Below are 461,373 nucleotides of genomic sequence, written 5' to 3'. Positions count from 1 at the left end.
GCGTACTGAGCGTGACAGGCTGGGAAGGGTAGAGCGCAGGCGTATTGGTGTGCATCATATCGAAGAAAGCAGTATGCGTTACGAGTGGGGGCGGGGCGATAAACTGAATAAAATAGTAAATGAGATCACGCATGCGAAGGCAGAATTTAACTACGATACATTTAACAATCTTGCCAGTGCCACCTATTCGCAAAACAATACATTAGAAACGATTTACCGGGTACCTGATAAAATAGGAAATATTTATAAAACTCCGCAGCGTAACGACAGGGTATATGCTAAAGGCGGCCAGCTCACCGAAGATGAGAAGCATTATTACTATTATGATGTAGAAGGCAATCTTTTGTTTAAAGAGTTTAAGCTGAATGCCAATTTGCATGCGGAAGACAAGCAGGCATTATTGCAGGAAGCAGAGTTGGCGAACAAAGGTTCCGGAACCGGCTGGTGGTATGTGTGGAATGCTAATGGCAGTTTAAATAAGGTGATAACGCCTGCTGGTAATGAAGTAGTTTTTTGTTATGATGCGTTGGGAAGAAGAATTGCTAAAAACTATAAAGGTATTGTTACGCGTTGGGTATGGGATGGAAATACGCCTTTGCATGAATGGAGCTATCAGGGGGAATATCCTCCTAAGGCTGTCATCAATGCGGCAGGTAAAGTAGTGGAAGAAGAGGAAGTTGCCGAAGAGGTAATTACCTGGGTGTTTGAAGGGGGAACTTTTGCGCCCTGCGCTAAAATAGATAAGGGTAAAACCTATAGCATTGTTACCGATTACCTGGGCACACCTACACATGCTTACGATAATGAAGGTAACAAAGTGTGGGAGCGTGAATTGGATTGTTACGGCAACCTGCTGCACGAAAAAGGGGAGAAAAACTTTATACCCTATCTTTATCAGGGGCAGTATATTGATGGCGAAACTGGCCTGGCCTATAACCGTTTCAGGTATTATAACCCCGAAACAGGCACTTATATCAGCCAGGATCCTATCAGGTTTGGAGGAAGAAAATTACAGCTATACCTGTATGTGCATGATGTAAATGTGGAAGTAGATCCTTCCGGTTTAATTATCTTACAACAGGTACCTTATGATAATCACCCGCTGTCAGATGCTATTATCGATTACAGGAATAATAACCCAGGGATCACTTCGGGTAGAAACGTGGCAGCGGCAGAATTGAATAACGGGGATGTGATTGTGAAATCGTCAGACGGTATTTACCACTCCGAAAAATATCTGTTGGATGAGTTGGATGCCCGTAATGCGATGAATGATGTGAAGCATTTGTATACAGAGCTGGAACCTTGTTCCGGTATAGGTATGCAAAACTGTATGGGTAAACTGGAAAGAGCACTGCCGCAAAACCAGGTGGTTATGTACAGTAATCCTTACCCGGTATCAGATGGTTCGGTTGCGAATAAGAAAGCGAGAAGAAAAGGTGTTTCAGAGAAGAAAAAAAGTGTAAAAGAGCATACAGGTTGTCCTAAATAGAGATATATGGAAAAAGCTTTTGGTATAGAATTAAATAGTCCGGTTTATAAAGTGATTCATCAGCAGCAACAGCACAAACTGTTGCTGCTTTCTGCAAATACTTTTTTTGAAGTAGATATTGCCGGCAGAAGCTGGAAGCAACATATAATAAAAGAGCTGGAGGTAATACTGGATATTACCTGGCAGGAAGGGCTGTATATTATTGCGGGCGTAGGAAACTTGCCAGTAATGTATGATGTTGCCAGTGAGAAGGTGTTAGGATTAATAGGTGAACCTGTTGGAGAAAAAAATGCGTACTCGGTAGTTACATTTATATACAATCGTTTGTATTGCGCCAATGTATACACGGATATGATTGAGGTGTGGGATATAGAGGCCAGGCGTAAGGAAACAGAGCTGGTAAGTGGCAATTTTGTAAAACAGCTGGTGTGGGATGCCGATGCGCAAACGTTAATAGTAGTGGCCTCAGATAGTGAAGATTCCGGATTTTTATTATTCAATGTTATTGACAAGGATAATCGTATTCATAGTCTGGATGTAATGCTGGAATGTTATTTCTCTGTGAGTAAGGTGGCATTCAGCAAAAACAAAAAGCAACTTTTCATTGCCGGTGGTTTTCCTCCTTTAAATGTGCAGATACACTCTTATCCCGGTCTTGACTATGAAAAAGAGTTTGTGTTGGCCGAAGATTATCCGAACGATACTTTTGGCAATGAAATAGGCTATTCATTTAATATAGATTTTCAGTTACTGGATAACCAGGAAATGATCTTTCCTTACAGCGGGGGAGATCTGTTTAAGATCAATTATGGTAATAATACTTTCCAGCGTATTTATTCAGATGAATACCAGTGGATATACTCCCGTGTACATGGCAATTACCTGGTAGCAGTGGCAGAAGAAGGCGTGGTATATTATTTCAATAATGAATGGGGCAGCAGTGCAGATGGAGGAGAGTATATAGGTAGTGGAACAGGTGTAAAACCGGATTTTGGAGAAGTAGAATTGAAGTTTCCGCTGGTACAGCGAAATGTGCTTGCTCCTGAAAATGAAGATGCAGATGAATTGGTAGAAGAGGTGCTTTAATGATACTTGTTATAAAACAAAAAGCCATCTTCTGTAAAAGAAGATGGCTTTGCTATTACGAGTTTGTTATAATGATCCTTAGCTTACACCTGCTCCGGGGTTGATCTTCTCTTCCGGATTAACAAAGTGCAGTTTGCCATTGGCGTCTTCTGCCATTAATATCATACCCTGGCTTTCAATACCACGCATTTTGCGGGGAGCCAGGTTGGCTACTACCACTACTTGTTTGCCAATAATTTGATCAGGCTGGTAGTGCATAGCAATACCAGACACGATAGTTCGGGTTCCAGTGCCCAGATCTACCGATAGTTTCAATAGCTTATCCGCTTTTTCTACCTTCTCGGCTGATACAATAGTGCCGGTTTTCAGTTCCAGCTTAGCAAAGTCGTCGTACTGGATCTCTGCTTTAGGAGCAGCTTCCGGTTTGGCGGCTTTTTCTGCTGGCTGGGCAGGAGCTGTAGCAGAAGTTGCTGCAGTAGCGGCTTGTTGCTTTTCTAACACTACTTTTAATTTATCTGTTTGTGCTGCTATTTCGCTGTCTTCTATTTTTCTGAACAGAATTTCCGGCGCACGTAAAGTGTAACCTACACTTAACAGTTTCAGGCTGCCGGCGTTTTCCCATTGCAGCATTTTATCTACCACCTTCATCATATGCAGCATTTTTTGTGCTGTAAATGGCAGGAAAGGATTGATAAACACCGCGAGGTTTGCTGTTAACTGTAATGACAGGTGCAAACTGTTGTCGATCAGTTTTTGCGCTTCAGGGTTTTCGGCCAGTTCTTTTACTTTAGCCCATGGCGCTTTTTCCTGTAGGTATTTGTTGCCTTTACGTGCCAGGTCAATCACTTCATTCTGCGCATCCCTGAATTTATATTGTTCAATTAAGGTTTCCACTTTCTCTTTGGTGGCCTTAATGTCTTCCATCAGTTCCTTGTCCTTATCGTCAACAAGGTCGTTATGGAAAGGAGGAACTTTGCCACCGCACAATTTGTGCATGAGCACGAAAGCGCGGTTTACGAAGTTGCCGAATATGTCAGATAACTCGCTGGTATAAGCTGTTTTAAAACCTTTCCAGGTAAATTCACTGTCCTTAGTTTCCGGAGCAATAGTGGTTAAATAATAACGGAGGGCATCTGCCATCTGGCCGCCGCCGTTTTCTTTTTTCACCCAGTCATTGATATAATCATCCATTTCAATGCTCCACCCGCGGCTGGTGCTCATTTTGTCGCCTTCCAGGTTCATGAACTCGTTGGCGGGCACATTGTCGGGTAGGATATTGCCGTGCAATTTCAGCATTACGGGGAAGATGATGCAATGGAATACAATGTTGTCTTTCCCGATAAAGTGAACCAGTTTGGTTTCTTTATCATTCCAGTATGGTTCCCAGTTTTTGCCGTTGTCCAGCGCCCATTGTTTGGTAGCGCTGATATAGCCAATGGGAGCATCAAACCATACATATAAAACTTTTCCATCAGCGCCTTCTACCGGTACCTTAATACCCCAGTCGAGGTCGCGCGTTACAGCACGTGGCTGCAGGCCGCCGTCAATCCAGCTTTTACACTGGCCAACTACGCTGGCGCGCCAGTCGTTACCATGTTCTTTAATGATCCACTCGCGTAAAAAATCTTCGTGACGGTTTAAAGGCAGGTACCAATGGGTAGTAGCCTTTTTAACCGGAGCGTTACCGCTAAGGGTGCTGATGGGGTTAATAAGCTCATCCGGACTTAACGAGGTTCCGCACTTTTCGCACTGATCGCCATACGCATTGGGATTAGCACAATTAGGGCAGGTGCCTTTAATATATCTGTCGGCGAGAAAGGTTTTGGCCTGCTCGTCGTAGTATTGTTCGGTTTCTTTGGTTTCCAGATCGCCGTTTTGGTGCAACACCTTAAAAAACTCCTGTGCAGTTTCGTGGTGAATAGGGGCGCTGGTGCGGTGATAAATATCGAAACTAATGCCCAGGTCGTCAAAGTTTTGTTTGATGATGGGATGGTATTTGTCGATAATGGCCTGGGCGGTAGTGCCTTCTTTCATGGCCTGTATAGGAATAGCGGTGCCGTGTTCGTCACTGCCGCAAATAAAAACTACATCTCTTTGCTGTGCCCGCAGGTAGCGCACGTAAATATCGGCGGGCAAATAAGCGCCTGCCAGGTGTCCGATATGTTTTAAGCCGTTCGCATACGGTAAAGCCGCTGTTATCAGGTATCTCTTTGGTTGATTCATCTTCGAATATTCTGTCGGACTGCAAAAGTACGTAATTGGCCGGGTTGAAGGGGAATTCTTATGGTTTTGAAAGGGTAAAGGCCTTTTATGACAGGCTTTTTACATCCAGGCAACAAAAAGGCGTTACAGTTGGCTACTGTAACGCCTTCGTACCGGAAACTACCGGGTAAATATAAATGCCGGTTGAGATTAGTGCATCAATACATGATCAATTACATGTATCACGCCATTGCTTTGATGAACATCTTTAATGGTAACCGTTGCCATACCGCCTTTTGCATCTTTCAGCATCAATTTGTCCCCTTTCATCCAGGCCCATAATTTACCGCCTTGCACAGTGGTAAACTCAGCTTTGCCATTTCCTTCTTTAATTTTTGCTGCTATGGCATTGCTGTCCCAGTTGCCTGCTACTACATGGTAAGTTAATACGCCTTGTAACATCGTTTTGTTTTCCGGCTTTAACAAGGTTTCTACTGTGCCTTTAGGTAGCATATCAAAAGCCTTGTTAGTGGGCGCAAACACGGTAAAGGGGCCGGCTCCTTCCAGCGTTTCTACTAAGCCTGCTGCCTTCACAGCTGCCACTAATGTGGTATGATCTTTTGAATTAACTGCGTTTTGGATAATGTTTTTAGAAGGGTACATAGCTGCACCACCTACCATCACTGTTTTTTCCTGCGCAATCGTTGTGTTGATGGTTACAATAGATAACATAGCCGCCAACATTAAAAATGTAATTTTTTTCATAAATGGTTTTTTATAAAGTATTCTTTGTTACGTTTAGTTACGAGTGGTAAACGTTGTTGGTTTGGAAGGGCTATAAATAAACATTTGTGAAGGAAAAAAGCTTGTTGATATCTATATAAAGAAAAGAGCTACCTCTTTATACAGAGATAGCTCTTTAAAAAACAGACAGTATAGAAGAACGTGTTATTTTTTCACAGTTAAACCTGATGCATCTATGGATATAGGTTTTAATGCATCCAGTGCAGTTTTTAAAGTGGTCCATTTGGCGGCGCTTAATTCTCCGGTAACAGTAATAACACCATCTTTAACACTTGCTTTGGTTCCAGGATATTCTTTGATAAGCATGTCTACACTGGATTTAATTTGTGTATCTGTGGATGTAGACAATGCGGTAGTGTCGGCTGGCGGCGGAAGCACAGGTGCTACAGGGGCTATGGTAATACTGTTTACCACGCTTACTACTCCTTCTGTTGATTTAGTAAGTGTTTCGGCTGAGGTTCTTAGTGAGTCTTCCGGAACAGAACCCGATAAGGTTACTACACCATCTTTGGTGTCGGCCATTACTCCAGGGATAGGGCCTATTTTTTCTGCTACTGCCGCCTGAATTTCTGCGTCGGATTTTGTGCCTTTGCAGGCTGTCAGTACGCTAAATGCCATTAATCCTACAATGGCTGCTAGTTTGTTCATTTTCATAGTGGTAAACGGTATGGTTATAAAATAGATGACGGTGTTAACGGTGTTCTCATTATATATTGTAAGATGGTTTGCTGACCTTTAGTAACAACTTTAATACCAGAATGTTTGGGAAGCGGTTCAGGAGGCGGGGGCAGAGACGGGGAAAATATGTTGATTCGTGTAAGTGTTATACAATTTCTGCAACTAATAATGAAATAAAACCGAAGAATGGACCAGGCGCAGTTTTTACAATTGATAGACGGGCATCAGGGCATAATTCATAAGATATGCAGGTTGTATCGCGATTCTAAAGAAGACCGGGAAGATCTGTTCCAGGAAATTGTGTTTCAGCTATGGAAGTCTGCACCGTCTTTTAAGGGCGAAGCACAGTTTAGTTCGTGGCTATACCGGGTGGCGCTTACTACGGCTATTGCCGGCTTTAGAAAAAAACAGGTAAAGATTACTTATACAGATGTGTTGCCGGAAAAAGCAGATGTGCCTGTTAACCGGGACGAGCAGGAGCGTTTTTTTGCAGCTTTAAAGCAACTGGATGATGGCGATAAGGCGCTTATTGCTTTATACCTGGAAAACATGAGTTACCAACAGATTGCCGAAATAATGGGTATTACAGAAAACTATGTAGGCGTAAAATTGAACCGGATAAAAACTAAAATTCAACAACTATTAAAACTGATATAATATGAGTAATGATGTTTTAAAAGATATATGGAACAGCGCATCGGCTGATGCAGATAGCAAAATTGCTTTGCAGCAACTATTGGTACAAAGTAAGCATCCGGTATTTAAACGCATACGCCGGCAGATTGTGCTGGAAGTGATTAGCTTTACCTTGTTTTTATTAATATATAATGATGCGTTTGATGGCAATCAAAAGCCGGTATATGCGAATGTGCTGTTACTGGCGGGAATGCTGCTGGTGATAGCACACCATGTGTCTGGTTATTTTTTGTTCGGGCTGCGTGTGGCGGAACTGCCTGTTAAGGCTGTATTGGAAAACCGGATACATGCTTTACGCCGCTTTGCTATCCTGAGTGTAGCCTGCCGGCTGCTGGCGGCGGTTTGCTTACTGGTGTTTTTTATATCAGTGGTGCAGTTTACCATCGTAAAGTATTGGATGCTGGCGGGCATTGGATTGGTGTTTAGTGTGCAACTGGGTTGGCTGGGATTATTATGGAAAAAAAGAGTGGCAACGGTGAAAAATGCTGTAGATAGTTTGCAAATGTTGTGATTTTGCAAGTGTGTTTGAATTATGCAAGTATTGGTTTGAATGCTGCTTTTAAGCAGGGGATTGGCTTCTGTAGCTTTGTGTTATTAAAATTTATACACAATGAACAAACAGATATGGCTGGTTACCGGCGCATCAAAAGGATTGGGACTTACATTGGTAAAACGTTTATTACAACAAGGTTATAAAGTAATTGCCACCTCCCGCAATGCGGCAGACCTGCAAAAGGCAGCAGGCGCCCAAAGCGAACAGTTTTTACCATTGGTTATGGATATAACCAATGAGGATAGCGTGCGCAAAGGCATAGAAACAGCGGTAGCGCAATTTGGTGGTATTGATGTAATTGTAAATAATGCAGGTTACGGTGTAGTAGGTGCATTGGAAGAACTTACAGATAAAGAAGCCCGTCAAAACTTTGATGTAAACGTATTTGGTTCGTTAAACATCATTCGGGCAGCGCTGCCTTATATGCGTAAGAAGCGGTCGGGACATATCTTTAACATTGCATCCATAGGCGGTTTTACGGGCAACTTTCCGGGCTTTGGCATCTATTGTGCAGCCAAGTTTGCAGTACATGGCTTTACCGAATCTTTATCAGCAGAAATGAAACCGTTTGGTATAGATGTAACGGTGGTATCTCCCGGTTATTTCAGAACCAACTTCCTGGATGCAGGCTCACTGGGCATTACCAGTCAGCAAATTGAAGGATACGATCATGTGAGGGAAGTACAGAATGCACACCAGCATTCTATTAACAACAACCAGGCAGGTGATCCGGAAAAAGCTGCTGATGTAATGATTGAGGTTACTAAAATGGAACAGCCACCTTTACACCTTTTCCTGGGACAAGATGCCTACAACATGGCTGATGTTAAAATAGCCGCTGTGCAAAAAGATCTGTTATCGGTAAAAGAACTGGCTACAGCCACAGGCTTTGCCAACTAATACATAGAAAATGCCGGCCACATAGGCCGGCATTCTATTGAAAGCTCCCCTTTTCCAATAGTTAAGTTGTATGCAGGGCTTTACAGCTCTGCAATTCGTAGGTTACTGATATAAACGCGGGCTTTATTAAAGTCGGTATCGTCGGTACTGATGAAGAAGTATTTTGCAGTGGTGCGGTTAAACATATCAGCATCCAGCATTTTACATTTATCAAGGTATACGCGCATGTGTTGTCCTTCTATAGTAACAGACATATGAATAAGCCTGTTGCCAAAGTTGTTCAACGGAAATTTAAGTTCATTGTTGGTGTCTGTATCGTAGCTCCTGTTATTTACAAAGTTGTAGCTATAGTTGATATTAGTAACGGCACTGGTGTTTTCATTGTCAAAGCCATAGATATAGCCTGCGGCATTATTATCCCCTAAAAAACCAAACCGTATACTTTCCAGATTTTCGGGCTTGTCGCAACGGGTTAATAAATCAAATTCCAGGGTAAAATTTTTAGGCATGGGTAATAAGCTATCTATGCGATAGGTTGAACGGGGCCGCATACTTAACCATTTGCCGGGCACATCAGGCACGGTAGTTACTGCACCTGTACTATGTGTTTTCCAATGCTTAGGCATGGTGCCTGTTGTTTCATTTACAAGACTATCGGAGTAGTATAGTTTGGTGCCAGGTATAAATGTGAAAAGCTCTTCTTCATAAGGAAGCTTGCCTTTAGTCACTCCATTGCTACTATTATTTTCGTCGGAAGAAGTGGTGGTCGATTCTTTCTTTTTGCCGTTTAAAATATTGTCTGCTTTGGCGTTGGCTTTGTCCTCCAGTTTTTGCTGCAGTTTCTTAAAAAACTGGGCCTGTGCAGTTTGTGCCATAGTGCAGGAAATTACCAGCATGGCCACAAACAGGTTTCGCATAGTTATGTGTAATGGTTTCATGGTTCGTGTTTAAAGCGATAAAACGGGTGTGCTACTCCAAAAGTAGCCAAAGCCCTGCCGAAGCCATGGTGTTTAGATGCCTATTGAGCATAGGGGGCGATTGCTTGAGAATTTGCAGCGTGTTTATGATAATTTGCCCAGGTATTCCATCACGTTTGTTTTCTTATTCTGCGAAACGGGTACGGCTATATTGTTTTTCAGCACCAGCTGGTTGGTTTTTTTACGGTAAGCGGTAATATGGTGCAGGTTTACCAGGTGCGATTGATGCACACGCATAAACCCCTGGGTATCCAGCTTTTTCTCAAATGTTTTTAAAGGTTGTGATACCAGCAGTTCTTTCCCGTTTTCAAAATAAAAGCGGGTATAATTGTTGTCCGATTCAGCTTGTAATATCTCACTCAGCTTTACTATGTGAATGTCTTCCAGGGTAGTTAGCACTATCTTTTTATCGCCATCGGCAGGTTGGGTGGTATTGTGAAAAAAGGTTTCCAGGCGTAACCTGTAATCATCTTCATCAATACTGTCCAGCACTTTACTAATGGTACCTGTAAATTCCTGCGGGGTATAAGGTTTTAATAAAAAGTCCAGTGCACTAAAGCGAAAAGCCTGCACGGCATAATCGGCAAAAGCGGTGATAAACACTATTTTAAAACGCTGGTATCCCTGGTTGTATAAAGAGGTAAGTAATTCAAAAGAGTTGCCATCGGGCAGGTTTACATCCAGTATCAGCACCTGTGGCTGGTGTTGCTGAAAGGTGCTGCGCGCTTCTGCCAGGTTGGTAGCTGTGTACACCACCAGTTCAGGAAACTGCTGCTGAATAATGCTTTGCATCATCTGGCGGGCGCCTTCCTCATCTTCTAACAGTAAACAGCATATATGGTTAACCGGTTTGTTCATGGTTATGGCTCGTTGGCTTTAACAGGTATATACAAATGTACTGTTGTGCCAGGATAAGTGGTGGTGTTACTGGTGGGTTCTATTTGTAATCTTATTTTAAACAGATTGGTTTTGTTGAATTCTGCTATGCGCTGGTTTACAATGGTGCTACCCATGGAACGGTGCAGGGAATTGGGTGCGTGGTCTGTAGCAAGCTGTATACCTGTTCCGTTGTCTGCTATAGTAATGTGCAAAAACGGTGGCTGGGCTTCGGCACGCAATAACAATTTGCCGTTTTCCCGTTTTTTAACCCCATGTATAATCGCATTTTCTACAAAAGGCTGTAGCAGCATAATAGGAATGTCTATGCTGTCTGTTGCTAGCTCAGGACTTACCTGCAACTCAAAGTCAAAAGTGGGTGTGCCGGATTGTTGCAGGGTAATATAGTGCCGCAGCATTTCCAATTCTTCTTCCAAGGTGGTGTATTCTTTTTCCGAGTTTTCCAGTATCAGGCGCATGAGCCTGCTAAAGCTGGCCAGGTAAGTCATAGAATTGGCTGCGTCATTCTTATAAATATATTGCTGTATATGGTTGAGCGCGTTAAACAGAAAGTGTGGGTTTAACTGCACCTGTAATAATTGGCGTTTCATGCGTGACTGCTCCAGCAACTGCTTTACGCGCAGGTTTTTGAAACGCAGATATACAATGCCTGCCAGCAATGTGAGTAATAGAATAGCGCCTATAGCCAGCTGGATGATCTGCTTTTTCCGGGCTTTGTTTTCCGCTTCCAGTGTGTTAATGCGCTGTTGTTTTTGAGCGGTTTCGTAGGTGGTAGTGAGTTCGGCTACTTTTTGTTCGTATTGCTTTTTAGCAATAGAGTCTTTTACGGTATCGTATTGCTGAAAGTATTGCACTGCCTGCTGATAATTGCCGGCAGCGTTCATGGCATTGGCCAGGTTATATAACAATTGCTTTTTTTCGTTGAGGGTGGCGGTGGGCAAGGCCTGTTGATAATAGCTGACGCCTGCCGGAATGTTGCCGGATTGCACCAGGGCATAGCCTAGGTTATTGAGGGTGATAACAGACAACGGTTTTTTCAGCGAATCGCGTATGTGCATGCTTTGCTGTGCAGTGCTGATAGCTTGCGTCCAGTTGCTATTCTTTAGATAGTAATTACTGAGGTTGGTGTATAAAACTGCACTTACCATCGCAGCTTTCAGGTGGGCGGCCAGTGCCAGTGCTTCCTGGTGGGTGGGTAATATGTGTTGCTGGTTGCCGGCTTCCATATACACACCTGCCAGGTTTACCAGGGCCTTTAAGCGGTCTTTATCCGGCTGCTGTAAAATACTCAGTGCTTTTTGTAAGTAGGCTTCCGCCTGTGGAAAGTTGCGCAGGCGGGAGTATACAACGCCCATACCTATGTAGGCATCGGCTGTTTCTTTATTGGTGCTGTCCAGTTTATTGTAGCTAAGGCTGGTTAAATAGTGTTGTAGCGATTCATCAAACTGCTCACGCAATAAATAGGCTTTACCCAAGCCCAGGTGGGCTTTTTGCAGGGAGTATTTACCAATTGTGTTGCCAGCGGTAGCCATATATTGTTGTAGCAACTGAATAGCCGAATCGGGCTTGCCTTTGGTAATGAAAGTATCGGCCTGTGCTAATGTTTGCCGGCTTCTGGCATCAGAGGTAGAAGTGGTATCTGTGGCAGAGGGTTGGGCGTATGTAACAGGTGCACTGAGTATACATACACATACCAGGCATTTTTGTAAGAAGAGCAGCAACTTGTTCAAGCGTTTTCGAGTTTATGTAGGTTACGATTCGTCAAAAGTATTAATTATCGGTCTTTTTTAATCTATTCGCCGATGAAATTTGCCCGCTTGCAGGTAATTGGAAAAGCTGCATTTATCTGTTAACTTTAAAGTAACGCATGAACAGGAAGTCATTTATTCAACAGGCAGGCTTGCTACTGGCGGCCAGCTCTTTGCCCACCTCTTTTTTATGGCCACAAAAGAAGCAGGCTACCGGGTGGATTATTCCTTCTTATTTAAAAAAAGGGGATGTGGTGGGCATTACCAGCCCTGCCGGGTTTATTGCTGAAAAAGATATTCTAAGTGCTGTGCAGCAACTCACCAGCTGGGGCTTTGCTGTGGAAGTAGGCAAAACCATTGGCACACGGGAGGGTAGTTTGGGCGGAACGGACGAAGCACGTTTGGCCGACTTTCAATATATGCTGAATAACAGGCGCATCAAAGCCATTTTATGCGCCCGGGGTGGCTATGGTATTATACGCATCCTCGATAAAATTGATTTTTCTTCTTTGCGTTCCCATCCTAAATGGATCATTGGATTTAGTGATATCACGGTGCTGCATTGGCATATTCACCAGAATTATCACGTGGCTACCCTGCATTCTAAAATGTGCAACAGCTTTCCGGACGATTGGAGTAAGGCAGATGCTGTTCAAATGGCTACCATTCAATCTATACAACAAGCGTTAACAGGCGAAAAAATGACTTACTCCGCTATTCCTAACCTGCACAACCGCCTGGGCAAAGCCACCGGGCAACTGATAGGGGGCAATTTGCGCACGATTGAAAACCTGGCGGGTACCCGGTCGGATATAGAGGTGGCGGGGAAAATTCTGTTTGTGGAAGATGTGCATGAGAAGTTGTATAATATAGACCGGATGTTCTGGAGCCTGAAACGTACCGGCAAACTGAAACAGTTGAAAGGATTGCTGATAGGCGGTTTTAGTGTGGATGCCGATCTGGTGCCGGAAGAGGAGTTTCCCAAAGATATTTATGCCATTGTACAGGAGAAGGTAAAACCCTATACCTACCCGGTATGCTTCGATTTTCCGGTAGGGCACCAGCGTAACAATTTTGCATTAAAATGTGGTATGCAGCACCGTTTAACGGTAACGGCTACGGCTGCTGAACTGGAAACCCTGCGGTAAAGAACCGGGGAGATAAGCAGACACCTATTACCTTTGCGGCATGGCTACAGGTGATGCTGTTAATATTCAGTTTGATCAGGCGTATTCGTTTGTGAATTATAGCGCCCGTCATGTTTTTTTAACCGGTAAGGCGGGAACCGGTAAAACCACTTTTTTGCGGCATGTGCGCGACAACACTTCCAAAAAAATGGCTATTGTGGCGCCCACGGGTGTAGCGGCCATTAATGCCGGTGGTGTTACCATGCACTCCTTTTTTCATTTGCCCATGGGTTTGTATGTGCCTACGGAGCAAAGCGGCTGGAATGCTTCTAACGCGCCCATCACCAACCAACACACCCTGTTTAAGAACATCCGTTTTAACAAGGATAAAATTAAGCTGCTGAACCAGCTGGAACTGCTGGTAATTGATGAGGTATCTATGCTCAGGGCCGATATGCTGGATGCCATTGATACTATCCTGCGTCATTTTAGAAATAATCCGCGACCTTTTGGCGGTTTGCAGGTGCTGTATATTGGCGACCTGTTTCAGCTGCCCCCGGTAACGGGAAGGGAAGAATGGGAGATTATGAAAGAGCATTACCGCAGTCCCTTTTTCTTTGATGCGCATGTAATACGGCAGGCCTTTCCTGTATATATAGAATTGCAGAAAGTATACCGCCAGCGCGATCCGGTGTTTGTAAACCTGTTAAACAATATCCGCAACAACCGTTGTACACCGGCCGATCTGCAATTGCTGCAACAGCATTATAATCCGGCTTTTGTGCCTGCTGCGGAAGACAACTATATTATGCTTACCACGCATAATTTTAAAGCGGATGCTGTAAATCAGCAAGCCTTACAGCTACTGCCGGGCGAGTCACATACTTTCACTGCTGAAATAACCGGCGAGTTTTCGGAAAAGGCTTTTCCTGCCGAAAAAACATTGCAGCTGAAAGCAGGTGCACAAATTATGTTCATTAAAAATGACAAGGGCGAAAGCAGGCGTTACTATAATGGAAAAATTGGTGTGATAAAACGTATTGATGCGGAGGGTATTTACATTCATTTCCCCGGTGAGCCTGCTGAGTTTTTACTGGAAACGGAGAAGTGGAAGAATATACGTTACGATTATAGCGAGATGGAAGATAAGGTGAAGGAAGAGGAGTTGGGTAGTTTCTCGCAATACCCTATCCGTTTGGCCTGGGCGGTTACCATTCATAAAAGCCAGGGGCTAACGTTTGATAAAGCGGTGATCGATGCAGGCGCTTCTTTTGCACCCGGACAGGTATATGTGGCATTAAGCCGTTTAACCTCGCTGCAAGGGTTGGTGTTGCATTCTATTATTCATCCGCATCATATGTATGCCGATGACCGGGTGATGCCTTATATACAACAGAGTCAGGAAGGCGTAAACCTGGCCGAACTGCTGCTGGCTTCCAATGGCGAGTTTGTGAAAACATCGCTGGTGCAATGCTTTAACTGGAGCCTGGTGGTTACTGCCTGGCAGGATTTGTACGACAGCTTTGCCACCCGCCAAATGGCAGGTAAGCCCGAAGAGGTGTTGTTTATTCAGCTACAACTACGAAAGCTGGTATTGCAGCAGGATACTGCCCGCAAGTTTTGCCGCCAGCTGGAATTTCTGCTGGCTACGGGAAAGGAAGATAATTACAGGCAACTACAGGAACGCACACAATCGGCAGCGGAATATTTTGAAAAGCTGTTAACCAATGATATCATTACACCTTTGTTGTCGCATATTAAAGATCTGGCAGTAAAAGCGAAGCAAAAGAAATATATAGATGACTTGCAGAGTTTGTGGCTAACTGCTATGCGCAAAAAAGAAACGGTGCAAAAAGCAGTGCAGCTTACATCAGGTCTGGTAAATAATATCTCTACCCAGCAATTGCTGGATATATTAAATGCGCCCTCAGCTATACAAGGCGTGGTGCGTAAAAGTGGTGGTGGTAGCGAAGGCGCAGGTGCTGATAAAAAGCCCAGCAGGCTTGTTACGCTGGAAATGTTTTTGGAAGGCCAGCTGATAGAAGATGTGGCAGCAGCCCGGGCTATTACGGTTACTACGGCGGAATCGCATTTGCTGGAATGTATACGCATGAAAGAACTGCGGGCCACTGATATGGTCAGCCCAGAAAAAATAGCCGTAATTGAAGCGACGCTGGATGAATTGCAGGCCACTTTTTCGGGTCCGGTAAAAGAAAAACTGGGAGATGATTATTCCTATACCGAAATACGGGCAGTTATTTACGACAGACAGGCAGCAGCTATTACAGAGGAATAAAGTACAGGTGTTTTTATAATTTTATCTTTTAAACAAAGCGCATGTCAGTAGTTCCTCCTTATTTGAAGAAAGGCGATACGATTGGAATTGTGTGTCCTGCAGGTTATATGCCGGCAGACAAATTAATTAAGTGCATTGCAGCACTGGAAAGCTGGGGCTACCAGGTAAAGCTGGGTAACACACCGGGTAACCAGTTTCATTATTTTGCAGGTACGGATGAAGAGCGCCTGGCTGATTTGCAGGAGATGCTGGACGACGATAATATCAAAGCTGTTTTATGCGGCAGGGGCGGTTATGGCGTAAGCCGTATTATTGACCGGGTGAACTGGAAACGGTTTAAGAAAAATCCCAAATGGATTATTGGTTATAGCGATATCACTTTACTGCATGCACATGTGCAAACACAGTTAAAAACCGTGTCGCTGCATTCTCCTATGGGCGGAGCGTTTAACGATGCTGCGGAAGAGGATGTATACCTGCAATCGTTACGTGTTGCCATCTGCGGCGGAAAATTAAAATACAGCTGCGGTGGGCATGCCTATAACCGCACCGGCAAAGCCGAAGGGCAACTGATAGGGGGCAACCTGTCGCTATTGGTACACATGATCGGTTCTGCTTCTGATTATGATACCCGGGGCTGTATTCTTTTTATAGAAGATGTGGGTGAATACAAGTATAATGTAGACCGGATGATGATGCAGTTAAAACGTGCCGGCAAACTGGATGAGCTGGCTGGGTTAATGGTGGGTAGCTTTTCGGATATGAAAGATACGGTTATCCCGTTTGGCCAGGAAACAGAGGATATTATTTACGATAAGGTGCAGGACTATGATTACCCTGTATGCTTCGGCTTTCCGGTAGGCCATGTAAAGGAGAATTATGCCTTAATGGTGGGAGCTGAACATAAGCTGAATGTGAAAGAGGAGGAAGTGAAACTGAAATTGTTATAAGTTGGTTCGATGGCAAAACGCAAAATGTTTTGTGTTTTGCGCGTTGGACTAATAGAGTAGTAAAAAGCGTATTTTGTATTACAATACAAAATACGCTTTTCTACTTTTTAAGCTCTCTCATGTGCACTATTTAACCTCTTCGTACTTGTATTTCCGGTCTATGATATTATTCCTCTTTTCTATTAGTACAATACAAATGTGGCACTTATCTTTACATCATCCTAATTGATTGAATTTATCCTTTAATAGATAATTCCTATGACTTTTACCCAGCTGGAGTACATCGTAGCCGTAGATATGTATCGTCATTTTGCAGATGCAGCACAGCATTGTTTTGTTACACAACCTACGTTAAGCATGCAGATTCACAAGCTGGAAGAAGAACTGGGAGTTAAAATATTTGACCGTAGCAAGCAGCCTGTGCTGCCTACCGAAGCGGGCATTGAAATTATTGAGCAGTCGCGCCGCATTTTATCAGAAAGGAATGCGTTAACCGAAATGATCGATTCGCGCAAGGGTATTGTAAATGGTGAGTTGAAAGTAGGTATCATTCCCACCCTGGCGCCCTACCTGCTGCCTTTGTTTGTAACCAGTTTTACCAAAAAATATCCCCAGGTGCGGTTGGTGGTAAACGAGCTTACCACCAGCAATATTGTAACCAGGCTAAAGGAAGGTAAAATTGATGCCGGCATACTGGTAACCCCTTTACAGGAACAAGGGATTAAAGAAGATGTGTTGTTTTATGAGGAGCTGATGGCTTATGTGTCTAAAAACAACGAAGCCTACAAGAAAAGCTATGTATTGGCCAAAGATATAGATCCGGATAAGCTGTGGTTGCTGGAAGAGGGGCATTGTTTCCGCTCGCAGATCATAAATTTATGCGAATTACGAAGGTCGGGCAAAACTGCACATTTTGAGTATGAAGCGGGTAGTTTGGAAACCCTGCGCCGGATGGTAGATTTAAATGATGGCATTACTATTTTACCCGAACTGGCCAGCCTCGATATGATGGGGCAGCAACTGAAAATGATACGTCATTTTAAACATCCTGCACCAGTGCGCGAGGTGAGTATTGTAACCCATCGCGATTTTGTAAAGCGCAAGCTGGTAGAGGTGTTAAAGCAAACTATCCTGTTGAGTATTCCTGATAAACTGCGTAAGAATAAAAAACAACAGGTGGTTCCAGTACTGGACCACCTGCATGCATAAAAATGGTTGGTTATTGTATTACTTTAAAAGCCTTCGTCTACCTGCTCCGTAAATATGCGTTGTAGCTGTATGCTACGGGTTGGAGAAACGATCAGCGGGAATTTCTCTACTGTTACAAAACTAGGATCTAAGCCAAAGCCACGCTCTTCCGACAAGCTTATTTCTTTCAGCCAGAAGTGGAGTTTCATAATCACCTTTTCTATAAAAGGCAGTTCGTTATCGCTGGACAGGAATTTCTCCATTACTATAAACTGGAAATCGCCCACTACATTGTTGCGCTCCAGGCTTTCGTAACGGCTGGTAATGTTCACCTCTTTATTGGTTACCAGGTCTTCTACTACTTTACGCAGCATTAGGTTTATTTTTTGTTCCACACGGAAACCTAACCTGAATTCAATACGGATAATATCGTTCGGGATAATATGGTCTACTACATACTCGCAGGTATAGGGATCGTCTAATACATCTACGTGCACAAACCAGTATATGTCGGCCCTTTTGGGTTTTTTGTTGAGTATCGAGTAAATGATTTTATGCTCAATTTCGTTAGGGTTATTGGCACTGGTCATGTACACCAGGTGAGTGGCATATTTGTTAATAGACTTATCGTTGCTTAACTCCTGGATCATAGGCAGGTAATGTTCCAGTCGCACAAACTCCACGTACCTGTTTTTGATTTTACGGCTACGATACCAGATGTACATTACTGCAAACAAAGCGCCCCCAATAATAAGGGTTACAAAACCACCGTGTGGGAATTTTTCGAGGTTGGCTATTAAAAAGGATATTTCTATGGTAAAATATACGGCCAGGTATACGTAAATAAACACAGAAGCTACGCGATGCCCTACCATATAATTGGCAAACAGCAGTGAGGTGCTGATCATACATAGGGTAATTGCCAGGCCATAAGCGGCTTCCATGTTGGAAGATTTTTGAAAGAAGAACACCACGCCGGTACAACCTATAAATAACAGGGTGTTGATGCCGGGAATGAATACTTGTCCTTTCTCTTCAGTAGGATAGTTCACTTTCATTTTAGGCCACAGGTTTAAGCGCATGGCTTCGGCAATGAGGGTGAACGAGCCGGATATTAATGCCTGGCTGGCAATAATGGCCGCGCCGGTGGCTATTAAAATGCCTGGTATTTTAAACCAATAAGGCATAATGGCGTAAAAAGGGTTGTTTATCTGGGATGCTACCGCGTCGTTTACCAGCGTATTGTTGTAGTGTTGTAACAACCAGGCGCCTTGGCCCAGGTAGTTCAATATTAAACAGGCTTTTACAAAGCCCCATGAAAAACGAATGTTGCCCCGTCCGCAATGGCCCAGATCGGAATAGAGGGCTTCGGCCCCGGTGGTACATAAAAACACCGCACCCAGCAACCAGAATCCTTTGGGGTATTGGGTAAGCAGCTCAATGGCGTAATGGGGACTGAAAGCTTTTAAGATATGAATGTCGTCTGATATATGTGACAATCCCAGTACCGCCATCATGGTAAACCATATAAACATTACCGGCCCAAACATTTTGCCTATGGCCAGTGTACCAAACTGTTGCATAAAAAAGAAGATGGCAAAAATGCCTACCACCAGGTACACAATGGTACTTTGCTCAATGTCTTTAAAGTGGCTGATGGTGCGTAAGCCTTCAATAGCAGAGGTAACAGTGATAGGAGGGGTTATAATGCCATCGGCCAGAAGGGCTGCTCCCCCAATCATGGCGGGAATCACAAACCACTTTTTTTGCCGGCGCACGAGGGCGTACAGGCTAAAAATGCCCCCTTCGCCGTTGTTATCGGCTTTCAGGGTTAAAATCACGTATTTAACGGTTGTTTGCAGGGTAAGCGTCCAGATGATACAGGATAATCCTCCCAATATCAGTTGTTCGCTTATTACGCGGCCGTTGATGATAGCGTTGAGAACGTAAAGTGGGGAGGTGCCAATGTCTCCGTAAATAATTCCAAGTGCTATAACTAGTCCTGCTAAAGTAACCTTGTTTAACTGCTTGCCCACGAAAATGTGTATTGTGAATCTGGTAAATAATTAACAAATGTATAATGAAATTTCTTGTTCTGCTAAGCATTACATTTGTTAACAGTAAAATTAGGCTATGAAAGGTTTGTTTGCTATAATATTATTGGTGGCAGGAAGTATGGTTCAGGCGCAGAAAATCACTTATTCCGAACCGGACAGGGATGATGTACGCAACCTGAATTTTGAAGTAATTGGCAAAATGAACGGTCATTTCCTGGTGTACAAAGGCTACCGGGACAACCATTCTATTACCGCGTATGACGATAATATGAAGGTGGTAGAGAAGCACGACCTGGATTTTATTCCTAACCGTTCGTTAAATGTGGATTTCATCAATTACAAAGACTATTCCTACCTTTTTTACCAATACCAGAAAAAAAGCATTGTGTTTTGCATGGTGGCCCGTTTGGATGCCGATGGTAAGCTGGTGGGGCAGCCGGTGATACTGGATACCACAGAAATTAACTATTCCTCCAGTAAAAAGCTGTATACCCTGATAAACAGCGAAGACAAGCAGCGGATAGGAATTTTAAAAATCAACTCTAAAAATGACCGTAACCACCTGGTTACGCTCAGCTTGTTTGGAGGTGACCTTAGCTTGCTGAAAAAAGGCACGGTAGGGGTGCCGATGGAGGAAAAAAACTCCTTTATTAATGAGTTTGTACTGAGCAATGACGGCGATCTGGCCTTTTTAAGACCCGCCGGAAGTTCACAAAATGATAATATCACCCAGCTGCATTTGCTGGTGAAAAGAGCGCAGGCGGACTCGCTGGAAATGTACCCGGTAGACCTGATGAAGCTGTTTATGGATGATATCCGCCTGAAAGTGGACAACGTTAACAAACATTATCTGGTTACCTCTTTTTTCAGTAAAAGCAAGCGCGGAAATATTGACGGGCTGTATTGCAGTATATGGGATAAAAACAATGGAGCGGTTATTTCTAACATTAATACCATTTTCAGTGACGAGTTTCGCAATGATGCCAAAGGCGATGGCAGCACCAAAACGGCATTTAACGACTATTTTTTACAGAATATAGTGATGCGTAAAGATGGTGGCTATGTTATTTCGGCCGAAAGCGTATATACCTCTGCCCGCAATGGGGCTAACAACCGTTGGGATTACATGAATGGTTACGGATATGGCTACGGCTACGGCTATCCTTATATGTCGCCTTACAACAACTATTACTATGCTAACCCTTTTAGCAATTATTATTATCCCTGGGGGCGTTATGGTGGAATGGGCGGTTTCCAGGTGAACCGTTACTTTGCCGATAACGTAGCTATTTTATCGTTCGATTCTACCGGTAACATGGAATGGGCTAATACCATTCGTAAATCGCAATACGACGATAATACCGATAATTACCTGGGCTATGGCACCATGCGTTCAGGTAATGAGATACATTTTATTTTCAACCAATTGGAAAAAAGAAACTTACTTTTAACAGACCAGAGCATTACAGCTGATGGTCAGTTAAGAAGAAGCCCAACCTTTAAGAACCTCGATAAGGGATACAATTTTATGCCCAGGTTCGCCAAACAGGTAAGCAGTTGGGAGATGATTGTTCCTTGCGAGTACAGAAATTATATTTGTTTCGCAAAAGTGGAATTTTAATCATCAAAACACTAAGTGGTATCGAGATTCCGTGAAAACTCATCCGGCGTTATTTTTTGGTTGCTCTTGCTTAGCATAGGGCTACATGTGTCTTTTTTTCAGCATCCACCCGAAATTATAGCTGCACAGGGCACCGGCGCATTGGGCGGTATGTTTTATTTGCTACCGCCATTACCTCCTATTATACTGGTATTGGTATATCATGCCCTTATCGTGTTTCAGGCTTTACGCTTAAATCATATTGCCAGTGAGCTGCGCCTTTACCCAAAGGTAGCTTATGTAGTGGGGATGACTTATATACTGCTTACCGCTTTGTTTGAGCAATGGGCGCATATAACCCCGGCATTGATATGTAATAGCCTGTTAATATGGTTGTTTGGTAAAATGGTACGTCTCCAGGAGGTGTCTTTAACCCGGCCGGTGATTTATAACATAGGTATGATCGCCGGTCTTTCGGTAGTACTATATCACCCGGCCGTTACACTGGTGTTGCTTTGTCTGTTAGCTCTGGCCATTTTGCGCCCTTTTCATCTGAACGAATGGTTTATTATGCTGCTGGGAGTGGTTACTCCCTTTTATTTTTTAATAAGCGTACTGTTTTTAAGTAACAGTCTGGAAGATATATGGTTATACATCCCTGAATGGAGCTGGCATTTGCCTTTGCCAGCCCACGGGCTTAAAACGTTATTGGCCACCGCTATTTTATGGGGTGTATTGTTACTGGTGGGCATTTATTTATGGCGGTCGCATGCCAAACGTACCCTTATACAGGTGCGTAAGGCATGGGCGGTGCTTTTGTTCATGCTGCTGGTGCTGCTGCCGGTAATGGTTATTTGTAAAGATGCCGGCTTTGAATCTGGCATCATGGCCATGGTGCCTGCCGCGGCCTTTATTGCCGGCATTTTCCTCTTCCCGCGCCGCACCTGGTTGCCTGCGCTGCTTTTCTGGTTGTTAACACTGCTTTCGCTCTATAATACTTGGCAACATTAAAAAAGGCCCTAACTTTACCCCCTTAGTCGAAAACGCCGGTATAATTAAGGTGTTCGACGACCAGATCAATAGTAATAGTTTTGCTTTTAGGCTTAAATTAACAATTGTGAATGGTACCAAGTATGGGATTAATCAGTCTTTATATTAGAACGAAAAACGAGTACAAAATGAAAAAAACTATTGCTTTATTCTCTTTATTGCTGGTGTTGACTGCCGGAGTGAAAGCGCAAATCAGTGATCCTGTAAAATGGACTTTTACCGCTAAAAAGAAAGCTGCTAACACTTACGAAGTGGTAATCAGCGCTGTATTTGCCAAACCATGGCACGTGTATTCCCAAACAACCCCTGATGGCGGCCCTATTCCTACTAAAATCACCTTTAAGAAAAATCCACTGGTAACAGTAGATGGCAAAGTGAAAGAAGTAGGTACCATGAAAGTGAGCCACGACGAAAACTTTGGCGTTGATGTAAAATACTACAGCGAGAAAGTTGATTTTGTGCAGGTAGTGAAAGTAAAAGGAAATGTAAAAACCAGCGTTGCAGGTATCGTAGATTACATGACTTGCGATGATAGCCAGTGTTTACCACCTACCAAAAAAGAGTTCAGTATCCAATTACAGTAATCCATTTCCAGCCCTAATTGATGAAGAAAATATTGATGATCGTGCTTATAGCAACGATCGGAATTATACAAACAGTGGCTGCACAGGATAAGCCTGTGCAGCTTGCTTTTACTGCAGTAAGAACCAATGACAGCATTGTTACCCTGCAGGTAAAAGCCAATATCGCAAAAGGGGTAAAACTCTTTTCGGTAAAAAAACAGAATGAAGAAGATGCATTTGTATCTTCTGTAGAGTTCGACTCGGTTAAAACAGCCCGTTTTGTCCGTACAACCGATGTGCCTGTTGAAAAGGGTAATCTGCAAACAGAGAAAGACACTTCTATTCCTGCCGAGTTTCATTTTTTTACCGACAGCGTAACATTTGAATATGTATTACATGTTCCGGCTACAGATACAGCGGTAATTAAGATGGCTTTCAATGGCATGGCAAAAACGCCTGATGGAGAATTTCCACCAGTTAATGAAGAGTTCTCTAAAACAGTGTTACCTGCGGCTGCCGGATCAACCGGTGGAGATGCAGCAGAGCCTGCACCTATTGCAGATGGCCTGGGTGCTACGTTTCTTTTGTGCCTGATAACAGGTTTACTGGCGGTAATCACCCCTTGCGTGTTTCCGCTGATACCTGTAACGGTTAGTTTCTTCCTGAAAAAGAGTGCAACCCGTGCAGAAGGTGTACGTAATGCCCTTACTTACTCACTGTCTATCATTCTTATTTACACTATTCCTACTTTAATACTCACCATGATTTTTGGTCAGAGCGTTTTGTATACCATTTCTACAAGCGCTGTTTCCAATCTGTTGTTTTTTACAATATTCCTGGTGTTTGCTATCTCTTTCTTTGGTGCGTTTGAATTAACGCTGCCCAGCAGTTGGGCCACCAAGGCAGATGAAAAAGCAGGTAAGGGTGGTTTTATAGGGGTGTTCTTTATGGCACTTACCCTGGTAATTGTAAGCTTCTCCTGTACAGGTCCTATTGTAGGTACCCTGTTAGGACAAACCAGCAAAAGCGGCATTGGCCTGAAACCTATTTTAGGTATGCTGGGCTTTAGCCTTGGTTTGGCATTGCCCTTCTCTTTATTTGCCCTGTTCCCATCTATGCTCAAGTCGCTGCCTAAAAGCGGTGGCTGGTTAAACAGCGTAAAAATTGTATTTGGCTTTGTAGAGCTGGCATTAGGCTTGAAGTTTTTATCGAATGTTGACCTGATTTATGGCTGGCATTTACTGGACCGCGAAGTATTTCTGGCGCTGTGGATAGTGCTGGCAATTCTGTTAGGGTTGTACCTGTTAGGCAAAATCACCTTCTCGCACGATAGCCCTATGCAGCATGTAAGCATACCACGTTTGTTCCTGGCTATTGCTTCGTTCAGCTTTGCGGTATACCTGACGCCTGGTATGTGGGGTGCGCCTTTGAAAGCCATGAGTGGTTTATTGCCGCCTTCTGCTACGCAAGACTTTAACCTGGATGAGCTGCAGTATAAAATAGGCAATGGTGGTGCCAGTGCTCCAGCAGCTGCGGGTACTACTTCTGCTGCCGAGCCGCCTAAAAAGCTGGTAAATGAACTGCATGTGCCTTATGGGCTGGTAGCTTATTTCGATTTGAAAGAAGGTATGGCTGCCGCTAAGGCTTTACACAAACCTGTTATGCTTGACTTTACCGGTCACTCCTGCGCTAACTGCCGTAAAATGGAGAATGACGTATGGAAAGATCCGGAAGTATTAAAGCGTATGAAGGAAGATTTTGTGTTAATCAGTTTGTATGTAGATCATCCGACTGAATTACCGGAAGAAGAGCAGTACACAGATAAAGACGGTAAAAAAATCACCACCGTGGGTGCCAGAAACCTGGATTACGAGATTACCAAGTTCGGCTTTAACGCCCAGCCTTTATACATGTTCCTGGACCTGGAAGAAAAACCTTTAAGCGACGTGAAATATGGTTACGATGGTGACAAGAAGAAATTCATTGATCACCTCGAAAAGGTAAAAGAAGAATTTAAAAAGAGATAATCAAAAAATCCCCGCCATTTGGCGGGGATTTTTTGTAATGGCTTATTGTAACTGTAAATCGGTTTGTAGCTGGGTCACGGTTTCGCGTATGATAGTAGTGGCATCGTGTATCATTTCCGGAATAGCTTCTACATTTACATTCAACCGGGCGCTTTTTTCTATCAGCTTTATCAGCCGGGTGCCTTCTATCACCCGCATGGCTTCTATGGTAGACTTTAGCTTATGGGCTGCCTTGCCAATATTTTCCAGGTTGTTTTCGGCTAATGCCTGGTGTAACTCTTCCAGTCCGCCATTAGCGCTGGATACAAAAGAACGGCACAACCGTTCCTGCAATGCCTGGTTGCCTTTGGCTACCTGGTTAATAAAGCCCAGATCGTATAATCTTTCTGTGGACATTAGGCGTTTTCGTTGCTGTTACCATTGTTATTATCCGCCAGCACTTTTTCTATAATATCATATAAATCTTCCTCTTTAAAAGGCTTGGGAATAAAGGCGTTCATACCTGCTGCCAGGTAGCGACTCTCTTCTCCTTTTAAGGTGCTGGCGGTTAATGCTATAATGGGAATGTTTTTCTTTTTACTGTCTGCCATGCTTCTGATGTAGGTGGTTGCTTCCACGCCATCTTTTACAGGCATTTGTATATCCATCAAAACAATATCAAAGTCTTCTTTTTCTAATAGTTCAATAGCTTCCTGACCATTAGATGCGGTTTTTGATTCAAAACCGAGGTATTGTATTACACTGCGTGCCAATAACTGGTTTATCGCATTGTCTTCTGCCAACAGCACTTTTAAATTACCTAACCTGTTAACCACGCTAATAGATTTTTTATCGTTTGGTAAGGTTTCAGGGTCGGAGAATTTCTGGTAAACGATATTAAAATGGAAGGTACTGCCTTTTTTTGGTCTGCTTTCTACCCATATTGTTCCATTCTGCAAACTTATTAACTTTTTGGTGAGCGCAAGGCCCAGGCCTGCGCCAGCATATTGCTTTTTCCTGCTATCGTGCGCTTGTATAAAAGGTTGAAATATTTTTATCAGTTTGTCTTCGTCAATACCAATGCCGGTGTCTTTTACCGAAAAATGCAGGGTAACATCGAAGGTCGATTCGTTTTCTATTTGAGCGCAGATACTGATTGCACCTTCGTGCGTAAATTTTACAGCATTACCTACCAGGTTTTCCAGTACCTGTGCCAGCCTGCCGGCGTCGCCAATGGCAACATATTCGGGCGGAAGGCGATTGTCGAAAGCAAAGTCTATATTCTTATTTTCTGCTATCTCTTTATACAGGGTAATGGTATCATGCACACGGGTGGCCACATCAAAAGGAATGTGGTCAAACACAATTTCACCGGTGTTTACCTTTTCCAGGTCCAGGATATCTTCCAGGATGTTGAGGATATGCTCCGATGACTGTTGTATTTTATCCAGCACAGGTTGCTGTCGCAGGGCAGGCACGTTATTAATCAACTGGGCGGTGAGGTCTTTAATACGGGTCATGGGCACACGTATTTCATGGCTCATATTGGTTAAAAACTTCTCTTTTACGCGGGCGGTTTCTTCCACTATTTTTTTAGCTTCTTTCAGCTGCCGCTCAGCCTGTATACGATTGGTTACATCCTGTGCAAACGAAATGACGTAAGGCGCCATATCGCCTTCCGGATGTACTATTTTATAGTTTTGGAACAACAGGTAAATACGCCGGCCGGAATGCGTGTTAAAGCGGAAAAGCCCCTTGGCGCGGTTACCGGTTTTAATGGTAGGTAAATAGGTGTCAGTAAACAAATGATGGTCCTGCTCAGGCAAAAAATCTTTCAGGTTTTTGCCAATCAGGGCATTAGCGGGCATTTCCATTACCGCACACAGGGCCGGGTTGGCCTTTTCTATGTTGCCGTTAAGGTCGTGCATGCAAATAAGTTCCTGGCTATAGTTAAACAGGTCTTTGTATTTGACTTCGTTGAGTAACGCCTGTTCTTTGGTGCTTTCCTGTTCGGTAACATCCAGCGAATGGGCTATAAATATTTCCAGTTCTCCTTGCGGGTTATATACGGGGCTAAGTGTGCGTAACACGCTTCTCTCTGGTTGAGTGGTGGTAATTTGCTTTTCCAGCCAGGTATACGACTTGCCCTCGGCCTGCACTTTCTTAAATGCATTTCTACGGTCTTCCGTAACAGCGATGTCCTTACCTCTGAATACACAAAAATCAGCATCCGTTTTGCCCATCATCCAGTTACGTAAAGCCACATCTTTAATCGCTGCCGGGTTTACAAACTGGTAGCGTTGATCGGGCGAAAACACGGCAATTTCTGTAGACAGTGAATTCAATATAGTTTCATAAAAATCGCGCTGTTCGTTTAGTTTTTGCCGGGCAAGAATGCGTTCTGTTTCATCAGCATAGGTCCATAAATGACCAAAAAACTCGTTTTGAAAATACAAGGGGCGATGGCCGCGTACAATAATGCGCCCATCTTTTAAATGAATTTCATCGTTATCGGCTGGCTCCCGGCTATCATACAACTCATTAATCCGGCCCGAGATAGCCATAGCATCCACCATATCGCTGCTCAGCTCGCCCAGCAGGTCCAGGCTATTCCTGTTTGCCAGTTGCTGCGGCGATTGCGGCAGGTGAAACAACTGGCAAAACTGCTGGTTGGTAATAATGATGTTGCGTAACGAGTCTGTTACCAGTGTTGCATGTGGCATACTGGTAATGAGCATATTAAGCCACTCGTAGATGTGTGCATTAATATTCACGGCTGTAGATGTTTGCACAGGATCGGTTCGTTTCTTTGACAAAAAGCCCGGCAGATGATAAGGGCCGGAGGAGGAGGGCATTACTTTTTCAGTAGTATAGGAAACGGGATTGCTTGTTTCTGCACAGTTTAATCCTGTGGCAACCGGCTTTACCAGCAGGGTGCTATTAATAAGGATTTTAAGTTGCTGATGAAGATTAATGTTCATGTTAATTAGGATAGGGCCAAATTCTGTATCAATATACTCTTTTTTATCAGCAATCAGAAACTAATTGTCAGGCAATTTTGCTGGGATGCTTGTACAGTACGAGTTCCCCGTTGTTAATCATGCGATAAATGGTTGATTTTCCAATTTCCAGTATCTGCGCCACCTTCATTACGTCATACTCGTTATTATCCAGGCAATGCTGAATAATACGGCAGGTATGCTGTTTCAGGCTTAATGAAACGCCCAGCGGATTCAACTCCTCTACACGCGTAGGCATTTGCACGTCTTCTAAGTGTTCCGGTAAAATAGCGTCTGTGTTACTAAGCACACAGGCCAGTTCTACCAGCGATTTCAGCTGGCGTATATTCCCGGGGAAAGGGTGTTGTAATAACTGCTTTTTCGCTTCTACAGATAACTGCTTTTCGGTGAGGCCGTTTTCCTGGCAAAAAGCATCTATAAAAGATTTTGCTATCAATAGAATGTCATTACCTCTTTCACGTAAAGGAGGCAATAAAATAGGCAGGCCCAATAAGCGGTAATACAGGTCTTCTCTAAAGGTGCCCTTCTTTACTTCGGCCAACAGGTTTTTGTGAGTGGCTACCAGAATGCGAACATCAATTTTTACAATCTCATTACTGCCTATGCGGGTAATCTCTTTCTCCTGTAAAACGCGTAGTAATTTGGCTTGCAGGTTAATGTCCAGCTCGCCAATTTCGTCCAGGAACAGTGTACCTTTATGGGCTTCTTCAAATTTGCCGATACGCCTGCTTACAGCGCCGGTGAATGAGCCTTTTTCGTGGCCAAACAGTTCCGATTCAATCAGGTCGCGCGGAATGGCGGCTATGTTTACGGCAACAAAAGGCTTGTTTTTGCGGGGCGAATTAAAGTGGATGCTTTTGGCTGCCACCTCTTTACCTGTGCCGGTTTCGCCGGTTATGCTTACGGTAATGTTGGTGGCGCTGGCTTTTTCCAGCAAATCGAATACCCGTTTAATAGCAGGGCTGGTGCCTATCATGCTTTTAAACTTAAAGTCGTATTTACGTGCCACTTCTGTTTTCAGTGATTCCAGTTCGCGTTTGCGGGCGATATCTTTTTTTAACCGTTGCAACGAAATGCGCAGGCGGCCTTCTGTTTCTTCATTCTTTACAATGTAGTCATGGGCGCCTTTTTGCAACAGGTCAATAGCCACCTGTATTTCGTCCTGTCCCGAAATCATAATCACGTTGGTTTCGGGGCTTTGCTCTTTTATCTGTTGCAATAGTTTATCGCCGGTGCTATCCGGCAAGGAATAGTCCAGGGTTATTACATCGGGTTTCTCGTGCAGGCATTTTAACAGCTCTGTTGCTGAGTTAAACCGCTTAACCTGAAAATCGGGATTGAGCGATAAGTAATGCTCTACCAGGGAGCCATATAACGGATCATCTTCTACTACGTAAATGCTGCAGGTGTTCGTTTTCATTGTCCAGGTGTTTTCTCCTTAAACCGGGTAGTAAATATCGCTTTTTCTCTTGAAAACAGCCTGTTTTTGCCGCTGTTCCATTTTTCGTCAAAAGAATAGCTGATATAGTTATTTTTGTTTACATGGAAATAAACGATACCGCATTTGATCAGCTGGCGCATCTTTCGCGTTTGCAGTTCAGTGCAGCAGAGAAAGAAGAGATTAAAGGCGATTTACAGCGCATGATTGCGTTTGTAGAAAAATTGAACGAGGTAGATACTACCGGGGTGGCTCCTTTGTTACATATGAGCAGTGCTGCTAATGTGTGGAGGGAAGATGAAGTGAAGGGCTCTGTCACGAACGAAGAAGCTTTACTGAATGCATCTGATGCCCGTGATCAGTTTTTCAGAGTGCCAAAGGTGATTAAAAAATAGTTTGCCATCCTTAAACCAAATGCGCGCTTATGTCAACCTCTATCATACATCTGGAACAGATTGTTAAAAACTACTACATGGGTAGCCAGGCTATTCCTGTTTTAAAAGGTATATCACTGGATATTCATAAAAACGAGTATGTTGCGCTGATGGGGCCTTCGGGCAGTGGTAAAAGTACGTTGATGAACATACTGGGTTGTTTGGATACGCCTACGGGGGGCCGGTATGTATTAAACGGAAAAGATGTAAGCAAAATGCCGGATGATGAACTGGCCGAGGTGCGCAATGGCGAAATAGGATTTGTGTTTCAGCAATTTAACCTGTTACCCCGCCTTACGGCTGCGGAAAACGTGGCTTTACCACTGATATATGCCGGTATAGGCAAAAAGGAAAGACTGGAACGCGCCATGGAATCGCTGAAAAAAGTGGGGCTGGAATCGCGCAGCCATCACAAATCGAATGAGCTCAGTGGTGGACAGATACAGCGTGTGGCTATTGCCCGCGCGCTGGTAAACAACCCTTCTTTGTTGCTGGCCGACGAACCTACAGGCAACCTTGATTCTAAAACCTCTGTAGAGGTAATGGAAATATTCGGGCAGATACAGGCAGCTGGTAACACCGTAGTATTGGTTACACACGAAGAAGATATTGCAGCGCACGCGAAAAGGGTTGTGCGTTTACGGGATGGGGTAATAGAAACCGATAAGCTGAACGCAATAAGAGAAACTGTGCCTGGTGCACATTAAGCATATACAATGGCCTTTAAAATTTACACGAAAACAGGAGATGGGGGCAAAACTTCACTGATTGGTGGTACCAAGGTGCCTAAAAGCCATATCAGGATAGATAGTTATGGTACTGTAGATGAACTGAATTCGTACATAGGCCTGATAGGCGATTCTGTTACGGAGGAAGGTGTAAAGGCTATGCTGAAAGAGATACAGGACCGCTTGTTTACAGTAGGTGCTTCGCTTGCCTGCGATCCGGACAAAGAGCCGGCTATGCGTATGCCTGATTTAAAAGAAACCGATGTAACGGCACTGGAACAGGCTATTGATGCCATGAACGAGGTGCTGCCGGTAATGAAGCATTTTATACTTCCTGGCGGACATGTGGCTGTTTCTACCACCCATATAGCCCGTTGTGTTTGCCGCAGGGCCGAACGTATTTGTGTGGATATGCAGGTACAGGAATTATATATTGATGCACTCGTCATAAAATATCTCAATCGCCTGAGCGATTACCTGTTTGTGCTGGCGCGTTATATTGGCCACCTGTTACAGGTGCCGGAGGTGGCCTGGTTGCCACGTACCTGATTTATTCGCTGATAAGCCCGTCTTTCATATGCAACACCCTGTTGCTCATGCCAGCCAACTCTTCATTGTGGGTAACAATCAAAAAGGTTTGGTGAAACTCGTCGCGCAGTTTTACAAATAAATGGTGCATTTCTTTGGCATTGGTACTGTCCAGGTTGCCCGTTGGTTCATCGGCAAATATGATAGAAGGCTTGTTAATCAGTGCACGAGCCACAGCTACCCGCTGCTGCTCACCACCACTCAAGGCATGCGGCTTATTATCCTGCCTGTTTTCCAGCCCCAGGGTTTGTAGCAGGCGAATAGCTTCCTGCTCTACTTCTTTCTTCTTACGGCCGGCAATCCAGCCGGGAATACAGATGTTTTCCAGGGCGGTAAACTCCGGCAGCAGATGGTGAAACTGGAACACAAAACCCATATGCCGGTTACGGTAAGCGGCCAGCTTGTCGTTGCGGTATTGATGAACCGGCTCGTTATGCAGGTAAATTTCACCGCTATCGGCGGTGTCCAGGGTACCTATAATATGTAATAAGGTACTTTTGCCGGCACCGGAAGAGCCTATAATAGATACAATTTCCCCCTTGTTTACAGAAATATCCACGCCTTTCAGGACCTCTAACTGGTTATATTTCTTTTTAATATTAGTTGCTTTTAACATATTGCCATTCAGCCCATTTACCGGCGTTATCCACAAACTTAGCCGATTTTTAATTATTTATTTACATTGATGTATAAAGGCATTTTTGGTAATTTCAATGTAACTATTACTTTTGCGAAAATTTTTAGGTGTAATCCGCCGGTCGGATAACCCTTAAATAAACAATATTCCCAGATAAAACAAAATGTTTTGCTATGTTCTGGACATTAGAATTAGCCAGTTATTTGGAAGACGCACCCTGGCCAGCTACAAAAGACGAGTTGATAGATTATGCTATTCGTTCCGGTGCCCCTATTGAGGTAGTGGAAAACTTACAGGAGCTGGAAGATGAAGGTGAAGTGTATGAGAGCATTGAAGATATCTGGCCTGATTATCCAAGTCAGGAAGACTTCATGTTCAATGAGGACGAATATTAAGCAGTGTATGTAAAAAAGTTCAGCAGCCGCCCGAAAGGGGGGCTGTTTTCATTACTGCTAACTTACGTAACCGGTAACGGTTATGCTATCGAACACCAGCTATTCTCTCTCCATTTCGGCTCCATACTATTGGTTTTGCCCGGAAGTACCTCCGCTAACCGGGTGCGTACTTTAGCACGAATGGTGTGTACTGCAAACAAGCTGGCAAGTGCTGCACGGCAGCCTTTTTGTGCAGGGAAACAGGTGGTAAGTACTTACTACTCACCGGGTAGTATTTTCACGAGATAGGTAAGTGTTCTGGGATACTTTGTAAGTGCTTTTTGTGCACTGGCGGGTAATTGCAGGTAGCCGGCAGGTACTTTAAAAGCTTTTGTAAGCAACGGCAGGAAAATGGCAGGTACATTCAACCGCAGCGTAAGTACTTACGGCCGCTTTGTGAGTACTACATAAGGCTTTGTAGATGCCTACAAGCCACTTGTAAGTACATACAGAGCACATGGTAAGTACTTTCAACCGCTTCGTAAGTACTTACATAAGACCTTGTAAGTACCCGCAAACCACTTTGTAAGTACTTACAGAAGGCATTGTAAGTGCTTACAACCGCTTCGTAAGTACTTACAGAGGACGTTGTAAGTACCCACAAGCCGCCTTGTAAGTACTTACAGAAGATATTGTAAGTACATACAAACCACTTTGTAAGTACCTGCAGAGGACATTGTAAGTGCTTACGATCGCTTTGTAAGTACTTGCAGAAGGCATTGTAAGTGCTTACAACCGCTTCGTAAGTACTTACAGAAGACCTTGTAAGTACCCACAAACCACCTTGTAAGTACTTACATAGGACATTGTAAGCAGCTTTTTCTGCTTTTATTTACTGCTGATACGTGCATAAAAAAAGACCTCCTGCAATAGAAGGCCTTTTGTATACTTGAAAATCAACGCACTAATTTCCGATACCTGCCAGTTCCAGGCTTCTTTTCTTGATATTGCGCAGCTCGATGCTTTCAATAACAGGATCAGGAGACAAAATGAGGGAGATTCCGGAGGCTTTCCACCACTTGTTGGCTACCAGCTTCTCAAAATGAATAACACCCACTAAATAGTTCCTTTCCTGGCCACCGTGCCACTCTTCAATCCATTCAAAGTCTTCTTTGTTCACATCCTGGAGTTTGTCGAAGCTTACATAGGTTCTTACATAAAAGTCATGTGTAAGCTCACCAGGAGTGTGGTAGTATTTTTTCTTGTACTCGTACTTGTAATCGTAACGTAAAGCCGAAATATCGCTTAATACGGCAGAAGCGGTAGGGAAGCTGCCGGCGCCTTTTCCGTAGAAAAACTGCTTGTCGGCAAATCCGCTTTCAATTACCACACCGTTGTATTCATTTTTTACAAACGACAGCTGATCGTCCTGCTTTACAAACTGGGGCAGCACATAAGCGGCTACCTTACCGTTGCTCAGCTTTTGCGCCTGGCCTACCAGTTTAATATCGTAGCTTTTTTCTTTGGCTACTACCGCATCGCTTAACTGTATATTCTGAATGCCGCTGAACAGGATATTGGAAGGATGTTCTACAATACCATACGCGTGGCACAGCAGGATAGACCATTTGTTTACAGAATCGTACCCTTCTACGTCCAGTTTGGGATTGCTTTCGGCAAAGCCTAGTTGTTGAGCCTGTAACAGCGCTTCGTTAAACTCTTTTTTATCTTCAAACATCCGGGTAAGGATGAAGTTGGTGCTACCGTTGATGATGGCTTTAATACCATGCAGAAGATCGTTATCGTAATATTCTTCCAGGTTACGGATAACAGGAATAGAAGCGCAGGCGGCCGACTCACATAAGAAAGGAAGGCCGGTTTGTTTTTGAAACTCCAGAATTTCTGCCAGGTGTTCGGCAATCATTTTTTTACTGGCGCTTACTACGGCCTTGCCTTGTTGAAAAGCAACCGAAACTATGTCAAATGCTGCATCGGCATCATCAATAACCTCTACAATTACGTTAATCTCTTTATCGAATAACAGCTCGTTTTTATCAGCTGTAAAAAGTTCCTGCGGAGCGTTTCTTTTTTTGTCAGGGTTTTTAATGCAAACCTTTTTAATGGTTGCTTTCAGGGACGGGGTTTGTTGTAATACTTTGTAGAGGCCTTCGCCTACTACGCCAAAGCCGAAAAGACCAATGGTTAATTGTTTGTGTGCTTCCATTATTATATTAATTTATTAAAGCCTGTGTTGCTGTTACGGTATGTGATTGTTGCAAATGTTGCTGTAAGAAGTTGGTGATTAACCTGGTTATAACATCATACTCCAGTAAAAAACCATCATGGCCATACAGGGAGTCGATAATTTCCAGTTGTGCACCGGGTATATGTTGTGCCACAAAAGCCTGCTCGGCTGGTGGAAATAAAATATCTGAATTAATACCAATTACAAGTGTGTTAGCCTTTACACGTTGTAAAGCCTGCTGTGCGCTGGTGCGGTTGCGGCCTACATTGTGTGTGTCCATTGCTTTGCTGAGGTTGTAGTAACTGAACGCATTGAAACGGCGGGCTAGTTTTTCGCCCTGGTATTGCTGGTAGGTTTGTGCCCTGGCTACCTGCTCATCTACCGGTTTACCGGCGCTTTCGGCGGTATAACCTGCCTGCGACTGGTTATAGGTATCGTAATGCCTGTAGCTGAGTAATGCTATAGAACGTGCTACTTTCATGCCTTCGATACCGGCAGTATCGCTTTGCTGCTGCCAGGTTGGATCGGCTTCAATGCACTGGCGCTGGGTGGCGTTGAACGCAATGCCCCAAGGCGAGTGAAAGGCGTTAGTGGCAATAGGTACAATATTTTCGAACAAGAAGGGATCTTCTACAGCCCATTCCAGTAATTGCTGCCCGCCCATGGAACCGCCTATGCCCAGGAATACTTTACTAATACCCAGGCTTTTTTGCAGCAGCTGGTAGCTCCTGATCATATCGCGGGTAGTGAACAGTGGAAACTGGTGATAATAAGGTTCGCCGGTTTGCGGATTAGTGCTTAAGGGAGATACGCTGCCATAGCAGCTACCGGGCATGTTTACACAAATAATAAAATATTTATCTGTATTTAAAAATGCGTCGGGTCCCACCAGGCCTGGCCACCACTCAGCAGGATTGCTATTGGCGGTAAGTGCATGAAACACCCATATAACATTATCCTTTTCCTGGTTTAAGTGACCCCAGGTAGTATATGTTAAATGAAAGCCCTGAATTACTTTTCCTGATTCTAGTAAGAAGTCTTCTTTGTACGAAAAAACTAAGCTCAATTTGGTTTATTTTATTTACTTGTACTCGTTCTATGGTCACCGCTCAAACAAAGTGATCAGTTTTGCCTGAGCGGAGTTTTCATTATTTAACTATCTGCATATTCTTTTACCGCCAGCTTTTGCGTAATACTTGTAAATGCCTGGTCCAGATCGTTGATTAGATCATCTGTTTCTTCCAGGCCTACAGATAAACGGATAAGGCTGTCGGCTACACCAGCTGCCCTGCGTTTATCGGCGGGTATTGATTTATGCGTCATGTTGGCCGGATGACAAAGCAGGCTTTTTACACCGCCCAGGCTTTCGGCCAGTTTAAAGAATTTAGTATGGGTAACAAAAGCAATGGCAGCTTCTTCTGTGTTGTTCTTTAACGTAAAAGAAATAACACCGCCAAAGGCTTTGGATTGTTTTTTAGCAATATCATGGTTAGGGTGCGAGGCCAAACCAGGATAGAAAACCTTATCAACCTGCGGATGCTGCTCCAGGTAGCGCGCTATTTCCAGTGCATTGGCACTGTGCTGGCGCACACGCAGATGCAATGTTTCAATACCGCGTATTACCAGCCAGCTATCGAACGGGGCAAGTATGGCGCCGCTGGCGTTTTGTATAAATTTAATTTTATCGCCCAGCTCTTTTTCGCGTGTTACTACCAAGCCTGCAATTAAATCGCTGTGGCCACCCAGGTATTTGGTGGCAGAATGCACTACTATATCAGCGCCCAGTGTAAGTGGTAGCTGTAAAGCAGGTGACGCAAACGTATTATCTACACACAGTATACATCCGCTGGCTTTGGCAATAGCTGCAATAGCGGCTATGTCAGATATTTTCAGCGTAGGGTTAGTGGGCGTTTCCAGCCATATCAGCTTTGTTTGCGGCGTAATGGCATCAAATACATTCTCTGCTTTGGTGGTATCTACATAGCGTACACTGATACCAAACTTCTCGTAAATGTGTGTGAATAAACGAAAAGCGCCTCCGTAAATATCATCTACGGCCAGTATTTCATCCCCTGCCTTTAACAGTTTAATCACTGCATCAATAGCAGCTAATCCACTGCCAAAAGCAACTCCCGTGTGGCCTTGTTCCAGTTGTGCTACAATCTGTTCCAGGGTGGCGCGGGTAGGATTATTAGAGCGGGCATAATCGTAGCCCTTGTTAACGCCCGGTGCATCCTGCACAAACGTAGAAGTTTGATAAATAGGAACAGCTATGGAACCTGTTTGCGGATCTACCGGAATGCTGTGAATCAGTTGTGTTGCGTTACTCATTTTGTTTAGACATTTTGCCTGTTGGCAACAGGCGGTTATTAATTGATTAGACAGTAGTTATTCGCAATCACTCAGGTAAGAAGAGAGAAGGAGATAAGCGGGGGTAAACCGTTACAGGCGGGCATAAAAAAAGCCCATCCTGTAGTCAGATGGGCTTGAATATATTGTGCATTGCTGCTATGGAATCAAACTTTAAATCTGACTTATCTCTCATATACAATTGTATATGATGGAATTGGCACCTTTCACGCAAGCGTGTGGTTGCCAAGGCTTCATCGGGCCATATCCCTCTGCCTTTCTTGATAAGTGATGTTGAAAGAACTGGTGCAAAGATAAAGGCGCAATTAAATACGCGACAAATTTTTTTTAAAGGAATCCTTAAAAACTGCCACAAACGAGTGTTAGTAAGTGGATTGCTGAAAAAATAATCTAGTAAAGTGGTGGGGAATTGGTGAAACGTTCTATATTTGTCTACCGTATTAATAGGTTGTTTATACAAAAAAAGAGGTTTCATTGATGGTAAGTATAAGTTTACATATGCGTTGTTGTTGCTGTTGCAGCTGTTGTTAGGCCTGCATATGTTGCCATTTTATACGAACACTATCAATGAATTTATTATGCAAACGAGTACTACCAATTCCACGCTGGAATTACTACAAAAGACTACCAACACACCAGACATCCTCACAGCACTACGTAACATTAGTGATGCATTTCCCGGCGGTGTTATTTTTTCCACCAGTTTTAGCTGGGAAGACCAGGCCATTGCCCACCTTATTTTTTCCGAACAATTACCTATCGAAGTTTTTACGTTAGATACCGGCAGACTGTTTCCGGAAACCTATTCTACCTGGAGCAGTACCCTGGACAGATACAAAGAAAGGATCACCGCATATTATCCCGATGCACAGTTGTTGCAGGAGTTTATTGCAGAAAAAGGTCCTAATAGTTTTTATGAATCGGTTGATAACCGTAAGCGATGTTGTTTTATACGCAAGGTAGAGCCCTTGCAGCGTGCTTTACAGGGCAAGCAGGTATGGCTTACCGGCATACGTGCTGCGCACTCGCCTAACCGCACAGATATGACGCAGATAGAATGGGATGCATCTAACAACATTGCTAAATACCATCCTTTGCTGGATTGGTCAACAGAAGAACTGAAAGCATTTATAGCCTTGCACAATATACCTTATAACCCTTTGCACGATCGTGGCTTTGTAAGCATTGGTTGTGCACCCTGCACCCGTGCAGTGAAACCCGGCGAAGATTTCAGGGCTGGACGCTGGTGGTGGGAAGATGCAGATAAAAAGGAATGCGGTTTGCACGTACACAAATAGTGCCGGCACATATAAGGTAAAATGTATACAGGTTATGGGTTTGCAGATAGAATACAGGAGTTAGCCGATATAACAGAGATATAAAACGATGTGTTTGGATATTGAGTGTTGATTGGTTAACCTTATCGATTGAAAAAATTGCATACAATTAAATAAGTGGCATGTACGAATTAGATTATTTAGATCAGCTGGAGTCTGAGGCTATTCACATTTTTCGTGAAGTGGCAGGACAGTTTGAGCGACCTGCATTACTGTTTAGCGGCGGTAAAGATTCTATTACACTGGTGCACCTGGCTTTAAAAGCTTTTCGCCCTGGTAAGTTTCCTTTTCCATTAGTTCATATTGATACCGGACATAATTTTCCGGAAGCGCTTGCCTTTCGCGATCAGTTGGCAGCGCAGATAGATGAGAAGTTGATTGTGCGTAATGTGGGTGATACCATTAAGGCCAAAGGGCTTACGGAGCCTAAAGGCAAATTTGCCAGCAGAAACGCTTTGCAAACTTTTACCTTACTCGACACCATTGAAGAGTTTGAGTTTGACGCCTGTATTGGTGGTGCCCGCAGGGATGAAGAAAAGGCCCGCGCAAAAGAAAGGATCTTTTCGGTACGTGACGAGTTTGGGCAGTGGGATCCCAAGCGTCAGCGTCCTGAATTATGGAACACCTATAATGGTAAAATAAGCAAAGGCGAAAACGTGCGTGTGTTCCCTATCAGCAACTGGACGGAGCTGGACATCTGGAATTATATCCGTCGCGAGAATATCGAACTGCCTTCTATCTACTTTGCGCATGAGCGCGAAGTGTTGCAGCACGAAGGGCAACTGGTGGCTATTTCTGATTTTATTACCCTGGAGCCGGGCGACTCGGTAGTAACCAAAACCGTACGTTACAGAACAGTAGGAGATATGACCTGCACTGCGGCGGTGGAATCGGCAGCTTCGGACATTGATGGCATTATCAAAGAAATTATCGCCACCAAAACCAGTGAACGTGGCGAAACCAGGATTGATGATCGTGTATCGGAAGCGGCGATGGAAGACAGAAAGAAGAACGGATATTTTTAACATTCCTCATTCAACAGAAACAATATGGACATTTTACGTTTTATAACAGCAGGTAGTGTTGATGATGGCAAGAGTACTTTAATTGGCCGTTTATTATACGACAGTAAAAGTATTATGATTGACCAGCTGGAAGCAATTGAAAAACAAACCAAGAATAAAGAAGAAGGCGAGATAGATCTGGCTTTGCTTACTGATGGCTTACGTGCCGAGCGGGAACAGGGAATTACTATCGACGTTGCTTATAAATATTTTTCTACACCTAAGCGTAAGTTTATTATAGCAGATGCGCCGGGGCACATACAGTACACCCGTAACATGGTTACCGGTGCTTCTAATGCCAACCTCATCATCATTTTAATAGATGCCCGCACGGGTGTGGTAGAGCAAACAAGAAGGCATTCTATTATCGCTTCTTTACTGGGCCTGCGCCACGTAGTAGTAGCGGTGAACAAAATGGACCTGGTTGATAACTCGCAGGATGTGTTTAACAACATTGTAATTGATTATGCCAACCTGGCAAAATCGCTGGGGCTGGAAGATGTTACCTACATTCCTATCAGTGCATTAAAAGGCGATAACATTGTTGATAAATCTACCGATATCACCTGGTACGAAGGGCCGGCTTTGCTGGATGTGCTGGAAAATGTGCAGGTGCAGCATGATATAGATTTACAGCATGCCCGCTTTCCGGTGCAGTATGTAATACGCCCGCAAACAGAAAACCTGCACGATTATCGTGGGTATGCAGGTAAGCTGGTAAGTGGCGTATATAAGAAAGGGGATACCGTTACCGTATTGCCATCAGGCATTACTTCCACTATCAGTGCCATTGAAGTCACTGGTAAAGAAGTTGAAGAAGCGTTTGCACCACAAAGCATTATACTGCACCTGGCTGATGATATTGACATTAGCAGAGGGGATGTGATTGTAAAAAGCAACGATTTGCCACAGGTAGAGCAAGAGTTGGAAGTGCTGTTGTGCTGGATGGACAGCAAGCCACTGGCGGCCGGTAAAAAATACTTATTGCAGCTGAACAGCGCTGTGGTAAAAAGTGTGGTAAAAGAAATAGAATATAAAATAGATGTAAACACCCTGGAGCGTTTACCCGCTCCTGAACAGGCTGGTTTAAATGATATAGTAAAAGCCGTTATCAAAACCGCCAGGCCATTGGTATTTGATCAGTATAAAAAACTGAAAGTAAATGGTGGGGCTATTTTAATTGACGAAACCAGTCATGTTACCGTAGGTGCTTGCATGATTCAATAACAAGAACTGACTAGCATGAACAATTATCAACAACTGATTAAAGAACTGGTAGAAAAGAATCAGGGCAATTTTGCCGGTTATCCGAGCAAGCAGCTGGCAGCAGAATTTGCTGACAGGTTGTTCCAGTTTCTTTTTGGATACTCAAAAAAGCGTTTAAATAGCAGCCAGGAAGTTGAAAATGAATACCGGTTGTTGAAAAGTCACCTGCAAACCTTGCTGCAGGAAGTGATTCATGAAGCAGCTGTGATTGAAAAGGCAACAGAAGATTTTTTTGAAGCTATTCCCAACATATACCATGTGTTGCTGGAAGATGCCCATGCTATCCTGCGTACCGATCCGGCAGCCAAATCTATTGAAGAGGTGTTGATGGCTTACCCGGGGTTTTATGCTACGGCTATTTACCGCGTGGCGCACCAGTTACTGGTGTCGGATGTGCCGGTAATACCCCGTTTGTTAACAGAGCATGCACATAGCCAAACAGGTATTGACATTCATCCCGGTGCAGTGATAGGAAAGGCTTTTGCCATAGACCACGGAACAGGCCTGGTGATTGGCGAAACCACGGTAATCGGCGATCATGTGAAAATATACCAGGGTGTTACATTGGGGGCATTAAGCGTAGATAAGTCAAGAGCCAACATAAAGCGTCATCCAACGGTGGAAGATAATGTGATCATTTATTCAGGCTCTACCATCCTGGGCGGCGATACGATCATTGGCAGGGATAGCATTATAGGTGGTAACGTGTTTCTTACGTATAGTATTCCTTCTTCTTCGGTTGTTTACCATAAAAGTGAAATCAAAGTAAAAGACAATAACCCATTTCCTGAACCATTGAATTTTGTAATATGAAAGCAGGCAATATTTTAGCGACAATCGGAAATACGCCCCATGTTCGTATTAACCGTTTGTATGGCAGTGAAGCGAATGTGTGGATAAAGTTAGAGCGGGCCAACCCGGGTAATAGCATTAAAGACCGTATTGCACTGGCTATGATTGAAGATGCCGAGCAAAAAGGTTTTTTAAACAAAGACAGCGTAATTATAGAACCTACTTCGGGTAACACTGGTATAGGACTGGCGCTGGTAGCAGCAGTAAAAGGTTACCGCCTGATTCTGGTAATGCCCGAATCAATGAGTGTGGAACGCAGAAAGCTGATGGCTGCTTACGGGGCAGAGTTTGTGTTAACACCCCGCGAAAAAGGTATGAAAGGTGCCATTGAGCGCGCGAATGAATTAAAGGAGATTACACCGGGCGCATGGATTCCGCAGCAGTTTGATAACGCGGCCAACACAGAAATTCATCGCAAAACCACTGCACAGGAAATTTTAAATGATTTTCCCGAAGGCATTGATTACCTGATCACCGGTGTAGGTACCGGCGGGCATATTACCGGTGTGGCAGAAATACTGAAAGCTAAATTTCCGGCTTTGCAGGTGTTTGCTGTAGAACCTGAGTTATCGCCTGTGTTAAGTGGTGGTACACCGGGGCCGCATCCATTGCAAGGGATTGGAGCTGGTTTTGTGCCCTCTATTTTAAACACAGGTATACTGGACGGTGTGATCACGGTAACAAAGGATGATTCTTTTTACTATGCACAGCGCCTGGCAAAAGAGGAAGGCATTTTTGCAGGTATTTCAACCGGAGCGTCTTTAGCTGCTGTAGCGCAAAAACTGGCATCTGTTTCTAAAGGAGCTACCGTACTTACATTTAACTACGATACCGGAGAACGGTATTTGTCAATAGAAGGTTTGTATTAATATTTTTTTTCGATTGAAATAGTTACGGAAACCAGGTTTCCGCGAAACTAATTGCTTATTTATCCTACAAAAAAAGTGGAGTTATGTTAACAGGTACTAACAACGGAAAGGTGATACTGGCGGCGGCTGGTCCCGGCGATCCTGAGCTGATTACAGCAAAGGCGATACGTTACCTGCAGCAGGCTGAGGTGGTGTTAACAGACAGGCTGGTAAGTGACGATATTATCCGCTGGTATGTAAATCCCGCAGCTGAACTGGTATACGTAGGCAAACAATGCCGCAGAGGTGCTTCTACACCACAGCAGTCTATAAACGAGCTGCTGGTACATCACGCCCAACGGGGCAAACTGGTGGTTCGGTTAAAAGGAGGGGATGTGTCTATCTTTTCTAATGTACTGGACGAACTGATGGTGCTAAAAGCCAACAATATTGCTTACGAAATAGTACCTGGCGTAACAGCCGCTTTAGGGGCTGCCGCTTATGCAGGCATTCCTTTAACCGCACGGGGGTATACTACCTCGGTGCGGTTTTTAACCAGCTACCAATCTGATGTGGTAAGTGAAGCTTACTGGAAAGAGCTGGCCCATACCAGCGATACGCTGGTGTTTTATATGAGTGCCGAAACCATTGAGGGGGTAGTGGCAAACCTGCTGAAATATGGTATTGCCAATAATGTGCATATAGCGGTAGTGGAACAGGCAACAACGCCACTGCAAAATGTATACACCTGCAATATTCACGAGTATGCAACGAAGTTGAAGGGGCAGGCACTGGTATCGCCTTCGCTGGTGATTATTGGTACTGTGGTGGCATTGCACGAACAGTTTGGCTGGGTTGCCAACAGCAACAGCAAAGAATATTACTTTAAGCCGGTTGCTTCTCTACAACATTCTAATAACGCTTATAATTCAGCAGCGCATGTTAGCAGAGCCTAATTTAAAATTATTTCGCGACCTGGTAAGCAATGCTTCCCGCGATGAACTGATATGGATGAACGGCTTCCTGGCTGGTTTAATGCAAAGTGCATCACCCGCTAAGGAAGAGCCGACAGCAGTGGCTGCTGTGCAGGTAAAGAAAATTACTATTACGTATGGCACCGAAACCGGTAACGCTAAAAAAGTGGCTACCCAGTTTGCGGCAGTGGCCAAGAAAAAAGGCATTACGGTAAAACTATCTGGCCTTGATCAATACCGTTTAACGGATCTATCCAAAGAGGAATACCTGTTTACAGTGGTAAGCACGCAAGGCGATGGTGAACCGCCTGCCACTGCTAAAAAGTTTTATGACTACATACACCAGCAGGATGTGCAGTTGGGTAACCTGAAATTTGGCGTGCTGGGACTGGGCGATACCTCTTATCCTCTATTTTGCAAAACGGCAGAAGATGTGGATGGCAGGCTGGAAAAGCTGGGAGGTAAAAGAGTGCTGGCCCTGCAAAAATGTGATACAGACTATGAGCAGGATGCGCAGCTGTGGTTTGAGAAAGTGCTGCAAACACTGGCCAGCGCTGGTGGTAGCAGCGCAGCATCTTCCGCAGCGCCTAAAAAGTCTTCTCATAAAAAAATATATACAGGTAGCATTGCTACCAATATTAATTTAAACGACCGTGACTCGAAAAAGGAAACCTATCATGTGGAAATAGCCACGGATGAAGAAGTGGATTACCAGCCGGGCGATGCTATTGGTATTGTGCCGCATAATAAAAAGCAGTGGGTAGAAGCGATACTTACCGTAACAGGTATGAGACCTGACTATGAGGTTACTTATAAAGACATTACCACTACCGCCGAAGAACTGTTGTGGAAGCGGTTGAACATTGTACACCTGTCGGAAAGGGTAGTTGCTAAGTATGCACAGGTAACCGGCCAGGAAATACCTGCCACAAGAATTGACCTGGTAGACCTGTTGAAGATATACCCGGTAAAAGATGTGGCGCAGTTTGAAGAGGTGATAGGTATACTGGAATCTATTGTACCGCGCTTGTATTCTATATCTTCTTCACCGGCAGCACATAGCGGCGAGGTTCATGTAACCGTAGCGCGCGATTGCTTCCCGGTAAATGATGAAAAGAAATATGGTTTATGTTCTGATTTTTTATCACAGCTGGAAGTTGGTAATACATTGGATTTTTACATTCATAAGAATAACCAGTTTCGCCTGCCGGCCGAAGATAAGGATGTGATAATGGTAGGCCCAGGCACCGGCATTGCACCTTTTCGTTCTTTCATAGCCGAAAGGGATGCAGCAGGCGCCAGCGGTCGCAATTGGCTATTTTTTGGCGAGCAGCATTTTGTAAGTGATTTTTTATATCAGACCGAAATTCAGAATTATGTGCAAACGGGTGTGCTGCATAAAGTAAGCCTTGCTTTCTCGCGCGATCAGCAACAGAAAATATATGTACAGCATCGCATGCAACAGCAGGCTGCTGAATTATGGCAGTGGCTGTCAGAAGGTGCTTATGTATATGTGTGTGGCGCAAAAGCCCCGATGAGTATTGATGTTGAACAGGCTTTGCTGGATGTTATAGTGCAGCAGGGTAATAAAACCGCAGAAGAAGCGGCTGTGTACCTGGAACAATTATCAGAAGAGGGCAGGTATTTAAAAGATGTGTATTAGGCATCCACTATCAACAACAAATTATGAAAGAGCAACAACTGAATTTATCTCCTATAGAAAAAATAAAACAAGCCAGTGACGGCTTACGGGGCACTTTGAAAGAAAGCCTGCAGGAGCAACTAACCGGCGCTTTATATGAAGATGACCAGGCCCTGGTAAAGTTTCATGGTATGTACCAGCAGGACGACCGTGACCGCAGGGAGGAAAGGAGCGCTAAAAAACTGGAATGGTTATATTCTTATATGATTCGCCTGCGCCTGCCCGGTGGTTTTATTACCGGCGAGCAATGGGAAGCATTACATCATATAGCCGGTGAACATGCTACCGGCGTAATTAAAATAACCACCCGGCAAACCATTCAGCTGCATGGTATTTTAAAGTCGCATGTAAAACCTACTATACAGGATTTTCATACTGCCGGGCTGGATTCTATTTCTGCCTGCGGTGATGTGAACAGGAATGTGATTTGCGCGGCCCATCCCAAGCAGTCGGCTATTCATGAACAGGTATTTGCCTATGCCGATAAACTAAGCCAGCTGGGTTTGCCTAAAACACGGGCCTATTACGAAATATGGCTGGATGAACAACCACTGACGAATAAGAAAGAAGAAGAGGATGATTTGTACCAGGACAGGTACTTGCCACGTAAGTTTAAAATGGCCATTGTTATACCACCTAATAATGATGTGGACGTATTTGCCAACGACCTGGGGTTAATAGCAGTTATTGAGAACAATGAACTGAAAGGCTTTAATATAGCAGCAGGTGGCGGCCTGGGCACTACACATGGTAACCCTAATACCTACCCGCGACTGGCTACCGTATTGGGTTTTGTAGATACAGAAGAGAAGGTGCTGAAAGCGGCGTATGAAATTATTACCATACAGCGCGATTATGGCAACAGGAGCGACCGTAAAATGTCGCGCTTGAAATATACCATTGATAAGATGGGAGTTGAGGAATTTAAAGCCGAACTGGAAAAGCGTTGTGGTTTTACGCTGGCGCCTGCGCGGCCTTATGCTTTTACCGAACGTGTAGATTATTTTGGTTGGCAGCAGAATCATGAAGGTAAATGGTATTACACGGTGTTTGCCGAAAATGGCCGTGTGATGGATACAGAATCATTACCTTTAAAGACTGCGTTGCTGGAGGTGGCTAAAACCCGTAAAGCCAATTTCAGGTTTACTGCTAACCAGAAACTGATACTGGCAGATATAAGTGCAGAAGATAAAGAGTTGGTGCATGGTATACTGGAGCAATATGGCATTATTGTACATACCGATAATGCCAGCAGCATGCGAAAAAATGCGGTGGCCTGTGTGGCCTTTAACACCTGCCCGCTGGCGCTGGCAGAAGCGCAACGTTACCTGCCCACCCTGATTGGTAAAATAGAACCTTTACTACAAAAGCATAAACTGGGCGATGATGCTATCAGTGTGCGCATGACCGGTTGCCCCAATGGATGTGGCAGACCTTATGTAGCAGAGATTGGTTTTATAGGAACAGGTTACGGACATTATAACATGCACATAGGGGGCGACAGGGAAGGTACACGCCTGAATTTGAAGTATAAGGAAAACATAAACGAAGAAACCATATTGGAAGAGCTGGATGGTTTGCTGGGTAAGTATAGTAAGAAACGTAAGAAGAACGAAACGTTTGGCGATTTTGTTATACGCGAAAAAATTATTGGATAAATGGAACAAGATGTAGTAACTGAAGCACTGGCCGGCACAGTACCTGCGGCCCAACAGAACAGGCTGTTCCCGGTTTTTCTGAAACTGGAACAAATGCATGTGTTACTGGTGGGTGCGGGTAAAGTAGGGCTGGAAAAGCTGAATGCGCTGGTGGGCAATGCCCCGGCTGCCCGTATTACTATTGTGGCGAAGCAGGTAAGCGAAGAAGTGCATAACCTGGCTGCAGCGCATGCTTTGGTTACCATTTTGGAGCGACCTTTTGAACCTGCTGATCTCGACGATAAGGATATTGTGCTGGTAGCGGTAGACGATAAAGAAACCAGTGAATATATACGTGTGCTGGCCAATGGCCGCAAGCTGCTGGTGAATGTGGCTGATACGCCTGGTTTATGTGATTTTTACCTGGGATCGGTAGTGCAGAAAGGCGATTTAAAAATTGCTATCTCTACCAATGGTAAATCGCCTACCGCTGCCAAGCGTTTGCGTGAGGTGTTCCAGGAATCAATACCTGCAGGCGTTGAAGAAATGATCAGCAATCTGCATCATATCCGTAATGGATTGAATGGCGATTTCGCCAGCAAAGTAGAGCAGTTGAATGCGATTACCAGGCCACTGGTAGAAAGCACCGTAACCAGGCGGGAACGTAAATGGCGTAAGATTGCTACCTACTCTGTAGCTGCTTTTGGGTTAATGTTGATAGGGCATTTTATTTTATCCTATCTGCCATTGCAACAATTAGCCGATTCTACTATTGCCTGGTATGGTACATTAGACAGTAATTTTCATTGGATTTTATTAGCAGGCTTTCTGGCACAGATTGTAGATGGCGCACTGGGTATGGGTTACGGAGTAACCAGCGCTACCATCCTGTTATCGGCCGGCATCAACCTTAGTGCTATCAGCAGCAGTATTCACACGGCCGAAATGTTTGCCAGTGGGGCTTCGGGCTATAGTCATTATAAGTTTGGTAACGTAAATAAAAAGCTGTTCCGGGTATTGGTAATTCCGGGTGTGATAGGGGCGGTAGCAGGAGCATGGCTGCTAAGTAAATATGGCGATAGCTATGCTAATTACCTGAAACCTGTTATGGCGGCTTATACCTTGTTGCTGGGTGTGCGTATTTTATTTAACGCGTTCAGAAAACAAATGCGTAAGAAAAAGTTTAAGAATTATCGTGTACTGGCAGTAGTGGGCGGTTTCCTGGATTCTTTTGGCGGCGGTGGCTGGGGGCCTATTGTTACCAGCACCCTTATTGCCCGGGGCCGTAATCCTAAATATGTAATTGGTTCTATCAGTCTTACGGAGTTTTTTGTTACCCTGGCAAGCGCCCTTACTTTCTTCTCACTCATTGGCGTAAGTCATTGGCAGGCTATCATTGCTTTAATATTAGGTGGATTGATTGCTGCGCCTATTGCGGCTAAGATTGCAGGAAAATTACCCAGAAAAGCATCATTTATTTTGTTAGGAGTGCTTGTTATTGTTTGGAGCCTTCGTATACTTGTAAAAATATTTTAAACATATTATAACACCCGGTGCAATTCCGGGTATTTTTATAAACAAAAAGTCTATCTTATTGATGGACTAAAAAATATAAATCAAAACAACGCCAAACGACTATTATGAAACTATTGCCTACTTTACAAAAAAACATCTCAACCACCCTGTCAATACTATTGTTGCAGATAGTGTTTACTGTTACTGCAACGGCACAGGGTAATGCTTTGATTGAAATATCGGGTAAGGTTACCAACGAACAAAAGGAAGCTTTATCGGATGTAAGCATACATATTAAGGGTACTGTAGCTGGTACAGTAAGCAACAGCACAGGAGACTTCAGGTTGCGTACCAAATTGAAATTGCCACTGGTGCTGGTATTTTCTTCTGTAGGTTTTAAACCACAGGAGTTTGTGGTGAATGAGCTGGGGTCATCGTTACAGGTGGCACTGGTTACACAAACTTATATCGGTAACGATGTGGTAGTAACCGCTTCCCGTGTTCCAGAAAGTATTTTAAAATCGCCTGTAGCTATTGAAAAGCTGGATATACGGGCTATACGCGAAAGTCCGGCTCCCAGTTTTTACGATGCATTAGAAACCGTAAAGGGGGTGCAAATGACCACTTCCAGCTTAACCTTTAAAGTACCTAATACACGCGGTTTTAACATTCCTAACAACTTCCGCTTTATGCAGCTGGTAGATGGGGTGGATATGCAGGCTGCTACGCTGGGTGTACCATTGGGTAATGCCATTGGGCCCACCGAACTGGATATAGAAAGCGTGGAAATTACGCCTGGTGCAGCTTCGGCGTTATATGGTATGAATGCCATTAACGGTATGGCTAACCTGCTTACCAAAAGTCCTTTCACCAGCCAGGGGCTAAGTGTGTATCAGAAAACAGGCATCAACCACGTGGGCGGTACAGGACGCGATTTAAGTAATCTTACAGAAACAGCTATCCGTTATGCCCAGGCATTTAATAATAAATTTGCTTTTAAATTAAATGCCAGCTATCTGCGTGGTACAGACTGGTTGTCTGATACCCGTAAAGATCAGAATCCGAATAACCTGAAATCGGCTAACCCTGCTTATCCCGAACTAAATGGTGATAATAACCAGGTGTATGATGGATGGAACAAATATGGTGATGATGCGCTGGCGGGTAGTAACACGGTTTCTGTAGGAAACTTAACTATTAATGGTCAGGCCAATCAAACATTAACGGTAGCACGTACAGGTTATTGGGAAAAAGACCTGGTAAGCCCAACCGTGGATAACCTGAAACTGGACGCTGCTTTGCATTTCAGACCAACTGAGCATTTAGAAGTTTCTTATGCCTACCGTTTTGGTAAAATGGATGGAGTGTTTCAACGCGGTAATAAAGTGCAGCTGGACAACGTGCGTGTGCAAAATCATAAGATAGAAATTAAGGGAGAAGACTTTTTAATTCGCAGTTACCTGTCACTGGAAAACACAGGTGATTCGTATAACGTAAAACCTTTGGCTGACAATATGGATTTGTTTAGCGGAGGAAGTGGTACTACCTGGGGCAATACCTATAAAACAGCATTGAATGCATATGGAAATGCCAATGGTGGTTTAACATCTGCCAACCTTGCTGCGGCAACCCGATACGCCCGTGCACAGGCAGATGCGCCGCGTGCGGAGCCTGGTACAGCCCGTTTTGATTCTATTAAAAATGTAATCCGGCATATTAATAACTGGGATATTAAATCCGGAGCCATACCTGATGCTCCTGTAACCGGTGGTGCTGCTTTAATTCAAAAGAGTCGCATGTTTCATATAGAAGGCCAGTGGAACCTGAGCAAATATGTGAAGGTTGTAGATCTGCTGGTGGGTGGTGATGCCAGGGTATATACTATCATCCCGGATGGTAACAACTTCGTGGATTTCAGCCGGCCTATCAGTGAGCGCAATAAACCTTTGGCCGATGGTACTTATGGCAATAATATACATTATAAGAAATATGGCGGCTTTGCGCAGGTTACGAAAACCTTGTTAGAAGAAAAGCTGAAATTGTTTGCTTCGTTACGGTATGATTATAACCCGGAGTTTAAACCTAAGTTCACACCCAGGGTGGCGGCAGTGTACACATTGAACAAAAGCCATAACTTTAGGGTAACCTTCCAGCAAGGATATCGTTTTCCTGCTTTGTTTGAAGCCTTGTCTTATGTAAATAACGGAAGGGTAAAACGTGTGGGTAGCCTTTCTTATATTAATGAAGGATTGGGGTATTTGAATAATAGCTATACACAGTCTTCGGTGGTAAACTTCAATGCGGCTGTAAAAGCAGCGGGAAATACGGATGCGGCTGCGTTGGCTAACCGCAACCTGCTGGTGGCTGCTAATTTGCCCGATGCACGTCCTGAACGCATTCAATCGTTTGAATTTGGTTATAAAAGCGTACTGCTGAACAATAAGCTGATTATTGATATTGACGCATATACCAATAAATATGATGGCTTTTTAGGGCAAGTACAGGTATATGTGCCTAAAGGAGAAACAATAGGTTCAGATGCGGCAGTAATTGCTATGGTTGACAGAAACCGTGATTCTACCGGCGCTTCCGGTGTAAATGCCGGCAGTAAAGGGCAGGAGCGTTATCGCGTATATACAAATGCTAAAAATACCTACACCAACTACGGATTTGCTGTGGGCGTAACCTATAATTTTTATAAGCGTTTTGTAATTGGCGGTAACACCAGCTTTAATACCATGAAGTCTGGTGCCAGTGATGATATTTTCGTTACCGGCTTTAACACCCCTAAATGGGCTGCCAACATCAGCTTTGGTAACAGGGAAATAGTAAAGAATTTTGGATTTAATGTAGTGTACAAATGGCAGCAGGCATTTTTATGGGAAAGCCCGCTGGTTACAGGAAGCGTAGCCGCTATTCATTCAGTGGATGCACAGGTTACTTATCGTGTACCGCAATCTAAAACCACCATTAAAGTAGGTGGTTCCAATATATTTAACTCCAACTATATACAGTATGCTGGTGGTCCAACATTGGGTGGGTTATACTATGCTGCTATTACGATAGATGGATTGTTGACAAAGTAATTAAAGAGTCTCATTCTTTGTTTGTGTTGATAGCAAGGCGGCGCTTTTCCAGGCGCAGCCTTTTTTTGTTTCAGGATTTTTTACATTTTTTAGGGAAAAGAAGAAACGCGGCCAAAATAGGAAAGACCTCTGCGAAATAAAAATGGGGTGCTGCCAATGAAACTAAACAATATGGGAATTATTTTAATGCATTGCTGCTGAGTGCATTAAAAAGTTTAGAAATAGGCTGTTGATTGATTTTTCTCTAACTTGTACTTACAAATTACCCTTTGTAAACAAAAACTGCACATGAAAGGAAGAGAGAGTACAGATAGTGTATCCGCCATATGGAGTGCCATAACTATGGGTGGAGATGCTGTGGCTTTTGAGAAGCTCTTTCATATGTTGTACTCTCGCTTAATTAATTTTTGTAATTTATATGTGCGTCAGCGGGAAGTGTCTGAAGAAATTGTTTCGGATGTTTTTGTAAAATGCTGGATGACCCGGGAGCAACTGCAACATGTAAATAATCCGGAGGTATATCTGTTTGTAGCAGTAAAAAACGGCTCACTGAATTATCTCAAATCTTTCTCTAATTATCGTGTTACTTCTATAGATGACGAAACGCAGCTGATAAACAGTGCCAGCTTTCCGGAAAAGGAACTGGAAAAGAAAGAGCTGTTTGTAAAAATGAACAAAGCTATTGCGGAGCTGCCCCAACAATGCCAGGTTATATTCCGGCTTGTTAGGGAAGATGGCATGAGCTATAAAGAAGCGGCTGAAATTTTATCTATTTCCCCCCGTACAGTGCAAACCCAATTGTTCCGTGCCATGAAAAAGCTAAACCTGGTATTACAGGGATATGCTGATTATCCACACAGTATTTTCCGGGACGATGCGATTGCCGGAATCGTGATTTTCCTCCTCGTAAATTTTTTTTAGAATCTTGTAGGCAATTTGTTAAGCAATTGTTGTCCTTATGTTAAGTGCGAGACTTGAATATGGATAATCAAAACTTTATATTGCTTATAACCAAAGAGTTAAGTGGTGAAATTTCTGCTGAAGAGCGAGAGCAGCTACAGCAACTCTTGCAATCACAGCCCGTTTTACGTACCCAATATGCCGATTTAAGAGCTTTTTGGGAGGAAGAGGCTTCTCTTTCTTACCAAGGTATAGATGCTGCCTTTAAAAAGGTGACCCAGAGAATAGCTGTTCTGGAACAGGAGCAGGAAGAGGAACCTGCTCCTGTTATTTCTATGCAAGGAAAGCGATGGTATTGGAAAGGAGCAGCTGCGGCAGCTATATTATTAATAGCGGGTGCTATACTTTTTCTGGCCAACCGGAAAGGGGGAGAAGATATACTGGCTTCGGGTAACTGGCAGGAGAAATACACGCCTAAAAAAGTGAAGTCTACCATAGTATTAACTGACGGCACCCGTGTGATATTAAACTCTGACAGTAAGTTGAAGTTTCCGGAAAGCTTTACAGGAAGCAAAAGAGAAGTGTTTCTTACCGGTGAAGCTTACTTCGATGTGGCTAAAAATGCAAACCATCCTTTTATTATCCATACACCTAAAATGGATATACGGGTATTAGGCACTGCATTTAATGTTCGCACTTATGCAAATGAAGCAACCAGCGAAACTACTTTAATACAAGGCGCCATTGAAATTAACGTGGCCGACAGGCCTTCAGATAAAATTTACCTGAAGCCTAATGATAAGTTTGTACTTACGAATAATGCACATGAAACAGGAAAGGAAGTGGCAGCTACTGTAAAGCAGGCTGCTGCTCCTTCTTCTTACTCTTTGGCTACATTAACACATTACAGCACTAACGATAGCAGCGATATAGTAGAAACCTCATGGATTAATAACAAACTGGTGTTTAGAAATGAGGACTTTGGCAGTTTGGCTAAGAAACTGGAAAGATGGTACGGCGTGAATGTGTATTTCCAGAATGAACAGCAGGAAAGTTTGCGTTTTACAGGTGTTTTTGAAAAAGAATCGCTGGAGCAGGCGCTATCAGCACTACAACTAACGGAGAAATTTCAGTTCAGAATAAAAGGGGAAACCCTCTGCATTCTTTAACCAAAACTTAAATGCACATGCCACTACAAAAAAAGAGAACATAATACCAATGAAAAGAGGGAATTGTTTGCAGCAACTCCCTCTGACAGACGACTGGAATTTACCATGCAGCCACGTTTGACGGCGGGGACTGCCTTTTATCATCTTACAATAGTAAATGTATGAAAAATTTTTGCCCCCCGGCGGGGGTACAGGCCAGATATTGGCTAATAAAGAAATTGGTAATTATGAAGCTCATTATTGCCTTAGTACTTTTCCTTAACTTTCAAAGCTTTGCCAGGGGATTTGGACAAACAAAGATTACGTTAAGTTTAAAGTCTATCGAATTAAAACAAGCTCTCCTTATTATAGAAAAACAAAGCAGCTATCATTTTTTATTCAGCGACAGAAAACTGGAGTCGAATAAAAAGGTAGATGTTATTGCCCGGGATGAAGATGTGCTTACGGTGTTAAGCCGTTTATTAAACAGTACGGGATACACGTATTCTGTGCTGGAGAATAATTTGATAGTAATTACTCCTGAATCGGGATATGAGAATAAAGCCGAAGTAAAAGGCGTGGTGAAAGACGCAAAGGGCGCACCCCTTTCTGCGGTAAGCGTACAGGTGAAAGGCAGAAAAGGGGGAGTGGTAACCGACGCGGAAGGTAAGTTTCACATTAATGCTGCTGAAGGCGATTCGCTGTTGATAAACCTGGTGGGTTTTCAGCAAAAAACAATTGTAGTGGGCAGTGATGCCACTATTGAAGTGGTGTTGGATGTAGAGTCGAACGAATTGTCCAGTCTGGTAGTAACTTCTTTAGGTATTAAAAGAGAAGCCAGATCGTTAGGTTATGGCGTAAATACTATTTCATCCAAGCAACTTACTGAGGCGGGTAATACCAACCTGGGTTCTGCTTTATATGGTAAAGCCGCTGGTGTAAAAATTACTACTGCCCCCGGTGGAGCATCCAGTGCAGTGAATATTCAAATACGTGGCATCAACTCTATCAGCTACAACCAGCAGCCATTGTATGTGGTGGATGGGGTAGTGATCAGAAACGATGGTCAATATGGTTCTAAAGGTGCCAATAACAGTAATTTCGATGATGATCAGCGTATTCGGGGTAATGGTATATTAGATATTAACCCGGCAGACATTGAAAGCATGACCATCTTAAAAGGATCCAGTGCTGCTGCGGTATATGGTTCTGATGCGGCCAACGGTGTAATTGTAATTACTACCAAAAAAGGAACCAAGGGCAGAGGTTTAGGTGTTGACTTAAACTATAATGCCACTATGGAAAGAGCAGCTTTCCTGCCAGAGTTTCAAAACACATATGGCCCTGGTTATGACAGAGCTACTAACGTGGCTAATGGCTATACGGCTGATGGCTGGATGGCTGATGCGCAAAGCCCTACCGGGTACCATCCTTATTTCCGTGCTTATGCCCAGTTTGGTCCTAAAATGGAAGGCCAGCAGGTAAGATGGTGGGATGGTTCTATCCGTCCGTTTGTAGCCCAGGAGAATAACTATAAAGATATTTTTGACAAAGGCTATAGTTCCAGTGTGAACATGGCGGTATCTAATTATACAGATAAGGGAAGCTTCCGCTTTTCGGTGAACCGTTTAGATTATAAAGGTACCAACCCGGGTAGCAAGCAATCGCGTAACAACTTTAACCTGAATAGCTCTATTAAGTTAAGCGACAAGGTTACTGCTGATTTCGTAGTGAATTATGTGAACACTTATACACATAACAGGGCTTATTTAATTTATAACGTATTAAGCTCTTTTGGTGGTTTCTTTAGCCGTGCAGAAGATATGTCTGTGATGAAACAGAGATATCAAACTTCCGATGGTTATAAGTATAGCACCAATGGTACCGGGCGTCCGGAAGATTTTGTGTATCCTATGCGGGCTACCAACTTGCTGGACTTTTTCTGGAACCAACTGAAAAACAGCTACGACGAAACGGAAAACAGGATCATTGCCAGCGGTACTTTAAACTGGGATGTAGCAAAACATGTTAAGTTTAGAACACGTTTAGGTAGCGATTATACCGGTTATGGTTCAGAAGACAAGCGCCATACCGAGCAGGCTGAAATTTATAACGGTACTACCAGCACTGGTGCATATGCTATACAGAAAGGACAATACTCTTTATTTTATGGAGACGCCTTGCTGACTTACAATAACAAACTGGGTAAGGATTTTGACCTGACGGTAACCGGTGGTTTCCAGGGCAGATCAGAAAAATACCTGGATCAGAATTCAAGCACAGCCAGTGGCCTGGTTTCGCGTGATTGGTTTGCTATTTCCAACTCTTTTGCGCAGGCTACCACCACTTCTACCAGGAGAGAATTACTGAAATATGCTTACCTGGGAACGGTGAACCTGGGTTACAAAAACTTCCTGTACCTGGAAGCTACTGCAAGAGAAGAATATGCTTCTCCATTGCCGCCAGTTAATAACAAATATTTTTATCCATCTGTAAATGGAAGCTTTGTAGTGTCTGAGGCATTTCATTTGCCTGCCTTTATCAGCTACACCAAGGTGCGTTCTTCTTATGCTATTGTGGCTAATGGTCCGTTACCTTACGAATCTAATATTGCCTACACGCAAACTTCATTACAGTCTGTGAACGGATCGGTTCCTTCGCTTTCTTTAACGGGTACCTATGGTAATAGCAACCTGGTTCCTGAAAAGAAGTATGAAGCTGAGTTTGGCATAGAAGCACGTTTCCTGAACAATCGTATAGGAATGGATGTAAACTATTACACCAACCAGATTAAAAACCAGATCATCAACTTGTCTACCGCAGGATCTGTAGGTGCAGGTAGTCAGATTATCAATGTAGGGGAAATAGACAACAAAGGGTTGGAAGTAGGCTTGAATTTTACTCCTATAGTAACCAAAGCTTTTAAATGGGATATGCGGGTGAACTATTCTTTCTCTAAATCGAAAGTGAAGTCACTTACATCCGGCCTGAACCAGATAGTGTTTTATGATGGTGAACAAAGCGCCTTTAGAATTGTGGCAGGCGTAGGCGAAACATTGGGTAATATTTATGTAATGCCAAGGGCTACCAATGAGAAAGGCGAGTTACTGATTAATGATGATGGTTTATACGTAATAGACAAGAGTCGTTATGTAAAGGCTGGCAACATTATGCCTAAAGCAATTGGTGGTATCTCTAACACTTTTACCTATAAATCTTTCTCTTTAGATTTTACAGCGGATTATCGCATTGGCGGTCAACTGCTTTCTCCTCCTACCAAATATGCACTGGGTGCAGGTATGTACAAAAGCACGCTGGAGTATAGAGACGCTGCGCATGGTGGTTTAACGTACACAGATAACGGTACTATTTACAACGATGGTGTGTTGCTGAAAGGTGTAAACCAAACTACTGGCGCTACCAATACCAAAGTGATCAGTGCAGCAGATTATTACCTGAATACGTTTAACTGGGGTGCAGACGCCTGGAACGAAAAAGGCGCCGTGTATGATAATAGCTATATTAAAATGCGTGAAGTGGTGTTTGGATACAGATTGCCATCTGCTATTTCCAATAAGATGCATTTGAACGGTTTAAAAGTGTCTTTCATTGCACGTAACCTCTTCTACATCTGGAAAACGATGGATAATATAGATCCGGAGTCTGTAACAGGTAATAAGTGGTACTCACAAGGTGTTAACTTAGGTTCCTCAGCTCCTACACGTAGCATAGGTATCTCTTTAAATGCCAGTTTTTAATTAAAGCACCTGTCAATTTTAAAAGATGAAAAAGTTTACCATAATTACAAGCTTTTGCGTACTCCTTCTTTTGGTAGTGAGTGGGTGCAAAAAGTCTTTGGATGATAAATATGAGAATCCGGAAAAAGCCTTTGATGGCAGCTTGTCTGGTTTTTTAACGGCTATTTTAAATAATGATCGTGTACGTCCCAGCTACTGGAATGTGCGTACCTTCTTATTAATGCAACCTGCTGTATATAGTCAAACGGCTTATTACCCGTTTAGCAGTACCATGTATCAGCAAAATGATAGTTATTCAGATCAGTACTGGAATAACTTTTATTACGCCAATTCCAATGGCAGCGGTCCTTTGTCAATGTACAGGGCTATGCAGGTGTTGTATAATTCTATGGACTCTGCCACTAAAGTAACCAACCGCATTTATATGGAAGCGGCCCGGGTTGTTTTATACGATCAGGCTTCGCAGGTGGTGGATATGTGGGGTGATATGCCTTTTACAGAAGCAGGCAGCCTGGAAACAAGCAGTACTATTGTAAATGCGAAGTTTGATAGCCAGGTAGATTTGTATAAGACTTTCCTGGATAGCTTGGCAGTAGCGGCCAGTTATTTTAAAACAGCTGCTTCTTTATCTGCTTTTACCAGGGCAGATATATTGTCCAGTGGTAGTATTGACAAATGGCAACGTTACGCAAACTCTATCAGATTGCGATTGTTAATGCGCATGTCTAACTATGATGAAACTACAGCACAGACGGCTATTATGGAAATGCTGAACAATAGTGCAGCGTATCCACTGGTGGATGGCAATAATGTGGCCAATTATTCACCGGGAACTTCCGATATATTGCTGAAGCCTTTAACCAATAACATAAATAGTTTAAAAGATGGCTTAACGGAACTGCCAAGCCATTATGCGCCGGATTATATGTTGAATACAGTGATGCTGCCAGCCAATGATCCACGTATTCCTGCTATGTTTGATAAGTATGGTGTTACTATTAAGGATACTTTTTATCCTAACGCCACTTATCAGGCAATGCCCATTTCGTTTAACTCTTCCCAGCAGGAAGCCAACTATGGCAAATATGCCATATGGGATTCTGCTACTTTTTTAGTGAATGCTTATTTGCCGGGTATTGTTATTACTGCTCCGGAAGTAAACTTTATAAAGGCAGAAGCTTATGAACGCTGGGGTAGCACCGCCAGCGCAAAAGCGGCTTACGATTTAGCGGTGAAGCAATCAGTATCTTTCTATTATTATCTGAATGCCACCAATACCAGTATTGCCGCGGTAACAAAACCTTCGGACGCTGTTATTGCCGATTTTGTAGACAATGGAGTGGCTTATACAGGTAGCAGCGCCAACAAACTCTCGGAAATATGGACGCAGAAGTGGTTGCATTTTGGCTTCCTGCAGTCTATCCAGGCATGGGCAGAGTATAGAAGAACGGGATATCCGCAGCTTACTTTCCCTACAGCCACCCTGGCGGGCTATACTACACCACCTACCCGATTGGTATATACTTCAACAGAAAAGGCTTACAATGCTGAGAACTATGAGGTTGTACAGCCAAAAGATCTGAGAACCAATAAGGTTTTCTGGGATGTAAATTAACAGCAAGGCATATAAGAAAAGGCTGTGACTGAAAACAGCACAGTCTTTTCTATATTTTTTTTCCTAAATTGAAATACTGATACCAATATTTTATGCGAAGCTATCAACGGCTCTTGTATGTGCTTGCTATGCTGTTAACGCAGGCAAAAGCACAGAAAGTATATTATTTTGATAAGGGGCTTGCCGCTGCTATTCCCGCCCGTTATGGTCGTGAGGCTATTTATACAGATGAACTTGCTTACTATTTGTATGTAAAGGCTTTACCAACGCCGGTGGCTGGTGGTGCTGTAGGGGGAAGCAAGGATATAGTGTGGGAGCCGGTACAGGCCGATAGCCTTCATATACTCAAAAGGGCAAGGGAGAAACGGGAAAGAGCAGGAGGGCCTCCCGGGCCGGGCGTAAAATCCGGAACGCATGCCGGTGGAATTGGTATTAGCGGTGCTTATATATATGTAACTTATTCTTCCGAAAAAGAACAAACAGCTTTGTTACAGGTAAAAGGGAACAGCGCTGTATATGTTAACGGGGTAATTCATGCCGGCGATATATACAATGCAGGGTACTTATATATACCTGTGCAATTAAACAAAGGTCTGAATGAGTTTTACATTCGTGGCGGGGCGGTGTCTGCTGCGTTACTATGGAATAGTAGCCCCATAACCGTAAATACCGAAGACGCTACGCTGCCTTCCGTTCGGCTGTCGCAAAATAACCAGCAGTTGCAGGGTGCCATAGTCGTGATCAATGCTTCTGCCCGTACAACAAAGGGACTTCAACTCCATACTATTATAAACAACCGTTCCTATACCAGCACTTTGCCGGATGTACCAGCAATGAGTACCCGCAAAGTGCCTTTTACTTTTGATGCCAGTGGAATACAAAGCAAGGGAAAGCACAATGGAAATGTGGTGCTAACGTTGCAAGGAAAAGAGCTGGATAAAAAGCCATTCATTATTGAAGCAGTAAATGCAACAGACCCTTATGCCGCTACTTTTACCAGTGCTATAGATGGCAGTTTACAGTATTATGCAGTAACACCGGGTACCGGAGGGGATGCGCCGGGGCAGGCTTTGTTTTTTTCGGTACATGGTGCAGGTGTAGAAGCTATTGGGCAAGCGCGTGCTTATAAGCCGAAAGACTGGGGCAACCTGGTGGCGCCTACCAACCGCAGACCCAGAGGGTTTAACTGGGAAGATTGGGGCCGGCTGGATGCACTGGAAGTATTGGCTATTGCGAAAAAGCAATTTATGCCAGACGAACAGCATGTATATCTTACCGGGCATTCTATGGGTGGACATGGTACCTGGTTTTTAGGAGCTACCTATCCGGATAAGTGGGCTGGTATTGCACCTTGTTCGGGTTATCCAACTTTAAAAGGATACGGATCGGCAGATGGATTGATCCCGGATAGCGGTGCCACCGCAATGGAAGCAATGCTGCTGCGCACCAGCAACCAGAGCGATGTAATAAAGCTGGCGAATAATTATAAACCATTAGGTACTTATATACTGCATGGTGATGCCGATAAGGTGGTACCTGTTACTTATGCCCGGCAAATGCGTAAGCTGTTTGGAGGATTTCATACCGATATGAGCTATTTCGAATATCCGGGTGGAGAACATTGGTATGGCGATCAAAGTGTGGACTGGAAGCCTTTGTTTGAGTTTTTTAAATGGCATGCCCGTGTAGCAGACAGTGCTATGCATGTGATAGATTTTACTACTGCCAACCCTGGTGTATCTGCTGCGTACAGATGGGCAGTGATACAACAACAGGAACATCCGCTGGCTTATAGCCGTATTCAGTTGAAGCGGGATGTAGCGGCTGGTGCGATAACCGGTAGTACAGAAAATGTACAAATGCTGGCGTTGCAATTGCAGCCATGGGGCAAAGGCCGCACGATTACCATACAGCTGGATGCTACTGCTGCTATTACCTATACAACGGCGAGTGAAAATGATAGCGTGTATATTACAAAAGACGCGGCCCAATGGAAAGTGACCGGTAAGCCGGATAGCTGGCAAAAGGGCCCTGTGCGTAATGGCACATTTAAAGAGCCCTTTAACTACAGGATGGTGTTTGTATACAGCACAGCCGGTGCAAAAGAAGAGAATGCGTGGAGCCTGAATAAGGCAAAATATGATGCTGAAACCTGGTATTACCGGGGGAATGGAGCTATAGATATTATTGCTGATAAAGAATACTCATTAGATAAATACGCTGATAGGGGAGTTGTGTTGTTTGGCAATGCTGCTACCAATACTGCGTGGAAACTGTTGCTGAAAGATTGCCCGGTTCAGGTAACCCGCAATGAAGTGAAGGTGGGTAGCCGTGTGTTACAGGGCGATTCGCTGGCAGCCTATTTTACCTGGCCGTTGAAAAGCAGTAACCATATCACTGTAGGTGCTGTAAGTGGCACAGGCTTGAAAGGGTTTAGCGCGGCCAATGCCAACCAGTATTTTGCAGGTGCAAGCGGCTTTCCGGACTACATGGTGTTTGGAGTAGACATGCTTATAAAAGGCAGCAGCGGTGTTAAGCTTGCCGGATTTTATAACAATCAATGGCAGATAGCAGACAGCGAATCTGTAATAACGGAGGTGCAATAACAATGAACTGTAAAAAATATATTCCCCTTGGTTTGTTTTGGTTGTCTGTTTTACCTGGAATAAGCCAGACGGAAAAGGCTTTGTATAAAGACAGTACACAACCTGTAGAAGCGCGTGTGCAGGATTTACTAAAGCGGATGACACTGGAAGAAAAATTCTGGCAGATGTTTATGATTCCCGGAGGGCTGCAGGAAGGAAAAGACAAATATAAGAATGGCATATTTGGCTTCCAGGTAAACACAGAAGCACAGGCGGGGGGAGCTGCTGCACAGTTGATGATGTATGGCAGTAGTGGAAGTGCAGTGCAGATGGCGAAGGAAATAAATGATATGCAGCGTTTCTTTACCACAGAAACCAGGCTGGGTATTCCTATTATTCCTTTTGATGAAGCTTTGCATGGGTTGGTGAGGGCTCAGGCCACAGCTTACCCGCAGGCGATAGGGTTAGCCGCTACCTGGGATACGGCTTTAATGCACCAGGTGGCCAATGCTATTGCACTGGAAAGTAAAAGCAGGGGCATACGGCAGATATTAACGCCGGTAGTGAATATTGCCGCAGATGTAAGATGGGGCCGTACAGAAGAAACTTATGGCGAAGATCCTTTTCTTACCTCCGAAATGGGAGTGGCTTTTGTAAGTGCTTTTGAAAAGCTGGGAATAGTATCTACCCCTAAACACTTTATCGCCAATGTGGGCGATGGAGGAAGAGATAGTTATCCTATTCATTATAACGAAAGGTTGCTGAACGAAATATATTTCCCTCCTTTTCGTGCCTGTTTTGAAAGAGGGGGCAGCCGCTCGGTAATGACTGCTTATAACTCAGTAGATGGAAGTCCGGCCACTGCCAACAATCATTTATTGAACACGATACTAAAACATGACTGGAATTTTAAAGGCTTTGTAATATCTGATGCTTCGGCAGTGGGTGGTGCGAATGTGTTACATTATACCGCCACCGGATATGACGATGCTACTGCCAGTGCGGTGAATAACGGGCTGGATGTAATATTCCAAACCTCTTACCAGCACTATCCACTGTTTAAAGCTGCTTTTGATAAAGGATATATCCGGGCATCGGCTATTGATAGCGCGGTAGCCCGTGTGTTACGCGTAAAATTTGAACTGGGGCTTTTTGAAAACCCCTATATCCATGCAGAAGATGCCAACAGGTATGTGAATAATGCACAACATCGCAGCATTGCCCGCCAGGCCAGCAAAGAGTCGATTGTGTTACTGAAAAACGACAGGCAGGTATTGCCGTTTAGTAAAAAACTGACCTCGTTGGCGGTTATTGGAGAAGATGCTATGGCGGCAAGACTGGGTGGTTATAGTGGCCCCGGTGAACAAACTGTGAACATAGTAACGGGAATTAAGCGTAAAGTGCCGGGTATGGAGGTGACTTATGCACCGGGCCCCGGAAGATTTGATAACAACTATGTAGTGGTGCCGGCCGATTGTTTCTTTTACAAAGAGAACGGGCAAACTAAAAAAGGATTGCAGGCCTGCTACTATGATAACGTAACCGCTACGGGTACACCTAAAGTGAGCCGGGTAGATGAGACGGTTAATTTTCAGTGGACGCTTTTTGCTCCGGATCGCAGCCTGCACTACGATTTCTTTTCTGCAGAATGGAATGGTTTTATACAATCGCCGGTGAGCGGCACCGTGCAGCTGGGTATACAGGGCAACGATGGCTATCGATTATATATCAATGATGTGCTGTTGATTGATACCTGGGATAAATCTTCTTTTGATACTTTACTAAAGCCGGTGGTGCTGGTAAAAGACAAAGCCTATAAGATAAAACTGGTATATCACGAACCTAATGGCAGCGCCCGTTTAAAACTGGTATGGGATGCTGGTGTAAAACATAACAACCATCAGCTGATACAGCAGGCCGTAGCAGCTGTGCAAAAAGCCGGTGCGGCTGTGGTTGTAGTGGGTATAGAGGAAGGAGAATTCAGAGACAGGGCTAAGCTGTCGTTGCCAGGACAGCAGGAAGCGCTTATTCAGGCCATTGCTGCTACGGGAAAACCTTTTGCGGTGGTGATAGTGGGCGGCAGTGCCGTAACTATGAACAGCTGGATACATCAAACGCCGGCCATACTGGATGTTTGGTATCCGGGAGATGAAGGGGGCAATGCTATTGCAGATGTGTTGTTTGGTGATTATAACCCAGCCGGCCGTTTGCCTGTTACCTTTCCTGTGTTTGAAGGGCAGTTGCCGCTGGTATACAATCATAAACCAACCGGAAGAGGGGATGATTATGATAATTTAACCGGCCAGCCTTTGTTTCCTTTTGGGCATGGATTAAGTTATACCCGGTTTACATACAGTGACTTACGTTTTGATAAATCCGAAATAAAAGCTTCTGATTCTGTAAATGTGTTTTTTACTATAAAGAATACGGGGGATATGGCAGGAGATGAAGTAGTACAATTGTATATTCATGATGAAATTGCTTCCATAGTAAGGCCCGTGAAAGAATTGAAAGGGTTTCAGCGCATTTTATTACAACCCGGTGAACAAAAAGAAGTACATTTTACTATTACGCCTGAAATGCTAACAATGTACAATGCAGACATGCAGCAGGTGATAGAGCCAGGAGCTTTTCGGGTAATGATCGGCGGTTCTTCCAAAACTATTCAGTTAAGAGATTTAATACAGGTAAAATAACAAAGCGATGAGCAAAGTGAAAACAGTGCTGGTGGCAGGTTTACTGGGTGCATGCCTTACAGGTAAGGCTCAGCAGCATAACACCAGTAAGGATTACCAATGGCCAAAAGACAGCTTGGTTACAAGAAAGCTGCACCAATGGCAAAATGTAAAGTTTGGTTTGCTGATGCACTGGGGCACTTACAGCGAATGGGGTGTGGTAGAAAGCTGGAGCATTTGTCCGGAAGATGAAGGATGGTGCGAACGTAAAGGCCCTTATGCCGAAAGTTATAATACCTACCTGGCAGCTTATGAAAAGCTGCAAACCACCTTTAATCCTGTATTGTTTAATCCGCAGAAATGGGCCAAAGCCGCCCGGCAGGCAGGAATGAAGTATGTGGTGTTTACCACCAAGCACCATGATGGTTTTTGTATGTTCGACACAGATCAGACCGATTATAAAGTAACAGATCCGAAAACTCCTTTTTCCAGTAATCCACGTAGCAATATTGCCAAAGAAGTATTCTCGGCTTTCCGTGCCGATAGCTTTATGATTGGCGCTTATTTTTCCAAGCCCGACTGGCATAGCAATGATTACTGGTGGCGTTATTTTCCACCACAAACACGTAACCCCTCTTACAACCCTGCCAAACATCCGGATAAATGGAACCAGTTTAAGCAGTATACCTATAACCAGATAGAGGAACTGATGACGGATTACGGTAAGATGGATATTTTATGGTTAGATGGCGGCTGGGTACGTCCTAAAAATACGATTGACACTGCGGTGGACTGGCAACGTGCCATTCCTTACGACCAGGATATTGATATGCCTAACATTGCCCGCATGGCGAGGAAAAATCAGCCAGGCTTGCTGGTGGTGGACAGAACAGTGAGTGGTGAGTTTGAAAACTATGTTACTCCTGAACAAAGTGTTCCTGCCGGCTATTTACCTTATCCCTGGGAAAGCTGTATGACGTTGGGCGATTCATGGTCGTATATTCCCAAAGAGCATTTTAAAAGCACCAATAAGGTGGTGCATATTTTAACGGATGTGGTATCGCGTAATGGCAACCTGCTGTTGAATGTGGCGCCCGGACCTGATGGGGACTGGCACACAGAAGCGTATGAGCGCTTACAGGAAATTGGTTCGTGGATGACGGTGAACGGGGAAGCTATTTACAATACCCAGGGAGATAGCCTGATTGGTGAGCAGGGGCATGTGGTGTTTACCCACAAGCCTGGTGCTACTTATGCCATTTACCGCTCGGAAGAAGGGAAGGGTAGCCTGCCGGCTACTGTTACCTTAACGCATATACCTTATCAGCAGGTAAAGAATGTAAGTATGCTGGGGGCTAAACAAAAACTCACCTGGAAGCAGGAGGGACAAACCCTGGTAATTACTATACCCGAAGCATTATTAAAGAAGTTGCCATGTAAAGAAGCATGGAGTTTTAAGATCCGTTATTAATTCATTTTGCACTTACCTGATATAACATATGGCCAGATTAAACCTTTTAGAAGAAACCCGTTTTGAGAAAGTTCCGGTAACTGTGTATGCTTCCCAGCAGGAAGCGTCGGTGATAGTTGCAGCGCGTATTGCAACACTTATTAAAGCCAAACAGGCAAAGGGCGAAACTGCCGTACTGGGATTGGCTACGGGCGCAACCCCTGTTAAAGTATACAGTGAGCTGGTGCGTCTGCACAAAGAAGAAGGGTTAAGCTTTAGTAATGTGGTTACATTTAACCTGGATGAATATTATCCTATACAGCCTACTGCCAAACAAAGCTATGTGGCTTTTATGCACGAGCATTTGTTTAACCATATAGATATTGCACCTGCGAACATTCATATACCGGATGGCACACTGAATAAAGATGCCATACATGCCTGGTGCCTGGAATACGAACAAAAGATTGAAAAATTTGGAGGGCTGGATATTCAGCTGTTAGGTATAGGCCGTACCGGGCATATAGGATTTAACGAGCCGGGTAGTGCGCCTAACTCAGGTACGCGTCTGGTAACCCTGGAAGAGTTAACCAGGAGAGATGCTTCGCGTGATTTTGGTGCGAAAGAAAATGTGCCATCCAAAGCCATTACCATGGGCATTGGAACCATATTCAAAGCCCGGGAAATTATTTTGATGGCCTGGAACAAAACGAAGGCTTCTATCATAAAGAAAGCAGTGGAAGGCGATATCACCGGTGAGGTGCCTGCTACTTTTTTACAGTTGTCTTCCAGCGTAGAGTTTATTGTAGATGAAGATGCGGCGAGCGAGCTTACCCGCTTTAACCTGCCCTGGCTGGTGAAAGATTGCATATGGGATAAAACCCTGATTAAAAAAGCGGTGATATGGCTTTCGCAAACATTGGGTAAGCCTGTGTTAAAGCTTACCGACGAGGATTATAACAGTCACGGTATGGCCGGACTGATAGTGCAAACCGGTCCCGCTTATAATACCAACATCAGTATTTTTAACCAGTTACAGCAAACCATTACCGGCTGGCCAGGTGGTAAGCCCAATGCCGATGACAGTTCCCGTCCGGAACGTGCAATACCAGCCGTAAAACGTTCTATCATTTTTTCACCACATCCGGATGATGATGTAATATCTATGGGTGGTACGTTTATTCGCCTGGTAGATCAGGGGCATGACGTGCATGTGGCTTACCAGACATCGGGTAATACAGCTGTGTGGGATGATGATGTGTTGCGCTATGTGGAGTTTACCATTGACTTTATGAAAAGCTCGGGTAAGGATGTGAACGAATTACAGCAGACTTATAAAGACATGCGTGCCTTTATAGCTGCCAAACAACCCAACCAGATAGATACAAAGGAAATAAGAAGCGTAAAAGGGTTTATACGTAAAACAGAAGCGATTGCAGGCGCGCGTTATGCAGGCTTACAGGATGATCATATTCATTTTATGGAGCTTCCTTTTTATGAAACCGGTAAAACACAGAAGAATGCTGTAAGTGAAGTGGACATTCAGCTGACCATTGAGTTGCTGCAAAGGGTAAAACCACACCAGGTATTTGCAGCCGGTGATTTTGCCGACCCGCATGGAACGCACATTGTTTGTTTCCACATTATTATAGAAGCATTAACCCGTTTACGCAAAACAGAAGCCTGGGCCAAAGACTGCTGGTTGTGGATGTATCGTGGAGCATGGCATGAGTTTGAAGCATATGAAATTGAGATGGCTGTGCCGTTATCGCCACTGGAGGTGATACGCAAGCGCAACGCCATATTTAAACATCAATCTCAAAAAGATACCCCTGTTTTCCCAGGTGACGACGCCAGGGAATTTTGGGTGCGTGCAGAACAGCGTAACCGCGAAACTGCCAGAATATACGACAGCCTGGGGTTGGCCGATTATGAAGCGATGGAAGCCTTTGTAAAATGGAGATTCGATGAAAAGTAAACTATTGATTGTATTAGGTGGTTTGCTTGTTTTGTGCAGCAGGCCACTAACGGCACAACAGCTATACGAATTATCGGATGGCTGGAAGTGTGCACCTGTATCTTCCGTGAAAGAAAGCGGTGCGGTTATTTCCGGTACTGCTTACGCCCTCAATAGCTGGCAAACAGCTGTGGTGCCCGGTACGGTGCTTACTACGCAGTTATTGCATAAGCAGGTGCCGGATCCGTTTTATGGCATGAATAATCAGCTGATTCCTGATATTCATAACACTGGTCGCGACTATTATACTTATTGGTTTGTAAAAGATGTAGAGGAAGCTTACCCTGCTGCCGGACAGCAGGTGTGGTTGCAACTAAGAGGGGTTAACTACGGCTGTGATGTGTATTATAATAGTCATAAGCTAAATCGCGTTACCCATAAAGGCATGTTTTTGCGCCAGGAGTATAACATTACACAGTGGATGCAGAAGAATGGCCATAACAGGCTGGCAGTAATTGTATACCCACCCGATGAAACCGGCAATGCCAATGGCGGTCAGGGTGGTGATGGCACGATTGCTAAAAATGTATCGCATCAGTATGTAGCGGGATGGGACTGGATACAGCCTATCCGTGACAGGAACACAGGAATATGGGACAAAGTGTTTATAAAGAAAACCGGTGGTGTGGTAGTAAGGCATCCGCATATAATAACGGAGGTGCCAGGTGTACGTATACCCACCGGAGTGCAGCAGCCCGCTATTATTAAAGTATCGGCAGAACTACAAAATACCACTGCTGCTACGCTAACAGGCACATTACAGTACGTGTTAGACGGGCATAAAATAAGTGAGCAGGTAATTTTAGCACCCGGAGCTACTAAGCAGGTGCAGCTTCCCCGGTTGGTATTGGATAACCCACGCTTGTGGTGGCCTAACAATTACGGCTCTCAGCCATTGTATACCCTGCCCCTGCAGTTTGTGGTAAACGGCAAAGGAGTGTCGGATGCAGATAGCGTATCGTTTGGTATACGGGAAATACAAACCAGCTGGAACACCACTACTGGCAGCAAGGAAATTGCAGTGAATGGTCAGAAGGTGTTTATTAAAGGGGGGAACTGGATTATATCAGACGCGATGCTGCGTTTTTCACCGGAACGTTATGATGCAGAAGTGCGTTACCATCGCGATATGAACCTGAACCTGATAAGGGTATGGGGTGGTGCGTTAACTGAGCGTCCTGAGTTTTACAATGCCTGCGACAAATATGGCATGCTGGTAATGCAGGATTTCTGGACTTCAGGCGATTGCAATGGTAAATGGGTGGATCCATTGAAGAAAGAAGATCAATGGACACGCAGAAAATATCCGGATGATCATCCCTTGTTTATTGTTTCAGCAGCCGATCAGATTAAAATGATCCGTAACCATCCTTCATTAGCTATCTGGTGCGGCGGTAATGAAATTACTTTAGCGGAAGATATTCACCATGCTTTGAAAGATTCATTAATGCCTATGCTGGATGGTACACGCTGGTTTGTGGATTATTCCAACTCAGATAGCATGTCGTACAACCGTTTGGGTGGAAATGGAGATGGTCCCTATGGTTTGCAGGATATTAAAACCTTTTGGGGTACACAAACATGGCCGTTCAATTCAGAAGTGGGATCGGTGGGCGTGGGAGATTATGAATCGTTACAGCGTTTTATTCCTGCTGCTAATTTAAAAGCGCCGGTATACAAAGCAGACGGTTCTGCAATAGTAGACTCTGTATGGGATTATCATAAATATATTGGTTATGATTCGTCGGTAGAAGCCTATGGTAAGGTAATGGACGCGGCTGATTTTGCACGGAAAGCACAATTGGTGAATTATAACCAGTATCGTGGTTTAATAGAAGGTTTTAGTTCGCATCAATGGGAGTGGTATTCCGGTGTAATTATCTGGAAAACACAGAACCCGTGGACCGCTATGCGCGGACAGATGTATGATTACTATCTCGATCCGAATGCTTGTTTGTTTGGCCTGCGCAATGCAGGTGAGCCATTGCATATTATGTTTAACCCTATGGATAGCATGGTGATGTTGTGCAATAACACATTTACTGCACAGCGTGATGTAATGATGGTAGCCAAACTATATGATAAAGCAGGCAAAGAAACTTTTATTACCCAGGTGTTTACAGAAGCGCCAGCCAACAGGGCAAGAAGATATTTTGGGGTAGGGGAAGCATTAGTCAAAGCTGCTAAAAAAGATGGTGCTTTTTTAAGTCTGCAATTGCTGGATAAGCAGCAACAGGTAATCAGTGATAATTTGTATTGGTTGCCTGGCGCAGATGGCAAGTACACCATGCTACAACAGTTGCCGGTTGCTTCGCTTACCACGCAGTGCCGTAGGGTGCGTGCAGGCGAAGTAGAAGTGACTTTGCAAAATGCAGCCAATGGCGCAGTTGCTTTTTTTAACAGGATATCGCTGTTAGATGCCAGCAGTAAGCAACGCATATTACCTGCTTTTTACAGCGATAACTATGTATCGGTACTGCCAGGCCAGCAAAAAACAATAACGATCTCTTATACAGGTGCCATCAGCAACCTGGCTGTAATGGTTACCGGTTGGAACTCGAAAGAAACCTTTAATACTATTGCCAATGAAAAATAAGCTGAACAAATTACTGCATGTCACCGCAAAAGTAACTACTGTAATAGGAGGGCTTTTGTTAGGGACAGGTGTGCAGGCGCAAACACAAAAGTTATCAGGATATATCAATCCTTTTATAGGCACAGGTGCGCATGGGCACACCTATCCGGGGCCTACTGTTCCATTTGGTATGGTGCAGTTAAGCCCGGATAATGGTACTGCCGGATGGGACTGGTGCAGTGGTTATCACTACAGTGATAGTGTGATAGCTGGTTTTAGCCATACCCATCTTAGCGGAACAGGTATAGGTGATCTGGCCGATATATCTGTATTGCCCTCTGTAAACCGGGAACCCAATTTTGAAAAGATGCACAGTGCTTTTTCGCATGCAACAGAAAAAGCCAGTGCGGGGTATTACAGCGTGATGCTGGACGACTTTCATATTAAAGCAGAACTGACCACTTCGGAAAGAACAGGTTATCACCGGTATACTTTTCCTAAATCGGAAAAGGCCATGATCCGTTTTAACCTGGGCTTTGCCATTAACTGGGATAAGGCTACCGAAACACATTTTAAACAACTGGATTCTACTACGTTTATCGGTTATCGTTATTCAACAGGTTGGGCCAAAGATCAACGCGTATATTTTGCCGTGCGGCTGAGCAAGCCGGTGCGTGAAATGCGTTTATACGCCAACAACCGTATAGTGCCGGCTGTTGAAGTGAAAAGCAATAGCTCCATTGCCTGTTTGCTGTTTAGTACACAGGAGGGTGAGCAGGTTCAAATGCAGGTATCGTTAAGCTTTGCCAACGAAGCTGGTGCGCTGGATGCATTAAATAAAGAGAAAGGCTGGGCTTTTGATAAGGTAAAAGAGCAGGCAGTGGCACTTTGGGAGAAAACATTAAGCAAAGTGGCCATTACCACTGCCAATGCCAGCCTGAAAGAAGTATTTTATACTGCTTTATATCATGCCTTTGAAGCGCCTGTTTTATTCAGTGATGTCAATGGCAACTATAAGAATGTAAAAGGTAACCTGGCACATGCCGATTACCCGGTATATACCGTAAGCTCGCTATGGGATGTTTTTAGAGCAGAGAGTCCTTTGTTTACCCTGTTGCAGCCGGAAAGAGTGCCTGATATCATTCATTCCTACATGGATTTTTACAATCAGTACGGATTACTGCCTGTATGGGATTTGCATTTTAATGAAACCAATTGTATGACGGGGTATCATTGCATTCCTATCGTTGCTGATGCCGTATTGAAAGGGATGGCAGGCGTGCAGCCCGAAGTGGCTTTGGAAGCAATGAAGAAAAGTGCCATGCAAAATATAAGAGGTGCTAACTGGTATCGCGAATATGGTTACCTGCCACAGGATAAAATGGGCAGCAGTGTTACTATTACCCTGGAATATGCTTACGACGACTGGTGCATAGCGCAGGTGGCTAAAAAGCTGGGCAAAGAAGACGATTACGCACTTTTTATGAAAAGATCGGCTTCGTGGAAAAGTCTGTTTGACAGCACTATCGGTTTTGCCAGGGCTAAAAATGCAGACGGTAGCTGGGTAACGCCTTTTGACCCTTATTTTTCAGAACACGATGAGCATAAAGCCATGTTTACAGAAGGGAACAGCTGGCAGCATAGCTGGTTTGTACCACAGGATGTAAAAGGCTTGATGCAGGCTTATGGAGGTGTTACGCCATTTGTAACCAAACTGGATTCGCTGTTTACAGTAAGCTCTGAACTGAAAGGCGAAAATACATCACCTGATATCAGTGGCCTGGTAGGACAATATGCGCATGGCAACGAACCGAGCCATCATATAGCTTACCTGTATAACTATGCAGGCATGCCGGCAAAAACAGCTGACCGGGTACGCTACATTACGCAAAACCTGTATACCAATAAACCGGATGGATTATGCGGTAACGAAGATTGCGGGCAAATGAGCGCCTGGTTTGTATGGAGTGCGCTGGGCTTTTATCCTGTAAACCCCGCCAGCGGAGAATATGCTATTGGAGCGCCTTTATTTGATAAAGTAAGTATTCAGCTGCCACGGCAGAAGAAATTTACCGTAATAGCCAAAGGGGTAAGCAATACCAACAGGTATATTCAAAAGGCCACTTTGAATGGTAAGCCTTATACTGCTTCTTTTATTAAGCACACGGATATTGTACGTGGAGGAGAGCTGGTATTTACCATGGGAAGCACTCCTTCTGCAACCTGGGGTGTAAAGGCATTGGATTTACCCGGACAAAATAACTAGTAATCAACTGTAGAATAAAACATATGAACAAACGTATTACAATAGGGATGGCGGCTGTGTTGATTGCCTGCACCTCGGTGGCACAGGTGAATATTATACCTAAGCCGGTAGACATAAAAATGCCTGCTATTGGAGGAACTTATACTATTAAAGCAGCGTCGGTAGTAGCGGTGGCAAACAAATCGTTACAATCCAGTGCCACTTACTTCACTGATTATGTGAAAGAAGTGTACCAGGTAGGGCTACAATCTTCTGCCAGCAAAGCAGGTGCTATTACGCTGAGCGTAGAGCCTAAGAAAAATGCCGTGCCGGGTACTTATACCCTGCATGCTGATAAAAAAGGTATTGTGATAAAGGGAGTGGATGCAGAAGGTGTGTTTTATGGCGTACAATCTTTAATTCAGTTATTGCCCTTACAGAAAGGAAATGCTTTAACGGTAGCCTTTACGGATATTACAGACTATCCCCGTTTTGCCTACCGTGGCATGCACCTGGATGCAGGCCGTCATTTCTTTCCCGCTTCTTTTGTAAAGAAGTATATTGATTACCTGGCCCGTCATAAAATGAACTATTTCCACTGGCATTTAACAGAAGACCAGGGATGGAGAATAGAGATTAAAAAGTATCCGAAACTGACGCAGGTGGGTGGATTTAGAAATGGCACCATTATAGACCATTATCCTGGTACAGGCAACACCAACACCCGCTATGGTGGTTTTTATACCCAGGAAGAAATTAAGGAAGTAGTGGCCTATGCTGCTAAAAGATACATTACTGTTGTACCAGAAATAGAATTACCAGGCCATTCTTCTGCGGCAATTGCGGCTTACCCACAGTTAAGTTGTTTTCCGGATTCTGCTACTAAAATGTTACCTCCTGCCTCTTCTTTAAACCAGGCGTTACCTTTGAAAAAAGTACAGGAAACCTGGGGGGTATTTGAAGATGTGTTTTGCCCAAGTGAATACACGTTTAACTTTTTACAGGATGTACTGGATGAGGTGATAGCCTTATTTCCTTCCAAGTACATACATATTGGTGGAGATGAGTGTCCGAAAGATGCCTGGAAGAAATCGGCTTTTTGTCAGGATCTGATGAAGAAGTTAGGATTAAAAACAGAGCATGAGTTACAGAGCTATTTTATACAGCGTATAGAGAAGTATATTAACGGCAAAGGCCGTCAGATTATTGGATGGGACGAAATACTGGAAGGGGGCTTAGCACCTAATGCAGTAGTAATGAGCTGGAGAGGGGAGAAAGGTGGTGTTGATGCGGCGAAAGAAAAACATGCAGTTATTATGAGTCCAGAAAGTCATACTTATTTCAACTATTCTCAGGCATTATCGAAAGAGAAAGAAGATTCCGTTACTTTTTCCTGCTGTTTAACAGTAGAAAAAGTATATGGTTATGAACCGGTGCCTTTGCAGTTGCAAAACACCGATCAGGAAAAATATGTGTTAGGAGCGCAGGCAAACGTATGGTCGGAATACATTCACTATCCCAGCACGATAGAATACCAGGTGTTTCCACGTATGAGCGCCTTGAGTGAAGTGTTATGGAGCCAGAAGTCAGACCGTAACTGGGCAGATTTTTCTTCCCGTTTACGTGATCAGTTTAAACGATATGATCTGTGGAAAGTAAATTATAATAAAGGATATGAGTAGTGCCAGTGTTGAACGGGTGAAATATACAATTGAAATAGCCGTTACTGATTTTATCACTGCACAAAGCGCAGTAAAAGGTGGTGCCGACAGAATAGAGTTATGTACTGGTTTATCAGAAGGTGGGCTTACTCCCTCCTTTGGGCTGATACAACAGTGCCGGGAAAAACTGCACACTACCTTGTTTCCCATTATACGTTCACGTAGCGGTGATTTCCTGTATACTGAGGATGAGTATGAATTAATGCTACAGGATATCCGCATTTGTAAGCAACTACAGTGTGATGGTGTGGTAATTGGATTTTTAACCAGAGACGGCCAGATAGATGCAGCAAGAACCGCCAGGGCAGTACAGGAAGCATACCCCATGCAGGTAACTTTTCATCGTGCTTTTGACCGCTGCCGCGATCCTTTTGAGGCATTGGATGTGATTGTTCAAACCGGCTGCGCACGAATACTTACTTCGGGCCAGCAGGTAAAAGCGGTGGAAGCGCTGGACGTGATTCAACAACTGGTAGCAGCTGCTGGTAATCGCATTAGCATTATGCCGGGTAGTGGTGTATCTGCTTTCAATATAGAGGACATCAAAAACAAAACGGGGGCAAGGGAGTTTCATGCTTCTTTACGTACTACCGCTAAAAGCGAAATGCAGTATGTAAACCCGGCGTTTATAAAAGAGAACGATTTTGTAAATCCGGCTGTTCATGAAGAAGCAGTAAGAAGCTTACGAATGGCATTGGGATAATAAGATATACATGAGAAAGTTGTTGCAAAAGGTGGCCCCTGCCTTTATACTGTTTATTCAGGTTGCTTTGTATGTTGATGCGCAGCAAGCCGGCCATGCTAAAAGTGTGCCGGCACCTGCCCCATTATTGCCGGTGCCCTCGGCCAAACAGCTGGCCTGGCATAAAATGGAAATGAATGCCTTTGTGCATTTTACCACCAACACCTATACGGGGTTGGAATGGGGAAATGGCGATGAAAGCGCTGCTATATTTAACCCCACTGCGTTGAATGCCCTGCAGTGGGCTACTACATTGAAAAAAGCGGGTTTTAAAGGCATGATACTTACCTGCAAACATCATGATGGTTTTTGCTTATGGCCCAGTAAGTATACCGAGCATTCTGTAAAACAAAGCCCCTGGAAAAATGGCAAAGGCGATGTGGTGCGGGAAGCAGCAGATGCCTGTAAGAAAGCCGGGATTCAATTTGGGGTGTACCTCTCTCCCTGGGATAGAAACCGGGCAGATTACGGACAGCCTTCTTATGTACAATATTACCGTAATCAATTACAGGAACTGTTTACGCAATACGGGCCTTTGTTTGAAATGTGGTTTGATGGTGCGAATGGCGGTAAAGGGTATTATGGTGGTGCCAATGAAGTACGGAAGATTGATCGTTCTACTTATTACGATTGGCCAGGCACTTTGAAACTGGTAAGAGGAATGCAACCCAATGTGTTGTTTTTTAGCGATGCCGGCCCCGATTTGCGTTGGTGCGGTAACGAAAATGGCACCGCAGGGCTTACTAACTGGAATACCATTAGTACAGATACTTTATATGCTGGTAAAGCAGGTGTAGAGCATTTGCTGAATACAGGATCGGCCGATGGCAAACAATGGGTGCCTTCGGAAGTAGACGTATCTATCCGTAACGGATGGTTTTATCATGCAACCGAAGATTCGCTGGTGAAAAACCCGGAACGCTTATTTGAGTTATATCTTACTACAGTAGGGCGTGGCAGTACTTTATTATTGAATATCCCCCCGGATAAAAGAGGGTTGTTTCATGAGAATGATGTGAAGGCGTTGCAAGGCTTTCGGCGTTTGCTGAACAAAGCATTTGGAAACAACCTGGCATTGCATGCAAAGGCCACAGCTTCCAATGTACGCGGGAATGCGGCGGCTTACGCAGCTGCAAATGTTACAGACGGTAAAGAAAATACCTATTGGGCGGCCGACGATAGCGTAACTACAGCAGATGTAGCTATTAACTTACCCGCAGTTAAAACCGTAGCATACATTCTTGTACAGGAATACATTCAGCTGGGGCAGCGTGTGAAATCGTTTGCTGTAGACGTATGGGCCAATGGTCAATGGCAGCAGGTGGCAGAAGGCACTACCATAGGGTATAAACGCATTTGCAAAATAGCGCCTGTTAGCACTGGCAAAATAAGAGTACGCATTACGGCGGCAAAAGCTTGCCCCGTTATTTCTAATGTAGCGGTTTATTAAAGTATGCATATGAAAAAGCAATGGCTGGTAGTGATGATGCTAGTGATAACTGCACAGATCACTTATGCGCAGGGTAAACATCAGTTTGATATTAAGGATGGTAACTTTTTATATGACGGTAAGCCGGTGCAAATTCATTCCGGTGAAATGCACTATGCCCGTGTGCCAAAAGAATACTGGCGTCATCGCCTGCAAATGATGAAGGCAATGGGGTTAAATGCAGTAGCTACCTATGTATTCTGGAATTATCATAACACAGCGCCTGGTGTGTGGGATTTTACTTCTGATAATAAGAACATGGCTGAATTTATAAAGCTGGCACAGCAGGAAGGTTTATGGGTGATTTTACGTCCCGGGCCTTATGCCTGTGCAGAGTGGGAGTTTGGTGGCTACCCCTGGTGGTTGCAACAAAATAAGCAACTGGTGGTGCGCGCCAACAACCAGCCTTTTTTAGACTCCTGCAAACAATATATTCAACAGCTGGCTGCACAGGTAAAACCTTTGCTGGTAACCAATGGTGGCCCCATTATTATGGTACAGGCTGAGAATGAGTTTGGTTCTTACGTAGCACAGCGAAAAGATATTCCGGTAGAGGAACATAAAAAATATAGCGCTGCCATTAAGCAAATGTTATTACAGGCAGGAGTGAATGTGCCGCTTTTTACTTCTGATGGAAGCTGGCTGTTTGATGGCGGTGCCTTACCGGGCGTGTTGCCCACTGCCAACGGAGAAGGTAATGTGGATAATCTGAAAAAAGCAGTAGATAAATACCATGATGGCAAAGGCCCTTATATGGTGGCGGAGTTTTATCCCGGTTGGTTAGACCACTGGGGAGAAAAATTTACCCGTATAGATGCAGGCCAGATCGCTACACAAACAGAAACGTATTTAAAAAATGGGGTAAGCTTTAATTTTTACATGATACATGGCGGCACCAATTTTGGGTTTACGGCTGGTGCTAACTACAATGAGGAACATGATATTCAGCCGGATATTACCAGCTACGATTATGATGCTCCTATTAGTGAAGCCGGTTGGGTAACCGCTAAGTATACTGCTTTACGCGAGCTGATGAAAAAATATGTACAATACCCGGTACCGGAAGTGCCGGCGGCTATTCCAGTAAAAGCATTGCCTGCGATTGCTTTGCATGCTGCACAGGATGTGTTAGGCTGGAAAAACAAATTGAAACCGGTAGTGAGCGATACGGTGCTATCGTTTGAAAATCTGCAACAGGGCAGTGGATATGTATTGTACAGTAAAAAGTTTACACAGCCTGTGCGTGGAGTATTGAAAGTGCCCGGTTTACGTGATTATGCTACTGTGTATGTAGATGGTAAAAGAGTAGGTGTGTTAAACAGGATTACGCAAACCTATGAGTGCGCGGTAGATATTCCTTTTAACAGCACACTGGATATATTGGTAGAGAATATGGGTAGGATTAATTACGGAGCGCAGATAACGGAGAATACAAAAGGGATTATAGCGCCCATTACCATTGATGATTTTGTGATCACCGGTAACTGGGAAATGTATAAAATGCCTTTTGATAAAGCGCCGACGACGGGGCCGGCTACGATAAAAAATAAAGCAGGCCGCCCTGTGTTGTATACTGGAGAATTTGACCTAAGTTCAACCGCGGATACGTTTTTGGATATGAGCAAATGGGGGAAGGGAATTGTGTTTGTGAATGGCCATAACCTGGGTCGTTATTGGCAAACAGGTCCCCAGCTTACTTTATATGTGCCCGGCTGCTGGTTGCAAAAGGGCAAAAACCAGGTAACTGTATTTGAGCAATTAAATGATACCCTGCAAACTTCGCTAACCAGTACCGCTATACCTGTGCTGGAACAACTACAAGAGTCAGAACAAAATTAACTTAAGCCCAGATGAAAAGAAGCGAGTTTATTAAAGCAACAGGTGTATTAAGTGCAGGCATGCTATTGGGAAAAATATCCCTGGCGGCTGGCATCAATGCATTTCCTACTGTACGGGTGCCTTATGCCCGCAGAAAGTTTCATAGCAAGAACATTGAAGCTGTAATTGAAGAGTTCAGGAAGAATGTGGCAGACAGGGAAACGGGCTGGTTGTTTGAAAACTGTTTTCCCAATACCCTGGATACGACCGTGTTTCATGAAACGCACAATGGCAAGCCCGATACCTATGTTATTACAGGAGATATTGACGCTATGTGGTTACGTGACAGCACTGCCCAGGTTTGGCCTTACTTACAATTTGTAAAAGGCGACAAACCTTTACAGCAAATGATAGCAGGGGTAATTCACCGCCAGGTAAAGTGTATTTTAAAAGACCCTTATGCCAATGCCTTTTATAAAGATGCCAATAAGATCAGTGAGTGGAAAGATGATATCACCAACATGCAGCCTGGAGTGCATGAAAGAAAATGGGAGATAGATTCATTATGTTATCCTATACGGCTGGCTTATCATTACTGGAAGAAAACAGGAGATGATTCTATTTTTACCACCGATTGGGTGCAAAGTATACGCGCTACCTTTGAAACTTTTAAAGAACAGCAACGTAAATTTTATCCCGGTTCTTATTCGTTTCAACGCAAAACAGAAAAGGCTACCGATACTATGCCGCCCGGTGGTTATGGCTATCCCGTAAAGCCTGTAGGTTTAATTTGTTCGGCCTTTCGCCCCAGTGATGATGCCACTATTTATTCCTTCCTGGTGCCTTCCAATTTTTTTGCGGTGGAAAGCCTGAAGCAGGCCGCCATTGTTATGCGCCAGTTGTTTAAGGATATATCGTTAGCTGTGCAGTTAGATGTGCTGGCCGAAGAAGTGTTAGCAGCGTTAAAAAAGTATGCGATTATTCAGCATCCGCAATACGGCAGAATATATGCTTATGAAGTAAACGGCTTTGGCAGTTTTAACCTGATGGATGATGCCAATGTGCCAAGCCTGGTTTCACTGCCTTACCTGGGGGCAGTGAGTGTAACCGATCCGGTATATATCAATACCCGTAAAATGTTGTTATCTACCAATAACCCTTATTTCTTTAAAGGCATTGCCGGCGAAGGAATAGGCGGGCCACACGTAGGGCCGGATATGATATGGCCATTGGGTATTATTATGCGTGGTTTAACCAGCACCAGCGACACCGAAATAAAAGAGTGCCTGGTAACCCTGAAAGCCACACATGCTGGTACCGGTTTTATGCATGAAACGTTTCATAAAGATGATGCCTCTAATTATACCCGTTCGTGGTTTGCATGGGCTAATACATTGTATGGGGAGTTTTTATGGAAAACCTATAAAGAGAAGCCACATTTGTTAGCGTAACACGCAAAGGATATGAACAGGATAATATGGGTAATGCTTTGCCTGGGTTGGTGCTGGAAGGCGCAGGCACAGACGGTGCCCGGTGCTACTGCACAGGCGTTGGTGAATGAAGTGATTGTGGATAAGCCACCGTATGCTGCCAGCCATGCTTCCACTATAGAAGCATTACCCGGTAAAAGATTAATAGCGGCGTGGTTTGCCGGGCCTTATGAATCGAGCCCTGAAGTGTGTGTCTGGACAGCCATTTATCAGAATGGTAAATGGCAGGCCCCTAAGCAAGTGGCAGATGGTATTATCAATGATACATTGCGTTATCCTTGCTGGAACCCTGTTTTGTTCCGCAGCCAAACTGGAAGACTCTTCCTGTATTATAAAATAGGCAAGAATCCCAGGGAATGGTGGGGAATGGTTCGTTATTCGGATAATAATGGGCAAAGCTGGTCTGCTGCCCAAAAGTTACCCAGCGGCATGTTAGGGCCTATTAAAAATAAACCGGTGCAACTGGCTAATGGCACTATTCTTCATCCATCAAGCACCGAAAGCCTGGATGAAAAGGAATGGCATATCCATGTAGAACAAACCGATAAAAACGGGAATCACTGGAAGAAAGTGGCTATTTACTGTGACACTTTTGGCGTAATTCAGCCCAGTATATTGATACATGGGAAAGACAGCTTACAAATGCTTTGCAGAAGCCGTCAAAACAGGATTGTGCAAACATGGTCAACGAACAATGGCGCCAGCTGGGAGCCGTTGACTGTTACGGAACTGCCTAATCCCAACTCGGGGAGTGATGCAGTAACGCTTTGTAATGGCAGTTATGCGCTGGTATATAACCCTTTACTGAAAGGGAAGGACTGGTATAACGGACGTAACCGGCTTTACTTGGCTACATCGCCAGACGGCATTCACTGGAATGATGTATATGTGCTTGAAAATGAGAAAGATGGCGAATTTAGCTACCCCGCCATTATACAAACTCCCGATGGTTTATTACATATTACCTACACCTGGAACCGCAGGAACATCAAACATGTAGTGGTGAAGTTGTAACCCCCCGTTGTACTATCTTTGCATTTCAAATTTATGGCTATGCCTATTATGCAAGTAACTCGTACAGAAGGGGATTATGGTTTTACCGCAACTGATGCCAACAATCATTCGTTGCGCATGGACATTCCGGTTGACAAGGGAGGTTTAGGCAACGGTTTCAGACCCATGCAGGTACTGCTGGCTGGTTTAGGCGGTTGCAGTGCAGTGGATGTGGTTTCTATTCTGAAAAAACAGCGCCAGGATCTGCAGGATATATCTATTAGTGTAGATGGTGAGCGCGAACCCGGCAAAGAGCCTTCTTTATGGCAAAATGCTTCACTGGTTTTTGAACTAAAGGGTAATATAGACGAGGTGAAAGCTTACCGCGCGGTGGAATTATCTATTGATAAATATTGTTCTGTTGCAGAAACATTACGCCAGGCCGGTGCTAAACTGGAGTGGAAAGTGGTGGTGAACGGCAAAACCGTTACCGTGTAACGCTATTCAATCGTTTTTTCTCATTTATATACATAATTTATAATGCCTTACCATCCTATAACGAAAGCTATCCGCACGCAAACGCCTACTACGGACGAAATGGAGCATAGCACTCCTTTATTTCTTACCAGTAGTTTCCGGTTTGATAGTGCAGAAGATATGGCCGATGCTTTCAATGAAGTAAACGATCATAACATTTATACGCGCTTTAGTAATCCTACCGTACAGGAGTTTACTAATAAAATGTGCGCATTGGAAGGTGCAGAAGACGGTTTTTCCTGCGCCAGCGGTATGGCTGCTATTTTTGGCACCTTTATGACCTTTTTGCAAAGTGGCGACCATATTCTAAGCTGTGCTTCCATATTTGGTTCTACACACACTTTATTAACCAAGTACATGCCTAAATGGGGCATTGATTACTCTTATGGTTCGGTAAATGATGTAGACAGCTGGGAATCGTTAATTAAGCCTAACACCAAAATGATTTACCTGGAAACCCCTACCAACCCAGGGTTGGATGTGGTGGATATGGAAGCTGTTGGTAAACTGGCTAAGAAGCACAATCTGATGTTTGTAGTAGACAACTGTTTTGCTACGCCTATTTTACAACGTCCTATTGAATTTGGCGCAGACCTGGTGATACATTCTGCTACTAAATGGTTAGATGGACAGGGACGCGTGTTAGGTGGTATTGTAGTTGGTAAAAAAGAATTGATTCGCGAAATATACCTGTTTTGCCGTAACACCGGGCCTTCTATGTCGCCTTTTAATGCCTGGGTGTTAACCAAAAGCCTGGAGACATTAGACGTGCGTATTCAGCGTCATTGCGATAATGCGGAAGCCTTAGCTAAAAAGCTGGAAGGCCATGCAAAAATCAATACACTGAAATATCCTTTTATGCCTTCACATCCTGCCTATGCCATTGCGAAAAAGCAAATGAGCAGAGGTGGTTGCTTAGTGAACTTTGAAGTAAAAGGTGGTTTGGATGCAGGACGTAAGTTTATGAACGCATTAAAGATGATAACACTTACTTCCAACCTGGGCGATAGCAGATCTATTGCTTCACATCCGGCTTCTACTACACACTCTAAATTGAGTGCAGCAGATCAGCTGTCGGTAGGCATCACGCCTGGTATGATTCGTTTGTCTGTGGGTCTGGAGCATGTGGATGATATTGCGGCAGATGTTTTACAGGCTTTAGAACAGTGCTAATAACGCAAGAGCTTACTATTATTGCAAGCTTATAAAATAAAACGGGCCGTATTCAATAGAATACGGCCCGTTTGTTATTTACAGCAAGCTGTTATTAGTTACCCTTTTGGGCATCTGATTTCATTTTATCATTGGCAGTGATCAAAAACTCCACACGGCGGTTTTGAGCGCGGCCATCTTCTGTGTCGTTGGAATACTTGGGTGCAGTTAAACCAAAGCCACGGGTGGTTACCCGAGAGCTGGAAATGCCATTTGATTTAATATAGCTGGCAACAGATTCCGCACGCTGATTAGACAGTTTTTCATTGTACTCGGCAGTGCCTTTGTTGTCTGTATGGCCCTGTACTTCCACGTTAGTGTCGGGGTATTTGTTTAATACAGTAATCAACTGGCTTAAACTGGAACGGGAAGCATCGGTAAGGCTATAGCTGTCGAAGCCAAACAGAATTTTACTGCTAAACTCAACGGTAATGCCCTCTTCTACACGTTCTACTTTGGCATTAGGAACTTCATTTTTAATGTCTGCTGCCTGTTTGTCCATTTTACGGCCAATGATAGCACCAGCAGTGCCACCAACAGCAGCACCTATAATAGTTCCAAGTGCGGTATTACCTGACACTTTGCCAATAATTGCACCGGCAGCTGCACCGCCACCAGTGCCTATTGCGGCGCCCTTTTGAGTATTATTCCATGTTTTACATGACGATAATAACAGGGATGCAGCAATAACGGCGGTTAACGATAACTGAAGGATTTTCATATATCAACTGTATTTTAGATTAGATAAGTACCCTGCCAATTACTGTGCCATTGTTGTATGTGTCAGTTGTAACTGGTTGATTAGGAACATGCAAAAGCTTTCCATCTGAATAAACAAAAAGCTAACAGACTTTGTTCTACCTTCGGAAACCTGAAGAATTGTGTTATGGCAGCTACGAAAAAGGCATTACCTGTAAAAGAGGCAGAAAAAGAGGAGTTTATAGATGTATTTGGAGCGCGGGAGCATAACCTGAAGAACATAGATATTCATATTCCCAAGAACAAGATGGTGGTGTTTACCGGTGTAAGTGGCAGTGGCAAATCGTCTCTGGCATTTGATACTATTTACAACGAAGGACAGCGCCGGTATATGGAAAGCTTTAGTGCTTATGCCCGCCAGTTTATGGGGGATATGGAAAGGCCTGATGTAGATAAGATACTAGGCTTAAGCCCGGTGATATCTATTGAGCAAAAGACCACCAACAAAAACCCACGTTCAACAGTAGGTACTATTACTGAATTATACGATTTCCTCCGTTTGTTATATGCGCGTATTGGTGAAGCATACAGCTACAACACGGGTAAAAAAATGACCAAGTTTAGCGAAGAGGAGATCGTTGACAATATTTTCAAAAAGTTTAAGGGCAAAAAAATCACCTTACTGGCTCCCCTGATCAGAGGTAGAAAAGGGCATTACCGGGAGTTGTTTGAAGATATTCGCAAAAAAGGCTTTGTGAAGGTTCGGGTAGATGGCGAAGTGCTGGATATTACGCCACGCATGCAGCTGGATCGCTATAAGATTCATGATATTGAAGTGGTGATAGACCGTATGCAGGTGACAGACGATATGAAAGTTCGTTTGAGCCAAAGCGTACAGCAAACGTTGAAAACCGGTAAAGACCTGATGTTTTTGCTGGTGAACGGCGGCACCAAGGAAGACTTGCTGGTGCAATATTCCAAGCAACTGATGTGCGAAGATACCGGCATCAGCTATGAAGAGCCTTCGCCCAATGCTTTCTCGTTTAACTCGCCTTACGGCGCCTGTCCTACCTGTAAAGGTTTGGGTAGTGTGTACTCTATAAGCATGGATGCTATTATACCGGACAATACTAAAAACATACGGGAAGGTGGTATTGCGCCGTTGGGGGAAGAAAGGGAAGCTTCTATGTTTAAAACAGTAGCACAGATAGCCCGCCGACATAAAATAAGCCTGGATAAGCCGATCAAAGATATACCAGCCAAAAGCCTGAATGTTATTTTATATGGCAAAGAAGAGGTAGATGCAGAAGATATGGCAGCTTATGACGAAGCGGCATCCAGCACACCTTATGAGGGCGAGTTTGAAGGTATCATTCCCATGATTAAAAGATGGTTTGCCGGAAGCAGCGAAAGCACCCGTGAATGGGCCGAGAAATTTATGGAGCTGCAAACCTGCCCTACCTGTGAGGGAACCCGGTTGAAGAAAGAAAGCCTGTGGTTTAAAGTAGATAAAAAGAATATCTCAGAGCTCAGTGAACTGAACCTGGACAAACTGATGGTTTGGTTTGCAGATATTGAAAAAAGATTGTCTGATAAGCAGAATACTATTTCCAAGGATATTCTGAAAGAAATCAGAGAGCGTTTGCAGTTTTTGCTGGATGTGGGCCTGACGTATTTAACACTGAATCGATCGTCACGTACTTTAAGCGGCGGTGAATCACAGCGTATACGACTGGCTACACAGATAGGATCGCAGCTGCAAGGTATTACCTACATATTAGATGAGCCTTCTATTGGCCTGCATCAACGCGATAACCACCAGTTGATTGAAGCCTTACGCAACCTGCGTAATATAGGCAACAGCGTACTGGTTGTAGAGCATGATAAAGATATTATGTTGGCTGCTGATCACCTGGTAGATATCGGGCCACGCGCCGGTAAACATGGCGGACGTGTAGTGGCGGCAGGTACACCGGAAGAAGTGTTGCAATCCGCTTCTGACACAGCTTTATACCTGAATGGTAAAAAAGGCATACAAGTACCGGCAGAAAGAAGACCTGGCAATGGAAAAACTTTAGAGCTGAAAGGTGCCACCGGCAACAATCTGAAAAATGTATCGGTACAAATTCCATTAGGCAAACTGGTGCTGATAACCGGCGTAAGTGGTAGTGGCAAAAGCACCTTAATTAATGAAACTTTATATCCTATTTTATCAAGGCATTGTTATAACAGCCGAATAGCACCTCTGCCCTATAAAAGTATAAAGGGCTTAGAGCATATTGATAAAGTCATTGAAATAGATCAGTCGCCTATCGGGCGTACACCACGTAGCAACCCAGCTACGTATTGTGGTTTCTTTACAGAAATAAGAACACTGTTCTCTGCCATACCAGAAGCCAAAATTCGCGGTTATAATGCCGGCCGTTTTTCTTTTAATGTAAAAGGAGGACGTTGCGAGGTATGTGAAGGTGGTGGTATGCGTGTAATTGAAATGAACTTTTTGCCGGATGTATATGTGCATTGTGAAAAATGTAATGGCAAACGCTATAACAGGGAAACGTTGGAAATACGTTACAAAGGCAAATCGATCAGTGATGTACTGGATATGACCGTAGATGAAGCCTGCGAGTTTTTCCAGGCGGTACCTTTTCTCTATCGTAAAATTAAAGTACTGAGTGATGTAGGATTAGGTTATATAACGCTGGGGCAAAGCGCCGTTACCTTAAGTGGTGGTGAAGCGCAGCGTGTGAAGCTGGCAACAGAACTGGCTAAAAAAGATACTGGTAAAACTTTTTATATACTGGATGAACCTACCACCGGTTTACACTTTCAGGATATTCAACACCTGCTGGATGTGTTAAACAAATTGGTGGAAAGAGGTAACAGTGTGTTGGTGATTGAACACAACCTGGATGTGATAAAAGTGGCAGACCATGTGATTGACCTCGGACCGGAAGGAGGGGATGGCGGAGGACGCATTTTATTTGAAGGCACTCCCGAAGAAATGATCAAAAATAAAGAAAGCCATACTGCGCGGTTTTTGAAAATAGAACTGGAAAGCAGTATACCACCTGTTGCAGCTAAAGCAACAAGTAAAAAGAAGAAATAAAGCGTAAGAGCGGATATTTTATAATGGCCCCGGGAAGTCAGATTCTTTTCGGGGCCATTTTTTATGTGTGCTTAAGCATGTGTATGTGGTCTATGCCATCTTCATCGTATACTTCACCTATACGTTCAAAACCGAACGAGCCGTAAAATTTTTCGAGATACAATTGTGCACCTATCTGGATATTGGCCTTGCCAAACAATTCATAGCACAGTTCAATAGCAGCAGCTACCAATTGCTGACCAGAGCCGGTGCCACGATAAGCCGGACTGCTTACAATACGGCCTATGGACATTTCGGTGTAGGATATACCGGGAGGTACCAGTCTAGCACAGGCTACGAGGTTGTTGCCATCCCATAAAAGCAGGTGATGGCATTCCTGGTCTTTATTATCCATATCCAGGAATACACAATTCTGTTCCACCACAAACACCTCACTGCGTAAACGAAGCAGGGCATATAACTCCTGCAACGTTAATTCAGTAAAATGCTTACACACAGCACTAAAGTTCATTATTGTACATTTTTTTTAATAAAGGCAATGGCTCTATTATAAGTATCCAGCAGGTTGCTGCCGGTCCAGCCATGTTTTTCACCTGGGTATTCTTTATAATCATTGATGACTCCTTTGCTGTCCAGCTCTGCTTTTAATGCAACGCTTTGGCTGATAGGCACAACATCATCGGCTGTGCCATGGAAAATAATAGTAGGAGGAGACTGTGCGGTTACATGTTGAATAGGGCTGGCAGCTACATAGTTAGCCGGAGCAGTAGCAGGCGTGCCGCCTAACCACACAGAAAGGAGTTGTGCGTAATAAATGTCACTATTAGCTAAGGCAGTAATATCGGTAGGGCCAAATAAATCAACCACTGCTTTTACATTGCCTTTGCTATTGTAGTTGTAAGCATGCAGTAAGGAAAGATGTGCGCCGGCGCTGGCACCAATTAATACTATTTTATTGGTGTTAATATGATACTCAGCCCCTTTGCTGATGATATAATCGATAGCGCTGTTGATATCATTAACAGGAGCGGGCCACAGGTTGGTGGCGGGTAATGCTGCTAACCGGTAGTTGATATTGAAAATAGCATAATCGCTTAACTGTGGGCGTAAAAACAATACTGCCGAATCCAGCTCAGTTTTATCGCCGGATGTCCAGGCGCCACCGTGAACCAATACCATTATTTTGGTAGCAGAATCAGTTCTGCCGGCTGGCAGATATATATCCAGCTTTTGAGCGCTATTGTCGCCGTAGCTTACATCTTTAGCTGTTTTTTCAACGGAAGCGTCGTCAGTTGGTGTGGCATCGTCCTTTTTACAGGATAGGGTTAACAGCACAGCGGCTGCAAAGGTGGCCAGGTATACCCGGTAATTCTTCATTGTTGTAGATATTGGTTTATGTTAACTGTTTGCATTAATAACCGTATTTATCTTTCCACTTTGCTTTTAAAAACCGGCGTAATTCTTCTTCACGGGCGTTTTGACCCGGTTCGTAAAAAGCAGTACCACTTAACATTTCTGGTAAATATTCCTGTTCGGCAAAACTGCCTTCAAAAGAATGCGCGTATTTGTAACCCTTGCCATAGTCAAGGTTCTTCATCAGTTTAGTAGGCGCATTTCTGATATGCAATGGTACGGGTAAATCGCCATATTGCTGTACTGCCTGCAAAGCAGCGCCAATAGCTGCATAAGATGCATTGCTTTTAGCGGAAGAAGCCAGATAGGTAGCACATTGCGATAAAATAATCCTGGCTTCGGGGTAACCGATTTTAGTAACTGCATCAAACGTGGCATTGGCAAGTAATAAAGCATTGGCATTGGCATTGCCAATATCTTCACTGGCAAAAATGAGCATGCGGCGGGCAATAAACTTCACGTCTTCGCCACCTTCAATCATACGTGCCAGCCAGTATACAGCCCCGTTAGGGTCACTGCCGCGCATACTTTTAATAAACGCGGAAATAATATCATAGTGCTGTTCACCCTTTTTATCGTACAGTGCTATGCGCTTTTGGGCAATATCCATTACCAGCTTATCGGTAATAACCAGTTTCTGATCAGTTACAGAAGCCTGCACCACCAGTTCAAACAGGTTTAACAGTTTGCGTGCATCACCACCGGAGATATTAATTAAAGCAGTTGTTTCCTGTAGTTCAATATCGTATTGCTGAAGATACTCATCTTTTTGCATGGCCTGATGCAACAGTTGCACCAATGCCTCTTCGCTTAGTGCTTTCAGCACATACACCTGGCAACGGCTTAGCAAGGCCGCATTTACTTCAAACGATGGGTTTTCGGTGGTAGCACCTATTAAAGTAATAGTGCCTTTTTCTACAGCACCCAGCAAAGCATCCTGCTGGCCTTTATTAAAGCGGTGAATTTCATCAATAAACAAAATTGCGCGTGATTGCGCCTTGGCTACCTCTATTACTTCGCGCACATCTTTTACGCCACTGCTAATGGCACTGAGCTGGTAAAAAGGAAGTTGAAGGGTATGAGCCACAATATTGGCAATAGTGGTTTTGCCTACGCCGGGTGGCCCCCATAATAGCATAGAGGGAATTAAGCCTTTGTCAATAGCATTTCGCAGAATGCTGCCTTTACCTGTAAGATGTTCCTGCCCCACAAGATCGTCCAGGTTTTCCGGACGTAGTCGTTCTGCCAACGGTATAGCGCTGTTCATGAAGGCAAAATACTTAATTCTTTAGCAAAATGGAAGAAAAAATATGATACCTAAGAAACTTATGTATTGGCATATTGGGTATATTTATGATATGGATAAACGTGCGTTGTATAAGGGATGCCTGGAACCCGTTTTGCTGCAACTGCTTCACGATCATGGACGTATGTATGGTTATGAAATAACGCAGAAGGTAAAGGAATTAACGCGGGGCGAGCTGGTGATTACAGAAGGTGCCTTATATCCATTGCTGCACCGGTTGGAAGCAGAAGGCATTTTACAGGTAGAAATGGAACCTATAGGCAACCGCATGCGCAAATATTATTCATTGACACAAACAGGTAACCAGCAAAAAGCTGTGGCAGCGGAAGAGCTGCAAACTTTTGTGCAAACACTACAAATGTTGCTGCAACCCAAAACAATATAATTATGCTTACCGAAGAACAGATTAAAAGATTAGAGGTGTATTGCCATAAAAAAGGAATACGCTATTACGATTTGCAAACCGAACTGGTAGATCATATGGCTACCGCCATAGAAACAGAATGCGAGCAACACCCGGAAGAAACCTTTGATGTGGTGGCCAACAGAATTGCTCCTGTATTTGCGGCAGAGTGGCCAAAACTGGTAAAAGAAACCAGACGGCAACTGGTGAAGGAGTATTTACGTTTAACGGTGCAAAGCTTTTTAGAATACTTCACCTGGCCTAAAATATCATTGACTGTATTGCTGATAACGGCGGCCGTATTAGGTGAAAAGTATATGAATATTCATAAGTTCCCGGGGCTTTTAATGCAGATATTGGTATTGGTAGGATACTCGTTCGCCTTTACCAAAAGGGGTAAAGTGGTGAAACAAAATGTAAAGGAATACAAAACGCCATTGTTATGTATGGCCGTATTAGCTAATATACATATACTGATAGGTGGTGTGCCAGTTTGGTATTTAAGCATGAATGTATATTCATGGCTTACACCGGATGATTACTCGCCCTTCCTGTTCTCATTATCCGTTTACCTGGCGCCACTGGCTATTTTAATAATGCTGTCATGGAGAAAGGTGTACACAGATATTCATGATAGGATACGTAAAAACTATAGTGGAGCATTCAGAACTCCTTCAACTGCATCAGTTGTCCATGTCTGATTCTTCGGATACGTTTTTCAAATGTTCCAGGTATTTGCGCAACAGGGAAATGGTCCAGATAACATGGGTTAATAATAAAACGCAAATGCTCATTAAGCCAATGCCTATATTTTTTACAGTTTGGATAGTGATTTTATTCTGTAACTCGGCGGGCATTTGTACTTCTACTGCTTCTTTTAATGGAGTAGGGTGTGTGTAGGCGCTGAATGCACTAAAAAACCAGATGGCAGAAACAATGCTGGTTACAATGGCATTTACCTGTAACCAGTCTTTTTGTTTTTTAGTAAAAACAGTGCGTTGAACAAACGCTTTTATAAAGAACTTATTGGCAAACCACGCATATAACACAATACTCAATAACAGAAAGGCAGGTAGGGCAAGAAGCAGGTTGGAAAATACCGCTGGCAACACCATAAACAGAAGTATCGCCAGAAACATGCTGAACATGTTTACGAGCACAGACACCAGGCGATAAACGATTAAACCTTTCATGATAACACTGATTAAGGGCTGCAAGTTGCATTATTTTTCTGTAATACTATTGCTGAACACTTAATCCGTCGGACACTTCCTGATCGTTCTCCTGTTGGTGGGTGTTTACATTGTTCATGTCTTCGAATACATGCCCATCTTCATATCCTACTGATACAAAAACGCTTAATTGCTGACGGGCTGGCCCTTTGAAAGTACCTTTAACAGGGCTGCAGTCTGAAAAGTGGCGTCCTACAGACAATTTTACGTGGTTATTGGTGACCCATACATTGTTGGTGGGATCTATGCCAGCCCATCCGTATTGTGGTAGCCAGGCTTCAATCCACGCATGGGTTGCGCCTTCGCCACGCATGCCGTTTTTGTTGGGGCAGATATAGCCACTTACATACCGGCAGGGTATGTGTAAGCGGCGTAAAATGGCTAACAGCAGGTGGGCAAAATCCTGACATACGCCAGCCTTGTGTTCCAATACTTCGTCCACTGTGGTTTCGATGGTAGTAATGCCTTTGATGTACTGGAAATGTTTGAAAACATATTCTGCTCCATATTCAACAGCAGCAGCAGCGCTGTGTGTTTTTTCCTGTATTTCCCGGGTAATGGTATCTATTTTATCCTGGGCTTTTACAATATCGGGTGTTGCCAGTTCCAGTAATAATAACTGGCCTGCTGTTTCTTCTTCCAGCTGTTGCCAGGTGCCATGAAAATTAATGCGTAGTTGCGATGGGGCAGTAGTACGTACTATCAACCTGCTTTCTATTACCAGCTTCTGGTGAACGGGTAACACATTAAATGAGCCGAATTTATTACCCCAATAGTCCTGGAAAAGCTGTACTTCTGGTTGACCAGTAATAACCAGATCGTGCTGCAAAGTTTCCTGATCTGGACTTTGATAAGGGTAGATTTTTATTTCATTAGTGCTTTCTTTAACAGGTCGATCGTATTCGTAGCGCGTTATATGATGAATGTTGAATATCGGCATAATACTTTTGCGTTAGGCATAAGAAAAAAAGCACTGTCCCAGTCGCGTGCTGAATTCCAGCAGATCGTTTCTTACGGTATCAAAAAACGTTTTCAGCCGGGCTTCGTTCAGCGAATCTAGGTCAATATATCTTACATAACTGTACAGGCGTCCAAAACTACGTTCCAGCGCTTTGTTTTCAGCCGAAGGATTTTCTTTTACTATATCGCACAAATGTTTATCCAGCCTGCTTAACGAGTATAATACGCTGCGGGTAAAATCCTGGTTTATAAGCACCTGGTGCAGTACATTCTGGTTATTATTAGGGGTACGGTATCGTTTCAGATGCAATTCGTACCCGGCAAGTGACAGCAACAGGTAGCGCCATTGAATAACATCTCGGCTGTTTTTTAGCTGGTAGTCAATTTGCTGATATTGCTTTTCCGAAATTTCAATGGTTTGGAGGCATCTTTCTATGTATTTGCCCAGGTTCATAAAATGCCAGCCCATGCCACGCGCCATGGTGCTGTCGATAACGCCGGTATATAACAGGCTATAACGGGTAAGATTATCAATTACTTCCAGTGCGCCATAGCTATGCAGCCGTTGCGGCAGGGAAGAGTGATTGGCCAGGTGGTACATCTGGTTTACCTGTTCCCATACTTCTTTGGTAATATGATCTTGTATGCCACGTGCATTTTCCCTGGCTTTGGTAAGTAACACCTTTAGCGAGTTGGTATTTTGTGTGTCAATGATCAGCTGACGTAATACGGCATCTGTATCATTTTCCAGCAATTGCATCTGCTGCTGATCGGCAGCAGTAAATACTTCCAGAACAGGTAACCAGCCCTGTTGATCATCCGTGTTTTTATCCAGTGATAAAATATAAAAAGCTTTAATAGAACGTAGCATGCCATCGGCACGTTCCATGTAGCGGTTCATCCAGAATAGAGAATCTGCAATTCTACTCAGCATATATCTAGGGTTAGTGAGTCAATAATTAATCTATAATCCAGGTGTCTTTACTGCCGCCACCTTGTGAGGAGTTTACTACCAGCGATCCTTCACGTAAAGCTACCCGTGTTAATCCGCCGGGTACAATCTGCACACCGTTAGGGCCGCATAGTGCATAAGGTCGTAGGTCCACATGGCGTGGCTGAAATTTGCCATCAATAAAACAAGGCACCGTACTCAGTTTAATAATGGGTTGGGCAATAAAACTTCTGGGATCTGCTTCTATTTCTGCTTTTGCTTTTAACCAGTCGGTTTCACTGACCGTGTTGCCCATAACCATACCATAGCCACCCGATTGATTGGTACGTTTTACTACCATATTTTGAATGTTTTCAAAAACATATTGCCTGGCATCGGCATTACTTAATTCATAGGTAGGAACATTGGGCAGGATAGGGTCTTCGTTAAGATAGTATTTTATCATGTCAGGTACATAGGCGTACACGGCTTTGTCATCCGCAACACCATTACCTACTGCATTTACCAATGCCACATTGCCTTTGCGGTAAGCGCTCATCAGGCCTGGAACTCCCAAAACACTATTGGTTTTAAATACCAGCGGGTCAAGGAACTCATCATCAATCCGGCGGTAAATAACATGCACCTGTTCCAATCCGTTAGTAGTTTTCATATATACTTTATGATTGTCTACCACCAGGTCACGTCCCTCTACCAATGCAATTCCCATTTGCCGGGCAAGGTAGGTATGCTCGTAATAAGCTGAGTTGAAAATACCGGGTGTTAACAATACTACGGTAGGAGAAGATATTTGAGTAGGAGCCAGTGATAACAATATCTGGTGCAGCATTAACGGGTAATTATGTACCAGCCGTACCTTATTAGCCGCCAGCATATCGGGGAAAATGCGTTTGGTCACTTCCCGGTTTTCCAGCATATACGATACGCCGGAAGGAGTACGCAGGTTATCTTCCAGTATATAAAACTTACCATCATCCCCTCTTATCAGGTCAATACCCGAAATATGCACATAAATGTCGTAAGGAACCTTAATGCCAAATACTTCCCTTGTATAGTGAGGGCAGGAAGCTATTAATGCTGCAGGAATAACTTTGTCTTTCAGTATCTGCTGATCGGAATAAATGTCTTTTAAAAACAGGTTAAGCGCTTTTAACCGTTGCTTTATGCCTGCTTCAATGTGCGCCCATTCCGCCCCGGTAATAATACGGGGTATAATATCGAAGGGAAAAATGCGTTCAATACCAGCATTATCGCTATACACCGTAAAAGTGATGCCCTGGTTCATAAACAGTTCGCTGGCCAACAGATCTTTCTGTTGCAGGATGTTTACGTCCAGTTTTTGCAGGGCAGTAACCACTTTATGGTAGTGATCGCGTATTTCACCGGTATGGCACATTTCGTCCCAGGTTCCATTGGCGCAATGATATTGTTGTAGCAAAGCAGATATACTCATAAGCGAAACGATAATAATTTAAATGCTTATGACAAAAAATCGAAGACGAGTACAATATAACAAAAAAGCCGGTAAACAATGTTGTTGTTTACCGGCTGCTGGAAGAAAGTTATACTTATTGCAGGTTTAATTTAATCTGTAGTTCTGCAAATTGTTTTTCGTCAATTTCAGAAGGAGCATCCAGCATTACATCGCGTCCACTGTTGTTTTTAGGGAACGCAATAAAGTCGCGTATGCTTTCGCTGCCACCTAGGATGGAACACAAGCGGTCAAAACCAAAAGCAATGCCACCATGTGGAGGGGCACCGTATTCAAATGCACCCAGTAAGAAACCGAATTTGTGGTTGGCTTCTTCGGTAGACATGCCTAAGGCGGCAAACATTTTCTCCTGTAGTTCGCGCTGGAAAATACGGATAGAGCCACCGCCAATTTCATTGCCATTTAATACCATGTCGTAGGCATTGGCTTTGATGTTGGAATAAGGATGTTCCAGGTATTTTTCCGGGTTGTCAATAACAGGATTGTTATTGATCATAGTGGCAATATCAGAAGGCTTAGGAGAAGTGAATGGGTGGTGACGCGCTACCCAACGGTTTTCCTCTTCTGCATATTCAAACAGCGGGAAGTCCATTACCCATAACAGTTTAAACTCATTCTCTTTGCGCAGACCCAGGCGTTTGCCCATTTCCAGGCGCAGTTCGCTGGTAGCTTTACGGGTTCTTTCTTCGCGGCCAGCCAGTATCAGTACCAGGTCGCCCGCCTTGGCGCCGGCTGCAGTGGCAATGGCTTTTAATTTATCCTCACTGTAAAACTTGTCTACACTGCTTTTGTAGGTGCCATCGGCGTTACATTTAATAAACACCAGGCCCTGCATGCCAATTTGCGGACGTTTTACCCACTCCGTAAGTTCGTCTGTTTGTTTACGGGTGTATTCGCTGCAACCAGGCACCGCGATAGCCAGTACTGTTTCTGCATTATCAAACACGCCAAAACCGGCTCCGTTAATCAATTCACCCGTAGCTTCTATCTGGTTGTTTCTGTTAAAAGCTGATTTCAGGTTCAGTATCTGCATTCCAAAACGGATATCCGGCTTATCGTTACCATACTGCCACATCGCATCTTCCCAGGTCATGCGGCTGATAACTTCGGTATAATCGATATCCTTTACGTCTTTGAATATACGTCGTACCAGGCCTTCAAACATGTTGATGATGTCTTCCTGTTCCACAAAGCTCATTTCACAGTCAATCTGTGTGAACTCAGGTTGACGATCGGCGCGTAAGTCCTCGTCACGGAAACATTTTACAATCTGGTAGTAACGGTCGTAACCGCTTACCATTAATAATTGCTTGAAGGTTTGTGGTGATTGTGGTAATGCATAAAACTGACCAGGGTTCATGCGCGATGGTACCACAAAATCTCTGGCTCCCTCAGGAGTAGACTTGATAAGGAAAGGCGTTTCAATATCCATAAAACTGTTCTCGTGCAGGTAGTTCCTGGCAGAACGGTTTACGGCATAGCGCAGTTCCAGGTTTTTCTTTACCGCATTACGACGCAGATCGAGATAGCGGTATTTCATACGCAGGTCATCGCCACCATCTGTTTCGTCGGTAATGGTGAATGGAGGAACTGCAGATTTATTGAGAATAGTATAGGACTGAACATGTATCTCGATATCGCCTGTAGGAATATTCGGATTTTTATTAGTACGCTCCTGGGCAGTACCTGTTACCTGAATTACATATTCCCTGCCTAACGGATTTTCGTCCAGCAGGTAATTCAGTTCTTCTCCAAGCAAAAGCTGGGTTATACCATAACGATCGCGCAGATCTATAAAAGTAATAGCTCCGAATTTTCTTACGGTTTGCACCCAGCCTGCCAGCGTTACCTGGCTGTTAGCATTTTCAATTCTTAATTCACCACAATTGTGAGTACGATACATATAATCGTTTTATAAATAGTCAGTAAGGGCAGCAAAGATAACAGAATTGCCTAACGCTATTGTGCTAAACTGCCGCTTGCTGCGTGAATTTTGCGTGAAACGGATTGCTAACAGGAGGTAGTAAAAGGTTGGCTATTTCCTGCCAGTTATTTATGCGGGTATGTTTTTCAATGAAAACGTTGTGGGGTGAGGTAAACAACAATTTTTCGCCATTGAAATAATCCAGGTTTTTCAGGTGGTCATCAATCATATAATCACCACTTACCAGCTGTTTACTGCCACAAAGCGTAATTTGTTGCCAGCTGATAAAGGGGAAATGCTCTTCCAGCCATTCATATTTTTCAATAAGTGATTGTGGAAATTCCATAGCTGCAGATACGATATATACCTCGTGAACATTATTTAATGCCTGTATAGTAGTTACGCTGTCTTTAATTAAAGGAGCAGTGCGGAAAAAGCCGGGTGTTAGCAAAATTTGTCTAATGAGTTCCGGTTGCGATACTGCTTCATGTACATGTTTGCCTGCCAGTTGCTCTATATCTACTTTTTCGCCGGTTGCCTGTTGGTAATACTCAATCATATGAGGTACAATGTCTGCCATTACTTCGTCCATGTCGATGATAATTCTTGCCATGTTTTGCTATTTTTGTGCAATTTAATGCGATATGTTGCAAAATGTGCCATAAATAATGTTATTTTGCTGTAAAATGTTGCAGAAATGTTGAAGGAAGAGCGTTTAGACTTTATTTTACAAAAGCTGCGGGAAGAACAAAAAGTGCGTTTGGGTGAATTAAGTACTGCTTTGCATGTTTCGGAAGATACAGTGAGGAGGGATATTGAATTACTGGCAGAAAATGGCTTATTAACAAAGGTTCGGGGAGGTGCTATACCACATTCGCCTACCAGTAAGGCTTTTGCCGATAGAGTACATGTGCTGGAAGAGGATAAAAGACGGATAGCGCAAAAAGCGTTGCAATTAATACAGCCTGGCCAGGCTATTATGCTGGGCGGCGGTACAACCACTTACGCGCTGGCGCGCATGCTGCCACCCGATATGCCGCTGACAGTGGTGACGAATAATGTGCCATTAGCTGCCATATTATGCGAGAATCCTGCGGTGGAAATTATTCTGGCAGGGGGGCGTGTGGACAAGCACTCACAAATAACGATAGGTTCAGAAGCAGCCAGAGCGTTTCAACAGCTGCATGTAGATATTTGTTTTACTGGTGTTTGTAGCTTGCACCATGAAATAGGCGTAAGCACACATAATTATGACGATCTGGATGCCGGCAGGGCGATGTTGCAGTCGGCCAGCAAGGTAGTGGCGGTAACCACTTATGATAAAATAGGTACAGCGGAATTATATAAAATGTGTGATATTTCAACTGTTGATTGTATTATAACGGAAGTAGATAACACCCGGGAATTATTTGAACCTTATGTTAGGCTAGGCATCCAGATATTATAACGGAAAACGATTGTTGCCAGATCAAAAGACGATTAATTAAACAAAAGATGAATTTCCCTTTATCCATGGAAACCAGTAGAGTACACCGCATTGCGGTGAGTATTTTCTTTTTTATTGCCGGGCTGGTGTTTTCCAGCTGGACCTGCCGCATACCGGACATTAAAATGCAGCTGCAGCTAAGTGATGGTGCTTTAGGTAGCGTGTTGTTTGCCTTACCGGTAGGGTTGATGGCAAGTTTGCCTGTTTCCGGCTTTTTGGTTACCAGGTATGGGAGCCGATCTGTATTGATATTAGCTGCTACATTATATCCCATTACCCTTATTTTTCTGGGGTTGGCCGGTCATGTATGGCAGTTGGTTACAGGATTGGTGTTCTTTGGTTTATGGAGTAATATGCTGAATATTTCAGTGAACACACAAGCGGTAAGTGTGGAGGGGTTATATGGCCGCTCTATTATGGCATCGTTTCACGGCTTATGGAGTTTGGCCGGATTTGGAGGTGGATTTATTGGCTTTCTATTAAGCCCTGCTGGTGTGCCGCCTTTTATACATTACCTGTGTATTTGTGGTGTTTGTTTATTACTGGTATTATTTACTCATAAGTATTTAGTAAACCAGGATGTGGGAAGTGGGAGCGGCCAGCCTTTGTTTGCCAAACCGGATAGTGTTATTTTAAAACTGGGCGTGATAGCTTTTAGCGGAATGGTGTGTGAAGGAACTATGTTTGATTGGAGCGGGGTATATTTTCAGAAGATAGTACTGGTGCCTAAGCAATACGTGATTTTTGGATTTGTGGCTTTTATGAGTACTATGGCAGGCGGACGTTTTACGGCTGACTGGATGGTTACCCGCATTGGTGTAACCAAGGTGTTACAGATAAGTGGCATTTGCATTGCCAGCGGTTTATTACTGGCAGTGGCGCTGCCCTATTTTGTAACAGCTACCATTGGGTTTTTATTGGTGGGTATAGGAGTTTCTTCTGTTGTACCTTTGGTATATGGATTGGCCGGAAAATCGAAAACCATGTCTCCCGGCGTGGCGCTGGCAGCAGTTTCCACTATCGGGTTTGTTGGTTTTTTAATTGGGCCACCTATTATAGGTTTTGTAGCGGAAGCTGCCAGTTTAAAATCGTCGTTTACGCTGGTGGCCATGTTTGGAATTGCTACTGCATTGCTTGCCTCACAAACCAGAACAAAGTAAAAGAGAGGCGTATATTATGTTATCGTTGATTACCGGTAAAAACATGGCAGCAGCCAGGCGCATTCGTATTGCGGTTGCTATATTCTTCTTTATATCGGGCTTTACATTTTCCAGTTGGGCATCCCGTATTCCCACTTTACAGGAAAAACTGCATTTGAATGATGCGCAACTAGGTACAGTATTGTTTGCGCTGCCCATGGGGCTGATTCTTACCCTGCCTTTTACCAGCATGTTGCTGGGGCGTGTGAGCAGCCGGTACGTAATGCTGGCAGGTGCTTTATTATATGCAGTGTTGTTACCGGCGCTGGGCCTGGTAAATGAAGTATGGCAATTGCTGGCGTTGTTGTTTTTATTTGGTAGTTCACGCAATTTTTTAAACATAGCTATTAATGCACAATCTGTAGGTGTACAGGCCATGTACTCCCGTTCTATTATCACTACATTTCATGGCATATGGAGTGTGGCTGGTTTTGCCGGCGCAGCATTAGGCTCGTTGATGATTTCATTAAAAATATCTCCGTTTTTTCATTTTACCCTGGTGGGCGTATTGTCGCTTGTTATGACCATGATGGCATATGGTGATGCTTTGCAGGAAGATAATAATGCCAGTAAAAAGAAAACCTTGCTGGCTTTGCCGGATAAACCATTAATGAAGCTGGGGCTAATTGCCTTTGGCAGTATGGTATGCGAAGGAACTATGTATGATTGGAGCGGGATCTATTTTCAAAAAGAGATTCATGTTTCGGACGAGTACATTGGGATGGGCTATGCTGCTTATATGTGTACCATGGCAACGGGACGTTTTGTGGGCGATAGAATGGTGAATAAATACGGGGTGAAACGTATGTTGCAGGTGTGTGGTTGTTTAATTGCAGCAGGCTTGTTATTGTCGGTTGTGCTGCCATTGGTGTCCACCGGGTTAGCTGGTTTTATGCTCACGGGCTTTGGGGTTTCGTGTGTAGTGCCGTTGGTGTTTAGTGTAACAGGGAAAAATACTAAAATGGCAGCTGGCCCTGCTATTGCTGCTGTTTCTGTTATTGGCTACCTGGGCTTTTTATTAGGTCCACCCTTAATTGGTTATATCTCCCAGGCGGTAAACCTGCGTTTGGCTTTTGCACTTGTAGCAATATTAGGTTTTAGTATTACCTTGCTGGCCGGTAAAATCGCCGATAATAACGGCTAATTGGCCCTGTTCGTCGTTAAATAATTTTAAAAAGACTTTTAACTCCTGACCCTAAGCTATGCGCTGGCTGCAAACTTGCATTGCTAAGTACATACCTTAAAAATTCAACTATGAAATCAATTCTACGCTTAAGCCTGCTTGTTGCCTTTGTTTGCTTTTTCTCCAGTTGTCGTAAACATGTAGATACAGGTTATGCCCAGTTAACCGGTAAATGGTTTTTATCTAATGCTTCGCAAGGGGATGGCTACAGGTGGAATACCTTTTATACAGGTTTTGAACCAGGGGTGTTTAATTTTTACAGTGACGGTACCGCAACTTATTCCGATGCACAGTCTTTTCTGGAAGGTTACTGGACGGTAACAACAGTAACTAGTGGTTACTACGATCAGTTTGGGCATTATATCAATGACGTACACCAGGAAATGCAACTGAATATACAGGATTATTATACAGGTGAGCAGCTAAACCTGTACTTTAACCAGGTAGATTATCAGGGATCCATATTCTACGGCAATTATTACGATGGCAATTATGCAACGCGTTATAACTTTATACGGTATTAAATAATACCGTATAAAGAATTACATCGTTTCTATTGCTTCTTTATTGCGTGGTTTCCAGTACAGATAGTAATAACCTAATATGAGAATGCCTATACAAAAAGGTACCATTGCAAGATGCTTATAAGTTATGGTGCCTATCACTATCTTTTCATCAAAATGTAAAAACTCGCTCAACATCCAGTAGCTGTTAGCGGTAATCCAGATAGTAATAGCCAGGTTGTGACATAGCTCGGACATGAACTGCCGTGTATTCCAGGCAATGACTATAGAAATAACCAGTGTAGGTATAATCATAATAATGCCTAACGGCTTCCAGATCATACACCAGCTAACATCTTTAAACAGCCAGAAAACAATATGCAGATTTTCCATTTTGCGATAAGCAAGCGGAATGCGGTACTCGGTTTCTGTAGAAGGATTACTCATGTAGTAGTTCAGTTGATTTAATAACAGCCCGGTAATTTTCACGACAAAGATAATAGGGATCCAAATCTTTTTACGTCGGCAGCTGGTGTTGTGGGCGTGTTTTGCGTTAAATGCTGCGCCAGCTGGTGAGCAAAGTAAGGGGCCAGCGAGCAGCCTTTGGTGCCCATGCCATTGAAAATGCCGGCAGCCGGTTGTTGAGGATGAAAGCCCACAAAAGGCCTGCGTTCAACAGTTGCAGGGCGTATAGAAGCAATGTGGTCAACAATAGTATAAGGGCACTTTACCAGGGATGCCAGTTCGGCTGACTTCTTTTTGAGAAAAATTTCTGTAGGAAGAGCGTCTTCAAAGCGATTATCGTAAGTGCTGCCTACCCACCATAAACCGTCGTACCAGGGAACCAGGGTGGTGATGCCGAATTTGTAAATCTGGTTAGGAGGTAAATCCGGAATGTCTGCAATTAAAGCTTCTCCCTTGTTCAGGCTGTAAGGCAGTTTTTGCCACAATGGATGCTGGAATGTATTGGTGCCATTACAAAAGATGATTTTCTCTGCCTGGATATCTTTATAAATAACCCGATCGTGATGTAATTGCAGAAGTGTTGCGTCAAAGCTTTCTTCTAATAGAGAGTTTTGTGTTAGCAGCTGGTGGCGCCAGCCTTTTAGCAAGGTATGTAAGTCGATATGATAAGCCGGTTGAATGTGTACAGCGCCATGAAAGAAATGAAAAAGAGGGATGTATTCCTGTACTGTTGTTGCTGCAACGGGGTGAATAAATGCCGGGGTGTCGTTCATTTTGCCATCATAAGCCTCGCGCATTTGCTGGGAAGGCGGAAATGCCAGTATGCCGCAGTTTTGAATAATATTACTGCCAATAGTATTGCCTATATGGGTATAAGCCTGCCAGGTAAACGACATCAGTTCTTCTGCCATCCAGGTAGTACTAACCTGTCTGCCGGTAACGGGGTTAATAACACCACTGGCTACTTTGGTAGAAGAGAACGGTTGAGATTCATCTATTACCAGTATTTTTTTTCCTGCCTGGTGGAGTTCATGACTTAAAAAAGTGCCACATATGCCCTGGCCAATAATCAGGTAGTCTACTTGCATAGCGCAAAGATAAAATTTAGCAGTGGAGTAAATGTGCCGGATAAAAAAAGCCGGAAGTATATCTGCTTCCGGCTTTTAGGCTTTATGGTAATGAAATCTATGGTACTATTAATTGTATACCCTCGCTGTGGCTGCTGAATTCGGGGGCATACATACATTGCGCAGTTGCTATGCCAGAGGTAAATGTGCCGCTATTGGTAATATATACCGGGTAGTTAAACACATAAGTGCCTTTTTGCAAATGATCGATAAAGAAGTTGGTGCTGGCATCTTTGGTGGCTTCGTAATACCCAAGCCCATCCTGCCATTTATAACTACTAAGCACATTTACAGGTTCCATTGTTGCGGCACGCATATCTTTTATATGTACATAATCCATGTTACGGTCGCTTTTTAAAACAATTTGTATTACCACTTTGTCACCTGCTTTTAACCGGCTATTGGTAGTAATGGCCTCCAGAACTGCACCTTTGTCTGTTTGTTTTTCTATAAACCATTTTTTAGCAACAGACAGAGGATTGCCTGTGGAAGTGGTGATTTTGTCCATGTTTTCAAAATACTGCCAGTAAACGGCTCCATAGCTAACATCGGATTGGTTAGTTGGATTGATCGTTGAATGGGTTGTAATTGTAATGCGCCCGGTGGCCGGAGTTACCTGGCTGCCATCGATCCTTTCCTTGAAATAACCACTTCCTGCTTGTTGTGTTTCTGTATTTGATTGCAGAACGGTGTTACCTAATTGTATAGTAACCTGTTTAACTGTTTGCAACAGATCAGGTTTTAATAATAAAGCATAGCAGGCATCAGCAGTGGCAATGGTGCTGCCCCAGTTGCTGGTTTGCTTATTCAGAATAAGCCAGTTGCGCATTTCTTTATAAGCATTGGCGGTGATGGCAGTGGCATATTGATTACTGAGTTCAGCCGTAAGTGTCATAATACTTGCCTGGTGCTCAATAGCGGCAGGATGCCAGAAACAGGTAGTGCGGTCTTTCCAGTACATGCCTTTGCTGCTGTCTTCGACTGCATTTTCCAGGATAGAAGGTAGTATGCTGCCGGTGGCCAGCTTTTGCTGGTTATTACGGTAGAGCACTACGCCTAATAGTGCTTTGTTATAATTATTTTGTTTGTTCCAATGTTTAGCAGCTTGCTGTAGCAGAAATTGCCAGGCAGCTTTATTACTAAAGGCTACATCTTTGAAATAACTGCGAGCAAAAAGATACTGTATGCCATCATTGGACAGGTGACTGAAGGCTACGTTTTTGGTAGTGATTTTCCATGACAGGAAATCTTTATACATCCTGTTATCGAGGTACTGTATCGCTTTTTCACCAATACTTTGCAGCGTTTTGGCGGCATTGGCAGGTACTGCTTTTAATTGAATGAGTTTGCCAATACCTGTTGCAATGTAATTGGTAATATATCTATCAGTATAACCGCCCTTGAACCAGCTGAAGCTACCATCAGTAAACTGCATTTCCTGTAATTGTTGCAAGGCTGCATCTGACTTACTGGCCATAGTAACCACGTCAAACAACAGGGCAATGTTTTTCTTTTGCTGTGCTTCGTTGGCTGCGTTTAATACCCACGGTGTTTCCTCTAACAGAATTTGCTTTAACTCCTCATTCTTCTGCAGATTACTTTGCAGCGCCGTAGAGTCTTTCTTCCACAACTCAAAAGCTGTTTTAATTTGTGGGTGCTTATTTACAATAAAGGCAGCAAGTGCATTGGCATAAAAACGGTTGAATGTTTGCTCTGCACATTCATAAGGATATTCCACCAGATATGGTAACGCCTGTATAGCCTGCCAAACCGGGTTGGTGGTATACTCAACAGTTACTGATTCTGTTGTTAATGTATTGCTGCTGTTGTTAGCCAGTTTAGATAAAGTGAATTGACGTGTAGTATTGCCTTTCAATAATAAAGGCAAGGTTTCTGTCACCAGCATGCGGTTGGGTAAAACAGGGATCACATTCTCTTCGCCATCACTGAAATTGCCCGCTTGCGCAACAATACGATAAGTAACAGGGTGCATAAAGTTGGTGGGGACAATAACAGGGAAAAAGACTGTTTGGCTGGCACCTTGTTGAATACTGAACGACTGTTTTGTTTTTGTGTGTTGGAATAACTCATTAACTGGTTGGTTAGTGACAGCATCTATTAACTCCAGTTGTACCTGTCCGTTTGCAGCAGTGCTATCCAGATTACTGATAGTGGCTGTAAGAGATATAGCATCGCCTTGCCTTACAAAACGTGGAGCGTTCACTTGCGCCATCAGCACTTTTTGGCTGATCACCGTGGTACTTGTAAGGCCGAGTGCAAGTTGTTTTGTATGTGCCAGGCTTAACCATTTCCAGGTGGTAAGCGACTCAGGCATGGTAAAGCTAAAGGTATAGGTGCCCGATGTGTCGGCATATAGCTGTGGAAAGAAGAAGGCGGTTTCATTAAAGTTCTTTCTTACCTGTACGGTTTTTTCTGCTGAATTAGTGATTTGAGAAACAGCACCTGTTACATCCTGTTTGATTTCTGCTTCCTCTTTTACTATAGAAGGGGGAATCGCTTTTGCAAGCTCTACTTTCCCAGCAGCGCTTGGAGCAGCAAGGCTAAAATTAGCTGATGCCATTAGCCTGTCCTTTCTTTGTAAGTTTCCATTGCCATTATAAGAATAGTCAAATGTATATGATCTGTCAGGCAGGTTGTCAGGCGAAAGAAGGTAGTCTTTTGTGATGCTGGTATAGCTGAACTCCTTTTCCGGCAAGTATATGTTTTGCGAATTGCCTGCGTTAAAGTTTTTATAGCCACTATTCCAGTAATAATTGTAAAAAGGAATAGGCGTGTCAGGTAATTGCCAATAGTGCTGGCTGAATTGATCAAGAGAGGCATCATACATAGCGGTTAGAAGCTCTGCGGGTACTTTCTCATTCTGCTCTCCACGCACTTGTACACTCCATGTTTCACGACTGCCAGGCAATATCTTGTTTCTATATGTTTGATAGTTTATTTGTAGTCTTTTTCCTCTCTTTTGAATAATAGTATTAAAGGTGCCTACGTATAAACGGTTGTTGCATATAAAGGCATAGCTTATGCCTATTGCGCCTTCCGCTGCTTGTGTAATAGGTTTTAGCACTTGCTTCTTCTCATGATTTACCTGGTAGGTAGTATAAGTACTGTCAGGTATGCCATTGTAAGCGGCATGCTGAATTACAAAAACGTTGGTAGCACCGCTGCCGGTATACAGGCGTGCGGTATCACCCTTATAAAGAATGTCTAATGGAGTATAATTCCAGTTATATTCATTGGCTGGTAGTTGATCATTTTGCAGATCTACTACCTCTATCCAAGCCAGATCTTTTAGGGTGTCGCCATTAATATCCAGCGCTTGCGCTTCAATCACATACCAGCCCTGTGCAAGTGATTTTGGTAACGCAAAGCCTTTTAGGTTGGATGCTGATTGTTGCCAGGTGCCTGAAACAACAGCGGCTTTCCTGATCCAGGTATGGTAATCTGTTTCTCTGCCATATTCATCGTGTGGGAACGCGGCTACGTATTCCTCATAATTCATTACAAACTGATCTGCGGCTTCCCAGTATCTTTTTCGGATAAGCCTTTCCGGAGTTTGTAAGGGATACACTTTTATTTGAACCGGGGCGGGTACAGGTTGTCCACTCAGGTTTTGTAATGTAACGGCAACATGTGTAAATGCTTTGGTTGTGCTGTTTGTGGGCACTGCCAGATTAACCTGTAATGATTGGTAACCTACCGGTATGGTAGTGTTGTTTTCCCTGGTTTCACCACTGTTGTCAGTAATGGCTACTTCTGTGGTAAATTGAAACACTGGCAGTGTGGAGGGGGCTATCGAAGAATCCGGCGTAGCCCGGAAGGTAAATCGGAATGAGCCATCTGCCTTGGTGGTGGTGGTGCCGTAAGCAACAGTTTCGTTGGCACTCTCAGGCATGCTTGTTCTATAAAACAACCATGGATAATTGAACTGTGCGTTTCGGTTGATGGTAACAGCCACCTTTGCTCCACCAACCTGAGTGCCTGCATAGGTTTTGGCATATCCGGAAATAGTAATGGAATCGTTTAACCGGTAGGCGCTTTTTAAAGTGTCAAATTCAATATAAAACTTAGGGCGCTTGTATTCTTCTACCTGGAATGAAACCGAACCATTCAGGTTGGAGTTACGAATGCGGCTTCCTGCTGTAATAGTGAAATCGCCGGTTTTTTCATTTTGCGGTAACACAAAACTACCCGCAAATGAACCGTATTCATTCACTGTGAATTGCAAGGAGTCGGTGGCGATAGAATTAGCATTTAGTAAAGTAACCCGAATACTGTCTTTTCCCTGGTAAATGCTTTTGCGAACAGGCGTGCCGGAGTTGTTGGTGGCAATGCCTTTAAAGTGAACGGTTTGACCAGGACGATAAATGCCACGGTCAGTGAAAAATAATACTTCAACATTGGTTTTGTTGGCTGGGGTGGCATTATACCTGCGGGAATAATAGTTTTCGTTTTCAAAAGATAATGTGTCGTGGGCGGTATATACAATAACACGTGTCTGGTCGCTTAGCTCTTTTTGAATGCTAAACATGCCGTTTTTATCAGTGATAAAGGTAGTTGTTTGGCGGGCCGGAACGTTTTTGCGAAGGCTGGTAGTAATAAGGTGCACCATGGTATTACTGAATGGAAGCCCCGTTTCGCGGTCCAGTACAAAATAATTGTTTCTGTGTGTGGTGAAACTAATAGCAGAAACATCAAAGTTTTGTACAGCAATTCTATCAACTTTGTTGTTAAAGGTACTGCCGTTGCTGGTGATAAGCATGTATCGCCCTGGTGGCAGTGCTGCTATTTTAATTTCCGTAGCGTGTGTTTGATAGTCGTTTGTTACAGGCAGGGGTTGTATAAACTGTTGGTAAGGAGCGCGGGAAATTAATCGTTGCCACGAATCTTCATCATTAATGTGAATGTCATCTAATGAATCGTTTAATGCACTAAAACGGATAATCCTTCCATAAAGAACCGGTATGTTGGAATACTGTACATATAAACGAAAAGGTAGTTGCGGGGAATTGATGTTTTCTACCTCTGTATTTAACTGGGGAACGGTAATGCTTTCCAGTAGCTGTTGCATGTTAAACCTGCCTTCACTTTGAGGATAGTTTTTGGCTAATTGCTGATCTATAATGGTTTTGGCCTTGATTTTTGTATACCGGTTGGTCGTGTCTTTTTGTGGATCATAGTCGGAAGCCAGTTTGTTATAGCGGGCTGCTATAAGGTAGTATGCCTGTGCTGCTTCGGGGTTATCGGAATAGTGTTGGGCAATATTATACAAGGCTTGTAAATACAGACTGTCGTTGTGCTTGATATCGTTTGAGTTTTTGGCCCATTGAATCCTGGCAATATCCAGGTGAATAAAAGCATCCGGGCGTGTGTCTTGTTGATGAAAGCCCAGTAGCTGCTGATACAATTGAATGGTTTTCCATTGATAAGAATTGCTGTCAATGGCAGGAAAAGATGTTTGAATAAAAGTAGCAGCAGGTGTCAGTAAAGATGGGGTGTTTAAAGGGGAGGAGGTTATATAGTGATTGAAATATGCTGTTTTATAGTGTTCCAGGGCAATGTTACCCAGGAAATCGTACAGGGTAGGGCATAAATAGCGGCCGGTACCTGGTATAATAACAGCATTAAAACGTGTTAAGTCTGTTTTTTGCAAAACAGCAACCGGAGCCAACGCCACCTGGTATAAGCTATCAATAGTTTGCTTAAAACGTTCTACCGTCCAGCTGTTTACATCAGTAGAAGTATCCCCAATGGTTTCTGTACGGTTGCGGAATTTCCAGGAGTTACGGGAGTATATATTGTAATAAGCCCTGGCCAGCATTACCTGTAATATGCTTTTCTGTGCAACACTGGTGGCTTTGTTGATTGCCTGTTGTAGATAAAGTAGTTGGGTATTGGTGTCTTCTTCTTTCACCTGATTATTGATATATTGAGTGTATATCAATGTTTTTAATACCTGGGGTTCGTTTTTTTGAGCTGTAGCTTTCTGGTATAACGCGTTTACCCGGATTAACGCCGATTTTGGTAAAGAGCTTTTCCATAACAGGCTATCTATCTCTTTCCATTGGGTAGGAAAACTGTCGGGTAGGTTTTGTGCTGAGGCGCTGTAAAAGATCGATAAAAGCGCCGTGAAACCGGACAGAATGTAGTTTTTCATTTGAATACTTTTGCGTGTGCCAAAGTACAATAAAAAAGGCGCCCCGGTAATGCCAGGGCGCCTTTAAATAATATATTAACGAAGTAATAGACTATTTTTTCAGAGCAGCAGCCATTGTTTTACCAATGTCAGCAGGGCTGGCCACTACGTGGATGCCACACTCGCTCATGATTTTCATTTTAGCTTCTGCAGTATCTTCAGCACCACCAATGATGGCTCCAGCATGACCCATACGGCGACCCGGAGGCGCTGTTTGGCCAGCAATGAAACCTACAACTGGTTTGCGCAGGTTGTCTTTAATCCAACGGGCTGCATCTGCTTCCATGCTACCACCGATTTCACCGATCATGATGATACCGTCAGTTTCAGGATCGTCCATCAGTAATTTAACCGCTTCAACGGTAGGAGTTCCAATGATTGGATCACCACCAATACCGATAGCTGTGCTGATACCTAAACCTGCTTTAACGGTTTGGTCTGCTGCTTCGTAAGTTAAAGTACCAGATTTAGAAACGATACCGATACGGCCTGGCTTGAAAATAAAGCCGGGCATGATACCCACTTTAGCTTCACCAGCAGTAATTACGCCAGGACAGTTGGGGCCGATAAGGCGTGTAGAACTACCTTGCAGGTAATTTTTCACTTTCACCATATCCTGTGTAGGAATGCCTTCTGTAATACACACTACCAGCGCAATGCCTGCATCACTGGCTTCCATAATAGCGTCTGCTGCAAATGCAGGAGGCACAAATATGATACTAACATCAGCTCCAGTCTGTTTAACAGCATCTGCTACTGTGTTAAATACGGGTTTGTCTAAATGCGTAGAACCACCTTTGCCCGGAGTCACGCCACCAACTACGTCAGTGCCGTATTCTATCATCTGTGAAGCGTGGAATGTACCTTCTGTTCCGGTAAAGCCCTGTACTATGATCTTTGATCTTTTGTTAACCAAAACTGCCATGGCAAATCTTAGATTTTACGTTTAAGGATGGCGCAAAAATAGGTCAAACCTGATATATAACGCCACCAATTTTTTTTAATTTATTGTTTAGGAACGTCTCCGTTTTCCTGCATCATGCGCATTTGTTTAGCGTCTTGCAGGAATTCTGATGCAAAAATGAATTCGTTCAGCAGTTCGTTCTTGCTAAAAATAATGTCTTTATTAGATCCTTCCCACTGCTTTTGACCCTGATGCATGTATACAATATGATCACCAATTTCCATTACGCTGTTCATGTCGTGGGTTACTACAATGGTAGTAATATCATACTCTACGGTGATTTCTTTAATCAGTTTGTCTATCAGCATAGACGTTTGGGGGTCCAGGCCGGAGTTAGGTTCATCACAAAACAGGTATTTGGGATTTAGTACAATGGCGCGGGCAATACCTACCCTTTTTTTCATACCGCCGCTTATTTCTGCCGGAAATTTGTTGTGGGCTTCTTTCAGGTTTACCCTGTCCAGCACCTCGCTGGCCCGTTTTTTTCGCTCTTTATAACTGAGTGTAGAGAACATATTTAACGGAAACATCACATTTTGCTCTACCGTCATAGAGTCGAAAAGAGCAGAACCCTGGAAAAGCATGCCTATCTGCTGGCGCAATTGCTTGCGTTCGTCTTCGGTCATTTCCAGCATGTTTACATCGTTGTATAAGATTTCGCCTTCGTCGGGTTTAAACAGGCCAACCATACATTTGGTTAATACGGTTTTGCCACTGCCGCTGGCACCTATAATAAGGTTACATTTTCCCGCCTCCATTACCGCACTGATATCATGCAGAATGGTTTTATCGCCAAAACTCTTCTTAATGTTCTTTAACTCTATCATAATAGGTGTACTTTAAGCAGTTGTTACCTGCCCGGGGTTAGGGAAACAATTCTTATGCCGATACGAATATCGGCATAAGAATACCCATATTGCTGTTTTTTTCGCTATTATCTTCTGCTGTAGTTAGGAGACTCTTTAGTAATTTCTACGTCGTGGGCATGGCTTTCGCGCATACCTGCATTCGTGATTTTTACAAAAGTGGCCTGTTGCAGCGCCTTAATATCTTTAGAACCGGTGTAACCCATACCTGCCCTTAAACCGCCTATATATTGGGTAACTACCTCGTTGAGGTTGCCTTTGTAAGCAATACGGCCTTCAATGCCTTCCGGTACCAGTTTTTTAATGCCATCTTCCATGTCCTGGAAATAGCGGTCGCTGCTGCCTTGCTGCATAGCGCCAAGGCTACCCATGCCACGGTATTCTTTAAACTTCCTGCCTTCGTAAATAATGGTTTCACCAGGGCTTTCTTCTGTTCCGGCAAATACGCTACCCATCATCACCACATTAGCGCCGGCACTCAGGGCTTTTACCATATCACCAGTGTAGCGGATACCGCCATCGGCAATAACAGGAATGTTTCTTGATTTTAATGCGTTGGCTGCTTCCATTACAGCGGTTAACTGCGGAACACCAGCGGCTGCTACTATACGGGTGGTACAGATAGAGCCGGGGCCAATACCCACTTTAACAGCATCTGCACCTGCATCGGCTAATGCTTTAGCGCCTTCGGCAGTAGCGATGTTTCCCGCAATTACCTGTAAGCCTTTGAATTTCTTTTTCAGGGATTTCAGTGCTTCAATAACACCAATGTGGTGGCCATGTGCACTGTCCAGGCTTACAATATCCACACCTACCTGTTGCAAAGCATAAGCCCTGTCGTGCAGGTCGCGGGTAATACCCAATGCAGCACCTACCAGTAAACGGCCATAGGTGTCTTTTACTGCGTTGGGGTTATTGATCAATTGAATAATATCTCTGTAAGTGATTAAACCAATCAGCTTGCCTTGCTTATTCACTACAGGCAGCTTTTCGATTTTATAAGAGCGGAGAATTTTTTCGGCCTTTTTCATATCGGTGCCTTCCGGAGCGGTAATCAGGTTTTCTTTAGTCATCACCTCGGTTACCTTTTTGCGTTTATCAGTTTCAAAACGCAAATCGCGGTTGGTAAGAATGCCCACCAGTTTATGGTTGGCATCTATTACCGGAATACCACCTATTTTATTTTCGCGCATTAATACCAGGGCATCACCAATTGTGGCATCCTGTAACAGGGTAACAGGATCAAGGATAAGACCGCTTTCGCTACGCTTCACCTTCCTTACTTGTTCAGCCTGTCTTTCAATGCTCATGTTTTTGTGCAAGATTCCTAATCCGCCTTCACGCGCCAATGCTATGGCCAGGGTGGCTTCTGTAACGGTATCCATGGCTGCAGAAAGCATGGGTACATTTAGCGTAATACTCTTTGTTAACTGAGTGCGGATGTCTACTTCGCGGGGCAAAACCTGGCTAAAGGCTGGCATTAATAACACATCGTCATACGTAAGGCCTTCGCCAAAAAATCTTGATTGTCCGGAGCTTTTGCTGGAGGGAGTAATTCTTGTTGCCATGTGCAAAGATAAAAGGAAATTTCTTTTTACAAAATTCCGCTCTTTTATGACAGTTTTTTAACAAGTGTGCTTAGTGTTCATAAGCAGGAAGAATAGCACTGTTTAACCGAAAAATGAATTATGGTAATTGCCCAAGAAAACTGGTGACCGCTTCACTCCATTCTTTTTTATACTGCACCAGGTAATTGTCGTGTGCTGCCAGTGGAAAAGTGACCAGCTTTTTAGGACCTGCCAGGTTTTTAAATATTGCCTGGGTTTCTTCAGGTTTCACTTTTTCATCTTTCTCTCCATATACTAATAGTGTGGGGCAGGTGATAGCACGTGCGTCATTTACAGGCTTGTGGGCAAAGGCATTAAAACCATTTTCTACACCTCCCCAAAATACCAGCAGGTACGACATGGGAAAAGCAGGTATATGCATATTTTCAAAACGGTTTTGTACGGTGGTAAGCATGGTGCTGAAAGGGCACTCCAATATAACCCCGGATACGGAAAGCGGCTGATCTTTAAAAGCTTTCATAATAGCAGCTGCGCCCATAGAAGTACCAAACAGATATATATGTTTTTCTCCTTTTTGTTGTAGGTAGTCAACACAGGTTTTTACTTCTGCTGCTTCTTTATAACCAATAGTGGTTTGATTACCTTCACTACTGCCAGAGCCCATAAAATCGGGTAGTAATACGGTATAGCCCGCTTTCAAAAACACATCCGCCTTGTCAAGCATAGATGATTTTTCGCCGGTGTAACCGTGAAACAATACTATTGTGCCTTTGGCATTGGGGGCGGTAATAAGCCAGCAGGCAATACGCTTATTACTTTGTAACGTAATATCCTGGTAAGGAACACCAGGCAAACGTTTCGTTACGGGGCGTGGATTGTCTACCCCCAATAACCCTAGTTTTAATTTGCCGGTGAGTGATAGTTGTTGCCGGGAAGATGTTTTATAAGGAAGGCCAGGTGTGAAATGAGTAAACTTCCATGCATGAAAAAAGGCTACAAAATTGAGAAACAGGATTAACAAAACAACCATCCATAAAAAGCTTTTTTTCAGGCGGGAGGTAGGTTTCATATTAGTTGTTTAAATGTGTGATAGTTAACATCTGCTGCAATTACCTGTGTTACTAAGCGGTTATACTGTGCTTCTATCTGTTTTTGTTTGGTGGTGATACCTGCCTTAATGGTTTGCAGCTGCTGGTATTGCTGCTTTATAGTGCTTTCTAATCTGGCTTTTTCTTTATCAATACTTTTGGCAAGCAGCAGACTTTCTTTGTTTAATAAGTCATAATTAGGACGATAGGTAAAGTCGGCTGACATTTGCCTTTGCCAATCAAACAGCAGTTGTAAATTTTTAGGGCCAATGCCGTTTATTTTAATACTATGCAACTGTGAAATATCTGCAGCGTTACGAATATTATTATTGTATAGTAATAACTTCTTGGCAGAGCCAAATCCCGGAATAGTATAATCCTTTATTTCAAAGGCACATAAAAAAAACAATAGCTGTTTATTATACAACTGTTCTTCCAGTTCTTTTTTCTTGTCCTGAAATAACTGTGGTATTCCACGAAATGCTGCAATACTGCTTTCCAGCTGTTGTGTTACTTTATGATAGTTATTCACTCCAGCAGGATGATTATGCATTTTAACCAACTCTTCCAGCCTGTTTCTTTCTGCCAGCAGTTGAAGATAACGTCTTGTTTTTTCTTTTAATAATTGATTACGCCAGGGCGATAAATGATAATAAACCAATAACAAAACGGCCCAGATAAAAACCAGCAGTAACGTGTTATTAAATATACTAAAAAAGGGTGTGACTATAAAGGCTGCAATAAAAGTGTATAAATGCCATTTGCGATATTGAAGCCAATCTTTTTCGATAGGGACAGAAGATCCTGCCGGAACAGAATAAGTAGTGGTTAAAGGAGTAAATACCAGCTTTTCGGGTTGGTAACCATTTATAAAATATTGTATATCACCAAATATGGTAGTGTTGGAGGGCGGGGTGTTGTCCAGGAAAAAGAGAATGCCTTTTTGCTCTTTGAAAGCGCACCAGGGACATTGGCCAGCCATTGCGGGATAGGTGTGCAAAGAAGAGCGGGGGCAGATGACCATTTTTTGAGTCAGTATGTCCAACTGCTGCACCCAACTGGCAGGAGTTGGCCGGTTACTATCTTGCTCAAAAGCCTGGTGAAACAGTTCAATAACTCCCGGGGTAAGATAGCTGATATCAAGGCTGTTTAAGGCCGGGGACAGCTTTTTATGGGTATTGTGCAGGGAGTAGGCGAACTGATGCTGCCGGATAGCTTTTTCTTCATCCCAGTCTTCTTTAGAACGGTTAACACCTGCAAAAGGATGTCGCCCTAAAAAAAGCAGTTGGAAAATAAGAATAGCTAAAGAGAACGTATCTGTGTTAACAGTTCGAATAATATTAGTAAAGGATTGCTGAGCCAGTAATTCGGGTGGGGTATAACGTGGTACACCTACTTCACAATAATAGTAATGAGTGCCATTCTTTATCTGGAAAGAATCACAGTCAATAAATGCAATCATACCTTGTGCATTTACGAGTATGTTGCCTTCGTTAATATCGCCTATAATAAGCTCTTCCTGGTGTAGCTGATGAAAAGCAGTGGCCAGGTTACGCGCCACATGCACCAGGAAATTATAGCCTTTGTCGGGGAATAGTTTTTTCCTGTCCATAGGGCTAAACAACATATGCAAGGGCACATAGCCGTTTAGCTTTTTCATGACAAATCCTTTGGTAACACCATTCTCAACAAGCACATCTGCCGGCCAGGCTGCAAACTGTAGTATGGCCGGTTTTTGCAGGGAAGCCATATACCGGAGCTTACTGGCTTTTTCGGCATCTGGCTGCTCGTTGTAAATTTTGGCCAGCTGATTAGGATTTTCGTTAACATCAAACACCTGCCCCTCGCCGCCTTTACCAATAAGACGGCCTGTGGTATACTGCAAATGTTGAAGTCCCCGAAGCATATTATACAGATTGTTGTAAGCGGGTGGCCAGGAAAAGGGTTTTGTCGTCGTTGGTGAGATTATTAATAGTGGCGCTGCTCAGGTATTCTTCCAGCTTCTGATTTAATGAACCCACCTGATCAGGATGATGCGCAATGCGTAGCCACTTAAACATGTCTTTAAAAAAAGGATGATGGGCGGTATTGCTCTCATAGTTCAGCGTTAGCATTTGCAGGCCATCGGTAAAAATGGCTACCTCGTTAATAACCTCTTCTGTAACAAGCACTTTCAAATGAGGATGCCCATTTTCATTGATAAAGAAAGTGGTATTCTGATATTCTCCATTATGTGGCCACCAGACAGGCGCATAAAAATCATTACCTGTATTTTTTACGATAGCGCCATCGCCTACCTGGATAAAGCAGGCATATTCCGCGAAAATGATGCAGCCCAGTAAAGTACAGGCATATTCAGCCAGTGATGTTTTAGAATGAGCAGCATGTTGTTGTAATGCATCAAACACGCTTTCTGCCAACTGGTATATATCTGGTTCAGTAACCGGCTGATGCTGTTGTAGCTGATGAACAATGAAATCGTGCGCGGTTTGAGTGGCTAGCTTTGATGCTATGGCAGCTTGGGTAGCGCTGCCTGCTCCGTCACTGACAAAACATATTAAAGCGGCTGAATGGTTGTCAATAGAATAATGGATAGCATCTTCACATCCTTTTCCTGCTTGCACATGCAGGCTGCCTGTCACGCTTTTGCCAATAGCCTTCCACATCATAATTCACTCCATCCGGAAGGTGAAGGTAAAGTGTTGCTGGCCCCCGGGCTTTTACTGCTTACCATCTTCATGGAAGAAGACAGCCACATAAAAAACTCGCGGAACATAAGCCCCTTCAGTCGTAAAGGAGTACGAACAGAAATCTGGCTTAATATATCCATATTGGCGCCTTCCACACCAATAGCGAAAAATGCAAACGCATTACGGGCTTCTCCCTCCTTAATCAGTTGAGTGGCATGTTGCCAGTTATCTGTAGGGGTGCCATCCGTAATGAGTATAATCCAGGGTTTATAGTAACCTACACCATGGGCTTTATAGGTTTCCTTTCTTTTGGTAATCAAATCAATGCCCATAGTAATAGCAGTGCCCATAGGCGTATCGCCATTGGCACTTAAATGCGGTACCTGGAAGTTATCAACAGTGGTAAAGTCGTTTTGTAGCTGAAGAGGGCCAAAGCTAAGCATGGCTACTTCTACCCGTTTTACTGCCAATGGGTCTTCGGTCAACTCTTCCTTAAAAACTCTGATGCCCTCATTTAACTGCATAACAGGTAATCCCGACATAGAAGCAGAGGTATCTACCAATAACAGGCACGGACATCTTGATTCAGGGTTATTAGCAAAATCGTCTGAGCCGAAAGGGATTTGTTCAAAGGAAATATATTCATCCATAGTATTTGCGGTAATGGTTAGGGGTTTTCTGATTACTACAAATATGAAGGTAAAATATATTCCCTTTTAGCACACTATTGCTTGATCTTTTTAAGCCAATTATCGTATTTGTCCAACACTTTTTGAGGTTCGTAGGTATACCAGGCGTAGCCTACACGTCTTTCCCGCTGAACTTCGGCCAGGGAATACACTATTTTACTGTCCCTGTTACAAAACATAGGGCGATGGGTTTTTAATTCATAATAGCGTGTCCAGATAGGAGGGGCAGACGAATCGCGCACCACTATTTTATCTACATGGCTCACCGTGTATTGACTGGTATCGGCAGCAGCCTGTATGGTTTGTATAGTAATGCCTGTTATTTTAGATGCCTGAAACCAGGCTACTGCGTTTTGTACCGCTTTAACTACTTCGGGCGAAGGATGCGAAATACTCATAAGAAACTGTACAATTTTAACGCTTTCGCCATTACAGATGCAAGGAGGTTCAAAAGCACGGGCCCATGCAGGTTGAAGGGTCACTTCATCGTGCTGCTGACACCATACAGTGGGAGTACCGGTATCATTAATCTGGGTTTTGAGAATGCAATCCAATCCTTTATCAAAAGATTTTTGTAAACGCTTTCTAAAGCTGTCGTCTACAAAAGAGTAGGTAGGCTGATTGTCAAGTATGTTTTTTAGTAAATCCATAATGCCGGCCATGGCATCGTCGTTATAAGTGATATGCCTGCTGTACCCTTTTTCCAAAGGATAATACTGTGGCCAGCCGCCGTTATTATATTGTGCATCCAGTATAAAGCGCAGGCCATGTAAAACTGCTTCTTTATATTTTTCAATGTGTGTAGTGGTATATACCTGCGCAAGGTAGCTGATATGCGAATAGGTGGTGCGGTTATCAAAAGTAGTATGCTCTTCCGATTTGGATAGTTTAACAAGTTCCTGCTGTTCAGGCGTTAATACAGCCAGCATGTCATAATTCTTAGGCCAGCCGCCGTTGTTGTGCTGAAACAATAAAATGTTATCTGCTATAGCAGTGATATCAGAAGGCTGATAGCGGGGTTGATTGGGAAGTGGCTGAATCGTATTTTTCTTATCACTGATGTGATACCAATGGTTAGATGCATCATTAAATATGTTGGTAGGGATAGGGGTATACTGGCTAATGGATAGCAATGGCAACAACGCACCGATAAAACTGGCGTAAAGCCGGGATGGTTTTTTAGGGAACATGGCAAACAAATTATTTTAATTTAAAACTAGGCAAATAACCAACTCGAAATGAGATTATATGGTTAACTGGTACATTTTACCGGCAAGTGAAATCAGTAAACCCTGCAACTCCAGCTGCAAAACTGCAGTGGCCACAGCGCTGCTATGTAAGCCGCTGCGGCTTTGTAAATCATCGATATGGGTAAGCTCCTTTTCGCGGCAAATGGCTACAATAATCTGTTCTTCCTTGCTCAGGTCAGTGGTTTCAACAGGAAGGGGAGTGTCAGGTGCAGGCGCAGGTTTTGCCCACCCCATGGTTTCGAGTAGCTGGCTGGTATCTGTTAATAAAATGGCTTTGTTATTTTGGATAAGCTGGTTGCAACCTGCACTTTTAGCATCTGTAATTTTTCCCGGAATAGCAAACAACTCCCTGTTGTAACTATAAGCCAGTTCTGCCGTAATGATGCTGCCCCCTTTTATGGCTGTTTCAATAAGGATAGTGGCATCTGCCATACCGGCAACAATCCGGTTTCGTTTGGGAAAATTATGTTTATCCGGAGCTGTTCCCTGGCAAAACTCAGTAAGCAGCCCACCGTGTTCTACCATTTCTTTAGCCAGAGCTTTATGTTGGTAAGGATATAAGGTGTCTAAGCCATGTGCCAGCACCCCCACGGTCTCCAGTCCGTGAGTTAAAGCTGCTTTATGTGCAATAGCATCAACGCCTAAAGCAAGGCCACTGACAACAAGTACGTCTAAACCAGCCAAATCTGCAATCAGCTTTTCTGTAACCTGTCTGCCATAATGGGTGCACCCCCTTGTGCCAATAACACTGATTACTTTGGTGGCATTTAAATGGGCATTGCCTTTATAATAAAGGATGGTAGGGGCGTCATTGCAATGCAATAAACGTTGAGGATAGTGGGCATCTGTTATAAATAAAGGCTGAATCCGGTATTTTTCAATAAACCGGATTTGCTCTTCAGCCGCCTGAAAGCCGGAAAAGTTGGTGATGCTGCCGGCGCGCACTGTGCCTATATTTTCAATGCCACTGAGTTGTTTACTGTTGGCTTTAAAAACAGAAGAAGCATCACCAAAATGATCAATTAATATTTTAGCCTGTACTGCTCCAATATGAGGTACCATGGTTAAGGCAATCTGGTATAACAGATCGTCCTGTTTGTTAGCAAGCATATCGTTTTCTTATAGTCCGGTTATTGTAAATTCTGTTCTCCGGTTCAGGGCTTTTCCTATTTCAGTATTATTATCCGCTATTGGTTTGGCTGAGCCATAACCCTTCCAGGTAAGACGCTTGGCATCAATGCCTTTACTTACCAGGTAGTCTACAACCGATTTTGCACGGCTGGTAGATAACGCAATGTTCTGAGCTGCATTACCGGTATTATCAGTATGACCGCTGATTTGTACGTGCAGGCTAAAGTTGTCGCCTAACAACTGAACCAGTTTGTCCAGTTCAATTTTACTAACCGGTTCCAGGTTGGTAGAATTGCTGTTGAACTGGATGTTTTTGAGCGTAACTGTTGCATTGAGTACAATAGGTTGTAATGGAATATCTTTCTGATAGGTGGTGTCGGCAGGTTTGTTGCTTAATGCATAAATGTCACTGTAAAAGAGGTAGCCTTTACGGTTAACAGTAAAGGTGTAATCCTTGCCGGTTGGTAAGGTGATGAAATAGTGACCTGTTTCATCGGTTTGTATTTTGGTAATTGTTTTCTGTTGCTGGTTATCCGTTAACTCAACAGTGCTGGGAATGCCTTTTCCTGTAGTAGCATCAGAAACAGTACCTTTTACATACAAGGTTTTAATAGGCCTTACTTCCGGACGCATGTCAAACCTGTATAAATCCAGCCCGCCACGCGAGTCGCTGCGATCGCTGGCATAGTAAGCAGTAATACCATTGGAAGCTACATATAATGTGCCTTCATGCTCAATGGTATTAATAGGATAGCCCAGGTTTTCAGGTGTGCCCCAGCTACCATCCGACTGTTTACGGGCAATAAAGATATCTGCACTGCCATAACCAGGTAAACCATCAGAAGTGAAATACAGGCTCATGTTATCAGCATGAATAAAAGGCGCTTGCTCATCCCCACGGGTATTAATAGAAGGCCCCATGTTTACAGCGCGTGACCATCGGCCATTAGGCTGGCGATAGCTTACATACAAATCCTTACCACCATATCCACCGGGCCTGCTACTGCTAAAGTAGAGCGCGTTTTTGTCGGGGCTGATAGTAGGAGCGCTTTCCCAGAAATCTGTATTCACATTAGGACCGAGGTTTACAGGTTCGCTCCAGCCTTCAGGTGTGTTATACGAAATGTATAAGTCAAAGTTGCCCAATCCCTGGTTGGCAAAATTGCCGGCGAACAATAACCATTCCCCATCCTGCGAAATATTGATAGCTCCTTTAGAAGGCTCAACATTAATAGAACCATTAATAACTTCCCATTTAGAATAGCGATCCGGTGAGTGCAATAGCGTACTTTCTATAAAATCTTCTCTTACACCTTCTCCATGCCTGGTAAATACAAACAAACTGTCGTCAATGGTAAAGGAAGGATAGAACTCATTCTTTTCTGTGTTGATGCTATCGCCCAGGTTAATGGGGGCAAACACGTAACTGGAATCTTTATGAGTAGCTGCGTAATTTACGGCAAAGCGAAAGCAGTTCAGGCGATACTGGCCACTGGCTTTGCTACGTTCGTTAAGCGTAGGGATAGACATAAATTTTTCTACAGCCTGTAGTGCTTCCGTGAATCTTCCGGCTCCTGCCAGGTTAATAGAATAGGATAGGTTATATATCTTACAATAGTCACTGTCTTTGCTATTAGCCAGCTGGTAGTATTCAATGCTTTTAGCATAGTTTTTCAGTTCTCCATAAACGCCGGCCAGTGATAAGTAAGCATCTACATAATTGGCGTCATATTCAATAGCCTTGCTTAAAAGTGGAACGGCATCTTTAATAAAGCCATCCCTCAGTTGTAGCATTGCTTTTTCGTAAGCCTGTAGTGCCTTTTTGTTTACTTTTTCCGGGTTGTATTGTGCATTGCCGGACAGAGTAACAAACAGCGCTAATAGTAAAACCAACTTTTCCATAACGGGAAGTTCGGGAAATAAGTTGAAATCTAATATGCTTAGGGCACGTTAATATATTTGTGCACCTGGGCGCTCAATTGCCACTGTGGATTGGCTTTGATATAATCTATAATTAAAGGAAGTACTACTGCCGACTTATCCCATTCAGGTTGCAGATATAGTTTACAGGTAGAAGAAACCTGTGCAGCGTATTGCTCGGCCCATTCAAAATCGTGTTTGTTGAAAATGACCACCTTCAACTCGTTGGCCACTGGTAAAATTTCGGGCACAGGGGCTTTGAATTTTTTAGGAGACAGGCAAATCCAGTTCCAGTGCCCACTTAAAGGGCTGGAGCCGGAAGTTTCAATATTGGTATCAAAACCTGCGGCCTGTAAGGCTAGGGTTAATTCATCCAGGTTATGCATTAAAGGTTCGCCACCTGTAACTACTGCAATCAAATGGTTAGCCTGTCCATGAGTACGGTTTACCTCCTGGAGGGCTGTTGCTACAATTTGCTGCGTAGAAAATGGAGGGTGTATGGAAGCGTCCCAGCTATCTTTCACATCGCACCAGAAACAACCTACGTCACATCCGCCCAGGCGTATAAAATACGCAGCTTTACCCTGATGAAAGCCTTCTCCCTGTATGGTATAAAAGGCTTCCATCACTGGTAGCGTAACTGCAGTTGCTGTTTCCACTAATTCATTCATGCTGTAAAGTTACGATAGGTAAACTTTATTGGAGCGTTCTTTTGTACGCAACCAGGGTATTCTTCATCAAACCGGCAATGGTCATTAAACCCACGCCACCTGGCACAGGAGTAATGTAAGATGCTTTAGGTGAAACCTGGTCAAACGCAACATCCCCTTTTATGCGGAATCCTTTTTTAGCAGTGGCGTCTTCTACACGGGTAATACCCACGTCTATAATAATAGCACCTTCTTTTACCATATCAGCTGTAACAAATTCAGGCTTACCTAAAGCGGCTACAATGATATCGCCCTGGCGGCAAACAGCAGCCAGATCAGGCGTGTGAGAATGACAGATAGTTACGGTACAGTTACCGTAAGGATGGTTGCTGCTTAGCAGCACACTCATAGGGCGGCCTACAATGTTACTGCGTCCAATAACCACGGCATGCTTGCCTTTGGTGGGAATTTTGTAATGCTCCAACATTAACATGATACCATAAGGAGTAGCCGGTATAAAGGTTTCCAAACCTTGTACCAACCTGCCCACACTTACGGGGTGAAAACCATCTACATCTTTTTCAGCAGAAATGGTTTCTATTACTTTGGGTTCGCTGATATGTTTGGGAAGCGGCAACTGAACAAGTATGCCATCAATTTTGGGATCTTCGTTTAACTGGCGGATAGTATTGAGCAACTCCTCTTCACTTACATCAGCATTTAAGCGTATCAGCGTAGATTCAAAGCCAATTTCTGCACAGTTTTTTACCTTACTGGCTACATATGTTTCGCTGGCGCCATTGCTACCTACTAAAATAGCTGCCAGGTGCGGCGCTCTGTTACCTGCTGCCAGTAGTTGGTGCACCTCTGCTGCTAATTGTTCTTTTACAGACTGGGATGCAATTTTTCCATCAAGTATTTGCATGGCGCAAAAGTAATACAATCAAAGAGCCTTTGACTAATAATAGTATTGGGATTTTCCCGGGGGGCTAAATTTTCTCCAAAAGCTTTTCCAGCTTGGCCATCAGTTCCTCTTTTTCTTTCAGCATTCGCTCGTATAAGGCAATTTTCTCTTCATGCAGTTGTACGATTTTTTCAAGAGGATGAATGGTACAGTGGCTATATACCAATACATTTTAGTAAAACACAACCAAAGCCATTAGGCTCGCCCAAGAGCAGTAAGAACGTCAATAATAAAGTGCTTTAAATAATACCCGATTAGCTCGTCGGGTATTCCATTTACGGGATCGCATAAATTGTATATCAGGAATTTTTACAATATTATCCTGCTCAGTTAGTTCTGCAAATACTTTAGGGGCATATTTTTTATCTAGTTTTTGCAGGCGTTTTTTCTTTTTAGGCTTTGCACACGCAGGTATAGTTTCCTGGCACATGGCGTTAGCTTCAATATGTAATTGTTGTAGCGTTTCTTCTGGTGTATGGCCTGCTTTTAATAACAAAAGAGCTTTTCCGGCCAGTTTTTGATAATCCCTACGCTTTTTACCTGCAGGCAAAGTTTTGTATACGGCAGAAGCCAGGGGAGAAGCGGTTTTAAGCAAATCGGCATAACGGCGTAGCCCGGCAAATTCAGGCGCTGTTTTTACCCGTTTGCTGCTTAAAGGGTTGCTAATGCGTGCTAAACCCTGTCCATTGGCAATATAAAAGTTTACGCCGCCAATGGTATCTTTAATAATAAAATCCCCACATTGCTTTGCCATAACTAGCTCGTTTTTCAATTATCAGGCTGAATAACAATCCAGTCCTAAAATTGTTCAACGCTTTAAACATGGTCCCGTGGTGAAGGCTCGGTATACACAAAGGCAGAATAGGCGATGAATAGCCCTGTTCCCGGCATATCAGAAGCTATTCAAAGGCTGGCCAGATGGTAGGATGCTGGTAGGATGATAGTACCCTCATGTATGGATGATACATACATAAAGCGTTCAAAGGTGAAAAAACTCCATGCTAATTTCCCGTTTGCGTAAACAGGTTTTCCTTATATGGCTAATATATATAGTATGTACGGCGGAATTTTGAGCCGGTTTTCGTATAAAATCCAAATTTTTAAAATACCAGTATGTGCAACTTTAAGCAATGGAGCCACAGTAAATATGGTTATGTTATTCAATGTGAGGATTGTAAGAGCTTTCAGGTTTGTTTTGGCACAACTATGCTAACCCTGCGGGAGGAAGAATATATACAGTTTACAGAATGGGTGGTGTACAAAACGGAATCTCTCGTACCTTTGCACGACAAAAATTTAAAGTGCATTTCATTGCCTACTGTATGCCCCCAGGTTCAGGTATTATTAACTGAGAAGGAATTAGGGCACTTGCATGAATTGGTGCAGGAAGCAGATAACGAAATGAAAGTGAAGCAGTTATTAAGCCTTTTTCACGACTGATTTCAAGAATAAGTACGTTTATATATTGTTATGATCCAGACTGATATTTGTATAATTGGAGCCGGCCCGGTAGGCTTGTTTTCTGTTTTTGAAGCGGGTTTATTGAAAATGCGTTGCCATGTTATGGACGCATTACCACAGGTTGGAGGACAACTTTCTGAAATTTACCCTCAGAAGCCCATTTATGATATTCCCGGTTATCCTGAAGTAAAAGCACAGGAACTGGTAGATAACCTGATGAAGCAAATTGCTCCATTTTCACCCACATTTACTTTGGGTGAGCGTGTAGAAGGTATTGAAAGACAAGAAGATAAATCATTTATAGTTACCACCAACGAAAATACCACTGTTCATTGTAAGGTAATTGTAATTGCCGGTGGCCTGGGCTGTTTCGAACCCCGCAAACCAGCTATTGAGCGTCTGGAAGATTTTGAAGGTAAGGGTGTTGCCTATATGGTAAAAGATCCTGAGCATTTCAGAGACAAGCAAGTGGTACTGGCAGGTGGTGGTGACTCTGCATTGGACTGGGCAATTTATTTATCTGATATCGCAAAATCTTTGACCCTTGTACATAGAGGAGAAACTTTCCGTGGCGCCCCGGATTCTGCTGAAAAAGTAGTTCACCTGGCGCAACAAGGACGTATCAACCTGGTACTCAAGTCCAATATTGTAAAAATTGATGGTAATGGCCATCTGAAAGAAGTGCATATTGCCGGTGCTGATAATGAAATAAGCACACTGGAAGCAGATCACTTGATTCCTTTATTTGGCCTTAGCCCTAAACTGGGCCCTATAGCCAACTGGGGACTGAATATTGATAAAAGTGCCATTCTGGTAGATACTACCGACTATTCAACCAACGTTGAAGGTATCTACGCCATTGGTGATATCAACACCTATACAGGCAAACTGAAACTGATTCTTTGCGGATTCCACGAAGCAGCTTTAATGTGTCAGAGCGCGTTTAAACATGTTTTCCCAGATCAGCGTTTAAGTTTTAAATATACCACAGTTAATGGAGTTAACGCCTTTTAATTACCTTGCAGCCAACTAGTTATGATGATTAATATTACAGTTGAAAACAGGGATGGAGAAAGGCGCAATCTGGAAATTCCTGATGACATGAACCTGAGCCTGATGGAGGCTTTAAAAGCGTATGAGTATAATATCCTGGCTACATGTGGAGGAATGGCTTTGTGTGCCACCTGTCACGTACAGGTGTTACAGGGGTTACCCGGGCTGCCACCAATGAAAGATGCAGAAATGGACATGCTGGATACCCTGCCCGATGCAGCTTCTGATAGCCGGTTAGCCTGCCAGCTTAGGGTAGATGAAACTATGGAAGGCGCCATATTTAAAATAATGGGAGAGGAAGAGTAATCTACTACTATATAATTAGAGGTGACGCCCGGCATATTTTTGCCGGGCGTTTTTTATTTACACTTCAATTAAAAATAGTTACAACAACTTAATAAGTATGGTAAAGCAGAATGCGACTTGAACTATGTCAGGAATTTGATAGTAAAGGAATAAACCAGGTAAAGTATTTTAATGTTCATTCAAAAAATGAAGCGTGAAGACTATGAAAGAATTCTAAGGTTTAATGAGGTGTGTAGAAAAGAAGAAAAATATATTCTGGTAAAAATGAAGTGGATAAAGCAGCATTTTATCATAACTATATGTCAAATCATATATGAAAGAAAAAACACTTCTTTCTTGGAATAAATATATTAATGGTATAATATTACATTTTTAAATTCTTTTGCTAACGTATTAACCTAGTAATTAAGAGATTTTTAACCTGACCTGTAAGAAAGCTAACTGATTCCATATTACAATAATGTATTTAGGTAAAAATGTGTACTTATAGATTAACGTACAGTTAATTGACTATATATTAAACCAAAATCACATCAAACATGAGAAAACTTCTAACAATGTTGTTAGCATTTGTTTTGTGTGCGTCATCCTTGATGGCACAAAACAAAAACGTAAAAGGAAAAATCACCGATGATACAGGGAAACCTGTTCCATTTGCCACTATCAAAGTGAAAGGAACCAAAGGCGGAGTTACAGCCGATTCTACAGGAAATTTTTCAATTGATGTACGTGAGGGCGGAATATTAATAATAAGCTCTATCGGTTTTTTTGAGCAGGAGTTTGCTGTAACAGGCGAAACTGCAAGCATCCAGCTGAGTAAATCTTCACAAACTGTTTCAGAAGTAGTTGTTACTGCGTTTGGTATCAGAAGAACTGATAAAGGTCTGGGCTATTCAGTAGCTAAAGTTGATCCGGGAAGCCTTACCCAAAAATCAGAGCCAGATTTACTGAAAAGTATGCAAGGTAAGGTAGCGGGTGTCGATATCCGTTCTTCTCAAGGTGTACCAGGTGCAGCTACGCGTATTCAGATAAGAGGTAATACCTCTTTCTATGGAGATAACCAGCCATTGATTATTGTTGATGGAGTGCCTTATAGCAATGATCAGGTAACTACTAGTAGCCAAACCACAGGTGGGTCAGGGTATTCCAGTGGATTGTCTACATTAGATCCTAATGATATTGCTACTATGAACGTATTAAAAGGATCATCTGCAGCGGCTTTATATGGATCAAGAGCATCTAATGGTGTTATTATAATTACTACCAAATCTGGTTCTGCTTCAAGAAGCAAGAAAGGCCTGGAGGTAACCGTAAAGAGTGGTGTTTCATTTGAAAAGATAGCCAACCTGCCAGACTATCAAAATGATTATGGCACTGGGTCGTATGGTAACTACTCTAACTCAAACGGATCATGGGGCCCTAAATTTGGGACTATTGATTCTATTCCTATCTGGCCTGGATATAAAGATGCTTATCCGGATTTATTCCCATCAGATTCTATTGCTTACAGAGCATATCCTGATAACGTTAAAAACTTATTTAGAACAGGTAAGGTTATTGAAAATTCTGTAGGTTTTAGTGGTGGAGATGACAAAAGCTCAGTGTCTATGACCTTATCACAGTTGTCTCATTCAGGTTATGTTCAAAATTCATCATATAAACGTTATAACGTTGGCTTAGGTGGATCAACCAAGTTAGCAATCGGTTTAAATTTGAGAGGTAACTTTAGCTATTCACGTTCTAACCAAAAAGGTGGCTATTTTGGGGAAAACCAGTTTGATGGTGCTGCTTCTATGTTTGCGCGATCTTTATTCTTAGGAAGAAACTGGAACTACGATTTGCCTTTTGAAGATGCGAATGGTAACATGTTAGTGCCTGGTCCTGCTGGTCAATACGATAATCCATATTGGTCTGCTAAGTACAATGTGGCAACTTCTGATGAAGAAAGGTTTATTGCTGGTGGCCATTTCGACTTCAATGTCAATAGCTGGTTTAAAGTGGACTATAATCTGGGTACAAACGTAAAAACTTTAAGCAGACGTGAAATTACTGAAATTGGTTCAAGAGCCGCAGAAGGTAAAGGACGTCTTGTAACAGATGATTATCGTAAACAGGAATTGCAGTCTGATTTATTGTTGACATTTACACCACGAATCAATAACGACTTTTCGTTACGTGCTTCTGTGGGGCATTCTTATAACCAACGTGTAGATAGCAGAACTGCAAATACCGGAAACCAATTTATTACAAGAGGTATTTATAAATTATCGAATACAGCTCAACAGATTTTCTCTTTAGATAATTACCATAAAAGAAGAATCATTGGTGCTTTGGCCGATGTAACCTTAAGCTATAAAGAATACTTATTTTTAAACCTTACTGGTAGAAACGATTGGTCATCTACATTACCTACTAATGAAAGAAGCTATTTCTATCCTGGTGCATCTTTAGGTTTTGTATTTACTGATGCATTGAAGCTTGATAAAAAAGTGATTGATTTTGGTAAGGTGCGAGTGTCATGGGCAAAAGTGGGTAGAGACGCCGATCCATATTCTTTACAAAATACATTTGAGTTAACTTCCAACTTTTTAGGCCGTCCTAGAGGAACAAGAAGTACTACTGCTTTCGACCCTGAGTTAAAGCCTGAATTCACTAAAGAAGTTGAAATAGGTACGCAATTAAGCTTCCTGAAGAAGAGAATTGATGTAGACTTTGCCTGGTATAACAGAACTTCTACCAATATGATTGCTCCTGTAGCAGTGCCTTCAACATCTGGTTTTTCTCAGTACTATACCAACTTCGGTGGTTTAAGAAACAGAGGAGTGGAAATCACCTTGACATTAAGGCCAGTTCAAACTGCGTCATTTGGTTGGGATATCCGTGGTGTATTTACTAAAAACACGAACATCGTAACTTCGTTACGTCCAGGCATTGAGCGTATGATCGCTACTCCTGATGGAACTGAAACAGGTCTGGATATTAATCCTACTTTAGAAGTAGGCATGCCTTATGGTTATTTCAGAGGTAGTAAGGCGGTGAGAGATGCGGATGGCAATTTCCTCATTAATCCGGCAACAGGTACTTTAATTGAGTCTAAAACATTAGGCTATTTAGGAAACCCAAATCCTGATTATAAATTAGGTGTAACTAACTCTTTCACTTATAAAAACTTCTTCTGTAACATTCTATTTGACATGACTAAAGGAGGAGATATCTACTCTGTTACTGTGAACTCTTTACTGGGACGTGGTGTAACTAAAGATACCCGTGATAGAGAAACTTCATTCGTGATTCCTGGCTATTATGGTGATGTTGATACTGAAACTCCTTTATTAGGTAGTGATGGTAAAAAAATCAGAAACCAGACACGCCTGCCCGTAAATGATCTTTACTTCGCATCTAACGCTAACGCTTCTACTTTTGCAGTAAATGGTGCAGCAGAATGGAGTGTTTATGATGCTACTGTATATCGTTTAAGAGAGTTATCTCTGGGGTATAATTTCCCTAAATCTTTATTTAAAGGCACTCCAATTGGTTCATTAACATTGAGTTTAACAGGTCGTAACTTATGGTATCTGGCTCCTAATTTCCCTAAGTATACCAACTTCGATCCTGAGGTTAACTCTTATGGTTCAACTAACATGCAGGGATTTGATCTGTCTGCTGCTCCTACAACCAAAAGATATGGTGTTAACCTGTTAGTAACCTTTTAGTTCATCTTAAATTCAGAAAAAATGACATTGAAATATAAAGCATATATATTGGTTGGTGGGTTGTTTTTACTAAACTCCTGTAGTAAAACGTTGGATATAAACGACAACCCTAATGATCCTACATCTTTGGCTGTTTCACGTCTTCTGCCAACTACGGAAGTAGGGTTGAGTAACTCATTGGCTATAGGTGCCGGGCTTTCACAGGATTTGGCTGTATATACACACCAAATGAGTACAAGAGAAGCGCCTGATCAATATGGAGTGACTGGCGATGAATTTTACCTGGGCAACTCATGGGATAGAATGTATTTAACTACTATTGCCAATCTTGACGAAATTATAACAGCTGCTACAGCACAGGAAAATACTTACTATGCAGGTATTGCTCAGGTGTTAAAGGCCTATGCTTATAGTCAAATGGTAGATGTTTTTGGTGATGTACCTTTTACTCAAACAGGGCAGTTATTACAGGACAACCCTTATCCTGAGTTTGACAAAGGGGTAGATATTTATCCTAAGTTATTTGAATTGCTGGACGCTGGATTAGCGAATTTAAATGACAACACTGTGGGTAAAAATTCATTGAAGCCAACTACTGATGATCTTATTTATGGTGGCAGTGTTACAAAGTGGATTAAAGCAGCCAATACCATTAAACTGAAATTATATACACAAATCAGAAAGGTGCAGGATGTGAAAACACAAGTTACAGCCTTGTTGTCCAGCGGAAATCTTATCAGCACCACAGCAGAAGGCTTTCTGATGCCTTATGGTCCAAATGGCGCCACGGATGATAGAAACCCAGGATTTGGCGATTACACAGCCACACAACGTTCAAACCACGTTAGTCCTTGGTTTTACGAAATTCTGCAAGGATATAACAAGTTTGTAAATACAAACATTCCTGACCCGCGGGTACCATATTATATATATAATCAGCTGACTGTAGATGAAGAGCCAGATAATGCCACTGAATATAGAGATGGTGCATTCGTATCAATTTACTTTGGATCTCATGGCGAAAATGCAGCTAAGTCACAACAAAACTCAATCAGTCTGTTTGGAATTTACCCTGTAGGTGGTAGATATGATGATGGCGAAGGTGGGGTAGCTTCTGCTTCAAGTGGAACTGGTGCAGCACCTTATCGTTTTATTACTTATGCAGATAGGTTATACTTGGAAGCTGAATTAATTCAGGCAGGTGTAATTACTGGAGATAGCAGAGCTGTATTGCAAGCTGCAATGAAAGAGTCTTTTAAGCAGATTGATTATGTGATCACTACTTATGTATCTCCTTCACAAACAGTTCCTTCTATATACAGTGAAGCGGCTACTTCTCCTATGGTTAAGTATATTAATTCCATTCTTACCAATTTTGATAATGGTAACAGCGACAAAAAGTTAGAGAACATCATGACGCAAAAATGGTTATCAAGCGTAGGTAGCTCTGTCGATCAATATACTGATTATCGTAGAACTGGGTATCCTTTAATGTTTAATCCAGAAGACCCTACGCAAGCTCCAAACCATATTGTACAGCCGCCTATTAATGGAGATCCTATGAATCCAGGAGCACAAAAGTCAGTAGAGGTGGGATCTTCCCGTGCTTACCCATATACATTGCCATGGCCACAAAGCGAGCTTGAAACGAATCCTAATGCGCCGGTACAAAAAACGCCTTCAACCTTTAAGCCATTTTGGATTCAATAAGAGATTCGTTAATTTTTAAAAAGAAAGTATGAAAAAACTTACCTTATTATATAGTGCGTTGATGGTAGTTGTGATGGTGGTTTCCTGTAGAAAATCGGATAACCCCAAACTGCCTGATCTTGAAAGAGTGCCTATTCCATTATTAACTAAAGATACTTCGGCAGATTTAACTATTTCTGCACAGGATCCTAATGAATTTGTTGGAAAGTTTGCAGTGGATGTATATTATAAAGAGGATGCGCCACCTAAACAGTATGACGTTGTTGTAATTAAAAATGGCGATAAATCTACTGTCAAAGTATTGAAGGCAAATATTACCAGTTATCCTACCAATATTACTGTTACAGCTGCTGACTTGAAAGCGCTTTTTGGCGGTACGGACTTGGTGTTAGGCGATAAATTTGATATTGGAGTAGATGTTACGGCTCAGTCAGGTGTGAAGTATGAAGCTTTTCCTTCGGTTGGTCTAGGTTACGGTTCTAACATTGGGTCACTAAGTGGAAGTTCGGTAGCTATCAAGTATGAAGTAGCTTGTATATTCGTTGCAAGTGAGTATGCAGGAAATTTCGAGGTCGTTGCAGATGGCTGGGGCGATTATGCCGAAGGCGATATTATTCCGGTTACGGTAGTAGATGATTCACATGTGTCGTTCAATTATCTTACTAATGAAAAAACTCCTATTATAGTAAGTGTTGCATCTGATAACTCTACATATGTAAACTACCAGGCATATGGAACTTATGCCGGGTCTAGCTATGGTACTTTCTATTGCCAAAGCATAACTAGTGCAGATAATTATGTTGCTCCTTGTGAAGGAATATTAAGCGTAAGGCTCAAACATACAGTAAGTGCTGGTTCATTTGGAGAATATACCATTACACTGAAAAAAGTGCCATAATTTATTAATTGCTATAGAGCTGTAATAAAAAAAGCGATGCATCTCATCAGATGCATCGCTTTTTTTAGTTGCCTGAAAAGTAATGAAAAGTGACGAGCCAGGAGGCAATAGTTATAGAATCATGTTTGAAGAATTTACACTACGGAAGCAGCGGTAGTGTTTTGTATGTTGTCAATTAAAAGAGGTCTTTAACTTTATTTTTTGTTAAAACAATGCTTTTGTTACTTTTATGTAAATATGATTGCTTGAGCTGCTAAATAACTATTGAATCCACCCTTTCCCTTCAATTTTAATTGTTTCAGAGTTATTGATTGAATGTGCTGATATTCAATCAATAAAGACTTGCGCGGGTAATAAAATCCAATCCACCAACCCATAACCTATATTTTCATCCCTTACTCTGATAGAATTATAACTATTAACAAGTTAAAATCTAAACATGAGAAGATTTATGTCGTTATGGGTGGCATTAATGTCAATTGCCTGGGCATCTGTTGCCCAAACCAAATCTATTTCTGGAAAAGTTGTTGACGGGAATAATGTTCCCATTGAGGGCGCATCCATCCAGGTGAAAGGAAGTACCCGGGGCACTATTGCAGATGGGCAAGGACTTTTCACCATTAGTGCTGCCTCAGCTGATATATTAGTAATTACATCAACCAATTTTGCACCCAAAGAAGTTAAGGTCGGTAATCAAACTAATATAATTGTATCATTGGTTTTACAGTCATCAACTATTGATGAAGTAGTTGTTACAGCTCTTGGAGTATCCAGACAGAAAAAATCGTTGGGTTACTCTGTTCAAAATGTTACAGCTGATAAACTTACCGAAGGAGGTAACCCCAATCTGGCAACAGCCTTACAAGGTAAAGTCGCAGGTATGGAAGTGAGACCTTCAAGTGGTATGCCAGGCGCTTCTGCTCAAATTTTTATTCGTGGCGCTCGTTTTTTTGACGGCAACAACTCGCCATTATATGTAGTAGACGGTTTGCCGGTAAGCAGTCAGCCTGACTTTGAAGTGGGCGGCAACGGTGTTACTGGTTCAGACTATTCAGGCAGGTCAATCGACATCAACCCGAATGACATCGAAAGCATTTCGGTATTAAAAGGTCAGGCAGCATCTGCGTTATATGGAACAAGAGCAAGTAATGGCGTTATCATGATTACCACAAAAAGTGGTAAAAGACTGAAAAAAGGTGCACCAGTTGTTAACTTTTCCACTAACTGGCAGTTTGATAATATTTCAAGAAAGCCAGAATTACAACAGCTTTACGCACAAGGTAGTGGTGGTGGTGGAAACTTTTCTCCTACTGCATCTACAAGCTGGGGGCCATTGATTTCAGAGCTGCCTAACGACGTAAACTATGGTGGAAATGTGCCCAATTCTTTTAATAATAATAACCCTACAGCCGAAACTCAGGGAAAGTATTGGAATCCTAAAAAAGGAGCGTGGGTGGTTCCTCAGGCATATGATAATATTGGAGACTTTTTCAAAACAGGTCTTGTTGCAGCTAATAACCTCAGTATTTCACAAGCCAGTGATTTAGGAAGCTATTATGTCGGATTTGGTTCAACCAATCAAACAGGTATTATGCCAGCTTCTAAAATGAACAGGTATAATGTGAAATTCTCGGGTGATTTTAACGTAAGTTCTAAAGTGAAGGTAGGGGCTAGTGTAAATTATTCAACCGTAGCTATCTATAAAATGCCTAGCGGTAATAATAGTTTACTTTTTGAAATATATGGTGCACCAGTTAGCTATGATTTAAAAGGAACACCAATTAGTGAAGCCAATAATCCTTATAAGCAAATTCAATACAGAGGAGGCACATTTGATAACCCATATTGGGGTGCTCAATACAATAGATTTATTGAAAACACACGTAGAGTGTTAGGTAATACCTATATCTCTTATAGCCCAATCCAGCCTGTAACTATTAAGTGGCAAGTGGGTGTTGACCAATATACAACAGACAGAGAAGAGCTGTTTGAATATGGTTCAGGTCCTGCACCTACAGGTGATCTCACCAATGGTGCATTAACAAACAGAACATTTAACTCTCAATTTACAGCCTCATTCAACAAACAAGTAAGCCAGGATTGGCACATTAACGCATTGGTTGGTAATGAGGTTAATGACAATTATCTAAGAAATATAGTAGGTTCAGGTACAGGATTTATTTTGCCGGGCTTCGATAACATTGGCAACGCAACAACTCAACTTACTTCTGAATCTAAGTTTAAAACCAGAACTGTTGGTTTTTATGGACAGGCAGGAGCTGATTGGCGTAACATGGTGTTCCTGACTGTAACTGGTCGTAACGATTATATCTCTACAATGCCAAGAGGCAGCCGTTCTTTCTTCTATCCGTCGGCTTCATTGGCATGGGCATTCACAGAGCTTGAACCATTGAAAAATAAAGGATTCTATGGTAAGTTAAGGGCATCTATTGCACAAGTAGGTTCACCGGGTACTTATAAAGAAAAATATTACACCCGCCATACATCTGGAAGCGGATTCTTGTCAAGCACAAACATCACTTTCCCTTTCAATGGTGTAATTGGGTTCCGTCCTAACTCAACCCTGTATGCAACTGACCTGAAGCCACAAAATACTAACTCTCTTGAAGTGGGTGTTGAGTTAAGCTTCTTTAAAAACAGGGTGAGTGTAGACTACTCTTACACAACACAAAAAACCAAAGACCAGATCTTCTCTATTCCTTTAGCAGGATCTACAGGTTTTGCGCAAATAGTTAGAAACGCAGGCGAAATGCAGAGCAATGCTCACGAAGTAACCTTACGTGTAGTTCCTGTTAAAACCAATTACTTCCAGTGGGATGTAAGTGCCAACTTTACCAAGGTACTCAGCAAGGTAAACAGCCTGGCTACCGGAGTTGACAACATCTATTTAGGTGGTTTTACCGATCCACAAGTGCGTGCTGCAATTGGATATAGCTATCCATCTATCTTCGGTACTACTTATCTGAGAAATGATAAAGGACAAATCAGGGTAGATGCTTCTGGTATGCCTTTAACTGGTTCTGATGGTGTAATTGGAACTGTTACTCCGGATTTCAACCTGGATATCAATAACGGATTACGTTATAAGTTCATGCAGTTGAATATATTGCTTGCATGGAAAAAAGGTGGTCAAATGTATTCTGGTGCCAACAGACTTATTAACCTGTATGGTACATCTAAATTAACAGAAAACAGAGCTACTGATAAAATTCTGGTACAAGGCGTGAAAGAGTCTACTGTTGTTGATGGAAAAGGTGGTGACGTGAATGATATTGTAATATCAGGAGCTCCTGCATTATATACTTATTATAATTCAAAAGTGGCTAACATTTCAGAAGCAAACATCTATGGAACTTCTTTTGTGAAGTTTAGAGAAATTGCTTTAAGCTTTGATCTGCCAAGGTCTCTCTTGCAAAAAACCGGTTTTATTAAATCTGCCGCTTTCTCTGTATCAGCACGCAATATCTTGTTATGGACTGAGTTGCCAAACTTTGATCCGGAATCTTCTCAAGGTAACGGCAACATGCAGGGTGGTTTTGATTATATGTCATTACCACAGGCAAGAAGCATAGGATTAGGATTAAATCTTACTTTTTAGTATTTAAAAAGCAAAATTATGAAACGTCTGAAATATACGATAGTAGCCGCATTGCTAACAATGGCAATGCCCGCCTGTACAGAAAAGGAACTGGATAACATTAATAAAAACCTGAATGATCCTACAAACGCTCCCGCAGTGAATGAGCTGCCTTCTGTAATTGTAGAATCATCTTTTGGTACAACAGGAACTGATTTAGCCTGGTATTCCTCATTATTTGTTGAGCATAGTGCAGGCGGTGATGAACAGTTTTACGATGCTGATAGAAGAACAGGCACTAATGCTTCTTCACTGGTAAATAATAGCTGGAATTCAGTGTATGATAACCTGATGATATTAAACGATATCATTGTGAAATGTTCTCCTGGTGGAGCAGAGTCTGACAAGCCAGCCTTATTAGGTATTGCTCAGATTTTGACAGCTTACAACTTAGCTATTGCTACAGACCTTTGGGGACAAGTGCCATGGACAGAAGCGCTGAAAGGACAGGAAAATTCACACCCTGTATATGATAAACAGCAGTACATCTATCAAAATGTGTTATTTAGTCTCTTGAATAGCGCAATAGGTAACCTTACTGGTGCTAAAACTATAACCGGATTAGCAACTAATGACCTGATGTATTCCGGTGATTTAAGTTTGTGGATTAAGGCCGCATGGAGCTTAAAAGCACGTTACTTTATGCATATGCAAAAAGTAACGCCATCGGCAATGGATTCTGTTTTAGCTTGTGTACCACACGGTTTTGAAAGTGGAGATGATGCGCTTGTATTTACAAAGTATGAAAACACTACCATTGGCGCCAATCCATGGTGGGATTTTACCTATTACGAAAGAGGTGATTTAGTGATAAGTGAAACTTTGTATAACTTAATGACTGCGCGTAATGATCCAAGAATAGATTCTTATTTCGAACCTCCAACCGGCGCTACTGATAACGTGGCTGCGCCTAGTGGTGAGGCTGATCGTACACGTGCTGGTTTAGAATTTTACTCTTATTCAAGAATTACAGGATTAGAGGATGGTTCAACCGCTCCTACTCCTTTAATGTCGTACCATGAACTGAAATTTATAGAAGCAGAAGCATTGGCCAGAAAAGGTCAAAGTTTTACAGCAGCTTTGCAGGAAGCTGTTGAAGCAAGCTTTACGTTCCATGGCACTTCTGGCGGAACTGCTTATTATACTGGCACAGTTGCTCCTTTATTAGGAACTACATTAGATGCTAATCTTAAAGAAATTCTTACACAGAAGTATATTGCATTTTATGAAGCTGAGTCTATAGAAGCTTATAATGATTATAGAAGAACAAGAATAGTTTCTTTGAATAATCCTTTTAATGCGTCTGCTACAGCAGGATTTGTTGAAAGATTTCCTTATGCTACATCTGAAACCTCTTCGAATAGTGCAAACATTCCAAGTGGTGTGAATGTATACACCAGTAAAGTATGGTGGGCAGGTGGTACTGAATAAGTTATTTTAATCTCAATACAAGGGAATGGGCCGGTCTTTCGACCGGCTTTTTCTTTTGATAGGCTCAAAGCCATTTATGCCTACATTTGCTTAAAACGAGTCTTATTATGTCCGACCAGCAACAGAACCAGCTTAACATTGAAATAAGTGAAGAAATAGCAGAAGGTACATACGCCAACCTGGCCATCATCACTCACAGCCATGCAGAATTTGTAATAGATTTTGTGAGTGTAATGCCAGGAACTCCGAAAAGCAGAGTTAAGTCACGTATCATCTTTACTCCTATGCATGCTAAGAAATTTATGAAAGCTTTACAGGAGAATGTTGATCGCTATGAAGCAGCTAATGGTCCTATACAAGAGCTGGATCAGTTTGAAATGCCAATGAATTTTGGTGGTCCTACAGCACAGGCGTAATAAAATACGATTATAGCAGACTATGGTCTGCAAAGCTAAAGTAGCCCTCTTCACCCATGATAACATGATCTACTATATTGATATCAAGGGTGAGGGCGGCTTCTTTTAGTTTATTGGTGATGGAAAGATCAGCTTCGCTGGGTTTTGTATTTCCACTGGGATGATTATGACAAAGAATTAAGTTAACTGCATTATGTTCTAATGCTTTTCTTAGCACCACCCTTGCATCAACTATGGTTGAATTAATTCCTCCTTCACTTACTACCTCAAAATGTGCTACCCGGTTAGCCTGGTTCAAATAGATTACGGCAAATAGCTCCTGCTTTTGAAATTGAAGATGCGCACGTATATAATTAGCTACCTCTTTGCTGTTGTTTAATTTTTTTCTTTTAGAGATGGAAGCATCACGGCGAAGTCCTAGCTCCAGGGCTGCTGTGATAGAAACAGCCTTTGCGGGCCCGATTCCTTTTATTTTAAGGTTTAGTATCTCTTTTACAGTAAGGCGACTAAGATTGATTAATTCATTATCCAGTGCGGCAAGGAGGTCTTTTGCTACAGCAACAGCACTTTTGTTACGGGTTCCGTTATTGATAAGTACTGCAATTAGCTCTGAATTGCTAAGAAAGTTAGCGCCCTTGTGCAGCAGTTTTTCTCTTGGTCTGTCATCAACAGCCCATTCTTTGATAGCCGTATTGTACATGGATAAATTTATTCAAAGCCAAGATACAATATCCCATTGAATTTTTATCTTCGCGCCACATTTTGTTTAGTTATGAACCCATCAGTTAAGATCTTCTCAGGCACAGGGTCGCAACATCTGGCGGAAAAAATTGCCAAAAAGTTTGGCGCTCCACTAGGTAAGATAAATATTCAGAAATTCAGCGATGGCGAATTTCAGCCTATTTTTCTGGAGAGTATCCGCGGGGATTATGTGTTTTTGATTCAAAGCACATTTGCTCCAACAGATAATCTGATGGAATTATTGCTGATGATTGATGCCGCTAAAAGAGCCAGCGCCTACAAAATTGTGGCTGTTTTACCTTATTATGGTTTTTCACGCCAGGATAGAAAGGATAAACCCAGGGTAGCTATCGGGTCAAAACTGGTGGCCACATTGCTGGAAGCTGCAGGGGCAGACAGGGTGATTACCATGGACTTGCATGCTCCTCAGATACAAGCTTTCTTTGAAATCCCGGTTGACCATCTGGACAGTTCTGCCATTTTTATCCCTTATATCGAGCAGCTAAAGCTGGAAAACCTTACCTTTGCGGCCCCTGACGTAGGCAGTACCAACAGAGTGCGTGAAATAGCCAGCTATTTTAACGCTGAAATGGTTATCTGTGATAAGCATAGGAAACGTGCCAATGAAATTGCCAGCATGGTGGTTATTGGAGAAGTGAAAGACAGGGATATTATCCTGATAGATGATATTTGTGATACTGGTGGGACTTTAGCAAAAGCTGCCGGCCTATTAAAGGAAAAAGGAGCCAGAAGTGTAAGAGCTTTATGTACGCATCCTATCCTGAGCGGCAAGGCATACGAGAATATCGAAAATAGCGTATTGGAAGAGTTGATAGTGTGTGATACTATTCCTCTCAGAAAAGAGAGCAGTCGTATCAGATCATTAAGTGTAGCAGATCTTTTTGCAATAGCTATCAGAAACGCTTATGAAAATAAAAGCATTACCAGCTTATTTATTCATTCGCAGTTGAAAAAGTAGTAGTCAATTAAACAATCATAAAATGAAAACAATTACAATCGAAGGACAACTGAGGACCGAATTCGGCAAAAAAGCCACCCGCCAGCTTCGCTCTCAGGAATCAGTGCCAGGTGTAATTTACGGGGGTGCTAAGGAGATTAATTTTAATGCTCCAGCCAAAGCTTTCAAACCTTTGGTGTATACCGGTGAATTCCAATTGGCAGAAGTGAAAGTGGATGGCAAATCTTATCAGTGCATTCTGAAAGATCTGCAATTCGACAAAGTATCTGATTCTTTAATTCACGTTGATTTACTGGAATTAGTAGGTGACAAGCCAGTTGTGGCTACATTGCCTTTGAAATTCGTTGGTACTTCAGCAGGTGTAAAAGCAGGTGGTAAGTTAATTACCAAACTGACAGCGCTGAAAGTGAAAACTTTACCTAAATTCCTGAAAGAGAATATTGAGGTAGATATCACTACACTGGAACTGAACGGTAACATCCGTGTTGAAGATGTTAAAGCTGACAACATGGAAGTGATGAACTCACCTCGTATCCCGGTTGCTTCAGTAGTAATGACTCGTCAGTTGAAACAAGAAGAAGCTGCTGCTTCTAAAGATGACAAGAAAAAATAAGCTTACAGCTATTGTAATAAAGCCCCACCTGAACCAGGTGGGGCTTTTTATTGAAGTTAACTAATGCTGAGTGCTGGTATTGACATGAGGTAATGCTACAGTGAAAATACTACCGGAGGGAGTGTTGGGCTGAATAATAAACTGCCCCTCATTTTTCTCTATAAACTCTTTACACAACAGTAAACCCACTCCTGTTCCTTTCTCATTCCGGGTGCCTCGTGTAGAAATATTGATTCTTCCAGCTGATAATAGTTGTAGTTGCTCCTCAGGAATACCGGTACCTGAATCTGCAACCGAAATGAGTATCAATCCAGGTTTTATTACATTATAAAGGTGAATGGCAGAGCCTGGAGGGCTAAATTTGATTGCATTGGTGAGCAGGTTTCTGAAAATGATCTTAAAATGATTGGCATCTGCCTGGCAGGTGATGTTGTTGTCAATATCGTTAATAATGCGAAGGCCTTTTTTGTCAAGAACAGGTTGAAACAACCTTATTTGTTCAATGATTAAAGGCATCATTAAAAAAATGCTGGACTGAACAGAAATGCCATTCAATTGTGAACGACTCCACTGTAACAGGTTGCTTAAGCTTTCTTCAAGACTTTGTACCTGTTGCACCAGAACGGCAGATACATTTGAAAATTCTTCTTCTGTCATCAGCTTGTGCTGCAACAAGTCAAGAGAACCTCTCAGGTTGCCCAGGGGGGAAGTCATGTCGTGCGCAATAATGGAAAACAGCTTTTCCTTTGATTGGTTAAGCACTTCTAATGACCGGTTGTTTTTTTCCAACACATCTTTTTGATCCATCAGCTGTAATTGCTGTACATATAACTCCTTGTGTTTTTCCTCAATTTGTTGCTGGTAGTTGACATGTTCTTCGCGGAAATAATTCAATGCAACTATAAACAGCAGAAGCATCATGCCTATATTCAACAGAACGCGTGCATCTGATATCACCTCAATTTCTATATGCCGGCTTATGGTAAGAGTTATAAATAGATATAGTATAGCATTTACTATACTAAAGCCATAAGTGAACCATTTATTATGAAAAAGGATGATGGCAAGAACTATATTCAATAAAAGAAAATGTTCGGCGCCATTCCTATATAGCAAAGCAGATAAAGTGAATATAATTGTACTGCCTAAAATCAATACCAATCTGCCTAGATAGAATTTTCTTTTATAATTGATGTATACAATGGCCACTCCGCCCAAAAACACAAGGAGACAGATGATGGACAAAATGTATTTGTGCTGAACGAGGTTGACAAATACAAAAGTGCTGCTAATGGGCATGCAACATAGAATGCAGATATTAATAAGCCGTGTTCTTTTTATTTCATCAAACGGCATATCTGCATAGACACCGCTGTTCACGATTCTTTTGAAAAGTGATAGAAAGGGGGAAACAGGGGGGACTTTCATCATACGAAACGGAAGTAAATGTACTATTTTTGGCAAGATTAATAGAAACATGAGCAAATACCTTATTGTAGGGTTGGGAAATATTGGAGCTGAATATGCACACACAAGACACAATATCGGTTTTGATGTAGTGGATGCTTTTGTGCAAAAACATGGCGGTTCTTTTAAGATTGATCGACTGGCTGAAATAGCAGAAATTAGATGGAAGGGCAGAATATTTGTGTGTATTAAACCTACCACCTATATGAATTTGAGTGGTAAGTCATTCAAATATTGGATGGATAAAGAGAAAATTGCAGTTGAGAACACATTAACCATAGTGGACGATCTCGCCTTACCACTTAGTAAAATAAGGGTACGACCCAGTGGCAGCGATGCGGGTCATAATGGATTAAAAGATATACAGGCTGTTTTAGGTTCTGATAAATATCCTAAGCTACGTTTCGGCATAGGGAATAATTACCCCAAGGGAATGCAGGTGGAGTTTGTGCTTGGTAAATGGTTTCCGGAGGAGACTTCTGTTATCCAAAAAAAGATCACTGCCTGCGTGGAAGTAATAGAACAAATGGCTACCATTGGACTGGAAAAAACAATGAACCTGGCGAATAATTTAAACTTTGAATAAAGAAAATTACTGATTAACAGTAAATTAGCGTAAAAGTAATGTGGGTAATTCAATTGAGTATCTGATGTCAGTACCGCAGGAGATATGTTGAGGCTGAATTACCAATGATTAAAATTTTATCTATGAAAATCTTTTGTGTAGGAAGAAATTATGCTGAACATGCTCAGGAGCTAAAAAATGATATACCAGAAGAACCTGTCATTTTTTTAAAGCCTAAAAGCGCGTTACTTCAGCCACATACACCCTTCTATTATCCCGAATTTTCCAATGAATTACACTATGAAGCAGAACTGGTATTGAGAGTTTCAAAAAATGGAAAATATATTCAGGAAAGATACGCCTCACGCTACTATGACGCGATTACAGTTGGTATAGATTTTACAGCAAGGGATGTACAGCGGGAATTAAAAAAGAAAGGGCTGCCCTGGGAAAAAGCCAAAGCCTGGGATAATTCCGCTGTAGTTGGTAAATGGATTCCGGCAGTGCCTGATGTGTTTAAGGGACCTATTAATTTTTCCCTGACTTTAAATGGTGAAATTGTGCAGAGGGGAAAGAGCGGGGATATGATTTTTTCATTCGATAAAATAGTTTCACATATATCACAGTATTTTTCGCTGAACATTGGAGACATTATCTTTACAGGCACGCCTGCAGGGGTGGGAGAATGTGTAGTAGGAGATGTGCTGGAAGGTTTTTTCGAAAAGGAAAGAATGTTTGAACTGGAAGTTAAATAAGTGAGAAACAAAATACATGCTTGCAGTTAATGAAATAGCCAAGGCATACGAAATAATGACTATTGCCCGAACAATGGGTAATCTATATGAGAATAATCGTGCTATATGTAAGTATGTGCATTCTACATCCAGAGGTCATGAAGCTATACAAATAGCTACAGGGTTGCAGTTGTTGCCCTGTGACTTTGTAAGTCCCTACTATAGGGATGATAGTATGCTTTTATCAATAGGGTATACACCTTATGAGTTAATGCTGCAATTATTAGCTAAAGCGGATGATCCTTTTTCAGGAGGGCGTTCCTACTATTGCCATCCCAGTAGTAAAAATGCTGACAAGCCAGGTATCATCCATCAAAGCAGTGCAACAGGTATGCAGGCCATCCCTACAACAGGATTGGCGCAGGGGCTACGGTTTCTGGAAGAAACTAAATCTGCTTTATTAAGGAAAGGGCCTGATGGTGAGCAGCCTATTGTAGTATGTTCTTTTGGAGATAATAGCATTACGGAAGGTGAGGTGAGTGAAGCGCTCCAGTTTGCGGCACTAAAACAATTGCCCATTATTTACCTGGTTCAGGATAACCAATGGGGCATTAGTGTATCAGCATCTGAAGCCAGAGCTATGAGTGCCTATGAATATGCTAATGGTTTTAAAGGATTGCATAAAATGCAGGTAGATGGTAGTGATTTCATTGCCAGTTACCTTGCAATGAAGCAGGCGGTTGCTTTTGTAAGACACAAAAGACAGCCCTTGCTGGTTCACGCTACTGTGCCTTTGTTAGGACATCATACCAGTGGTGTACGAAAAGAAACTTATCGGAGCAAAGATGATCTCGCTACTCATGAAAAACGGGATCCTTATCCCCCGCTGCGAAAATTGATGCTCATGCATGGGTATCTGGAAGAATCTATTGTGCAAATGGATCAGGATACGGTAACAATGGTACAGGATGCTTTTGAAAAGGCTATTGCGGCACCTGATCCGGATCCTTCAACTGTAGGGAAATATGTATTTGCAGAAACTCCGGTAAAGGAGGAAGTGGGAACAAGGGTGCCAGCGGGCGTTAAAGAGAAAGTCATGATGGTAGATGCAGCTTTGCATGCCATTGAAGAGCTGATGACCGAACATCCGGAATGTTTATTATATGGGCAGGATGTTGGTAAAAGGTTAGGTGGCGTTTTTAGAGAAGCAGCTACATTAGGCGATAAGTTTGGTGACACCAGGGTATTTAACACAGCTATACAGGAAGCATACATAATTGGTTCAACTATAGGCATGTCAGCCTTGGGGTTAAAGCCAATTGTGGAAGTGCAATTCTCTGACTATATCTATCCAGGGTTAAACCAATTAGTAACAGAAATTTCCAAATCGTCCTATTTGTCCGGAGGTAAATATCCCGTGCAAATGATTTTAAGGGTTCCTACCGGTGCTTATGGTGGTGGCGGACCTTATCACAGCGGAAGCATTGAATCTACCTTGTTATCTATAAAGGGGATAAAGGTGGTCTATCCTTCTAACGCTGCGGATATGAAAGGATTAATGAAGGCTGCTTATTATGACCCTAATCCGGTAATCATGCTCGAACATAAAGGTTTATACTGGAGCAAAGTTCCGGGAACTGAAGCGGCACGTACTGTAGAGCCAGATAAAGATTATATACTTCCGCTGGGAAAAGCTAATAAAGTATTGGTAGCTTCTGAAGAGAAAGTTGAGGACGGGGAATCTGTCTGTATCATTACTTATGGAATGGGAGTCTACTGGGCTAAAGCTGCAGCGGAGAAATTTCCGGGTCAGGTTGAAATTATTGATTTACGAACATTATTTCCATTAGATGAAGAGCTTGTTTATTCAACGGTAAAGAATCATGGACGTTGTTTAATTCTAACAGAGGAGCAACAGACAAACTCATTTGCAGAAGCACTGGGTTATAGAGTTACCAAGGCCTGTTTCAAAAATCTGGATGCTCCTGTAGAAGTGATGGGCGCGTTAGATTTGCCAGCAGTTCCCATTAATATCGCTTTAGAAGCAGCCATGTTACCTAATGCCGAAAAAGTAGAAGAGAGACTAAGAATGTTATTAAGAGGATAAGCAGGAGATCATAGAAATCCTGTAATTTCAAATATCACCCAAAATTGAAGTTATGTTATCAAAAACAGTGCAAGAAGCTTTAAATGACCAGGTGTTTATGGAAGCCCAATCTTCTCAGGCTTACCTGGCAATGGCAAGCTGGGCTGAAATTCAACCAGGCCTAAAAGGGGTTACACAGTTCTTCTTTCGCCATAGTGAAGAAGAAAGAATGCACATGCTTAAATTGATTCACTATATCAATGAACGTGGTGGTTTTGCGGTAATCCCGGCATTAGCACAACCCGTTCTGACCTTTGTTTCTTTGAAAAAGGCATTTGAGCAATTAATGGATCACGAGCTGAAAGTGAGCAGCAGTATTAACGACCTGGTGGATTTGTGTTTAAAAGAAAAAGATTATGCTACGCATAACTTTTTACAGTGGTATGTAAATGAGCAGATAGAAGAAGAAAGGCTGGCCAGGGAGTGTAATGACAAGTTAGAAATGATTGGAGATGACAAAAGTGGTTTGTATTTGTTTGATAGAGATATTATGACCATGGATGCCAACTAGCAACACCAACAAAGAATATATAACAAAAAGCCGGAAGCATTGAGCGTTCCGGCTTTTTTATCATTTGAATCCGGCTATTATTCAGCCATCATATCCTGTATTACCTCAATCACATCTTCCACATTAGGCTTGCTGAAGTAATCTCCATCACTACCATAGGCTGGTCGATGTGCCTGTCCTGTTATAGTTCTGGGGGCAACATCCAACCATTTGTAACCTCCTTGTTCTTCCATTACTTTATTGAACATATAGGCTGCAGCTCCACCCGGAACGTCTTCGTCTACAAAAACAATTCTGTTGGTCTTTTGCAGAGAAGCAAATATGGAATGGTGAATGTCAAACGGTAAAAGGGTTTGTACATCTATAATTTCGATGTCAATTCCTAATGCAGAAAGCCTTACAGCAGCTTCCTGGACTATTCTTAATGTAGAGCCATAGGATACTACTGTTATATCGGTTCCTTCTTTTACTATTTCAGGTATACCCAGTGGAACTGTATATTCCAGTAAATTTTCAGGAAGACGTTCTTTTAAACGGTAGCCATTCAGGCTTTCAATCATAATGGCGGGGTCATTGCTTTTTAATAAGGTATTGTACATCCCTATAGCCTGAACCATGTTACGTGGTACACATACATACATACCACGAAGTGCATTTATAACCATGCCCATTGGAGAGCCACTATGCCAGATGCCTTCCAGGCGATGCCCACGGGTACGTACAATCAGTGGACAGCTTTGCTGACCACCTGTGCGATAATGCAGGGATGCTACATCGTCACTGAGTGGTTCCAGACCATACAAAAGGTAGTCGAGGTATTGAATTTCGGCAATAGGACGCAAACCTCTTAATGCAAGGCCTATGCCCTGCCCCATGATAGTAAGTTCTCTTATGCCAGTATCAAATATGCGCTCCTGACCATGTTTCTCCTGTAAACCTGAAAAACCCTGGTTCACATCTCCAATTTTACCTACATCTTCTCCAAATGCAACCACCTTAGGATTAGCGGTAAACAGTTGATCAAAGTATTTATTGAGAATTTCGTAGCCGTTGATAGAAGGGCTGTTTTCTGTATATACAGGTTTAACATCAGCTACACGTAAGGCGCTTTTTTCGCCCTCGTTGTATAATAATGTATTGTATAGCTGTTTGTTGAGATCTTTCAGTTGTTTACGATAGGCCCTGACTTCATTAACAGAGGGAGAAGAGGGGGCAATTTCCATTGCCAATGATAAAGTACGCATTACATCCCTGCGTAATGGCTCACGATTGTTTTCCAGATCTTTTGCCAGCTGTTGCAAACGGCCATAGGCATCAATATCATTAACAACCATGTTTTTAATAAGGCTGGTTACTTCAACTACCTGCTCTTTTATAGGGACCAGATATTTTTCCCAGGCTTTATTTTTGGAGTCGCGAACAAATCTCTTCGCTTCTTCTTCAATGAGGTTAAGCTCTTCTTCATCACCAATACCGTTCTCAATGATGAATTCGCGCATTTTTTTGATACAATCCCATTCTTTTTCCCATTCCAGACGTTCTGTGGTTTTATATCTTTCATGGCTACCCGATGTAGAGTGGCCTTGTGGTTGTGTGATCTCTTCTACATGAAAAACTGCAGGAACATGCGTTTCACGCATTTTTTGTAAAGCGGATTCAAACACTTCACACATTCCGGCATAGTCCCATCCTTTTACACGATAAATATCAATGCCATTTGTGTCTTCTTTCTTTTCAAAGCCTTTCAATGCGGCTGAGATAGAACCTTTGGTGGTCTGGTGTTCTGTAGGAACCGAAATTCCATACCCATCGTCCCAGATAAATATGGCCAGGGGAACCTGTAATACACCCGCAGCGTTTACTGTTTCCCAAAAATGACCTTCGCTGGTAGAGGCATCTCCAATGGTACAAAAACAGATTTCGCTTCCATTAGTAGAAAGGTCATCAAATTGCTGTAAAACCGGAGAATTCCTGAAAAGGGTAGAAGCAAATGCCAAACCTAACGCCCGTGGCATTTGTGCTGCGGTGGGAGATATATCTGAGGAGATATTCCGTTGATTAGCCAAATCAACCCAGTTGCCGGAAGCATCTACGTTGGGAGTGGCAAAATGTCCATTCATCTGGCGACCCATGCTAAAAGGGTCCCTTTCCAGATCCGGATCGGCATAAAGTTGCGCAAAAAATTGCTCTACTGTTGCAAGTCCGGTTGCAAACATAAAAGTCTGATCACGATAATAACCTGCCCTATAGTCGCCAGGCATAAAGAATTTACCCATCGCTACCTGGGCCAATTCCTTACCATCTCCAAAAATGCCGAACTTGGCCTTGCCTGTCAATACCTCGCGACGTCCCAGTAAACTGGCTTCGCGGCTTTCCAGCGCTACCTTGTAATCGTTCAGCACCTCTGCCCTGAATCCCTCATATGAGAGCATGTAATTACTCATTTCTATGTTTGCAGACGTATTGTTCATGGAGCAAAAATAAATTAACAATCAACTAAATTGTAACATCTTGTGCAAATGAATGAAGTTTATCTCTAACTTTATGCTTGTAAAAAAATAAATTTTATTCATATATGAGAAGAATTGCCTTTTTAGTGGCAGCATTTTTCGCTTTTAATAGCGTAAATGCCCAAAATTCAACCTCAACTAGTCAGACTGCTGACATCAGTAAAGTGGTTTCTTTCAAAGAAACGGACCACGATCTGGGTAAAATTCCCTATGGAAAACCCGTTGAATTTGATGTTGTTATGACTAATGTGAGTCAAGATTCTGTTAAAATTGTAAATGTACAGACTCAATGCGGCTGTACTACACCTAAATGGAAGGAAGGACCTTATGCCGCCGGACAGGATTTTAAAATTGTCCTGGGCTTTAATGGCTACACCGATGGACATTTTGAAAAGTATGTTACTGTTTTCTTTTCCGGTGGTGTTAGCAAACAATTGAAGTTTCATGGTGACACCTACAAAGAACAAGTTCAACAAAGTACCCCTAATAAAACCAGATAGAATATGAAGAAGTTATTATTATTAGCAAGCTTATTTATCGGCGTAAATGCGTTTTCACAAGCTCCGGCTCCGGCACAGGAAGTTACTCCTATTAAATTTGAAGAAGTGAAACATTCATTTGGTCAGGTTCCACAAAGTATACCTGTTACCACTTCTTTTACATTTAAAAATACCAGCGACAAGCCGGTAATTATCGAAAATGCTACTGCAGAGTGTGGTTGTACCACTCCTGAGTATCCTAAAACTCCTATCTTAAAAGGACAAACCGGAGTTATTAAGGTTACTTATAATGCAGCCAACCAGGGTAAATTCACTAAAAATGTGCATGTTAAAGTAGCCGCTGTTCAACAGCCTGTGTTACTGACCATTGATGGTGAGGTCGTTCCAAAGAAAAGCTAATTAGACAGGTACACTTAATTATAAAACGGGAAACATACAATGTTTCCCGTTTTTTATGACCAGGTTAGCTAAAATGGCCTATACAAACGTTTGATAAATTAGGGGTTACGCGTAGCTTTGTGCCATGGCACACTTAAGTATAAGTAAACGAGGACAAGAAATGCCTGCTTCACCAATTCGCAAATTGGTTCCTTATGCAGATGCAGCTAAGAAAAAAGGGGTTAAAGTATACCACCTGAATATCGGGCAACCCGATATAGAAACTCCCAAATCTGTACTGGATGCAGTACGACATTCTGATTTCACCATCCTGGAATATAGCCATAGTGCAGGAAATGAAAGCTATCGTAAAAAGCTGGTGCAATATTATGAGCAGGTAGGAGTGAATGTAAATCACAATCAGATTATTGTAACCACCGGTGGATCGGAAGCCATTCTATTTGCTTTTATGGCGTGCCTGGATGCTGGCGATGAAATCATTATTCCTGAACCTTTTTATGCAAACTACAATGGTTTTGCTGTAGAAGCAGGAGTAAAGGTGGTGCCTATCACAGCTTCTATAGAAAACGGTTTTGCTTTACCGGCTATCAGCGAATTTGAAAAGGCGATAACTCCCCGTACTAAAGCAATCATTATTTGTAACCCTAATAATCCTACCGGCTATTTATATAGTAAAGAGGAAATGGAGGTGCTGAAGGAAATTATTACTCGCCATAATCTTTATCTTTTTTCAGACGAAGCATACCGGGAATTTTGCTACACTGGCAAGCACTTTAGCGCTATGCAATTAGAAGGTGTAGATGATAATGTGGTGCTGGTAGATACTATTAGCAAACGTTATAGTGCCTGTGGCGGTCGTATCGGAGCTTTTGTTACCCGGAATAATGGATTGATTCAGGCGGCTATGAAATTTGCACAGGCCAGATTGAGTCCGCCAAGTTTTGCACAAATAGCAGGGGAAGCAGCTGTTGACTTGCCGGCAGATTACTTCAATGCAACAAAAGCATTATATCAAAGCCGGAGAGATTTATTGGTTAAAAGGCTAAATGCAATACCGGGAGTGTTTTGTCCTAATCCGGGTGGAGCTTTCTATGCTATGGCCAAGCTACCAATTGATGATGCTGATAAGTTTTGTCAATGGTTGTTAGAAGATTTTGACTTTAATAAGCAAACTGTAATGTTGGCTCCCGCTACCGGTTTTTACGGAACGTCGGGCTTGGGAAAACAAGAGGTGCGTCTGGCATACGTATTAAAAGAAAGTGATATAAATAGTGCCATGGATTGTTTAGAAAATGCACTAAAACAATATCCTGGCATAACTAATTAAAATTCAATGAATTTTAATTAGTTATGAGATGACGTGATAGGAATTATGATGTATTAAGAAAATAAATATGTTATTGTTTGTAACGGTAAATTCGTTTATTTTGTGTCATAGACGAATTGAAATTAATTTTCTGAAATTGTAATGTCTTATTTAAGACTTGACAGACCTTTAATTGATATTAAGTTAATCTGCAGGAGTGTTTAAGTGGAAGTAGTTAAAATAGCTTTGCAAGCAGATTAAAAATACAACTAGATTATTAAGAATTTTCATATGGCAAGCAATCGAAGACGCCCCCTTGTTTCTACAAAGGGGCTTTTTGTTGCCCCTTAAAACAAAAAGCCCTTGCTTTTAAGCAAGGGCTTTTATAATTATTTAACTGTTAATGCATTGTCTATTAGGTAAATAAGATTATTTCTATGTGCTTTGGTTTCTTCATTAGTAGAAGTAGCGGTAGCTAATCTTGTTCTGAGTTTCTTAAGCGTATATCTCGCACCGGCTTTTGCTATATCATCAACAGGCGTATTGTCTGCTGCTATTTGAATGACACCTTTTACATAAACACTCTGTAAATATTGTCTATAAACATTCACATTTGTTTGAATGTCTGCATCAAAAATACCTTTTGTCAGGTCAGACATAATATCAGCTATACTATACTGGTTACCATAAAGTCGGCTATTGGTAATGCGTTGAAGGGTAACGGGGCTTAAAATATGAGCAAGGGCCCCATAGGTTTGAATGTTTAATAAAGTACCGGTGATTTTATAGTCTTCTCCGGAATAAGGTTGATTAAAACCTCTTCTCTGAAGTTGCAGGTAAGGAAATACCTGTGCGTCAGCATCAAATGCATCAGGTGCAAAAACATATTTGTTTAAAATAGCTATGGCTTTTTTTTGAGTGGCAATAGAAACGGGCGTGTAAGGTTTATTGGGTGATTTTTGATCAGGGAAGCTTCTGTCAATATACACACCACCAATATAACGGCTTACAGCGGCAATCATATTACCCCTTTGCCCATTCAAAGTATTGTAGCGCGCTCTTAGTTCAGCATAGGATTGATCAGGTTTGCTGTACTTAGCTACAAGTTTGCTCATAAGATTATTTACCAGCTTAAAACGATCTTCCGCGTACCCTATGGCATCATTGGTTAAATCGTTGATGTTTACCCGTGGGTCCATGGCTTTACCAGGCGAGCGCATGTCATCGCCGTCATTGCCAAAAGTTAATTGAGGATCAGTGCTTTTGGATAGAATGGTATGAAGGCCTGCTTTTTCTGTAGTCGCATTAGCAAAGGGAGTGTAGCCGTATTCAATGGCCCATAGGTCATATGGTCCGGCTTTAGTGGTATAATAATCACCTTGTTTACTTCTGTCAAGTGATATGTTAATGGCTGGATAATCCATTACAGAGCCAATTAGTCCGATTTTATGTGTAATAGTGGTGTCGTTAATTTGTGCAGGACTTAACATCTGACTTGCTTTCATATTATGATTCAGGCCTAATGTATGCCCCATTTCATGCATAATAAGGTAGGTGAGAAACTGCTTATGCATTTCTTTGATTTCTTCATCACTGGCGCCAGTGGCTTCCATAGTAGTAAGTCCGGTTGTGAATTGATTCTTTAATTCATGGGCCAGCATACAGCTGTGGCTGCCCTGCGTACTGTCTTGGTTAAATAGGGTAAAAGCAGGTGTAGCAGAGGTTGTATTGCTTACCAGTTCATCATAAACAGGGGTGTAACTTCCTGAAAACCATTCTACAGTAATGTCGGCTCCCAAAATCTGGCCTGTTTTGGGATTTACAAAGCTAGGACCAATAGCACCATAACTTGGCTGGGCCGACGACACCCAGCGTATTACATTATAATGTATGTCGGCAGGATCCCAGCTGGCTGTATCAGGCATTATTTTCATTTGAACAGCATTTTTAAAACCTGCCTTTTCAAATGCTTCATTCCACTTTAAGCCTGCTTCCATAATTGTTTTGCGGTATTCCAGCGGGGTAGTGTTCTCAATCCAGTATACAATAGGTTCAACTGGTTCGCTGATGGCAGCGGAAGGGTCTTTCTTTTGTAGGTTCCATCTATGGATAATGTCTTTATAAGGAACAGGGCTGATGCTGGTAAGATCAGTTACTTCTTCCATAAAATAACCAACCCGTGGGTCGTCCCTGCGGGGGAGGAATACATTTTCTGGCATGGCAATTAAGCTGTGTTGCATACGCACTCTCACATATCTGCCATCTGTAATATCCGGACCGCTGGAAGCTGTAATATTTGGATTGTCATAAGTAAGGTCTACTACCACATCGGTATTATCCGGGAAGGACCTAATATTGGCGTACTTGCTTTTTTGTATGTTTAGCATGCCCAGATTAAATATAGACATGGCCATGGATGGCGGGAGCGTTGGTTTTACGGGATCCAGCTTTTCACTTAGAAAAAGTGCATCTGCATTTATCAGGTAACCTGTAGAGTCTTCTGCAGTTACCTTCTCAGATAATATGATTGCTTCAGGTTTATCAATATTAGCTGCTTTGCTAACCGGGTTGCTCTTATTATAATAAAAATTGGTGTTTACTTCGGAAAACTCCAGCTTGTCAAAGGCTTTTTCAATTTTTAAAACCATAGTAGCTCTGTGCATACTTTGATTTAAAAACAGGGTAGTTGGCCCATTGATAGAAAAACTCTGGTAAATAAATTCCTTTCCCAGCTGGTCGCGCTTCACATACAACTGTACGCTGCCTGTGGCAGTATCCTGATACAGAGTAAATAAGCCTTGTTTCTTTTGATTGCCCTTTATCTTTTCAGTAATAGATAGTTTTTTGGCGGCAGATTTAGCCGAATCAGCTTTAGCATCGTTTGGTTTTGATACAGAACCGGGAGGTTGTTGTGCCTTTACCTGTGAAAAACAGGTAATTAGGCCAAGCAGTAGTATATGTTTCATGTAGCAATTTTGTTTCTCTGAATGTATTTTAATTTCCCGGTGAATGTGTGGGGATTTACACAAGCGGTTAAAAAAGAATGCTAAGATTTTCTAAAAACTGTCTTATATATAAATGAAGTTGCCTAATTTTGGACTATAAAACCATTTTGGTCTAAAAGTATGCTTCTTTCCAAAGATGAAATAATAAAAGCAGAGGTACTGCAGGAGGCTGGTAAGCTGTTCCGTCATTTTGGTTTAAATAAAACCACAATGGAGGATATTGCCCGCGCAGTAGGAAAGGGGAAAAGTACACTTTACTATTATTATAAGAGCAAAGAGGAGATTTTTGATGCTGTAATGCGGCATGAAAAGGATGCAATATTCAAGCGCATCCAGGAAGCTGTTGCGCTCCAACCTACTGCTACGGCCAAAATGGAAGCTTACGTTAGAGTTAAATTCAGGGAAATTTCTAAAATAACGGTTCTTTATCAGGTAGTTGTACGTGAAGTACAAAACTGTAATGAAATAGAAAGGAATATCAGGAAAGGATTTGACAGTGTAGAAACAGATATTGTGAAGAGCATTTTGCAGTATGGTATTGTAACAGGTGAATTTTCTAAGTTAAAGCAGAGTGAATTGGATTTGCTGGCGTTTACATTAGTAAGTAGTCAGCGCGGAGTGGAAATTGCTTCTATCATTGGCAACAGGTTAGACGAATTAGAAGCACAGATAGACTGGTATATGGAGGTGCTGTTTAATGGCATTAAGAATTTATAGCAGTTTTTTTGCGTCTCTTTAGACTAAGAAACGCTAATATTCTAAAGTTTTGATAGTTATTTAGGTCGGATAGGGATATTTAGTAAGGATTAGAGAAGAATAGAGGGGATTTATTATTGATTGTGTTGTCCGGTGCATCTTTTATAAAAAGACAGGAACAACTAACAGAAAGGGGAACTATTATAGTAAAAGATGCGCTGGATAATCAGTCTTCCGGAACGGGAAAATGTGAGTCAGGTGGCGAAAGCCTGTCCGGAACTTTAAAATGTCTACAGTTGGATTTGGTTATAATTTCACGGCGGTTGTTTCTACAGCCGCCTCTTTTTTAAAATACGAAAGTGGCTTTTACACATTAAATACCCGACCAATATGTTGTAAACGGGCTGTTTTTTAAAAATTTTTGAACAAATAGCCGTTTTGTTCTAATATCCTGTTATTTTTGTTTTTCGTTTCTCCGACCAAACTGAAATAATATTCGTTCCCTGTAAACGTTTTACAACATATTGAAATACAGGCTAAATGCAGAAAAATCTAAAAGAAAAGATTGCAGCGTTTAAAGATGCTGCAATGATTAAAGAAAAAGGCTTGTATCCTTATTTCCGCCCGATTGAATCAGCGCAGGATACAGAGGTAATGATTGAAGGAAAGAGGATACTGATGTTTGGGTCCAATTCCTATTTAGGTCTTACTAATCACCCTGCTATTAAAGAGGCTAGTCAAAAAGCAATTGAAAAGTACGGTTCAGGCTGTGCTGGTTCAAGATTTTTGAATGGTACTCTCGATCTCCATGTAACCCTTGAGAAAAGGCTGGCCCGTTTTGTTGGAAAAGAAGATGCAGCTGTATTCAGCACCGGCTTCCAGGTAAACCTGGGGGTGTTGAGTTGTGTAACCGGCCGTAACGACTACATCATTTTAGATGAATACGACCACGCTTCCATCATAGATGGTTGCCGTTTATCTTTTTCCAAAGTAATTAAGTACAAGCACAATGACATGGCCGATCTGGAGCATAAACTTGCCCAGTTACCTGAAAATGTGGTGAAATTAATTGCTGTGGATGGGGTTTTTAGCATGGAAGGCGACATTGTAAAACTTCCTGAAATAACCAAACTTGCTGCCAAGTATGGTTGTAACATTATGGTTGATGATGCGCATGGTTTAGGTGTGATTGGTGAAAAAGGTGCAGGTACAGCATCTCACTTTGGTTTGAATGACCAGGTAGATCTGATCATGGGTACTTTCAGTAAATCTCTGGCTTCGCTGGGGGGATTTATTGCCGGTGACTATGAAACTGTTGACTATATCAGACACAGAGCACGTTCATTAGTGTTTAGCGCGAGTGTTACGCCGGCATCAGCTGCCAGTGTAATTGCGGCACTGGATCTGATTGAAAATGAGCCACATCACTTAGATAATTTGTGGAAGAACACAAACTATGCTAAGAAAATGCTTCAGGAAGCAGGATTTGACCTAGGTGGAACAGAAAGCCCCATCTTACCTATTTATATCAGAAATAATGATCAAACGTTTATCATTACCAAGGTATTACAGGAAATGGGCGTGTTCGTGAACCCAATTGTGTCACCAGCGGTGCCACCTGAAGAGTCGCTGATCCGTTTCTCATTAATGGCTACGCATACCTTCAGCCAGATTGAAGAAGCTGTTGAAAAGTTAGTGAAAGCTGCAAAAGTTGCAGGTCTGGAACTAGCTACTGGTCAGCAACATATTAAAACTACCAATTAGCAATATTATATTGTAGAGCCGCATTGCAGTTATTCTCATTTGCTTTAAGCAATTAACTGCAATGCCGGCTTTTTTCCGCTACCTATTCTCTCTTTTCCGTGATAATAGCACACTACGCCCTGTAGTTTTTGTCAAATGAAGCTGTTATCTTTTCCGGATTGCTACAAATCAGGCTTTTGCAATTGTTATTCTATGATAATATGTTAAAAGAGATTTTCTGCAAAAAGAATATAAGGTTACTTATACCTTTGCCGTGGTTGTACCGGACATGTAGTGACATGACAAATGGTTATTCTTAGTTATTCTATAAATCAAAATGTAATATGAAAGAGCAAATTCAGAAAGCTGAAGGCAAGCTAGGCATTCTTACGCCTGGTATGGGAGCTGTAGCTACTACGTTCATGGCGGGTGTTATTGCTGTGAATAAAGGATTGGCTAAACCTATCGGTGCTTTAACTCAAATGGGAAACATCCGTTTAGGTAAAAGAACAGAGAGCAAGTATCCTTTAATTAAAGATTTCGTGCCTTTGGCTAATCTGCAGGATATTGTTTTTGGCGGTTGGGATGTTTATGAAGACAACGTTTACCAGGCTGCTGTTCATGCAAAAGTGTTAGAAGCTTCTTTGCTGGAAAAAATTAAACCGGAGTTGGAAGCTATTAAGCCAATGAAGGCTGTGTTTGACAGAACTTTCGTTAAAAACCTTGACGGCCAATTCATAAAAACTGGTGCTACCAAGTGGGATTTAGCTAAGCAGGTAATGGACGATATTGAAAATTTCAAAGATGCCAATGATGTAAACCGCGTAGTGGTGGTTTGGTGTGGCTCTACTGAAATTTACTTTGAAGCATCAGAGGTGCATGAAACCCTGGCTAATTTTGAAAAAGGGTTAAAAGAAAACGATCCTAATATTGCTCCCAGCATGATTTACGCTTATGCGGCGCTGAAATTGGGCGTTCCTTTTGCAAATGGTGCACCTAACCTTACCATTGATATTCCGGCTTTAGTAGAATTATCTAAAGAAACGAATACGCCTATTGCTGGTAAAGATTTCAAAACTGGTCAAACTTTAATGAAAACGATCCTGGCACCAGGCTTACAAGCAAGAGCTTTAGGTGTACACGGATGGTTCTCTACTAATATATTAGGAAACAGGGATGGTCTGGTACTGGACGATCCGGATAACTTCAAAACAAAAGAAGTATCTAAACTGGGGGTGCTGGAAGATATATTCAAACCAGAAACCAACCCAGACCTGTATGGTGAAATTTACCATAAAGTACGTATCAATTACTACCCTCCGCATGGTGATAACAAAGAAAGCTGGGATAACATCGACATCTTTGGCTGGTTAGGTTATCCAATGCAGATTAAGGTGAACTTCTTATGTCGTGATTCTATTTTAGCTGCGCCCATTGTATTAGATCTGGCGTTGTTTATTGATCTGGCAAAAAGAGCTAATATGTCTGGTATCCAGGAATGGTTATCATTCTATCTGAAATCACCACAAACTGCACCGGAATTAAGACCTGAACATGACATTTTCAAACAACTGATGAAGTTGCAGAATACTTTACGTCACATGATGGGGGAAGATTTAATAACACACCTGGGGTTAGATTACTACCAGGATTTGGTTGATGTATTGTCATGATGACATTTTCTAAAATAATAACCACTTGCCTGGGCATTGGTTACATACGAAAAGGCGGCGGCACATATGCGTCAATAGTAACGCTGCTGGTTTGGTATGCGCTTCAGGCAGGTGGTCATGATAGTCCCAATGGCCAGTTGATAGCAGTGATTCTATTGCTGGCATTGGGCATATTTTGTGGAACAGTTGTTGAGAAGGAATGGGGAAAAGATAGTTACCGGGTGGTAATTGATGAGGCGGCCGGAATGTGTATTACTGTTTTGTACATTCCTGTCAATCGCTGGGATTATTTACTGACCGGGTTGATTTTATTCAGAGTGATGGACATTTTTAAGCCCTTATACATACGCCGGGTAGAAAAACTGCCAGGTGGTTGGGGGGTTATGATGGATGATGTTGTAGCAGCAGTGTATGCTTACTTGATTTTAAGGCTTATTATAACAATGCATATATTCTAACAGCGCATGTTTATAAAAGCACAACTAACTTCTCTTTCGGCTTCCCTCATTGATAATGCAACAGCCATTGTTCTACAGGCTGCATGCAAAGTGCCTAAGTTATATGCAGGCATGGCAGGAGTAGTGATAGGAGGGATTTTTCATTTCTCGGTAAGTCGCAGATGGGTTTTTAATGCATCTGACAAAAGCAGGAAAGATCAGATTATCAAGTATATTATGGTTTGGTCAGGTAATTTTTTTCTGAATACCGCAGGAATAGCAATTTTATTAAGATTAACACATCTCGACTTCAAGATAATAAAGGTTCTCGTATCTATAGTTGTGGGTATTACCTACAATTACTTTCTTCAGAAAAGGTTTGTGTTTAAATAGTCATACAAAATGGATTGGAAAAGAAAAATTGGGTTCGGTTTTTTGCTGCTATTGATATTGGGAGGAATTGAAGCGTTTGGGCAAACTACAACAACGATTAAGGGTACTGTTAAAGACGCAGCTACACATTTGCCATTGCAAAATGTGAGTGTTTTCTTTACTGGTGCGCAAGGAGTTATTACGGATAGTGCAGGTAGATTTATCGTGCAAACTGATGACAATGTTAGTTTTATAGAATTTACCATTTTAGGATACCAGTCTGTAAAGAGAAAGTTGGGTAATGATGCTATCCAGGTTTTGAATATAGAGATGGCCCCTTCTCCTAAAAACCTGAATAATGTTACGGTTACTACTAATAAAAGAGCTAAGTACCGTAACAAGAACAACCCAGCCGTTGAACTGATCAGACAGGTAATTGCCCATAAAGACGATAACCGTCTTCAGGCTTATGAAACAGCTTCCTATGAGAAATATGAAAAAATTCAGCTGTCGCTAAGCAAAATCTCAAAAAAACTTACAGATAGTAAGATTTTAAAGAGATATAATTTTGTTTTTGATAACCCGGATACTACTCAAATGCAGGGAATGACAGTTACCCCTGTATACCTGGAAGAAAGTTTATCTGACAACTATTACCGGAAAAAGCCGCAACAATCTAAGTCAATAATAAAAGGAAAGAAAAAGGTAGATTTTGGTGAATTCGTGGATATGGTGGGTGTTAGTAGCTACCTGAACCGATTGTATGAAGATGTAAATATTTACGATAACAATATTTCAGTACTTACCAACCAGTTTCTGAGCCCGATTGCCGACCTGGCGCCTACTTTTTACATGTTCTATATCCGGGATACTGTTGAGCTGAACGGTGAGAAGCTGGTAAAAATGTATTTCACCCCACGCAACCCCGATGATTTATTGTTTAGGGGTACTATGTTTATTACACTGGATGGTAACTATGGTATTCAGCAAATAAACATGTTTGTAAGCTCTAAAGTGAACCTGAACTTCGTTCGCCAGTTGAAAATTGCCCAGGAATTTGAAAAAAGTAAAGAGGGCAGGTATTACCTGGAGAAAAGTGACATGGTAACCGATTTTGGTTTATCTAAGAATGGAGGTGGTATTTTAGGGGAGCGCACTGTTTCTTATAAAGATTTTCAAACCAACGTAGCTATTAATGATAGTGTGTTTAAAGGCCCATCTGTGGCTATCCAGGAAAAGGCAGAAGAGCGTCTGGATACATTTTGGATAAGCCATCGTCACGATAGCTTATCCAGTGCTGAGTCTAAGGTGTATGCAAACATTGACAGCCTGAAAAAAATGAAATCTTTCAGAAGGTTAATGGATTGGGGAACTTTTTTACTGGCAGGTTATAAGCAGGCAGGACCATTTGAGGTGGGACCGGCTAACACCTTTTACAGTTTTAACCCGGTAGAAGGTTTTCGTTTACGTTTAGGTGGTAGAACTACTCCCAAATTAAGTAAACGCTACTATTTTGAAACCTACGGAGCCTACGGTTTTAAAGACCAGAAATGGAAATATTTCCTAAGTGCTTCTTACTCCATTAATAATAAGTCCATTTATGGATATCCTTTGCACTATGTAAGGGCCAGTTTTCAACGTGATACTAAAATTCCAGGTCAGGAGTTGCAATTTGTGCAGGAAGATAACTTCCTGTTATCCTTCAAAAGAGGTAATAATGACAAGTGGTTATATAATGACATCTTCAATTTTTCCTATGTAAGAGAATTTGGTGATCATTTGAGATATACAATAGGGTATAAATGGTGGAAACAAACACCTGCCGGCAGTATTTCCTACGTTAAAAATGTGAACGGAACCGATGTAAATGTGAATGATATCACTACTTCGGAAATTTCTGCGGAATTCAGGTGGGCTCCGCACGAGCAATTTTACCAGGGTAAATTATATCGGATACCTATCATCAACAAGTATCCCATTTTTACTTTCCGCTATATAGCAGGTATTAAAGGGCTTTTAAAAGGGGAGTATAACTACCAGAGTATTAACCTGCGTGCTGAAAAGCGTTTTTATCTATCGCAGTTAGGTTTTACAGATATAACTGCAGAAGGTGGCTACCTGTTTGGCAAGGTTCCTTTCCCTTTAATGACTATTCATCGCGCCAACCAGACATTTACGTACCAGCTAAACTCGTTTAACCTGATGAACTTTATGGAGTTTGTGAGTGATCACTACGCATCCGTAACGGTTGATCATTACTTTAACGGGTTTATTTTCAATAAGATACCGCTGTTAAAGCGATTGAAACTGAGAGAGGTAATTGCTGGAAAGCTTTTATATGGAGCTACACGTGATGAGAATAATCCGGCAAAGAACCCGGATCAGATAAAATTTCCTACAACAAACGGTGTAGTATCTACCTTTGTGTTCGATAATCAACCTTATTTTGAAGGTAGTGTAGGGATCATGAACATATTTAAGTTAGTAAGGGTAGACGTGGTGAAACGTTTTACCTATTTGAAGCATGCCGATATTCCTACATGGGGCATCAGAACAAGGGTAAAATTTGATTTTTAAGTAATTGTCTAATAAAGATTTATGTCTGTTCGTACAGGATTGCAGCAGGGGATTTATAAAATCATAAACCCGTTTGTTCGTTTTTTAATTAAGCTGGGACTTACTCCTAATGCTGTTACTTCCATTGGTTTAATGTTAAACATTGGAGTCGCTATCATTTTTATCAAAGGTGCTGAGGTGGGGCATCGGGGCGACTTATCTTATGTAGGTTGGGCTGGTGCGCTGATATTGTTTGCCGGTTTGTTTGATATGCTGGATGGCCAGGTGGCCCGCCTGGGAAACATGAGTTCCCGTTTTGGCGCTTTATACGATTCCGTATTGGACCGGTATAGCGAAATGGTGTTGTTCCTGGGTATTTGCTATTACCTGGTGGGGCATCATTATTTCCTAAGCTCCCTGTTTGCATTTATTGCCCTGATAGGTAGTATGATGGTAAGTTATGTAAGAGCCCGCGCAGAAGGATTGGGTATCGAGTGTAAAGATGGCTTAATGCAAAGACCGGAGCGTGTAATTACTATTGCTTTATCTGCTATGGCATGTGGCATTACTGCGCATTACATTGGCGGCGACTATAAATTGTTTATCCCAGGTTTCAGATACCACGTATTTGAAACTATGTCAATTTTTACCTTGCCCATTACTTTTATGGCTGTGTTAACAAATATTACTGCGATTGGAAGACTGAGGGGGGCCAAAAAATCAATGGAAAAGATAGAACAGGAACAAAAAGAACAGAAAGCAGAAGCTGTTGTACCACAACAGCGTTCAACCGCAGCGGTAAAAACATTGCTGCTGGTTATATTAAGCATTACTGCTTCACTGATAACATATGCCAGAACCGAGCCACAGGATACATTTCCGGTACCGCCCCGTGGCTTTGGTCATTTATTTTACCTGCAACGTACCCCTAATGCTAACACCATTATGTACGATCTGAATATTAAAGATGGTCTTATTGATAAAGATGATCCTGTACATGCATACTGGATCAGATATACCGAGCAAAAACAAAAGCAGGAACTAAACTTTGTTCAGCGTAAATTTGCTTACGGTATTAAGGCTAAAGACTTAGGTAACAATAAGTTCGAGTTACATTTTGTGTCGTATAAAAAGATGCCTTTGTATCTGGAATATTCTCCAACCGAAAAAACATATCATGCATATGCTACGGTAAATAGTAAATACCTGCGTTTGAGCCGCATATTTATTATGATCAATGGAGGAAGTTTCTGGTCACCCAACATTGAATATGTTGAGATCAAGGGTGTTGACGTTGCCACCGGAAAAGAAGTTGCTGAACGATTAAAAATATAACTGTACATGTCTAAAAACTATGTTTCTAACTCCACTGAGTCGGTGAGGATGTTCAAAAACAGCCTGATGGAGGGACTTTCTAAAGTGCATTTTACTATTCCTTTGTTTATATTCATTCCAATTATAGGCGTTTTTGTTTATCTCTCTTTTCATGAAGGAGCAAATATCTTATCTTTTATAGGGTACTTCGCTTTTGGTTTGGGTATCTGGACCATCACTGAGTATGTACTGCATCGCTGGATTTTCCACTATGTGCCTAAAGCACAATGGGCGTTACGGTTACATTTTATTTTCCATGGTGTACACCACGATTATCCAAGAGATAAAAAGCGCTTGGTAATGCCGCCTTCTGCCAGTTTACCATTGGCAACCCTGTTTTACTTTTTATTTTCCCTGTGTTTTGAGGTAAAAGCTAATTTGTTTGCTTTCTTTCCCGGGTTCCTTTTAGGATACCTGATTTATGATATGCTTCATTATGCTATGCACCACTACAATTTTAAAAGTGGTCTAATGAAGAGAATTAAGCAACATCATATGTTGCATCACTATCAGGATGCTGAGAAGGGGTTTGGCGTAAGCTCTGCTATATGGGATAAGATATTCCATTCCGATTTCACTAATAAAATGTAGATTCTCTTGTCTTCCAGTTCTATTGCCAAAGAGCCGTATCCTCTGTTGCTGAAGAATATCCTTATTACTACCGCAGTTTCCGTAGGGTACCTGTTGTTATCTTATATCCTTATTGGTTATAAAACCGAACAGCTGTTCCTGGTATTGCTATTCAATGCCCTTTATTACATTTCTAAAGGAACAAGGCGCTTTATTATTGGGTTTTCCATCTTCATTATATTCTGGATTCTGTTCGATTATATGAAGGCATTTCCCAATTACCGGTATAATACTGTGCATATCAAAAGTATATATGATGCCGAAAAGGCTTTGTTTGGCATCATGCAGGGAGGCGCTGTGCTTACGCCTAATGAATACTGGCTTACCCATCAAAGCACGTTCCTGGATATTTTCAGCGGCTTTGCTTATTTGTGCTGGATGCCGGTGCCTTTGTTTTTTGCCTGCTACCTGTTCTATACCAACAGAAGACAATTCTATTATTTCGCGCTTACATTTTTACTGGTAAACCTGGTGGGTTTTGTGGGGTATTATTCTTATCCGGCGGCACCACCATGGTATATTCAATTACATGGTTTTGATTTTAATGCGGCAACCCCAGGAAATACAGCCGGGTTAGACCGGTTCGACCAGTATTTCCATACCACTATATTCAAAGGGTTATATACCAAAAGCTCTAATGTTTTTGCAGCCATGCCTTCTTTGCATGCGGCTTACCCGTCCATAGTACTGTACTATGGAATTAAAAACAGGATGGGGTATATTAACCTGTTATTTGCGTTGGTAGTTGGTGGAATCTGGTTTGCAGCTGTATATAGCAGCCATCACTATGTGTTAGATGTAATGGCTGGTATTTGCTGTGCGATAATCGGTTTTGTGATATTTCATTTCCTGAAATCGGCTGCCTGGTTCGATCGGTTCATTAGCCGTTTAGTTAGTTTGTAGGGGCCAGCGGTACTGTCTGGTCCTGGCGGCCTATCCCTTCTACCATCATTTCTACAATAAAAGCAATACGGCTGTCCAGGTCGGGGCCATTTGTTACCAGGGGCAACTCCAGCCCTCTGAACGAGCTTACTATCAGGTAGGCGAAAGCATTCATTTCGCCGGTGCTCATATTTTTAAACTCCCTCTTATCCACTCCTTCCTGTAAAATCTCTTTTATCAGTTCAATCTGGGTGGTATCAAACCTGTTTTTTATAGGTGTTATTACGCAGGGAATATCATGGATTTCATCTTTCAATGCTCCATTCAGATTGCATAACGATGCCAGGTGCTGAAATTGTGCTTTACAAAACAGCATCAGTTTTTGCTTCGATGTTTTTGAATGCTCAAGGGAGCGTTTAATCAACCGGAAAAAACGGTGCATTTCTTCATTTACCACAGCTTCAAAAATTTCCTCTTTGCTTTTGTAGTAATAGTAAAGTGAGCTTTTACGCTTTCCTATTTCCCGGGCAATATCCTCTACGGTTGTCTTTTTAAACCCAAATTTTCTGAAAAGATTTCCCGATACAGTTATTATGTCTTTGTTTAAATCTTCCTTGTGCCCCCATTCGGTCATTAGAGGTCGTGCCATGTCCTTTGTATAGAGCGTTATTGAGATAAGAAGTGCAAAATATAGATAAAAATCAAGAGATTACATATCCCTCGTACTTACCGCCATAAAATAATTAAACTGTAACATAGCTTTAACCGGAAGAATCTGACGGAAAAATGACTTTCCAGATTTCGTAATTCAATTTTCCTAATTAGTAAAAGGAGTCCGGGGTAAAAAACTAATCTTGTACTACCATTTACTCCGCCTGATCATCAGTGTGCATACTGGTGATAGTATTCAGCAATGTGCATTTTTAGCATAGACTGTAAGCTGTTACGCATAGCTTATAGTGTAGGGCATAAACAAGGTGTTATGCCATGAGGATAACTATGCGTAAAAGTGAAATAGAAACAGATAGCAAACCAATTATATCAAACAATATTGTTATAAATAGTTGCTGAAACAAAGCGAGTAAATGGTTTCAGTAAATCCGAGCCCCGTTTCCACGGGGCTTTTTCACTGAAATAAATGGACAACAAAGATGCGGCGTATTCCTGGATAGGCACCACATCCAATTGTCAAGTATTTGTAATAAATAGTGTGGACTATAAATTGTAATTTGTGTATAGCTAAGTTCGATTATGAAAAAGTTCTTCCTCACCTGCATAATAATTGCTGTGTTTGCTGCCTGTCATAAAAAAAATGACCCGGCCCCTCAGCCTACTACTCCTACTACCGGCAGCAGAACTGAGTTCAGTCTTGATACCCTTTATCTATATGCCAGCCAAACCTGGCTGTGGTATGATGCCTTGCCGTCGTACACCACGTTTAATCCCCGTCAGTATGCAGGCTATGGTTCTTCCGACCTGGCAGCATTAAAAAAAGAATTATTTGATCTGGTACAATATAAAATTAATCCATCCACAGGGCAGCCATACGAGGCACCTATAGGGGTAAATCAAGGTAAATATTCTTTTGTAGAAGCAGGGAACCTTACGACAGGAAGGCTGGCTACCGTGTCTTTGGAAGGGAAAGGAAATGATTTGGGGCTGGAATTGGCTATTGTAAATGGAACAGAAGTGCGGGTGCGGTATGTGAATCCATCTTCATCAGCAGCAGCGGCGGGCATTACCAGGGGCTGCCGTATTATTACCATGAACGGTACCGCGGTATCTGGTAACAGCACTACTTTAAACAGTGCCCTGGCACAAAGTAGTTTGCCACTTACGGCGGAAAAGCCTGATGGTTCCACTATTGATGTAACACTTTCCAAGTCCTCTTATGTAAGCAGCCCGGTACTAAAGTATAGCGTAGTTACCAGCGGAAGTAAGAAAATTGGCTATATCGCCTTTGCCAGGTTTAGTGTATTATCAGGTGCACAGGAACAATTGGATAAGGCATTTGCCGCATTTGCCGATGCAGGGGTGGTGGACCTGGTGATTGATTTACGGTATAATGGAGGGGGATATGTACAAACGGCAGAATATTTTTCCAACCTCGTGGCTCCTACAAGTGCTAATGGTTATGTAATGTATTCTGAGCAGTTTAATGGTTTAATGCAAAGCGGAAAAGCTACTATTCTGGCATCTATTCCTTATTCCGACGCTAATAAGCAGCCGGTATATATCAATGGAAGACGCGCTACCTATGCTGATGTAGATTATTCCGTTCAGAAAAACACCCATAATTTCTCCAAGAAAGGCACCCTGCAGAGTGTAAAAAATGTGGCTTTCATTGTAACGGGAAGCACTGCTTCTGCCAGCGAGCTGTTAATCAATTCTCTGAAACCTTATGTAAATGTGCAATTGGTAGGGGCTAAAACTTATGGCAAGCCGGTAGGCTTTTTCGGAATAGGCATAGATCAATACACCGTATATATATCCCAATTTAAAAGCGCTAACAGCAAAGGGGAGGGGGACTATTTTGACGGTTTTACACCGGGAATTTTATCGGCTGATGACGTTACCCGTGATTTTGGTGATGTCAATGAGCTGGCTTTGTCAAAAGCAGTAGCCTGGATTGCCAGCGGCGCTGCTCCCTCTGGTGGACGTATGCAGGTACAGGGTAAACTGGTGAACGAACAGTCCGTTTCTATCCTCAATAGCCGTGACAATGAGTTTAATGGGATGATACGTGAAGGAAACAGTATGACACTGAACCCATAAACCAACTTTCCAATATTCGTAATTAACTTTTCCTCTTTTCGACAGTGAACTCAGGCGCAGATGTAATATGTTTGCGGTCCATTCACTCGCTAAAGCACAAGTTCAGTGCCTGTTTCGGTAATACAATACCATATAGTTTCGTAATTCATAAACTGGTTATACTGTATTATGCAGACAGCAAATCTTTCCTTACAAGACAAATGGATTTCTTTCCGTAAAGAAAATCCCCGTGTACGCATCCGTGAGGCGGCAAAAGTGCTTGACAGCACCGAAGCAGAAATTCTGGCTTCTTTTGCTGGCAGCAAAGTATTGCGCCTGAACAATGATTTTCCGGGCCTGATGAAGCGTTTGCCTGATCTGGGCTATTTGATGGTGCTTACACGCAACGATAGCTGTGTGCATGAGCGCAAGGGAGTTGTGGAAGAGGTAAGCGTAAACAACCCACATGTGGGCTTAATTGTGGGTAAGGATATTGATCTTCGCATGTTCTTCCGCGCCTGGGCTTTTGGCTTTGCGGTAATGGATGATGAAGAAGCCGGATTTAAACAATCTATCCAGATATTTGATCAGCAGGGTAATGCTGTTATCAAAATATATCCTCAACAGGAAGATAAGGCGGCAGCTTTTGAACAACTGGTAAGAGATTTCTCTGCACTGGAGCAGGCTACTTCACTGGTACTGCAACCTGCAGCTCCTGCACCTCATTACAGCGATGCTACTGTAGAGCCAGCGGCTTTACAGGAAGACTGGAAAAACCTGAAGGATACACATGACTTTTTCCCAATGCTGAAAAAGCACAACGTATCCCGTTTACATGCTTTAAAAATAGCTGGTGAGTTTGCTAAACAGGTAAGTAACGATATTGTGAAAACATTGCTTGAAAAAGCAGCTGCCACTAATTGGGAAATCATGGTGTTTGTGGGTAATCATGGTAATATTCAAATACATACTGGTCCAGTTGCTAAAATCGTAGAGATTCCAGGATGGATTAATGTAATGGACCCTGCTTTTAATTTACACCTGAAGCTGGATGATATTGCAGAGTCATGGGCGGTTAAAAAGCCGAGCACAGACGGTGTAATTCATTCTATAGAGTTGTATGATGCTGCTGGTGAAATGATTGTACAATTTTTTGGCAAACGCAAGCCTGGCGTGCCGGAAATGGCTGAATGGACTGAGTTTGTAAGCAGCTTATAATTTGTCTCATCACATCGTAATGATGTTCTCTTAAATATGTGGAAAAAGGTGCAGCCTTAGTCTTAAGGCTGCACTAAAAATATCTTTTAGCAGCCCTGCTAATCAAAATGCTCCTCATCATCTACCGTAAGTAATATTGGAATAGCTATCCAGGCAATGCCTAAAACAATTAGCCAGATTTGTCTAAAGAAGAAGAAGGAGGCACACAATGCTAATCCAAATAAAATCATTGCGATACCTGCTTTGTCAGGGTATTTTTTCTGTTTCATAGAAATCGCCAGTTGTAATCATAAAGGGCGGATTTTCTCTAGCTATTGGATTAGTGTTGGCTATCCCTGTTATTGTATGTGCGGATAGTATTTACTAATATACCAACATATAAGAGCATAATCTAATTTTCTAAGGAGGATTCCTGAATATTTAATTGCCAGAATTGTTTTTGTAGTAGAAATATTACAGATGTGTGGTGTATTCACTGTTACATACGAGGAAAGTGACGTTCGGGTTGTGATGCTGAAAGCCTTTTTGGAGATCGTTTTTTTAGTGGCAACAACGGCTATTGTTACAGCCAGACAAAGAAGCCTGTTGGTCATTTATGTAATAAAAAATATAAACTAAAAATTAAAATATTTTTCAAACACGCATCTGACCTGGCATTTATGATGGTTATAAAAGCAAAAGCTTCCTGCTACAGGAAGCTTTTGCTTTTAGGGTTTTATATCGTTCTCTTCTTTTTTGTTCTCTTCTTCCGGGGTGGGTGATTTTGCATCGTTAAACTCACGAACACCTTTGCCGAGTCCCCGCATAAATTCAGGAATTTTCCTGGCACCGAATAATACCAGTATCACAATCGCTATCAGCAATATTTCCTGGAAACCAAAACTTCCCATATGTCTGTTATTTGAAGTGAGTAAACCAATAGAACAAATAACAGGGCAATTAGTTGTGTTTATTCTGTTAATCCCAGTTGTAATGCACGTTTCACCAATCCGGCTGTGTTTTTTACGTCCAGCTTTTGCATAATGCTGATGCGATGGTTTTCTACCGTATGCGGGCTGATAAACAGCATGGATGCAATTTCCTGGCTGGTATGTTCATCTATAATCAATTGCAGCACTTCCTTTTCACGACTGGTAAGCAGGGCCTGTTTTTTTTCGTTCTGCCTGCTTTTAAACATGTCTTCTACAATACGTTGCTGCAATACAGGCGATAAAAACTGACCTCCATTGTATACGGTTTCTATAGCAGTAACAATAGTTGTGTCTTCTGAGTCTTTTAATAAATAACCCATGCATCCCAGTTGCAGCATCTTCTTAACCTGAATCATAATATCCGTACTGCTTAATACCAGTATCCGTACGCCGGGATATTTTTTCAATATGTTCCTGGCTATTTCTGTGCCTTCCATGTCAGGAAGGTGCATGTCTAATAACAGCACATCCGGCTTATTTACCTTAATGTCCTGTAATAAAGCAGCACCTGTATGGTAAACTGCTGAAACTTCTATATGAGGAAAATCAGACAGTACTTTTCTAAGCCCATTTACCACAATCGGATGATCATCTGTAATTGCTACCTGTATCTTCTTTGTCATTCCAATATATTTTGCCGGGTAGTAATAATATTTAGTTCAATGTATATACTCGTTCCTTTACCCGGGCTACTGGCAATATCCATTTGTCCGTTCAGCGATTTCACGCGATCTTCTATGGTTCTCAGTCCCATGCCTTCACCCTGGCGGTTATTTTCAGTAATGCCTGTGCCGTTGTCTTCTACCGTAATACAAAGCAGCGATTCGTGAAATACAATCTGTACCAATGCCTGGGTTGCCCTGGCATGTTTCAGTGTATTGTGAATCAATTCCTGTATAATTCTATAGGCAGTTAGTTCAAAGTCTTTGGGCAATCTTCGTACTTCCCCCCAAATTTCGGTATTTATTTCCAGCATATGCCCCTTTCTTACCCTTTCGCAAAAGAGGAGAGAGGCTTTAGCTAACCCTTCGCGCAGTAATATCTCCGGCATCAGGTTGTGTGCTGTTTTTCGCAACTCTACTGAAGCTTCTTCCAGTAATTGAAGAATTTCGGTTAAATCGTGTCCCGATTCGCCTGACGTAGTTAGTTTTCTAAATACATAACTTAAACGGGTTCTGATGGTGGCCAACGTGCCGCCCAGGCCATCGTGCAGCTCACGGGCAATACGGCTGCGCTCTTTTTCCTCCCCGGCAATCATGGCCTGCAGGCTGGAAATCTGCAGTTCCTGTTTCAGGTTACGTATTTTTTCCGTTTGCAGTTTGTGCTTGTGTTTGCTGTTGCGGTACAGCAGCAGGCTAACGAGTAACACCAGTAAAGTGCCACAAAGAATGCCACCAATCCAAAACTGTTGTGTTCTTAGCCTGCTTTTGTTGCGGGTTATAGATAGTTCCTTTTGCGCTATTTCTCTTTCCTTGTCAGCAATGCGGTATCTCATTTCCACATTGTATACCAATTCCATTTTTTTATCTTTCTGCATGCTGTCCAATATTTCAGCATGCAAACGCCAATGCTCACCGGCATTTTTGTAATCTTTTAAGGCGTCGTAGGTTTGTGCCAGTGTTTTATGTGCATAATCGGTATAAGCAATCATGTGTACTGCTGCGGCTGTTTTCAATGCCGGAACCAGTGCATTCACTGCTGCCTGGTATTTCTTTTGTTGTAAATACACTTCTCCTAATACAAAATGCGCAAACACATAATAACGGTTATTGGCTTTGTTTTGTAATGGCATTTCTTTAAGCCCTTCATTTACATATTCTAAGGCCTTATCGGGCTGCTTGTCTTGCAAAAGGCTGATAGCAGTATTCATAAGACTGGCTATTACAATAGAAGGTGTAACATGTAAACGCCGCCCCATTTCACAGGTTAACTGACAGTAATATCTGGATGAATCTCTTAGCCGGATGTTTTCATAATAAGCTTCTTTCTGAAAATAGATGCTTACCAGCAAAGTACTATCGCCAATTGCCATTGCTTTTTTTTCAATGGCATTCAAGTGTTCCCAAAGCGATTGAATATACCTGTCGTGCTGAATATCATTGTGCACATTCATCCAAAACTGCAAAATGCTGCCATAAGCACGCATCTGAACCTGAATACTTAAATCGGGATTGAGTTCTACAATATGCAGTGCCTGGTATCTATACCATGCGCATGAGTCGAATTTGCCCAGGTAATAATACACCTGCGCCATGCAATGATAAATGTTAAACCTTAGTTCTTTGTTTGTATTACTGGTGTCTGTACAATAGGTAAGTGCCTGATAGGAATAGGCAATGGCTTCCTGGTCTTTATTTAAAATGCTATGTGCACGGGCCAGGCCCAGGTAAGAATTACCAATGCCATAATTATATCCTGCTAGTTTAGAGCTGTTTAATGTGTGGGTATAGAGTAATATACTGCTATCTGTATTTTGCTCTCTTATCGAATAGCCTTTCTGCATCATTGTATTAATGGCAGCTGTGTCGTGCAGTTGTGGCAACGTGGCTGTATTTTGCTGAGGCACGTTCTGCGCCGTTGCAAAATGGAACACAATAAGCAAACAAATGAATTGCAGCCAATAAATAGCCTTCAATTTATTCTTCATAAACCATTAATTTCTGTGTATGGCGGCAGACGTTAGTGGCGTACGGTCACAGGTAGAGAAGTTTTAGATAGTATTGGAAATTTGAGGGAAGTTAGTGAAAAAAACGGCGTTAATGTAACGTGTTAGTGGTTTTCCACTAATTTTTCGGTGAGCGGGAATTACTGATGAAATTTTCAAATGTGAAAGATAATTTTACCCGGATGCGAAATGAGAGAGTCTCCTTTGTTATAGTTTTTTTACTATCACTTGTATGTATATTTTCTGTACAGGCGCAAAACTTTACTAATAAGGGTAAGGAGTTTTGGGTGGGGTATGGGAATAATTACTTGTTCGATCATGATGCAAGAGCGGATGATTCAAAAAACACACAGGAGATGGTGTTGTATCTTACTGCAGACGAGCCAGCAGTAGTAGAGGTCTCTATTCCCGGAACAACCTACAGGAAAGTATACAATGTACCTGCTAATACATCTTTACCTACAGAGCCACTTCCTAAAAGCGGTGCCGAAGATTGTCGCATCACAGATGAAGGGCTTTTTACCAAAAACGTACATATTGTTAGTAATGTTCCTGTTGTAGTGTTTGAGCATACGTACGGGAATTTTTCTTCCGGTGGGTCTATGTTATTACCTGTAGAGGTATATGGCTATACTTACTTTGCACAAAACACACGACAACTTAAGGCTGATGGCTTTTATTCCTGGTTTTATATAGTTGCCAGTGAAGATAATACCACTGTCAGCATTACGCCTAAGCTGAAAACCAAGAACGGACATGATGCCAGGCAGGCTTTTACAGTAAACCTTAAGAAGGGGGAGATATACAACGTAATGGCTGAGAATAATGCTGGTACAGATATGTCGGGTAGCAAAATTCAGTCACTACCAGGCAGTGATGGTAATTGTCATAGAATTGCGGTTTTTTCAGGTTCCAGCAGAACTGGTCTTGAAGTTGATCAAAATATATTGGGAGGCGGAGGTAGCGACTTTATGATGGTTCAGGGTTTTCCTGTAAGTGCATGGGGGAGTAAGTACCTTACTGCACCTACTTCCACTACACTTGGGGCTGCTAATGTTAAACAGAATGGATACCGTGTTTATGTAAGAGACCCTAATACTACGGTAAAAAGAAATGGTGTTACGCTTACAGGTTTGCAGCAAACCAGCTATTATGAATTTAAATCTGCCACAGCTGATTATATTACTGCTGATCAACCTATATCGGTAAGTCAGTTTATTTTTTCACAGGATGTTGTTGGACGTCAGGCGGGTGATGATGGCGATCCTGAAATGTTTTACCTGACTCCTTTGGAGCAGGCTATTGATCATGTTATATTTTATAGCAACCAAACAGAAAATATAGAGAAGAACTTTTTGACATTGATTATTCCTGAAAGCGGCATGGCTTCTCTGTTATTAGATGGTAGCAATAGCTTTGATGCCAGTTACCCACATCCTAACCTTTCTGGTTATAGAGTCGTTGTCAAGGAATTGCCTATTACACCTATGCAGCATTCCATAATAAGTGATACTCTTTTTACAGCCATCACTTATGGATTGGGAAATTATGAAAGCTACGGATATAACGCCGGGGCGTATGTCAGCAACCTGGCTGCTATACCGGAAATTAAACCTGTTAATCGTAATGGGGTGTATGATTATGTATGTTCCAAAACTCCTTTTAGTTTATCTCTTAAAACATTTTATCAGCCTACCAGTTTAACCATCCATTTCAGCATGGTAAACAATGTTACACCTGCTACAGATGTAACTATTAACAACCCGGTGGCTTCGGCTACTACTGTTATTAATGGGATAACCTATTATACCTACGATATCCCTGATCAATATCAGTTTAACACAGGCGGCGAATATTCTTTACCTGTATCCATCGCCGATCCAACAATCGACAATTGTAAGAAATCTGAAATTGTAAACATTCTTATTCCCGTAGTACAGGGGCCAAGCGTCGATTTCTCTGTACAGCCTGTGTGTGTGTCAGAAAGCGCACAGTTTACTTATATTCCTATCAGTACAGATGCGCATTTCTCAAAATGGAATTTTGGGGATGGGACGGAAAATACCGTTGATGTAAATCCTTTAAAAAAATACAATACAGACGGTAACTATGATGTGAAATTGCAGGTGATAAGAGATTATGATGGTTGCTGGGGTGATACTGTAAAGTCTGTTGAGATTAAACCTTTGCCTGTAGTTGATTTTACAATGCCAGATGTTATCTGTATGCCTGAGGGAAAGGCTGTTATGCAACAAAAGGTAACGCTAAAAGGGGTAGAACCGGCTGTTATGAACCTTCAATGGACATTTGGAGATGGAAGTGCGGTTGCTACTGAAAAGCAACCTGAACATACATATGCCAGTAAAGGGAATTATGATGTGAAGCTTATTGCTACAGTAAATGGTTGTACCGATTCTTTAACGAAAACTTTACCTGTTACCGCCTTTAATGATAAGCCCATAGCCGATTTTGCATTTTCTGATACCGCTTATTGCCTGGGTGAGCAAACAAGGTTGGGTAACCTTAGTACAGTTAATGCCGCTTTGGCCACCTCATGGCAATGGCAGCTGGGAAATGGAGAAACTGATACAGTACGTGAACCATCAACTGTATATGCAACTGCTAAAGCTTATTCTGTCACCCTAACAGTAAACAATGGTGGATGTATTTCCGATCCTGTAAAGAAAGATGTTCGTGTATATGCGTTGCCTGTTGTAGAAGCAGGATCTGATGTAATTATAGATGCAGGTAACACTGCTACTTTGCAAGGGCAGGTGTCTTCAGATGTGACAAGCTTTAAATGGACACCGGACATTGCTCTTTCTTCTGATAACGTACTGTATCCTGTAGCTTCTCCTAAAACTTCACAAGTATACTATCTTACAGCAACCAACAGGGTAGGGTGTATTAATTCAGATAGCGTATTGGTAAAGGTGTATAATGACATTAAGATTCCTAACATCTTTACACCTAATGGTGATGGAATTAATGATGTATGGGATATAAAGGGGCTTCAGGACTATAGTCGCGCCAATATCAGCATTTTTAATCGTTGGGGACAGTTAGTGTATCATGTATCCGGCAATTACTATAAACCCTGGAATGGTGCAGGCAGTAATGGTTCTGTTTTGCCTGCTGGTATATATTATTACATACTGGAACCCAATGCCAATGGGTATGGTAAGCTAACAGGCTCTGTTACTATTGTTCGTTAGTGTATAGATGGTGGTTTTCCACTGTTTTCAAATCAGGCTATTTATTGGTATAGTGATAATATAACGATAAGATAACTTTATTTCTTAAACCAATTTGACTGCTATGCAAAGACTTTTACAAGTTTTTCTATCATTCGTGCTACTAATTTTATTATTTAATAGTGTACAGGCACAAACGCCATTGTCAGGCGTTTACACTATTAACCCGGCCTTAGCTGCTGGTGGTCGTAACTTCCAGACTTTTGAAAGAGCAGCAATTGCCCTTGATGCTGGTATAAGCGGCCCAGTTGTTTTTAATGTGGCTGAGAATAGCCCCGTCTTTGAAGAGCAGGTTAATTTTTATACTGTTCCCGGAGCCTCCACTATTAATACCATTACTATCAATGGAAATGGTAACACTTTACATTTTCTTAGCACAAACTCTGCTGCCATGGCTGGAATTAAGCTGGATGGCGCACGTCACTTTATTATCGATAGCCTGATAATAAAAACAGAAACTGCTATACAGAATCAGGATTATGGTGTTGGCATACAGCTTTTAAGAGATGCAGACAGCAACACTATCAGAAAGTGTAAGGTTATTGTTGCTACAACAGGCGATACATATCAGCAGTCTTATGGCATTGCAATATGTGGTTCTGATGATGTTTCCGCATCTGGTGCCAGTGATTGTAATGATAATATCATTTCAGGCAATACCATTATAGGAGGAGGAATTGGAATTTATCTTACAAGTTTTCAGGGATATACCTATGATGCAAGTAAGCTTTGTAGCAGCAACCAGGTTATTAATAATGCAATAAAAGATTTTTACCAATCAGGTATAGAGTTAGCTACTTGTGCAAACACATTGATACAAGGAAATGAAATTAGTTCAAAAACAGCTTTGAGCCAGTGTTTTGGCATTAATCTTACCGTGTTCACTCAAAGTACAACAGTTTCCCGTAACATAGTACATGACCTTGGCGCAGCTACAGGAGGTACTATCTGTTATTTTAAGGGGTCTGAGTGTTATTATATTTCAGAAGGTCTGGAAAATGTATTTGTAAACAACCTCGCTTATTCAGATTCGGCAACGGATAATTGCTATGGCTTTCATTTTTCTACAGTGAATAAATATGTGAATGTTTATCATAATACTGTTTATTTCAAAGGAACCAACAGCGGCAATCTGGAAGGGTTTTATATTGAAGGTAAAGGTAGTGCCGACAACCCGGACAGGAACTATAATATTGGAAACAATATTGTTTACATAGATGGCGGAGTTGCTGCTGCTTATGGTTATGAGTTAGGCGGGGCGCCAACCTTGTCTAAACTGGACAGAAACAATATTTATCTTACCAGTTCTACAAAAGTAGTTATAGGTAAATTGGGTAGTACCAGTTATACAACGCTCGCAACCTGGCAGGCTAAAACTAAATTTGAGCTTAGTTCTACATTGCTGGATCCGCTCTTTACTGACATCGCAAATAAGCAATTTAAACCTACTGAAAAAAATATCGACAACAGAGGTATTTATGTAGGGGTTGATAAAGATTTTTCAACAGCAAATCGTAGCAAAACTTCTCCCGATTTAGGGGCATATGAGTTCCTTACTGCTGCATGTAGTGCTCCTGTTGTAGCAGGGACTACGCTCTTAAGCCCTGCAACTACCGTTTGTGAAGGGGCCGATATCGGATTAAATCTCTCTGGAAATTCTGCAGGAAGCAACCAAACTACCCAGTGGGTGAGAAGCACAACTGAAAATGGAACTTATACAAACCTGGGATCGTCTTCCCCATCAGCCTCCTATTCCGGAGTAGCCGACTCTACAATGTATATTAAAGCAATGGTAACATGTGGAACAGATGTGAAGTATTCTGATCCCGTATTACTTACAGTAAACTACAGGCTTAAAGGACATTATACTATTAACAAACTGCAACCTACCAGCGGCACTAACTTTGCCAGTTTTGGAGAAGCGGTTACTTCAATGACATGTGGTATCAATACTCCTGTGGTATTCGACGTTGTTCCTGGAAGCGGTCCATATAACGAAGCGGTTGTGGTTCCTGCAATTCCGGGTACATCTGTTATTAATACTGTTACATTTAATGGGAATGGTGAAACCTTATCCCGTACTAACGATAAAAATATTGTAGCTGCTTTTGATTTAAATAATACCAAACACATTATTTTATACAACCTGAATGTAGAAGTTACAGCAAGTACTTCTGTAACCTATTCGGCTGGTATCAGAATACGTAATTTTTCAGATAGTAATGTTATTAGAAAATGTAAAGTTACTAATAGCGTTACCTCTGTGACCAACCAGGCAGGTATTGTTATTGGCGGAACGGCTTTGTCATGGGCAACTTCTGCTTCTACTTATTGTAACGATAATATCATTGATAGTAATGTTGTTATCGGCGGTGGCCGTGCAATATTTGTAGTTTCCATTGATGTGTATCCTATATACAGAAATCATGTAACTAATAATAAAGTGCTGGATTTTGGTGAAACGGGTATATATACTTATGGAACTATTTCGTCTAAGATTCTTAATAATGATATTAGTCGGCCAACATTAACAGTAGCAAGCACTGGTAATGGTATTTATGGCTATTTTGGTAAAAGCTTAATGATATCCGGCAATAGGATACATAATCTGGCGGATGGGGCTGCTACTACTGCCAATACAAAAGATCTCATTGGTATTTATATAGCAGGTTCAGATCCTGCTCCTGACGAGTTTCATACTGTGCAAAACAATCTGATCTATAATTTTAATTCCGCAGGCAAGCATCAGGGACTTTATAACAGTGGCGTTGATAATGTCAAATATTATCATAATACTGTAGTGATGGATGATGTTTCCAAAGCAGTAGCCAAAGAATCAGAGGCATTTATTCTTGCATCTGCAGCTATTGGCATTGAAATGAAGAATAACCTGTTTATTTTAGGAAGAAACACGACTACAGCAAGTTATGTAGTAAGCATTCCTTCTGGTTCTACAATGGAGATAAATAACAACGATTATTATTATAACTCTTCTTATAGTGCGTTGAAAACCGGAAAATTAGGTTCTACCGTTTATGCAACGCTTGCTAATTGGAGAGCTGGTTCCAGCCAGGATGCTGCTTCTGTAGCAATACTTCCGGTATTTACTGATGTAACAACAGGTAATTACAAGCCAACTGCCGCAGCATTATCAAACAAAGGTGCGGGTGTAGGCGTGGTAAGAGATATCCTGGGTACAAGAAGAAATACATCTACTCCTGATGTGGGTGCTTATGAGTTTTCATGTACTTACCCTTTAGTAGCGGCGGCTGTTGTCGATTCCATTGCGGTGTGTACCGGAAGCTCTGCTACTTTTAATGTAAAAGATCCCGAATCCGGCACTATTTATCAGTGGTTCGATCAGTCATTCTTCCCTTACTTTACTGAGGGAACCATGCTGCAGTCGGGTAATTCATTTACCACTCCTGCTGTAACTGATTCTGCATTTTATTATCTGGAGGCTATTGCTGCCAATGGTTGTGGCGATGGGGTGCGTGTGCCGGTAAAGGTAGTTGCATTAGCGCCGTTGGAAACAGCTCCTATTATTAAAACAGTTGCTGTAACGGGTGAATCTGCTTCTTTTGCATGGGAAGCTGTACCAGATGCCAAAGCATACCTGGTTTCCAGAAACTATGTAGACTTTATCACGCCTAATGGTTCTGATGGTTTATCACATGTTATTAATGGGTTAAAAGGTGGCGATACAGTAAGTCTGGTAGTAAAAGCTACAGCTATATTGGAATGTCAGGCTATTATCTCAGACAGTGCTTTTGCACGCACTTTCACTGCTAATTACTTTGTGCCTAACATGTTCACTCCTAACGGAGATGGCAAAAACGATGAATTAAAGGTGTATGGCAACACAATCACTTCATTGAAGATGTCTGTGTTTAACCAGTGGGGAGAAAAAGTATTTGAAACTGCCGACAGGAATCAGGGATGGAATGGTTCTTATAGTGGAAAGCAGTTACCTGTTGGAGTATATATATACGTAGTGCAAATGACGTTCTCTGATGGTACCGTTAAATCTACCAAAGGAACAGTGAGCCTTATTCGTTAATTACCAAAACCAAGAGTGTTTATGAAAAAGAATTCAAGTTTATTAATATTGTTGCTGTCTGCCGTTCTCGGCAGCACAGCAGCTAAAGCGCAAACAGACCCCCATTTTTCTCAATATTATGCATACCCCCTGTGGCTGAACCCCGGATTAACAGGAGCTATTGACGGAGATTATCGTGTAACAGGCATTTATCGTAATCAGTGGAATAATATTAACAATGGCTTTGCTACGCCGGGTGTTTCTGCCGATATGACAACTTCAAAAAACATTAACCTGGGCGTAAACCTGCTCAATCAATCTGCAGCTGGTGGCGCTTATAACTATCTGAATGGTTATGTAAGTGTGGCTTATACAGGGGTGCGTTTTGGTAAAGAAGGTAATCATCGGTTAAGTATAGGTATTTCCGGTGGTGTTATTAACCGTAAGTTCAATCCTTCTAAATTTCAGTCCGGTGCACAATGGGATGCGGTAACCAATAGTCTTAACCTGAATATCCCTATGACAGATGTTCTGGCTAAAAATTCAGCGATGGCATTCGATGCGGGTGCTGGCGTAATGTATTTTGACGCTACTCCTGGTAAGAAAGTAAATGTGTTTGCCGGATTTTCTGCCTTTCACCTTACTCAACCAAGCGATCCTTTTATTTCGGGTGGTGAAGATCAAAAGCTGCCTGTGCGTTATACCCTGCACGGTGGAGCTAAAATCAATCTGTCCGAAACCGTAAGCCTTACACCTAACTTATTGTATATGAAACAGGGGGCAGCGGAAGAGAAAATGGCAGGTGCCTATGTGCAGTTACGTGCCACAGAATCAACCGATTTCCTGGTAGGGGGTAACTACCGTTTTAAAGATGCGCTTTCTCCTTATGTAGGTGTATACCATAAAAACATGGTATTAGGTGTTAGTTATGATGTAAATACATCCGATTTATCCAAAGTTGCAGGCAATGCCAACAGCTTTGAAATATCATTAACCTTTACCGGAAGGAAAAGTGTGAAAACAGACGCGGTTCCTTTTGTGTGTCCAAGATTGTAACATCATAAAACTACTTAAATGAGAATCAGTAATTATTCTAAATACTTTTTACTTGCTGCGGTATGTTGTGGTGTAATGAATGCTACACAGGCGCAGTTTGTAACCAATTATAAAAAGGCAGCAGACGATTATTACGCAAAGGGCGATTATAATTCTGCGGCTACTTACTACGAAAAATATATAGGAGCTAAACCGGGCGCTAAAGATGGCTACGATCCATATATCATACAAAAGCAAGGCAGTAGCGGAAGCAGTACTGACCGTTCTGATATTTTTTATCGCATAGGTGAAAGTTACCGTAATCTCACCTACTATTCCAGTGCTGAGCCTGCTTATAAACAGGTAGTGGATAAAGGTGCTGCTAAATACCCACTTGCACGTTACTGGTATGCAGTGTGCTTAAGGGCAGATGGTAAATACCAGGAAGCTCAACAACAATTAGAGCAATTTATTGCTGATTATAGCGCAGATGATGTGTATAAAAAGCAGGCAAAACAGGAATTGGAAAATTGCAAATTTATTCAGCAGCAACTTGCATCCGGTTCTAAAACCTCAGTGCAAAAGCTGGATAGCGGTGTAAATAAAGAAGGTGCAAGCTATGCAGCAGCCTGGGTTAATGATAATACATTGAGCTATACTTCTACCCGTGGCACTTACACCAACCATATCTATGTAGCAGATGCCGGTCTTTTGTCTTTTAATGGCCTGGATAAAGGTCAGCAAGGCGCAGCCGCATTCTCTGCTGATGGTAAACAAATTTATTTTACCGCATGGGATGCAAAGGCAGGTGAAGGCAAAAAGATAACAGCCATATACACCGCTAAGAAAGCAGGCAATGCCTGGGGGCAGCCGGTTTTGATGAGTAATACCGTAAATGATCCATCTTACAGTTCAAGACAGCCTTTTGTAACTGCAGATGGAAAGTACTTGTTGTTTGCATCTGACAGACCAGGTGGTATGGGTAAGTTTGATATCTGGTATGTGTTGCTGAATGCTAATGGAACCACGGGCAAAGCAGTGAATGCAGGCAATGTAATTAACACGGTTGAAGATGAAGAAGCGCCTTTTTATCATCAGGCTTCCGGCAAACTGATTTTTGCCAGCAATGGAAGAACAGGAATGGGTGGTTTTGATTTATACGAGTCTAAAGGCACACCTGAAGCGAAGTGGGAAGCCGTTGTAAACCTGGGAGCTCCCATTAACTCTGTAAAGGATGATATTTATCTTATCAGCAAGCAAGACAAAGAGCTTTTAGCAGAAGCCATGATCAGTTCTGACCGTTCTTCTGCCTGTTGCCTGGAGCTGTTTGCAGTAAGTAAGCCAATAGAAGTGATAGTGAAAGAGCCGGTTAAAGAAGAGCCGCCTGTTGTAGTGGCACCACAGGAAACACCGAAACCTCAGGTGGTAGTAGAAGATAATAAAGCTTTATTACAACATGTCTTGTTTGAACTGAATAGTTCAGAGCTGGATGAGGCCGGGCAGGCACAGTTAAAAGAAGTGGCTGTTTATTTACAAAATCATCCTGATGTAAAGGTGGAAATAGGTGCTCACACCGATGCTACCGGTACAAAAGAGCTTAACCTGAAATTGTCGCAGTCAAGGGCAGATGCTTGTGTGAAGTACCTGGCAGGGGAAGGCATAGATGCTAAACGTCTTACTGCTAAAGGATATGGTGATTGCTGTCCGCTGGAAAAAGAAACCGCCGACGATGGTAGAGACAACCCGGATGCAAGAGCTAAGAACAGACGTGTTGAAATGAAAGTGCTTTAGCAATTTCTGATGCAAAAGTATAAGTTCTATGTCCCTTACAGTTGTTGTATGCTGTAAGGGACATTTTAAATGAATTCGTATTACAAAACTGAGGCGTATGAGAAAAAAGTGGTGGGGTATAGCAATGTTACTGGGTTTGCATTTTGTTACGCATGCACAACAAAAGCCGCATTACACGCAGTATGTATTAAATCAGTATATCATTAACCCGGCTTTAACTGGTATCGAAAACTATACCGATGTTAAAATAAGTCATCGAAGGCAATGGGCGGGATTAAAGGATGCGCCGGTAACCACTTACTTTACCATTCATGGCGCATTAAATAAAAAAGACTACCGTACTACCGCCACCTCTTACCAGGTAGATGGTACTAACCCACGCGGAAGTGATTACTGGACAGATTATGAACCAGCACCCCCACATCATGGCATTGGCATGCAGGTGATCAACGATCAAACAGGGCCATTAAAAAATTTCTCCGCTTATGCTACTTACGCCTACCATATGGGCATTGGCGCGCGTACCAGCCTGGCTGCCGGTTTTGGGGCTGGCTTTTTCAATATCGGGTTGGATGCCAATAAGCTCAACTTTGGTAACTCCCAGGTAGATCCTGCCGTGTATAACAGCGGAACGCTGAATGTGATTAGGCCCGATTTCATGGCTGGCTTGTATTTATACGGGCCCGATTTCTTTGCCGGTTTGTCTGTGCAGCAGCTTATGGGACAATCTATTTACTTTTCCAATAACAAAGTGTCAGGTGGAAGCAAACTAACGCCACACATTTTTGCTACAGCGGGTTACCGCTTTTTAGTTGGTGAAGATTTTAATCTTATTCCTTCTGTGCTGGTAAAGTCTGTCAGTCCTTTGCCCGTTCAGTTTGATATTAACGCTAAGCTGCAATACCACGACTTATTATGGGTAGGTGCCGGTTGTCGCAAGGATGACGGCTGGAATGGTATGGCAGGTGTTAATATCAGCCATGCATTTAATATCAGCTATTCCTACGATTATACTACTTCGGCTTTAAACACCGTAAGCAATGGCACACATGAAATAGTGCTGGGCTTTTTATTAGGCAATAAGTATGGCGATTGGTGTCCTAAAAATGTGTGGTAATGATGAAAGTAGAAACTATAAATAATATTTGTTTTTCTCATGTGTACGACCGGTGTATGTCTATACGCCGGGATTTTTCTTTACCTTTTTCTTTTTCGCTATGCCGATGATTCATCACGTTCATATTGCCGGTGCGGGTATTGCCGGGTTGTTTATGGCTTTGTGCCTGCAACAGCAGGGAGTTGCGTTTACTTTGTACGAGCAGTCGCCGGATATTTCTTATAACGAAGTGGGGCTGGGATTAAGCAGTAACGTATTTCCTATTCTAGACAAGCTGGGGTTATTAGCATCTACCCGTCTGTTAGGAGACGATATATTGCATTTTCGTTTTGCCGATAAACAACTGGAACCCGTAAAGGAGTTTGCATTACATGCGCCCGCATTAAGCATCAACCGCAAACAGTTTCACCAGTTGCTATACAGACATCTTGATAAAAGTAATCTGAAGCTCAATACGCGTTTCCCGCTTTCACATACCGTAGGTAGCAATGAAATTATTATAGGGGCCGATGGCATACACTCTGCTATCCGTGGCAGAATGTACAGTGGTATTCCCATTCGCAGCAGCGGCCAGGTATTGTGGCGGGGTATAGCCTGTATGCCATTACCGGAAGAATTTAAGCAGTCGTATTTCGATATCATTGGAGGTAACATGCGTTTTGCCATTGTGCATATACGGGGTAACCATTATAGCTGGTATGCGATAACTGAAGGCAGTACTGATAAAGTGATTGTACCTTCTGCCGCTGCACGGCAAATGCTGATGAAATTGTTTAGCCACTATCACCCGGTGGTGAACATGATCATTCATGCTACAGATAATATCTATTGTAATTATTTGCAGGACATAAAACCGTCTGACCGAAGAGTTCCATGGTTCCAGGATAACACTGTGCTGATGGGCGATGCTATTCATCCTGCTACGCCCAACCTGGCAAATGGTGCCTGCCTGGCCATAGAAGATGCATTTGTATTAAGCCGTTTAATGCAGCAGCATATAGGCGGTTCTTTTGATAGCATCTTCTCGCAATACCAGCAATTAAGGGAAGAGAAAGTAAATAGAATTGTGCAGCAAAGCTGGTACCTGGGTAAGTTGATGCACCAGCCCAATAGAATGCTGGATAAAGCGATGATCATGGGTACACGTTTAACACCGGCATTCCTGTTTAAAAAGATATACGCCCCGGTGTTGCATACCGGCTATAAAAGCCTGATGAGTGCCGAGGTTATTTAATCACCTTTTTACGCACCGTTTTTACTTCTGTAGCAGAAACTGCAGTGGCCTTGTTGCCAAAATTGCTGCGTATATAAGTAAGCACGTCTGCTATTTCCTGGTCTTTTAAAAAGTTTTGTGCCGGCATAGTATTCGAGAAATAGTTGCCCGAAATCTCCACTTCCTCGTTCATCCCTTTCAGCAGAATGCTGATGAGTTTTGTTTTATCGCCTAATACATAAGAGGTATTGCTTAAAGGTGGGTTGAGGTTAGGTACTCCGCCGCCGTTGGGCTGATGGCACGATTGGCAGTAGGTGGTATATACTACTTTGCCACGTTCTGCAACGCCCTGTGTGTTAGTGGTGGCTGCTGGTTTTTTAGTCTGGGCAAATGATCCCATTATAAAAGAGAACACAAAGGTGGCCGTGCCTGCTAACTTTTTCATACTGGAGTAAATGTTGCAGCAAACCTACGGCAAAAGCACGACAGCCACCAGGAAAAATAGGTGACCAAATGGTCAATTTTCAGCGAATAAATGTTTTTCTGACAATTACGGGAATTGTCTAATTTAGGCGTCTTCATTGCCTAAATGCATTTGAAAATTTATGCGAAAATTTAATTTCCTATCCTTATCCCTGCTGGCGGGTTTGTATGCTTCCCATAGCCAGGCGCAAAAAACATTTACTGTAAAGGTGAACGAACCGGTAGTGGCTATACAGCCTACTATGTGGGGCGTGTTTTTTGAAGATATCAACTTTGGTGCAGATGGTGGCATATATGCAGAAATGGTGAAAAACCGCTCGTTCGAGTTTTCCAAGCCGCTGATGGGCTGGGCCACTAAACGCAAACAGGAAGGCGATCTGCTTGTCTTACATCGTAAAGAGCAAACCAACAATCCGCGTTACCTGCATTTGACTGCCCGCAATGCAGCACAGGGCGACCTGGAATTAACCAATGAAGGTTTTCGTGGCATGGGCGTTAAAAAAGGCCTGCGTTACGATCTTTCTTTTCAATATCGTCAGCCTGCTACCGGCATTACCCTGCATATAGCTCTGCAAAACAGCAAAGGAGAAGTAATAGGCAGCACCGTAGTAAAGCCGGCAGATGGTGATAACCAATGGCATAAACAGGCCGTTTCGTTCCAGGCTACCGATACGGCAGTAAAAGGTAAACTGAATATATGGCTGGAGGGTACAGGTACTATCGATGTGGATATGATCTCTTTATTCCCAGGCGATACCTGGAAAAACAGACCGGGCGGCATGCGTGGTGATATGGTGCAGCTGCTGGCGGATATGAAACCAGGTTTTATCCGTTTTCCAGGCGGCTGTATTGTAGAAGGCTTTGACCTGTCTAACCGTTACCAGTGGAAAAAAACGATTGGCCCGGTAGAAGAGCGTCAGTTGATGATCAACCGCTGGAACGTAGAGTTCCCGCACCGTTCTGCATCCGATTATTTTCAAACCTTTGGCCTGGGCTTTTTTGAATATTTCCAGCTGGCAGAAGACATTGGCGCCGAGCCATTGCCTATTCTTAACTGCGGCATGGCCTGTCAGTTTAACACGGCCGAACTGGTGCCGATGGAAGATCTGCAACCTTATGTACAGGATGCGCTGGATTTAATTGAGTTTGCCAATGGTGATGTTACCACACAATGGGGTAAGGTGCGTGCGTCTATGGGACATCCTAAACCTTTTCACCTGAAAATGATGGGCGTAGGTAATGAAAACTGGGGGCCGCAATATATTGAGCGTTTGAAAGTGTTTACCAAAGCCATTAAAGAAAAGTATTCCGATTTTAAAATAGTGAACAGCTCTGGCACCGATCCGGATAAAGACCGCTTTGCTTACCTCAACAAAGAGCTGCGTAGCATGAATGCAGATATTATTGATGAACATTACTATCGTGCACCGGAATGGTTTTTAGCCAATGCCAGCCGTTACGATAGTTACGACAGAAACGGTTCTAAAGTGTTTGCCGGTGAGTATGCCGCACATAGCAAGGGCATAGGCAGCAATGCAGGCATTAACGTAAACAACTGGCGCGCCGCATTGGCCGAAGCTGCTTTCATGACCGGTTTGGAAAGAAATGCGGCTGTGGTGAATATGGCTTCTTACGCTCCCTTGTTTGCCAACACCGATGCCTGGCAGTGGGCGCCCGACCTTATTTGGGTAAACAGCCTGGGGGTATATGGTACCGCTGATTATCATGTGCAAAAGCTGTTTTCATTGAATAAAGGCACCAAGGTGCTGCCACTTACCTGGGATGGCAAAGCGATTGCAGGGCAGGATAGTATCTATGCTTCGGCCTGTATAGATGAAAAAACAAAAGAAGTGATCTTTAAAATAGCCAACGTGTCTGCAAAACCACAAAATCCGGTGTTGCAATTAGAGGGCATTAAAAGTGTGGCCACTGTAGCTGAGAGCATTGTAGTAAAGGGCGATTTAAATGATGTGAACAGTTTGGAAACGCCTGATAAAATAGCGCCGCAATACGCAACTGTTGCTGTAAAAAACAAAAAGGTGGCTACTACACTGGCTCCCTATTCTTTTACTATTATCAAAGTAAAAATGCAATAGCTATATGAAACCTGCTTTGTTGTTTGCCATATTATGTATCTCCTTGCTGGGTAAAGCACAATCCAATGATACACTCATTCCCGTGCATGACCCCGTAATGATAAAACAGGATAGTGTATACTACTTGTTTTGCACAGGCAAGGGCATTAGTGTATGGGCTTCTACTGACAGGCTTCACTGGAAAAAACAAAACCCGGTATTCGATTCATTGCCCTGGGGCGTGAAGGCAGTGCCGGGTTTTGTTAATCATATATGGGCTCCTGATATCTCGTATCATAATGGCCTGTATTATCTCTATTACTCCGTATCTGCTTTTGGTAAAAACACTTCCTGTATTGGAGTGGCCACCAATCCAACCTTACATGCTAACGACGCAAACTATCACTGGACCGATCATGGAAAAGTAGTAGAATCTATACCGGGGCGCGATTTATGGAATGCCATAGATCCCAACCTTTCTGTAGACGATAAAGGCCAGCCCTGGCTGGTGTTTGGTTCGTTCTGGAATGGTATTAAATTAGTAAAACTGGATAGCAGCCGTTTACAACTGTCGCAACCGCAACAATGGTATTCAGTAGCCAGCCGCAAAAGAGAATGTGTAGCCGATACAGCAGCAGGTAATGGCGCTATTGAAGCGCCTTTTATTTATAAAAAGAATGGCTATTACTACCTGTTTGTGTCGTTCGATTTTTGTTGCCGTGGGGAGAAAAGTACGTACAAAATGATGGTAGGCCGCTCTGCACAAATCACCGGCCCCTACCTGGATAAAAACAACACGCCTATGCTGCAAGGTGGTGGCACGCTGGTGCTACAGGGCAATGCACAATGGCATGGGGTGGGGCATAATGCCGTGTGTAACTGGGATGGTAAAGACTATCTTATTTTTCACGGTTATGATGCAGCCGATAAAGGCAGGTCTAAACTACGCATAGCGCCGCTTAGCTGGGATGTGGATGGCTGGCCTGTTGCAGAAAACCCATCAACTAGGCAGTAACTTCCTGCACTTCCAGTTCAATATACACGCTGGTGCCCTTACCCGGTGTACTGGATATGTCCATCTGCCCGTTTAATGAGCTTACTCTTTCCCGAATATTCTTTAACCCTGTACCTTCTGCATGTTGTGGCTTGTTCACATGAATGCCGCTTCCATTATCCTCTACGGTAATAGAGAGGGTTTTAGCGTAATACACTATCTGCACCAGCGCCTGGGTGGCACGGGCATGTTTCAGGGTATTATGCACCAGCTCTTGTATAATGCGGTATACCATTAGCTCAAAGTCATCTGCCAGTCGCCGCGTATCCCCCCATATCTCCGTATTAATTTCCAGCATATACCCTTTTCGTATGCGTTCACAAAAAAGCAGGGTAGCATTCATTAAGCCTTCACGCAGTAATATTTCAGGCATCAGGTTATGCGCCGTTTTACGCAATTCGGTAGAAGACTCTTCCAGTAACAGTATTATTTCTGCCAGTTCGTTTTGTATATAGCTATCCGTGGTGTCCAGCTTCCTGTACACACTGCTTAAGCGGGTGCGTATAATAGCCAGCATGCCACCCATGCCATCGTGCAGGTCGCGTGCTATGCGGCTGCGTTCTTTTTCTTCACCGGCAATCATGGCTTGCAGGCTGGAGATAGCCAGCTCCTGGTGCAGGTTACGGATCTTTTCGCCCTGTAGCTTGTGCTTGTGTTTATTGTTGCGGTTAATCAGCAAACCCAATATCAACAGCAGGGTAGTAGCAGTTAATATGATGCCTATCCAGATGTTTTTAATCTTAATCCGGTTTTCGTTACGGATGATGGAAAGCTCCTTTTGTGCCAGCTCACGCTCCTTATCGGCAATGCGGTATTTCATTTCCACGTTATACACCAGCTCCATCTTCTTTTCTTTTACCATGCTGTCGCGTATCTGCGCATAGGTTTTCCAGTGCATAGCAGCCTTGCTGTAATTGCCGGTTGCTTCATAGCAATTGGCTAGTATTTTATGGGCGTAATCCGTGATCAGAAAAATACCCAGGGTATCGGCTTTTTCAATAGAACTTTCCAGCAGGTCAATGGCCTGGGTATACTTCTTTTGCAGGTACCAGGCATCGGCCATATCAAACATGGCATAAATGTAAAAGCGGTTCTGTTCTTTATTCTCGTCGGGTATTGCTTTAATGGCTTCCTGTGTGTAGTGCAGCCCTGCTGCTGCATTGTCCTCATCCAGGTAACTTTCCGCCAGGTTTAACAGGCTGGCAGTAATAACAGAAGGAGTGGAGTGAAGGCGGCGGGCGAGATCGATGGTTTTTTTGCTGTAATACCGCATCGAGTCAATGTTGTTGCAACTGGAATGATAGCCCGATTTCCGGAAATAAATCTCCAGCAACAAGCTGCTGTCTTTCGCAGCCACTGCTTTTTTCTCAATCTGATTAATGCGGGCCATGATGTTTTGTACATACACATCATTCTTAATATCGCTATGTGCGGTTAACCAAAATTGCAGCACACTGGAATAAGCCGTTAGCTGTACCTGGGTGTTGATAGTAGGTTGTGTTTCTACCAGGTTCAACGCCTTATACCGGTACCAGGCACACGAATCGTAGCGGCCCTGGTAGTAATATACAAAAGCCATGGCCAGGTATATATTGGTTTCCTGCTCGTATTTTTTGCTTTCATCTGTACAATGGGGTAGCGCCTTCCGGGCATACACCAGCGCTTCATCGTTCCTGTTTACAATAAAATGCGCCCGGCTTAATCCTATGTAGGCTTCACAAATACCCGCTTCGTAGTGTAAGGCTTCTGCGCTGGCCAGTGCCTGTTTGCATAGCTGGATAGAGCTGTCGGAATGTGCTTCGCGAATGGCATAGGCTTTTTGCAGGCTGTTGTTAATAGCAGCAGTATCGGCCAGTAAAGCACCAGGATAGGAGGGGGAAGATTGCCAGGCCATTGCAGAAGGAAGACCTGCCAACAGAAAAAAAACGCAATGCCAGATCCGGGTACACTTTTTCATTATTGACAACTTTTAGGCATATAGCAGCAATGATTACACCCCTTTATCACTAAAGAGGTGCTTACCTGAAAAAGGTACACACGGCACAGTCAGGCTGGTATTGCCGTAATTTAGTAAAATATTCTTACTTGCCCTTGTGCCGGCTGTTGAGGTATTTATTGTAAATAATTTCTCCCATGGTTTTCTTCTGCACCTTGCCCTCTATCCACGAAATAATGTCCAGGTAGGCAAAAGAACGGGTAGCAAACCTGTTCTTCTCCAGGTGTTTAATCTTGTCCAGCAGCTTTTCCAGCTCCGGCTGTAAGTCTTTGGGCGAGATGTTGAACGAGCGGCGCAGAAAGCGGAACATTTCCTCCTCCACAACAGTAATGTTCTCCATTTTGGCCATGTAGCGGTAAACCGATTTAATCAGCGACTCCATTATTTCATAGTTGCCCAGCTCGTAGTGGGCCATCATATGTAACAAACGGGCGTAGCTCTGCAAATCAATTCGCAGGTCGGCGTTGCCGTTCATGATCTTTTGCAGGTAATCAATAGCAGTGTCATAATCGCCGCTACCAAAATACAGGGTGGCTATTTTGTAGTTGAACACCAGCATCCGGTGGTTGTCAATGTACAGGGCATACTCGTTCATCTGCCTTTCCATGTCCGGAATCATGCCCAGGCCTTCTTTAAAAGTACCAGTCATCAGGTGCCAGTTCACCTTGGCGCCATGTATATATATAAAGGTGTGAATGCGAAAGTTGTCGTGCTCATTCGCCTGCTGGGTTTCGGCATATTGCTCAAACCGGCGCAGGGCATGTTCAAATTCTTTAAAATTGCGCAGGTCAAAATGGGCATTCAGCAGGTTGTGCATGCCTTTTACATAGTGGCCTGTTTCTACATGAATCATTTCGGGTTGCGCTTCAAACAGGTCAATCCACTTTTTGCTGTAACGGTAGTACATCAAAAAGTCCTGGCGAATAAACGCATACCAGTTATAACTCTGATATAGGTATAGTTTTACGTAAAAATCCGAATAAGTTAAAGTGTCGGCCGGCAGGTTTTCTTTAAAGAAGGCGCGTATATCCTTTTCGTCATGCTCATTACGTGCATGGCCATTCTTAATATACCAGCGGTATAAAAGTAGAGCCAGGTTACTCAGCCGTACTACCCGGTCAATATGGCCACTGATTTCCAGGGCTTCCTGAGTAAGTAATTCTGTTCTTTCCTGCGAGCTTCGGGTAATGTGCAGGGTTTCAATTTTCTTTTCCAGCGAAATTACCTGGGCCAGAAAGTTGTATTTATGGTTGGCTTTGGCGGTTTCCTTGGCCTTTTCTAAAATTTTAAGCCCCTGCAGCTTCAACCCTTTATTGTATAAAACACGCGCATAATCAAGCTGTTCGCTCAATTGCAGATCTATATTATCGGTGGTTTTTAATAAGCGCAGGCTGGCCAGCAACTGCTTATACAGGTGGGTTTTTAAATTGGCTAATTGGGGTTTTTGAATCGAAGGCAACTTTTTCAGTAGCAGTTTCTCATCGTATTCGGGTAACTTATCCAACACGTCAAACAACTGTACAATCTTCAGGTCTTCTTTAGCCGAGCTTCTCTTGATATATAGCTTAAAATGCCTTTTTTCCGACTTCTCCAATGAACGCACGAGTTGAAAAAGGGCATCTGTAAACCGGTTGGGCGTCATAATTATATTCTCCTAAAACGCTTACTACCACTGCGTTTTATGTTTTTTTTCACGTTTTTGACATGGTTAAATTACTCATAAGTTGTTTTTTCTGGTACTGTAGTGTATGTTACTTTTACACTATCAAATAAAACATAGAACAAGCAATCGTTAAAGGAGCAATCGAAGAGGCCTTCAAGCAGCCCAAATAGCTACTTACGACACAAATATATTTTCGAAGATTTTTCATATGGCAAGCAATCGTTAGAGGCCGTCTGTTTCTACAGAGTGGCCTTCTTTTTTTTGGCTAAGGCGAAGATAATGTATAAATGTGAAATGCTTTTTAACAAATTCTAGGGGGTTCCCCTAAGTTTTCCCCTTCTTATTTTTGCTCCCTTCTTCCGGTATTAAAGTTTTCAACATTTTTTATTTTGTAGTACCAGTACTACAAAATAACTCCCTTTTGTACTACAACTATAAGCTTCGTATTCTACAAAGTGTCTGATTGACGACTAATACTTTTGTGTGCTTATTTTTTGGTGACTTAACTGGGCATGTTATGCCTTGTTCAAAGCGTTTAAAAGCGCTTTTAAAAATTGTCCATAAAAGATCAGACATACTGAATAGAATATGAGAACACATTTACGTATTATCCTTTTATGTTTATTAGTGTGTATAGTGGGTGCCACCCAGGCCCAAAACTGTACCATTAATGCTGGTGTTACCACTAATCTTTGTCCTTCCGATGAGTTTAAATTAGCAGGTACTTCCAGCGGACTTATAAAAGTGAATGCTGTATGGACGCAAACGGGTGGCCCAACGGTTACCATCGTTACTCCCAACAGCCTAACCTCATTGGTTACAGGATATGCTGCCGGGCAAACCTATAAGTTTAAACTAACGGCTACCTGTACGGATGGTTCTATTATCTCTGATGAAGTAACTTTTAACACCCTCAAGGCTACCATAGCTGATGCAGGTGCTGATATGTTTGTGTGTCCGCCTTCTGCTCAGTTAAACGGAAATGCAGTGGCAACAGGTGAAACCGGTACCTGGAGAATTTCCGGTGATGATAACAGTATGAAGCTGGATGCAGCTACTGTTAATTTGCCTAATGCTACGGTTATTTTGCCTGATACGGTGGGAGGAGTTACTGTATTTCGCTGGACTGTGAGAAACCCAAACGGTTGTAATACGTTTGATGATGTGACTATTACCAACGGATCAGGAGTTTCTCCGGTAACTGCCGGCCCTGATCTTACTTTATCTAATTGTTATACTGTTACACAAGGTGCCTATCTAAAGAATGCTTCTTACGGTGGCAATGGCACTAACGGACAAGAAGGAACCTGGAGCCTGGTAAGCGGACCAAGTATCCCTGTCTTTAATGATATTCATAAAAGGGATGTTTCCGTTTCTCAATTATACCAGGGTGTTTACCGTTTCAGATGGACGGTGTCAGGCCCCTGCGTAAATGGCGCCGATGAAATTGATGTTATTGTACCGGCACCTACGCAATCTATTACAGCTTCCGGCAGTGGTGAAGTCACTTATTGTGATAACCGCACTTCCACGGTACTGGTAGGGCCTTCTTTAAAATATGCCAACGAAACTATTACCTGGAGTACCATTGGTGGTGCGGGTACCATTGTTACCCCTAATGCTTCCACTACCACAGTCAATGGATTAAATGGACAGGAAAGCCAGTTTAAGTATATCGTATCCAATTCTGTAACCGGCTGTACTACTTCCGGCGTGATTAAGGTGAAGTTTTCAGAAGCTCCCGGCGTTTCGCTTCCGGCCATTATTTCTCCTGATTGTAACACTACTGACATCAGTATTAATTATACCACCACCGGTGGAACACTAACGCAGTGGGCAATGATAGAAGGGCCTGCGAATGCCAACATTGTAAAAGAAGCAGGTTTAGGTAATTATTATAACACATTAGAAAGTCCGCTGGAGTTATCCAACTTTAATATTTCGGGCGATTATAAAGTGGGCATTAAAAGAACTACTTACCAGGGCACCGGCGCTTGTCCGGAAGCAACCGGGTATACCACTATTCATATTTCCAGGGAGCCTACTGCTTCCAACGGTGGCACCAAACAGGTATTAGCCTGTGCGGTTACCGAAACGCATCTGGCTGGTAACGTACCCACTGTAGGTACTGGTTCCTGGTCGCAGGTAGGAGGACCCAGCGTTGCTGTGATTGCTGATAAAAATGATCCTACTACTTTGGTTTCCGGCTTAACCAATGGCGAATATATCTTTAAATGGATTGTGACCGGAAATGTTGGATGTGGTAATAAAGAATCTAATGTGTCGGTTCTGGTGTCATTAAAAACACCTACCCAGGCGGATGCTGGTGCAGACGCTACTATTTGTGCAAATACTCCCTATACTCTTAATGGCAATCGGCCCGTTTTAAATGAATCCGGTACCTGGACGGTTACCCCCAGCGCGGGGGTAACTATCTCAGAAGTTACCAATCCTAAAACGGCTGTTACTGGTCTTCAGTTAGGGCAATCTTATACTTTTACCTGGACTATTGCCAATGCCTGTTCTACTACTACAGATGATGTAGTGATTACAGTGGACAAGGTGGGCCCGCAGGCAGCTTTAGCAGGTAGCGATCTTTGTTTACCGGCCGGAACCACTTCTTTCTCGTTAAGTGGTAACGCCCCTGCTTCTAACGAACTGGGTACCTGGTCTGTGATCTCAGGGCCTGGTACACTAAGTTTTAGTAATGTGAATAGCTATAATGCTACGGTGTCAGGAGTGGTTAATGGTACTTATCAGCTGGCATGGACGTTGTCTACCAACAATGGATGTACGCCAGCTATGGATACTATTGCTGCAACTATTGCCAATACAGCTACTGTGCCGGTTGTTTCAGGCGGTGGCGTACTTTGTGGAGTTAGTGATCTTACCTTACAGGGTAATCAACCTACTGTAGGTATAGGTCGCTGGTCGCAGGTATCGGGTCCGGGAGGAGCGATAATCACCGACTCTACTGCGGCTACTACTACTGTAACTTATTTGCAGGAAGGTACCTATACTTTCCGTTGGACCATTTCTAATGGCGCCTGTACAGATGTTTCCAATTACAAAGAGGTAAGTTACCGTGTGTTGCAGTCGCCAACCAAGGCAGACGCGGGCAGCGGTAAAGAAATCTGTTATCAAACCTCTACACAATTAAATGCAGCCGATGTTACCATTGGTTCAGGCATATGGTCGTTGGTAAGTGGACCCAGCACTCCTACCTTCTCCAGCTTTAGCGATCCTAAAGCCACTATTTCCAATTTACAGGCAGGTACCTATATTCTGGGTTGGGCTACTGCCAATGCAGGAGAATGTACCTCTACTTCACCTAATATATCTATTATAGTAACCGCACGGGCGAAAGTGGATGCAGCAGCTATCAATTTATGTAACGCCAGTTCCACCAACCTGTCGGGCAATTCAAGCAGCACCGGCGTATGGACACAAGATGGTTCCAGCCCGGCTGCCACTTTAACTACCGTATCACAAAGCGCTGCAGTGGCCTCCAACCTGGTGCCTGGTACCTATAAATTTGTTTATACCATTGCAGCTACTGCCAATTGTGCTACTACTTCAGATGTAACTACAGTTACCAATAGCGCCCCATCTTCCGAACCGGATGCTGGTATCGATTTCAGTATTTGCTTAACCGGCGGCATCACTACCAGTGGCGTTACGCTGGCAGCGGTAAGTCCTGCTGTAGGAACAGGAACCTGGAGTGTAGATGCAGATTACCTGCCCACCGGCGCTTCTCCTGTATTTAGTGATATACATTCTAATACTTCTACTATCAGCAACCTGATCGCAGGTACTTATATCCTGAAATGGAATGTGGCCAATGGCTACTGTTCAGATAAAAGTGATGTGGCCAGAGTGGTAGTTTCGGCCGAGCCTACTGTTGCCAATGCAGGCGCAGACCAGGTAAATGGCTGTAGCGCCAATATTTATCTGCATGGTAACACGCCTACTATTGGCATTGGTACCTGGACGCTGGTAAGCGGCCCCAATACACCTACCATTGATGCACCTAACCAGGGCGAAACCCAGGTGTTGAATACCATACCAGGAACATACGTTTTTGCATGGACCACCACCAATGGTGCTTGTGCAGCATCCAGTGACCAGGTGCAAATACAGGTAACATCATTGCCTGCTACTACGGCCAATGCCAATGTTGCCGGAACCAATACCAATCTTTGTAATACGAGTGGATCAGGAGGTGCTTTCTTTAACGTAATAGGTACTAATCCAAAAGCCAGTGAAACCGGATTGTGGGCTTTTGCTCCTCCCTCTTCTGCCAATGGAGCCATCATTTCTTCTCCTACCACTTCTTTTACTTCTGTCTCAGGTTTAATAGAAGGTAACTATAAGTTAGTGTGGAGCATTACCAATGGAAGTTGCGTAAGCTCCGATACGGTTAGGCTGGTTGTTTCCGATCAACCTACTACTGCCGATGCGGGTGGCACTACCAGCATCTGCTTATACAGCCCGCTTACTTTAACAGCGGCTACCACTGTAACAACAGGTTCAGGTGCCTGGAGCTATGTTTCCGGACCTTCTACACCGGTTATCTCCAAAATAAATCAATCGCAGGCTGTGGTGTCAGGTTTACAATCCGGTAGCTACAATTTTCAATTTACTACCAGCAATGGGGTATGTCCTTCCAGCACTTCCTACAAAGTAGTGAATGTGGAAGACTGCCGTATACAGGTAGCTAAAGCGGCTGGAACCCCGGTACAGCAGGCAGATGGCAGTTTTGATGTAACGTTTACGTTTACAGTTACCAACCCGAATGCCAATGCCGATATCGCCAATGTGCAGGTAACAGACGATTTAAGTGCTGCATTCCCTTCGCCTAAAACCTTTACAGTGAAGAGTGTTACAGCTACGGGGTCCCTTGTATCTGTTACCAACAGTGCCTTTAACGGTAAAACCGATCAAAACCTACTGCAAAGTGGTGCTGCTATCGCTCATGGCAATGTTGCCGTCATCACTTTAGTGGTAAACGTAAAACTGTAACCTAACTGAATACCTTACAAAATGAAGAAGCTGAAATTAATATATACGTTACTGGCAGTGCTCATGATCATGGTATTGGTACCGTGTTCGTTACAGGCACAGTATGGCCCTTTTAAAAACTATACTGCGGTAGGTGGTAACGCCAGCGTTGACAATAAAGCAGTGGATGATAACTCCAATGTAAGCTTTAGCTTTCCTATGATAGGATTGGGCAAAACAGCAGGCACTCCGGCCCTGCAAACAGATGGTACTTATAATATCACTTATACGTTCACTGTTAAAAACTTTGGTCAGTTTGCCTTGTCTAACGTACAGGTATACGATACCTTAACCAAAACCTTTCCTTCACCACTTACTTATACGGTTAAATCCATAGCCGCGACCGGCACTTTAAAAGCAGCAACAGTAGCCACCTTTACAGGTGTGGCAGGTGCAGCCGGTTTATTAAACCCGGCTACCAGCACATTAGCGGTAGGCGCTTCGGCCACTATTACCCTGGTGGTGAATGTGCAGGTGAATGGCATTTATGGTGCGTTCAACAATACCGCAACTGCTAACGCAACAACTGCTGATAATGTTCCGGTATTTGACGTTTCTCATAACAATACCAACCCCGATTCTGATAACGACGGTAATCCGTTCAACAATAACACCCCAACCCCTGTAACTTTCAGCAGACCTGATATTGCTATTGCAAAATCGGTGAATGCGGCTACCCCTTATGTAGGCGACACCGTTACATTTACTATCACGGCTACCAACGTAGGTAAAGGTGCTGCGGTAGGCATAACGGTGAACGATCTGCTACCAGATGGTTATACTTACTATTCGCACACAGCTTCTACCGGTACATACGTGGCTTCTACAGGCGTATGGACTATTGCCACTTTAGCGGCCAATAGTGTAAGCCCTGCCACCTTAACCGTAAGGGCTATTGTAAAAGATGCGGGTAATTATCTTAATACTGCCAGCTCCAACATATCTACAGATACAGTAACCAATAACAACGAAAGCAGTATTGGAACCACGCCGGTAAAATCGGCTGATGTACAGGTGGTGAAAGAGGTGAGCACAGCTGCACCATACGAAGGAGACAATGTAACCTTTAAGTTTACCGCTACCAACAACGGACCTAGCACGGCTAATAATATAGTTATTACCGATACGCTGAAAAACGGCTTTACTGTTGTAACGCCTTTACCTACAGATGTTGCGTATAACAGCACCACCCGCATTCTTACCTGGTCGGTGCCTACGCTCATTAACCTGGCAACAGCTTCTGTAAGCTTCGATGTTACGGTTAATCCGGGTTATACTGCAGGCGATTATGTGAACAGGGCGGTGAAAACAGCTACTGAGCACGATCCTAAACCTTCTAACGATACCAGCGTGGTGGTGGTTACACCTAAAACAAGTGCCGACCTGGTGATGAAGAAGAGCATTACTGCACCTAGTCCATTATATGCAGGAGACGACGTAACCTTTACACTTACCGTAACCAATAACGGCCCTAGCGCTGCTACCGGTGTGGTGGTGAAAGATACGCTGCGTAAAGGCTATACGTATAAATCCTCTACTCCGTCCGGCTTTAATATAGCTGACAGTACCTGGACCATTGGCACACTGGCCAGCGGCGCTTCGGTAAGCCTGGATATTGTGGCTACTGTAAAAGCCGATCAGGATGCGCTGGAATACGGCAACCTGGCTGCAGTAACTGCAAATGAACACGATCCTGATACAGATAATAATATTGACTCTATCCAGTGGCCTACTGTGCTGCCGTTAACTGACCTGGTGGTGAAGAAAACGGTAGACAGCACCGAAGCAAGGGTAGAGGTGAGCACTGTGGTATTTACTGTGGCTGCTTATAATGATGGCCCAAGCAAGGCTACTAACGTAACAGTGACGGATGTGCTGCCAGATGGGTACAATTTTGTAAGCGCATCTCCGGCTGCTGGTTATGATAAAGCCACTGGTGTTTGGACTATTGGTAACCTGGCGGTGTACGATACGGCTAAGCTGTATATCACAGCTACATTGAAACCTGTGAAAGAAGGCCTGGTATATACCAACATAGCTACAGTAACAGGTTCTGAAACAGATAAAAACCTGGATAACAATACCGACTCCGTGAAGGTGAAACCTGTATCGGTGGTAGATCTGGCTATTGATAAAACCTATAGCGTACCTAATCCGTTCTATCCGGGTGATGACATTAAATTTACGCTCACGGTTACCAATAACGGCCCAAGTGATGCCACTAATGTAATTATCACCGATAGCATACGTGCCGGCTATACTTATAAGAGCAGTTCTCCAGCTGGCTATAACCCGGCTGATGGCACCTGGAGCATTGGCAACCTGGCCAGCGGCGCTACTACTTCTGTAGAGATTGTGGCGGTGGCTAAGGCAGATAGCTCTGTATATGCTTATGGCAACCTGGCAACGGTTACCAGCGATGAGTTTGATAAAGATCTTTCTAATAATACGGATTCTATTGTAGCGCCAACAGTGACACCATTAACAGATTTGCAGATGGTGAAAACGGTAGATAAGCCTACTGCTGATGTGGGTACTAACGTAGAGTTTACATTAACAGTTACCAACAACGGCCCAAGCGCTGCTACCCTGGTAAAAGTAGATGAGCAGTTACCAAACGGTTACACCTTTGTAAGTGCTGCACCTGCTGCCCAGTATAATGCAACCACACATACCTGGACCATTGGCAACCTGGCTTACCAGGCCAGCGCTACACTGAAAATTACCGCTACCGTAAACGCTGATAAAGCGGGCATAAACTATAACAACGTAGCTGTAGTAAGCGGTAACGAAACAGATACAAGTTTGAACAACAATATCGATTCTGCTAAAATTTCGCAGGTGCCGGTAATTGACCTGGCTATCAATAAAACCTACAGTGCCGGTTCTCCATTATACGCAGGTAATGATATTATCTTCCATCTGGCTGTAGTGAACAATGGCCCAAGTGATGCTACTAATGTAAAGGTTACCGAAACCTTACAAAAAGGGTACACATTCAAGTCGGCTTCTTCTACTGGCTATGATGCCACCACCGGTATCTGGACCATTGGCAGCCTGGCTAACGGAGCGACTGTTACACTGGACATTACTGCTACGGTTAACGCAGGTCAGCTAGCTGCCGATTATGGCAACACGGCTACGGTAACCGGCGATGAGCAGGACAGCAACACGGGTAACAACACCTCTACCATTACTACACCAACAGTAACACCGCTGGCCGATCTGGCTGTGGAAAAAACGGCTGATAAAGCAACTGTTAACATTGATGCGCCAGTAAACTTTACCATTGTTGTAACCAACAACGGTCCAAGCAACGCTACCGGTGTAACGGTAACCGATGTGCTGCCTTCCGGCTATAAGTTTGTAAGTGCTACACCAGCCGGTGCCTATAACAGCACTAACGGTTTATGGACTATTGGTAATCTGGCTAACGGCGCAACGGCAACCTTAACCGTGGCCACTACGCTGAATGCTACAGGTAACTACCTGAATACAGCGGTGGTAACCGGTAATGAAGCAGATACTGTTTTAACCAACAATACCAGCACGGCATCTTCTGCGGTGAATCCTAACCCGATTGCGGTGGATGATGATACCACTACCGAAGAGCCTACACCGGTGATCATTCCTGTGCTCAACAACGATCACGCACAGTCTGGTACGCTGAATGTAAGCACGGTGGTAATTAAAACCCAACCGGCGCATGGAACAGTAACGGTGAACGCTGATGGTACAGTAACCTATACTCCGAATGATGGATATGAAGGGGATGACTCCTTTACCTATACGGTGAAAGACAGCAATGGTAACGAATCAAACGTAGCCACTGTAACCATCACAGTAACCAAACGTAAAGTAGATCTGGCTATTGTAAAACGTATTATCACCGATAAGGCTGATATAGCAGTAGGCAGGGAAGTAAGCTTTGAATTACTGGTTACCAACAAGAGCACGAAAAAAGCTTCTGATGTGGAAGTGATCGATATCCTGGCTGCCAACCTGGGTGGTAACGATGTTCGTTTATCTACTTCTACCGGCAGCGCAGTATATGATAATACTACCAAGCGTATTACCTGGACTATCGGTTCAATGGAAGGTGGTGCAACTGCCACACTGGTAATCACTGCCAAAGTAATAAGCGGTGGGGATGTGGAGAACACAGCAGTGGTATCAGGTTCTGATGAAGATCCAGACCTCACTAACAACACTTCTTCTGTGTCTACCAATTCAAGTCCGGAAGATCTGTTTATACCAAACGTGATCACGCCAAACGGCGATGGCAAGAACGATAAGTTTGTGATACTGGGGCTTACCTCTTATCCAGGCTCACCTATTATGATCTACAACCGTTGGGGTAACATGGTGTATCAGTCATCTGATTACAAAAATGACTGGACAGGTAAAGGCTTAAATGATGGTACCTATTACTATATACTTACTGTAAACAAACCTTCCGGTAAGAGGGTGTATAAAGGATGGATACAGAAATTAAACTAACTATGAAGCGTGTCATGATGGAGAAGAATACAATTATGAAAAGCTGCAAAAGAACAGGGTTGCTGTTGCTGATGCTGGTTGCTGTATTCAGCAGCCGTGCCCAGCAGGACGTACAGTTTAGCCAGTACGTGTTCAACCCTTTGTTTATAAACCCTGCTTATAGTGGTTATCGTGGTGATACCTATATCAGTGGTATATACCGCCAGCAATGGGTGGGCATGCCCGGCGCTCCTAAAACCGCCGCCGCATCAGTCGATTGGCTGGTGCCAGGCAGGGAAGAGCGTATGGCGTTCAGTGCCAAGGTAATGAGTGATAAGCTGGGGCCGCAAAGCACCCTGTATGCCAGTGGTGGTTATGCCTATCGTATTCCTTTAGACGATCTGGGCTCTAAAAGGCTGTGTATCGGCTTTGGTGTAGGTATTACCCAATATAGTATTGATGGTACTGCTTTTAAATATGTAGACAACAACGATGCAGCGGTGCCGGTTACCAAAACCAGCAAGCTGGTGCCTGATGCCAACGTGGGGGTATATTACTATACGCCTAAATGGTATTTTGGTGTAGCGGCCAACGATTTACTGGCTACCAGCACAGCAGATATAAAATATAGCTGGAGCTCACAAACCTTTAAGTCTATGGAGCGTTCTGCGCACCTGTATCTGACTTCTGGTTTTGTGGTGCCTTTATCCCCTGTGGTAAAGCTGAAACCATCTATATTATGGAAAGAAGATTTTAAAGGCCCGAGCAACGTGGATATTAATGCCTTCCTTCTCCTGCACGACATTTTGTGGTTAGGGGGTAGCTATCGTACCGGTTTAAGAATCTGGAACCAGGCCGATTTACAAAGTAACCTGGAAAACAAAGATGCCTTTGCCGCTATTGTGGAAGTGTATGCTACGCCAACCTTACGCATAGGTTATGCTTATGACTTTTCAGTAAGTAAGATGAACCCTTATCAGAGCGGAACACATGAAATATCTTTTGGTATGCGTGTATTAGCTAAAAAAGCAAAAAGAGCGTTAAGTCCAAGGTATTTTTAAAGTAAGCACACCAATGAAAAGAAATCTATTATTACTTTCTTTATTAATAAGCATGCTGCACAGCCAGGCGCAGGAGCAGCCTTCGCTGGAAAACATTGCCGACAGGCGTTTTGAACGTTTTGAGTTTGTAGTAGCCGCTCCTTTGTACGAGCAGATTGTAAAAGATGGCAAGGTAAAGCCACAGGTATATTACAAACTGGGCTATTGCTACGAAATGATGCAGCAGTACGAAAAAGCGGTAGCCACCTACCAGACTTTTTTAAAGCGCGATACAGCAAACCCCGCCTTATGGATGCGGGTGGGAGATATGCAAAAAATTCTGAAACGTTATGATGAAGCAAGAGTTTCATATAACAATTTCAGCAGCCGTACACATAAACCCGAACTGGTAGCCAGAAGAATTGCCGGATGTGATTCGGCTAAAGTATGGCTTAGTGATACTACCAAACCATTGCCTTTGGTGAATGAGAAGTTGTTGAATACCGATGTTTCTGACTGGGGGGTTAGTTTCTATGGCAATAAGCTGGTATTTACTTCCGATCATACCATTGACTCATTACCTATGAATAAGAAAGAGCGTGCCCGTAATACTTATGGTAGAAACGGTCACGCATTCTTAAAGCTATATCAGGCCGATACGGTAGCTGTGGCGGCCGGTATTGCCGATAGCGCCAACTTTATAGCAGCTGATTTTAAACCGGGTGGGGCTAATTTTGAGTACCACGTAGGACCAGCTGTTTTTTCTAAAAACCTGGATACCGTATACTTTACCATTACCAATGATGGTAATAACCTGGAATACGAAAAAGCATTAACCCGCAGTGTGGGCACGCGTAAGCTGGAAATTTACTATTGTGTAAAAAACAGCAATAACGAGTGGGGCGCACCGGTAGCTTTTGCCTATAACAATGTAAAAAGCTATTCTGTAGGCCATGCCGCTTTGGCAAAAGATGGCAGCCGGTTGTATTTTGCTTCGGACATGCCCGGCGGTTTTGGTGGTACTGATATCTGGTTTTGCGAGAAAAAGAATGATGGCGGCTGGTACAGCCCTATTAACTGTGGCAGTGTTATTAACACGCCCGGGCAGGAAGTGTTTCCTACTATCGTAGCCGATACTACCCTGTATTTTTCCAGCAACGAACATCCGGGGATGGGTGGCTTAGACCTGTTTTATGCTTATGGTACAGACAGTGCCTGGCAAACGCCGGTGAATATGAAGCTGCCATTTAACTCCAGCTACGACGATTTTTATTGCAATATCCAAAAACGCAAGGGTTTCCTGGCTTCTGATCGCGAAGGTGGTTCGGGCAGTGATGATATTTATTCTTTTGAAATACCTCCTGTGTATTTCCTGTTACTGGATAACACCGTATATAACCGCAAAGATTCCACTATACTCAAAGGGGCGCAGGTGCAGCTTACCTGCTCGGCAGTCACTACCGATACTACTGCTACCACCGATGGCCATGGTAACAACACATTTGTGGTAAAACGCAACCAGCAGTATATTATCCGTGCGGCCTATCCTGGCTTTACCAGTGCTTCTATTGATGTGCCTACCACCGGTTATAAAGATATTGACACAGTATATTCCCGCATTTACCTGGCAGTAGTGCCGCCACCGGAAACCATTCCGGTAAAACCTCCGGTTATTGGTTCTATTCCCGACAGGCATTTTGAAATAGGGGAGACTTTTGTGTTGGATAAACTGTATTACGACACCGATAAGCATAATATCCGCCCCGATGCAGCAAAAGAGCTGGATAAACTGGTGGCTATATTAATGAAGTATCCGAAAATTGAAATTGAATTATCATCCCATACCGATAGCCGTGGCAGCGACCAGCATAACCTGGTATTGTCGCAAAACAGGGCAAAATCTGCCGTTCAATACCTGATATCCAAAGGCGTTGCAGCCAGCAGGTTAATTGCAGCCGGCTATGGCGAAACAAGATTAACCAACAGATGTGCGAATGGTGTAAAGTGTACTTCTAAAGAGCACCAGATGAACCGCCGTACAGAGGTGAAAATTTTGAAAAATTAGGTTTTCTTTGAAGAACGGGCTGCTTTACTCCTAAAGCGGCCATCTTTTTTAAGGTGTTAGTGAACGGTATTTTTGAATTAACTCAACAATGTTTTTAATGCTCAGTTTCTCAAATATTCTTTTCCTGTACGTGCTCACGGTGCTTATTTGCAGGTTAAGCATACTGGAGATTTCTGACACACTTTTGGCATCAATCAGCAATTGCATCACCTCCGTTTCACGGTTACTCAGGTTTTGCAAAGGATTGGAAGAGGTATTCTTGTCGGCCAGACGTTGTAGCAGCGATTGTTTTACAAATTCGCTGGCATATATGTCAGAGTTCAAAACCGTTTTAATAGCCTTATCAATTTCAGGCCCGCGGGCTCCTTTCGATAAAAAGCCATTGGCGCCTGCTTCAATGTAGCGCTGGGCATACAGCTCTTCATCATAGGCAGAAAATATCAATATACGTATTTCCGGCTGCCGCGCCCGCATAGTATCAATCATCTGAGTACTATTGCCATTGGGAATATTGATGTCGAGAATGATGAGGTCGATGGGTCTCTGGTTAATTATTTTAATGGCTTCATTAAAATCATCGACTTCCAGGACGTTAGTCCCGGGGTACAGATTTTTTAAAAGAATGCTGATGCCTAATCTTACGATGGCATGGTCTTCCGCTATTAAAATGTTAGTCATCCAAGGGTTTTTATACAAAAAGCTATGCAAATAAACACTATTTCTCCTGAATTACTCATTTATTCGGGAGTCTATCCGCTTGCGCGCCCTTTTCCGGCGTTTTTTCCCCTATAATTGATCATTTTCTTATTTGTCTGTATATTGGTGTTTTCCATCCAATTATCCTTCTCATTTACAGGTGCACATTTCTATTAAAGTAGTGTACGTAGCAGCATATGCAGGCGCGCGTTACCTTAAAACTGTGTAAGCAACCGTTTATTTCGTCTATGCTACGGATAGATGTTTGCTGCTGGAGCATTTTTTTGTGCTCACAACCTGGTGGTGAGTACTCCCGCCGAACTGATGAGCGCTCACCGTTGCGTCGTGAGCGCTACCGGGTACATCGTGAGTACTCCCGCTTGTGTGGTGAGGACTCACGGCCATTTGAAAAGCGCTACCGGCACTTTGGTGAGCGCTCATCAAAGTCCCGGGAAAGCTTATTTTTCGATTTTTCAACCTTAATACATTGATAAACAATGTTTTTGGAAAAGGAAACTATTATTAACAAACAATAAAAATGAAAAAACACAAAGGGTTTTTTCCCCGGAAAGAAGCGGATAAGGTGATTTGGATTGCCAATTATGTTGAAACGATACAATATTATGGAGAGTCTTTGGGCCTTCCCCCGGAAAAAGTTACCGAACAGGTCACTTTTGCTCAGGCTATGGCTGATGCCATATGTGAGGTAGACCGTAAGAAAAAAGATTTGTCTGCCGCAATGGCTTTTAAGGACAGAGCTATTCTGGAAGGGGAGAAAAAGATTGGCAACATGGCCATATTTATTAAATCCATATTGGGTGACGAGATGGTGGCTACTGAATTGGGGATCATTGGTAGTAAACGCACGGTCGATTACACCACTTTACGTCCCTCTTTGAAGTTAAAAACAACGGCTGGCGGAGTGCTTGTATATTTTAATAAAAAGTATACACATGCTATAGCCATATATAGCCGGTTAAGAGGAGAAGCTGAATTTAAATTCCTGGATTGGTCGGTTGAATCGCCTTATAAAGATCGTACGCCACTGGTAACAGAGCATGCAGCCGAATCTCGCGAATACCAGGCCATATGTGCAGAAAACTTCTGCGAAGTAGGACAGTTTAGCAGCATTGCAAGCATAGTTGTAGGTTAGTATTAATTAATTGAAATTATAGAGAAATATAGCGAACACTTTATAGATGAAATGCGTTATTGAAACAGGGGCTGTAATGTAGTCATGCACATGGAGTAGCTCCTGTTTCTGATATTTTCTATAGGCGTTCGAATACTATATTCTATGATAAAAGCTGTATTTATTGACCGGGATGGCACCTTGATTAAAAACCGTCCCTTTAATATCGACCCAAGCCTTGTTGAGCTTGATGATTGTGCTGTAGATGCCTTGAAACTCATGCAGCAGAACGATTTTCTTATTATTGTCATTGCTAACCAGGGGGGCATTGCCAAAGGAAATTTTACCGCCAAGCAAGTGGATGCAGTCAATGCCCGCATAGCTAGTATGCTGGCAGAAAATGAGGTGTATATCGATGCCTTCTATTATAGTCCCTTCCACCCGGATGGTATTATAGCGGAGTTTGCTAAAAACTCAGATGACCGCAAGCCTTCTGCCGGTATGTTGTTAAAAGCAGCCAGTTCTTTTGGAATTGATCTGTCTCACTCCTGGGTAATTGGCGATTTGCTGGATGATATGGAAGCCGGCCATCGTGCAGGATGTACTACCATATTGTATAACAATGAGAATGAAACCGATTGGCGTGTAGATCGCTTTCGCCAGCCCGATTATATAGTCAACGATTTATACAAAGCGGCTTGTGCCGTATGTGAAATAAGCGAACCCAGCATTGTGAATTATGAATTCTCGCTGGACCCGCTGTAAATGAAATAGCTATAGTAATAGTATTCTTTACTCTTTTTTCCCAGGACGTATAATCATTCTTAACGACTGGTCGCGGGTTAAATAGGCCCCTGCCCAGTTGTAAAAAGTTCTCATACGGTTACGGTAATTGATGAGGGAAGCCAGGTGTATGAAAATCCATATTAACCAGGCAAAGAACCCTTTCATATGTAAACGGGATAATGGAAAATCAGCCACCGCTTTATTGCGGCCGATAATGGCAAGCGTTCCTTTGTCGAAATAAGAAAAAGCATGTGGCGGTTTACCTACGCCCCATGCTTCAAAATTCTTAGCCAGGTTTTTACCCTGTTGTATAGCCACCTGTGCTACCTGTGGATGTCCATCCGGAAATTTATCATCACCACTTAAAATAGCAGTATCGCCAATCGCGTAAATATTTTCCAGGTCTTTCACCTGGTGAAAAGCATTGGTTATTAAACGGCGGCTGGCTCCATAGCTGGTTGCCGGAATGCCCGGTAACACAGAAGCCGACACGCCTGCCGCCCACACCAGGGTTTTGGTGGGGATGGCTTTATCGTTGGTGAACGTAACCACATCATTGGTAAAATCTTTTACCCGGTGGTTCAATAACACTTCCACACCCATACGCGTTAATTCATCCAGGGTGTCCTGTTGCGATTTTTCGCTCATGGGTTTCAGCAGTTTGCCACCGCCATCAACCAGGTAAATATGTCCTTCAAAGCCGTGGCCACTTATTTCGGGATAATCTTTCGGTAGTATAGTTCTCCTCATCTCGGCCAGCATGCCTGATACCTCTACACCCGTAGGGCCGCCGCCAGCTACCACAAAGGTTAACAATTTGGTGCGTTCGGCTACATCTGCGGTAACAGTAGCCTGTTCCAGTACCTGTAAAAAATGGTTGCGCAACAACAGGGCATCGTTTACCGTTTTCATGGGTAATGCGTTTTGCTTCACATTCTCCATTCCAAAATAATTGGTTTCTGCCCCTGTGGCAAACACCAGGTAATCGTAAGTAATAGTACCGGTAGACAGTATTACTTTTTTTTCTGCAGGTATTACTTCGTGAAATTCGCCCATGCGATACGTTACGTTTTTAAACCGGCGTATCAATTTGCGAAAAGGATAACTGATATTGGAAGGCTCCAGGAAGCTGGTAGCTACCTGGTACAGTAAGGGAGGAAAAAAATTGTAGTTGTTTCTGTCAACCAGTGTAATCGTAAAGTCTTTGTTTCGGGCCAGTTCTTTGGCAACGTTAATGCCTGCAAAACCACCACCAATAATAACAATCTGTTTCATGCTTCATTTGCTTTTTCTGTTCATCCTGATTCCGTTCTTGAGTCATCTAAGGGTTAATCTGTGTGTAATTTCGCTCAAAAACTCAAGAAAATTTGTGTTTAATCGGCTTTTCCTACTATATTTAATGAAATATGGCGGTTAAGGGGTTTAGGAAATACTTATGAACTAATGCCGTACCTTTGTCCACCATAAATCTCTATTGAGACGACTAGATATTCTTTCTCCCGTTGCAAGAAGCTCATCCGGTCATCATGATCAGGGCGTAAATCACTGACTTCTTCAAAGTTATACATTCTTAGAGCGGTCAGTATTAATGTATTAAAACATAGTATTTTGACATTTCAAGAATTGAATTTGTCTGAGTCCATTATTAAGGCTCTGACAGAAGAAGGCTATACCAAGCCTACACCTATACAAGAAGAAGCCATTCCCATTGTATTAAGAAAGAAAGACTTATTAGGTTGTGCACAAACCGGCACCGGTAAAACAGCTGCATTTTCCTTACCTATTATCGAGCATTTGCTGAAAGACGAACCCTCGGGAGGCTATAAGCATATTCGTGCGCTGATACTTACGCCTACGCGTGAGCTGGCTGCACAGATTGATGAAAGCATTTCTGCGTATACCAGGTACACCGGCATCAAGCACGATGTAATTTTTGGTGGCGTATCTCAGCATACACAAACTCTGGCTTTACGTAATGGTACGGACATATTAATTGCTACACCCGGAAGGTTGCTGGATCTGATGAACCAGGGATACGTGCACATTGCCCACCTGCAGTACTTTGTGCTGGATGAGGCTGACCGTATGCTGGACATGGGTTTTATCAATGACATTAAAAAAATCATTCGCGAGCTGCCGGAAGAAAGGCAAACCCTGTTTTTCTCAGCTACCATGCCACCAACTATTGCCAAACTGGCCGACTCGTTATTAACCGATCCGGAAAGAGTAGAAATTACACCGGTTTCCACTACTGCCGAAAAGGTAAAACAGGCGGTGTTTATGGTAAGCAAAAATGATAAGCCCGCATTGCTGGAATACTTATTAAACCTGGGCAATATCACCCGCACACTGGTGTTTACCCGCACCAAACACGGAGCTGATAAAATTGCCAAACAGCTTACCAAGGCAGGCATCAGGGCCGATGCGTTACATGGCGATAAATCGCAGCAGTCACGTATCTCCGCTTTACATAATTTCAAAACAGGTCGTTTACGTGTGCTGGTAGCTACCGATATTGCGTCACGCGGTATTGATGTAGACAGCCTGGCATATGTTATCAACTACGACATGCCCGAAATGCCTGAAACGTATGTGCACCGTATTGGCCGTACCGGGCGTGCCGATAAAAGCGGTATTGCTATTTCGTTCTGCAGCAGGGAAGAGAAAGAGAACCTTCGTTTAATTAATAAGGTTACTAACCAGAATATTCCACTGGTAGCCGATCATCCTTTTCACCTGAAAGAAAGCGCACATCCTCCCGGACCACGTGGCGCCGGCGGCAACAGGGGCCCACGCCAGCAACAGGGGGCACGTTCTGGTAATAGCAATAATAACAGGAAGCGTCCATACAGTGGTGGCGGCAACAGAAGAGCTTCATCCGGTAGTGGTAGTGGACATCAACATGCAGGAAGGCAGCAAGGTGCAGCCAGTAAGGCGGTGGAATAAATCAAAATTTATTTCCCACAATTGTGGTAATACAATTTCCCTATTGCGTCACTGTTATAGGGATAATTTGTTATATCTTCCCGGTCACAACCTGGGAAACGAATGCGTCTTGTTAAGCAAACCACACTGTATTTTAAAGAAGGAAATTCTGATAAAGTATACGAAATAACCCTTTGCGATACCGGAGGAGAAAGATACGTAGTTAACTTCCGGTATGGTAAAAGAGGGGCGCAACTAAAGGAAGGCACCAAAACCGCTATACCCGTTGCACTGGCCGAGGCAGAAAAGATATATGATGCCCTGGTAACAGAGAAGATGAACAAAGGCTACTCGGCAACAGAGGGCGGTCCGGTAACACCTAAAGCCACTATGGCTGCGGTGAAGCTGGAAGAAACGCCCATAGATGCCGCTGCCAGCTTTAGCCACTTACCAGCCAGCAGGGAAAAAGCCATCCTGCGCCGCCTGCACAGCATTGTTACCGGAGCACCTTCGGGGCAGGCCCGCAACTGGGCTGCATCGCGTGTTATCTGGAAAGCAGGCGAATACCGCATTTCCGAAGGCATTCCTTATCTCATTCAACTATACAACTCCGGCAATCCCATGCAGCAGTATTGCTGTGCTTGGGCATTGGCGCGCAGTAAGCAACCGGCGGCTATTCCGGCTTTGCAAACTATTTACCAGCATGGCAGCACACTGCCATCGAAAATGGCAGGCGCCGGTTTACTGCTATTGCTTGAAGGGGCCGATAAGCAGCAACACCTGCAATCGTATATACAGGCATTACCCGAAGCGTTTAAGCCACTGGTAAGCCCAGAGCAGGCAAAACAGCTGCAAGCTTTGTTGCACGAGCGCATTGCACAAAAACAAACCGATTATAAATGGGCAACCCTGTTGTACCTGGTATCTACCGAACAGCAGTGGTTAAAGCCCCTGGTGAAAAACCTATTGCAATCCATCGCGTTAAAACCATCCTGGTTTAAGCAGGTGCGCTCGGTGTATAAGCTGGCCGAATTGCTCAACGATTTTGAATTGCTGGGTATGTTATCGTGCCGTGTAGAGCGGGAAAAAGAAATGTTTGCACACTACCTTACTGCCAAACAAGCTGCTAAGCACGATGTGTATGTGGCTGATGCAGGGGAATGGATAGTACCTGGAAAAGAATTTAAAAAGGCCGATAGCCGCATAGCTTATTCCAGCAGAACCCGCTGGTATTTACATCGCCGCACTTTGCGCCGTTTGGATATGCTGGGTAATACCGGCAATGCAGATTATGTAAAGCTGGCTACCGCTATTCTCATCTCTTATAACCGTGCATCTGACTTTCAACTGTATCACAGCACTTACGATTATACATGGCGTAACGGCCGGTACGAAAGGGTGGAAACACGCCACCCGAGTAATGCACAGGCTATTTACCTGCACCAGATATTAAGCGGCGATCATCCTGCCATAGAGCTAACCACCAGCCATAAGTGGAAGATGAGTGATAAAGTGCCTGCACCACTCACACCTAAAAATACTTCCGGCAATCAGCCTGGTGCTGGTTCAGGTGGCATACTTAAAAAACTGGTAAACCTGTTTGGCAATAAAAAGCCTGCTTCCGATGCAACTGTTCCACCAGAAGCGGTGATAGAGCAGGCAGTGGTACCCAACCCCAACGGCACGCCATTCCTGCATTTATGGAATGCCATGCCACAAGCCTATATTCAATTGCTGATGCAGGCGCAGATGGATGAAGTGCACCAGTTTGCTATTGAAAACCTGGACGTACATCCACAGCGCGATGCTATTAAAGCACGGTTAGATGTGCAGGCATGCAGGCAATTGGTATTTTCCCGTTTTGCACAGCCCGCAGCATTTGGTTTATCGGTAGTAATAGAAAAATACAGCAATACAATTCCGGATGCTGCTATTATCGCTGCGTTATTAAACAGTGTAAACGAAGCAGCGCGTGATAAGGGTATGGAATGGGCCAATGCCTACAAAAGCGTGCTATTGTCTGATGCGGAGAGTATACTGGACCTGTTGCTGGCCCCTGATGAAAAAGTAAGCAATTGGGGTAAAACGTTTTTACAAACCGCCATTATAGACGAAAAAGTGAAGCAGGTGGTGGCCGGAAAGCTGGTGGCGTATATGGCAAGCCTTCCCGAAGAGGGCACAGAAGCGAAAGCGATAAGTCAACAAACGCTGGATAATTGTTTTGCTTTATTGAGTCAAGAACTGGGTGGAGTAGCCGTAGCAGTAGTGGCCGATCTGTTGCAGCATAAAGCAGCTGTCACGGTATTGTTTGGTTTGCGCTTATTGCAAACTCCACAGCTGGCTGCACAGCCCGATACCTTACCCGATACTTTTATACACGAACTACTTACACATACACATATAGCCGTGCGCGAAGAAGCGCTGCGTTTACTGGATGGCATGAGTAATGAGGGGCTGCTGCAAAAGCAGGAGCTGCTATTGCTGGCTTGTTTAAGCACCCTGCCCGAAGTAAGAACAAAAGCACACGCTATAGCAGGCCGGCTGGCAGCAGCGGATGCCGCTTTTGGCAATAAGGCAGCGGGCATGTTATTGCCTTACCTGTTGCGTAAAGAAACCAGCGAAGGCATGCACATGGCTTTAAGCCATGTATTGTGCAACCAGTTAAGCGGCTTTTTACAACAGGTAGATAAAACCACCGCGCTCAACCTGCTGTATTCCAACTATGCACCTGCGCAAACGCTGGGGGCAGTGATATTGGAAAAATATACCGATCCCGAACAGTTAACCATTTTACAGATAGTAGCATTAGGCAGCCACGAAAACCTGGCAGTGCGCGAATGGTGCTGGCGTTTATATCAGCAGCATGTACCACGTATGCGTTACGAAAAAGAAAGCAGCATTAAGCTGCTGGAAAGCAAGTGGGATGATACCCGCGCGTTTGCCATGCAATATTTTAAAGAGCAGTTCAGGGCCGAGGACTGGAGTGCAGAAGCGTTGATAGCACTGGCCGATTCGGTAAAGCCCGCGATAGAAGCCTATGGCCGCGAGCTGATCACCCGCTTCTTTACTTTGGAAGATGGCGAAACATATTTGCTGAAACTAAGCCAGCACCCCAGCGAAAAAATGCAATTGTTTGCTACCAATTACCTTGAGCGTTTTGCCGCAGACGATTTGAATAAGATACAGGCATTGAGCTTTTACTTCCGTTCGGTGCTTACCCGCGTAAACAAAAGCAGGGTGGCCAAAAACAGAATCTACCGGTTTTTGCAGGCAGAAGGCCGTAAAAACGAAGAAGCGGCAAAGCTGGTGGCAACGCTGTTATCCGATATCTCGGCAACAGCCGCTATTGGCGATAAAGCAAAATGTATAGAAATATTATTACAGCTAACCTCATTATATGCTATCAGCTCGCCTTTGCTGGTGAAAGAAACAGCAATGCGCCAGGCCATATAGCAGTTAGCATTATTTATTAAAACACAGCAGTAATATGTTGTTCAATTACCGGTTTGCAGGTTCTTCTACGGTTAGCAGCACGTCTTATATGACGGGCATGTCGTTTGTTCCCGACACCCTGCGCGAAAGCGCTTGGTTTGTGGGCAAGCTGCATAAAAAAGTGGCTTTCAGAGAAGCCATTTCGGCACTGCACGATGTTGTAGTAAGTGATTTGCGTTTTAAGCCTAAAGATAAAACGGCCTATAAAGAATGGGCGGCGCAGAACGAATCGCTGTTTCTGGCAGAGTACATGGCGGGCTATGATGAAAAAGCAGCACAGGCCAGAATCAGTGAGGTGCAGGCTGCTTTACGGGAGGTGCGCAACGAAAAGGAAATGCTGTTGGGGCCTTACCGCAAAGCCACTAAAAAGTATTTCGATTATCTCTATGCCAACGATAAAGATGCCTGGTTTGTATTAGACCCGGTAATTACCATTCATCCGGACGAGTTGTTTTTTGAATGCTTTAGCCAGGACGAATCTACCTACGGCAAGCTGGGCTGTAACTACAATGTGTTTACACAGCTGGACGATTTTAAATGCGGCACTACCAATGTAGATTATTCCGCTGCTTTGTATGAAGAGTTTCAGAAGATACGGGACTATAAAGAAACCGAACTGAAAATAGATCCTTCCGGCTTTGCGGTGCAAACCACCGATGAAGAAAGCTTTAAGGAAGTAAAGATTGATGTGCCTGATAGCTGGGTGCGTGGCTTTTTACAGGTAAGCAGTGCCATGACCATGGCCGCGGTGCAGTTTGATTTGCATCCGATGGATATTCACAGCATTTGCCTGTTGCTGCGCCGGTTTCAGGAAAAATCAGGCCCGCGTTCGTTACGGTATATACTGGAACCCGGCAAGCCTGTTACCCTTGTGTTTGAACCCTGGGGCAAAACCATTGTGTGCGAAAGAAGCATCTACACCGGCAACAGTCGTCATGAAATAAGAACATGGGGCCGCAGAAGATTGCTGGTGCTGGAAAGGTTAATACCTGTTGCCCGCAAGTTTACGGTATACTTAACCGGTACCGGGTTGCCTGCTTTTTATGTGGCCGACCTGGGCGATATGAATTTTACGTTAGGTTTAAGTGGCTGGACTGCCAACGACTGGAGCCATGCCGGCAATTTTGATTTGCTGGCGCCAAGACTGGCTGTTACAGATGATGTAAAGGTGAAAGTGTTTAATCAGTTAAAAAACGACTGGCTGGGCACGGCTGCTGACATCGCTGCTAAGCTGGGCCTGGAAAGTGCAGAAGCGGCGGGTGCATTAAGTGCCTACACGCAAGCCGGTCGTGTTATCTATGATATGAATGCCAGGCTGTATCGCCTGCGCGAATTAAGCCGCGATCCGTTGCCGTTTGATCAGTTGCGCTTTAGCAATCCAAGGGAAGAAATGGCGGCTGCTTTATTAACACAGCAGGAAGTGAAGTTTACCGCTACTGATAACCCGGAAGGAGGTATAGCATTAAGCGGCGTGGTAAAAGCCAAACGCAAAACCTATAACCCTAAACTGGAAATTGATGCAGATGAAAAAATAACCAGTGGCATTTGCGACTGCAGTTATTATGTAGCCAATAAGCTATACAAGGGCCCTTGTGAACATATGCTGGCAATGCGCCAGGCTTATAATGCCACACGCATTCCAAATGCACAGCCCGTGTAAATTTTTGTAATAATGAATTAGAAATAACATTTATATTTGTTCACAATAGTTCATGTTCTTTGACAGAGAGATGGTAAAGTAAAGGCACCTTGCTTCCGAAAGGAATGAGCGATGTTTCGTCGTTCTGGTTCAATGAGTTTCTCATGCATCACCAAATGTAATCTTTACTATGGCCGGGGGGTACCGTATCACCATTATCAGTGATGGCCCCGTGTGCCATAATAGTGATACGGTACCCCCCGGCCTGGCGTTGATTAATCTGGTCCCGGGCGGGCACGAAGGCAGCCTTACCATCTCTCTGTTAAACATGCTATGCATGACACCTCATCATGGCCGATAACCGATTAACCCGCCAGCAAATCTACGACCGCATACGGTCCAGCTCCAAAGAGTCATACATTCTCAGCGAAATGAAACGCCTGGGGTTCTGGAGCGTGAAAGACGGAGCCAGTGCTGTAAGCGAAGCTTTGATCAATAAAGAAGCATCGCTGGAAAAAGAGCTGAACCAGTTGCTGGCCCAAAACAGGAAGTTTAATAATAGGGAAGCGGTGCTGAAAGAAATGCGTTTAAAACGCATGGCCGAAGCCAGGCAAAAACGCGAAGAGAATAAGAAGAAGCGGGAACAAAAACGTTACGAAAAAGCAGAAGCCTGGCGCGCCCGCAAGCAACAGGAAATACTATACCTGGGCGAAGGCGTATCGGCCGGCCTGCATTACACCGATACCAACGAAGCTTTATTGTGCGAAAAAGAACTGCCTGTTATCACAACCGAAAAGCAGTTGGCAGAGTATATGGGCATTGCGTTACAAGAGCTGCATTTTCTGGCCTTCTCGCGCAGAGTATCTACTGTTAACCATTACCGCAAATTTTACCTGCCTAAGAAAAGCGGCGGCAAAAGGCTGATCGCTGCTCCCATGCCACGGTTGAAAAACAGCCAGTACTGGATACTGAACAATATACTCGCGCGCATACCCGTGCATGCTGCAGCCAATGGTTTTGTAGCAGATAAATCTATCGTCACCAATGCCAGGCCGCACCTGGATAAAGAAGTGGTGATTAACATCGACGTAAAAGATTTCTTTCCTTCTATACATTTTGCCCGTGTAAAGGGCGTGTTTGTAAAACTGGGTTATTCCGAAAAAATAGCCACCGTGCTGTCGTTGTTATGCACCGAACCTGTTACACAGGAAATAAGCATTGATGGCCGCAACTACTTTGTGCAAAAGGGGCAACGCGTGTTGCCACAAGGCGCACCAGGCAGCCCGGTGATCACCAATATTCTTTGCCACCATTTAGATCAGCGTATGCAGGGTGTGGCCGCTAAACACCAATACACGTATACCCGCTATGCGGATGATATTACTTTTTCGGGCAGTGAAAACACACTGCATGCACAGGCCTTATTGTGGCGTATTAAAAAGATTGTGCAGGAAGAAGGCTTTACCGTGCATCCCGATAAAGTGCATGTCATGCGCAAAGGTGCGCGGCAGGAAGTAACCGGTGTGGTGGTGAACAAACAATTGGGCATTCAACGCGAAAAGCTGCGCCAGTTCAGGGCTTTGCTGCACAATATCAAAGTAAAGGGCTGGGAAAATGCACAATGGGGCAATGGCAATATCATCTCTTCTATACTGGGGTATATCAACTATATTAAAATGATTGATCCTGCTAAAGCGGCTGTATTCCAGCAGCAGGTAAATGTGTTGTTTCAACAGCCGGGCTTTAGTGCCATACAGCAGCAAGTACAGCCACAGGCGTCCGCTGCTGCCACTACCCATGACCCCACCACCAACCCGCAGCCAGCACCTGGTAAAGGCACTGAGGGCGATGAAAACTGGTGGAAGGTGGTATAAACACTATTCCGCTTCTATAGAGATAACAGCAGCATTGCAATAGCCATGCTGCTCGTTGTATTTTACATAGCCCAGCTGGTTGGTACACATATGCGTTTGCCCGATGGTAAAATCGGCTACGTTGGCATGATGATGCCCGTATATCCAATAATCAACAGGAGACGATGCTATATAACCGGATAGCTCCGTAGCAAAGGCTTCGCTGATGGTGGAGTTTTTATACTGCTCCGGGTAATGCTGGTAAGTAGGCAAATGATGGGTAGCCACTACTATCTTACCTGTGTTTACTTCACTTACCGCCTTCTGAATAAAGGCCAGGTTTTCTTTGTGCATGCGGTTATTATGCAGGGGGCGGAAAGGTTCGTTATGATAGCTGATGACCCTGTAATCAGTAACACCGGCAGCGATATCCCATTCTGCTGCGGGGCTGATATACGACCATAGGGTAGAGCAGATGATATGAACATTACCTTCCTGCACTACCTGGTTGTTTAGCAGGAATACATTGTGTTTAATAGCTTCCCGGAAGCAGCCGCTGCGCTGGCTGATATCACTGCCATAATATTCATGGTTACCAGGCAGCCAGTATACTACCCTGAATTTATCGGACAGTTCATTTAAAAAATGTTTCGCCTTATTTTTTCGGGCAAAGGGCACTACATCCCCTGCCAGTATTAAAACCTCTGCCTGTGGTTCAATTGGGTGTTGCAACAGGTACTCTTCGTTTTCACGGAATTCCAGGTGCAGGTCTGAGCAATATTGAATAGTCATAAAAAGTAAATCAGGTGTTGTGATAAGTGGATGATACAAGATACAGGTAAAATAAAAATGCCAGGCTGCAAAAGCGGCCTGGCATTTTTGTGTGAAGTAACAAAGGTTAATGTCTGCCCCTGTTACCGCCACCGCTATTGGTTCGTCCGCCGCCCCTGTTGTTATTGTTCTGCTGGGGGCGCGTGGTATTAGCCGGACGATTGTTGTTATTGTTGCCAGCCGGGCGTGTGCCTGTGGCAGGACGTGTTCCCGTTGCCGGGCGCGTACCTGTCTGGCCATTAGCCGGACGGTTATTGTTTCCAGCCGGGCGGGTTCCGGTATTATTGTTACGGTTACCGTTGTTGGATGGCCTGTTGGTAGTAGCCGGGCGGTTGCCGCCAGCCCTGTTACCATTGTTATAGTTGTTATTAGGGCGGCCACCTGCATTGTTTGCCGGACGGCCGTTGTTTCCACCTCTGCCATAATTAGGCCTGTAAGTGGCCGGGCGGCTGGGGCTGTTCCTGTAATTATTCACTACTACACGGTTGTGGTTAATAACAGTAACGGAAGTTACGCGCATGGGGCGGTAAATGGTACGGGCTACCGGCACGCGGCGGGCGCGTACAATAGCATATCCCGGACGATACCGGTACCATACAGGATGGTAAGCATACCAGGGCATAGGTCTCCAGGGACGCCACCAGGCAGGGTAGGTGTGCCAGGTGCAGGGCGATACATAAGGCCGGTAAGCAGGTGCATACACAAACTGCACACAAGGCCATAGCCATACGTTTACTACAATGCCTATAGGGTTATAAGGTGCAAAAGATACGTTAGGGCCATGCGTGCTGCTGTAGGCGGGATTGTCGTTAAAGGCAGTGCCATCATCCTGTGGCTCCACCGTTACGCTATCCCCATAAATATCTTCGTCACCGGTTATCTGTACTACGGCATTGCTGGTGCTGGTGCGGCCCAGTTCAATTACGGCAATGTCCTGGCTTTCGGTAGCCGATATCAGCGCCTGTAAAATAAAGGCATGGCTGTTGTCCTGGCTTTTATTAATCACACGTATGTAATCAATATTGCCATCATTGTTTAAGTCAAGATTGTTTACACCATTGTCCTGCGTGTTCAGCAGTTTTTCCAGTTCTTCAGGGCTGCCGGCCTTCTTAAACATAGCCAGCGCGCCTTCCAGGCTGAAATTGTCGCCTGGTAACCCGGTAGAGTCGGTGGCTTCGGTAGTATCCTGCGCCAGCACAGGAAATGTATAAAGCAGGCAGGCTATTAATAGCGTTGCTGCTGTACGGAGTGTAACCATAAAATGGAATTTGAGTACAATTTATTGCTAATGATTGTATTGGCAAAGGGGATGCCATTGTTTGGCGGGGCTTTTACCTTGTTTACAGGAATGCTTTTTGTAGGTTGTCGGTATGGCAAAAAGTAATATCGGTAAAAGCAATGCTTCCATTTACAGCGCCCTGGCGGCTAACCTGCTGATAGCCATTACCAAGTTTATAGCGGGAGGGTTTACCAACAGCTCATCTATGATTTCGGAAGGCATTCACTCCGTGGTAGATACTACCAACCAGGTGTTACTGTTATATGGTTTAAAAAGAAGCCGTAAACCTCCGGATTCCTCCCGTCCCTTTGGCTATGGCAAAGAGTTATATTTCTGGTCGTTCATCGTTTCCATACTCATTTTTGGTTTTGGGGGCGGAGTGTCTATCGTACAGGGGATTAGTCACATCCGCCATGCGCAGGAACCGGGTAAACCCACCTGGAACTATATTGTATTAGGCTTATCGGTAGTGTTCGAAGGCACTTCGCTGCTTATTGCCAATAAAGAATTTAATAAAGCCCGGGGCAATACCGGCTGGTGGGAAGCGGTGATAAAAAGTAAAGACCCTTCCAGCTTTCTGGTATTGTTTGAAGATGGGGCTGCGGTAATGGGGTTAACGATTGTATTCGTGTTTATGCTGATAGGGCATCAGTATCAACTGCCCTGGATGGATGGGGTGGCTTCAGTGCTGGTGGGTTGCCTGCTGGTGGTGGTATCGCTGATACTGGCCCGCGAAAGCCGCAGTTTGCTGATGGGGGAGGGCATTGCGCCTAAAACACAGGTGCTTATACGGCAGCTGGCCGAGAAGGATGCGGCTGTGATAAAAGTGATCAATGTGCTATCTACCTACCAGTCGCCCGAAGAAGTATTGCTGATGCTGATAGTGGCTTTTGAACCCGAACTGGAAACGGAAGATATTACCCTGGCCATTGATCGCATTCGCAAGGCGGTTAAAGACCAGTTTCCGCTGGTGCGTTTTGTAATTGTGCAACCACAAACTTATCCGCTTACCGATGCTGCAGCCGGGCATTCGTTGTAAACATTACCCGGAAACGTGTTATTTTGCGGAACAACACATTATATCATGGCAGGGGCAATAAAAATTAACCCTTTTTCTAAGGTCAATAACGACACCGGCTTTAGCACTAAAGCACCTGTAAACGGAGTGCGTTTCTTAAACCAGGACGGCACTTTTAATGTGCAAAAAACAGGGCTGTCTTTTTTTCAGCGTTTCAGTTTGTTTCATGCCATGCTGCAATTGCCGTTGTGGCAGTTTCTGGGTCTGTTGCTGGCTGTGTTTTTAGGGGTAAACCTGTTATACACCTTTGTATATTGCTGGATAGGCGCGCAGCAATTTACCGGTATTATAGGAAAAAACAGCTGGCAGGTGTTTAAAGAAATATACTTTTTCAGCTGTGAAACCTTTACCACGGTAGGCTATGGCCGGGTAAACCCTGTAGGCGATGGGGCCAACCTGCTGGCTTCTATTGAAGCCATGACGGGCTTTTTGTCTTTTGCCCTGGCTACCGGTTTAATCTTTGGCCGCTTTGCCCGTCCGCGTGCGCATTTACTGTTTAGCAATCATGCGGTTATTGCACCTTACCGGAGCGGTAATGGCCTGATGTTCCGTTTTGCCTGCTATAAGCAACACCATATACTTACCGATGTTTCTATACGGGTAAACCTGGCTATGCTGGTGCAGAAAGACGGTAAAATGATGTATGAGTATTTTCAGCTGCCATTAGAACGCAGTAAGGTAGATAACCTGCCTATGAACTGGACGGTAGTGCATCCTATTGACGAAGAAAGTCCGTTGCTGGGCCTTAGCAGACAGGATTTGCAGGATGCCGATGTAGAGATCTATGTAATGGTAAGGGGCTTTAATGATGTGTATGCCAACACTACCGTACAACGTACTTCTTATACCTTTAACGAAATACATTTTAATCGTGCATTTACGCCTATGTTTGAAGATACACCTGCAGGCACGGTGCTGGAACTGGATAAAATAAGCAAGTCAAAACCACTTTCCTAACCTGATCGCATACTATGGGAAAAAAACAACCATCCATTAGCGTTACAGTAGATGCCATTGTGTTTGGATATGAGAAGAATGAAGGGGTTTCGGTGCTGCTGATTAAAAGAAAATACGAACCGTTTAAAGATAGTTGGGCTTTGCCCGGTGGCTTTGTGCAGGAAGAAGAATCGTTGGAAACAGCGGTGAAAAGGGAGCTGCAGGAAGAAACCGGTATTAAAGTGAATTACCTGGAGCAGCTGTATACTTTTGGCGCACCGCAACGCGATCCGCGCCAGCGCATTATTTCGGTGGCCTATTGGGCCCTGGTAAAAACATCCCTGTTTGTAGAGCTGAAAGCTGATACCGATGCCAGCCAGGTGCAATGGTTTAATATAGAAAAACTGCCCAAACTGGGATTTGACCATAAATTAATACTGGACAAGGCCATACAACGCATACGTGCCAAGGTGCGTTACGAACCCGTTGGTTTTGAGTTACTTGATAAAAAGTTTTCGTTTGCCGACCTCGAAAAACTGTACATGTCGTTTTTGGGGCGGGATATTGACCGCCGCAACTTCCGCAAAAAAATGATGGGTCTTAAAATGCTGGACGAGTTAGACGAATGGTCTAAATCGGAAGGTGCAGGCCGCCCCAGCAAGATGTTTCGCTTCAATAAAGCCCGCTATGAACAGTTGCAGAAAGAGGGCATTTTGTTTGAAATATGATTGTTTGCGTAAAAATGACGCAAAATATTTGGTTCGTATTTTAAAACACTTTTATATTTGCGTATAAACAACGCAAAATGAAAGTTTCAGGCGTCATCATAGCAAGGTTTCAGACACCCTATCTCCACGAAGGACATCATCATCTGATTCAGTCGGTACAGGCCTTACACCACCGTACCATTATTATACTGGGCACATCTGCCGTAAAGTGCAGCAAGCGCAACCCGTTCGATTTTTATACCCGCGAACGGATGCTGAAAGCAGCGTATCCTGCCATACCGGTATTGCCTTTAAGCGATTGTGCCAGCGACAAGGTATGGTCGGCCAAACTGGACGATATACTGGAAACCACTTTTCCTGGTGAAAGCTTTGTTTTATACGGTAGCAGGGATTGTTTTTCAGATTTCTACTCCGGTAAATGGAAAACTGATATATTGCCGCCGGTAGGAAGTTTTAACGCTACGGAAGTAAGAGAACACCATAGTGATGAAGTGCTGGATTCGAAAGATTTCAGAATGGGCATCAACTACGCCTGCTACAGCCGCTATAATACGGTGTATCCTACAGTGGATATTGCCCTGTTCAGCAACGATAACACCCGTTTGCTGCTGGGTAAAAAGCCCAACGAAGATACCTGGCGTTTACCCGGTGGTTTTGCCGATACTACCGATAACAGTTATGAAGAAGCTGCACAGCGCGAACTGAGTGAAGAGTGTGGCGAGCTTACCACCACGGCCATGAAGTATATGGGTAGCCGTAAAATGGACGACTGGCGTTACCGGGGGGAAAGTGATAAGATTATGACGCTGCTGTTTACCACCCAACTGGTGGCAGGCGAACCGGTAGCCAAAGACGATCTGGCGCAACTGGGATGGTTTGAGGTAGCGGCATTGCCAGCGATGTTAGAAGCACAACAAATAAATGAAGTTCATATACCCTTAATTCAAATGATTCTTAACCACTTAAATAACTAGTTATGAAAACCGATAACATTATACTCTTAGCCGACGCTTATAAATATTCTCACCATAAATTATACTATCCCGGCACCACCAAAATTTATTCTTACCTCGAAAGCAGGGGCGGTGCTTTTGGCGATACAGTATTCTTCGGTTTACAATACATTCTGAAAAACTACCTGGCCGGCCAGGTAATAACCAAAGAAGGAGTAGACGAAGCAGAAGTTTTATTGAATAGCATTTTTGGTAGAAGCGATGTGTTTGACAGAAGCAAGTTTGATTACATCATTGAAAAATACAACGGCCGTTTACCCGTAACCATCAAAGCGGTGAAAGAGGGCGCCATTGTACCGGTGAAAAACGTGCTGATGACCATTGAAAACAACGATCCGGAACTCTACTGGTTAACCAACTTTCTGGAAACATTGTTAATGCAGGTATGGTATCCTTCTACCGTAGCTACTTTATCCAACCATATACACCGTATAGTAGAAATGTATTATGCCGAAACTGCCAGCGAAGCAGCACATGCGGGTATTGATTTTGTGCTTAACGATTTTGGTTTCAGAGGAGCCAGTTCTACAGAAAGCGCGGGTATTGGCGGTATGGCCCACCTGTTAAGCTTTAAAGGTAGTGATACCGTACTGGCTCCTGTATATGCACAACGTTATTACAATGCCAGCGGATTTCTGGCGGCTTCTGTACCTGCTACCGAACACTCTATTATGACACTGCGTGGTGCAGAAGGGGAGCTGGATGTGTTTCGTCATATACTGGAAGCGTATCCTACCGGTATAGTTTCTGTAGTATCTGATTCATTTGACATATTCAAAGCCTGTAGCGAGTATTGGGGTGGTGCTTTAAAAGAAACCATCTTAAACAGGAAAGGTACCCTGGTTATCAGACCTGACTCCGGCGATCCGGTATATACTCTACTGCGTGTGTTTGAAATTTTGTTTGAACGTTTTGGTTATACCATCAATGAAAAAGGTTACCGCGTATTACCTCCACAGGTAAGGGTAATTCAGGGGGATGGTATTAACATCGATAGCATACGCACCATTTACAGCGCTTTAAAATTAAATGGCATTTCTGCCGAAAACCTGGTACTGGGTATGGGCGGTGCGTTATTACAAAAGCTGGACAGGGACACTCAGAAGTACGCTATTAAATGTGCCTATGCCGAGGTGAATGGCCAGAAAACAAATGTGCAGAAAAATCCTTTGGAAATAAATGGTAAAGGCCAGCTGGTACAATCCTTTAAAACTTCTAAGTCGGGCCGTTTGCAACTGGTGAAAGCCGGTAACAGCTACCAGACCGTAGCAGAAGATGTAGCCGGTGATAATGGCGAACTGATCACTGTGTTTGAAAATGGGGAACTGGTGAATGAACAAAGCTTTGCAGAGATACAGGCCAGGATAGTGAGTCATGTAGCAGAACAGAATACAGAAGTGGTAAGTTAATAGAAGCGTATGCAAGCAGAAGAACGGAAGCAGGCAGGTATTACCGCCATCGAAAATATCATAGCCAGCTATGCGGAAAATGTATACCGTATACAGGTGGCTTCTGTTCAACGTGTGGGAGGATATTCCAATCAAAATTACCGTGTAGTGTCTGTGGATAACAGGCACTACATTGCACGTTTAGCCCGCCGTAACCGAACGGAAGAAAGCTGCGTGGCCGAAGAGTACTTGCTGCGTAGCCTGGCCAAACAGCGGCCGCAGCTGGCCCCTGTGCTGGTGCGGTTACCATCGGGGAGCGCATTGGTAGATATAGCAGGAAACGAGTGCTGGCAATACCTGCACCTGTTTCATGCCATACCTGGCACTATTGATGGTTTATGGTGGCAGCAATGTAGTATTGACAAACTGGAGCAGTTATTTGAACAGCTGGCAGTATTACATCAGCAAATGAATGGCATTATGCCCCTGACTATATGGGAGCCGGTTATGCGCCGGTATCCTTTACCCGAAACAGCCCCGGCAGTGCTGGCCGCTACCGCCACCGGTAGTTACGTGATACACGAATGGCAGCAGTTTTTACAGGGCGCTACGCAAATTCAGCAGGATATGGAAGCGGTGTTTCCCTGGCATAAAGCGCGTTATCAATGGATACATGGCGATGTGCAGATGGAGAATGTATTGTTTAACGAGGGGGGGCTTACTTCTTTTCTCGATTTTGAATGGGTGAGTTGGGATGCCTGCGAAAAAGATGTGATTTTATCGGCATTCCGCACCTGTAAGGAAGGCAGGCAGGACGATTTTTTCCGTTACGATGATACGCGCCTGCAGGTGGCATTGGATGCCTACCGCCGGGAGAACCCGGATTTGTGTGAGGAGTTTTTTACTGCTTTCGATACATTATGGAAACCGTTCTTTTGCTTAGATCAGGCCATGCTGTACCTGGTAAATGCCTTTGATGGCATATGGGAATTACAGCCGGGTATTGGCTTTTTGCCCTGCTTTGATGAAGTAGTGCAATACCGTTCGCCTTTATAAGCAAAGAACAGCAAAACAAAACCTATGTGTAAAAGAGCGTTGTTGGCATTTAACTGGCGCAAGCTAACGCGGGCGCACCTCAATTGCATACAGCAACAGGCATTGTTGTATGACGAGCTGGTGCTGGTAATGCCTGATGCGGCCGGCTTATCTACAGATAACACCTACAGCTGTGGTCAATGGATGACGCATTTGCATCACTGGCTGCAACAACATATTTCCATTCCTTTTTACTTACTGCCCATACCCGGTAAAGGGGTTGAACCGGTACTGAGCTGGTTACGCTGGCGCATATTGTGTCCGGCATTTCAACAGGTGATAACAGACGAAACTACCTGGCATGCGCAAATGGAAACAGTGTTGCGCACACCGGTTACCGTAATAGAAGCAGGTAACGATGTGCTGCCGGTGACAGCAGCATTACCTTGCCGCAGGGGTTTGTTTATCACCCGTGCACAACCCTTTCATAATGGGCATCTCGCCTATATTCAGCAAATGCAGCAGGAGGTCGATGAACTGATAGTGGTAATAGCTATGGCCAACCGGTCGCACCAGCAGCATGATATAGCTACCGGCGGCGAAAGACTGGCGATGGTAAAGCCTGTGTTACAGCAGGTGGCGCCCGGCCGTTACTACCTGGTGGCTTTACCTTACAGCGATTTTGCTATGGAAAACCTGTACGAACTGGAATACCTGTTGCCTGCATTTGATACGGTATATACTGTTAACCCCAGTGTGATAGTGATGGCACAAACGGCAGGGTACGCTACCAAAGGGCTGGACGCACGGATAACGGTAAGCAGTACTTTGATACGCAATTGCATGATACAGCACCAGCCTTATGCCGGTTACGTGCCGCAAAGCGTACATGACTATATAGAACAACAGGGCATTGCAGCCCGGCTGCGACAATTACAGGAAAAAGAAAACAGGGGATAGATGTGTGGTATAGGCGGTATATTATATTCAACAGGTACGCGTAATCTGCTGCAACAGCAAATAACGCAACTGGCAGTCCGGCAACAACATCGTGGTCCGGATGGGGAAGGTTTGTGGCTACAGTCACCGCATGCGTTGTGTCATCAGCGTTTATCGCTGGTAGATGAAAAAGGGAGCGCACAACCTTTTGCCGATGCCAGTGGGAGGTATATGCTGGTGTATAATGGAGAAGTATATAATTACCAGGAACTGCGGCGCGAGCTGCAACCCTATTACCGCTTTACTACCGAAGGAGATACCGAAGTAGTGCTGGCTGCCTGGCTGATATGGGGCGTGTCATGTGTACAGCGTTTTACAGGCATGTTTGCCTTTTTAATATGGGATACGGTTACCGAAACTGCCTTTGCAGCCAGAGATGCCGTGGGGGTAAAACCTTTTGTATATACGGTGCAGCAGCAAACATTCCTGTTTGCATCGGAGGTAAAAGCCTTGCTGGCTGTGATAAGTACACCGGCTATCAATGAATATGCTTTGGCAGAATATGTAATAGCGCCTTACTTAAGTGGTGATGGAGAAGCGATACACAATGGCATTTGTTATTTACAACCCGGCACGTATTTGCAAATAAGCAGGGGGGCAGTTACCACGCACAGCTGGTATCGCTTTGGATGGCAGCAACAGCAACAACCCGAAGAAGTGCTGACAGCACAGATGGCTGATGCCCTGGCGCAAAGTGTGGCTATGAGCCTGCGTGCCGATGTGCCGGTAGGTTTGTTTTTTAGTGGTGGGCTGGATTCTTCTTTACTGGGGGCTATTGCTGCAGAGCAGGCAGCTTACAAGCCCACTGCCTATACCATTACTTTTCAGCAGCACCACGATATTCAATTCGATGCCACCACTATTGTCAATGCCGATGACCTGCCCTATGCGCAAAAGCTGGCCCATACGCTGCAACTGCCTTTTCACCGGGTAGAAGCCCGGCACAGGTCTTTAGCCGGTAGCCTGCAATTGCTGGCGCAGATCAACGATCGCATACCTGCCTGGGAACAGGAATTTTCGCAACACTTTTTATCCATCGCCGCTGCTAAAAAAGTAAAAGCGGTGATGGTGGGCGATGCCGCAGATGAAATCAATTACGGTTATTTTTTCCTGTTAAAAGATACGGTCAATACCAGCCCCTTAGGTTTACTGAACCTGTTTGGGGGCACAGAACGCCTGGGCTTGTTATCGCCGCGCCTGCAACGTCTGCAACCGCTGGAATATCTGAACCACACCTACAGGCAACTGGCCGCAGAAGCGGGGTACGATTTTGCCAGGGGTGGAGAAGAAAGTGTGCTGGCTATGAGCACGCTGGTGCACAGGCGCTGGCTGCAACGGTTGTTGCATAACGGCGATATACATACCATGCACGCCGGACTGGAAGCACGGGTGCCGTTTGCCAACAGGGAAGTGCTTACGGTGGCATCGCAGGTGTTGCCCCGTTATGGTTTTAAAGCCGGCATGGAAAAGTATGTAGTAAGAACGGCGGCGTTGGGATGGCTGGATAAAGCATATGCCTGGCGCAAAAAATCGGCCCTGCCACGCGATCCGCGTTTGGGTAAAGGTTACCAGCAGGTGTTACATACCCTGTTACAGCAGCGCAACGATTTTGTAGATGCCTGTTTGCATCGCCCGGCGCTGGAAGCCTTGTGTCAGTTGCCAACTGTAACAGAAAATGAAAGGATGATGCTTTTTAATATGATTTGTTTAATCAACTGGTCTAAAGTATATGCAAACTAAAAAGATATTGATAGTTACTATTCCGGAGAAAGGACATATTAACCCGATGATTGGCATTGCCCAGCATTTACAGCAGGCCGGGTTTGAACTGGCATTTTTTGCACAGGTAGATATCTCTGACCAGTTGCAGGCCGCAGGTTTGCACCAGCAGGTGTTTTACGATACCACTGTAGTGAATGTAAGCGAAGGTTTTATTACCAAAGGCAAAGCCTTTGTAGAGCAACTGGCCGATATAGCCTGGTTGCGTAACTGGATTAAAACTTTACTGATAGATGCGGTGCCTGCACAGGTGCAACGGATACAGCAGGCGGTGGATGCGTTTGAGCCGGATATTATTGTTACCGATCCTATGGTGTATGCCGCTGCTATAGTAGCTAACCGTGCAGGTATTCCCTGGGCAGGCGTTTCTTCTTCCTTAAATCCTGTTACCCCCGATGGCTGGCAGTGCGAGCTGACGGATACGCTGGATGACCTGGATTACCTGCGGCAGGAGCTGATGACTACACCAGACTGGCAACCACAATTTAAAGTAAGCGATGTAATATCGCCCTGGCTCAATATCGTGTTTACGGTAGAGGAATATGTGTCGCGCCGTTTTAGCAGGAATGATTTTTCTTTTTACGTAGGAAATAGCTTCCCCGCCGGAAAAAGAGGGGACGAAGCTGATTTTCCTTTTGAAAAATTACTGCCCGGCACACAGAAAATATATATGTCAATGGGAAGCCAGATTTATTATCACCCGCAGTTATTCCGGGCAGTAGCAGAAGCCTTGTATGATGAAGATATACAACTGATATTTTCTATTAATGAATTGTATTATACCGATTTTGTAAACAGCCTGCCGGATAATGTTATAGCCGTGCCGTATGCGCCGCAGTTACAGGTGTTACAGCACGTGCAGCTGTTAATTACACATGGCGGTGCTAACTCGGTAATGGAAGGATTGGCCAATGGGGTGCCTGTGGCAGTGCTACCTATTTGTAACGACCAGTTTTTGCAGGCAAAATTTATTGAGCATGCAGGTGTGGGGGTAGTGCTGGACCCTGCACAGCCTTCCCCATCGGTGTACCGGCAACAGCTGTTGCCTTTATTGCATAATGGTGCGGCTGAAAAAGAGCGTGCCCGTTTGGCAGGAGAAGCGTTTCGGCAAAAAGGTGGCGCTGCGGAAGCGGCACAACTGATCATTCAATTATATAACACCCGTAAACCATTAACACCTTGTGACTAAACTATTATTTATATCGCCCCACCTGGATGATGTGGTGTTAAGCTGTGGTGCTTATATAGCAAGTGTGGCAGGCACTACAGCAGCCGTAACCATTGCCAGTGTGTTTACCAGTTCGGGAGAGCAGGATGATGCCGTAGTAAATGCCTTGTATGAAGTACGGAGAAATGATGATATTCGTGCCGCCGCTTTATTAGGCGCTACTGCTATACACCTCGGTTTTGCAGATGCGCCTTTGCGCAACAGTCACTATCATAATTTTAATACCTTATTGTTTCATCACCAGTTGCCCGAACAGGAGCTGCCGGTAGCGGAACGCATAGCTGCCCGGTTGCAATCGCTGGTGCAAACCCTGCAGCCCGATGTGGTATATTTTCCATTAGGCGTAGGCGGACATATTGATCACCAGGTAGTCTATGCCAGCAGCAAAATGATCACACATGCCACTATACGCTGGTATGAAGATTTGCCTTATGCCTGGCTACCAGGTTGGAGCATGGTGCGTATGACGCAATTACAAGGTGTGCCGGATACAGCCACCGCGTACGGAAGTTTTGAAGCGCCTGCTGTTACTGCTTCCACATTGCGCTTTATTACCAGTTATATCAGTTCGGAAGAAGATAAAGCACGTAGCTATGCTATGTGGCAGCACGAATGGGGACTGTTGCGACAGCCTTATCAACATGTGTTGCAATGGCAATTACCTGATGGGATGTATGCCAGGCAGGCGCATAGTATGCCGCTGCACAGTGTGTTGGCCAAGGCGGATGCCATCAGTTGCTACGATACCGAATGGCCTGCTTTGTTTGGAGAAGAGAAGCAGGATATTGAAAAAACGTTGCTTGCCGCTATACATGATAACCAATACCAGGAATTATTCTGGTGCAAAACCGAATAACTATGTTATACGTATCCGATGAAAACCAATACCAGGCCTTATTGCAACAGCAGCTGTGCGCCGTAAAAGTTACTTATGCAGGCGATCGTTTTGTAGATGCCTGGGTAACAGAACAGGCGGGCGTTGCAGAAACTGCCAGCATTCATAATGTATCGCTATCTGTTACCGCTAATGGGGTTTCGGGTGTTATCAGTTTGCCTTTATCCACCGGTGCAGAGGATATGGAAAAGGTGGTGATGCAGGCTTACCTGGCGGTGTTCAGCGCTATGGAAGCCTATAGCGCCTACACCATTATCCGCTTCTGGAATTATTTGCCTGCTATAGTTTCCCGTGTAAACGAAACAGAAACGGTATATCATTGGTTTAATGCCGGCCGCCAGGCTGCTTTTAAAACTTACTATGGTGAAAGGATGGGGGCTATGCCTGTGCCGGCCGCCAGTGCAGTAGGGGTAGCGGGCAATGTGCTTACGGTAACGTTTATGGCGGTGACCACGCCATTGGTGCAGATTGAGAATAAAGACCAGGTGCCTGCCTTTCAATACTCCAGCCGGTATGGCCAGGTGGCTCCTTTTTTTAGCCGGGGTGTTGTTTTTAATAACCAGGGGCAACGCCTGTTGCTTTCGTCCGGAACAGCCAGTATTAAAGGCGAGCATTCATTACATGAAGGGGATGTACACGATCAGTTATATGAAAGCATACACAACCTGCGCATATTGGGTAGCCAGTTTAATTTAAAGCAGTATAACATCCATTACGGTTTTGCACTGGAAGACATCGTGCACATGCGTGTATATTATAAGCACGAGCACGACAGGGCTTTCCTGGAAAGGTTTGTTCCGCGCTTTTTATCGCCTGCCTGCGTGGTAAGTTTTGTGCAGGCCGCTATTTGCCGCGAAGAGTTGCTGGTAGAGCTGGAAGCGTTGTATGTGAAAAAAGGAGAAACGGAACAGGGAGTTACACCCAAGTATGTGTTAGAAGGCGATCTTATTCGCACAGAATCGTTTGAGGTGCATGTGGCGGAGCATTGCAATTTAAAATGCCGCGATTGCTGTAATATTTCACCCTTCAACGCCAAAAAGTTTATGAGCATTGAAGAGATCACCAACATCTGTGCGTTTGTAAAAACGCACCTGCGGCCCGATGTGTTTAAGGTAGCAGGCGGCGAGCCTACCTTGCATCCGCAGTTGGATGAGCTGTTACTGGTGATAAAATCTTCGGGCGCTGCACCGGTGGTAAGGGTGGTTTCTAATGGTTTGCTGCTGCATCGTATGTCTAACGTGTTCTGGGAGAACATAGATCAATTGACGATTTCTCATTATATCAGTGCGCCTATGAAGGCTAACCTGCTGCAACAGGTAAAAGACAAGGCGCGGGAATACGAGGTAGTATTAAATATTAAATATGTTGAACAGTTTAATGAAATATTTGTTGAAGATGCCATCACTGACAAAGAAAGAGTTCAGGAAATATATAATGATTGCTGGATGCGGCATCGTTGCCTGATTGTGCGCAATGGCACTTTTTATAAGTGTACCCGTGCGTCATATATGAATGAATTTTTGCACATGAAGAATAAGCCTGTGCAAACAACGTCTTCTACCTACTCAGAAGAAGATGGCATACCCGTGAATGATCCTGCTTTTGCTGCAAAGGCATTAGAATATCTGAATGCTGCTGTACCATTGCAGTCGTGCGAATACTGTCTGGGCGTATCGGGAAATTTGCGGGAGAACATACAAATGAAAAGTATTAAATAGATAATTGATTATATTAGCGATATGCAAAGTAAAAAACGCGTATCGATTGCAGACATAGCACGCCAGCTGAATATTTCAGTTACCACCGTATCTTTTATTTTGAATGGCAAGGCTAAAGAAATGCGTATCAGCGATGCCCTTACTAAAAAAGTGGAAGACCTGGTGCAGCAAACCAACTACCAGCCTAACGTATTGGCTAAAAGCTTTCGCACCGGTAAAACCAATACCATAGGCTTGTTGGTGGAAGATATCTCTAACCCGTTTTTTGCACATATAGCACGGCAGATAGAAGACAATGCCTACCAACGCGGATATAAAATTATTTACGGCAGCACAGAAGATAACCTGGAAAAAACCAGGGAATTGATTACCATGTTTGCCGACAGGCATGTAGATGGCTATATCATCACCGCACCAGAAGGCATCGATAACGAAGTGAAGGATCTGCTGGAGATGAAGAAGCCTGTGATATTGTTTGACAGGTATTATCCCGGCCTGGAAACCAATTATATTGGTGTTGATAATTATAAAGGTACATATGATGGTATTGTGCATTTAATAGAGAACGGCTATAAAAACATTGTGCTGGTCACTACCACTTCTCAGCAATCGCAAATGACCGAACGTCAGGCGGGTTATCATATGGCACTGGATCAGTATGGACTGGAATCTTACACCCATAAAATTGCTTATGTAGATAAGCAGTCGGCGGTAGTGAAAAAACAGATTGCAGATTTTATGTCTGCACAGCCCCAAACTGATGCTGTTTTCTTTGCCACCAACTACCTGCTGGCATGTGGCCTGGAAGTGTTTAAGCAAATAGGTCTGAAAGTAGGGGAGGATGTGGCAGTGGTATCCTTTGATGATCATGAATTTTTTGGACTGTTCACGCCTTCTATCACCGCAGTGGCGCAGCCTGTGCAGGACATAGCCCACCAGGCCATAAACCTGTTGCTGAACGAATTGCAGCCCACCGGCGCTCCCAGCCAGAAAAAGTTTATACAACTGCCTGCCCACCTGGTAGTGCGGGAATCTTCTGCCGCGAAAAGAAGGGGGGCTTAACGCTTGTTTTAACATGTATATTTGTGCAATACTTACCTAAACTATTTCCCCCAATGAAACGGAAAGGTTGCCTGCTGCTACATGTATTGCTTTGCTTGTTTACGGCTGCTGTTGCGCAGCAAAAAGTAAAAACAGTTTATACTATTACCCAATTTGGCGCTAAAGGCGATGGCCTGACGGTGAATACCGCTGCCATACAGGCTGCTATTAACAAAGCCGCAGCTGCGGGCGGTGGTAGGGTGCTGGTGCCTGCCGGGCGTTTTGTAACAGGTTCCCTCCAATTAAAAAGTAATACAGAGCTGCACCTGGCGCAAAATGCTGTTTTAATGGGAAGTGTTAACCGGTTGGATTATGGGAACAACGTTCCACTTTTTTATAAAAAAGACGATTTTCGCACGGCTATTATTGCTGATGATGTTACCCGCTTATCGCTTACCGGTGTGCAGGTATTATCCGGCAAAGCGGCACCCGCTATCGTGTTTCGTAAAAGCGAAAAGCCGGTGCTGAACAATATACAGCTGCCGGTAACCGGTGAAAACGCCATCCAATATCTTCCATAAAAACGGGATTGATGAAACCAGTAATAAAACGATTATTTGCCGCTCTTGTAGGTGTATCGGTATGCAGTTTAGTAGTGAAAGCCCAGCAGGATACACTTTGGAAGTATGTACAGCCACTGGCTGGCACTGCAGGTAGTACTACCCCTGCGGCTGTAAAGCATGGCGAAGGCACGGAAAAAAATGCCAATACCATACCGGCGGTAGGAATGCCTTTTGCCATGACGCAATGGACCCCTCAAACACAGTTAACAGAACAGAAATGTGTGCCGCCCTATTTTTATAAAGACAAAGTGTTAACCGGCTTCCGGGGCACGCATTGGTTAAGTGGTTCATGTACCCAGGATTACGGAAGCTTTACCGTTATGCCGGTTACCGGAAAACTGCAAACCCAGCCGGCGCAATATGGCGCCGCTTTTTCGCATGAGCAGGAAATAACCACGCCGGCTTATTACCGCTTGCAGCTACCTGCAGTTATTACAGAAATCACCGCAACAGAGCGTTGTGGTATTATGCAGTTTACCTTACTGCAAAACGATAGCCTATACCTGTTGGTAACACCTAACAGCGATAAAGATAAAGGCTTTATAAAGGTGAATGCCCAAACCGGCGAAATATGGGGCTACAACCCTGCCCATCGTATTTACCAGGGCTGGGGCGAGTCCGCCGGCTTTAACGGTTATTTTTATATCAAAGCAGAAAAGACCGCTACAGTAGCCGGTACCTTTTCCGGCGCTACCCTGTTTACAACAGATAGCCTGCAAAACAAACCCAGCCTGGGGGCTTATATCGGTTTTGCTTTGCAGAAAGGAGAGCAGTTGCGCATTCGCGTAGGCACTTCTTTCACCAGTTTGCAGGCTGCCCAAAAGAACCTGCAGCAAGAGATACCCGCTTTCGCTTTTGCTACGGTATTAAAACAGGCGCAGCAAACCTGGCAGAAGGCTTTATCGCAAATAACCGTAAGCACGGCTAACGAAAAAGATAAGCGCATCTTTTATACGGCTATGTATCATGCCATGCAGCACCCGCGCCTGTTTAGCGATATAGATGGTACGTACCCTGTGTTTGCCGGTAACTACCAGTTAAAGCAAATGAAGAACGGGCATTATTACGATGATTTTTCTATGTGGGATATCTACCGTGCGCAACTGCCTTTGCTGGAAATACTGGAACCTGTGCGGGTGAACGATTTTGTGCGTTCGCTGGTGGATAAAGGAACCAATGGTGGCTGGTTGCCTGTTTTTCCTTGCTGGAACAGTTATACCGCTGCTATGATAGGCGACCACAGTACCGCTTTTATTGCTTCGGCCTGGGCCAAGGGTATTCGTAATTATGATGTGCAGGAAGCGTACCGCTTAATGCGTCAGAATGCTTTTACTGAGGCATCCGGTGCCGACTATAAGAATGGCAAGGGACGCAGGGCTTTAACTTCTTACCTGCGTTATGGATATATACCTATTGAAGACAGTGTACCGGAAGCGTTTCATAAGAAAGAACAGGTGAGCCGTACATTGGAATATGCGTATGACGATTATGCTTTATCGGTAGTGGCTAAAGGGCTGGGTAAAACCAGGGATTACCAGCTATTGAATGCCCGTGCAGCCAATTATAAAAATGTATTGGATACCAGTGTGGGCATGGTGCGTGCGCGTTATGCCAATGGCAGCTGGTACCAGCCCTTTCGTCCTGATGTGCGGGAGTTTTACATTACCGAAGGAACGCCCAGGCAGTATACTTTTTATGTGCCGCAGCAGGTGCCCGAACTGGCAAAGCTGATGGGTGGAAAGACGCAACTGGAAAAAGCACTGGATAGCCTGTTTGAAAAAGGGGAGTACTGGCATGGTAACGAACCGGGGCATCAGATCCCTTTTATGTATAACTATACTAATGCACCCTGGAAAACCCAGCGGCAGGTAAGGCAGATTTTAAACGATGAGTATTCAGATGGCCCTGGTGGATTGAGTGGTAATGATGATGCCGGCCAGATGAGCGCCTGGTACATTTTTGGAGCTATTGGTTTTTACCCGGTAGATCCGGTGTCGGGTCAATATCAATTATGTGCTCCCATTTTTGATACAGCCGTATTGCAATTACCCGGTAACAAGCGGGTGACCATACGGGTAAGTAAACAAAGCGCAAGTGCTGCCTATATAGCATCGGTACGGTGGAATGGGAAGCCTGTTGCCACGCGATATATTACCCATGCTATGCTACAGCAGGGGGGCGTGTTGAGTATTGCTTTGCGTGATACGCCTTTGTCGGCACATTAATACTGTCGGTCTGATTGTATACCATTATATAGTAGAATTGCAGCAACTTGTAGCTGCCATTTTTTACTGGCCCTGTTGTTTCCACGAACGGATAAAGCTGGCATAGCTTTCTCCTACGGGAAGCTCGGTGCCGGAGGTGAGTTTTATCTTTTTGTGTAAGATGGCCTGTATCTCATTCACGGCTACTATATAGCTGCGGTGAATGCGCTGAAACAATTGTTCGGGTAGTTTCTCCAGCACTTTTTTCAGCGGTAACAGCGTCATAATGGGTTTGCTGTTTTTGATATGGATGCGTATATAGTCCTGAACACTTTCTATATATTCAATATCCACATAGTTAATTTTCACCATGTTGTATTCAGCATACACCATCAGCGAGCCTTCCGGTAAGGAAGGCTTTTGTTGTTTTAGCCGGTGCATGTCAATGGCTTTGGTAATGGCTTTTTCAAAGCGCTCAAAAGCAATGGGTTTTAACAGGTAATCCACTGCGTTCATTTCAAAACCTTCAAAAGCAAATTCCTTATAAGCGGTGGTGAATATAAATAAAGGTTTGTGCTGCAACGATTGAATCAGCTGTATACCGGTGATAGCCGGCATTTGTATATCTATCAGGATAAGATCGATATTACCGGTGGTTCTGATAAACTCACTGGCCGAAACGGCATCTTCAAAAGCAGCTACCAGCTCCATTTCGTTTATCCGTTCTGCAAAGTCGCGGATCACCTCCAGTGCCAGTGGTTCGTCGTCAATAGCAATGCATCGCAACGGCATAGTTATTTTTTATAGCTCACTAAATGTACAAAAAAGGCCTACTGTAACGCCAGGGTAAGGTTTACCGTAAAATATCCCTCCTGGTTGCTGATGGCTATCGTATGTTTACCATTGTATAAATGCGTTAGCCTTTTTTGTGTATTGGCAATACCTATGCCTGTGCTTTCTTCGGGATGTATGTTAATAAAGGCCCGGTTACGGCAAAGCAAGGTGATTACGTCCTTTTCTATAGATATCTCTATTTGTATAATTGATGCCTCTTGTTTGCTGATGCCATATTTAAAAGCATTTTCTATATAGGTCATCATAATCAGCGGGGCTATTAAATGACTGCCTGCCTGCCCGTTGATGGTGAACGCCACCTGGGTTTTAGCGCCCAGCCTCAGTTGTTGAATAGCAATAAAATCGGCTATACATTCCAGTTCGTTTTGCAAAGGCACATAATCTCGATGGGCTTCGTTGGTGATATAGCGCATTATTTTAGCCAGCTTTAAAATAGAATCGGCTGCTTCGGGGCTGGTTTTAATGGTAAGCGCATAGATGTTGTTGAGGGTATTGAACAGGAAGTGCGGGTTAATTTGTGCTTTTAAAAACGAAAGCTCAGCACTGGCTTTATCCGCTTCGGCACGGGCTTCGCGCTCGGTAGCTGTTTTCCAGTTGTCGGTTATTTTAATGCCCCAGCTTAAAATCAATAACAGGAAATACAATATCAGGCTCATGATATCGAATATAGGGGCATGGTGCGGCATGTTGCCGCCGCGTGGGCCTATGGGGCCGGGTGGTGGCGGCTCGCCTGGAAAAGGCATAGGGCCTGGGGTGGGTGCAGCGGCAGTTCGTGAAAAGTGCGATACCAGGTGATCGAACGGGCGCAGGTAGTAAATGGCCACCAGCAGCAGCACTATAGCTGCACCATACACAATGGGTTGTTTTCGCTGTTGAGCCAACGGAATCAACACATACGAATGGATATAGAATACGGCTATATAGGTGCAGGCAAACGCCCAGTAAGGAGTGGAAAATACCAGTGTAGCCAGGGAAACGCTATCGTTTTGCCCGCTGATAAACAGCAAAGGCAGGTATAAAAACACCAGCCAGCCGGTAATATGTGCCAGCACTGTTGCAATTCTTGTTTTCATGGATGTAGGCCTAATAAGGTTGTAAATTAGGAGTTTGCCTCGTAACAACGCATATAATCAATTGTTAAGTACGTTTTGTGCGGGAAATTAGGTTTATTTGTGTGCTTATAACGCAAAGAGTAATGAAAGCATTTCAATCATACAAGAATCCTTCCTTAGCAGTTGACCTGGTGGTTTTTGGGTATCACGAAAATGAATTATCTGTGTTGCTGCTGAACAGGAATGCCGAACCTTTTGCCAACACCTGGGTGCTGCCCGGGGCGTTTGTGCAAATGGACGAAACATTTTTGCAAACCTGCTCACGGGTGTTGCAAACCAAGCTGGGCATGGATAATGTATACCTGGAACAATTGTATTCTTTCGATAATCCCGACCGCGATCCAAGGGGGCGGGCTATTTCGGTAGCTTATTATGCATTGGTGAACCCGCACAAGTTTACCGTTACTGCCGGGCAAATGGCGAACGATGTGGTCTGGTTTCCGGTAAAAAAGATACCGGCATTGGGCTTTGATCATAAAGAGATCTTTAAAATGGCTTTGCAGCGCCTGCAGTCTAAAATATTATACATGCCTATAGGCTTTGAGCTATTGGATGAATTATTTACCATGACAGAGTTGCACGAGCTGTATGAATGCATACTGGATATTACTATCGATCGCCGCAACTTCCGCAGAAAGATCCTCGATTCGGAATACATCATTAACACCGGTACCAAGCGCGATGGATTACAGAACAGGCATCCTGACCTGTACCGGTTTAATAAAAAGCTCAAAAAAAATCAGTTTCAATTAAGTGTAGGTATATAATTACGGTTATGGCAGTATATGTAATAGGAGATATTCATGGTGCTTATAAAGCACTGGTACAATTGATAGAACGCATACAACCTAAGAAAGAAGAAGACCGGTTGATTTTTTTAGGGGATTATGTAGATGGCTGGTCCGAATCGGCAGAAGTGATAGCCTACCTGATGCAGCTGGACAGGGACTATAGCTGCACTTTTATCAAAGGCAACCACGATGCCTGGTGCGAGCAGTGGCTACATGGTGCATTGCCCGATAGTTACTGGCAAATGAATGGTGGCGTGGCTACGGTAACCAGCTATGAAAAAGTCGCTGCCGAAGAGTGGCCCATACACCTGGCTTTTTTTAACCGCATGCAACACTACTTCGTTGATGAACAGAACCGTCTTTTTATACATGCTGGTTTTGCTTCTATGCACGGCCCGGAAAAAGAACATTACAGCACCAATTACTACTGGGACAGAACCCTGTGGGAAATGGCGTTGGTAATGGACAAGCGTATTCAAACGCATTCTAACCTGTATCCTAAAAGATTAAAGATTTTTCATGAAATATACATTGGGCATACGCCTACGCTCAACTATGATGTAGAAGAGCCGATGAATGCCTGCAATGTGTGGAATATAGATACGGGAGCTGCTTATTACGGTAAGTTGTCGGCTATGGATATTGATACCAAACAGGTATGGCAAAGTGATCCGGTGCCAACCTTGTATCCGAACGAAAACGGACGGAATAAATACTAAATCTTGTAATCGTTAATGCAATTGTTAACGATGACGAGATTCCTGATTTTATAGGCAGAATTGTCCATTTTTATCTGAAAAAGTAAAGATGCGGATACTATTCTTCACCATACTATTGCTTACCGGTTATCCCCGGCTGGCTGCACAGGCGGCTGATAGTGTTGTATATCATCATAACCCTGCTTTTGAGGGCTGGTATGCCGATCCGGAAGGAGCGGTGTTTCAGCACCAGTATTGGATTTACCCTACTTTTTCTGCTTTGTACGAAGATCAGGTGTTTTTTGATGCCTTTTCTTCGCCCGACCTGGTGCATTGGACAAAGCATTCCCACGTATTAGACACACAGCATGTACACTGGGCTAACAAGGCCATGTGGGCGCCGGCCGTGGTGCAGAAAGGCGAAAAATATTATTTCTTTTTCAGCGCCAACGATGTGCATGCCGGAGAAGTAGGCGGTATTGGCGTAGCTGTGGCAGACAAACCATCCGGCCCGTTTACCGATTACCTGGGTAAGCCATTAATAGATACCATTGTAAATGGGGCGCAACCTATTGATCAATTTGTGTTTAAAAATGCTGACGGGCATTATTATATGTTCTATGGCGGATGGCAGCATTGTAACGTGGTACGATTGAAAGATGATTTTACAGGACTGGAGCCTTTGCCGGATGGTAGCCTGTTTAAAGAGGTAACGCCGCAAGGGTATGTGGAGGGGCCTTTTATGTTTGTGCGTAATAACAAGTATTATTTTATGTGGAGTGAAGGCGGCTGGGGCGGTCCGGATTACCGGGTGGCCTATGCTATCTCCGATTCGCCTTTTGGTCCTTTTCAGCGCATAGGGGTGGTGTTGCAGCAAGACCCAAAGGTGGCCACCAGTGCAGGGCATCATTCCGTAATACAGGTGCCGGGTAAAGATGAATGGTATATCGTATACCACCGCCGTCCGCTGGGCGATAAACACCGCGACCACCGGGAAACCTGTATTGAGGTGATGCGGTTTGACGACAAGGGATTGATACTGCCGGTGGTGATTACGAAAGAGGGAGTTGCGCCAAAACCGCTACCTTTAAGGTAGAATTCCGGGTGTATGGAGCAATTACGTCAGTTTGAAATCAAGAAATTAGGATATACCGATATAGACAGCAACAATATTGAAGAAGGTAAGCTGGCTTCCTATCACGACTTTATTAAAATCATCTTTTTAAAAGCAGGCGGTTCTATCCAGGTGGACTTTAAAGCCTACCATCTGGAGCAGGACGCCTTATTTTTTGTGCAGGGTGGCCAATGGTACCAGTTTGACGAAGCGCTTTGCAACGGGGCCATGTTGTTTTATAATAAAGACTTTTATTGCGTGGAAATGCACGATGCCGAAGTGGCCTGTGATGGCATTTTATTCCATAATATATATGAGATACCTGTAGTGTACCTGGATGCAGCGCAAAGCGCTTTAATGCAGGGTATTTTTACAGAAATAAAAACCGAGATGCAACAGGAGGAAAGCGGCATGGAAGAAATGCTGCGCATCCTGTTAAAGCAAATCATTATCCGCTCCACCCGTTTGTGGAAGCAGGCGCACCAGGTAGCAAGCCTGGAAAACCGGCAGGAGGTAGAGTTTGCCCGTCGCTTTAGCCAGCTGGTAGAAGCACACTATATTACCCGCCATAGCGTAGCAGATTATGCGGCGTTATTAAATATGACGCCTAAAGCATTGCAGAAACGCATTGCCAAATACAGCAAAGACACGCCTAACGATATTATTAAAGATCGCATTATACTGGAAGCGAAACGCCTGCTGGCGCATACCGAGCTTAGTGTAAAAGAAGTGGGTTATAAGTTAGGTTATGATGATCCTGCTTATTTTATACGCTTGTTCACCAACCATGTAGAGGTGTCACCACAGCATTTTCGTAAATCTTATCAGAGTTCCGGGGTATAAATAGCGAAGGGGGGAAAAGTACAACGGAAGTAGCCATTCATACATTGTACAGGGGCAGCGGCTCAGCTAGTTTTGTGTTATCAAATCAATGACATACAAACTAAATGATACGCAAAATGAAAAAGCTTTTATTGTCTACTGTGATAGCTTCTGCTTTAGTTACTGCCAACGCACAAACAGTAACACCTTCTAATCCGGCTACTGATCCTGCTATTGAAAGCAACACCAAAGCCTTCTTAAATGTATTGAACTCCGGCACTGGTAAGCCGATGGAACAAATGACGCCAACAGAAGCCAGGGCTGTATTGGTGGGCGCACAAAACTCTGTGAAAGTAGATTTGTCGGGCATTACGGTAACGGAAAAAACAATTACAGAAGACGGACTGACAGTGAAACTGCACATCGTTCGTCCTGCTAATAATAATGGTGTACTTCCTGTATTCATGTTCTTTCATGGTGGTGGCTGGGTACTGGGCGACTTTCCTACCCACCAGCGTTTAGTACGTGATCTGGTTGTGAATTCGGGTGCTGTTGCGGTGTTTGTAGATTATACACCTTCACCGGAAGCACATTACCCGGTAGCTATTAACCAGGCTTATGCTGCTACTAAATGGGTTGCTGCACATGGTAAAGAAATTAATGTAGATAGTAAAAGACTGGCGGTAGCAGGTAACAGCGTAGGTGGTAATATGGCTGCTGTAGTAGCGCTGATGGCGAAAGATAAAAAAGGCCCTGAAATTAAATTACAAGTGCTGTTATGGCCTGTAACAGATGCCAGCTTTGAAACCGGCTCTTACTATCAGTTTGCTACCGGTCGCTTTTTAACCCGTAACATGATGATATGGTTTTGGGATAATTACACCACTGATACGGCGCAGCGTAAAGAAATTTATGCTTCTCCTTTACAGGCTACTGCTGAACAATTAAAAGGTTTACCTCCTGCTTTGGTAGAAGTTGCTGAGAATGATGTACTGCGTGACGAAGGCGAAGCTTATGCCCGCAAAATGGATGCTGCTGGTGTACCTGTTACCTTAGTACGCAACCAGGGTATGATTCACGACTGGGGTTTATTAAATCCTTTAGCACAAGTACCAGGCACACACGCTGTATTGTTGCAAGCGGCTGCTGAAATAAAAAGAAGTTTAAAATAGGGGTTTGGGGTGCATACACACAAAAGGCTGTCTTGTAAAAGACGGCCTTTTTCTTTGTTAATAGCGTTGTATAAAAGCATAAGCCATCTTATTACAGATGGCTTATGCTTTTATCAATAAAATTTTTTATGCGGGTAAGCTTACTCTATCGTTTGCAGGTACATTGTTCTTTCTGTAACTGCTGGGGTTTTGCTCTGTTTTCTTTTTAAAGAATTTAGATAAGTGGCTTTCATCTGTAAAGCCGAATTCGCTGGCTATTTGCTTTAAGGTTAATCCGCCATTGGTAAAGCGTTTCTCTATCAGGCGCGTGCGGTAATTGTTCAGGTACTCCTTATAACTCATGTCGAAGTTTCTTTTGAAGTAAGCGCTGAAATAATTAGGGGCAATATTAAAGTGTGCCGCTATTTGTTTTACCTGCACGGTATGGGGTTCGTATATATGCTGGTGTATGTAGGATAACAGCTTTTCTTTATCAGGCAGGCTGTTATTCAGGTGTACATCCATTTTTACCAGTCCTTCTCTTACCAGTCCGAATATGGATAGTATCTGGAAGAACATGATAGCAGAGCTGCCCACATCTTTACGGCAGTTATACGCGACTATATTGTCAATGGTATTTTTTAAAATGCTTCTGCATGGTTCGTTAAACTGCAGTTTCATTTCTTTCAGCAATTTGTGTTGCATCACTGCTTCGGGGCGCATATGTGTCCACGCAGTGGGAGCCAGGTAATTGTTATTGCTGAAATAATCGTCGGTAAACTTGATATAAGTAAAACGGGTACTCTTCTCTATTTCAAAGTAGTGCTCATCTTCCGGGGATAACAAAAAAATATCGCCTTCTTTATAAGGTAACTGGTTGTTGTTGAGGTGATGAATGCCACAGCCGTTGTGAATGTAAATGATCTCGTAATAGGTGTGGCTGTGTACCGGCAGATGAAACTCTGCTTCTTCAAAGTCGTGAATTGCAAGGGGTTCGAATTGTTTTAGCCTGGTCATGTTATAAAAATACAAGTTTATGTGGGCAAAATACAAGGTGCGCCCCTGCGGGCAGCGCTAATTTTAACATTGGGCAGCGCGTGGGTATAGTGGAAAATGTGGCAGTGTTGTTGTGGGAAAATGCACCTGTACTACAATACAATGATGATGAAACAAATGATAAAGGGATTAGTAACAGCGGTTTGTGCAGGCATTTTATTAACAGCCTGCCACAATAAAGACAATAACAAGGTATTGCTGAAACATGTAACCCTCATTGATGGCAATGGCGGCATGCCGGTGCCCATGACGGATATACTGATACAGGGCGACACTATTGCGGCAATAGGGGCAGGTCTGGAAGAGGGAGATGCTACGGTGTTGGACCTGGGCGGCAAAACCATTATGCCGGCGCTGATAAGTGCGCATGTGCATGTGGGAACCTTAAAAGATACCACTACTAAGCCGGAGAACTACACACGCACCAATATACTGGCGCAGTTGCATAAGTATGAAGATTATGGCATAGGTAATATATTGGTAATGGGAACAGACAGGCCTATGCTGTTTGAAAGCGGCCTGCGCGATTCTTCTGAGAAAGGTTTGATGCCAGGCGCCCGGCTGCATACTGCCGGCTATGGTTTTGGTGCGGTAGATGGAGCGCCGCCATTATCGTTTGCTATGGATAAGGTGTTCAGGCCTGCTACTCCGGAGCAGGTGGTGCCGGAAATGGATAGTGTGGCTAAGCTGTCGCCAACAGTAGTTAAAATGTGGGTAGATGATTTCAATGGCAAATACGCTCAAAAACTATCGCCGGATATTTATCGGAAGATCATTGAAGAAGCCCATAAAAGAAAACTGCGTGTTGCATCACACCTGTATTATTTGTCTGATGCCAAACAACTGGTGGCAGATGGTTTGGATATTATAGGTCATAGCATTCGGGATAAGGTGGTTGATGATACATTGCTGGCAGCTATGAAAGAAAAAGGCGTAGTGTATATACCTACTTTATCGCTGGATGAATTTGCTTATATCTATGCACGCAAGCCGGAGTGGATCAATGATCCGTTCTTTAAAAAATCGCTGGAGCCGGGTGTATATGAAATGATCACTTCGCAGGCTTACCAGGATAAATTAAAGAATGCACCTGACTACCCGGTAAAGGTGGCTGCTTTTGAAATGGCACTGCGTAACCTGGAAAAAATTTCTTCTGCGGGTATACTGGTGGCATTGGGTACTGATTCCGGCGCTATGCCTTTACGGGCACAAGGTTTTTCGGAACACCTGGAACTGGAATTGATGGTGCAGGCAGGGCTTACACCTTTACAGGCTATTACAGTGGCTACTAGAAATGCGGCTAAAGTGTTGAAGATAGATCAGCAATATGGTACGCTGGAAAAAGGTAAGGTGGCTGATTTTATTATATTGGGTAGTAACCCGGAAGTGAACATCAAAAACACCAGAACCATTGAAGCGGTGTACAAGGCCGGTAAAGAAGTGAGTAAAGGGCCATTGGCAAAAAACTAATCAGTAAATCACATAAATCGCAATTATGGAATACAGACAATTAGGTGCTTCGGGTTTGGAAGTACCTGTGCTAAGCTTTGGTACCGCTACGTTTGGGGGAAATGGGGAGTTTTTTAAAGCATGGGGTGCCACACAAGTAGAAGAAGCTACACGTTTGGTGAATCTTTGTATGGATGCAGGGGTGAACTTTTTTGATACAGCAGATATTTATTCAGATGGCTTGTCGGAAGAAATTTTAGGCAAGGCGTTGAAAGGCATACGTGATAAAGTATTGATCTCTACCAAGGCTACTTTTACGTTTGGCCAGGGGCCTAACAATCAGGGCTCTTCCCGTTATCACCTGGTAAGGCAGATAGAAGGCAGCCTGAAAAGATTAGGCACTGATTATATTGATGTATACCATATGCACGGCTTTGATGGCAACACGCCTGTGGAAGAAACCCTGCGTACGTTAGATGATCTGGTAGCGAGTGGTAAAGTACGTTACATAGCCTGTTCTAATTTTTCCGGCTGGCATTTGATGAAGTCATTGGCGGTATCTGAAAAATATGGTTGGAACCGCTATGTGGCGCACCAGGTATATTATTCGCTGGCCAACAGGGAATACGAGTGGGAGCTGATGCCATTAGGCCTGGATCAGAAAGTGGGCAGTATTATATGGAGTCCGTTAGCAGCTGGTCGCCTGGGCGGCAGGTATGGCCGTAATAAACCCGTGCCTAAAGATACCCGTGTGGCGCAAGGTGGCAGCCCGGTGCCGGACATGGCTGTGCCGGAAGAAGTGCTGTATAGCATTACAGATGCATTGGAGGAAGTGGCAGCAGAAACCGGTAAAACAGTTGCGCAGATTTCGTTGAATTGGTTGCTGCAAAGACCCACAGTTTCTTCTATCATCATTGGCGCCCGCAACGAGGAGCAATTGAAGCAGAACCTGGGTGCAGTAGGTTGGAACTTAACCACTGAGCAGGTACAAAAACTGGATAAGGCCAGCGAAGTGCCTACTATTTATCCTTACTGGCATCAGCGTCAGAATCTGAAGCTGAACCCGCCACCTCAATTTTATTAAAAAGCGTGATTGGGGGATAGTGCGTAATGCCCGGCAGTGAATGCCGGGTATTTTTATATCGGGGAACAGGGTGTTGTCTGGTTGCGTACTCTCCTTGTTCGGTTATGATACAATGTACGCCCTGTGCAGCTTGCTCTGTGGCTTGAAAATGAGCTGCTTATATAATTGGAACGCTATTTTGTAGATAGTTCGTAGTTTTTCATAGATAATTATCTCATATGCTGTTTAACTATCTGAAGATTGCGTTCCGCTCCCTGAAAAAAAGAAAGGGGTTTACGGCTATTAATATTATTGGTTTGGCCCTGGGCCTGGCCACCTGTATGCTGATTGTGTACTATGTGGCTGATGAGTTAAGCTATGATCAATACCATATAAAAGCCGACAGGATATTTCGTATCAACAACGATATCAAGTTTGGAGGTAATGAAAAATCGTATACTACTTCTCCGGCCCCACTGGCTGGCGTTTTGATGCAGAACTATCCGCAGGTAGAAACAGTAGTACGGTTTAGGGAGAAGGGAGCTTTTAATGTACGGAAAGGTGCGCAGGACATACAGGAGCATCGGGTGGTGTTTGTAGATTCTACTTTGTTTTCTGTTTTTACGCTAGGTATGATAGAGGGCGATGCAGGTAGGGCATTGGTAGAACCCCGTACGGTTGTGATCAATGAAACCACTGCTAAAAAATATTTTGATGATGTGCATGCAGTGGGTAAAACGCTGCTACTGGATGACAGTATTCCCTATAAAGTAACCGGTGTGATACATGATATGCCGGTACAATCGCATTTTAATTTTGATCTGTTCCTGTCTATGGCTTCACTGGAAGAAGGTAGGGAAGAAGCATGGCTGAGTAATAATTTTGTTACGTATGTGCTGCTGAAGCCTGACGTTAAGAAGGCAGCCTTTGAACCGGTGTTTGCACAGATTATGCGTAAGTATGCAGGGCCACAGCTGCAAAGCCTTATGCACCTGGATATAGATGCTTTTGAAAGAAGCGGTAATTATTACCGGATGAACCTTACACCAGTAAAGGAAATTCATTTGCACTCTAACCGGGTAGGTGAGATGGGCAGGAACGGTAATATGCAATATGTATACATCTTCTCGGTGATAGCGGCTTTTATACTATTGATTGCCTGTGTAAATTTTATGAACCTGTCTACTGCCCGCTCCGCCAACCGGGCAAGGGAAGTAGGCGTGCGCAAAGTATTAGGCTCGCCAAGAAAGCAATTGATAGCACAATTTTTATCAGAATCTATACTCATCACTTTTGTGGCGGCTATACTGGCAGTGCTGGTGGCGGCTTTGTTAATGCCTTTGTTTAACCATGTTTCCGGTAAGAATATCAGCATTAGTGTGCAGTCGTTGAAATGGCTGGTTCCGGCATTGTTGCTTACAGTGATAGTGGTAGGTTGTGTAGCGGGTTCCTATCCTGCTTTTTTCCTGTCGGGCTTTCAACCGGTAGAGGTGTTGAAGGGTAAGTTAAGTGCTGGTTTTAAAGGCGGCAGGCTAAGAAGTTTACTGGTAGTGTTTCAGTTTGCTATTTCTGTTTTCCTGATTATTGGTACACTGGTTATTTATAACCAGATAGCGTATATCCGTAATAAAGACCTGGGTTATAACCGGGAGCAAATGCTGGTAGTGCATCACCTGGGTGATTTAGGGAACAATGCAGAGGTATTTAAGCAGGAAGTGAAAAAGATACAAGGGGTTAGTGGGGCTACTATGACGGGGTTTTTACCTACATCTTCTTACCGGAACAGTACTGTTTTATTTAGATCGGCTGCATTGGAACATGATAAAGCTATTTCGTCGCAGGTGTGGGTGGTGGATGAAAGTTATGTGCCTACGCTGGGTATTCAATTGAAAGCGGGCAGAAATTTTTCGCAGGAAATGGGTATGGATTCGTTGGCTATTATTGTAAATGAAACAGCAGCGAGGATGATGGGGGGAAATGCTTTGCAGCAGGAGTTGATAATGCCGCAGGATAATATGTTGAAAACTACTAAAACCTATCATGTGATAGGGGTGATCAAAGATTTTAACTTTAGCTCGCTCCGGGATAATATCACGCCGCTTACATTATTCTACGGACGTGAAAACACGTCATTAACGGTTAAAGTAAGTGGTATGGGAGCAGCTGGTACCATAGATCGTATTAAAGCGCAATGGAGTAGCCTGGCACCGCACCGCCAGTTTGATTATACTTTTATGGATGAGGATTTTGATGCCGATTACCGTGCAGAGCAAAGGGTAAGTACTATTTCTGTGGCGTTTACCACGCTGGCTATTGTGATAGCCTGTTTAGGTTTGTTTGGACTGGCTGCTTATGCAGCCGAGCAGCGCACCAAAGAAATAGGGATACGCAAAGTGCTGGGGGCCAATGTGCGCACTATTGTAACCCTGCTATCGGCCGATTTTATTAAGTTGGTGGTAATAGCTATACTGGTAGCTACACCACTGGCATGGCTGGCTATGCATGAATGGTTGCAGGGTTTTGCTTACCGGCAAAATATCCAATGGTGGATAGTGGGGCTGGCGGCAGTGGCTTCGGTAGGCATTGCTTTGGTTACTATTAGTTTTCAATCGATAAAAGCAGCTTTAACCAACCCGGTGAAGAGTTTGAAAAGTGAGTAGATTACTTATATTTACTTATGAACTTTTCTCCACTGTTTCCGGTATTAGAAACCTGCACATATTTAAATACAGCCAACGCCGGCTTATTATCTGTTCCGCTAATGGAATGGCGACGCGAAACGGATCGTCAGTTTAGCATAGGCGCCAGTGAATTCAGAAGCACTACCGGTAATGCTATTGTGGAAGATGCCCGACAAACCATTGCCGGGTATTTTCATGCAAAGCCCGGCTATACTTTCCTGGTGCCTAACATGTCGTTTGGTTTTGGGAAGGTGCTGGATGGGCTGGAAGGCCCCCAGCGTGTGTTGTTGTTACAGGATGATTATCCTTCTATCACCTACCAGGTAAAAAGCAGGGGATGGGAACATGAGTTTATTTCCCTGCTCCTGTATGAACAACTGGAACAACGGATACTGGAAGCGGTAAAGCGTTTTCGACCTACGATGCTGGCTTGCAGCATCACGCATTATCTGAATGGCATTACGCTGAACCTGGATTTGTTTGCTGCTATTAAAGCTGCTTACCCTTCCTTGCTGATAGTGGCAGATGCTACACAATACTTTGGCACTACTGCCTTTCATTTTGAAGACACAGCTATTGACATTGTGTTAGCCAGTGGTTATAAATGGCTGTCGGGTGGGTATGGTAATGGCGTGGTGTTAGTGAAGGAGGAAGCTGCAGCGCGTTTATATACAAAGGCGCAGCAATTGTCAGGCCCCAATGAGTTGTTTCTGAAAGAGAAGAATAAACTGGCCTTACAGTTTGAACCTGGTCATCTTGACTTTATTAGTTATGGAAGCTTAGGGCAGGCCATTCGTTTAAGGCAGGAATGGGGAGAAGAACAATTGTTACAACACATTGATCTTTTATCAGCAAAGGCTATGAAGGCTTTTACAGAGCGTGGTGTAATTGATGCGGCTATCAGCATGCGCAAACAGCATGCACCTATTTTTACAATACAGGTATCGGATAGAGTAAAGGAGGCAATACGTGCTGCTAACATCATTGGTGTGAACAGGGGCACGGGATTAAGAGTGTCTTTGCATTATTATAATACAAAACAGGAGCTACAGCAACTGCTGGAGGTAATGGATAAATAATAAAATAAGCCCCGGTTATCCGGGGCTTATTGGTTTTTTAAGGGTGGGTAGTGCAGGTGTTAACTGGCTAATAAGCCGGCGGCACGCATCTTGGTTTTAAGATCGCGTAGCTCGGTAAGAATGGACTGCACTTCTGTTTGGGAATAACTGCTGCCTGGTGCAGAAGCATTGTCGGCTGATACAGCAGTGGTAGTATGCGCGCTGATATTGAACCAGCCTGTGTTTCCGGTTCCTGACTGCTTTACATAGATCACCTCGCCGGAGCTACCTCCTTTTTTCAGGTAAATAGTGCCTGGGGGTGCAGTAATGTTACCGTCGGGCGCTACAACGCCTGTGAGTGAGGGCAGGCTTGTTTTTTCGGCGCTGATGCCGGCAATCAATACTTTATTGCCGGTGCCGGAAGTGGCGTTGGTGGTGGCTTCCAGTATACAGTAGGCACGGTCGGCTACAGCAAACGGATTCTTTACTATCAGCTCGTAGGTTTGTAAAGCTGTGGAAAAGGTAATTGTTCCAAGGGTTACCGGGGTCAGGTTGTTGATGTAAGCTTTTATATATACCGTTTCACTGCCTGTTTCTGCTTTGCCAATTACTTTAATGCGTAAATAGCAGTCTTCACTGGTAATAGACTTTGTTTGTCCGGTTATGGTATTGGTATACCAGGCATAATAGGTTTGAGAAGTGCCTTCTTCGCCGGTAATCAGTTTTATTTCATTTCTTTCATTATGCCATCCGCCACCGCGGCCCATGTTTTTAGTGGTGAACTGCCATTTGTTATCAAACAAAAGATGGTCAGTGCTGCCGCGCATAGCAAATCTTCTGCCATCGGTGCTTTCTTCGTTTGCCAGGAAATATTCGCTGGACTCGGCTATGCAAAATGGGTGTGAAACCGTGTTGCCTACCAGACCACGGGCATTGTTAATGCATTTTACTACGCCTGACTGCGGATAAGTGCCTACAATTTGCCGGTTATTTACAATTTGCAGGGGTAGGCCGTTGTGGTTACTGTTATCACAGTTGTTGAATACAATATCGTTTTTGCTGGTTTGAACAATAGCTACAGGTACGTTCTCTTTACCCTGGAAGGATATGTTGCCCAGATAGCTGCTTTGTTCAATGTTAACATACAGTTGCGAGTGCACACGCTCAACTGATATGCCGGATGCGGTTTTGAATATAGTAGTGGCATAGGTGTCATCGGTGCTGTAGTTGTTGGCATACACCGTTACATTTTTATCGCTTACTGATTTTACTACCAGGTATTGTTTTTCGCCATTGGTATAAGTGAGTCGTAACACAGATACGTTGGGGAACAGCACATTAGTCATGGATGCTGTAAATACAACTACATTAGAATAGGCTGTGGTGGCGCAGGTGATTCTATCCGCTTCCGGAATGGCAGTATCTGTAAGTGTGGTTAATGTTTGACTGCCTTGCTCCAGATGGCAGTTTTCAAAAATTGCCGGTTGTCCTGCATGTACAATATGGGCGCCGGAGGAAGATTCTATTTCAATATTTCTGAAGCGCTGAAACAGTGTGTCGAACTTACTTTCAGCAAGATATATGGGGATAAACTGACCTCCTAACCTGATATCTTCATAACTGCCATCGTCGTTATCCTTCAGGTAAATGCCATAGGTTCCATTGGTAACAGATAACCTGCGTAAAGTGTGCTCCATCAGGCTATCTAAGTGAATCAGGTATTGATTTTCGAGTGTAATGTTAATGGCCTGGTATTCAGGTAATGGTTTGCTTTTACCAAAGAAACTACAATCGGTGATGAGTGTGCCTAATACAGGAGATTGATAGCCGTTGCTGTCGATTTTAAGGATGTTACCGCCATTGGTAGCCAGGAAGGAAAGGTTTTTGATGATAGGAGGCGCCAGACGAATGTTGGGGCTGGCAGATTGCATGCCATCCAGTATGATCATGTAATCGTTTAAAGAAACAGTGGACGCAGGTTCATACGAAATGTTTACCCGGTAACGGTTAGATGAATTGGAGTTATGCCCCTTCTCTTCCCTTACGCCCTGCCAGCAGAAATGGGTAATGCTTGCTTTAGAAGCGAATAGTGGCTCGGTTACCTTGTACTTGATCCTGGTGAATTTTACCGTAGTAGTGCCGGTGTTGCTGGTAAATAAAGTTGCGCTTCTGATGGCGGCTGTATCGTCATTGCTACCATCGCCTTTTGCGCCAAAGTATTCCGGGTAAATTTCATCATTCAGGCAATTGCCGGTAAACGTAATGTTGTCGAATATCCTGTAAAGAAAAGGTGTTTTCAGGTAGGTGTTGCTGAAGGCTACGATGCCATTTTTAAACAACCCTCCGTTAAAATACAGGCAGCTGTTTGCCGGGATAGTAAGTGTAGGATAGCCTGCCGTAGCGGTGCCACCAAAATCATGCTCATACCTGATTTCAAAAATACAATTGGTGTTGCCTGTAAACTGCGCCTGTAAATTGGCAAAGCTGGCTGCACTTCTGATGATAATTCTTTTGAGCGCCTGGTTGGTGGACAGGTAATTTTTAAAACGCAGGTGGTTGTTTACGAGTTCCAGGTCTTCTCCATCTACCAGGTCATCTACATAAGATTTTACTACTGCTTCGGCTGGAAACAGGCTGGTGCTGCTGCCTAATGTGCCGGTTGTTTTTTTATTAGCTGTGTTTTCAGGAGTAAAAGAAAGGGCGTTGTTTACATCTGTAGCATTGAGTGTAACTGCACCCGTTCTGGTGTTAAACGAATCTACCGCCATAGGTTACAAGTGTTTTTAATTGGTTAGAAATACTTACCATGCAAATGTACCCGATGCGGTGTATGTGCTCCAAATAGGGTTTTCGTGATGAAAAATAGTTGTAGATAAATAAACAAAAGCGCTTTTATTAACCAGGAAGGATTACGGGCAACCCGGTACTTTAAAAGTACCGGGTTGCCCGGTATTTATTTATAATCCCTGCCAGCTTTTTCGGATAGCCTCCTGTAAAGGAGTAACCTCCCTGATAAACGATAAGGAATATATTTTTTTATTAGAAGAGGTTGTTTGCAGATCTATAGCAATGCCACCATATCCAAGGTATTTGGTATAGTCGGGTGTTTTAACAGTATAGATATACTCAAAGAATTCATCCAGTTTGATGCCGGCGGTAGCTTCGCATACCTGCTGAAACTCTTTATCTGTAAAACCTCTTTGTTTTTCTTTATAAAACCGGTAATACAATGTGCGCATTACATCATCGAGCGATTTGTTGTTGTTAGTAGCGTTGCGGATAGCAAAATCCAGTAACATGCCCATTGCCGGACCTTTTTGATAATAAGAGATGGTGGAATCGGGAGAACGGCCAAAAGGTCCGTCATGCCAGGTTTCTGCGCTTGCCTGTGTGAGCGACTGGTAAAGGCGGCCAGATGTGTTTTCGTAAGCAGCTATGTTATGTTGCAGGTTTTGCAACAGGCTTTCTGTAGTCATGAGCCCTGCGCGACGTAGAACAATGTACTCATAATAAACCGTAAGCCCTTCCGATACCCATAGCATGTTGGTGATGTTTTCCCTGGTGTAATCGAACGGGCCTAATGCAACAGGTCTTATTCTTTTTACATTATAGTGATGGAAATATTCGTGTGCCATAAAACTGAGCATCTGTTCTCTGCCTTCAGGTGTGTTCAGGTGTTCGCCCGAGAAACTGATAGTAGTAGAGTTCAGGTGTTCAATACCACCCCGGCCGGGGCCAATGGCAAGGAAGGTATAATGGGGATAAGGTATTTCGCCAATGATGTTTGCTGCACTGGTAATCATTTTTTGTAAATCATTACTGAGCTGTTGTTTGTCAAAGTTGCCGATGCGCCAGCCTGTAAAATAATGCGGAATGCCTTTTACGGTAAAAGAAGGTGTTGACTCCAACTGGCCTATTAGAATGGGCGAGTCGTATAATATATCAAAATTGTTTGCGTGGAAAGTATTGGTATTGGTTTTTGCCAATCCAGTGGCTATGTTGGGCCATTGTGCCGCGGGTTGAACCGTAAGGCTAACAGCACTTTGCAGGTAGCCTGCCGGATACAGGAACACCCCGGTAGGTGCTATATAAGCATGGGTGCTATCCAGCCAGGGTTGTGCTACAAAATTGGTGCTGGCATTAACGTCGTATTCCAGGTGTATAGCGCTACCGGCACTGTGTATGACCCGCCAGGTGCTATGCCCGGTTTTTTCCCAACTAAGTGGCTGGTGATTGTTGTCAGTAGCTGCAAAGCCAGACACTTTACCGGCGTAATTCAGTAATTGGTAATAACCGGGCATCCAGGAAGGCATAGTAAAATCGGTGATGCTTTGGGTAATGCCGGTTGCGATAAGCTGGATGTGCAGCTGATGTGATTGCGGTTGTGGCATGGATACGGTGTAGTGGAACTGTGCGGGTTGTGCCCGGGATGAGAGATGTACGGTGCATGCCAGTATTATAGCGGGCAGTAGTAGTTTTAGAAAAGACATAGTGTTGAATAGTTGCTGTAAGCAGCAAATTATTACCAGGTATTCGTAAACACTTTACTGATATTAACAAGTATTAACTGAAATATCTGGTTTTGGGTATAAGTGCGTTTAGGGTGATGGGGGACTACTTACGGCTTGTTTAAGTTTTATATTTGTATACTATGAAGTTATTAACAGAAGAAGAGCTGGTATGGTCACCCATTGTGGCTAACAACAGGATGAACCGGAAGCGAAATGCCAGTGGTGTTAATAGTTATGAGCGTGAATTAAAGTTTAATCCGGAAGAGTTTCTGGATGATTGTTTAAAGCAGCAGGGGCATGCAAAATGGTTGGATCTATGTTGTGGTGAAGGAAATGCGCTGCTTCAATATGCGGAGCGACTAAAGGTGGCAGAAAGTCAGGATAACGTTACCTTAACCGGTGTTGATCTGGTGGGTGATTTTCAGATGATTCCACCCTCAGTTAACTGTCTTCGGTTTATAACTGCTTCTTTGGTGCATTGGAACAATGAAGAGCAGTATGATCTTGTTACCTGTGTGCATGGTATACATTACATCGGGGATAAACTAAAGGCATTGTCTGTAGCTTTAAAAGCGGTTAAGAGTAATGGGATGTTAATAGCCGATTTGGATTGGAATAGTATTAAAATTGAAGGGGATAAAGATCATCAGTATTTGAAGACGTTATTCCGGGAAAATGATATTGATTACAATGCGCGTAGAAAATTAGTGCGTTGTAAAGGAACGCGCAATATTCATTTTAGTCTTACATATATAGGTGCTGACGATAAAGCGGGGCCTAATTATACGGGGCAGGAAGCGGTAGATTCGTATTACGTGCTAAATGTATATTAATAGAAAAGAGTTCGGTTTTCGAAAGTGTGACATATGCAAAGCTCCGCGCCGTGCGCGCAAATTGCATAGCCATGGAGGAAGTAGCTTGCATATGCCACATTTTTGAAATGCTTTCTTTAGGTATTGTAAGAATAGCACGGGTCATCATGAAAACAAACGGTAGGTATAAAAGAGGGGGGCTGAGGGATAATATAGCGATGTGTTAAAAAGTACGGACAGCTATAATAACAGTAATCATAAGCATTACTCCGCCACCAAGCAGAAAGAATTTATTTGCCTGCGCATTCTGAATGAGTAAAAATAAATTTAGTACTAACAGGTATAACCCGATTGCAATAGCAGTGAACGTTTTTGTGAGATCGTAAGAGCCACCGCCGATTCCGGTACCTCCTTCTATTCTATCTCTAAGCAGGAAAACATATAACAGGGTAATGGCAGGAATGGTTAGCAGGATTATTTTGACCAGGTGGCTTGTTTTCATATACAGGAAGATAGCATATTTTAGCGTATTGAGGAAGGGGCTATGTGCTTTACTTTATAGGTGCCATCGTGTCCAGTATCTTCTGGGTTGGGTAGTAAGATTGTCTTTCCTGTTTTCTTAGCCAAGCTATTTGTTCTTCTGTATCAGGAGCTTTCAAACCGCGTGCTTTGCTGATGTTGGCGAGCGCCTGGTCGGCGGTATAGCCATTCAGTAGTAAAATGTTCGCAGCAATAATTGAGGCCCTGCCTATACCCATTCTGCAATGAATAACAATGGATTCTCCGTTATTGACTTTTTGCAATAGATTTTTGACAAAGCCGGTAGCGTCAGGTGGAATGCTTCTGTCTTTAATCATGCACTCCGCATTTTCTTCCTGTAGTTCCAGTTCGTGTATTTCTGTGCTTTCCAATAAGGACACAAGGACAGTTACTTGTTGACGTTTAAGGTGTATTACCTCGTCTGCCAGCCAATCTGCACCCCGGGGGCGTGGCATAATACCTAGTCGTGCGTTATTGGGAAATTGATGTATCCAATAAATTTTTGTGGGCATATTGTTGTTAGTGTTATAGCTTGCTTTTTAACCATGTTCTGAAATTGGCAATGATCTCAGTTGCCGTTCTGTCAATCGGATACCACATCCTGTGTCTGGCAATCTGTTCTGGGGCTGCAAATTGGATGATATTGTCAATGATCACTTTAGAGGTGTCACTACCTATAGAGTATTGGAAATTAGATAGTTTTATTTTAATTTTCTCATTACTGCATTCGATGGTAACGGTTGTTTCGTTGATTAAATCTGTTCCGCCTTCGTAAAGGGTGTTGAACCTTATTTTTTCAATGATCTTTCCTGTATCTTTTGAATCTGTTTGACTGATTCTTCTTTGATCTTTGATGTCTGTTGCCACCCATTGATTGGCTATTTGATATAATATTGATTTGGATTTTCCGGGTATAGAGAAAGTACTTTCATGCAGGTAGTGGCCATTTATAATATGTAGCTCCGGATTTTGAGCAAAAGAAAAGAATGGGGCTGCAAGAAAGATAAGGATTATGTGTTTCATGTTTTTAAGATGAAAAGTAGTTTTGTGAATAAGCCTTTCTCATGACGCTCAGATTATTGACATACGAGCGATCTTTTGAAGGAAGATCTTATTCGCAGAAACAACTGAATATGTAAAGCTGCTAAAAAGAAAATCTTAGGTGTATACCCTTCAAATTAATTCTTTGTTAAGGTGTCTGCTTAGACTCTTTTCCTATATATTCTGAGAGTTAGTGTGCAGGTTTCCTGGAAAAATAAATGCCAGGTCTGCCTTCTGAATACAATACAAGGTGAAATGCATCCACTTTATCTATTTCCAGGGTATCACCTGCTTTGGTTGAACCTATTACCAGATGTTTTCCATCTTTTAAGAGCCGGTAAACGTGATGTGCATTGTTGGCTTTAATGCCGCCGGGTTGGGAGGATATAAACTGGTTGTCTGCGGTAAATGTAACTACCAATCCTTTATTGGTTTTATTGGCATTACGTGCTTCCTCACTGTTAGGTGAAATGTAATTGGGGAAGTCAAATTTCTCAAAAATCCAGCTTCCAACGATTAGTTTCTTTGTTGAAGCTATATCCTGGAATGCACTTACTATTATAAACAAGGTTGTTAATGTTATGATGCGTTTGTTATGCATAAAGTGTTTTTGTAGAGTAAGATAACTTTGTTCCCGCTTATTTAAGAATGGGTAATAGTAGTATTACGATTTGATAAAAGTAATTATTGTAAAGGTAGTTGGGTTTTCGTGAATGAGTATTCCTTATTTCAGTATAATGGATGCAAGCATAGCAGCTGTTGTTTTGTCCATGCAAAGAGCAAGAGCGTCTTTTTCTTTGTGGTTTACAATAATGACCATATAGAAAAATTGTTTACCATTGATTAGATACACACTTGAAAGTGTGGGATCTTCTTCCTCGTATAGTAGTTGAAATTGCAGTGCTTGATTATTTTTAAAGGTGCTTTTTCGCTTGTTTATTACTTTCCACTTTACGGACCCTTCGTCTGGTTTGCGTTCCAATGCCATTTTGATAAATTCATTGAAAGAGAGTCCTTGCTTTTTCATCTGGTTAATCTGGAAGGTTTTGATAGAGCTGTTTTTCATAGGGTCTGGCGTTACAGAATAAACAGCACTGTATTCGTCCTTCATCTTTTGTAAATCCCATTGATCTGGATATTTAAAACTTAGTGTGCTTGTTTTCAGTTCTTTTGTTAGTGCAATAACAGTATCAGCCCAATTAGGTATTGTTTGAGCTGTGCCAGTAAATGAAAAATGTGAAGTGAAAAGTGTCAGAAATAGGATGAAAAGATAGCTTGCGCGGTTGGTAGGGTTGTGCTTTAAATCCTTCATATGTGGGGGGGGCTGTAAAGTACACTTAAAAGTCTCCCAAATATTTGAGAGACTTTTAAGTGTAGCCGCGAATATACAGATGTCGAACAAAGTACTTTTTGATTTTATTGCCTTTTACGATTTGCCAGAGTGAAAAGCAGATAGGTAGTACTTTGCTAAGGATAGTTAGCTCATAAATAAAACTGCTGAATAATCTAATTGGGAATGTTTTATAGAAAAGCACCCCCTAAGTTTTGATTCTAATTATATTCACCTCATGAAAATCGTTATATATGTTATCATGCTTGCATCTATTTTCCTTATTAAGCAAGCAGGAGACCGATTGCACGTCTATGAGCATGGTGAGCACGTGCTTGCAACGATCTCCCACCTGTCTGGTCAGCAAGAGTCGGGTTCGTATGCAAGTTTCGAATATCGTGGTAAAGTGTACAACAAAAAAGTAGCTGGAATATTTGGTACGTCACATAATGTGGGAGAGCAGGTTGATGTGATTATTGAAGAAGGTAAGTCTGTAGTGCTTTTTCCGGAGGAAAAACCTGTAAGGGACTTTTGGTTGAGTGTTCTTTTTTCCGGGGGATTACTCCTTTTGAGTGTTCGGGTTTCTGGTAAAAAGCCTTTGCGAAGAAAGATGGATGCCTCTGAAGAGTCGAAAAAGAACACGGAAGCACTCATGGGACAGCCATTGCCGCAAACTACCAACGAGAAATTAGATCACAATTATCTGCTTGGTGCTATCAGATTCGAGGGTAGTTATTCCTTTTATTTAATGCCTATAGCTTATTGGATATTGAATTACGGAAAGTATGACCGTTCCTTTGAGGTTCGTAATCAGGAATTTGTCTTTCGCGGTAACGTTTATAATGTCGATGACAGGCAGATTGTTTCTTTTTTGAGTGCGATTGGCGAGGATAAAATTAATAATGAGGAAGCGAGAAAACTTATAGAGGATGGTGTTAGGATGGTCTTCTTCGTGGACTTTGATTCTTATTTATTCATTGATGGATTTAAGGAGATTTTTCTTGATGATTATATGCCTAATGAGAAATGGCAGGTTAAGATGGATGACCCTATCAAGTTCATGCCCAAGGATTTGCCTGGCTAAAAGCCACCAGTGCATTGCCCGTGATAGCTTAATTTGTTTTTTCTAGGAACGATACAAACAGGAATGAGGCAAGACGTTTTTTTGCAGTCAGAAAATGAATATTTTTTGACTACGAAGTATAAAAGGGCATGTACAAAAGTTGTGGAGTGAAAGCAGGAACTCTGGAAAGCTATTCTAAACAATATCCATACGTTGCACAAGTATTGGCAGCTGTTCCTAAAGTTGGTAAATATACCTACCCCATTGTCTTTTTCAGCAATGTTACAATAGGGTTAAAAAGTAAATTGTAATAGCAAAAAATCAGCATTAAAGTAGATTCGGTTTTACATAAAAATCTTGCTGGTTAACCTTTTAGCTGCCTTTAGAAGTGGGTCTTTCCTTATTTCAGATTTCATAAAAAAGGAGCTTTCCGTAGCCTCATCCTATAGGACGAGCAACTCGCTCTATAGAACCTGTTGCTCGTCTGTTGTGCTGAGCCCCTCGTCCTATAGGATAAGCAGCCCGTAACAACGGCTGAGCTGCTTATCCTATAGGACGAGCGTTAGGCTTGCAGGAATCAGCAGCTTGTCTGATGGTATAGGCACCCAAAAAGCACGCTCCGAATGCCTGAAAGAGCTTTCCAATGCCTCGTCCTATAGGACGAGCAGCTCGTCCGTACAAACGAAGAGCCCGTCCGTTAGCATATGGAAGCGGAAAGCACTACTTTTCCTCATACAGGTTTTCTGGAAACCTACTGCCATTGCCCTTTACTTTTCTTAGGATCAACCCACATTCGTCTAATAAAGGCTTCGGCTTACTTATGTTAGCCGCAGAAAAACGGTACAACAACCGATGAATAGTTTAAAATGGGATATGGGGTTTGTACGCTGAATAGAAATAAAAAAGCCTTCCAGAAAATCTGAAAGGCTTTAAGTGTAGCCGGGAATTTACAAATGTCGAACAAAGTGTTGCTTGATTTTATCGTCTTTTGCGATTTGCCAGAGTGAAAAGTAGGATTTCGATTAATAAGGGTTGCTATTTGTTGTGGATCTGTATTTGGCATTACTACATAAATAAACTCTTGAATCGTTGTATATAGTTTCGACTCTTAGCGAATATTTTATGTTGGGCTATTACTTTTGTTGCCTGATTAATCATATCTACTTGTGTAGACGTACATTCTCTAGGATAGATTGTGACATGATGTTGTAATGTTGTACTGGGATTGTCGCTACTAATAATTAGGCAAGCGGACGAACTAAGGGGAAATGCAAATGTAAACGGTCCGCCAAGTCCGCTAAAATTAAAAATGATGTCTCCAGAGGCAATAAAGCCAGGATTGTCTGACGTGAAAAATTCATGACCTGCTGGTGCATGGTATATCTGCACTGCTGATTGCAAAAGTGTTTGAGTTACTCTTTGTACCAGTTTAGGGTTTTTTTCCAAAAAAGTTTGAGTATAAATATCTTCTGCTTTTGAAGGTTCATTTTTGAACTGCTCTTTTATAGTGTCTATGGATGTCCAAGGGCCTTTTTTGTCCATTTTCTCTACCAGGTCAAGGTAAGGAGTAATTCTTTTTTCGAGTTCTCCGGCAGCTACTTTGCTTTTCATTAAGCTTGTTACAAGTTGCCTATGTGTAGGATTGCGCTGTTTTATAGTGATCAGTGTACCAATAAGTGCTTCCAGTTGATGTTTTGGTATCCAAAATGCAGTTGATTGTTGCTGACTTACAAGGTCTACAAGTGTTGGCAAGGAGTTTTCTTGTGAAACAAAACTGTTTTTTTCTATATAATGCTCGTCTTGAATATTTTGAGTGGCTTTGGTTTCCTCTCTCTGAATTTTAAAGTACTCTCTCTCATAACAGACTTGTGATATGTGTCTTGTTGAAATGCTTTTATACTTTTTGCACAATTGAAAGAAGTCACTATTCTCATCAGCGAATCGTTTCAAGTATACTTTGGGAACATAATGATGGTTTTTAGGTTGCCCAGATTTCATATAGCCTTAATTAATCGTTAGAGTTTATTTGAACCAAAATTGCCTGATTTCGGTATTTCTTTACGTTATAAAAACGAAAAGAGGATGGCTCATTTAATTATGAGACACCCTTTTCAAATGCTAGTAACCTATTCCTTTATGGAGCTCTTTAGAAAGTCATGTGCGACATTTATTTCTTGCATTCTAACCTTCAAAAGTTCATCTAAAAGTTTATCTCCAAAAGAATGAGCATCTGAATGATAAATTAATGCTTTAGCCGCCCGAGCTTTTTTTAGTTCGTTTGGTGAGTAATTGTTTTCAAGAGAAAGAATCTCTTCCGCTGATGTATTCATTCTGAAGTTGTGAATGTCTTCATTTTTTATTTCTCTGTATTTTGAGTTTGAGGTATCCAAATCGGGAGCATTTATTTGTATTGCAATTCTTTGAGGAATCGAAAATTTTGTTGACACATATTGCCCGTCATTTGTTCTCCAAAATAATTTTCGGGTTGTAGCATTATACCTTAAATCTATGTCTCCAACTATACATTCTAAGAAGTTTTCTCCTATAAATTGGTCTAGGGGAGTGAAGTTTATCTTGGAGGGCCGTTTTCCTCTGGATTTAATAATAGTGTCAAGGTCTATAGCTTCGTATTCTGTGGGAGTAAAATTTAAGACAAACGCAGCTTCACGCCATGTTGTTAATTTGATAGCTTCTCTTAAAATATTAGGATCATCTTTCCAGCTTATTTTCGATTGAAATAGCAGTGATTTTTTTTCTACTCGGTTTCCAATTTGTAGTGTTAATTCAAAAATTCCATCTGCTCCTAATTTATTCTCTGTTGCGCCAGGGCCTCTTCCTCTGAATTTATGATAGTTTATACTCCATGTCCATTCCCCTGGGGTTTCAATTTGACTATCTTTTACAAACACTCTTTGATTCTTAATTCTTAACGTACCTCCTAAGTCCCCGGTTAATGCATCTTCTTCTTCACTTGCAGAAAAAAATCCTTCAAGTGCTAGTGGATATTTGCTAGAAATATGTTTTTTAATGTCTGCTTTTACCTCTTCTGGAATATATAGCTTCTTTCGTGTCATCTCCGATTTAAAACTATGCCCGCTTTAGCGTATGGATAAATAAAAAAAAGTCCAATAAATTTTACTTTATTGGACTTTTAAAATGTAGCGAGGAGCAGACTTGAACTGCCGACCTTCGGGTTATGAATCCGATGCTCTAACCAGCTGAGCTACCTCGCCGGAGGTTTTTTCCATTTTTGCGGGAGTGTTCCTGCGTTAATGGGCGGCAAAAATAAGGGGAAATATTAATTCCGTCAAAATTGATTTTAAAAAAAATCAGTTTTGACGGAAACTTTTTTAGTAATGCCAGCGACGAAAGGCTTCCATGGCAGCGTATTGAGTTAGACCAAGTTGCGCGTAAATATTAGCGGTATTGGCGTTGCGTTCTTCGGCGCGTTGCCAGAACTCGCGGGAGTCGCTGCCCTGGAAGGGAACCGAATCTTTTTGGCTTTGGTGTATGAAAATGCCGAAGCGTTTTTTCATTACCTGGTCGGGGCTCATAGGGATGGCCATTTCTATTTCGGAAATATCCCATTCCTGCCAGGCGCCTTTATACAGCCATACCCAGCAGTCTTTTACCCAGGCATCACCGGCGGCTTTCAGGCGGCGCATCGATTCAAATATAATGTCCAGACAAACTTTATGGGTACCATGCGGGTCGGCCAGGTCGCCGGCGCAATAGATCTGCTGGGGTTGTATCTGGCGTAGCAGGCTTATAGTCATTTCTACATCGGCTTCGCCCATTGGCTTTTTTTCGATAGCGCCGGTTTCGTAAAAGGGCAGGTTCATGAAATGGGCTTTGTCATCTGTAAGGCCTACATACCTACAAGTGGCTTTGGCTTCGCAGCGGCGTATCAGCCCTTTGATGGCCCTTATTTCGGGCGTGTCTATCTGGTTGCTCTTTTTAGATTGTAAGAAGGCGCGGGCTTCCTGCAATATTTTCTGGCTCATTTCGCTGTTGATACCAAACAGGTCTTCAAAGCCTACGGCAAAATCGAGGAAGCGGGTTACAAACTCATCTGTTACGGCAATGTTACCGGAGGTTTGATAGGCTACATGCACTTCGTGCCCCTGGTCGTGCAGGCGTTGAAAGGTGCCACCCATAGATATAATATCATCATCCGGATGCGGAGAAAAGATCACTGCTTTTTTAGGGTAGGGGTTGGAGCGCTCGGGGTGGTTAGGGATAACCACATTGGGTTTACCGCCAGGCCAGCCGGTAATGCTATCACGTAGCATATAATACACCTGTAGGTTCACTTCGTAGGCATCGCCTTTTTCCACCAGCAGATCGCTCAAGCCGTATTCATTGTAATCGCGGTCGGTAAGGCTAAGAATGGGCTTGGACAGTTTTAGTGCCATTTGCGTAACGGCTTTTTTAATCATGTCGGTACTCCATTCACATTCACCGGTTAGCCAGGGCGATTTATTGCGGGTCAATTCTGTGGCGGCGGCAGTATCCATGATAAATTGTACATCATCGTGCTGTTGCAGCAGCGAAGCGGGTACATAATCAGTAACAGGGCCTTCTACGGCTTGCTGTACTACAGGGGCTTTCAGCGGGCCCCAGGCCATCAGAACAATCTTTTTGGCTTTTAATATGGTGCTGATGCCCATGGTAATGGCCAGGCGTGGCACTTCCGACATATTGGTAAACTCGAAGGAGTTAGCCAGCCGGGTGGAATTATCCAGCGTGATCAGGCGTGTTTTGGAAAACAGGGTGGAGCCGGGTTCGTTAAAACCGATATGACCGTTGTTGCCTATTCCTAATATCTGTAAATCTATACCGCCTGATTGTTCAATCAGGGCTTCATAGGCCGCGCAATGGCTTTTCACTTCTTCTTTAGGAATGCTGCCATCGGGTATATGAATGTTGCTGGCTACCATGTCAACATGGTTAAACAGGTGGGTGTACATGAAGCGTTTATAGCTTTGCAGGGCATCCGCGTCGATGGGATAGTATTCGTCGAGATTAAAGGTGATGACATTACGAAAACTCAAACCTTCTTCTTTGTGCATGCGCACCAATTCGGCATACACCAGTTTGGGAGAAGATCCGGTGGCCAGGCCTAACACGCAGGGTTTGCTTTCCTGCTGTTTGCTGGTAATAAGAGCGGCTATTGTTTGTGCAATAGCCAGGGAGCCTTGTTTACTGTTGTCGTAAATAAAACAGGGTACCTTTTCAAAAGAGTCTACCATGGTTGTTATTTAATTGAGTATGAAGTTTTGCGGTAACAGGCACCTTTTCTTTATCCGGTATGCACATCATACAGGCGGGATGCCTGAGCGGAACTCACGAGAAAACGCGGATAAAAATGAAATATGTGCGTTTTTGTGCGGCAAAGTTAATTTTGTTTGGCGGTTTTGTGCGGATATTTTTTAAACACCATTTCTCTGCTGGAAATGACAACCGGAAGGCAAAATTGTTATACCCGGCATGAATAAACCTTCTATTCCAACGAAATTTTATTATTTGTATTATTGTGTGGTATAATTGAAATACCCACCCTTACACTCTTATATGAATAAAACAATTGCGACCTTGCTTTTGCCCTTTTTGCTGGGTGTAACACTGGCGTCTGCCCAGAAAAAAATACCAAAATTCAAATTTGGCGATGTTAAACCAGAAGATTTTGCGGCTACTGCTTATGCGGTAGATAGTTCGGCTGATGCTGTTTACTTGTTTGATGTAGGTTATGCTTCGTTCGAAGGAAATAATGATGGCTTTTTTAATGTAGTGTTTAAGCATCATGTACGGATACACCTGTTACATAAAAATGCTTTTGATTTAGCAACGGTAGAGTTGAGTTTGTTCGGGCGCAATGAAGATGCACAAAAAATAGCCGGGCTGGAAGTGGCCACCTATAACCTGGAAGGCGGGAAAGTGGTTACCACCCGTTTGGAAAAAGGCAGCTTATTTAAAGACAAAGGAGCGGAATCGCAAACTCAAAAATTCACTTTTCCTGCTATAAAAGAAGGTTCCATTATTGAATATACCTATGAAATAACAACTCCTGATGCCAGAAGAATTCCTACCTGGCGTTACCAGGATGAATATCCCCGCTTATGGTGCCAGTATGAAGTGAGTATTCCGGAGTTGTTCGATTTTGTTTTTGTAAAACAAGGCTATTGTCCGTATGCTATAGATACCGCTATGGTAAACTATAGCAGTTTTCATATCACTGCTCCGGGAGCAACACCTTCTTCACCTTCCCGGAACTTTACCTGGAGCGGTAATATTGTAACATCTGTATGGGCCATGAAAGATGTGCCAGCCTTAAAAAGCGAAGCATATACTACTACCTTAAGAAATCACGTGGCTAAAATAGAGTTTCAGCTGTCTGCCATTCGTTATCCCAACGAACCGGTAAAACATGTTATGAATACCTGGAACGAAGCTGCCGAAAAGATGCTGAAAAGCGAGATGTTCGGGGAAGGGCTTTCTGATAGGAGTGGTTGGATGGATGACGAGTTGAAACTGGTGGCGCCGCAGTCTGATAAAAGCCTGGATGTTGCCAGGAAAATTTATGAAAACATACGGGATCATTATACCTGCACAGATGATTATGATATTTACCGGTCGCAATCATTAAAGAAAACATGTCAGTCGAAGAAAGGGAATGTAGCGGATATTAATTTACTGCTTACCGCTATGTACAGAAGTCGCGGATTCACCGCCGATCCGGTAATATTAAGTACGCGGGAGCGGGGTAAGGTGCTGGATGCCTATCCTATTATGAATAAGTTTAACTATGCCATATGCAGGGTACAGGTAGAGGATCAGTTTTATTTACTGGATGCTACGCAGCCTAACATGGGATTTGGTAAACTGCCTTTGCAGTGCTACAATGGCTCGGGGCGCATTATTAGTGAAGAACCTTATGTGGTTCAACTGGATGCTGACTCGTTGCGTGAATCTAGTTTAACTACTGTTTTTATCGTTAATGAGGAGAAAGAGGGACTTTCGGGTTCGTTTGTAAGCAGTAAGGGGTATAATGGTTCTACAGTGATACGTAGCAATCTGAAAAAAATAAAAGAAGATGAGTTTTTCAATAACATCAAAAAAGGCTTTTCCCTGGATGTAGATATGGCGAATAGTGGCATTGATTCGTTAAAGGTGTTGGAAGAACCGGTTTCGTATCATTACGATTTTAAATTTTCGCTGAACGATGAATCGCTGGTGTATTTCTCACCTGTGATAGGCGATGATTTGTATAAGGAAAATCCTTTTAAGGCGGCAGAACGCCTGTATCCCGTAGAAATGCCCTATTGCCGGGATGAAACCTATGTGTTGAATATGGAAATGCCTAAAGGGTATAAGGTGGAGGAGTTGCCTAAATCAGCCCGGGTGAACCTGAATGAAAATGAAGGTAAGTTTGAATTTATTGCGGTGGCATCGGAAGATCGTATTCAGTTAAGAAGCAGGCTGGTATTGAATAAAGCTACTTTCTGGCCGGATGATTATCAAACCCTGCGTGACTTTTTTACTTATATAGTAAAAAAGCAAAACGAGAAAATTGTATTTAAAAAAGTGAACTAATGGGTGTTATGAAAAACATATTTGTTTTGTTTTTGCTGCAGCTGCCTTTATGGGGTTTGTCACAGGACTATAGTGTGAGCCTGATTCCTGATTCACTAAAAGCAAATGCCAACGCTGTAAAAAGGCAGGAGCAATTAAGGGTGGTAATAAAGGATGCCGGAAGGGCGGTGGTGTATCACAAATATGCTATTACTATATTAAATGAGAATGGTGATGATTATGCGGTTTACAGCAACTACTACGATAAGATGCACTCGTTAAGTGATATTTCGGGAGCTTTGTATGATGCTGGCGGTAAGAAATTGAAATCGGTAAAAAAGAAAGATATTTCCGATGCTGCTTATGATGATGATGAGAGCCTGGTAACAGATGCGCGTTATAAGAAACATAATTTTTATTACCGCCAATATCCTTATACAGTGGAGTATGAAGATGTGAAAGAGTTGGACGGGGTGTTTTTTCTGCCCCGCTGGGAGCCGGTAGAAGATGATGCGTATGCTGTGCAACAAAGTGCCCTGGTGGTGGAAACGCCATTAACCTATGCTTTACGTTATAAGCAGTTTGTGTATAATGGCACACCCAATATAGCAGAAGAAAAATCGGTGCGTACTTATAAATGGGAAGTGAAGCATGTAAAGCCGGTGGAGTATGAAGTTTACCAGCCCGCCTGGAAAGAGATCACCTGTAGTGTGCAACTGGCCCCGGTTGATTTTGAAATAGGAGGGTATAAAGGCAATATGAGCTCCTGGCAAAACCTGGGTAAGTTTATTCAAACTTTAAATGAAGGCAGGGATGTGTTACCCGATCCGGTAAAAAAAGAAGTGCATGCGCTTGTGGATGGTATTGCCGATAAAAGAGAGAAGGTAAGGGTGTTGTATGAGTATATGCAGAAGAATACACGTTATATAGGTATACAGGTGGGTATTGGAGGATGGCAGCCTTTTGATGCTAAATACGTGGCGGAGAAAAAGTATGGCGATTGTAAGGCTTTGTCTAACTATATGAAAAGTCTTTTGAAAGAGGTGGGTATACCTGCTAATTATGTATTAGTGAGAACAGGTGAAGGTAAAAAGGGATTATGGGAAGATTTTCCGGCTCCTTTTTTTACGCATGCTATTTTGTGTGTGCCAGGTGATAAAGACAGTCTTTGGCTGGAGTGTACCAGTAGCACAGCTTGTGCGGGTTATATGGGTAGAAGCACTGGTAATAAGCAAGCTTTGTTAATTGATAGTGACGGTGGGCATGTGGTGTATACGCCCCGGTATTCCGCAGCGGATAACGCTCAGTGGCGCAGGATCAATGCACAAATTGACGGGGACGGCAATTTGATTGCGGATGTGCGTACTGTGTTTACAGGTATTCAACAGGAGCTGCCCCATTCATTGATACATTACGCCAGTAAAGAGCAACGGGAAAAGTATTTGAATAACACTTTAGGGCTGCCTACCTACAAGGTGGATAAGATCGATTATGACGAGCAGAAAGCTGCTATGCCACAGGTGACAGAAAACCTGCACGTGCAGTCACCCGCCTATGCTTCGGCTTCAGGAAAAAGATTGTTTGTTGTGCCTAATCTGTTTAACAAAACAAGGTCTAAACTGTCTACCGACAAGCCAAGGGTTACGGAAATTGATTATCCTTACTCTTATACAGATGTAGACTCTGTATTCATTACAGTGCCTGCTGGTTATGTATTAGAGTCGTTGCCTAAAAATATAACCCTTCAAAATAAGTTTGGTCGTTACGCTATTTCCTTTTTTTATGAGGGTAATACCATTCGTTTAGAGCGTGTTTGTGAGCGCAATGCCGGCCGCTTTCCTCCGGAAGACTATACCGGGTTGGCAAAGTTTATTGCCGATATGTATAAGGCAGACAGGAGCACGTTGGTTTTGGTAAAGAATAATTAAAGCAAGCCTTCTTCCACTGCTTTCATCATCAGGCCTGCTGTATTTTTTACATTTAACTTTTGCAGCAGGCTGTTTCTATGATTTACAATGGTGTGGGTGCTCAGGAATAATTTGTCGGCAATTTCCTGGGTGGTCATTTCCTGTGCTATCAGTTGTAAAATCTCTTTTTCGCGACGGGTGATTTTTACAAAATGAGCAGGGGTAAAAAGATTGTTCACCAGGTGTTTGCGCAGCTCTTCGTGAATAAACTGTTCGTTATTATATACCGTACGGATGGCTGTTAGAAATGTGTTGGAGTCAATGTTTTTGAGCAGATAACCCATACAGCCCAACTGTAAAATCTTTTTCACCTGCGCCAGCACTTCTACACTGGAAAGCACGATGATTTTAATTTCAGGGTATTTTTTACGTATAACAGATGCCAGCTCAATGCCGTTTTTGCCGGGCATTTGTATATCCAGTATCAGGATGTCCGGCTTGTTTACCGGAATGTCTTTTAACAGATCGTCCCCGTTGGTATACGTTCCAATAATGGTAATGTCGTTTGCTTCTGCCACAATTTTCTGAAAACCACTGAGAACAATAATGTGGTCATCGGCCATGCTTATCCGGATCATGCAGTTTCGAGATTTTCTTTATGCAAATCTAAATTAATATAAATACTCGTACCTTTTGAATATCCGCTTTCGATAGTGATGTTGCCGTTGATGGCTTTTACCCGGTCGTAAATGCTTTTAATGCCTATTCCCTGTGTGGTAGTGTGCACATCCATGCCTACGCCATTGTCCTCTACTGTAATAGAAAGCTCGTTTTCAAAAAAGTTGATCTGTATCATGGCTTCTGTAGCCCTGGCATGTTTAATAATATTATGTACCAGTTCCTGAACAATGCGGTATAATGCCAGTTCCAGGGAGGATTTTAGTTTTACGGGTGTACCCACAATTTCAAAGTAAATGCTGGTGGTGTTGTTAGCTGCTATGCTGTTGCAAAATTGTTCCAGTGCTTTTAACAGCCCATCTTGCATTAATATCTCCGGCATCATATTATGCGCGGTTTTTCTGAGGTCTGATGCGGCCTGATCTATCAGTTGCAGCCCTTCGGTAAAATTAGATTCGTTGCTGAAATGATACTCCTTTTTTACCAGGTTGAGGTTGATTTTAGCTGCCACCAATAGACCTACAATACCGTCGTGCAGTTCGGCGGCAATGCGTCTTCTTTCTTTTTCCTCTCCCTGTATGGTATAGGTAAGGCGGCTTATTTCCATCTGTTTTTCAAACTGGTAAGTCTGTAACCGTTGTGCATGCCTGATATTGCGCAGCCATAATATAGCCACCAGTATCATCAGTATGGCGAGGAAGGAGATGGCTGCCACCCAGAAATTTTTTCTACGGGCATCGTTTTCTGCCTGGGAAATGGTGAGGTTTTGTTCGGCGAGCTTTTTATCTTTTTCGGCAAGCCGGTACCTGCTTTCCATTTTGTAGCTCATGTTCAGCCGGTCGCGTTTGGCAAGGCTATCGTATAAGGTGATGTACAGGTTTTTATAAGTGAGGGCCTGGTCTTTCATGCCCAGCTTCTCGTACGAATCGCCATATATTTTATAGGCATCCGCAACGTCTTTATTTACAAAATTGACTTTACAGTAATGCCAGGTACTGTCTAAAATACGTATGCATTCCCCATACTTTTTCTGTTGAAAATACACATCGGCAAGGTGTAAGTTGGCGGTGATATAGTAACGATCCTGGGTAGGAATGCTTTTATACGTACTTCTCACCCGGTTGATGTAGGGAATAGCTTCGCCCGGCTTATGCTCCATTACATAAGCGTTGCTGATGTTTAATAACACAGAAGCCATGCTGGAGGGCATGGGTGTTGTGTTTTCGCATAACGCCAGCTGCTTTTGTAAATAAAAACGCGCCGAGTCGTAGCGGTTGATGCTTAAATAGTAAATAGCCTGTAGCTGGTAAAAGCTGGCATTGGTGCTGGAATTGTCTGGTAGCTGGTTGAGGGTGTGCTGTGCTTTATCAATAAAATTTTTTAAAGGTTTGGCAAACTCCGGGTCCAGCTGGTTATCACTATTCAGCCAGAATAGCGCCAGCGTAGTGTATAAGGAAACTTCAAAGTAGGGGTCTTTAATCCGGCCTTTGTCAACTTCTTCATTAAGATAATAATAGTAATAGGCGGCTGAATCTATTTTAGCATTGGCCTCGTAGGCTTTGGCTAAGGCCAGGTATACCTGGCACTTTAAGGTGTTATTGGTAAGATGTTCTTTCTCAAACTCTGTTAATGCGGCGCAGGCACTGTTAATGCTTAACTGGATATTGCTGTTGTAATACCATCTGCTTAGCTCGTACTGGGCCAACACCACGCCTTCGCTGTAATTGGCCCCATAACTGCCTATCAACGCTTTATTAAAGTAATAAAAGGCACTGTCGGGAAAGGAATGTTTGATGCTTCTGCCGGTCTTTAGCAGGCGATGAATAGCGGCTGTATCCTGTAGATTGCTGCCTTCGGGACGGGTAAGTTGTTGAGCAGATGCAGCCAGCGGGAAAAGGAAAAGCAATAAAATACTTAAGCAGAGCGTTGTACTACGCACCGGATGCAGGAAGTGTTTAGCAATAGGGCACTTGTACGCGAATCTCATATCTACAGTAGTTTATAGAATTACTTTTCTATGGCATAATCGGCATTTTTTTGTTAGGCAATGGTAAATACAGTTAGTTACTCTGCCAAATTACCCAATTTATAGGTATAAATAGCCATTTTTTTAATTGAATATTTTTACACACAATTTCAATAGGTGGTATAAATAACTTTAGAGCTGTAATTGGCGGCTCTTTTTCTGGAACCAAAACTCTCGCCGCTGGTACGGAAAATTCTCTAAACTAACTGCATTCTCATGAAGATCGATTACTTACAAGTGTTCGTTTGTAGGAAATTTTTATTACCACTACTGCTATGTATGGCAGCCGTTCCCGGTTTGGCGCAGCCGCCCTGTGGAACTGCTACTATAGGAAAGATGGTTCCACCAGATGTAACAGGTGTGTGTCCGGGTACACAGCTGAGTTTTACATTAGCCAGTAATACAACAGATCCGTCTGTATTCTTCTTTGTACAGTGGGCAGCATCGCCTTCTGATGCCTTTGTATCTATGTCGGCTCCTTCTTTCGATCCGCAGAACAATGCTATACAATCGCCGGCAATGCCTGGCACGAGCTATTATAGAATTATAGGACAATGTTTGTACAATGGTTCTTTAATAGTGGTTTCTGATACAATAACAGTAAAAGTGGGGATGTCGGGCACCTATACTATTAATGCATCCCTTCCACAAACAGAAACCAATTTCCCTTCTTTTACAAGCGCTATAGAAAAATTAACGAGTTCCTGTTTAGTGGGGCCTGTTGTGTTTGATGTAACAACGTCAGGATATAACTATAAAGAGCAACTGGTTATTCCGGAAATAAAAGGGGCCTCAGATATCAATACGATTACTTTTAATGGTAACGGAAATACCGTTTCTTATGCAGGAACAGGCTACTACGATTCACGCTACATTATTAAGCTGGATGGCGCTGATCATATTATATTCGATAGTCTGCAGGTAAATGCTACTACGGGCCAGTCGGGTTTTGGCTTTGTGTTGACGAATGATGCTGATGGTAATATTATTAGAAAGTGTACTATTAATGCAGGACAGAATAACACTTTTGATGGCTATTCCGGTATAGTTGTAAGCGGTGCTGATAACAATACAGGCTGGACGAACAGCTATAGCGATGAAAACCTTTTTGAGAACAATACTATAATAGGAGGCAGGTACGGTATTAGTATTACAGGAAGTGGTACCCACAACCAGGTATTGAATAATATTATTAAAGATGCTTATACTGCCGGTGTTAATTTGAATACAACCACTGAAACCATTGTTGCAGGTAACAGTATTTCGCAACCCAAGCGTATCTCGCTATCTGTTTTCAGTGGTATCCTGGTAGAATCTGAAAATACAGGCTTACAAATAACCCGTAACAGAATTTATAATCTTAGTAGTGCTAACACGGGTAGTACTACTTATAGTTATGGTATCTACTTTAGTGGTTGTGATGCGGATATTTCCAGCCCGAATATAGTTACCAATAACCTGATGTATGGTTTTAAAGGAGCAGGACAAGTAATAGGCTTATATAATCAATCTTCTGATTATGCCTATTATTACCACAATACCATATTTTTTGATAGTACCAGCACTCAGGCAAGCGCACAGGCTTCTGCTGGTTTTTATATGAGTACCACTGCAACGGGAGTTATTTTCAAAAATAACATAGTGGATATCCAAAGAAGCGGTGCGGGTAATTGTTATGGCATTTACAAGAATACTGATGCAGTTACTTTAACAAGTGACTATAACGATATTTATATGTTGCCTATAGCATCCCATTTTATCGGTTATGCAGGTTCGGGGCAACAAACATTAAGCAGCTGGCAAACCAAAACCAGCAGTGACTTATCAAGTGTGCTGATTGATCCGTTTTTTCTGAATGCTAAAGAAGATAATTTAAAACCGAATAATATACAGCTGGATAATAAAGGAACAGCAGCTGGAATTGGTGAAGATTTTGATCTGGCCGTGCGTGATGCCACCACACCTGATGTGGGTGCTTATGAGTTTACCTATCTTACCTGTTCTAACCCTCCGGCTGCGTCTACTGTAAATATTGCACAAACTGCAGTGTGTTCAGCTGCCAGTGCGCTGTTAACCAGTAGTGGTGGTGCAGTAGGCGATGGTTTAACTTACCAATGGCAATATTCGGCTGATAAAAACAGTTGGACAGATATTGCTGGTGGTACAGCCAAGCAAGTAACAGTGGCGCAAACTACCGATACCTGGTACAGGCTGGTAACGTATTGCGGAACGGGGAATACACCTTCCGAAGCGGTACAGCTTACTACCAAGTACAAACTTTCCGGCAATTACACCATTAATAAGGCCGTTGCTACCGGTGGAAGAAATTTTCAATCGTTTAACGATGCGTGGAGTGCTGTTCAGTGTGGTATTACCAGCTCGGTAATATTTGACGTAGTGCCCGGATCTGGCCCTTACAACGAACAATTGATCACTACACCTGTGCCTGGTGCATCTCCGGTGAATACTATTACCATTAACGGTAATGGCAACATGCTTTTCTATATTTCTGATAACACAAATGAAAGGGCTGTAGTAAAGCTGAACGGAACAGATCATTTAATTATAGACAGCCTGGTGATCAATGCACCAGGGGCCAGCGCTTCGTACTATGGCTTTGGTATACAGTTAATGAATGATGCTGATTCTAATATTATCCGTCGTTGTACTATCTATTCAGATACTACTTTAACTATTTACGATCATGGTTATAGCGGTATAGTAGTGAATGGCATGGCCAGTGGCAACCCTGAATGGGGGGAGGCTTTTTCGGATGATAATATATTTGAAGACAATACTGTGGTAGGGGGATACTATGGTATTTCACTGGCAGGTAATGCAACCAAGCCGAACGTACGTAACATTATACGCCGTAACAAATTCGTTAACTTCCTGAATGCAGGTATATGGACTTCTAACTGTATCAATACCCTTATTGACAGTAACTATATCAGTCGTCCTACCCGTACTTCATCCAGTTCTGTGATGGGTATTTACCTGAACACTGGTCAAATTTCCAACATCGTTACCCGTAATATTATCACCAATCCATTTGGTGGCAGTCCTGATGCTACGGACGATTTTTATGGCATCTATCTTAATTCGGCTGATGCATATGCTGGTGCAGAAAATTTAATCAGCAACAACCTGATCTATAACATGACTGGTTCGGGATCAGCCTACGGGTTATATAACTCCGGTTCTGATGGTGTTTCTTTTTATCATAATACCATTCATGTAGATGGCTCCGGTAATTATGATTCGTATGGTTTTTATCAGATCAATACTGCTGGTGGTATTCGCATTAAAGACAATATCATTACTATCAGCCGTAAAGGAGATGGTAATAAATATGCTATGTATTATGCTACCAGGGAAAGCGGTATCGCTTCTGATTATAATAACTACTTTATAGCCAGTGATGCTACTAATGCCAGCATTGGATACAGAAGTGCATTGACTCGTAAAAGCCTTGCCGATTTTCAACAAGGTACCAACGATGCTAATTCGGCATCTGTAGATCCGGTATATACGGATGTGGCTGCCGGTAACTTTAAACCGCAGAGTGGTGCTATTGATAATTCGGGCCAGCCGGTATCGGTGTTGGTGGATCTTGCTGGTGCGGCCAGGGATGCTTCACATCCGGATATGGGTGCGTATGAATTTACGGCTCCTCCTTGTGTTGCTCCTGTGGCAGGTACTGCGGTGGCTAATAGCGATGAAATTTGTGAAGGCAATAAACTGGAACTGAACCTTACCGGCAACTCTACGGGTGGTTTACAAACTTACCAGTGGCAGGCTTCTACTACTGAAACGGGTACTTATGCACCTATCAGTAACGTACAAACCAAACCTAATTTTATTACACTGCCTGGTACCGATGCTGTGTTTTACAGGGCAGCTGTAACCTGTAAGGGTACCACTGTTTATACCCAGCCTATTTCTATAGCAGTAGACGCTATGCTGGCTGCTGGTGTATACACTATTGACCAGGAGGGAACAGGTGATTTCAAAAGCTTTAACGAGGCTTACCAGGCATTGAAATGTGGTATTAAAGGGCCTGTGGTATTTAATGTATTACCTGGTGGAAAGGCGTATAACGAGCAACTGATCATGGATTCTATCCCTGGTACATCAGCGGTGAATACTATTACGTTCAAATGTAATGGTGACACGCTCGCTTATTCTTCTTCAGATTACGACAACCAGGCGGTAATTACTTTACAAAAGACAGATTATATCATTTTTGATAGTCTGGTAATTAATACTATTGGTACAGGATATTATGGCATAGGTGTTAATTTAAAAAAGAGCGCTAATTATAATACTTTCCGCAATAGTACTATCCTGATGCCGCTTAATAATTCGTCTTCCAGCTATGTAGGTATATTGGTAAATGGAAGTACTTATTATTCTTCTGTTTCCAATGATACTTATTCAGATTATAACCTATTCCAGAATAATACTATTATAGGGGGCTATTGTGGCATCAGCATGATGGGGGGATATAATTCGGCCAATACGGGCAATAAGGTAATTGGCAATACTATCAAGGACTTCTATTCTACGGGTGTTTACCTGGGTTGTTCTATGAGTACTGTGATTGAAGGTAATGTTATCAGCAGGCCTAACAGAACCAGTGTAAATACCTTCTATGGTATCATGGTTCAAGGAGGTGGTGGGGCATCTCCTATTCAGAACAGCCACAACCTGCAGATTTCCAAAAACAGGATACACACTCCGTTTGGCGGCAACCCTGCTTCTACACAGGGTATGTATGGTATATACCTGGATAGAACTTCGCCATACGATTATGCACCGAATACAGTGTCTAATAATCTGATTTATAATTTTAATGGAAAGGGCGCTGCTTATGGTATTTACTATAGCTATTCCGGAAAAACCCGTTTTTATCATAACACTATTTCGCTGGACAACAAAGACTACACTGGATCATCGCTGACAGAAGGCATGTATATGCAGTTAGAGAACGGCAGCGGTGCTGAAGTGAAGAATAATATTATTACCGTGTTACGTGGCGGCACAGGCAAACGATATGGTATATATGCTCCTAACAGTTATAGCTTTATTTCTGATTTTAATGATATATGGGTAGATGCCGGCACTAATAAGTTTACAGGTTTCTATGGGGCTGACAGGGCAAGCCTGGCCGATTGGAGAGCAGCAGCGAATGTGGATGCCAGTTCTGTAAGCTTTGATCCGGCTTATGAAGATACGGCGGCAGGTAAATTTGCTTCCACACTGCCTGCACTGGATAACACTGGTGCACCGGTTGGTATTAACACGGATATTAACAATGTAGCAAGAAATACTTCTTCGCCAGACCTGGGAGCGTTTGAGTTTAACAGTGCACCTTGTACAGCTCCGCCTACACCGGGCGTAGCGGTTGTTACTCCTGCTACAGGAACTTGTATGGGGGCACAGGCACAATTAACATTAAATGGCAATAGTGCAGGTGGTGGCCAGAAATATGTATGGCAGCGTGCGTCAGCAGCTGACGGTACCTGGACGACTATCAGTGATACCTCTGCATCTGGCTTTTACAATTACGAACTGGTTTCAAAAGATGCCTGGTTCCGCGCGGTAGTTGTATGTGGCACTGGTGTAGCCTATTCACAGCCTGTGCAATTATCTATAAACCAGGGACTGCTGGCAGGTGATTATACTATTGATCCTGCTTTGCCGGCCGGTAATAAAAACTTCCAGTCGTTTGGTGAGGCTATTGCAGCGATGTCGTGTGGTATTGAAGGTGCCGTTCGCTTCTTAGTAACCCCGGGTACTTATACCGAAAGGGTAAGGGTGCCTAAAATACCGGGAACTTCTGCAACAGCTACTGTAACCTTTTTGAGTAAGGATAATGTGGCTGCTACCACTATTGTTACAGCTGCTACTACCAGCGATACCAATTATGTGGTGAAACTGGATACAGCCAACTACATTATTTTCAAAAACATGAGCATTAAGCCTGATGGCACTGATTATGCCAGGGCGGTAGAATTCACAGGCACTTCTTCTTACGATAGCATTACAGGTTGTATTATAGACTTACCTGTAACGCGTAATACTTCGGAAAATGTGGTGGGGGTGTATGGTAAGGATTTGTATGGTGTGGAGAATGTGATTACCAAAAATACCATTACCAACGGTATGGCCGGTGTTTACCTGTTTGGTGTAGAGCGTTATGCGCAGAAATTTGTGATAGATAGCAACACGGTAAACAACAGTTATAATGCTAATATTTTCGCTCAGAATATCAATTATGTTTCCATAAGCGGTAATACTATTAATAAAGACGGTATCCAGAATGTGCGTTCTTATGGCATTTGGATGCAGAAATGTGATTCGGCTTATAAAGTAGATAAGAATAAAATCACCATTACCAATACTGCCAGTTCCACTTCTGCTATCATCGTGTTTGTAAGCGCTGGCGGTAGTAACAGGGGATCGGTTTCCGGTAATATTATACTGGCCGATAGCACCAACACGGGTAGTGTTACTGGTTTAAACCCTTACACCAACGCTTCTAGCTTCTCTGCCATGAATAACGTAATTGTTATTGGCACAAAAGGAAACGAAGCTTATGGTATTAATAGTCAGGGCGCTGGCGATGGCTGTGCTTATTACAATAACTCTATACAAATAGAATCTGCTACAGAAAACAGCGCAGCAGCTGCGTTTTCTCCTGGTGCATTTGCTTATAACAACATCTTCTCCAACATTGGTGGCGGTGGTGCAGCGCTAAAAATGTATAACGCTGTTACAGGAGGTATTGATTACAACCTGTTGTATAGCGAAGGCGCTACACTGGTATGGTATAACGGTAATAACCTGGTAAGTCTGGAACAGTGGCAGAATGCGGGTAATGTGGATTACAGCTCGTTAGTGTACAAACCTGTTTTTGCAGATAAAAAATTATTGACTCCTGATGTAGCCAATGCCAATGTGTGGGCTATGCACGGACGCGGTGTGCAGGTGCCGGAAAGTAAAAAAGATATAAATGGTATTGCGCGTCCTGTTACTATGGAAACCGGTGTGCCTGATATGGGGGCTTATGAATTTACTCCAACAGTGGCTCCGGTATTATTAACGGCCACACCAGCAGTGCCGCAGGCAAATAGTCAGCAGGTATTTATGCTGGGAACGGATACGGTAACCATTATTAACTGGGGTAGCACTGTGCCTTCCAAAATTGAAGGCAAAAGATATTCAGGTGTAGCGCCGGAAGGTCTGGCAGCTAATCAGCCATTCATGTACTTCTACACTGCATTTACTACAACCGGTACTGCGCCAACAGGGCATGCTGTGAAACAGTATTATGTAAATTCATGGAGAGGAACTATTGAAAAAGAAACCACTATTAAACTGGGCAAAACCAATGCAGCTGTCTGGGAAATTTCCAGCAAAAGCAAACTGGATACTATTGGTAACTCTATCGCTGATACCGGACTTGCCGTGTTAGCGAAATTTACAGGGCTTACTGATGGTAAAGAAGCGCCCACTGATCCTATTGTTAAAACTCCCCGTGATACCAGTAGCCGTGGCACCATGTTCTGGGCTCCTTATGCTAATACAGTATTGTTTACCATGGGCAATACCCAGGATATGGTGTTCTATTTAGGTGCGGGTAGTAAAACTGCACACGTAACCATTAAGATTAATGGAACACAATGGTCAAAAACCTATACGGTGCCTGCAAACACTGCCATTACTTCTGACCTGATGCCTAAAGCAGGCCAGTTTGATGCCAGGTTGCTGAAAGAAGGCTTGTACGATCGCGGTATCAGTATTGAAAGTGATGAAGCTATTTCGGCTTATGCACACATCTATGGTCCTTCGGCATCTGCAGCTACTATGTTACTGCCTGTGGGTACCTATGGTTATGAATACTATGCACTAACGCCACGACAAACCTATAACCCGGGTAATGTAAACGCTTCTGTGGTGGAGGTGATAGCCGCCTACGACAGTACTGTGGTGGAAATTACACCGTCTGTGCCTACACAAGGGCATGTGGCCAATGTGCCATTCAGGGTAACGTTGAAAAAAGGCCAGGTATATCAAATTATAGGTGCTATTGACGACGGTATGGAAGTGTCTTACGATTTAACCGGAACAAAAATCCGTTCGGTTCAAAACGACAATGGCAAATGCTGGCCGGTAGCTGTGTTCTCGGGAAGTAACCTTACCGGTTTTGATTGTAGCATGTTTAGTACCAGTGGAACAGGTGATAATGTGTTACAGCAAAACTTCCCTTACCAGGCCTGGGGTAAAAAATACCTTACAGCGCCAAGCTCGCACTACACCGATGCTAAACGATTATTAACAAACGTGTTCCGTATATATGTAAAAGATCCTAACACCTTAGTAGAGTTGAATGGTTCTCTGCTGAGTGGTTTGGTAAGCAATCGTTACTACGAGTTTGCCAGCAGTACCGCTGATTATATTAAGTCAGATAAGCCGGTGCTGGTGGCACAGTTTCAGCCATCTACACATAGCTGTGGTGTAACAGATTCTATGGGTGATCCGGAAATGTTCTTTATCAGCCCGATAGAGCAAGGTGTGAAAGAAGCGCAATTGTACAGGAACACTACCAGTGCTATTCTCGTGCAATACCTCACTTTGATTGTGCCTACCAAAGGGTTGAGTTCATTAACCATTGATGGCGCTAACACCTGGGATTATGCTTATGCGCATCCTAATTTGCCTGGTTATACAGTAGTAGTAGTACGCTGGACAGCCAGCAAGGGACAGTCCATTGTGAAATGTGATTCATCATTTACCGGTGTTACTTATGGTATGGGTGCTTATGAAAGCTACGGTTACAATGCCGGAACCATGGTGCTGAACCTGAATACCAAAGTAAACCTGAGTAACTCTTATTCACCAGGCGGTGGTTATAACGATTATACCTGTGCGGGTACACCGTTTAAGTTAAGCCTGATGACCACTGTACAGCCTACTGCTATTGACTGGAAGCTGAGTACTGTGCCACAATTATCGCCTAATGCGGATGTGCATACAGAGTTTCCGAAGGCTACCGATACCATTGTTATCAATGGCATTACTTACTATCAATATGCATTAGATCAGCAATACGTGTTGAATGCACCTGGTGACTATGTGATCACTGCTTATATCTCACATCCTGACATTGATGCCTGCGATTCTAAACAGGAGACATTGGTGCCAATTAAGGTAGCAGCAGCGCCACTGGTTGATTTTGTATTCGATGGTACCTGTTTAGGTAGTGAAACGCAGTTTGGCGGATCGGCACAAACGGTAAATAATGCTTCTATTATCAACTGGAAGTGGGACTTTAATGATGCTGGTGCTGCTGCTTATACAAAAGATACGGTACATACTTATAAAACAGCTGCCACCTACCAGGTGCGACTGGATGTGATAGATGCCAACGGTTGTTTAGGTGATACTACCAAGCCTGTTGCTATCAACGCTCCGTTACCGGCACCAGTGGTAAAAGCGGGCGCTATTACTTCTTACACCATCACTTTTGTGTGGGCTGCTGTGCCTGGTGCGACTGGGTATGAGGTAAGTATTGATAATGGTACTACGTGGATAGCGCCATCGGGTAGCGACGGTCTTTCTCATACAGTTACCGGTTTAAGCTTAGGTGAAACAGTAACCATTAAGGTAAGAGTGTTAGGTAGCTGTGTGCCTGCCATATCCACAGCGGTATCGGCCACTACCATGGTACAGGAAGTATTTATTCCTAACTCGTTTACACCTGATAACAATGGCCCGGCCGAGAATGAATACTTTAAAATATATGGTAACAGCATTCAGCAACTGCGTTTAATGATATTTAACCAGTGGGGTGAGAAGGTGTTTGAAACCAATGATAAGAACACCGGCTGGAACGGTACTTACAAAGGCAAGCCGCAACCTTCGGGCGTATACATTTATGTAGCCGACATTTTGCTGGATAATGGTAAACGGGAAACTAAAAAAGGTACTATAAATCTGGTGAGGTAGATGAAGTTTGAACGCTCTATATTATGTTTGATTTTCTGGCTAAGTTCCTGTGCATGGTTGCATGCACAGGAACCTACCAATAGGGGCACTGAGTTCTGGACGGGCTATGGGCATCATTATTTTATGGATAAGATACCCGATCCATTAGATCCTAATTTAAGAAATACACAAAGTCTTTTTCTGTATTTCAGTGCTGGAGATGAAGCTGCTGAGGTTACTGTTTCTATTAATAATACTACCTGGACGAAAACATATTCTGTAGCAGCACACACCGTTATTGTATCGGACGAAATGCCGAAATACAATGATGCAACGATGATAGATGCCCGATTATTCCGGGATGAGTTGTCTGGCGGTAGCGAGGGTTTATATACAGACAGAGGTATACATATCACCAGTACCAAACCTATTGTAGCTTACGCGCATGTAATTGCTACAGGCGCTTCCGGGGCCAGCATGTTAATGCCGGTAAATACCTGGGGTTATAGTTATTATTCTTTAAATACCAATCAGTCGGGAGGTACCAGTTCGTGGGCGTATGTAATAGCCAGCCACGACAACACAAAGGTGGAAATTACCCCTAGTATAAAAACCTATGCAGGGAAAGCGGCGGGCACTCCCTTTTATGTAACACTGCAAAAAGGAGAGGTGTACCAGATGTTGAGTGAAAAAGGGGTGAGTGATGGAAGCGGAGGTGGTGGCTATGAAATGTCGGGAACTAAGTTCTTGTCGGTGGATAATGGCGCTGGTCAGTGTTATCCTATTGGTGTTTTTTCCGGATGTAGCAGTACCCAGGGTAAAACAACTTGTAACTATGGTTATCAGGAGCCCGATATGCAGCAGGTATTTCCTACACATGCCTGGGGTAAACGTTATTTAACTGCGCCTACTTCAAGGGACGATAAAGTGAATTTTTTAACATTGAATTCCTACAAGGTATTGGTGAAGGATGTGAATACAGTTGTTAAACGAAATGGGGTGGTACTAACCGGGCTGAAGAACAACTATTATTATTTTGAAAGTACTACTGCCGATGTAGTTGAGGCTGACAAGCCGATAATGGTTGCACAGTATTTGCTGGGCGGGCGGGCGGGTTGCCCGGGAGCCAGTTTGAATTCAGATCCTGATATGATTTACCTGAGCCCGATTGATCAGGGAATTAATAATATCGGTTTTTTCAGAAATAACAGAAACGCTATTGTCGTTAACTATCTTACCTTAATTGTAACAAACAAAGGAACAGGCTTGTCTTCTCTTCGTATTGACGGGCAGCCTGTATCGTCTTTTTCTGCTGCTGAATATTACTCCTATCCACACCCTCAAATGCCGGACTTTACTGTGGTGGTGAAAAGATGGGGGGGATTATGGCCTTACCCTGCAGATCCTCCAGGGCAATGTGTGGTAACCAGTGACTCGGCTTTTACTGCCATTACCTATGGATTGGGCAGTGGGGAAAGTTATGCTTATAATGCAGGAACGCATATCTATAACCTGGATGCCAGAAGCTCTATCCATAATAACTTAAGTGCCACCAACGAGCCTAATGCTTTTACCTGTGTAGATGCCCCGGTGTCTATTTTTGCGTTAGTAGCCTATAAGCCTACCAGTATTACCTGGAAGCTGAGTGCATTGGCAGGCAGCCTTTCGCCGGCTGTTGATGTAACAGATAGCGCCCCGGTTTCTACGGAAACAGTGGAGTTAAACGGGGCCTTATACTATAAGTACACGCTTCCGGGTACCTACCAGTTTAATAGTGCAGATACCTTTTATCTGCCTGCTGAATTTACCAGTCCTGAAATTGAAAAGTGCGATCATAAAGAAGAGCTGCTGCTGCGCATCATTGTGAAACCCAAGCCTAAAAATGATTATACGTTTAGCCGCAATACCAATTGTACACTGGATACGGTGCATTTTTCCGGAACCGATAAAGCTCCGGAAGGATATACGTTTTATCAATGGAACTGGTTATTTCCCGATGCTGCTACTGCAACAGGTAAGGATACAGTGCATTTGCTGGCAGCAGGCGCTGATCAGCCGGTGAAGTTGCGGTCGGTTACTACAGAGGGTTGTGTAGCCGATACAGTGAAAAAAATTGTAGTATATGCGCCTCCACAGGCAGCTTTTGTAGCCAACGAGCCTGTTATTTGCGCTAAAGGAACCTATACGTTTACCGGAACTGCCACTTATGAAGGAACCGGCAGCCTGCAATGGTATTGGATCATGGGCAATGGTAATACACAAACATCCGCGACCAACATTACACAGCCGGAAACTTATAACACAGGTGGTAATTATACTGTAAAACTGGTAGTAAAGGCCGGCAGTTTGTGTGCCAGTGATACTATAAGTAAGGTGGTAAAAGTATATAGCGCACCCACTGTCAGCATCAGTTATCCGGAAGGGTGTTTGCCGAAAGATGGTATGGTTACTTTTGCCAACAACAGCACAGTTGCAGATGGACAAACTATTACCAGTCATCAATGGAATTTTGGAGATGCCAATGCTACTGCAGCCAATCCTAATACAGCTACAGTGGCAAGTCCTTCCCATGTTTACGTTCAGTATGGAAATTATAATGTTACTTATAAGGCAACCAGCACGAATGGTTGTGTGACTGATACGGTTATCAAAGCAGTTTTCAACCCTGCACCCCAGTTTACTTATGATGTGTTAACGGCTGTATGTGAAAAGGCGGCCGCTGTTTCTGTTGCCAAAGCGCTTGTAACCAATGGTGTTCCCGGAACAGGTATATACAAAGGGCCAGGTACCAGCACCACAGGAGTATTTACGCCGTCACAGGCAGGGGCAGGTGTGCATACTATCTGGTATGTATATACTACTGACCTGGGCTGTGTTGATTCTGCCAAACAAACTATTGAAGTATATGCTGCTCCCGTGGCTGATTTTACTTTTGTGAATAATGTTTGTGCAGGTGGGCCAACGAAGTTTACTCCAACGGCTACTGTGGCTACAGGAAACACGATTACACAATGGAGCTGGAATTTTGGTGACAAGAATACCTCCAATAAAACCACTGGTACTGCATTCGATTATACTTATGCAACTTATGGTACTTACAGGGTAATACTTACCGCTACCAGCAACCATAACTGTGCCAGCGTGCCTGATACACAAAGCGTGGTGGTGCAGCCTTTGCCGGTAGCTGATTTTACAGTGCCTGATACTATTTGTATGCCGGGCGGTGCTGCAGTGTTTACTAACAAATCTTCTGTGCCGGGCAATGGTTCTCTGGCGTATAACTGGAATTTTGGAGATGGTACTTCTACGTCTGCAACAGTGAGCCCTTCCCACATATATGCTACCAGTGGAAGTTATACCGTAACACTTACTGCCACTACTGCCGCAGGTTGTGTGAATACAGCTGCTAAGGTGGCTGATAAATTCTCGGATAAGCCTGTGGCCATCTTTACGGTTGTTCCAGCGGAAATATGTCAGGATGGGCAGGTGAAGTTTACTGATGCCAGCACTGCGGCTGGTAGCACAGTAAGCAAATGGGGATGGACATTTAGTGACGGAACTACCGCTTCTATAGCATCTCCTGTAAAAGTGTATAAGCAGGCTGGTACGGCTACTGCCACCCTGGTGGTGAAAAATGCCAAAGGCTGTGCTTCGTTGCCGCTTACCAAAAGTGTAGTGGTACATGCCAAACCAGTTATTGATGCGGGTGTTTCCTTTATGGTAAAAGAAGGAACGCAGGTGCAGTTTGATGCGTATGCCAATTCTTCTGCTTACCAGTTACAATGGTATCCTGCTACGGGGCTGAGTAATGCCAACATATTAAAACCTTATTTAACTGTTACACAGGATGTAACCTATACGCTTACGGCTACAGGTGAATTTAACTGTACCACTACAGATACGTTAACGGTAAAAATATTACGTGATATAGCGCCGCCCAATGTGTTTACGCCTAACGGGGATGGTATACATGATGTGTGGGAAATACCTTATCTGTCGTCTTATACCAATGGAGTTATTGATGTGTTTAACCGGTATGGACAGAGTGTGTTTCACAGCATAGGATATGCTAAGCCGTGGGATGGGCGCATGAACGGGCAGGATGTGCCAACAGGTACTTATTACTATATCATTAAACTGGGAACTGGTTTGCCTACTTTAAGCGGCTCGGTTACTATTATCCGTTAATTTATGATTTTTTAAAACTTTCTGCTATGAGATATTCAATTCAATTGTCGCTGCTGCTGTTGCTAATGTGCGCGGGTAAAACGAAGGCTCAGGTTGATCCGCATTTTTCGCAATACTATACTTATCCTGCCTGGTTAAACCCTGCACTTACCGGTGCTTTTGATGGTAGTTACCGGGTGTCGGGTATTTACCGCAACCAGTGGGGGAATCTGGGAACTCCGTTTGCCACCAGTGGTGTTTCGGGAGAATTTACTACTAATAAAAATATTAATGCCGGTGTAAGTGTACTCAGGCAAACCGCTGGCGATGGAGGGTATTCTTATACCACAGCATACGGCAATGTGGCCTATACAGGTGTTCGTTTTGGTAAGGAAGGTTTTCATCGCCTGCACCTGGGATTGCAGTTTGGTATAATTCAACGCAGGTTTGACAGGAATAAAATGACCTTCGGATCGCAGTGGAACCCCATTACCGGTTTTTCGGGTAATAACTCCGGCGAGATCCTAAATCGCACTTCTGCACTGGCATTGGATGCTGCGGCGGGTGTGATGTATTTTGATGCTACTCCAGGTAAAAAAGCCAATGTGTATGGCGGGTTTTCTGTATCGCATTTAACGCAACCGGATGATGCTTTTAGCTCTACCGGGAAAGAAAAGTTTCCGGTACGTTACACGGTGCATGCGGGTGTGCGTATTGCAGTGTCGGATGTGTTCTCTGTTACACCCAATGCTTTATACCTGAAGCAAAGATCGGCGGAAGAAAAAATGTTGGGTGCTTACGGACAGTATAAAGTGAATGAAGAAACCAGTGTAATGCTGGGTGGTAATTACCGCTTTAAGGATGCTATTTCACCTTACATCGGTTTTACTTATAACCAGTGGATGCTAGGCGCCAGCTATGATATTAACAAGTCAGATTTAGGTAAGCTGGCGGGCAGCACCAATAGTTTTGAAATTTCTTTATCTGTTATTGGTATTCGTTCCCGCAAAACGCCCGAAGTGGATTTTGTGTGTCCAAGGTTATAAACGAAGCTCTCAACATTATTATCATTTATGCAAATGGGTATGACTAAAAAATATATTATTACCGGATTGTTTTGTATAGCTGCTTCCTGGTCACAGGCACAATTTGTGTACGACTTTTTGAAGGCTGGCGATAATTATTTTGCCAAGGCAGATTATGCTTCGGCAGCCGATTATTACGAAAAATACTTACATAAAGGAAGTGGGGATAAAGCTTTACAACAAGGTTTTGATCCTTATAAGCCGCAGTTATCTGCCAATAAAAAAGATGTTGCGGTAAGTAGCCGGGAAAAGGCGGAATGGCAACTGGCCGAAAGTTATCGGTTGCTGAACTATCCTGCCAAGGCAGAAACCGCGTACAAGCAATTGCTGGAAGGTAAGGATGACAAATTCCCTTTGGCAAGTTTTCACCTGGCGGAACAATTAAGGGCTTTAGGCAAGTATGAGGAAGCGGAAGGGTTGTTTGCCAGCTTTTTGAAAACGTATACAGTTGATGATAGCTACAAGTCAGGAGCCGAGCGTGAAATAAAAAACATCCAGTTTATCCGTAAAGAATTAAGCAAGCCGGAAGTACAGTATTATACCGTGAAAGCGGCTGATGGTCTGTTAACCAGCAATGGGGCCAACTATGCTCCTGTGTGGCTGACTGCTTCTACTTTACTGTTTACCAGCACCCGCCCCGAACAAAACGACGGGCATCACGCCAACAGGTTATACCAGGCTAATTTACAGGATGCCACTGTGGCTATAGCAGATGTGCCCCAGGTAAAAACGATGGAGCAAGGTGTGGCTGCTATAACGGGTTACGGTAATGTAATGTACCTGACCCGCTGGAATGCCAAAGGCGATAAAAATGCAGCTATATATGTAAGTACCCGCCAGGGCGATAAATGGAGTGAGCCGGTAGCGTTGCCTGCAACGGTAAATCAGCCGGGTTACAGCTCGCAGCAACCCTTTGTAACTTATGATGGGCGTTACCTGTTGTTTGCCAGCAATAAACCAGGTGGTGAAGGTGGTTTTGATATCTGGTATACGGCTATTGAAGAAGCAGGGAAAGTAGGTGCTGTAATGAATGCAGGTAAGGTTGTTAATACGGCTAATGACGAACAGGCGCCTTATTATTCTATCGCTGCCCAAACGCTGGTGTTTGCTACCAATGGCCGTGTAGGCATGGGGGGCTTTGATTTATTCAGTAGTGAAGGAGCTGTTGGCAGCTTTAACGAACCGGAAAACCTGGGCTATCCGGTGAACTCGGTAAAAGATGATATTTATTTTACAACAAAGGCTACTAATGCTGATATTTTAAGTGAAGTATGGTTAAGCTCAGACAGGTCGGAAGCCTGCTGCCTGGAGTTGTTTACGATAACCAGGAAATTGCCGGAGCCTGTGGTAAAAACTCCTGAGCCTGATAAAGCACCAGAGCCGGTGAATGACCCTGTTGTGGTTGCAAAGCCAACACCTGTTATTGATTCTACAGAAGGCGGTGTACTAACTTCTGTATTATATGCGTATGATAAGTCGGAATTACTGGATGGTTCAGAAGCTTCTTTGAACAAACTGGTAGCCCTGTTACAGGCAAATCCGAATATGATTATTGAAATAGGAGGACATACGGATGGAAAAGGTGCAGATGCCTATAACCAGCGTTTGTCACTGGCTCGTGCCCAAAGTTGTGTAAACTATATTATCGGTAAAGGTATCAGTGCTGACAGGATCATTGCAAAAGGGTACGGAGCTACCAAACCAGTAGCGCCAAACACTAACCCTGATGGCAGTGATAATCCGGAGGGAAGGAAGCTGAACAGAAGAACAGAATTTACTATATTGAAGAAGTAAGAATATTACTTTACCAAAAAGGGCCGCATCATTTGATACGGCCCTTTTTGGTAAAAGATGATTTATGAGCATTATCCCATGTTATGGAATACTTTACTTACATCGTCGTCTTGCTCCAGTTTTTCAATTAATTTACTGATATCTTCTGCCTGTGCATCGGTTACCGGTACGGTAGTGCCGGGAATCCATTCCAGTTCGGCACTTAAAGGAGTAATGCCTTTATCTTCCAGCGCTTTTTGCAGGTTACCAAAATCGGTGAATGCAGAACGTAACACGATAATAGGTTCTCCGTTTTCGCCAGTGCTTTCACCCAGCTCGTCCAAACCAAAATCAATCAGTTCCAGTTCCAGGTCTTCTGCGTTTAAGCCGGCAGGAGCCAGTTTAAACACACCCATTTTTTTAAACTGGAAGCTTACGCTACCGCTGTTTCCTAAAGAGCCACCTCCTTTGTTGAAAATGGCTTTTACGTTCGCTACTGTTCTTACGTGGTTGTCTGTAGCTGTTTCTACCAGCAGGGCTACACCGTGTGGCGCATAACCTTCATACAGAATTTCATCGTAATTCTCCATTTCCTTGCCCTGAGCCCTTTTAATAGCCGCTTCTACGCGGTCTTTAGGCATGTTTACGTTTTTGGCGTTTTGGAAACAACGACGTAAAGCAGGGTTAGTAGCTGGATCGGGTCCGCCAGCTTTAACAGCAATGGCAATTTCCTTTCCTATGCGGGTAAACTGTTTCGCCATCCGGTCCCAGCGGGCAAACATGGTGGCTTTACGAACTTCAAATATCCGGCCCATATAATGTTATAAATATTTAGATAATAAGGCCCGGGACTGCCCGGGCGTGCGCAAAATTAGTATTTAACCTTCAGCCTGCAAAAGAATGGGTAAAAGAGGATTAACCGAATGCAGCTAAAAAAAAGGGGCTTGCCTGTGGCAAACCCCTTCATTATCAGTTGATAAAAGCTATGATGGCTATTTATTATGCATTGTCTGAAGAACCTTCGGTAAGGGCTTTTTGCACTTTACTATGCTTTTTGCCATAGGTGAAGTAGATTACAAAACCTATGATCAGCCATATAATCAGGCGTGCCCAGTTTTCCCAGCCTTCGGAAGCGATCATACATAAACACACAATAGCGCCCAGCGGACATACTATTTTGTATAAAGGCGTTTTGAAAGGACGTGGTAAATTAGGATCGGTTTTACGTAAAATAAGGATACCGATAGAAACCAGCACAAACGCAAATAAGGTTCCTATACTTACCATGTCACCTACAATGCTGTCGGGAACAAAGCCGGCGAAAATAGATACGAATGCAAAAAACAGTAATTGTGATTTGTAAGGCGTTCTGAATTTGGGGTGCAGCTTAGAGAACACAGGAGGAATTAAGCCGTCGGAGCTCATGGTGTAAAACACCCTGGTCTGGCCTAATAACATTACCAGGATAACAGAAGAGAATCCAGCTAAAATAGATACTGTTACCAGCTTGCCCAACCAGCCGTATCCGGTCATATACTTATTGATAGCATAAGAAACAGAAGCTTCGCCACCAGTAGTCAAAAACTCTTTAAAAGGAGCCAGACCGGTAAGTACGTGAGAGAAAAGGATGTATAAAATAGTACAGAAAGCCAGTGAAATAAGGATACCCAGCGGCATGTGCTTTTGTGGGTTTTTAGCTTCCTGTGCAGCGGTAGAAACGGCATCAAAGCCAATAAAGGCGAAGAATACGATGCTGGCGCCTCTTAAAACGCCCCACCAGCCGTGGTTAAGCGTATCGGCATAGTTGTGTACTTTACCAGTGTTCAGCACTACAGTTCCTGCATCGGCCGGAATAAGGTACGGCGTGTGGTTGGCAGGATTAATAAAGCTCCAGCCAGCGCCAATGATCAGTAAAACGATAGCCACTTTAATAATTACAATAATGTTGTTTACGATGGCCGACTCTGCTGTGCCTTTAATCAATAATAAGGATAACAGTAAAATGATGGCAATGGCCGGCAGGTTTACGATGCCGTGAACGCCTGCATCGGATATCTGAAAGGGCGAGTGGCACCATTCAAAGGGTATGGTGAACCCAAAAAAGCTTTGTAGTAAGTTGTTGAGATATTGCGACCAGCCAATTGCAACTGTGGCTGCACCAAGGGCATATTCCAGTACCAGATCCCATCCAATAATCCACGCAATCAACTCACCCATGGTAGCATAGCTGTAGGTGTAAGCGCTACCGGCAATAGGTATCATGGATGCAAATTCTGCATAACATAAACCCGCCAGGGCGCAACCTAAACCGGCTATCATAAAGGAAATGGTAACGGCGGGGCCTGCGTGACCGCCTGCTGCGGCTGCAGTTCTTACAAAGATACCCGCACCAATAATGGCTCCAATACCCAATGCAACCAGGGCTACCGGACCCAAAGTTCTTTTTAATCCCTTCTCTGAATCGGCTGCTTGCGTCATCAGGGAATGGATAGATTTTTTCGCAAATAAACTCATAACAGTAATTCGATTTTTAGCTAAACGATTTGGAAAAATAAGTCATAATCATTTTTCCCTCCAAAACTTTCTACCAGATGTGGGTATTTTTCCCCTTTCTGTTGGTGTGTGGGTAAGGCTTTTACATCATAAATGCTATATTGCGCACTTATAAAGTTCCAACATGATGAAAAAAGGTGGGCTTACTTCGTTCATTATCCTGGCGATGATTGTGGGTATAGCAGTGGGGTATGGAGTGAACTGGAGAGCGGCTGAAACGGGAAATGCACAGCTGGTTGTGACATTTTCGAAGAATATCAAGCTATTAACCACCATCTTTTTACGACTGATACAAATGGTGATTGCTCCATTGGTATTTACTACCCTGGTAGTGGGAATTGCCAAACTGGGCGATTTAAAAACCGTAGGTCGTGTAGGCGGGAAGGCCATGCTGTGGTTTGTTTCTGCTTCTCTTGTTTCCTTATTATTAGGCCTGGTGCTGGTAAACTTAACGCACCCCGGAACTTTAATCGATTTAAATGAGGTAAACCGTTTAAGCCAATCGAAAGAAACGGTAGAAGCTGCCGGCAAGGTGGTGGCCAATGCCAAAGGCTTTTCGCTGGAAGATTTTGTGTTGCATGTGTTCCCTAAAAGTGTATTTGAGGCCATGTCAACCAATGAAATATTGCATATTGTTGTGTTTGCTATATTCTTTGGTCTGGCCGCAGCAGCTATGGGCGATTATGCCAAACCGGTAATAAAAGGCCTGGATGCAGCCGCACATATAGTATTGAAAATGGTTAGCTATGTAATGTATTTTGCTCCCATTGGTGTGTTTGGTGCGCTGGCGGCTGTAGTGGCAGAGAAAGGATTGAAAGTATTTGTGTTTTATGGCTGGTACATGCTTGCTTTTTTGGGCGGCATCGTTGCTTTATGGATAGTGCTGGTGGGGGTTGGTTTTTTAATTTTAAGAAAACGGATGGTGCCTTTATTAAGGCATATCAGTAATCCATTAACTATTGCATTTACCACTACCAGCAGCGAAGCGGTGTTTCCGAAACTGACAGAAGAACTGGAGCGCTTTGGTTGTAAGAATAAAGTGGTTGCTTTTATCCTGCCATTGGGATATTCTTTTAACCTGGATGGCAGCATGATGTATATGACGTTTGCCAGTATTGCTATTGCACAGGCCAATGGCATACCACTGGATTTAGGTACCCAGCTTACCATGTTACTGGTGTTAATGCTTACCAGTAAAGGAATTGCAGGGGTGCCGCGTGCTTCTTTAGTGGTAGTAGCAGCTACCTGTGCCATGTTTAACATACCCGCTATAGGTATTGCATTAATTTTACCGATAGACCATTTCTGCGATATGTTCCGTACTGCCACCAATGTGCTGGGTAATTCACTGGCTACAGCAGTGGTAAGCAAGTGGGAAGGAGAACTGGAAGTAAATCAACAACCTTAAAAATCAATCGTACACATTTATGGAAAAAGGAATGATTCAGCAGTTTATTGAATGGATAATACACAACGGTGGTTTGTATGTAATGCTGCTGGTTATATTCGCTGAAACAGGGTTGTTCCTGGGTTTCTTTTTACCGGGCGATAGCTTGTTGTTTGCTGCGGGATTGTATATGCAGGAGCTGGCCAGCGAGTTTTTTGGTTTGCATTATGTATTCATTATCCTGATGGTAATTATTGCTTCCGTTCTGGGAAACATGTTGGGGTATTGGTTTGGTTATAAAACAGGCCCTTTGCTGTTTGAGAAAAAAGACACCCTGCTTTTCAAGAAAAAGCATTTGTTAAAGGCCAAAGAGTTTTACGAAAAATATGGCAAAGGCACTATTTTCCTTGCCAAATTTTTACCTATCATCAGAACGTTTGCGCCTATTATAGGTGGCATTGTAAAAATGGAAAGGAAAACTTTTTTCCTGTATAACGTAATAGGCAGTGTGTGTTGGGTAACTTCTATGATGCTGGGCGGACACTTTTTACAGTCGTGGGTACTGGAAAAATTCAAGTTCAGCCTGAAAGATCATATTGAAGGTATTACCCTGGCTATTATCCTGGTAACAACACTCCCTGTGTTAGTGAAAATATTGTTCAATAAAAAAACGACTACTACCGGCAATGACTAAACTGCCGGGATTGCCTGCAAAATCTTTTTAAAGATGTCGAAGAAATATACCTTAACCAGCCTGGTGGTGTGGGTGGCTGCCCTGGGCTACTTTGTTGATATTTTTGATTTGCTGCTGTTTGGAATGATCCGTACCTCCAGTTTAAAAGACATAGGTATTACAGCCAAAGAAGATATTGAACGCATGGGGCTGATGCTGGATAACTGGCAAATGATAGGGATGCTGGTGGGGGGCATTTTCTGGGGAATACTGGGCGATAAGAAAGGCCGCCTGTCTGTTTTGTTCGGTTCCATCTTAACGTATTCTATCGCCAATATTGGAAATGGGTTTGTACATGATGTATACCTGTATGCTTTACTGCGCTTTGTGGCGGGCTTTGGCCTGGCAGGCGAGCTGGGGGCTGGGGTAACATTGGTGAACGAACTGCTGGATAAAGAAAAAAGGGGTATTGGTACTGCTTTAGTGGCAGGTACAGGGATATTGGGCGCTGTGGTGGGTGGTTTTGTGGTAAAATGGGTGGGCGACTGGCGCATCTGTTATTTTATAGGTGGTGGCATGGGCATTATGTTATTGCTGTTGCGTGTGGGTATTATGGAATCTGGCATGTTTGAAACGATGAAGCAGTCGCAGGCGCAAAAAGGCGGCTTCCGCCTCATCTTCTCCAATAAAAAACGCCTGATGAAATACCTGGGAGTGGTGTTTGTAGCGGTGCCATTATGGTATGTTGTGCAGTTGTATGCCAAATACTCGCCCGAACTGGCTGATGCTATGGGGCTGCATTTTTCGGATGCCGACAGGAAAAGCGTGCCTGTAAATGCCATTATGCTTACTTACCTGGGGCTTACTTTTGGCGATTTTGCCTGTGGTTTGCTATCGCAATACATGCGCAGCCGTAAAAAGGCGATCTGGCTTTTTATGCTTACTACTATTGTAGTAATCATCGCGTTCTTTATCCTGGCACCTAAAAGTGTGTTTTTATTTTACACCGGTATTTGTGTGCTGGGCTTTTCGGTAGGGTATTGGGCTGTATTTATGAGTGTGGCGGCCGAAAGTTTTGGTACCAATATTCGCAGCACAGTAACCAATACAGCGCCTAATTTTGTGCGGGGTACGGTGGTGCTGGTAAACCTGGGGTACGAATTTTTAAAGTACAGGTTGCATTACAACTCTGTACAGGCTAATATCACCGTAGGTATTATTGTATTTGCACTGGCTATATGGGCATTGACCCGTTTGGAAGAAACATTTGGTAAAGACTTAAACTATATTGAAGAGTAGATGAAAGTATTGGTAATTCGTTTTTCCTCCATAGGCGATATTGTATTAACAACGCCGGTAATGCGTTGCCTGAAACAACAGCGGCCGGATATTACTGTGCATTATCTTACCAAAAAATCGTTCAGGGGATTAATTGATACTAATCCTTATGTAGATAAAGTGCATTTACTCAATGATGAAAACTGGGAAGCCATGATAGCAGAGCTACAGGCGGAAAAGTTTGACCTGATCGTTGACCTGCATAAAAACCTGCGTACCCTGCGTGTAAAGCGTGCTTTGCGTAAGGTTAAAAGTGTTTCGTTTAGTAAGCTGAATTTTGAAAAGTGGTTGCTCACTTCTTTTCTAAAGATAAATAAGATGCCGCCTGTGCATATAGTAGACCGTTTAGTGGATACTGTAAGGCATTTGGGAGTGGTGAATGACGGCAAGGGGCTGGATTACTTTATACCGGAAAAGGATGAAGTGAATGCTGCTGACTTACCTATGAGCCACCAGGCTGGTTACATAGGTGTAGTAATTGGTGCTGCCTTAGCTACGAAGAAAATGCCTGTAGAAAAATTAAAGGCTCTATGTGCTTCTATTCAAAAGCCTATTGTGTTAATGGGTGGCCCGGAAGACAGGCCAGAAGGAGAAGAGATTGCCAGCATTGACAGGGTGAAAATATATAACGCCTGTGGCAAATTCAATTTAAATGAGAGCGCTTGCCTGGTAAGGAATGCCAAACTGATAGTAACACATGATACAGGGTTGATGCATATAGCAGCTGCCTTTAAAAAGCCTGTTATTTCTATATGGGGTAATACGGTACCAGCCTTTGGCATGACGCCTTATTTTGGTAATGCTGCGGTGCCTTCTGCTATTTTTGAAGTGGAGGGTTTAGGTTGCCGCCCATGCAGCAAAATCGGATACAAAAAATGCCCCAAAGGGCATTTTAAGTGTATGAATAATCAAAATGTTACAGCCATTGCAACGGCTGCCGAAAAAGGATTACATCTCTAATTTTACTTTCACGAATTTAAAAGCGCCTCCTTCCACAGATACAAAGCTGGGCATGTATAAGGTGTCGCCGGTGATGAATACATTGGGAGGCAATGGTTGTGGAAACTGACCCGGAGTGCCATAAGAGAACACGGTAAATAAGGTAGAATCGTTAATGATGTTTGCTGTGCCGCCAGTGCCAATCACGTCCAGTACGCCACCATAGCTGTAGGTACTGTCTGCTAATAAAGTGAAGTTGATGTTGTCGGTAACAGGCTGCCAGGAACCAGGGCCGCCTTCTGAAACAAAGCGTGATACTGCTTGCCAGGTACCGAAGGGAGGGTGTGATGCTGTAGTTGAAACCTGCATTTTAGCATTGCTTACAGTGTTAACGAAAGGATCTGATTTGGCAGACTCTTTAGAACAGGAAGCAAGCATCAGCATCGTTAATGCTGAAAAGAGAACGAGTGTCTTTTTCATTATATATTGTTTTGTATATATGAAAAAGAAAGAGATGAAATCGTTGCAGGCAGGCATAAAAAAACCGGCTATTGCCGGTTTTCAGTTATTGATATATAGAATACTACAATGTTTTTAATACATCATTCATGCTTCTTACTGCATCTGCACTTTTATTAAATAGTGCCTGCTCTTCGGCATTCAGTTTATAATCTATAATTTTTTCCCATCCACTTTTCCCAATTACTACAGGCACCCCCAGGCAAATATCTTTTTGGCCATATTCACCTTCCAGGAGTACACAGCTGGGTATTAGTTTTTTCTCATCCCTTACAATACTTTCCACTACCGATGCAGCTGCTGCTCCTGGTGCATACCAGGCGCTGGTGCCTATCAGTTTGGTTAAGGTGGCGCCACCTACCATAGTATCTGCTACAATCTGCTGCTGGGCTTCTGCACTCAGCAGTTCTGTAACAGGAATGCTGTTCCAGGTAGCATAGCGTATTAATGGAATCATGGTAGTATCGCCGTGGCCACCAATAACGGTAGCATTTAAATCGGCCGGGCTGGCTCCCAGGTGCTGGCTCAGCTGGTATTTAAAGCGGGCGCTGTCTAATGCACCGCCCATACCAATGATGCGATTTTTAGGCAGGCCGGTGCTTTGCAGGGCCAGGTAGGTCATGGTATCCATAGGGTTGCTCACCACTATAATAATAGCATCAGGCGAGTATCTTAAAATATTTTCGGCTACGCCTTTTACAATACCTGCGTTTACGCCAATCAGTTCTTCGCGGGTCATTCCGGGTTTACGTGGCAGGCCCGAGGTAATCACTACCACATCCGAACCTGCTGTTTTAGCGTAATCGTTGGTACTGCCGGTAATGCGTGTGTCAAAACCCAACAGGGCTGCTGTTTGAGTCATATCCTGTGCCTTCCCTTCTGCAATTCCTTCTTTAATGTCCAGTAAAACCAATTCTTCACATAATTCTTTCCTGGCTATATTATCGGCGGTAGTGGCGCCTACGGCACCTGCTCCAACAACTGTAATCTTCATAATTGTTTCCTGATTTATAGTGTTAAAGGTTATGAATAAAGTTTATGGTGATAAAGGTAGGGGAAAGTTGATGCCGGACGGGAGCAATTACTTTCCATTAATTAACGGGTTCAGCTTTTCAAAGCCGGCTCCCATTTCAAATGTTTTTAGCAGTTGTCTTTTTTTATCATACACAGCAATGAATGGTGTGTATTGCACATGGTAAAAGGTAGGCAGGTAATACTGCACATCACGTCCCAAACGCACATTATCCAGGTTCGCCAGCTTGTATTTTTCGGCAAATTTTCCAATATCGGCAGGAGAGTGGAAGCTCACCATTACAAAAAAGGCACTTTTCAGTTGCTCCATATGTTTTACCAGGTCTTCGGCTTCGGTTTGACAGTGACCACACTCAGGGCTGAAATAAATAATAACAATAGGACGGTCTTTAGGTAATTGTGCATCTGTAAACCAGGTGCTGTCGCTTTGAAGAATCTGAAAAACAGGCAGTCCCGGATGTTTTTTGTATTGGGCGGTGGTGTCATATGCCTGGGCATTAACAAACGAGTGGGAAACGAATAACAGCAAAAAGGCCAGTATTATTTTTTGCATGGAAAACATATTTTGTTCAAATATCGGAATCTCCCTACTCAGAATAATGGCTTATGATGGTTTTTCCATCGTAATCCCTACTTTTGCCACGTTTTCCGGTAAGCGGAAATTAAAAAATTACAAATTCTTTTTATGGCAACTACATCAGATATCAGCCGTGGTATTATCCTGAAACTGGACGGCAGTTTATACTCAGTGGTAGAATTCGGTGAAAACAAAACTGCCCGTGCCGCAGCCAAAGTATGGGCTAAATTGAAAGGTGTGGATAACGCCCGTTCTATTGAAAAAACATGGAACAGCGGCGAAACTATTTTCCCTGTACGTGTAGAGAAGAAAGCTTTCCAGTACCTGTATAAAGATGAGTCTGGCTATAACCTGATGAACAACGAAACATTTGAGCAGATTATTCTGGGAGAAGGCATGATCGATGCTCCTCAGTTTCTGAAAGATGGCTCAGAAGTTTTTGTATTTATTAATACAGAAACCGAACTGCCTATTGGTGCAGAATTACCTGAGAAAATTGTGGTTCAGGTTACTTATTGCGAACCAGGTTTAAGAGGAGATACTGCTACCCGTGCTACCAAACCAGCTACTATCGAAACCGGTGCTACCGTTAACGTGCCTTTATTTGTAAACGAAGGTGAAGTTATCCGTATTAACACCAAAACCGGTGAATACGTAGAAAGAGTAAAAGACTAATTAATTAGTTATAATAATAAAATCCCGCGGGGGCGCGGGATTTTGCTTTACCGGAAATAAGGGGAAAAAAGCTTGTTTTATGTGAAAAATGGCTATTTTGCCACCCCTTTTGGCTAAAAATCTTAATAATACAAAGAAACCCCAAAAAAGAGCATATGGACTTCAAACAGGTTCAGGAACTGATAAAGATCATTAACAAGAGCAATATCGGTGAACTGACTATCGAGGAAAAGGATTTCAAGATTACCATCAAGCAAAAAGAAGACCAGGTACAAACTGTGTATGCTGCTCCTTCTGCGCCAGTTTACACTGCTGCACTGCAGGCTCCACAGGCTGTTGCTTTGCCAGCTGCCGGTGCTGCTGCACCTGCTGGTGATGCTCCTGCTGCTAAAGCAGATAATCTGATTACTATTAAAAGCCCGATGATCGGTACCTTCTACCGTCGTGCTTCTCCTGACAAACCTTTATTTGTGGAGGTGGGTTCCGAAATCGCTCCTGGTAAAACAGTATGTATTATTGAAGCGATGAAGCTTTTCAATGAAATTGAAAGCGAAGTGAGTGGTAAAATTGTAAAAGTGCTTGTGGAAGACGCAAGTCCTGTTGAATTTGATCAGCCATTATTCCTGGTAGAACCAGCTTAATAAAAAGTCATTAAGTCATTGGTAATGTATTCATTTTACGATGAATAGATTACTGATGGCTTATTTTTTTGACTCACCCATAGACGTTCTGATTAAACTACTAAAGTAAATGTTTAAAAAAGTTCTTATAGCCAATCGCGGAGAGATAGCATTACGGGTTATCCGTACCTGTCGTGAAATGGGCATTAAAACCGTGGCTGTATACTCTACTGCGGATAAAGACAGCCTGCATGTAAAATTTGCAGATGAAGCTGTTTGTATCGGCAAGCCCCCCAGCAGTGAATCTTATCTGAACATTCCTCATATTATGGCAGCTGCAGAAATTACCAATGCAGATGCTATTCACCCTGGATACGGATTTTTAGCAGAAAATGCCAAGTTTGCCCAGATCTGTGGTGGACATGGTATTAAGTTTATCGGACCCACCCCTGAGATGATCAACAAAATGGGTGACAAGATCACTGCTAAAGATACCATGATTAAAGCTGGCGTACCTGTTATTCCAGGTAGCGATGGTTTGTTGCAAAGTGTAGACGAAGCAAAACACCTGGCTAAAAATGTGGTAGGCTATCCTGTTATTTTAAAAGCTACTGCCGGTGGTGGTGGTAAAGGTATGCGTGTAGTTTGGGAAGAAAGCGAACTGGAAAAAGCATACAATACTGCTAAAGCAGAAGCTGCAGCAGCTTTTAAAAACGATGGTATTTACATGGAGAAATTCGTGGAAGAACCTCGTCACATCGAAATTCAGGTTGCGGGCGACAGATATGGCAGAGTATGTCATTTAAGCGAACGCGACTGTTCTATACAGCGTCGTCACCAGAAACTGGTAGAAGAATCCCCTTCTCCGTTTATGACTCCGGAACTGCGCCAGAAAATGGGTGAAGCAGCTATTAAGGCAGCGGCAGCCATTAACTATGAAAGCGTAGGTACCATTGAATTCCTGGTTGATAAGCACCGCAATTTCTACTTCATGGAAATGAACACACGTATCCAGGTAGAGCATTGCGTAACCGAAGAGGTAATTAACTTTGACCTGATTAAGGAGCAATTGAAAATTGCTATGGGTGAAGAAATTTCCGGTAAAAACTACGAACCTCAGATGCACGCCATCGAGTGCCGTATCAACGCGGAAGATCCTTACAACGATTTCCGTCCTTCACCAGGAAAAATCACCGTATTGCACACCCCGGGTGGGCATGGTGTAAGGGTAGATAGCCATGTGTATGCAGGTTATGTAATTCCTCCTTATTACGATTCCATGATTGGTAAACTGATTACCGTTGCCCGTACACGCGACGAAGCCATTAGCACCATGTACCGTGCATTAAGTGAGTATGTAATTGAAGGTGTAAAAACCACCATTCCTTTTCACTTACAGTTAATGCAGAACGAAGATTTCAGAAGCGGTAATTTCAATACTAAGTTCCTGGAAAGCTTCCAGATGAAATAGTAGCGGTTCACCGTTTTAAATATTCTCTTAACATAAAGGCTGTACATCTGTTACAGCCTTTTGTTATTATTGCTTGTAAACGTTTCATCATCCCGAACTTGTAATGGAAAACGATATCATACTTCAGATAGGCAACCGCATCCGCGAAAAACGGAAAGAGGGAAATGTAACGCTGCAGGAACTGGCAGATAGTGCAGGGGTGAGCAAAGGATTGATATCCCAGATTGAAAACAACCGCACAGTGCCCTCCCTGCCGGTGCTACTGAATATTATAAAGGCCCTGCAGGTGGATTTGAATGCGTTTTTTGACAACCTGGATGCAGGTAAGGATAATGAACCGGTATTGATTAAAGCAGGTGAAGGAAAGGCCATTAAAAAGGAGTATTCCAATGGATCGCACTACCACCGTATTATCTCGTTCCGGCATAATGGCCGCCTGGTAGATGTGGTATTATACCGCCAGGAGAAAGGGGCCCGGAGAGGAATGGTGTCTACCAACGCTATTGAGTATAATTACATGTTACGGGGTAAAATGCAATACGAAATAGAAGGGAAAACTTATATACTGGAAGAAGGAGATTCTTTTCATTACGATGCCCGAAAACCGCATCTTACCCGTTGCCTGGAAGGAAAAGATTGCCTGATGCTGGTAATTTACTTTTTTGAGGAAGAGGCCTAAACTGCTTCCTTATTTTTTGCATTGAATGTTTAGTATTAGTAAATAAAATGTTTTTAAAGGCTGTATTGTTTATAATTAGTTTATTATTTGTTAACCTGTAAAATTCCCTCCCTCCTGAAGCTGCTGCTACTTTTGTATGGCTAAGGGCTTTTTCAGCCCATACATTTCCTTACAGAATTATAACTTATTGCATTATATGTATTGTTCAGGCTTATTGAAAAACAAGCTGAAAAAGGCGCCGGTTTGGGTACTGTCGGTATATGCAGCACTATGTTCTTTTGGAGTGTACTGCTGTATGTATGCCTTTCGCAAACCATTTACAGCGGCATCGTTCAACGGCTTAACGTATTGGCATACAAGCTATAAAGTATGGCTGGTAACTGCACAGGTACTCGGTTACATGTTTAGTAAGTTTTACGGCATCCGGTTTATCAGTGCCATGCAGGCAGATAAAAGGGCGGTTTCTATTGTGCTGTTGATAACGGCGGCGTGGATTTTTTTACTGCTGTTTGCACTGGTGCCAGCCCCCTATAACATCATTTTCCTTTTTTTGAATGGGTTTCCCTTAGGGATGGTTTGGGGCCTGGTGTTTGGCTACCTGGAAGGGCGGCGCACCACGGAAGTGATGGGAGCGGTGTTGTGCGTAAACTTTATTTTATCGTCGGGCGTAGTGAAGTCGGTAGGTAAATTTCTGCTGGTAAACCATTATGTATCTGATTGGTGGATGCCTTTTGTTACCGGGGCTTTGTTCTATATCCCCATGTTGCTGTTTACCTGGCTGTTAAATCATCTTCCACCACCTTCGGAAGAAGATAAGCGCCTGAGAAGTCCGCGGCAACCTATGACAGCAGGAGAACGCACAGCCTTTACCCGGCGCTTTTTACCAGGATTGATATTGATTGTTATTACCTATGTATTGCTTACAGCCCTGCGGGATTTCCGGGACAATTTTGCCAATGAAATATTTACCGAAATGGGATATGGAGGGCAACCTGCTGTATTTACTGCTACAGAGTTGCCGGTTTCGGTAATTGTGCTGGTGAGCCTGAGTCTGATGATATTGATTAAGAACAATTTCAAGGCCTTTATGGTAAACCATTTCATTATTATGGTGGGCTTTGCGTTGGCTTTACTGGCTACCTGGTTGTTTGGTGCCCATTTAATAGGACCTGTGATGTGGATGATTATAGTGGGCACAGGTTTGTATCTGAGTTATATCCCTTTTAACTGCCTGTATTTCGAGCGTATGATTGCGAGCTACCGTATTGCCGGTAATGCGGGCTTCCTCATTTACATAGCCGATTCGTTCGGTTACCTGGGAAGTGTAACGGTGTTGTTTATCAGGGAGTTTTTAGGTGTGGAATTGTCATGGACGCACTTTTTTATGTACGCTGTTTCTATCATTGGTGTAATAGGAGCAGGCGGCACCTTTCTGATGTATCTCTATTTTAAAAAGCAATATTCATCTGTAGATTCTAAAGCGAAAGCGGTATATGCATAAGAAATCGGCTATAGTTGTAGGGGCGGGCATTGTAGGACTTGCCCTGGCCCGTAGTTTAAGTGAAAAGGGCTATGTCGTAACAGTCTTTGAGCGAAGTGCCAAAGCGGTGGGCGCTTCTGTAAGAAACTTTGGTATGGTATGGCCTGTTGGTCAGCCTGATGGCCATTTATATGAACGTGCTTTGCGCAGCAGGGCTATCTGGAAAGAAGTATGTGAGGGGGCTGGTTTGTGGCTGGAAGAAGCGGGTAGCTTACATCTTGCTTATGATGCACTGGAATTGCAGGTGATGGAGGAATTTGCTGCTGCCGGTAAAGGCGTGCGTCCGGTGGAATTGCTTTCTGCTGCTGCCACTACGGCATTATCTCCCGCAGTCAATGGTAATGGGCTTAAAGCTGGTTTGTGGAGCAGGGATGAAGTAATTATAGAATCGAGAGTGGCTATTGAAAAACTGCCTGGGTATTTACAGGAGCGTTATGGTGTGCAGTTTTATTTTGGTATAGCCGTAACAGTAGTACAGGCAAACATGGTGGTAGCAGGTGGCAAAACCTGGCAGGCCGATGAAATTTTTATTGCCAGTGGCGCTGATTTTGAAACTTTATATCCCGAAATATTTACAGCTAACCATTTTACCAAATGTAAACTACAGATGATGCGCCTGGCGGCTCAGCCGGATCAGTGGCGTATTGGTCCCTCTTTATGTGGCAGCCTTTCTATGGTGCATTATAAAAGTTTTGCTTCGGCACCATCATTGAACTTGTTGAAGAAACATTACGAGCAAACGATGCCGGAATACCTGCAATGGGGTATTCATGTAATGGTGTCTCAGAACGGGACCAGTGAGCTAACCATAGGCGATAGTCATGAATACGGCGACGTACACGATCCTTTTGATAAACAGCATATCAATGATCTTATCCTGGCATACCTGCGCCAATTTGCGCAGTTTAAAAACTGGGAGTTGCTACAGAGCTGGCACGGTATCTATGCCAAGCGAACAAACGGAGAAACGGATTTTGTGTATGAGGCAGAGCCGGGAATTACTATTGTAAATGGAATGGGAGGAAACGGTATGACATTATCGTTTGGCCTGGCCGAGGAAGTGGTAAGGCATAAGTAAAATGCTAATATGTGTGCATTAATAATCTTATAGCGGTATTTTTTAGGATAAATGCTACTGTGGGGATGATCCTTACAGTAGCTAAACTCATCGCCACAGTAGTGGGGATGATCCCCACTGACCGTTAACACATTAAAAAAATCCCCATAAAGCTGGCAAGCTCTATGGGGATTCTCCTTTTTGAAGCTGTATTATACTACAGCATTCATGCGTGCATTCGTTATTGTTGCGCCGGTGGGGGGCCATCCTGACCACCACGATTGCCACCACGACCGCCGCCGCCAGGACCACCCGGACCTCTGCGACCTCTGTTACGTTCCTGGTAAGCTTCAAACTTAGCCAGTTCGTCGTCTGTTAAAACTGTTTTCAGCTTTTTCTTCTGCTCTTCGTTCAGTTCTTTCAGTTTGGCTTGCTTGGCATCTTTGTCCAGCGACTGATCCATGAAAATTTCCCTTTGCTTAGGCATAAACTCTTCCTGAATGGCTACCACCTTGTCGGCTTTATCGTCAGAGAGCTGTAAGCTGTCTTTCAAACGCTGTTTCTGCATTTGTTTAAAGCGTGCTGCCCTGTCGCCATCCTGAGCCTGCGATTGTACAGTGGTCATTAATGCTATGGCCAGCACCAGACCTGCGATGATCTTTTTCATAAACTTTGTTTTTGTAATAATGCAGTGGTTACTGCTGATTAAAAATACCGGTTTCTTAAATCTACTATTCCTTTCGTATATCCAATTTCGGTGAATGCAGATGCTTTATGGGTGTAACAAAAAAGCCGTTCCACACGATGGTGGAACGGCTTTTTTAATCTAAAACCGGTTATGTGCGTAATTAGCGCAACAATAACATTTCGCGATATTTTGGTAAAGTCCATTCTTCGTCGCTTACCAGGTGCTCTAATTTGTCTACATGGTAACGGATTTCATCGAAGTATGGCGCTTTTACTTCTGCTTCGTAAGCGATAGCTTTTTCACGTGTATTAGTCAGATTGTTGACTTTTTTACGTGCTTCTACCATTTCATCTACTTTAGTGTAGATAATAGCGATGCGCTCAGAAATTTCTTTCAGCATAGCCAGTTGACTGCTATAAGCGGTTTCTGGTAAACCAGCTGCTTTCAGGCTGTTAACGTTAGTAGCCAGCGTAGTTTGATAATTGATAGCAGCAGGCAGGATGTGGTTAATAGCCAGGTCACCCATAATACGTGCTTCAATCTGAACTTTCTTCAGGTAGTTTTCCAGTTCAATTTCATGACGTGCTTCCAGCTCAGAATGAGAGTAAACACCACATGATTCGTACAGGTGTTTCGCTTTTTCTGTAACCATAGCGTCCAGAGCCAGCGGAGTAGTTTTTACGTTTTGCAGGCCACGCTTTTCAGCTTCTTTAGCCCACTCGTCGCTATAACCATCACCTTCAAACAGTACAGCCTTGCTTTCTACAATGTACTTCTGAATAACGTGCATGATAGCGATTTCTTTCTTGTCGCCTTTTTCAATCAAAGCATCCACATCTTTCTTGAATGTTTTGAGTGTTTCAGCCATAATAGTGTTCAACACTGTCATAGCGCTGGCGCAGTTGGCAGAAGAACCTACGGCACGGAACTCGAATTTGTTACCAGTGAAAGCAAAAGGTGAAGTTCTGTTACGGTCGGTATTGTCCAGTAACAGTTCTGGAATGCTGCGGTGCAGATCCAGTTTCAGTATTGCTTCGTCTTGCTCGTCGAATTTCTCTCCTACTCTTGATTCGATATCGCTCAGCACTTTAGCCAGGTATTGACCGGCAAATACAGAGATGATAGCAGGAGGTGCTTCGTTAGCGCCTAAGCGGTGATCGTTACCGGCAGAAGCGATACAAGCTCTTAATAAATCAGCATAATCATGTACAGCCTTGATGGTGTTAACAAAGAATGTTAAGAACATCAGGTTGGTTTTAGGCGTTTTGCCCGGAGCCAGCAGGTTTACACCTGTGTCGGTAGCCAAAGACCAGTTGTTGTGTTTGCCGCTACCGTTGATGCCTGCAAATGGCTTCTCGTGCAGTAATACACGCAGTTTATGACGTTTAGCAACACGGCTCATGATGTCCATCAACAATACGTTGTGGTCAACAGCAATGTTCACTTCTTCGAAGATAGGCGCACACTCGAACTGAGCAGGAGCTACTTCGTTGTGACGGGTTCTTAAAGGAATACCCAGTTTGTAAGATTCTTCTTCAAAATCGCGCATGAAAGCGTACACTCTTTCAGGAATAGAACCGAAGTAGTGATCTTCCAGTTGCTGACCTTTGGCAGGAGAAGCACCGAATACGGTACGGCCACACTGAACCAGGTCGGGACGTGCGTTTGCTAACGCTTCGTCAATTACAAAGTACTCTTGTTCCCAACCCAGGGTAGGAGTTACTTTGGTTACGTTTTTATCGAAATAGTTACAAACTTCAACAGCAGATTTGTTGATAGCTTCCAAAGCTTTCAGCAATGGACCTTTGTAATCTAACAGTTCACCGGTATAAGAAACGAAAAGGGTAGGAACACATAATGTTTTACCAGAACCGATCTCCATGATGAATGCAGGAGAAGAAGGATCCCATGCAGTATAACCGCGTGCTTCGAAAGTAGCACGTAAGCCACCACTAGGGAAAGAAGATGCGTCAGGCTCTTGCTGAATTAACGCGCCGCCGTCGAATTCTTCAATAGCAGTACCATCACCTTTCAGGGTAAAGAAGGAATCATGTTTCTCTGCAGTAGTTCCTGTTAAAGGCTGAAACCAGTGTGTGTAGTGGGTAACACCTTTACTTTCTGCCCATGCCTTAATGCCATTAGCAATCTGGTTGGCTACAGTACGTTCAATTTTTTTACTTCCTTTAATGCTTGCAACTAAGCTTTTATAAGCTTCATCACTTAAAAACGAGCGGGCTGTTTTAAGGGTAAAAACATTTTCGCCAAAAATGGTAGTTATTTTGGTAGTACTGGCTACAGAAACCTCCTTAGAGTCCTTAGTAAGGTCATTGATCGCCTGAAATCGTAATGACATAAGTGTTTAAATTTTTTCGTTTGACAAAACAAAGACAATTTGAAAGAAATAACAATTTCCCGTAGTAAAAATGAGAAAAAAAAGCCGCTTTTGTTTAAAAATGTTGATTTATTTATCCGTATTAACGTTAGTTTCAGCTAAAAAATCCGTTTTTATTGAAATATATTAATTATTTTAATGAGAATTGGACAGCTTGTATTATTCCACATACGTCTGCGCATGAAAAAGGGTTTATTTTATAGTCTTTCTTTGCCAGGTTTCCTCCTGTTCACAACTGGTATTCCGGCTTTCTGCCTTTCGCTTGCAGCTGCCTGGTCACATTCTTGCCCTTTCAGGTAATATGGCGTAGGTTTGCGGCTTCAACAGTAACGTTATATATGTTTAATGAATCTACTGAAGTGGTTGAAGGCCAGCCTGTAATTGTAGTAACGGGTGCCGCTGGTTTTATTAGCAGCTGCCTGGTGCAGTTTTTAAATAGCAAAGGGCATGATAACCTTATTCTGGTAGATGATTTTGGAGAGGAAAAGAAAAGAGCGAATTGGGAAGGTAAAAGCTATATCCGCACTGTTGAGCGCCAGTCTTTTTTCAGCTGGCTGGAAGAAAAAAGTCCCCTGGTGCAGTTTGTTTTTCACCTGGGTGCACGTACCGATACTACTGAATTTAATTATGCTATTCACGAAGAGCTGAACGTGCAATACTCGCAGGACATGTGGAAATATTGTACTGCTAACAATGTACCGCTGGTATATGCTTCCTCTGCAGCTACTTATGGTGGCGGTGAGTTGGGATATGACGATTCCCACGAAATAGTAGAGAAGCTGCAGCCCTTGAATCCTTACGGCGTAAGTAAAAACGAATTTGATAAATGGGCTTTACAGCAAACTGAACAGCCGCCTTTTTGGGCAGGGCTGAAATTTTTTAACGTATACGGTCCCAACGAATATCACAAGGCCCGCATGGCCAGTGTTATCTTCCACTCTTTTAACCAGATACAGCAAAACGGCGTGGTAAAACTGTTTCGCAGTCATCGCGAAGGCATAAAGGACGGCGAACAGCTGCGCGATTTTGTGTATGTAAAGGATGTGGTAAAAGTGATGTACTGGTTGATGGAACATACCCATAAGGCAGGAAACGGGTTGTACAACCTGGGCACAGGAACTGCCCGCTCGTTCATTGACCTGGTAAAAGCCACCTATGCAGGGTTAGATAAACAATCGAATATTGAGTTTATTGATATGCCGGAAGACATTCGTGATAAGTACCAGTACTTTACTGAGGCAAACATGAAAAAACTGCATGACGCAGGTTATTCCGAGCCTTTTTATTCACTGGAAGCAGGTGTGGATGACTATGTGCGCAACTACCTGAAAGTGGGAAAGATGTGGTAATAGACTTAAATTGCTTTGAAACAATACTGAAACATTGAATTACCAAAACTATGGGCAATAAAATAGCCATCATTGGCGGCGGAAACCTGGGTACAGCAATTGCTGAAGGATTAATAAGCAGTGGTTTTGTGCAACCACAGCACATTATAGTTACCAAAAGGAATGTGGCCACGTTAAAGCCGCTGGAAGAAAAAGGCGTTTTAATCAGCAATGATAACGTAGAAGCGGTAAAATTTGCCGATTGGGTAATTCTGGCAGTTAAGCCATTCCAGGTAAAAGAAATTCTTACACAGTTGCACCCGCATCTGGATGCGAAGCGTCATGTATTAATCAGTGTTATTACCGGTGTATGGGTAAAAGATATGCAGGAAGTGGTAGGGGATGCGTTTACACTGTTTCGTGCAATGCCTAACACGGCTATCGCTATCCGGGAAAGTATCACCTGCATTTCGCGGCACAATGCATCTGCTGTGCAGGAACAATATGTAAAAGACCTGTTTGACCAGTTAGGGAAAACAGTGATAATAGAAGAAAAGCTGATGGATGCTGCTACGGTGCTGGGCGCTTGTGGCACTGCTTACGCTATGCGTTACATCCGGGCTAACATTCAGGGCGGCATTGAAATTGGTTTTGATGCAGCTACTGCTTCTTTAATTGCTGCACAAACCGTAAAAGGGGCCGCAGAATTATTGCTTACCAGGCACACACATCCAGAGCAGGAAATTGATAAAGTTACCACACCTAAAGGTTGTACTATTGCCGGCTTAAACGAAATGGAGCACCAGGGATTCAGTTCTTCTTTAATCAAAGGGGTTGTTACCAGCTACAAAAAGATTGTGAATGATATGTAAAAGCCGGCATTCCGGTTTTTAATCACTTTTAACCAGCCTGTTTTTGCAAACCAGAAAATTAGGTTAACTTTGCATGACCTTCACTAATTACGGGTCATCCAATCTGCTTTTAAGGCATAAGAAAGAGTAAATATAACATCCATTATATATGGCAAAGTACATTTTTGTGACTGGTGGTGTAACCAGCAGTCTGGGTAAGGGTATTATTGCGGCCTCACTGGCCAAATTGTTGCAGGCGCGTGGTTTCAGTGTAACCATTCAAAAACTTGACCCCTATATTAACGTTGATCCCGGCACTTTAAACCCCTACGAGCACGGGGAGTGTTACGTTACAGAAGACGGGGCTGAAACGGATCTGGATTTGGGACACTACGAGCGTTTCCTGAACATTTTTACTACCCAAAGCAACAACGTTACTACCGGCCGTATTTATCAGCATGTTATTAACAGAGAGCGTGAAGGTGCTTTTCTGGGAAAAACTGTGCAGGTGATCCCGCATATTACCGACGAAATCAAACGCAGAATGCTGCTGTTGGGTAAAGATGGTAAGTATGATATTGTTATTACGGAAATAGGAGGTACTGTAGGTGACATTGAAAGCCTGCCTTTTATTGAGGCGGTGCGTCAGTTACAGTGGGAATTGCCGGAAGAAGATGTGGCGGTGATTCACTTAACACTGGTGCCTTATTTAAAAGCAGCTAAAGAATTAAAAACCAAGCCTACACAGCACAGTGTTAAAATGCTGAGTGAAACAGGTGTGCATCCCGATGTTATTGTTTGCCGTACAGAAGAACCACTGGGCAATGATATCAAACGTAAAATTGCCCTGTTCTGTAATGTAAAACCAGAAGCGGTAATTGAAGCAATGGATGCGCCTACTATTTACGAGGTGCCATTGGAAATGTTGCGTGAAAAGCTGGATCTGATCTGCTTAAAAAAATTCAACCTCACCAATTACAAAGAGCCGGTATTAGATAAGTGGAAAGGCTTTTTAGATAAACTGAAATATCCTAAATCCAAAGTAACGATTGGATTGATTGGTAAATATATTGAGCTACAGGATGCTTATAAATCCATCCTGGAAAGCTTTGTACATGCAGGAGCGATGAACGAAACCAAGGTGCAGATTGTAAATGTGCACAGTGAATATATTACCCAGGAAAATGTAGCTGAAAAGCTGCAGGGGCTGGATGGTTTGCTGGTGGCGCCAGGTTTTGGTATGCGTGGTATTGATGGTAAAATTGTGGCTATTCAATTTGCGCGTGAAAACAAACTGCCTTTCTTTGGTATTTGTTTAGGTATGCAGATGGCTGTAGTTGAATATGGCCGTAACGTACTGGGATTAAGTAAAGCGCATTCTACAGAGATGGATGCTAATACTTCCGATCCGGTTATCAACATGATGGAAGAGCAAAAGCAGATTACCATGATGGGTGGAACCATGCGTTTAGGTGCTTATCCATGTGATATTAAAGAAAACACACTGGCACATCAGATTTACGGTAACGTTAACATCAGTGAACGCCACCGCCACCGTTACGAGTTTAACAACAAGTACCTGGATGCATACGAAGGTGCTGGCATGAAAGCCAGTGGTCGTAACCCGGAAACAGGCCTCGTAGAAATTATGGAAGTGCCTTCACATCCCTTCTTTATTGGCGTGCAATACCATCCTGAACTGAAAAGTACAGTGGAAAACCCTGCGCCTTTATTTGTAAGTTTTGTGGCAGCAGCCAAGCAATACAACGAAAAGAAAAGTTTAATAAAAAGCTCTGTTTTACAAGGCGAAGCCCTGTAAACGCTGGCTAAATCAAACAAATATTATCCAATAAGAACACGAAATTCACCAAAACCGGTGGGTTTCGTGTTTTTTTATGCAGTTCCTGTAAATTGGTGTTTTTAATTATTGAGTACATATGATAAAGCTTTTTTTGAAATGGGCAGTATGTTGCTGTTTGCTGATAACAGCAAACGTGTATGCGCAACCGCATTGGACTGCTGCCGGCAATAGTTATTACGAGGTAGAAGCGGGAAATGTAGTGTTATACACCCTACCTTCTTTTACTAAACAGGTAGTTGTTGACAATTCAAAACTGATACCAGCCGGCAAATCTGTAGCGCTGGATGTGCAGGATTTTACTTTTTCGGCAGATGGTAAAAAAATGCTGATTTATACCAATAGCAAAAAAGTGTGGCGCCGAAATACCCGTGGCGATTACTGGGTGCTGGATATTGCTTCCGGTGAGTTACACCAGTTGGGTAAGGATAAGGCGTCTTCTTCATTGATGTTTGCGAAGTTTTCGCCGGATGGCTTACAGGTGGCATATGTGAGTTTGCATAACCTGTATACAGAAGAGGTGAAATCCGGAACGATAAAAGCATTGACTACAGATGGTACCGACCGTATGATCAATGGTACCTTTGATTGGGTATATGAAGAAGAGTTTGATTGTCGGGATGGCTTTCGATGGAGCCCTGATAGCAAGCATATAGCCTATTGGCAAATAGATGCCCGCCAGATAAGAAATTACCTGATGCTGAATACTACCGATTCTATTTATTCTTTTAACGTGCCTGTAGAATATCCTAAGGTTGGCGAGGCGCCTTCTCCCTGTAAGGTGGGTGTGGTGGATGTAGCTACTGCTGCTACACAATGGATGCAGGTGCCTGGCGATAACAGGCAGCATTATATTCCGCGTATGGAGTGGGCGTATAACTCAACAGAGTTGATATTGCAACAGTTAAACCGCAAGCAAAACGAAAGCAAAATATTTATTTGTAACAGTGCTACCGGCGATGCCAGGGGGATTTACCAGGAAACGGATAATGCCTGGATTGATATTAAAGCCCGCTGGAGTGAAGAGCCTACTGGCTGGGAATGGCTACATGATGGGAAAGACTTTTTGTGGGTATCGGAAAAAGATGGTTACAGGCATATTTACCTGGTGAGCCGTGATGGTAAAAAAGAGAAACTGGTTACTACTGGTAAGTATGATATACTGAGCATTGATGCTATTGATGAAAAAAGCGGCAATGTGTATTATATGGCTTCTCCCGACAATGCTACCCAGCAATATTTGTATCGTGTGAATATCAATAATGGCAAATCCGCTTTATTGTCTCCTGCCGGTTTAAAAGGTACACATCAGTACGCTATTTCGCCTAACGGAACGTATGCACAGCATTCTTTTTCCAATGCCAATACTTTGCCTATGAGCGAATGGGTAAGCCTACCTGCTCATACAGCTTTGCCCGGAACGGAAAAGCATGCTAACCGCAGGCCAGGGGCTAACACTTATCCTGTTGAGTTTTTCCAGGTAACCACCGAGGAAGGTATTACTATGGATGGCTGGATGATAAAACCGGCGCATTTTGATTCTACTAAAAAGTATCCGGTGTTGTTTTATGTGTATACCGAGCCGGCTACCCAAACGGTACGTGACAGTTATGGCAGCGCCGGAACCCGCTTGTACAATGGTGATATGGCAGCAGACGGGTATATCCAGATTAGCCTGGATGGCCGTGGCACGCCTGCCCCTAAAGGTGCAGCGTGGAGAAAAGCCATTTACCGCAACATTGGCCGTGTAAACATCCGAGACCAGGCACAGGCCGCGCAGAAAATTTTGCAGTGGAACTTTGTAGATACTTCCCGTATAGCTGTATGGGGGTGGAGTGGTGGCGGTTCTACTACTTTAAACTTATTGTTCCAGTATCCCAATATTTACAAAACAGGTATTTCTATTGCGCCGGTAGCCAACCAGCTTACTTACGATAATATTTACCAGGAGCGTTATATGGGCATTCCACAGGAAAACAAGGCTGATTTTGTGCAGGGTTCACCTGTAACCTATGCTAAAAACCTGCAGGGGAAGCTGTTGCTGATACACGGCACCGGTGATGATAATGTGCACTATCAGAATACTGAAATGCTTATTAATGAGCTGATTAAGTACAATAAAGTATTTCAGCTGATGAGTTACCCGAACAGAACCCATGCTATTTATGAAGGGGAGGGCACCACGCAGCACCTGAAAAGTACATTCACCGAGTTTTTGAAACGCAATTGCCCCGGTGGCGGGCGATAACTACCGCTTAACCGGTAAAAATGATACCTTTAGAAGAACGCCGCCTATTTGGGCGGCGTTCTTCTTTGCAATCCCTACCTTTGCCGCTCATTTTTTATAGTCATATATGAAGACCGATAAGAATACTATTATTGGATTTGTGTTATTAGGTGCACTGTTTTTTGTGTTTTTCTGGTTCACAAACAGGCAACAGAAAGTTGCTATGGCAGAACAGCAAAGGATTAAAGATTCTATTGAACTGGTAGAAAAATCTAAAATCATTCCTGTTGACCCAGCTGTAGCCAAAGCAGATTCCTTGCGTGTAGATTCGCTGAACAAGCTGAATATTTCAGGAGACTTTGCCGGAGCTGCCAACGGTACAGAACAACTGACAGTTGTAGAGAACGAAGTAATGAAAGTTACTTTTACCAATAAAGGTGGACAGGTGAAACAGGTACAATTGAAAAATTATACCTCTTACGATAAAAAGCCCGTGGTGTTAGGTGGTGCAACCGGCGATGAGCTGACTTATACCATCAATACTGCGCAAAACCATGTATCTGACGTTGCCAAGCTGTATTTTTCTACAGCGCCGGTAGTAAAAAATGCAGATGGTAGCCAAACCGTTAATTTCACACTAGCCAACGCAAGCGGCCAAAGTGTAATACACAGCTTTATTATCCGTTCTAACGATTATATGATCGACTGGAACGTTAATATGAGAGGTGCTGACAAACTGCTTACCAGCAATACCATGAACATTCAATGGTACATGTCGCCACAACGTCATGAAGGTTCTCTGGATTATGAAAGGCAATTAAGCAACGTATGTTTTAATGAAGAAGATGGTTTTGATTATATCTCTTCTAAAACAGAGCGCACTTTTGATAAAAAGGTAAAATGGCTGGGTGCTGTGCAGCAGTTTTTTAACACTACCCTGATTGCTAAAAACGGCTTTAATTCCGGCTCTGTAAAATGGGGTCGTAAAACCGATTCCAGCAGCACTTTAAGCAATGTGGTGTCTACTTTCCAGTATAAAGCCCCTGCTTCAGCTGAATTGAGCGCTCCTTTCCAGTTATATTTTGGTCCTAACGATTACCAGATGCTGAAGAAAGCAGCCCCTGAAATGGATAAAATAGTAAACCTGGGTCGTGATGTGTACTCGTTTGTACGTCCTATCAACAAGTTTATCATCATGCCGGTGTTTAACTTTTTCGCCAGCCTGATGAGCAATTTTGGTTGGGTAATTTTATTACTGACGTTGTTTATCCGTCTGGTAACTTCTCCTTTAACCTACACCAGCTATTTAAGCGGTGCTAAAATGAAGGTGTTACGTCCGGAGCTGGATGAGCTGAAAAAGAAACTGGGTGGCGATCAGCAGGCTTTTGCAATGGAGCAGATGAAACTTTTTAGAGAAGCAGGCGTAAACCCATTGGGTGGTTGTATCCCGGCTTTACTGCAAATTCCTATCTTCTTCGCGCTGTATAGCTTCTTTAACTCCAACATTGCACTGCGTGGCCAGTCGTTCCTGTGGAGTAACGATTTATCGGCTTACGATTCTATTGTTCATTTTTCCTTTAATGTATGGGGATTAGGTAATCACCTGAGCTTATTTACTATCACTGCGGTATTAACCAGCTTCCTGATCTCTATCTATAACATGAGCATGACTCCTACGCAGGATAACCCTGCTATGAAGTACATGCCCTACATTTTCCCATTCGTACTGTTCTTTGTATTTAACAAACTGCCTTCGGCCTTAACCTGGTATTATACTGTGTCTAACCTGATTACCTTAGGCTTACAGTTTGTTATCCAGCATTACATTATAGACCACAATAAAATTCTGGCTAAAATGGATGAGAACAGGAAAAAGCCAAAAGCGAAAAGCAAATGGCAGGAGAAGTACTCTGATATGATGGATCAGCAGAAAAAGCTGCAGGACATGAAAAATAAAACTAAAAAATAGCAAAAAGCCCCTTCGTAAGGAGGGGCTTTTATTTTGCTTTGGCCAGTCAGTTACGAATAAGTTTTTTGATGTACCCTGGTTTTTTAGTATTATTAAACAGGCAAAACCCTGACTACATATGCCAAATCGCCTGATAATTGCAGATGATCATCAGATTTTGATCGATGGATTAACTGTGGCTTTAAATAGTACCGGTTTATGGGAATTATTACCCCCGGTAAACAATGGCAAGCAATTGCTGGATAGACTGTCGGATGTTGACGTTGACCTGGTGCTGTTGGATTTAAATATGCCTGAAATGGATGGCATAAAAGCGCTGGAAGCTATCAAGCAAATTTATCCGCATGTAAAAGTGCTTATCCTTACCAATTATGGTCAAATCACTGTGCAACAGGAAGTGCGCAGGATGGGAGCAGAAGGTTATCTGCTGAAGAATTCCCCTATTGCCGTTTTACAGGAAGCTATCCGGGAAATTCTGGCGGGTGAAACTTATTTCCTTGCTATTGACGAGCCTGTGAAAGTAGGGAACGCCTTGTTCCTGGATGATTTTATGAAAAAGTTTCAGCTCACCCGCCGGGAGGTGGAAATTATTAAAATGATCGGGTTGGAATTAACCAGCCGGGAAATCAGCGACCGGTTGTTTATCAGTGAATTAACGGTTTCTACCCACCGCAAGAACATTTTGCGTAAGCTAAGCGTGAAAAATATAGCCGGCGTTATCAATTTTGCCCGTGAACACAGCCTTATTTAAAAAATAAAAGGCCTTTTTTCGGGTTGGACATCATGGTTTAGTTCTTTGTAATATATTGTTTTTCAGCTATTTGAACGGGATAGTACACTACTTAGGCATAATAAAAAGTAGAAAAAGTTGGCTTGCACACGCCTGAATACCATTCTACATTTGTATTGTGATAATAAAGATTTGTCACAGTGATTTTGAAAAACGTTTGTTCGCCAGTGGTAACTATAAAAAGAAAGAAATTATGAAAACCTTTAATGTACGTTCCGCTGTAGCAAGATTCTCCTTCACCACCTTAGTGGTTGCCTTACTGTTAGTATGCGCTCCTTTCCTGAGCAAGGCAAATGCTAACAACGAAAAAGAAGTTTTATTAACTGAAAAGCAGGTATCTATTCAATACGCTGGCTACAACGACAACAGTGTTGTGTTCCGCGTGAAATTTGAAAACCCTACTGCTCAAAAATTCAGCCTGATTATCAAGAATGAAGCAGGGGATGTGCTGTTTCAGGGAAAATATAGCGATACCGCTTTTAACAAGGCTGTACACATTCTGAAAGAAGAAGCTGAAATGAACCCAACTTTTATCATCCGTGTTGGCAACCAGAAAGTAGAACAAACTTTCTCTGTAAGCAGCAACACTGATGTAGTAGAAGATGTGGTAGTTACCAGGATATAATGATGTAGGTTAGTATAATGTTTTTTAAGTGCAGAAAAGCTGCCGGATTTATTTTCCGGCAGCTTTTCTGCTTATTGGCATATCCACTATCGCTTTTTACGACAAATTGGCAATTTTTTATGCTTGGTATCCTGTTTGACCATCTATTGCAAAAAGTATTTGAATATGCAAAAAGGACAAATTCGTGTTCAGACGGAGAACATTTTCCCGATCATTAAAAAGTTCCTTTACAGCGACCATGAAATATTCCTGCGTGAATTGGTAAGTAATGCCATTGATGCCACGCAGAAATTGAAAACACTTTCTTCTATTGGAGAAGCAAAGGGCGAATTAAACGATTTGCGTATTGATGTGGTGCTGGATGTGAACGCCAAAACGCTGAGTATTATTGACAAGGGGATAGGCATGACCGCTGAAGAGGTAGATAAATACCTGAATCAGCTGGCTTTTTCCGGAGCAGAAGAGTTTTTGAATAAATATAAGGATGCTAATATAATAGGTCATTTCGGTTTGGGTTTTTACAGCGCCTTTATGGTGAGCAGCAAAGTGGAAGTGTTTACCAAAAGTTTCCGCGAAGGGGCTAAAGGTGTATACTGGAGCTGTGATGGTAGCCCCGAGTTTGAACTGTATGAAATAGATAAGGAAGACCGTGGTACTAAAATAGTATTGCACATTAATGAAGAGAGTGAGGAGTTTGTAGATGCTTACCGCATCAGGGGCATTCTTACCAAATTTTGTAAATTCCTGCCTGTACCTATTTACTTCTCGGAAGAAAACGGAAGAGAAGAAGAAAAAGATAAAGAGCTGGAAGAGCAACCTATTAACAATCCCAACCCTATCTGGGTTAAAAAGCCTTCTGAATTAACGAAGGAGGATTATGAAAATTTCTATAGAGAGCTGTATCCAGCGGGAGAAACCCCACTGTTCTGGATTCATCTTAATGTAGACTATCCTTTTAATCTTACCGGTATCCTCTATTTCCCTAAGATTAAGCAAAGCTACGAAATACAAAAAGACAAGATTCAGTTATACAGCAACCAGGTGTTTGTAACAGATGAGGTAAAAGATATTGTGCCTGAGTTTCTGATGCTGTTACATGGTATTATAGATAGTCCGGATATTCCGTTAAACGTTAGCCGTAGTTATTTACAGGGTGACCCCAACGTACGTAAGATCAATGCCCACATTACTAAAAAAGTGGCTGATAAACTGGACGAGATTTTCCGCAACGACCGTCCTTCTTTTGAAGCGAAGTGGGAAAGTCTGGGGCTGTTTGTGAAGTATGGCATGATGACAGATGATAAATTCCAGGAAAAGGCCAACAAGTTTGTGTTACTGCAGGACGTGGCAGACAGCAAATTTTACACACTGGATGAATTTAAAGCTGCTACAGATGCTACCCAGAAAAATAAAGATGGTAAAACGGTGATTATTTATACCACCGATCCGGTACAGCAGGATGCATATATTAAGGCAGCCCAGGCTAAAGACTACAAAGTAGTGAAGCTGGAAACCCTGATTGACTCTGCGTTTATCAACAACATGGAAATGAAATGGGACAGCGTTCATTTTGTACGTGTTGATTCTGATATTGCTGATAACCTGGTAGATGTGCAAGAGCATACCAACAGCATTTTAAGCACAGAGGAAGAAGAAAAACTGAAAGGTTTGTTTGGCTTCCAGGTACCTGATCTTACCGTGAAAGTGGAAGTGAAAGGTTTAAGTGCAGAAGCGGCTCCGGTAATCGCTACCCGTCCTGAATTTGTGCGTCGTATGAAAGATATGGCCGGCATGGGTGGCGGTATGAGTGCGTTTTATGCAAACATGCCGGATGAAGTAACCTTAACCGTTAACGGTAATCACAAAGTATATCAGACTTTATTAAAAGAAAATGATACACAGAAGCAGGAAAACCAGGTGCGTAACCTGGCGGATCTGGCCCTGTTGTCACAAGGTTTATTAAAGGGTGCCAACCTCACAGAGTTTATCAATAGAAGTGTGGCTTTACTGAGCTAAGGATATATTATTTGATTAAAGAAAAAGGCTTTGTTATTATAACAAAGCCTTTTTCTTTAATCATCACTTATATAAATGTCGTATTCGTGCTACTGTTGATTACTATTGTTCAGATAACTTAAAATCAATCACTTTCATTTGCAGGTATTTCTCGCCATTCCATTCATTCATATCCAGTGTATATACAATGTCAACCGGATGATTCATTTGTAAAAGATGAAATTGGCTGGCCATATTAAATCCAATGCCGGTAAGTGTTACAATACCTTGTTTTACCACAAAACGGATGTGTTGGTCTTTTACCACTTTAGAGGCACCGGTGTCTTTTACAAACCTGCTTACAAAGATGGGGCGTGTATTGTAAGGCCCAAATGGCTCCATTTGGGACAGGATGTTATAAAAGGTTTGTGTAAACTCCTGGAAGTTTACCTCTGCATCTATAATAATTTCAGGAACCAGTGATGCTTCCGTAATAGTGGCGGCAACCACTTCGTTAAACTTGTTACTGAATGCTTCTACCTGTTCGGGTAATAAGGTCATGCCTGCGGCAGCAAAGTGGCCACCATACCCAAGTAAATGTTCACGACAGGCATGTATGGCTTCGTACAGGTTAAAGCCCGATACGCTTCGGGCGCTACCTGCCACAATATCTCCGCTTCGGGTAAGTATAATGGTAGGGCGGTAATAAGAATCTATCAGGCGCGAGGCCACTATGCCTACTACACCTTTATGCCAATGATCTCTGTATAATACTGTGGTTTGGCGGGTGAGTAGCTTTTCATCGGCACGTATCATTTGCAGGGCCTCTTCTGTAATAGAAAGGTCTGCTTCTTTTCTATCGCTGTTGTCGCTGTGTAACTGCTGGGCTATTTGTAAGGCTTTGCCCAAATCTTCTTCCACAAAAAGCTGCACTGCTTTGCGGGCGTCGTCCATACGGCCAGCGGCATTAATGCGGGGGGCTATTACAAATATCAGGTTGCCTATGTTCACCGCAGAGGTGATATTACCCGTTTGTATCAATGCCTTAATGCCGGCACAAGGGGCAGTGTTGGTTTGTTGTAAACCCAGAAATGCCAGTGTTCTGTTTTCACCTGAAAGCGGCACTATATCAGCAGCGATGGCGGTGGCCACCAGGTCGAGGTACTTTAAATAGCTTTGTTCGGGCAGGCCTTTAGCAATACTGATTGCCTGCATTAGTTTAAAACCTACACCACAACCACATAATTCCTTATACGGGTAAGGGCAATCTGATTGCTTAGGATTAAGAATAGCAAAGGCAGGTGGTAATATTTCGTCAGGCAAATGGTGGTCACATACAATAAAGTCAATGCCATTGTCCAGTGCCTGTTGAATCAGATCTACAGATTTAATACCACAGTCCAGGGAAATAACCAGGGAAAAATAATTGTCCTGGGCAAAACGAATGCCTTCCTGTGATATACCATACCCCTCGCGATAACGGTGAGGTATGTAAAAATCGATGAGTGGATGCAGTGCTTTTAAAAAACGATACATAGATGCTACCGAAGTGGTGCCATCTACATCATAATCGCCAAATACAAGAATACGTTCATTGTTGTCAATGGCCATTATAATACGGTCAACCGCCTTCTGCATATCCTTCATCAGAAAGGGATCGTGCAAATGTGATAGCTGGGGCCGGAAAAACTGCCGGGCCTGTTCAAACTCAGTGATACCTCTTTGCACCAGTATGCTGCAAAGAGTGGCATTAATACCAAGTGCCTTTTGAAGAGATTGAGTTTGTTCTGTAGCAGTAGATAGTATATTCCAGCGTTTTTGCATGAATGCTTATAATAAATTCAAATAGAGAAAATAATTGCTATGAAGATAAAGGAATTAGTATTCCCGGTCGGTAGTATAACGCACCAATTGCTCCAGTGCCTGCCTTACCTCGCCGTCTTCAAATTCATGTAAAAGCGCCAGTGCTTCATCCCGGTAACCGGTCATTTTTGTGTTGGCGTAGCGGATGCCACCAGAGTCGGTTACGGCATCTATTACAAATTTTACTTTGTCTTTACGTGTGTTTTCGTTCTTAACGATATAGATAAGCTTCTTTTTCAGTGCCTGATCGCAATTGTTCAACGTATAAATAAGAGGAAGTGTGAGCTTTTTTTCCTTGATATCGTTTCCGGTAGGTTTGCCTACATTGGCACTACCATAATCGAACAGGTCGTCTTTTATTTGGAAGGCCATGCCTACTTTTTCCCCAAACTGCTGCATTTTCACAACATCTTCGGGATTTTTAAAGGTAGTACTGGCGCCGGCTGCACAAGCCGAAGACAGAAGGGAAGCAGTTTTGCCTTTAATTATTTCGTAATAAATCTGTTCGTCGAGGTTAAGGTTTCGGGCTTTTTCTATTTGCAGCAGTTCGCCTTCACTCATCATTTTTACAGCACGCGATAAAATCTGGAGGGCGGCAAAATCGCCGTTATCAAGGGATAACAACAGGCCTTTTGATAGCAGATAATCACCTACCAGCACCGCTATCTTATTCTTCCACAATGCGTTAATAGAAAAAAAACCTCTTCTTTCCAGGGAATCATCTACCACATCGTCATGCACTAATGTGGCGGTATGCAGCAACTCTACCAGTGAAGCGGCGCGATAAGTAGCATCCGTAACCGGCCCTCCCAGGCGGGCGCTTAAAAAAACGAACATAGGGCGCATTTGCTTGCCTTTTCGCTTCACTATATATTGCATAATCCTGTCCAGCAAGGCCACACGGCTTTTTACAGCCTCCCTGAAGTGTGCCTCAAATAGTTCCAATTCTGCTGATATAACCCGGCGTGCTGCTTCCATTTTCAAAACTTGGCTGCAATATAACTAGATAAAAATTAAATGTTAAAAGCAACATTGGCACTGCAATTGCTGTCTGATTAACAAGTGAGTATGGCAAAATAAGCGTTAAAAATTTGGTTTTCTTAGCTCAATAGTTAACTTTGCCGTGCCAAGTTTTATTTAGGGTTCAATGTTTTAAACAAAAATTAAATTATACCTATGGCAAGCAAAAAGTACACAGCGTTACTAGGCCTTTTAGGTTTGGTACAGTCGGCCACGTTTGCACAAAAAAATGACGCCAACGCAGATTGGTGGAAAGATTCTTCGAAGGTTGCTACCAAGCGCCTGCCTCAGTACAATGAGTTCGCGAACAACCAATACCCTTACCCGGCTAAGCCGCGCGATATGTGGGAATTAGGTTTTCACGGTGGATACTCATTCATTTCAGGTGATATTGATGCTAGACCAGGCTTCGGCGGTGGTTTATCATTAAGAAAATCACTGGGTCATATCTTCTCTGTAAGAGCAGATTACACCGGTTCTTTTAACTACGGTTTGGATTACCGTACTCGTCCTGCAGATGCTGCAACCGCAGCAGCTTTGGGTTATGCAGTAAACCAACAGTATGTAGCAAACTACAGAAACAGAACGCATCAGGGTAACCTGGATTTCATTGCGTCTCTGAACACTTTAAGCCATTACAGAGGCAATCCTAAAACAAACATCTATACCTTCGTTGGTTATAGCTTAGTTGTTGCTGATGTGGATGTAGACAACAGCTTAACCGGTGCAAACCTAACAGGTGTTCCTTTTGGTGGCAAAAGATCTGACATCAAAAAGGCGCTGAAAGACAAAATGAACGGTTATAACAGCAATGCTCCTGTAACAAACGGTAACCGTGAACCAGTTGGTCGTGTTAACGACAACCAGCTGATCCGCCACGCTGTTAGCTTCGGTGCTGGTATTTCCTTCAAACTGAGCTCTCGCCTGTCTTTAGGCGTTGAAGAAAGACTTACAGTTCCTTTCTCTGACGACATGGACGGTGTGAATGCTGGTAAATCAAATGATTTCTATAGCTACACTGCAATCCGCGGTGGTCTGGCTATCGGAAACTCCTCTAAGAGAGTTGCTCCATTATGGTGGATCAACCCGAACAACTTCATCTACAATGAGTTGAACAATCCAAAGCACATGAAGTTACCTCCTCCAGTTCTGCCTGATGCAGATGGTGATGGTGTAACTGATCAATTTGACCTGGAGCCAAACACACCAGCTGGTGCACCAGTTGACGCTCGCGGTCGTGCTTTAGATACAGATGGTGACGGTGTTCCTGACTACAAAGACAAGGAATTACTGACTCCTCAAAAATGTTTCCCTGTTAACGCTGATGGCGTTGGTAATTGTCCAGAGCCTGAGTGCTGCAAAGAATTACGCGACAAAATCGCTAATTTACAACTGGTACCAGCTTGTTCAATCAACAACCTGCCTAGCTTACAGTTCAAAAGTGGTTCAGTTAAAATCAGCAAAGACGGTGAGTCTATCCTGAACAGCGTAGCTGAAAAACTGAATGCGAACCCAACTTGTAAAGTAAAAATCATCGGTTACGGTGCTTCTGACAAACGTGCACAGCAATTAAGCTGGGATCGCGTAAATGCAGTTGAAAAATACCTGGTTGAAAAACAAGGTATCTCTGAAGGCCGCCTGATCTTCACTTACGGTCAAGAAGGTGATTCTAACACAGTAGACTTCCAGGGAACTACGGAAGAAGGTCCTAACTCAGTACCTGCTCCGCACCCAAATTTAAAGCGCACTAAATAAGTTCGTGATACTTTTTGCCCTATAAAACCCTCCGCTTACACGGAGGGTTTTTTTATCATTCCTGCCTTTTACCAATCCTGCATTCGATAGTGATTAATCACTAGTGTGTTCCTTAAGGCACAGGCTTTGAGCATAGATATATCGTACATACAGTGCTATAACCTAAATAGGTTATAGAGCTATTTTGGGAAACAAAATATATTTAAGCGTTAAAGCTATTACTATGATAAAGGTTATCGTTGCTGACGAAGAACAACAAGACATCAGTGGCCTTGTTGAAAAGCTCTCTGGTTTTATGCCTGGTGTTGAAATTATAGTGGACAAACGCAACACCCTACCCGCCGAAAATAAAATTGCTTCCGATACCATTATGCTGCAAAGTGCCCGCGAAGTTCATTTTATCCCTGTTTCACAAATTGTAAGAGTGCTTGGCGAAAACAACTACAGTGTGTTTACCTTAGCCAATGGCCGTAAAATAACGGTGGCACGTACCTTACGCGACTATGAAGCAATGCTGCTGCCTCACCATTTTTACAGAATACATAAATCACATATCATTAACCTCAATTACCTGGTAAAGGTGAATAAGGGAGATGAGTTTTTGGTGCAAATGACAGATGGTGCAGTGCTGGAAGTGGCTACACGCCGTAAAACAGATTTTTTGAGATGTATGCATGAAAGATGCGTGTAATTGCGTTGCCTTTAAAAAAGAACGCGTTATCTAAATAGATAAATGCGTTTTCTAAAGCTGACCTAAACGCCATAATAAGCTTACTAGCTTTAATGTTCATTCTGAAACAAAAGCTGTTGCTTATGCGTAAAAATCTACTCCTACGTCCTTCCCCGTTATTGTTTCCCATATGTATCCTGTTCTCCGGGGTATGTTACGGACAAAGCCTGGAACGCACCCTGGTTGGGTCTGCAGGTACACTAACTTCGGCACAAGGTGTTGAAGTGAATTATTCCATAGGTGAATTAGCGGTAGCCACCTTAACCAGCAAAAGCAACGATGCTTTTGTATGTACAGAAGGCTTTCAGCAAAAGCAGATTGTGGAAACCTCAAAATTTGACACACGTACGCAATGGTATAGCCGAATAAGGGTAGAAGCCTATCCCAACCCGGTGAGAACGAATTTAACCGTGTACGTATATGATGATAATTTTGATGACTATCGTGTAGACCTGTACGATGCTTCTGAAAGGCTTATCAAGCAGTTTAATCTGCAAAAGAATAAGCTGGTAATTCCCATGCAACAATACCCGGCCGGATTTTACTGGCTGAAATTTTTCAATACACGCCGCCAGAAAGACGGCACTTACACCAACTTCAAACCTTACAAAATCATTAAGGTTAACTAATCACTCTTACATCATCATTTAATTGTTTAGAACGTGAAAAAAGAACTTTACTCTTTGATCGCATGTCTGTTGCTATGCCTGAGCGTATGTGCGCAGGCGCCACAGGCGTTTAACTACCAGGGCGTTGCCAGAACGGTGGATGGCAATATCATTGCACAGAAAAAAATATCCCTGCGTATTTCTGTACATAATGCTTCAGCTACCGGTGAAACTGTGTACCAGGAAGTACACAAATTAGAAACAAACGCATTTGGGCACTTTGCCATTATGATAGGTAAGGGAACGCCTACAGGAGATGCTTTTAATACTGTTACCTGGGGTAGTGGTGAAAAGCATTTGCAAACAGAGATAGACATTAATGGAGGAACGAGCTTCTCGGATATGGGGACCACTCAATTATTGAGTGTGCCTTATGCTTTATTTGCGGCTTCTGGTAATCCTGGCCCTGCTGGTCCTGCCGGTGATCCGGGGCCACAAGGCTTACCAGGCGCTGCTGGTCCTGCTGGTGCTACTGGCCCTGCCGGTCCCGCTGGTCCTGCTGGTCCACAAGGTACGCCTGGTTTACCTGGTCTGCCTGGTGCCGTAGGTGCTACTGGTCCTGCCGGTGCCACAGGTCCTGCTGGCCCTATTGGTCCTGTAGGTGCTACTGGTCCCGCTGGTCCACAAGGCCCTGCCGGTCCTTCCGGTGAAATTACCAGTGGTGTAGCCGGTGGCGATTTATCCGGCAACTATCCTAATCCGGTTGTAATAAAGCTGCAGGGATTTCCGGTAATTAATACTGCACCTGCTGCTGGTCAATACTTACAGTTTGATGGTACTAACTGGAAGCCTTCTCCTGGTGCCGGAGGCTTTGCACTGCCATATGTTGCCAATGAAAACAATGCGAGCACTTTGTTCTCGCTTACCAATGATGGTGATGGTACGCCAATAGAAGGTATATCTAATGTAACCACTTCCAGCATTGCGGCTGTAAGAGGTATAGTGAATTCTACAGCACCAGGTGGTTTTTCTTCTGCAGTAAGAGGAATCAACAATGGTACCGGTGGCTTAGGTATAGGGGTTTGGGGTTCACAAAACGGATCTGGCTGGGGTGTGTATGGTGTTACGCCTAACGGTTTAGGTGTATACGGTAACTCCTCTGGTAACGGTTATGGTGTATATGCCAACAGTAACTCTGGTACCGGTTTAAATGCTACCAGTACCAATGGCATTGCAGCTAATTTTTCCATATTCAATAATTCCAATAATAACAATGTATTCAATGCGAGTACTGTAGGTAATGGCACCGTAGTCAATGTAAGCACTACAGGTAATGGAGCAGGGATAGAAAGCTTTACAGGTGCTGGTTTTGCGGTACATGGTGCTACTTCTGCACAAACTTCTGCCGGCATTATAGGAGATAACAATGGTGCGGGCGAAGCGGTGGTTGGACGTACTACCAGTGATATTGCAGGAGCTGTTGTAGGCCGTAATGATGGTGGTGGTTATGGTGTAAGAGGTTTTATTTCAACAAACACTTCGGGTAATGCAATAGGCGTGTATGGCCAGGTGGGACTTAACAACAGTACAGGCCGTGCAGGACGTTTTGAAAACTTCAATAGTAGTAATGAAGTGAACACATTGGAAGTAGTAAGCAATAGTAATGGTAGTATCCCGGATGATACGCAAGGTAATGCTGCATCCTTTATTGTAGATAATACCAATAGTGTGGCTGCTGCCGTAAGAGGAGAAGTAAATACTATATTCGGAAACTTTGGCGCTGCCGGCATCTTTGGTATCTCATCCGGAACGGGGGGGCGTGCAGGTTTATTCTATGCATCGAATCCTGCTGGTAATGGTCATGCATTAGTGGCCTTGACAGACGGTAATGGTAATGCCATTACAGCTAATGCAGGCAAAGATGGTAATGCAGTGGAAGCCAATATAGATGGTGCTGGTACAGCAGTATATGGCTGGGTACCTTCTTTTGCAACCGGTAAGGCAGCACGTTTTGAAAATTTCAATAGCTCTAATACTACCGAGCTGCTTACTGCTAAAACAGTGGGTAATGGTAACGCAGGTAGTTTTAAAGTGGATAATACCCAGGGTACTTCTGCAGCAATAAAAGGCGAAGTGAATTCCATTTTTGCCAACTTCGGCACAGCAGGTGTATACGGTGTTTCATCTGGTACCGGTGGTTATGCAGGCTTATTCTATGCTTCTAATACAGCCGGCAATGGTCCTGCTGTTCTTGCTTTGGCTGATGGTAATGGCAATGGTATTACAGCTAATGCCGGTAAAGATGGCGATGGGGTTGAGAGCACCTGTGATGGTAATGGTAGTGCTGTGTTTGGGTGGACTCCCAATTTTGGTACCGGCCGTGCAGGTAGATTTGCCAATTTCAATACGGCTAATGGACAAAACACTGTACAAATTAATAATGCCGGAACAGGTAATGCTTTACTCATTAACCACACTGGTGCATCGGGTAATCTGGCTACTTTTCAAAGTGCTGGGAGTAATATCGTACGTATTAACAAAGCGGGCAGAGGGTTCTTTAACGGCGGCACGCAAAATAGCGGGGCTGACATAGCGGAATCATTTGATGTTACCGGCGACCGTACTGCTTACGAACCAGGAGATGTGTTGGTAATTGCTACCTCTGGCGATCGCTCAGTTGAAAAATCAGCTACTCCTTATTCTACTCTGGTAGCAGGCGTGTACGCTACTAATCCCGGTGTGTTATTAACAGAAGATAGCATTGACGTTGATCAAAGCAGTAAAGTACCTATGGGCGTTATTGGTGTTATTCCTACTAAAGTGTGTAACGAAAACGGTCCTGTTAAACGTGGCGATATGCTGGTGACTGCTTCACGTGCGGGTTATGCTATGAAAGCGGATATGGATAAGGTACGCACCGGACAGGTATTGGGTAAAGCTTTAGAAAACTTTGATGGCGAAACCGGTAAAATTAAAGTGCTGGTAAGTGTGAAGTAAGGTTAAATAAGGTAAAATAAAAAGATATGAAAACTAATAAACTATACTATAACATTGCTTTTTTGTTGTTATGCCTGCTTGCCAGTTCTGCACTACATGCCCAAACAAAAGTGCCGGATGTGAGTCGCTTTAGCAAAGCGCCTGTTAAAGCAGATGACAGCAAATCAGCAGCACGTACTGTAGGAACGTCTGGCGTGCAAACAAAGAGTTTGGATATGAGTCGCTTTAGCAAAGCGCCTATGAAAGAGGGTGGTGGTAAATCTGTTGCGCGTACTGCGGGTAGGTTTGGCGGAACAAATAGTGGTGCTAATAAAGCCACTGCTACAGCATTACCCAGCAGCGCGGAGGCTCCTAAGCCAGATGCAATTAAAACAGCTGCGCCTGTTTTGCCGGATAATATAAAAGCGCAAATGGACATGAAGCCAGAGCCTGCTCCGGCAACAAAGAGCGCAGTGAAACAGCCTGCTGCCAAAAAATCATAATGGTTCTTATTCATCACTTATTACACATTGGTTATGAAATTAAAATTGCTGGCTGTAGCAGGTATCTGTTGTGTGGGGGGATGGGCTAATGCGGTACATGCACAGGACCATACTATGAGTATAGTAAGCTCGGCAGTGCCCATGTTGCGTATGTCGGCCGACGCACGGGCCGGCGGAATGGGAGATGCTGCTATTGCGGTATCGCCCGACGCTTCTGCTGTTTTCTGGAATCGCTCTAAACTGGCTTTTGCCAAAGAACGCTCAGCCCTTAGTGTAACGTATGCACCCTGGATGCGTAGTGCAGGGCCGCATGATGTGTTTCTGGCTTCCATGGCAGGTTATCTTAAATTTGGTAACGATCAGGCGGTAAGCATTGGTATGCGTTATTTTAATATGGGGGAAGTTCAGTATGCTGATGAAAATGGTCAGTTGCTGCAAACTGCCAAGCCCAATGAATATGCTATTGATGCGGGGTATAGCCGGGCATTAAGTAAGCGTTTTGCAATAAGTGTTGCATTACGGTATATTTATTCAGGTCTTGCCAATAATTACAGTGTGAATGGTTATACTTATAAAGCTGGGCATGCTGCTGCCGCAGATGTAACACTCTATTATCAGGGGTTAAATGATAAGGGGGCTGGCTGGAGTGCAGGCCTGACTTTAAGCAACCTGGGATCGAAGGTGTCATATTCCAATAATGCCATTGACCAGGATTATATACCAGCCAACCTGGGCCTGGGAGCTGCTTATACCTGGAGGCTGGATGAAACCAGCAAGCTTACCTGGGCGTTGGATCTGAATAAACTAATGGTGCCTACACCACCGGAAAACACATCTGACTCTTCTATGAAAGTTTACCGGGACAAAGGAGTGGTATCCAGCTGGTTTAGCTCGTTTGGTGATGCGCCGGGTGGATTTAGTGAAGAATTAAAGGAATGGCAGGTATCATCTGGCCTGGAATACAATTATGATGATATGATTGGCATACGTGGTGGTTATTTTTACGAAAACAGATGGAAAGGGGGACGCAGCTATGCTACGCTGGGCGTGGGAATGAAATTTCAGTGGCTGGGGGCTAATTTCTCCTATTTAATTCCTACAGGAAAAGATATTAACAATAACCCCATACGCCAGTCTTTACGGGCCAGTTTGGTGTTTACGTTAGCTAAATAGCGACAATTGATTGTTTTTCATTGTCTTACTTAAAAGAGAGGGCGTTATAACTAACGCTCTTTTTTTTGCCTGTTATGGGCGGATATTCCATAATTAACTATAATTTCGGAAATTAAGGTGCCTGCTGAATGGCTGTCCGTTCTATATTGCGGGTAAAACCTTAATTTTGCCCACTTTATGAAGAGAGCTGTTTATTTCGCACTTATTTGTATCGTCAGTTCTTCCTGTGCGTCCAGATTTAGCCGGACGATGAAGAGTAAGGATAATGAGTACCGGTACAAAATGGCCGAGAACTATTATGCGCAAAAGAGGTATACCTATGCGCAACAGCTTTTTGACGAGTTGTTTCCTTATTTCAAGGGCACGCCTCGTTTTGAAGAAATGTACTATAAAAACGCGTATAGCTACTTTTATCAGAAAGACTATCTGAACGCCGAGAACATATTTAAGTCTTATGTAGATAACTTTCCTACTAACCCCCGGGCAGAGGAATGTGAATATATGAGGGCTTTTTGCTATTGGAAGCAATCGCCGAAGGTAGAGCTGGATCAAACGCCTACTACCAAAACAATTGGTCTGATGCAGGCGTTTATCAATATGCATCCTGGCAGTGCTAAAGCAAAAGAAGCAGGAGAGCTGATTGATTTATGCCGTGCTAAGTTGGAGCTGAAGGATTTTAAAAGTGGTGAACTGTACTTTAACCTGGGTTATTATAAGGCAGCAGCCATTGTATTTAACCTGTTAATGGATGATTACCCCGATTCTGATAAGAGTGATGAATATAAATTGCTTATTATCAGATCGTACTACAAATACGCTGAATTAAGTATCCTGGACAAGCAGGAAGAGCGTTTTGAGAAGGTAATTACCGAAGCATTGGAATTTAAGCAGCGCTTCCCCGAAAGCAAACATGCAGCGGAAGTAGCTAATTATAAAACACTTTCTGAGAACTATATTAAAACTGTAAAAAATGAGCAAGCTAAGACGGCAGATTAGCGCTAATATACCCAGCGTTGTTGAAACTAAAAGCCTGGTAGACATTAAGGGTTATACTGGCAACCTGTATGAGTCTATTGCTATTATAGCTAAAAGAGCTAACCAGATTAATATTGCAGTAAGAGAAGAACTGCATAATAAACTGGAAGAGTTTGCCAGCCATACAGACAGCCTGGAAGAAGTGCACGAAAACAAAGAGCAGATAGAAATATCCAGGGCTTATGAAAGAATGCCTAATCCAGCGATCCTGGCTACCCAGGAATTTATGGAGAACAAAGTTTACTATCGTAAAAATGATGACGACCTGTTTAGATAACAGGGCGTTGTAACGATAAAATAAATATAGTGAAACGACAGTGCTACACTGTCGTTTTTTGTTATTTTGACCAAGCATTGGCACAAACATGTTATCTGGTAAAAAAATACTGATTGGCATTACCGGTAGTATTGCGGCTTATAAAGCCATATTGCTGGTAAGGCTGTTGATGAAAAAAGGCGCAGAAGTACGTATTGTGATGACACCTGCCGCCGCTTCTTTTGTATCTCCGCTTACATTATCTACGCTGGCCAAAACGGAAGTGCTGAGCGAACTGAGCGATCAGCAAACCTGGGCTAACCATGTAATGTTAGGCCGCTGGGCCGATGTAATGGTAATAGCTCCTTTAAGTTGCAATACTCTTGCTAAAATGACGCATGGGCAATGTGATAATTTGTTGCTGGCCGTGTATTTATCTGCTACTTGTCCGGTAGCCGTGGCGCCTGCCATGGATGAAGATATGTGGCACCATCCCGCTACCCGTAATAACCTGGAGCTACTAAAAAGCTATGGTAATTATATTATCCCGGTAGGCAACGGCGAACTGGCCAGTGGCTTGTTTGGCGATGGCCGGATGGCAGAACCGGAAGAAATAGTCAATTACCTGGCCCACCATTTTTTTCGTACCAATGAATTTGCAGGCAAAAAAGTGTTGATCACTGCCGGCCCCACTTATGAACCTTTAGATCCTGTTCGTTTTATCGGCAACCATTCTTCCGGTAAAATGGGGTTTGCACTGGCCAATGCCTTTTACGAGCGTGGTGCAGAAGTGCTGATGGTGGCAGGGCCTACCGATTTGCAAACACACAATGCTGATATTCAGCTGATAGGAGTGAAAACTGCGCAGGAAATGTATGAAGCCTGTATGCAGCACTTTGCAGCTACCGATATAGCGGTGCTGGCTGCTGCCGTGGCCGATTATTCCCCTGCAGAAGTGGCTCCGCAAAAAATAAAGAAAACAGAAGAAACCTTTACCTTGTCGCTGGTGAAAACCAAAGACATTTTGAAAAGCCTGGGTGGTGTTAAGAAAGACCACCAGTTGCTGGTAGGGTTTGCGCTGGAAACCAATGATGAAGAGGCGAATGCCCAAAAGAAACTGGCTGCTAAAAATGCCGATTTGATTGTGCTGAACTCTTTACGGAATAAAAATGCCGGTTTTGGAATAGATACCAACCAGGTTTCGATATTCGACAAATCGGGTGTGGTATATGAGTCTGAAGTAAAAACAAAAGAGGATATTGCAAGAGATATCGTAAATGTAATCAGCAAAAGAATGGTATGATAAAACGTTCGTGGTGCTTATTATTCCTGCTTGTGTTGCTGGCAAATGCTGCCAGTGCACAGGAGTTGCAGGCCAAGGTAACGGTGATGTCGCAACGTGTGTATAACAATATTGATAAAAAGATATTTACCACTTTGCAAAATCAGTTAACCAACCTGTTAAATAACCGCAAGTGGACCAGTGATACTTACCAGCCGCAGGAGAGGATTGGATGTAATTTTTTAATAACGATCACTGACATGGTAGAGCAAAACGTGTTCAAGGCCAGCTTAACGGTGCAGGCTGCACGCCCTGTTTATAGCTCTTCTTACCAGGCGGCACTGGTGAATTACCAGGACGCAGAATATACGTTTAAGTACCAGGAGTTTCAGCCCATTGAGTTTAACGAAAACAGGGTACAGGGCAATGATCCTCTGGAGGGAAACCTTACAGCAACGCTGGCTTTTTATGTGTATATGATACTTGGATTTGATTACGATTCGTTTGCTCCCAAGGCAGGCGCCATTTATTTTCAAAAGGCGCAGAGTATTGTAAACAATGCCCCTGAAAGCAGAAATATCAGTGGCTGGCGTGCATTTGATGGTTTGCGCAACCGTTACTGGTTATCTGAAAACCTTATCAATACCCGCTACAATATCATACATGATGCTATTTACAGTTACTATAGAAAAGGGCTGGATCAAATGTTTGAGAAAGAGAACGACGGACGTAAAAGCATATTGGAAGCTTTAACCCGCCTGCAGGCTATGAACCAGGAAAGCCCTAACACGATGATTTTGCAGTTTTTTATGCAAGGCAAATCTGCAGAAATGATAGGCATATTTAAAAAGGCGGCGCCGCAGGATAAAATACGGGCAGCCGATTTGCTATCCCAACTGGATATTCCTAACCTAAGCAAGTATAAGCAGGAGTTGAAATGATGAAGTATAGTATGATGGTAATGCTGGTGGTATTACTGGCAGCATGTGGCAGTAACAATGGTTCGGTAATAGAACCGGGAAAGATGAAACTGGTGTTGTGGGATATGATGCGGGCAGACGAAGTGGCTTCTATCGAAAATTCAAGGGACTCTATTACCAATAACTTATTAATGCATGCAGTAGAGCATTACGAGCAGGTATTTGCAGTGCATGCTATTACAAAAGAACAATTCTACAATAGCTACCAATATTACCGGGAGCATCCTATGGAGCATAAAGATTTGATGGACTCATTAAGCGCCTATGCCACCAGGATGAAAGAAGCGAAAGACAAAAAGGAAAAAGACAAGGTGGATTCGTTGCAAAAGATAAGATTGCATAATGATTCACTTGCGCCTAAAAAGGATTCTATAACACTCAAGAAGGATTCTATAGCTACTGCTAAGAAAGATGCTGCTGCTATTAGAAAAGATTCTATTGCTGCTGTAGTGGCTAAAAAGCATGTAGCTGACTCTTTACGGCGCGATTCGGCCAGGAGAGGTTTATCTCCCAGGCCAACAAATGCTAAAATAGATTCTGTACGTAAACAGTTTCAGTTACGGCGTGATCTACTGAAAAGGGCACCGCTCAGATTGGATTCTTTACGTAAAAGACAATCTATGCCTATACAAAGGTTATAACGATAATTTGCTTGTAATATGAATAAAGTGATGAACAACGCCGCCGAAGCCCTGCAGGATGTTTCTTCAGGAGCAACCTTAATGCTGGGGGGCTTTGGCTTGAACGGAATACCTGAAAACAGCATTGCCGCGCTGGTTCAAAAAGGTATTACCCAACTTACCTGCATTTCTAATAATGCCGGTGTAGATGATTTTGGTTTAGGGTTATTGCTGAAAACCCGCCAGATTAAAAAAATGATCAGCAGCTATGTAGGGGAAAACGCGGAATTTGAAAGACAATTGCTGTCGGGCGAACTGGAGGTTGACCTGGTGCCGCAGGGTACACTGGCTACCCGTATTCAAATGGCTGGAATGGGAATTCCGGCTTTTTTTACGCCTGCTGGCGTAGGCACAGAAATAGCTGCCGGTAAAGAAGAGCGTGTATTTAATGGCAAACGCTACTTAATGGAAATGGCGCTGCATGCCGATTTTGCGATTGTGAAGGCATGGAAGGGCGACACTATGGGCAACCTGGTGTTTCGCAAAGCTACCCGTAACTTTTCCACTTCTATGGCGAAGGCTGGTAATATTACCATTGCCGAAGTTGAGCACCTGGTGCAACCTGGTGAGCTGGACCCTGATAACATTCATGTTGCAGGCGTGTATGTACACCGCATTTTCCAGGGCAGTGGTTATGAAAAACGCATTGAGCGTAAAACAGTACGGTTATCTTAACATTATTCCATTTAGTAACTAAACGCATTTGATTCTATGGCACTTGATAAGTTTGGCATAGCAAAACGTATAGCCCGGGAGCTAGAAGACGGCATGTACGTAAACTTAGGTATTGGTATTCCTACATTAGTAGCTAATTATATTCCGGAAGGCATTACCGTTATTTTACAAAGTGAAAACGGTATTCTGGGCACCGGGCCTTACCCGGTAGAGGAAGAAGTAGATGCTGATCTGATCAATGCAGGTAAAGAAACGGTGACCTTATTGCCTGGCGGTGCGTTTTTTGACAGTGCCGAAAGCTTTGGCATGATACGCGCAGGTAAAATAGATCTTACCGTATTAGGGGCTATGGAAGTGAGCGACCAGGGGGATATTGCCAACTGGAAAATACCCGGTAAAATGGTAAAAGGAATGGGGGGAGCTATGGACCTGGTAGCCAGTGCACGTAACATTATAGTGGCCATGCAGCATACTAATCCTAAAGGAGAATCCAAATTGCTGCCAGCCTGTACGTTGCCTTTAACCGGTGTAGCTTGTGTAAAAAAGATTGTTACGGAACTGGCTGTGCTGGATGTTACATCTGAAGGATTTTTATTGCGTGAGTTTGCGCCAGGGGTAACAATAGAAGAGATTCAGCAAAAAACACTGGGACGTTTAGTGGTAGGGGAAGATGTGAAAGAAATGTTTTGCTGAGTATACAGTGTAAGGGTATTGTACAGCTAAGGTGATTACAAAGTGTAAGGAGGTTATATATGAAGTCAACAGCAGAATTATATGAACAGTATAGTGAGCATATGAAGCGTATTGCCGATATGCGCTATGCAGCGGCAGTGTTACAGTGGGATCAGGAAACATATATGCCTGCCAAAGGTGCAGAAAGGCGTGCCTGGCAGCTGGCTACTTTAAGTGAAACAGCGCACGAGATGGCTACGGATGCAAAGTTTGAACAGCTGGTAGAAGAATTGATACAACGTGATAATCCACATAGAGCCAGGCATGTGAATGTGGCGCTGACGCATGAAGATTTACAGCGGCAAAAGAAGCTGAGCGGTGCTTTTGTGCGTAAGCTGTCAGAAGCAGTTAGCCGTGCTTTTAACAGCTGGATAGCTGCCCGCAAAGCCAACAACTTTGGCCTGTTTGAAAAAGACCTGGAACAACTGGTGGCTTTGAAACGGGAAAGTGCAGAGTTATATGGTTACGAAGGGCATCCTTATAATGCGCTTATCTATGAATATGAACGTTCGGTTACAGTAGATAAACTGGATAGTACTTTTCAAACGATCATTCCTGCACTCACTCCTTTAGTGCAGCAAGCCAGTAAAGCCACTTTGAATGCCGATTTCCTGCATCGTTTTTATCCTAAGGAAAAGCAGTGGGAGTGGGGCATGTGGCTGGTAAAAGAGCTGGGCTTTGATCTGGAAGCCGGCCGGCAGGATATTTCGGAACATCCTTTCACTACCAATTTCAGTGCAAAGGATGTGCGTATTACCACACGCATTGATGAGCAGGATTTTGCCAACATGACGTGGAGTTGCATACACGAGGCAGGGCATGCTTTATACGAGCAGGGATTACCGGATAGTGAGTATGGTTTGCCATCTGGCGAATATGCTTCGTTGAGCATTCATGAATCGCAAAGCCGCTTATGGGAAAACTGTGTAGGTCGTAGCCAGGCTTTCTGGAATCATTACCTGCCGGTGCTGAAAAGCTATTTCCCTGAGCAATTGCAGGAGGTGGACGTTACTGCTTTCTACAAAGGAATTAATAAGGTGCAGCCTTCTTTTATACGTACCGAAGCCGATGAAATCACTTACCATTTTCATGTATATATCCGTTACCAGGTAGAGAAAGAACTGATAGCAGGTACATTGGCGGTGAAGGATATCCCGGCCAGATGGAATGAACTGTATCAGCAGCACCTGGGCATTAAGGTGCCTGACGACAGAACGGGTTGCCTGCAGGATGTGCACTGGAGTCATGGCAGCTTTGGCTATTTTCCTACATATAGCATGGGAAGTTTTTACGCTGCACAGTTTTGGACTAAAGCGCAAAAAGACATTCCTGCCTTGCAACAGCCAGATATGGATGCCAATGCGCTGGCTGAGTTACTGGCCTGGTTACGCAAACATATTCATGCTAGTGGAAGATTGCTGGATAGTGAAGCTTTGTGCAAGGCAGTGACAGGGGAGCCATTAAACGTGAACTACTTCATCCACTACGCCCGGGAAAAGTTTACAGGGATTTGATATATTTGAAATAAGTTATATCTTGTTGCTCAATCCTGAATCTTACATCCGCCTTACTACCTGAAAAGCAATGGAATAAGGATTTTGGATTGGGCGAACGAGATTAAAATTTAACCGAAAAAGAGTTGTTTTTCCCGTTTTGCATACTTTTTGGTACTTTCAATTAACGAAGACGAGGTAACTGAATGAAAAAACTTGTACACAATTGCTTTTTACAGGCGTTACGTTGCAACAAACTGGTTTTGGGCCTTGGTTTGCTTGTAATGATGTTGTGTGCATTTGAGCCGGACGATTTACAGAATATAGATATATGGGATACTCCCACTAACGTAAGTGTGGTAAAATGCTATCCTAACCCGGCTATTTCCTACATTAATTTTGAATTCCCTCAGCAAATAGATAAGGACTACACTTTATATATCTACAGCTTTGTAGGTAAGAAAATGACTGAGTTGCAGGTGACTAACCGCAAACTGATATTGCCATTAACAGGCTATTACAGAGGTATTTATGTGTTTCAACTGAGAGATAAAACCGGGAAAATTATTGAAACCGGTAAATTCCAGGTTGAACAATAACTTTCCCGTTTCTATTATTTATTATCTGTCACACACTTCCACAATCAGAAATTTCAGGTAGTTAGTGTTATCCATGCCCCAGATAATCGGGTGATCGCTGGCTTGCGCCTGGAAGGTTACCTGGCGTATGCGCTTACGGGCATCTTTGGCAGCCATATCAATAGTTTGTAAAAACAGTTCGGGCTGCACCAGGTTGGTACAACTACTGGTTACTAAAAAGCCACCATTCTTTACCAGCTTCATACCGCGCAGGTTAATTTCTTTATATCCGGTAATGGCTTTTTGAATGTTTTCCCGGCTTTTGGTAAAAGCTGGCGGATCCAGCATTACTACGTCATATTGGCGACCGTCTTTGGTCCACTGCTTTAGCACGTCAAAAGCATTTACTGCTTCAAAGTGGCAAATATGGTCCAGGTTATTCAGCCTGGCGTTACGGTTGGCCTGGTTTACAGCGTTTTCGCTAATGTCCAGTCCCAGTACGCTTTTAGCGCCATAATGCGCTGCATGAATTTCAAAAGTACCGGTGTAGGTAAAAGCACCCAGTACATCTGCTCCTTTTACAATATGCTGAATGGCACGGCGATTATCCTGCTGATCGAGGAAGTAGCCGGTTTTTTGCCCGTTCTCAATATCTACGTGAAACTTCAGGCCATTTTCGTTAATGACAATTTCCGGCGAAAAAGGTGCACTTAAAAAGCCTTTTTGCTGTGGCAAACCTTCCAGCTCACGCACAGGTACATCGTTACGCTCATAAATGCCTTTAGGCTTGAATATTTTTTCCAGGGCATTCATGATAGCAGGCTTCCAGTTGTCAATACCTAATGCAAGCGTTTGAATAACAAAGTAGTCGTTAAACTTATCAATGATCAACGCTGGCATATCATCGGCTTCGCCAAACACCAGGCGGCAGTTTTCGGTGTAACCGGTGCGCTGGCGGTATTGCCAGGCCTGTAATATGCGGTTATAAAAGAACTGCTCGTTAATATCTTCTTTTTTGCGTGTAAGCAGGCGCACCAGAATCTGAGATTTTGGGTTGCTGTATCCTCTGCCGCAAAATTTATTATCGTGGTAATAAACGTCTACTATGGCGCCAGGTTCTGGAGCACCGCCTTCTACACGGTCTACCTCGTTGGCAAAAATCCAGGGATGGCCATTGGCAATGCGCTGGGCTATTTTCTTCTTCAGAATCACTTTTGTCATCGCGCAAAGATAAAAATCTAATGTGCAGGCGGCCTGCCAATTTTTCCACTTATTTTGGCTTGGCAAAAATTTTGACCTTTTAGAGATACATATATTTTTTACGTTATGGCAGAGAAAGATACATTGGAAAACACGCAGGATACTGTTGAAAATGCAGAAACGGGTTTAAATGCTGACGAAAATGCAGCTGGCTCTACACATTTGAATGAACCGGTGTCAGCTAATGAAACCGAAAAATTAAAAGAAGAACTGGCCGAGCAAAAAGATAAATATTTGCGTCTGATGGCTGAGTTTGAAAATTTCAAACGCAGAACTTCTAAAGAAAGGCTGGAATTAATGCAAACTGCCGGAAAAGAGGTGATTGTGGCTATGTTAGACGTGCTGGACGATTGCGACCGCGCCGAAAAACAAATGCAGAAAACAGAGGATGTAAAGCAGATTAAAGAAGGTATACAGCTGGTTTTCAATAAATTAAAAACAACCTTACAGGGCAAAGGCTTAAAAGCTATGGAAAGCATCCGTACTGACTTTGATGTAGAAATGCACGAAGCCATTACTGAAGTGCCGGTGCCTGATGAATCCCTTAAAGGCAAAGTGATTGATGAAGTTCAGAAAGGTTACTACCTGAACGACAAAATTATCCGTTTCGCTAAAGTGGTAGTGGGTAAATAAAATAGTATGAAAAGAGATTTTTACGAGATACTTGGTGTTAGCAAAACTGCCACTGCGGATGAAATAAAAAAGGCATATCGTAAGGTTGCCATGCAGTTTCACCCCGACAGAAACCCTAACGACAAAGCTGCAGAAGAGAAATTCAAAGAAGCAGCAGAGGCGTACGAAATATTGAGTGACGCCGATAAGCGCGCTAAGTATGATCGTTACGGCCATCAGGCCTTTGGCCCGGGCGCGAATGCTGGTTTCGGTGGAGCAGGCATGAACATGAACGATATCTTCAGCCAGTTTGGAGATATTTTTGGCGATGACATGTTTGGCAGCTTCTTCGGAGGTGGTGGTGGCGGACGTGGCCGTGGTAATGGTGGCGGTCGTCCACGTGGTGTAAGAGGTAGCAACCTGCGGGTAAAAATCAAACTTACTTACGAGGAAATGGCCAACGGTGTTACTAAAAACATCAAGGTTAAAAAATATGTTCCCTGTGCTACCTGTAGCGGCAGCGGAGCTAAAGATAAAAACAGCGTACAAACCTGTACAGGTTGTAACGGCAGCGGCCAGGTAAAACGTGTTACCAACACTTTTCTGGGGCAGATGCAAACAGTAACCACTTGCCCTACCTGTAATGGAGAAGGCGTTACCATCACTGCTAAATGTGGTACCTGTAAAGGCGAAGGCCGTGCGTATGGCGAAGAAACCGTAAGTATTGATATTCCAGCTGGTGTTCAGGAAGGAATTCAACTGAGCATGAGTGGTAAAGGTAATGCCGGTGAAAGAGGTGGTGCTCCGGGCGATTTAATCATATTAGTAGAAGAAGAAGCACATAAGGAATTACAGCGTGATGGCCTGAATGTGGCTTTCGAACTCTATTTAAGCTTTACCGATGCGGTATTTGGTACACAGGTAGAAGTGCCTACAATTGATGGCAGGGCTAAAATAAAAATACCGGCAGGCACACAAAGCGGCAAGATATTCCGTTTGAAAGGCAAAGGCTTCCCCGAAATTCAGGGCTACCAGAGAGGTGACCAGTTAATTCATGTAAATGTGTGGACGCCACAACAAGTGAGCGCTGAAGAAAAGGAAATGCTGGAAAAATTAGGCAAGAGCCCGAACTTTCAACCGCAACCAGGTAAGAACGAAAAAAGTTTCTTTGATAAAATAAAAGAGGCCTTTAGCTAACCGCTAAGGCCTTTTTTTAATCTTCCTCACTGCCATTCTTCTTCTTCTTTTTGGCAGGAGCATATATCTTTTTGGCCTTATCCAGCAGTCCTAAATATTCTGTCTGTAATGGGGATAGTTTCTTTTTGCCAGCCTGTTGTGCCAATAGTTTCGCGTTATCCCAGGTATAATCTTTTACAAAACGGCTTTGTTTTAACAGCTCACCAAACATGGCCACGGATGTGGCAAAGCGGATGGTTTCATCTGCCTGCTCAATAGGCACATAGTTGATGGGAATAGTAAACTGCTGTACAATCTTCTCCTTTTTCTCGGAGGGTAGTTTGTAGTGCAGCTTAATGCTGCCATATCTGCCTGCTATCAGTGTGTCGTTGTTGGTGAGCGTTTTATTGCTGATCTGGGGCACTATTTCAAACACAGCTACCATAGAATGCCCTGAGCCTACTTCGCCGCCTTCCAGCTCGCTGGTGCTATCAGAAAGGGCATCCAGCTTATTATCAAAACCAATCAGGCGGTATTCCTTCACCATTTTGGGGTTAAAGGTGATGTTGACAAAAGCGTCACTGGCTACTGCATACAGGGTTTTGGTAAACTCGGTAATCAATACTTTTTCTGCTTCATTGATATTATCGAGATAAGCAAAATTGCCATTCCCTCTTTTAGCCAGCATTTCCAGCTTGCTATCTTTATAATTGCCCATTCCTACACCCAAACAGGTAAGGTAAATGCCAGACATCTTTTCTTTGGTAATTAAATCTTCCAGGGCTTTTTCTGAGGTTTCCCCCACATTGAAATCGCCATCTGTAGCCATAATCACCCGGTTATTGCCTTTGCTGTTGAACGATTGTTCGGCCTTTGTATAAGCCAGTTTAATGGCACCGGCGCCTGGCGTATCGCCATTAGGCACCAGCAAATCTATTGCATCGTTGATCTTTTGTTTATCGGCACCGGAGGTAGGGGCCAGCTTCACGCCAATATCACCACCATATACCACAATGCTTACAGTGTCTATAGCGCGCAGGTTTTCTACCAGTAATTTAAAGGCCGACTGTATTAATGGCAGGCGGTTAGGCTTGTCCATAGAGCCGGACACGTCAATCAAAAACACCAGGTTGCTGGGCGGAAGTCCGGCCAGGTTTAACTTAGGAGCTTTCAGGTTCACAAACAACAGCTGGTTTTCTTTATTCCAGGGCGTTGTGGTTAACTGTGTAGCACAGGTAAAGCCCCGGGCAGGCGCTTCTTCGTCATCTTCATCCACTGCGGGCAGGGTAAAGTTGAAGTAGTTGAGCATTTCTTCAATGCGCACGGCATCGGGTGGAGCCGGGTTGTCGTTGGTTAAAAAGCGCCTGATATTGCTATAGGCTGCACGATCTACATGCAGGGCAAAACCGGTTTCCGGCGCTTGTAGGGTGCTTACAAAATTGTTTTCTACCAGATTTGTATAGCTTTCTCCTTCCTGGGGAAATATGGTTTGCCGGTTGGTTTTCAGATTTTTGGTAACGGATGATAAATGCTGCTGAGTAAGCCGGGCCGTAGCCTGCTGCATTTTCATTACCAGTTTCTGAAACTTATTGGTTTGTACCGGAGATTTTAAGGTTTCGTATCCTTCGGCAATTAAAGTAATAGTATCTATAGATAAACGGCTGGGAATGCCAAAGCTGGAGGAGAGAAAGCCAATATAACCCCGCGAAAAGAGAAATGTTTTCACATTGGAAATCTCGTTTCCTTTTTCATCACGAATTTCGCCACGCAGGTAATACTGCGCTTTTCCGGCTATTGCCAGGCAAAATAGCAATGATATAACAAGCAACAATTTTCGCAAGTCGGTTGGTTTTAGCTGGGTTAGATTGGATTTATCTCTTAAATCTAGTGCTTAATCCGAATACAATTGATAAATTTCCCTGATATTTCTTCCCAGGCCATCATAATCTAAACCATAACCCACTACAAATTTGTTGGGGATAGAGAAGCATAAATAGTCGATAGGAACGTGAAACTGGGTGGCTTCGGGCTTGTGCAGTAACACCGCCACTTTTAAAGAAGCAGGCTGCTGGTTGGTGATCTGTGGTAAAAACTGGCTCAGTGTTTTGCCGGTGTCAATAATATCTTCCAGAATAATCACATCCCGGTTGGTAATATCCGTGTCCAGGCCAATGGCGGTGATCACATGTCCTGTGCTTTTAGTGCCCTTATAAGAAGCCAGTTTGATAAAGCATATTTCGGCGTCTATGGTCAGGTACTTAAACAAGTCAGATGCAAACATGAAGGAGCCATTTAACACTGCAATAAACAGCGGGCGTTTACCAGCATAATCGGCATTTAACTGTGCAGCCAGCTGCTGCAATTTTTCATGTATCTCTTTCTCGGTAAGGTAGGGCGTAAAAGTTTTATCATGTACACGTATCAAGGCCATAAAGGTAATTTTTATGCGGTATGCCCTGTCTTAGCCGGCTGTGCTGCCTTGCTGGCAGCAGGAGCTGTGACAGGAGCATTTGCGCGAAGATATATTTTATCTCCGGCCTGTAAAGCTTTATTGCGGTTTATGCGGTTATAAAGCAATAAACTTTCCAGTCGCACGCCTTCTTTCTGGGCTATCAACTCGATGGTTTCGCCTGGTTCGGCTACATGAACATCTTTAGTGCCTTTGCGGGGCTTTTTTTCGAGGAATATTAAGCTGGCGTTTTCCAGAATGTCAACGTTGTCCAGTTCGTTAAACTCCAGCAGCTTTTTGTAGGTGATATTGTGGTTGTTGGCCAGTGCAAACAACGATACCCCTGCATCGGCATACATTACACTTGTTTCATTAATACGGAAAGTGCCGGTAGGGTAGCTGGGGGCAGCTACTATGGTTTGGGCAATTTTTACGGTTTGAGCGGGCGGGGCTGTTGCAGATTTGTCTTCCTCCAAAGTATTATCGGCTGTTTTGTCAGCAGCTACAGAACCATTTTTAGGCTGTGGCTTATGTGCCGCAAAAAAATCGGTGCCGTTACTCACCTCGCCAGGCTTGTTCATAGCCAGCAGTGTGTATTGCTGTAAGTTATTGTCTACAATTATCTTAATCAGCATCTGGGCATAGGTAGGATTGGTAGCATAACCCGCTTTGCGCAGGCCTTTGGCCCAACCTTCGTAGTTGGTAGCATCCAGCTGAAACAGGAAGGCGTAGTTAGGGCGGTTACGCAGGAAGTCGGAGTGATCTTTATACGAATCTTCTGCTGAAGTATAGCTTCTGAAACATTCCCCTTTGGCATCATCATCATGATACACTTTGGCGCCTGTCCATTCTGTTTTACATTTAATACCGAAGTGGTTATTCGAGGCTTTCACCAGATCGCTCTGACCTGATTCGGTTTCCAGAATACCCTGCGCCAGTGTAATAGAGGCAGGAACCCCGGTGCGAATCATTTCTTTCATGGCAAGATCTTTATAAGAAGCCACATAGTTGGCAGCAGCAGTGGGTTGCTGAGCCTTTCCAAATTGAAACATGCCTACCGCGCATGCAACACAAATCAATTTCTTCATCCGGTAATTTTTTATTTCTTTTTTATAAGCATCAGCCCATCTCTTACCGTTAGCAGTACTTGTTCTGTACGGTGGTCGTTACACACATGCTTATTAAATTGGTCAATGGCTTTGGCGCTTTTCCCCTTAACAGGTTCTTCCAGCACCTGGCCGTGAAATAATACGTTATCGGCAATAATAATGCCTCCGTGCTGTAAACGTGGTAATATCATTTCGTAGTATGCAATATAATTGACTTTATCGGCATCTATGAATACCATATCCCACTCCAGCGGCAACGTTGGAATGATATCCAACGCATTACCAATGTGCAAAGTTATTATATTATTCATTTTTGCCTTATGGAAATTTTCCAGGGCCAGCTGGCCGTCGGCTTCGCGCAGTTCTATGGTGTGTAATTGCCCGCCAGCTTGCAGGCCTTTGGCTAGGCAAATAGCGCTGTAACCGGTAAAAGTGCCTATTTCCAGTATGTTCCGGGGCTTTTGCATCATGCTGAAAAACTCCAGCACCTTACCCTGCACATGTCCGCTCAGCATATGGGGCTGTGCATGGTGCTGGTAGGTTTGCTGGTTAATTTGCTCCAGCACGGTTTCTTCGGCACTGGTGCAGGCAGTGGCATACGCTTCTACAGCCGGGGGAATTAATAACTGGTTCATGCTGTTGTGTTGCTGCCAGTGGCACGTTTGGAAATGAATAATAACCCTAAAAACGTAAGTAAACCATTGATAATGAGTAGTTCTATACCAATCTGGTAACCATTGAACCAGCTTTTGGAATGCTGTGCCAGAAAGTAAGACAATACCGGCGCTACCAGGCTAATGCCCGTAATGGCCAGCGTATCGGGTAATGTTCTTTTGGTAAAGATGCCAAAAGCAAACAGGCCCAGTAAGGGGCCATAGGTATACCCGGCCAAATCCAGTATTACATCTACAATGCTGTTATTGTGGAGGAAGTAAAACACCATTACACACAAGAGGAAAACCACGGCAAAGGTGAGGTGCACAGAAAGCCGGATTCGTTTTTTCTTTTGCTCCGTCAACTCAGGGCGGCGTTGCAGCCCTAGCAAATCGATACAGAAAGAAGAGGTCAATGCGGTTAACGCGCCATCTGCACTGGGGAAGAGCGCAGAGATAAGGGCGATAATGAATATTACGCCAATAGCAGTTGGCATATAATGCAGGGCAATGGAGGGAAACATTTTATCGCCAATTACATTAGCTGGTGTGCCGGAAGCATCCGGTATCAGAAACTGGGTAACGGTACGCCCGTCTTTTACAATAGCGTTATAGTCGCCACCTATACTCTGGCCATATAAATACAGCAAGCCGCCTAACAGCAGGAATAAAAACAGCACACCCACCAACACAATAGCCATAGTGATCACATTCTTTTGTGAGTCGCCCAGTTTTTTTACGCTGATATTTTTCTGCATCATCTCTTGGTCAAGCCCGGTCATTGCTATGGTAATGAAGGCGCCGCCAATAATCTGTTTCAGAAAAAAGCCTTTGCTGTTTACATCAAAGTTGAACACGTTTAAATAGCCTTTACCCTTTAGTTGGGTAAGTGCTTCACCTGCTTCCAGGTGCAGGTGGTTTAATATATACACCACACACACCACCAGGCCGGTGATCATTAACGAGGTTTGCAGGGTATCGGTATATACAATAGTTTTTACACCACCTTCAAACGTATATAATAATATCATCAGCAATATCACGGCTGCGGTAACCACAAAGGGCACGCCCATGCTGTCGAGTATAAAAAACTGCAGAATGTTTATCACCAGGTATAAGCGGGCTGTGGCGCCTACGGTGCGGCTGATGATAAAGAACAACGCGCCGGTTTTATAGGCGGTATTACCAAACCGGTGTTCAAGATAATTGTAAATGGAAGTAAGGTTCATGCGGTAATACAAAGGCAACAGCACAAAGGCAATAGTACAATAGCCAATGAGGTAGCCGATAGTCACCTGCATATAGGCAAATCCTTTAAACGATCCGTTTACCATATCACCAACACCACCGGGTACACTTACAAAGGTTACCCCGCTTAGCGAGGTGCCTATCATACCAAAAGCTACCAGCATCCAGTTACTGTTGCGGTTGCCTATAAAGAACGATTCATTGGTGGAGTTGCGGCCTGTATACCACGCTACTATCAGCAGGATAACAAAATAGGCTATAACAAAGGATAATAAAAGTACTGATGACATATGCAGTATACTATAGTAAGCAACAAATATATTGTCTTTAGCCAGGATAGAGGGCATTTTCTCTATCGTGTGCCCGTATTGGTCGTATTATGGCAGAATATAGGTATCTACCGATTTATATGAATAAAATATAGATATGTTTGAGATAAATACTAATTTAGGTCGTAGTTATTCACTTGTAATTTATGAACGAAAACCACAACCCACCCACTGGAAACCGCCGCAAACGCATTCCCATACAACGGGAATATGTGGAACCTGTGTTTTCCGACAATAGAAAAATGCTGCTGCACGATCTGGAAGTAAAATGTGATGCGCTGGAAGAACGTAACCGTAAACTCACCGAACGTATAGAAGAGTATCATGTGCAAATGCAGCAGGCTAACAGCAAAACCGCACAACTGCAAAAGAAAATTAAAGGCGTGTTACTGCACGTAAAACAAACGGCCGATCAGCAAACTATTCCGGGTACACAACCTAAAGGAACACCACTGGAACAGGAAAATGAGCTGCTTCGCTGGAAATTAAACGTAATTAACAAGTATCTGCATGGTATTTTCCCGGAGATAAGCGAAGTGTTGTAATTTGCCTGTGCAAATGTTTCAATGTATGGATATCAAAGCTGTAACTGTTTTTTGTGGTTCCCGCACCGGTCACTCTCCTTTATACGAACAACACGCTAAAGAACTGGGTACTTTGTTAGGGCAGCGGAAAATTACGCTGGTATATGGTGGTGGTAACAAGGGGCTGATGAGCGCCATTGCCAATGCTGCCATGCATGCCGGAGGTAAAGTAGTAGGGGTGATTCCTAAAGTGCTGGTGGAATGGGAAAATCAACACGAAGGCATTACAGAGCTGCATGTTGTGGAAGATATGCACGAGCGCAAAAAAATGATGTACAACCTGGGTGATGTTGCTGTTGTGTTACCCGGCGGTAACGGCACCATGGATGAAATGTTTGAAATGCTTACCTGGAATACGTTGAGCATCCACAATAAAAAAATAATCCTGCTGAATACAGCAGGATATTACAATCATATTATCGGTCACATGAATCATATGCAATTGCAGGGTTTTTTGTATGAAGACTGGCGCGAACGCCTTAAAGTATACAATACCCCTTTTGAAATTGCTAACGATTTGGATGGAGGTAAAAGTTAAAACCAGCCCTTATGATAGGGTAGTAACTTCCATCCGCATTGCGGTAAGGTGAATTCTGATCTTTATTTACATCAAACAGTATGGCCAGGTAAAATGCACTCTGGCCTACTACGCGCTGGCTGTAACCTACACCGGCCAGCAGGCTTGCTGCTGAGGTATTATACTTCTCCTTGGCTCCTGTACCAGTTGCTTTCCAGGTGGTGTTCATCCAGTTGTTTTCTGGTTGTACCTGTACAAAAAAGCCGTTAAAAGGATATAGTCTGGCAAATAAACCAGCTCCATATTGAAAAGAACTTATCTTAGAAACTTCTGCTCCACTATAGAGATCGTAAGATTTTTGACTTACATATCCAATGTTAAATGCTAAGCCCGCATCTATCCAATCTGAAAAGCTATACCCGATTTCGGGGTTCGCTCCAAAGTTGCTGTAACCTGTACCAAAGCCAACATTAAGGTTACCACCTATAAACAGGCGATTGGCATCAAACCCACTCTTTTCAGTTGTAGAAGAGCGGCCACTTTCGTAGCTGGGAGGAATGCCCTGAGACATTACTCCTTTGGAAAGGAAAAGTGCAAAAGCAATAGCTATTATCTTTTTCATAAATCAAAGATCTTTCCGGCGTTTAAAATGTTGTTTGGATCAAATGCTTTTTTTATGTCGCGCATCAGCTTTAAGTTGGCTTCGCGGAAAACAATATCCATATAGCCTTTTTGAATCAGGCCTATGCCATGCTCGCCACTGATAGTGCCACCCAGGCTGTGTACCAGTTTAAACAGTTCGCCCAGTATATGCTGCATTTCAGGATTACCGTGGCTGTTGGGAATACCCTCTTTGTGAATGCGCACGTGCAGGTTGCCATCACCGGCATGCCCGTAGCAAACTACATCAAAATTGTGTTGCACACCCAGTTGCTTCACGCCTTTAATCAAAGCAGGCAGTTCGGCACGGGGCACTACAGTATCTTCTTCAATGGTATAACCACTGCTTTTTACCGCTTCTGCCACACGACGGCGTAGCTTCCATAATTCCGCTTTCTGCTGGGCGTCATCGGCAAAGAATACCTCCCCTGCGTCAAACTGTTGCAGTAATTCGGCAATGGCTTCCATTTCGCTCATCAGCACATCCATGTTATTACCATCTACCTCAATAATCAGGTGGGCGGCAATATCATCGTTTACCGGAACGGCATGGCTGTCTACCATCTTGCTTACTATTTTCAGCGCGTTGATTTCGGCCAGCTCCATAGCGCTGGGGGTAAAGCCGGCGCGGAAAATAGCACTCACCGCTTCACTGGCTTTTTCCAAAGAAGCAAAAGGGGCCAGCATCAGCAAATCGTATTTAGGCAATGGAATCAGCTTTAATACAATTTTGGTAACAATGCCCAGTGTGCCTTCGCTACCTACTACCAGTTGCGTAAGGTTATAGCCGGTGGAGTTTTTTAATACGTTGGCGCCTGTCCAGATAATTTCACCGGTAGGCAATACCATTTCCAGGTTTAACACGTAATCTTTTACCACTCCGTATTTCACCGCTTTAGGGCCACCGCTGTTTTCAGCAATGTTGCCACCGATAAAGCAACTGCCACGGCTGCTGGGATCGGGAGGGTAAAACAAACCTCTCTCTTTTACAGAGTCTTGCAGTACCTCGGTAATAACGCCGGGTTCGGTGGTTACCTGCAGGTTTCTTTCATCTATTTGTAAAATGGTATTGAAGCGTTCCATAGCAATTAACACACCGCCTAAATGGGGCAGTGCGCCACCGCTTAAACCAGTGCCGCCACCACGTGGGGTTACCGGCAGGGCATCCTGGTTACAGATTTTTAAAATGGAGCTGATCTCTTCTGCGGTGCGGGGCTTTAACACCACCTCGGGCAGAAACAATAAATGTTCAGTTTCATCGTGTCCATAATGGCGAAGCGTTTCCTCATCCACTAATACATACTCTTTCCCTACAATTTGTTGAAAGGCAGCTACGTGTTCGGTCGTTATTTTCCCTTTTGCTACAACGGGTTGCATCCTCAGTTAATTTTTGTAAATGTAAAAGCTAATTACCACACAGTATAACATGAACATTAGTTAGCCGAAATGAGATAGTATACGCAGGTGGTAACAAAATTCCTGACATAAGGAATGCTTTTGATTACCGGTAACTGCTTAATACCTTCCCATCCAAACTTCCATTTGTATATAGGGTTTAAGAGGTAAAATGTTTTATGCGTAATAGCATATCCCTGCTGCTTCACAATTCTTTCGAACCGCTCAATAGAGATGCCGGTTTCTTTAATTTCCAGTAAAGACTCTTCTGCAGCCGGTGAAAAACGGTTCAGTAAAAAACGGTAAATAGGAGTAGGCAGCAAATGATACCAGGGCAGCTTGCTTAACACCTTGTTAATGCACATTTGCTGGTGACCGCCAAAGGGCATTTGCCAGGGTGGAAAGCCAAAGAATATTTTACCGCCGGGACTTAAAAATGTTTTCATCCAGCCAATCAGCCTGGGCTGATCGTGTATATGTTCTATTACGTCTTTTAATACAATGATATCAAAACTGCCACCAAGATCTTGCTCTACATCTGCTTTATAAATGTCTTTGGTAACAAACCGTATACTGCCTTTTTCCAGGTCTTCTTTTAACCATTGCATGCCATTAAGCACTCTTTCTTCATACAGCTCAACACCTACACCGGTGCAGCCACGATTAATAAAGGCTTTTAGCACACCACCTTCGCCACAACCAATTTCCAGCACACGGGTACCAGGCTTAATGGGGAATGATTCTTCAATGAAAGGGATTACATATTGTTCGGCATTTGCTACCTGGATGTCAAAATACCTTTTCCTGTCGCCATGAAACTCAAACATGAACCAGCTTTTGTTTTCCGCAAAGTACGGAAAGATACGGAAGTGCGTGCCTAAAACTTAACCGTAGGGCATTTGAGCGCCTTTACCGGATCGAACAAACCTGTTTTCGTCAGCGACAGTTCGTAAGCCCCTTTGGTTTGGTTGTAACTGCTTAATCCTGAGGTGGTGGCATCGTAGTTTACGGTCAATTTAAACTCACTCCACTGATAACCCACCATAGGTATAATGGCATCTTTATTACGGTAATACAGGCCGCCTATCAGCTGTGTATTGCCGTCGCCGCTGAGATTGTAATTGGCATTAATGCCCAGTACGGTTTCGGTGGCATCGGCCATGCGGCTATAGTAGATATTAGGATTCACAATCCATTGATCGTTCAGTTTCAGCGAAGCATTTACAAACACGTTATAACGCCTTTCCAGTTCCTGACCGGCAGTTTGATTAGAGAAAAAGCTTTCTTTGGGTTTGTTCAGGTGCATGACGCTAACACCGGCATTGAAGTAGGCGCTATGGCTGGCAAAGAATGCATAGTTCACACCCAGGTTCAGATCGAGATAACCTACCGAGCTGTAGGCAAATGGTTCGCCATTGGGAATAGTGATATCAAAAAACTTATTGTTCCACTGATCGTCAAAAGTAAGCTTGGTAAAGTCTACCCTTTTATTCGTATAGCCTCCACTAAAGCCGGCACTTAACAAACTGGCCAACCCCAGCATCTGGTGCCAGGCAACCGAACCTTGAACACTGGTAGAGGTTAAGCCACCTGCACCGGCTACATCACGCAGCAAAGCGCCACCAAGGCCCAGCCAGCCGTTTTCAAAACGATTGTTGAACAGCTGAACATCGCCCCAGGCACTCATGGTTTTGTAGGGGTTGTTAGTAATGTTAGCCCATTGATTGCGGTAGTTGATGCCTACGCGGTAATCTACATCGGGTGCAAAACCTGTATTGGCCGGGTTAACTAATAACGGGGCATTGAAATATTGTGAAAAGTGCAGGTCCTGGGCGTGCGGGTGCAGGCTGATGAATAAACATACTACCCATATCGCAAATCCCACCTGTGTGTTTCTTTTACTAACTCTCATACGGTCCTCCTTTTATATAAACCGGCACCGGCAAGCGTAAGGCTATTATCTTAATAAGGTAATATCACCACGTTTCTGATACCTTTTTCCATCACTGAATTCTACGTCAAGTACATAAGCATATACGTCCATTGGTTGCAACACTCCATTGTAATATCCGTTCCATCCATTGCCTTTGTAGCTGGTGGATTGATACACTACTTTGCCCCAACGATTAAATATGCGGAAGTTCATTTTACTGATACCATACCCTCTTACCATCACCTGGTCATTAATGCCATCCCCATTAGGCGTAAAGGCGCTGGGCACATCTACCAGTGGGTTAATAATGGCTTTTACACCAATACAGGTATCATCTACGCAACCATAATCATTGGTTGCTTTTAAACATACAGTATAGTCGCCCGATGCCGCATAGGTATAAGATACCGTGGTATCGCGCCGTATAGTAAACAGTTTTTCACCATCACCAAAATCCCACAGGTACGAAGTAGCACCCACCGAAGTATTGGTAAATACAAACGGAGTGTTTTCTTTAGCCTGTACCGGCGAATAAGAGAAGCTGGCGGTAGGGTTAGGACTCACGGTTATAGTAAAGCTGGTACTGTCTATAATGTTACAGGTAGAGGAATCTATAGCTATCATTTTGATAGTATAGGTGCCTGCTGTGCTATATAAATGCGATGGGTTTACATCGGTAGAAGTGGTGCCGTCTCCAAAATCCCAGGTAAAGGTTTGCCCCCCCATACTGGTGTTGCTGAACTCTGCTGTATAGGGTACGCAACCGCTGGCCGGTGTGGTAAAGCCGGCTTTTACATTAATAGCAATACGTATTTGCTGTGTAATGGAATCGGGATAATTACAATAATTGGTATCGACTAAACTTAACGTTACATCGTAAGTGCCGGCACTGGCATAAGGGTGTGTAAAAGTTTGTGTGCCTTTATCTGTAAACACAGTCCCATCGCCCATGCGCCAGACAAACGAATTGTTGTTAAAAGGCTGTGCTGCTGTTGAAGTGTTGGTAAACTCGTAGTTCAACTGATCGCAAGGCAGCAGCTTTTTATAGGTAAAGCCCAGTGTGGCAGGGTTGTTACCTGCTTTAATGCTGGTATAGGAAGTATCGGCTACGTTACAGGCGCTGGAATCAATAGAAATGAGCATTACTGTGTAAGTACCTACAATGGTATAGGTATGCTGGGTGGTGGGTTGGGTAGTGGTTTCACGTGGCGAACCATCACCATAATCCCATATGTATTGTTTACCCATAGCAATGGTATCGGTAAAGGTTACCTGCAAGGGAATACAACCAGTACGGCGTACGGTGCCATTAATACTGGAGCGCAGGCCACTGCCTACACCTGCCAGGTTAAAAGCTATTTTGATAGCAGCCAGGTTACAGCCCCGGCCGGATAATGCTCCGTTGGTGCGGGAATAAGCACCGGCAGTGGTGGGAAAAGATACCCCGCCGCCGCAATTGGCGCAAATGCTTTGATATATTACCCCTTGTTTATCAAACCGGCTGGTACCGCCATCTACGTGGTCACCTAATCCACCTATTTGCCCGAACATGGTTCCATACAGTTGTGCAGCGGCATCTTTCTTCAATACAAAAAAGTAGAAATCGGCGCCATCCCTTCCACTGCTGTTAGGAAACAGAGCGTCAGAAGTAGTGGTAAGCCCCAGGGTTCCACTATTTTCATAACCATCAGCTATATCTATACCGCCGCCCCAGCCCGATACATACACATTCTCACAACGGTCTACCAGGAAGGCAGTAGGAGAGATGGCAGGTAAGGCACGGTTAGGGCCAAACACGGTAGAGTATACATAATCGCTTAAATCCTCTTTCAGTTTGGATATAAACTGTTTACCACCTGCTTCGGAAAAAGCAGCGTTTACCACTTTCCAGCTACCGGTAGTGGTGCCCATGATATAGGGGTAATTGAATTTATCGAACTGAATACCAAATATGATATCGTTGCTTTGTACGTCTGTGTTGAAATAAGACGATTTAATAAGCGTAGTACCGGTGTTATTGATAATGCTTACAAAGCCATCTGCTGCACCGCCACCGTAAGTGCTGGATATAACAGCACCATTGCCAGTGCCGGGAAAGTTTTGGCTGGCTGTAGCACCTGCCACGTAAATGTTGCCATTAGTGGGATGAAGTGCCAGTACAAAACCAGCGTCATCGTCAGTGCCGCCTAAGTAGGAGCTGAATAAAACGTTATTCAGATCAGTGCTGGTCTTGATAATCACGCCATCCTGTTTGCCGCCCAAAGATGTTTGAAACGCACCGGTAGTAGTGCGGAAATCAGAAGAGCTGGTTTGAGAAGTGAAATAGATATTGTTAGCTGCATCTACAATTACTTCGCTACGGGCATCATCTCCATAGTTTCTGCGAAGCGATTGCGATCTGCCACCGGAATATTTAGGTAAGATGTTTACCCCATCACTGCCAGAGCCGCCAAAAAGTCGGCCTGCCATCAAAGTGGTACCGGTGTTGTTGAGCTTACAAATGAAAATATCAAAATCACCGCCACCGGGTCCGTAAGTGGTGGTGGTGGTAGGAAAATTGGTAGAGTTGGTTCTGCCTGCTATTATTAGGTTGCCGGCATTATCCACTATCATACTATGTGGCTGCTCGTTTCCATTACCGCCAATTAAAGTAGCATATAAACGGTTGCGGCCGGTGCTGTTGAATTTGGTAATGGCTATATCGCAGGGTGCTGTGTTATCAGATGTGTTACCACCGCCAAAAGACGTTTGCATAGCGCCTGTACTTACCGGATAGCCGTTGCCAAAAACAATACCGCCGGCATAAAGGTTGCCGGCGCCGTCGTAAGTTGCTGTAAAGCCCCAGTTATCGGACGAGCTTCCGCTGAAAGTAGAAAAGATAAGGGTGGGATCAATTACCAGCATGCTACTGGCAGAATGTTCTCCTAACGAAAAACGTACAATATTTCCTTTTACGGTATAGGATGCGGCTACTTCGTTACGGCCTGTTGTGGCTATTTCATAGCTGTAAGGCTTTTGCTCATTCACATCACCTACTGACGTGCGGATGCGTAAGTTGCCTTTTTGTATATCCAGCTTATCCACCCCGGTAAATTGGAGGGCAATATCGTCTGCATTACCTCCAGGGTTTACAATAATGTCGTATTTAAGGTTGCCATTATCAGTATAGTAGCGTACATCAATATTGGGGTATACGTTTTTGTATAAAACGGCCTGATACACTTTACAATCACTTGCCCATTTGCTGGAATCTTTTCCTATAAAGAAGTTATAGCCGCCCTCTACCTGTTTGTCAGGAATAATTTGCGGGTTAGCAGAAGCTCCTACAAAGCTTACTTCATAAGCATGTGAATGTAACAACACGCTGGCAGGAGTGGGGGAGACAGAGCTGCTGGCAGTACGGGCAGCTGCATTGGAAGGATTACCACTACCTGTGCCCACCAGAACACCGCCACCGTGGCCGGTAGTGCCGTCCGGTGTAGGATTATTCCCTGTTTGAGCGTGGCTGTGCCCGCCAAAAAAGGTGTTTACTTTTTGCCAGTCGTCAGGATTATTCAAAAGTATCTTATAGCCATTTCCCTGAAGGAAAAAAGCACCATTGGCAAGGCTGCCTTTGAATTTTACTTTGCTATCCCACTGCCCTTTGTTCTCCACAAATTCATAATCCTGCGCAGTGGCTGCCTGTTGCAGCACCATAAGCAGTACCAGCAGTTGCAGTGCATGTGTAAAGGTTTTCAAGCTGAAACAGTTTTTATATAAGATATTTATTAATAATAACGACAAAAAGTGTTAAAATGTTGTCAGGATATCTTGCTCCACGCAGTTTTTCCTTCTTTCACCAAAAGATAGTTTTTAAGTGGCAAATTATCGGCCGAACTTAGTTCGGGATCGTTATCCAATAAATGTTGAGCATAAAACTTGGCACTTTCCAGAATAGCCTTGTCATTCACTATGTTGGCCAGTTTAAAATTCAACATCCCGCTTTGCCTGGTTCCTTCAATATCTCCTGGTCCTCTTAATTCCAGATCCTTTTCCGCAATTTTAAACCCGTCGTTGGTTGCGCACATTATCTTGATACGTTCGCGGGCATCATTGCTTACCCGCTCCCCTGTTAAAAGAATGCAAAAGCTTTTTTCGCTACCCCGGCCAACGCGGCCCCGTAACTGGTGAAGTTGTGATAATCCAAATTTCTCTGTGCTTTCAATAACCATTACCGATGCATTGGGTACGTTTACGCCCACTTCAATAACCGTGGTGCTGACCATGATATGAGTATCGCCGGTAACAAATCGTTGCATGTTGGTTTCTTTCTGTTCCGGTGGCTGGCGGCCATGTACCATGCTAATGCGGTATTTGGGTTCGGGAAACCAGCTTTTCACCTGCTCGTAACCCTGCATCAGGTCTTCGTAACTCAGCTTTTCGCTTTCTTCAATTAAGGGGTATATGATATAAGCCTGACGGCCTTTTTCAATTTCACTGCGTATAAAATCCATTACCCCGCCCCGCTGCATCTCGTTGCGGTGAACGGTGGTAATGGGTTGCCTGCCGGGTGGCAGTTCGTCCATTACACTATAATCCAGATCGCCATAGGCGGTCATAGCCAGTGTACGGGGAATAGGGGTGGCTGTCATTACCAGCACGTGCGGCGGAATAGTGGCTTTTTGCCACAGCCTGGCACGTTGTGCCACACCAAAACGGTGCTGTTCATCAATCACTACCAAACCCAGGTTGGCAAATTGTACTGCATCTTCAATTACCGCGTGCGTGCCCACCACCATTTGAATACTGCCATCTGCCAGCCCTGCCAGCACTTTCCGGCGCTCGGCGGTTTTAGTGCTACCGGTAAGTATGCGTATGTTCACAGGCATATCTTTCAACAGCGAAGACAAACCCTGAAAATGTTGCTGGGAAAGAATTTCGGTAGGCGCCATCAAACAGCTCTGAAAGCCGTTGTCTGCTGCCAGCAACATACATAACAAAGCCACTATGGTTTTACCACTGCCCACATCACCCTGTAACAAACGGTTCATTTGTTTGCCGCGTGCTGTATCCTGACGTATTTCTTTAAACACACGTTTTTGCGCGCCGGTGAGCTGAAAGGGGAGCACGTTATTGTAAAAATGATTGAAGATGTCGCCCACTTTTTCAAATACCACACCCCTGCTATAGCGATGACGGTTTAATTTCACTAATGCCAGCCTTACCTGGGCAATCAGCAACTCTTCAAATTTCAAACGCCTTAAAGCGTTTTCATAAGCCTGTGCCGATTTAGGGAAGTGAATATTTTGATAAGCCTGGAATCGGCCAGGTAGTTTTAATTGTTCTAATAAAGTGGCGGGTATGTTTTCCGGTATATCCCGCTCGGCAAGCTGTGGCATTAATACAGCGGTGAGTTTACCTATTTGCCTGCCGTTTAAGGCCCGGGCCTTGAGTTTTTCTGTAGAAGGATAAATCGGTTCCAGGAAAGCCTGCCCGGTTTTGTTTACGCTCGATAACAATTCCATCTCCGGATGTGTTATCTGCGGCCGTCCGTTAAAAAATCCACAGCGGCCAAATACCAGGTAATCCTGTCCCGGAAACAAACTTTTTTGTACCCAGGTAATGCCCTGAAACCAGGTAAGTTCCAGTGTACCACTTTTATCCTTAATACGGGCCACCAGTCGCTTACCTCTTTTTTCGCCCATTACCGTTACATCGGTAATTCTTCCGGCAATTTGTACAAAATCACTGGTGGGGTCGATTTCGTTAATGAGACTTACCTGCGTTTTATCCAGGTGGCGTAAAGGAAAATGTTCCAGCAGGTCGCGAAACGTAAAGATGTTTAGTTCTTTACGCAACATATCTCCCCGTAACGGGCCAACCCCTTTCAGGTATTCAATAGGTGAATCGAGTATGGTTGCAGAGGGATTAATGGACTTCTCAGAATATAATAGTGACTAAATAGATGCAAATATCGGTGTTTCCGCTTTTATGGCTATTGCTTTTCACGCTCGGAACGTATCATTTCACCGTACGATAGGTTGTTTAACATGGCGTTAATAGTTGCGGCAATTCTTTTGGTGCGGGTAGGTTCTGTTTTGGCGCTATCTATCCATTTAATGTAATAGTTACGGTGGCTGGGAGCCAGTTTTTCAAAACCTGCTTTGGCTTTAGGTTCATCTTCCAGGCAGGCAGCCAGATCGTCAGGCATTACTATGGCAAATTTTTTATCTTCTGCCATCTGTACTTCTACCATGGCGCCTTTCTTTTTGTGAATGCCTTTTCTTATTTCAGCGTTCAGGGGCATAATAAAACTACCGCCGCCCATAGGCAACAAACTCACACCCGAAAAAGCATAGCTATCCAACTTGCCTTTTACCCGGAACGACTTTTTATTACCAGGTTTCAGTTCTTCCGTAAGATCGGTCGGAATCTCAATGTAAGTCCACCCGGTTTTCTCGCCCTGCTGCTCAAATTGATGTATCGTAGCTGTAAAACGAACCATACCTGAAGGTAAAGGGAAACAGTGAAAATTAAAAACCCATACAAGCTGTTCGGGTAAATCAGAAATCCAATTATCGCTTTATCTTCGCGCCCTATGAGTAAAGAAGTAGTATTAAGCGGTATACGTCCCACAGGTTTTTTACACCTGGGGAACTATTTTGGTGCTATGCGCAACTTTGTTCGCATGCAGGAAGAGTTTGAATGCTATTTTTTTGTGGCCGATTGGCATAGTTTAACCACACACCCTGATACGAAAGAACTGAGAAGTAGCGTACTACGCGTTATTGCTGAAAATATTGCCTGTGGGCTTGATCCGGAAAAAGTGGCCTTATACGTACAAAGCGATGTGCGCGAGATAGCTGAATTATACCTGTATTTAAATATGCTGGCTTACACTGGCGAACTGGAAAGAACCACCACTTTTAAGGACAAGGTGCGTTTAAACCCTGGAAATGTAAACGCGGGTTTATTAACCTACCCGGTGCTGATGGCGGCTGATATTCTGGTGCACCGTGCCGTAAAAGTTCCGGTAGGTAAAGACCAGGAACAGCACATTGAAATGGCCCGCAATTTTGCCGAACGTTTCAACCACCGTTATGGGGATGTGTTCCCTGCACCGCATGCCTTTAACTACAGCACCAAACTGGTAAAAATTATGAGCCTGGATGGTGTAGGTAAAATGAGCAAGAGCGAAAATCAGATGGCTACTTTATACCTGGCTGATGACGATGATTCGATCCGTAAAAAAATAATGAAGGCGAAAACAGATAGCGGCCCTACCGAGCACAATTCTGAAAAGCCTGATTATATAGAAAACCTGTTTACCTTGATGAAGCTGGTAAGCACCGACGATGTTGTGCAACAATTTGAAGCTGCGTTTAACGGTTGTTCTATTAGATATGGCGATATGAAAAAACAGCTGGCCGAAGACATGGTAAAATTCATGAGCCCTATACGGGAAAAGGCAGCTGCTATTCAGAATGATAAAGAGTATCTGGCAAAAATTATGGCAAGCGGAGCAGAAAAAGCGCGGGCGAGTGCCAGCAAAACCTTAGCAGAAGTTCGCAAGGCGGTAGGTATGCAATACCTGTAACCCGGCCCGGATTTTGCTAAGCGTGTTACAAATTTTTGAACCACTTCTCTAAACAGTAAATCATTCCCTGAATGGTTAAAACCAACAAACCCAAGCATGTTGCCGTAGCCGGTAACATAGGTGCAGGTAAAACCACGCTTACCGAAATACTCAGTAAGCATTACCGCTGGATTCCGCAGTTTGAAGATGTAGATCACAACCCCTACCTGATGGACTTTTATGAAGACATGCCGAGGTGGAGTTTTAACCTGCAAATCTTCTTCCTGAATAGCCGCTTAAATCAATTACTGGAAATTCATAGAGGTACCGAAACTGTAATACAGGATCGCACCATTTATGAAGATGCCAATATATTCGCTCCCAACCTGCACGAAATGGGGTTGATGAGCAAGCGCGATTTTGAAAACTATTACCAGTTTTTTCAAACGCTGAAATCGATGGTGCAGCCGCCCGATTTATTAATTTATCTGAAAGCTTCTGTTCCTACCCTGGTGGGACAGATTCAGAAACGCGGTCGCGAATACGAAGAAAACATCCGCCTGGATTACCTGAAAAAGCTAAACGAGCTTTATAATAAATGGATCGACAGCTATACAGAAGGTCCTGTGCTGATTATCGACGTAGATAAGAATAAGTTTGTGGAGAAGGAAGAAGATCTGGGTGAGATCATCAGTAAAGTGGATGGTATGTTATTCGGATTGTTCTAAACAAATCATATTGCAAAAAAGCCGGGAAACACTTCCCGGCTTTTTGTTTTATCACACCAGCTTCTTTTGCATCGCCAGCTTCACCAATGCCGCCGTATTTTTCACTCCCAGCTTTTGCAGCAAACGGTTGCGATGATTCTCTACGGTGCGTAAGCTTAAAAACAGTTGATTGGCTATCTGTTGGTTGGTTAAGCCATCCACTATATAGTGTAATATCTCTTTTTCGCGGCGGGTAATTACATTGTCCTGGGTTTGCGAAAGCATGCTTAACAGCTGCTTTTTCAAATCGTCGTAAATGTATTGGTCGCCTTTGTTTACGGCTTTAATGGCTTCTATCAGAATGCGTGGTTCTGTATCTTTTAGCAGGTAGCCCAGGCAACCTTGCTTTAACATGTCCCGTGCTTGCTCAGGCGAATCGTTATTGGTAAGCGCAATAATGTGGATGGTAGGGTATAGTTTGGTAATAATACCTGCCAGTTCAACCCCGTTTTTACCGGGCATTTGTATATCCAGCAACACCACATCAGGCAATGTTTGGGCAATGCCGGTTAACAGGCTTTCGCCGCCTGCATAAACACCGCTAATGGTAATATCCGGTTCGTTTTCCAGTATCCGGCTTACGCCATAACGCACAATGGCCTGGTCATCAGTAATCGCAACTTTAATCATTTTCGTTAGTTATATCCGGCTTCTTTTCAAATTCCAGGTAAATGCTGGTGCCGCTGTCGGGGCTGCTGTGAATATCTATGATACCACCTGCATGCTGCACCCTGTCATAAATATTGGTAAGGCCAATGCCGCGCGTTTGTTCTGTAATGTTCTCCGGCATTCCTACGCCGTCATCTTCAATGGTAATGGATAAGCCGTTTCCGGTATATTCCATTTGAATAATAGCATGTTTAGCTTTGGCATGTTTTACCACATTATGCACTAGTTCCTGCACAATCCTGTAAATACTCAGCTCAAAAATAGTATTGAATTTTTTCTCAATACCATAGTGCTGAAAAATAAGTTCTGTTTCACTGTTATTGCCCATTTTTACGCAAAACAAGCGCAGGGCCTGTAGTAGCCCTTTACTTTCCAGTACATCGGGAAGCATGTTATGTGCTGTCTGGCGTAGTTCGGTTGCCGCTTCTTCCAGCAACTTTAAACCGTCTTTAAAATCAGCTTCTTCACGTATGGCTTCGGTTTTACCTGCCAGTTCAAAGTTTATTTTAGCGGCAGCCAGTATACCACCAATACCATCGTGCAGTTCACGGGCCAGGCGTTTTCTTTCTTTTTCTTCGCCGGTAATGGTGGCGTTCAGGCGTATAATTTCCATTTGCTTTTGAAAGCCGTTGATCTTTTCCTGTTGTAAACCTTGTTTATGTAAACTGTTGCGGTGCAGTAACACAAAAATGGCGGTAAGTCCCAGGGCTATTAACGTAATAATTCCTATCCAGAAGTTTTTTCGGCGCATTTTGTTTTGCGCCTCGGTAATAGCCAGTTTTTGCACGGCCAGTTCCTTGTCTTTCTGTGCTATCCTAAAACGTACCTCTAACCGGTTTACCATATCCAGCTTGTCTTTGCGTACCATTTGATCGCGCAAGCGAAGATGGGCTTTGTTTTCTTCCAGTGCTTTCTGGTAATTGCCGGCATGCTCATAACATTCAGCCAGCATTTGATGTGCATCTACCACATCGTGGCGCAGCAAATTGCCGCTGCGCTTGGTGCCCGAAATATATTCTTCCAATAGTGGGGTTACTTCGGCATATTTCTTTTCCTGGAATAAAACCTTATCACGCATTAAATCGGCAATACTTAAAAAAAAAGCCAGGGAAGTCTTGTATTGTGGGTTATTTCCCAATTGTCGTACCTGTTCAATATAAGGCAATGCTTTAGCGGGCCTGTTCGACAGCAAATAACAATCGGCTGTATTTAGCAGCGTGGATATTCTACGTGGCAGGTTTATTCCTTTGTGCTTCAGCAGGTATTGTTCAAAGTAATACCGGGATGAATCGTACTGGAGAGTGGCCGTAAAGTACAACCCTTTTAAAAAATAACTGTTGTAACGGTTTTGATCGTTTTCGGGTAAAGAAGCAGCAATTGCGGTAGCTGTTTGCACATATTTGCCAATAGTATTTTTAATAGTGGTGCTGTCGTAATCAAGATGTAGCCAGAATACAGTAAGCTTGATGTATACATTTATTTCCAGGTTGGCATCTTTAATATGCCCACTTTCAATTTCATCACTTAAACGGTAAAAGAAATAAGCCGATGAATCTTGCTTGCCCTTTTCATCGTAGGCTTCTGCCAGCAATACATCAATAGGCGCTTTTACATTAATGTCGTTCAGGTTGCTGGAATCGTACAAATACATGGCCCGGTTGCCATACACAATAGCAGTGTTTACATCATTGCCAAAATACCAGTTACCCAGGCGAGTGAGTGCTTTTATTCGTCCCCGGTAAAAGCGAACTTTTTCACTTTGATTTAATGCTTTCTGTAGTATTTCATAAGCTTGTTTGGGACTGTTATCTGTTATAAGGGCAGCTTCCTGCAATAATGTAGTAATAGATGCGCTATCCGTTGCAGTATATTTTTGGGCCTGAACAGGTGAATTGAAATTAATTGCATGTAAGAGTATAAGCAACAATAGTTTATACAGTAGCGTATGAGGAAGTCTTTGAAATCCGTTCATTGATATAGGAATATATTCAATTAGTCAGTTAGTTGTACCGGTTCCCCAAAAATAACTATAAATGACTATATATATCTATTCCAAATTGAGTAGAAACGCTCAGCTTAAGTAAGGTAATGAACATATAGATTTGGAAAAATTATATTAAACCAAAAACTAACTTTCTTGCCTGCCACATTACACCTGTTGCAGTGTAGATGTGGCTTACCAATATATTTCAGAAGAAAACAAGTCTGTTTTTTTTGTGCTGTTTTTTAATAGGGTTGATATGGACAATAGCGGCGCGGTGTCTACCGGGTCGCTTTCCTTAATAGCATTGCCATGCTAGAAATAAAAACTCCACCGTCATCGGTGGAGTTTTATTATGTCGAAGCAATCGAAGAGGCCCTAACGTAATTTTCAAAAGTTTTTGAAAATATGAGTTGTTAAATGTAGTTAAAAAAACTAAAAAGCCAAAGGCGCAGCAGCTAAAATTTCTGGTGAAACCCTGTCCGCATACTGCTTGAAATTATCATTAAAAGCAATGGCCAGTTTTTGTGCTGCAGCATCGTAGGCAGCAACATCCGGCCAGGTGCTGCGTGGGTTTAATAATTCTGTTGGCACTCCCGGGCAACTGGAAGGAATGGCTATGCCAAAAATGGGATGCTTTTCAAACGTAACTCTGTCTAAATCACCTTTTAACGCAGCGGTGATCATAGCACGCGTATATTTCAGCTGCATGCGCTTACCTACGCCATAAGGCCCGCCGGTCCAGCCGGTATTGATTAGCCATACATTTACTTTGTGGTCTTTTAATTTTTGTCCCAGCATAGCAGCGTATTGAGCAGGGTGCAACGGGATAAACGGAGCACCAAAACAGGCGCTAAATGTAGATTTAGGTTCGGTAACCCCGGCTTCCGTACCGGCAACACGGGCGGTATAACCACTAATGTATTGATACATGGCCTGCTCGGGTGTTAACCGGCTGATAGGCGGTAATACCCCATAGGCATCGCAGGTTAAAAAGAAGATGTTTTTAGGAATGGTTCCAATACTGGGCTCTACCGAGCCGGGTATATAATGCAGGGGATAGCTTACCCTTGTATTTTCGGTGATGGTTTTATCGGCAAAATTTACCTGTTGGCTACCTGGTTTAAATACAATGTTTTCCAGCAATGCACCGTTTCTGATGGCGTGAAAAATATCGGGTTCTTTTTCCACATCCAGGTCAATACACTTGGCATAACAGCCCCCTTCAAAGTTAAACACATGGTTATGGTTCCAGCCATGTTCGTCATCACCTATCAGGCTACGGGAAGGGTCGGCGCTCAAAGTGGTTTTACCGGTACCACTCAGGCCAAAGAACAACGCAACATCACCGGCTTTGCCTACATTGGCGCTGCAGTGCATGCTTAACGTGTGTTTGTTTTGTGGCAGCAGATAGTTTAATACCGTAAACACGCCTTTTTTCATTTCTCCTGTGTAGCCCGTGCCACCTATCAGAATGGTTTTATCGGTAAAAGAAATAATGGCAAAGTTGTGTTGGTTGGTGCCGTGTACAGCAGCAGTGGCGGTAAAGCCTGGTGCATGTATGATCTGCCATTCTGGTTTAAAAAAGTCAATGTCTTCCTCTTCGGGACGTAAAAACATATTATAGGCAAACAGGTTGGCACTGGCGGTTTCTGTAACCACACGCAGGCTTAAGCGAAAGGCAGGCGTGGCGCAGGCATAGCAATCTCTTACCCACACTTCCTGCTTTTTATTCAGGTAAATCAGCATTTCTTTTTTCAACTGTAAAAAAGAAGCAGCACTAATAGGCTGGTTAAAATTGTTCCAGTTTACCGTTTCGGCAGTGAGCGCATCTTTTACTATAAACTTATCCTTAGGACTACGACCTGTAAACTCACCAGTGTTGATGCAAAGCGCACCGGTATCATTTAATACACCTTCGTGGTTTTGTAAGGCCTGATCAACCAGTTCGTAGGGAGATAGCTGATAATGGATCACAGGACAGGATATACCCATTTCGGTTAGCGGAACAGCAGGAGCGGCAATCGTGATAATCGAAGACATAGAAACTTGTTTAGACAAACAAAGTAAGTGAAAAACTTACGGTTGTTTGTTTTTTGAGACCCTTCTAAATTAGAAGATATCTAACAAATGCCTTTTGTTATGTAGGTAAATTGAAAAATATATGGCTTTTTAACGATTGTGTAAGAAAATATTCAAGCTGGTATTGCTGAATTTAAAAACTTAGGGCTTGGGCACTTTCTGTGGTTTTGGCTTATCGCCAAAGATTTTTTCAAAGTCGCGGGTATACGAAATACTCACACCCTGGCGGTTACGGCGGCCTATACCTGTGGTAGAGCCAGCGCCTACGTCCATGCTGCTTTTATTAAAAACCACCGCCCGCAGCTTACGGTCGCGTGATAGCACAATTTCCACACGAATATCCGGAAGCCATTGAAAATTACCGGATTGCGCCGCCTGGGTGTTACTGAGGTTAAAATCCAGGTCGCTGCCAAAGGTTACAATCAACTTACCATCCAGCAGGCTTTTGTTTACTTTCAGGGTAATATTCTGCCGGTCCAGCTTACTGTTACCGGTTTCCGTGTTGCCAAACAGGCTGGCACTGCTGTAAAAGCTGGTGCCCACGTCAAAATTCAGGCTTTTATCACCTGTGATCTTATACAGGAAGTTAGAAACCAGTTTGTTCAGCTCAGAGGTGAGCACGGCCGAAATGGTGTTAAAACCAATAGCACCGGCATTGGCTCCCGTACGTGCTTCGCCGTAGGGGGCAAACGAATTGAATACGATCAGGTAAGTTACCTGCTTCAACATTTCATTCGGCTCGTTTTCAATTCGGGTGAGCAGCAATTGTAAATCGTTATCGTTTTTCACCACGCTGTTAGGAGGGAAATCAATTTTAAACCCGATATCCGGTCTGCTCAGCTTACCACGTAATTCCGCTATTACATACACCTGGCCGCGATAGCCCATCAGCGAACCTTTAGAGTTACTCAGGTTCAACGCCTGGTTACTGAGCAGTTCGTTCAGGGTAACCCTTTCAGCTATATACTGGGCATCAATATTTAAAATGGCGTCGTAAGGGTTGCCGTTCCATTCAATAAAGCTGCCTGCATTCTGCATCAGGATAAACGGCTTTCGTATAAACGATTGAAAGTTGAAATTATAACGTCCGCTTTCAATGTTATAGCGGCCCTTCATAGTCATTGCACCGGTGGCAGGCACATTAATCTGCAAACGGCCATTACCAGTTGCAGTGATCACGTCACCTGTTAGCTCGTCCAGTATCACATCAATAGTAGCCTGGTTGTTAGCGGTAAGATCCAGGTCCATGCTCAGGCGTGCAGTGCTGGAGTTTACTTCCTGCTGTATTTCGGTACCATATTTTTTAAATACAATAAAGTCGGCCTCAGCAGTTTCCTTGCTTACCGAGCTGGGGATGAAAATATGTGTGGTATCTGTTACCTCACCAGCAATGCTCATACGCATATTTTCCAGCGGCCCTTTTAAAGCAAGGGTGGCTTTACCAACTGCATGACCATAAAACTGCTGATTATCTTTGGCTTTAGTATCCAGCAGCAGCAATTGCGGGGTGCTCATGTCAAAATCAAACCTCATGTTGCTAAACCCTTTTTCATACAGCTTGCCCTTCACCGTGCCTTTGTTATTGCGTATGTCCCGGATGCCAAACTGGCCAAAGTTGATACCGTCTTCTTCAAAGCGTATCACTGCTGAGTCTATATAGTAATAAACCTGTGTGTAGTCTACTTTCAGTCCGCTGTTTCTTAACGTAAGCTTGCCCAGCAACTCTGGTGCATTCGGATCGCCGCTTACCTTCAGGTTGCCCGAGGCTATGCCCGTAATATTGCTGAACAGGCCTTCCAGCAACTGGTTTAAAATAGTCACCTTCACTTCTTTCAAATCGGTTTCTATTTCCAGCGGGTTGCCGGTGCTGTCTTTTACATTGTAGCTGCCTTTGGCATTCAGGCGGTACGATGCATTATCCGAGGTCATGTTAAAGCCTGCCTTGCCGGTAACGCTGTTATAATCGCCTTTTAGTAACACCACACCTACCGAATCATCGTTTAAACGAAACTGGTCGGCACGTAAATCACCATCCAGCTTAAATTTGCCAAAGAAATCGTGCATGTGAATGTTGCCGTTGGCAATACCTTCCATACGCGGCTTTTTCGTAAACAGGGGCGTAAAGTCGCCCAGGTTCACATCTTTCAGTTTCAGCACCAGGGTGCTGTTGTTGGTACCTTCATCCTCTTCGGTTTCCACGGTCATTTCCTGGAAACCTTGTGTAAAGCGTACGTTGCTGGCGGATGCAAAATTCTGACGTATTATCAGTTCGCCTTCTTTTTCCAGCATCCAGTTTTTATCATTCACTACAAACGAAGAGGGCTGAAAGTTAATGCGCACACCATCTTCCAGCGTATACACATCTGCATTCAGCTCGGCATTGTTTAGCGTGGTGTTGGCACTGGTTTTTATCTTAATGTCAGAGTGATCTTTCTCTGATTGTATGTTCAGCGTGGTATTAGGAAAAAACAAACTGTCGCCTACATACACCTTACCCACATCACCCGATAGCTTTAGCTTAATGGAATCGCCACGACCTTGCAGGCGGGCGTTTTCCAGCATATAACTATCATATTTTACATAAGGGATGTTTGTACGCAGGAAAAAAGTGCCCGAATCCTGGGTGTTAATAGCTCCCATTAACGTGGCATTGTTCAGCCCGGAAAGCTTAGGGTCTAACACACGGGTATAACTTTCAAAATTCCGCGTTTTCAGTGTAACCATAAAGCGCTGGTCTTTGGGTGTTTGGGCAGGCGCTTTAAAATACGATGGAAAGTATTTATTCAGGAACAACTGAAAGCTGTTAGGCAAATCCAGCAAGGTATATCTGCCCCGGATCAATACGTCAAATTCATTACTGGTTACCGCAAGCACACGCCTGTTGGCGGTATCGTAATTAGCCGTAATAGTTAACGAGTCAAAGCTTAAACGTGTGCTGTCGTGTATTAACCCGGCGTTCAGTAATTTGGCCGACCCCATAAACTGGTCAATGTTCAGGCCATAGAAGTCAAGGTCAAATAATCCTGTTAAACGAAAATCGGTATTGGTAAAATGCAACGCCTGCAAATTAGATTGTGCAAGGTCGCCCAGTATGTTTACATGCGGAACAGAGTCTTTTAAATCAATCTGGATGTTACTGGTAAAACTAAAGTTAGGGTCGTTGGCTTTAAACTCCCCGTCAAAATTTTTCTTTTGTATGTTGCCGTTGAAAATAAGGTTGGTGTAACTATAGTCGTTAAACTCAAACTGGTTAAACGAACCATCCAGGGAGGTTTTAATCTTATCCAGGTCAAAGCTGCTGCCGGCTATTTTACCATTAAAGCTTACGCGTCCAATAGAAGGCACATCTATAAACTTACCCAGGTTAAACTGTTGAGTGGTTATGTTACCCTCGTAAGTGGGTTCACCTTTCACAGGTAGGCGTAACGTGGTGTTGGTATAGCAACCGCCTAAAGCAGTGCTGATATTACCGGTGGTGGTAAAACTATGGATAGTGCCCTTAAAGTCGCCACGAAACTGCACATTGCCTAAAGCTGCCAGGTTTGGATTGGTCACTCCTTTTATAGGCGGCAACCACGCCGTGGCATTGGCATAGTTGGTTTGGGCAACCCCTTTGGTTAAAGTAATATTGGTTTTATCAATATCAGGTAACCCCTTCATGCCAAAATCGCCGCTAAGGTAGGTGGCGTCCCCGCCTCGCATAAACATGTCTTTCACGTTAAAGTCGGCCACGGTACCGTTAAAACGGCCACTCATGGTAACCTGCTTATGCCAGGTGCGCAGCTCCGGAGCAAAATACGCAATGTCATCAGAGTGTACATCCGAGCTGTTAAAGCGTGCTTCCATCACTACATTGTCAATATACTCGCCCATGTCATCGTTAAAGTCACGATACTTCATAGCATAGTAATTATGCAGGTGCGATTTGTTGGTGCGCAGGTCCAGCTTGTTAAACTCCATAATCTGGGGCGTAAACCTGAACTGGGCTTTCAGCTGTTTTACATCCAGGCCCGAACGCTCTTTAGCAGCTATATTAATATTGGCCCGCATGGTGTCTTTAATAAACGTGTAGCCCGTAATCAGGGTGTTGATATTCGAGAACACAATATTTGACCCGTCAAACCATCCGGGATCGGAGTTGGGCACCTGCTTGCCTATGGAAAAAAAGCCGTTGGTAATTTTAATATGCCCCGCCTGCACCAGTATGTCGGCCCCGTTAAAATACATGCCGGTATCTTTTACTGGCTGACCCGTAGATTTTTTGGGAGGACGCAAACCATCGAAGTCCTGTATGGTAAAGTAGGGCTTGTCAATAGTAACATCATTTACCTGGAATATCTTTTTAGAAAAATCAATCTTATCCGCATCCAGTAACAGGCTACCCAGCTTTACCTGCATTCTTTCACCCACCCACAGGTCGTTGCTGATATAATCCACATTTTTTAAATCCACCTTTTTCAGGTTCAGGTCCAGTGTGCTTTTCTTTTCCTTTTTAGGCAGGGTGTCGGTAGATGCAAAGTGATCAATGATAAACTGGTAATTCCAGATATTGTCCTTACGGGAGGTATGGATAACCGCGTCTTCTAACCCTACATATTTCAAATCTGCCTTTGTTTTCCAGAAAAACCAATCTGTAATCCGTATTTTCAGTTTGCCGGCATACAGCAAAGTGTCTTTATTCAAATCTTTGATAAGAGTACCTTCCAGGTTCATCTTATTAAAGAAAGTAAGGCTTACATGGTCAATACGCACTTCGGTATTCAAATCTTTCGACAACCGGGTGGTAACCTTGCGTATGATGAAGTTTTGTACAGTTTCGGTCTGAATTAACAACCAGGCCAGCAATAGAATTGCCAGTAGTGTAAGAAAGGTTCGACCCGTTATTTTCAGAAATTTCTTCAGAAGCTGCGTAATTTGAACGATAAAAATAGTGATAAGCGGGCAGATAGGCGAGTGATGTGAACAGTTAACAACGATAAAATTTTATAAAAGATTTTTGTATGAGAAAAAACAGCCTTTCAATAGTGATGAGTGGGGTTATAGCAGTTGTAATAATGCTATGGGGCATGCCTGCTTTTGCCTGGCAGGGAGGTGACAGCACCCGTTATGTGCTGGTGATACATGGCGGAGCCGGAACTATTGTAAAAGAACAGATGACGCCTGAAAAGGAAAAAGCCTACCGTAAGGGCTTGCAGGATGCTTTGGCTGCCGGCAATGCCATTTTGAAAAAAGGCGGCAATGCCCTGGATGCTGTAGAAGCGGCCGTAAAGGTGATGGAAGACAATCCCTTATTCAACGCAGGCAAAGGAGCTGTGTTTACGAATGAAGGCAAGAACGAGATGGATGCCGCTATTATGAATGGCAGTAACCTGCAGGCCGGTTCAGTAGCAGGAGTAACCACCATCAAAAATCCCATTACTGCCGCCCGGGCCGTCATGGAAAAAAGTGAACATGTAATGATGACGGGCAAAGGGGCCGAACAATTTGCCGCTAAAAGCGGTTGCTCCATAGTGCCCACTTCTTATTTCTATACCGAAGAACGCTGGAAAGGATTGCAACGCGCCAGACAACTGGACTCTGCAAAGACCCGTTTAGATCACGACAGTGTTCATGTCCTGTTAAAGCAACCAGGCAACCGGGATTACAAATATGGCACGGTAGGCGCAGTGGCCCTGGACACAAAGGGCAACCTGGCAGCCGCCACCAGCACGGGGGGCATGACCAATAAAAAATATGGAAGAATAGGGGATGCTCCTATTATAGGAGCTGGCACTTATGCTAATAATAAAACCTGTGCTATCAGTTGCACCGGCTGGGGCGAGTTTTTTATACGGTTGGTAATGGCCAAAAGTGTGAGCGACCGTATAGAGCTGGCAGGAGAAACTTTACAGCAGGCCACCAACGAAATGATTATGAAACAACTGAGTGCCTTAGGGGGCGATGGCGGTTTAATTGCAGTAGACAAACAAGGCAACATAGCCATGCCGTTTAATACCAAAGGCATGTATCGTGGATATATTAAAGCGAGTGGTGAAACCGCTATAGACATTTACATTAACTAAATTAAGCCAGTATTTTTTGCAGTACCCCTGCCAGGTTGTGCAAATCGGCTTCGGTATGCAGGGCGTTGATAACAACCCTTTGTATTTTTTTACCTGTAGCATTGGGGTAGGCGAAAGAAGAGATTACAATGCCCCGATCCAACAACTGTTGTTCGTGCACCGTATCGGGCAACACAAACATGGGTAGCTGTTGGTGATAATGAATGCCGGGCAGTGATTGAATCAGCTCTATAAACAAAGCTATGTTTTTATGCAGTTGATTTCGCTGCGCGGCATACAAGTCCTGTCCCTGTATGAAAGCATACATAAAGGCAGGTGATAAAGAAGTAGAAGCAGTGTAGGCGGGTTGCTGCCTTAACTGTGCGGCCTGTTCTTTACTGCAACTGATAGCGCCACCAATCAAATTAAAAGCTTTGGATAAACTGTAAGTAATAACAGCCGGCACTTTTGCCGGTAAACGGCTGCTTACTCCTTCACCATGTTCTCCTGTAATGCCAATGCCATGCGAATCATCTACCAGCACGGTTAACCAGGGATGATGATGCAAAAAGTCGAAACTGTGTAATGCAGGAGTAAAGATGTCTATCGCATCTGCTACTATAGACACCGCAGCATGTTGTGCCTGTACCGCTTGCGTCCAGATAGCATAAGGCAAACCGGAAGGGGTAAGCTTGTACACGGCAGGATGTGTGCCGGGGGCTGCCAGCACCGGTTCGGTTAGCAGGCTCCCCGCCAGTGTACCGGCACTGAAACCCGAAGCCATACATACAGTATCTTCTTTACCTGTGATAACAGATAAAAGTTGCTCCATTTGTGCAAATAAATCCAGCCTGGTGTTGGATATGCGGGAAGAAGGAAAGCTGAGCCCGTATCTATCTATTCCTTCTTTTACCAGCTCGGTAAAAGCGGGTACCTGGTGCATGCCAAGGTAGGCATAGCCCGAAAAAAACAGGTACTCCCTGCCATTGACATATATAGTGCGTGTGGGTGTACCTGTTGTTTGTAGCATAGGTGATGTTTATGGTTATTGCATGCCCATGTTTTTATTAAATGCATCACTTTCGCCTTTGGCTATGCTCAGGCTTTGCCAGTTATCATCTCTCAGCATGCGGGCAATAGTGATAATCTGGCCTACATGGTAAGGGTAGTGTGCCAGTTGCCTTAATATAGCATCATAAGCCGTTAAAGGTTCTGTGCGTATGTAAATGGTTTTGTCCAGATCTTCCGGCTGCAGCGATTCCAGTGTCGTGATCAGGCATTCCCATCCTCCATTCCAGAACGCAATAACATCTGCTTTGCTGTCGGTCATTTCTTCAAATTCCTTATCCCGGCTGCGCCAGTGTTTTTCTCCATCTTCGGTTAAAAAGTTGGTCCAGCGGCTCATCATATTGCCATACATATGCTGTATAATCAAAGCAATGCTATTGCTGGCAGGCGAGGGGCGAAAAAACAGGTCTTTATCATTCAGTTGAGCCAGCGTTTTATCGCCCAACTCTTTGTAGTTCTTAAACCGTTTAATCACGTCCTTTAAAAAAGTTGCTTCCATATGTTGTTTTTTAGAAGGGTTAAAAACCGGCTACACTATCATCGCCACGGATATCAGCAGCAACAGATATCCGGTTACCCTGTGTGCAAATTACTTCAGTTCTGCCTATAGCAGCCCTGTCTGTAAAGTGATAACCCATTTTTATCATTTCCTGTTTAGTGGTTTCCGGAAATCCTTTTTCTATATAGACTTCGTCCGGTAGCCATTGGTGATGGAATTTAGGTTTATTCACCGCATCGGCTGGTGTCATTGTAAAGTCTATCATGTTTACCAGCGTTTGAAAAACGGAAGTAGGAATGGTAGTGCCACCCGGTGTTCCTGCTACCAGGTAAGGCTTATTATTTTTAGTAACCAGCACCGGGCACATACTGCTTAACATTCGCTTGCCGGGTGCAATGGCATTGGCTTCTCCACCCACTGCGCCATACATATTGGGCACACCTGGTTTAATGCTAAAATCGTCCATTTCATTATTCAGTAAAAAGCCGGCACCACCTACTACCGTTTTGCTGCCGTAGCTGCCGTTTAAAGTAGTGGTAATACTTACCATGTTGCCTTCCTTATCATAAATGCTGATGTGGGTGGTTTCTTCGCTTTCCGGAAAACTGCTTTTCGGAATATTGCTGCTGGGGGTAGCTTTGCCGGGGGTAAAAGTGTGCATACGTTGAGCGATGTAATACTTACTTACCAGGGAGTCTACCGGTACCTTAAAAAAATCAGGATCACCCATGTGTTTAGCTCTATCTGCATACGCCCTGCGTTCTGCTTCCACCATTAACTGCGTAGCCTGCGTGCTTTGAAAACCATAACTGCTCATAGGATAACTTTCTATCATTTTCATCACCTGCCATAAAATAATACCGCCACTGCTGGGAGGGGGGAATCCTGCAATATGATAGCCCCGGTAATCAAATTCCAGGGGAATGCGCTTTTTTACTGTATAAGCTGCCAGGTCTTCTTTAGTGATAATGCCGTTGGCCTTTTTCATTTCTGCTACTATCAAATCGGCTGTTTCTCCTTCATAAAATCCTTTAGCGCCATTGGCTTGTATCCTTTTTAGCGTGTTGGCCAGCTCTTTTTGTACCAGGGTATCTCCGGCTTTCCAGGGTACACTTTTTACAAAAACAGGTATTACACTATTATATTGTATAAAAGCTTCCTGGCTTTTATTTAAGTTGGTGGCTTCTTTTTCGGTAATAACGAAACCGTTTTCTGCCAGTTGAATAGCAGGTTGTATCAGTTGCGTAAAGGATAGTTTGGCATAAGGGAGAGTGGCAAATAAACCCGCCACCGTGCCTGGTACACCGGCTGCCAGCCGCCCGTTTTGCGATAGTTGGGTTTGCGCATTACCTGCACCATCCAGGTACATGTCGCGGCTGGCTTTGGCAGGGGCTTGCTCACGGTAGTCCAGTCCCAGCAGTTTGCCATCTTTTTTACGGGCTATTAAAAAGCCACCACCGCCTATATTGCCTGCTCCAGGGTACACTACTGCCAGCGCCAGCTGGGTAGCAATGGCTGCGTCAAACGCGTTACCACCTTTTTGCATTACATAAGCACCCACTTCACTGGCAAGGGGGTGAGCGCAGGCAACGGCTGCTTTTGTATAAACACTCTCTTTTTTCACCTGGTAGTGATAGGCATCAATTGATGTTAGGGTGGTTTTGTTTTTAGACTGAGAATATGCCGGGAGAAATAGCCAGGTAAATAGGATAAAAAGGCAGGATAATTTTCTCATTGTAATTTATTTAATGTGTTGTTTTCGGGTATGGTTGAAGTGTAAAATTGCTGTTTGGTAACATTAAAATTATTTTAATTCTCTTATTGTGCTTGTTTTGTCGTTGTTTTTTACCGTTTTATCTATTTGCATTGCTTCCTTTTGAATTATATTGCTTAACTTTCCCTTAACACTAACGCACATACCAGGTATTAAAGTACTGCTTTATCATCTGGGTTTATTTTACCAAGCACATGCACATGAGAAATCCGTATCCTGTTTTTACCACATTTTATTACCTGCCGTTAAGAAGCAGCGCGAGTAGCACAACGTTCCTTGTTCCTACAGAACAAATTCCAGCGTATGCACAGTAAGTAAATAATATAGCCTGTTCAATAAAGTTGTTGTCCCTTCCCCTTATATAACCGACTGCCTGTCTATTGGTTCTGTATTGTTTATTAAAATCTAATGCAAATGAGAAAACAGTTTTCAAGTCTGATGGGGCTTTGTGCATTGCTGTTGCTTACAGCTTTTACCGCTTCGGCCCAAACTAAAGCAATCAAAGGAAAAATTACGGATGTAAAAGATGGCGCCCCCATATCGGGAGCTACTATTCATGCCAAAAACAGCAGTGCTTCTGCTATTTCTGCTGCGGATGGTTCCTTTTCCATCCTGGTAGATGCCAAAACCAAACAATTGCAGGTGCTGTATGTGGGGTATGCAACACAAACTATTACTATTGGTGCACAGGAAACTATCAACGTGGCGCTGGAGCCATCCGGCGAATCGCTGAGCGAAATAGTGGTAGTAGGTTATGGTACTAAGGCTAAACGTGATGTTACGGGCTCTGTGGCTAAAGTAGCCAGTAAAGACATTGCCAACACGCCGGCCACCAGTTTTGAAAGCGCCTTACAGGGCCGCGCGGCAGGTGTGCAGGTAAGCCAGCAAAACGGTAAACTGGGCCAGGGCATTAATATTCGTATACGCGGCGCCAGCTCAGTAACAGCGGGTAACGAGCCGCTGTATGTAGTAGATGGTATTCCTATTACTACAGATGATATGTCCAGCACCAGCGCTTCTACCAATGCCCTTGCTGATATCAATATGAATGATATTGAGTCTATCGAAATATTAAAAGATGCATCGGCAGCTGCTATCTATGGTTCAAGAGGTTCAAATGGCGTGGTAATTATCACTACCAAAAAAGGAAAGGCAGGAACCTCCAAGGTGGAGCTGGGTTATTTCTCTGGTTTTCAAAAACCTACTCACCGCAGAGAGTTTATGAATGCCACACAATATGTGGAATACTTTAAGCAGGCGGGCATAGGTGCTGCTAAACAGGATTATGCAGCAGGTTATTACAACACGCTGCAGGATGCGCTGGATGATTATGACAGTTATGTAGCATCGCGCATGACACGTTACTCGGCAGGTACTGATGATTGGGAAACCGGTAAAATCAATACAAACTGGCAAGACCAGGTGCTTCGTACTGCACCTATGTCGCAATACGATTTTAGTGTTACAGGTGGCACAGACAAAACCAAGATCTATTTTTCAGGTCAGTATCTTGATCAGAAAGGCATCTTAATAGCCAACAGTTACAAGAGATACGGTGCCAGGCTGAATATTGAACACAAAGTAAAAGACTGGCTTACTACGGGTATTAATATGAGTTTTGCCCGTTCGTTAAACTACCGGGTATCTAACGATAATGCGTTTTCTACTCCTTTGCAGATTATCGCGTTATCTCCTATCACCCCGGTAATTGATCCGCGCACTGGGCTTACCAGTGGTGCGCTGGATTTAGATGCCGATGCGCCTAACACCAACTACCCGGTGTATTATAATCCTTTACTGGATGTAGAGAATGCTTACTATCATACACTGGTGAACAGAACCATTGGTAATGCCTTTTTAAATGTGAATGTATTAAGTGGGCTTACCTTTCGCACCGAGCTGGGTATGGATCAGTTAAACCAGACAGAAGACAGTTACTACGGACGCCTTACTGCCCGTAACACAGGCGCCGCTAATGGTTCTGGTACTTATTCCACCACACAAATGATCAATATTAACACCAACAGTTATTTCGCTTATAACAAAACCTTTAATGGAGTGCATGCCATAGATGCCACATTTGGTATGAGCTATCAGAACAGGAACCAGGTATATAGCACTGCTTCGGGCGAACAGTTTCCGGGCGATGCTTATAAAACATTGTCCGGCGCAGCTTCTAAAACAGATGCCAGCGGCGGTTCTACCAGCAACACTTTGTTATCTTATTTTCTACGCGCCAACTATAAGTTCAACAATAAATACCTGTTAGGCGTAAGTGGCAGAATTGATGGTTCGTCCCGTTTTGGAACCAATAACCGCTATGGCTTCTTTCCTGCCGTGTCGGCTGGTTGGATCATGAGCGACGAAACTTTCTTAAAAGGAGCCAACTGGATTAATTTCCTGAAACTGAAAGCCAGCTATGGTGTTACCGGAAATGATAATATCAGCGATTTTGCTTCTAAGGGTTTATACACAGGTGATGCGGCTTATGGTGGACAGCCTGGCCAAACTACCTACCAGTTGGCTAACCCCAGTTTAAAATGGGAAACATCTACAGGGGCCGATCTGGGGATAGAAGGTAGTATTCTGAAAAACCGCATTGGCTTTGAAATTGAGGTATACCAGCGCAAAACAAAAGACCTGATATTGAGTGTGGAAGTACCAGGTACTTCCGGTTTTTCCAGTCAGTATAAAAACGTAGGTAACTTAAACAACAAGGGTATTGAAATAACCCTGAACACTACCAATGTTATCACACGTGACTTTAAGTGGACCTCTACCATTAATTTCTCTGCCAATAAAAACAAGGTAACCAACCTGGGGGGGCAAGAGCTGGGTACATCTAATGTTAACCGTGCCAGGGAAGGCCAGCCCCTGGGTGTATTTGTAGCCAAAGAGTTTGCCGGAGCCGATCCCGCCAATGGAGATGCACTATATGTGTTAAATACAGTAAAAAGCGACGGTACACGTGATAAAACATTAACCAATAGTTACAACGCAGCTACCGAAGTGGTGATAGGTAACCCTAACCCCAATTTTATCTATGGTTTTGGTAACAACTTTAGTTACAAAGGCTTTGATCTGGATGTGTTACTACAGGGGGTGCATGGTAATAAAATATACAATGGAGGTGGCCAATATATGAGTGCCAGTGGCAGCAATGGTTTTGATAACCAAACAGTAGATCAGCTGGCTGCATGGAAAAAAGAAGGAGATGTGACTATGGTGCCCGAAGCCAGGTTGTTTTATGCCAATGGAACAGACCCATCGAGCAGATACATTTCTTCCGGCGCTTACCTGCGTGTAAAGGCAGTAACACTGGGTTTTAATGTGCCTAAAGCTGCGTTGAATAAAATAGGTATAGAAAGAATACGTGTGTATGCCCGTGCACAAAACCTGTTTACCATTACCAAATACAAAGGCTGGGATCCGGAAGTAAACTCCGATTATCAGGCTACAAACATTAACCAGGGAGTAGACTTTTATTCTGCACCACAGGCTAAAACAATTGTGTTTGGCATTAACATAGGCTTGTAATGCTATTGGTAAAACCTAAAGAAAGTAACATGAAATACGTTAAGAATATATATATACTTTTCGCTTTTACTACACTTACGCTCACATACTCCTGTAGTAAACAACTGGATAGAACGCCAACTGAAACTGTGTATTCAGATGAAGCCCTTACCAATTCCAATGCGGTGAAAAAGGCATTGGTGGGCGCTTATACCGATTTGGGCAGCACCTACTTTTATGGCGGCGGCGCTTTTCTATATCCCGATTTATTGGGGGCTACTACTGAAATCAACTGGTCGGGCACTTTTGGCGGAATGACGCAGATGGTGAATAAAGATTTGCCCACCAATAACTCGTATGTGGCCAATACCTGGCTGGCTGCTTATAAAGCCATTAATTCTGTCAATAATGTATTGGCAAATCTGGATAAGATCACAGACGCTGATGCCAATGCAAGTGTAGAGGGGCAGGCTAAGTTTATACGCGGATCGGCTTATTTCGACCTGGTGCGTATTTATGCCAAAGCATGGAATGATGGCAATCCTGACGAAAACTGGGGTGTTCCCCTGGTGTTAACACCCACCACGCTTATTACCGATTCCAGCAAAGTAGCCCGCAACACGGTTTTCGAAGTGTATATGCAGGTGATATCCGATTTAACCGATGCTAAAAATTTATTACCTGCTACTAATGGTTTTTATGCAGGTAGCCTTACAGCTTCTGCTATGCTGGCAAGAGTGTACCTGCAACAAGGTGACTATGCCAGTGCGGTTGAAGAAGCTGATAGAGTAATAGCCAGCGGTAAATACAGTCTTACTTCATCGTATGCTGATGCTTTTCCTTTTCCTAACGAAACCGCTTCTGCTGTAGCTAATACAACAGAAGATGTATTTGCCATGCAGGTAACCACCAGTTCTGGCGTAAACAACTTTAACACTTTTTACTCCCCACTAAGCCGCGGTGATATTCAGATAGAAGATGCGCATCTGAATTTGTATGAAGCGAACGATGACCGTTTAAATATGTTTTATTCATCGGGCGGTTCCGTGTATACAGGTAAGTTTGATAACATGTATGGCAATGTACACATCATACGGTTGGCCGAAATGTATTTGATACGGGCAGAAGGCAATTTCAGAGAAGGTACAACAATAGGAGCGGCGCCGGTTACCGACATTAATACCATTCGTAACAGGGTTAACCTCGAAAGCTATGATGAAGCAGATGTGACATTAGATAAAATACTTTCTGAGCGTTATCTGGAGCTGGCATTTGAAGGGTTTAAGCTACATGATATCAAGCGTTTGGAGGGGAATGTAGGTTTACTGCCGTGGAATGCTAATGCGCTGGTGTTTCCTATTCCGTCAAGAGAGATAAAAGTAAACACAAAGCTCATCCAAAATGATGGTTATAATTAAAACACGCATCGTTATATTCGTATCATGAGAAAAATGATCCTTTTTCTGGGCATACTACTTACCGTTACAGGTGGGTATGCCCAGAATATAGCTTCGCCCGAACAGTTTTTGGGCTACCCGTTAGGAACCCGTTTTACACCTCACTATCAGTTGGTGAACTACTTTAAAGCAGTAGCCGCTGCTAAACCGGATATGGTAAAAACGGAACAGTATGGCGAAACATACGAACATCGTCCGCTGATGCTGGCTTATATAGCCTTGCCCAATCAGCTGCCTAACCTGGAAGAAGTACGTTTAAACAACCTGCGTATGGCAGGTGTGTTAAAAGACAAGGCCGCAGATACGGTAAACATGCCATCTGTAGTGTGGCTAAGTTATAATGTGCATGGCAATGAACCTTCCTCTTCCGAAGCGGCTATGCAAACATTATATGCTTTGGTAAATCCTGCCAACCAGCAAACCAAACAGTGGTTACAAAATACCGTGGTAATTATAGACCCTTGCTTAAATCCTGATGGGCGCGACCGCTATGTAAACTGGTACAACAGCATGGTGGGCAGGCATTATAATGCCAACCCCGAATCGCGCGAGCATGACGAGCCCTGGCCGGGTGGCAGAAGTAACCACTATAATTTTGATTTAAACAGGGATTGGGCCTGGCAAACACAGCAGGAAACTAAATTCCGTTTACAGAAATACAATACCTGGTTGCCACAGGTGCATGTTGATTTTCACGAGCAGGGATATAACAACCCTTATTATTTTGCACCGGCAGCAGAACCTTTTCATGATGCTATTACACCCTGGCAGCGCGATTTCCAGGTGTTAATTGGTCGTAACAATGCCAGCTATTTTGACAAGGAAGGCTGGTTGTATTTTACCCGCGAACGGTTTGATCTGTTTTATCCTTCTTATGGCGATACCTATCCTATGTACAACGGATCTATAGGTATGACCTTTGAACAGGGCGGGCACAGCAGGGGAGGACTCGCCGTGGTGAAGGCCGATGGAGATACCCTTACACTGGTTGACAGGGTGGCCCATCATTACACCACTGGTCTTTCTACCATTGAAGTGGCCGCCACACAGCACAATAAACTGTTGAAAGAGTTTAAGAAATTCTTCGACGAAAATGCGGCAGCCAAAGGCAGTACGTATAAAACTTATGTGCTTACTGCTAAAAATGCCAACCAGCTGGCAAGCATTAAACGGGTGTTGCAGGCTAATAACATTAAGTATGGTGTGCTAAACAACAAAACGTTTAAGGGCTTTAACTATTTCAGCGGTAAAGAGGAAAGCTTTAAAGACGAAGGTGTTCATCTGGCTATATCTGCTTACCAGCCACAGGGAAATATGGTGCGTGTGTTGTTTGAACCTACCAGTGTATTAACCGACTCTGTTACCTACGATATCACAGCCTGGTCGTTGCCCTACGTATACAACATAAAAGGTTATGCTGTTAAAGAAAAGCTGGCGATAGAAAATACCATTCCCGCCAACGATTCTGTCTATAATTCCGTGGCTTCGGCGTATGGACTGTTAATTCCTTATAATTCTATGACCAGCGCCCAGGTACTGGCAGGATTGTTAAATAGGAAAATTAAAGTGCGCTTTAGCAGACTGCCCTTTACTTATAAGGGGCATGAGTATGCCCGTGGTACTTTAATAGTGCTGAAAAGTGGTAATAAAGCGGACTGGAACAACGTAACCAACGAGGTATGCCGCAAGTTTAATTTACAGCCCGAAGTGGTAGAAACAGGCTTTGTAGATAAGGGAGCCGACTTTGGTTCTTCCGATATCGGTTTTATACAGGCGCCACGTGTGGCTATGTTAACGGGCGAACAAACCTCTTCGCTGGGTGCCGGTGAAGTATGGAGTTTTTTCGACCAGGTACTGGATTATCCTATTACGTTGTTAAACGCAACTGATATTGAATATCTGAATCTGAAAAATGTGGATGTGCTTATTCTTCCCGATGGTTATTACCGCGTGTTAAACGATAAAGACGTAAACGCCAGGCTAAAAACCTTTGTAAAAGAAGGAGGGAAGCTCATTGCTATGGAACGCGCCGTATCTAAACTGGCAGATGCGGACTGGGGTATTAAAAGCAAGAATGACGATGATGACAATGATAAGAAAGATGAATATGCCAGCCTGCACAAATTCAGCAGCCGTGAGAGAGATGAAGTAACAGGCGCTATTCCCGGCGCTATTTTTAAAGTAGAAATGGACGATACTCATCCGTTGGCTTATGGTTATGGAAATGATTATTATACATTAAAGCAAGATCCTGCTGTGTACAGCTTTTTAAAAGACGGCTGGAATGTGGGGGTGCTTAAGAAAGATAGTTATGTAGCCGGCTTTGTGGGTAGTAAACTAAAACCTAAACTAAAAGATGGGTTGGTGTTTGGTGCACAGGAAATGGGACGGGGCTCGGTAGTATACCTCGCCGATGATCCTTTGTTTCGTCATTTCTGGGATGGTGGAAAATTGTTGTTTACCAACGCTGTATTCCTCGTTGGTCAATAAAAGAATAGAAGTTTTTTCGTAAGTGAATGGTCATTATGCAAATAATGACCATTTTCTTTTGCCTTATTCCAGGCATAGGTTATAAAAAAATTCGGCCGATTTTACATACTCACTAAAGGTGAGGGGCTTAATGATGTAAGAATGCGCACCCAGGCGAATGCATTCATCTTTTTCAATGTTGTTCAGCGAAGTGGAATAGATAATAATGGGAATGTGCTTAAAGCGGTCATCCTGTTTTACCAGCCGTAATGTTTGGGTACCATTCATGCGTGGCATGTTCAGGTCTAATATAATAAGCCGGGGTAGCACATCGTCCTCAAAACATTTTTCCAGTTGCACCAGTGCATGTTCGCCGTTATCCACAAAATGCACCACATTGGTAATACCAATCTGTTCAAAAGCATCAGATAAAATCAGTTGATCCTCTTTATCGTCATCTGCCAGCAGTATCTTAATCGTTGGCGCCATCAATCATGTTTTTGTTTTGTGTAATAGGCAAGGTGACAATAAAATCAGCTCCTTTACCGGGTTCACTAACGGCATGTATAGTGCCATTATGCAAATCAACTATTTTTTTGCATATAGCCAGCCCAAATCCCGTGCCTTCATACTCGTCTTTGCCGTGCAATCGCTGGAACAGTGCAAACATTTTAGGCAGGTATTTTACATCAAAGCCAATACCGTTATCCTTAAAATGAAGTTCAGTGATTCCGTTTTTAATAACGGTAGCATATACGTACAACTGTAGTTGCACGTTTTCCCGGCTGTATTTTAAAGCATTGGAAATAATATTCTGGAAAAGCTGCATCATCTGGCTGGAGTCGCCTTCCAAAACAGGCAACGGTTCAACAGTAACAACGGCCTTTTTTTCTTTAATCGTGAGTTCCAGATCCAGCAGACAGTTATGAAGTATATCGTTCAAATTCACCTGTTCGTAAGCGGTAGCTTCTTTCCTGATTTTTGAATACGATAAAAGGTCATTGATCAGGTTGCGCATACGGTTACTTGCCTGTAACATATATTGCAGGTAGGTGGTACCCTTGTCATCTATTAATGCGGCATAGCGTTTATTAAAATAGTCGCTGTAAAAAATCATTTTCCTTACCGGCTCCTGTAAATCGTGGCTGGCTATATAAGCAAACTGCTCCAGGTCGGTATTGCTCCGGTTCAGTTGAAAAATGCTGTTTTGCAAGCTTTGTTCGTTCTCTTTAAGCTGTTGCTGTGCCTTTTTTAGCTCGTTATTATCCTGCAGCGTTTGTTCAAATTCTTTTTGTGCATGAATGTCAACGATATAGCCAATAAAATAATCACCGGGCCTATGCCCTTCTTCCAGGGGCGAAATACATATCAGGTGCCAGGCATAACTACCTGTTTGCGCTTCTTTCAACCGGCATTGTACCTTAATAGTTCCTGCCTGTAAAGTAATGATGTCTGTAAATAGCGACAAAAAGGCTTCATAATCCTCTGCATGAATTACCTGCTGCCATTTGCCGGTGTTGATTTGCTCGGTACTAAAGCCTGTAAAAGAATTCATCCATTCGTTGGCATATACAATATCCCCGCTGCTGTTAAGGGTAAAAATAATCATTGGCAGCGCGTTGGTAAGTACACGGTATTGATTTTCGCTGGCTTTTAGTTTGTCGGCCAATTCCTGCAACTGTTCGTTTTTTCTTTTTATTTCTTCGTAGGGAGAGATAGGCGGATCCTGATTAAACTGACTGCTCCACTCTATAATTTTTTTATCCAACTGCTTTACAGCGGCGGGCAAGTGGTAATACATTTCAATACAGGATGAATCAGGGGTGCTGGTAAACTGAAACTTATTTACCAGTTTACGCGCATTTTGTAAGGCAGGTTCCTGTAAAGAGAGGGTTGTCCGTTTGTCGTAAATAAAAGCAGCTATGCTTTTTTGCGGGCTGTTCATAAAAATTCCCAGCACCAGGTAGCCATCTGTACCGTTTTCAATAATTTCCCGCGCCACCTCAGATACAGCTGTTGCAAAAGTTGTTTGAGCAGAAAGAGAAAGGCCCGCAAGCTCTGCAAGTTTCATAGACCTGCGGTGCGATAATATCAGGTCCATCTCATTCTGTAACGACACCTTTGCAATTTCTTTCATCTTATATGTTAAGTTTACCTACCACTACCGACATGTCATCTGTTTGACGTGCAAAGTCTTTATATAAAGCAGTTGCCAAAACAGATAAGTCCTGTTTATAAATACCCTGGTTTCTGTACAATTCCAATTTAGACTTTATACCGTCTGAACAAAGTATCATCAGTTGATCAGGTGTATACATTATTTCCTGATCATTAAGCGAGGAAGGAATGTTCATGCCCAATATGCCATTATAAGGCAAATAATTTTTCGAATGATCCGGTGTGCCTATCCTGCAAAGAATGTTACCCACTCCACAAATACTCCATTTTTGCAGTTGGTAATCGAAGAAAGCAGCCGTTCCTACTAAGCCACGTGTTTTGCGCACAGCCTGATGTATAAAGCGTAAGGTGTCGGAAGGAGTTGTTGCTGTACACTCATGAAAAGCCGCTACAGCAGCCAATGCTGCTTTTGCTGCCTCATGGCCATGCCCCAAACCATCACCCAGGAATAAGCTTAACCTTTGTGGAGTTTGTTTAATGCCAAAAGCATCGCCACAAACTGTTTCACCAGGCTTAGGCACCAGTACACTTTTTACCTCAGCTGTATACTTTCGCGTTCTATTGCTGGCTTTAGTCCATATTCTTACTACTAAAATCGTTCCCCAGCCTTTTACGGTATATATTTCAAATTCATCTGCCAGTCGTTTAATAGCGCCTAGTCCATGTCCCAGGGTTTTACTGGTAGAAACGCCGTCTTCCATCATTCTTCCTACATCAGACATGCCCGGGCCCTTGTCCAGGCTTATAATTTCAATACATGATTTTTCTCCGTCGGAAAGCGTTTTTACCAGCAACTGGCCTTCACGGCTATATTTAATAAGATTAGAGGTTAGCTCTGCCACTACAATATCTACTTCCGCTAAACGCTGAGCTTCAAATTGTTTTTCAAGGGCGAGATTATGAATGTCTTTCTTGATTAAGGCTAAATAACTTCTATCAACAACATTAAAGCACGTATGATGGTTATCAGCCATTTTTCCATTTTAAAATAGTGATTACTGTACCTTCTCCCACTTTGCTTTTGATATCAAATTCACTTACCAGTCTTTTGGCACCTGGAAGCCCCAGGCCTAAACTTTTACCGGTTGAGTAACCATCTTTCATAGCTAAAGGGATATCGGCTATACCCGGACCTTTATCGATAAAAGCAAGGCGAATTCCATTTTCTTTGCCTTTACTCACAATTTCTACCTGAACAGAACCACCTCCGCCATACCTGAGCATGTTACGGGCCAGTTCACTGGCAGCTGTTATTAATTTAGTTTGGTTTACAAGGCCCATTCCTGCCTTCGTTGCACATTCTTTAATGCGGTTGCGCAGGAAAATGGTATCCTGTTCTTTAATTACTTCTACGGTTTCTTTACTAAGGGAAATGATCATTCTTCCTCCTCAGTATCTTCGGTCGGTAAAGTAATTTTTGATTGCAGCAACTCCATTCCCCTTTCTACATTCAGGGCAGTATACACACCTTTTAATTCTAATCCTAATTCTATCAACGTAATAGCAACAGCAGGTTGCATGCCCACCACTACCGTTTCGGCATCCAGAATTTTACACATACTTGCAATATTGCCGATAATTCTCCCCATAAATGAATCCACAATGCTTTGGGCAGAGATGTCTATCAAAACACCCCTTGCACCCGTTTTGCTTACCATTTGAACAAGGTCGGCCTCCAGGCTAAGCGCTAGCCTGTCATATAAATCCGTTTGAATGGTAACCAGCAAAAAGGGTCCCATCCGTAGAATAGGAATTCTATCCATCTTTGTAACCTTGTTATTTTTCTTTGAATGTCACTTTTTTTACTTCCAGCTGAAGCATAGTAAATGCATGACGCAATGCACTGGATAAGGTGGCTTTGGTAACAATGTTGGAAAGATCAATGCCTAGATGTACAACTGTTTGTGCAATTTCAGGACGAATTCCGCTGATAATACATTCTGCTCCCATCAGGCGGGTTGCACTTACTGTTTTTATAAGGTGCTGGGCAACAAGTGAATCTACCGCGGGTACCCCCGAAATATCCAGAATAGCTATGCTGCTACCTGTGTCTACAATTTCCTGCAAAAGGTTTTCCATTACCACTTGTGTGCGTGAGCTATCCAGGGTGCCTATAATAGGTAAAGCCAGGATATTATCCCATACCCGTATAACCGGAGTGGAGATTTCAGCTATTTCATCGGTTTGACGTAAAATAACTTCTTCCCTGCCCTTTATAAAAGTTTCAAACGTGTTAACACTAAAATGGTCTATCAGTTTGTTTAAACCCAGTGTAAGCTGAAATAAATCCTGGAAGTTATCTTTTAATTCAGCCTGTAAAATGCTCAATAAAGCATCTTTAAGACTAAAAATATATACACCGGTTTCGCGTGGGCTAAAACCCTGCTTGGCCCGGCTGATGGAAATACCCGATAAAATTTCTATAACAGGCTCAAAATCATCAGAATGAGCATGTGTCAGGTTTTCAGCCGTTAATGTTTTTAAAAGAACATCCAGTAATTCTTCCGATTGTTCACGAAGTTCAACATTGCTTATCAAATCTTCCCTTAATCCCTCATCCTGCAATTGCTGCTTCATCCATAACTCAAGAATATCGTTTCTTTTTTTTCTAAGAATCTTAGACAGATCGGTTGGCATTGTACTGGGTTTGTTTTTAATATGTTCGTTTAAAACGATAATGTTGATTATTTATTAGAAAGGATATTGTGCCCCAGCTTATCTCTCTTGGTCTGTAAATACTTTTCATTATAAGGATTGGGAGTAACTTCAATAGGAACTACGTCTACAATTTCAATGCCATAGCCATGCAGGCCTGCACGTTTACGCGGGTTGTTGCTCATCAGCTTTAAGCGGGTAGCGTTCAAATGACGCAAAATCTGTGCTCCTACACCATAGTCGCGCAAATCCATATCAAAGCCCAGGTGTTGGTTGGCTTCTACAGTGTCCATGCCGCCTTCCTGCAGCTTATAGGCTTTCAGTTTATTCATCAGCCCAATACCACGTCCTTCCTGGTTCATATATAATATAATGCCCTTGCCTTCTGCTTCTACCATGCGCATAGCCTTATGCAGCTGCTCGCCACAGTCGCACCGGAAACTACCCAGAATGTCGCCGGTAAAACAGCTACTGTGTACACGGGTAAGCACCGGTTCACCTGGTTCCCATTCCCCTTTAATCAAGGCCAGGTGTTCGTTTTGTGTGTTTTTTTCTTTAAAAGCCACCAGTTTAAAAAAACCGAACTGGGTAGGCATATCTACCCTTACCACTTCCTCAATCAGCGAATCCTGTTTCAGGCGGTATTCAATCAGGTCTTTTATAGAAATGATCTTCAAATCAAATTTGATGGCAATTTCCTTCAGCTCCGGCAAACGGGCCATGGTGCCATCTTCGTTCATAATTTCAATCAGCACTCCTGCAGGCTCAAAACCAGCCAAACGGGCCAGGTCTACCGTAGCTTCGGTATGACCGCTACGCCTGAGTACACCGCCAGCGCGGGCGCGGAGTGGGAAAATATGGCCCGGACGGCCTAAATCTTCAGGTGTAGTGTTGGGGTCAATTAACGCCTGTACTGTTTTTGAACGGTCATGCGCACTGATTCCGGTGGTGCAACCGTGACCTAAAAGGTCTATACTAACGGTGAAAGGAGTGGCGTGTAAAGCCGTATTGTTGTTTACCATTAAATCCAGCTGTAACTCGTCAGCTCTTTCCGAAGTAATGGGAGCGCAGATAAGGCCACGGCCTTCTTTGCTCATAAAATTGATAATTTCAGGGGTAACGTTGCGGGCGGCGGTGACAAAATCACCCTCATTTTCACGGTCTTCATCGTCCACTACTATAACCAGCTTACCATTTTTGATGTCTTCTATTGCACTTTCTATACTGTCCAGCATAATCTGCGATTAAGATGCAAAAATACGCTTAAGTAACGGTACCACGAATTACGGAATAGGGAAATGGATTGACAGAAATTAGCATTTATACAAGAAAAGTCTAAAATTGTTACGAAATACGTAATACAGTGTTAACATTATGTTGAAATCTGCAACGCTTTATTCTTTTTCTTTGCATACTGAAAATTAACACACACAAATTATCTACACAATGAGGAAAATTGCATTACTAGCGTCTCTGCTATTAGCGCCTTTCTGCATGCTTATGGCGCAGGTCACTACCGGTACCATATCAGGATCCGTAAAAGTAACGGAAGGAAAGCCTGTTGCAGGAGCTACTATTACAGCTACACTGCAGTCTACAGGTTCTGTTTACACAAGCACTTCACGCGACAATGGACGTTATACGTTACCTAACCTGTTGGTAGGTGGTCCGTATACTATTACATTCAAATTCATTGGATTAAAAGACGAGGTGATCAATGATGTTTACGTTACTTTAGGTACTCCATTGGTTATCAATTCAGTATTGCAGGATGCTGCCAATACATTGAATGACGTTAAAGTAACTGCCAATTCAGGTAAAAGCCCTATCAGTTCTCAAAGAACAGGAGCAGCTACTTACATCTCTTCCAGAATGATGCAGGCTGCGCCTACTATTTCCAGAAGTATTCAGGATTTTGCACGTTTAGCCCCTCAGGCAAAAGTAGGAAGTAACTCTACCAGCGGCAACGGTGCAGGTATCTCTATCGGTGGCCAGGGTAACCGTTACAACCAGTTTTCAGTAGATGGCGCCAATGCCAATGACGGTTTTGGTTTAAGCTCTACTGGTGCAAACGGTGGACAGGCAAACCTGAACCCGATTTCTGTGGAAACTATCCAGGAAGTACAAATAGTAATGTCTCCATACGATGTAACCCAGGGAGGTTTTACCGGTGGTGGTATTAACGCAGTAACCAAAAGCGGTACCAACACTTTCCATGGATCTGCTTATGGTCAATATCAAAACCAGAATTTTATTGGTAAAAGCCCCGGTTATGATTCTGGTATTGCCAGAATTCAATTGCCAAGTTTTAAGAATTCTACTTACGGAGCCAGCTTAGGTGGCCCAATCATTAAAAATAAATTGTTCTTCTACGCTAACGTGGAAAGATTCAAAAAAACTACTCCACTGGCTTACGATCCTACAGTAGCTGGTTCAGGTTCATTGATAAACACAAAAGTGATGGATTCTCTGAAAACCTACTTAATGGATAAGTGGGGATATGATCCTGGTACTTACGGAGCTATCAGCCTAGAAAACCAATCTACTTCTGTTTTTGCACGTATCGACTGGAATATTAACAGCAAGCATAAACTTGCTTTCCGTTATAACCACGTTGATGGTTCTAACGATAACATTTCCAGAGGCCCTACCTCAGCTGTATTCTCTAATGGTGGTTATATATATAGAAACAAAACAAACTCATTTGTAGCGGAGTTAAACAGCTCATTCAATTCAAATGCGTCCAACGTTTTACGTATAACGTACAGTGCTATCAGAGATAACAACGGAAGCAAAAATCCATTCCCTACTATCTCTATTTATCAAACAAACCAGGATAATAAGCAAAACATTCTTTACAACATTGGAACCAGCAATAGTTTCCATGCAAACGGTCTGAAGCAGGATGTAATTACTATTACAGATAACTTTACGCTGTATAAAGGTAAACACACCTTAACTTTTGGTACCAACAACGAGTTTTTCAAAAGTGATAACATCTTCTTGCAAAACTTCTTTGGTAACTACACATTTGGTTCTACCGGCACTTATGCCAATCCTAACGTAGCCAACTTTGTAAATGGTGCCAACCCTACTACTTATCAGGTAGGTTTCTCTAACAGTACTGATAAAAACGACAAAGCAAACGCTAAATTAAGCACCGGCCAGTTTAGTGTGTACGCGCAGGATTTGTTTACTGTGAACGACAGGTTAAGGTTTACTTATGGTATTCGTTTAGATTTACCAATGTTCTTTACCAGCCCTGCTGAAAACACTGCTTTTAATACTGCTTTTGCATCTTATGGTGTGCAAACAAACCAAAAGCCTAGCGCACAATTACTTTACTCTCCCCGTGTTGGTTTTAACTGGGATGTAAAAGGTGATGCAACTACTCAATTAAGAGGTGGTGTAGGTTTATTTACAGGCCGTGTTCCTTTTGTGTGGGTATCTAACCAATATACTAACACAGGTGTAGCCAGCTCTGCTTACAATCCTAACGCAGCAGCTATTACAGCGGCAAACATTAAGTTCAATTATGTAGCTAATGATGCACACAAAGGTGCTTACCTGCCAGCAGCAGGTACCCCGTCTAACCTCATTAACGTTACTGATAAAAAATTCAAATTCCCTCAGGTATTACGTGGTAACCTTGCTGTAGATCACAAATTAAACATTTGGGGTTTAATAGGTACTTTAGAAGCTGTATACACCAAAACAGTGAACAATGCTTATGTAAGCAACCTGAACTTAAGTGAAAACGGTGAAGGCACTGTAACATTAGGTCCTACCAAAAGGCCTTTGTGGACTACAAGAGCGAATACTACTTATGGTGATGTTATGAAGTTAAACAATACCAGTAAAGGTTATGCTTATAACCTGACTGCTCAAATTCAAAAACCACTGAGCAGAGGCTGGTCTGGTTCTATTGCCTATACTTATGGTCATTCAACCTCACTGTCTGATATGACATCTTCTGTTGCCACAAGTAACTGGCGTGGTACACTGGTAGCGAATGGTTTAAACCATCCTGATGTAGCTACCTCTAACTTTAACCTGGGTTCACGTATAGTGGCTTATGTGTCTAAAGAGTTTAAATATGCCAAGCATTTCGGTACTACTATCACCCTGATCTACACTGGTCAATCTGGTCAGCGTCTGTCCTACTTATACGGTAGCAACATCTTAGGTGATGATCCATCATCTCCTTCTGCTGCAACTACCCTGGTATATTTACCAAAAACACAGGCAGAAGCTAATTTCGTTGATATCAAAGGGGGGGCTACAGCAACACAGCAGTGGGCTGACTTCCAAAGCTTTGTATCTAACAATAGCTATCTGAAATCACACCTGGGTGAGGTTACCAAGCGTAACGCTGATAAAATGCCTTTTGAAAGCCATTTCGACTTAAGGTTAGCACAGGATTTTTATATTAAAGGTTCTCATAAAATTCAACTGTTTGTGGATGTGTTTAATATCACCAACCTGATCAATAAAGATTGGGGTTGGTCTTATGTAACAAGCACCAGTGGTGATGGTTTATTTACCTCTTCTAAAACTTTATTTACTGTAATTAACTCTGGCGCTCAAACGCAGGATGGTGCTGCTATTACTCCTACAGCAGCAAATCCAGGTTTGCAGTTTAACGCTGCCAGCTTCAGAAAAATAAAAGGTACAAGAAGAATTTACGATGTATCTGATTTCAACTCTCGTTGGAACTCACAAATTGGTATCCGTTATTCTTTCTAATTCTATCCTAGATCTGAATAATTTGAAAAGAGGCTGCTATTTAGCAGCCTCTTTTCTTTTTAGGCTGATAATGCCGCATAATTTCCCCGTTAAGTCGTTTTTAAATAGATATTCACAAAACCCTTTTTATATTTACCCACGTATAAATAAATGCAGTTATGTCTGTAAAAATCTGGATTTTCCTTTTGTTGTTAGCTCCGCTTACTATCAATGCCCAAATGGGTATGGGCGGTGGTGGCATGGGCGGTGGCGGTGGTATGGGCCCGTCTGGCGGTAACGACTCTCGTTCTTACGTTAACATCTGCCGCATTTCAGGTAGAATTGTGGATAGTACAGGTACACCTGTAAAAGAGGTAAGCATTATTCTGCAGCAACAGGATAATGAGCCTAATCCTATGGCCCAGCCTGATGACAAAGCAGAAGACCCCTATTTTAAAGAGCAGACTACCAAGAAGAATGGCAAGTTCACCTTTTCTTCCCTGCCTTTCTACCATGAATACAAATTAACCATCATGGCAGAAGGATATAAGCGCTGGGAACAGGATATTCGTTTCATCCCCAAGAAAAACGAGAAGCATGTGCCTTTTGAACAGCAAAAGCAGGATACAACCAAGCCCTACCAACCACCTGTTAAAGTCAAACCTTCTACAGATAAAGACCTGGGAGATATAAAATTGGTGCCGTTAGCAGTTTAGTAGTACGCTATCTTCTTATAAGTGTCTGTGGAGCAATTCCCGGAGACTAATTACATAATTGTGAGCCCTCTCCATCAAAAGGTGAGGGCTCACGGCGTTTTCAGGAGTATTCACAACCATTCCGTGAGCCCTCACGGTGACTTTGTAACTGCTACTCGTCGCTCGGGGAGTGCTTTTATGCCAACCGTGAGCACTCACGAACTGGATGGGAGTACTCATAAAACGATGTTGAGCGCTCGCGAATAACGGAAAAGCGCTCACAACTGGTTGAGGATTGCTCACCATCAGGTTGGGAAAAACCGTTTAAATCTCTTTAGTGATAAGAGTATATTTCAGTAGACAATCTGCCGGAAGGGATACCATTTATGGCCTGTTTATTGAATTGCTATAGCATAGATTAATTTAAAATACTGATAACCAATGAATAATTCTACCCTCCCTCTTACTGTTAGGCGGTCTATTGAAATGTTAGGACTTTTTCTGGTAGGCGCCCTGGTAATGTTAGCCAGTGATGTGATCATGCCTATTATTCTTTCGTTTTTCCTGGCGCTGGTGCTGCTACCGGTTTGCCGTTTTTTAGATCGCTTGAAAGTTCCCCGGGCCATCAGCATTGTACTGGCCATTATTTTATTGGTGATTGTGGTAGGTTTCTTTGGCTGGCTATTCTTTATGCAGATCAATAAGTTGATTATTGATTTCCCCACCATCAAGGCCAATATGACGCAACATGTGAATCATTTGAGTGAGTGGGTAGACAAAAAAGGTCATTTCTCTACCCAACAGCAAACAAAAATGATCAATGAGCAAAGCAATAAACTCCTTAATTATGCCGGCGGAGTATTGGGCGGGGTAGCTACTTCTGCCACCTCTGTTCTATTGTTTTTTGGTTTAATACCTATTTATATATTCTTCCTGTTATATTATAAAAACCTCCTGCTGAACTTTGTGTTTCTCTGGTTTAAACGCGATCATCATGCTAAAGTGCAGGAAGTGGTACACGAAACAGAAGCTATTATCAAAAGTTACATAGGAGGGTTGCTGATACAAATAACCTACATGAGCTTTTTGCTGGGAATAGCGCTCACCATTTTTGGTATTAAGCATGCCTTGCTTATTGCTATCATTTTCGCTTTTCTAAATCTGATACCTTATATCGGAGCATTAATAGGAAATGTAATAGGGATTCTGCTTACCATATCCTCCTCACAGGAAATGGGGCCTGTGCTCACTGTGTTGATAATAATTGCAGTAGTACAATTTTTAGATAATAATATCCTGATGCCCAGGATTGTAGGCTCCAAAGTGAAGATAAATGCACTGGTTAGTATTATCGCTGTGTTTTTAGGAGGTAAGCTGGCGGGTATTTCAGGCATGTTTTTGTCGCTCCCTATTATCGCCATCCTGAAAATTATTTTCGACCGAACTGAAATGTTCCGCCAGTGGGGCGTGTTGTTTGGAGAAGAACAACCTGAGAAAAGTCCGTTAAAAACACCCGCAACGGAAATAGAAGAAGATACCCCCAGGCCAGAATAACTTACCTTCGTTTTATTCAATAGATACGGCGAATGAACAAATTGACTTCGGGTTTACTGGGTGTATGGATAGGAGGAATGATAGCTGCTACGGCACAGGCGCAGGCCCCGGTTGCCACCAACAGCACAGATATTTACCGGAAAATGCAGAAGCTGGAAGTGCTGGGCACGGTACTATATTTTGCAGCGCATCCCGACGATGAGAATACAAAGTTGCTGGCCTACCTGGCTAAAGAAAAGCAATACAAAACAGGCTACCTGAGCCTTACCCGTGGTGATGGGGGGCAAAACCTGATTGGAAATGAACAAGGTGTAGAGCTGGGTTTAATAAGAACCCAGGAGTTGCTGGCGGCCCGTCGCATAGATGGTGCCGAGCAAATGTTTAGTAGTGCCTACGACTTTGGTTTTTCTAAAAATTCAGAAGAAGCATTAAGCATCTGGAATCATGATAAAATATTGAGCGATGCGGTGTGGATTATCAGATATTACCAACCTGATGTAATTATTACCCGTTTTCCCGGCGATGCACGTGCCGGTCACGGGCATCATGCGGCCAGTGCTATCCTCGCTAACGAAGCGTTTACCGCAGCAGCAGACAGCACCCGTTTTCCGGAACAGTTGAAAAATGGCCTTACTATATGGCAGGCCAAAAGAATACTGTGGAACACATTCAACTTTGGTGGCAACAACACTACCAGTGAAGACCAGCTGAAAATAGATGTGGGAGTATACAACCCTATGCTGGGCGAAGGCTATGGCGAAATAGCCAGTGAAAGCCGTAGTCAGCATAAAAGCCAGGGTTTTGGCGTTGCCAAACAGCGTGGACAGTCGTTTGAATACTTCACTACTACCGGGGGCAAAGCGCCTTCCAAAGAATTACTGGATGAGGTAAATACTACCTGGAGCCGCATAAAAGGGGGGGAGAAAATTTTGCCGCAGGTAACCAAACTGGTAAAAGAGTACAGTTTTGAACGCCCGGAAAATTCCATTAACCAGCTGATTGCCTTGCACAAAACTATTAGTGCGTTACCGGCAACCACCCCTTACAGGAAACAAAAACTGGATGAGGTAGAAAAGCTGATAGTGGATTGTAGTGGTTTGTTTGCCGAAGCAGTTACAGGTACCGGCTATGCCGTAAAAGGCCAGCCATTGAAAATAACCATCACCGCCAACAAAAGAAATGAGATACCAGTGGTGTTGAAGCAGGTAAGTCTTAACAATGAATGGGATACGGTACTAAACAGTTCACTGGCTAAAAACTTAAACTTCAGTTTTCCTTATACCTTGCAGGTGCCGGTGACAGAATCGGTATCTCAGCCTTACTGGCTGGCAAAGCCTATGAATAAAGGCAGCTTTGAAATAGGCAATCAGCAAAATCTGGCGCAGCCCGAAAATGCTCCGGCCTATTCGGCAGTGTTTACCATACAGATAAAAGATCTTGAAATAAAAGTGGCCCGCCCGCTTCGGTATAAGTTTACAGATGCGGTGAAAGGGGAGATATATGAACCTGTTACGGTTATCGAGCCCATTACGGTGTCAGTAGCACCTGCTGCAACTTTATTAAATGTGCAGCCTGGTAATGAAAAAACTGCGCAGCCGGTGGTGGAGGTACAATTCAAAAGCTATGTAACGGCAGAGAAGCTGCCCGTAAAAATTCAGTTGTTGCAGCAGGATAAAGTGTTGTATTCCAAAGATTCTGCTATAAGTGTGGCAGCAGGTAATACCTATACTATTCCTGTAGCGCTGAAAGATGTAAGCGAATACCAGCAGGTATCCGGCATACATGCCGCCATTGTTGTGGTGCAACAAGGTAAAACCTATACCTACACACAATACCTCCGGCATATTGCCTACGATCACATACCCGATGTAAACTATTTCAGCGAAAGCACCATGAAAGTGGTTTCCCCGGAAATTAAAACGGTAGGCAAAAAAATAGGTTATATCCCTGGGGCAGGAGATAAAGTACCCCCGGCCTTAGAGCAAATGGGATACGCGGTAACCCTGCTAAACGAAGCTGATATAACACCTGCTAACTTAAAACAGTTTGATGCGGTGATTACCGGTATAAGAGCGTATAATGTAAACGACTTTCTGGAATATAAGTACGCGACCCTGATGCAGTATATACAGGAAGGTGGCAACCTGATTGTTCAATATTGCACCAACACAGGCATTGGCCCGGTAAAAGCTAAAATGGCACCTTATCCTTTACAAATAACCAATAAGCGCGTAACAGACGAAAATGCAGCAGTAAAAATATTGCTGCCGCAGCATCCGGCATTAAACTACCCCAATAAAATAACAGCGGCCGATTTTGAAGGATGGATACAGGAAAGAAGTATTTACCATGCCGATCAGTTAGATGTACACTACGAAACCTTGTTTGCTATGGCCGATAAAAACGAGCCGGAAACCAATGGTAGCCTGGTAATTGCCCCCTACGGAAAAGGAAATTTTGTGTACACCGGCATTGTGTTTTTCAGAGAATTGCCAGCCGCTGTGCCAGGTGCTTTTCGTTTAATGGCCAACTTAATTGCACTGCCTAAACACTAACAATTGATGAGTAATAAATATGCAAAAGACAGAAGGCAGGTAAGCATAGGGCTTTTGGTGGTAATAGGCGTAGTAATTGGCATTCTGATAAAAAGTGTTCGTGCAGGATTGCTGATAGGATTAGTTATTGGACTGCTGGCAGGAAGCCTGGCAGGTGGTAAAAAATAACAACCAATGAGTAATATCCCTTTTTTTAAAAGCTGGCGAGGTTGGTATGTGACAGTGGCAGTGGTGCTGGTGGTGTTAATTGCCTTCTTTACCTGGCTTACTAATTATTTTTCATGAGTGTTGCGGATTGGATAGTATTGACGGTTGCATTGGCGGGTATTGTGGTGTATGGCTTATATAAAAGCCGCACCGACAAAAACCTGGAGGGGTATTTTTTATCCAATAACAGTATGCCCTGGTATATGGTACTGCTTAGTATCATGGGCACCCAGGCAAGCGCCATCACTTTTTTATCGGCTCCCGGGCAGGCGTTTACAGACGGGATGCGTTTTGTACAATATTACTTTGGTCTTCCACTGGCCATGATTATACTCTGTATCACCTTTGTGCCTGCCTTTAGCAAGCTGCGTGTGTTTACCGCCTACGAATTTCTGGAACAGCGCTTTGATAAAAAAACACGGTATTTTACTTCTGCACTCTTTTTACTTTCCCGGGGCCTGTCTACCGGTATCAGCATCTATGCACCTTCTATCATCTTATCATCATTACTGGGCTGGAACATCTACTGGACCAATATTGCTATGGGGGGCATGCTGATTATATATACCGTAAGTGGCGGCGCTAAGGCGGTGGCCTATACCCAACAACTGCAAATGCTGGTTATTTTTCTGGGAATGTTTGTAGCAGCTTATATGCTGGTGCATTACCTGCCCGAAAATGTAGGCGTGGTGGATGCATTAAAAGTAGGAGGAATGGCTGGTAAGATGAATGTAATTACCTCAGGCATTACCAGTGACGGGCATTTTAACTGGAAAGACAGGTATAATATTATCAGTGGTTTAATAGGGGGCTTCTTCCTGGCATTGTCTTACTTTGGCACTGATCAAAGCCAGGTGGGCAGATATCTTACCGCTAAAAACGATACAGAAAGCAAGCTGGGGCTTTTGTTAAATGGCCTGGTGAAAGTGCCTATGCAATTTTTTGTTCTGTTGATAGGTGTACTGTTGTTTGCATTTTACCAGTTTAACCCGCAGCCATTATTCTTTAACAACGCGGTAAACAGCCGGGTGTACAAGACCGCTTATGCCGATTCTTTGAAAAAAACGGAAGCGACTTATTCCATAGTGATGCAGCGCCAGCAGCAACAGGTAGTGCAATGGCTACAGGCCGATAAGGCGGGTAATGCCGAGCAGGCTGCACAATACAAAGGGCAAATTCAACAATCCCTTGCCCAGGGCAATACGTTAAAGCAGCAATACAAACAGTATTTACAAAAGGCCGATAGTTCTATTGATGTCAACGACACTAATTATATTTTTCTAAAGTTTGTGGTGGATTATCTGCCCAAAGGGCTGGTAGGATTGTTGATTGCTGTTATCTTCCTGGCTGCCTGGGGCTCTATAGCCGCCGCTCTCAACTCATTGGCATCCTGTACCATGATAGATTTTGTTTGCCGGAAGTCGCGCAAAGAGATCAACGAATGTGGTGCCGAAGACCGGTTAAAACAATATCAGTCGTCCAAATGGATAACCATGGTCTGGGGGCTTTTCAGTATTGCAGTGGCAGGATTTGCCAATCGCATGGGCAGCCTTATAGAAGCCGTAAATATCCTGGGCTCCTTATTTTATGGCGTGATCCTGGGCATATTCCTGGTGGCGTTTTATTGTAAAAGCATGAAAAGTACTGCTGTATTTACCGGCGCTTTACTGGCTCAGGTTGTGGTGATATTGTTGTTTGTTTTAGACCGTTATAACATTATCGGCATTGGGTTTTTATGGTTTAACGTAATTGGTGCTTTACTGGTAGTGATGCTGGGCTGGCTGATACATGCCTTATTGCCTGCTAAAACTGTGTAAGTGCACTGCCTGTTTTATACAGGCTTTAATTTTTTTATTTAGTTGTATATGCCTTCACCATATTGTATGAAAACATTTAGTGAGTATATGCTGTTATCTCACCCTGCGACTGTACAAGCAGCCTCGTTTTGTTGGTCCTGGAAATATACTTTCAGCGGTGCCGGCAACCTTAATAATCCATCCACCTGTTATTCATTCGTTGTGGCTATAATCAGTTGAATACCGGCCTTATGTGCTTTATACGCTATTTTGTCTTTCAGGCTACCATAGCCCCAGTTACGTAACAAAAGCTCATTAGTGCTGTTATCCGGCTCTTTTCCCAACACCAGTATACCCGCTTTATGCTTTATACATATTTGTATCAGCCGGCCGCTATACACATGCAGCTTCTGCTGAATGTATCGTTGCTCGGCTTTTTGCAAATGCGTTACGTTTTTTAAGATCCTTTTTATGCCATGGCCACTTCGGTTAAAACTGGCTCCCTTTTTCATACGGGTAATAGCAGTGGAAATAGCTTGTTTCCTGTATAAGAACTCTTCTTTAGAGCCAATAGCATATTGATCCGCGCTTATGCTTACCGTAATAGGTGCATCTGTTGCTAAACTGGCGGTAGCTATAATGCCCGTTTCCAGCTGATGCTGTTCCTGTGGCTGCTCAATGGTTAATAACATAAATATTTTGCCATTGAGCAACTGAATGCTACTGTTACGCACCGTCAGGTGATTTTGACTGAGCTGATACAGCAATTGTTTTTTATCAGTCGTATCACTGCCCAGGTAAGTACGCAGGGGAAGACTAAAGAAACTAAAGCTATAATCCCCATTATCCATCACTTCCAGGTGCCTGATATCCGCATTACTGAAAGGAATAGGTAAATCCTTTTTGTAATTGCGCATAGAGCGGGTGCCATCAAAGTAATCCGCCTTCTCTTTTTGAAACAGGGCGGTTATCTGGTTATTTAAACAACTTAAAATCCGGGTAGGTAGCTGCCCTTTATAATTGGCAGACAATACCTGGTAAGTTGTATTCTTTTTGGAAGTAGCCAATATACCATCTGCATCTTTTTCAATATGCGATAACTTTACTTTTACCCCCTCGGCCAGATAGATCATATCTTTAATCCGTTCCTGTAAAAAAGAATGTGTGCAGATGTAGTTTGCTGCTTTAAAACAAATGTGCTGCCACTGACATAAGGTTTTGTATACTTCTCTCCGGATTTGCGCGTCCTCTGAATTGACCAGTAATTGTATTTTTCTAGTTAGTACAACTCTTTTCATATACAGTTTTAAATAAAAAAAAGGTCTCTTATTTACCTCTGTACACTCCTATAACAGGCCAGCACTTTATTGCTAAAGCTGGCTACAATAGGAGGGGAGTATGGCGCAGGAATGAAATAGAAAACTTGTGTTTATTATTTCATCCATCCGAAGTAATAAAAACTTGCGTAGACAAATATACGAAAAGTGTTCTTAAAAGGTCTTAAAAAAGAACAAAACTACCCTAAAAGGGTAGCTGTTGGTGTGTGATAAGAAAGATTATTTCTCAAGCTTTACAAACTATGAAAGTACATATGGGAGAAATTATCCGGAAGTTAGTGGAAGAGAAAAACATACCCCGGAATAAAATTGCCAGTTGCATAAATACGGTAGAGTCTTACCTATATAAAATATACAATAAGGAAGAAGTGCGTATAGGGCATCTCATCAACATGTCACCATTGCTTAATTTCAACTTATTGGAGCCTTATTTTGAATTGGAAGAATTAAAAGGGATTGAAGGAAGCCAATGGAACACGATGAAAAGGCAACTGGAGGAATATCAAAAGGCATTGACGAAAAGTGAGAATGAAAATAAGAAATCGGATATGATAATGGATTATAACAAGAGATTAGTAAAGGAGAATGAAGAGTTAAAAGAGAGGAACACACGTTATGAGATAATTATTAACGAATTACAAAGTAAGGAAAACAGCGCAATGGGTGAAGAGTCCGGAAAAGCAATCACTGATGAAAAAAACTATACAATGAGAAGAGGTAAAAGAAGTAAAAAATAATCTACAAATCCTCACTTTTCTTATGCTTGTCAACTGATTATTGCCCGATGAAACGCGGATGGCATGATTTTTTAACCCTTCGGTTGAAATTAAATCAAATCAGTTACGCTATGAAAACACAACTCTTCCGCGCAGGCAGAAAAATGACATGGGCAGTGGTCCTCTTCGGTTTGACCACTTTAGGTCTGGTATCTTGTTCTAAAGATGATGATCCGGTGGTAGGTGCCGAAGCTTCTGTAAAAGTGATTCACACTATTCCAGGTACAGGGGCAGTAGATTTTTACCTGAACAGTACCAAGCAAAATTCAGCAGCTATCAACTTTGGGGAAGCCACAGGGTATATCGCCACCTCTAATGGCGAAAAAACAGCGGAGTTTAAAACAGCACTGGATAACAACACTGTATTATCTGTGCCTATTGATTTTGATGGTGGCAACTATTCCCTGTTTGCTACGGGTATTGCCAGCGACAATTCATTAACCACACTGTTGGTTGAAGATGATTTGCAAACGCCCACCTCTGGTAAGGCAAGAGTGAGATTTGTGCATGTTTCACCAGACGCTCCTACTGTTAATGTATTGGGTAACGATAGCCTGTGGGTTTCCAGCCGTGCTTATAAAACGGCTACCGATTTCATTGAAGTGCCAGGCGGTAGTTACACTATTAAGTTAAACAACAGTGGCGACGGCACCAATGCTTACACCAGCAGTGTTATTAACCTGGCTTCCGGCAAAAATTATACATTGGTTGCACAGGGCCTGGTAGGTAATACTATAATTAACCCTTTTGGTTTGAACGTGCTGGAATATTAATTTCCAGGTTAGGCTAATAAAGAAAAGAGGTAGAACTGGTAAATTATCCGTTCTACCTCTTTTTCGTTGAGGGGGATACTTGTATTATTATATTGTCTTCTGCTGAATGAAGTGTTGGCTCTATTTTATCTGATTCGCCTGGAATTTGCGCAAAGGGGTGTTGCACTATATAACATAATGTAGCAGTTTGTAGCAAGTTTACTGCTATCATGCTGTATGGCTTAAGCATGCTTTCCGTATGGATGATGTATGGATACTGTATGGTAGATGTATTAAACCACGCTGTTTGCAGTAAAAACAGGCTTTAAAAAGAAAATACGCAACTTTTAGGAGAAAGATTTGGCAGGAAAGAAAATACGCTTATCTTCGCCGCCCGTTAAACGAATAGCGGACAGTTCTTTAAAGAGTTTCAAGGCAGCAAAAAGGTTGAGAAATAACTAAAAATAAATTTGGTAAATGTTTCGAAACTGTTACCTTTGCACTCCCAATAAAACGGGAACAGTTCATTGAAAATCAGCGGTTTATAAAGAATTAACTTTAAAAATAATTCAAAAATAAATTTGCTAATTTGAAATAAAAACTGCTACCTTTGCAACCCGAATGAAACGAAAGTGACGGACGGAAACGCAAAAAAAGCTCTTCTACTTTGAAAATGATGACCGGCTCTAAGGCCTACGGGATCGAAACCTGACCATCAACAATTTTTAAGTTCTTTGAAAGAATGGAAGCAACAGTACTACTTTAAATAGTAGGTAAGTGTAAGCAACGTAACAAAATTAAAATTCACAGACGCAATTTCGAGAGAAATTAAGTTAGTGATCAAAACTCATTTACAATGGAGAGTTTGATCCTGGCTCAGGATGAACGCTAGCGGCAGGCTTAATACATGCAAGTCGAGGGGTAGCACAGTATAGCAATATATGGGTGACGACCGGCAAACGGGTGCGGAACACGTACACAACCTTCCTTCAAGCGGGGAATAGCCCAGAGAAATTTGGATTAATGCCCCATAGAATAACGGCTCGGCATCGTGTTGTTATTAAAGATTTATCACTTGAAGATGGGTGTGCGTTCGATTAGGTAGTTGGCGGGGTAACGGCCCACCAAGCCTACGATCGATAGCTGATGTGAGAGCATGATCAGCCACACGGGCACTGAGACACGGGCCCGACTCCTACGGGAGGCAGCAGTAAGGAATATTGGTCAATGGACGCAAGTCTGAACCAGCCATGCCGCGTGGAGGATGAAGGTCCTCTGGATTGTAAACTTCTTTTATCTGGGACGAAACAACATTTTTCTAAATGTCTTGACGGTACCAGATGAATAAGCACCGGCTAACTCCGTGCCAGCAGCCGCGGTAATACGGAGGGTGCAAGCGTTATCCGGATTCACTGGGTTTAAAGGGTGCGTAGGCGGGCATGTAAGTCAGTGGTGAAATCTCAAAGCTTAACTTTGAAACTGCCATTGATACTATGTGTCTTGAATTTCCTGGAGGTTAGCGGAATATGTCATGTAGCGGTGAAATGCTTAGATATGACATAGAACACCGATTGCGAAGGCAGCTGACTATAGGTGAATTGACGCTGATGCACGAAAGCGTGGGGATCAAACAGGATTAGATACCCTGGTAGTCCACGCCCTAAACGATGGATACTCGACATACGCGATACACAGTGTGTGTCTGAGCGAAAGCATTAAGTATCCCACCTGGGAAGTACGACCGCAAGGTTGAAACTCAAAGGAATTGGCGGGGGTCCGCACAAGCGGTGGAGCATGTGGTTTAATTCGATGATACGCGAGGAACCTTACCTGGGCTAGAATGCAGTTTGACCGTGGATGAAAGTTCATTTTGTAGCAATACACAGATTGTAAGGTGCTGCATGGCTGTCGTCAGCTCGTGCCGTGAGGTGTTGGGTTAAGTCCCGCAACGAGCGCAACCCCTATCTTTAGTTGCCATCAGGTTAAGCTGGGAACTCTAAAGAAACTGCCGTCGTAAGACGCGAGGAAGGAGGGGATGATGTCAAGTCATCATGGCCTTTATGCCCAGGGCTACACACGTGCTACAATGGTAACTACAAAGAGCTGCTACTTGGCGACAAGATGCTAATCTCAAAAAAGTTATCTCAGTTCGGATCGCAGTCTGCAACTCGACTGCGTGAAGCTGGAATCGCTAGTAATCGTATATCAGCAATGATACGGTGAATACGTTCCCGGACCTTGCACACACCGCCCGTCAAGCCATGAAAGCCGGGGGGACCTGAAGTCGGTAACCGCAAGGAACTGCCTAGGGTAAAACTGGTAATTGGGGCTAAGTCGTAACAAGGTAGCCGTACCGGAAGGTGCGGCTGGAATACCTCCTTTTTAGAGCGACGCTCACTTTTTAATTGTTGTTTCCTTCTTCTTTCAATTTTTATTTGTCCTAACGGATATGTAAAAAATAGATATTAAAAAATAAGATCTTTCAGATACTGAATAGTATGACTCGTACAGACCCGTAGCTCAGTTGGTTAGAGCGCTACACTGATAATGTAGAGGTCACCAGTTCAACTCTGGTCGGGTCTACTAATAAAAGGTTTTACTGGGGGGTTAGCTCAGTTGGCTAGAGCATCTGCCTTGCACGCAGAGGGTCATCGGTTCGACTCCGATATCCTCCACTTTAAAAGCTGTAAGCAGGATGGCAAACAGCAAAACACAAGTTCTTTTGAAATTAATGAGATATGGCTTTAAGGCCTAAAGGTTCATAACCTTACTATCTACAAGATTTTACCGGAAGTATCTTAGGATGCTGAAAGTAATTGAAGTTCTTTGACATATTGGGAAAGCAAAATTACTAAAGAGAGATTTTATATAGTGGAGTTCATTTTAGGATGAACAAATGCTGAATAAAAACATGTAAGTTTTTTAAAGCGAAATAAGGGCGCATGGTGGATGCCTAGGGTCTGAGAGGCGATGAAGGACGTGGTAAGCTGCGATAAGGCAGGGGGAGCTGCACACGAGCGTAATATCCCTGCATTTCCGAATGGGACAACCTAATATACTGAAGGTATATTACTCGAAAGAGAGCCAACCCGGAGAACTGAAACATCTAAGTACCCGGAGGAAAAGAAAATAATAATGATTCCCAGAGTAGTGGCGAGCGAAAAGGGAAGAGCCCAAACCGAAATAGCGTGCTGTTTCGGGGTTGTAGGACTACGTTTAGAAAGTGTTATCAAATCGAACCATCTGGAAAGTTGGGCCATAGCAGGTGATAGCCCTGTAGATAGAAATTAACATGGACGAGTAGTATCCTGAGTAGCGCGGGACCGGAGGAATCCTGCGTGAATCTGCCAGCACCATCTGGTAAGGCTAAATACTCCTCAGACACCGATAGTGAACCAGTACCGTAAGGGAAAGGTGAAAAGCACCCTGAACAAGGGAGTGAAATAGTACCTGAAACCGTGCGCCTACAAGCGGTCGGAGCATCGTAAGATGTGACGGCGTGCCTTTTGCATAATGAGCCTACGAGTTGCTCCTCACTGGCGAGGTTAAATTCGTAAACGAATGGAGCCGTAGCGAAAGCGAGTCCGAATAGGGCGACTAGTCAGTGGGGGCAGACGCGAAACTTTGTGATCTATCCATGGGCAGGTTGAAGTTCTGGTAACACAGAATGGAGGACCGAACCCGTTGACGTTGAAAAGTCTTGGGATGACCTGTGGATAGGGGTGAAAGGCCAATCAAACTGAGAGATAGCTCGTTCTCCCCGAAATGTTTTTAGGAACAGCCTTGTATATAGAAGTTTAACAGAGGTAGAGCTACTGATTGGGCTAGGGGGCTTCACCGCCTACCAAACCCTGACAAACTCCGAATGCTGTTAAATATCTACAGGAGTGAGGCTGCGGGCGCTAAGGTCCGTGGCCGAGAGGGAAATAACCCAGACTAGCAACTAAGGTCCCTAATACGTAGTTAAGTTGATCAAACGAGGTGGGATTTCAATAACAGCCAGGATGTTGGCTTGGAAGCAGCCATTCATTTAAAGAGTGCGTAACAGCTCACTGGTCGAGAGATCCTGCACGGAAAATAATCGGGCATCAAACTACGAACCGAAGTTCTAGATTCAGCGTAAGCTGAGTGGTAGGGGAGCATTGAAATTGCATCGAAGCTGTTAGGCGACTAATGGTGGAGCGATTTCAAAAGAAAATGTAGGCATAAGTAACGATAAAAGAAGTGAAAAACTTCTTCGCCGAAAGTCTAAGGGTTCCTGATCAACGTTAATCGGATCAGGGTTAGTCTGGTCCTTAGGAAAACCCGAAAGGGGCATCTGATGGAAAGAAGGTTAATATTCCTTCACCTGCTATACATTAAAAGTGACGCATCGACGTGGTGGTTACGTACTGACAGAATAGTGCGTAGAGATGAATCTTCGGAGGAGTCGAAATCATAAAATTGGTGCCGAGAAAAGCGAGTATAGCAGCCAGTACCGCAAACCGACACAGGTAGACGGGATGAGTATTCTAAGGCGCTCGGGTGAGCCGTGGAGAAGGAACTAGGCAAATTGACGCTGTAACTTCGGGACAAGGCGTACCGTAGCGATACGGTCTCAGTAAAATGATTCAACCAACTGTTTAACAAAAACACAGGGCCCTGCAAAATCGAAAGATGACGTATAGAGCCTGAAACCTGCCCGGTGCTGGAAGGTTAAGGAAGGATGTTCGGCGCAAGCCAAAGCTTCTGACTGAAGCCCCAGTAAACGGCGGCCGTAACTATAACGGTCCTAAGGTAGCGAAATTCCTTGTCGGGTAAGTTCCGACCTGCACGAATGGTCTAATGAGTTGAATACTGTCTCCTCCACGAGCCCGGTGAAATTGTAGTATCGGTGAAGATGCCGGTTACCCGCCACGGGACGGAAAGACCCCGTGAACCTTCACTACAACTTTGCATTGATCTTGAGTAACAAATGTGTAGGATAGTTGGGAGACTGTGAAGTAGCTTCGCCAGGAGTTATGGAGTCAACGTTGAAATACCAACCTTTTGTTACTTAGGACCTAATCCTGCATAAGGAGACATTGCATGGTGGGTAGTTTGACTGGGGTGGTCGCCTCCTAAAAAGTAACGGAGGCTTGCAAAGGTACCCTCAGTACGGTTGGTAATCGTACGTAGAGCGCATTAGTATAAGGGTGCTTGACTGTGAGACAAACAAGTCGATCAGGAGCGAAAGCTGGCTAAAGTGATCCGGCGGTTCTGTATGGAAGGGCCGTCGCTCAAAGGATAAAAGGTACTCCGGGGATAACAGGCTGATCTTACCCAAGAGCTCATATCGACGGTAAGGTTTGGCACCTCGATGTCGGTTCGTCACATCCTGGGGCTGGAGAAGGTCCCAAGGGTTCGGCTGTTCGCCGATTAAAGTGGCACGTGAACTGGGTTCAGAACGTCGCAAGACAGTTCGGTCCCTATCTGTGGTGGGCGTTAGGAAATTGCGGGGACGTGACCTTAGTACGAGAGGACCGGGTCGCATGTACCGCTGGTGAATCTGTTATGCCGCTCGGTGTATTGCAGAGTAGCTATGTACAGTCAGGATAAACGCTGAAAGCATCTAAGCGTGAAACCTACCTCAAGATGAGTTTCCTTTTAAGGGTTGTCAAAGACTATGACGTTGATAGGCTATAGATGTAAAGTTGGTAACAACAAAGTCGAGTAGTACTAATTACCCGTAAGCTTTAATTTTTTTAATATCGCTCAAAAGCAATGGAGAGTAAGTAGATATTAAAACTCTTTAGTTGAGCTTCCCAATATGTATCTTATTACGGTTGAGAGATTGTAGTGCAAGTCAGTGAATAGAGTAACTGATAAGAAACGACTACGAACTAACAATTTAAGATCTTATGGTGATTATGCCGAGGGTGTTCACCTCTTCCCTTACCGAACAGAGAAGTTAAGCCCCTCATGGCCGATGGTACTGCAAAGAAATGCGGGAGAGTAGGTAGTTGCCATATTTATTAAAAGCGCCTCACTGGAAACAGTTGAGGCGCTTTTGTTTTGTATATATCCCATCTTGACTGGGGTCACCCCAATATATCCTGCTTACTTGACTGTGTTCCCACTAAAATACTAAAAGAAGGCTTAAACCTTCCTTTAATTCAAAGAATTACCAGCCTTGAAATGTCTAAGCTACGGGAGCTAAAAAAGCAGCTGGAAGGATAGGCGTGTAATGATATTTAAAACACAAACGTCTCCTTGGAGAAAGTAGAGACGTTTGTGCTTTATACAAATATAATTAACCATTCACTACTTCTTCACCCACACACTCACACATCCCCCCTTTGCAAGAAACCGGCCGTTACCATGTTCATCCAGCGTAATCTCCGCTTCGTGATTACCCAGGAAATCACGGTATATCCAGCCTTTTTTATCTTCTCCCAGATTGATATCTTTAAAGCCTTCGTCTCCATTCGACATTAGTACCACACAGCCAGGATGTTCATTATCTCCATGCCTTACCCAGCCAATGCAGTTGGCATGATCCAGGAAGTCCTGCTGATCGCCGTAGGCAAATTGCTGGCGGGCTTGTAATAGCAGTTGAAGCTTATCTACCTCGGGCATAAATATCTCATATTCGTTGCCATCCCGTCCTTTGTCTTTGTAACCTGCGCCATATAAATCGGGATAGAATACGCAGGGGTATCCATCTTTACGCATCAATATCAGTGCATAGGCTAATGGTTTAAACCAGGGCTCTACTGGTGCTTCCAGCGATTGTAGTGGCTGTGTGTCGTGGTTGGCTACAATGGTTACGGCAAACTCAGGTTTGGTGGCCACCAGCGTATCGTTAAAGATGGTGGACATATCAAACTCTTTTCCGCATTTAGAGGCGGTATGGAAGCGGTTTTGAAGGATAGCATCAAATAGCTGTATCCTGCCGCCTGTTTCGTCTATATACCTATGTAAAAGCCCTACATCGCCTGTTTCCCAATACTCACCCACTACAAACAGCTCTTCATGAATAGTGGCTTTGATATGATCCAGCCATTCATTAAAAAAGTAGGTAGGAATATGTTTCACCGCATCCAGGCGCAGACCATTAAAATGGGCTGTTTTATGATACCAGTTGATCCAGTATTTCAGCTCCTCTTTTACGTTGGGGTTACGGAATTCTATATCGGCATGCATCAGGTAGTCGTAGTTTCCAAATTCATCGGAAACGCCATCTTCCCAGCTGGAGCCATATTCATTAGCTATTTTGAAAATACCATCTTCGTGTAGATCGTCGGCATAATCCACGCCTGTGAAGCTGTGATAGTCCCATACGAATTTGGAATACTTGCCGTTGCGTCCGGGAAAGTAGAATTTGGTAAAAGCATCTATTTCAAACTCTTCGCCTTGGACTTCCGTTCTGTTTTCGGGGTTTACGCGCCACACTTTCACGCGTTCTTTTTCATCCGCACCGCCTTTATGGTTCAATACAATATCAACATATACCATTATGCCCGCTTTTTGTGCGGCAGTAATAGCCGTTAAATAGTCACGGCGCGAACCATATTTGGTGTGTACAGATCCTTTCTGATCAAACTCACCCAGATCGAATAAGTCATAAGTATCATATCCAATAGATTGATTACCATGTATTCCTTTGTAAGCGGGGGGAAGCCAGACTGCAGTTATGCCTATTGAGTTGAGAAAAGGAATATCTTTTCTAAGCTTTTTCCACAATGATTCATCTGCAGGGTAATACCAGTGAAAAAACTGGAGAAGGGTGCCGTTTTTCATATTTTACGTATATTCATTGCAAAGGCAACGTGACCAATGTATTAGGAAAAACATGCCAGAATTATGGGGATAACTCGTGCATAATCCGGTATAAAATTTGATTTGAAAAAATGCCGTGTATTTCTTAATTTTGCCATCCTTTATTTTGGGCTTATTGTTAATTGTGGTTACAGGCATGGCCATTTAGTCTATAACTTATTAATTTTCAATATTTAGAGTATAAAAACTCCCCGGAATTTATTTTGCAAAAACCGGTTAATTACAGATATGTCATCAACTAAAGTTCAAACCAGGGTCAGCTTCGGTAAAACTAAACACCTTGCTGAACAGCCTGACCTGCTCGACATTCAGTTAGAATCTTTCCGTGAATTTTTCCAATTAGAAACTACACCCGACAAGCGTAACAATGAAGGGTTGTTCCGTGTGTTTAAGGAAAACTTTCCTATTACCGACACGCGTAACATTTTCGTATTGGAGTTCCTGGATTATTTCATTGACCCGCCACGTTATACTATTGAAGAGTGTATGGAGCGTGGTCTGACCTATGCTGTGCCTTTGAAAGCCAAATTACGTTTGAGCTGTAATGATGAGGAGCACGTAGATTTCCAGACCATTGTGCAGGATGTGTTTTTAGGTAACATTCCTTACATGACCCCCCGTGGTACGTTTGTGATCAATGGCGCTGAACGCGTAGTTGTATCACAGCTGCACCGTTCACCTGGTGTATTCTTCGGACAGTCAGTTCACCCTAACGGAACCAAGATTTACTCTGCAAGGGTAATTCCGTTCAAAGGTGCGTGGATGGAATTCGCTACCGACATTAACAACGTAATGTACGCGTACATTGACCGTAAGAAGAAGTTCCCTGTAACTACCCTGTTGCGTTCAATTGGTTTTGAAACTGATAAAGACATCCTGGAATTATTCGGTATGGCTACAGAAGTGGCTGCCGACAAAAAATCCCTGCAAAAGCATCTGGGTAAGAAATTAGCTGCACGTGTACTGCGTACATGGGTAGAAGATTTCGTGGATGAAGATACCGGTGAGGTAGTTTCTATCGAGCGTAACGAAATTGTTATGGAGCGCGATACCATCCTGGATGAAGATGCAATCGATACTATTTCTGATCTGGATGTGAAAAGCGTGTTCGTTCAACGTGAAGACGTTGGCGGTGACTACGCTATCATCTACAATACTTTAAACAAAGATACCTCTAACAGTGAACTGGAAGCGGTACAGCACATCTACCGTCAATTACGTGGTGCTGACGCTCCGGATAACGAAACTGCACGTGGTATTATCGATAAATTATTCTTCAGCGATAAGCGTTATGACCTGGGTGAAGTTGGTCGTTACAAGATCAACCGCAAACTGAGCGTAAACCAGAAGCTGGAAAATAAAGTATTAACGAAAGAAGACATCATCGAAATCATCAAATACCTGGTTCGTTTAACCAACGGTAAGGCTGAAATTGATGATATTGATCACCTGAGCAACCGTCGTGTACGTACCGTGGGTGAGCAATTATATGCTCAGTTCGGTGTTGGTTTGGCCCGTATGGCCCGTACCATCCGCGAACGTATGAACGTGCGTGACAACGAGGTATTTACTCCGGTAGATCTGATTAACGCCAGAACGCTTTCTTCCGTAATCAACTCTTTCTTCGGTACTTCCCAGTTATCACAATTCCTTGACCAAACCAACCCGTTAAGTGAAATCACGCACAAGCGTCGTATTTCCGCGTTAGGCCCCGGGGGGTTAAGCCGTGAAAGGGCAGGTTTTGAGGTGCGTGACGTACACTATAGCCACTACGGCCGTCTGTGTACTATTGAAACTCCGGAAGGACCAAACATCGGTCTGATTTCTACCCTTTGCGTACACGCAAAGATCAATGATATGGGCTTCATCGAAACTCCATACCATCGCGTAGAAAACGGTAACGTAAACCTGGCCAAGATTAAATTCTTAAGTGCTGAGGAAGAAGATACTGCTAAAATTGCCCAATCGAGCGCTGAGCTGGATGCCAACGGTGATTTTGTGCAAGACAGAATCCTTTGTCACGAAACAGGTGACTTCCCACTGTTACAGAGAACAGAAGTAGAATATATGGACGTTGCTCCTAACCAGATTGTTGGTTTGAGTGCTTCCCTGATTCCGTTCCTGGAACATGATGATGCCAACCGTGCATTGATGGGATCAAACATGCAACGTCAGGCTGTACCGTTAATCCTGCCACAGTCTCCTATCGTAGGTACTGGTCTGGAAGGTAAAGCTGCCCGTGACGCACGTATTCAGATACATGCAGAAGGCGAAGGCGTAGTAGAGTTTGTGGATGCAAAAGAAATTCACGTTCGCTATAACAGAAACGACAATGATCGTTTGGTAAGCTTTGAAGACGATCTGATCGTTTACCGCTTAACCAAATTTATCAAAACCAACCAGTCAACCAACATCAACCTGCGTCCTGCCGTAAGAAAAGGCCAAAAGGTAGTAAAAGGCGACTTCTTAACAGAAGGCTACGCTACTAAAGATGGTGAATTGGCGTTAGGTCGTAACCTGCAAGTGGCCTTCATGCCATGGAAAGGGTACAACTTTGAAGATGCGATCGTAATTAACGAGAAAGTAGTTCGTGAAGACCTGTTCACTTCTATCCACATTGAAGAGTACGAGCTGGAAGTTCGTGACACTAAACTGGGTGAAGAAGAACTGACTCCGGACATTCCAAACGTATCAGAAGAAGCTACCAAAGATCTGGACGAGAACGGTATCATCCGTATCGGTGCCCATATCCGCGAAGGCGATATCCTGATTGGTAAAATCACTCCTAAAGGGGAAAGCGATCCTACTCCGGAAGAAAAACTGTTACGTGCCATCTTCGGTGATAAAGCCGGTGATGCAAAAGATGCTTCTCTGAAAGCTCCTAACGGTACAGAAGGTGTAGTAATTGATAAAAAACTGTTCCAGCGCGCTAAAAAAGATAAGAACGCAAAAGTTCGCGAAAAAGCGCAACTGGAAAAAGTTGAAAAGCAACACGAGCAAAATGCAGAATCTCTGAAAGAGTTATTGCTGAGCAAACTGCAGACTTTATTGAGAGATAAAGCTTCTACAGGTGTGGCAAACAACTTTGGCGAAATGCTGATTGGTAAAGGTGCTAAGTTCAACGTTAAGAACCTGAGCAGCATTGACTACCAGAACGTTAACCCGCTGGGTTGGACTGCTGATGCAGTAATTGATGATCAGATTAATATTCTGTTACACAACTACAACATCAAGTACAACGAAGAACTGGGCCGTTACAAGCGCGAAAAATTCAATATCTCTATTGGTGATGAATTACCAGCAGGTGTATTGAAACTCGCTAAAGTTTACCTGGCTGTTAAGCGTAAGCTGAAAGTGGGTGATAAAATGGCGGGTCGTCACGGTAACAAAGGTATCGTAGCCAAGATTGTGCGTGCAGAAGACATGCCATTCCTGGAAGATGGTACTCCGGTAGATATCGTTCTGAACCCACTGGGTGTACCTTCAAGGATGAACCTGGGGCAGATTTACGAAACCATCCTGGGATGGTGTGGTAAAAAACTGGGTGTTAAGTTCGCTACTCCAATCTTTGACGGTGCTACTCCAACAGAAATTGAAGAGCATTGTACAAAGGCTGAGATACCAATGATGGGTCACACTTACCTGTACGATGGTGAAACGGGCGACCGCTTCCACCAGAAAGCAACCGTGGGTGTTATCTACATGATTAAACTGCACCACATGGTGGATGATAAGATGCACGCCCGTTCAATCGGACCATACAGTCTTATCACACAACAACCGCTGGGTGGTAAAGCACAGTTTGGTGGTCAGCGTTTTGGTGAGATGGAAGTGTGGGCACTGGAAGCATACGGTGCGGCCAACATCCTGCAGGAACTGTTAACACTTAAATCTGATGATATCATCGGTCGTGCGAAGACTTACGAGTCTATCGTGAAAGGTGATAACATTCCAAGAGCCGGTATACCAGAATCTTTCAACGTATTAGTACACGAATTGAGAGGTTTAGGTCTGGATCTGAAATTCGAATAAGCGTCTCTTTTTCATGTAATTGAACCGGAGATTGTACAATAAGAAGCGGCTGCTCTGCAAAGAGTGGCCGCTTTTTTTTAACTATTTACTTAACCATTGCGGCTGCTACTTTGTTAAATTGCAACATTAATATCTCACCATATGCGTAGAATTATAGTTGCTTTGGCACTGATATGCACCAGTGCCATATCTTTTGCCCAGAATCCTTTTCAATATTTGCTGATTGGTACTAATGCCGATGGTAAGGACGGCGGCATATTTGTGTATCGTTTTAATCCCAACAAAGGCGAAGCTACCCTGGTAAGTCATACCGAAACGGGTTATCCCACCTACCTGGCAGTTTCTCACGATCAGAAGTATGTGTATGCTGTAAATGAATATCCTGGCAGCAATGATGGCGATGTAAGCGCCTTTGCCCTGGATAAGCCTAAGGGGCAATTAACCCTGCTGAACAAGCAAACCACCGCAGGAGCATCCCCTTGTTATGTATCAGTAGATTCTACTGGCAAAAACGTAGTGGTAGCCAACTATAACGGCGGTAACCTGAGTTTGTTTAAAACAGGGGCTGACGGCTCATTACAGCCCGCTTTACAAACTATTGGGCATGAGGGTTACGGCGTGAACGTTCAGCGCCAGGAAATGCCCCATGTGCACAGCGTGGTATTTACACCTGATGAAAAATTCCTGTTTGCCCCCAACCTGGGCAACGACAGGGTATATAAATACAAGTTCAATGCTACTGACGCTACAACTCCTTTAACGGATGGCGACCCGCAATATTATACCCTGGAAGATGGTTATGGCCCTCGTCACATCACTTTTTCAGCAGACGGAAAATATGCCTATGTAATGACTGAATTATCCAGCAAGCTGTTAGTGTATGAAAACAAAGACGGCCAGTTTACAGAAATTCAATCACTGCCAACCGCGAAAGTGGGTGATAAAAACGATATGGGTGGTGCGGACATTCATATTACCCCTAACGGTAAATTCCTGTATGTTTCTATCCGTGGCAAGGCAAATGAAATTGTGATTTATAAAGTAAACACCGATGGTAAATTACTGGAAGTAGGACATCAGCCCGTAGGCTTACATCCACGTAACTTTATGATTGATCCTACCGGTCGTTTTTTACTGGTAGCCAACCGCGACAGTAATAACGTACAGATATTCATTATCAATAAAAACTATGGCTTACTGGAAGATACACATACTACTATCCAGGTAAACAAGCCTGTGTGTCTGAAAATGGTACCGGTGAAATAGTTATTAAACTGATTACTATATAAAAAAGCCTTCTTCATCAAATGGCCTGATGAAGAAGGCTTTTTTATTGGTGATGACTGTGGCTATTGGGCATGGTCTCTTATGGGAAATAATGCCTGTGCCTATAATACTATGCTTGTTTCTGCAGTGCTTCAAAGGTTTGTAGCAGGTCTTTCTTTACTACAAAGTAATGTTTGGATATCAGGTACTGCATGTACTGTATGCTAGTGAAGAGCGTTTCCAGGGCTTCGTTGTTGTAGGAAGGCCGGGAGAAATAAACCCAATCTTTTTGCACGTACTTTTCTAATACCTCTTTGATAGCGGGTGTTAAAAGTGATTGATAAGAAGGGGAGGTTAATATTTCAGTTACCTGCTGTTTAAAAGGGCGTTCTTCTGTAGTAAGAATGCGTATGTTCTTTTCCACTATCTCAATAGCCCTGTCTACATTAATAAAATTGCATGCTTCGCCTACCTGAACAGATACCTGCTGCCTGCTGCGATAAGTGGTATGTGTGTGATTGAATAGTTGATATTGTGTGTTAAGAACATCCACCTTGTCCTGTTTTTGTGCCAGGGAGAGAAAATATTGATAAATGGCTTTGTCATTCTGTTGAAGGCTGGCTTCTACACTTTTTAACTCCTGTTGCAATGAAGGCAATAGCTGTTCTATATCTGCTTTCTGATACCTGTTACCATTGTAATCAAATGTTTGTATCTGTAACTCTTCTCTAGCTATGCGTTCTAAAGTGGCTATATCGCTTTCCAATCCTTGTTGGGTATATATCAGGTCAAGTGCCTGATCTCCATACAGCTCGTGGATAGAATTGGCTGTTTGGGGCAGGGGAACATAGTTGTCAATGTCTATTTCGGTTGGATTGTTTTTATCGTAATAGCCATTGAACAGTTTGCCAAATGAATGTTCCTGGTAGTGCCGGGTGAAGGCTTCTGCAAAAGCTTCTTTATCCTGTAGGGTAGGAGTTGCCGGGTATTGCACATTGGCAAACAGGCTGGCGGTAACAGCTGCTTCCCATTGCGAAAGGTGTTGAAACAGGGTAGCGGCAGGCGAGTGGTCAGGTTGCTGTTGTGGAAGGTTTAATTGAAGCAGAGCGGCAATCCGGTCTTTGGTTTCGGGGTGGGAGGCCCACTGATTGGTAATAACCAGGCGTGATTTATTGTAGCGGTTAGCGTCTGCTTTGTTCACCACAGGCAAGCCATGTTCAAACGGCAGGCCGTCTTCTTCTGCAATAAAGCGCAGCAGGTATTGTTGCTGTGGGTAGATGTTTTGGGTGCTGATGGCTTCCTCAATTCTATTACTGTAATAGTTGAGCAGTATGGTGTAAGATCTGTCGGCCAGTTCCATGCGGGATAGGGAAGTAATAAGCGGATCGGCTCCTGTAACACTGGCGGCTACTGCATCTGCATGAAATTCCATTTCGCGCATTAAGCCGCTGTGGCTAAGATTCACTACTTTATATACCTGCTGTAATATCCATTGAATGCCCTGGTTAATTTTTACGGCCAATCGCACAAAAAAAGCCATATAGCTGCTGGAGCTGGCCCAGCTGTTGGCCAGTGAAATATAGCCGTCGTTATCGTACAGCATATTGTATATGATCTTGTTAACGGTATATACATAGCTGCCCACTTTCATTGTACTTTGAGAGAAGTGACCGAATTCATGTGCCAATATTGCTTTGCATTCACTCCGGGAAACAGTATTAATTAGGCCTAACCCGATGAGCAGATTTTTTTTCACCGGCAGGAACATGCTCCAGAAAGTAGAGTTGTAAAAAACGGCTGCATTTACTTCGGGCGACAGGTACACTTTTTTAGGTAAACTGGTATTTACTTCCCGGGCAATGTTGTTGATAAACTCAAATAGTTCAGGTTCTTGTTCCGGTGTAATTTCCATTAACCCGGAAGGCTTATCAATATGCTTTTGGGTAAGGAACTTAACCAGGAATATCAGTATTAAAACGCCCACACTGGCAAGGCCTATACCCAGCACCAGGGTAAGTAACATGGGCTTTGCTATAATGATCTGGATACCTATGTAGCCCAATGTCAGCGTAAGACCTATGGAAAAGGCTATCAGTAAAAGGTATACCACCACAAAAAGGAAAATAGACAAGATGGCCGATGTGGCTTTCTTTTTAAAACGTGCCGATACTGCTACGGGTTGAGAAGACATAATCAATCCTGGGTTTTCAGTTACGGTAAATATACATTACGCGGGCAGCAAAAAGGGCCAATAATCTGTTATAGCTGTTGGGGGCGCATGGCAGGTAAATAGATGCGGCACAGGCGTTTATGTTTGAAAATATTAATAATCAGGCAGTCGTATAAATACTACACTTGGCGCAAATGTTTTGATTTTACAATTAATACTATTAAACTTGTTTATTATTAACTTTTAAATTTTCTTTTATGGCGTACAACGCAACTCTGAAATTTAATGGTGGTAACGACTTTAAAGTGCTGGATGTTAGCTACAGCGTAGCCCGCACTAACGACCCCTCCGGTCGTGTTGCCTCCGATCCTTCCAATGCTACTGTAAAGGTTACTATTGAAGCTACCGAGAAAAGCGATATTCTCGAAAGCATGCTGAATGCTAAGTTCAAGCCTACCAAAGGTGATATTACTTTCAACAAGTCAAATGAAGAAGGTAAGCTGATTGAACTGGGGTGGGAAAACGGTTATGTTATCTGGCACGAAGTAAAATTCGATTCCGTTAACGCTAAAAGCATGTTTGTAAGCTTTGTAGTAAGCGCTGAAACCATCAAGTACGGCAACTCGCAGTATTGTGGCAGGTGGCCTTCTTAAGCAAAACAAGTGTGGTGAGTAAATGATCAATACTCCTTCCTGCAACATTGTTCGTTTTGCGGAAAGGAGTTATATACGTGTTGGTATTGTATCATCCTATTGCCTGTAAGGGCAGTTACTAAACTATTGCCATGAGTTCGTATAAAGCAGCTTTACAAATTGAAGGGAGCAATTATGAAATAAGACATTGTTCGTTCAATTACCGGCAGAATATAAAACCCGACGGATCGCCACATGCGCAGATTCTGGCGGGGGAAATTACGGTAACCCTGGAAGCGCCCGCTCCTAAAGAGATTATACAGTGGATGCTTACCCCGGATGAAAAGAGAAGCGGTGTTATCCGCTTTTATGAAGTGAACAGCAGCACGGGCACACACCAGGTGCTGGAGTTTGCAGATGCTTACTGTGTGCAGCTGGATAATGTGTTTGAAGGGGAGAAGCATTTGCCGGGTGGATTGTTAAGTTCATTTATGATTAGTAGCGCTTCTCTTATTTTTAATGGGATCACGTTTAATAAATAGAGATGCCGACAATACGTTGGTGTATCCATTGCTTAGAAAAGCATACTACTATAGATAAGATCACACCCTGAACTAGTATACAAGATCCGTATTCATAAAAGGCTTGCGCAGGCAAGCCTTTTTACTTTTATGCTACCTGTGTTTAGTAAAGGAAATGATAAAAAGTGTGAGTGTATTTTTATCTATTGCGGTGAAAGTCAATGATGAAAGTTGTTATTTACACGATGTTTTGTTGCTTTTACCGGCGGCAACAATTTGATAATAGGCGCTTAATATTAGGCTCACACAGTGTTTTTAGCTTGTTCGCTGAAAACTGTAGAAAATGTTACAACAATGGTTAGAATCATTGGATAGGCAGCTATTTGTTGCTATCAACTCCACGTGGAGTGTTTCCTGGCTCGATCAGTTTATGATGCTTCTCCGCAATGCCGTTACATGGGCACCTCTTTACCTGGTTCTTCTCATCTGGTCGTTTATCAAAATCAAGCCCTGGTTCTGGTGGTTTCTGGCTTTAACGGTGCTTACGTTTGGCATAGCAGACTTTACCAGCAGCAGCCTGATCAAGCCCTGGGTGGGAAGGCTAAGACCTTGCTACGATCTGGATTTACAGGGTATGGTGCGTAGCCTGGTAGGTTGCGGAGGGCAGTATTCCTTTCCTTCTTCACATGCAGCTAATCACTTTGGTCTGGCTATGTTCTGGTACAGGGCGGTGTTGCTGGCTACCGGCAAACGCTGGAGCTGGGTGTGGATATGGGCTTTTGTGATTGGATATGCACAGGTATATGTAGGGAAGCATTTTCCTTTGGATATAGCAGGAGGGGCTATATTAGGCATGGCAATAGGCTGGCTTACGTCAGGCTTGTTTAACTATTTTTGTACACGTAAGTTCAAACGAAGAGAAAGCAGTAAAGTGTCTGCAGCATTATCATGAATATACTTTCGCGTAGTTTTTTACTATTACTTGTAATAAGTGCTATTGCACTGAATGCCACTTGTTTACTGAATGAAATAATGGAACCGGATGGTGCCTTGTATGCCAGTATATCCAAGCACATGGTGTTAACAGGCGATTGGATGAACCTGTATGGCAATGGGGGCGACTGGCTGGATAAACCGCATATGCCTTTCTGGCTGGCAGCGGTAAGTATGAAGCTGTTGGGCATAACGGCCTTTGCTTACAAATTGCCTGCGTTTATCTGTTTTGTAATTGGCTCATGGTATGTATATAAGCTGGCGCAGGCATTATATAACAATACCACTGCTTTATTAGCGGTAGTTATTTACAGCACTTCGTTGCATGTACTGCTCAGCAACTATGATGTAAGGGCAGAAGCGTATTTAACTGCTTTTGTTATCGCAGCCATTTATTATTTATATAAAGCGGCTGAAGCTAACAGCTGGTTAAAGTACATTCTGGCTGCTGCTGTTTGCAGTGCTATGGCGGTAATGACAAAGGGCATATTTGTACTGGTTACTATTGCAGGTGGCTTTGTATGCTGGTGGTTAATGACCAAACAATGGAAGCAGTTTATTGCCATTAAATGGTGGTTGTTCCTGGTGCTAACGTTATTGTTCTTGTTCCCGGAGCTATATAGCCTGTATGTACAGTTTGATATGCACCCTGAGAAAGTAGTGTTTGGCCATACCGGTGTATCGGGTATCCGTTTCTTTTTCTGGGATAGCCAGTTTGGCCGCTTCTTTAACAACGGGCCTATACGGGGTAAGGGGGATCCTTCTTTCTTTTTGCATACTACATTGTGGACGTTCTTACCCTGGAGTGTTTACTTGTATATAGCAGTAGTGCAGATAGTGCGTAAGAAAAACAAAACAGTATTACAGCGTTGGATAATAAGCGGCAGTGCCTTGCTCAGCTTTCTGATGTTTTCTTTATCCCGCTTTCAATTGCCGCATTACATAGTGATCCTGTTTCCGCACTTTGCTATAATAACAGCTGATTATCTCTGTTCTGTGACTTCTGCAAAAGCCTGGAAAGGAATAAGTATTGTACAGTTTGTGTTGCTGGGCGCATTGGTGTTGTTGATAGGCCTTTTACAAATCGTCAGTGGATTAGTGCATGTATGGGGTTGGGTGTTGATTGTTATAGCCTTAGTGGTTGTTTTGGTATGGTACAAGCAGGCTACATTGAAAGCGATCACAGGCCGCAACTTTGTATTTGCTGCGTTGTTATTCTTGTTTCTGAACCTGTTCTTTTATCCTGCTTTGATGCATTACCAGGGTGGAATGGAAGCCGGGCAATGGTTGCAACAGGATAAGCAGGCCTATAACAAAGCAGTATTGTATAAATGTTATGTATACTCTTTTGAGTTTTATGCACCGGGTTTAGTACAAACTGCTTTAACAGAAGACGAATTGGTGAGTATAAGTCGTAAGCATGGATATGCATGGGTATACCTGATAGAGGATAATGTGAAAGAGTTACAGCAGCGTCATTTTAAGATAGAGGTTTTAAAGCGTGTGAATGATTTTCACATCAGTCAGTTAACGGGAGAGTTTATCAACGCCCGAAAGCGGGAGCAGGTGTTAGGGCACTTTGTTTTGGCACGTGTAGCAGAGAAGTAGGTATTCGCCGCTGGCCAGAAATGGGTTATGAAATGTTGACGTACATTGTTGTTCATGAGACGAAAAAGAGAAGGAGACAATGAATAGAATGAACTGGTGTGGTGATATATAGAACAATGTCTGTTGATGCAGTTGACATAAATAAAATCCCGGCTTCTGAAAGGAGCCGGGATTTTTATGTATGATAAAATAATTTTTACCTGCTCAGTAACCAGCTTTTCAGCTCGTTGAAAGAAGCATTCATTACTACGCTTTCTTTTTGTTTGTCCAGCAAATAGGATACGCTTTCGGGTAAAGGAATTTTTTCACCTGTTACTTTCTCTATCGCTTCCGGAAATTTCACCGGGTGGGCTGTTTCGAGGAAGAACCCTTTCAGCTTGTTTTTGCCGTTGCTATGGCTTTTCAGGTAATCGGCCAGTGCATAATATCCTACCGCGCCATGTGGATCGAGCAGGTAGTTCAGCTTTGTATATACTTCTTTTACAGTAGCCACCGTGGTATCATCGCTGATGCTGTAGCTGCTGATAGCCTGCTGTAAGCGGGGAAATTCGTTGTTGAACAATTCCAGTATGCGCACAAAGTTGCTGGGGTTACCTACGTCCATAGCATTGCTGAGTGTGGCTACTGCCGGCTTAGGCTCGTAGTTGCCACCGCTGGCAAAGTATACCGGTACTACATCATTATCGTTACAGGCAGCTATAAAGTGTTGCACAGGCAGGCCGGATACGTGCGCTATAATACCTGCGCAGATGTTACCGAAGTTACCGCTGGGTACAGAGATAACAGGTGGCTGTGTATCTTTCCATTGCTGGTAGGCAAAGAAGTAATACAGCTGTTGTGGCAACCAGCGTGCTACGTTGATAGAATTGGCGGAGGTAAGTGTCAGATGCTTATTTAAATCGGCATCGGTAAAGGCTTGTTTTACCATCGCCTGGCAATCGTCAAAATTGCCTTTCACTTCCAGGGCGGTAATATTCTGGCCGCAGGTAGTTAATTGCAGTTCCTGCACGGGGCTTACTTTGCCGGATGGGTACAGTATTACCACGTTAACGCCTTCCACCCCTAAGAAGCCATTGGCTACAGCGCCGCCGGTATCGCCGGAGGTGGCTACCAGCACGGTTACTTCTTTGTTGTTGTTGCGGTTGAAATAACCCAGGCAGCGGCTCATAAAGCGGGCACCTACGTCTTTAAACGCCAGGGTGGGGCCATGAAACAGTTCCAGTGAGTACACATCTTCTTTCACTTTCACTAAAGGAAAAGGAAAGTCTACCGTTTCTTTTACGATGCGTTGTAATTCCTGGTCGGGAATGCTGTCGCCCACATAGGGCTTCATTACGGTAAAGCCCAGTTCTTCTTTGCTGAACTGGTGAATGTCGTTTATAAAATTGGCTGGCAACGAAGGAACATGCTCCGGGAAATACAAACCCTTATCGGGCGCTTGTCCCTGTACAGTAGCTTCGGCAAAGCTTACGTTAGGCGACTTGCGGTTAAGACTATAGTATTGCATGTGGTTTGGTTTGGTACTACCGTTTAGGTAGTGCGGTTTTGATTGTGTTTAGAATGTTTTAATCCAATATTTTAACTCCTCCGGTATTAATGGTGGTTAAGTAGGTATGGAAGTCGATACCCAGCTGTGTATAGCATTGCTGCATTACTTTTTCCACTTCTTTAGCTGTGGATTCTTCTTTGCTGAGCATGAAGATGGAAGGCCCTGAACCCGATATGCCGCCCCCTAAGGCGCCGGCAGCTTTACACGCTTTTTTGAGATCGTCAAAGCCGGGTATCAGAATACTGCGCACCGGCTCTACCAGGTAGTCTTCCAATGAACGGCCAATAAGGTCGTAATCATTTTTGAGGAAGCCTGCTACCAGGCCTGCTATATTGCCCCATTGTTTAATCGCATCTTTCAGTAATACTTTTTGCTTCAGAATAGCGCGGGCATCTGCCGTACGCACTTCAATCTGCGGGTGTACTACAGTTACGTATAATGGGGGAGAAGATAAGGGTACTATATCCAGCGGGAAGATGGAGCGGATTAAGGTGACCCCACCAAATATACAGGGGGTTACGTTATCGGCATGCTTTACTCCACTGGCTACTTTTTCGCCAAACATGGCAAACTGTACCAGTTCATCTTTGGTGAAGCGATTATCTAATAAGTGGTTGGCGGCTACTACGGCACCTGCGGCGCTCGCTGCGCTGGAACCTACACCGCTACCGGGTTTGATGCGTTTGTGTATCAACACGGAAAAGCCAATGTTGTCTTCCACTTCCTTCAGCATTTCCAGTAAAGGTGCACCGGCTGTGTTCAATGCCGGGTCTTCCGGCAGGGGATAGCCATCTGCACTTTTTACAATAACCTTCTTCTCATTCAGCAACTCCACTTCCATAATATCGTACGGATCATGCAGGCACAAACCGAGGATATCAAAGCCACATACCAGGTTGGCTACGGTGGCGGGAGCTGCTACTTTTACTTTCTTATTCACAAAAGCCATGTTCTTATTTTTTAATGGTGTACCAGGTGTTGTGTATGTGTTATACACGTGCAGTTCTGATGATATCTGCAAATACACCTGATGCGGTTACGTCGGCACCAGCGCCTGCTCCTTTTACTACCAATGGTTGTTCGGGATAACGTTGTGTGTAGAATAACACGATGTTATCTTTTCCATACAAATGGTAGAAGTCCGAAGCGGGTGGTATATGCTGTAAGCCTACCGCAGCTTTACCGTTTTCAAAAGTGGCCACAAATTTCAGTTTGCAACCTTTGTCGGCCGCTTCTTTATACAATGCCTGGAAGTGTGCTTCCTGTTTAGCCATCTCTTTGTAAAAGTCTTCTACAGAACCTTCAAAGCAGGATGCCGGCAGGAATTGCGTATTGGCTATCTGATCCATTTCCAGCTGTTCGCCGGCTTCACGGGCCAGTATCATTATTTTACGCATTACATCGGTACCGCCCAGGTCTAAACGTGGATCGGGCTCGGTATAGCCTTCTTCCTGTGCCTGGCGTACCACTTCGGCAAATGGTTTGGTGCCGTCGTAGTTGTTGAACACGAAGTTGAGGGTGCCGCTTAATACGGCTTGTATCTTGTTAATGCGATCGCCGCTGCGTAACAGGTCGTTTAAGGTGCCTATTACGGGTAAGCCTGCACCTACGTTGGTTTCGAATAAGAATTGCGCGTTGTAGGCGGTTGCCAGCGATTTTAACTGCTGGTAATAGCCGTAGGCAGAAGAACAGGCTATTTTGTTACAGGCTACCACGGAGATGCTTTTTGCCAGCAGGCTGCCGTATACCTGTGCCACATCGGCATTGGCGGTAACATCTACAAATACGGCGTTCGGGAGGTTTTTAGATACGGCTGCCGTGACAAAGCTGTTCAACTCCATCGGAGCGCCGCTTTCCAGTTCTTCCCGCCAGTTGTCCAGCGAAATGCCTTCTTCTTTTATCAGCATTTTGCGGCTGTTGGCCAGCGCCACTATTTTCAGTTTCAGTTTCAGGTGTTGCTGCAGGTAGGCTTTTTGTTGTGCTATCTGGTCTATCAGTTTGCCGCCTACATTGCCTACACCGGTAATGCACACATTCAAATGCTTGTATTCAAACTCGAAAAAGGCTTCGTGTAAAACGGTCACTGCTTTTTTAGCATCGTCAAAAGAGATCACCGCAGAGATGTTCCTTTCAGAAGAACCCTGGGCTATAGCGCGTACGTTGATACCGTTGCGGCCTAACACGCCAAACATTTTACCACTGATGCCGGGATGGCTCTTCATCTGATCGCCCACCAGGGCTATGATGCTGAGGTTTCTTTCTACTTTTAAAGTATCTACCTTGCCGGCTCTGATTTCGGCCTCAAATGTGCCGTCTACTGCCTTTACAGCCTTCTCTACATCCACCAGGTTGATGGCTACGCAGATAGCATGCTCGGATGAGCTTTGGGTAATGAGTATTACGTTAATTTCTTCTTTGGCTAAAGCTTCGAATAAACGCTTGGAAAAACCGGGTATGCCTATCATACCACTGCCTTCCAGGCTTAACAGGGCAATGTTGTTCATGCTGGATATGCCGCGTATGAACTCACCTTCCACACTGGGGGTGTTGCGTATTAAAGTGCCATGTTCTTCCGGTGCAAAGGTGTTTTTCACCCATACCGGTATCTGCTTAGCCATTACGGGCTGTATAGTAGGAGGGTAGATTACCTTAGCGCCAAAGTGCGACAGTTCCATCGCTTCCTGGTAGCTGATTTCGGCTATGTTTTTAGCGTTAGCTACCCAGCGTGGGTCGGCTGTCATCATACCGTTTACGTCTGTCCATATTTCCAGTGCTTCCGCTTCCAGGGCGCCAGCAAAGATGGCAGCAGTGTAATCCGATCCGCCACGACCTAAGGTGGTGGTATGTCCTTCTTTATTGCTGGCTACAAAGCCCGGCGCAACAAACAGGTTGTTGGCCGACTTTGCTACCTGTGCTGCAATCGAAGAATTGGTTGTATCAAAGTCTACTGCTGCAAATCCATAATTGGCGTTGGTGCGTATCAGTGACCGTGCATCCAGCCACTCGCAGGGCTGATGAATAGCGGCATAATAATCTGCTACTATCTGTGAGGATAGTAATTCACCAAAACTGATGATGCGGTCGCGTGTGCGGGGCGATAATTCGTTTAACCTGTATACTCCTTCACAAATCTCTTCCAGCTCGTTAAACTGCTGTTTCACCTTGCTCAGGCAACTGCTTTGCTGCGTAACAGGTAACAATGCTTTAACCGTATCCAGGTGTCTTTTTTCCAGCTCGGCTAATACTTCTTTGTAAGTTTCGTCTTTGCTGGCTGCCAGTGAGCCCGTTTTAATTAACAGGTCTGTTACCCCTCCTAATGCGGAGATAACTACTACTGTTTTTCCCTGGTTGTACTGTTGAAGTATGTTTATTACCTTTTTTATATTATCCGCATTGGCTACCGAAGTACCGCCGAATTTTAAAACGCGCATATAGTTGTATTAAGTATGGCTTTAGATGATGTATCGTGAATATAATTCTTCTTCCTCAGAAGATGCAGCGAAAATCGCCCCGGTGGTAATATGGAAATGTACAACCCTTAACGGGTTGTAATAATAATTGTAATAATGGTGGAGATAATGATAGCAGCAACGGTTATAGCGTTAGCTATAACTGTTGTAGAAGAGGAGATAATATGTTGTTGATTTGCTATCATTCTAACTAAGCACCAGCAATTTAAGCAGGCATTTTCATATAACAATCGTTAGTGTAAATAAATAATGGAGCATTTACACGAGGTAGCTAAACAGATCGGCATCTTTGTTCAACTCTGTATAATTAATCCGGTACTCCTGCATGTTTAATAATAAACGCTGATAATCACTTTTTTGAGAAAGCTCTACACCAATCAATGCCGGACCTACTTCTTTGTTTGTTTTTTGCATGTATTCGAAACGGGTAATATCATCGTTAGGACCTAATACATTATTCACAAACTCTTTTAAGGCTCCGGGACGTTGTGCAAAGCGAACCAGGAAGTAATGCTTTAAACCTTCGTATTGCAGCGAGCGTTCTTTGATCTCGGGCATGCGGTCTATATCGTTGTTGCTACCGCTTACCACACATACTACGGTTTTGCCTTTGATAGTTTCGGCATACTGATCTAATACAGCAATAGATAAAGCGCCTGCAGGTTCTACTACGATAGCGTTTTCGTTATACAGCTTTAATATAGTGGAGCATACTTTGCCTTCGGCAACGGTTTGCATATCGGCCAGCACCTCTTTGCATATAGCAAAGGTGGTATCGCCAATGCGTTTAACGGCTGCACCATCTACAAAGCGGTCTATGTTATCCAGTGTTACGGGATGGCCTGCTTTTAAAGCGGCTGTCATAGAAGGGGCGCCTTCGGGTTCTACACCTACTACTTTGGTAACAGCAGAAAACTCTTTAAAATAGCTGCCTATGCCGGAAGCTAAACCACCACCGCCGATAGGTACAAATACGTAATCGATAGGAGTAGTTAATTCGTCCAGTATTTCCACGCCTACGGTAGCCTGTCCTTCTATAATGCGGATGTCATCGAAGGGAGGAATAAAGGTCATGCGGTTTTGCTCGGTGTATTGCTTGGCGGCAATAGCACAGTCGTCAAAAGTGTCGCCTACCAGTTTAATTTCAATCATGTCTTCGCCAAACATGCGGGTTTGTGTAACCTTTTGTTTGGGCGTGATAATGGGCATAAACACTACGCCTTTTACATTCAGTTGCTTGCACGAAAAAGCAAAGCCCTGTGCATGGTTGCCGGCGCTGGCGCAAACCACACCGTGTTTTAACTGGTCGGCAGATAAAGAACTCATCATGTTATAAGCGCCACGCAGCTTATAGGATCGCACTACCTGTAAATCTTCTCTCTTCAAATACACATGGCACTGGTATTGGCGCGAAAGACTGTGGCTGTAAGTAAGTGGCGTTTTCGTAACCACTTTCTTCAATCTTTCTGCGGCTGCTCTATAGTCCAATGTATCTGGTGTTGTGCTGGTACTCATATGATATGGTGGAATGTAAATCGAAGAAAAAACAAACGTGAGAACTGATGCTCTCACGTTTGCCTTATAAATTATCCTTTTTGATTTTCTGGTCTCAGGCTTCTTACTGTTTTGCCTGCCTGCCACATTTCGCTTTCGCGTAATTCGGCCAGTTCTGCTTCCAGTTTCACACGATAATCAGCTTTGCTGTTTGAATCGATAGAACGCTGAGATTCTTTACCGGTAGCAACGCTTTCGTACAGATCCTGGAACACAGGTAAAGTAGCGTCTTTAAACTTCTTCCACCAATCCAACGCACCGCGTTGAGCAGTAGTAGAACAGTTGGCATACATCCAGTCCATACCGTTTTCTGCTACTAATGGCATTAACGATTGGGTTAACTCTTCTACTGTTTCGTTGAACGCTTCAGAAGGAGTGTGGCCTTTACTGCGCAGTACTTCGTACTGAGCAGCGAAGATGCCCTGGATAGCACCCATCAGGGTACCTCTTTCGCCTGTTAAATCGCTGAATACTTCTTTTTTGAAATCAGTTTCGAACAGGTAACCACTACCTACAGCAATACCTAATGCAATTACTCTTTCCTGTGCTTTACCGGTAGCATCCTGGAAAATAGCATAGCTACTGTTCAGGCCACGACCTTGTAAAAACATTCTTCTTAAAGAAGTACCTGAACCTTTAGGAGCTACCAGGAATACGTCCACATCTTTAGGAGGAACGATGCCGGTTTGCTCGTTGAAGGTGATACCAAAGCCATGAGAGAAATATAATGCTTTACCAGCTGTCAAATGTTTTTGAACAGTAGGCCATAATTCTATTTGTGCAGCATCGCTCAGCAGGTAGCAGATGATGGTACCGCGCTGTAATGCTTCTTCAATTTCAAATAAAGTTTCACCAGGTACAAAACCATCAGCAACGGCCTTATCCCAGGTTTTTGAATTTTTTCTCTGGCCAACAATCACTTTAATACCATTGTCGCGCTGGTTTAAAGCCTGGCCGGGGCCTTGTACTCCGTAACCGATAACGGCAACGGTTTCGTTTTTCAGTACTTCCTGCGCCTTGGAAAGTGGAAACTCTTCACGAGTAACAACATTTTCTTCCACTCCCCCAAAGTTTAATTTTGCCATGGTTTTGTTTGTTTATTTTGTATTGTGAATTTGATTGTGTTGGTTGGTTTGTTAGTTTTGGTTGCGCCCTGTATTACATGGTAAACACGTGGTCCTGCTGGCCCAGGTATTCATTTTCTGCTACTTCTTCGCTGCGTTCTTTTTGTTCAAACTCTTTCAGCTTTTCGTGAAAGCCCATGCTGGCTTTGATGATGGCCACACGGCCACTTCTTACAAACTCCATCAGGCCATAAGGTTCCAGCGCGGTAACCAACCGGTTAATTTCTTCGCGGGTACCGGAAGTTTCAAACACGATATAGTCTTTACGGATAACGATGGCTCTTGCACCGTATTCGCGTAATAACCTTTCTACTTTTGCTTTTTCGGCAATGGCATCTGTAGGTACTTTGTACAGTGCCAGCTCCTGGTATATTACTTCGTCGTTGGTAGAGTATTCTGCTTTTAAAATGTCTACCTGCTTTTCAATCTGGCGAACCAGTTTACGCAGTACATCTTCTGTTTCGTTTACTACGATAGTAAAACGGTGAATGCCTTCTATTTCGGAAGGAGAGGTGTTTAAGCTCTCGATGTTGATTTTACGGCGGGAGAACATGATGGCGATGCGGTTAAGCAAACCAACCTGGTTCTCGGTATAAACGGTGATGGTATATTCTTGTTTTTCCATTGTACTTAGTTTAAGTAGTGACTACTATTTGAGTCTGATTTCACTTACGCCACATCCTTGTGGAACCATGGGGAATACGTTGTTTTCTTTGCCTACCATAATTTCCAGAACGTAAGCACCGTCGTGATCCAGCATGGTTTTTAAAGCTTGTTTCAGATTTTCCCTGGCCGAGATGCGTTGTCCTTCTATATAGTAACCTTTGGCTACTGCTATAAAATCGGGGCTGGTGATATCCACGAATGAATAGCGTTTGTCGTTAAACAGTTGCTGCCACTGGCGCACCATGCCTAAGAACTGGTTATTGAGGATAATGAGTTTTACGCCTACTTTAAACTGCATAATAGTACCGAGCTCCTGAATGGTCATCTGAATACCACCATCGCCGGCAATAGCTACCACGGTTCTTTCCGGTGCGCCAAACTTAGCGCCTACTGCGGCTGGCAGGGCAAAGCCCATAGTGCCTAATCCACCTGAGGTTACGTTGCTTCTGGTTTGGTTAAACTTAGCGTAACGGCAGGCTACCATCTGGTGCTGGCCTACGTCAGTTACCACTACTGCATCGCCGTTGGTTAATTCGTTCAGTACTTTCAGTACTTCACCCATGGTCAGCGTTTCGGTAGAAGGGTTTAACTCTTCGTGTATAACGGCTTCCACTTCCTGCTTTTCCATATCGCGGAAGCGTTGTAACCATTCTTTATGATCGCCTGCCTTCACCAGTTTGGTGAGCATGGGAAGGGTTTCTTTACAGTCACCCCAAACAGGTACTTCTGCTTTTACGTTTTTATCTATTTCCGCCGGGTCAATATCCAGGTGAATGATTTTGGCTTGTTTGGCATATTTATCCAAACGGCCGGTAACGCGGTCATCGAAACGCATACCAATGGCGATTAATACATCACATTCGTTGGTTAATACGTTAGGGCCGTAGTTACCATGCATGCCCAGCATGCCCACGTTTAACGGGTGATCGGTAGGCAATGCGCTCAGGCCCAGGAGGGTCCAGGCAGCCGGGATACCAGATTTTTCGATGAAGGCCTTGAATTCGGCTTCTGCTTCACCAAGAATAACGCCTTGTCCGAATAATACGAAAGGACGCTTGGCTTCGTTGATCAAAGCTGCTGCTGCTTCTATGTATTCATTGCGTACTTTAGGATAAGGACGGTAGCTGCGGATGTGCGTACAAGGAGTGTATCCTTCGTAGTTAAACTTCTGCATCTGCGCGTTTTTGGTGATATCGATTAACACCGGGCCCGGACGGCCGGTACGTGCGATATAAAACGCCTTTGCTAATACTGCTGGTATTTCTGATGCGTCTGTTACCTGGTAGTTCCATTTGGTAACAGGCGTGGTGATGTTGATTACATCTGTTTCCTGGAAGGCATCGGTTCCTAACAGGTGTGCAAACACCTGGCCGGTGATACATACCAGGGGAGTGCTGTCGATCATAGCATCTGCCAGACCGGTAATCAGGTTGGTGGCGCCAGGGCCGCTGGTAGCGAATACAACACCTACTTTGCCGGAGGTACGGGCAAAGCCTTGTGCTGCATGTATGCCGCCTTGTTCGTGACGTACCAGTATGTGATTGAGTTTATCGCGATAATCGTATAAAGCGTCGTAGATGGGCATGATGGCTCCGCCAGGGTAGCCGAAGAAGGTGTTTACACCTTCTGCAAGAAAAGCTTCCAGTACAGCCTGCGAGCCGGTAAGCTCGGTAGTGGTGGCTTGTGTGGCAGGAGCTTCTTTTTCTTTTATTATATCAAGAGTACTCATAACTCGTGTTTTAATTTATCGGGTGATGTGTGTTAGGTTATTGTTCGTCGGTAACGCAACCTTCGTTGGCAGGGCGTACACTTTTAATGTATTTATATAAAACGCCTTTGGTGGCTTTTAACTCAGGCTGTACCCAGGCTGCTTTTCTTTGTGCCAGCACTTCGTCCGACACCAGCATATTGATGGTATTGTTTACAGCATCAATGATAATTGTGTCGTCGTCCTGTACCAGTGCAATACCACCGCCGTCGTATGCTTCCGGAGTGATGTGGCCTACTACAAAACCGTGTGTGCCACCGCTGAAGCGTCCGTCTGTGATCAGGGCCACTGATTTACCTAAGCCTGCGCCAATAATAGCGGAGGTAGGTTTCAGCATTTCCGACATACCCGGACCGCCTTTAGGGCCTACGTAACGGATCACTACTACATCACCTGCTTTTACGCGACCGCTGGATATACCGGCGATCAATTCTTTTTCGCCATCAAATACCCTTGCCGGGCCTTCAAAACGTTCGCCTTCTTTACCGCTGATTTTTGCTACGCTGCCATTGAGGGCCAGGTTACCGTACAATACCTGCAGGTGGCCGGTGGCTTTTAATGGCTGCTCTAACGGAAGTACAATTTTTTGATCATCGAAATTCAGATCGGGAACATTGGCCAGGTTTTCTGCCAGTGTTTTGCCCGTTACTGTGATGCAATCGCCATGTAACAGGCCTTTGCTCAGCAGGTATTTCATTACAGGAGGCAGACCGCCTTTGTTGTGCAGATCTTCCATCAGGTATTTACCGCTTGGCTTGAAATCGGCCAGTACCGGTACACGATTGCTGATAGCCTGTATATCGTCCTGTGTTAAAGGCACATCCACACTTCTTGCCATGGCTATCAGGTGCAGTACAGCGTTGGTGCTGCCGCCCATTACTATAATGGTTACAATAGCGTTTTCAAATGCTTTGCGTGTCATGATATCTTTTGGTTTGATATCTTTTTCGAGCAATAAGCGGATGGCTTTACCTGCTTCGAGACACTCTTTTTTCTTCTCTTCACTTAATGCAGGGTTGCTGGAAGAGTAGGGAAGGCTCATGCCCATTGCTTCAATAGCAACTGACATGGTATTAGCGGTATACATACCGCCACAGGCACCGGCGCCCGGGCAGCTATGTTGAATAATGCCTTTGAAGTCGGCTTCATTTAACTGACCTGCCAGTTTCTTGCCTAAGGCTTCAAATGCAGATACGATATTTAAATCTTCTCCTTTGTAATGGCCGGGTGCAATGCTGCCACCATATACCATTAAAGCAGGACGGTTTAAACGGCCCATGGCTATCAGGCTACCTGGCATGTTTTTATCACAACCTGGTACGGCAATCAAGCCATCGTAGTATTGGCCACCACATACGGTTTCGATAGAATCGGCAATTACATCACGGCTTACGAGTGAGTAACGCATACCATCGGTACCATTGCTCATACCATCGCTCACGCCAATGGTGTTGAACACTAAACCTATCAGATCATCTGTATTGTTCACACCTTTTTTCACCAGTGCAGCCAGATCGTTCAGGTGCATGTTACAGCCATTGCCATCATATCCCATGCTGACGATACCGACCTGCGCTTTGTTGAAGTCTTCTTCTTTAAAACCTATACCATAATACATGGCCTGTGCCGCTGGTTGCGTAGGATCTTGTGTAAGAACGCGTGAATACTTATTCAATACCTGATCGTTTGGTTGAGTGCTCATTGTATATAATCTATCGTTGTGTATGGAAATAAAAAAAGCCCGCCTCTTTTGGAGGCGGGCTTCGTATTTTCAGTTTCTTTTTTATACGTTGATTCCACCTCCATGCAGTGCAGGAATAATAATAATGACTACCACCACAATAATAATTGTGACGTTGGTAATGACATTATTGATAATTCCTTTAAACATTAAGGCGTTTGTTATTTGTTGCCAAATGTACAAACTGCCTTGTTACAAACAAAGAACTTTTTGAAGAAAAGAGGGAAGAACTTAGTATTTATAAAACAGAAAGCGAAACGAACATTAGGTAGTTGCCGGCTTTCGCCTTCTGTTTTATATATGAATTTTATATAATAGTAGACTGACTTAAACGGATATTGTTGTTAATATCTGTAGGCAGTTTATTTTCTGTAAAATCTCTGATCAAATCGCCAATAGCAGATGTTGAATAGCAATTGATAGGATCGATGTCTTTAGATACAAAGCCATGCTGTAAAGTCCATTCAACGCCGCTGCGTACCAGGTCGGCTTCTACTGTTAAACCAAAATGGTCTAATAACATAGCAGCAGACAAGATAGAGCCAATAGGGTTGGCAATGTCTTTACCGGCAGCCTGTGGATAAGAACCGTGAATAGGCTCGAACAGGGCTACGCTGCTGCCTACGGATGCAGAAGGTAATAAACCTAATGAACCGCTGATAACGCTGGCTTCATCGCTGATGATATCACCAAACATGTTCTCTGTTAATACTACATCGAACTGCTTAGGATTTACAATAATCTGCATAGCAGCATTATCTACAAACATATAATCCACCGCAACATCAGCATATTGAGATGACAGGTCTTGTACCACCTTGCGCCACAGGCGTGAGGTTTCCAATACGTTTGCTTTATCTACCAGCGTTAATTTCTTGCGACGCTTTTGTGCGTGCTGGAATGCCAGGTGTGCAATGCGCTCAATTTCAGGAATGCTGTAGGTGCAATCGTCTGTAGCGGACTGACCATCGGCACTGGTTTCTTTTTTACCAAAGTAGATACCGCCTGTTAATTCGCGGTAGATGATAAAGTCAACACCTTCGAGGTTTTTAGCCTTTAAGGGCGATAAATGTTGTAAAGAGGTATAAGTATTTACAGGGCGGATATTGGCAAACAACTGTAACGATTTACGCAGCTTTAACAGGCCTTGTTCAGGACGTACTTTTGCGGTAGGATCATTATCATATTTAGGATGGCCAATAGCGCCGAATAAAATTGCATCGCTGGCTAAGCAGGTAGTGAGTGTTTCGTCGGGTAGCGGGCTGCCGGTTTTGTCAATGGCATCTGCACCCATCAGGCAGTATTCGTAAGTGAATTCGTGGTTGTATTGCTTGGCAATGGCATCTAATATTTTAATGGATTGTTGGGTTACTTCCGGTCCAATACCATCGCCTAAGATAACTGCAATTTGTTTTTTCATATCTGCTGCTTTTATGCTGTTGTTTGTTTTGATTTGGTTATGGGTACTACCTGGTGCTTTCCTTGCTCCAGTTTAAATACCTGTTGAATGCAACCGGGCATCTGATCGTAGCGGTGGCTAACATATATCAGTGTTCTTTCGGGATGTTGCATCCATTTATCTATCAGTGAAATGAATTGTGCTGCATGTTGCTCGTCAACGCCCTGGAAGGGTTCGTCTAATACCAGCAATGGCGGGTTTTTGATAAAAGCCCTTGCCAGTAATAACAGGCGTTGCTGGCCTATGGAAACATGTGCCAGCAGTTTGTTGGCTATGCCGTTGAGTTGCAGGTAGTGCAGCCAGGCGTTGGCCTGTTGCTTTTGCTCGTCGCTGGCATTGCGGTATAACCCGGTGGTATCAAAGAAGCCGGATAGCAATACATCCATACAGGAGGTAGTGGCATCAAAATACCAATGTAGTTCGGGTGATACAAAACCTATTTTCTTTTTAATGTCCCAGATGCTTTCGCCGCTTCCCCTGCGTTTATCGAACAGGGATAGGGGATTGGCATAGGCCTGGGGGTGATCGCCGGTAATAAGGCTTAATAAGGTGGTTTTACCCGCGCCATTGTGGCCTTGTAATAACCATCTTTCGCCTTTGTTCACCGTCCAGCTAACATCGTTCAATATCTTTTTATCGCCGTAGCTAATGTTGATATGCTCCATGTGTACCGCCTGGTTAAAATTGGTGGCGGCTGGTGTGGCATATAACATATCGCCTAACAAATCTTCATCGAAAGTGAAAGCTGTTGCTGCAATGCTGCCGGCTTTGAATTGTGCTTTGGGTGTAACAGCCAGGTGTTGCTGGCTTACTACCGCTACATGGGTAACACAGGCAGGTATTTCGGCTGCATCGCTGATGATGATCAACTGTGTGCCTTTTTCCTGTGCCAGTGTGGTTAAAATGATGTTGAGCTTTTTGCGTGACTCTACATCCAGGCCAATGTAGGGGTTGTCCAGTATTAACAGCTGCGGTGCGGTTAATACGGCTTTTACCAGTTGCAGTTTCTTTTGTTCGCCACTGGACAGCATCAGTAACACCGTATGGGCGCGATGGCCTATGCCAAAGTTGTCCAGTAATGTTTGAATGTGTTGGGTAGTGGCGGTGGGAAAGCTGAGTTGAATATCTTCTATAACGGTGTTGGCATCCTGTGCATCGGAACTGTTATAGCGTTGCTGGTAATAAAAATCTTTAATACCGGCGTGGTTGGTAAATTGGTGCCATTGCGGCACGTATAATACCTGTGGGCAGTTAGTTTCGGTTGTGAAGTGAATGTGTAATTCACCTGTGTAAAAGCATTGTTTAGCCAGTACTTTGGCCAGAGTGGTTTTGCCCGAACCGGCTTCACCGGTTAACAGCCAATGCTCACCTTGGCTCATGGAAAAGTCAAGCCGGTCAAGCACCAGTTGTTGCTGATGCCTGACAGTTACCTGTTTTCCTATCATAAAAGCTTCCGGCATAATTTATCGTGCTGCTTCGTACGCTTCTATTTCAGATTTCATATTGATTAAGTAATCAATATCATCGAAGCCGTTTAATAAGCATGTTTTTTTATAGCTATTGATGTCAAAGCTTTCCTGCTCGCCTGTAGTGTTGATTTTTACAAACTGCTCCGGCAGGTTTACTTCCAGGGTTGTGGTAGTATCTGCTTCAATAGCGTTGAATATCTTTTGTAAAAACGCTTCGCTTACGGTTACGGGTAACAGGAAGTTGTTGAGTGCGTTGTTTTTGAAAATGTCGGCAAAGAAGCTGCTGATTACCACATCAAAGTGAGCATCTTTAATAGCCCATGCTGCGTGCTCGCGGCTGGAACCACAACCGAAGTTTTTAGCAGCTACCAGTATTTTACCGGAATAAGCAGGGTTGTTTAAAGCAAAATCTTTTTTGGGTTGCGCTTCATCATCGTTTTCATATCTCCAGTCGCGAAACAGGTTTTTACCAAAACCATCCCGGCTGGTAGCTTTTAAAAAGCGGGCAGGAATAATCTGGTCTGTGTCGATATTTTCAATATTCAGCGGAACAGCTGATGATGTTACTATGTTTATGCTTTTATTGCTCATACAATCCTTGTTCTTTCAATGTTATTTAATAGCCTTGATTCTCAAACGCACATAATCGGCTACCCAGGCACCATCATGATAGTATTCGGCGCGTAAATATTCTACTGCTTTTTTAATAATACCTGTTACCTGTTCGGCGGTAAGGTTTTTAAAGAAAAAGCTGCCAAACATTTGAATCCAGTTTTCCATGCCGTCTTCGCCGGTAAGAGCGGTAGGCCTGTCAAAATGGATGGCGCTTACTACCCGGAAGCCTTGTTTTTCCAGCAGGGTGGTATATTCACTTAAAGAAGGAAAATACCAGAAGTCCGGCGATTTTTTATCGGCCAGTCCTTCTTCCTGCATGGCCTGGTAAACAGCGTCGGCAATGCTTTGTACGTTGCCTTTTCCGCCCATTTCCAGTACCAGCCTGCCACCTGCTGCCAGGTTATTATACATGCAGGCTATGGCTTTTTCCTTTTCGTTCACCCAATGCAGGGTGGCGTTGGAAAAGATAGCGTCGAATGGTTGTGCAAATTGAAAATCGGTTGCGTCTTTTACTGCAAAGTGCAGGTTGGGATAAGCCTCCTGCGCCTTTGCAATCATGTCGGGCGATTTGTCAATACCTGTAACCTCTGCACCGCTCATGGCAATGGAATGCGCCAGCTGGCCGGTACCACAGCCCAGATCGAGGATCTTTTCGCCGTTGGCAGGTTGTAACCAGCTTACCACGTCTTCGCCGTAGGCCGATACGAAGCTGTGTTTGTTGTCGTACAATTCGCTATTCCACTTAATGTCAGGCATATTGGATTTTTTAGTATTGACTGCGCTATCAGATTAATTCCCTTACATCGGTAATCACCCCTGTAACGGCTGCTGCTGCGGCGGTAAGCGGGCTGGCGAGTAAGGTTCTGGCACCTGCACCCTGACGGCCTTCAAAGTTTCTGTTGGAAGTAGAAACGCAGTATTTACCAGCAGGAATTTTATCTTCATTCATGCCCAAACAAGCACTGCAACCAGGCTGTCTTAACTGAAAGCCGGCTTCTTCAAATATTTTATCAATACCTTCTTCTATGGCTTGTTTCTCTACCTGCTTGCTGCCAGGTACTATCCATACTTCTACGTCGTCTGCTTTCTTTTTGCCTTTTACAAAAGAGGCCACCATGCGTAAATCTTCAATGCGGCTATTGGTACAGCTGCCGATGAACACATAATCTACCTTTTTGCCCTGGATGCTTTTGCCAGCTTCCAGGCCCATGTATTGCAGCGACTTTTCGAAAGAAGGTTTTTCGCGTTCTTCTATTTCGCTTAAAGCAGGTACGTGACCGGTAACGCCAATGCCCATGCCGGGGTTGGTACCGTAGGTGATCATGGGCTCAATGTCTGCTGCCTGGTAGGTATATTCCTGGTCGAATGTGGCGCCTTCATCGGTAGGCAGTGTCCGCCAGTAGGCTACTGCTTTGTCCCATGCTTCACCTTGTGGTGCAAACAGGCGGCCTTTCATATATTCGTAAGTAACCTCATCGGGGGCAATCATACCACCGCGGGCACCCATTTCAATGCTCATGTTACAAATGGTCATGCGGGCTTCCATGCTTAAGCTGCGAATGGCAGAACCTGCAAACTCAATAAAGTAACCGGTAGCGCCACTGGCTGAAATCTGTGCCAGCACATACAGTACAATATCTTTAGATACCACGCCATTTTTCAGCTCGCCTTCAATGTTAATGCGCATGAGCTTAGGCTTGCTTTGCATCAGGCACTGGGTGGCCATTACCATTTCTACTTCGCTGGTGCCAATGCCAAAGGCAATAGAACCGAAAGCGCCGTGGGTAGAGGTGTGGCTATCACCACATACCATGGTCATACCCGGTTGGGTAACGCCCAGTTCGGGCCCGATCACGTGAACAATTCCCTGGAAGGGGTGGCCCAGACCGTATAATTCAATACCGAACTTTTCACAGTTCTCTTTCAGGGTTTGCACCTGAATGCGTGATAATTCTTCTTTAATAGGCAGGTGCTGGTTCAACGTAGGAACGTTGTGATCGGCCGTAGCAACAATTTGCTTAGGACGAAATACCTGCATCCCTCTTTTTTCCAGTCCTTTAAAAGCCTGCGGACTGGTAACTTCATGAATAAAGTGTTTATCTATATATAATACAGAGGGCCCGCCTTCAATCTGCTTTACTACGTGCTTCTCCCAAATCTTATCGAATAATGTTTTCGCCATAACTATCTTGTAAAAAATGTATTAAGCCATCAATATCTATACTATCAATTATGCATTTACCTCAGCAGGAACGTAGTTGGTTGCCAACACTTGTAAATCGCTGTCTTCTACTTCTTTTTTAGTATCTGCCACGTGCAGGAATTGCTGATATAATACATCAATATCATTACGGTTGAAGTCGTATCCTATTTTCTGGAAACGGTGTGCCAGAGCGCTGCGGCCGCTACGTGCCGTTAATACAATTTTAGAACCGCTGGCGCCTACTTCTTCCGGAGTAATAATTTCGTAAGTCAATGACTCTTTCAAAAAGCCATCCTGGTGAATACCGGAAGAGTGTGCAAATGCGTTGCTGCCCACGATGGCTTTGTTAGGCTGCACGGGTACACGCATGGTGTCTGATACCAGCTGGCTCAGCGGGTTCAGCATTTCGGTTTTGATATCGGTGTATAAACCTAATGAGCTATGTTGCTTAATAATCATTACCACTTCTTCCAATGAGGTATTACCTGCTCTTTCGCCAATACCATTAATAGTACACTCAATCTGGCGGGCGCCTGCAATAGCACCGGCAATAGAGTTGGCAGTAGCCAGGCCTAAATCGTTATGGCAATGGCAGGAGATAATAGCTTTATCTATATTAGGTACGTTGTTGTACAGGTAAGCGATTTTTTCGCCGTATTGATGCGGAAGGCAATAGCCGGTAGTATCGGGGATGTTTACCACGGTGGCACCTGCTGCAATTACGGTTTCAACCAGTTTTGCCAGGAAAGAGATATCGGCACGGCCGGCGTCTTCTGCAAAAAACTCTACATCATCTACAAAGTTCTTAGCCAGTTTAGTGGCTTTGGCAGCACGCTCCAGGATATCTTCACGGGTGGTGTTGAACTTAGATTTGATATGTATGTCACTAGCGCCAATGCCTGTGTGTATACGGGGGCGTACAGCTGGTTTCAGCGCTTCTGCTGCCACTTCTATATCTTTTTGCACGGCACGGGTTAAACCACACACAGTAGCGTTTTTCACTATTTTGGCTATCTCCTGCACAGATGCAAAATCACCAGGGCTTGAAATAGGGAAGCCGGCTTCAATAACATCTACGCCCAGTAGTTCCAGTTGTAACGCCAACTCTATTTTCTCTTTAGTGTTCAGCTTACAGCCAGGGACTTGTTCGCCATCGCGCAACGTAGTGTCAAAAATGTGAATTTTGTTATTTGTCATAGCAAATTGTTATAAAAGAATACAGACTGCTTACTTTTAGGCTGCCTGCCGAAATTTGTTGTGAAACAGTCTGTACTTCGAAAATAGAACCGGTTTTTTGGCTTTTTAGGTCAAAATATGGCCATTTCTACGAAGGATAAGCGGGTGAAATTCCCCTGAAATGCAATGTGGATAAGGATTTTTAAAAAAAGTAATTACGATGTCTAACCGGTCAACGGACGAACTATTCCAACTGGTAAAGTCGCTTGAAAAGGCGGAAAAACGCAATTTTAAGGTTTTTGTAAAGCGAAATGCGGGTAGCGACGACCTGAAAATGGTGTCGTTATTTGATGCTCTGGACGGTATGCAGCTATATGATGAAGCCTTATTACTGCAAAAATGTCCGGATATTAAGAAGCAGCAACTCTCTAATTTAAAGGCCCACTTATTCAAGCAAATACTAACAAGCCTTCGTTTTACGAAGGATGATAATGTGGAAATACAGCTGAACGAGCAGATCAGCTACGCGCGTATATTATATAATAAGGGGTTGTATCACCAGAGCTTAAAACTGCTGGACAGAATTAAGCAGATGGCGAAGGATCATAACCAGGTCACCTTCCAGATGCAGGCGCTGATATTTGAAAAGAAGATTGAGGCGTTGCATATTACCCGCAGTATTGAAAACAGGGCCGAACAGCTTTCGCACGAGGTAACGGAAGTGAATGCGCATTTGAATGTGCAGAATAAACTATCCAACCTGTCGCTACAGCTATACAGCTGGTATATTAAAATGGGGCATGCACGGGATGAAAAGGATGTGAGCATGGTGCATCTGTTTTTTGAAGCCAACCTGCCGGTGCATCAGCTGGGTGATTTGAAGTTTTACGCCAAAATGTATTTGTATCAGTCGTATTGCTGGTATGGCTTTATTCTACAGGATCTGTTGATGTATTATCGCTATACGCAGAAATGGGTAAACCTGTTCGACAGTGAGCCGGAAATGAAGGCGATAGAGCCGGTACAATATATTAAGGGTATGCACAACCTGCTGAGCGCCCATTTTTCGCTGGAAAACTACGATGGCTTTAATAAGGCGTTGAACAACTTTGAAGCGTTTGGTGCTTCGGAGGAAGCGGAAAGCAATACCAATGTGCGTATTCAAACTTTTGTATATCTCAACATCTCGCGAATTAACAAGCACTTTTTAGAAGGCACCTTTTCGGAGGGGCTGGCACTGGTGGATAGCCTGGAGGAAAAACTGGAAGAATACCGGTTGCAGCTGGACAGGCACCGGATTTTGGTGTTTTACTATAAAATAGCCTGTTTGTATTTTGGCAGCGGTGAGAATGAAAAGGCGATTGATTACCTGAACAGGATCATTAACCTGCGCATGGATTTGAGAACAGATTTGCAGTGTTATGCCCGTTTGCTGCACCTGATAGCGCATTACGAGCTGGGCAACTGGGACTTGCTGGAATACCTGATTAAGTCGGTATATCGCTTTATGGCTAAAATGAAAAACCTGAGTGTGGTGGAAGAAGATGTGTTCCGTTTTTTGCGCAAATCGTTTTCGCTGGCACCCGATAAGGTAATTCCTGCCTTCAAGGCTTTAAAAGAAAAACTGGAAAAACGCCGTGGCAGTCCGCTGGAAGCCCGTTCGTTTATGTATCTCGATATCATTTCGTGGCTGGAAAGCAAAATTCAGAAGGTGCCCGTGCAGGAGGTGCGCCGCAGCATGTACCTACAGGGGAGAAAGGGGAAAGGTTAATCTCACTACGTACATAATCTTCTACATACTAACCGCCTGGCAGTAACACTGCCAGGCGGTGTGCTTTGGTGGCATGCAATTTTTAGGTAAACAGGTATTAGTTAACCGATTAAAAATTACCACTATGCCTAACACTAAAACAGATAACAGAGGATTTGCCACAGAGAATGCAGATATATCAAGAGACGAAGGCGCCAAAGGAGGGCCGGCGGTTGGTATAGGTAACCCCACAGATAAGCATGGTATTTCGGCTCCATACGATGCCGATTTACAAACACAGATTGCGGCTAAAGCCTCTAAAAAGAAAAATAAAGACCAACATAAAGAAGGTGATTGTGAGTAGTAGTTGTTGTGCCCTTCCCATGCCTTTGTGCATGGGAAGGGATTTTTTATTACGAACACTAAACTGAATACTATGGCAAGGAATGATATTAAAGACAGTGCAAAGGATGAAGCAAAGCTGAAACCAGAAGTTGCTACTATTGATTTACCAGATGTGGAAGATATTCCCGGCCAGGAGCATGTTCGCCCTGCCCCGTTAAACGGAATAGGGGATGTAACCATCTCTTCCGGTGATGAAGAAGGTAAAAGAATACTTGAAAATGACGATGATTTAGACGAATCGGATGTAACACCCGAAGAAAAGGAGTTGCTACAGCAAACTTCTGAAAGCATGTCCAGCGATGAAGACCTGGATGTGCGAAACGCCCGGGTGGACAACCGGGACGAGGACGGTGAGCTGTTAAATGAAGATTCGCTGGACGTGCCGGGCAGTGAGGATGACGATGAAAATGAAGAGATTGGAGAGGAAGATGAAGAAAATAACGAATATAGCCTGGGAGATAACCGGTAAGGGTGGCACAATTGATGATGGTAATACTGTATAACAGCCTGTTGCAGGGCTAGCTATAAAAAAAGGCGCGCTGAGAAATCAGCGCGCTATTCATTTAAACACAATCAAAATATCCTCTTTTCATATGGCGGGTACTAAACCGGCAATCGTTGTTTATTTTGGCAAGTAATCTTAGCAAGTAATTCGTTAGAGAGCTATGCGTTATTTGCATTTGCTGTATCAAAGTAACAGCACAGATTTGATACTAACAAGAATTAGGGAAAGAATTTATAGAAATTTTTGAAAGTTCAATATGTATGGCCGGGAGGAAAAATAGTGCGTGAGAATAACTTGTTGATATTGAATGAAAAGGGGAAATGCGCATAATTGGAGATGAGGTGGAGATGTTTCGGATGGTGCAAGTAAGAAAAAGACTTCGACAATTAAGGTCGAATCCCTTGCTCTCCGCAGGTTAAAAGCCTTCAGGTGATAAATCTGAAGGCTTTTTATTGTTGATGATCGACGCGTGGTCTTGTCGGATCAAGACGATTTCGACTGTATAAGGTCCGGGGGTTATGTAACTTTATGTATTTTTCGAATAATTATTCTAATCCTGATAATACGAAGGCAAGTAATCTTTGGAGGGATGTGAAAAAGGTGAAAGTACGAAGGACAGTGTATGGTACGGCATTCCAGATGAGGATATTGCGTCAGTATCCTCAACTTTTCCCTGGAGGAAGTCTTCGTTTTGATAATACGATCGATAATCTGGAGGGTTCGGATGATTTTGATGGGAACATTAGCGATATGACCAGTAAGTGTTTGTTTGATATCATTGTGAACAAAGCGGATTATTTTGAGTTTAAGCGTTGGGGAAATCAATGGATAGACACATTTGCAAACAAGATTGAGAAGCGTGTTACTTTCTCCAGGCAATTGTGGACATATCTTCGCTATGCAATGGGGTTGCTAGAAAAGGCGGATGAGTGGTTGGGGCCTGGTGGTACTGTAGAGACTATTGCAAGGTTGAATGAATTGTTTGATAGGGAATATGTTTCCGCTCAGGAATTCAAAACGGAGCTTCAGACTACGAATACTAGTCTATTGTCTTTTATTCAAAGCTTAAATTAATGTATAGATTAAAGGATAAATTAGTCGGATATTATGGTGTGGATGCGAAGACGGATCACTGTTTGTATGTTTATCATGAGCAAGTGATGATTGAATTGAATAAGGAGGCGCTTTCAAGAAGGGTGTTGGAGGTGGATGTAAAGGATTTTTATACTAGGGTGCTTCCCCTGAATCAAGGGATCGTGTATAATTGTAATACCCGGTTGGTGTATGAACGTGAGGGGGTAAAAAGGGAGATCGGGAGTGAGTTGTATCCTATGTGGATTGTGGAGGATGATATCATCGTGATATGTTTTGAGGAGGGGAAAACGGGGTTGAAAAGGATTAATTTGTTGGGGGAAGAGAAGTGGTGGTACGAAGCTTCGTTGGCTAACGGACAATTGGTACATGATGGTGTTTTGTATTTTAGGGTAGTAGACAGGGAGAATGTGTTGTATGCGTTATCTTTTGCTACTGGTGAGGCGAAGGAGTGGTTAGTGTTGGATGAAGGAGCGTCTTTACATATAGTCACGAGTTTTGAGGATAAGGTTATTTGTTTATTGAATAAGAAGACGATGGCAGCGGTGGATGTGGTAACTGGTGCAATGGTTTGGAATACGGCATTATATAATAGGGAGGGGAATGAGCTGCCGGTGAATATATCTGTTCCTTTGCATGGGGGGCAATATGGTGATAAATATTATTTGCTTTATGGGGTGTTGTTTATGTGTCTTGATATGAAGGAGGGTGGATTTACTGTGCTGCAGCGGATCGAGGGGGATATGAATGGGGTGCCTTTATTTGTACAGCGTAGTAGTATCTTTGAGGATAAGATCTACTTTGTAGGGGATAATATGAATAATGGGTGGAATCGCTTTGGGGTTTTTGATATACATCAGGAGCGGATCGTTTGGCAGACAGAGATCTCGTTGGCAAAGGGTGAGGTTTTAAACAATAAGCCTATTGGGGGGGAGAAGTATGTATTTTTGAATGACAGCGCGTTTAATCTTTATGTGTTTGAGAGGGAGGAGTAAGATCTGATATTTTTAAATACGAGGAGGAACCGGCACCTATAGTTACAACTGGCAGTCATCGAAGACACTATCTCATAAACTGTGTAAATGAAAAATCGGGGTTTTAATGGATTATGTACAAAAGTTATGGAGTATGATAAAAGATCTTTCTATTGTTTCTTTTTAAATGGTGATGGTTATTTACGGTCTGCTTTGTCAAGAAATTGAAGGGCTGTTGTGGTGAAGGGAATTGTGGTATCGAAAATGGGCACGTGGTCACCTCCGGGGATAATCCATAGAGTGGAGTCTTGTATAGAGCGGTGGAGGCTGATGGGGATTTCAACAGGAAAAAAGTTGTCACGGTCGCCATGTATCACAAGTGTGCGGGCTGTAATGGCAGCCAGGTCTTGCGGTTTAAAATTCATATCGTCGTAATTGTCGTGAAAGGCGTTGAATTGTGTAATGAGTTGCTGAATCTGTTCATCGCCGCGTTTGGCGCACTCCCGATACATTTCTACTACTTGCTGAGGCATGGTATTGAAAGAGGCCCTTCGCATAATAATCCTTGCCTGATTGGGAAAATGGGAAGTAGCGCTGATTAATACCATTGCTTCAATGCGTTTCGGTTGGTTTGTAGCCATGTGTAATAAGATCATTCCGCCGGTGCTCATGCCCATAGCGTAGAATTGATCAATTCCCAGCTTATCAAGTAAAAGGAATACATCGTTGGCGGCTTCCCGGTGAGTGAATTTGTTCTCTGGATTGGTAGAGCGGCCATGGCCACGCAGGTCTATAACGATCAGGCGGTAATGTTCTGCCAGTTGAGTTGTGAAGGGGTGCCAGTTTTGTGTACAGCCGCCGAAACCATGTAATAGCACCAGTGGTTTTCCTACTCCATATTCTTCGTAATATATTTCGATGTTGCCGACTGGAATAGCATGTCCCTGGGAGGTGGTTTGTTGGGGAGTGTACGTTTTTGTCATGGGTATACGTTATCAAATATAAGCTATTATCTAAGTTCCAGCTAAAACGCGGTGTAGTTTGATTTTGAAGGCTTAATCCTAGCCCCATAATGGCACTTCCGTAATGATAGAAATTATTATTTAATGAAATACGTGTTAATTAAATGGTTAGCTCGTTCATATCGTCCAGTTGCTTAATCTTATTTAAAAATTCTTCTAAGCTGTCAATCATATCTATAAGCTGTTCATAGAAAAAAAGAGATTCGCCTGCTTCTTTTCCACCTATTAATTCACCTCTGAAGTAGATATAAGCGGTCATCCACTCCCAAAATTCTTTTCTGGTCTTTTCAAATGGGTTATTTAGAAAGAAGTGGAGAACTTCTAGGTGAATGTCTTTTAATAGCTGGTCTTTATTTTCTTCACTCATGATTATCGGCAATTGGTTTGTGTTTATTTAGCTCATCTCTGACGGTTAAAACGGTAGCAATTACCACAGGCTGGCTAAGAGGTTCTTCTTCTACCTTTTCAATGGAAACATGATCGATATACAGCTGCAAAACCGCATGAGGGTCGAGCCGTAGGGCATCGCATAGCAATGTCATTTCTTCACCAATGCGAAGGGTGATATCCTTTTCCATTGTGTTTTTTACAAGGTGAGTACGGCGCTTTTCCAGTCGTGTATAATTTGCTGGTACAGTAAAGCCTTTTCTGGCTTTGGCTTTTCAGAGTGTATCACTTTAGCTATCTTCTGCATAAAACCACTGGATATACTGTATTTAATGGTGTTTTCTTTCAGCAGCTTCTTTTCAACCTGTAAATGCCAGTTGCAGAGCTTTATAAACTCGCCTGCCAGTTTGGAGGAACTGGTATTGTACTTTTCCAGATACCCCACAATCGTTACCCGGTCAGCAAACTGCTGCAATACTTGTTCGGGCGTTTTACCTGTACAGTTGCAGGCATACAAAAAATCATCTGTAAGCTTGAAGGTGGCTTTCAGTGTTTGAAACTTCATGTGTCATTTATATTAATCGTTAGGAAATACTCAGGAAGTGATGTGCAGGTTAATAGTGATGAATGGTAGCTCCGTCATACATCTGTATTCTGAAAAGAAGGTCTTTGGCAATAAGTAACCTGGATAAGCCTACATATAAAGTGTAGGTAATAATGAAAACAAGCCCAATGACTAAGCTATGGAAGAGGATAGCAGCCCCAATGTAAACAGGGGTTAATACGGCAATGTGTATTAGCAGAATTATGTAGCCCCTTTTTCTTTTAACACGTTTTGCCCGCTTGTACAATTTACCAAACAAAAACACTATTGTCAACATATACACCCCACATAAGAGCAGGTAAGTGTACCAGGTGTTTCTAATAGTCAGTAATTGAATAAGAGAAACCGGAGAACCTGCCACCAGGTTAAAAAGGGCTGTACTCAGCATTTGACAGAGCCAGTAAATGAGAAGCGAGATAAATGGTAGCCGTTTCCAACAAACCTGCAAACGGAATATGGGTAACCCTTGTGGAGTAAATGCAAATCGGAATGCCATATAAACAATTGGAAGGTTATAGCCATGCGGCCACCGCTAGTGCCTGTTACCAACACATCAATTCTCCGTTTTCCATGAAGAATAACGGCAACCGCTGGCTAATAAATTGAAATTCCTGTTAGCAGCTATACTGCATAACAATTGCTGTTTATTGGAATTGTAATACTGTGATAAGATGCGACATACGCTTACATTTTATAGGTTATGAAATGTAAGTCTCTGGTAGACGTAACGTGCCCGGAAATGAAATTGCCTATAGGACAGGTTCCGTCTTACCAACCTGAGGCACCGCGAAGAGCCCTGAACCGATAAGCTGATAGGAACCTACCCTATAGGCAAAATACTATAGAGCAGGCTTTGCTATCATCTCGGTTCTGTGAAAATTCGCGGTTTTCAGGCAGAGACTTATAGCGAAGTCCTTCACATTCAATGAAGAACGACAAATGTAATATTTACTTTGTAAAATAAGGAACTGTTTGGCGTCTATCACAGGCAAAGACTGACTAAAAAAGGCCTTTTTTGCCTTTTTTACCGGGTGCAATAGGCTAATTTGTAATTATTGCTATATTACAGGCGTCTAGTTTAAATCAGTTTTATGTCAAACACTAACCATCCACATCACGGAAAGAACTTTAAGCGTATGAGAGAAATCCTTGGAGTTAAACAGGAAACTGTTGCCTTGGAATTGGGGGAGGACTGGGATCAAAAGAAAGTATCAAGACTGGAAGAAAAGGAAACAATCCCCGATGATCTTATGGACCAAATAGCAAAGATTTTAAATGTACCAGCAGATGCAATTAAGAATTTCGATGAAGAAAAAGTAGTTAACATAATTACTAACACTTTTCACGATAATAGTACAAACCAAGGTTTCAATAACCATTGTACATTAAACTTTAATCCAATTGAAAAACTGGTTGAAGTTTATGACGCCCTGCTCAAAGAAAAGGACGAGAAAGCAGCTTTATTGGAGCGCTTGCTCAACGAAAAGAAGTAATAGCATAACTTTAATAAGCTAAAAACAAAAGAGGTCTGCACTCAATATGCAGACCTCTTTGTTTTAGGCTATCAAATTATAATTCGTTGTATAACAATCCATTACTGATTATCTGTTGTGCAATTACCGCAGTGGTTGCTTTTTGAATCTCTTTGGAATAATTGGTGTAAAGCTTCTCATCTCTTTTAACAATATGAACCACCTCAAATACAAAACAGCTTTCTCCTAACTCCTGCCAGTCTTTTTGTAACGCTTCATTTTTCAAAAGGCCATTTTTAAGGGAAAAACGGATTCTGTTTACCAGGGCGTCTGTGTTTAGCGAACCTTCAATGTATTGTTTTCCGGTAAGCGTATTTTTCAGAGACAACACACCCATAACAGATTTTTTGTTTTTAGCTTCTTCTATTAATTGTTTTCGTAATGCCTTTTCCATATTGTTCAATTGTAATTACTGAATATTACCACCCAGTCCCGACAACATTTCTGCCAGCAGCTTTACAGCCTTAGCTTTACCGGCAGGTAAAATATCTTTTGCTGTATGCTCTGCTGTTACTCTGGCTTCTTCGTATATCTTTTTCCCTGCAGCCGTAAGCAATACATAGCTTACCCGAGCATCTCTTTCATTTACTTCCCGTCCTACCAGGCCAATTTTTTCCAGCGGACTTAGCAATCGTGTAATACCTGAGGCGGTAAGTCCCGTTTTCTCTGCCAGGTCTACTCTTCTCATTTTCCCATCCTGAGCACTATTCAGCAAATACAAAATCACAAAATCGCTGAAACCTATTCCATGAGCATTCAACCGGTCGAACCGGCGCGACACCACGGTTTGCACTTTGGAAAGGTTGATAAGTAATAATAGAGATTCATTTATTATTGACATATACTTGACTAATCAACTATTTAATGATGCGAAAATATAATTTTCCTGTTAATGTCAATATTTTTTTCAGAAACAAAGGGGCTTAGTGAAGATGCACAACATAAGGATATGAAAGAAATAAAGGAGCGATATTTACAAGAAAATAGTCTGACACCCATAATCTTTACTCATCACTCCACAACTTTTGTACACAGGGATCAAGACTATTTCAGTATTGAGCTCTAAGCCTGAAAATACTTGGGAGAACAAACTTTTTCCTGAACCGTTAGGGCCAGCTATGATAAAAAGCCTTGGCGCAGACATAAATTAATGCAGCTCTTTAATAACTCGTTCTTTTGAATCATTTTGATTTTGCTCAATCAAAAAAACTCTCCCGTTCTTATGTTGATGGATGAATTGGTTTTTTTTAATACAAAGATTATTACGATAGATTAACGGCCTATCCATAGCATACGTCTGCAACATAGCTTTATCCAATACTTCTTTGAATCGGATCTCTTTTTGAACACGAGACAGTTCAAAAATCAACTTACTCTGTTTACTTCGATTAGTCATTTTAACGCACCCCCAATGTATAAAATTAACTGCTCAATTCTCTCAGATATAGTTGCCAATCTATCTATATACCAAATTTAGGCATTAAAGCAACACAATAACTAAATGAGAATCAATGCAAATACTTCTTCAAGTAAGAGGCACCAGATTCATTTATCCTATCCTTCCTCATCAGGAAATTTCCCTTCGTTACGTCTTATCTTTCTCACAAGCACCAGGCACCTATCAAAAAAGTCTTCCAATTTATCTAACACGGCACTGTCTACACGTCTACTGGCAAGCTGTATCAAATTGGTACTGCTGGGTACAATGGTCTTCCCAAAAGAAACGATATGGCTGATGATCCGGATTACAGGACCAAATTTTCTCAGTTTCGTTAATCCCTCTGTTATCATAATGCGGAAAAGAATACTAAAAAATGCCGCATCCTCCTGCATTTCTATACGATCGCTACCCAAAGTTTCAACAGGCTCAGGAATATCCAGCTTTACCAGGTTGGATTGATTGCTCAACCATTGTTGCACTTGTGTTGAAACAGGATGGTCATCTGGCAGGTAAGCACCGTAGGCAGATGATCGCCATTTCGTGCTGGTGGAAGCCTGTAAAAATAATTTCTGCAACTGTTCAATATAGCCGCTTTTGTCGGCACTCTTTTCAAACGATTGCAGCATGTAACTGGCTTCGCTTGCCATATGGTGCATAAAACGCGGACAGTTCAGGTTCATAGTAAGCGCTATTTCATATAATTCGTCCTGTGTTCCATTCTTACGTTGCCATAGCTTAATGTTAGCCAGCAGGATGTTATTATAATCAATACACTTTTTGGTATTGTTAGCAGCTGTATGATGTACGAACTTATTAACTGGCCGCAATATAGCTTTCAACAACTTGTTGTTAGGATACTGTGATAATAAACGTTGATACTGCCTGCTGGCATTGGTCGCTTCCATTTTCAGGTAGCTGTGTGGCAATTGATAATCAGATGGAAATAGTTGGTAAAGCTGCCTGTGAAATACCAGGCATAAATTTTCCAATCCTTCTATAATAGCTTTCTCCGCAGTTTCAGGATAACGTTTTAGCTGCGACGACTGTTTCACCAGTGTTGCCAGGTCGGCCACTATAACACACCGGTTGGTGAGACTTTCGTGCATATTGGGTGTTAACTGCTGGCATAGGGCACGTATATGATGAATAGATTCTGTAACCAATGCACCTATGTGATTAACCAATGTTTCGGAATCAAACAATACTTTTCTGTGTGAAGAGCTGGTTAAATCATATATTATTGTTGTAAGCTCCGTAAGCGCCAGTAATTGTGACGGTTGAGGTAAGGCAGTTGGCTGCCCTGGCAGTTCGTTCATAGTAATGAATACAATCGATTAAAAGGGTACAATAAAAGGAATAAGTGGTCTGGTTTAAATAACCATATAAGCGCCTTTATGAACGCTATGACCTAGCAAAATTTCGCACAGGCTTTCATCATAAAGCTTCATACGCTCTGCCAGCTTACGGGTAAAAGCTTCTGCCCATATTTTGGTAATAGGGTGTGGCACTTCGTAAAGTGGAGAGGTAATCATATGCGCCCCATCGCCATGACTCGTTTCCTTCATGGCACCAAAATCGTTACGTTTGCTCTCGGCCAAAACCAGCAACTCTTCGTTAAATATCTTATCAGAAGGAATGGCGTTTTGCTTTAACTGCTGAAAATTCTGGTATACACCGTAGTCAACACGAATCCATTCTTCAAATACAGCAGCAACAATATTAATATCCGGTAAAACAATACCATCTGCTATATCTTTTTTTGTAAGTTCTGTAAGCGGTCCGGGCCCTCCATTGATAATGGCTTTGTAGGTTAACAGCACTAATGCCAGAAAATCTTCGGGGTCTTTTTCCCAGGAAAACCTCAGGTTCAGCAACGATTGCAGCAGTCCTTTGTAGGCCTTCGCATATTCTTTGTATTGCGGCGAACTCATCTGCTCACATTCACTTTCACCTTCATATTCTTGAAATCCCTCCATGTCAGTATACATAATAAAATAAATTTTAAAGTATCAGAACAGTGGTTATTCAGGCAGGATAGTGGAGGAAATCAAATGTAAGAAAGAATTGGATATTTTCCCGGGGTCTCTGAACACTTGTCCATTTCATCCACTAGTTCTTAAATGGCTTCCATAAGTTGGTGAATCATTTCCACCAGATCTTTCCTTTATTCCGTATCTTCCGGCAAATTAATCGGGAGTGCCTTGGCGCTTACCACCAATACCTTCATCACTTCAGAAAATTTTAGCACTTCTCCAAAAAGCTCCCTGTACTTTTCCAGGATCTTTTTACTCTCTTCAGAAGGCTCAGGAATTTGCCGGCCCAACTCTCTGGGCATTTCGCCCAACCTTCTGGCCATTTCAGGGAGTTGCCTGGAACGATCAGGCAACCTTCTGGGCAAATCAGGGAGTTCCCTGAGATGATGGCCCAACCTTCTGGCCATTTCAGAGAGTTGCCTGGAATGCTCAGGCAACCTTATGGGCAAATCAGAGAGCTCCCTGAAAGGATGCCACAACCTTCTGGGCATTTCAGGGAACTCTCTGGACAAATGCCACAACTCTCTGGGCATTTCGCCCAACTCTCTGGAGAAAAAATAAAGTCGTTTTTGGTCTTATATGCACTTTTTAAGTATATATATAAAGCATTATATTATTGCTAAAACCCTTATGTAGCAGGTGTTTTACAAGAAAATATGTGTCGGATATGTGTCAGAAAGCGGGTTGAAAAAAGTACATCTAGCTGATTATCAAATAATAATATCATTTCCAGTTGCTTTTGCCCTTATCGCAAAAAACTTTTTTGAAACTATTTTACCGCGTCCACACTGCGTTTGAAGCCGACACATATGTGTCACATGTTTTGCAAAATCTCGCCGCCTCGCCAATTTTACATCGTAATCGGGCAGCAACAGAATGGCCATTCATCCGGCACCTTTTCCGCTTCTTTCCCGGATCATTGTACAAGAAGAAGCAGAGAGGTACGGCAACTGTTCCGGCACCCAAACCAGTAGCGGTTTGGACATTTATTCATCTATCAAATTGTAAAAAATGAAAAAGACATATGGTTATTTTATTCCCGCAGCAGATGCCGAATTAGTTCGTTGGTTAAACAATTTTAAAGAACAGATAACGATTGTAGGGCCAACGCTGGGCCTTACGGCTATCCAGGTGTCAGAGTTGACGGATAAGGCTCAGAAAGCTATTGATGCATTATTAACGGTTGTTGTTAAAAAACAAGACTATTCAGATGCCGTTCTGTTGAAGAATATGGTGCGTAATGAGGAGGTTAACTTTATAGCCAACACTGCGGTAGTGTTAAAACGGCATGCATCGTTTACGGAAAATATAGGTGGCGCATTGGGCATTATCAATCTTACAGGTGCTCAAAGCAGACTTACACTTCAGCCAACACTTAAAGTGAATGTTTTTCCGGAATATGTGGAAGTGGGCTTTAATAAGCGTGGCCAAACGGGTGTAACCATTTTCTCCCGTATCCGTGATACAGAAGAAAAATGGGAAGAGATTGGCAACGCAGAACGTTCGCCCTACAAAGATACCAGGCCGTTAAAAGTGGCAGGTAAAGCGGAGATTCGTGAGTATATGGCCCGTTGTTATAGCAACGACGAATCTGTAGGTCAAAACAGTGAAGTAAGTGTAGTCGTGTTTGGAGGATAGGGGGCAAAAAAATACGCGCCGGATAAACCGGCGCGTTATTCATTTAAACACAATCAAAATATCCTCTTTTCATATGGCGGGTACTAAACCGGCAATCGTTATTATTTCTGGCAAGTAATCTTTTAGCAAGTATCTGTTAGAGAGCCATGCGTTGTTTGCATTTGCTGTATCAAAATAACAGCATAGAATTTAAACTAACAAGTATTAGTGAAAATATTTTTAGAAATTTTTGAAAGTTCAATAAGGCACCTGTTACTCAATAGAATGGGGCAGGCTGTTGCAGTCGGCACGGTTTTCGGGTTAAATAGCTTATATTCATTTGATTAAACTGTATTTCCGAAATGAGAACACAAAAAACAGTAACCTCTTCGATTCTTTTTGCTGCTATTATGGGAATGTTAGCCTCCTGCGGGGGGAGAGACAAGAAGGATAAAGCAGCGGCAGACAGTACAAAACCTGTAGTAGTGGCTCCTGCAGGCCCGGGCACGCCTATGAAGCTGGACAGTACCAAAAGGTATATCTACCTCACTTTTGATGATGGCCCGCAGCCTCCGGGAACAAATATGTGTAAAGCTGTTTTTCACGAACAGGGCGTTAAAGCCACATTTTTTCTGGTGGGTATGCACCAGTTCGACCACAGGCGTAAGCTTATTGTAGATTCTTTGCATAACAGTTATCCGGAGTTTTTAACTGCCAACCATAGTTATTCGCATGGGTTTAAAAACAACTACCGCAATTTTTACACACATGCAGATAGCGCCGTAAAAGATTTTTTACGCGCTGGGGAAGAACTGAAGATACCTGTGAAAATTATTCGCCTGCCTGGTAATAATAACTGGGTGCATAAAGGAGAAATTCGTGGCCCGAAAATTCCGCTGGCTGTTTGTAAAAAACTAGACTCATTGGGGTATGATGTTATTGGCTGGGATGTGGAATGGGGCTTTAAAGGCAATTCTACTCCAATTCAAAGTGCCGAAAAAATGGCGCAGGAAGTCAATACCAAATTTGAAAACTATACCAGTTATACGCCTAATACGGTAGTGATTCTGGCGCATGACCGCATGTTTGCCAGCGCACAGTATGCCGATTCGTTAAGGCGCTTTATTACTATCCTGAAACAAGATCCACGGAATGTATTTGAAACCATAGATCACTATCCGATGGTGCAGCAGAAGTAGTTTACGGGAGAAGTCCTTTTTATTGTCATGAACCTATATAACACCTTTTCTATCGTTATTGTATTGGCGGCCGTAATAGCTTATCTCAATCAAAAGCTGTTAAGGCTGCCCAGTACAATTGGGGTAATGATCATTGCTATATTCATTTCCCTGGTACTGATATTATGCAGTAACCTGTTTCCTTCCTTTTTCCAGGATTCCATTGCGCTTATTGATTCGGTTGATTTTAGCAAGATGCTTACAGGGGCGGTGCTCAGCTTCCTGTTGTTTGCCGGTACTATACAGATACGTATTGATGATTTGAAGAATCAGAAGTTATCGGTACTGTTGTTTTCTACCATAAGCGTTATTCTATCTACTGTTATTGTGGGGCTGTTGCTGTACCTGTTGCTACAGTTGCTGGGCATTCCTATAGCGTTGCTGCATTGTTTTTTGTTTGGAGCGCTTATTTCACCTACCGATCCTGTGTCGGTGCTGGCTATTTTAAAAAATTCGGGCATATCCAAATCTCTGGAAACCAAAATAGCGGGGGAGTCGCTGTTAAATGATGGCGTGGCGCTGGTTATCTTTTTCAGTATCCTGCATGCCATTCGCAACCCGGATGATCCGGTTACCCTCACACAAATAGCCCAGGTATTTGCCAGGGAAGCTTTAGGCGGGCTGGCTTTAGGTCTGGTGCTGGGGTATGTGGGATCGTGGGCTTTAAAGTCAATAGACAATTATAAGATAGAAGTGATGATTACGCTGGCTATTGTGATGGGAGGATACAATCTGGCGGGTGGGCTGGGGGTGTCGGGGCCGCTAACGATGGTGTCGGCTGGTATTATTATAGGTAATTATGGGAAGTCATATGCTATGTCAGATATTTCGCGCGACTACCTGGATAAATTCTGGGAGCTGATTGAGGAGATATTAAATATTATGTTGTTTGCTTTAATTGGTTTTGAGCTGTTGCTGATTAAGCATTTTACTTTTTACTGGACTATTGGGCTTAGTTGTATTGTGATTGTGTTAGTGGCCCGGTTTATCAGTATTGCCATTCCGGCTATTTTTATCCGGTTACAGGAGCGGTTAAAGCTACGCACGGTATTATTTCTTACCTGGGGTGGTTTAAGAGGAGGGGTTTCCATTGCTTTGGCGCTTACTTTGACCCGGGGATTACATAAAGATTTGTTTTTATTCATTACTTATTGTGTTGTTGTGTTTTCGGTGGTAGTGCAGGGGCTCAGTATTGAGCGTTTTACTTTGCGGCGCAAAAAAAAGTTGTCAACTGTTGAAAATTAGTGATGCTTTTTTTTTGTTTTGTATTAATTCTTACCTTTGCCGCCTTATGGAGTTTGGAAAGTTGTATCCCAATCACTCATTTAACATACTTACTAATACAGGTCTGCCAAGGCCAAAATTGCCTTAATAAGCTGGTGCTCAGTTTGTTAGGGTTTTGTTATGTATATACAGTAATGTGTTTCTGACAGTGGAAATAGGAGCTTTCTACGCTCAAAAAAATAAGTAATTTTTACGTATGGCAATGAAAAAAGACAATCGTCCTAAAGCCACCTTCTCTAAAATCACCATCGGTCTTGCATCGCCCGATAGTATTTTAGAGCGCAGTTTTGGTGAAGTGCTTAAGCCGGAAACCATCAACTACCGTACCTACAAGCCGGAGCGTGATGGTCTGTTTTGCGAAAGAATTTTTGGTCCTGTAAAAGATTATGAGTGTGCTTGTGGTAAATACAAGCGTATTCGTTACAAGGGCATTGTGTGTGACCGTTGTGGTGTGGAAGTTACTGAAAAGAAAGTACGTCGTGAGCGCATGGGCCACATTAAACTGGTGGTTCCTGTAGTACACATCTGGTACTTTAAAAGCTTACCTAACAAAATTGGTTACCTGTTAGGGATGAGTTCTAAGAAATTAGAAACGATTGTTTATTACGAAAGATACGCGGTAATTCAGCCGGGTGTTCGTGAAGATAAAAACCTGCAGTCGGGCGATCTGTTAACAGAAGAAGAGTACCTGGAAATCATGGACAATTTGCCCAAGGATAACCAGTACCTGAGTGACGACGATCCGCAAAAGTTCATTGCCAAAATGGGTGCCGAAGCGGTTCATGACCTGCTGGCCCGTATTGACCTGGACTCTTTGAGCTTTACCCTGCGTAATGCTGCTGCCAACGAAACTTCTCAACAACGTAAAGCCGACGCCTTAAAGCGTTTGAGCGTTGTGGAAAGCTTCCGTGATGCCTCTACCCGCATCACCAACCGTCCTGAGTGGATGGTAATGCAATATGTACCTGTTATTCCTCCTGAATTACGTCCGTTAGTTCCATTGGATGGTGGCCGTTTTGCGTCTTCTGACCTGAACGATTTATACCGTCGTGTAATTATCCGTAACAACCGTTTAAAGCGTCTGTTGGAGATTAAAGCTCCTGAGGTGATCCTGCGTAACGAAAAACGTATGTTGCAGGAAGCGGTGGATTCCCTGTTCGATAACAGCCGTAAATCTAACGCCGTGAAAGCGGAAGGTGGACGCGCCCTGAAATCTTTGAGTGACGTACTGAAAGGTAAACAAGGTCGTTTCCGTCAGAACTTGTTAGGTAAGCGTGTTGACTATTCTGGTCGTTCTGTAATTGTGGTAGGCCCCGAGCTGAAAATGCACGAGTGTGGTTTACCTAAAGATATGGCTGCCGAATTGTTCAAGCCGTTTGTTATTCGTAAACTGATTGAAAGAGGTATCGTTAAAACAGTAAAATCGGCTAAAAAGCTGGTAGACCGTAAGGAAGCTGTTATCTGGGATATCCTTGAAAATATTCTGAAAGGTCACCCTGTAATGTTAAACCGTGCCCCTACGCTGCACCGTTTATCTATCCAGGCTTTCCAACCAAGATTAGTAGAAGGTAAAGCTATTCAGCTGCACCCGTTAGTAACCGCGGCGTTCAACGCCGACTTTGATGGTGACCAGATGGCGGTTCACGTGCCTTTGAGCAGTGCTGCAATTCTGGAAGCCCAGTTGCTGATGTTATCTTCTCACAACATTCTGAACCCGCAAAATGGTACGCCTATCACCCTTCCTTCTCAGGACATGGTACTGGGCTTGTATTACATTACCAAGGGTAAGAAAACTACGGAAACCGAGATTGTAAAAGGCCAGGGTATGGCTTTCTACAGCATGGAAGAAGTAATTATCGCTTATAACGAAAACCGCGTTGACCTGCACGCTAACATTAAGGTGAAAACCAATGTACGTGAAGCTGGTCAGCTGGTGAAAAAGCTGATTGATACTACTGTAGGCCGTGTACTGTTTAACCAGCACGTTCCACACGAAGTAGGTTTCATCAACGCTTTATTAACCAAGAAAAGCCTGCGGGAAATCATTGGTGACATTATCAAAATCACCAACGTTCCTAAAACCGCTAAATTCCTGGATGATATCAAAACCCTCGGTTTCCGTATGGCCTTCCGTGGTGGTTTGTCGTTCAACGTGAATGACCTGATCATCCCTACTATGCGTAACGAACTGCTGGAGCAGGCGAAAGTAGAAGTGGAAGAGGTTTGGGAAAACTACAACATGGGTTTAATTACCAATAACGAACGTTATAACCAGGTAATTGACATATGGAGCCGTGTGGATACCCGTATTACTGAAACGCTGATTCGCGAAATGCAGAATGACAAACAGGGCTTCAACTCTGTATACATGATGCTTGATTCCGGTGCGCGTGGTAGTAAACAACAGGTTAAACAGCTGGCTGGTATCAGAGGTCTGATGGCTAAACCAAGAAAGTCTGGTTCTTCTGGTTCTGAAATTATCGAAAACCCGATCCTTTCCAACTTTAAAGGTGGATTGAACGTGTTGGATTACTTCATCTCTACGCACGGTGCCCGTAAGGGTCTGGCGGATACGGCCTTGAAAACGGCGGATGCGGGTTACCTGACCCGTCGTCTGGTAGACGTATCTCAGGATGTGGTTATTTCGGAAGAAGATTGCGGTACTTTAAGAGGTATTGCTACATCTGCCCTGAAAGACAACGAAGACATTATCGAGCCACTGTTGGATCGTATTGTTGGTAGAAGTTCACTGCATGATGTATTCCATCCGCAAACAGATGCAATACTGGTGAATGCAGGTGAAGAAATCACTACTGATATTGCAAAAGCGATTGAAGAAGCGGGTATTGAAACGGTTGAAATCCGTTCTGTACTTACCTGCGAAAGCAAGCGCGGTGTGTGCGTGAAGTGTTATGGTAAAAACCTGGCTACAGGTTACGTGGCACAGAATGGTGATGCCGTTGGTATCATCGCTGCACAGTCCATTGGTGAACCAGGTACACAGTTAACACTTCGTACCTTCCACGTGGGTGGTATCGCCGGTTCTTCTTCTATTGAATCTTCACTGAACGCTAAGTTCGATGGTACTATCCAGTTCGATGGTTTACGTACTGTTGTTACTGAAAATAATGAAGGTGAAAAAGTATCTATCGTTATTGGTCGTACCGGTGAGGTGCGTATCATGGACGTGAAGAACGACCGCCTGTTAATTACCAACAACGTACCTTACGGTGCAACGCTGAACGTGAAAGATGGTCAGCAGGTGAAAAAAGGCGAAGCGATCTGTACATGGGATCCGTTCAACAACGTTATCGTTGCGGAGATTGCGGGTGAGATTAAATTCGAAAACGTAATTGAAGGTGTAACCTTCCGTGAAGAAGCAGATGAGCAAACCGGTCACCGCGATAAAGTGGTAATTGAAACAAAAGATAAAACCCGTATTCCTTCTATCTCTGTAGAAGGTAAGGAAATCAAAAACTATAACTTACCTGTAGGCAGCCGTCTGGTAATGGAAGAAGGCGATAAAGTAAGAGCCGGCCAGGTAATTGTTAAAATACCAAGAACGCTTCGTAAGTCTGGTGATATCACCGGGGGCTTACCTCGTGTAACTGAATTGTTTGAAGCAAGGAACCCGGGTAACCCAGCCGTTGTTTGCGAAATCGATGGTGTAGTAGCCTTCGGTAACGTGAAGCGTGGTAACCGCGAAATCATTGTAGAAGCAAGAGATGGTATCGTTAAAAAATACCTGGTACCGTTAACACGTCAGATCCTGGTTCAGGATGGTGACTTCGTTAAAGCAGGTACTCCGTTATCTGATGGTCAGATTGCTCCTGCAGATATCCTGGCTATCAAAGGTCCATTCGCAGTACAAGAGTACGTGGTGAATGAAATTCAGGAAGTTTACCGTTTACAGGGTGTAAAAATCAACGATAAGCACATCGAGGTAATTGTACGTCAGATGATGAAGAAGGTTGAGATTGTTGACGCCGGTGACACAAGGTTCCTGGAAGAAGATCTGGAAGACAGATTTGACTTTAACGAAGAGAACGACCGCATCTTTGATAAGAAGGTAGTAACAGAACCAGGGGAAAGCAGTAAGCTGAAAGCTGGTCAGATCGTTACCCTGCGTGAGCTGAGAGAAGAAAACTCTATTTTACGTCGTAACGATAAAAAACTGGTAGAAGTGCGTGATGCACAGCCTGCAACCGCTACACCGGTGTTATTGGGTATTACCAAAGCATCACTGGGTGTACAAAGCTGGATCTCTGCTGCTTCGTTCCAGGAAACTACCAAGGTACTGAGCTCTGCAGCTATTCAAGGTAAAACTGATGACATGTTAGGCTTGAAAGAAAACATTGTTACAGGTCACCTGATCCCTGCCGGTACTGGTCAGAAAGCGTTTGAGAACATGATCGTAGGTAGCAAGGAAGAGTATGAACTGCTTTCTACTGCACGCGAAGCCATGAACTTTGACGATGATGAATAATTATTAAGTAGTATTTACATAAAGGGCTGACAACTATTACGGTTGTCAGCCTTTTTTTCATGCTTATATTCTGTTAAAATATAAGATAAATCATACCACGACTGAATAAGTGTGGTTATCTTCATGACCCCAAAATCATCTGAATGAAGAATTTTTTAATTGGATTGAACATTGTTTTGTTGTTGGCTGTCGGTGTTTTGTATTACCTGTTTTTTTCTGCAAAAAAAGCAGATAGCAAACCCAGCATGGCTAACCTGGTAAGTGATTCAGCTGCGGTAGGTACTGGCTCTGTTAAAATGGTGTATTTTGAATCGGATAGCCTGGAAAAACAATATGAATATTACAAAGAGGTGAGGAGTGCGTTAAGGCAGAAAGATGAGGAGAATGTTCGTAAGTTAACTAATCTTAGAAATGAGTTTAACAATACGGTAAAAGGATATCAGCAAAAGGGTAGTTCCATGACACAGAATGAGCAAACCCAGGCTCAGCAAACCCTGCAGCAAATGGAAAGTGAATATCAGAACACTGCCCAGCAGCAGCAGCAGGATATGCAGGCCGAAAGCATGCGCAGATTGCAGGAAGTGAAAATGAAAATACAGGACTTTTTGAAAGACTATGCGAAAGAAAAAGGTTTTGTGTTTGTGTTTGGTACCAATGAATACGACTACCTGTATTACAAAGATCCTTCTCGCGACATCACTGCTGATGTAGTTCGTTTACTGAACGAGCGTTACAAAGCGGAGAAGAGCGCTAAGAAAAAATAGCCTTCACCACTATATTGGTTTATTTACTATCTTGAAATCCCGTAAAAAGCGGGATTTTTTTATGCACCAAAACGAATTCAAACCTACACTGGGACTGCTGGATGGTACTATGATAGTAGCCGGAAGCATGATTGGCTCAGGTATTTTTATTGTAAGTGCCGATATGCTGCGTAATGTAGGTTCGAGTGGCTGGCTGATGATTGTTTGGATGATTACTGGTTTTATGACCGTAGCAGCTGCAGTAAGTTATGGTGAGTTAAGTGCTATGTTTCCCAAAGCAGGTGGCCAGTATACTTATCTGAAAGAAAGCTATAACCCATTAGTGGGCTTTTTATATGGATGGAGTTTTTTCGCCGTTATTCAAACGGGTACTATTGCTGCTGTAGGGGTGGCCTTTTCTAAATTCACGGCTTACTTAATTCCTGCTGTAAGTGAAGACAATATTTTATGGGCTACTGATTTATGGACTACCAGCAGTGGGCCTGTTCATTTCCAGATTTCGGCAGCACAGTTATTATCTATAGGAACGATTGTATTGCTTACTTACATTAATACAAGAGGGGTGAAAGATGGCAAGATTATACAAACCACTTTAACCATCATTAAACTGATCAGCATCTTCGGATTAATTGCCTGCGGCTTGTTTCTGGCAAAGGGCGAGGTTTGGCATGCCAACTGGTCCGATGCCTGGAATTTACATAAGCTAAATGCAGATGGCTCTGTTGAAAAATATGCAACAGCAGCAGCATTGGGTGCTATTGCGGCTGCTATGGTGGGCAGTATTTTTAGTAGCGTGGCATGGGAAGGCGTTACTTTCATTGCCGGTGAAATAAAAAATCCGAAGCGTAACGTTGGCCTGAGTTTGTTTTTAGGAACCTTTATAGTCACCATCATTTATATAGCGGCCAACTTCATGTACACAGCGGTGTTGCCATTACATGAAATAGCTACGGCTGATAAAGACAGGGTTGCTGTTGCTGCTTCCAATGCCATCTTTGGCGATGTAGGCAAAATAGTGATTGCTGTAATGATCATGATTTCTACGTTTGGCTGTAACAACGGTTTAATTCTGGCAGGTGCCCGTGTATATTATACCATGGCTAAAGACGGCCTGTTTTTTAAGAAAACACGTGAGCTGAACAAGTTTGCAGTGCCGGAATTTGGCTTGTGGATACAATGTGCGGTGGCTGGTTTATTATGTTTAAGCGGCAGATATGGCGATTTATTAGATATGGTGTCTTTTGTGGTAGTGATCTTCTATGTATTAACTATTTTAGGAATTTTTATACTCCGGAAGAAACGACCTGATGTGGAGCGGCCTTATAAAGCCTTTGGTTACCCCATTATACCGGCTATCTTCATTATTATGGGCCTGGCTTTTTGCACTTTGCTGATCATTTATAAGCCAAATTTTACCTGGCCCGGTCTGATTATTGTTCTAATTGGTATTCCCATTTATTACATTGCACTCGCAAACAAGAAAACAGATCGAAGCCATGAACTTTAATGAGTTATTCCTGCAGTTAGAAAAAGTACGTGTAGCCGTTGTTGGTGACTTAATGCTGGATACTTATTGGTGGGGTAAGGTGGATCGTATTTCGCCGGAAGCCCCTGTGCCTGTGGTTACGTTGGGAAGAAAAGAGCATCGCATTGGTGGTGCCGGCAACGTGGCATTGAACACTTCTTCCCTGGGGTGTGAAACCACTTTGTTTTCGGTAGTAGGCGATGATGTGGATGGTGAGTTGTTGCTGGGCTTATTGCAGGAAAGGCATATTGATACCAAGTATATTATCAAAAGTGAAGAGCGCATTACTACCAATAAAATACGGGTAATGAGCAGGAGTCAGCAAATGATTCGCCTGGATTCGGAGATCACCGATGATGTGCGGGACGAAGATGAAAGGGCTTTGCTGTATAACTTCGCTTCTTACGTAAAGCGCTACCAGCCTACGGTGGTGATTTTTGAAGATTATAACAAAGGGGTATTGTCGCCCACGCTCATCACCGAAATGATTGCGGTGTGTAAAGAGCATGGTGTGGTAACAACGGTAGATCCTAAACGTGCTAATTTCTTTACTTATAAAGGGGTGGATATATTTAAGCCTAACCTGAAAGAAGTAAAAGAAGCTTTGAACCTGATATCGGAAGATATGAATGAAGCCACACTCCGTAACATACATGCTGAGTTACACCAAACGCTTCAACATAAAATATCCCTGATCACCTTATCTGAAAAAGGTATTTTCTTTCAAAAGGGAAGTTCCTCAAAAGTGGCGCCTTCGCATGTGCGCAATATTGCCGATGTAAGCGGTGCAGGCGACACTGTTATTGCAGTGGCCAGTGTTATCTATGCCATTACCAAAGACATTAAACTGGCGGCTGAAATGTCGAATATAGCCGGTGGCCTGGTGTGTGAAGAAATTGGTACTGCCGCCATTGGCCGGGTGCGTTTGTTGCAGGAATGCAAAAAATTGCTGGTGCCGGTGGATTAGAAAATATCTAATAGCTTTCCTTTTTTTAGCTTGTAAATTGATATTCTTTAAGTAAAAGTGTTTTTACTTGATGAATATTTAAGTTGTTGCGTCTAATATTCAAAACTGTTCGTTGCTAAAAGCACTATTTTCGGCGCCAAATAAAACCCCAATACATTCGATCTTATGAGCAGGTATACTATAGTTATACATGGTGGTGCCGGAACTATTTTGAAGGAGGACATGACCAAAGAACTGGAAGAAGCTTACCAGGAAGGATTAGAAGAAGCCCTTACTGCTGGTTACGGAGTGCTGGAGCGTGGCGGTAGTGCAGTAAATGCTATTAAAGCCGCTATTGTTTTGCTGGAAGATAACATGCTTTTTAATGCAGGCCGAGGATCTGTATTTACCAAAAAAGGTGTTCAGGAAATGGACGCTGCCATTATGGATGGCAGTTCACTGGCTGCTGGTGCAGTGGCGGCTATCCGCAACGTGCGCAATCCTATTGAGCTGGCTACAGAAGTAATGCGTAACAGCAATCACGTGTTTTTAAGTGGTAAAGGGGCTAACGATTTTGCTATTAAGCAGGGAGTGAAGCTGGAACCTGATGAGTATTTTTTCTCACAATTCAGATATGATCAGTGGAAAGCAATACGCGATTCGGATAATTACTCACTGGATCATACCCACCAGCGTTTAGAGGAACTAATGAAGGATAAGAAGTTTGGAACCGTAGGTGCGGTTGCTTTGGATGCGCAGGGTAATATTGCTGCTGCCACTTCTACCGGTGGTATGACCAATAAAAAATATGGCCGTATTGGTGATAGCCCTGTAATTGGTGCCGGCACTTATGCTAATAATAAAACCTGCGGCATCAGCTGCACTGGGCACGGCGAAATGTTTATACGCAGCGTAGCTGCTTACGATGTAAGCTGCTTAATGGAGTATAAAGGTTTGAGCCTGCAGGAAGCCATGGAAGTGGTAGTGCTGGATAAACTGGTGAAAATGGGTGGTGAAGGTGGTATGATTGGGGTAGATAGCCAGGGAAATGCGGCTATGGTGTTGAATAGTGCGGGTATGTATCGTGGTGTAAAAAGTAGCGCAGGACTAAATGAAACTGCCATTTATAAATAATTTTTTTGCCCGTTAAACTAATTGGCATAAAATTGGTCTTGTATTTAATAAGCAGGCAGTGTAATTACATTGTTTTGTTACAACAAGTAAAAGCGTTTCTCACCGGGGGGTACAGAAACGCTTTTTTTGTGCGCATAGATGAAGGATATGTGTGTTTTGTACGCAATTTAAAAAGTGGCGTCCTGGCTTTCTTTCAGCAATTTCCAGGTTTGTTGCAGTGGTATGTTAACTGGATAAGTATCCGCTCCTGTTTTTTGTATAGCCTGCTCTGCAGCAGTAATACGGTCGCTGGTGAGTGGGTGTGAGCTGAGAAAACGGATAGGCTGTATTTTTTCGCTGGCCTGTAAATCGCGCATCAGTTGCAGCATGCCGGAAGGATTAATCGTATTCTTTTTCAAAATTTCTATCCCGGTTTTATCTGCTTCCGCTTCCAGGCTACGGGAGTAGGAGAGGGAAGATAACTGTGCTGCACTTTTGACAACGCCTGTAGTTATGGCGGAACTGTTGCCGAAGATGAGTGCCAGAGAGACGGATAAGGATGCTTCTTTTAAAATGGAACGCAGGCTATGCCGGTTATTGATATGTGTTACTTCATGTGCTAATAATGCCGCCAGCTCTTCGTAAGAATGTATATGTTGTATAATACCGGTATTGACAACGATATAACCTCCGGGTAAGGCAAAGGCATTGATTTCTTTATCATTCACTACTACTATATGTAACGGGTAAGTATCACTTAAATGTATGTGGCCGGCAAACTGTTGCACCAACCGGGTGGCAGTGGTGTCTAACTGATTTTGCTGCACCTGTGTTTTGTAAAGGGTGTTGCCTAATGCCTGTTCCTGCTCAATAGATATGGCGCGTACGCCTATGGCTGGTATGGCATGTATCAATGCAAACAGTAAACCACCTATCACTACCAATGTTACCAGCAAGCCTATGAGTAAGGAGCGGTATTTCTTCACTTTGCCCAAAGAACCTGACTGTTGTAGTTGCTTTTCTTCTTCTATTAATTGTGCTATGGGGTTGGTGTAGGGAATTTCTACCCGGGCGTTGCGTTCGGAGTTAAGGTATACAGTTAACTGGTTGCTTTGCTTTTCGGGTATGCATTGCAGTAAGGGAAAGGTGTGCAGTAGTTGCCTGCTTTCTGTATCGTATATCTGTATGTTGCCCTGTAATAACAGTACCCGCACATGTTGTGGGCGGGTACTGTTGCTATCAAAAAAGTCAGCCATTGTTTTACTATTGTATAGCAATGTACAATAGCGGTCTGTTATTTCAATAATCCTTTTATCTCGCTCAGTTTCATTAAGGCTTCTACCGGGGTAAGGCGGTTAATATCAATGTTGTCGAGACGTTTTCTTATTTCATCAAAAGTTTCGCTGTGGGCATCAAAAATAGACATCTGCATTTGGGCAGTGTTCAGTTTCTGAATGTTGTCGTGTAGTTTTTCTACCCGTGGGCTGCCGTTGTTATCGTCGCTTTTTTCATCCACATGCTTCTCTTCCAGCTGTTGCATAATGTCTGTGGCGCGCGCAATAAGTGATGGCGGCATGCCTGCCATTTTAGCCACATGAATACCAAAGCTGTGTGTGCTGCCACCGGGTGCCAGCTTACGCAGGAAAATGATTTTATTAGCCACTTCCTTGTTGGTCACGTGGAAGTTTTTGATGCGTGGCAACTTATTTTCCAGCTCGTTCAACTCGTGATAGTGCGTGGCAAATAAGGTTTTAGGCGCTTCTTTGGAGTTGTGCAAATGCTCTACAATACTCCAGGCAATAGAGATGCCATCGTAGGTAGAGGTACCCCTTCCAATTTCATCCAATAAAATAAGGCTGCGGCCGGATATGTTATTGATGATGCTGGCGGTTTCGTTCATCTCCACCATAAAGGTACTTTCGCCACCGCTGAGGTTGTCGCTGGCGCCTACACGGGTGAATATTTTATCGGTAACAGGTATGTGAGCGGCATCTGCTGCCACAAAGCTACCCATATGCGCCATTAAGGTGTTGAGTGCGGTCTGGCGCAGGATGGCGCTTTTACCACTCATGTTGGGTCCGGTAAGGATAATCACCTGCTGGTTCTCGGGGTCGAGTGTGATATCGTTGGAGATGTATTGTTCTCCTGCCGGAAGGTTACGCTCAATTACCGGGTGGC

336 protein-coding genes, 3 tRNA genes, 3 rRNA genes and 1 riboswitch (2 of these 343 running past the window's edge) are annotated in these 461,373 nt (G+C 43.3%); of the genes, 206 read left to right on the top strand and 136 right to left on the bottom strand.

Annotated features, from left to right (window positions below; all coding sequences use genetic code 11):
* Together FLA_RS23585 and FLA_RS23580 are read left to right on the top strand one after the other, a co-directional pair.
* Positions 1-1,492, top strand: the 3' end of a protein-coding gene (locus tag FLA_RS23585; RefSeq protein ID WP_076374975.1) for a DUF6531 domain-containing protein. The gene continues 2,885 nt to the left of window position 1, outside the view; only the last 1,492 of its 4,377 coding nucleotides appear in the window; its start codon lies beyond the left edge, outside the window; its stop codon occupies positions 1,490-1,492.
* Between the two features lie 6 nt (positions 1,493-1,498).
* Positions 1,499-2,578, top strand: a complete 1,080-nt coding sequence (locus tag FLA_RS23580) for a YncE family protein (RefSeq protein WP_076374973.1) — start codon at positions 1,499-1,501, stop codon at positions 2,576-2,578.
* A 78-nt stretch (positions 2,579-2,656) separates the two neighbouring features.
* Here FLA_RS23580 and metG read toward each other — a convergent pair whose 3' ends face one another.
* From metG to FLA_RS23565, 3 genes are all read right to left on the bottom strand, one after another.
* The gene (metG, locus tag FLA_RS23575; protein WP_076374971.1) at positions 2,657-4,801 is read right to left on the bottom strand and encodes a methionine--tRNA ligase; all 2,145 of its coding nucleotides are present in this window, start codon (positions 4,799-4,801) and stop codon (positions 2,657-2,659) included.
* A 189-nt stretch (positions 4,802-4,990) separates the two neighbouring features.
* Positions 4,991-5,545 (bottom strand): fasciclin domain-containing protein, encoded by a 555-nt coding sequence (locus tag FLA_RS23570; protein WP_076374969.1) that lies wholly within the window; start codon positions 5,543-5,545, stop codon positions 4,991-4,993.
* A 183-nt stretch (positions 5,546-5,728) separates the two neighbouring features.
* Positions 5,729-6,232, bottom strand: a complete 504-nt coding sequence (locus FLA_RS23565; RefSeq protein ID WP_159445045.1) for a BON domain-containing protein — start codon at positions 6,230-6,232, stop codon at positions 5,729-5,731.
* A gap of 216 nt (positions 6,233-6,448) precedes the next feature.
* Here FLA_RS23565 and FLA_RS23560 point away from each other — a divergent pair, with 216 nt between their 5' ends.
* From FLA_RS23560 to FLA_RS23550, 3 genes are all read left to right on the top strand, one after another.
* Positions 6,449-6,919, top strand: a complete 471-nt coding sequence (locus tag FLA_RS23560; RefSeq protein ID WP_076374965.1) for an RNA polymerase sigma factor — start codon at positions 6,449-6,451, stop codon at positions 6,917-6,919.
* 1 nt (position 6,920) lies between these two features.
* Positions 6,921-7,469, top strand: a complete 549-nt coding sequence (locus FLA_RS23555; protein WP_076374963.1) for a hypothetical protein — start codon at positions 6,921-6,923, stop codon at positions 7,467-7,469.
* Positions 7,470-7,568: 99 nt separating this feature from the next.
* A complete protein-coding gene (locus tag FLA_RS23550) occupies positions 7,569-8,411 on the top strand; it encodes an SDR family oxidoreductase (RefSeq protein WP_076374961.1) in 843 nt (280 codons plus the stop codon).
* Between the two features lie 80 nt (positions 8,412-8,491).
* On the opposite strand, the gene FLA_RS23545 is transcribed toward FLA_RS23550, so the two are convergent.
* The 3 genes from FLA_RS23545 to FLA_RS23535 all read right to left on the bottom strand — a co-directional run bounded on the left by FLA_RS23545 (position 8,492) and on the right by FLA_RS23535 (position 12,015).
* Positions 8,492-9,349, bottom strand: a complete 858-nt coding sequence (locus FLA_RS23545; protein ID WP_096511263.1) for a hypothetical protein — start codon at positions 9,347-9,349, stop codon at positions 8,492-8,494.
* A gap of 123 nt (positions 9,350-9,472) precedes the next feature.
* Positions 9,473-10,246 carry a LytR/AlgR family response regulator transcription factor gene (locus tag FLA_RS23540; RefSeq protein ID WP_076374957.1) on the bottom strand — a complete coding sequence of 258 codons (774 nt, stop codon included), beginning with the start codon at positions 10,244-10,246 and terminating at the stop codon, positions 9,473-9,475.
* Positions 10,247-10,248: 2 nt separating this feature from the next.
* Positions 10,249-12,015: a tetratricopeptide repeat-containing sensor histidine kinase gene (locus FLA_RS23535; RefSeq protein WP_076374955.1), complete on the bottom strand. Its 1,767-nt coding sequence runs from the start codon at positions 12,013-12,015 to the stop codon at positions 10,249-10,251.
* 137 nt (positions 12,016-12,152) lie between these two features.
* Here FLA_RS23535 and FLA_RS23530 point away from each other — a divergent pair, with 137 nt between their 5' ends.
* The 4 genes from FLA_RS23530 (at position 12,153) to FLA_RS23515 (ending at position 17,615) form a co-directional block, all read left to right on the top strand.
* Positions 12,153-13,181, top strand: coding sequence for a S66 peptidase family protein (locus tag FLA_RS23530; protein WP_076374953.1), 1,029 nt, complete (start codon positions 12,153-12,155; stop codon positions 13,179-13,181).
* Positions 13,182-13,221: 40 nt separating this feature from the next.
* Entirely contained in the window at positions 13,222-15,456 is a 2,235-nt protein-coding gene (locus tag FLA_RS23525) for a helix-turn-helix domain-containing protein (protein WP_076374951.1), read from the top strand.
* Positions 15,457-15,497: 41 nt separating this feature from the next.
* A complete protein-coding gene (locus tag FLA_RS23520; RefSeq protein ID WP_076374949.1) occupies positions 15,498-16,406 on the top strand; it encodes a S66 peptidase family protein in 909 nt (302 codons plus the stop codon).
* Positions 16,407-16,664: 258 nt separating this feature from the next.
* Positions 16,665-17,615 (top strand): hydrogen peroxide-inducible genes activator, encoded by a 951-nt coding sequence (locus FLA_RS23515; RefSeq protein WP_076374947.1) that lies wholly within the window; start codon positions 16,665-16,667, stop codon positions 17,613-17,615.
* 23 nt (positions 17,616-17,638) lie between these two features.
* Here the strand turns inward: FLA_RS23515 and FLA_RS23510 are convergent, their stop codons facing one another.
* Positions 17,639-19,630: a KUP/HAK/KT family potassium transporter gene (locus FLA_RS23510; protein ID WP_076374945.1), complete on the bottom strand. Its 1,992-nt coding sequence runs from the start codon at positions 19,628-19,630 to the stop codon at positions 17,639-17,641.
* Positions 19,631-19,727: 97 nt separating this feature from the next.
* Here FLA_RS23510 and FLA_RS23505 point away from each other — a divergent pair, with 97 nt between their 5' ends.
* The 4 genes from FLA_RS23505 (at position 19,728) to FLA_RS23490 (ending at position 24,891) form a co-directional block, all read left to right on the top strand.
* Positions 19,728-21,272: a hypothetical protein gene (locus FLA_RS23505; RefSeq protein WP_076374943.1), complete on the top strand. Its 1,545-nt coding sequence runs from the start codon at positions 19,728-19,730 to the stop codon at positions 21,270-21,272.
* Between the two features lie 87 nt (positions 21,273-21,359).
* Positions 21,360-22,262: a hypothetical protein gene (locus tag FLA_RS23500; RefSeq protein ID WP_076374941.1), complete on the top strand. Its 903-nt coding sequence runs from the start codon at positions 21,360-21,362 to the stop codon at positions 22,260-22,262.
* Between the two features lie 167 nt (positions 22,263-22,429).
* Positions 22,430-22,885, top strand: a complete 456-nt coding sequence (locus FLA_RS23495) for a protein-disulfide reductase DsbD domain-containing protein (protein ID WP_076374939.1) — start codon at positions 22,430-22,432, stop codon at positions 22,883-22,885.
* 20 nt (positions 22,886-22,905) lie between these two features.
* Positions 22,906-24,891 carry a protein-disulfide reductase DsbD family protein gene (locus FLA_RS23490; protein WP_076374937.1) on the top strand — a complete coding sequence of 662 codons (1,986 nt, stop codon included), beginning with the start codon at positions 22,906-22,908 and terminating at the stop codon, positions 24,889-24,891.
* Positions 24,892-24,933: 42 nt separating this feature from the next.
* Here FLA_RS23490 and FLA_RS23485 read toward each other — a convergent pair whose 3' ends face one another.
* From FLA_RS23485 to FLA_RS23475, 3 genes are all read right to left on the bottom strand, one after another.
* Positions 24,934-25,287 (bottom strand): Hpt domain-containing protein, encoded by a 354-nt coding sequence (locus FLA_RS23485; protein ID WP_076374935.1) that lies wholly within the window; start codon positions 25,285-25,287, stop codon positions 24,934-24,936.
* Entirely contained in the window at positions 25,287-27,851 is a 2,565-nt protein-coding gene (locus tag FLA_RS23480) for a PAS domain-containing hybrid sensor histidine kinase/response regulator (protein WP_076374933.1), read from the bottom strand. The genes FLA_RS23485 and FLA_RS23480 overlap by 1 nt, the downstream gene beginning before the upstream one ends.
* Positions 27,852-27,918: 67 nt before the next feature.
* Complete coding sequence (locus FLA_RS23475; RefSeq protein ID WP_076374931.1) at positions 27,919-29,310, bottom strand: sigma-54-dependent transcriptional regulator; 1,392 nt, start codon at positions 29,308-29,310, stop codon at positions 27,919-27,921.
* 122 nt (positions 29,311-29,432) lie between these two features.
* Here FLA_RS23475 and gatC point away from each other — a divergent pair, with 122 nt between their 5' ends.
* Genes gatC through FLA_RS23460 form a run of 3 tightly spaced genes read left to right on the top strand, consistent with a single transcriptional unit; the run spans position 29,433 to position 31,039 of the window.
* A complete protein-coding gene (gene gatC, locus FLA_RS23470; RefSeq protein WP_076374929.1) occupies positions 29,433-29,723 on the top strand; it encodes an Asp-tRNA(Asn)/Glu-tRNA(Gln) amidotransferase subunit GatC in 291 nt (96 codons plus the stop codon).
* A gap of 29 nt (positions 29,724-29,752) precedes the next feature.
* Entirely contained in the window at positions 29,753-30,469 is a 717-nt protein-coding gene (locus FLA_RS23465) for an ABC transporter ATP-binding protein (protein ID WP_076374927.1), read from the top strand.
* A 9-nt stretch (positions 30,470-30,478) separates the two neighbouring features.
* Positions 30,479-31,039 (top strand): cob(I)yrinic acid a,c-diamide adenosyltransferase, encoded by a 561-nt coding sequence (locus tag FLA_RS23460; RefSeq protein WP_076374925.1) that lies wholly within the window; start codon positions 30,479-30,481, stop codon positions 31,037-31,039.
* Between the two features lies 1 nt (position 31,040).
* On the opposite strand, the gene FLA_RS23455 is transcribed toward FLA_RS23460, so the two are convergent.
* A complete protein-coding gene (locus FLA_RS23455) occupies positions 31,041-31,694 on the bottom strand; it encodes an ABC transporter ATP-binding protein (protein WP_076377250.1) in 654 nt (217 codons plus the stop codon).
* Positions 31,695-31,888: 194 nt separating this feature from the next.
* Here FLA_RS23455 and FLA_RS23450 point away from each other — a divergent pair, with 194 nt between their 5' ends.
* On the top strand, positions 31,889-32,110 hold the full coding sequence (locus tag FLA_RS23450) for a DUF2795 domain-containing protein (protein WP_076374923.1): 222 nt from the start codon (positions 31,889-31,891) through the stop codon (positions 32,108-32,110).
* Between the two features lie 943 nt (positions 32,111-33,053).
* On the opposite strand, the gene FLA_RS23445 is transcribed toward FLA_RS23450, so the two are convergent.
* From FLA_RS23445 to FLA_RS23435, 3 genes are all read right to left on the bottom strand, one after another.
* A complete protein-coding gene (locus tag FLA_RS23445) occupies positions 33,054-34,313 on the bottom strand; it encodes a homoserine dehydrogenase (RefSeq protein ID WP_076374921.1) in 1,260 nt (419 codons plus the stop codon).
* A 7-nt stretch (positions 34,314-34,320) separates the two neighbouring features.
* Positions 34,321-35,400 carry a homoserine O-acetyltransferase family protein gene (locus tag FLA_RS23440; protein ID WP_076374919.1) on the bottom strand — a complete coding sequence of 360 codons (1,080 nt, stop codon included), beginning with the start codon at positions 35,398-35,400 and terminating at the stop codon, positions 34,321-34,323.
* Positions 35,401-35,486: 86 nt separating this feature from the next.
* Positions 35,487-36,665: a trans-sulfuration enzyme family protein gene (locus FLA_RS23435; RefSeq protein ID WP_076374917.1), complete on the bottom strand. Its 1,179-nt coding sequence runs from the start codon at positions 36,663-36,665 to the stop codon at positions 35,487-35,489.
* Positions 36,666-36,865: 200 nt separating this feature from the next.
* A riboswitch (SAM riboswitch) is annotated at positions 36,866-36,974 on the bottom strand.
* Positions 36,975-37,132: 158 nt separating this feature from the next.
* Between FLA_RS23435 and FLA_RS23430 the strand changes: the two genes are divergently transcribed.
* The 28 genes from FLA_RS23430 (at position 37,133) to FLA_RS23295 (ending at position 81,916) form a co-directional block, all read left to right on the top strand.
* Entirely contained in the window at positions 37,133-38,002 is an 870-nt protein-coding gene (locus tag FLA_RS23430) for a phosphoadenylyl-sulfate reductase (protein ID WP_231940319.1), read from the top strand.
* Positions 38,003-38,163: 161 nt separating this feature from the next.
* Complete coding sequence (cysD, locus tag FLA_RS23425) at positions 38,164-39,066, top strand: sulfate adenylyltransferase subunit CysD (protein WP_076374915.1); 903 nt, start codon at positions 38,164-38,166, stop codon at positions 39,064-39,066.
* Positions 39,067-39,090: 24 nt separating this feature from the next.
* Positions 39,091-40,332, top strand: coding sequence for a sulfate adenylyltransferase subunit 1 (locus FLA_RS23420; protein WP_076374913.1), 1,242 nt, complete (start codon positions 39,091-39,093; stop codon positions 40,330-40,332).
* A gap of 15 nt (positions 40,333-40,347) precedes the next feature.
* Positions 40,348-41,184, top strand: coding sequence for a serine O-acetyltransferase (locus tag FLA_RS23415; RefSeq protein WP_076374911.1), 837 nt, complete (start codon positions 40,348-40,350; stop codon positions 41,182-41,184).
* Positions 41,181-42,092: a cysteine synthase A gene (cysK, locus tag FLA_RS23410; protein ID WP_076374909.1), complete on the top strand. Its 912-nt coding sequence runs from the start codon at positions 41,181-41,183 to the stop codon at positions 42,090-42,092. Before FLA_RS23415 ends, cysK begins: the two co-directional genes overlap by 4 nt.
* An 83-nt stretch (positions 42,093-42,175) precedes the next feature.
* Positions 42,176-43,027: a uroporphyrinogen-III C-methyltransferase gene (cobA, locus tag FLA_RS23405; RefSeq protein WP_076374907.1), complete on the top strand. Its 852-nt coding sequence runs from the start codon at positions 42,176-42,178 to the stop codon at positions 43,025-43,027.
* A complete protein-coding gene (locus tag FLA_RS23400) occupies positions 43,011-44,708 on the top strand; it encodes a diflavin oxidoreductase (RefSeq protein ID WP_076374905.1) in 1,698 nt (565 codons plus the stop codon). The genes cobA and FLA_RS23400 overlap by 17 nt, the downstream gene beginning before the upstream one ends.
* A 23-nt stretch (positions 44,709-44,731) precedes the next feature.
* On the top strand, positions 44,732-46,405 hold the full coding sequence (locus tag FLA_RS23395; protein ID WP_076374903.1) for an NADPH-dependent assimilatory sulfite reductase hemoprotein subunit: 1,674 nt from the start codon (positions 44,732-44,734) through the stop codon (positions 46,403-46,405).
* Positions 46,406-47,920, top strand: coding sequence for a TSUP family transporter (locus FLA_RS23390; protein WP_076374901.1), 1,515 nt, complete (start codon positions 46,406-46,408; stop codon positions 47,918-47,920).
* Positions 47,921-48,024: 104 nt separating this feature from the next.
* Positions 48,025-50,985: a TonB-dependent receptor gene (locus FLA_RS23385; protein ID WP_076374899.1), complete on the top strand. Its 2,961-nt coding sequence runs from the start codon at positions 48,025-48,027 to the stop codon at positions 50,983-50,985.
* Between the two features lie 288 nt (positions 50,986-51,273).
* Complete coding sequence (locus tag FLA_RS23380) at positions 51,274-51,906, top strand: RNA polymerase sigma-70 factor (protein WP_076374897.1); 633 nt, start codon at positions 51,274-51,276, stop codon at positions 51,904-51,906.
* A gap of 59 nt (positions 51,907-51,965) precedes the next feature.
* The gene (locus tag FLA_RS23375; RefSeq protein ID WP_076374895.1) at positions 51,966-53,054 is read left to right on the top strand and encodes a FecR family protein; all 1,089 of its coding nucleotides are present in this window, start codon (positions 51,966-51,968) and stop codon (positions 53,052-53,054) included.
* Positions 53,055-53,281: 227 nt separating this feature from the next.
* Positions 53,282-56,791 (top strand): SusC/RagA family TonB-linked outer membrane protein, encoded by a 3,510-nt coding sequence (locus FLA_RS23370; protein WP_084206091.1) that lies wholly within the window; start codon positions 53,282-53,284, stop codon positions 56,789-56,791.
* Between the two features lie 97 nt (positions 56,792-56,888).
* Positions 56,889-58,406, top strand: coding sequence for a SusD/RagB family nutrient-binding outer membrane lipoprotein (locus tag FLA_RS23365; protein ID WP_197705821.1), 1,518 nt, complete (start codon positions 56,889-56,891; stop codon positions 58,404-58,406).
* Between the two features lie 92 nt (positions 58,407-58,498).
* Entirely contained in the window at positions 58,499-61,012 is a 2,514-nt protein-coding gene (locus FLA_RS23360) for an alpha/beta hydrolase-fold protein (protein WP_076374891.1), read from the top strand.
* A 2-nt stretch (positions 61,013-61,014) separates the two neighbouring features.
* Positions 61,015-63,687, top strand: coding sequence for a glycoside hydrolase family 3 N-terminal domain-containing protein (locus FLA_RS23355; RefSeq protein ID WP_076374889.1), 2,673 nt, complete (start codon positions 61,015-61,017; stop codon positions 63,685-63,687).
* A 7-nt stretch (positions 63,688-63,694) separates the two neighbouring features.
* Positions 63,695-65,137, top strand: coding sequence for an alpha-L-fucosidase (locus FLA_RS23350; RefSeq protein ID WP_076374887.1), 1,443 nt, complete (start codon positions 63,695-63,697; stop codon positions 65,135-65,137).
* Between the two features lie 28 nt (positions 65,138-65,165).
* On the top strand, positions 65,166-67,094 hold the full coding sequence (gene nagB / locus FLA_RS23345; protein ID WP_076374885.1) for a glucosamine-6-phosphate deaminase: 1,929 nt from the start codon (positions 65,166-65,168) through the stop codon (positions 67,092-67,094).
* On the top strand, positions 67,084-69,729 hold the full coding sequence (locus FLA_RS23340; RefSeq protein WP_076374883.1) for a glycoside hydrolase family 2 protein: 2,646 nt from the start codon (positions 67,084-67,086) through the stop codon (positions 69,727-69,729). Before nagB (FLA_RS23345) ends, FLA_RS23340 begins: the two co-directional genes overlap by 11 nt.
* Entirely contained in the window at positions 69,719-71,974 is a 2,256-nt protein-coding gene (locus FLA_RS23335) for a GH92 family glycosyl hydrolase (protein ID WP_076374881.1), read from the top strand. The genes FLA_RS23340 and FLA_RS23335 overlap by 11 nt, the downstream gene beginning before the upstream one ends.
* Before the next feature lie 23 nt (positions 71,975-71,997).
* Entirely contained in the window at positions 71,998-73,635 is a 1,638-nt protein-coding gene (locus FLA_RS23330) for a beta-N-acetylhexosaminidase (RefSeq protein WP_076374879.1), read from the top strand.
* Entirely contained in the window at positions 73,628-74,377 is a 750-nt protein-coding gene (locus tag FLA_RS23325) for a copper homeostasis protein CutC (protein WP_076374877.1), read from the top strand. Before FLA_RS23330 ends, FLA_RS23325 begins: the two co-directional genes overlap by 8 nt.
* Before the next feature lie 10 nt (positions 74,378-74,387).
* A complete protein-coding gene (locus FLA_RS23320) occupies positions 74,388-75,866 on the top strand; it encodes an alpha-L-fucosidase (protein ID WP_076374875.1) in 1,479 nt (492 codons plus the stop codon).
* Between the two features lie 9 nt (positions 75,867-75,875).
* Positions 75,876-77,744 (top strand): glycoside hydrolase family 35 protein, encoded by a 1,869-nt coding sequence (locus FLA_RS23315; RefSeq protein WP_076374873.1) that lies wholly within the window; start codon positions 75,876-75,878, stop codon positions 77,742-77,744.
* 11 nt (positions 77,745-77,755) lie between these two features.
* Positions 77,756-79,174, top strand: a complete 1,419-nt coding sequence (locus FLA_RS23310; protein ID WP_076374871.1) for a glycoside hydrolase family 125 protein — start codon at positions 77,756-77,758, stop codon at positions 79,172-79,174.
* A 12-nt stretch (positions 79,175-79,186) separates the two neighbouring features.
* Positions 79,187-80,227 carry a sialidase family protein gene (locus tag FLA_RS23305; protein WP_084205973.1) on the top strand — a complete coding sequence of 347 codons (1,041 nt, stop codon included), beginning with the start codon at positions 79,187-79,189 and terminating at the stop codon, positions 80,225-80,227.
* A 39-nt stretch (positions 80,228-80,266) separates the two neighbouring features.
* Positions 80,267-80,704 carry an OsmC family protein gene (locus FLA_RS23300; RefSeq protein WP_076377242.1) on the top strand — a complete coding sequence of 146 codons (438 nt, stop codon included), beginning with the start codon at positions 80,267-80,269 and terminating at the stop codon, positions 80,702-80,704.
* Positions 80,705-80,746: 42 nt separating this feature from the next.
* Positions 80,747-81,916 carry a trans-sulfuration enzyme family protein gene (locus tag FLA_RS23295; protein WP_076374869.1) on the top strand — a complete coding sequence of 390 codons (1,170 nt, stop codon included), beginning with the start codon at positions 80,747-80,749 and terminating at the stop codon, positions 81,914-81,916.
* Between the two features lie 94 nt (positions 81,917-82,010).
* Here the strand turns inward: FLA_RS23295 and FLA_RS23290 are convergent, their stop codons facing one another.
* Positions 82,011-82,676 carry an OmpA family protein gene (locus FLA_RS23290; protein ID WP_076374867.1) on the bottom strand — a complete coding sequence of 222 codons (666 nt, stop codon included), beginning with the start codon at positions 82,674-82,676 and terminating at the stop codon, positions 82,011-82,013.
* A gap of 165 nt (positions 82,677-82,841) precedes the next feature.
* On the opposite strand from FLA_RS23290, the gene uvrA reads away from it, so the two are divergent.
* Positions 82,842-85,763 (top strand): excinuclease ABC subunit UvrA, encoded by a 2,922-nt coding sequence (uvrA, locus tag FLA_RS23285; protein WP_076374865.1) that lies wholly within the window; start codon positions 82,842-82,844, stop codon positions 85,761-85,763.
* Between the two features lie 61 nt (positions 85,764-85,824).
* On the opposite strand, the gene FLA_RS23280 is transcribed toward uvrA, so the two are convergent.
* The 3 genes from FLA_RS23280 to FLA_RS23270 are packed head-to-tail and all read right to left on the bottom strand — an operon-like array spanning position 85,825 to position 88,443.
* Positions 85,825-86,274 carry a GNAT family N-acetyltransferase gene (locus FLA_RS23280; RefSeq protein WP_076374863.1) on the bottom strand — a complete coding sequence of 150 codons (450 nt, stop codon included), beginning with the start codon at positions 86,272-86,274 and terminating at the stop codon, positions 85,825-85,827.
* The gene (locus tag FLA_RS23275; protein ID WP_076374861.1) at positions 86,274-87,140 is read right to left on the bottom strand and encodes an alpha/beta hydrolase; all 867 of its coding nucleotides are present in this window, start codon (positions 87,138-87,140) and stop codon (positions 86,274-86,276) included. The genes FLA_RS23280 and FLA_RS23275 overlap by 1 nt, the downstream gene beginning before the upstream one ends.
* Before the next feature lie 34 nt (positions 87,141-87,174).
* The gene (locus tag FLA_RS23270) at positions 87,175-88,443 is read right to left on the bottom strand and encodes a replication-associated recombination protein A (protein WP_076374859.1); all 1,269 of its coding nucleotides are present in this window, start codon (positions 88,441-88,443) and stop codon (positions 87,175-87,177) included.
* Between the two features lie 61 nt (positions 88,444-88,504).
* Between FLA_RS23270 and FLA_RS23265 the strand changes: the two genes are divergently transcribed.
* On the top strand, positions 88,505-88,867 hold the full coding sequence (locus FLA_RS23265; protein ID WP_197705820.1) for a PadR family transcriptional regulator: 363 nt from the start codon (positions 88,505-88,507) through the stop codon (positions 88,865-88,867).
* A 2-nt stretch (positions 88,868-88,869) separates the two neighbouring features.
* A complete protein-coding gene (locus FLA_RS23260) occupies positions 88,870-89,586 on the top strand; it encodes a hypothetical protein (protein WP_076374857.1) in 717 nt (238 codons plus the stop codon).
* On the opposite strand, the gene FLA_RS23255 is transcribed toward FLA_RS23260, so the two are convergent.
* From FLA_RS23255 to FLA_RS23230, 6 genes are all read right to left on the bottom strand, one after another.
* A complete protein-coding gene (locus FLA_RS23255) occupies positions 89,569-90,078 on the bottom strand; it encodes a hypothetical protein (protein ID WP_076374855.1) in 510 nt (169 codons plus the stop codon). The two genes, FLA_RS23260 and FLA_RS23255, sit on opposite strands and share 18 nt — an antisense overlap.
* Before the next feature lie 46 nt (positions 90,079-90,124).
* The gene (locus tag FLA_RS23250) at positions 90,125-91,057 is read right to left on the bottom strand and encodes a transglutaminase family protein (RefSeq protein WP_076374853.1); all 933 of its coding nucleotides are present in this window, start codon (positions 91,055-91,057) and stop codon (positions 90,125-90,127) included.
* A gap of 12 nt (positions 91,058-91,069) precedes the next feature.
* Complete coding sequence (locus FLA_RS23245; protein ID WP_076374851.1) at positions 91,070-92,011, bottom strand: alpha-E domain-containing protein; 942 nt, start codon at positions 92,009-92,011, stop codon at positions 91,070-91,072.
* 25 nt (positions 92,012-92,036) lie between these two features.
* Positions 92,037-93,482: a circularly permuted type 2 ATP-grasp protein gene (locus FLA_RS23240; RefSeq protein ID WP_076374849.1), complete on the bottom strand. Its 1,446-nt coding sequence runs from the start codon at positions 93,480-93,482 to the stop codon at positions 92,037-92,039.
* A 115-nt stretch (positions 93,483-93,597) separates the two neighbouring features.
* Entirely contained in the window at positions 93,598-95,424 is a 1,827-nt protein-coding gene (aspS, locus tag FLA_RS23235) for an aspartate--tRNA ligase (protein WP_076374847.1), read from the bottom strand.
* Positions 95,425-95,488: 64 nt separating this feature from the next.
* Positions 95,489-96,058, bottom strand: coding sequence for a 5' nucleotidase, NT5C type (locus tag FLA_RS23230; RefSeq protein WP_076374845.1), 570 nt, complete (start codon positions 96,056-96,058; stop codon positions 95,489-95,491).
* Between the two features lie 84 nt (positions 96,059-96,142).
* Between FLA_RS23230 and FLA_RS23225 the strand changes: the two genes are divergently transcribed.
* The 4 genes from FLA_RS23225 to FLA_RS23210 all read left to right on the top strand — a co-directional run bounded on the left by FLA_RS23225 (position 96,143) and on the right by FLA_RS23210 (position 99,837).
* Positions 96,143-96,892, top strand: a complete 750-nt coding sequence (locus FLA_RS23225; protein WP_076374843.1) for a DeoR/GlpR family DNA-binding transcription regulator — start codon at positions 96,143-96,145, stop codon at positions 96,890-96,892.
* 65 nt (positions 96,893-96,957) lie between these two features.
* Positions 96,958-98,091, top strand: coding sequence for an MFS transporter (locus FLA_RS23220; protein WP_231940318.1), 1,134 nt, complete (start codon positions 96,958-96,960; stop codon positions 98,089-98,091).
* A gap of 16 nt (positions 98,092-98,107) precedes the next feature.
* On the top strand, positions 98,108-99,274 hold the full coding sequence (locus FLA_RS23215; RefSeq protein ID WP_076374839.1) for an MFS transporter: 1,167 nt from the start codon (positions 98,108-98,110) through the stop codon (positions 99,272-99,274).
* A gap of 110 nt (positions 99,275-99,384) precedes the next feature.
* Complete coding sequence (locus tag FLA_RS23210; protein WP_076374837.1) at positions 99,385-99,837, top strand: hypothetical protein; 453 nt, start codon at positions 99,385-99,387, stop codon at positions 99,835-99,837.
* A gap of 18 nt (positions 99,838-99,855) precedes the next feature.
* Here FLA_RS23210 and FLA_RS23205 read toward each other — a convergent pair whose 3' ends face one another.
* The 16 genes from FLA_RS23205 to FLA_RS23125 all read right to left on the bottom strand — a co-directional run bounded on the left by FLA_RS23205 (position 99,856) and on the right by FLA_RS23125 (position 122,156).
* Positions 99,856-100,263, bottom strand: coding sequence for a hypothetical protein (locus FLA_RS23205; protein ID WP_231940317.1), 408 nt, complete (start codon positions 100,261-100,263; stop codon positions 99,856-99,858).
* 38 nt (positions 100,264-100,301) lie between these two features.
* Positions 100,302-101,369 carry an NAD(P)/FAD-dependent oxidoreductase gene (locus FLA_RS23200; RefSeq protein WP_076374835.1) on the bottom strand — a complete coding sequence of 356 codons (1,068 nt, stop codon included), beginning with the start codon at positions 101,367-101,369 and terminating at the stop codon, positions 100,302-100,304.
* A gap of 97 nt (positions 101,370-101,466) precedes the next feature.
* A complete protein-coding gene (locus FLA_RS23195; protein ID WP_096511257.1) occupies positions 101,467-107,583 on the bottom strand; it encodes an alpha-2-macroglobulin family protein in 6,117 nt (2,038 codons plus the stop codon).
* A gap of 91 nt (positions 107,584-107,674) precedes the next feature.
* Entirely contained in the window at positions 107,675-108,547 is an 873-nt protein-coding gene (sucD, locus tag FLA_RS23190; RefSeq protein WP_076374831.1) for a succinate--CoA ligase subunit alpha, read from the bottom strand.
* Positions 108,548-108,627: 80 nt separating this feature from the next.
* Positions 108,628-109,413 (bottom strand): ABC transporter ATP-binding protein, encoded by a 786-nt coding sequence (locus tag FLA_RS23185; protein WP_076374829.1) that lies wholly within the window; start codon positions 109,411-109,413, stop codon positions 108,628-108,630.
* A gap of 107 nt (positions 109,414-109,520) precedes the next feature.
* Complete coding sequence (gene guaB / locus FLA_RS23180; protein WP_076374827.1) at positions 109,521-111,020, bottom strand: IMP dehydrogenase; 1,500 nt, start codon at positions 111,018-111,020, stop codon at positions 109,521-109,523.
* 118 nt (positions 111,021-111,138) lie between these two features.
* A complete protein-coding gene (locus tag FLA_RS23175; RefSeq protein WP_076374825.1) occupies positions 111,139-112,089 on the bottom strand; it encodes an alpha/beta hydrolase in 951 nt (316 codons plus the stop codon).
* The gene (locus FLA_RS23170) at positions 112,086-114,014 is read right to left on the bottom strand and encodes a protein kinase domain-containing protein (RefSeq protein ID WP_076374823.1); all 1,929 of its coding nucleotides are present in this window, start codon (positions 114,012-114,014) and stop codon (positions 112,086-112,088) included. The genes FLA_RS23175 and FLA_RS23170 overlap by 4 nt, the downstream gene beginning before the upstream one ends.
* Position 114,015: 1 nt before the next feature.
* Complete coding sequence (locus tag FLA_RS23165) at positions 114,016-114,777, bottom strand: PP2C family serine/threonine-protein phosphatase (protein WP_076374821.1); 762 nt, start codon at positions 114,775-114,777, stop codon at positions 114,016-114,018.
* Complete coding sequence (locus tag FLA_RS23160; protein WP_076374819.1) at positions 114,774-115,448, bottom strand: vWA domain-containing protein; 675 nt, start codon at positions 115,446-115,448, stop codon at positions 114,774-114,776. Before FLA_RS23160 ends, FLA_RS23165 begins: the two co-directional genes overlap by 4 nt.
* A gap of 74 nt (positions 115,449-115,522) precedes the next feature.
* Entirely contained in the window at positions 115,523-116,677 is a 1,155-nt protein-coding gene (gene pelA / locus FLA_RS23155; RefSeq protein ID WP_076374817.1) for a pectate lyase, read from the bottom strand.
* A 54-nt stretch (positions 116,678-116,731) separates the two neighbouring features.
* Positions 116,732-117,847 carry a DNA-processing protein DprA gene (gene dprA / locus FLA_RS23150; RefSeq protein WP_076374815.1) on the bottom strand — a complete coding sequence of 372 codons (1,116 nt, stop codon included), beginning with the start codon at positions 117,845-117,847 and terminating at the stop codon, positions 116,732-116,734.
* A 9-nt stretch (positions 117,848-117,856) separates the two neighbouring features.
* Positions 117,857-119,770 (bottom strand): OmpA family protein, encoded by a 1,914-nt coding sequence (locus FLA_RS23145; protein WP_076374813.1) that lies wholly within the window; start codon positions 119,768-119,770, stop codon positions 117,857-117,859.
* 38 nt (positions 119,771-119,808) lie between these two features.
* Positions 119,809-120,459 carry a 7-carboxy-7-deazaguanine synthase QueE gene (locus tag FLA_RS23140; protein ID WP_076374811.1) on the bottom strand — a complete coding sequence of 217 codons (651 nt, stop codon included), beginning with the start codon at positions 120,457-120,459 and terminating at the stop codon, positions 119,809-119,811.
* 25 nt (positions 120,460-120,484) lie between these two features.
* Complete coding sequence (folD, locus tag FLA_RS23135) at positions 120,485-121,363, bottom strand: bifunctional methylenetetrahydrofolate dehydrogenase/methenyltetrahydrofolate cyclohydrolase FolD (RefSeq protein ID WP_076374809.1); 879 nt, start codon at positions 121,361-121,363, stop codon at positions 120,485-120,487.
* 262 nt (positions 121,364-121,625) lie between these two features.
* Positions 121,626-122,156 carry a hypothetical protein gene (locus FLA_RS23125; RefSeq protein ID WP_076374807.1) on the bottom strand — a complete coding sequence of 177 codons (531 nt, stop codon included), beginning with the start codon at positions 122,154-122,156 and terminating at the stop codon, positions 121,626-121,628.
* A 359-nt stretch (positions 122,157-122,515) separates the two neighbouring features.
* Between FLA_RS23125 and FLA_RS31560 the strand changes: the two genes are divergently transcribed.
* The 9 genes from FLA_RS31560 to FLA_RS23080 all read left to right on the top strand — a co-directional run bounded on the left by FLA_RS31560 (position 122,516) and on the right by FLA_RS23080 (position 136,048).
* On the top strand, positions 122,516-122,842 hold the full coding sequence (locus FLA_RS31560; RefSeq protein ID WP_076374805.1) for a DUF6686 family protein: 327 nt from the start codon (positions 122,516-122,518) through the stop codon (positions 122,840-122,842).
* A 30-nt stretch (positions 122,843-122,872) separates the two neighbouring features.
* Positions 122,873-123,877: an NAD(P)/FAD-dependent oxidoreductase gene (locus FLA_RS23115; protein ID WP_076374803.1), complete on the top strand. Its 1,005-nt coding sequence runs from the start codon at positions 122,873-122,875 to the stop codon at positions 123,875-123,877.
* Positions 123,878-123,898: 21 nt separating this feature from the next.
* Positions 123,899-124,222, top strand: coding sequence for a 2Fe-2S iron-sulfur cluster-binding protein (locus FLA_RS23110; RefSeq protein ID WP_197705819.1), 324 nt, complete (start codon positions 123,899-123,901; stop codon positions 124,220-124,222).
* Positions 124,223-124,761: 539 nt separating this feature from the next.
* A complete protein-coding gene (locus FLA_RS23105; protein WP_076374801.1) occupies positions 124,762-127,935 on the top strand; it encodes a SusC/RagA family TonB-linked outer membrane protein in 3,174 nt (1,057 codons plus the stop codon).
* 21 nt (positions 127,936-127,956) lie between these two features.
* Positions 127,957-129,645, top strand: coding sequence for a SusD/RagB family nutrient-binding outer membrane lipoprotein (locus FLA_RS23100; protein ID WP_076374799.1), 1,689 nt, complete (start codon positions 127,957-127,959; stop codon positions 129,643-129,645).
* Positions 129,646-129,673: 28 nt separating this feature from the next.
* On the top strand, positions 129,674-130,543 hold the full coding sequence (locus tag FLA_RS23095) for a hypothetical protein (protein ID WP_076374797.1): 870 nt from the start codon (positions 129,674-129,676) through the stop codon (positions 130,541-130,543).
* A gap of 439 nt (positions 130,544-130,982) precedes the next feature.
* Positions 130,983-134,162 (top strand): SusC/RagA family TonB-linked outer membrane protein, encoded by a 3,180-nt coding sequence (locus FLA_RS23090; protein ID WP_084205972.1) that lies wholly within the window; start codon positions 130,983-130,985, stop codon positions 134,160-134,162.
* Between the two features lie 18 nt (positions 134,163-134,180).
* A complete protein-coding gene (locus FLA_RS23085) occupies positions 134,181-135,632 on the top strand; it encodes a SusD/RagB family nutrient-binding outer membrane lipoprotein (protein WP_084205971.1) in 1,452 nt (483 codons plus the stop codon).
* Positions 135,633-135,739: 107 nt separating this feature from the next.
* A complete protein-coding gene (locus FLA_RS23080; protein WP_076374791.1) occupies positions 135,740-136,048 on the top strand; it encodes a DUF3467 domain-containing protein in 309 nt (102 codons plus the stop codon).
* A gap of 10 nt (positions 136,049-136,058) precedes the next feature.
* On the opposite strand, the gene radC is transcribed toward FLA_RS23080, so the two are convergent.
* On the bottom strand, positions 136,059-136,748 hold the full coding sequence (gene radC, locus FLA_RS23075) for a RadC family protein (RefSeq protein WP_076374789.1): 690 nt from the start codon (positions 136,746-136,748) through the stop codon (positions 136,059-136,061).
* A gap of 72 nt (positions 136,749-136,820) precedes the next feature.
* Here radC and FLA_RS23070 point away from each other — a divergent pair, with 72 nt between their 5' ends.
* Together FLA_RS23070 and FLA_RS23065 are read left to right on the top strand one after the other, a co-directional pair.
* Positions 136,821-137,768, top strand: coding sequence for a ribose-phosphate pyrophosphokinase (locus tag FLA_RS23070; RefSeq protein ID WP_076374787.1), 948 nt, complete (start codon positions 136,821-136,823; stop codon positions 137,766-137,768).
* A gap of 22 nt (positions 137,769-137,790) precedes the next feature.
* Positions 137,791-138,381, top strand: a complete 591-nt coding sequence (locus FLA_RS23065) for a 50S ribosomal protein L25 (RefSeq protein ID WP_076374785.1) — start codon at positions 137,791-137,793, stop codon at positions 138,379-138,381.
* 60 nt (positions 138,382-138,441) lie between these two features.
* On the opposite strand, the gene FLA_RS23060 is transcribed toward FLA_RS23065, so the two are convergent.
* Complete coding sequence (locus FLA_RS23060; protein ID WP_159445043.1) at positions 138,442-139,461, bottom strand: sensor histidine kinase; 1,020 nt, start codon at positions 139,459-139,461, stop codon at positions 138,442-138,444.
* Positions 139,462-139,858: 397 nt separating this feature from the next.
* On the opposite strand from FLA_RS23060, the gene pth reads away from it, so the two are divergent.
* The 4 genes from pth (at position 139,859) to FLA_RS23040 (ending at position 143,804) form a co-directional block, all read left to right on the top strand.
* The gene (pth, locus tag FLA_RS23055; protein ID WP_076374781.1) at positions 139,859-140,434 is read left to right on the top strand and encodes an aminoacyl-tRNA hydrolase; all 576 of its coding nucleotides are present in this window, start codon (positions 139,859-139,861) and stop codon (positions 140,432-140,434) included.
* Between the two features lie 122 nt (positions 140,435-140,556).
* Entirely contained in the window at positions 140,557-141,168 is a 612-nt protein-coding gene (locus FLA_RS23050) for a fumarylacetoacetate hydrolase family protein (protein ID WP_076377234.1), read from the top strand.
* A gap of 16 nt (positions 141,169-141,184) precedes the next feature.
* Entirely contained in the window at positions 141,185-143,254 is a 2,070-nt protein-coding gene (locus FLA_RS23045; protein WP_076374779.1) for an alpha-ketoacid dehydrogenase subunit alpha/beta, read from the top strand.
* Between the two features lie 52 nt (positions 143,255-143,306).
* Positions 143,307-143,804, top strand: a complete 498-nt coding sequence (locus FLA_RS23040) for a ferritin (protein ID WP_076374777.1) — start codon at positions 143,307-143,309, stop codon at positions 143,802-143,804.
* A gap of 77 nt (positions 143,805-143,881) precedes the next feature.
* Here FLA_RS23040 and FLA_RS23035 read toward each other — a convergent pair whose 3' ends face one another.
* Positions 143,882-146,275 carry an alpha-ketoacid dehydrogenase subunit alpha/beta gene (locus FLA_RS23035; RefSeq protein WP_076374775.1) on the bottom strand — a complete coding sequence of 798 codons (2,394 nt, stop codon included), beginning with the start codon at positions 146,273-146,275 and terminating at the stop codon, positions 143,882-143,884.
* A gap of 104 nt (positions 146,276-146,379) precedes the next feature.
* Here FLA_RS23035 and FLA_RS23030 point away from each other — a divergent pair, with 104 nt between their 5' ends.
* The 3 genes from FLA_RS23030 to FLA_RS23020 all read left to right on the top strand — a co-directional run bounded on the left by FLA_RS23030 (position 146,380) and on the right by FLA_RS23020 (position 148,540).
* Entirely contained in the window at positions 146,380-146,814 is a 435-nt protein-coding gene (locus FLA_RS23030; protein ID WP_076374773.1) for a DUF1573 domain-containing protein, read from the top strand.
* A 3-nt stretch (positions 146,815-146,817) separates the two neighbouring features.
* Positions 146,818-147,213 (top strand): DUF1573 domain-containing protein, encoded by a 396-nt coding sequence (locus FLA_RS23025; protein ID WP_076374771.1) that lies wholly within the window; start codon positions 146,818-146,820, stop codon positions 147,211-147,213.
* Between the two features lie 160 nt (positions 147,214-147,373).
* The gene (locus FLA_RS23020) at positions 147,374-148,540 is read left to right on the top strand and encodes a pyridoxal phosphate-dependent aminotransferase (RefSeq protein ID WP_231940316.1); all 1,167 of its coding nucleotides are present in this window, start codon (positions 147,374-147,376) and stop codon (positions 148,538-148,540) included.
* 368 nt (positions 148,541-148,908) lie between these two features.
* On the opposite strand, the gene FLA_RS23015 is transcribed toward FLA_RS23020, so the two are convergent.
* Positions 148,909-151,485: a zinc-dependent metalloprotease gene (locus FLA_RS23015; protein WP_076374767.1), complete on the bottom strand. Its 2,577-nt coding sequence runs from the start codon at positions 151,483-151,485 to the stop codon at positions 148,909-148,911.
* A gap of 159 nt (positions 151,486-151,644) precedes the next feature.
* Here FLA_RS23015 and FLA_RS23010 point away from each other — a divergent pair, with 159 nt between their 5' ends.
* The 9 genes from FLA_RS23010 (at position 151,645) to FLA_RS22970 (ending at position 161,908) form a co-directional block, all read left to right on the top strand.
* Positions 151,645-152,241, top strand: a complete 597-nt coding sequence (locus FLA_RS23010) for a TetR/AcrR family transcriptional regulator (RefSeq protein ID WP_076374765.1) — start codon at positions 151,645-151,647, stop codon at positions 152,239-152,241.
* 519 nt (positions 152,242-152,760) lie between these two features.
* Positions 152,761-153,984: a serine palmitoyltransferase gene (gene spt, locus FLA_RS23005; protein WP_076374763.1), complete on the top strand. Its 1,224-nt coding sequence runs from the start codon at positions 152,761-152,763 to the stop codon at positions 153,982-153,984.
* A gap of 323 nt (positions 153,985-154,307) precedes the next feature.
* Positions 154,308-155,636, top strand: coding sequence for an inositol-3-phosphate synthase (locus FLA_RS23000; RefSeq protein ID WP_076374761.1), 1,329 nt, complete (start codon positions 154,308-154,310; stop codon positions 155,634-155,636).
* On the top strand, positions 155,633-156,094 hold the full coding sequence (locus FLA_RS22995) for a phosphatidylglycerophosphatase A family protein (RefSeq protein WP_076374759.1): 462 nt from the start codon (positions 155,633-155,635) through the stop codon (positions 156,092-156,094). The genes FLA_RS23000 and FLA_RS22995 overlap by 4 nt, the downstream gene beginning before the upstream one ends.
* A gap of 6 nt (positions 156,095-156,100) precedes the next feature.
* Complete coding sequence (locus tag FLA_RS32090; RefSeq protein ID WP_076374757.1) at positions 156,101-156,466, top strand: GtrA family protein; 366 nt, start codon at positions 156,101-156,103, stop codon at positions 156,464-156,466.
* Positions 156,467-156,475: 9 nt separating this feature from the next.
* Complete coding sequence (locus FLA_RS22985; RefSeq protein WP_076374755.1) at positions 156,476-159,022, top strand: DUF5686 family protein; 2,547 nt, start codon at positions 156,476-156,478, stop codon at positions 159,020-159,022.
* Between the two features lie 21 nt (positions 159,023-159,043).
* Entirely contained in the window at positions 159,044-160,336 is a 1,293-nt protein-coding gene (locus FLA_RS22980; protein ID WP_076374753.1) for a DUF4833 domain-containing protein, read from the top strand.
* Between the two features lie 6 nt (positions 160,337-160,342).
* Positions 160,343-160,966, top strand: coding sequence for a sterol desaturase family protein (locus FLA_RS22975; protein ID WP_076374751.1), 624 nt, complete (start codon positions 160,343-160,345; stop codon positions 160,964-160,966).
* 6 nt (positions 160,967-160,972) lie between these two features.
* Positions 160,973-161,908, top strand: coding sequence for a phosphatase PAP2 family protein (locus FLA_RS22970; RefSeq protein WP_076374749.1), 936 nt, complete (start codon positions 160,973-160,975; stop codon positions 161,906-161,908).
* Here FLA_RS22970 and FLA_RS22965 read toward each other — a convergent pair.
* Entirely contained in the window at positions 161,898-162,536 is a 639-nt protein-coding gene (locus FLA_RS22965; protein WP_084205969.1) for a TetR/AcrR family transcriptional regulator, read from the bottom strand. The genes FLA_RS22970 and FLA_RS22965 overlap by 11 nt on opposite strands.
* 602 nt (positions 162,537-163,138) lie before the next feature.
* Between FLA_RS22965 and FLA_RS22960 the strand changes: the two genes are divergently transcribed.
* Together FLA_RS22960 and FLA_RS22955 are read left to right on the top strand one after the other, a co-directional pair.
* Positions 163,139-164,662: a S41 family peptidase gene (locus tag FLA_RS22960; protein WP_076374745.1), complete on the top strand. Its 1,524-nt coding sequence runs from the start codon at positions 163,139-163,141 to the stop codon at positions 164,660-164,662.
* Between the two features lie 168 nt (positions 164,663-164,830).
* Positions 164,831-165,859, top strand: a complete 1,029-nt coding sequence (locus tag FLA_RS22955; RefSeq protein ID WP_076374743.1) for a hemin-degrading factor — start codon at positions 164,831-164,833, stop codon at positions 165,857-165,859.
* Between the two features lie 98 nt (positions 165,860-165,957).
* Here FLA_RS22955 and FLA_RS31555 read toward each other — a convergent pair whose 3' ends face one another.
* From FLA_RS31555 to FLA_RS22940, 4 genes are all read right to left on the bottom strand, one after another.
* Positions 165,958-166,128: a hypothetical protein gene (locus FLA_RS31555; protein WP_159445042.1), complete on the bottom strand. Its 171-nt coding sequence runs from the start codon at positions 166,126-166,128 to the stop codon at positions 165,958-165,960.
* A gap of 438 nt (positions 166,129-166,566) precedes the next feature.
* Entirely contained in the window at positions 166,567-166,749 is a 183-nt protein-coding gene (locus tag FLA_RS22950) for a Sec-independent protein translocase subunit TatA/TatB (protein ID WP_076374741.1), read from the bottom strand.
* Positions 166,750-166,808: 59 nt separating this feature from the next.
* On the bottom strand, positions 166,809-167,453 hold the full coding sequence (locus tag FLA_RS22945) for a response regulator (protein WP_076374739.1): 645 nt from the start codon (positions 167,451-167,453) through the stop codon (positions 166,809-166,811).
* The gene (locus FLA_RS22940; protein ID WP_076374737.1) at positions 167,450-169,477 is read right to left on the bottom strand and encodes a sensor histidine kinase; all 2,028 of its coding nucleotides are present in this window, start codon (positions 169,475-169,477) and stop codon (positions 167,450-167,452) included. Before FLA_RS22940 ends, FLA_RS22945 begins: the two co-directional genes overlap by 4 nt.
* A 200-nt stretch (positions 169,478-169,677) precedes the next feature.
* On the opposite strand from FLA_RS22940, the gene FLA_RS22935 reads away from it, so the two are divergent.
* The 6 genes from FLA_RS22935 to FLA_RS22910 all read left to right on the top strand — a co-directional run bounded on the left by FLA_RS22935 (position 169,678) and on the right by FLA_RS22910 (position 181,965).
* Positions 169,678-172,710: a PKD domain-containing protein gene (locus tag FLA_RS22935; protein WP_159445041.1), complete on the top strand. Its 3,033-nt coding sequence runs from the start codon at positions 169,678-169,680 to the stop codon at positions 172,708-172,710.
* A 136-nt stretch (positions 172,711-172,846) separates the two neighbouring features.
* Positions 172,847-176,809 (top strand): T9SS type B sorting domain-containing protein, encoded by a 3,963-nt coding sequence (locus tag FLA_RS22930; protein ID WP_076374733.1) that lies wholly within the window; start codon positions 172,847-172,849, stop codon positions 176,807-176,809.
* A 21-nt stretch (positions 176,810-176,830) separates the two neighbouring features.
* Positions 176,831-177,844: a PorP/SprF family type IX secretion system membrane protein gene (locus FLA_RS22925; protein WP_076374731.1), complete on the top strand. Its 1,014-nt coding sequence runs from the start codon at positions 176,831-176,833 to the stop codon at positions 177,842-177,844.
* An 18-nt stretch (positions 177,845-177,862) separates the two neighbouring features.
* Entirely contained in the window at positions 177,863-179,614 is a 1,752-nt protein-coding gene (locus tag FLA_RS22920; protein WP_076374729.1) for an OmpA family protein, read from the top strand.
* Positions 179,615-179,711: 97 nt separating this feature from the next.
* Complete coding sequence (locus FLA_RS22915) at positions 179,712-180,731, top strand: PorP/SprF family type IX secretion system membrane protein (RefSeq protein WP_076374726.1); 1,020 nt, start codon at positions 179,712-179,714, stop codon at positions 180,729-180,731.
* Between the two features lie 100 nt (positions 180,732-180,831).
* Positions 180,832-181,965, top strand: coding sequence for an FAD-dependent monooxygenase (locus tag FLA_RS22910; RefSeq protein WP_144263939.1), 1,134 nt, complete (start codon positions 180,832-180,834; stop codon positions 181,963-181,965).
* Here the strand turns inward: FLA_RS22910 and FLA_RS22905 are convergent.
* Entirely contained in the window at positions 181,958-182,389 is a 432-nt protein-coding gene (locus FLA_RS22905; protein ID WP_076374722.1) for a c-type cytochrome, read from the bottom strand. The two genes, FLA_RS22910 and FLA_RS22905, sit on opposite strands and share 8 nt — an antisense overlap.
* A 160-nt stretch (positions 182,390-182,549) precedes the next feature.
* Between FLA_RS22905 and FLA_RS22900 the strand changes: the two genes are divergently transcribed.
* Entirely contained in the window at positions 182,550-184,523 is a 1,974-nt protein-coding gene (locus tag FLA_RS22900; protein ID WP_076374720.1) for an alpha-L-arabinofuranosidase C-terminal domain-containing protein, read from the top strand.
* Positions 184,524-184,527: 4 nt separating this feature from the next.
* On the top strand, positions 184,528-185,517 hold the full coding sequence (locus FLA_RS22895; RefSeq protein WP_076374718.1) for an arabinan endo-1,5-alpha-L-arabinosidase: 990 nt from the start codon (positions 184,528-184,530) through the stop codon (positions 185,515-185,517).
* Here FLA_RS22895 and FLA_RS22890 read toward each other — a convergent pair.
* Positions 185,507-187,513: a tetratricopeptide repeat-containing sensor histidine kinase gene (locus FLA_RS22890; RefSeq protein WP_076374716.1), complete on the bottom strand. Its 2,007-nt coding sequence runs from the start codon at positions 187,511-187,513 to the stop codon at positions 185,507-185,509. The genes FLA_RS22895 and FLA_RS22890 overlap by 11 nt on opposite strands.
* 124 nt (positions 187,514-187,637) lie before the next feature.
* The gene (locus FLA_RS22885) at positions 187,638-189,194 is read right to left on the bottom strand and encodes a hypothetical protein (RefSeq protein ID WP_076374714.1); all 1,557 of its coding nucleotides are present in this window, start codon (positions 189,192-189,194) and stop codon (positions 187,638-187,640) included.
* Between the two features lie 609 nt (positions 189,195-189,803).
* Between FLA_RS22885 and FLA_RS22880 the strand changes: the two genes are divergently transcribed.
* The 4 genes from FLA_RS22880 to FLA_RS22865 are packed head-to-tail and all read left to right on the top strand — an operon-like array spanning position 189,804 to position 201,860.
* Positions 189,804-194,237 (top strand): PKD domain-containing protein, encoded by a 4,434-nt coding sequence (locus FLA_RS22880; protein ID WP_076374712.1) that lies wholly within the window; start codon positions 189,804-189,806, stop codon positions 194,235-194,237.
* Positions 194,238-194,258: 21 nt separating this feature from the next.
* Positions 194,259-198,776 (top strand): T9SS type B sorting domain-containing protein, encoded by a 4,518-nt coding sequence (locus FLA_RS22875; protein WP_076374710.1) that lies wholly within the window; start codon positions 194,259-194,261, stop codon positions 198,774-198,776.
* Between the two features lie 2 nt (positions 198,777-198,778).
* Positions 198,779-199,816, top strand: coding sequence for a PorP/SprF family type IX secretion system membrane protein (locus FLA_RS22870; protein WP_159445040.1), 1,038 nt, complete (start codon positions 198,779-198,781; stop codon positions 199,814-199,816).
* Positions 199,817-199,829: 13 nt separating this feature from the next.
* The gene (locus FLA_RS22865; protein ID WP_084205965.1) at positions 199,830-201,860 is read left to right on the top strand and encodes an OmpA family protein; all 2,031 of its coding nucleotides are present in this window, start codon (positions 199,830-199,832) and stop codon (positions 201,858-201,860) included.
* A 48-nt stretch (positions 201,861-201,908) separates the two neighbouring features.
* On the opposite strand, the gene FLA_RS22860 is transcribed toward FLA_RS22865, so the two are convergent.
* The gene (locus tag FLA_RS22860; RefSeq protein ID WP_076374706.1) at positions 201,909-202,538 is read right to left on the bottom strand and encodes a response regulator; all 630 of its coding nucleotides are present in this window, start codon (positions 202,536-202,538) and stop codon (positions 201,909-201,911) included.
* Between the two features lie 556 nt (positions 202,539-203,094).
* Between FLA_RS22860 and FLA_RS22855 the strand changes: the two genes are divergently transcribed.
* Together FLA_RS22855 and FLA_RS22850 are read left to right on the top strand one after the other, a co-directional pair.
* Positions 203,095-203,709 carry a hypothetical protein gene (locus FLA_RS22855; RefSeq protein ID WP_076374704.1) on the top strand — a complete coding sequence of 205 codons (615 nt, stop codon included), beginning with the start codon at positions 203,095-203,097 and terminating at the stop codon, positions 203,707-203,709.
* Between the two features lie 144 nt (positions 203,710-203,853).
* A complete protein-coding gene (locus tag FLA_RS22850; RefSeq protein ID WP_076374702.1) occupies positions 203,854-204,453 on the top strand; it encodes a D-glycero-alpha-D-manno-heptose-1,7-bisphosphate 7-phosphatase in 600 nt (199 codons plus the stop codon).
* Positions 204,454-204,480: 27 nt separating this feature from the next.
* Here FLA_RS22850 and FLA_RS22845 read toward each other — a convergent pair whose 3' ends face one another.
* Complete coding sequence (locus tag FLA_RS22845) at positions 204,481-205,749, bottom strand: NAD(P)/FAD-dependent oxidoreductase (protein ID WP_076374700.1); 1,269 nt, start codon at positions 205,747-205,749, stop codon at positions 204,481-204,483.
* A 333-nt stretch (positions 205,750-206,082) separates the two neighbouring features.
* Here FLA_RS22845 and FLA_RS22840 point away from each other — a divergent pair, with 333 nt between their 5' ends.
* From FLA_RS22840 to FLA_RS22825, 4 genes are all read left to right on the top strand, one after another.
* A complete protein-coding gene (locus tag FLA_RS22840) occupies positions 206,083-207,420 on the top strand; it encodes a DEAD/DEAH box helicase (protein WP_076374698.1) in 1,338 nt (445 codons plus the stop codon).
* A 102-nt stretch (positions 207,421-207,522) separates the two neighbouring features.
* Positions 207,523-210,852, top strand: coding sequence for a WGR domain-containing protein (locus tag FLA_RS22835; protein ID WP_076374696.1), 3,330 nt, complete (start codon positions 207,523-207,525; stop codon positions 210,850-210,852).
* Between the two features lie 34 nt (positions 210,853-210,886).
* On the top strand, positions 210,887-212,551 hold the full coding sequence (locus FLA_RS22830; RefSeq protein WP_076374694.1) for a hypothetical protein: 1,665 nt from the start codon (positions 210,887-210,889) through the stop codon (positions 212,549-212,551).
* Positions 212,552-212,880: 329 nt separating this feature from the next.
* On the top strand, positions 212,881-214,404 hold the full coding sequence (locus FLA_RS22825) for a reverse transcriptase family protein (RefSeq protein ID WP_076374692.1): 1,524 nt from the start codon (positions 212,881-212,883) through the stop codon (positions 214,402-214,404).
* 3 nt (positions 214,405-214,407) lie between these two features.
* Here FLA_RS22825 and FLA_RS22820 read toward each other — a convergent pair whose 3' ends face one another.
* Both FLA_RS22820 and FLA_RS22815 read right to left on the bottom strand, forming a co-directional pair.
* Positions 214,408-215,175: a metallophosphoesterase gene (locus FLA_RS22820; protein ID WP_076377230.1), complete on the bottom strand. Its 768-nt coding sequence runs from the start codon at positions 215,173-215,175 to the stop codon at positions 214,408-214,410.
* Between the two features lie 106 nt (positions 215,176-215,281).
* A complete protein-coding gene (locus FLA_RS22815) occupies positions 215,282-216,472 on the bottom strand; it encodes a hypothetical protein (protein WP_076374690.1) in 1,191 nt (396 codons plus the stop codon).
* Positions 216,473-216,584: 112 nt separating this feature from the next.
* Between FLA_RS22815 and FLA_RS22810 the strand changes: the two genes are divergently transcribed.
* The 14 genes from FLA_RS22810 to FLA_RS22745 all read left to right on the top strand — a co-directional run bounded on the left by FLA_RS22810 (position 216,585) and on the right by FLA_RS22745 (position 233,179).
* The gene (locus tag FLA_RS22810; RefSeq protein ID WP_076374688.1) at positions 216,585-217,532 is read left to right on the top strand and encodes a cation diffusion facilitator family transporter; all 948 of its coding nucleotides are present in this window, start codon (positions 216,585-216,587) and stop codon (positions 217,530-217,532) included.
* Positions 217,533-217,577: 45 nt separating this feature from the next.
* Positions 217,578-218,528 carry an ion channel gene (locus FLA_RS22805; RefSeq protein WP_076374686.1) on the top strand — a complete coding sequence of 317 codons (951 nt, stop codon included), beginning with the start codon at positions 217,578-217,580 and terminating at the stop codon, positions 218,526-218,528.
* A gap of 14 nt (positions 218,529-218,542) precedes the next feature.
* A complete protein-coding gene (locus FLA_RS22800; RefSeq protein WP_076374684.1) occupies positions 218,543-219,235 on the top strand; it encodes an NUDIX hydrolase in 693 nt (230 codons plus the stop codon).
* A 77-nt stretch (positions 219,236-219,312) separates the two neighbouring features.
* Positions 219,313-220,209 carry an NUDIX domain-containing protein gene (locus FLA_RS22795; protein ID WP_084205964.1) on the top strand — a complete coding sequence of 299 codons (897 nt, stop codon included), beginning with the start codon at positions 219,313-219,315 and terminating at the stop codon, positions 220,207-220,209.
* A 2-nt stretch (positions 220,210-220,211) separates the two neighbouring features.
* On the top strand, positions 220,212-221,657 hold the full coding sequence (locus FLA_RS22790) for a nicotinate phosphoribosyltransferase (protein WP_076374682.1): 1,446 nt from the start codon (positions 220,212-220,214) through the stop codon (positions 221,655-221,657).
* 9 nt (positions 221,658-221,666) lie between these two features.
* Positions 221,667-222,692: a phosphotransferase gene (locus FLA_RS22785; protein ID WP_076374680.1), complete on the top strand. Its 1,026-nt coding sequence runs from the start codon at positions 221,667-221,669 to the stop codon at positions 222,690-222,692.
* 24 nt (positions 222,693-222,716) lie between these two features.
* On the top strand, positions 222,717-223,631 hold the full coding sequence (locus FLA_RS22780) for an adenylyltransferase/cytidyltransferase family protein (protein WP_076374678.1): 915 nt from the start codon (positions 222,717-222,719) through the stop codon (positions 223,629-223,631).
* Positions 223,632-225,410, top strand: coding sequence for an asparagine synthase (glutamine-hydrolyzing) (gene asnB, locus FLA_RS22775; protein WP_076374675.1), 1,779 nt, complete (start codon positions 223,632-223,634; stop codon positions 225,408-225,410).
* On the top strand, positions 225,400-226,638 hold the full coding sequence (locus tag FLA_RS22770) for a glycosyltransferase (protein WP_076374673.1): 1,239 nt from the start codon (positions 225,400-225,402) through the stop codon (positions 226,636-226,638). Before asnB ends, FLA_RS22770 begins: the two co-directional genes overlap by 11 nt.
* Positions 226,631-227,533 (top strand): PIG-L deacetylase family protein, encoded by a 903-nt coding sequence (locus FLA_RS22765; protein ID WP_076374671.1) that lies wholly within the window; start codon positions 226,631-226,633, stop codon positions 227,531-227,533. The genes FLA_RS22770 and FLA_RS22765 overlap by 8 nt, the downstream gene beginning before the upstream one ends.
* A gap of 2 nt (positions 227,534-227,535) precedes the next feature.
* Positions 227,536-229,290 carry a chorismate transformation enzyme, FkbO/Hyg5 family gene (locus FLA_RS22760; protein WP_076374669.1) on the top strand — a complete coding sequence of 585 codons (1,755 nt, stop codon included), beginning with the start codon at positions 227,536-227,538 and terminating at the stop codon, positions 229,288-229,290.
* 21 nt (positions 229,291-229,311) lie between these two features.
* On the top strand, positions 229,312-230,352 hold the full coding sequence (locus FLA_RS22755) for a LacI family DNA-binding transcriptional regulator (protein WP_076374667.1): 1,041 nt from the start codon (positions 229,312-229,314) through the stop codon (positions 230,350-230,352).
* Between the two features lie 53 nt (positions 230,353-230,405).
* Positions 230,406-230,912 (top strand): glycosyl hydrolase family 28-related protein, encoded by a 507-nt coding sequence (locus FLA_RS22750; RefSeq protein ID WP_076374665.1) that lies wholly within the window; start codon positions 230,406-230,408, stop codon positions 230,910-230,912.
* Positions 230,913-230,923: 11 nt separating this feature from the next.
* Entirely contained in the window at positions 230,924-233,179 is a 2,256-nt protein-coding gene (locus tag FLA_RS22745; RefSeq protein ID WP_076374663.1) for a GH92 family glycosyl hydrolase, read from the top strand.
* A gap of 63 nt (positions 233,180-233,242) precedes the next feature.
* Here the strand turns inward: FLA_RS22745 and FLA_RS22740 are convergent, their stop codons facing one another.
* Complete coding sequence (locus tag FLA_RS22740) at positions 233,243-233,950, bottom strand: LytR/AlgR family response regulator transcription factor (protein WP_076374661.1); 708 nt, start codon at positions 233,948-233,950, stop codon at positions 233,243-233,245.
* A gap of 38 nt (positions 233,951-233,988) precedes the next feature.
* Positions 233,989-235,086, bottom strand: a complete 1,098-nt coding sequence (locus FLA_RS22735) for a sensor histidine kinase (protein WP_076374659.1) — start codon at positions 235,084-235,086, stop codon at positions 233,989-233,991.
* Positions 235,087-235,208: 122 nt separating this feature from the next.
* On the opposite strand from FLA_RS22735, the gene FLA_RS22730 reads away from it, so the two are divergent.
* The 5 genes from FLA_RS22730 (at position 235,209) to FLA_RS22710 (ending at position 239,722) form a co-directional block, all read left to right on the top strand.
* Entirely contained in the window at positions 235,209-235,892 is a 684-nt protein-coding gene (locus FLA_RS22730; RefSeq protein WP_076374657.1) for an NUDIX hydrolase, read from the top strand.
* Between the two features lie 8 nt (positions 235,893-235,900).
* Complete coding sequence (locus FLA_RS22725; protein WP_076374655.1) at positions 235,901-236,635, top strand: metallophosphoesterase family protein; 735 nt, start codon at positions 235,901-235,903, stop codon at positions 236,633-236,635.
* A gap of 88 nt (positions 236,636-236,723) precedes the next feature.
* Positions 236,724-237,710 (top strand): glycoside hydrolase family 43 protein, encoded by a 987-nt coding sequence (locus FLA_RS22720; protein WP_084205963.1) that lies wholly within the window; start codon positions 236,724-236,726, stop codon positions 237,708-237,710.
* A 12-nt stretch (positions 237,711-237,722) separates the two neighbouring features.
* Positions 237,723-238,571: a helix-turn-helix domain-containing protein gene (locus FLA_RS22715; RefSeq protein ID WP_076374651.1), complete on the top strand. Its 849-nt coding sequence runs from the start codon at positions 237,723-237,725 to the stop codon at positions 238,569-238,571.
* Between the two features lie 116 nt (positions 238,572-238,687).
* Positions 238,688-239,722, top strand: a complete 1,035-nt coding sequence (locus FLA_RS22710; RefSeq protein ID WP_076377226.1) for an alpha/beta hydrolase — start codon at positions 238,688-238,690, stop codon at positions 239,720-239,722.
* 126 nt (positions 239,723-239,848) lie between these two features.
* Here FLA_RS22710 and FLA_RS22705 read toward each other — a convergent pair whose 3' ends face one another.
* Entirely contained in the window at positions 239,849-240,718 is an 870-nt protein-coding gene (locus FLA_RS22705) for an AraC family transcriptional regulator (protein WP_076374649.1), read from the bottom strand.
* A gap of 141 nt (positions 240,719-240,859) precedes the next feature.
* Here FLA_RS22705 and FLA_RS22700 point away from each other — a divergent pair, with 141 nt between their 5' ends.
* The 4 genes from FLA_RS22700 (at position 240,860) to FLA_RS22685 (ending at position 247,029) form a co-directional block, all read left to right on the top strand.
* Complete coding sequence (locus FLA_RS22700; RefSeq protein ID WP_197705818.1) at positions 240,860-242,227, top strand: amidohydrolase family protein; 1,368 nt, start codon at positions 240,860-240,862, stop codon at positions 242,225-242,227.
* A gap of 25 nt (positions 242,228-242,252) precedes the next feature.
* Positions 242,253-243,290: an aldo/keto reductase gene (locus tag FLA_RS22695; RefSeq protein ID WP_076374645.1), complete on the top strand. Its 1,038-nt coding sequence runs from the start codon at positions 242,253-242,255 to the stop codon at positions 243,288-243,290.
* 218 nt (positions 243,291-243,508) lie between these two features.
* Positions 243,509-245,929 (top strand): ABC transporter permease, encoded by a 2,421-nt coding sequence (locus FLA_RS22690; protein ID WP_076374643.1) that lies wholly within the window; start codon positions 243,509-243,511, stop codon positions 245,927-245,929.
* 17 nt (positions 245,930-245,946) lie between these two features.
* Positions 245,947-247,029: an aminotransferase class V-fold PLP-dependent enzyme gene (locus tag FLA_RS22685; RefSeq protein WP_076374641.1), complete on the top strand. Its 1,083-nt coding sequence runs from the start codon at positions 245,947-245,949 to the stop codon at positions 247,027-247,029.
* A 59-nt stretch (positions 247,030-247,088) separates the two neighbouring features.
* Here FLA_RS22685 and FLA_RS22680 read toward each other — a convergent pair whose 3' ends face one another.
* Together FLA_RS22680 and FLA_RS22675 are read right to left on the bottom strand one after the other, a co-directional pair.
* Positions 247,089-249,776: a hypothetical protein gene (locus tag FLA_RS22680; protein WP_076374639.1), complete on the bottom strand. Its 2,688-nt coding sequence runs from the start codon at positions 249,774-249,776 to the stop codon at positions 247,089-247,091.
* Between the two features lie 189 nt (positions 249,777-249,965).
* Positions 249,966-251,399: a M61 family metallopeptidase gene (locus FLA_RS22675; protein ID WP_076374637.1), complete on the bottom strand. Its 1,434-nt coding sequence runs from the start codon at positions 251,397-251,399 to the stop codon at positions 249,966-249,968.
* Positions 251,400-251,659: 260 nt separating this feature from the next.
* On the opposite strand from FLA_RS22675, the gene FLA_RS22670 reads away from it, so the two are divergent.
* Complete coding sequence (locus FLA_RS22670) at positions 251,660-252,352, top strand: class I SAM-dependent methyltransferase (protein WP_076374635.1); 693 nt, start codon at positions 251,660-251,662, stop codon at positions 252,350-252,352.
* A gap of 202 nt (positions 252,353-252,554) precedes the next feature.
* On the opposite strand, the gene FLA_RS22665 is transcribed toward FLA_RS22670, so the two are convergent.
* From FLA_RS22665 to FLA_RS22645, 5 genes are all read right to left on the bottom strand, one after another.
* Entirely contained in the window at positions 252,555-252,833 is a 279-nt protein-coding gene (locus tag FLA_RS22665; RefSeq protein ID WP_076374633.1) for a hypothetical protein, read from the bottom strand.
* Between the two features lie 49 nt (positions 252,834-252,882).
* Positions 252,883-253,383 (bottom strand): protein-tyrosine phosphatase family protein, encoded by a 501-nt coding sequence (locus FLA_RS22660; RefSeq protein WP_076374631.1) that lies wholly within the window; start codon positions 253,381-253,383, stop codon positions 252,883-252,885.
* Between the two features lie 13 nt (positions 253,384-253,396).
* On the bottom strand, positions 253,397-253,894 hold the full coding sequence (locus tag FLA_RS22655) for a DUF4468 domain-containing protein (protein ID WP_076374629.1): 498 nt from the start codon (positions 253,892-253,894) through the stop codon (positions 253,397-253,399).
* Positions 253,895-254,102: 208 nt separating this feature from the next.
* Positions 254,103-254,513, bottom strand: coding sequence for a hypothetical protein (locus FLA_RS22650; RefSeq protein ID WP_076374627.1), 411 nt, complete (start codon positions 254,511-254,513; stop codon positions 254,103-254,105).
* A 123-nt stretch (positions 254,514-254,636) separates the two neighbouring features.
* Entirely contained in the window at positions 254,637-255,224 is a 588-nt protein-coding gene (locus FLA_RS22645) for a hypothetical protein (RefSeq protein WP_076374625.1), read from the bottom strand.
* A gap of 256 nt (positions 255,225-255,480) precedes the next feature.
* On the opposite strand from FLA_RS22645, the gene FLA_RS22640 reads away from it, so the two are divergent.
* Positions 255,481-256,326: a hypothetical protein gene (locus tag FLA_RS22640; protein ID WP_076374623.1), complete on the top strand. Its 846-nt coding sequence runs from the start codon at positions 255,481-255,483 to the stop codon at positions 256,324-256,326.
* A 1,044-nt stretch (positions 256,327-257,370) separates the two neighbouring features.
* Here FLA_RS22640 and FLA_RS22635 read toward each other — a convergent pair.
* The 4 genes from FLA_RS22635 to nagB (FLA_RS22620) form a co-directional block, all read right to left on the bottom strand.
* The gene (locus FLA_RS22635) at positions 257,371-258,303 is read right to left on the bottom strand and encodes a DUF4238 domain-containing protein (protein ID WP_076374621.1); all 933 of its coding nucleotides are present in this window, start codon (positions 258,301-258,303) and stop codon (positions 257,371-257,373) included.
* A 128-nt stretch (positions 258,304-258,431) separates the two neighbouring features.
* Entirely contained in the window at positions 258,432-259,379 is a 948-nt protein-coding gene (locus FLA_RS22630) for a J domain-containing protein (protein ID WP_076374619.1), read from the bottom strand.
* An 85-nt stretch (positions 259,380-259,464) separates the two neighbouring features.
* Positions 259,465-259,538, bottom strand: a tRNA-Met gene (locus tag FLA_RS22625).
* A 117-nt stretch (positions 259,539-259,655) separates the two neighbouring features.
* Entirely contained in the window at positions 259,656-261,557 is a 1,902-nt protein-coding gene (gene nagB / locus FLA_RS22620; RefSeq protein WP_076374617.1) for a glucosamine-6-phosphate deaminase, read from the bottom strand.
* A 322-nt stretch (positions 261,558-261,879) separates the two neighbouring features.
* Here nagB (FLA_RS22620) and FLA_RS22610 point away from each other — a divergent pair, with 322 nt between their 5' ends.
* Positions 261,880-263,898: a DUF3858 domain-containing protein gene (locus tag FLA_RS22610; protein ID WP_076374615.1), complete on the top strand. Its 2,019-nt coding sequence runs from the start codon at positions 261,880-261,882 to the stop codon at positions 263,896-263,898.
* 8 nt (positions 263,899-263,906) lie between these two features.
* Positions 263,907-265,805: a DUF3857 domain-containing protein gene (locus FLA_RS22605; protein ID WP_159445038.1), complete on the top strand. Its 1,899-nt coding sequence runs from the start codon at positions 263,907-263,909 to the stop codon at positions 265,803-265,805.
* Here FLA_RS22605 and FLA_RS22600 read toward each other — a convergent pair.
* Positions 265,802-266,422, bottom strand: coding sequence for a response regulator transcription factor (locus FLA_RS22600; RefSeq protein ID WP_076374611.1), 621 nt, complete (start codon positions 266,420-266,422; stop codon positions 265,802-265,804). The genes FLA_RS22605 and FLA_RS22600 overlap by 4 nt on opposite strands.
* Positions 266,419-268,449 carry a tetratricopeptide repeat-containing sensor histidine kinase gene (locus FLA_RS22595; protein WP_076374609.1) on the bottom strand — a complete coding sequence of 677 codons (2,031 nt, stop codon included), beginning with the start codon at positions 268,447-268,449 and terminating at the stop codon, positions 266,419-266,421. The genes FLA_RS22600 and FLA_RS22595 overlap by 4 nt, the downstream gene beginning before the upstream one ends.
* Before the next feature lie 318 nt (positions 268,450-268,767).
* Here FLA_RS22595 and FLA_RS22590 point away from each other — a divergent pair, with 318 nt between their 5' ends.
* From FLA_RS22590 to FLA_RS22575, 4 genes are read left to right on the top strand one after another with little or no spacing between them, the layout of a single operon-like run.
* Positions 268,768-278,502 carry a T9SS type B sorting domain-containing protein gene (locus FLA_RS22590; protein WP_076374607.1) on the top strand — a complete coding sequence of 3,245 codons (9,735 nt, stop codon included), beginning with the start codon at positions 268,768-268,770 and terminating at the stop codon, positions 278,500-278,502.
* Positions 278,503-282,669 carry a PKD domain-containing protein gene (locus tag FLA_RS22585; protein ID WP_076374605.1) on the top strand — a complete coding sequence of 1,389 codons (4,167 nt, stop codon included), beginning with the start codon at positions 278,503-278,505 and terminating at the stop codon, positions 282,667-282,669.
* A gap of 26 nt (positions 282,670-282,695) precedes the next feature.
* On the top strand, positions 282,696-283,694 hold the full coding sequence (locus tag FLA_RS22580; RefSeq protein ID WP_076374603.1) for a PorP/SprF family type IX secretion system membrane protein: 999 nt from the start codon (positions 282,696-282,698) through the stop codon (positions 283,692-283,694).
* Positions 283,695-283,733: 39 nt separating this feature from the next.
* Positions 283,734-285,527: an OmpA family protein gene (locus FLA_RS22575; protein WP_076374601.1), complete on the top strand. Its 1,794-nt coding sequence runs from the start codon at positions 283,734-283,736 to the stop codon at positions 285,525-285,527.
* A gap of 71 nt (positions 285,528-285,598) precedes the next feature.
* Here the strand turns inward: FLA_RS22575 and FLA_RS22570 are convergent, their stop codons facing one another.
* Both FLA_RS22570 and FLA_RS22565 read right to left on the bottom strand, forming a co-directional pair.
* Entirely contained in the window at positions 285,599-286,321 is a 723-nt protein-coding gene (locus tag FLA_RS22570) for a YebC/PmpR family DNA-binding transcriptional regulator (RefSeq protein WP_076374599.1), read from the bottom strand.
* Between the two features lie 184 nt (positions 286,322-286,505).
* A complete protein-coding gene (locus FLA_RS22565) occupies positions 286,506-288,020 on the bottom strand; it encodes an amino acid permease (protein ID WP_076374597.1) in 1,515 nt (504 codons plus the stop codon).
* A 163-nt stretch (positions 288,021-288,183) separates the two neighbouring features.
* On the opposite strand from FLA_RS22565, the gene FLA_RS22560 reads away from it, so the two are divergent.
* From FLA_RS22560 to FLA_RS22545, 4 genes are read left to right on the top strand one after another with little or no spacing between them, the layout of a single operon-like run.
* Positions 288,184-289,467 carry a dicarboxylate/amino acid:cation symporter gene (locus FLA_RS22560; RefSeq protein WP_076374595.1) on the top strand — a complete coding sequence of 428 codons (1,284 nt, stop codon included), beginning with the start codon at positions 288,184-288,186 and terminating at the stop codon, positions 289,465-289,467.
* 19 nt (positions 289,468-289,486) lie between these two features.
* Positions 289,487-290,140: a DedA family protein gene (locus FLA_RS22555; RefSeq protein WP_076374593.1), complete on the top strand. Its 654-nt coding sequence runs from the start codon at positions 289,487-289,489 to the stop codon at positions 290,138-290,140.
* A 33-nt stretch (positions 290,141-290,173) separates the two neighbouring features.
* Positions 290,174-291,418: an MFS transporter gene (locus FLA_RS22550; RefSeq protein ID WP_076374591.1), complete on the top strand. Its 1,245-nt coding sequence runs from the start codon at positions 290,174-290,176 to the stop codon at positions 291,416-291,418.
* Positions 291,419-292,417, top strand: a complete 999-nt coding sequence (locus tag FLA_RS22545) for a glycosyltransferase family 9 protein (RefSeq protein ID WP_076374589.1) — start codon at positions 291,419-291,421, stop codon at positions 292,415-292,417. It begins immediately after the preceding gene.
* Here the strand turns inward: FLA_RS22545 and FLA_RS22540 are convergent.
* The 3 genes from FLA_RS22540 to FLA_RS22530 all read right to left on the bottom strand — a co-directional run bounded on the left by FLA_RS22540 (position 292,406) and on the right by FLA_RS22530 (position 294,500).
* Positions 292,406-292,876: a hypothetical protein gene (locus tag FLA_RS22540; protein WP_144263938.1), complete on the bottom strand. Its 471-nt coding sequence runs from the start codon at positions 292,874-292,876 to the stop codon at positions 292,406-292,408. The genes FLA_RS22545 and FLA_RS22540 overlap by 12 nt on opposite strands.
* A gap of 103 nt (positions 292,877-292,979) precedes the next feature.
* Positions 292,980-293,909 (bottom strand): malate dehydrogenase, encoded by a 930-nt coding sequence (mdh, locus tag FLA_RS22535; protein ID WP_076374585.1) that lies wholly within the window; start codon positions 293,907-293,909, stop codon positions 292,980-292,982.
* A gap of 87 nt (positions 293,910-293,996) precedes the next feature.
* Positions 293,997-294,500, bottom strand: a complete 504-nt coding sequence (locus FLA_RS22530) for a peroxiredoxin family protein (RefSeq protein WP_159445037.1) — start codon at positions 294,498-294,500, stop codon at positions 293,997-293,999.
* 132 nt (positions 294,501-294,632) lie between these two features.
* Here FLA_RS22530 and efp point away from each other — a divergent pair, with 132 nt between their 5' ends.
* The 6 genes from efp (at position 294,633) to FLA_RS22500 (ending at position 300,587) form a co-directional block, all read left to right on the top strand.
* Entirely contained in the window at positions 294,633-295,199 is a 567-nt protein-coding gene (gene efp, locus FLA_RS22525; RefSeq protein WP_076374581.1) for an elongation factor P, read from the top strand.
* A 155-nt stretch (positions 295,200-295,354) separates the two neighbouring features.
* Positions 295,355-295,840, top strand: a complete 486-nt coding sequence (accB, locus tag FLA_RS22520) for an acetyl-CoA carboxylase biotin carboxyl carrier protein (RefSeq protein WP_076374579.1) — start codon at positions 295,355-295,357, stop codon at positions 295,838-295,840.
* 109 nt (positions 295,841-295,949) lie between these two features.
* On the top strand, positions 295,950-297,290 hold the full coding sequence (accC, locus tag FLA_RS22515) for an acetyl-CoA carboxylase biotin carboxylase subunit (protein ID WP_076374577.1): 1,341 nt from the start codon (positions 295,950-295,952) through the stop codon (positions 297,288-297,290).
* A 103-nt stretch (positions 297,291-297,393) separates the two neighbouring features.
* A complete protein-coding gene (locus FLA_RS22510) occupies positions 297,394-297,969 on the top strand; it encodes a helix-turn-helix domain-containing protein (protein ID WP_076374575.1) in 576 nt (191 codons plus the stop codon).
* Positions 297,970-298,165: 196 nt separating this feature from the next.
* The gene (locus FLA_RS22505) at positions 298,166-299,470 is read left to right on the top strand and encodes a DUF5690 family protein (protein ID WP_076377224.1); all 1,305 of its coding nucleotides are present in this window, start codon (positions 298,166-298,168) and stop codon (positions 299,468-299,470) included.
* On the top strand, positions 299,463-300,587 hold the full coding sequence (locus FLA_RS22500; protein WP_076374573.1) for a TIGR03364 family FAD-dependent oxidoreductase: 1,125 nt from the start codon (positions 299,463-299,465) through the stop codon (positions 300,585-300,587). The genes FLA_RS22505 and FLA_RS22500 overlap by 8 nt, the downstream gene beginning before the upstream one ends.
* Positions 300,588-300,807: 220 nt before the next feature.
* Here FLA_RS22500 and FLA_RS22495 read toward each other — a convergent pair whose 3' ends face one another.
* Positions 300,808-301,233, bottom strand: coding sequence for an EMC3/TMCO1 family protein (locus FLA_RS22495; RefSeq protein ID WP_076374571.1), 426 nt, complete (start codon positions 301,231-301,233; stop codon positions 300,808-300,810).
* Positions 301,234-301,414: 181 nt separating this feature from the next.
* Positions 301,415-303,607 (bottom strand): glutamine synthetase III family protein, encoded by a 2,193-nt coding sequence (locus tag FLA_RS22490; protein WP_076374569.1) that lies wholly within the window; start codon positions 303,605-303,607, stop codon positions 301,415-301,417.
* Positions 303,608-303,984: 377 nt separating this feature from the next.
* Here FLA_RS22490 and rfaD point away from each other — a divergent pair, with 377 nt between their 5' ends.
* From rfaD to htpG, 8 genes are all read left to right on the top strand, one after another.
* Entirely contained in the window at positions 303,985-304,995 is a 1,011-nt protein-coding gene (gene rfaD / locus FLA_RS22485; protein WP_076374567.1) for an ADP-glyceromanno-heptose 6-epimerase, read from the top strand.
* A gap of 50 nt (positions 304,996-305,045) precedes the next feature.
* Positions 305,046-305,846, top strand: a complete 801-nt coding sequence (gene proC / locus FLA_RS22480) for a pyrroline-5-carboxylate reductase (protein ID WP_076374565.1) — start codon at positions 305,046-305,048, stop codon at positions 305,844-305,846.
* Between the two features lie 148 nt (positions 305,847-305,994).
* Entirely contained in the window at positions 305,995-307,644 is a 1,650-nt protein-coding gene (locus tag FLA_RS22475; RefSeq protein ID WP_076374564.1) for a CTP synthase, read from the top strand.
* Positions 307,645-307,762: 118 nt separating this feature from the next.
* The gene (locus tag FLA_RS22470) at positions 307,763-309,931 is read left to right on the top strand and encodes a S9 family peptidase (RefSeq protein WP_076374562.1); all 2,169 of its coding nucleotides are present in this window, start codon (positions 307,763-307,765) and stop codon (positions 309,929-309,931) included.
* Positions 309,932-310,037: 106 nt separating this feature from the next.
* Positions 310,038-311,879 (top strand): membrane protein insertase YidC, encoded by a 1,842-nt coding sequence (yidC, locus tag FLA_RS22465; RefSeq protein WP_076374560.1) that lies wholly within the window; start codon positions 310,038-310,040, stop codon positions 311,877-311,879.
* 118 nt (positions 311,880-311,997) lie between these two features.
* Positions 311,998-312,630: a response regulator gene (locus FLA_RS22460; RefSeq protein WP_076374558.1), complete on the top strand. Its 633-nt coding sequence runs from the start codon at positions 311,998-312,000 to the stop codon at positions 312,628-312,630.
* Between the two features lie 232 nt (positions 312,631-312,862).
* Complete coding sequence (locus tag FLA_RS22455) at positions 312,863-313,294, top strand: hypothetical protein (RefSeq protein WP_144263937.1); 432 nt, start codon at positions 312,863-312,865, stop codon at positions 313,292-313,294.
* 165 nt (positions 313,295-313,459) lie between these two features.
* The gene (htpG, locus tag FLA_RS22450; protein WP_076374554.1) at positions 313,460-315,310 is read left to right on the top strand and encodes a molecular chaperone HtpG; all 1,851 of its coding nucleotides are present in this window, start codon (positions 313,460-313,462) and stop codon (positions 315,308-315,310) included.
* A 102-nt stretch (positions 315,311-315,412) separates the two neighbouring features.
* Here htpG and recJ read toward each other — a convergent pair whose 3' ends face one another.
* Together recJ and FLA_RS22440 are read right to left on the bottom strand one after the other, a co-directional pair.
* Positions 315,413-317,113: a single-stranded-DNA-specific exonuclease RecJ gene (gene recJ, locus FLA_RS22445; RefSeq protein ID WP_076374552.1), complete on the bottom strand. Its 1,701-nt coding sequence runs from the start codon at positions 317,111-317,113 to the stop codon at positions 315,413-315,415.
* Between the two features lie 54 nt (positions 317,114-317,167).
* On the bottom strand, positions 317,168-318,097 hold the full coding sequence (locus tag FLA_RS22440; RefSeq protein WP_231940315.1) for a polyprenyl synthetase family protein: 930 nt from the start codon (positions 318,095-318,097) through the stop codon (positions 317,168-317,170).
* Positions 318,098-318,328: 231 nt separating this feature from the next.
* Here FLA_RS22440 and FLA_RS22435 point away from each other — a divergent pair, with 231 nt between their 5' ends.
* The 15 genes from FLA_RS22435 (at position 318,329) to FLA_RS22365 (ending at position 333,649) form a co-directional block, all read left to right on the top strand.
* Positions 318,329-319,927 (top strand): OmpA family protein, encoded by a 1,599-nt coding sequence (locus tag FLA_RS22435; protein ID WP_076374548.1) that lies wholly within the window; start codon positions 318,329-318,331, stop codon positions 319,925-319,927.
* A gap of 223 nt (positions 319,928-320,150) precedes the next feature.
* On the top strand, positions 320,151-320,618 hold the full coding sequence (locus FLA_RS22430; protein ID WP_096511249.1) for a LytR/AlgR family response regulator transcription factor: 468 nt from the start codon (positions 320,151-320,153) through the stop codon (positions 320,616-320,618).
* Positions 320,619-320,740: 122 nt separating this feature from the next.
* On the top strand, positions 320,741-321,286 hold the full coding sequence (locus FLA_RS22425) for a T9SS type A sorting domain-containing protein (protein ID WP_159445036.1): 546 nt from the start codon (positions 320,741-320,743) through the stop codon (positions 321,284-321,286).
* Positions 321,287-321,319: 33 nt separating this feature from the next.
* The gene (locus FLA_RS22420) at positions 321,320-324,262 is read left to right on the top strand and encodes a beta strand repeat-containing protein (protein WP_231940314.1); all 2,943 of its coding nucleotides are present in this window, start codon (positions 321,320-321,322) and stop codon (positions 324,260-324,262) included.
* A gap of 26 nt (positions 324,263-324,288) precedes the next feature.
* Positions 324,289-324,744 (top strand): hypothetical protein, encoded by a 456-nt coding sequence (locus FLA_RS22415; protein WP_076374542.1) that lies wholly within the window; start codon positions 324,289-324,291, stop codon positions 324,742-324,744.
* Between the two features lie 33 nt (positions 324,745-324,777).
* Positions 324,778-325,917, top strand: coding sequence for a type IX secretion system outer membrane channel protein PorV (gene porV, locus FLA_RS22410; protein WP_076374540.1), 1,140 nt, complete (start codon positions 324,778-324,780; stop codon positions 325,915-325,917).
* Between the two features lie 177 nt (positions 325,918-326,094).
* Positions 326,095-326,913, top strand: coding sequence for an outer membrane protein assembly factor BamD (locus tag FLA_RS22405; protein ID WP_076374538.1), 819 nt, complete (start codon positions 326,095-326,097; stop codon positions 326,911-326,913).
* Entirely contained in the window at positions 326,888-327,229 is a 342-nt protein-coding gene (locus tag FLA_RS22400) for a DNA-directed RNA polymerase subunit omega (protein ID WP_076374536.1), read from the top strand. The genes FLA_RS22405 and FLA_RS22400 overlap by 26 nt, the downstream gene beginning before the upstream one ends.
* Positions 327,230-327,317: 88 nt before the next feature.
* Positions 327,318-328,511, top strand: coding sequence for a bifunctional phosphopantothenoylcysteine decarboxylase/phosphopantothenate--cysteine ligase CoaBC (gene coaBC, locus FLA_RS22395; RefSeq protein ID WP_076374534.1), 1,194 nt, complete (start codon positions 327,318-327,320; stop codon positions 328,509-328,511).
* Positions 328,508-329,431, top strand: a complete 924-nt coding sequence (gene porD, locus FLA_RS22390; RefSeq protein WP_076374532.1) for a type IX secretion system protein PorD — start codon at positions 328,508-328,510, stop codon at positions 329,429-329,431. The genes coaBC and porD overlap by 4 nt, the downstream gene beginning before the upstream one ends.
* Positions 329,428-330,111, top strand: coding sequence for a DUF4296 domain-containing protein (locus FLA_RS22385; protein WP_076374530.1), 684 nt, complete (start codon positions 329,428-329,430; stop codon positions 330,109-330,111). The genes porD and FLA_RS22385 overlap by 4 nt, the downstream gene beginning before the upstream one ends.
* Before the next feature lie 18 nt (positions 330,112-330,129).
* The gene (locus tag FLA_RS22380) at positions 330,130-330,825 is read left to right on the top strand and encodes a CoA transferase subunit A (protein ID WP_076374528.1); all 696 of its coding nucleotides are present in this window, start codon (positions 330,130-330,132) and stop codon (positions 330,823-330,825) included.
* 36 nt (positions 330,826-330,861) lie between these two features.
* Positions 330,862-331,518 (top strand): CoA transferase subunit B, encoded by a 657-nt coding sequence (locus tag FLA_RS22375; RefSeq protein ID WP_076374526.1) that lies wholly within the window; start codon positions 330,862-330,864, stop codon positions 331,516-331,518.
* 59 nt (positions 331,519-331,577) lie between these two features.
* Positions 331,578-333,071, top strand: coding sequence for a carboxypeptidase M32 (locus tag FLA_RS22370; protein WP_076374524.1), 1,494 nt, complete (start codon positions 331,578-331,580; stop codon positions 333,069-333,071).
* Positions 333,072-333,256: 185 nt separating this feature from the next.
* The gene (locus FLA_RS22365) at positions 333,257-333,649 is read left to right on the top strand and encodes a T9SS type A sorting domain-containing protein (RefSeq protein ID WP_076374522.1); all 393 of its coding nucleotides are present in this window, start codon (positions 333,257-333,259) and stop codon (positions 333,647-333,649) included.
* Between the two features lie 21 nt (positions 333,650-333,670).
* On the opposite strand, the gene FLA_RS22360 is transcribed toward FLA_RS22365, so the two are convergent.
* The gene (locus tag FLA_RS22360; RefSeq protein ID WP_076374520.1) at positions 333,671-334,849 is read right to left on the bottom strand and encodes a class I SAM-dependent rRNA methyltransferase; all 1,179 of its coding nucleotides are present in this window, start codon (positions 334,847-334,849) and stop codon (positions 333,671-333,673) included.
* A gap of 105 nt (positions 334,850-334,954) precedes the next feature.
* Between FLA_RS22360 and FLA_RS22355 the strand changes: the two genes are divergently transcribed.
* Complete coding sequence (locus FLA_RS22355) at positions 334,955-335,521, top strand: nucleotide exchange factor GrpE (RefSeq protein WP_076374518.1); 567 nt, start codon at positions 334,955-334,957, stop codon at positions 335,519-335,521.
* Between the two features lie 6 nt (positions 335,522-335,527).
* Positions 335,528-336,697, top strand: a complete 1,170-nt coding sequence (gene dnaJ, locus FLA_RS22350) for a molecular chaperone DnaJ (protein WP_076374516.1) — start codon at positions 335,528-335,530, stop codon at positions 336,695-336,697.
* 16 nt (positions 336,698-336,713) lie between these two features.
* Here the strand turns inward: dnaJ and FLA_RS22345 are convergent, their stop codons facing one another.
* From FLA_RS22345 to FLA_RS22325, 5 genes are read right to left on the bottom strand one after another with little or no spacing between them, the layout of a single operon-like run.
* Positions 336,714-338,516 carry a vWA domain-containing protein gene (locus FLA_RS22345; protein WP_144263936.1) on the bottom strand — a complete coding sequence of 601 codons (1,803 nt, stop codon included), beginning with the start codon at positions 338,514-338,516 and terminating at the stop codon, positions 336,714-336,716.
* 51 nt (positions 338,517-338,567) lie between these two features.
* Positions 338,568-339,107: a hypoxanthine phosphoribosyltransferase gene (gene hpt / locus FLA_RS22340; protein ID WP_076374512.1), complete on the bottom strand. Its 540-nt coding sequence runs from the start codon at positions 339,105-339,107 to the stop codon at positions 338,568-338,570.
* A gap of 11 nt (positions 339,108-339,118) precedes the next feature.
* A complete protein-coding gene (locus tag FLA_RS22335) occupies positions 339,119-340,213 on the bottom strand; it encodes a glucosaminidase domain-containing protein (protein ID WP_076374510.1) in 1,095 nt (364 codons plus the stop codon).
* Positions 340,214-340,224: 11 nt separating this feature from the next.
* Entirely contained in the window at positions 340,225-340,869 is a 645-nt protein-coding gene (locus FLA_RS22330; protein WP_076374508.1) for an O-methyltransferase, read from the bottom strand.
* Entirely contained in the window at positions 340,866-342,425 is a 1,560-nt protein-coding gene (locus tag FLA_RS22325) for a sodium:solute symporter (RefSeq protein WP_076377222.1), read from the bottom strand. The genes FLA_RS22330 and FLA_RS22325 overlap by 4 nt, the downstream gene beginning before the upstream one ends.
* Positions 342,426-342,610: 185 nt before the next feature.
* Here FLA_RS22325 and FLA_RS22320 point away from each other — a divergent pair, with 185 nt between their 5' ends.
* Together FLA_RS22320 and FLA_RS22315 are read left to right on the top strand one after the other, a co-directional pair.
* On the top strand, positions 342,611-343,009 hold the full coding sequence (locus tag FLA_RS22320) for a hypothetical protein (protein WP_076374506.1): 399 nt from the start codon (positions 342,611-342,613) through the stop codon (positions 343,007-343,009).
* A 25-nt stretch (positions 343,010-343,034) separates the two neighbouring features.
* On the top strand, positions 343,035-343,586 hold the full coding sequence (locus FLA_RS22315; RefSeq protein WP_076374504.1) for an LOG family protein: 552 nt from the start codon (positions 343,035-343,037) through the stop codon (positions 343,584-343,586).
* Here FLA_RS22315 and FLA_RS22310 read toward each other — a convergent pair.
* The 7 genes from FLA_RS22310 to FLA_RS22280 form a co-directional block, all read right to left on the bottom strand.
* The gene (locus FLA_RS22310; RefSeq protein ID WP_076374502.1) at positions 343,558-344,187 is read right to left on the bottom strand and encodes a hypothetical protein; all 630 of its coding nucleotides are present in this window, start codon (positions 344,185-344,187) and stop codon (positions 343,558-343,560) included. The two genes, FLA_RS22315 and FLA_RS22310, sit on opposite strands and share 29 nt — an antisense overlap.
* Complete coding sequence (locus tag FLA_RS22305; RefSeq protein ID WP_076374500.1) at positions 344,184-345,602, bottom strand: FAD-binding oxidoreductase; 1,419 nt, start codon at positions 345,600-345,602, stop codon at positions 344,184-344,186. Before FLA_RS22305 ends, FLA_RS22310 begins: the two co-directional genes overlap by 4 nt.
* 56 nt (positions 345,603-345,658) lie before the next feature.
* Positions 345,659-346,447, bottom strand: a complete 789-nt coding sequence (locus FLA_RS22300; RefSeq protein ID WP_076374498.1) for a class I SAM-dependent methyltransferase — start codon at positions 346,445-346,447, stop codon at positions 345,659-345,661.
* Between the two features lie 50 nt (positions 346,448-346,497).
* Entirely contained in the window at positions 346,498-347,532 is a 1,035-nt protein-coding gene (locus FLA_RS22295) for a PorP/SprF family type IX secretion system membrane protein (protein WP_084205958.1), read from the bottom strand.
* A gap of 45 nt (positions 347,533-347,577) precedes the next feature.
* Positions 347,578-351,291 carry a gliding motility-associated C-terminal domain-containing protein gene (locus FLA_RS22290; RefSeq protein WP_231940313.1) on the bottom strand — a complete coding sequence of 1,238 codons (3,714 nt, stop codon included), beginning with the start codon at positions 351,289-351,291 and terminating at the stop codon, positions 347,578-347,580.
* Positions 351,292-351,353: 62 nt separating this feature from the next.
* A complete protein-coding gene (gene recG, locus FLA_RS22285; RefSeq protein ID WP_231940312.1) occupies positions 351,354-353,393 on the bottom strand; it encodes an ATP-dependent DNA helicase RecG in 2,040 nt (679 codons plus the stop codon).
* 134 nt (positions 353,394-353,527) lie between these two features.
* Entirely contained in the window at positions 353,528-354,037 is a 510-nt protein-coding gene (locus FLA_RS22280; RefSeq protein WP_076374494.1) for a YdeI/OmpD-associated family protein, read from the bottom strand.
* A gap of 93 nt (positions 354,038-354,130) precedes the next feature.
* On the opposite strand from FLA_RS22280, the gene trpS reads away from it, so the two are divergent.
* Positions 354,131-355,129 carry a tryptophan--tRNA ligase gene (gene trpS, locus FLA_RS22275; protein ID WP_076374492.1) on the top strand — a complete coding sequence of 333 codons (999 nt, stop codon included), beginning with the start codon at positions 354,131-354,133 and terminating at the stop codon, positions 355,127-355,129.
* A 71-nt stretch (positions 355,130-355,200) separates the two neighbouring features.
* Entirely contained in the window at positions 355,201-355,836 is a 636-nt protein-coding gene (locus FLA_RS22270) for a deoxynucleoside kinase (RefSeq protein ID WP_076374490.1), read from the top strand.
* A gap of 51 nt (positions 355,837-355,887) precedes the next feature.
* Here the strand turns inward: FLA_RS22270 and FLA_RS22265 are convergent, their stop codons facing one another.
* The 4 genes from FLA_RS22265 to FLA_RS22250 all read right to left on the bottom strand — a co-directional run bounded on the left by FLA_RS22265 (position 355,888) and on the right by FLA_RS22250 (position 365,440).
* Positions 355,888-356,505, bottom strand: a complete 618-nt coding sequence (locus tag FLA_RS22265; protein ID WP_076374488.1) for a response regulator transcription factor — start codon at positions 356,503-356,505, stop codon at positions 355,888-355,890.
* Positions 356,498-358,516, bottom strand: a complete 2,019-nt coding sequence (locus FLA_RS22260; RefSeq protein ID WP_076374486.1) for a tetratricopeptide repeat-containing sensor histidine kinase — start codon at positions 358,514-358,516, stop codon at positions 356,498-356,500. Before FLA_RS22260 ends, FLA_RS22265 begins: the two co-directional genes overlap by 8 nt.
* 444 nt (positions 358,517-358,960) lie before the next feature.
* Positions 358,961-360,568 carry a phosphoenolpyruvate carboxykinase (ATP) gene (gene pckA, locus FLA_RS22255; RefSeq protein WP_076374484.1) on the bottom strand — a complete coding sequence of 536 codons (1,608 nt, stop codon included), beginning with the start codon at positions 360,566-360,568 and terminating at the stop codon, positions 358,961-358,963.
* A gap of 180 nt (positions 360,569-360,748) precedes the next feature.
* Positions 360,749-365,440: a translocation/assembly module TamB domain-containing protein gene (locus FLA_RS22250; protein ID WP_144263935.1), complete on the bottom strand. Its 4,692-nt coding sequence runs from the start codon at positions 365,438-365,440 to the stop codon at positions 360,749-360,751.
* 167 nt (positions 365,441-365,607) lie between these two features.
* Between FLA_RS22250 and FLA_RS22245 the strand changes: the two genes are divergently transcribed.
* On the top strand, positions 365,608-366,669 hold the full coding sequence (locus FLA_RS22245; RefSeq protein ID WP_076374480.1) for an isoaspartyl peptidase/L-asparaginase family protein: 1,062 nt from the start codon (positions 365,608-365,610) through the stop codon (positions 366,667-366,669).
* A gap of 1 nt (position 366,670) precedes the next feature.
* Here FLA_RS22245 and FLA_RS22240 read toward each other — a convergent pair whose 3' ends face one another.
* Genes FLA_RS22240 through ggt form a run of 3 tightly spaced genes read right to left on the bottom strand, consistent with a single transcriptional unit; the run spans position 366,671 to position 369,950 of the window.
* A complete protein-coding gene (locus tag FLA_RS22240) occupies positions 366,671-367,678 on the bottom strand; it encodes an aminotransferase class I/II-fold pyridoxal phosphate-dependent enzyme (RefSeq protein ID WP_076374478.1) in 1,008 nt (335 codons plus the stop codon).
* Positions 367,679-367,693: 15 nt separating this feature from the next.
* The gene (locus FLA_RS22235) at positions 367,694-368,215 is read right to left on the bottom strand and encodes a DUF1572 family protein (RefSeq protein ID WP_076374476.1); all 522 of its coding nucleotides are present in this window, start codon (positions 368,213-368,215) and stop codon (positions 367,694-367,696) included.
* Between the two features lie 19 nt (positions 368,216-368,234).
* On the bottom strand, positions 368,235-369,950 hold the full coding sequence (gene ggt, locus FLA_RS22230) for a gamma-glutamyltransferase (RefSeq protein ID WP_076374474.1): 1,716 nt from the start codon (positions 369,948-369,950) through the stop codon (positions 368,235-368,237).
* A gap of 453 nt (positions 369,951-370,403) precedes the next feature.
* On the opposite strand from ggt, the gene FLA_RS22225 reads away from it, so the two are divergent.
* Genes FLA_RS22225 through FLA_RS22215 form a run of 3 tightly spaced genes read left to right on the top strand, consistent with a single transcriptional unit; the run spans position 370,404 to position 377,452 of the window.
* Positions 370,404-373,526, top strand: coding sequence for a SusC/RagA family TonB-linked outer membrane protein (locus tag FLA_RS22225; protein WP_076374472.1), 3,123 nt, complete (start codon positions 370,404-370,406; stop codon positions 373,524-373,526).
* Positions 373,527-373,555: 29 nt separating this feature from the next.
* A complete protein-coding gene (locus tag FLA_RS22220; protein ID WP_076377216.1) occupies positions 373,556-374,923 on the top strand; it encodes a RagB/SusD family nutrient uptake outer membrane protein in 1,368 nt (455 codons plus the stop codon).
* A gap of 24 nt (positions 374,924-374,947) precedes the next feature.
* Positions 374,948-377,452 (top strand): M14 family metallopeptidase, encoded by a 2,505-nt coding sequence (locus tag FLA_RS22215; RefSeq protein WP_076374470.1) that lies wholly within the window; start codon positions 374,948-374,950, stop codon positions 377,450-377,452.
* A gap of 63 nt (positions 377,453-377,515) precedes the next feature.
* Here the strand turns inward: FLA_RS22215 and FLA_RS22210 are convergent, their stop codons facing one another.
* Genes FLA_RS22210 through FLA_RS22180 form a run of 7 tightly spaced genes read right to left on the bottom strand, consistent with a single transcriptional unit; the run spans position 377,516 to position 383,499 of the window.
* The gene (locus tag FLA_RS22210) at positions 377,516-377,920 is read right to left on the bottom strand and encodes a response regulator (protein WP_076374468.1); all 405 of its coding nucleotides are present in this window, start codon (positions 377,918-377,920) and stop codon (positions 377,516-377,518) included.
* The gene (locus FLA_RS22205) at positions 377,904-379,568 is read right to left on the bottom strand and encodes an ATP-binding protein (RefSeq protein WP_076374466.1); all 1,665 of its coding nucleotides are present in this window, start codon (positions 379,566-379,568) and stop codon (positions 377,904-377,906) included. Before FLA_RS22205 ends, FLA_RS22210 begins: the two co-directional genes overlap by 17 nt.
* Position 379,569: 1 nt before the next feature.
* Positions 379,570-380,583 (bottom strand): ATP-binding SpoIIE family protein phosphatase, encoded by a 1,014-nt coding sequence (locus FLA_RS22200; RefSeq protein ID WP_076374464.1) that lies wholly within the window; start codon positions 380,581-380,583, stop codon positions 379,570-379,572.
* Positions 380,576-380,989 carry an anti-sigma regulatory factor gene (locus FLA_RS22195; protein WP_076374462.1) on the bottom strand — a complete coding sequence of 138 codons (414 nt, stop codon included), beginning with the start codon at positions 380,987-380,989 and terminating at the stop codon, positions 380,576-380,578. Before FLA_RS22195 ends, FLA_RS22200 begins: the two co-directional genes overlap by 8 nt.
* Positions 380,986-381,372 carry an STAS domain-containing protein gene (locus tag FLA_RS22190; protein ID WP_076374460.1) on the bottom strand — a complete coding sequence of 129 codons (387 nt, stop codon included), beginning with the start codon at positions 381,370-381,372 and terminating at the stop codon, positions 380,986-380,988. The genes FLA_RS22195 and FLA_RS22190 overlap by 4 nt, the downstream gene beginning before the upstream one ends.
* A 13-nt stretch (positions 381,373-381,385) precedes the next feature.
* The gene (locus tag FLA_RS22185) at positions 381,386-382,246 is read right to left on the bottom strand and encodes an STAS domain-containing protein (protein ID WP_076374458.1); all 861 of its coding nucleotides are present in this window, start codon (positions 382,244-382,246) and stop codon (positions 381,386-381,388) included.
* Positions 382,247-382,293: 47 nt separating this feature from the next.
* Positions 382,294-383,499: a bifunctional 3,4-dihydroxy-2-butanone-4-phosphate synthase/GTP cyclohydrolase II gene (locus FLA_RS22180; protein ID WP_076374456.1), complete on the bottom strand. Its 1,206-nt coding sequence runs from the start codon at positions 383,497-383,499 to the stop codon at positions 382,294-382,296.
* Positions 383,500-383,710: 211 nt separating this feature from the next.
* Between FLA_RS22180 and FLA_RS22175 the strand changes: the two genes are divergently transcribed.
* From FLA_RS22175 to FLA_RS22155, 6 genes are all read left to right on the top strand, one after another.
* On the top strand, positions 383,711-387,010 hold the full coding sequence (locus tag FLA_RS22175; protein ID WP_084205956.1) for a TonB-dependent receptor: 3,300 nt from the start codon (positions 383,711-383,713) through the stop codon (positions 387,008-387,010).
* A gap of 158 nt (positions 387,011-387,168) precedes the next feature.
* Positions 387,169-387,705 (top strand): carboxypeptidase-like regulatory domain-containing protein, encoded by a 537-nt coding sequence (locus tag FLA_RS22170; RefSeq protein WP_076374452.1) that lies wholly within the window; start codon positions 387,169-387,171, stop codon positions 387,703-387,705.
* A gap of 420 nt (positions 387,706-388,125) precedes the next feature.
* Positions 388,126-389,238: an AI-2E family transporter gene (locus tag FLA_RS22165; protein WP_076374450.1), complete on the top strand. Its 1,113-nt coding sequence runs from the start codon at positions 388,126-388,128 to the stop codon at positions 389,236-389,238.
* A gap of 32 nt (positions 389,239-389,270) precedes the next feature.
* Positions 389,271-391,793 (top strand): PIG-L family deacetylase, encoded by a 2,523-nt coding sequence (locus tag FLA_RS22160; protein ID WP_084205955.1) that lies wholly within the window; start codon positions 389,271-389,273, stop codon positions 391,791-391,793.
* Between the two features lie 6 nt (positions 391,794-391,799).
* On the top strand, positions 391,800-391,961 hold the full coding sequence (locus tag FLA_RS31545) for a hypothetical protein (protein ID WP_159445035.1): 162 nt from the start codon (positions 391,800-391,802) through the stop codon (positions 391,959-391,961).
* 113 nt (positions 391,962-392,074) lie between these two features.
* A complete protein-coding gene (locus FLA_RS22155) occupies positions 392,075-393,817 on the top strand; it encodes a sodium:solute symporter (RefSeq protein ID WP_076374448.1) in 1,743 nt (580 codons plus the stop codon).
* Between the two features lie 188 nt (positions 393,818-394,005).
* Here the strand turns inward: FLA_RS22155 and FLA_RS22150 are convergent, their stop codons facing one another.
* The gene (locus FLA_RS22150) at positions 394,006-395,094 is read right to left on the bottom strand and encodes a hypothetical protein (protein ID WP_076374446.1); all 1,089 of its coding nucleotides are present in this window, start codon (positions 395,092-395,094) and stop codon (positions 394,006-394,008) included.
* A 245-nt stretch (positions 395,095-395,339) separates the two neighbouring features.
* Here FLA_RS22150 and FLA_RS22145 point away from each other — a divergent pair, with 245 nt between their 5' ends.
* The 7 genes from FLA_RS22145 to rrf all read left to right on the top strand — a co-directional run bounded on the left by FLA_RS22145 (position 395,340) and on the right by rrf (position 402,651).
* Positions 395,340-395,870 carry a hypothetical protein gene (locus FLA_RS22145; RefSeq protein ID WP_144263934.1) on the top strand — a complete coding sequence of 177 codons (531 nt, stop codon included), beginning with the start codon at positions 395,340-395,342 and terminating at the stop codon, positions 395,868-395,870.
* A 110-nt stretch (positions 395,871-395,980) separates the two neighbouring features.
* A complete protein-coding gene (locus FLA_RS22140; RefSeq protein WP_159445034.1) occupies positions 395,981-396,682 on the top strand; it encodes a DUF4397 domain-containing protein in 702 nt (233 codons plus the stop codon).
* A gap of 832 nt (positions 396,683-397,514) precedes the next feature.
* Positions 397,515-399,043: ribosomal RNA gene (locus tag FLA_RS22135) — 16S ribosomal RNA — on the top strand.
* Positions 399,044-399,170: 127 nt separating this feature from the next.
* Positions 399,171-399,244 (top strand) — tRNA-Ile (locus FLA_RS22130).
* 18 nt (positions 399,245-399,262) lie between these two features.
* Positions 399,263-399,336, top strand: a tRNA-Ala gene (locus tag FLA_RS22125).
* A 246-nt stretch (positions 399,337-399,582) separates the two neighbouring features.
* Positions 399,583-402,382, top strand: a 23S ribosomal RNA gene (locus FLA_RS22120).
* Between the two features lie 157 nt (positions 402,383-402,539).
* Positions 402,540-402,651 (top strand): 5S ribosomal RNA (gene rrf, locus FLA_RS22115).
* Together the 16S, 23S and 5S rRNA genes with 2 tRNA genes alongside form the textbook arrangement of a ribosomal RNA operon.
* A gap of 292 nt (positions 402,652-402,943) precedes the next feature.
* Here rrf and amyA read toward each other — a convergent pair.
* Entirely contained in the window at positions 402,944-404,422 is a 1,479-nt protein-coding gene (gene amyA / locus FLA_RS22110; protein WP_076382567.1) for an alpha-amylase, read from the bottom strand.
* Positions 404,423-404,689: 267 nt separating this feature from the next.
* Here amyA and rpoB point away from each other — a divergent pair, with 267 nt between their 5' ends.
* Positions 404,690-408,493: a DNA-directed RNA polymerase subunit beta gene (gene rpoB / locus FLA_RS22105; RefSeq protein ID WP_076382566.1), complete on the top strand. Its 3,804-nt coding sequence runs from the start codon at positions 404,690-404,692 to the stop codon at positions 408,491-408,493.
* A 141-nt stretch (positions 408,494-408,634) separates the two neighbouring features.
* Positions 408,635-409,759 carry a lactonase family protein gene (locus FLA_RS22100; protein ID WP_076382565.1) on the top strand — a complete coding sequence of 375 codons (1,125 nt, stop codon included), beginning with the start codon at positions 408,635-408,637 and terminating at the stop codon, positions 409,757-409,759.
* A 130-nt stretch (positions 409,760-409,889) separates the two neighbouring features.
* Here the strand turns inward: FLA_RS22100 and FLA_RS22095 are convergent, their stop codons facing one another.
* Complete coding sequence (locus FLA_RS22095) at positions 409,890-411,950, bottom strand: M48 family metalloprotease (RefSeq protein ID WP_076382564.1); 2,061 nt, start codon at positions 411,948-411,950, stop codon at positions 409,890-409,892.
* A 236-nt stretch (positions 411,951-412,186) separates the two neighbouring features.
* Between FLA_RS22095 and tssD (FLA_RS22090) the strand changes: the two genes are divergently transcribed.
* The 4 genes from tssD (FLA_RS22090) to FLA_RS22075 all read left to right on the top strand — a co-directional run bounded on the left by tssD (FLA_RS22090) (position 412,187) and on the right by FLA_RS22075 (position 415,683).
* The gene (tssD, locus tag FLA_RS22090; protein WP_076382563.1) at positions 412,187-412,582 is read left to right on the top strand and encodes a type VI secretion system tube protein TssD; all 396 of its coding nucleotides are present in this window, start codon (positions 412,187-412,189) and stop codon (positions 412,580-412,582) included.
* Positions 412,583-412,713: 131 nt separating this feature from the next.
* On the top strand, positions 412,714-413,103 hold the full coding sequence (gene tssD / locus FLA_RS22085; protein WP_076382562.1) for a type VI secretion system tube protein TssD: 390 nt from the start codon (positions 412,714-412,716) through the stop codon (positions 413,101-413,103).
* A gap of 322 nt (positions 413,104-413,425) precedes the next feature.
* Positions 413,426-414,034, top strand: a complete 609-nt coding sequence (locus FLA_RS22080) for a phosphatase PAP2 family protein (RefSeq protein ID WP_076382561.1) — start codon at positions 413,426-413,428, stop codon at positions 414,032-414,034.
* Positions 414,031-415,683 (top strand): ArnT family glycosyltransferase, encoded by a 1,653-nt coding sequence (locus FLA_RS22075; protein WP_076382560.1) that lies wholly within the window; start codon positions 414,031-414,033, stop codon positions 415,681-415,683. The genes FLA_RS22080 and FLA_RS22075 overlap by 4 nt, the downstream gene beginning before the upstream one ends.
* A 196-nt stretch (positions 415,684-415,879) precedes the next feature.
* Here the strand turns inward: FLA_RS22075 and thrC are convergent, their stop codons facing one another.
* The 14 genes from thrC to FLA_RS22005 all read right to left on the bottom strand — a co-directional run bounded on the left by thrC (position 415,880) and on the right by FLA_RS22005 (position 434,498).
* Positions 415,880-417,190 (bottom strand): threonine synthase, encoded by a 1,311-nt coding sequence (thrC, locus tag FLA_RS22070; protein ID WP_076382559.1) that lies wholly within the window; start codon positions 417,188-417,190, stop codon positions 415,880-415,882.
* A 58-nt stretch (positions 417,191-417,248) separates the two neighbouring features.
* On the bottom strand, positions 417,249-418,181 hold the full coding sequence (locus FLA_RS22065) for a homoserine kinase (protein ID WP_076382558.1): 933 nt from the start codon (positions 418,179-418,181) through the stop codon (positions 417,249-417,251).
* Between the two features lie 40 nt (positions 418,182-418,221).
* Complete coding sequence (gene thrA / locus FLA_RS22060; protein WP_076382557.1) at positions 418,222-420,663, bottom strand: bifunctional aspartate kinase/homoserine dehydrogenase I; 2,442 nt, start codon at positions 420,661-420,663, stop codon at positions 418,222-418,224.
* Between the two features lie 297 nt (positions 420,664-420,960).
* Positions 420,961-422,217, bottom strand: coding sequence for a threonine ammonia-lyase IlvA (ilvA, locus tag FLA_RS22055; RefSeq protein ID WP_076382556.1), 1,257 nt, complete (start codon positions 422,215-422,217; stop codon positions 420,961-420,963).
* A gap of 71 nt (positions 422,218-422,288) precedes the next feature.
* Positions 422,289-423,341, bottom strand: a complete 1,053-nt coding sequence (gene ilvC / locus FLA_RS22050) for a ketol-acid reductoisomerase (protein ID WP_076382555.1) — start codon at positions 423,339-423,341, stop codon at positions 422,289-422,291.
* Between the two features lie 73 nt (positions 423,342-423,414).
* Positions 423,415-424,005 carry an acetolactate synthase small subunit gene (ilvN, locus tag FLA_RS22045; RefSeq protein WP_076382554.1) on the bottom strand — a complete coding sequence of 197 codons (591 nt, stop codon included), beginning with the start codon at positions 424,003-424,005 and terminating at the stop codon, positions 423,415-423,417.
* A gap of 24 nt (positions 424,006-424,029) precedes the next feature.
* Positions 424,030-425,775: a biosynthetic-type acetolactate synthase large subunit gene (gene ilvB, locus FLA_RS22040; RefSeq protein WP_076382553.1), complete on the bottom strand. Its 1,746-nt coding sequence runs from the start codon at positions 425,773-425,775 to the stop codon at positions 424,030-424,032.
* A 37-nt stretch (positions 425,776-425,812) separates the two neighbouring features.
* Complete coding sequence (gene ilvD / locus FLA_RS22035; protein ID WP_076382552.1) at positions 425,813-427,516, bottom strand: dihydroxy-acid dehydratase; 1,704 nt, start codon at positions 427,514-427,516, stop codon at positions 425,813-425,815.
* Between the two features lie 346 nt (positions 427,517-427,862).
* On the bottom strand, positions 427,863-428,975 hold the full coding sequence (leuB, locus tag FLA_RS22030) for a 3-isopropylmalate dehydrogenase (protein ID WP_076382551.1): 1,113 nt from the start codon (positions 428,973-428,975) through the stop codon (positions 427,863-427,865).
* Positions 428,976-428,986: 11 nt separating this feature from the next.
* Positions 428,987-430,459 carry an ATP-binding cassette domain-containing protein gene (locus FLA_RS22025; protein ID WP_159445197.1) on the bottom strand — a complete coding sequence of 491 codons (1,473 nt, stop codon included), beginning with the start codon at positions 430,457-430,459 and terminating at the stop codon, positions 428,987-428,989.
* 18 nt (positions 430,460-430,477) lie between these two features.
* On the bottom strand, positions 430,478-431,074 hold the full coding sequence (gene leuD / locus FLA_RS22020) for a 3-isopropylmalate dehydratase small subunit (protein ID WP_076382549.1): 597 nt from the start codon (positions 431,072-431,074) through the stop codon (positions 430,478-430,480).
* Positions 431,075-431,095: 21 nt separating this feature from the next.
* Entirely contained in the window at positions 431,096-431,854 is a 759-nt protein-coding gene (locus FLA_RS22015) for a class I SAM-dependent methyltransferase (RefSeq protein ID WP_076382548.1), read from the bottom strand.
* Between the two features lie 28 nt (positions 431,855-431,882).
* Positions 431,883-433,280, bottom strand: a complete 1,398-nt coding sequence (leuC, locus tag FLA_RS22010; protein WP_076382547.1) for a 3-isopropylmalate dehydratase large subunit — start codon at positions 433,278-433,280, stop codon at positions 431,883-431,885.
* 48 nt (positions 433,281-433,328) lie between these two features.
* Entirely contained in the window at positions 433,329-434,498 is a 1,170-nt protein-coding gene (locus FLA_RS22005; protein WP_076382546.1) for a 2-isopropylmalate synthase, read from the bottom strand.
* Between the two features lie 199 nt (positions 434,499-434,697).
* Here FLA_RS22005 and FLA_RS22000 point away from each other — a divergent pair, with 199 nt between their 5' ends.
* From FLA_RS22000 to FLA_RS21980, 5 genes are all read left to right on the top strand, one after another.
* Positions 434,698-436,248, top strand: a complete 1,551-nt coding sequence (locus FLA_RS22000; RefSeq protein ID WP_076382545.1) for a hypothetical protein — start codon at positions 434,698-434,700, stop codon at positions 436,246-436,248.
* A 124-nt stretch (positions 436,249-436,372) separates the two neighbouring features.
* The gene (locus tag FLA_RS21995; protein ID WP_144264185.1) at positions 436,373-436,591 is read left to right on the top strand and encodes a hypothetical protein; all 219 of its coding nucleotides are present in this window, start codon (positions 436,373-436,375) and stop codon (positions 436,589-436,591) included.
* 72 nt (positions 436,592-436,663) lie between these two features.
* The gene (locus FLA_RS21990; RefSeq protein ID WP_096511244.1) at positions 436,664-437,101 is read left to right on the top strand and encodes a hypothetical protein; all 438 of its coding nucleotides are present in this window, start codon (positions 436,664-436,666) and stop codon (positions 437,099-437,101) included.
* Between the two features lie 627 nt (positions 437,102-437,728).
* Positions 437,729-438,211 (top strand): hypothetical protein, encoded by a 483-nt coding sequence (locus FLA_RS21985; RefSeq protein ID WP_144264184.1) that lies wholly within the window; start codon positions 437,729-437,731, stop codon positions 438,209-438,211.
* Entirely contained in the window at positions 438,211-439,224 is a 1,014-nt protein-coding gene (locus FLA_RS21980) for an outer membrane protein assembly factor BamB family protein (protein ID WP_076382542.1), read from the top strand. The genes FLA_RS21985 and FLA_RS21980 overlap by 1 nt, the downstream gene beginning before the upstream one ends.
* A gap of 176 nt (positions 439,225-439,400) precedes the next feature.
* Here the strand turns inward: FLA_RS21980 and FLA_RS21975 are convergent, their stop codons facing one another.
* From FLA_RS21975 to FLA_RS21960, 4 genes are all read right to left on the bottom strand, one after another.
* Positions 439,401-440,186, bottom strand: coding sequence for an alpha/beta fold hydrolase (locus FLA_RS21975; RefSeq protein WP_076382541.1), 786 nt, complete (start codon positions 440,184-440,186; stop codon positions 439,401-439,403).
* 139 nt (positions 440,187-440,325) lie between these two features.
* On the bottom strand, positions 440,326-440,592 hold the full coding sequence (locus tag FLA_RS21970; protein ID WP_076382540.1) for a hypothetical protein: 267 nt from the start codon (positions 440,590-440,592) through the stop codon (positions 440,326-440,328).
* Entirely contained in the window at positions 440,585-440,803 is a 219-nt protein-coding gene (locus FLA_RS21965) for a hypothetical protein (protein WP_076382539.1), read from the bottom strand. The genes FLA_RS21970 and FLA_RS21965 overlap by 8 nt, the downstream gene beginning before the upstream one ends.
* Positions 440,804-440,811: 8 nt before the next feature.
* Entirely contained in the window at positions 440,812-441,177 is a 366-nt protein-coding gene (locus FLA_RS21960; RefSeq protein ID WP_076382538.1) for a hypothetical protein, read from the bottom strand.
* Positions 441,178-442,307: 1,130 nt separating this feature from the next.
* Here FLA_RS21960 and FLA_RS21950 point away from each other — a divergent pair.
* The gene (locus FLA_RS21950) at positions 442,308-442,709 is read left to right on the top strand and encodes a helix-turn-helix domain-containing protein (RefSeq protein WP_076382536.1); all 402 of its coding nucleotides are present in this window, start codon (positions 442,308-442,310) and stop codon (positions 442,707-442,709) included.
* A gap of 76 nt (positions 442,710-442,785) precedes the next feature.
* On the opposite strand, the gene FLA_RS21945 is transcribed toward FLA_RS21950, so the two are convergent.
* The 5 genes from FLA_RS21945 to FLA_RS21920 all read right to left on the bottom strand — a co-directional run bounded on the left by FLA_RS21945 (position 442,786) and on the right by FLA_RS21920 (position 446,629).
* The gene (locus tag FLA_RS21945) at positions 442,786-443,142 is read right to left on the bottom strand and encodes a GIY-YIG nuclease family protein (RefSeq protein WP_076382535.1); all 357 of its coding nucleotides are present in this window, start codon (positions 443,140-443,142) and stop codon (positions 442,786-442,788) included.
* Between the two features lie 15 nt (positions 443,143-443,157).
* Complete coding sequence (locus tag FLA_RS21940) at positions 443,158-443,589, bottom strand: MarR family winged helix-turn-helix transcriptional regulator (RefSeq protein ID WP_231940311.1); 432 nt, start codon at positions 443,587-443,589, stop codon at positions 443,158-443,160.
* A 713-nt stretch (positions 443,590-444,302) separates the two neighbouring features.
* Positions 444,303-445,505, bottom strand: coding sequence for a hypothetical protein (locus FLA_RS21930; protein WP_076382533.1), 1,203 nt, complete (start codon positions 445,503-445,505; stop codon positions 444,303-444,305).
* 54 nt (positions 445,506-445,559) lie between these two features.
* Positions 445,560-446,165, bottom strand: a complete 606-nt coding sequence (locus tag FLA_RS21925; RefSeq protein WP_144264183.1) for a hypothetical protein — start codon at positions 446,163-446,165, stop codon at positions 445,560-445,562.
* A gap of 188 nt (positions 446,166-446,353) precedes the next feature.
* Complete coding sequence (locus FLA_RS21920; RefSeq protein ID WP_148666375.1) at positions 446,354-446,629, bottom strand: hypothetical protein; 276 nt, start codon at positions 446,627-446,629, stop codon at positions 446,354-446,356.
* A gap of 604 nt (positions 446,630-447,233) precedes the next feature.
* Between FLA_RS21920 and FLA_RS21915 the strand changes: the two genes are divergently transcribed.
* From FLA_RS21915 to FLA_RS21880, 8 genes are all read left to right on the top strand, one after another.
* A complete protein-coding gene (locus FLA_RS21915; protein WP_076382530.1) occupies positions 447,234-447,860 on the top strand; it encodes a hypothetical protein in 627 nt (208 codons plus the stop codon).
* Positions 447,861-448,201: 341 nt separating this feature from the next.
* The gene (locus FLA_RS21910; protein WP_076382529.1) at positions 448,202-449,038 is read left to right on the top strand and encodes a polysaccharide deacetylase family protein; all 837 of its coding nucleotides are present in this window, start codon (positions 448,202-448,204) and stop codon (positions 449,036-449,038) included.
* Positions 449,039-449,065: 27 nt separating this feature from the next.
* Entirely contained in the window at positions 449,066-450,322 is a 1,257-nt protein-coding gene (locus FLA_RS21905; RefSeq protein WP_076382528.1) for a cation:proton antiporter, read from the top strand.
* A gap of 235 nt (positions 450,323-450,557) precedes the next feature.
* Complete coding sequence (gene rpoC, locus FLA_RS21900; protein ID WP_076382527.1) at positions 450,558-454,847, top strand: DNA-directed RNA polymerase subunit beta'; 4,290 nt, start codon at positions 450,558-450,560, stop codon at positions 454,845-454,847.
* 143 nt (positions 454,848-454,990) lie between these two features.
* Positions 454,991-455,611: an OmpH family outer membrane protein gene (locus FLA_RS21895; protein WP_076382526.1), complete on the top strand. Its 621-nt coding sequence runs from the start codon at positions 454,991-454,993 to the stop codon at positions 455,609-455,611.
* A 61-nt stretch (positions 455,612-455,672) separates the two neighbouring features.
* Positions 455,673-457,118, top strand: coding sequence for an APC family permease (locus FLA_RS21890; RefSeq protein WP_076382525.1), 1,446 nt, complete (start codon positions 455,673-455,675; stop codon positions 457,116-457,118).
* Complete coding sequence (locus FLA_RS21885; protein WP_076382524.1) at positions 457,108-458,103, top strand: bifunctional heptose 7-phosphate kinase/heptose 1-phosphate adenyltransferase; 996 nt, start codon at positions 457,108-457,110, stop codon at positions 458,101-458,103. The genes FLA_RS21890 and FLA_RS21885 overlap by 11 nt, the downstream gene beginning before the upstream one ends.
* A 165-nt stretch (positions 458,104-458,268) precedes the next feature.
* On the top strand, positions 458,269-459,216 hold the full coding sequence (locus FLA_RS21880; protein ID WP_076382523.1) for an isoaspartyl peptidase/L-asparaginase family protein: 948 nt from the start codon (positions 458,269-458,271) through the stop codon (positions 459,214-459,216).
* A gap of 167 nt (positions 459,217-459,383) precedes the next feature.
* On the opposite strand, the gene FLA_RS21875 is transcribed toward FLA_RS21880, so the two are convergent.
* On the bottom strand, positions 459,384-460,451 hold the full coding sequence (locus FLA_RS21875; protein ID WP_076382522.1) for a M48 family metallopeptidase: 1,068 nt from the start codon (positions 460,449-460,451) through the stop codon (positions 459,384-459,386).
* 38 nt (positions 460,452-460,489) lie between these two features.
* Positions 460,490-461,373, bottom strand: the 3' end of a protein-coding gene (gene mutS / locus FLA_RS21870; protein ID WP_076382572.1) for a DNA mismatch repair protein MutS. 1,753 nt of this gene lie beyond the right edge of the window; the window shows 884 of its 2,637 coding nt (coding positions 1,754-2,637); its start codon lies off the right edge, out of view — the gene reads right to left on this strand; its stop codon occupies positions 460,490-460,492.

It is taken from the genome of Filimonas lacunae (assembly GCF_002355595.1).
GTDB lineage: Bacteria > Bacteroidota > Bacteroidia > Chitinophagales > Chitinophagaceae > Filimonas > Filimonas lacunae.
This window is presented reverse-complemented; position numbering and strand designations above follow the sequence as displayed.

Excerpts from the sequence above, each read along its gene's own strand:
- FLA_RS23580 (WP_076374973.1), top strand. The coding sequence starts at position 1,499 with ATGGAAAAAGCTTTTGGTATAGAATTAAATAGTCCGGTTTATAAAGTG.
- metG (WP_076374971.1), bottom strand. The coding sequence starts at position 4,801 with ATGAATCAACCAAAGAGATACCTGATAACAGCGGCTTTACCGTATGCG.
- FLA_RS23570 (WP_076374969.1), bottom strand. The coding sequence starts at position 5,545 with ATGAAAAAAATTACATTTTTAATGTTGGCGGCTATGTTATCTATTGTA.
- FLA_RS23565 (WP_159445045.1), bottom strand. The coding sequence starts at position 6,232 with ATGAACAAACTAGCAGCCATTGTAGGATTAATGGCATTTAGCGTACTG.
- FLA_RS23560 (WP_076374965.1), top strand. The coding sequence starts at position 6,449 with ATGGACCAGGCGCAGTTTTTACAATTGATAGACGGGCATCAGGGCATA.
- FLA_RS23555 (WP_076374963.1), top strand. The coding sequence starts at position 6,921 with ATGAGTAATGATGTTTTAAAAGATATATGGAACAGCGCATCGGCTGAT.
- FLA_RS23550 (WP_076374961.1), top strand. The coding sequence starts at position 7,569 with ATGAACAAACAGATATGGCTGGTTACCGGCGCATCAAAAGGATTGGGA.
- FLA_RS23545 (WP_096511263.1), bottom strand. The coding sequence starts at position 9,349 with ATGAAACCATTACACATAACTATGCGAAACCTGTTTGTGGCCATGCTG.
- FLA_RS23540 (WP_076374957.1), bottom strand. The coding sequence starts at position 10,246 with ATGAACAAACCGGTTAACCATATATGCTGTTTACTGTTAGAAGATGAG.
- FLA_RS23530 (WP_076374953.1), top strand. The coding sequence starts at position 12,153 with ATGAACAGGAAGTCATTTATTCAACAGGCAGGCTTGCTACTGGCGGCC.
- FLA_RS23525 (WP_076374951.1), top strand. The coding sequence starts at position 13,222 with ATGGCTACAGGTGATGCTGTTAATATTCAGTTTGATCAGGCGTATTCG.
- FLA_RS23520 (WP_076374949.1), top strand. The coding sequence starts at position 15,498 with ATGTCAGTAGTTCCTCCTTATTTGAAGAAAGGCGATACGATTGGAATT.
- FLA_RS23515 (WP_076374947.1), top strand. The coding sequence starts at position 16,665 with ATGACTTTTACCCAGCTGGAGTACATCGTAGCCGTAGATATGTATCGT.
- FLA_RS23505 (WP_076374943.1), top strand. The coding sequence starts at position 19,728 with ATGAAAGGTTTGTTTGCTATAATATTATTGGTGGCAGGAAGTATGGTT.
- FLA_RS23495 (WP_076374939.1), top strand. The coding sequence starts at position 22,430 with ATGAAAAAAACTATTGCTTTATTCTCTTTATTGCTGGTGTTGACTGCC.
- FLA_RS23490 (WP_076374937.1), top strand. The coding sequence starts at position 22,906 with ATGAAGAAAATATTGATGATCGTGCTTATAGCAACGATCGGAATTATA.
- FLA_RS23485 (WP_076374935.1), bottom strand. The coding sequence starts at position 25,287 with ATGTCCACAGAAAGATTATACGATCTGGGCTTTATTAACCAGGTAGCC.
- FLA_RS23480 (WP_076374933.1), bottom strand. The coding sequence starts at position 27,851 with ATGAACATTAATCTTCATCAGCAACTTAAAATCCTTATTAATAGCACC.
- FLA_RS23475 (WP_076374931.1), bottom strand. The coding sequence starts at position 29,310 with ATGAAAACGAACACCTGCAGCATTTACGTAGTAGAAGATGATCCGTTA.
- gatC (WP_076374929.1), top strand. The coding sequence starts at position 29,433 with ATGGAAATAAACGATACCGCATTTGATCAGCTGGCGCATCTTTCGCGT.
- FLA_RS23465 (WP_076374927.1), top strand. The coding sequence starts at position 29,753 with ATGTCAACCTCTATCATACATCTGGAACAGATTGTTAAAAACTACTAC.
- FLA_RS23460 (WP_076374925.1), top strand. The coding sequence starts at position 30,479 with ATGGCCTTTAAAATTTACACGAAAACAGGAGATGGGGGCAAAACTTCA.
- FLA_RS23455 (WP_076377250.1), bottom strand. The coding sequence starts at position 31,694 with ATGTTAAAAGCAACTAATATTAAAAAGAAATATAACCAGTTAGAGGTC.
- FLA_RS23450 (WP_076374923.1), top strand. The coding sequence starts at position 31,889 with ATGTTCTGGACATTAGAATTAGCCAGTTATTTGGAAGACGCACCCTGG.
- FLA_RS23445 (WP_076374921.1), bottom strand. The coding sequence starts at position 34,313 with ATGGAAGCACACAAACAATTAACCATTGGTCTTTTCGGCTTTGGCGTA.
- FLA_RS23435 (WP_076374917.1), bottom strand. The coding sequence starts at position 36,665 with ATGAGTAACGCAACACAACTGATTCACAGCATTCCGGTAGATCCGCAA.
- cysD (WP_076374915.1), top strand. The coding sequence starts at position 38,164 with ATGTACGAATTAGATTATTTAGATCAGCTGGAGTCTGAGGCTATTCAC.
- FLA_RS23420 (WP_076374913.1), top strand. The coding sequence starts at position 39,091 with ATGGACATTTTACGTTTTATAACAGCAGGTAGTGTTGATGATGGCAAG.
- FLA_RS23415 (WP_076374911.1), top strand. The coding sequence starts at position 40,348 with ATGAACAATTATCAACAACTGATTAAAGAACTGGTAGAAAAGAATCAG.
- cysK (WP_076374909.1), top strand. The coding sequence starts at position 41,181 with ATGAAAGCAGGCAATATTTTAGCGACAATCGGAAATACGCCCCATGTT.
- cobA (WP_076374907.1), top strand. The coding sequence starts at position 42,176 with ATGTTAACAGGTACTAACAACGGAAAGGTGATACTGGCGGCGGCTGGT.
- FLA_RS23400 (WP_076374905.1), top strand. The coding sequence starts at position 43,011 with ATGTTAGCAGAGCCTAATTTAAAATTATTTCGCGACCTGGTAAGCAAT.
- FLA_RS23395 (WP_076374903.1), top strand. The coding sequence starts at position 44,732 with ATGAAAGAGCAACAACTGAATTTATCTCCTATAGAAAAAATAAAACAA.
- FLA_RS23390 (WP_076374901.1), top strand. The coding sequence starts at position 46,406 with ATGGAACAAGATGTAGTAACTGAAGCACTGGCCGGCACAGTACCTGCG.
- FLA_RS23385 (WP_076374899.1), top strand. The coding sequence starts at position 48,025 with ATGAAACTATTGCCTACTTTACAAAAAAACATCTCAACCACCCTGTCA.
- FLA_RS23380 (WP_076374897.1), top strand. The coding sequence starts at position 51,274 with ATGAAAGGAAGAGAGAGTACAGATAGTGTATCCGCCATATGGAGTGCC.
- FLA_RS23375 (WP_076374895.1), top strand. The coding sequence starts at position 51,966 with ATGGATAATCAAAACTTTATATTGCTTATAACCAAAGAGTTAAGTGGT.
- FLA_RS23370 (WP_084206091.1), top strand. The coding sequence starts at position 53,282 with ATGAAGCTCATTATTGCCTTAGTACTTTTCCTTAACTTTCAAAGCTTT.
- FLA_RS23360 (WP_076374891.1), top strand. The coding sequence starts at position 58,499 with ATGCGAAGCTATCAACGGCTCTTGTATGTGCTTGCTATGCTGTTAACG.
- FLA_RS23355 (WP_076374889.1), top strand. The coding sequence starts at position 61,015 with ATGAACTGTAAAAAATATATTCCCCTTGGTTTGTTTTGGTTGTCTGTT.
- FLA_RS23350 (WP_076374887.1), top strand. The coding sequence starts at position 63,695 with ATGAGCAAAGTGAAAACAGTGCTGGTGGCAGGTTTACTGGGTGCATGC.
- nagB (WP_076374885.1), top strand. The coding sequence starts at position 65,166 with ATGGCCAGATTAAACCTTTTAGAAGAAACCCGTTTTGAGAAAGTTCCG.
- FLA_RS23340 (WP_076374883.1), top strand. The coding sequence starts at position 67,084 with ATGAAAAGTAAACTATTGATTGTATTAGGTGGTTTGCTTGTTTTGTGC.
- FLA_RS23335 (WP_076374881.1), top strand. The coding sequence starts at position 69,719 with ATGAAAAATAAGCTGAACAAATTACTGCATGTCACCGCAAAAGTAACT.
- FLA_RS23330 (WP_076374879.1), top strand. The coding sequence starts at position 71,998 with ATGAACAAACGTATTACAATAGGGATGGCGGCTGTGTTGATTGCCTGC.
- FLA_RS23325 (WP_076374877.1), top strand. The coding sequence starts at position 73,628 with ATGAGTAGTGCCAGTGTTGAACGGGTGAAATATACAATTGAAATAGCC.
- FLA_RS23320 (WP_076374875.1), top strand. The coding sequence starts at position 74,388 with ATGAGAAAGTTGTTGCAAAAGGTGGCCCCTGCCTTTATACTGTTTATT.
- FLA_RS23315 (WP_076374873.1), top strand. The coding sequence starts at position 75,876 with ATGAAAAAGCAATGGCTGGTAGTGATGATGCTAGTGATAACTGCACAG.
- FLA_RS23310 (WP_076374871.1), top strand. The coding sequence starts at position 77,756 with ATGAAAAGAAGCGAGTTTATTAAAGCAACAGGTGTATTAAGTGCAGGC.
- FLA_RS23305 (WP_084205973.1), top strand. The coding sequence starts at position 79,187 with ATGAACAGGATAATATGGGTAATGCTTTGCCTGGGTTGGTGCTGGAAG.
- FLA_RS23300 (WP_076377242.1), top strand. The coding sequence starts at position 80,267 with ATGCCTATTATGCAAGTAACTCGTACAGAAGGGGATTATGGTTTTACC.
- FLA_RS23295 (WP_076374869.1), top strand. The coding sequence starts at position 80,747 with ATGCCTTACCATCCTATAACGAAAGCTATCCGCACGCAAACGCCTACT.
- FLA_RS23290 (WP_076374867.1), bottom strand. The coding sequence starts at position 82,676 with ATGAAAATCCTTCAGTTATCGTTAACCGCCGTTATTGCTGCATCCCTG.
- uvrA (WP_076374865.1), top strand. The coding sequence starts at position 82,842 with ATGGCAGCTACGAAAAAGGCATTACCTGTAAAAGAGGCAGAAAAAGAG.
- FLA_RS23280 (WP_076374863.1), bottom strand. The coding sequence starts at position 86,274 with ATGAACTTTAGTGCTGTGTGTAAGCATTTTACTGAATTAACGTTGCAG.
- FLA_RS23275 (WP_076374861.1), bottom strand. The coding sequence starts at position 87,140 with ATGAAGAATTACCGGGTATACCTGGCCACCTTTGCAGCCGCTGTGCTG.
- FLA_RS23270 (WP_076374859.1), bottom strand. The coding sequence starts at position 88,443 with ATGAACAGCGCTATACCGTTGGCAGAACGACTACGTCCGGAAAACCTG.
- FLA_RS23265 (WP_197705820.1), top strand. The coding sequence starts at position 88,505 with ATGTATTGGCATATTGGGTATATTTATGATATGGATAAACGTGCGTTG.
- FLA_RS23260 (WP_076374857.1), top strand. The coding sequence starts at position 88,870 with ATGCTTACCGAAGAACAGATTAAAAGATTAGAGGTGTATTGCCATAAA.
- FLA_RS23255 (WP_076374855.1), bottom strand. The coding sequence starts at position 90,078 with ATGAAAGGTTTAATCGTTTATCGCCTGGTGTCTGTGCTCGTAAACATG.
- FLA_RS23250 (WP_076374853.1), bottom strand. The coding sequence starts at position 91,057 with ATGCCGATATTCAACATTCATCATATAACGCGCTACGAATACGATCGA.
- FLA_RS23245 (WP_076374851.1), bottom strand. The coding sequence starts at position 92,011 with ATGCTGAGTAGAATTGCAGATTCTCTATTCTGGATGAACCGCTACATG.
- FLA_RS23240 (WP_076374849.1), bottom strand. The coding sequence starts at position 93,482 with ATGAGTATATCTGCTTTGCTACAACAATATCATTGCGCCAATGGAACC.
- aspS (WP_076374847.1), bottom strand. The coding sequence starts at position 95,424 with ATGTATCGTACTCACAATTGTGGTGAATTAAGAATTGAAAATGCTAAC.
- FLA_RS23230 (WP_076374845.1), bottom strand. The coding sequence starts at position 96,058 with ATGGCAAGAATTATCATCGACATGGACGAAGTAATGGCAGACATTGTA.
- FLA_RS23225 (WP_076374843.1), top strand. The coding sequence starts at position 96,143 with ATGTTGAAGGAAGAGCGTTTAGACTTTATTTTACAAAAGCTGCGGGAA.
- FLA_RS23220 (WP_231940318.1), top strand. The coding sequence starts at position 96,958 with ATGGAAACCAGTAGAGTACACCGCATTGCGGTGAGTATTTTCTTTTTT.
- FLA_RS23215 (WP_076374839.1), top strand. The coding sequence starts at position 98,108 with ATGTTATCGTTGATTACCGGTAAAAACATGGCAGCAGCCAGGCGCATT.
- FLA_RS23210 (WP_076374837.1), top strand. The coding sequence starts at position 99,385 with ATGAAATCAATTCTACGCTTAAGCCTGCTTGTTGCCTTTGTTTGCTTT.
- FLA_RS23205 (WP_231940317.1), bottom strand. The coding sequence starts at position 100,263 with ATGAGTAATCCTTCTACAGAAACCGAGTACCGCATTCCGCTTGCTTAT.
- FLA_RS23200 (WP_076374835.1), bottom strand. The coding sequence starts at position 101,369 with ATGCAAGTAGACTACCTGATTATTGGCCAGGGCATATGTGGCACTTTT.
- FLA_RS23195 (WP_096511257.1), bottom strand. The coding sequence starts at position 107,583 with ATGAAAAACTACATTCTGTCCGGTTTCACGGCGCTTTTATCGATCTTT.
- sucD (WP_076374831.1), bottom strand. The coding sequence starts at position 108,547 with ATGGCAGTTTTGGTTAACAAAAGATCAAAGATCATAGTACAGGGCTTT.
- FLA_RS23185 (WP_076374829.1), bottom strand. The coding sequence starts at position 109,413 with ATGATAGAGTTAAAGAACATTAAGAAGAGTTTTGGCGATAAAACCATT.
- guaB (WP_076374827.1), bottom strand. The coding sequence starts at position 111,020 with ATGGCAACAAGAATTACTCCCTCCAGCAAAAGCTCCGGACAATCAAGA.
- FLA_RS23175 (WP_076374825.1), bottom strand. The coding sequence starts at position 112,089 with ATGAAACCTACCTCCCGCCTGAAAAAAAGCTTTTTATGGATGGTTGTT.
- FLA_RS23170 (WP_076374823.1), bottom strand. The coding sequence starts at position 114,014 with ATGCTTCGGGGACTTCAACATTTGCAGTATACCACAGGCCGTCTTATT.
- FLA_RS23165 (WP_076374821.1), bottom strand. The coding sequence starts at position 114,777 with ATGATGTGGAAGGCTATTGGCAAAAGCGTGACAGGCAGCCTGCATGTG.
- FLA_RS23160 (WP_076374819.1), bottom strand. The coding sequence starts at position 115,448 with ATGGATGAATATATTTCCTTTGAACAAATCCCTTTCGGCTCAGACGAT.
- pelA (WP_076374817.1), bottom strand. The coding sequence starts at position 116,677 with ATGTTCCCTAAAAAACCATCCCGGCTTTACGCCAGTTTTATCGGTGCG.
- dprA (WP_076374815.1), bottom strand. The coding sequence starts at position 117,847 with ATGCTTGCTAACAAACAGGACGATCTGTTATACCAGATTGCCTTAACC.
- FLA_RS23145 (WP_076374813.1), bottom strand. The coding sequence starts at position 119,770 with ATGGAAAAGTTGGTTTTACTATTAGCGCTGTTTGTTACTCTGTCCGGC.
- FLA_RS23140 (WP_076374811.1), bottom strand. The coding sequence starts at position 120,459 with ATGAATGAATTAGTGGAAACAGCAACTGCAGTTACGCTACCAGTGATG.
- folD (WP_076374809.1), bottom strand. The coding sequence starts at position 121,363 with ATGCAAATACTTGATGGAAAAATTGCATCCCAGTCTGTAAAAGAACAA.
- FLA_RS23125 (WP_076374807.1), bottom strand. The coding sequence starts at position 122,156 with ATGGCAAAGCAATGTGGGGATTTTATTATTAAAGATACCATTGGCGGC.
- FLA_RS31560 (WP_076374805.1), top strand. The coding sequence starts at position 122,516 with ATGTGCAACTTTAAGCAATGGAGCCACAGTAAATATGGTTATGTTATT.
- FLA_RS23115 (WP_076374803.1), top strand. The coding sequence starts at position 122,873 with ATGATCCAGACTGATATTTGTATAATTGGAGCCGGCCCGGTAGGCTTG.
- FLA_RS23110 (WP_197705819.1), top strand. The coding sequence starts at position 123,899 with ATGATGATTAATATTACAGTTGAAAACAGGGATGGAGAAAGGCGCAAT.
- FLA_RS23105 (WP_076374801.1), top strand. The coding sequence starts at position 124,762 with ATGAGAAAACTTCTAACAATGTTGTTAGCATTTGTTTTGTGTGCGTCA.
- FLA_RS23100 (WP_076374799.1), top strand. The coding sequence starts at position 127,957 with ATGACATTGAAATATAAAGCATATATATTGGTTGGTGGGTTGTTTTTA.
- FLA_RS23095 (WP_076374797.1), top strand. The coding sequence starts at position 129,674 with ATGAAAAAACTTACCTTATTATATAGTGCGTTGATGGTAGTTGTGATG.
- FLA_RS23090 (WP_084205972.1), top strand. The coding sequence starts at position 130,983 with ATGAGAAGATTTATGTCGTTATGGGTGGCATTAATGTCAATTGCCTGG.
- FLA_RS23085 (WP_084205971.1), top strand. The coding sequence starts at position 134,181 with ATGAAACGTCTGAAATATACGATAGTAGCCGCATTGCTAACAATGGCA.
- FLA_RS23080 (WP_076374791.1), top strand. The coding sequence starts at position 135,740 with ATGTCCGACCAGCAACAGAACCAGCTTAACATTGAAATAAGTGAAGAA.
- radC (WP_076374789.1), bottom strand. The coding sequence starts at position 136,748 with ATGTACAATACGGCTATCAAAGAATGGGCTGTTGATGACAGACCAAGA.
- FLA_RS23070 (WP_076374787.1), top strand. The coding sequence starts at position 136,821 with ATGAACCCATCAGTTAAGATCTTCTCAGGCACAGGGTCGCAACATCTG.
- FLA_RS23065 (WP_076374785.1), top strand. The coding sequence starts at position 137,791 with ATGAAAACAATTACAATCGAAGGACAACTGAGGACCGAATTCGGCAAA.
- pth (WP_076374781.1), top strand. The coding sequence starts at position 139,859 with ATGAGCAAATACCTTATTGTAGGGTTGGGAAATATTGGAGCTGAATAT.
- FLA_RS23050 (WP_076377234.1), top strand. The coding sequence starts at position 140,557 with ATGAAAATCTTTTGTGTAGGAAGAAATTATGCTGAACATGCTCAGGAG.
- FLA_RS23045 (WP_076374779.1), top strand. The coding sequence starts at position 141,185 with ATGCTTGCAGTTAATGAAATAGCCAAGGCATACGAAATAATGACTATT.
- FLA_RS23040 (WP_076374777.1), top strand. The coding sequence starts at position 143,307 with ATGTTATCAAAAACAGTGCAAGAAGCTTTAAATGACCAGGTGTTTATG.
- FLA_RS23035 (WP_076374775.1), bottom strand. The coding sequence starts at position 146,275 with ATGAACAATACGTCTGCAAACATAGAAATGAGTAATTACATGCTCTCA.
- FLA_RS23030 (WP_076374773.1), top strand. The coding sequence starts at position 146,380 with ATGAGAAGAATTGCCTTTTTAGTGGCAGCATTTTTCGCTTTTAATAGC.
- FLA_RS23025 (WP_076374771.1), top strand. The coding sequence starts at position 146,818 with ATGAAGAAGTTATTATTATTAGCAAGCTTATTTATCGGCGTAAATGCG.
- FLA_RS23020 (WP_231940316.1), top strand. The coding sequence starts at position 147,374 with ATGCCTGCTTCACCAATTCGCAAATTGGTTCCTTATGCAGATGCAGCT.
- FLA_RS23015 (WP_076374767.1), bottom strand. The coding sequence starts at position 151,485 with ATGAAACATATACTACTGCTTGGCCTAATTACCTGTTTTTCACAGGTA.
- FLA_RS23010 (WP_076374765.1), top strand. The coding sequence starts at position 151,645 with ATGCTTCTTTCCAAAGATGAAATAATAAAAGCAGAGGTACTGCAGGAG.
- spt (WP_076374763.1), top strand. The coding sequence starts at position 152,761 with ATGCAGAAAAATCTAAAAGAAAAGATTGCAGCGTTTAAAGATGCTGCA.
- FLA_RS23000 (WP_076374761.1), top strand. The coding sequence starts at position 154,308 with ATGAAAGAGCAAATTCAGAAAGCTGAAGGCAAGCTAGGCATTCTTACG.
- FLA_RS22995 (WP_076374759.1), top strand. The coding sequence starts at position 155,633 with ATGATGACATTTTCTAAAATAATAACCACTTGCCTGGGCATTGGTTAC.
- FLA_RS32090 (WP_076374757.1), top strand. The coding sequence starts at position 156,101 with ATGTTTATAAAAGCACAACTAACTTCTCTTTCGGCTTCCCTCATTGAT.
- FLA_RS22985 (WP_076374755.1), top strand. The coding sequence starts at position 156,476 with ATGGATTGGAAAAGAAAAATTGGGTTCGGTTTTTTGCTGCTATTGATA.
- FLA_RS22980 (WP_076374753.1), top strand. The coding sequence starts at position 159,044 with ATGTCTGTTCGTACAGGATTGCAGCAGGGGATTTATAAAATCATAAAC.
- FLA_RS22975 (WP_076374751.1), top strand. The coding sequence starts at position 160,343 with ATGTCTAAAAACTATGTTTCTAACTCCACTGAGTCGGTGAGGATGTTC.
- FLA_RS22965 (WP_084205969.1), bottom strand. The coding sequence starts at position 162,536 with ATGGCACGACCTCTAATGACCGAATGGGGGCACAAGGAAGATTTAAAC.
- FLA_RS22960 (WP_076374745.1), top strand. The coding sequence starts at position 163,139 with ATGAAAAAGTTCTTCCTCACCTGCATAATAATTGCTGTGTTTGCTGCC.
- FLA_RS22955 (WP_076374743.1), top strand. The coding sequence starts at position 164,831 with ATGCAGACAGCAAATCTTTCCTTACAAGACAAATGGATTTCTTTCCGT.
- FLA_RS31555 (WP_159445042.1), bottom strand. The coding sequence starts at position 166,128 with ATGAAACAGAAAAAATACCCTGACAAAGCAGGTATCGCAATGATTTTA.
- FLA_RS22950 (WP_076374741.1), bottom strand. The coding sequence starts at position 166,749 with ATGGGAAGTTTTGGTTTCCAGGAAATATTGCTGATAGCGATTGTGATA.
- FLA_RS22945 (WP_076374739.1), bottom strand. The coding sequence starts at position 167,453 with ATGACAAAGAAGATACAGGTAGCAATTACAGATGATCATCCGATTGTG.
- FLA_RS22940 (WP_076374737.1), bottom strand. The coding sequence starts at position 169,477 with ATGAAGAATAAATTGAAGGCTATTTATTGGCTGCAATTCATTTGTTTG.
- FLA_RS22935 (WP_159445041.1), top strand. The coding sequence starts at position 169,678 with ATGCGAAATGAGAGAGTCTCCTTTGTTATAGTTTTTTTACTATCACTT.
- FLA_RS22925 (WP_076374731.1), top strand. The coding sequence starts at position 176,831 with ATGAAAAAGAATTCAAGTTTATTAATATTGTTGCTGTCTGCCGTTCTC.
- FLA_RS22920 (WP_076374729.1), top strand. The coding sequence starts at position 177,863 with ATGAGAATCAGTAATTATTCTAAATACTTTTTACTTGCTGCGGTATGT.
- FLA_RS22915 (WP_076374726.1), top strand. The coding sequence starts at position 179,712 with ATGAGAAAAAAGTGGTGGGGTATAGCAATGTTACTGGGTTTGCATTTT.
- FLA_RS22910 (WP_144263939.1), top strand. The coding sequence starts at position 180,832 with ATGCCGATGATTCATCACGTTCATATTGCCGGTGCGGGTATTGCCGGG.
- FLA_RS22905 (WP_076374722.1), bottom strand. The coding sequence starts at position 182,389 with ATGAAAAAGTTAGCAGGCACGGCCACCTTTGTGTTCTCTTTTATAATG.
- FLA_RS22900 (WP_076374720.1), top strand. The coding sequence starts at position 182,550 with ATGCGAAAATTTAATTTCCTATCCTTATCCCTGCTGGCGGGTTTGTAT.
- FLA_RS22895 (WP_076374718.1), top strand. The coding sequence starts at position 184,528 with ATGAAACCTGCTTTGTTGTTTGCCATATTATGTATCTCCTTGCTGGGT.
- FLA_RS22890 (WP_076374716.1), bottom strand. The coding sequence starts at position 187,513 with ATGAAAAAGTGTACCCGGATCTGGCATTGCGTTTTTTTTCTGTTGGCA.
- FLA_RS22885 (WP_076374714.1), bottom strand. The coding sequence starts at position 189,194 with ATGACGCCCAACCGGTTTACAGATGCCCTTTTTCAACTCGTGCGTTCA.
- FLA_RS22880 (WP_076374712.1), top strand. The coding sequence starts at position 189,804 with ATGAGAACACATTTACGTATTATCCTTTTATGTTTATTAGTGTGTATA.
- FLA_RS22875 (WP_076374710.1), top strand. The coding sequence starts at position 194,259 with ATGAAGAAGCTGAAATTAATATATACGTTACTGGCAGTGCTCATGATC.
- FLA_RS22870 (WP_159445040.1), top strand. The coding sequence starts at position 198,779 with ATGAAGCGTGTCATGATGGAGAAGAATACAATTATGAAAAGCTGCAAA.
- FLA_RS22865 (WP_084205965.1), top strand. The coding sequence starts at position 199,830 with ATGAAAAGAAATCTATTATTACTTTCTTTATTAATAAGCATGCTGCAC.
- FLA_RS22860 (WP_076374706.1), bottom strand. The coding sequence starts at position 202,538 with ATGACTAACATTTTAATAGCGGAAGACCATGCCATCGTAAGATTAGGC.
- FLA_RS22855 (WP_076374704.1), top strand. The coding sequence starts at position 203,095 with ATGAAAAAACACAAAGGGTTTTTTCCCCGGAAAGAAGCGGATAAGGTG.
- FLA_RS22850 (WP_076374702.1), top strand. The coding sequence starts at position 203,854 with ATGATAAAAGCTGTATTTATTGACCGGGATGGCACCTTGATTAAAAAC.
- FLA_RS22845 (WP_076374700.1), bottom strand. The coding sequence starts at position 205,749 with ATGAAACAGATTGTTATTATTGGTGGTGGTTTTGCAGGCATTAACGTT.
- FLA_RS22835 (WP_076374696.1), top strand. The coding sequence starts at position 207,523 with ATGCGTCTTGTTAAGCAAACCACACTGTATTTTAAAGAAGGAAATTCT.
- FLA_RS22830 (WP_076374694.1), top strand. The coding sequence starts at position 210,887 with ATGTTGTTCAATTACCGGTTTGCAGGTTCTTCTACGGTTAGCAGCACG.
- FLA_RS22825 (WP_076374692.1), top strand. The coding sequence starts at position 212,881 with ATGGCCGATAACCGATTAACCCGCCAGCAAATCTACGACCGCATACGG.
- FLA_RS22820 (WP_076377230.1), bottom strand. The coding sequence starts at position 215,175 with ATGACTATTCAATATTGCTCAGACCTGCACCTGGAATTCCGTGAAAAC.
- FLA_RS22815 (WP_076374690.1), bottom strand. The coding sequence starts at position 216,472 with ATGGTTACACTCCGTACAGCAGCAACGCTATTAATAGCCTGCCTGCTT.
- FLA_RS22810 (WP_076374688.1), top strand. The coding sequence starts at position 216,585 with ATGGCAAAAAGTAATATCGGTAAAAGCAATGCTTCCATTTACAGCGCC.
- FLA_RS22805 (WP_076374686.1), top strand. The coding sequence starts at position 217,578 with ATGGCAGGGGCAATAAAAATTAACCCTTTTTCTAAGGTCAATAACGAC.
- FLA_RS22800 (WP_076374684.1), top strand. The coding sequence starts at position 218,543 with ATGGGAAAAAAACAACCATCCATTAGCGTTACAGTAGATGCCATTGTG.
- FLA_RS22795 (WP_084205964.1), top strand. The coding sequence starts at position 219,313 with ATGAAAGTTTCAGGCGTCATCATAGCAAGGTTTCAGACACCCTATCTC.
- FLA_RS22790 (WP_076374682.1), top strand. The coding sequence starts at position 220,212 with ATGAAAACCGATAACATTATACTCTTAGCCGACGCTTATAAATATTCT.
- FLA_RS22785 (WP_076374680.1), top strand. The coding sequence starts at position 221,667 with ATGCAAGCAGAAGAACGGAAGCAGGCAGGTATTACCGCCATCGAAAAT.
- FLA_RS22780 (WP_076374678.1), top strand. The coding sequence starts at position 222,717 with ATGTGTAAAAGAGCGTTGTTGGCATTTAACTGGCGCAAGCTAACGCGG.
- asnB (WP_076374675.1), top strand. The coding sequence starts at position 223,632 with ATGTGTGGTATAGGCGGTATATTATATTCAACAGGTACGCGTAATCTG.
- FLA_RS22770 (WP_076374673.1), top strand. The coding sequence starts at position 225,400 with ATGCAAACTAAAAAGATATTGATAGTTACTATTCCGGAGAAAGGACAT.
- FLA_RS22760 (WP_076374669.1), top strand. The coding sequence starts at position 227,536 with ATGTTATACGTATCCGATGAAAACCAATACCAGGCCTTATTGCAACAG.
- FLA_RS22755 (WP_076374667.1), top strand. The coding sequence starts at position 229,312 with ATGCAAAGTAAAAAACGCGTATCGATTGCAGACATAGCACGCCAGCTG.
- FLA_RS22750 (WP_076374665.1), top strand. The coding sequence starts at position 230,406 with ATGAAACGGAAAGGTTGCCTGCTGCTACATGTATTGCTTTGCTTGTTT.
- FLA_RS22745 (WP_076374663.1), top strand. The coding sequence starts at position 230,924 with ATGAAACCAGTAATAAAACGATTATTTGCCGCTCTTGTAGGTGTATCG.
- FLA_RS22740 (WP_076374661.1), bottom strand. The coding sequence starts at position 233,950 with ATGCCGTTGCGATGCATTGCTATTGACGACGAACCACTGGCACTGGAG.
- FLA_RS22735 (WP_076374659.1), bottom strand. The coding sequence starts at position 235,086 with ATGAAAACAAGAATTGCAACAGTGCTGGCACATATTACCGGCTGGCTG.
- FLA_RS22730 (WP_076374657.1), top strand. The coding sequence starts at position 235,209 with ATGAAAGCATTTCAATCATACAAGAATCCTTCCTTAGCAGTTGACCTG.
- FLA_RS22725 (WP_076374655.1), top strand. The coding sequence starts at position 235,901 with ATGGCAGTATATGTAATAGGAGATATTCATGGTGCTTATAAAGCACTG.
- FLA_RS22720 (WP_084205963.1), top strand. The coding sequence starts at position 236,724 with ATGCGGATACTATTCTTCACCATACTATTGCTTACCGGTTATCCCCGG.
- FLA_RS22715 (WP_076374651.1), top strand. The coding sequence starts at position 237,723 with ATGGAGCAATTACGTCAGTTTGAAATCAAGAAATTAGGATATACCGAT.
- FLA_RS22710 (WP_076377226.1), top strand. The coding sequence starts at position 238,688 with ATGAAAAAGCTTTTATTGTCTACTGTGATAGCTTCTGCTTTAGTTACT.
- FLA_RS22705 (WP_076374649.1), bottom strand. The coding sequence starts at position 240,718 with ATGACCAGGCTAAAACAATTCGAACCCCTTGCAATTCACGACTTTGAA.
- FLA_RS22700 (WP_197705818.1), top strand. The coding sequence starts at position 240,860 with ATGATGATGAAACAAATGATAAAGGGATTAGTAACAGCGGTTTGTGCA.
- FLA_RS22695 (WP_076374645.1), top strand. The coding sequence starts at position 242,253 with ATGGAATACAGACAATTAGGTGCTTCGGGTTTGGAAGTACCTGTGCTA.
- FLA_RS22690 (WP_076374643.1), top strand. The coding sequence starts at position 243,509 with ATGCTGTTTAACTATCTGAAGATTGCGTTCCGCTCCCTGAAAAAAAGA.
- FLA_RS22685 (WP_076374641.1), top strand. The coding sequence starts at position 245,947 with ATGAACTTTTCTCCACTGTTTCCGGTATTAGAAACCTGCACATATTTA.
- FLA_RS22680 (WP_076374639.1), bottom strand. The coding sequence starts at position 249,776 with ATGGCGGTAGATTCGTTTAACACCAGAACGGGTGCAGTTACACTCAAT.
- FLA_RS22675 (WP_076374637.1), bottom strand. The coding sequence starts at position 251,399 with ATGCCACAACCGCAATCACATCAGCTGCACATCCAGCTTATCGCAACC.
- FLA_RS22670 (WP_076374635.1), top strand. The coding sequence starts at position 251,660 with ATGAAGTTATTAACAGAAGAAGAGCTGGTATGGTCACCCATTGTGGCT.
- FLA_RS22665 (WP_076374633.1), bottom strand. The coding sequence starts at position 252,833 with ATGAAAACAAGCCACCTGGTCAAAATAATCCTGCTAACCATTCCTGCC.
- FLA_RS22660 (WP_076374631.1), bottom strand. The coding sequence starts at position 253,383 with ATGCCCACAAAAATTTATTGGATACATCAATTTCCCAATAACGCACGA.
- FLA_RS22655 (WP_076374629.1), bottom strand. The coding sequence starts at position 253,894 with ATGAAACACATAATCCTTATCTTTCTTGCAGCCCCATTCTTTTCTTTT.
- FLA_RS22650 (WP_076374627.1), bottom strand. The coding sequence starts at position 254,513 with ATGCATAACAAACGCATCATAACATTAACAACCTTGTTTATAATAGTA.
- FLA_RS22645 (WP_076374625.1), bottom strand. The coding sequence starts at position 255,224 with ATGAAGGATTTAAAGCACAACCCTACCAACCGCGCAAGCTATCTTTTC.
- FLA_RS22640 (WP_076374623.1), top strand. The coding sequence starts at position 255,481 with ATGAAAATCGTTATATATGTTATCATGCTTGCATCTATTTTCCTTATT.
- FLA_RS22635 (WP_076374621.1), bottom strand. The coding sequence starts at position 258,303 with ATGAAATCTGGGCAACCTAAAAACCATCATTATGTTCCCAAAGTATAC.
- FLA_RS22630 (WP_076374619.1), bottom strand. The coding sequence starts at position 259,379 with ATGACACGAAAGAAGCTATATATTCCAGAAGAGGTAAAAGCAGACATT.
- nagB (WP_076374617.1), bottom strand. The coding sequence starts at position 261,557 with ATGGTAGACTCTTTTGAAAAGGTACCCTGTTTTATTTACGACAACAGT.
- FLA_RS22610 (WP_076374615.1), top strand. The coding sequence starts at position 261,880 with ATGAATAAAACAATTGCGACCTTGCTTTTGCCCTTTTTGCTGGGTGTA.
- FLA_RS22605 (WP_159445038.1), top strand. The coding sequence starts at position 263,907 with ATGAAAAACATATTTGTTTTGTTTTTGCTGCAGCTGCCTTTATGGGGT.
- FLA_RS22600 (WP_076374611.1), bottom strand. The coding sequence starts at position 266,422 with ATGATCCGGATAAGCATGGCCGATGACCACATTATTGTTCTCAGTGGT.
- FLA_RS22595 (WP_076374609.1), bottom strand. The coding sequence starts at position 268,449 with ATGAGATTCGCGTACAAGTGCCCTATTGCTAAACACTTCCTGCATCCG.
- FLA_RS22590 (WP_076374607.1), top strand. The coding sequence starts at position 268,768 with ATGGCAGCCGTTCCCGGTTTGGCGCAGCCGCCCTGTGGAACTGCTACT.
- FLA_RS22585 (WP_076374605.1), top strand. The coding sequence starts at position 278,503 with ATGAAGTTTGAACGCTCTATATTATGTTTGATTTTCTGGCTAAGTTCC.
- FLA_RS22580 (WP_076374603.1), top strand. The coding sequence starts at position 282,696 with ATGAGATATTCAATTCAATTGTCGCTGCTGCTGTTGCTAATGTGCGCG.
- FLA_RS22575 (WP_076374601.1), top strand. The coding sequence starts at position 283,734 with ATGACTAAAAAATATATTATTACCGGATTGTTTTGTATAGCTGCTTCC.
- FLA_RS22570 (WP_076374599.1), bottom strand. The coding sequence starts at position 286,321 with ATGGGCCGGATATTTGAAGTTCGTAAAGCCACCATGTTTGCCCGCTGG.
- FLA_RS22565 (WP_076374597.1), bottom strand. The coding sequence starts at position 288,020 with ATGAGTTTATTTGCGAAAAAATCTATCCATTCCCTGATGACGCAAGCA.
- FLA_RS22560 (WP_076374595.1), top strand. The coding sequence starts at position 288,184 with ATGATGAAAAAAGGTGGGCTTACTTCGTTCATTATCCTGGCGATGATT.
- FLA_RS22555 (WP_076374593.1), top strand. The coding sequence starts at position 289,487 with ATGGAAAAAGGAATGATTCAGCAGTTTATTGAATGGATAATACACAAC.
- FLA_RS22550 (WP_076374591.1), top strand. The coding sequence starts at position 290,174 with ATGTCGAAGAAATATACCTTAACCAGCCTGGTGGTGTGGGTGGCTGCC.
- FLA_RS22545 (WP_076374589.1), top strand. The coding sequence starts at position 291,419 with ATGAAAGTATTGGTAATTCGTTTTTCCTCCATAGGCGATATTGTATTA.
- FLA_RS22540 (WP_144263938.1), bottom strand. The coding sequence starts at position 292,876 with ATGAAAAAGACACTCGTTCTCTTTTCAGCATTAACGATGCTGATGCTT.
- mdh (WP_076374585.1), bottom strand. The coding sequence starts at position 293,909 with ATGAAGATTACAGTTGTTGGAGCAGGTGCCGTAGGCGCCACTACCGCC.
- FLA_RS22530 (WP_159445037.1), bottom strand. The coding sequence starts at position 294,500 with ATGCAAAAAATAATACTGGCCTTTTTGCTGTTATTCGTTTCCCACTCG.
- efp (WP_076374581.1), top strand. The coding sequence starts at position 294,633 with ATGGCAACTACATCAGATATCAGCCGTGGTATTATCCTGAAACTGGAC.
- accB (WP_076374579.1), top strand. The coding sequence starts at position 295,355 with ATGGACTTCAAACAGGTTCAGGAACTGATAAAGATCATTAACAAGAGC.
- accC (WP_076374577.1), top strand. The coding sequence starts at position 295,950 with ATGTTTAAAAAAGTTCTTATAGCCAATCGCGGAGAGATAGCATTACGG.
- FLA_RS22510 (WP_076374575.1), top strand. The coding sequence starts at position 297,394 with ATGGAAAACGATATCATACTTCAGATAGGCAACCGCATCCGCGAAAAA.
- FLA_RS22505 (WP_076377224.1), top strand. The coding sequence starts at position 298,166 with ATGTATTGTTCAGGCTTATTGAAAAACAAGCTGAAAAAGGCGCCGGTT.
- FLA_RS22500 (WP_076374573.1), top strand. The coding sequence starts at position 299,463 with ATGCATAAGAAATCGGCTATAGTTGTAGGGGCGGGCATTGTAGGACTT.
- FLA_RS22495 (WP_076374571.1), bottom strand. The coding sequence starts at position 301,233 with ATGAAAAAGATCATCGCAGGTCTGGTGCTGGCCATAGCATTAATGACC.
- FLA_RS22490 (WP_076374569.1), bottom strand. The coding sequence starts at position 303,607 with ATGTCATTACGATTTCAGGCGATCAATGACCTTACTAAGGACTCTAAG.
- rfaD (WP_076374567.1), top strand. The coding sequence starts at position 303,985 with ATGTTTAATGAATCTACTGAAGTGGTTGAAGGCCAGCCTGTAATTGTA.
- proC (WP_076374565.1), top strand. The coding sequence starts at position 305,046 with ATGGGCAATAAAATAGCCATCATTGGCGGCGGAAACCTGGGTACAGCA.
- FLA_RS22475 (WP_076374564.1), top strand. The coding sequence starts at position 305,995 with ATGGCAAAGTACATTTTTGTGACTGGTGGTGTAACCAGCAGTCTGGGT.
- FLA_RS22470 (WP_076374562.1), top strand. The coding sequence starts at position 307,763 with ATGATAAAGCTTTTTTTGAAATGGGCAGTATGTTGCTGTTTGCTGATA.
- yidC (WP_076374560.1), top strand. The coding sequence starts at position 310,038 with ATGAAGACCGATAAGAATACTATTATTGGATTTGTGTTATTAGGTGCA.
- FLA_RS22460 (WP_076374558.1), top strand. The coding sequence starts at position 311,998 with ATGCCAAATCGCCTGATAATTGCAGATGATCATCAGATTTTGATCGAT.
- FLA_RS22455 (WP_144263937.1), top strand. The coding sequence starts at position 312,863 with ATGAAAACCTTTAATGTACGTTCCGCTGTAGCAAGATTCTCCTTCACC.
- htpG (WP_076374554.1), top strand. The coding sequence starts at position 313,460 with ATGCAAAAAGGACAAATTCGTGTTCAGACGGAGAACATTTTCCCGATC.
- recJ (WP_076374552.1), bottom strand. The coding sequence starts at position 317,113 with ATGCAAAAACGCTGGAATATACTATCTACTGCTACAGAACAAACTCAA.
- FLA_RS22435 (WP_076374548.1), top strand. The coding sequence starts at position 318,329 with ATGGCAAGCAAAAAGTACACAGCGTTACTAGGCCTTTTAGGTTTGGTA.
- FLA_RS22430 (WP_096511249.1), top strand. The coding sequence starts at position 320,151 with ATGATAAAGGTTATCGTTGCTGACGAAGAACAACAAGACATCAGTGGC.
- FLA_RS22425 (WP_159445036.1), top strand. The coding sequence starts at position 320,741 with ATGCGTAAAAATCTACTCCTACGTCCTTCCCCGTTATTGTTTCCCATA.
- FLA_RS22415 (WP_076374542.1), top strand. The coding sequence starts at position 324,289 with ATGAAAACTAATAAACTATACTATAACATTGCTTTTTTGTTGTTATGC.
- porV (WP_076374540.1), top strand. The coding sequence starts at position 324,778 with ATGAAATTAAAATTGCTGGCTGTAGCAGGTATCTGTTGTGTGGGGGGA.
- FLA_RS22405 (WP_076374538.1), top strand. The coding sequence starts at position 326,095 with ATGAAGAGAGCTGTTTATTTCGCACTTATTTGTATCGTCAGTTCTTCC.
- FLA_RS22400 (WP_076374536.1), top strand. The coding sequence starts at position 326,888 with ATGAGCAAGCTAAGACGGCAGATTAGCGCTAATATACCCAGCGTTGTT.
- coaBC (WP_076374534.1), top strand. The coding sequence starts at position 327,318 with ATGTTATCTGGTAAAAAAATACTGATTGGCATTACCGGTAGTATTGCG.
- porD (WP_076374532.1), top strand. The coding sequence starts at position 328,508 with ATGATAAAACGTTCGTGGTGCTTATTATTCCTGCTTGTGTTGCTGGCA.
- FLA_RS22385 (WP_076374530.1), top strand. The coding sequence starts at position 329,428 with ATGATGAAGTATAGTATGATGGTAATGCTGGTGGTATTACTGGCAGCA.
- FLA_RS22380 (WP_076374528.1), top strand. The coding sequence starts at position 330,130 with ATGAATAAAGTGATGAACAACGCCGCCGAAGCCCTGCAGGATGTTTCT.
- FLA_RS22375 (WP_076374526.1), top strand. The coding sequence starts at position 330,862 with ATGGCACTTGATAAGTTTGGCATAGCAAAACGTATAGCCCGGGAGCTA.
- FLA_RS22370 (WP_076374524.1), top strand. The coding sequence starts at position 331,578 with ATGAAGTCAACAGCAGAATTATATGAACAGTATAGTGAGCATATGAAG.
- FLA_RS22365 (WP_076374522.1), top strand. The coding sequence starts at position 333,257 with ATGAAAAAACTTGTACACAATTGCTTTTTACAGGCGTTACGTTGCAAC.
- FLA_RS22360 (WP_076374520.1), bottom strand. The coding sequence starts at position 334,849 with ATGACAAAAGTGATTCTGAAGAAGAAAATAGCCCAGCGCATTGCCAAT.
- FLA_RS22355 (WP_076374518.1), top strand. The coding sequence starts at position 334,955 with ATGGCAGAGAAAGATACATTGGAAAACACGCAGGATACTGTTGAAAAT.
- dnaJ (WP_076374516.1), top strand. The coding sequence starts at position 335,528 with ATGAAAAGAGATTTTTACGAGATACTTGGTGTTAGCAAAACTGCCACT.
- hpt (WP_076374512.1), bottom strand. The coding sequence starts at position 339,107 with ATGGCCTTGATACGTGTACATGATAAAACTTTTACGCCCTACCTTACC.
- FLA_RS22335 (WP_076374510.1), bottom strand. The coding sequence starts at position 340,213 with ATGAAGAAATTGATTTGTGTTGCATGCGCGGTAGGCATGTTTCAATTT.
- FLA_RS22330 (WP_076374508.1), bottom strand. The coding sequence starts at position 340,869 with ATGAACCAGTTATTAATTCCCCCGGCTGTAGAAGCGTATGCCACTGCC.
- FLA_RS22325 (WP_076377222.1), bottom strand. The coding sequence starts at position 342,425 with ATGTCATCAGTACTTTTATTATCCTTTGTTATAGCCTATTTTGTTATC.
- FLA_RS22320 (WP_076374506.1), top strand. The coding sequence starts at position 342,611 with ATGAACGAAAACCACAACCCACCCACTGGAAACCGCCGCAAACGCATT.
- FLA_RS22315 (WP_076374504.1), top strand. The coding sequence starts at position 343,035 with ATGGATATCAAAGCTGTAACTGTTTTTTGTGGTTCCCGCACCGGTCAC.
- FLA_RS22310 (WP_076374502.1), bottom strand. The coding sequence starts at position 344,187 with ATGAAAAAGATAATAGCTATTGCTTTTGCACTTTTCCTTTCCAAAGGA.
- FLA_RS22305 (WP_076374500.1), bottom strand. The coding sequence starts at position 345,602 with ATGCAACCCGTTGTAGCAAAAGGGAAAATAACGACCGAACACGTAGCT.
- FLA_RS22300 (WP_076374498.1), bottom strand. The coding sequence starts at position 346,447 with ATGTTTGAGTTTCATGGCGACAGGAAAAGGTATTTTGACATCCAGGTA.
- FLA_RS22295 (WP_084205958.1), bottom strand. The coding sequence starts at position 347,532 with ATGAGAGTTAGTAAAAGAAACACACAGGTGGGATTTGCGATATGGGTA.
- recG (WP_231940312.1), bottom strand. The coding sequence starts at position 353,393 with ATGTTGCGTAAAGAACTAAACATCTTTACGTTTCGCGACCTGCTGGAA.
- FLA_RS22280 (WP_076374494.1), bottom strand. The coding sequence starts at position 354,037 with ATGGTTCGTTTTACAGCTACGATACATCAATTTGAGCAGCAGGGCGAG.
- trpS (WP_076374492.1), top strand. The coding sequence starts at position 354,131 with ATGAGTAAAGAAGTAGTATTAAGCGGTATACGTCCCACAGGTTTTTTA.
- FLA_RS22270 (WP_076374490.1), top strand. The coding sequence starts at position 355,201 with ATGGTTAAAACCAACAAACCCAAGCATGTTGCCGTAGCCGGTAACATA.
- FLA_RS22265 (WP_076374488.1), bottom strand. The coding sequence starts at position 356,505 with ATGATTAAAGTTGCGATTACTGATGACCAGGCCATTGTGCGTTATGGC.
- FLA_RS22260 (WP_076374486.1), bottom strand. The coding sequence starts at position 358,516 with ATGAACGGATTTCAAAGACTTCCTCATACGCTACTGTATAAACTATTG.
- pckA (WP_076374484.1), bottom strand. The coding sequence starts at position 360,568 with ATGTCTTCGATTATCACGATTGCCGCTCCTGCTGTTCCGCTAACCGAA.
- FLA_RS22245 (WP_076374480.1), top strand. The coding sequence starts at position 365,608 with ATGAGAAAAAACAGCCTTTCAATAGTGATGAGTGGGGTTATAGCAGTT.
- FLA_RS22240 (WP_076374478.1), bottom strand. The coding sequence starts at position 367,678 with ATGCTACAAACAACAGGTACACCCACACGCACTATATATGTCAATGGC.
- FLA_RS22235 (WP_076374476.1), bottom strand. The coding sequence starts at position 368,215 with ATGGAAGCAACTTTTTTAAAGGACGTGATTAAACGGTTTAAGAACTAC.
- ggt (WP_076374474.1), bottom strand. The coding sequence starts at position 369,950 with ATGAGAAAATTATCCTGCCTTTTTATCCTATTTACCTGGCTATTTCTC.
- FLA_RS22225 (WP_076374472.1), top strand. The coding sequence starts at position 370,404 with ATGAGAAAACAGTTTTCAAGTCTGATGGGGCTTTGTGCATTGCTGTTG.
- FLA_RS22220 (WP_076377216.1), top strand. The coding sequence starts at position 373,556 with ATGAAATACGTTAAGAATATATATATACTTTTCGCTTTTACTACACTT.
- FLA_RS22215 (WP_076374470.1), top strand. The coding sequence starts at position 374,948 with ATGAGAAAAATGATCCTTTTTCTGGGCATACTACTTACCGTTACAGGT.
- FLA_RS22210 (WP_076374468.1), bottom strand. The coding sequence starts at position 377,920 with ATGGCGCCAACGATTAAGATACTGCTGGCAGATGACGATAAAGAGGAT.
- FLA_RS22205 (WP_076374466.1), bottom strand. The coding sequence starts at position 379,568 with ATGAAAGAAATTGCAAAGGTGTCGTTACAGAATGAGATGGACCTGATA.
- FLA_RS22200 (WP_076374464.1), bottom strand. The coding sequence starts at position 380,583 with ATGGCTGATAACCATCATACGTGCTTTAATGTTGTTGATAGAAGTTAT.
- FLA_RS22195 (WP_076374462.1), bottom strand. The coding sequence starts at position 380,989 with ATGATCATTTCCCTTAGTAAAGAAACCGTAGAAGTAATTAAAGAACAG.
- FLA_RS22190 (WP_076374460.1), bottom strand. The coding sequence starts at position 381,372 with ATGGATAGAATTCCTATTCTACGGATGGGACCCTTTTTGCTGGTTACC.
- FLA_RS22185 (WP_076374458.1), bottom strand. The coding sequence starts at position 382,246 with ATGCCAACCGATCTGTCTAAGATTCTTAGAAAAAAAAGAAACGATATT.
- FLA_RS22180 (WP_076374456.1), bottom strand. The coding sequence starts at position 383,499 with ATGCTGGACAGTATAGAAAGTGCAATAGAAGACATCAAAAATGGTAAG.
- FLA_RS22175 (WP_084205956.1), top strand. The coding sequence starts at position 383,711 with ATGAGGAAAATTGCATTACTAGCGTCTCTGCTATTAGCGCCTTTCTGC.
- FLA_RS22170 (WP_076374452.1), top strand. The coding sequence starts at position 387,169 with ATGTCTGTAAAAATCTGGATTTTCCTTTTGTTGTTAGCTCCGCTTACT.
- FLA_RS22165 (WP_076374450.1), top strand. The coding sequence starts at position 388,126 with ATGAATAATTCTACCCTCCCTCTTACTGTTAGGCGGTCTATTGAAATG.
- FLA_RS22160 (WP_084205955.1), top strand. The coding sequence starts at position 389,271 with ATGAACAAATTGACTTCGGGTTTACTGGGTGTATGGATAGGAGGAATG.
- FLA_RS31545 (WP_159445035.1), top strand. The coding sequence starts at position 391,800 with ATGAGTAATAAATATGCAAAAGACAGAAGGCAGGTAAGCATAGGGCTT.
- FLA_RS22155 (WP_076374448.1), top strand. The coding sequence starts at position 392,075 with ATGAGTGTTGCGGATTGGATAGTATTGACGGTTGCATTGGCGGGTATT.
- FLA_RS22150 (WP_076374446.1), bottom strand. The coding sequence starts at position 395,094 with ATGAAAAGAGTTGTACTAACTAGAAAAATACAATTACTGGTCAATTCA.
- FLA_RS22140 (WP_159445034.1), top strand. The coding sequence starts at position 395,981 with ATGAAAACACAACTCTTCCGCGCAGGCAGAAAAATGACATGGGCAGTG.
- amyA (WP_076382567.1), bottom strand. The coding sequence starts at position 404,422 with ATGAAAAACGGCACCCTTCTCCAGTTTTTTCACTGGTATTACCCTGCA.
- rpoB (WP_076382566.1), top strand. The coding sequence starts at position 404,690 with ATGTCATCAACTAAAGTTCAAACCAGGGTCAGCTTCGGTAAAACTAAA.
- FLA_RS22100 (WP_076382565.1), top strand. The coding sequence starts at position 408,635 with ATGCGTAGAATTATAGTTGCTTTGGCACTGATATGCACCAGTGCCATA.
- FLA_RS22095 (WP_076382564.1), bottom strand. The coding sequence starts at position 411,950 with ATGTCTTCTCAACCCGTAGCAGTATCGGCACGTTTTAAAAAGAAAGCC.
- tssD (WP_076382563.1), top strand. The coding sequence starts at position 412,187 with ATGGCGTACAACGCAACTCTGAAATTTAATGGTGGTAACGACTTTAAA.
- tssD (WP_076382562.1), top strand. The coding sequence starts at position 412,714 with ATGAGTTCGTATAAAGCAGCTTTACAAATTGAAGGGAGCAATTATGAA.
- FLA_RS22080 (WP_076382561.1), top strand. The coding sequence starts at position 413,426 with ATGTTACAACAATGGTTAGAATCATTGGATAGGCAGCTATTTGTTGCT.
- FLA_RS22075 (WP_076382560.1), top strand. The coding sequence starts at position 414,031 with ATGAATATACTTTCGCGTAGTTTTTTACTATTACTTGTAATAAGTGCT.
- thrC (WP_076382559.1), bottom strand. The coding sequence starts at position 417,190 with ATGCAATACTATAGTCTTAACCGCAAGTCGCCTAACGTAAGCTTTGCC.
- FLA_RS22065 (WP_076382558.1), bottom strand. The coding sequence starts at position 418,181 with ATGGCTTTTGTGAATAAGAAAGTAAAAGTAGCAGCTCCCGCCACCGTA.
- thrA (WP_076382557.1), bottom strand. The coding sequence starts at position 420,663 with ATGCGCGTTTTAAAATTCGGCGGTACTTCGGTAGCCAATGCGGATAAT.
- ilvA (WP_076382556.1), bottom strand. The coding sequence starts at position 422,217 with ATGAGTACCAGCACAACACCAGATACATTGGACTATAGAGCAGCCGCA.
- ilvC (WP_076382555.1), bottom strand. The coding sequence starts at position 423,341 with ATGGCAAAATTAAACTTTGGGGGAGTGGAAGAAAATGTTGTTACTCGT.
- ilvN (WP_076382554.1), bottom strand. The coding sequence starts at position 424,005 with ATGGAAAAACAAGAATATACCATCACCGTTTATACCGAGAACCAGGTT.
- ilvB (WP_076382553.1), bottom strand. The coding sequence starts at position 425,775 with ATGAGTACTCTTGATATAATAAAAGAAAAAGAAGCTCCTGCCACACAA.
- ilvD (WP_076382552.1), bottom strand. The coding sequence starts at position 427,516 with ATGAGCACTCAACCAAACGATCAGGTATTGAATAAGTATTCACGCGTT.
- leuB (WP_076382551.1), bottom strand. The coding sequence starts at position 428,975 with ATGAAAAAACAAATTGCAGTTATCTTAGGCGATGGTATTGGACCGGAA.
- FLA_RS22025 (WP_159445197.1), bottom strand. The coding sequence starts at position 430,459 with ATGATAGGAAAACAGGTAACTGTCAGGCATCAGCAACAACTGGTGCTT.
- leuD (WP_076382549.1), bottom strand. The coding sequence starts at position 431,074 with ATGAGCAATAAAAGCATAAACATAGTAACATCATCAGCTGTTCCGCTG.
- FLA_RS22015 (WP_076382548.1), bottom strand. The coding sequence starts at position 431,854 with ATGCCTGACATTAAGTGGAATAGCGAATTGTACGACAACAAACACAGC.
- leuC (WP_076382547.1), bottom strand. The coding sequence starts at position 433,280 with ATGGCGAAAACATTATTCGATAAGATTTGGGAGAAGCACGTAGTAAAG.
- FLA_RS22005 (WP_076382546.1), bottom strand. The coding sequence starts at position 434,498 with ATGACAAATAACAAAATTCACATTTTTGACACTACGTTGCGCGATGGC.
- FLA_RS22000 (WP_076382545.1), top strand. The coding sequence starts at position 434,698 with ATGTCTAACCGGTCAACGGACGAACTATTCCAACTGGTAAAGTCGCTT.
- FLA_RS21995 (WP_144264185.1), top strand. The coding sequence starts at position 436,373 with ATGCCTAACACTAAAACAGATAACAGAGGATTTGCCACAGAGAATGCA.
- FLA_RS21990 (WP_096511244.1), top strand. The coding sequence starts at position 436,664 with ATGGCAAGGAATGATATTAAAGACAGTGCAAAGGATGAAGCAAAGCTG.
- FLA_RS21980 (WP_076382542.1), top strand. The coding sequence starts at position 438,211 with ATGTATAGATTAAAGGATAAATTAGTCGGATATTATGGTGTGGATGCG.
- FLA_RS21975 (WP_076382541.1), bottom strand. The coding sequence starts at position 440,186 with ATGACAAAAACGTACACTCCCCAACAAACCACCTCCCAGGGACATGCT.
- FLA_RS21970 (WP_076382540.1), bottom strand. The coding sequence starts at position 440,592 with ATGAGTGAAGAAAATAAAGACCAGCTATTAAAAGACATTCACCTAGAA.
- FLA_RS21965 (WP_076382539.1), bottom strand. The coding sequence starts at position 440,803 with ATGGAAAAGGATATCACCCTTCGCATTGGTGAAGAAATGACATTGCTA.
- FLA_RS21960 (WP_076382538.1), bottom strand. The coding sequence starts at position 441,177 with ATGAAGTTTCAAACACTGAAAGCCACCTTCAAGCTTACAGATGATTTT.
- FLA_RS21950 (WP_076382536.1), top strand. The coding sequence starts at position 442,308 with ATGTCAAACACTAACCATCCACATCACGGAAAGAACTTTAAGCGTATG.
- FLA_RS21945 (WP_076382535.1), bottom strand. The coding sequence starts at position 443,142 with ATGGAAAAGGCATTACGAAAACAATTAATAGAAGAAGCTAAAAACAAA.
- FLA_RS21940 (WP_231940311.1), bottom strand. The coding sequence starts at position 443,589 with ATGTCAATAATAAATGAATCTCTATTATTACTTATCAACCTTTCCAAA.
- FLA_RS21930 (WP_076382533.1), bottom strand. The coding sequence starts at position 445,505 with ATGAACGAACTGCCAGGGCAGCCAACTGCCTTACCTCAACCGTCACAA.
- FLA_RS21925 (WP_144264183.1), bottom strand. The coding sequence starts at position 446,165 with ATGGAGGGATTTCAAGAATATGAAGGTGAAAGTGAATGTGAGCAGATG.
- FLA_RS21920 (WP_148666375.1), bottom strand. The coding sequence starts at position 446,629 with ATGGCCAGAAGGTTGGGCCATCATCTCAGGGAACTCCCTGATTTGCCC.
- FLA_RS21915 (WP_076382530.1), top strand. The coding sequence starts at position 447,234 with ATGAAAAAGACATATGGTTATTTTATTCCCGCAGCAGATGCCGAATTA.
- FLA_RS21910 (WP_076382529.1), top strand. The coding sequence starts at position 448,202 with ATGAGAACACAAAAAACAGTAACCTCTTCGATTCTTTTTGCTGCTATT.
- FLA_RS21905 (WP_076382528.1), top strand. The coding sequence starts at position 449,066 with ATGAACCTATATAACACCTTTTCTATCGTTATTGTATTGGCGGCCGTA.
- rpoC (WP_076382527.1), top strand. The coding sequence starts at position 450,558 with ATGGCAATGAAAAAAGACAATCGTCCTAAAGCCACCTTCTCTAAAATC.
- FLA_RS21895 (WP_076382526.1), top strand. The coding sequence starts at position 454,991 with ATGAAGAATTTTTTAATTGGATTGAACATTGTTTTGTTGTTGGCTGTC.
- FLA_RS21890 (WP_076382525.1), top strand. The coding sequence starts at position 455,673 with ATGCACCAAAACGAATTCAAACCTACACTGGGACTGCTGGATGGTACT.
- FLA_RS21885 (WP_076382524.1), top strand. The coding sequence starts at position 457,108 with ATGAACTTTAATGAGTTATTCCTGCAGTTAGAAAAAGTACGTGTAGCC.
- FLA_RS21880 (WP_076382523.1), top strand. The coding sequence starts at position 458,269 with ATGAGCAGGTATACTATAGTTATACATGGTGGTGCCGGAACTATTTTG.
- FLA_RS21875 (WP_076382522.1), bottom strand. The coding sequence starts at position 460,451 with ATGGCTGACTTTTTTGATAGCAACAGTACCCGCCCACAACATGTGCGG.